Raw genomic sequence first — 345,568 nt, 5'->3', positions numbered from 1 at the left:
CGGCGCTCTGGACGGCGATCCTCCTCGACCGCCGGGCGATCTCCATGGCGTCCGCCACCCGGGCGAGGTGGTCGGTTGTCAGCACGATATCGGCGGCTTCGGAACTGGCTGTGGCTCCGCGCGCGCCCATCGCGACTCCGACCGACGCGGCCGCCAGGGCCGGTGCATCGTTGATCCCGTCCCCCACCATGATCGTGACGGCCCTGCGCTTCTCCTCTTGTACTGCCGCCACTTTGTCCACGGGAGTTTGCTCCGCGAGCACGGCGTCCAGTCCGACGATCGATCCGATCTCGAGGGCAGGCGCTCGGCGGTCACCGGTCAGCATGATCAGTCGGTCCAGCCCGGCGCCCCGCAAGCGGCGCAACGTGCGAGGTGCGTCTCGTCGGAGCGGGTCCCGCAACAGAATCGCCCCGACCAACGTGCCGTCGACCTGTACCCAGGCCACCGCCGCGCCGTCCAGGGCTGATCGGGTCGAGACGCCCTCCGCCCAGTCCGGCAATACGCCGTGGTCCGCACCGACCTTGACGGCACGACCGTTCACGATGCCACTGACCCCGGTCCCGGCCTGCTCGCTGACGTCGGTGGGCAGTGGCAGTGCGCAGCCTCGCGCCTTCGCGAAGTGCACGATCGACTCGGCGAGAACATGGGGAGACAACTGGTCGACGGCAGCGGCGAGTTGGAGTACCTCGTCGGGGGTATGACCGGGGGCGGTTGCGACGTCGAGTCCGGATGGCCTGCCGGTCGTCAGAGTTCCTGTCTTGTCCATTACCAGGGTCTGCGCTCGACCGAGTGTTTCCAACGCTCCACCGCCGCGGATGACGACACCGATCCGGGAAGCGCGAGACAGCCCCGACACGATGGCAACAGGGGCGGCGAGCAGCAGCGGGCACGGTGTCGCAACGACGAGGACTGCGACCGCGCGCACGGCTGAACCGCTCAGCCACCACGCGAGAGACGACACCAGCAGGGTCAGGGGAAGGAACCAGACGGCGAAGCGGTCGGCGATCCGCACGATCGGTGCCTTGTCGTTTGCTGCTGCCTGAGCCAGTCGGACGATGCCGGAATAGGTGCTGTCCGCCGCGTTCGCGGTGGCACGCAGTTCGATCGTCGATCCTACGTTCACCACCCCGCTGCGCACCGATTCCCCGACCCGTCGTTTCGACGTGAAGTGACTCCCCGGTGAGCGCGGACTCGTCGAGGACCGCCGGTCGGTCGGCGACGACGCCGTCGACGGGGACCACCTCGCCAGAGGCGACAACCAGCAGATCGGTGGGGCTCGACGTCGTCAAGGGGTACGAGGACGACGTTCTCGCCGATCCGTTTGTGTGCTCTTTGTGGTGCGCGTTCGAGGAGGGCACGCAGATCGCGTGACGCGCGTCGTTCGGCCGCGGATTCGAGCGTCCGTCCCGTCGCGAGCATGAACCCGATGAGTGCACCTGCCAGGTATTCGCCGACCGTGAGTGTTCCCAGGAGGGCGAGCACGGCGATGAGGTCGACACCAGCCGTGCGCTGAAGGAGTGACACGACGACCCATCCCACAGCAGGTATCAGGGATACCACAGTGCCGACCGCCCAACACACGTCCGCAACGCTAGGACGACCCAGCGAACTGGCCACAATGCCGGACACGAGCGCCACCGAGGTGACTGCCAGCAGGTGGGGGCCGGCAGCCTCGCGAGGTGCGATTTCCACGTTGTGTGTGGGTTCGTGTGTCGTGCATGGACCTTCCCTCGTCGAGGGTCGACGCGTGAGGACGCGTGTCTCCATCGTTGCAGCCCGAACCCGTTAAGGCGGCGTGCGATGGCAAGTGAGGACCAAGGTCCCTTTCCTCGCGACCATCGGTGGCGCACCGTCGGAGAAGAACTCCGCCGGCCCGTCCCACCTCATCCGTGCTGGAATGGCCCGACGACCAGGAGCGCGATGGTGACAGCGACCGAAACTGCGCAGGTGGACCCTCAGGAGTCGACTGACCGGCTTCTGCGTGACCTCCGCACCAGACGGGACGGCCTGTCCCCGAGAGAAGCGGAGCGGCGAACACTCGTTTACGGGACCAATGAACTGATACGGCATCACGGTCGCGCCTGGCCCCGACAACTAGTGCGCCAGTTCACGCATCCGCTGGCGCTGCTCTTGTGGATGGCTGCCGTTCTCGCCGGTATCAGCGGTTCGGCACCGCTGGGTGTCGCGATTGTCATCGTGATCCTGCTCAACGCCGCCTTTGCGTTCGTGCAGGAACGGCACGCCGAGCAGGCGGTCGAGGCGCTGGCGGCGTTTCTGCCGGCCAGGGCGCGCGTCGCCCGTCAGGGAACGACGGAGACGGTCGACGTGCGGTCACTGGTGCCGGGTGAAGTGATCTTCCTGTCCGAAGGCGACCGGGTGTCTGCCGATGCGCGACTTCTGTCGGGATCGGTCGAGGTCGATCTGTCGACACTCACCGGTGAGTCCGTGCCGGTTCTGATCCGCTTCGACGCCGGGTCGACCACGGGACCGTTGATCGAGGCGCCGGACATCGTCTTCAGCGGCACCAACGTTGTGGGCGGCGATGCCACCGCGGTCGTGTTCGCCACCGGAATGCATACCGAACTCGGACGCATCGCTGCGCTGTCACAACGCGTGGGCCACGAGGAAAGCCCCCTCGAGAAACAGGTGAAGCGCGTGGCCTGGCTGATCGCGGCGGTTGCGGTAGCGATGGGTCTGGCGTTCATCCCCGCTGGGGACGCTCATGGCGGGATTGTCGCTCGACGATTCGGTCAATTTCGCCATCGGGTCTGCTTGTCGCGAACGTGCCCGAGGGATTGCTGCCCCACGATCACCTTGGCTCTCTCGCGGTGGGCGTGCGCACTCTCGCCCGACAGGGCGCCCTCGTGAAACGCCTGTCGGCCGTGGAGACTCTCGGTTCCACCAGCGTCATCTGTACCGACAAGACCGGCACCCTGACGATGAACCGGATGCGCCACCCACCAAGTTGTGGACCCGCCGACGGTGCTCGTGACATTCGATGGCTCCGTCGCCGTTCCGGCACCGGATGCTCCGGCAGGTCGGGCGGCCCCGGGCCGTCGTCGCGTGCTGTAGCGCGGAGATCCGCCGCCCGAGTTCCGGTGTCGAACCCGGTGATCCGACGGAGGTGGCGTTGCTGCCCACGCCGCGCTGTCCTTGGGAGTCACAGGTGAGGCCGCTGGCGCAATCCGGTTGTCGCAGTTCCATTTCGACCCCAGAGTTGCGCAGGATGTCCACCGTCGATCGTATCGGCGACAGGCTGCACGTTCACGTCAAGGGAGCGCCCGAAGAGATTCTGGACCGGTGTACCCGCATCGCCTGTCCGGCGGGTGCGGACAGGGTCTTCACCGGTTCCGATCGGGAGTTCACCGCGAACCTCATACGCGACTGGGCGCGAGAAGGTCTGCGTCTGCTCGCCGTCGCCGAGCGCGACCTCGACGCGGCACCCACCCGGGACTGACGCGGGGGGAGGCGGAGAGCGACCTCACCCTCCTCGGAATCGCGGCGATGCTCGATCCTCCCGCGCCCGGAAGTGGCGGCGGCCGTCGCCAGGTGTCATTCGGCGGGAATTCGGATCATCGTCGTCACCGGCGTGATCACGGCCTCACCGCACGAGGGATCGGCACGGAGCGTGGGGATTCGGGCACGCCGGTCTGCGGGTCGTCACCGGCGCGGAACTCGAGCAGATGCCCGAACCCGATCTGGACAGGTTGCTCGCCACCGGACGTCGAGTTGATCCTTCGCTCGCAGTTCCCCCGAGGCGAAGTTACGGATCACCGACGCCCTGCGCGACCAGCGGGCAGGTCGTCGCCATGACCGGTGACGGCGTCAACGACGCTCCCGCGTTGCGAACGGTCCGATATCGGTGTGGCGATGGGGCGGTCGGCACCGATGTCGCGCGGGAGGCCCGCGACGATGGTCCTCACCGATGACAATTTCGCGACCATCGTCAGCGCCGTCGAGGCGGGCCGGAGGGTCTACGACAACGTCCGCAAATTCATCGTCTACATTTTCGCGCACGCCACCCCCGAGGTGGTGCCGTTCCTCGTCTACGCGCCTCTCCCGGCGGACAGGTTCCCCTCCCCCTAACGGTGATGCAGATCCTCGCCATCGACCTGGGCACCGAGACCTTGCCGGCGCTGGCGTTGGGTCGGGAGAAGGCGGAACCGGGCCTGATGGATCGGCGTCCGCGCACGCGCACCCAGAACGTGGTCGACCGGGGAATCCTCGTCCGGTCGTGGGGCCTGCTCGGAGGTGTGTCGGCAGTATTGGTGATGGCACTGTTCTTCACGACACTTCTCGAAGGCGGCTGGTATGTGGGTGCCGATGTGGGTGCCGGAAACCTGCACCACACCTGGCAATCGGCGACGACAATGAGCTTCCTCGGTATCGTTGCCTGTCAGATCGGCACTGCGTTCGCCGCGCGCACCGAACACGCGTCGCTCACCGAGGTAGGGGTCAATTCCAATCCCTTGTTGCTGTGGGGCATCGCCTTCGAGGTGTGTTTTGCCGCGCTGGTCGTCACAGTGCCGGTGCTTCGACAGGTTTTCGGCACCGTACCCCCACAGTGGAACCAGGTGCTGTGGCTCCTTCCGCTACCATTCGTCGTCTGGGGATGTGACGAACTGTGGCGATGGCACCGGCGACGAACACCGCGCAGCACCGCCACCCGAGCGGCGGCCGAGATCGCGCCGTAGTCGCTCGTTCGTCAGGCGTGTGTATGCGACGAAATGTATTCGACGATGTCCTCCACGGTCACCAGCGTCGCGTAGTCGGATTCCGGGATATCGACGTCGAACACGGCATGCAGGCGCACCAGGAAGTTCAGCCAGTCCATCGAGTCCAGATCGACCTGATCGCGCAACGGCACGTCCGGAGACACCTCCTCGTCCTCGATCTCCGGAGCGATATCCCGCAATGCGTGCAAAACTTTCGAGTCGATCGATTCAGCGTTCATCGTCGTCCTCACCACGTGTCCGGCTGTTGGAGCAATTCGTTGATTCGGCTCAGGAACTGTGCACCCCGTGTTCCGTCGCTGGCACGATGATCGGCGGCGAGGGTGGCGGTCACCACCGTCGCGACCTGCAGTTCACCCTCGAACACCCAGGGGCGTTCACTGGGTTTCCCGAAACCCACCAGCGCCACCTGCGGCGGATAGATCACACCGAATACCGTGGTGACCCCGTGTTCGCCGAGGTTCGTCACGGTCAACGTCGGGTCCGACATCTCGGAACTGCGCAGCGAGCCGGCGCGGGCGCGGGTCACCAGATCGTTAAGTTCCACCATCAGCTGGGAGAGGGGTTTGTCGGCGGTGTCGTGGATCGCGGGAGCGACCAGACCGCCTCCTCTCAGCGAGATCGCCACCCCGAGGTGGATGTGGGGTGCCGGCCGGAACTCGCCGTCCAGCCAGAACCCGTTGAGGTCCGGGAACTGCTGGGCAGCGAGCGCTACTGCCTTGAGTTGCACGGCGGCGAGGAGGACTCGTTCGGTGATCGGGCGGGCGGCATTTTCGGTGCGCAACCAGTCCGTCGCCGTCCGAAGTGGAATCTCGTCCATCAGGTAGTAGTGTGGGATCTCCCGCTTGGAGCGGCTCATGGACGCGGCGATGGCGCCGCGCATGTCGCGGGTCTTGGCCTCGGCCGGTCCGTGCTCGACGCCATGGGCTGCCGCGCGCTGGACGTCGTCGAGCGTGACCGCAGCGTCGGCGCCTGTCCCGGTGACACCGGCGAGATCGATTCCTGCTCTTTCCGCTTCCCTGCGCGCCCTGGGCGAGACCTTGCGTCGCGGTGCCGGTTCCGGTGCGGGGGCGGCCGCAGTGGTGCCGGGCACCGCATCGGCCGTAGGTCGCTCCGGTGGTGGTGATTCTCCGGGGCTGATCAGGGTTGCCAACGGGGTTCCGACCGACACGGTCGTTCCGGGCTCGACGAGGAGTCGGTGAACGGTGCCGCTCTGCCAGATCTCCACGTCCACGGCCGCTTTCACGGTGTCGACCGTCGCGATCGCCTGACCGCGCTCGACCGCGTCCCCGGGTTTGACCAACCAGTCCGTCAACGTTCCTTCGTCCATGTCGGCGCCCAGGGAAGGCAGCGTGAAATCGAACATGACAGTGCCTCGTTCCTACCGATCGCCGATCACATTCCATGCCGTGGACACAATGGTTTCGACCTGAGGGAGGGTCGCGTATTCGAGATGCTTGGCGTAGGGCACCGGGACCTCGGCGCTGCACACGCGGCGAGGTGGCGCGTCGAGCTCGTAGAATTCGCGTTCGACGATCTGCGCCATGACTTCCGCCGCGAGACTGCCGGTGCGCCAGCCCTCGTCGACCACCACGGCGCGGTGTGTCTTTCGGACCGATGCAGCGATGGTATCGGTGTCGAGGGGGCGCAGCACCCGAAGGTCGACGACCTCGGCGGCGATTCCCTTCTCCGCCAGGACGTCGGCGGCGGCGAGGACCTTGGGCAGCGAACCACCGTAGGTGATCAGGCTGATGTGGCTTCCCTCCCGGCGTACCGCTGCCGAGTCGATGTTCACCGGGACGGGTCCCTCGAGGTCTTCCGACGAGTTGTACAGCTGGGTGTGTTCGAAGATGATCACCGGATCGGGGTCCGCGAGGGCGGGTCGGAGCATGCCGCGCGCGTCCGCCACCGTCGCGGGCGCCAGGACCCGGATGCCGGGGATGTGGGCATACCAGTTCTCGAGGCTGTGCGAATGCTGGGCGGCGAGTTGCCTGCCGGCGCCGGTCGCCATGCGCACCACCACTGGGACGGAGAATTGTCCGCCCGACATGTGCCGGAGCGATGCCGCGGTGTTCACGATCTGGTCGAGAGCGAGCAGGCTGAAGTTGACGGTCATCACCTCGATGATCGGGCGCATCCCGCCCACGGCCGCCCCGATACCGATGCCCACGAAACCCAACTCCGAGAGCGGGGTGTCGCGGATCCTCTCCTCCCCGAATTCAGTGAGCAGGCCCTTGGACACCGCGTATGTACCGCCGTAGCGTCCCACGTCTTCCCCCATGAGAAACACCCGCGGATCGGAGTGCATTGCCTCACGGATCGCTTCCCGCATCGCATCTCGGAAGGTGATTTTCACGACGCCTCCTCGGTTTGCGCCGGTGTGAGTACGTCGCGCAGGAGATCCTCCGGCGCCTCCCAGGTACCGGCCTCGGCGAAGGTCACCGCAGCATCGACCTCCGACATGACGCGGTCGTCGATACGGAGGAACTCCTCCTCCGAGAACAACTGGAGCGCTTTGAGCCGTGCCGAGAAGGTGTGGATCGGGCCCCTCTCCTTCCACGACTCCACTTCCGCCTTGTCGCGATACAGTTCTGGGTCGAACATCGAATGGGCACGAAATCGGTACGTCTGGAACTCGATGAAGAAGGGGCCTCCGGTCGTGCGGACGTGGGCGGCACCGGAGCGGGCCGCGTGCAATGAGGCGATCACATCCATCCCGTCCGCCTTGAGCGTCGGGACGTCGAACGACGCGGCTTTGACGCACAGATCCGTTTGCGATTCCGAACGGGACAAGGCTGTTCCCATGGCGTACAGGTTGTTTTCACAGCAGAACAGCACCGGTAACTGCCACAGGGATGCGAGATTCATGGTCTCGTGAAAGGCGCCCTCCGCCATGGCACCTTCGCCGAAGAAGCAGGCCGTCACCCGGCGCTTGCCCTGCATCTTGTCTGCCATCGCCAGGCCGGCCGCGAGTGGTAGGCCGCCGGCGACGATCGCATTGCCCCCGTAGAAGCGGGTGGCGGCGTCGAAGAGGTGCATCGATCCGCCTCGGCCCCTCGAACAGCCTTCGCGTTTCCCGAACATCTCGGCCATGATCGCGTTCATCGGGACACCGTGCACGAGCGCGTGGCCGTGTTCGCGGTAGGTCGCGACCACCGCGTCGCCCGGAGACAACGCATGCAGGGCCCCGACCGCGACCGCTTCCTCCCCCACGTACAGATGCAGGAAGCCGCGGATCTTCTGGGCACCGTACAGTTCTGCTGCCTTCTCCTCGAAGCGGCGGATGCGCAGCATGTCCGTCAGCAACTCGACCGCGAACGTCTTGTCGTAGGGAAAGTCCGGGGCAGTCATCCGCCTACCTCCAGGGTCGATGTGTCTCCCTCCGGTAGACCGAGTTCGCGTGCCTTCAGCAGCCTGCGCATGATCTTGCCGCTCCGTGTGTGCGGGAGGACGTCCACGAATTCGATCTCTTTGGGGGCGACCGCAGCGCCGAGCTTCTTGCGGGAGTGCCCGAGAAGTTCGCGGCGCAGGGCGTCGTCCGGGTTCTGGCCCTTCTTCACGGACACGAAGGCCTTGACCACGGCCCCCACGATCGGGTCCGGTTTACCGATGACTCCGGCTTCGGCGACCGCGGGGTGTTCCATGAGGACGTTCTCGACCTCGAAAGGGCCGATGAGATGACCCGCCGATTTGATGACGTCGTCCGCGCGGCCGACGAACCAGTAGTAGCCGTCTGCGTCGCGCTTGGCCAGGTCGCCGGTCAGATACCAGTCGCCGGCGAATGCACGCCGGTACCGGTCGTCGTTGTTCAGATAGCCGCGGAACATCGAGGGCCAGCCGCGTCGTATCGCGAGTTCCCCCTCCACATTCGGTGTTTCGACGGGTGCGGTCCCGCCATCGTCTGTGCGCCGGACGATGCACGCGTCGATGCCGGGAAGCGGTCGACCCATCGATCCCGGTTTGATGGCGAAGCCGGGTGTGTTGGCGATCATGATGCCGCCCGTCTCGGTTTGCCACCAGTTGTCGTGGATGGGCCGTCCGAGCACATCTCGTCCCCACAACACGGCGTCGGGGTTGAGCGGTTCGCCGACGCTCGCGATGAACCGCAGGTTCGGGTGGGAGTACTTGTGCGCCAGCTCCGGACCGGACTTCATCAGCATGCGGATCGCGGTCGGCGCGGTGTACCAGACCGTGACGGCCTGCTCTTCGAGGATGCGGTACCACCGTTCGGCGTCGAATTCGTTGCTGTCGACGATCGACGTGACGCCGTGCAACAGCGGTGTGATCACCCCGTACGACGTGCCGGTGACCCAGCCCGGATCGGCCGTGCACCAGAACACGTCCGAGGGATGCAGGTCGAGGGCGTACAGTCCGGTTGCATAATGTGTGGCCACGGCGCCGTGGACGTGGATCGCACCCTTCGGGGTACCGGTGGTTCCACTGGTGAAATGCAGCAGGGCAGCATCGTCGGCGGAGGTCGGGGTGATGTCGCAGTCCCCGTCGGCGTCCGCCATCGCACTGTGGAAGTCGAGCGTGTCCGGAATGTCGGTGGTCGATCCGGAATCCCCCACCACCAGAATGTGTCGGAGGGAGGGCAGCGAGCCGCGGATCTTCTCCACCCGTCGCCGGTACAGCTGCTCGGTGGTTACCAGTACGTGAGCGTCGCCGAGTCGAATTCTCGTGGCCAGCGGCTCGGGGCCGAAGGCGGAGAACAACGGCGACACGATATTTCCGTTGCGCAACGCGCCGAGGATGCTGACGTACAGCTCCGGGATCCGGCCGGTGAATACGACGACGGGGTCGCCTTTGCCGACGCCGAGTTCGCGGAGCACGTCGGTGAACTTGCGGACTTGGAGTGCGAATTCCCCGAAAGTCATCTCCGTGGTGGCTAGCTCGCCGACATCGTTGGTGTTCGGCCCCACGAATCGGAAGGCGATCTCGTTCCGGTGCGAATCGCAGTCGTGGCGGTCGACTGCATAGTAGGCGATGTTGCAGCCGCCGGGGGCGGGCCCGAGCTGACGCTCGATGTCAGACCACGAGAACCGGGTGCGTTCACCGTCGTAGTCGGTGAAGTTCGGTTTCACCGAGTTCGTGGACGGCGATGTGGGAATGATGGTCATGACGGTTGCTCACAGCCCACATCCGGTTTCGCGAGCCCTGTGCCCGTGGGCGCACGCAGCCGCGTCGTCGGTGGCTGCCAGCTCGAACAGTTGGTGCGCCAGGTCAGTCAAGGCACGTGCGGCGGCCATCTGGCGACTGACCTGGACTGTGTCGGCGTGTCGGGAACGGCAACCGGCCTCGCCCTGTCCTTCGATGGTCTCATCGCGAGTGTGCAGGCGCGCCGTGGCCCGTGAGCAGGTGGGCTCCGCGTCGGTTTCTCGTATCTCGATCTCCACGGGCCAACTGGTTGCGGGGATCGGTCGGCTCATCGCGGGTCGGCACCCCTGCGATTCGTGATCTTGCCACGGCATTGTCATGGCCCCTCCACTTCGGTCGGTGTGTGGTGCTCGGTCGCCGGACCCACTTCCGCCAGGCCGTAGGGCACCGTGCCGGCGGTCGGAGTGATGACTGCCCATGTGTTCGGCGCCGACTCGTAGCGAAGGGACAGCACCGATTCCGGGTGAAGTTCCAGAGCCGTGAAGAGTCGCTGCCGCGCAACCCGCTCGGCAAGCTCCGGTAGGTCTTCGATCGGAACCCCCGCAAGGTCCGCAATACTGCCCGCAACCGTGCGAACAATCGCGTCTTGGGTGAAGTACGCACCGAACTCGGAAGACAGCGTCCCATGGGGTGGTGTACTTCGGATCGGTGAACCATCTGGTTCGTGATCAACGAGTCATTTTGTAGGTTATGCGGTTTCGAGTTCGGGTGTCAACGATTGCGGCGTCGTGTCGTCAGTCGAGGCGCGTTGTTTGGCGGCGATGATGACTTTGAGCTCGTCCATGCTGACGTCTGAGACGTAGCGGCGGGTGACCTGCCACTCGTCGTGCGCTTCGATCACCACCGCCGTCGCCAACCGGAGGAACGCTGCCGGGTTCGGGAAGATCTCGACGACATCGGCGCGGCGTTTGATCTCCTTGTTCAATCGTTCGATTAACCGGCCTTCGCGTGTGGGTCAACCTCAGGTTCGCGATTTGGGTCAGCGGTCGAGCCGGTGAAGGTGATCGGTCAGGGCGTCTGCAACGCGGTGGTGGCGAGCAGCTTCGTCGGGCCAGCCGCGGTCGCAGGCATCGGCTTCGAGTGCCTGGACGTCGGTGCGTTGCGCCTCGAGCGTGTCGCGGAATTCGGGTCCGGTGACGAAGTTGTCGCAGGTCTCGCAGATGTTGGCATAGGGACAGGCTCCGGCCGCCTCGTGCCGAGAACAGTAGCCATGGGCGAGGCGGGTTTTGAGCATCTCGCTGCCGAGCCAGCTGACGGTGTCGGGAACGATCGGTTTGCCGACCGGGGTGAGGGTGAACCGCCGCCGCATCTTGCCCATGGCCTGGTCGTAGGCGTCGCGCAGCGTCGGCGATGCGAGGGTGGCGTAGCGGAGAGTCATCTGAGGAGTGACGTGCCCGAGCAGCGCCATCAACGCCTGCAGGCTCATTCCGGCATTGGCGAGTTCGGTCGCCCAGGTGTGCCTTGTGTCCGCAGAGGCCGTGTGCGGTCGGGTTCGTGTTGCGTTTGAAATGGAGGGTCTCCGGCGCGGAGTTCGCGACGCTCGTGGCCGCCTGTGTAGCGATAAGACGTTAGTGTTTGTGACTGACGTCACCGCTCGATCTCGCGTCAGCATGGCCCGATGATTTTCTGGCGTGTCGTCGGCAGGCGGGTGACGGTGGTGTTCGGGTCTGCGGCGGCGCGGAGGCGGAGGATTTCTTCGTGCTGTGCGGCCAGCCTCGCCAGTGCCTGGCCGCGGAAGTCGGTGAGCTCCTCGATGGTCGAATGGGCCTGGTTCAGGCGCTCTTTGAGCTTGTCTATCTCTGCTTTCAGTCGTTCGATCTGCGCAGTCTTCGGGTCGGGGGTGTCGCCGTTGCTCTGTAGCTGCTCAAGCCGGTGTTCGAACTCGGCGCGTAGGTGCGCGTAGGGCCTGCTGCCGTAGAAGGCGGTGCGATCGACGCCGGCCTCCGCGGCGAGGGTCTTGATGTCGCAGCCTCCGCCGGGTGGGATCTCGCCGCGCAGCAGTCGGTCGATGGCGGCGCGAATGCGGTTCTCGTTCTGGGTGCGTTGGTCGGCACTGATTCTCATGGCAGGTCCCCGCTCGCGGTGGTTGTGGCCGTGTCGATATCGGCGATGACCCGGACTGCGCGGTCGTGGTCGGCTTGCAGGCGGGTGCGCTCGGTGGCGCGAGTCTTGCCGAGTTGGCCGAGGAAGATCTTGGTGCGTTCGGCGTGCTCGGCCCAGACGGAGCGATGGACATCGTGGTGGGTGGCCTGCGGGCAACGCGCCGAGTCACACATGCCGATCATCGGCCGCGTCGCGGTCGGGGTGCCGGCCAGCTTGAGGCAGAGGGCGCGGGACGGGTCGACGAACCAGCAGTAGTTCGCCGGGCCCAGGTGCAGGACCTTGGCTCGTTTGGACAGCAGGTTGAGGATGTCGCGATCGTTGCGCTGCACCTTCGGTGCCGCAGCCGATTCCGCGTTCACGTCGGCGTCGACAGTGGCGAAGAACTCGGTGAGGTTTCGTGCGCCGGGGCCGGAGGGCAGGATGCCGTTGCGGTAGTTGTGGAACTCGGCCAGTATCAGCTGAAGGTTGCGGTCGGCTTCATGCTTGTTGACCTCGGCCAGTAACTCGGCTTGAGCGCCACCCGGCCGGGCCGCATAGCCTTCGGTTGTTGCGGTTGCGATATGCTTGAGCTGCAGTTTTGCTGCGAGAACCCCGCCGGGGCGATAGGCCAATTCCAGCGCGATCGTTCTTCTGAGCATCCGCAGTGAGACCGGTCCCTCGGGAATTGGGGCCAGGCCCAGGCGTTCTCCTGCCGAAGAGTTGACCCAGTTGCGGAACCAGATGTAACGGACCCGGAAGCTGAACCGGGACAACAGAAGAGCATCATCGCGTGGATCGTCGTGCAGTTGTTCGATGAGTTCGACAGCTCGGTGGACCGGTTCGATGACGACCCATTCGTCGTCGGTGCCGCCGAGCGGCTGGCCTTTGACGATCTTGCTGGCGATGCGGTAGCGCATGAGCCCGGGTATGGGTTCCTCGATCGGGCGGCGGCAGCCAACACGTAGTTCCATCAACTCGCTGCTGCGCATCCCTGATGATGCCGAGAGCACGATGATCGCGGCTGTTCGGACGATCCCGACCACGGCGACGGCCTGCGATCGGTGCAGCGGCAGGCTCCAGGGCCGTGTCGCGCCGTCGGCGGTCGGCGCCTGTTCGGCGTCGCGAGCGAATACCTTCTCGACCCCGACCGCGGCGACTGCGTTGGTGAGCGGTCCGCGCAGTCGCGGCAACCAACGGGAGTCGATATTGCGGCGTCCGGCCTGCCTGGCGAGAATCCCGGTGGCGACGGGCAGCAGTAGGTCGTCGGCTGACCATCCGGCGGCCAGCCGTTTGGTGATCTCATGGTCTTCGTGTCGGGGCAGCGGCGTCCCTGTCCTGGTGTAGTCGGCCAACACGGTCACGATGTCGTCGACCGCAGAGGTGGTGGTTTGACGCCGCTGTCCGATCCTGACCGAATGGACGCGGTCGTGTTCGCGGACCTGCTGGTTCAATGCGACCGCGTGCGGGCCGAGGACCTGCATCAGGTGCAGCGCCGCCGCGAGCATCGGCTGCAGGATCTCGTCGGGAACGGCGGGCGTGGTGTTTCCGTCACGGCCGGAACGCATTTCGGCGACGGCGGAAGCCGATGCGCCGCCCCAGGGGCGAAGATCGGCGCGGACGCGGTCGGCGGTGAACAGGTCTCGGTGGTTGACCAGGTCGACGATGATCTGCGCCGCAGCGCGTCGAACCGCGGGGCTCTGTTCACCGACAACATTGCCGTCCTCGTCGAGGATGTAGCGCCGGAATGCCAGGTAGGCCTCGCAGGTGTGGGTGTCGATTTCGGCCAGCGTGGTGACGTGTCGCCGGTCGAGCCAGCGGAACAGTCGCGTCAGCTCGCCCAGCCGTCCGATGCAGCTGCGCAGATGCAGCGGTGTGCGGTATGCCCTGGGCAATTCGGCGACGGCGGGATGCCGCGGGGCGAGGGCGGCGATGATCAGCTCCTTGGCGACCATGCGCCATCGCGGGTCGCCGATCACGGCGAAGTCGAAGCGGCGGTTCGCCAACGGGATGTTGACTGCCAACCCGACGACCTCGGTGAAGTCCCATAAGTCGTCGTCGAACAGGGGGCGGCGAACGTCGTCGGGCAGTGTCAGACCCGCCTGCAGACAGACATCGGCGCCGGTGAAGACTGATGTCCGGTGTTCGCGGGCGCTGTTGGTGGCGAAGGTCGTCATGCGGTGCGTTCCTCTGGGCGAAGGGGGATTTCGTCGTCGGTGTCGGTGACCCGGGAAGCCGCGGCCGTGAGTTCGGCGGGGTCGAACCGGCCCAGGATCTGATCGATCCGAGTCGCGTAAGGCCCGAACACCGCCATGAACTGCGCGGCGGGCAGCTGCTGCCATTGGCGGGAGAAGAACGCCTTGAGCCGCAGCAGGTTCACCGCGTGCCGCGGCGCGAACACCGCCAGCGGGCAGAGCAGGCAGACCCACGGCCTGGCCGGACACGGCTTGCCGACCGGACCGTGCAGGCCGGCCAGCTGATCACCGCATGCTGCGGTGAACACATCGCGCGCGCCGCCGACCAAATCGGCGATCGCGTGGTCGTCGAGATTCATCGCCGCCATCAGTTGCGGGTAGCCGTCGGCCAGCGCGGCGGCGTCCTCCTCGGCGATCACGGTGGGCGGCTGCGCGCGGCGCAACAGATCGTGCTGGGCATCCTCGATGACCGCCTCGACCGCGTGCCGTTGGCCCGGGGTCGTCACCGACAGGTAGTGGTCGCCTTCGACAGCGGGCGTGTGATTGGGGTCGATCGTGGCGCGGGCGTTGCCTGTCCAGGTCTTCCTCTCGCGCATCGCATGGTGAGTGGTGCGGATGCGTGCTCGATGGATCTTCAACGGCCGACCGTCGGCCCCGAGCACGCCGTGGCGGTTCACCCATCGCTGGATGCTGACCCGATTGATCTCGCGGATCAGGACGGGTTTGCCCACGTAACTCAGGCCCAACCACAGCCGGTCGCGGTCGCTTGGTGCGACCAGGCTGCGCAGCAGCGACGAGTGCGTCAGCCACTGCTCGAGCAGACGCACCGCCGGACGCGGCAGGTTCAGGGTCTCCGCCGCGGTGCGGCGTTTGACGTAGGACAGCAGAATGGTCGAGTCCCCGGCCCATTCGATGTCGTCGATCCCCAGGTCGGCGATGCCGTCGGGGACGATGCCGGAGTAGACGCCGAACAGCAGGCGGTAGGCGATGACGGCGTCCAGGTGCGGGAACACCGCCCTCAGGGCGTCATAGAACGCTGGTGGTCGGCGATTGTGGAACACGCTGTGCGTCACGCCGATCGTGTGGGCGAACACGGGAGTGCTGACCGGGCCGAGCCGTGCCAGCAGCCAGCAGAAGTTCTCCCATGTCCATCCGTGCTGGGTGGGATGACGGCCCTGCCCGATCGCGGCCAGTGCGCGGCGGTGCGTCGCATACGACTCCTCGACGACCGTGCGGCATGCGGTGATCAGACCCTGCCATTCGACTTCGGGATAGGGCGGCAGGGGTCGACGGTTGGGCTGGATATTGAAGTGTCGGCCCGCCGCCAGCTCCAGCACCCCGTCGCCGAGGCCGCCGCCGGATCGGGCATATCCCTCCACCATGGCGCGGGTGTATGCCTCCAACCGTCTGGGTCCCGCCATCCAGAACTGCGCAAGCTGTCCGCGGCGCAGCCCACTCGCGCCGCCGGTGAAACCCTGCTCGGCGAGCGCGCGAACCATTGCTCGGAGTGCACCCGCGTAGGCATCGACCGTTCCGGCCGAGTTCGCGCTGCCGTGCGGATGAATCAGCTCCAGGAGCCCGACTGCCAGATCACGCGCCAACCGAGGGTTCGGCAACCCCGCCAGGTCGAACTCCGCCCGGCTGCCGTCGCTGAACACACAGCTCAAGCCAAGCGGTTCGTCGGTCACTCTCGTCGGCATCACAGATCCCCGTCGGTGTCATGGTCGAATTCGGCGTCGGCTTCCCACTGGGCTGCGGTAGCATCGATGAGTCCGGCTGCCGCGCCCTCGGTTTCGTAGGCCTGCCGGTAAATCCGTGTGGTATCAAGACGCTTCAGGTATTTCTCGGTGGTCAACACGGTCGAATGCCCGAGCAAATCTCGCAGCACCAGCAGCGGATCGGCCTTGGTCAGGTAAAAGATCAGCGCCGCGTCGGCATCGGTGTGGCGCACCAGCTTCGCTGCCTGCCGGTAGTAGCCGGTCACCAGATATTCCAAAGTCTGCATCGAGAAGCAGTGACGAAGCCGGTGCGGGTGAACGTGCGGGAACCGCGGCTCGAACCGGGCCCGGATCCGGTCGGCGGTGCGCTCGAACACCGTCGCCCACGCCGTGAACGGTCCACCGTCGGCCTTGACCGCCAGCAGGCACGACCCGCCCTCCGGTGCCACGAGCCGCCGCCGCTCCGGCGGGGTCAATGACTCCCACGACCGGCGGATGCCGTTGATCCGGCCGCCGCGGGCGTCCGGTTCGCTCACGTGCATCGGCTCGCCCCACCGTCGTGGTGGCCGCCAGCTCGATTCGACGGTGACGGCTGCGCGATCGAGCTGCAGGTAGTCGTGCAGCCCGGCCAGGGCGTCGTAGGAGATCCAGGTGGTGCGGAACTTGCGGCCCTTGGTGATTCCCGCCGGCACCGGAAATGGGATCGGGATCGCCGTCCGCGCCGGCGGCAGTGCCGGGATCTCCCACGGCAGCAAATGCGTGAACTCGCCCAACCGCAACCCGGTCGCCAGCGCGAGATCACCGATCGCGGCGTTGCGGGTCATCTCCCGGCCCGCGAACCCGGTGTCGCGGTTGCCGTCCGGCGCCAGCCCCCGCAACCCTTTCCGGAACAGGTCGGTGAAGTCCGGCTCCAGATACTTGATGGTCACATGCGGTTTCGGGGTGCGGCGCACCGCCAGATTCACCCGCACCTCCCGGCCGGTCCCGGCGAAGACCGCCCGCGCCGACCGGTAGGTGAACGGTTCGGCAGACGCGAACCCTTCCTCCATCGCCCACCGGTAGAACAGCGACAGGATGCTCATGTGCTGGCCCCATGTGGTCGCCGCGAACCGCGACCGCGCCGGCCCCGCTGCGCGGTGCTCCGCATAGCGACTCAGCCCAGCTTTCAACCGTTCCCGGGTATCGAACAACCCCACGCCGTGTTCGGCGAGGAACTCCGCCCATTCCTTGACCGCCCGCGCGTAGTTCTCCCACGAACTCGGCGCCGGAGCCCCGCTGGCCGGAAGCTCCCGCAGCCACCGGTTCACCACGGACGCCTGCCGCGGCGCGGCCGGGCCGTCCTCGAACAACAGATCGTCATCGATGAGGAACGCCATCCCCTCCGGGATCACGGGACGATGCTCAAGGTCCCAGGACCGCCAGTCCAGCGACGAGAAGTAGCTCAAGATCATGGGCGCTGACAGTAGAAACACCACACGGCTCGGCGCAACAACCAAACCCCCAGGTCGCCCTCACCTTCGGGTCTAATGCAACACGGGAACTAAGCAGAGACAATATGCCGCAGCTGATGCGGTGTCACCACCAACGGTGCGCCGCCGGCGCCGCGCAGCCCGGACTGCTCGACGGCGGCGAGCAGCCCATTGCGCAGCCGGGTCTGGCCGAGGCGGCGGCCGTGCGCGACGAACAGGAAATCGGTCAAAGCTCCGGTCCGCGGATGCGGCAGCGGCCGGCAGACGCCGCGCCCGCCGCTCCACTCGTCCAACGCCGCGACCGTGGCCGCCGACAGCGGCACCATGCGCTCGGTCGCGAGTTTGCCCAGCGGCACCTTCAGCCAGGTCCCGGCCGGGCCGTAGTCGACGACGCTGCCGAGCTCGAGGTCGAGCAGTTCCCCGACCCGCAACCCCGCACCGCGGAGCACCGTCAACCCGATGCGAGCGAACGGATCCTCCAACCCGGCAACAGCGTTCATCACCACGCCGTCGACGTCGGGTGCCAGTGCGCGGGGCAAGGGTTGGTCGAGTTTGGGGACGTCGGCGGCGAAGACCAGCCGGCGCGGCGGTGCCTGCTCCCAGCCCCATGCGGTGATGTCGTCGAGCAGGTTGCGCAGGCTCAGCACCGTCGATTGGATCACCGCCATCGAGATGGTGCGTCCGGCGCCGGCGGCGGCGCGTTGCCCGCGCCAGGTGCGGGTGCGGTTCCAGACGAGGAAGCCCTCGATGTGACTGCGGTCGAGACCGTCGAGGGAGGTGACCTCGGGGTGGTGTGTGGTGAGATAGTCTGCGAATGGCAGCAGGTCGTTGATCAGTGATTCGACGGACTTCGGGCGAAGCACCGCGGCCCGGACGGTGACATAGCGCAATAGCGTCTCGCGGATCGCGTCGGCCATCGGAACGTCGGCGAACCGTTGGCCATAGCTGCGGGCCCAGACGCGGCGCCGTGGTGGTGTGTCGACGATGCGGGCCTCGAACAGCACCTGCCGCAGACCCGCGATCCGATTGCGGTAGGCCCGGCGCGACGACGGTGGAATAGCTTGTGTTGCAGCCAATGCGGCATCGAAATCGTCGACGGTGTCGTTGGTGATGCCGCTGACGGATCCGCCGTGCCAGGCGAGCAGCACCGCCAGGCACTCGCCGAGGACGGTCTCCACCCATGACGGTGTCCAGCCCAAGGCCAGTCCGGCGGTCCGGGCCGCGGCGAACCCGTCCGGGTCGCGCGCCTCGATCGCACTGCCGAGTCCGGTGAGGTTCTTGACGGCGGCGAACTCGAGGTCCAGTCGCAGCTCGTCTCGCCCGATGACGTGACACAGCAGCGGCCAAGCCCCGGCACTGCGGAGTTCGGTGAGCCGGTCCGATGCAGGCCGGGCCATCCATTCCTGCAGATCCGGGTGCGCGGCCAGAAACGTGCTCGCGATGCGGGTGCGGCCGCGGACGGCCCTTCCGCCCAGCCCGAGGGTGGCGACGTGGTCGAGATAGCCGGCCAGCACCGTGTCCGGGGCCACCATGGTCGTCGATGCGGTGGTCATCGCCGTTCCCCGGCGAGACTGGCCCGGGCGGCGCCGTATTCGGCGGCGAGCTGCTCGATCGACAGGTGCACGTACTCGGCGGTGGTCTCCGGGGACGCGTGCCCCATCAACTCCCGCAGTACCATCAGATCGATTCCCGCGGAGGCGAGTTCGGTGCCGTAGGTGTGTCGCAGCCGGTGTGGACGCACCCGACCCGCGCCGGACAGCTCTCGGTGCCGCCGAAACAACGACCGCAGCCCGGCCTCGGTCACCGGCGCCCCCAGCGTGGGGCCGCGCAGCACCACAAAACATTCCGGTGTCGCCAACCCCGGTGGCCGCTCGAGGCGCAGATAGGCCGACAGTTCGGTGAAGAACACCGCATCGACCGGCACCACCCGCTCCTTCGAACCCTTGCCGAGCACCCGCAGCCGACGTCGACCGAAGTCGACCTCCGCCAGCCGCAGCGACCGCACCTCGGCGCTGCGCAGACCGCCGAGCAGCATCGCCCACACCATCGCCCGGTCCCGATGGGTGCGCAGCGACGAGACGAACACGTCCACCGCGTCGGCGTCGAGGGACTCGGGCAGCAACCGCGGCTGGCGCACCAGCCGGCCTCCGGCCCGGGGCCGGCCGGGCCCGAGATGCCCGAGCAAACCCCGCCCCGACGGACGTAACCCCTGCCCGCGCCGGGGTGAGGGCACCGGATTGTCGGCGCGCACCCCGGTCATCACCAGGTACTCGAACAATGCCCGCACCGCCGCGACCCGCCGGTTGATCGTCGACGCCGCCGTCGTCCGCTGCCGGCCGTTCCTCGGTGCTGCACCGGGTCGGGGATCACGGCGCACGCCCTGCCAGTCGATCCACTCGAACACGGTCACCGGCGTCACCGCCGCCAATCCGACATCGCGGTCGATCAGGAACCGCGCCAGATTCAGCATATCGAACGCATACGCCCGCACCGTCGCCACGCTGAACGCCCGCCCGGCCAGATGCTTGAGGAACGCGTTCGCCGCCGCGCAACCCTCCCACTCGCCGTCGACCACATAACCGTCGCCCGCCGTCTGCACCCGAACGGCCATCGTCTGCTCCTCTCGTGAATCGAGCCGCCACCGTCAGCATGCGCCCCATCCGGGCGGCGGCCCCGGACCTCACGCCGCGGACAGAATCGTGTCGCCCGAGAGCCGGTTAACCGATCTCGGGTTGTTCGACCAGATCTTCTGCCAGTGCGCTTTCGGGAACGCCCGGAACGCGAGCACGTCGTGCTTGGCGTCGCGCATCATCGACGCGACCTTCGGAAAGGACTTCGCCAACGTGTCCGCGACCTGATCCCATTGCGCGGCCACAGCCTCGGGATCGGTGTGAGCGAAGATCGTCTTGATCGCCGCCATCACCGGCGGCACCTGCTTCGACGTCACCGCAGACCCGACGTTGCGCATGAAATGCACCCGGCACCGCTGCCACGACGCTCCGGTGAACTGCTGCGCCACAGCAGCTTTCAACCCGGAATGCGCATCGGAGATCACCAGATGCACCCCCGACAACCCCCGTGCCTTCAACCCGACGAGGAACTCGCGCCAGAAATCGAACGACTCACTGTCGCCCACCGCGGTCCCCAACACTTCCCGGGTCCCGTCGATCGACACACCGGTCGCCACGACGAGGGCATGAGAGACCACATGAGCGCCGATCCGCACCTTGCAGTAGGTCGCGTCGAGGAAGATGTACGGAAAGGTCGTATGCGTCAATGTGCGGTCCCGGAACCGGGCGATCTCGGTGTCCAGTCCGGCGCAGATCCGTGAGACCTGCGACTTGGAGATTCCCGATTCGACTCCGAGTGCGGTGACGAGATCGTCGACGTTGCGGGTCGAGACGCCGTGGACGTAGGCCTCCATGATCACCGCGTACAACGCCTGATCGATCCGCCGGCGGCGTTCGAGCAGGCTGGGGAAGAACGAGCCGGACCGCAGTTTCGGGATCTGCACTTCGACGTCTCCGCTGGTGGTGGCGACGGTCTTGGATCGGGTGCCGTTGCGATAGTTGGTGCGCTCAGCGGTGCGCTCGTAGCGGCCGGCGCCGAGGGCTTCGGTGGCTTCGGCGTCGATCAATGCTTGCAGTCCGGTTCGGATCAGTTCGGCGAACACGCTCGCCGGGTCGGCGCCCCTGAGTGCATCGAGCTGGGTGATCAGGGCAGAATGGTCGTGGGTCATCGCGTGGTCCTTTGGTCGAGTCACTTTGGTCGGTAACTCGTTCATCACTACGCGATGGCCCACCCACACACTCGGAGCGACACGCCCGAGCTGCGGCTACGCTGCCCCACCGAATTCACACCACGCCGTGGGACTTACCCAACTCGGAAGTCAGCCGCTCCGCCGAGAGTTGCGCATGCGGCAACGGGTTGTCGTCCGTGTCACTGTTCGTCATGGTCATAGCGTTATGACGTCCTTCGATGCAAAATTGCGCGGTCCTGGTTCCCTCAGCATCGCGACCAGCCCGAGCCGGCAATAGAGCCGAAGGACCGTAGTCGAGGACCAAAGGCTCTGACGTGTCTGGCCGTACACGCGATTGAATGAAGTTCCACGACGACGGGCAGGTGACGCGTATGAATGCCATTCGGCCACCCTCAGTCACGGATGGTGTCGTCGTGCGCTACCTCGACTCGACCGATGGTGCCGCTGTGCAGGATTTGCACGAGCGGATGGATCAGCACGATTCCTACATGAGGTTCTTCGGCGCCCGTCCGAAGCATTTCGAGGATTTGGCCGAGTCCCTGTGCCGACAGGATCGCGAACATTGCGCACTCGGCGCCTTCGTCGGCGGCACTCTGGTGGGAGTCGCGAACTACGTGCGTCCGGCCGATCAGGCCGGCGCCGACGCCCCTCTGGTCGAATTCGCAATGGTCGTCGATCACGACTACCAATCGCACGGCATCGGAACGATGCTTCTCGATCATCTCGTCGATGCGGCGCGTGCGCATGGGATCAAGCGGATGACGGCCGAGGTGCTGGCGGTGAACACGTTGATGCTCGAAGTGATCCGCGACCACGGGTGGGCCCACGCGCTACGTTGCGACAGGACCACACTTCACCTAGACCTCGGTCTCGATGCTGACGACACGAGTGCCACCGCACCGACGGCACTTCGCCGATAGCGTGATGAAGTCCCATGTCGACGTCCGGGAGAGTGCACGGGGGTTCGCGGGTATCGACCGTCGGCGAACTCGACGTCAACGGCGTCGAGACGCACACCGCCTATCTCGTTATGGTCGGTGACGTCGTCTTCAAAGCGAAAAAGCCGATTCGGACGGCGTTCGCCGATTTCAGTACCGCCGCCAAGCGGCGTGTGGCCTGCCACCGTGAAGTGGCGTTGAACCAACGGCTGTGTCCCGATGTCTACCTCGGAGTCGCCGAATTGACCAACCCTGCGGGAGGGGAAACCGAATCGTTGGTAAAGATGCGCCGGATGCCGTCGGATCTTCGGCTGGCCAATCTGGTCGGCACCGGCGCGGATCCGACCTCGCATCTGGATGCTCTCGCCGCCGCCATCGCCCGGTTCCATGCCCGGGCGGAGCAGAGTGTGGAGATAGATCGTGACGCGACCTCTGACGCCATAGCAGCGCGGTGGCGCGCCAACGTCTCCGAGGTGACGAGCTACCGGTGCGATGTCCTGCCGGCAGCGGACGCTGACGAGGTCGGTCGTCGGGCTCTCCGGTATCTGCAGGGACGGAAACCGCTGTTCGAAAGCCGCATTCGGGAAGGCCGGATCGTCGATGGTCACGGAGATCTTCTCGCGGACGACATTTTCTGTCTCGCCGACGGGCCGCGCATCCTCGACTGCCTCGACTTCGACGACCACCTCCGACACGTCGATCGCGTCGACGATGCAGCATGCCTGGCCATGGATCTCGAGTACTTGGGGCGTGAAGATCTGGCATCGCGGTTTCTCGATCGGTATTGCGCCGAGGCCTGTGACCAGCCACCGGCATCTCTCTGGCATCACTACATTGCGTATCGCGCGTTCGTCCGCGCGAAGGTCGCCGGCTTGCGGTACACGCAGGGTTCGGACACTGCCCGCGAGGATGCCCGGGCGCACTGCAGCCTCGCGTTGCGGCATCTGCGTGCCGGAACCGTGCGAATGGCACTGGTCGGTGGGCTGCCCGGCACCGGAAAGTCGACACTCTCGAACGGATTGACTGACGTCACCGACTCCGTCGTCATCTCCAGCGACCGCGTCCGCAAAGAACTCGCCGGGCTCGATCCGCATTCCCGGCAGGTATCCGGATTCGGTGAGGGCTTGTACAGCGGCACCATGACCGACCGCACCTACGCCGAGATGCTGCGGCGCGCTCGCGACAACCTCGAGGCAGGAAGATCGGTCGTCCTGGATGCGTCGTGGACCCAATCGATCTTCCGTGAGCGCGCCGCCCTCATTGCTTCCTGCACCCATAGCGATCTTGTCGAACTCGAATGCAGGGCAACGCGCGGCGTGGCGATCGCGAGAATCGGCAGTCGCCCATCCGGCGACTCGGACGCCACCCCCGCGGTATACGACGCGATGGCCGCGCGTGCCGCGGAGTGGACGTCGGCCACCGCGGTCGACACGGACACCGCCCCCGAGGACAGCCTGCAGGCGGCAGAGCGGATCTGGCATTCGACATCGGGGTGGCGAGATGACTAGTCACAGCGGCCCATCCCCCCGGGCACGGGCCCGGCTCGCCCGACGACAGGAGTTCTCATGCCCGACATCGTGACGTTGACGATGAATCCCGCGCTCGACATCACCACAAGCACCAACCGGGTGGTCCCCACCGACAAGGTTCGCTGCGGCGCGCCTCGCCGCGATCCCGGCGGCGGCGGACTGAACGTCGCCCGAGTCCTGCATGTTCTCGGCACCCCCGCGACTGCGGTATTTCCTTCAGGCGGCCACACCGGCCGAGCCCTCGAGGACCTCGTCGCGACCGAAGGCGTTCCCATCCGGAGTCTGACGATCCGTGGCTCTACACGGGAGAGCCTGACGATCAACGAGAACGAGACGGGTCTGCAGTACCGATTCGTCCTGCCGGGACCGACGGTGACCACGAGAGAACAGAGAGCCTGTCTCGACCTTCTTATCGAGGTCGCCTCGGGAGCCGACTATGTGGTGGTGAGCGGGAGTCTGCCACCGGATGTACCTGCCGACTTCTACCAGCATGTTGCGGGCGCCGTCGGTGACCTCGGTGCACGAGTGATCGTGGATACGTCCGGTCCCGCGTTGAGGCAACTTCGAGGCCGTGTCTTTCTCGTCAAGCCCAGCATCCGCGAACTTCGTGACTGGACGGGCCGCGAATTGTCGGCGATCGACGACCAGGTGGCCGCGACGCGGGAGGTCATCGACCGGGGGGTCTGCGACGTCGTCGTCCTCTCGCTCGGCGCCGAAGGCGCACTGTTGGTCACTCAGGATCGCGACGAATACTTCCCGTCGGTCGAAGTCCCCGTCGTCAGCGGTGTCGGTGCCGGCGACAGCATGGTCGCAGGCGTGGTGAGCGGCCTGGCGCGCGGTCGGTCGTTGAGCGACTCGGTGCGGTACGGGATCGCCGCCGGGGCGGCCATGCTGCAGACACCGGGCACCGCCCTGTGCCGACGAACCGACGTCGAACGGTTCTATACACTGCTCACAGAGGGGTCTGCTGCAGACACGACCGTCGGATAGTCACGCATGCGCGAGACACAGACCGGCCACGCGCAACTCCGCGCATCCCGGATCGTATCGGGCCTCATCCACAGCGGTTTGGCGGTTGATGGCACATACGCCTGTGGGTCTCCGGTAAGACTGGCACGCTCACGCGGCCGCGTGAGCTTGCCACCTCGACTGGAGTGACCCGGCGAACCGGGGCCCTATCGACCTCCACGGCTGAGAGCGGACCCCTCGCGCAGCACGGTTCATTGCCGTCACGGTGCGCGGTGACGTAGTCGCCGCCACTGCTGATCGGTATCGCGACAGGCTCACTCACCGGGTTGCACCTCGCCGGTCCCCGTTCGCGGACATCCGCAGATCGGACCTCGCTCGGTCGAGCAGAATCCTGCGTTCCGCAGCCGAAACATTGTGACGGGTAACGGCGGCAACGTCCGGTGCCACGGACACCGAGGTAATACCTTTGCGCACGAGATGTTCCGCGAGAGCGGGATTGGTCGACACCGCCTGTCCGCACAGGGATGTGGTGAGCCCGGCACGTGTGGCACGCTCGATGATGACGTCGATGGCGTCGAGTACGGCAGGGTCCATGGTGTCGAACAGATCTCGGCAGATCTCGGAATCCCGATCGACGCCGAGCACCAGTTGGGTGAGGTCGTTGGTGCCGATGGAGACACCGTCGATGCCGAGTGCCGCGTACTCCGGGATCCAGTAGGCGACGGAGGGCACCTCCGCCATGATCCACCGGTGCATGCGGCGATCCGCGCCCAGCGGATGGGAATCGAGGTCCGCAAGGCACTGTGCGAGCTCCCATCGGGTGCGAATGAACGGGATCATCAGATGCACGTTCGGGTAACGCTTCCGGACGGTGAACAGCACGTCGAGGTCGAGGCGGAACAGTTCGGGTTCGCGCACGTAGCGGAAACAGCCGCGGTAACCGATCATCGGATTGTCTTCGTGAGGCTCCACGTCGCCACCGGACAGGTCGGCAAATTCGTTGGTGCGTAGATCGATCGCCCGATAGATGACCGGACGCGGGGCGAACGCAGCGGCGATACGTTCGACCGCCGCCGACATCTTGGCCACGTACTCGTTGCGGCGTCCTTGCGCGATCATGGCTGCCGGGTGCGTCCCGGCCAGTGCGTCCATGATCATGAACTCGGCGCGCAGCAAGCCCACTCCGTCGACGTCGGATGCGGCCACACGTTCGGCGGCGTCCGGTGTCGCGAGGTTGACGTACACGGAGGTGGCCGTCACCTCCGGCGTCGGTAACCCACCGACCCGGTCAGTCGCCGGTCGCGGTGAGGAAGCGGAAACGGCCCCTCTCTCGGGTGTGCTCGATACGGATGCAGCTACCGCGCCGTCGTAGACCACCCCCGAGTCTCCGTCGACGGTGACGATCGCCCCGTCCACCAGTTCGCTCGTTGCGGTCCGGGTCCCGACCACTACCGGACGTCCCAGTTCGCGGCCGACGATGGCGGCGTGACAGGTGATCCCGCCGCCGTCCGTGATGATCGCCGCTGCACGGCGCAGCACCGGGAGCCAGTCGGGGCGTGTCATGGGTGCCACCAAGATCTCTCCCTCGGACAGCCGGTGAGCATCGGATACGGACCGCAGAATGCGGACGCGGCCGGTCGCCGTTCCAGGACCTGCGCCGAGGCCGTGGACGAGGACCTTGTTCGTCGATTGGGGGGGCTGCTCCGTGTGGGTCCGGGGCTTGTCCAGTGTCGTGATGGGTCGTGTCTGGACGATCCACAGCCGATCGGCGTCGAAGACGAACTCGAGATCCTGGGGAACGTGGTAGTGGTCTTCGACAGCGACGGCGAGCAACGCCAATCGTTCGAGCTGCTGGTCGGTGAGAACGCGCCGGCCCCGTGCGGTGGCGGGAATCTCCACCGAATGTTGCCCTTCCGCATCCGCGGTGATCGAGAACGACTGTGACCCGATGTGGGCATCGATCACAGCGAAGCCCGACTTCGCCACCACGTAGGTGTCCGGCTCCACCTGTCCTCCGACTACCACCTCACCGAGTCCGGTCGCGGCTTCGACGACGATACGGTCCCGTGCGCCTGTTCTGGGATCCGCGGTGAAGACGACGCCCGACTGGTCGGCGCCCACCATCAACTGGACGACGACCGCGATCGACGGCTCCTCGGTCACCCCCTGCACACTGCGATAGGTGAGTGCACGCTCGGACCACAGCGACGCCCAGCATTTGGTGACCGCCTCGATGAGCGCGTCGTCACCGGATACCCCGATGAAGCTGTCGTGGATACCCGCGAACGACGTATCCGCGGCGTCTTCGGCGGGCGCTGAGGAGCGCACCGCCAGCCTCGGCGAGCCGGCGCCGAATTCGCGATATGAACCGAGAATTTCTGCGCGCAAGGCAGCGGGCATCAAGACGCCGAGCACGGTCGCGCGCAACTGCTGCGACGCTGCGGTCAAGACGCTGTCATCGGCCCCGGCGGGCGGCAAGGCGTGGTCACGCAAGGTGTCGCGCACTCCCGCCTTCTCCATCGCCTCCAGGTAGCCTTCGGCGGTGACGGCAAATCCGGGGGGCACCGGATAACGCGCGCGCGTCAGCTCACCGAGATTGGCCGCCTTGCCCCCAACTGATGGTGCGTCCGCCAATCCGAGTTGATCGATCGGCTTGACCCAACGGTGTTCGACCACCGCCTGTTGCACATTCATGAGGTCTCCTCGTCGTCATGATCCAGCGAACACCGTCGAGTTCGGACCGCACAGGGTCCAAAGTCACCGTCACCTCGCGCAGCGGGCCGAAGCACCCTGTCCGTCTCCGGCCTGCCGGTTCGATGATGGAACGACCCTCTACCGACAGGAGGCGCCGACGTGACCCGCTCGACCGTCATCACGCAGACCATTGGCGGCGCGGCGCTGATCGCGGTGCACGTGATCCTGACGAAACCGCTACGCCGATGGCGCACGAGGTGGGGTGCAACCGCAACGGAGGCGGCGGCAACGTTGCCGGGAGAGAGCTGATCGCGAACCGCACCTGGCGTTACATGCCTGCCGTCGCGGTCGACGCGCCGCCGGAAGTGTTGTGGCCCTAGATCATCCAGCTGGGACAGGGTCGCGGAGGCTTCTACAGTTACGTCGGACTCGAGAACCTGATCGGCTGCCGCGTGCGCAACACCGAGAAGCTACTTCGCGACTACCAAACCCTGGGCACCGGTGACGAGGTGCAGCTGCACCCGAAGACACCCCCGCTGACCGTCGCGGCTGTCGAACCGAATGCACGCCTGGTTCTCCATGCCCGCGACCCCCGCACCGGTGACGCCTTCACCTGGGCATTCATCTCCTTCCCGACCAGGCTGGGCGCACTCGGCTGATCGAGCGGGGTCGCAGCACCTGCGGTCCCGGAATCGTCAGCCGTCTGTGTTTCGGGCCGTTACTGATGGAGCCGATCGGCTTCGTCATGAGCCGGAAAATGCTCCTCACACTCCAAGCTCTCGCATCGGCCGACGGTACCGCAGCTACGCAACCGTAAGAACATCACGGCACCCACACGAAGACTTGAACGAATAACATTGTTGTACAACATCTCCCATTCAGAATGTTCAGACTTCGGCGACAAACCTCGAAGCATCGCGGCCACTACCGAAAACTGAGGCCTTTTGATCCTTGTCGGCGCGTCTGCCGCCGGACGAGCATCGAGAGCAGGCCGCCTACCCAGAACCGGCGACACCGCAGAGGAGTGCCTCATGAGTGAAGATAACGCGCTGGTCCTCGTCGCCGGCTATCAGGACCTCGATCGTGCACGGCAGGACTTCGACGCGCTCGCCGTTCAGGTGCGCGGTAAGCAGATCACGCTTCGGGGTGCGGTCCTGGTTGCGAAGGACGCGGACGAGAACCTGACGGTGATTGACACGGGCGACCATCTGGGCCGGAAAGGCGCCGGGTGGGGTGCGGGCGTCGGCCTGGTGGTGGGGTTGTTCGCCCCGCCGATGCTGGCTGCAGCCGCGGTCGGCGCCGGTGCCGGCGCGCTTGCAGGCAAGTTCACCTCGCACCGTATCAAGAGCGGTCTCGAGGCCAAGGTCGGTGAGGCGCTGGCCTCCGGGACGTGTGTGGTGATCGCAGTCCTGCCGTCGGGCAGCCGGCTCCCGGTGGAGCAGGCGCTCAGCGGTGCCCCACTGAAGTCGGTCGCGGAACTGGATGGTTCGGGTTTGAGGGACCTGGAGGCGTCCCTGGCCGAGGCGATGGGGAAATTCGATCCGGATCGCACGCGGCTACCGATCCCCGACCGAACCTTCGGGGGTACCATCGGCCGCACGGTGCAGGAATCCGTACCGGATTGGACGATCGTGCCCGGGCCGAAGCCACCGGACGGTGCTCCGAACGTGTTGATCGTGCTGATCGACGACGCCGGTTTCGGCGGCCCGGACACCTTCGGCGGTGCGATCCGCACCCCCACACTGAGCCGGGTTCAGCAACAGGGATTGACGTACAACCGCTTTCACGTGACGGCGGTGTGCTCACCAACCCGGGCGGGGCTTCTCACCGGCCGCAATCACCACCGCGTGGGATTCGGCTCGATTGCCGAGTACCCGGGCCCGTTCCCCGGATACACGGCGGTGCGGCCGAGGAGTTGCACCGCACTTCCCCGGATTCTCAGCGAGAACGGGTACGTGACCGGTGGGTTCGGTAAGTGGCATCTCACCCCGGACAACGTGCAGGGCGCCGCGGGGCCGTTCGACAACTGGCCCCCGGGGTGGGGATTCGACCATTGGTGGGGCTTCCTCAGTGGTGCGGCCGGACAATACGACCCGATCGTCACCCAGGACAACTCGATCCTCGGCGTCCCGGAGGGCGAAGACGGTCACGGCTACTACTTCCCCGACGACCTCACCGACAAGGCAGTGCAGTGGCTCCACGGTGTCCGGGCCCAGGACCCACAGAAGCCGTGGTTCATGTATTACTCCACTGGGTGCAGTCACGCCCCGCACCATGTGGCCAGGGCATGGGCGGACAAGTACACGGGGCAATTCGACGACGGCTGGGATGTCTACCGCGAGAGAACGCTCGCGCGTCAGAAGCAACTCGGGATCGTTCCCGCGGACACCGAACTGACCGAGCGACCGGATCTGTTCCCCGCCTGGGATACGTTGTCCGACTCTCAGAAGAAGCTCTACGCCCGACAGATGGAGGTGTTCGCCGGATACTCCGAGAACGCCGACTGGAACGTCGGACGGCTGCTCGACTCGATCGAGGACCTGGGCGACCTCGACAACACCCTCGTCGTCTACATCTGGGGTGACAACGGCGCCAGCATGGAAGGCACCGTCACCGGCTCGTTCAACGAGATGACCTTCCTCAACGGGGTGGTACTCGACGCCGAACACCAGCTGAGGCTGATCGACGAATACGGCGGGATCGAGGCGCTCGGCGGCGACCATACCGCTCCGCACTTCGCCGCCGCCTGGGCGCACGCGAACAACACTCCGTTCCAGTGGGGCAAGCAGATGGCCAGCCACCTCGGCGGGGACCGCGACCCGATGGTCGTCGCGTGGCCGAACCGAATCACCCCCGACGCACAGGTGCGCGGGCAGTTCACCCACTGCATCGACATCACCCCCACCGTCCTGGCGGCGATCGGGCTGCCCGAACCGACCACCGTCGACGGGATCGACCAGGAGCCCATGGACGGAACGAGCTTTCTCCCCACATTCGACGACGCCGCCGCCCCCGAGCAGCACACGGTGCAGTACTTCGAGATGTTCGGCAGCCGCGCCATCTATCAGGACGGCTGGTGGGCGTGCACCCGCCTGGACAAAGCCCCCTGGGACTTCTCCCCGGAGACCATCCAACGGTTCGCACCGGGTGTCTACGACCCGGACGACGATGTCTGGGAGCTCTACTACCTGCCCGACGACTTCTCCCAGGCCCGGGACGTCGCGGCCGATCACCCCGAGAAGCTCGACGCCCTGAAGGAGCTGTGGTGGCGCGAGGCGGAACGCAACCGGGCGCTCCCCTTGCTCGGAGGGCTGTCGATCTTCTTCGGCCTGCTGCCTCCGATGCCGACGACGACCCGATTTACCTTCAAGGGCGACGTCCAGAACGTGCAGCGCGGCATGGTTCCCCGAGTGGCAGGACGCTCGTACGCCATCGAAGCGCACCTCCACGTGCCCGATGACGGCGCCGAGGGTGTCATCGTCGCCAACGCCGACTTCATCGGCGGGTTCGCACTGTGGGTCGACCACACCGGCATCCTCCACCACACCTATTCCTTCCTCGGTGTGGAGACCTACAGGCAGACGTCCGAGCGGCCGATTCCGACCGGTGACGTCACCGTGAAGATGCTGTTCGAGACCGACGAGCCCAAGCCGGGGAGCGGTGGGCACGTGTCCCTGTGGGCGAACGACGAACTGATCGGCGAGGGGGACATGCCCCGAACGGTGCCGGTCGCCTTCACTTCGTACGCGGGAATGGACGTGGGCCGCGACAACGGCCTGGTCGTCGACCTCGATTACGAGAACAACGCCCCGTACCGGTTCACCGGAACCGTCCACGAAGTCGTGTTCGATCTCCAACCGGCAGACCACGACGCCGAACTCGCGCTGCACGAGCACGCGGCGATGCAGGGCGTGGGGCACGGCGCGGCCGGCTGACCGACGCCGCCCTCGCCCGGAATCAGGGGCGTTCGCGGTACAGCGCGGCGCCGGCTGTGACCCCGGCACCCGCGGCGATGATCAGGACTCGATTCCCGACCGGGATGCCACCGGTCCGGCGGTCCAGGGCTGCCACGAGGGACGCGGTATGCATCCGTTCGTCATCCGCGACCACAATCCGCGGCACGGGCACACCCAGGTGCTCGGCGAGCGCCGCACGGAACTTCCGCCGGGCGGGGGCGGCCACGATCAGATCGACATCCGCGAGCTCAACGGACGATGCCTCCAGGCATTCTCGTGCCGCCCGCGCTCCGGCGGCCGCGAACCGCTCGTCCATCGACTCCGATTCCCGGAACCGAAGTACGTTCCGGGAGTCCTCGAGTCCGACCGTGGCGCAGAAGCTTTCACCGGCGTCGGAGCGGTTCACCCAGTGGACGGGTCCCAGGCCGTATTCGTCGTCGGTCCAGCGGCAGAGGATCGCTCCCCCGGTCGGCGCGAACGGAAAGTGCTCACTCATCCCACGTCCGGGATCGGCGTCACTGGCAACCACCAGCGCCCAGTCGATCGTGTGCGACCGCAGGAATCCGTCGACGATCTGCAGACCGTTGAGAGCCCCACAGGATCCGTTCGCGACATCGAAGGAAAAGGTCCCGTGCGTGTCGTCGTGGGGGTCCTCCGGGTGGGCACCGATGTCTTCCTGGATGAGCGCCGCGAGGGCGGGCTCGCCCAGATTCCGGTCGCGGTACAACCCGACGTTGACGAGCAGGTCCAGGTCGTCGGCCCGACGGCCGGCCCGTTCGAGGCAGGTCTGGGCGGCCGACACCGCCAGATGCAATGCACTGTGGCGGGTACGCCAGCCGCCGCGTGTGACATCGAGCCGATCAATGACTGTGCCCATAGTGTGCCACCAATTCCTCGTCCAGCGTCAACAGAACGACACCGATCTCCAAACCCGAGGCGAGCGCGATCAACGCCACGGTTTCACCCGCGCGGATGCGGCCTGCTTCGAGTTCCTCGACGAGCGCGACGGTGTGCGTCGTCGAGGCCGTATTTCCGTAACGGTCGACGGTGATGACGGCGTCGTGCCGCGGAGAATCGCCGAGCGTGGCGGTCACCTCGGCCATCCCTTTACGGATCGCCCGCGCCGAGGTTTGGTGTGTGATCACGTGATCGATGTCGTGGAGGGAGATACCGGCGGCATCGAGCACCTCGTGCAACAACAGCGGGGTGTCCGCGATCGCCGCCCGCTGGATCCCCCGCGAATTGGTGAACATCCGGGCGCCGGGGTCGCCGCCCTTGGGGTAGGCGAGACAGAGCCGACTGTAGTCGGCGACGGTGGTGAATCCGGCCAGACCGATCCCTGCCGACCCGGCGGGGGCGCGTTCGAGGAGTAGAGCGGCGCCGGCGTCGCCGAGGGTGAGGCACGCGAGCTCCTTGCTCATGATGTTCCGGATGTGTTGGGCAGCATTCTGTCCGAGCTGCGAAATGTACTCACCGCTGACGACAAGTGCCCGTTCGACGATTCCCTGACGGATCCAGTTATTCATCACCGTCACACCGGTCAACATCCCGGCGCACGCGTTCGAGAGATCGAAAGTCATCGCCGCCGGTGCGCCGATCGCCTGCGCGACAGCACTACTCATCGTCGGCTCCAGCCATTGGGTGAGCCCGCCGTGAAACTTGGTGATGCTGCAACTGACCACCACATCGATCGACGCGGCGTCCCGGTTCGACCGTTCCAGGCAATCCAGGGCCGCCGAGATCGCCAATGTGTAGGAGTCCTCGTCCCCCACCGATACCCGGCGCTCACGGATTCCGGTGAGCCGCTCGAGGTCGATGTGCGTCGAGTGCCGGGTGGTCGACATCAGGTCCGTGGTAGTGAGATGCGTCGAGGGTAGATGCCTCCCGGCCCCGGCGAGGCGGGATGCGAACGGCATTCGCACGCCGTCGTGCTCGGTCTCCATGACCAGCCAACGCTTGACCATCCATCTCACCTCCGTGCTCACTTTCACCATCGCGCACCGGCGATCTCGTCACCAGGGCATTTGGACCCTTCCGGGGAACCTTCCTCCGCTCACCGACGAATCCGCGGAGGTGAGGTCCTAGGACCCTTGTCCTGAGGCAGCCGGCACGCCGACGCTGAAGAAGCAACGAGAGGAGTCGTCATGCAGGCACGACACGTCATGAGCAGCCCGGTCACCACCGTGGATCGGTCGACCTCGGTCGACGAATGCCTCCGAGTGGTCGGCACGTCGGGTTTCACAGTGCTCCCGGTCGTCGACGAGCAGAAACATCTCGTCGGCATCGTGTCCGAGGGGGATCTTCTCCGTGCACGATTCCGTGAGCTCGGCGGGGCCGAACCGACGGCCACGACGCAGGATGAGGCGACCGCGGGCGATGTCATGTCCAGTCCCGTCGTGGCGATGACCGCGGACGCGGAGGTCAGCGAACTCGCGTCCGCCATGCTGCGATCGCGGCTGCGCGGCATCCCCATCGTGCACGATCACGACATCCTCGGGATCGTCACCCGTCCCGATCTCATCGCCATCCTCACGACGGACGACGATCAGATCGCAAAGGAAGTGCAACACCGCCTCGATATCTACGGCGGAGCCGGCCGATGGCGCGTCAACGTTGCCCACGGCTCCGCCACGATCTTCGGGGCCACGCCGGAGGACCCGGAACGAAATGTCATCGCCGCGCTGGCCGAAACCGTACCCGGCATCACCGAGGTGCACATCCCTCCGGACTAGCCAATAGCCCTCAGTCGACCCCGATCTTCGACCTTGCCCGACTGGAGGTGGCAGTGCAGACCAAGTATCTCGACGCCCGAGACCTCCGATGGCCCTGGATCGCCGCCGCCACCCTCGTGGGGGTCGGCGCACTGTCGGTGACGTCTCCCCTCACCGTTCTCGGTGGCGCAGCCGCGGTGGTCTTCGTCGGGCTCGGTGTCTTCCGCAATCCGCGCCACCGCGTCACCGGCGCCACGATTGTGTCCGTTGGTGTCGGACTGATGGTCCCGGGTTTACCCACCCTACTTCTACAGGGCGTCAACTCGCTGTGATCGGCCGCTCGTCGGTCCGGAGATTGGCTTGTGCCCTATTCGGGCGATCTTGGGAGTGAACATTCGCGGCGGGTCGCCCGAACTGAAACGAGGCTTTGCGATGAAGACAGAGTCACCGATTGTCGCCGGTGTGGACGGATCGGCGCAGTCGCTCGAGGCCGTACGTTGGGCCGCCGACGCAGCTGTCCGCCATCGTGTTCCGCTACTTCTGGTGTCCGCCCTCCCGGCTGCTCATGGTACGTTCGGCGACGCCGTCAACCTGTCCGCGGGCGTGTTCACCGGCATCGAGTACGTGGGTACCCAGAGGCTTGCCACAGCCGCGGAACTCGCCCGACGCAGCGTTCGCGACAACCACCTCACCCTCCGGACGGTGCTGCAACACGGCTCGGCCGTACCGGCCCTGCTCGAGGTGGCGAAGTCGGCTCGCATGCTGGTCGTCGGTTCCCGCGGGCTCGGAGAGTTCACCGGCGGCCTGGTGGGGTCGGTCAGCTCCGCAGTAGCCAGTCACGCAGCCTGCCCGGTGGCGGTGGTCCGCGGAATGCCCGAAATGGATGCGCCTCCATTGGACGGGCCTGTAGTCATCGGTGTCGACGGCTCATCGAACAGCGAACCGGCCATCGCGGCGGCATTCGAGGAGGCCGCTCTGCGCGACGTCGATCTGGTTGCGGTGCACGCGTGGAGTGACTTCAGCCTGTTGACAGTCGCGCCTGCCGATCTCAGTGACAACGAACTTGCCTGGTCGGCAGCCGAACCAGCGGAACAGGCCCTCCTGTCGGAGAGCCTCGCCGGATGGAAGGACAAGTACCCGGACGTCGTCGTCCGCAAAGTAGTCGTCCGGGACCGGCCAGTTCATCATCTGCTCCAGCAATCGGAGGCTGCGCAGTTGGTCGTGACCGGCAGCCGTGGGCGCGGCGGATTCGCGTCGCTGTTGCTCGGATCGACCAGCCGGGCACTCCTCCACGCCGTCAGCCGCCCGCTGCTGATCGTGCGTCGCTGACCTCAATTGATTGATATTTCGACTGCCCGAGATCTGCGCCGAGACAGCCTGGGGTGCATTGCTCTTTGCAGAGCATTACTAATGGTGACGGGCAGGTGCTACACCTCCATCTGTGTCCGTGAACAGGTGACCGGAACCCACGAGGTAATCACCACGACCGTGACGCCGGACGTCGAAAGGATGGAGCCGTCATGCATACACGTCACATCATGAGCAGCCCGGTCACCACCGTGAGTCCGTCGACCGCCGTCGACGAATGTCTCCGCATCATCGCGAGGACAGGGTTCACCGTCCTACCCGTCGTCGACGAGTCCCAGCACTTGGTGGGAATCGTCTCGGAGGGAGACCTGCTCCGCGCAAAGTTCCACTCGCTCCCCAGAGCCGACTTGTCAGTGTCCGAGACGATGACCACCCCGGTCGTTGCGATGACACCGGACACCGACATCAGCGACCTCGCGTCGGCGATGCTGCGCTCGGGTCTACGCGGAATTCCCATCGTCCACGAACACGATGTCATCGGAATCGTCACCCGGCGTGATCTTCTCGCGCTCCTGACAATGGACGACACCCGCATAGCGAAGGACGTGCAGCATCGTCTCGACGTTTACGCAGGATCGCGGCGGTGGACGGTCGAGATCACAGACGGCACGGTGGCGATCACCGGGCTCGCGCTCGACGATCCGGAACGAGAGGTGGTGACGGCCCTCGCCGCGGGCGTACCGGGCGTCGCGGACGTTCAGTTCACCCAGTCCTGAGGCTTCTCAGGCACCCCCGTGGCCGGTTCGGAGACTCCGCTGTTCGGGGTGTGGTTGGCCGGCAATAGCGTCTTGTATCGCGGAGATTCGTTGTCGTTCGCGACGGTCTTCCTCGACCTTCTCGGCGGCTGTCACCACGTGCGCGTCCGGGCCGGGAAATACCAGTGCCTCGTGACCGTCACGTATCCACCTGACAAGGTACGGAGGCTCGCCGTCCGCGTGGCGAACCTCGACGATCTGACCGACCTCGTCGGGGCTGTCCACGACTGTGCCTTTCACAACCAGCCAGTCCCCTGGTTCTGCGTGCATGTCGATCTCCATCCATGGCAACCTATCGAGCGACGCGCACATATGTCGTGGTTCGGTTGTGCCAGTTCGTGTGCTGCCGTATGGCGAGTGAGGTAGTGGTTGCTGCCCCTTCCCAGTTCACTCGTCATTGGATACCGGCAGTAGGGCCGAGGGTCCTCAATCGAGGGACCCCGGGGTGCTCTGTGAGGGAACATCGAGCCAAGACCTGCACAATCGACGGGCCCGGAACTGTCATGTTCCGTCGATCCCCGCTGCGCGCGGTGAACGCGGCAGGGTGAAGACGGTTCCCGCTCCCCGACAGGCGGCCGACGGTCGCGAGGTTCGCGACCCAGATCGAGTCACGGTGGGCGGATCCCGATCGGTGACTTTGTGCCCTGTACAGCAATCCCGTCGCGAGGTGAGAACCATCCGGCTTCCGCCCGCCCGGACTTCCCCCGTGTTCGTTGACAGTCAGGCCCCGACAGGGGCCTCACACTGCCCACTGATCGCGTTCCGTGCCGTGCCGTGCCGTGCCGTGAATGGTGACAGGAGACCCTACTGACCGCCGTCTTTCCGATGTTCACTCGAACTGTGAGAAGTGTTTCGGCGCACACGAGTCGTGTCGCGCGGAGTGATCCGCTCTCGACTACTCCGCACCGGCATCCCGCTCAACGAACACCGAGAGAAGGGCGCGAGAATGTCCGAGGATACGTTGGTCAAGCAGAATGTCGCGGCTGGCACCGCCACGGGCGCGGCCGTCGTCTTGGTCACAGTGGGGATACTGCAGCTTCTCCAGGGCATCGCCGCTGTTGCGAAGGACGAGGTGTTCGTCGTCGGCATCAACTACACGTACAAGATCGACCTCACCACCTGGGGATGGATCCACCTTGTCCTGGGTGCGGTCGTCGCACTCGTCGGCTGCGCGTTGTTCACCGGTGCCACCTGGTCTCGTGTGGCCGCAGTGATCATCGCGGCAGTCTCCATACTCGCGAACTTCCTCTGGCTGCCGTACTACCCGCTGTGGGCGATCCTGATCATCGGGCTCGATGTGGTCGTCATCTGGGCGGTATCGACCTGGAAACCCGACGAGGCATATCCGGACGCCACACGGCAACGGTAATACCGCGATCGAATGCCGGTGCACCCGCGGCGAACCTGTACCGGACGGGGCGGCATCACGTCAGCACAGACAGACCGCCACGCTGCCGGGGAGCTGGATCTGTAACGAGGAGCCTCGCATGACGAACCACGTGAACCTCACCTTTCATGGTGCCGCGAAAACAGTGACCGGCTCCTGCCTGGAGATTGAGTCGGACGGCACACGCATACTGGTGGACTGCGGACTGTTCCAGGGCTCACGGAGCCTGGAGACACTGAATCACGGTGCCTTCGCCTTCGCGCCGGAGGGGATTGATGCGGTCGTACTCACCCACGCCCATATCGATCATTGTGGCCTGCTGCCCAAGCTGGTGGCCCGCGGCTTCGAAGGGCCAATCTTCTGCACCGACGAGACCTCCGAGCTCCTGCAATACATGCTCGCCGACGCGGGAAGGATTCAGGAGTTCGAGGCGCAGCGACGAAATCAACGGCGAGATCGCGCCGGCGAGGGGACATTCGAACCGCTCTATACCGAACAGGATGGGTTGACGGCGTGGAGGCAGACCCGCCCCGTCCCCTTGGAGGAATGGTTCCAACCCACCCCCGGGTTTCGAGCACGATTGTGGAATGCCGGACACATTTTGGGTGCGACGTCAGCGGAGGTCGACGCTGGAGGGGTGAGTCTGCTCTGTTCCGGCGACCTCGGTCCACAATACAAGGCGTTCCACGCCGACCCGGAAGGCCCTTCGGGCCTGGACTACGTTATTTGCGAGGCGACCTACGGCAGCCGGTCCCGCGCGAAGCTGACCATCAGCGAGCGACGGGACCTGTTGGAAGGAGAGATCAACAGGGCCAGCTCACGTGGTGGCAACCTGGTGATCCCTGCCTTCGCGCTGGAACGCACGCAGGAGTTGTTACTCGACATTGCGTACCTCGCCGATGAGAACCGCATCCCCAACGTGCCGGTCTTCGTCGACTCGCCGCTGGCCAACCGGGCTACGAGCGTCTTCGCCAGGCATGCCGCCGAACTCGAGGATCTCGAGGGCAAGGACATCTTCCACCATCCGGCGATTCACTATGTCGATGATGCTGCAGTCTCCATGCGGATCAACACGATGTCGGGGGTCATCATCATTGCGGCCTCGGGAATGTGTGAGGCGGGACGGGTTCGCCATCATCTCGCACACAATCTGCATCGCCGGGATTCGACGATCTTGTTCGTCGGGTTCCAAGCTCAAGGATCGCTCGGTCGCATAATTCTCGAAGGTGCAAAACAAGTTCGTATTTCGGGCTCGGACGTCAATGTTCGCGCCCACATCCGGCGGATCGACAGCTACTCTGCCCATGCAGATCAGGCCGAACTGCTGGACTGGATCAAGGCGCGGAATCCTATTTCCGGAAGCCTGTTCTTGACCCATGGTGAGCCGGGAGCGATCGCGGCGCTGACCGAACTGGTATCCGACGACGACCCTTCGCTTTCCATCGTCACCCCGAAGATCGGCGAATGCTACCAACTGCAGTCCGGCACCCCCGCGAAGCTGGCGGGTACCGCCCGGACGGACGCGGCGCAACTGATCGGTCGGGACTGGCAGAACGACTACGCGGATTTTGCCGTGAGCCTCAAGCGTCAACTCGCCCGGATCTCCGAGACCGGGAACCGCCAGAAGGCCATAACGGAGATGCGCAGAGTCCTGGAACGGTATTCCGACGTCCACGACTCGCAGACGGAGCCGGTGCGCGATTGATCCGAGGACTCTGGGTGCCTGCGATGCAGTGGCCGCTGACGTCAGCAGTTGCCCTATCGGAGCTGGACCGGGGCCGTCCCCCGCGGTATCCCAAGTGTGTCCTGTGTAACTCTGAGGGTTGGGACATCGAGGCCGCATTGCGTCGCCCAGCCTTGTTCCGCCCCAAAGATCTTCCGTGGTGATCGGAAGCATCAGTATGTCCTTCGCGAAAAAATCGACATGCCACGCCGCGGAGATGCCGACGGTGCAGGTCGTCCGATCAACAGCGTGCCGACACCGATAAGATGCTCACCCTCGACGGCGCCGAGGGCACGATGTGCGTAAGACTGTCGGCAGAGTGGGGCACCGAACTCACCGAGGTGTTTCGGGCGTCGAGCGAAGATCAGAGTGAAGCGTTATCGGCCGACATCCGCTGGCGCAGGGGCACGACCACGTCTACTCGTCCGGTTGAGGTGCCGGATGGGTGAGGCCGGCGATCGCAGTGCCAGTCGCTGGTGCCGCGCGTGTTCGCATGCAGCCTGGGCGCCCTAGCGCCCGGCATCGCACCGCCGCAAGGCCCGCGGAGCTATACCTGATGTTCGGAGAGTGATGTGGAGAATCAGGCGAAAGGTTCAGCGCGAGATCGCTGGTACCCGGAATCAACACCCCTCGAGGCGAAGAGAAACGATCGACCATCCCCGAGTCATGGTGCGGTGAGTGCCCGTACAGAGATCGCGGTTGAGGTTCTCTGCAGGACCGGTGTGGAGGGCCCCGGCCCTCCACACCGCGCGGGTCATTGGCTGGGAAGTGCTTTCGGGGCACAGATGGCTTCGACGAACGACCCGACTGCATGCTCGGGAAGATGACGGGCGATGTCAGCTTCGCTGATCATCCCAACCAGTCGATGATCGTCGAGAACCGGCAGCCGGCGGATCTGGTGCTCCTCCATCACGGTGACCACCACTTCGACGCTCGCTCCGGCATCGACATGGTAAGGGCTGCCCTGCGCGAGATCGCCCGCGGTCATCGTGGCCGGGTCCTGTTCGGCAGCAACGCATTTGAGTACGATGTCTCGGTCGGTGATGATGCCGTGCAGGCGGTCGTCGTCGCCACAGATCGGCAGCGCCCCGACGTCCAATTCCCGCATACGTTGGGCGGCAGTGGTCAGGGTGTCGTGCTCGCCGATGCAGGTCGCCCCCGCGTGCATGATGTCACTTGCTGTGGTCATGATTGGTGATCTCCAAGGGTCTGTCGAATAAGCGGTTTCAGATGGTGGCGTGTGGCCACGTCAGCGGTTCCCTGGCCCGGTGACCGCAGACGCCAGCAGGTAGGTGCCCAGCACGACGGCGGCAAGGACGGCGATCGCGAAGGCGATGGTGCTCCAAGCACCGATCACCGCCAGAATGACCCACAACGTCGCGATAACCGGGATGATCGTCTTCGGCATACTGTCCCCGTTCAGGAAGGAGGCCTGGGTGAGCGGGTCCCCGTGTTCCGCGGTTCTCTGCCGCGGCAACCGGTCTGCCATCCGGGCGCCGATCCTCATCGCGTTCCACCCCGGCACAAGGCGGCGGTCAGGTGACTTTGCCGCCACTGGGCGTCGCCTTGATTTCGACGTGCTTCTCCGGTGTCGAGGATTCGGTTACCGGTACCGTCACAGTCAGGATCCCATCGGTGTAGGAGGCGTCGATGTCGTCTTCCTTCGCCCCGGCGGGCAGCGGCATGGACCGGTAGAAGCTGCCGTAGTGGAATTCCGACCGGGTGCCTTCCTTGTGTTGTTCGGTGCGTTCGGCCTTGATGGTCAACTGCCCGTCCCGGACGCTGATGTCGACGTCCTTTTCCGGGTCCATCCCGGGCAGTTCGGCGCGTAGGGTGTAACGGCCTTCGTCGAGATGTTCCTCGACACGGATCATGTGCCCCTCGAGGGACGTCCACGGCGGCATCGCCTCGAACCTGGCCATCAGATCCGACCAGTCCGGCAATGACGGCCACGCCGGCAGCAGTGCCTGGTGTGGGCGGCGGGGCGAGAGAATGCTCATGGCTGACTCCAGAATCGGGAGGTGTTACCTGACCCCTCCGAGTCCACTCCCCCTCAGGGGAAGACAGTAGGGCCAACAGTCCTCAGTTCGAGGGCTCACGTCACCGGCGGCAACTTTCATCCCGACCCTCCCTGAGTTGCCACGGTTCGCGACACCGGAAGACTGAGACCTCGAATCGAATCTGTTGGCCCTCTCGTGAATCCGGGTCTTATCGGTGTGCGCTGCGGCGCAGAGGTGGCAGTGTGGACGGCAGGTAGGTGGTGAACCACTCGCGGGCCAGTACCCCAACTTGCTCGAGGGTTCCGGGCTCTTCGAACAGATGGGTGGCACCGGAAACGATCTCGATCCGGCACTCGGCGGGGATCGCAGCTTGCGCGCGGCGGTTGAGCTCGAGAACGGTGTCGTCGCGGGAACCGACGATCAACAGCGTAGGGGCGCGCACTTCGGTCAGATGCTCACCAGCGAGATCGGGTCGGCCGCCACGGGAGACAATCGCCCTGATGTCGACGTGAGAGTAGGTGCCGGCAGACAACGCTGCGGCGGCGCCGGTGCTGGCCCCAAAATACCCCACCGGCAGGTCGGCGGTGTCGGGTTGGTTTTTCAGCCACAACGTGACCGCGACGAGCCGTTCCGCGAGGAGGTCTATGTCGAATACCAGGCCACGGTTGCCTTCTTCGGCGGCGGTGAGGAGATCGAACAACATCGTAGCCAGACCGGCCTGGTGCAGAATTTGAGCGACATAGCGGTTTCGCGGGCTGTGGCGGCTGCTGCCGCTGCCGTGGGCAAAGACGACTATCCCGATCGGGTTTTGCGGGATGGTGAGATGGCCCAGGCAGCGGACCCCGCCGGCGGAGACTTCAATGTCTTCGTCGCGAATCGGCGGATCAACTCCGGCGTCCGCCGACGCGTGTTCGCGGACGCCGCTGCGTGCACACCGCAAGAGTTCAGCTACCTCTTCGTCCGTGGTCTGGGAAAAATCCCGATAGCCCTGTCCTACCGCGAAGAATCCTCTCGGGGTCTGCATACACACGACCTCGTCGGCGTCTTCGGCAAGGTTGTCGATTTGCCGTGGCGACCCGATCGGGACAGCGATAACCACCCGCGCGGCGCCCTGTGCACGGGCGACCTGGCACGCGGCCCGGGCGGTCGAGCCTGTCGCCACTCCATCGTCGACGATCAGCGCGATCCGTCCCCTGATCGGGACCTGGTCGAACATGCCGCGTAAGCGTTCAGCGCGGTCACGAAGCTCGGCCGACTGGGTGCGTTCGACGGCGGCGATGTCGGTGACGGTGAGCGCGGCCCGTGATACGACGTCGGGATTGATCACCCGTACGCCGCCCTCACCGATGGCGCCGAAGGCCAGCTCGGGTTGGTACGGGACCCCGAGCTTGCGGACCATGATCACGTCGAGGGGGGCGTGGAGCGCCTTGGCGACTTCGAAGGCGACCGGCACGCCACCTCTGGGGAGTCCCAGCACCACGACGTCCTGTCCTTGGAATGTGCGTAGGCGTCTGGCCAGCCGCCTTCCTGCGTCGGCGCGATCGACGAATCCCATCAGAACCCTCCTCTGGCCAGAACAATTTCTCAGGCCTGTTCCGAACCTACGTCCGCCGGTGCACGCGTCACAGGGCCATAGGTCGCCAACTTGGAAGTTTGCTACCGATGGTCGGCGTGCACTCGAATGGTGGCGAATTCCTGGTGAAAACTGTTGTACACCAGTATGTTCTATTGTCGATTCGACCGGGACTGGTGTTCGACCCGGATATCTGTCAGGAGCGCGTCGGTGATGCTCCGACCAGTGTGAGCCACTCGGTGGCCCCCTGCGTGCCGGAACCGCTCCGAAACCCGATGTATCCGTCGGGGCGGACGATCACGGTGCCGGTGCCCGGCCAGCTGCGAACTCGGTGAACCCGTAGCCGCCCGTTGGGGATGAGCGGCACTTCCCAACTCGTGTCCCGCTGCAGGAGCATGTGAATTGCCGGTGTCGCAATCAGATGGTGTAGCTGCTGCCGGGCACCGTTGACGGTCACTTCCTCGTCCGGGATCCGCTCACCCGCTGGGGCTGCGACGGCGGTGGAACCCCTGGCGTCCTCGACCGTCAGCGGGCTGTGTCGATAGTGCCGGCGAAGTTGGGCGAGCAGCTGTACTGCGTACGTGAGGAGCCGACGACGTCGTAGCAGCAGCGGGACCAGCGGCGCCCCTGCCGACGAGAAGGCGATGCGGAGGAGTGACGGCACCGGACCGCGGCCTGCCTCGGCCCAGAACAACAGGTGGGTCAGCAGCAACACTTGCTGGGCGACAGGCCGTCGCTCGGCGGCGTAGGACCGCAGGAGGGTGGCGTTGCTGCGGCCCGGAAGGCGTGCCGCGAACGCGAGTTTCCATCCCAGGCCGGCAGCGTCCTGGATGCCGGTGTTCATGCCTTGGCCACCCGCTGGGGAGAAGGTATGCGCGGCGTCGCCTGCGAGAAATACCGGTCCGCGGCGATACCGTGACGCGATGCGGTGCTGGACTCGTACCCGTTCCGACCACGGGATACCGGTGATGTGGGCGTGCAGATGTGCCCGGTCGAAGAGGTGCTGCAGGTGGTGGCGGTCGGTTGGGGCGTGCGTGCGGTTCGGTGGTTGGGCGGTGAGCACGCGCCATTGAGCGGCTTCGCCCGTGGGGAGCAGGAACAGCAGTCCCTGGCGGTGGAGCCCGATGTGTGCGATGCCGGGCTGGACGTCACCGTCGAGTTCGACGTCGGCGAGGAGAATCTCACGCGGGTACGCGGCCCCGTCCCAGGAGATTCCTGCGGTCGCGCGCACTGTGCTCGTGCTGCCGTCGCACCCGATGAGGAACCGGGCCGCGATCTGCCGGCGGACGCCGTGATGGGTCACCTCGCAGACAACTCCTTTGTCTGCACGGTACGACGTGAACTGTGACTCCCACTCCACCTCGACGCCGCGGTTGCGGAGTGCTCGTCGCAGGACGGCTTCCACGTCGGCTTGCCGAACGAGCAAGAAATTGGGAAATGCGGTGTTCGGCAGCCGGAGTTCGCCCGGGCGGACGGGCACACAGCGACGGCGCAGGTGCAGGTGGACCTGCGGGCTGGGATCTCCGAGCGCCAGGAGTTCATCGATCACACCGTGTGGTCGGAGTACTTCGAGGGTCCGGGGCTGGACGAGGAAAGCCCGTGAGAATCGGGGCGCGTCGGGTCTGCGGTCAATGATCCGCACGTGGGCGCCGTAGTCGTGGGCGAACAGGGCCGCGGCGAGTCCGGTCGTGCCCGCACCGACGATGAGCACGTCGAGAGGCTCACCGTCCGGCGCGATCATGTTGATCCTGTCTCCGTCCGGACCAGCCGCCACCACGCCTGGTCGGGCGGTGCGGACCACTCTTCTGATCGGGCGCCTTCGAGGACGTCGTCGCGAAGCTGACCGGGCAGGATGCAGTAGCGGATCGAGTGGCGATGGCTCACCAGCGCGAGAGCCCACCACAATGCCCGGACGTAGTCCTCGGCCGGGCGTGTACCGTCCCACTGGTAGAAGCCGCGGTAGCGGTCCAGGTCGTCCGCGGTGAGCCACAACTTTGATACGAATCCGGGGAAGCCCGCGAATAGTGGTGTGTTGAGCAGCCTTTCGGCTTGGAACAATGCGTGACCCCATCCGTGGGCTCCCCGCAGCCGGAAGGATACGACGAGGACTGATGGATCGCGTGGAGACTCGTCGCAGGCGACGGTCTCGCGGTAGACGACTCCGGTGGTGCCGTCAGCGAACGTCATTCGCCGGCCCATGTTCCGTTCCGGTTGGTGAAGACGGTGGCGGGCCAGGAGGTTCATCGTGCGCGCGGCGCACCGGGCCAGCCGCGGTGCCGCCACGCGCAAGGGCAGTGGTCGCGGTTCGCAGTCACGGATGGATCGCTCTGCCACAGGGTCAGCCCTCGCCTGCGCCGCGTTCTCGGGTGTCGCATCCAGGCGCTCGGCGCAGGGCACGAATACCTCGGTGCGGGGTGCCGCGACACCAGGCCCGTCCAGGTAGGACTCCCACGGGTCTCCTGATGGGACGTAGCCGTGCTCCGTGATCCAGTGGACGGCGGCGTCGTACGCTGCACCGATTCCGCTGTAGTCACCGGCATGGATCGTGGTGGCAGCGCGACCCGCCGGTTGTGACGTCGGCTCGACACGACCGCGGGCGGCGATGCCGCCGCTGAGGGGGAAGCCGACCTCGACGTCCAACCTGTCGTCTGCGGTGTGGCGGTACCGCGCGGATGGAGCACCGGTGATGCGCCGGCCCTGCCGTTCGGCAACGGTTAGGGCATGCAGAGAATTAAATCGTAACATTCGGTGTTTTCGGACTATATTGTGGTATGGGCGATTTCGTTGTGACTGTGGAGGATCTGGCGGCGAAGTTCGCGGTGGTGTTGCCGCATTTGGATGAGCGGCAGCGTCGGCTGGTGTTGGGCGCGGAGGCTCGGATGTTGGGGCGCGGCGGGGGTCGGGCCGTGGCACGGGCAGCGGGGGTGCGGGAAGCGACGGTGTCGGCGGGGGTGACGGAGTTGGAGTCCGGGCAGGCTCCGCTGGGGCGGGTGCGCCGGGCGGGTGGTGGCCGCAAACGAGCGGCCGAGGTCGACCCCGGCCTGGTTCCGGCGTTGTTGGCGTTGGTAAAACCGGACCAGCGAGGCGATCCGATGTCGCCGCTGCGGTGGACCGCGAAGTCGACGTACAACCTCGCGGACACGTTGACCGGTCAAGGACACAAAGTCGGCGCGGATGTCGTCGGGGACCTGCTGCGGCAGGAGGGTTTCAGCTTGCAATCTGAACCGTCCTGGACGAGGTGGAGACTCCTGATCGAACAAGGAGAATGCTGGTATGCCTGCACCGAGGAAGTACGACGCCGAGACCCAGGATCGCGCCGTCCGGATGTATCGGGACCGGATCGACGAGCACGGAGGCTCGAAGGTCGCAGCCCGTCGCCATGTCGGCGAGCTGCTCGACATCGCGCCGGCGACGCTGAGGAACTGGATCGAGCGGGAGGAAGGCCGCCAGGCCCCCGGAACACCGTCTTCGGTACCTGACGTGTCGGCCGAGGTCGCCAGGCTTCGCCGCGAAGTAGCCGAATTACGCAGAGCCAACGAGATTTTGAAGACTGCGAGCGCGTTTTTCGCGGCGGCGGAGGTCGACCGCCGACTGCGGTGATCGTCGACTACATCGACGCGTACCGTTCTCAATTCGGGGTCGACCCGATCTGTGCCGTGCTCACCGAGCACGGCATCAGCATCGCCCCGTCCACCTACTACAAGGCCAAGCAGCGCGGACCCATCTCGGACACCGACCTGGGCGAGGCGTACGCCGCCAACGCCGTGCACAGGGTGTACGTGGCCAACAAGCGCCTCTACGGTGCCCGCAAGATCTGGTGGGCGATGAAACACGCCGGCCACGACATCGGGCGCGATCAGGTGGCCCGCCTGATGAAGATCTGCGGCATCCGCGGGGTGGTCCGCGGCAAACGCCGCACGACCACCACCGAGCGCGACGAGCGGGCACCACGACACCCGGATCTGATCAACAGGAAATGGGACACCCCGGACCGTCCGGACCAGTGGTGGGTCGCGGACTTTACGTACGTGTGGACACTCACCGGATTCGTGTATACGGCGTTCTGTGTCGACGTGTTCTCCCGCCGGATCCTCGGGTGGCGGGTGATGACATCCAAGACCACCGTGTTGGTCACCGGAGTGCTCGAGCAGGCGTTGTTCACCCGCAGGAGAACCGACATCCGTTTCACCTCAACGGGTTTGGTGCATCACAGCGATGCGGGGAGCCAGTACACGTCGCTGGCCTTCACCGAGGCGTTGATCGCTTCGGGGATCGCCGGGTCGATCGGCAGCGTCGGGGACGCCCTCGACAACGGATTGATGGAATCGACGATCGGACTCTACAAAACCGAGCTGATCGACCGTGACGCGTCGTGGAGCGGTCGGGCCGAGGTGGAGCGGGAAACCGCCGAGTGGGTTCGCTGGTTCAACGCGGACCGATTGCACTCGTCGATCGATTATCTCTCGCCGACCTGGTACGAGGCCCGCTATCGTGAACAACGTCCCCCTGCTGCCTCAACCCCCGAGGTGGCCTGAACCGGAGTCTCCACTCGATCCAGGGCGATTCAATCCAACGCCAAAACCCTGGAGGGCAAGCAGAGCCCCGACCGCGACGCCCAGTTCAATTACATCAACGAGCAGGTCAAAGACCATCAGGGTGGTGGGCAGCCGGTGGTCAGCGTCGATACGAAGAAAAAGGAATTGGTCGGACCGTACAAGAACAACGGTGCCGAATTTCAGCCGAAGGGTGAACCGGAACGGGTCGACACCCACGACTTCCCCGGCGAGCTGGGCAAGGTCGCGCCCTACGGGATCTACGACTTGTCCGAAAACGCGGGTTGGGTCAACGTCGGCACCGACCACGACACCGCCGCCTTCGCCGTGGAATCGCTGCGCCGCTGGTGGCGCGGTGTCGGTGCCGTGAACTACCCCGACGCCACGAGACTGTTGGTCACCGCGGACTCCGGCGGCTCCAACAGTTCCCGCACCAGGGCGTGGAAAACCGAACTCTCCGCACTCGCCGCCGAAACCGGCCTCGCCATCACGGTCTGCCACTTTCCGCCCGGCACCTCCAAATGGAACGCCATCGAGCACCGCCTGTTCTCCCACATCTCCATGAACTGGCGTGGCAGACCCCTGACCAGCCATGACGTCATCATCAACACGATCGCGGCGACCACCACCCGCACCGGACTACGCGTACACGCGCAACTCGACACCGGCACCTATCCGATCGGCATCAAAATCAGCGACCAGCAACTGGCCGCCATCCCGATCACTCGCCACGAATGGCACGGCGACTGGAACTACACACTGCATCCCACTCCCATCGACTCCCTCCCCGCCGAGCCCACCACCCACAGCGAACCCGCCACACCACCCCAGCGACCCGACCTGCAGTGGCTACACGCCGCCGAACTGACCGGACTGACACCGACCCGATGGACCCAACTCATCGACGAACTCACCCCTGCCCATCGGGCGCAACACCCCAACCCCACCCGAACCAACGGACGCAAACCCGCACTCACCCTCGCCGACCGCACCGCCCTCACCCTGCAACAACAGCGATTCTCCACACCCGCCACCGTCCTCGCCGAGCTGACCGGACTCAGCGCTACAGCCATCCGCAACGCCGTCAAGCAGACCCGGCCCCTACTCGACCTGGTCGGCCACACAACCGAACCCACAGGCATTAAACTCGACACCGCAACCGACATAAGAGAATTCGCGGCCAACGCAAGCAGACACGCCGCAATCTAGCCAGTATTGCGTGTTATTTATCTGCACGCCCTAACCACCTCGCCGAAGGCCTGCCCGAGAAAGTCTTGCATGTGGTCGAGGCCGATGCGGCCTCGACCACAGCGGCCGGGTGTGCATCGATCTCGACGAGTTCGATTTCGTATCCCATACCTCTACCATCGGCGTCGCCTGTAGGCGACGCGAGGGCCGAAGGTCCCCCGGCAGCCATTTTCTCGAAACCCTCGAACCGATCGTTCCGCCCTGCCGGCACCCCGCATCACGTACCGCAACTCGCGCTACACGTCCACGACATGTCACAGGACACCGAGATGCCGATCGTCCGGACTGTTGCTGGTGCGGTCGTCTCCAGGACAGGCCTCCTCGCGGAGGGCATCCAGGACGACGGAGCCGTCCACGGTTTCCCTGGCCTCCAGCAGCACAGTGAGGCGATCGAGTGCGGCGTGATGACTTGTCAGGAGATCGGTCGCCCGTGTTTCCGCCGCCCTGAGCAGCCTCGCCACCTCCTCGTCCACGACGCGCTGCGTGTGCTCCGAGTAGGGTCTGGCCAACATGTTTGCTTGGGTGTCGGCATGTAGGGAGTCAGGGTTTTCGGAGGCATAGCCGACTGGGCCCAAGGCCTTCGACAGGCCGAACTCGCGCACCATTCGAGTGGCGATGGCGGTTGCGCCGATCAGATCGTTCGCGGCGCCGGTCGACCCCTCGCCGAACACCACGAGTTCCGCGGCTCGCCCCGCCACCCGCACCGCGAGCAGATCGGCGAGATAGCTCTCGCTGTAGAGATGCCGTTCGACCTCGGGGAGTTGCTCGGTGGTGCCCAACGCCATTCCGGCGGGCAGGATCGTCACCTTCTCCACCGGATCCGCGTGCGGGCACAATGCGGCGAGCAGGGCGTGGCCGGATTCGTGGACTGCCACCGAGTGCCGTTCTTCCGGCAGCAGCGCATTTGTGGTGTCGCGCCGCCCGAGGAGCACCCGATCGCGTGCGGCGGCCAGATCCTGCGCCGAAATGACTGTGCGATCTCCCCGCACGGCGTTGATCGCGGCCTCGTTCACGACGTTCGCGAGATCGGCGCCGGAGAAGCCCGGTGTGGCCCGGGCGACGATGGTGAGATCGGCATCCGGGCCGAGATGTTTCTCCCGGGCGTGGACCGCGAGGATCGATGCCCGCTCCGTCTGATTGGGGAGCGGAATCGTCACCCGACGGTCGAATCGGCCGGGCCTCAGCAGGGCGGGATCCAGGGATTCGGGCCGGTTGGTGGCGGCGAGGACCACGATTCCCACGCTCTGGTCGAATCCGTCCATTTCTGCGAGTAGCTGGTTGAGGGTCTGTTCGCGTTCCTCGTTTCCACCGAAACCGGCTCTCCCGCGCCGGCTTCCGATGGCATCGATCTCGTCGATGAAGACGATGGAGGGTGGACTCTTGCGGGCTTGCGCGAACAGGTCGCGGACGCGGGAGGCGCCGACACCGACGAACATCTCCACGAATTCGGACCCGGTGACCGACAGGAACCGGACGCTCGCCTCCCCCGCGACTGCGCGCGCCATCAAGGTCTTGCCTGTTCCGGGCGGCCCGATCATGAGCACTCCCCGGGGGCCCTGTGCTCCGGCGGCGGCGTACTTCGCCGGATCTCGGAGGAAGTCGACGACCTCGCTGACTTCCTGTTTGACGCCTTCGTAGCCGGCGACGTCGGCGAAGCGGGTGGTGGGACGCTTCGCTTCGATCACCCGAGCCTTGGAGCGGCCGAAGGCGCCAGCACCGCCGATACCTCCGCTGAAAGCGTGCTGTGCCCGCCGGGTGACCCAGAGGAAGAGTGCGCCGAGAAGTACAAGCGGCAAAAGACTTCCCAGTAGTGTCCCCCACACGTTTCCGGTCGCCTTCTTCGCCGTGATTTGGATGTTCTTGGATTACAGGCGCTGGTCGAGGCCGCTCACGTTCAGGGCCGTCGGGAGTTGGGTGACGAAGGCCGAGCCGTCGGTGAGTGTTCCGTCGATCCCGCCGTCGCCGTCGATGGTCACTGACTTGACCGATTCGGAGTCGATCCTGCCCAGGAAATCGCTGTACGACAGTGTCTGGCTGTCCGTGCCGGCCAGAGTGGCCACCAGGATCACCGCGAGCAGCATCCCGAAGAAGGCGAGCATCGGCCACCATGAGCCCGGCGACGGAGGCTGGGGCGGACTGGGATCCGGTGGTGGCCCCGATCGCGCCGAGCGGGAGAGATACCGGCGCGAGAACCGCAATCTGGTGATCACGGCTGGCCCCATGGTTGCGCGAGCGAGCGGGCGGGTCGACGACCAGATCCGATCAGGTGCATGCCGGACCCCTTGTTCGAATTCCCATTCTCGGTGTCTATTCAGCGTCGCCGGAACGCGGCGGGGAAGACAGGGCCGAATGTCATCTCACCCGGGAGACGTCCAGGTCGGCAGACCGCGGCGGGGGCCACGAGTCGGTGCCCTGCGGCCCCTCCGCGAGGGACCAAATCCTCTCGGGCACCCCGCGCGAACAGCGTTCGATGGAACATAGACACGGGATGAGACGCACGACCTCTCCCGACCGGGTGATACCGGATTCTGGAGGACCGCGCCCCGGTCGACTCCCGCGCACAGCGACCCGGAACAGATCTTCGTCGCTCGGCTCGGCCGAAGGGTACCGGAGAGATGCTGCTATTGAACCTACTCGGCGGATTGACCGAGGAGGAAGTCGACCTCGTCGTCGCAGAGGAACTCGAACTCCCCTGATGCCTCATCTGAACTGGACCGCGTTCACGCCAGTGAACCCGCACGCGATCGACACGGACTGTACGGTTCCTGACACGGTTGGTGCGGGGTGTGCACCCCGTGTCAGGTCGGCCGGCCTTGTTGCCCTGCACGGCCTGCCCGGGGGGCGACCCGGGCGAGGTGCTAGAGCGCCGAGGGATAGGTTTCCGGTGTTTCGCCTTCCACCCAGAGACTTGTGCGTTCGAGGGGCTCGACCGCCCTGGTCGTGTCGATATGGATCACCGCATCGAATTGCTCGGAGATCCGGGTGTGGAAGTAGTGGCTCTGCCGCTCGGTCTCAGGTCGGTAAATCACCCCAATCGCCCGCTGGAGTCTCGCGGCACGCAATGTCTTCGCAACAGTGTTTTCCTCATCGGTGCGCACGAGGAAGGATTGCTCGCCGAGCTCATGGAAGAGCGCCTCGACGCTACCGGGCAATGCCGGGCGCACGTCCTTGCGTTCGGCCGGGCCGCCCCACTGACTCGCCGCGGTGACGGTGCCGGAAAATGTGGTGAAGCCGATCAGCAGGCAGTCGCCGGGATGCGTTTCGCGCACCAGCTGCCCGACGGTCACCTCGCCGCGGCTTCCGGCCTCGGTTGCTCGCGCATCGCCGACATGTGAGTTGTACGCCCACAACACGATTCGAGATGTCGTGCCGCACTGTCGGTCGAGATGTTCGATGAGCGCCTCGAGTGTGCGGACCATATGACGGTCGCGTAGATTCCACGAGAGCATGCACCCACTGAACATCGTTCGGTAGTAACCTTCGGCATCACACACGCCCACGGCGTTGCGTTCTGCGTAGAACTGCTCGTCCTCGGCGCCCATCCCGTCCCGCCGCACGTAGTCCAGGGAGTGGCGTTGCAGCTCGACGAGTTGTTCGACAACCTTCTGTTCGCACCACTCTCCAGCACCGAATGCCGCTGCATAACCATATGATTGACCATCGTCACCACCGCGGTTATCGAAGCAGGAGTAGCGGTCACGGGCACGCTGGGCGGCGGCGGGGTCTACCCGATCGAGATAGTCCACGACCTCGCGCGTGGATCGGTGCAGGCTGTACAGATCGAGACCGTAGAACCCGGTGGGGGTCCGACCGGGCGCCCTGCAGCGTTCATTGTGTTCCTTCAGCCATCCGACGAAGTCCCGTACCGGGGCGTTCCGCCACATCCAGGCCGGGAACCTCTCGAATCCGCGCAGTGCTTCTTCTGCGGTCGCGTCGGGACCATCCCGCGCACGTAACGGGTGACGCGGTAGGCGTCCGACCAGTCGGCCTCGGCAGCGACCGCCGAGAATCCTTTCTCCTCGATGAGCCGTTTGGTGATTTCTGCGCGCGCCGCATAGAACTCGTGGGTGCCGTGGGAGCTTTCGCCGATCACCACGATCCGGGCGTCGTCCACCAGATCGAGAAGCACGTTGAGTGAGGGAACACCGTGTGGGGCATCAAGTGCCGCGGCGCGCAGTGCTGCCGCCGAGCTGAATTCGAACGCCTTCGCATCACCAGCTGTCCCGGCGACAGTGGGCGTGCCCAGAAGCGTCAGGACCTCGCGGTCGGTCACCTGCGCGAAATTCCAGAACGATTCACTGACTGCGTGGAAGGGGAACGGCATTGTCGCGCATACCACGTCGTCGACCATGGCGGCGAGGTCGCGGCATGTGGACTCGGTGCGTCGACGGCGGCGAACATGCTCGCGCCGGTGGCGAGGCCGTCGTCGACGAGGATGACGATCTTGTCGGCGACGTCGGGAGGCGGTCGGTTCTCGCGGTAGACAGCTTCCCGTCGCGATAGTTCCCGGCCCTCGCGATCGAGCTCTCGGCGTATTTGTTCCGGGGAGATTTGCAGGTCTCGGATCACGTCGTCGTTGACCACCACGGTGCCGCCGCTGGCCAGTGCGCCCAGCGCGAACTGGGCGTGGCCCGGTACTCCGAGCTTCCGTACGACGAACGCGTCGAGTGGGGCGCCCAGCGACGCTGCCACCTCCCCTGCCATGGGTATCCCGCCCCGCGCCATGCCGAGCGCAGTGACCCTGGGATTGCCACGGAACCCCTCGAGGAGTCCGGCCAGGACCCGTCCGGCATCTCGGCGGTCTTGAAAGACTTGTTCCGGCCGTCCCGCCGGCATTGCGGTGGTTGCACTCATGTCACCCTGCTTCTTCAAGGTCCGGACGCGTGGGTATTGCGTGCCCCTATTCGATCCTTCTTGCTCTGATACCCAGGGAACGGGGTCAAAGTGCCTTTTCCGCACTGGGTGCGGTGTTCCGGTCGGAGGGCGGGACGCGCCACGGTCACGGGCGCGCGCCACCTTCGGGGACCAGCCTCAACTAGTGACTGTCGACCCTACTGTCATGCCTGCCAGGCGACTTCGATGAGGATGTACTTTCGTCGACGTCGGAGCCCTCATGTCTGCCGTGATCATCCTTGCCGTAGTCGTCACACTCGGGCTCCTGCTCGCCCTGTCCATACGTGTCGTGAACCAGTACGAGCGCGGTGTACATTTCCGGCTCGGCAAGATCATCGGGGTGCGCGAGCCCATTCTGACGCTGATTGTCCCGGTCGTCGATCAACTGTCCAAAATGTCCATGCGGATCGTGACGCTGCCCATCCATTCTCGAGGAATCATCACCCGTGACAACGTCAGCGTCGACATTGCAGCGGTGGCCTATCTCCGCGTCGTCGACGCGAGGAAGTCGGTGGTCGTAATGGGAAACGTCGGAAGTGCGATCAATCAGATTACCCACACCACCCTCCGCTACGTCGTCGGACAGCATTCTGTCGACGAGACGCTCTCCGGCACCACAGTCATCAACGGCAGCATTCGGCAGATTCTCGACACGACCACCCTCGAGTGGGGTGTTCAGGTCACCCTGGTCGAGCTCAAAGACATTCAGCTTGCCGACAGCATGAAGTGGGCGATGCCCCGGGGGGCGGAGCGGGAGAAGAGAGCAGAGATCATTGCGGCGGAGGGGGAAGCGAAGGCTGCCGCCGCGCTCGGCACGGCTTCCGACTCCATGATCGCCCACCCACTCGCATGGCAGCTACGGAACTTGCAGACAGCCGCGGAGTTAGGCGTCGAGAAGGACACTACCGGCGTCTTCCCTGCCCCGCTGATGAGTGCTAGCGGTGAGCTCGGGTCGTTCCTTTCCCGCGAGAGCACAGCCGCATCGCCGGTAGTAGATCCTCAAGCCGTGTGGACGGACTGCGCCCCCACCCCCTTGGCCATGTCGGCATGAGTTCGCTCGCAACCCGATCACGGAGAACGGAACAGCGAAATGAGTGGCCCCTCCGATCATCGTCACATCGTCGTCGGAATCGACGGTTCCCGCGGTGCACTCAACGCCGCTGCGTGGGCAACAGAAATCGCTGCCCTTCATCGTGTTCCACTGCGACTGCTCTGCGTGCACGACCCCTCCGAACACGAGCGAGAGGTCGAGCCGCACCACGGGGAGCACGAGCGCCAACGCGCCCAGGACGCGCACAGGCACCTCACCGAGGCCGCAGACGTCGCCCGCCACGTTGCTGCCTCGGCACCGACACGTCCCGGGAACACCGAGATCAGGATGGAAATGCGGGCAGGAACGTCCTTCACCACACTGCTCGAGGCCGCAGATGCGGCCGACCTTCTGGTCCTCGGTGCCCGAAACGGTTCGTCCTCCGGCAGCGAATCACTGGTGACGACCGCGGCGCTGATCGCACGCGCAGCCTGCCCCGTTGCGGTGGTCCGGGCAGGATTTCGCCGTACTGGAGGGCCGGTCGTGACAGGAGTTCGATCGGAGTGCGAACCGGACGTTCTCCACTACGCCTTTCGCTACGCGCACCGGCGCGGGTCCTTACTGCGTGCTGTTCATTGCGTCCTAGCCGGTCCGGGTTCATCGGAACCGGGAACCGAGCACGCCGCGGGTTCGAACGAGGCTCGCGATCTTCTCGATACATGGTTGGAGCCGGACGAGGCCCGCTTCCCCGATGTCGTGGTGGACCCGATCACCACCGAGACACCCGCGGATGTGGCGTTGGTCCGCTACTCGTCGTCGGCCGAGTTGGTGGTGGTCGGGCGCGGCGCCCCCCATCCACCCCGCGGAATCCTCGGCCGCACGGCCACGAGCGTTTTTATGCACGCGATGTGCCCCGTCATCTTTGTCGGTCCACACCGGCGCGATCGGTATCCGAGGGCGTGAGCCAGGCCCCTGCGGCGGAGCGGTTGGGTAGACGGCGATGAGTCCGCTTCTGAGGATCGGCCGCGCACTCGGTGCCTTCGTGTTCGTCGTCGTCGCTGGGACGCTCGGGTATGTCGTCCTGGGCTTCGGGATATTGGATGCGCTGTATCAAACTGTCACCACCATCAGCACGGTCGGCTTCCGTGAAGTTCACCCGCTCAGTGCGGTGGGCCAGTTGTTCACGATCCTTCTCATCCTGGCAGGTGCCGGTACGGCGCTGTACACCTTTGGGGTCATCCTCGAAGCACTCATCGAAGGTCATCTACGTCAGCACATGGAGCGTCGACGAATGGACAAACACATCAGCCGGATGACCGGACACGCGATCGTCTGCGGTTTCGGCCGGGTCGGACGCGCCGGAGTGCAGTACCTGACCTCGCTCGGGATGCCGGTCGTCGTCGTCGACCGAGATCCGGAGCGCCTCACCGAACTCGATGTTCCGACAGTGGTCGGGGATGTCACCGACGACCACGTCCTCGAAGCGGCGGGAATCGGCCGGGCCCACGCTCTCATCACGGCGCTCGACACCGACGCCGACAATGTCTACGTCACACTGTCGAGCCGCGCACTGAGCCCGGACCTGATCATCATTGCCCGCGCACGCAACGACGGTTCGACATCCAAGCTGATTCGGGCAGGAGCAAACCGCGTCGTCAACCCGCAACTCATCGGGGGGCGCCGGATGGGCGCCTTCGCGCTCCAACCACATGTCGCCGAGTTCCTGGACGTCGTGATGCACGAGGACACACTGGACTACCGGATCGAGGAGGTCGCGGTGTCAGCTGATTCGCCGCTGGCCGGGCGCACGCTGGCCGAATCGGCCCTCGCGGCGGTCACCGGTTCCCTGCTGATGGCCCTACGGTCACCGACGGGGCAGTTCGTCGCCAATCCCCCGCCGGAGCGGCGTCTCGACCCGGGCACCATTCTCATTGCGCTGGGAACCGCGCCGCAGCTCGAGGCGCTTCGCCGCGAGCTCAAACAGAGTGAGGGAGTCGACTCACCGTGAACAATTCCTTCCCGTCACTGCAACTCGGCCGGGGTGCGGCGAGCCCACCTAAAGTACGCGATCGGTCCGAGGAAGTTCACGGCGATCACAGCGGCCCATGTCGTTCTGCTGCCCTTGATGTCGCGTGGATCACGTGTCGCCAGATCTGCCCAGGCAGCCACGGCCAACCCCAATTGCACCGCCGCCGCCACGACCAGCGCAGCGCGCTGCAGCGATGTCAGGCTCGACCACCTCACGCGCGTCTTCGACGAACTCATACTGCTCCTCCGATGTCATCTCGCGCCGGCCCGGCAACGCAACGAGTAGGACCTCCTCGGTGCCGACCGCCAAATCTAAGACCGCCGCTCCGTATCCCGGGTCGATTCGGCGGCGATGATGCCTGCCCATACGCACACGTCCGACCAGTCTCGGGCGTCGCCGTAGTGCCCACCCATGAGCACAAAGACGACCCGTCCGAAGCCGGGCCAGTCACCCGGGGCAATCGCCCCGGCAAAGAATCGGTGGTCCCGCACATCGGCCGCGTCCCGCAGCATCTGCACCGCCCGAGGCTCCGGTGTCACGCGACGCAGAAAACGCGCCAACCGTCTCGACAGGGTCGTGCTGGTGACCCCCACCGACGACACCGAAAACGCCCAAACACGCTTTCCCTCCAACTGGGACCGCAGCCGCTCGACAGCGTCGGATGCCTCGACGAGCCACTGCCCGTCATGGATCGCACTCCCGAGAACAATCACGTCGTAGGAGTGCACCTGAGACACATCCGCCGCCGACCGCACATCGACCGCCCGCCCGGAACCCTCGATACACGACCCGAGTCGCTCCGCTATTCCGCGAGTCGAGCCCTTCGCGGTCGCGTACGCCACCAATACCTTCATGTGCGGGGCCCTTCTCGGGAGGTGTCGGCGCCAGAATTGTCTCCGTCCGCACCCGCCGTGGACTCATGCGGCTCGAATGGTCCCTGATCGAGACGGAACGGTGGGTACTCGTCTCGCATCAGAGTCGCGTACGCCGCAACGCGAAACGCCCAGCGATTGATGCCCATCACGAAGTCGAACAAACCGTGTGGGTACCGTCCGGTGACGAGCAGCGACATCGCCGAGAAAATCACCACGAGACCGAGCACGGAACTGAAAAACCACGGCTGCCCGTAGTGCGCACCGGCGGTGACGGACACTCCGGCACGCCAACTCCCGAACCAGCCTCCCGCGAGTAACGCCAGGATCAGGTAGTGCGGGAGCGCCAACAACCACCACTTCACGACGACCAACCCACGAGAGAGCCGGGCAGGGTAGTCGACGTCGAAGTCCGCCGGATAATCGGTACGTTTCAGGGTGAAGGGTGGGTAGCGGTCCGTGGCCAGCGCCGAGTAGGCGTAGAACTGCACTCGCCACATCCACCGGAGAACACCGACATTGAAGTCGAAGAGGGCCCGCGGGTACCGTGCCGTGAACAGGATCGCGAATCCGGACACCAGGGTAGTGACGACGAACGCGACAGCGAGGAAGACGAGTACGAAGAAGTGCGGGATCGCCAGGAGCCATTTCACCAGCCACATCCATCGCGACAGTGGCGCGTCGAGTTCACCCACGAGACGAACGGGATAGACCGTCGACGGACCCTGTGCGTCACTGGGGTCGCCGGCGTCCCTGTCGTCGGCCCCGACGGGATGTGGTTGCGGCGGACCGTGCCGGCCCAGGCCGATTGCTCCTGCCACGATCAACGGAATTCCGATGACCAGAAGGGCGACTGCGCCGATCACGACACCCAGAGCGAGCGGGCCGAGAAACGCTAGATGTGCACCGGCTTGAATGTCGGCGGACACCCCTGGGGTCGCGTCGGCATTCATCACGACAGCCGTCCAGGCCCCCTGCCGTAGCTCCCATCGCACTTCCTGCATGCCGGGCCCTGATGAAGAAGCCGACCAAAATGGCTGTTCCCCGGGCAATGCTGCCTGCCGTGCGCCGGGAATCTGCCGATAGGTCGGCCGGAACGGATCGAACTGCACCGCCGTCACCTCGGTGTGAGCAACATCGGTGAAGTACTTGTCGACCTCATCGCGGGGACCGATCCCGATGAAAATATCTCGATCGGGATCACGGGAGGTGGCTCGCAGAAGAACCCGGCCGAGGTCCTCGGAACTGAAGCCTTCGGGCAGGTCCGCACCGGCGAACAGGTCGACCTTTTCCGACACGAGCGCGCTTTCACTCGTCTCGTAACGCGCACTCGGGGAGGTGAAATGCCCACCGTCGCGTTGCATGAAGTAGGCCCACCCGAGAAACACCGCGGCAGTGAGAAGCGCGAATCCGGTCAGGGCGCTCAGACAGCCCAAGACGAGAACAGCCACTCTGCCGGTTCGCACAGGCAATTCCTCCCGGTCCGCGGTCCCCGAAGTCTCAGTGTGAGTCCTGCCTCCAGCCGCACGTCAGGGTCATTGGTCACTTCCTCCCGTGCACCGGAAGCCACACCTGCCCCGCCGCCCCAGAATACGAAGCCGCCACCTTTCCTCGATCTGATGTGCATCCTGAGGCTGCGAAGGATCGCAGACCAGGCCCCAGTACACCGGCCAAGGGGCCGACACATAATGGACGAAGCGGCCGAAGCCGCCGCGCCGACTCTCGCCGGGCCGGTATAGGCCGGGTGTGGGGATGTACCACGGCATACCGCTGGCGTCGACCGTTGTCCTGCTTCTACACGGACTAGTCCCGAGGTCAGCGGACGTGTTGCAATCCACACCTATTCCGAGGGTGAGCGTCGCACGTTCGAGAGGGGAGTCCGCCAAACGGCCGGGTCGACGACCGGAAACCGGCGGCCGGTCACCAGTGTGGGAACGAGTCTGATGAAAAGATTCTTCGCCCCTTTCTGCCATGGAAAGAGCGGCAAATCCACGGTGTCCATCAACTCATCGATCTCAAGGATCCCCTCGGCGCGCCCCTTGATTACAACACTCCACGCTTCGTGCGCCGGCGCCTCGTAGCCGTCGACTTCCAGCGCAACCGGCGCATCCGACAGCGCAGCGGACACCTTGGTGCCTCTCCCGGACCTGAACACGATGGTTCCATGATCGACCGCATAGTTGAGAGGGAAAATATCCGGGTGGTCGTCCACCCACACGGCAAGGCGGCCAACGCTCTCGGTACGGAGCAGTGCCCAGCATTCGTTGACGGCAAGTTCCTTGGCGCTTGGGTCGTCGCTTCCCATCGTCTTCGCCTCCTGTCGTTGCATTCAGTCTGGTGCCGTCCATCTTCCATCGCGGCTATCCGCCTCACGAGAATCCCCGTCGCTGGTTCGGCTTTGCGGGAGGTAAGCGCCCTATCCACTGTCGGACACTCAGCCGTGAGTTGCGGGAATAGTTGGCGAATCCGAATACCACCGGTGTCGCATACACCAGCAGCATGATCGCGCCGTGCATCGTGAACAACTGGCTGGACTGCTCGACAGGAAATAGACCCGACACTGCCGACTCGGCTCAGCATTGCTATCAGTCCGCCGATCATGACGAGGTGCGAAGGCGGTGACGAGATTCATCTCGTCGGGGTTCTTTGGGTCGGTCGTGGTGATCGGGGGAAGAGTGGCACTCTCGCGGCAATACCGAGTCGGGTAAGGCCTCCTGAGCGGACCTGTGGCCATCATGAACTCCCGATTCGACACCTGAATCGACTCCTCTGGAGAAGGGTAGACCCGCGCCGCTGCGCGTACAGCGGGAAGCGCAGATCGACACCGAGCGCCCCTACTGCCGGCGGCAGTGAGGCATCAGCTTGCCCAACGTGCTGACAATGACGGCATTCGGATGCCATCATCAGACATGGGCAATGGCACGGATGAGGCAGCCGGGCAACCGATCACCGAGCTGACCGCGCAGGAGAGCTGGCAACTGCTCAGCTCGAAAGAGCTGGGGCGGCTCGCCTTGAGCGTGACCGGCCGGGTCGACATCTTTCCCGTCAACTACGTCGTCCATCAGCGCAAGGTGTACTTCCGAACCGCGGAGGGAACCAAGCTCGTCGAACTCACCATCAACCGGGACGTCGCCTTCGAGGTGGACGAGCTAGCCGAGAAATCGGGGTGGAGCGTCATCGTCCACGGCACCGCGCGGCGGCTTCAGAAGCTCGACGAGGTCGCCGCAGCCGACGAGTTGCCGTTGCGGTCATGGCTGGCCACCCCCAGGTTCAATTACGTCGAGATCACGCCCACCGAAATCACCGGCCGCCGACTCGTCTTCAGCGACGGACCGGACCGGTAACCGCCCGAGCTGCCTCGGGCTTCCTTCGCCGGGCCATTCCGACCGACCCTGTAGTGACGACCGCGGTGCCAGGTAGGCGGCCGCGAGCGCGAAGAAGGGAATGGGAGGCGCCAGCAACCTTCGTAGGAGGCGCCGGAGAGTCGTGTTGGGAGCGGGCCAGGCGTTTCCTCTCGTTACCCGATCCGAGATCGGTGAGCAGCCTCGTCACTGGGGCCGCCCTCTCGTCAAGTGCCGCGCGGAGACCGTGGTGGGCGGCGTGGGGATTCACTGCTCACCGCAGTGGAGCGCAGGGTGCAGGTCTGCAAAGTGGTTTCGCTGCATCAGCAGTCTCAGTGTGAATCGTTACTCCAGGCGCGCATCGGGGTGTCGGCTACCAGCTTCCGCGAGCTGGAAACCACATGTACCGCGCGTCCCGGATTCGGGACCTCCATCATTTACATTTACCTCCGCCTGACCCGTGTGGTGTGGCAGCGAAGGATCGCAGACGAAAGGCCCTAGTACATCCGCCGACGGATCAGCGACAGTTGACGAAGATCGGCGCCCGAAAGTCCGAAAGCCGCACCGGCCAGGGAAGTGGTTGCAGACCTGCGAGGAGCACGACGGAGGCGGACATGCAACACATCATAGAAGTGCACGGCCTGCACAAGCACTTCGGTCATGTTCACGCCTTGGACGGCCTGGCCCTCACCGTCGACGCCGGCGAGATCCACGGCTTCCTCGGGCCCAACGGCTCCGGAAAGTCCACGACCATCCGCGTACTTCTCGGGATCCTGCGCGCCACAGCCGGTCAGGCCCGGTTGCTCGGTCGCGATCCGTGGTCCGAGGGTTCGCGCTGCACCGTGAAGTGGCTTACGTGCCGGGCGATGTCACGCTGTGGGCGTCCCTGTCCGGTGGCGAAACAATCGACCTGTTGGCACGACTGCGCGGCGGGCTCGATGAACACCGCCGCGACGAGTTGGTCGAACGGTTCGACCTGGACCCGCGGAAGAAGGCGCGCAGCTACTCCAAGGGGAACCGGCAGAAGGTCGCCCTGGTGTCGGCTCTGCTCGTCACACGCCCGGGTTCTGCTCCTCGACGAACCCACCTCCGGCCTGGACCCGTTGATGGAGCAAATTTTCCGTGAGTGCGCCCGCGAAGCCGTCGAGCGCGGCGCCACCATCCTGCTGTCGAGCCACATTCTCTCCGAGGTCGAGGCGCTCTGCCATCGGGTGACGATCATCCGCGACGGCAAGACAGTCGACAGCGGCGCCGTCGACTCGATGCGTCACCTCAGCCACACGTCGATCACCGCCGAGCTACTCGGCGATCCGGCGACCTGCACCGCATACCCGGAGTCGCGGACATCACGATCAACGGCAGCACTCTGCGCTGTCAGGTCGATAGCGTCGGCCTCGGCCAGCTGATCCGGGTACTCGGGGACACGGGCGTCCGGAGCCTGGTCAGCACACCACCCACGTTGGAGGAGTTGTTCCTTCGGCATTGTCGGGGGGACGGCACCCCGGACGAACCGATCGCGAACAGGGTGAAGGAACGGACATGATCACCACGTCCGCGACCAGTTCCGCGAATGCTGGGACGCGCGCGGATCTCACCGCAGACTTCACCGGAACACTTCACCTTCTGCGACTGTGCCTGCGCCGCGACCGGGACGTGCTTCCGATGTGGGCCCTGATCATCGGCGTGCTGATGCCGATCACCTATGCCGGCAGCATCGAATCGGTCTACCCAACGGCCGCCGATCTGGCTGCTAGCGGACATGCCAACCTCCCTGTAGACGGACACGTTCGTCCCTACTGACGGACAGCTGATCTCCCTGTCGATGGACAAGGGGCCGGCGGTGTGTCGGTCCTGACACCGACGCCCCTCCGGGGTTTTGCTCGAGGTCTTCGACCACCTACGAGCGACTCCCACCGGAGGGACGCATGAAGAAGTCTGACAGGGACATCATGGAAATTCTCGAGGCCTACGACACCACCGGCACCGCGCACTCCGCGGCGCAGCTGGCCGGGGTCGATCCGAAAACGGTCCGACGTTACGTCGCCGCCCGTGACGCCGGGATGCCGGTGACCGGCCCGTCGCGGCGACCGCGCATCATCGACGAGCATTTACCCCAGATCGAGCAATGGGTCGAGCGCAGCAAAGGCAAGGTTCGTGCCGACATCGTCCACGAGCGCCTCGTCGCTCTCGGCTTCGACGGCACCGAACGCACCACCCGACGCGCCGTCGCGGAGGCGAAAGCCGCATGGCGGGCCGGGCACCGCCGCACCTACCGACCGTGGATCACCGAACCCGGACTGTGGATGCAATTCGACTGGGGTGCGGGCCCGAAAGTACCCGGGCCCGGTGGGATCCTGCGCTCGACCCTGTTGTTCTGCGCCTGGCTGGCATGGTCACGCTACCGGGTGGTGATCCCGGTGTGGGATCAAACATTGCCGACGTTGATCGCGTGCCTCGATGCCACGGTGCGCCGCTTCGGTGGGGTGCCGACCTACGCGTTGACCGACAATCCCCGTACGGTCAGCATCGACCACGTCGCCGGGATCCCGGTGCGGCATCCGCAGATCGTCGAAACAGCCCGCCACTATGGCATGGCCGTGCACACCTGCGTGCCCTTCGACCCCGAATCGAAGGGCGGCAGCGAAGCTACCGTCAAGATCGCCAAAGCCGATCTGGTGCCCACCGACGCGAACCTGCTGCCGGACTACGCCTCGTTCGCCGACCTCGAGGCCGCGTGCGAGCAGTTCTGCGCCACGGTCAATGCCCGTCGGCACCGCGAAAGCGCCCGCATCCCGGAGGAGGCCCTGGCCGAGGAACGCGCCCGGCTGCACACCCTGCCGACCGCCCCACACACCCTGGCATTGGGCACCACCCGCAGCGTCGGCACCGATCAGACGATCCGGTTCGGGTCGGTGCGGTATTCGACGCCACCGGGGTTGGTCGGCACCGAAGTGTGGGTGCGCGCTGCCGGCACCGACCTGGTCGTCGTTGCCGACCTCGACTCCCTGCCGCGGACCCCGGACTGGGCCGGTGACCGTCGTGGTTTGACAGAGATTGCGCGGCACCGTCTTTCGACACCCGGCAATCCGAGCATCGACCTGGCGCATTACCCCGGCCACCCCCAAGAACCGGACGGGGCACCACGCCCACCACGACCGAAGGCCCGTTCCGCGGCCGAAGCCCGGTTCCTCGACCTCGGACCCGGGGCGCACACCTGGTTGGTCGCCGCGTCGGCGGCCGGCACGGTCCGGATCCGGGCGAAGATGACCGCCGCAGTCGAATTGGCCGTATTCGTCGGCGCCGAGACCGTCGACTCGGCACTGTCGAGAGCAGCCGAAGCGGGCCGATTCGCCGAGGGGGACCTGCCGGCGATCGTCGCGCACCACACCGACACCACAGCCGGCGCGGTTGTCGTCGCCGACGAGGAGCATTCGGTCCAACCCGGCACCGCCGCCTGGGCCGGATTCGGCAGCACCAGTGCGCAGGCAAGCTCATGAACCCCGCACCGCCATTGCCCGACGACCTCCTCGCCGTCCTCAAACGGATGCGTCTGCCCTACCTGCGGGCTGCCGCACCGGAGGTGCTGGCGACGGCGAAAGCGCAGCGGTGGGATCCGACCGAGGTCCTCAAGGTCCTTCTCGACGAGGAGGTCCACGGCCGGGACGAGGCAACGAAGGCGATGCGCCGCAAAACCGCCGGGCTTCCCGCCGGCAAGACGTTTTCCTCATGGCGGGAACAGGATTCATCGATCCCGGCTCCTACCCAGCAAGCCCTGAGCACGTTGGAGTGGGTGCAGCGCGCCGAGAACCTGGCGGTCAGCGGACCGTCGGGGACCGGCAAGACCCATTTCGTCGAGGCGCTCGCGCATGCGGTGATCGACGCGGGCATGCGGGTGTCGTGGTTCACCCTCGAAACGTTGACCGCCGCGATCGGGCGGGCGGCGGTGGACGGGTCGATCACCAAGACCATCACCAAGATCACCCGCGCCGAGTTGATCGTCGTCGACGACATCGGCATGCTGCCGTCCGGTCAGGCCGCCGCCGAGGCGTTCTACCGCCTCGTCGATGCCGCCTATGAGCGCCGCAGCGTCGTGGTGACCAGCAACCTGCACCCGTCCGGGTTCGACACGATCATGCCGAAAACGCTCGCGACCGCCGCGGTCGACCGACTGCTCCACCATGCGCATGTCGTGATCACCGAAGGCACCTCGCTGCGATTGCAGGAGGCCACCGCCGGACGCGGGGTGATGCCCCTGACCTGATGGTGCGGGAGATCAGCTGACCGCCGACAGGGAGATCAGCTGTCCGCGCATAGGGACACCACCTGTCCGCCTACAGGGACGCTCCCATGTCCCTTGACACTGGCAAAGTTCGCGGCGGCGACCGCGGCCAGCCACGCCCAAATCGCTATGTAAAGGGCCCATTTTCAACTCCAGTCCCGGCGTGGTGGCGACCTGGAAAGCCGGGGCGCTGTACACCGTGATCGCCGTCGCGGTGATCCTGACCGTGATCCGGCACACCCGGGCCGAAGAGGAATCCGGGCGCGCCGAGCTGATCGATTCGACCTCGGTCGGCCGGTACGCCGCACTGACGGCCGCCATTGTCGTCGCCACCGGCGCGTCGATCGTGACGGAAACCGCGTTCGGCGCCGTGTTACGTATATTCGACCTGCCACTGGCGGGCTCGGTCGGCTACGGAGCCGCGCTGGCCGCAAGTGGTCTCGTGTTCACCGGCATCGCCGCCGGCGCCGCGCAGCTGACCCGCTCGGCGCGAACGGCCCGCGGCATCGCGTTGGGCACACTCGGAGTGTTCTTTGCACTCCGCGCCGTCGGTGATGCCGGTTCCGGGACGCTGTCGTGGGTGTCGCCGCCAGGGTGGTCGTTGCAGCTGCGCCCCTTCGCCGAGGAGCGCTGGTGGGTACTCCTTCTGCATGTGGCAGCGACCACAGTGTTGATCACCACCGCCTACACCCTGCTTCGCCGCCGCGACATCGGCGGCGGTCTCATCGCCGAACGATCCGGCGCCGAGACCGCCGGGCCGACTCTCTCGGGGCCCGTCGGTCTGGCCTGGCGGATGCACCGCGGAACACTGCTCGCGTGGACCGTCGCCCTGCTCCTGTACGGACTGTTGTTCGGTAGCGCCCCAACGGACTCGGCAACCAACTCGGCGACAGCCAGACGATCAACGATTTCCTCGTCCGCATAGGCGGCGATGCAACGGTGGAAGACATCTTCGTCGCGTTCGCACTCACCATGCTCGGGATCGCCGCATCGGCCTACGCGATTTCCGCCACACTCCGGCTCCACTACGAGGAAACCGCGCAACGCGGCGAGCCAGTAATCGCAGCAGCTGTCAGCCGCGTCCAGTGGGCACTGAGCCACCTGCTGTTCGCGATGCTCGGCCCGGCCGTCGCCATCGTCGTCGCCCGTATCGCCGTCGGAGTGACATACGGCGCGTCCGTCGGTGACATCGCGGACAAGCTCCCCGCGACAGTCGGCGGCGCGCTGGTCCAACTTCCCGCGATCTGGATATCGGCCGGAGTAACCGTTGCGCTGTTCGGACTGCTGCCCCGCTTCACGCCTACCGCGTGGGCCGTCTACGTGATGTTCATCCTGATCTTCACGGTCGGCTCTCTCGCCGGTCTCCCGGCCTGGGTCCTCGACCTGGGGTCGTTCAGTCACCTTCCGAAATTGCCTGGTGGACAATTCGACCCGACGTCGGTGGTTTGGGAGGCGGTCATCACGGCCGCGCTGGTCACAGTCGGATTGATGGCCTTCCGCCGACGCGACCTGAAGTGACGGCGGATCTCGATCCGGGGTCTCGTGCAACGCCGACACCCCATCGTCGGGAAACTATATTGGGATGAGAGAAACCGCGCACGCTCCGCGGTGCGTTCGTGCGTCTCCGAACCGGGGATGCGTTCGGACCGGAGGCTAACCAGTGCTTCCGCGGGCCGCTCGTTCGACGTTGCGCTTGAGTACGGCCAACATCCGTGCCTGCATGATCCAGACAACCGGGGGAAAGAGCCAGTAGAACACGAAACGTCCAAGCCATCGAGGGCGGAAGACTTGATAACCGCCGATCACCAGACGTGTGCGCCCGCCAGGCAACTCATTCAACAGGAAGCCCCAGAGTCCTTCCGTGTAGGCCGACGGCCGTGGCTGCTTGGGATCAAGATTGCGACCTCGAAGATCGCTCAACCCGCGCAGTCCCAGGAACCGATTCGGTTCAAGCGCTGCAACCTCCCACGCGTCCACCGGGCCGTGGCGGCGTGTCCAGTACTTCACGTAGTCGCCAAGGGCGATGTGCTGCCACTCGGGGTGGACTCTGTGGGCACTTGGACGACCGCCGTTGTCCAGGTGATCCCAGGAGTACCATCCCCCACGATCCCCGCCCAGCTGGACGAGCCACGGCCAGATCCGATCCGGCGGGGCGTCGATCGTGACGGCCATCGCCCCGCCCCTCTCACCGTCGGGAACCAGATCGGCACCGGGATACGGTCCAGCGATTTCCTCATCCGTCGCGCCCCAGCGCACGAGCCGAGGGCGTACCCAGGCTACGTAGACGACAGCTGCCGTCCCGGCGACACCGACGATCTTGCGTCCGACTGCCATACGACAAGCATCGGAGGCTCTGCACCACCTCACAAGGGACCAAAGTCACGGACGCTGTGCTCACGGCGGCCCGGCCGCAGCCGACAGGAGTGGGACACGAGCACAGAAGATCGGTGCTGCTGAGGCAAGCGCGGGTTGCGTCCATGAAGATCTTTTACGAACTGGATCCGAACCTGACCGCCTTGAGGTTCAACTGGGGCCGTCGAGCAGTTCGGGAAACAGCTCACGGGCAGCAGGAGAGGGCGTCCTCGATTGAGCGTGCATGCCGTTCACAGCGCTCCTTCAGTCGTCCCAGCGCCAGCGTCATACCGTGACTACCTCGCTGATGGCGTCGTACGTGGCGCGTAGGTACTGCTCACTACGAGTCGTAGACGATGATGCCTGGCCCCATCTTGTTCATCATGTAGGTGAACGTCATTCGGCGGACGAGGTCCATCTCCGTCATCGATCCACCCCACCCACCCCAGAAGCAGATCCGACCGTCCGGGATGCCCGGCACGGTGCCGAGGCGCGGCAGTGCGTATCCGATGCCCCGCCGAAACGGCACACCGAGGACAAGGTCGACGTCGTTGTTCTGCTCGTCGAAGATCATGTCGATCGATGCGCTGTTGAGTAGGCGGACACCCTTGCTCTCACCGCCGAGCGCAATGGTCGAGAGGATCCGGGCGAGGGAGCGTGCGTTGCCGTGGCCGTTGAGGGCTCCCATGTCGGCGTGCCCCGATGCTGTCGATGGCACGGCGACGGCCCTCACCACGTTGACGGCATACTCGGTCGCACTGACGGCCGGAGCCAGGGCGGATTCACCGGGTTGTGTCGACACCCTGGTTGACGCCCGGGCCTGAACCGACTGGGCGGCAAGCCGCCCAATTCGTGGCCCTACGCCGGGTCTATGCGATCGAGGTGCGGTGGTACGCGACGGTGCGGGCCTGTTCGGTGCCGTCGAAGACCAGCCCGAGTGCCCGGGAACCGAGACCGGCGACCAGAGTGGCACCCGCCTGCAGCGCGTCGGCCTGCGTCCGGTAGACCCCGACATCGAGGCGACCGCAGCCGCTGTAGCCGCGGTGCGCGAGCGTCCACACCGCGGGATCACGTGTGGTTTCGACCGTTCCGTCCAGGCGGTAGAGCGTCGAGGAGACCACCTGCTTGACGAAACCGGCTGTACGGGCCGCCGTCCGATCCTAGCTCCAAGTCGAGCGTAGTCGCCGGCTGACGAGGTCCCCGGAGATGAAGGACCGCACCACAACCCGCGCGAACCACCCTCGATTCCGGCTGCCACCCAGACATGAGTCACGGACAAAGCGGATGACGATGATCGTCTTGCCATACGGGTCTGTACCTGGGCCTTGTCAGACGTGTGCATCCCAGCGGGTCTACACGCTGCGGGAACGGACGCGACGATTCCCTCGTGCCGCGGCGCGCCGCGGCCGCATCGAGCAATCAGCTCAGTCTTGGTCGCGGATGAACTGGTGGAAGCCGGGAACCGTGAAGGCGAGGACGCCGCGTTCGGGCGCGTAGACCAGACCCTTCTTGATCAGTTCGTCGCGCGGCACGGACAGCGCCGACGCGCTGGGCTTGCCCATCGCCCTGGCCAGGTCCCGGACGACGACACCATCGCCTTCGCCTTCCTCCGCCAGGGCCCGCAGCAAGTCCTTCTGCGCCGGTGTCGCACGGTCCCACCGCGACTGGTAGAGACCGGCATTGACTTCCTCTCGCGCGACGTCGGTGCCGACCCGCGCATCCTCCACGGTGAAGACTCTCCCTAAGGCGTTGTTCCACACCGCCTTCCCCACCTCCTGCAGGAAATAGGGGTAACCGTTGGCTGCGTCCAGCGCCAGCCGCAGTGCCGCCTCGTCCCATTCAGCGTCCCGCTCGATGACCGGTTGCACGAGCGCCGCCCGCGAGTCCAGCTCGCTCAGGGTCGACAACGCCCGGAACTGATACAGCCGCTCGGCGTAACTGTTGGCCGTGGCCAACTGCGACGGCAGCGACGGCAAACCCGCGCCGACCAGGAACAACGGCAACACCGGCGAGGTCTGACTGATCTGATGGATGGCGGTGCTGACCGCCGCCATCTCCTCGGCAGTCGCCTCCTGCAGCTCATCGATCAGGATGAGCGCACCGACACCCAGCTCACGCACGGTCTCACCGAGAACAACGAACAGGTCGGTCAGGTCGGTGGACAACCGGCCGGTGTCGGCGAACCCGGCAGCCGGGTCGATATCGACACCGAGGGTGACCACACCCACGTTCAGCGACACCGTGAACGAGGTGAACACGCCCAACAGTTGGGTGAGCTTGTGTGGGTCGAATCGCCGCCTCGCGCCCCGCAGGCTGGTGGCGAGCGTGGTGGCGAGTTCCTCGGCCATGGAATGACCCTTGCGGACCTCCAGCTTGGCGACAATCCAGCCCCCGTTGATCGCGGTGCGCGCGAGTTCCCCGATCAACACGGTCTTGCCGACCCCGCGCAGTCCGGTGAGAATCCAGCTGCGGTCCCCCTCGCCCAGTTCGGTGATCCGCCGGCGGACGATGTCGAAGTCCCCGAACAGGGTGTCGCGACCAGCAAGGATGGGCGGGCGCAGACCGGCACCGGGCTTGAACGGGTTGAGGACCGGATCCATTCATCAGACATTATCAGCCTTTATAAGAAGTTCCTTTATAAAGACCGATAGGATGGCACCTCGCGTGCACCCACTGCACCGTCCACTCGGGTCCCGGCCGGTACTCGCACCCGGCCGGGCCTGAGTGGTCGGAGACGGAACCACCGACCAAACCAGCCTGGTGATGCACGTGACGCCAGTGCCACCCGAACCGCCGACCGACGTACGTGATGTGATTCGGTCCACGATCCCGGAGGTTCTAAGCCCCGCCGGCACGGAAGTGGAGGACCGAGATGACCGGAGTCGACCACCTCGACGTTCTCGGGGCACAGTCCGTGCTCGAGGTCGCCGAAGTGGTCGCCGCGGTACTCGGGGCCCGGATGGAGATGGGCGGCGAACCGGGCCGCATCGTGGTCACCGGGGCACCCGACCCCGCTCTTCGGGTGGTCATCGAACTGGCCATCCACGACCGCGGGCTACCCGAAAGTTGGACCCGGCGAATCACGATCACCCACGACCGCAGTAGCGACGAACGCCGCCGCTGGACCCAGCACTTGCACCGCGCCCTCACCGAACGCCGCGACTGGACACTCACCTCGGCATGACGATCGGGTCCAGATGTCACCAGCTCGCGCGACGAACCCGCGGGATTTCCCAGAGGTCGGTCACGAAACACGTCTCGGAGTTCCTGCAGTGCCGAAAAGCCATGACGTCAGACCGGCCACGTGGTCGTCTTTCATGGTGCGCCACAGTCGTTTCGCGACCTGCCGCTTCGAGCAGCGCATCGCCTCCTGTGGGTTTTGTCATCCTCGATCGTGCCTCGGTAGTACCCGGGGGTGCGAGCCTGGGCCACGGCAACGGCACATGGCGGGATTGAGTGTTCAAACGCCGGCATGGGAAAGCCGGTGCCGTTGTTTGTCGGCGCTGGCCACCTCCATCGGTGCGGTACCGGTGTAGGTGGCGCAGGCGCGGCCTCGCTGGTGAACCGGGTCGGGGTGCCCGTGCGGGCCGCGGTGAACGGGCGCCACAGGCGTGACAGACCCTAAAACGGTCCCTGTGGAGTTCTCAGGGACCGTTCTAGGGTCTGCCTCCCCACCTACATGAGGGCGTGCGGGTCCCGGTCTTGGATGATCTGGTCGGCCAGCCGGTAGACCGCCAGCTCGTCGGGGATGCCGATCTCGGTGGCGTGTTCGCGGGCCGCGATGAACGCCCGGACCTCGTCATCCCCTGATGTGCGGTCTCGCTTCAGGAACGCCTGGCGTGCGTCGGCGAGGTCTTCGAGCACCCACCATTGGAAGCGGTCGAGACCGGCGGCGATCCCGGCGATCCGCGCCCGCTCCGACTGGCGGGTGCGCCAGCGGTCCGCCAGGTCGTATCCGCGAGCAGTACGCCGAAAACCATGGCGCAGACCGCGGTGATCACTGCGTGCCCCGTCGCGCGGCCGCGGACTTTGCCGGCTGATTGGTGATTGCGACCAAGGCACAGGTCGCCGCGATCGCAACCACGAGAGTGATCAGCAAGGGCAGCGAGAGTTCGGACGTGGTCACAGCCCCCACTGCGGTGGCCACGAAGGCCAACACGGCGACTACCCAGCGGGCGCGGGCCGCCCACTGCCTGATGCTTGAGCTGGGCGGCCGAGCCGCCGACGACCAGCAGGGCGCCGATCCAGAGGGTCCAGGGGATCATGCGGCACGGGTCCTCCCAACGGTCGGCGGGTGTGAAGTCTCGTCACAGGGTGTCATGCCGCCGTCCGCCGAGCAGTCCGGCGGATCCCGGTGGGCGGGTCGGTGATCGCGCCGCACTCCTGGAAAGGCCGTCGGACCTGGGTACATGGGCGGGCAATCGGCCCATGCGGTTGATTGCGCCCGATGCTGGCCATGGACGGGCGACCGGGCGACGGAAATGAAGTGCGACAGCTGCCGACTCTAGGCCGCGGTCGGCCGACCGACCGACCGGCGTTGTCGTCCCGCAGCCTCGATGTCGTCACCTCTTCTACCCGGAGGTGACCGAGTCGCTGGCGGAGATATTCGGCGGCCACGGCCGCATCGTCTTCGACGGTGGCAGCCCTCGCGCAAGCCGGCCGTCGTCTGCCCGGTGATGGTTCGACCCGGTCGTTGTCGTGGACGTCGCGCACTCACTGATCGGTTCTGAACCGTTTGTCGAAAAACGACGAGCCCGGCGCCCGGCGGAGTGCACGATGATGATGCATATGCGGATGAAGTTTCACGAGCAGCTCGACGCACTGACCGATCGATTGGCACTGATGTGCCGCCTGGCCGGGGAAGCCATCGAGACGGCCACCGACGCCCTCGTCAATGCCGACCTTCCGATGGCTGAGCGGGTGTTCGACCTCAACGAACGGATCGAGGAGTTACGCGGTCCGTGCGAGGAGCAGGCGATGGCGCTGCTGGCGCTGCAGGCCCCCGTCGCCCGGGATCTGCGCCAGGTCGTTACCGGTGTGCACCTGGTGACGGATCTGAGCCGGATGGGCGGGCTGGTGCAGCATGTGGCCGAAAGCATGCGCCGTCGGCACCCCGAGCACGTCGCCTCCGGGGAGGCGGAGGAATTGCTCTCCCGGATGGGGCGAGTGGCGGCCGAACTAGCCGGCCTCGCCGAACGGGTCCTGCGCACGCACGATCCCGAACTGGCCGCCGAGATCGGCAGACGCGACGACGAGCTCGACGACCTGCACCGACGACTGCTCACCCTGATCCAGGACCCGTCCTGGATCGGCAGCATCCCGGCCGCTGTAGACATCACCCTGCTCGGCCGCTTCTACGAACGCTTCGGCGACCACACCGTCGTGGTCGGGCGGCGGGTCATCTTCCTGGTGACCGGCGAACAGTTGAACCCATAGATCAGCGGCCACCCGGGCGGCGGCAAACCGGCTCGGCCTGGCCGCAATTGCGATGGTGGCTCTCCGCACCGCATCGCGTCGGCGGTCATCGCGCCCGCGATGGTCTTCGCGGGCGGTACCGCCGCCGCGGTACCGGCGCTGAGCGCCGGGGCGTCCGGTGAAGTGGTGGTGACGGTACCCTCCGGTGAGAGCTGGACCTGCTTCGGATTCGACTCCGGCTTCGACGTCGAGACCGGTGCGTTCGAGCCCGGGGTTGCGGGAAAGCTCAGCGGTTTCGCGACGGGAACGCGACCGTCTTCTGCTTCGGTGGCACGGCGCCGTTCTTCTTCACCGGCCTCGTGGCGGTGATGTAACCCTGGTCAGTCGCCCGGGACATGGTCTCGGGCTGCTTCGTCCACCGGCCGAGGTCGGTCTACCCGGAGGATCCTGGCGTGCTCGGCTCGGCGGTGAGGTCGTCGGTGTCGGCGAACACAAGGCGCCCGTCGTCGAGGGCGACAGCCCACCGGTGCACCGGCGCCCAGGCGTGCCCGCGCTCCTCGGTGTCGGTCAGCTCGGCGTAATCCTCGATGATCCGACCGGTCTGCGCCGACTCGGACGGCCGGCGCACCAGCACCCGCGCGCCCGCGCCGAATGGACCGGGTTCGGGTCTCGGACTGCGATCCTTCTTCTCGGGCATCGGTCTGCGCCTTCCGCTCGGCTACACGTCTGGATCATAAGCACTGATGACGCGCCGCTGCGGTGCTGCTGCACGGCTTCCCGGACACCGCGCCGATCTGGCGCCACCTCGGCACTGGCCGCCGAGGGCTGGCGGGCGGTCGCGCCGTTCGCCCGGGGGCTACGCCCTCATCCTCGTCACCGGCGAGCAGCACCTGTGACGAGTCGATGAGTGGCATTGCGGTGGGCCGCTGAGCGCGCGTAAATTAGAATTCGCGGATCGAGAGAGTAATCGGTAACGGTGAAAGACTCGAGAAGCAGAGATCCGGCCGAGAATGTGAAAACATTCCCGGCCGAACCCCTGTCTGGGGCATGTCCCGTGACTTCCCGGTGTCAGCCCCCGGGGACGTTCACCACCCCTTCCGTCGAGCGAGCCTCCGCCGTCGGTGCGACGCCTGCGGGCTCGTACTGGGAGGGGGTGGGAGGGTTCATCGCATCGGGATCGGGTACGCCCGCTCCATGGTCACCGAACAGCAACCCCTCCGGCATCCACCGCGGTCGAGCGAGTTCCCCGACCCCCGGGCGACGGATGCTCGGGAGGAGGAGCTACAGCAAACCCTGGTGCGGGTGGTGAAGCTCCTCTCGGCCAAGGGGATCCGGTTCGCCGTGGCCGGCGACTGCGCCGCACACCTGCTCGGCGGGCCACCCGCCGAGCAGGACGTGACCATCGTCCTCACACGAGACGATGCGCGGCGCGCAGCCGAGGCCTTGGCCACCGCCGGAATGCGGGCCGCCGGGCGACGCGAGGACCGGCTGAACACGGTCTATGACGGCGACACCCCGGTCGACCTGGTGTTCGGGCGCCCGAACTCCGTCGCGGTCACCGGGCGTCTGCTGGACCGGGCCTCATCGGTGCAGATCGGGAGCGCCGCGGCTCCGGTGATCGCTGCCACCGATCTGATGACCGACAAACTTCACGAACTCGGCACGCACCGGTGCGACTTCGTGCCGATGGTGCAGCTCGCCCGGGTCCTGGGCGAACGAGTCGACTGGCCGGCCGTCGCCGCAACCACCGCCGACTCCCCCTATGCACGCGCCTTCCTCGGGCTCGTCGCGGATCTGTCGATCGCGGCGGCGACACCCCCCACCGCGGGTGGAGGCGCGCGGTCGTATCCGACGACCCGACCCTCGGGCCTCGGGCCGGAACCACCGGTCCGATGAGCAGCGCGGGCCACGGGGAGGGGTGCAATGGTGTTCGAGTCGCAGGGCCCCGAACTGTGGCGGTCGGTGTTCGAGCGGGCCACGGACCTGGTGATGGTGTCGGACTTCGCCTCCGGCCGCATCCTGTCTCTCAACCCGGCGGGAATCCGGTTGGTGGGCCTGCGCGACGACGTGGACGCCCGCGCCCGGACCACCGCCGAATTCCTCACCGACGCCGGGCTGGCACAGACCCCCGCGGTGGAGGCCGCCCTGACCCGCGACGGGCACTGGGAGGGGACCAGCGAGCTGCGGCACTTCGGCACCGGGGCGCCGATCCCGGTGTCCGTCTCCACCTTCACCGTGCGCACCGGGGAGGCCGGCCCCGCGGTGATCGCCATCATCGCCCGCGACCGCCGAGGTCGCCGCACCCAGGAGCGCCGATTCCGGAAGGCACTCGATGAGACCGCGCACCGGGCCCGCGAACAACACGCCCTGGCCGAGCTCGGTCAGCTCGCCGTCGACGCCGACCTCGACACCCTGCTGCCCGCCGCCGCCGGTGCGGCCGCCACCCTGATCGGGGTGCAGTGCGCCTCGATCGCCCGGCTCACCGACACCGGCGACGCGCTCGACATCGTCGCCTACCGCGGACAACCCCCGACCCCGCGCAGCTTCGCCGCCGGGCCGGCAACCCAACCGGGATACGCCCTGGCCACCGGTGACGTGGTGGTCTGCCCGAACCGGGAGCACGAAACCCGGTTCGCCACCACCACGATGGCCGGGCGCGGGCTGCGCAGCGGCATCAGCGTGCCGATCAGCGACGGAACCCCGTGGGGGGTGCTCACCGTGCACAGCGCCCACCCCCGCGACTACACCGACCGCGACATCGCGTTCCTGCGGGCGGTCGCCGCCGTGCTGTCCGCCGCGATCGGCCGGATCGACACCGAAACCCGGGTGCGGCAGCAGAGCAGCCGCGACCCGCTCACCGGGCTGCCGAACCGCACCGCCGCATACCGGCGGATCACCGCCGCCCTCCACACCGCCCACCAGGACCACACCCCTCTCGCTCTGCTGCTGGTCGATGTCGACGACTTCAAGGTCGTCAACGACAGCCTCGGCCACGCCCACGGCGACGCAGCGCTGATCCGGCTGGCGGAGCGACTGGTCGGGGCGGTCCGCCCCACCGACACCGTCGCCCGCCTCGGCGGCGACGAATTCGTCATCGTCTGCGAGGACATCGGCACCGCGGACACCGCGGTCGACCTCGCTACCCGGATCACCACCGCGCTACGCACCCCGGACCACTCCACCGGAACCCCGGTGCCGCTGCGCGCCAGCATCGGCATCGCCGTCTCCGACCCCACCTGCACCACCGAAGAACTGATCCGGCGGGCCGACCTGGCGATGTACCGGGCAAAGAGCGCCGGCGCCGGCGGTCACGCGCTCTACCACCCGGGCGAAAGCGGCAGCTACGACGCCGACCGGGTGCTGCGAATGTCCACCGACCTGCGCACCGCACTCGACCGCAACCAGCTGACCCTGCTCTACCAGCCGATCGTCGACCTACGATGCGGCGCCGTCGTCGCCGTCGAGGCCCTGGTCCGGTGGGCGCACCCCACCCTCGGGAACATCAGTCGCACCGAATTCGTCGCCGTCGCCGAACGCACCGGCCTGATCGGCCCTCTCGGCACCTGGGGGCTGCGCACCGCCTGCCGGCAGGCCGCCGCCTGGCAGGCGCACCCCGGGACCGAGGTCCGCGTCCACGTCAATGTCAGCACCGTGCAACTGCGCGACCCCCTATTCGCCGACCAGATCGCCGACATCCTCGCCGACACCGGGCTGCCCGCGCACCGCCTGGGCCTCGAGATCAGCGAGACCGCATCGGCGTCGGTGACCGCCCGCACCGTCGGCACCCTGACCGCGTTGCACGAGCTAGGGGTAGTGTTGCTGCTCGATCACCTCGGCACCGGACACGGCCCACTCGGATATCTCATCCGATACCCGATCTTCGACTCCCTCAAGATCGACAGGTCCTACATCACCGCCCTCCCCGGGCCACGCCCCGAGGCCGTCGTCACCGCCTTCGTCACCATCGCCCGCGCCTACGGCGCCACCGTCATCGGCAACGGAGTGCAAACCCGGACCCAACTCGCCACCCTCCACGCCTGCGGCTGCGACCTCGCCCAAGGCTCCTACCTCGCCGAAGCCGCCCCCGCCGACACCATCCCCGCACTGCAGGCAGACCAGCGGGCCGGCACCGACGGACCGAACTCGGTACCCCCACCAGCCCACTGAACCGATACCGCACGGCCCGGCTTCGCGCCGCCCAGGACCACGCGGAAATAGCGGTACGCGCTGACAACGCTGCAACGACAAGAGGGTGACAGCCTCTCCGTCGGCCGCGGCTCACGAGGTCGATCGCCGTTCTCCGCAAGGCTATGCGCAGTTCGCTCACGGCACGTCTCGGCCGGGCTACGATCCGTCGGTGACACTCGGCTCCCTCTCGAGGGCTCTCCTGCGCGCGAACTACGACATCGCGCACCTCCCGTTTCAACTGGTCGAGGATGTCGGGATGTCCCGGCTCGATGATGTCGAGGACAGTCAGGCAGGCAGCTCCGCTCCGGCCTGTTCGGCGACCATGTAGGCGGCGTACCAGCCGGGCCAGTTTGCCCTTCCCACCCTCGTCGCGTGAGGACCTGCGCGAACGGATTGCCGACATAGCCGGCCGCGACGGCGTGTCCAAGGCGATCGACTGTGTCAGCGGTCAGGTCGGTGCGGACGTCTCGCGTGCCCTGGCACCGCACGGTGAGCTGATCGTCTACGGTACGCTGTCCACGCACCGCAAAACCGATCCCGAAAACTCACCATCCCCGTCTTCGCGCGCTCCCTGATCTACGAAACCAAAACCGTTCGGGGTTCTGGTAGTTCCGCTGGTTCACCGAGACCCCGAAGGATCGGATGGCCGCAGTGATCGATCGGACCCTTTCAGCTCGTCGACAGCGGCGTACTGCGCGTGCCGGAGGGCCAGCCGATTCCCGTCGAAGAGTTCAGCGAAGCCGTCCTTTTGACCGAAGCTCCCGCACACGGGGGCAAACCGCTGCTGGTATTCGAAGGTTGAGAGGCAGACGCTGCCCCTCGGGAGTAATGCGCGACGACCCGGCGGCCTGAACCATCCCCGATTTGTCGGGAATCGATACCTTCTCCACAAATCGGCGTGGTGGAACAGCGTAGCAAGGAATTCGGCTCACTCCCGTCGTCGGCATGGTTACGACCACGTGCCACGGCGTTCGCAACTCTTCCGCTATCGGTGCGCTAGAAAATAGACGTGGATTCGGAACAGGTGTTCGGTGGTGGTGAGCCGCAGCGGGTGGGCAGCTTCCGCTTCTATCTGGACGGACAGCGGTGGGAATGGTCTGACACCGTCGCCCAGATGCACGGCTACCGGCCCGGCGAAGTCACCCCGACCACCGAGTTGCTGCTCTCGCACAAACACCCCGAGGATCACCCGCACGTAGCGCTGGTCCTGGACCGGATGATCAACTACGCCGAACCGTTCAGCAGCAAACACCGCATCATCGACACCACCGGCAAGATCCACCAGGTCGTGATCGTCGGCGACCGCATGCACGACGACACCGGCGCCGTGATCGGCACGACCGGGTTCTACATCGACATCACCGACTCCCACCGCAACGACGTCAAAGACTCCGTCGATGAAACCGTCGCCGCCCTCGAGCAATCACGGGCGGTGATCGAGCAGGCCAAGGGCGCCCTGATGCTGGTCTACGGTATCCCCGCCGACCGCGCGTTCGACATCCTCACCTGGCGCTCCCAGGAAACAAATACCCGGCTCCGCACCATCGCCGAACGAATCGTCGCCAGATTCGGCGAGTTCGAACCCGACACCAGCCTGCGCACCCGGTTCGACCATCTGCTGTTCACAGCCCACCAACGAGTCCCCCGACCGCAGTAGGGGGAGGGTCCCGGGCCGGCCTGAGGATCTGCGGCCCGAGGTGATTGCGGCTCTGCAATCGAGCTTCGGGTGTCTAGCCTGGTCACGGTTTAGGGCCGGAAGGGTCCGCCCCATTCGCGGCGGACCATCGAGGCATTCGAGGCAGCCCGTCGAGAATTGAGAAGACAACGATGGCTGTCATACCGCGGACAGCAAACGCCCAGGGTGTCCTTACGTTCTGGCCGCTCATACCAGACATGCTTTGCGCGACCACTTCGGCAACGGCCACAGCGTCGGGTCGACGTGCGCCTGCTGCTCCATGCCTCGCGTCGATCGGCCGCACACGGTTTCCATCTCGTTCCACGACCGGCCCTGAGGATCGGGGCAGTGCACGGCGTGAACGTGACCCGTCGTTAGGCACCAACGCCGTCAACCCCACCGAGTACTACCGGCGCCTGCGGAACCTCGCCACCCTCGCCGACATCCGCGCGCGGCGGACGCACCCGCGCCATCGCCGCCGCCATCCGCACCGGCCTCGCGTACGGTGGCGACACCAGCAGCATCGAGGAACGGATCCGGAGTGCCAAAGCGGCCGGACTTCCCCTCACCCTCTGGTAAGAGCTGGCAGCCGTCTCCGTCTCCGCCGTTGCGGCCGAGCGAGTTTCGGCTCGGCCGTGTATGCCCTACCTGCTCAGGGGACGGCTCCGCCACCGCCCGTCATCTGGTCGAGGATCGCCTGCTGCGCCTGCATTTCCTCCTCCTCGGTGATCTCACCGCGTTCCCGGGCCTCCTCGAGTTCCTCGAGCGCCCGGCGGGCGCGCGCCGGATCGTGCAACTCCTCCTCGACCTGCCGCTGGATCAACTCCGCCAGCGAGATCACCCCTTTGACCGGTTGCAGCGGCAAGGTGACGATGAACGAGAACAGACCCATCCCTTCAGCCCTGCCCCTCCGGCTTCGGGGCGACCACGAAGTCATACGCCGCCTGCGGTCCGAGCAGGCGCATCTCCACCCGCCCGTCCCAGTCCCGGGCCAGCTCGCTGAGCACCCGTTCGAACTCGTCCTGCCGCTCGACGTCGGCGAGGATCGCCACCTGCACGGCCTCCTCCTCATGCGTGGGTTCGCGCACGTTCACGGAAGCGGCGAGGTCATCGAGCGCCTCAACGACCCTGCGGCTGTCCCGTTCCCGCTTGGCGACGATCGCGTTGCTCACCAGTTCCCCCAAGGCCATCCGCGCCTGCCGACCCGCGTCCTCCGACTTGTCGTGAATCTCCTCACGCAACGCCGCCGCCTGATCGTCCTCGTCGAGGATCTCCCGCAGGATCGCCTTCTCCACGTACCGGCCCTTCACCATGTACTGGGCCTTGCCCTCCAATTTCCCGAGAGCAGTACCGAACTCGTCCGCGTGCGCCGAGAGCAGTTCCTCCCGCACGGCGTCGGCGTCGCTGAGCACCGCCCCGAACCGCAGCGGCAGCACCGGCGCCACCCCGGCCACCCCATCCAGCAGGTCCGCATGCGCCCGCAGGTCCCCGGGTGCGCCGAGCGCCCGGTCCACCGACAGTCCGCTCACCAGGGCGGCAATGTCACCATGAGTGACCACCTCCACGGTGCCGTCCGCGACCCCGGTCGCATCCTCGGCGACCTCGACGCCGGCCGGGACGATGCCGTAGACATACACACCGGTCGTCTGCTTCGTCTGCTCCGAGGAGGCCATCACCGGTCACCCCGCGTCGATTTGCGCGACACTCGTTCCCGCTCCGGTTCTTCCTCTTCCTCCCCGCCCCCGAACAGGCCGCCGAGCTTGTCCCCGGCCGATTCGAGCGCGCCCTTCGTCTTCGACTTGGCACCGCCCTCGGTGGCGCCCGAGACGATCTCGGACAGCCCCTTCGGTTCGCTGCCGATCTCGAGCCGGTTCACCGCCTCCGCGAACCGCAGGTAGGTGTCCACGCTCGCGACCACGACCCGGGCGTCGATGGTCAGCAATTCGATGCCGACCAGCGAGACCCGCACGTACGCGTCGATCACGAGGCCCTTGTCGAGGATGGTGTCGATGACGTCGGCGAGACTACTCGAGCTGGGTCCACCTGCCGTGGTCATGCGCGTGCTCCCGTCCTCCGCCGCGGTGTTGCCTTCTTCGCGGCAGTTTTCTTCGCGGGGGTCTTCTTTGCGGGGGTCTTCTTTGCTGCGGCCCTTTTCACGGGGGCCTTCTTCGCTGGGGCCTTCTTCGCGGGGGTTTTCTTTGCTGCGGCCTTCCTAACGGGGGCCTTCTTCGCGGGGGCCTTCTTTGCTGCGGCCGTCCGGGGACGACGCCGCCGCGGCTCGGGCTCCTCCTCCGCCTCCGCGGTGTCCTCCTCAGGTTCCTCGTCCTCGTATTCGCCGGTCTCGTCCTCCGGTTCCTCCTCGTCGTACTCGGCGGACTCGTCCTCCGGTTCCTCCTCGGGTTCCTCGTCCTCGTACTCGCCGGACTCGTCCTCCGGCTCCTCCTCGGGTTCCTCGTCCTCGTACTCGCCGGTCTCGTCCTCCGGCTCCTCCTCGTCGTACTCGCCGGTCTCGTCTTGGTCCTGCGGCTCTTCGTCGTCGGCCGGTTCCTCGTTGTTGTCCTCGGACTCCTCGGGTTCGACGACCTTGCCGTCCCGAATTTCTCCGCGCCACCCCTCTATCTCGTCGGGATGGAGAACGGACTGGGTCATGACGTGGCGTCCGAAGTGCTTCAACTCCAAGCGCGCTCGCCGACCCTGCGCACGCCACAGGTTTCCCGTCCTCTCGAACAACCCCTTCGGGTGATACTCGAGGATCAGAACGATGCGGGTGAGATCGGGAGTCACCTCGTGGAACGTCACCGCACCGTCGATGAAACCCTTGGCGCCCTTCGACCGCCACACGATCCGCTCATCCGGGACCTGCTCGAGGATCGACGCCTCCCAGGTTCGATGCGACAGGAAGATCTGCGCCTTCCACTCGAGTTTCTCGTCCGCTTCCTGCTCCACCCGTTCGACCTTCTTCATGAACGACGGAAAGTCGGCGAACTGGGTCCACTGGTTGTACGCCAATTGGACCGGCACACCGACATCGATCGTTTCGACGATGTTGGTCAACTTGAGCTTCTTGCCCTTACCGCCACCACCGCCGCCGGTGACCGCGTCCTTCACACCCGACGCCGTGTCCTTCACCTTGTCGGTCAGCCCGGAGAACAGTGACTTCCCGTCGCCCTTCTCGTCACCGTCACCGTTGCCGTTGCCGTTGCCCTGTTGCTCTTTGCCGGTGACCGCGGACAGCAGGCTTCCGCCGCCGCCCTCGGCGTAGTCGGTCAGCCGGCCGGTCGCGCCCGCCACCTTGTCGGACACGGTGGACATCGCCTTGTCGGTCACGGTGCCGAGCAGGCCCTGCGCCGCCTTCTGCAGCGGTGACACCGATGCGGCCTCACCGGACGTACCGGAGACGTTCTGGCGCAGCTTCTTCGCCGCACTGTCAAGATTCGAGGTCATCGCTGATCACTTCCGGGTGCGTCGTCGTACGGGTATGGAATCGGTCGTCGTCCTCGCCCGCGTCCTGCGGGCCCGGGCCAGGTCGTCGCCCTCGTCGTCGTCATCGTCATCCTTCGTCGACGAGCGTGACCGGGATCGGGTGGGTCGGGAACTTCCGCCACTCGACGAGCGGCGGCGCGGGGCCGGCGCCCTGCGGGCGCGGGGCGTCTGTTCGGAATCGTCGTCACCGGTCTCGTCGGCGCCCTCGTCCTCGTCGTCCGCGGACTCCTCGTCGTCCTCGTACTCGTCGTCGGGTTCCTCGTCACGGGCCCGCTTCGACTTCTTCTGCCCGCCGCCAGCCTTGCCGAGGCCGCCGAGCAGGTCCTCACCCGACTGCAGCCGGGTGTTGAGCGAGTCGATGCGCTGACTGGCCGCGGCCACCGCGGCCGCCTTCGCGGCATTCATCAACTCCTTGCGGACCGTCGCACCGAGCTTGGCGACCTCGGGGGAATCGGCGAGCAGTTTGCGGCCCTCGTTGAGAACACCCAGCGACCCGCCGGGAAACCGTCTGCTGGCTCCGAACCCGGCGAGCATCAGCGCCAGCTTCATCTTGTGCGTGCGGCCCAGCATGTACCCGGCACCCACGGCCATCGCCATCTGGCCCTTGCTTGTCATCGCCCAAACCCCTTCATCGAGTGGATGTTGTGGTGCACCTCGGCGCCGGCGTCGGTCTGTGAGCGGATCCTGCGCGGTGGGGGGCGCATTCCGCCGACTACCCCGAGGCAGGGCCACTCAATCCGCCGCCCCACGCAACACCGCAGTTCGGCCACCAAACGGTCCGACCGGTCGGTGGCTCCCGCGGACGACGACGGCGGCGGTGTGCCGGTGCCGATCGTGGTACCGGGGAGCATCGGGGTCGCAATCGCGCACAGGGGATCCGGGTGACGAATCTGCGTCTGGTGGAGCGGGCGGGAGGCTATGTGCGGGCGACGATGAAGTCGTAGGGCGCCATCGGCCCGAGGAGGCGCATCGTGACCCGATTGTCCCAGCGTTCGGACAGCTCCCCGACGGCCTGTTCGAGTTCGTCCTGCCGGTCCACCTCGAACAGGACCGCGATCTGCACGGCGTCCTCGTCGTGGGTGGGGTCACCGGCGGTGACGGTGGCGGTCAGCGGGGACAGTGCGTCGACGGTGGTGCGGGTGTCAGTGTCGCGTTTGGCCTCGAGTGCGTGGCCGATGATCTCCCCCAACGCCATCCGGGCATCGCGGGTCAGTTCCTCCGGTTTGTCGCGGATCCCCTCGAGCAGTGCGGTGGCCCTGGGGCTCTCGTCGACGATCTCGCGGAGGATGGTCTCCTCGACGTAGCGACCCTTCACCACATACTGGGCGCAGCCCTCGAGCTCGTGCAGGGCGGAGGTGAACTCGTCCTCGTGGTCGGCGAGGAGCTCGTTGATCACCGCGTCGCGGTCGGAGACGACGGCCCCGAACCGCAGCGGCAGCACCGGGGCGACGTGCGAGGTGCCGTCCAGGATGCGGGCGTGGGCCTGCAGGTCCGCGGGGGCGCCGAGTCGTTGGCCGGGGTCGATTTCGCTGACCAGTGCCGCGATCTCGCCGTGGGTGACGATCTCGATCGGGGCGTCGTGGATGCCGGTGGCGGCCTCTTCGGGGTGCACGTCCGCCGGGACGATGCCGTACACATAGATCACGGCCGCCGCAGCACCCTCGTCGGTGTCGTCGTCTGTGTGGTCGGTGTCGTCGGTGGTGGTCATGTCTTTCTCCGGCGGGGTGCGGGCTCGCGTTCGCTGCCCGATCCGCCGAGCAGCTCACCGAGCGTCTCGCTCACGCCCTCGAGGACACCTTTGGTCTTGGATTTGGTGCTGCCGCTGCCCTTGACGTCGGAGACCAGGTCGGTCAGGCCCTTCGGTTCGCTGCCGAGCGCGAGTCGGTTCGCCGCCTCGGCGAACCGGAGATAGGTGTCGACGCTGGCGACGACGATGCGGGCGTCGATGGTGAGCAGTTCGATGCCGACCAGCGAGACCCGCACGTAGGCGTCGATGACCAGTCCCTTGTCCAAGATGGTGTCGATGACATCGGCGAGACTGCTGGAACTGGGCCCGCCTGCCGTGGTCATGCCTTTGCTCCTTGCCTGTGTCCGCCCACCACGCGGCGCCGCAGCTCCGCCCGCCCGGCAGCCCGCCCGGCAGGTTCCACAGCGCCGGCGGCCCCCGGCGGCCCCCGGCGGGTGCACGCGGGGTCGGCTAGCGGACTACCCCGAACGGGCCCAGTTCAATCGGTCAAAGACGGGAGAGGACTGCGCAATTCGGGGCCGAGGAACAGTCCATCCGGTCGGATCCTCCCGTCGTCCAGGAGAGGTCAAGGATTCGAGGTGCCGCCTTGCGGCGGAGTCTCGCCCACTGGGCCGGACGCGACCTTTCGCTCGGCCACGCGCCCGGATCATGAGCACACCGAGGTCGCGGTGCTGCCAAACGCATTCCCGGGGTCTGCCCGAATCCGGCGTAGCCGGCCCGGATCCGGGTACCCGCTCACTACGTTGTCCCGGGCCCGCGCACACCGGCCGGGGCAGCCAGCCCCGGCTCCGGTCGCCAACCCCTTCGGCCGCGGGGCGCCCTACGTCGTACGCGCCGAGGCCGAGTGTTCGCCCACCCCGCCTCGGCCGCGTGCGGCCCCCGTAACCTCATGAACCACTGCCACGCACACGTCTCACGCGAGGAACAGGTCGACCTCCTCAGGGGTGATGACCTGCGTACCGTGAATGGATGAAGACGAAATCACCTCCGAACGAGCTCGCCCGCCGGCTGGCCGAGCGGGAAGAAGTGGAAGTCGGCATTCTCGAACTCGAGGGCCTGCTGGCGAAGGCCAGACGCCACCTCGACGAGGTATCCGCCGAGATCGACTCCCTCCAGCATCGAGCACCACCCAGGTAAGCGACGATCACACCACCCCAAAGCTCGGACCTCGCCGAGCCGGACCACCCGTCGACAACTCACGGTGTCGTCTCCAGCGCCGGCCGGGCTCCGGGAATACCGCGTGGGGGAGCACACCTGGCACGTGTCCGCCCAGCGGAGCCCACGGAAAGGGGCTCATCGGTGCGGGCGTGGTCAGGATCCTGCCCAGAGGCGTCGGCGAGCAACGGCCTTCATCGTCTCGACCAGTTTCGGTCGCAGCGGCGCCGGCGGGTCGAGTTCGAGGTTGGTGTGCAGCTCCCGGAAGAACTCGGTAGAGCTCATCCCAAAATCCGCCAGGATGGTCTCTTCCGGGCCGCCGCCGTGGCTGTACCAGCGCAGTTCGAAGGACACCATCCGGTTCATCTGTGCGGTGCTCATCTGGCCGCCTTTCCCGTGTCGTCGTGATTGTCTGATGGGTGGAGAGGAGCTCGACGCCCGATTCAGGGGCGAGGACCGAACCTGATCGGCCACGTGTTTCTGAACGTCGTCATCGATGTGGCCGAGTCGATGCTGAGGATGCAGCGCGGGGTTCGCCGAGCCTGCCATGCAGCCGTCCCGACCCCGTGCGAGCGCCCCCGATCCGAATGTGGCACGCGGCGGCGATTATCGGCGAATTGCGAATTGTGCACGAACTTCATTCAGGGTATCGGGATAATTTTTTGACGCCGGTAGCGTTATTCTCGGCGCACGAACGGCCGATATTTCGGGTCGGTGCGAGCAATTATTCGGGGTTCCCTCTCTGGCGTCCGTGGCCGGCCGGGCGGGTACCCGGAATCGTCGATGGCAACCACGCGCATACCAAGACCGATCGGGTGGGTCGGCCGCCGGCTGCTGCGAGGGGCCGACCCGACACCGATGCCGATGCCGATGCCGATGCGCCACAACCACGCATACGTGCAGTATGCGCAGTTCAGCGTGGTGCTCGGCTCACGTTTGGTGAGCCGAGCACCACTGCTGCCGTGTCTAACGCGGATTCCCGCATGGTCGTCATGGGCGATCAGGCTGGCGTTGGCTGGGATCGGGTAGTGCCCGATTGGCTGTGTCTCTCTGCGGCTTCGGCTTCTGAGGTACTTACTTCCAGCACCGGCTGGGGTAGGTTTCGCTGCCTGTCGCAGCCTGTATCCGTATCACGTTGTGCAACCGACGGCTGCGAGAGCCGCAGTGCATCCGAACAAATCACAACTCTGTAAGTAGTTTCCGCTTCGCTGGGCGGGTCGCCTTGACCCGCCCCGACCAGACTGTTCTAGTACAAGGGTGGAACAGGCAGCGGAATCGACCCCAGCTGGGGCCGCTCGGCCCGGTGGTGAGTTCTTCGCTGCCCCGACCGAGGTGAACCACCGCCGTTACGAGGCGCTGCGCGCCTACCTGTTCGAAGGTGCCTCGGCCGCACAGGCTGCCGCCCGGTTCGGCTACACGCCGGCCGCCCTGACCTCGTTGGCCCGTGACTTCCGGGCCGGACGCACCGACTTCTTCGCGGCCACCAAGCCGGGCCCCAAGTCGGCGCCGACCAAGGACGCGGCGCGGGGACGGATCATCGAGCTGCGACAGGCGGGCCGGTCCGCGCACGAGATTGCAGCGGTGCTGGCCGAGGAGGGCACGCCGCTGAACCGGACCGGGGTGGCCGAGGTGCTCGCGGAGGAGGGCTTCCCCAGACTGTGGCCCCGGCCGCACGCCGAGCGGGGTCTGTCACGACGTGAGCCCCCGACCCGGACGAAGGTCGTCGACTTCACCGACCTGCCCGAAAGCTCGGAGACGAAGCTGGCCGGGCTGCTGCTGGCGATCCCGGATCTGGTCGCCCTGGACCTGCCCGGCCTGGTCGGCGCCGCCGGCTACCCGGGCACCCGGGTGATCCCGGCCCTGAACTCGGTGTTGTCGCTGCTCGCGCTCAAGCTCACCGCGACCCGCCGGGTCTCCCACGTCGAGGACATCGCCGCCGACCCGGGCGCCGCGCTGTTTGCCGGACTGACCAGCCTGCCCAAGGCAACCGCGCTGACCAGCTACTCCTACCGGCTCTCCCACGACAAGCAACGCGCGTTCCTGACCGCGCTGGACCAGGCCACCCTGGCCGCCGGACTTGCCGACGGCGAAGCGTTGAACCTGGACTTCCACGCGGTGATGCACTGGGGTGACGACGCGGTGCTGGAGAAGCACTACGTGCCCCGACGCTCCCAACGCACCCGCTCGGTGCTGACCTTCTTCGTCGAGGACGCAGCCACCCACAACCTGCTCTACGCCAACGCCGATCTGGCCAAGGCCACCCAGAACACCGAGATCCTCGCCTTCGCCGACCACTGGAAGCAGGTGACCGGGACCGACCCGAAACGGTTGATCTTCGACTCCAAGGCCACCACCCAAACCCAACTCGGCGAGCTCACCGACCGCGGCATCGGGTTCATCTGAATCGCCCTGGATCGAGTGGAGACTCCGGTTCAGGCCACCTCGGGGGTTGAGGCAGCAGGGGGACGTTGTTCACGATAGCGGGCCTCGTACCAGGTCGGCGAGAGATAATCGATCGACGAGTGCAATCGGTCCGCGTTGAACCAGCGAACCCACTCGGCGGTTTCCCGCTCCACCTCGGCCCGACCGCTCCACGACGCGTCACGGTCGATCAGCTCGGTTTTGTAGAGTCCGATCGTCGATTCCATCAATCCGTTGTCGAGGGCGTCCCCGACGCTGCCGATCGACCCGGCGATCCCCGAAGCGATCAACGCCTCGGTGAAGGCCAGCGACGTGTACTGGCTCCCCGCATCGCTGTGATGCACCAAACCCGTTGAGGTGAAACGGATGTCGGTTCTCCTGCGGGTGAACAACGCCTGCTCGAGCACTCCGGTGACCAACACGGTGGTCTTGGATGTCATCACCCGCCACCCGAGGATCCGGCGGGAGAACACGTCGACACAGAACGCCGTATACACGAATCCGGTGAGTGTCCACACGTACGTAAAGTCCGCGACCCACCACTGGTCCGGACGGTCCGGGGTGTCCCATTTCCTGTTGATCAGATCCGGGTGTCGTGGTGCCCGCTCGTCGCGCTCGGTGGTGGTCGTGCGGCGTTTGCCGCGGACCACCCCGCGGATGCCGCAGATCTTCATCAGGCGGGCCACCTGATCGCGCCCGATGTCGTGGCCGGCGTGTTTCATCGCCCACCAGATCTTGCGGGCACCGTAGAGGCGCTTGTTGGCCACGTACACCCTGTGCACGGCGTTGGCGGCGTACGCCTCGCCCAGGTCGGTGTCCGAGATGGGTCCGCGCTGCTTGGCCTTGTAGTAGGTGGACGGGGCGATGCTGATGCCGTGCTCGGTGAGCACGGCACAGATCGGGTCGACCCCGAATTGAGAACGGTACGCGTCGATGTAGTCGACGATCACCGCAGTCGGCGGTCGACCTCCGCCGCCGCGAAAAACGCGCTCGCAGTCTTCAAAATCTCGTTGGCTCTGCGTAATTCGGCTACTTCGCGGCGAAGCCTGGCGACCTCGGCCGACACGTCAGGTACCGAAGACGGTGTTCCGGGGGCCTGGCGGCCTTCCTCCCGCTCGATCCAGTTCCTCAGCGTCGCCGGCGCGATGTCGAGCAGCTCGCCGACATGGCGACGGGCTGCGACCTTCGAGCCTCCGTGCTCGTCGATCCGGTCCCGATACATCCGGACGGCGCGATCCTGGGTCTCGGCGTCGTACTTCCTCGGTGCAGGCATACCAGCATTCTCCTTGTTCGATCAGGAGTCTCCACCTCGTCCAGGACGGTTCAATCACCCTGCGCGCCCGCAACCCCACACTCACCGCACACCTGCACGCACTGCCGCCCAGCGCATGGACCGCACTGACCGTGGCCCGGGCCGGCGGCAAGACCCGCAAAGTCAAGGTCCACGAGAACCCCGCAGCGACACTCTCGGCCTACCCCGGCACCGTCCGTCAACTTGCCATCGCCGGCCTCGGCCACGACGAACCCACCATCCTGATCACCAACGACATCGACACCCCCATCAAGAACATCATCGAGGCCTACGCCCGCCGGATGAACATCGAACAACGCCTCGCCGAAGCCATCCGCTCCTTCGGCCTCGACGCCCTGGCAGGCGCCGTCCCCCTCAACGTCGACCACGACGTCGTCCTCACCGTGCTCGCCCACACCGTCTGCAACGCACTGCGACGTCGGCTACCCGGCTACGCCACCGCCACACCCGACACCCTGCAACGACGGTTCCTCTCCACCGGCGGACAGATCCTCAACCGCGGCAACGAGATCACCGTCCGACTCGACCGGCGCACCTACTCACCCGTCCTCCGCCAAGCCAACCTCCCCGACACCGAGGTCCCCTGGTGGGACGGACGAACCCTGCACTACGAGTTCACCTGAACTGGGGTCGAACTTCCTGCGCGAGAATCCGCGCTAACGGCCTGACGTTCAACGCGACGGGCACAACGGTCTATCGAATCGAGGACGATGACCCACTCGCCGCCGCAGTCGAGAGTACGAAAGGATTCGAATTCACCCGCGATCACTGGACGACAAAGGTGCTTGCCCGCGAAACCGTGACCGCTGATGCCACCCACTTCCACCTGACCACCACCATTGAGGCATTCGAAGACAATTCCAAGATCTTCGAACGATCATGGGAACACGACATCCCACGTGATCACCTTTGAGCCCGATGCCATCCGCTGCTACCCGCATGCGCGCATCTACCACTGCCGGCGTCCGCCGCACCCACAACCGCCGCCTGAAGTGCATTGCGACGGCGTGAAAGGTGCGATGCCACGGTGGAAGCATTCGAGAAGACCTCCGCCGCGGCTCTCGCCTGCGCGATGATGGTGGAGGATGGCGATCCGGCGCGCGGTCTTGCTGTCCGCGCCGGTTCTGGACACCGACGACTGTTGCCCGGTCGATCACGCCTGGCTGTCGTTGCACAGGGCGCGCTGCTTGGCCGAACTCGGTGACCTCGAGCAAGCGCGGGACCTGGCGATCGAAGTGCAGGTGCTCCGCAACGTCGCACCCCACGATCCGACCGCTATGACGATCATGGGTGCCAGCACCGATCTGATCTTCACCACCAGCAGCTGGGAAGCGCAGAAGGTCCCCGAAGCGATCACCGGCCGCGACACCCTTGCCGCATGGTGGCGAACGCAGGAGATCTCCTGGGGGTTGCAGCACCAGTTCGAGTCGAATTTCAAGCACTGGTACCAGGATTCGAGTACGTGGTGGGGTGCAAGCGATCAGACGTGGCTTCACCTGCGGGCCGCGTCCCTGATCGCCGGGTTGGCCGGAGACCACAGCGGGTGGCGCCACGCGTTTGGCCTCCTGGCTCGACGAGTGCTCACCACCACGACGACCGATACTGAGGCGATGGCCGGAGCGTTGACCGTCCTGCGTCGAGTCGGTGACTCGCCGTCGGTCAAGCTCGCTGCGCAGCACCTCCGGCGGGTGGTATCGGCTCCCGCTGCGCGTGACGCCGCCCACGTGATCGATCTCGAGCTGTCTACTCGAACGTCGTTGCGTGCTGATCTGGAGATGCTGCGCTATGCCTCCGACGTCATCACCAGCGAGGACGCAGACCGGCACACCCAGTGGCTACTCGATGTCCTCCGTTGTCCGGATGTCCTCGTCGATCGACTCTCCCCAGACTTCCACCTCGCCACCACAGTGCTCGCGACACTCGCCCCGCTCACACGAGTCATCTCCGCTTCAGCAGTTCGAGATGTAATCGAGTACCTGGTATCACTACCGGCTCAGGAGGACCAGGCTCACGCACATGACTACGCCCAGGTCTTCCGGCAGATCCCAGACGATGCGTGGACCGCCGACGACCTCCGTGCTCTCGCGGCCCGAGGTGCCGCGGACAATTTCGAACTCACCGAAGAGATCACCAACGTTCTGGCCGCCAACGATCCCGCGTTCCGGGAGCAACTGCGGGTCAGGATCGCCGCCGGAGACCTCCCGGCTCTCGAGTCGTTTGGCGACATCGACGATCTCGACCCCGACACCGCCCGGGGTCTAGTCGATGTACTGGCTGCAAAAATCACAGACCAGGTCGCGGAACTCAAGCGCGGTCAAGGAACTGTATGGGCGCGCGACTTCGCGGCCACACTGATCATCGTCAACATCGCTCACCCCGAACATGCAGATTGGGCTTCCATCCTGTCCCTGCTGGCCACCCCGGCCGCTTTCACCGACCACCTCCGGGCATCGCTGACCACATTGCGGCAGTTCGGTGAGCGCGTACCCGACCGGATCGCCGACGACCTCGTTCCCATACTTCGCGCGCGCCTGACTTCTCCGCCGAAACGCCACCCGTTCTTCGGCTCCCCCGATATACGAGGTGACGCGGCCACTGCCCTCGCCGCCATCAAGCCCACCGAAGTGACCGACCCAGAACTGTGGGAACTGCTCAACGGCGACGAACACCAGCGTGCCGCAGCAGTTCACGTAGTCGCGAACAGAAACAACCCACACGATCTCATGACCCTGGCTGCCATGGCCCAAGACACCGCACCCTGGGTCAGAGCGATGGTGGCCAATAGTCTCGCCCGGTGGATCACAGACGACATTGCCGCAGAGCCTGCATTCGAGTTGCTGACACGCGTCCTCGACGATCCCGGCACGCTAGTGGCGCAGGCAGTGGTGGTCCGACTCAGCGACACCGTCGATAGCGCGGCAGCGGTACAACTCACCGACATGTTGCGCGAACACATTTCGGCCCAGGTACGTACCGCAATCGAGAAGCTCGAACCCCACTCCTGAACCGATGCGAGTCACAACCGACCCGAACCCGACCCTCGCGAGCCGGCCAACGGATCAATCACCGACGGGCTCGTCGGCAAGGCGCGAACATTCCTCGGCGGAGTGCACTCTCCCCGTCAGCGAGTACCGGCGTGAGGGCTACCGCAAGGGCCTGCACCCGCCGCCGACCCTGACCCGTTTGCTTTCGCCGTGCGCGTTTCGTAGGCTTTAACCCTACGAAACGCGCATGAAAGGGTGGTATCAACATGGCTCTGACACACAGCACCGCCGTACCCACAGCGCTGGCCCGACGGCCCCTGCGCACCTTCCGCCCCCAAGACGCCACCGACGTCTACGCCCACCCCCGCCCCGAACTCGCCCGCCTCGTCACACGCGGCGTCCTGCACCGCGCCGCCCCCGGCTACTACATCGTGGTCCCCCCGGAACAAGCCGGGCGCCCCTGGATCCCGAACCTCGAAGCCACCGCCGCCGGAATCGCCACCGCGATCTACGGGCCCGATCACGCGATCGTGATGGGCATCAGCGCCGCCCGCCTCCACCATGCGATCCCCCGGGCGTTGGCCACCTCGGTCGTCGCCGTCCCCCGCCGGCACCGGACCATCACCCTCACCGACCGGACCGCCACCATCCGCTTCCTCCGCCGCGACACCCCCGAACTCGACGCCGAACGCCTGGACACCCCCCTCGGGCCCGCGCTGGTGACCACCCCGGAACAGACCGTCCTCGACCTGGCACGCTGGCCGGCCCTCGGCGACGCCGAAAACGAAATCCCCACCGCCATCACCTCGCTCTACCGGCGCAGCGACCGCGAACACCTCACCACCCTCGCCGCCGAGCAGAAACTGACCGCCGCCCTCTCCCGCGCCGAAACGTGGGTGCAGGCAGCCTCGTGAACCTCGACGAACGCGACAGTGTCGCCGACCAGTTCGGCGTCGCCCCCGAACAGGTCGAACGGGACCACCTCATCTCCCTGCTCCTCGCCTACCTCAGTGAGCATTTCGCCGACCGGCTCCACTTCGTCGGCGGCACCGCCCTCGCCCGCACCCACCTCCCCAATGGAAGATTGAGTGAGGACATCGACCTCATCGCCCTCGACCCACGACGCAGTACCCTGGCCGCCGACCTCGACAAGGCGCTCCCGAGAGCGGTGCAACGCGCATACGGTCGCCTCGAATGGGCGCCCCCGCTCAGCGCCGGCACGAGCGTCGACGCTGCCACCCTCCACACCGCCCGTGGCCTCTCGGTGAAAATCCAACTCCTCTCCTCCACCGACCGCACCCTCTGGCCCACCGAACCCCGCACCCTCATCCAGCGCTACAGCGACGCCCCACCCGCCCGGCTGCTCGTGCCCACCCTGCCCGCGTTCGCCGCCTCCAAAACCGCCACCTGGTGCGACCGCGCCGCCGCCCGCGACCTCTGGGACCTCTGGGCACTGACCAACATCGGCGCCATCAACCCCGACACCGCGGCACTGTTCCGCAAACACGGGCCGACCGGGAAGAACCCCGGCAACTACGTCTTCACCCGCCCGCCCAGCGACAACGAATGGCAATCGCAACTCGCCGGCCAAACCCGATTGACCATCACCGCACCCGACGCCCTCCACACCGTCCGCACCGCATGGGACCACCTCACACCCCACCCCTGACACATCCCGAACCCATTTCCCCGGTGGGGTTTTCGCGCTCGCATACCCACAGCTCACGTCAGCATCGTCGGTCATGGTGCCCGTCGGTTGCCGTCATCGATCTGGGCCTGCCGAACCCAGGTCCGCAGCACCTCTCGATGCACACCGAGCTGGTCCGCGATCCGCGCGATCGCTCCAGCCCATGCGCTCGGGTCGCGGGCCTCGACCGCCAACCCGCGTCGCCCGCTCCTTCAGCTCCTCTGGATACTTCCTCGACGCTCCCATGAATCTCACCTTCCGTGTGATGAGACCCTCCGTCAGAGTCGGGGCGCACCACGACGGACCGCCCCGCCGCCGAGGCGGCTCAGCCCTGCCGCAGGATGTAGCGCTGGATCTTGCCGCTGGGTGTCTTCGGCAGCCGGGGCACGAAATGCACGGTCCGCGGGTAGGCGTGCGCCGCGAACTTACGCTTGACCAGCTGCTGCAGTTCCGCCGCGAGCTCGTCGGTGCCGTCGACACCGTCGCGGAGCACCACGAACGCCTCGAGCACCTCACCGCGCAACTCGTCGGGCATCCCGACGACGGCCGCCTCGACGACGTGCTCGTGCATCACCAGCACGCTCTCGACGTCGAACGGGCCGATCCGGTAGCCCGCCATGATGATCACGTCGTCGTCGCGGGCCGAGAAGTAGAAGAATCCGTCCTCGTCGACCTGCCCGGCGTCGCCGGTGAGGTACCAGCGACCGTCCGCGGTGAACCGCTGCGCGGTCTTCTCCGGCGCGTCCACGTACCCGGTGAACCACAGCAGGGGGCTGGTGTGGGTGTCGATCGCCACACGCCCGGGCACGCCGGGGGCGGCGATCTCGCCGGAGTCGTCGGAGAGCACGGCGCAGGACCAGCCGGGCAGCGGCCTGCCCATCGACCCGGGCCGCACCTGCTCGCGCAGCCCGTCAGCCCACGCGTTGACGACGAACATGCCGTGCTCGGTCTGCCCGTAGTGGTCGCGCACCACTACGCCGAGGATCTGCTCGGACCACGCCACGATGTCGGGCGTGAGCGGCTCACCGGCGGACGACGCGCGGCGCAGCGAAATCGACTCCGCCGCGGGCGTCGGGTCGGCCCGCAGGCTGCGGTAGACGGTGGGCGCGGCCGCGAAGTTGGTGACCCCGAACTTCTCCATCACCTGCCAGGTGAGGGGGGCGGAGAACCCGGCGTGCAGCAGCACGCTGCGCACCCCGGCGGCCAGCGGTGCGAGCAGGGCGTAGTAGAGCCCGTAGGCCCAGCCGGGATCGGCGGCGTTCCAGAACACGTCGTCCTCACGCACGTCGAGGCCGAAGTCCAGGTAGGCGTGGAACGACGCGAGCGCCCGCACCGGCACGGGCACGCCCTTCGGGGTGCCGGTCGTGCCGGAGGTGAACAGCTGCACGAGTCCGCCGTGCCCGCCGACGGCGACCGCGGCGCCGCGCGGATCGTCCGCGTCGTGCGAGGCCACCAGGTCGGCGAAGCTCAGTCCGCGGCCGGCGGCACCACCCTCGGTGTGACCTGCGACGACGATCTGCCAGGGTGCGTCGGCGGGGATGTCCTCGCCGGGCGCGAGCTTGGCGACCTGGTCGGCGTCGGAGACCACCACCTTCGCGCCGCTGGCCTGCAGCCGGAACCAGATCGCCGGGGGCGCGAACGCGGTGAACAGCGGCACGTGCACGGCGCCGCGGCGCCAGATGCCGAGCAGCGCGACGACCAGGTCCGCAGACTTGCCCATCAGGGTGGCGACGTGGTCGCCCGGGTCGACGCCGAGGTCGGCCAGGGCCGCGGCGAACCGGGTGGACTGCTCACGCAGGTAACCGAAGGTCAGGTCGGTGGCACTCAGGTCCGCCTCGACCACCGTGAACGCGACGGCCTCCGCCCGATGCCCGTCGCACAGCAACAGTGCGGCACACGCGTCGGCGGTGTCGTAGCGGTCCAGCAGGTCCCGCACTCGTGCCTCCTGCTCGGAATGCGCACGCGCGGTGGTCTCGGTGATCATCGAAATTTCCTTTCCTGAGGAGGTGGTGATGTGAGTCCTGGGACGCTGCCAAAAGGACGCGTCCCAAAGAAGGAGCGCCCGGATCAGGACCGTCCGGATCAGGACCGTCCGGATCAGGACCGTCCGGTGGTCGACGGTGAACTGCCCGATCTCGGGCGCCGCCGTCCGTATTTCTCGACGATCGCCCGGTCACCCGATCGCCCGTGTAGTTGTCGTTGCCGTCGATCGCCGGGTCGTGGACGCTGGCGATGCTCGCCTCGGTGGTATCGATCCGCAGCACGATGCGGCGGACCGCTAGACCTGTCTGACTTGGGAAGAGAGTGCGGATCGGTCAGCACCGGCCGCCGGCCGGCGACACGACCATGCCAGAGTGCCGATCCGGTACTGGGTTGGTTGCCGTTCGAACCGCGGCCGGCGACCGCGCTGCCGGTCGGTCCTCAGTCCGGGATCGGTCCGCCGTGGAACGCGGTGAGGCCGCCGTCGGCGACGAACGTTCCACCGGTGCAGTAGGACGAGTCGTTGCTCGCCAGAAAGAGCATCAGATCGGCGATCTCGGCCGGTCGCCCGTACCGACCCATCGGGATCGACGTGGCGAACGCCGTCATGGCCGCATCCGGGTCCTGCGGGCTCGCAGTCTCGTGGAGCTCGCCCATCATCCGGGTATCGATGATGCCGGGGTGGACGGTGTTGACTCTGATGTTGTCCCGCGCCAGATCCATCGCCGCGTTCTTCGCAATGCCGACGACGGCATGCTTGCTCGCCGTGTACGGCGACGAGTGGAAGTAGGCCGAGAGGCCCTGGGTCGACGACGTCACGACGATGCTGCCGCCACCACGGTTGCGAAGATGCGGTACCGCCGCACGCAGACCATGCCACGTCCCCTTCACGTTGACCGAGATGACCTCGTCGAAACGCTTCTCGTCGTAGGCGTCCACCGGCGCCATATCACCGAAGATCCCGGCGTTGAGGAGCACCGCGTCGAGCCCGCCGAACCTCTCGACGGCCCGCCTGGTGTAGTCGTCGACCTGACCGCGGTCGGAGATGTCGGCGGCCGCGATGTCGACGTTCCCGTCGAGACCTGCAGCGACGCGCTCGAGGTTCTCTTCGCTCCGGTCGACCAGAAGGACAGACGCACCCTCCTCGACGAGGCGCTGCGCGGCGGCAGCACCGATTCCGCTGGCCGCGCCGGTGACGATCGCCACCATATCCTGCATCCGTCCCATGCTCACAGCTCCTTCGGCTTTCGAATCGGCAGATCTGCCATACGTGCATCACGCACACGGGTCTGTATTACGCGGTGTCGCGAAAACCCTGCGCCGCAACTGTTCCTGACCGCTCGTTCACCAAGGTGCCGGCGAAGCGGGCGTACCCCGCGTGGCAGCGCGTGCTCCTTTTGCGATGCGGCCTGCGCGTATCCGTGCCCGCGTCAGGCCACGCGTCGACTTCTCAGATCAGCGTCCAGTTCTCGGTGTGCGATTCGGTGTAGTCCTGGTGGAACCACTGAAAATCGTGGAGCAGCGCGCCGCCGTCGATCATGACCGAGTGACCGTTGATGTATCGGGCATCCGGCGACGCGAGGAAGGCGACCAGCGCGCCGACGTCGTCCGGTGTCCCGAAGTGCCCGACCGGGGTCCGCGAGGTCAGATGCGACTTGGACGTGGGGCTCAGGTCGAAGATCGGGGAGACCATGCCGGTCTCGATCAGGCCCGGCATGATGCCGTTCACGCGGATGCGATGCGGCCCGAGCTCGGAGGCCAGACATTCGGTCAGCATCTTGACTCCGGCCTTGCTCACGGAGTATGCGGATGCCTGATCGACGTGCTGGACGGCAGCCCCGGAGGAGACGATCACGATCACTCCACCGCTCTTGCGCTCGACCATGTTCCGGGCGACGCCCTGGGCCAGCAGCATGGTTCCGGTGAGATTGATCGCGAGGTGCTTGTTCCACTCGTCGAGCGGCTGCTGCAGCAGAGTCGACAGGGCGCAATACCCGGCGTTGGCGGACAGGATGTCCACGCCGCCGTGCTGCTCGACCGCCCGGTCGATGCCCTGCTGAATCGAGCCGGGGTCGGTCTGGTCGACCATCGCGGTGGTGACGTTCACGCCGGCGGCGCGACACTTCCCGGCGATCGGCTCGATGTCGGCCTCGTTGATGTCGAAAAGGGCGAGGTCGGCTCCGCCTTCGGCGAGACGCAGCGCGACCCCACCGCCGATCCCGCCGGCTGCTCCGGTCACGATGGCGGTCTTGCCGCTGAATGTGGGCATGAAAAGTCTCCTTCTGGTCGAGCCATTGTCAGTACGTGGTTGCGGTATGTGCAGCAGGTCTCACGTTTCTCCGTGCCTGGCCGTCCGCTCCGCTCCGGAGAGCGAATTCGGAGTCGACGGCGACCACTCTCGCCGCCGCGGTAAATCTTTGGTGTTGTTCAACTCTGGGCGTCCGCCGAGCAGCTCCTGGCGGACTCTCAGATCACGAGCCTTCGTCGAGGAGGCGCTCGGCCCGTCGTCGAAAAGCTGCCGGAGTCGTGCCCGTCCAACGCTTGAATGCATACGTGAACGCAGGGGTCGCGCTGTAGCCGAGTGTGCTGCTGATCTGGTCGATCGAGAGATCGTTCGTCTCGAGAAGTCGCACCGCCCTGGAGAGGCCGACCTGACCTTCCAGGCTCCTAAACGACGTCCCCTCCGCGAGCAATGCCCGTCGCAGTGACCGGGCAGACAACGCCAGATCATCGGCCACCAGTTCGAGTCCCGCCCGGCCGTCATACCGCTCCAGGCAGTCGAGCACGGCTCCCGTGACCCCCACCCTCGCGTGCCGGCGCATCAAAAGCCGTTGACATCCCTCCTCCAGCTGTGGAATCGCAGTTCCCGCCGCAGACGCCAGCGGCTCGTCGAAGGGCATCGCGTCGAGGACGAGCTGATTCCGGGGCGCACCGAACCTCGCCGGCCGCCCGAACAGGTCCCCGTAGCGCGCGGCATGCGGCCGCGGCGGCCCGGTCAGGTTCAGCGCCAGCACACGAGCGGGACGGCCCGCACCCAGCTCCTCCCACACCTGTGCGATCGCAGCAAGCTGGTAGTCGACCACGACCTCCTGCATCTCTGCAGGCAGGAGGCCAGGATCCATCTCGATGATCAGTTGGTGTCCCTGCCGCACCTGCCGACTCCGCGGAAGCGGGTGACACAGATTCTGGAAGCGAATGGATTCCGTGAGACCGTCGGAGAAGTTTCGGCTGGAGCGGATCAAGAGACCGACGAGGCCGAAATCCGCGACACAACACCGGGCCCCCGCGTCCAGGCCAACGTCCGAGTACTCCGGACGCGAACGGAGGACATTCGCCACGATCATGACTTCGTCACGCTGCCGGATCTCTCCCCGAGCGTCGAGAACATCCGGTGCAGCCACCGGGGTGCCACGAACGGCTTCTGTGGCACTGAGTTCACTGGTGACGATGAGGTCACGGACGGCGGCGGTGCCCCGCGGTACCCTCGGATCCCACATGTCGAAATCCTACGCCGTTGCGCTGTCTTCTCTATTCTCGTCGAGCTCACTCGACGACAGCGGCGAGCACCAGATCGGAAAGCTTCTGGCAGCGCACGATGTGGTCGGTGTCCTCCAGGATGCCCGTCGTCAGCATGGCGAACGTCAGGTCCCGCTCGGGGTCGACCCAGAAGATCGTGCTTCCCGCCCCCCACCCACCGAAGGTCCGGGCACTTGCGAGGTTGGGCAGCGGTCCAGGCGTGAGGGCCTGGCCGCGGACGAAGAACCCGAGCCCGACCGACGCCGGCCACGGCTGCCACCCCCGCACATCGAGGGCATAGTTGAACAACGAGTTCACCTTGTCGCCGGTCCAGTTCCGGGTAGCCAGCTCGATCGTCGCCGGCGACAGGATCCGATGATCTCCGGCCAGACCGCCGGCGCGCAACATCTCCGCAAATCGCCACAGGTCAAGAATCGACGTGATACCGCCACCACCAGGGAACTCGGAACCCTCGGCCGTGACGAGACCACCCAAACCCTCGATCTCGGCAGCATCGAAGATGCCCGACGGGCGGGCGTAGCGCTGCACGACCGGCGCGATCGGCCGGCCGTCACCCGAGGGCCCCAACGACGTGTCATGCATGCCGACCGGGTCGAACAACTCGTCCTGCAGGATCTGCCGCAGCGTGCGCTTGTCCGGATCGACGGCGACGAGCATCGACGCAAGGACCGCATGCACACCCAACAGGGAGTAGATCACCTGCGATCCAGGCTCGCACTCCGGCGCCGTCCCACAGACGTACTCCACCCACTTCTCGTACTCAAGCAGGTCCTCCGGAGGCAGCGGGGCCACCCCAGAGAACACACCGCTGGTGTGTGTCAGCAGGTGCCACAGGGCGATCCGGCTCTTGCCACGCTGCCCGAAGTCCGGAAGCACCTCAGCGACGGGCTGAGTGAGCTGCACAAGCCCACGCTCGACGAAGCTCAAGGCAACGACGTTGAGGAACTGCTTGCAGATCGACATCGTGAGAAGAAGATCGGTCTGCCGGATCGCCTTCTGACCCTGACGATCCGAGAAGCCGACCTCCTCCACAGCGGCCAACCTGCCTCCGCGGCCGACGGCGACGAGTGCGCCGTCATACTTCCCGTCCGCGATGTCAGCGTCCAGAACTTCGCGGAGACGGTGAAGACGAGACGGGTCGAAACCTAGAGACTCTGGTGAGACGACCTGCATAACCGGCCACCCTTCTGTACGGCCCTGAGCGGGGCTGGGACATCGACGTTCTCAGTGTCGCCGGGAACCGCCGGCGACGGCATCCCAAAAGCGGCCAAATCCTTACGATTTGTGGCCACGCCCCGAACGCTGCCAGCAGCCACCCGTGCCGGCCGCGGGAGTACGTGGCCGGTCTAGCCCAAGGCTCTGGAACGTAAGAACGGGTGGACTCTCGCCGAGCGGACGGGCGAAGTCCGCCCGGACGGTATTCAACGCCTGCTGCGGCGCGCGGACTGGGACGTCGACCGGGGTCCGCGACGATGTCCGCGATCACGTCGCCGAACGCCCGTTCGACGGCCGAAGTGCCCCGATCTGGAGCTAAACCGGTGCGCCAGAGCTAGATCCATCGAAAGCCTGACACTCCCGCGGGAGCAGCAATCCGGTGACCAAACCAGCAACTCACTCCCACGCGTGCCGTCAGCGTTGCCACCGACGACAACGAGCATACCGAAACCCACTGCGGCAGAGCGTTCGAGACCGCGGAAAGGAGCTCACCGATCGGCACGGAAGCCTTTGCCGCCCGTCGGGCACCGCCGGCTGGTACGCGCGCAGTCCTACGGCGACGCGGTGAGGAAGACGGCCGGCCCGTAGGGCGAGAGTTGCCAGACTCCCCCGTCCTGCCAGTCGAACAGGGTGCCGCCCTTGCAGTCCGAGTACAGCCATCGCATCAGGGCGGTGTGCGGCTTGTCGTTCACTGTCAGGGTCGCGTGCACTTCGACGAGTGAGGCTGCTTTGTGGCGAATGCGTTCGAGAGACCAGGACGTCAGTGCGAGGTGCCGTAGAGGTTCTTGGCCAATGCGCCTGCTTGTTGGACGACGGAATCGGTTTCCCGCTGACGTAGAAGTGCTTGCCGACCAGGCCCTACTGCCGATCTTGCCAACGTTGCAGAAAGTCGAGACAGGCACGGTCGATGTCGGTGTGCTCGTCGACGTTCGAGCTGATTGTGTGCTCGTGCTGCTGCCACGCATCCAAGCGCCGGCGACGGTCGCTGTGCTCGAGGGCCTGGCGAGTGATGTCGGACGAGGTCGGTGTGAGTTTCGGCTTGGGCGGGTTGGCCTGTTTCTGCCGGGCCTTGGCCCAGTCGACAACGGCGAAGAGCCGATTCCATGCTTTGGTTGCGACGATGTCGTTGTCGAAGTTGACGATCATCCCGTGCAGGATGCCGTTGCGAAGGAGCTCGGTGGTCTCGCTGGTGACCGTCTTGTAGGTGCCGGTGTTGAATGTGTTGTGGGCATGGCTCAGTCCCAGGTGGTGGCTGGCGACGCTGTCCCACGGCACCATGTCGGCGGCGTCACGGCTGTTGAGGTTCTTGCGGCCGTTCTGCTTGTCGGTGTCGTTGACGAATCCGTCCATGGCGGCGAGAAGGACGAGCACGGTGCTGTAGTAGCGGCCCGCGTGGTAATCCGCGAGGGCCTTCTCAAGCATGGGTAGTCGTGATCTCATGTCGGGGAGCTTGTTCAGCAGAATCAACATCAGGGTGGGTGTTGTAAGCCTTCGGCATGGTTGGGGACATAACCTGCTCGGCACCCAACTTGGCGTGGCAGAGCACCGACCCGGTACAAATTCGAACATTCTGACCGACCCGAACAGGGCTGACGCGCTGACCGGAACCGCTGTCCTCAACGGAATACCAATCTGGGTATCGAAATTCGCCGCGCAATCCTGCTAGGCATTTCCCACATCCTACGGTTGGGGCTACCGCGGGTCGACGCCCACCGCCTTCTGCATCGTGTCGAAGGCGCCGTCGGCGTCCGTCTGGGGTGCGACGACCAGCAGCTCCCACCGCCGACCGTCGGTACCGAAGACGTACATGATGTCCGGTGGCTGGTCCGGCAGGGGCCCGGACACGCGCACCCCGTCGGGACGGTCGATGCCCCGTTGCGAGACGCTCATCGAGTTCCAGTCGAAGCTGACTTGCTCGGTGGTGCCCACCCGATCGGCGAGCACACTGATCAGGTCGTGAAGTTCGGTGGTCAGGTTGGTGGTTCGTGGCCACCACGCCCCGTCCACGCCGGCCGAATGGTCGTCGCGCGCGCGGAGCAGCAGTCGCGGGGTCCGGGTGGGCTCGTCGAAGGGTTGCGCGCCGTCGGAGGTCGGGCGGAACAGGCCCAGGCCGCGCCCGGAGTAGATGGGGTTCGTCTCGTGTTTCATCGTCAACGCTCCTGCCGCCGCTCAGACGGCTGCCGCATCATCACGTGCATCGGTAGCTCGGGGAGGGTTCGGTCGTGTTGTAGCGTCATGAGGACGCTCCCGCCGTGACCGCGTGCGGCCACCGTCATTACCGGCGGTGACACGATCGTGGACGGTCGTGTGCGAAAATTCCTCCGACAACCTCATGCTACGCGCAGGGGGTACCCCACCCGGTGGCGCCTACGGACGAATCGCGACCGTGCTCCCGCACGACCGAGCGCGCCACCCACGCACCCATCGGTCGACGGATTTCGCCGAGCTGTCCGGTGCACTCCCGGGCGCCGTCAGACCCGACTTGCTCGGAGCCGACAGCGACGCCCGGTGGTGTCACCTGCAGGACGATCCTGCTGCCGTCGGCACCGAGGACATGCATCGTGTTGAACAGCTCGAAGGGGCAGGCATCGAGCCGGACCCGGGTACCCCGCGGCGACCGACCGCCCGGGCACCGCGGCCCGGCCCCGCGGGGTCGTAGACGGCCCGACCGTTGGGGCCGAGCCGAACCGTCAACACTGCCAGTAAGTCCGGAAGTACCTCGCTGAGGTTGCGGGTGCGGGGCGACCAGACACCGTCGATAGAGCCGGCACACCGATCTTTCGGTTTCACCCCTCGGCCGCTGCGCGTGTTCGGCTGAAATCTGGTGTCGGGGACGATCGCGGGATGCTGCCTGCTGCGGCATGGGCGGCCGCTCCTGTCCCGGCTGCGAAATCGGCCGGATATGTCAGATCAGGGACGATGCGACCATGGACAGTCAGTGCACGAAATGCCTCCGATAGGGGTGCGAGTCTCGCCGTTGGACCCTTCCATCGCGCACCCAGGTCCTCCCGTCCGCGATAGCGAACCTGGACTCGATGACTCGGACGCGGCGGACCTATGTCCGGTCGCTCTCGCGATGGATCGCGTCCAGGTCCGCGGTCGCGGCCCGGATTCGGGCGTCCGCGGTGCGATCGGCCCGGTCCTTGCGCCGCGCCAGCTGCGCGCCGGCGCGGTCACCGGCCCGCATCGTCTCCTCGACCGCGGTGTTCTCGGCCTCCGTCACCGCCGCGTCGGTCGCGTGCCGGACCGCCCCCGTGTGTCGGGCGGCCTCGTCTAGCCGGTCGGGGAGCTGCTCTGCGGCATCGGCCCGGATGCGTTTGGCCCTGTCGCCGAGCACCGCCGCACGAGTCAGCATGTCGGCGTGCCGGCGAATCCGATGACCGCGATCGATCAGGTCATGGTCACCGAGGAGCGCGCCGACGACGCCGTCGAGTCCGCCGAGCGCCCGTTCGTAGGCGCGCCGCACCGGAGCCTGCGCGCCCCACCACTGCACCACTCGCCGGTCGATCACCGCGAGCGGCAGCCGGACCACGGCGTACTGCACCCGCAGTACCGTTCGGAGCGAGGACAGGTTCACCGCGCGACGTCCACGGTCGTTCTCGACCTCTGACCGCACCGTATCGGCGGCATCGTCGAGCATTCGGGCCCTCTGCTGGGCGCGCGCGTCGTCGTCTCGAGCGTCGACGACGTCCCCGGCCGTGCGCAGGTCCTCGACACGGCGTTTCTTTTCGGCGTCGTGCACGCGCGCACGCGCGCGTTCCTCAGCGGCGAGACGGCCCTTCTCCGCTCCTCGCGTCGCCTCCTGCTCGGCCGCATCGTGTTCGCGCCGCCGATCGCTCTGCGCCGCTGTTATTTTGGCGTCGGCTTCGTCCGCGGCTGCCCTGTCATCGCCCCTGACGGGGTCGAGAACGTGCTGTCGCGGCTCCGGCCGTGTTCCCTCTCCCGCAGTCAACGGATTTCTCCTGTGCCGGATTCGTGCGCGATACGGTCGCGCGGCGGGGAGGCGAGGTGCGGCCGCCGCGGCCCGCGACGCGAGGCGGCCCGAGCCGTGCCGACGCCGATGCCGATGCCGATGCCGATGCCGAGATGGTTCGCGATGGTGCGAAGGTTGCTGTGCGTCATATGTGACGCTCCCGCCTTGGCCGGGAACCGGCCAGGTACTGTCCAGTCGACGACGACGCGACCCGATTGCCCGCGTACGAAGTATCTCCGACACTTCGACTATACGGCGCCACAATCCCCGGAACCTCTGACCACCGCGGTGATCGACGTTCCGGCCGCACCGAACTGTCTCGACGCCCGCGGTGCTCGACGTTCCGGCCGCACCGAACTGTCTCGACGCCCGCGGCGAGCCGGCTCCGCGCAACTGCCGACCGGAGGTGCCACCCTCACAGGCCGATGCACAGCGTGGTGGGCCTTGCCGCGCCGAGATACTCGAACGGATCGGCGAGGGCGCCGGTGTTCGGGTCCCGCCCGGGGGCGATGTCAGAGTCCCCCGCGATCGCGAAGTGCTGTCGACAGCCCACGGCGTCTGCCCGTGACCGGGTCGAACTGTGGCCTCGGATCGGTGAACCTGCGTTCCGACGCGGTCTCGGGCGCGTCGTCGGCGGTCGCCTGCAGGAACTTGTTCGGCAACGCCAGCTTGGCGATGGTGCGCCACGACTTCAGGTACTGCACCGGCAGCGAGCCGGTCGTGTAGGGCAGGTCGTACCTCTTGCACAGCGCACGCACGCGCACGGAAATCTCGCGCAACCGGTTGCTCGGCAGATCGGGGAACAGGTGATGCTCGATCTGGTAGCAGAGGTTGCCGCTCATGAATTCCATCACCGGCCCCGCCTGAAAATTCGCGCTGCCGAGCATCTGCCGCAGGTACCACTGCCCCCGCGTTTCGTCCTCCAGCTCGGCCTCGGTGAACTTCTCCGCGCCGTCGGGGAAATGCCCGCAGAAGATGACCATGTTGGTCCAGACGTTGCGGATCATGTTCGCCGTCAGGTTCGCGGTCAACGTGGGCAGGAACGCCGGGCCGGTCAGCGCCGGGTAGAGAACATAGTCCTTGGCGATCTGCTTACCGACCTTCCCGGCCACCTCACGGCATCGGCGCGCGAACTCGACACGATCGACACCTCCCCTGGCCACCCTGCCCAGCTCCAAGTGCTGGAGGGCCACCCCGTACTCGAAGAACAGCTGCAACAGCAGGTTGTAGACCGGATTGCCGACGCTCAACGGCGTCCACCGCTGATCGCGGGTGACCCGCAACAGGTCGTAGCCCACGTCGTCGTCCATCCCGAGCACGTTGGTGTACTTGTGATGGATGTGGTTGTGGGTCTGCTTCCAATGCGCCGACAGGCCGGCGAGATCCCACTCCCACGTCGACGAGTGGATCTCCGGATCGTTCATCCAATCCCACTGACCGTGCAGGACGTTGTGGCCGAGCTCCATGTTCTCGACGATCTTGGCGGTGCCGAGCATCGTCGTGCCGGCAAGCCAGGCCGGCGGGAACCAACTCGCGAACAAGACCGCGCGACCGCCGATTTCGAGGGACCGCTGCAGCCGGATCGCGGTGCGGATGTACCGGGCATCACGCTCGCCACGCGAGGCTTCGATATCACGCCGGATCGCGTCGAACTCGACGCACAGCGCCTCGACATCCGCCCCGGTCAGGTGGGCGTACTCCGTGACATCCGAAATCGCCATGAATTTACGCTAGCGCAGGTTACGCAACCGTAGGTTACGTCCAGGTGAGACGTGAGTTAGCGAGGACGGTATTCCTACCTAATCGTCGGCGACCGAGTCCGGCCTCCCAGTGGTCGCGCAGCGTCGTCCTGTTGTCGAGGGCGGCGACCGAGTCGAAGTACGTAGGCCGCATCTACCTGGGAGTGGTGCTTGATCAGGGTGAGGTCGGCGGTGATGTGCTCAATCGCGAGGTCGCGCGATGACCGACCGTATTTTACTGTTGCTTTAACTGGAGATGCGGCGTAGACCGGAGGTACGGATCCACGACAGACCAAGGTCGGACCGGAAGAGAAGATTCCACCTCTCGGTTGTGGCGCCCAGCACGAGCTGTAGGCACCCACGCAAAGCAAAGCCCCCACAGTGGGCTCAGCACGGTGGGCTTGCGTCAGGCGGGAAATGTCTCCTGACGCCGAGGCCACATTTCACCGCGCAACCATGCACGCCTGGTAACCGAGTGGTCAGTGCTCGCGGGCGGGTCCCCCTTTGGGTCAGGGGCGCCCGCCCGACGTGTGTATGCGGAACCCCAGGGTCCGGCTCCGTCATCGATCGCGAGCAGCATTCGGACCCGGCCCAGGACCGAATGTGCCGATGTGCCCGCACGTGACCGGTTACGGGCACAAGAGCGTTGACATGCAATCGACCTCCGCGATCGCGGGGCGGCTCCGGGGAAGACGCCCGACGAGAGGGAGGGTCATGGCCACCGACTACGACGCACCCAGAGTTACCAACACCGACGACGAGCCATCCGAGAACTCGCTCGACCAGCTGAAGGCCGGAAGGAACGAATCGCAGTCGGCCGTCGCCGACGTCGAGGAGACGGACACCGCGGAGTCATTCGAGCTGCCCGGGGCCGACCTGTCCGGCGAGGAATTCACGGTCCGGGTGATACCCAAGAAGGCGGACGAATTCACCTGCACCAGTTGTTTCCTCGTCCATCACCGCAGCCGCCTCGTCGACACGGCCGGTGGACAGATGATCTGCCTGGACTGCGCCGGCTGAGCACATCCCAGCACAGACGAGGGTGTGCGGCGCTGGGAACCGCGGCGGAGGCGAGCACCTGCCCGGCATCGCGCCTGCTCTCGACGCATGAGGTGATGTCGCGGCCCGCATCGTCGGGCGGCACCGGAAGCGATGCGCCGGGGCCGGCCTGCAACCCGGGCTGCTGGGGTGGGGTCACGACAGCTTCGCGACCGTCAACAGGACCGCCGAGTCCACCAACGCTTCGAGGCTGTGCCGTGCGTCGGGAACGATGAGCAGATCACCCGCCCTCCCCTCCCACGACAGATCGCCGGTCGAGAGCCTGACCCGACCGGACAAGACCTGCACCGTCGCCTCACCCGGGTTCGAATGCTCCCCGAGGACCGCGCCCTCAATCATGCCGATCACCGTCTGCCGCAACACTTTCTCATGCCCGCCGTAGACGGTGTCGGCGGTGTGACCACCACCCGCGGTGGCCGCCTGTTTCAGCTGCTGACGAGCCAAGGCCTCGAGAGAAACCCGCTGCATGTCAGTAGTGTATCCAACCCCGCACACGGAGCAGCACGGCGAAAGTCTGCTCCGCCGCAGAGCCACGATCACCCGACCGGCGCGGCCGGGTTGTTCTCGCTGGCACCAGGGGAAAGTGGTGGTGGACGACGAAACCCCAGCCCTCCCGGCCCGCACCCGGCGGGGTCTGGGCCGTGGTGATCGGTGGCCTGAACGCAGCGGGCAGCACCTGTCCGCGAAACACTTGCGGCCTCGGTCGGAAATCCTTGCAATCCGCCGGAACCGGGCGTCGAGCGCACCTGGCGCCCGCACAGGTGCAGTGCAAAACTAGAAGGAGCGCAGCCAGCCGACACCCGTCGCGATGGCGAGGTGCGGCCACCAACATGTAGGAGGTGGTTGCTGTGCTTCATCCCGACCCATTCCGTGACATCGACAGACTCACCGAGCAGCTGCTCGGCACGTCGGCCGGATCCGCCCGGGCCCCACGGTTCATGCCGATGGACCTCTACCGCTCCGGCGATCACTACGTCCTCCACGCCGACCTCCCGGGCGTGGACCCCGGCTCGGTCGACGTCAGCGTCGACGGCGGCATCCTCACCGTGAAAGCCCAACGCAGCGAACGCACCGAACACGACGTGCAGTGGCTGACCTCCGAGCGCTTCACCGGCAGCTACCTGCGTCAGCTGGCCCTCGGCCAGGACATCGACGCCGACCACATCGCCGCCACCTACGAGAACGGGGTGCTGACGGTCACCCTCCCCGTGGCAGAAAGGGCCAAGCCGCGCCGCATCGAAATCACCCCCGGGGCACGTGAGGAAACCAAGGTCATCGAGCCCAGCGACTCACCCGACCAGACCACCACGACCTGACCTCTCCACCGGACACGGTCCCGGCAGGTCACGCCGCCGGGACCCGGGTCACGTCGGCTTCGGGATGGCGTATCGATCGAACAGCACACCTGTAGTTTCATTGCGTATGCGCGAGACCGGGATGCAACTGGGCGAGATCGCCGAGATCCTCGGTGTCGGGCGCACCACCTTGTACCGGCATCCCCTCGAGCGGAGCTGATCGGCACCCGCCTCTGGGTACACGGCGGGCGCTACCAGGGGCTGCGCTCACTTCGGTGCGTGAGGTGGGGGCCGGCATCCCCCGTCCGAGCAGATCGCTTCGCTGCGCCGTGCTCCTCACGCAGTGGACCAGTCCGCCCGGCGCTCAGCCACCGGGTGTTCCCGGGTGCTCGCCCGTTCGCGCCGCTGTAAAACCCCCGAAACAGCGGTCGGGCCGGGGGCGTGACTTCGCACCCTCGGCCTAATCTCTGCTTCACAAGGGTGTGATCATTACCAATCTTTTTCCTTGATCCGCATCTACTACGATACGCCCTCCGCAATGGTTCTGACCTGCGGATTGCAGGAATTCCGACCGAGGCCACACATCACCGCCGAGGGGCAAGTGCCGGCCGATACGGTCCGAACCATCGCGGCCACGCGCTCGGTCGTGCCGCAGACTGGGTTTCGGTCGCGAGCATCCGGTCGAGCGGCGCAAAGCCGGCCAGTCACCCGAGGATCGGCTCGACTCGCGTACGGGGACCGAGCCCGCGGAACAATCCGCTGCTCGCCCGTAAGCCCTTGGTGAGCGGCAGGTCCGTACAATCGATGATGTACTGGCGAATCGCCGCGGCGGCGAAGGGCAGATCGCAAATATTCCTGGCGACAACCTCGCCGAAGCGCCGAAAGTCATCCCTGCCGACACCGCAAGCGGCCACCACCGGAAAGCTGTCCTCGAACTGATCGAACGTCACGACCCTCACGGTGGGCACCGCAGCTTCCATCGGGTGATCATCCTCCATCCCTCCCGGGTGGCCGGCAGGGGAATCTCGCATACGTACAGCACACGAGCCAAGGCCCCCCGGGGCGGGAGCCATGACACGGGCATCACCCCGATCGAAGGCCACACCGACACCGTTACCGCCGAGGATTGGACACTCGACCGACGCAACCGATACCCACGACACATCGACAACACAGAAATCAGTTTCCCGCGTCCGGATCTGCCCCACAGGTCCCCGCGTTCGGGAACGAAAGGAACCGCACTTGCGCCCCGCACGAATCCCATCCACGCCGACCCACCAGGTCACCAGCGGACCCGAAGGATGGTGGGACGGCGCCGCGTGCCGCGGTATCGAACCGTCGGTGTTCTTCTCCCCCGACAACGAACGCGGTACCGCCCGAGGTCAACGCGAATCGCGGGCCCGGCAGATCTGTCAGGACTGCCCCGTACTCACCCAGTGCCGCGAGTACGCCCTGGCGGTGGGCGAACCGTACGGAATCTGGGGTGGCATGACCGAAACCGACCGCAGACGACACACCAATCGAGCTCGCCGCGGCGAGCAACGACCCCTCGCGCCCCCGCAGCCGGCACCGGCCACCGCCGACGCCCTGCACCTGAGCTCCGCCCGATAACGAGGGCGTTCAGCGCGGCATCCCGACCGCCCCCACCACCCGACGGAGAACCCCGGTTCGGCACCCGAATACGAACCAGATCAACGATTTTGGAGAACCCAATGCGCTGATTGCCGAGAAAGGGTTCAACCCTGGAAAAGGTGCCAGACAGCGGTGGCCGGCCACGCCGGCCCCGAGCACTCGCCTGTCAAGGTAATCGCCACAGGCGACCGTAGACCTGCCGCCGGAGGACCAGGTTCGTGAATGTCAACACGATTCGGCAGGGACCGCACAATACGGGATCACCGGGATGCTCGTGTACAAGGCTGCAGCCGCACGAACCGGATCGCACGCCACCCCACCTGAAAGTCGGCGGCAAGGCCATCCACCACGAACGCCACGACTGTCACGTCGAACAACGTGATTGGGATATTCGGCCCCACAGTGAGAGTTGGCGGACCATCTCGGCGCGGCCCGGCGCCGGGAACTGGGCGTCGGTGTGAACGGCATTGATCGCGGTGATGCGCCGACGTTGGGTACCGTCCGCCGCGGGGTGGTCGGCGAGGAATTCCGCCAGCACCGACGGGTGCGCGGGCAGCGCGCAGTGCTCGCAGGCGTCGCACCAGTCGACGAAGAGCGCCCAATCATGCGCATACCGTCGCGCCACCACGCCGGCACCGTCGGTTCATGGAGCCCGATCCTCGGCGAAACCTGTGCCACATCCGGACACGCTATGTGGCGGTTGCGCCGTGGGGTTGATCGTCGGCGTCGGGTAAGGGGCGTCGGCAGATTTCGTGGGCTTCGTCGGCCGGGAGGCCGAACATCCGCAACAGGTCCTCGGTGACTTGGTCGGTGTCCTCCGCGTCGTCACGTTCGGGGTGGTCGTGCAGCAGTTGCCCGAGGCACAGTGCGGCCCCCGCCGTGATTGTCAGGGCCAGTTCGGGGTCGCGCACGCTGAACCGGCCCGCACGGGCAGCGGCCTCGATGTCGCGGCGAGCTCTCGGCGCCAGGCCTTTGTCCGAGCTGACCAGACTCGGCCCGTCGCGGAGCAGAACTTTGCTCAGTTCGGGATTTCGGCGATGCAGGCGTCCGGTCAGTCGGAAGCTCTGCGCAAAGACCTGGGCAGGGTCGTCCAGATCGGCGGTCAGTTCGTCGAGTATCGCGCCGTGGCGGTCGAGGGCCTCCTCCACGGCGGCGTGGAAGAGCTCCTCCTTCGTCTGAAAGTGGTTGTAGAACGACCCCATTCCGACATCAGCGGCCTGGGTGATCTCGAGAATCGGGGCGGTCAGTTTCCCCGCCGCCATGAAGGACTGGGCTGCGCGTATGAGTGCGGCGCGGGTGCGCGCCTTGCGCCGTTCCAGACGGTTCGGTGCATCGGTGATCTGCTCGGTCATGCCTGGGTGCCCTTCTCCTGATCCGTCTGACCTCGCCCTACCCTACCCGCGTGTCATCAATATTGACGAATTCCTCACACTTGGCAGCTGCTCCAGTCGGCAAGCAGCAGCCACACGGCCTGACCTAATGGGCGAGGATCTTGATGCCGACCACAAGTACGCCCACACCGACCAAACCCGTGATGGTGAACAGCTGTTGCCACCACCGTAAGTGGGCCATTCGCACGGCAAGCAGAGCAATGACGCCGAGTTCGACAACGAGGATCCACATCGCGATCCACATCGCTGTGGATGTGCTCAGTAGTCCGACGGCGGCTGCGACCAATACCAGCAGGGGCAAGACCGCGGCCTCCACAATCTGGCCAGAGGCCTGCAGCATCCGCAGCGCCGCCCGTCCGCGCGGAGCACGGTGGTACGCGCCGAGGTGTGCCACCCAGTCGGCCAGCAGGCTTGCCGCCCAGAGCCCGCCGGTGGCCACCGCGACATCGAGGACCCGAGCCCAGGGGCTCGTCTCGGGAGCCGTATAGCGGACGAGGACGGCGAGCGTCGCCAAACACGTCATCGCGCCGTACACACGCTCCCGCAGGAGCGCGACGACCTGCTCCACGGGAATCTCTTCCCGATTCGCCTCGCTGGCCGCGCTCACTTCGGTCACCGCGCGAATCGGTTCGAATCTGCCTTGTCCGAGCAACCGCTGCACCAATCCCATTCCAGCCATTAGCATCCCGTCTACGCCGCGGGTGCCCGTGACGTTCTGGCGTGCGGTGAGTGTGGCCCGCGGCCGCGGGCCACGCTTGGTACGCAATCGGATGCGGTCCGCAATTTTCCTGGCGTCGTCGAAGTAGTCGGCGTCGGCGTAACCGACCGGGCTGCGCGTACAAGCGCGGTGCGGGTATGCGCCTTGCGCCGGTCCAGGCGGTTCGGTGCATCGGTGAGCTGCTCGGTCATGCCTGCGTGCCCATCTCCTGATCCGTCTGACGCTGCCCCACCCTACCGCGCGTCATCAATATTGACGAATTCCTCAAACCCCCTTGACTGACGATATCCTCGTGAATGACGATATCCTCAGTTAATTGAGAGGAGAGGTCAATGAACGACCGCCACGACCCGCATACCGGTCTGCACAGTCAGCAGGGCGCACTGGCGGGCGAACACCGCGGGCGGGCCGCCGAGCCGATCATCAAGGTCCATGACCTCGCATGGCTGGAGTTCGAAAAGCCCGACCTCGATCGGGCGGAGGCGTTCGCCCATGCCTTCGGTTTTGCGACGGCCCTTCGCACCGCACACGAACTGCAGTTGCGCGGGACGGACCCCGGATCGCCCTGCGTGCTCATCCGCCGAGGTCCACGGTCGCGGTTCGCCGGTCCCGCCTTCCGGGCGGCCGACGCGACCGACGTGCTGCGACTGGCGGACGCGGTCGGGGGTGCGGTCGTGCCCCTTCCCGAGAGTCTGGGCGGGATCACGGTCGATCTCACCGATCCCAGCGCTCTGGGAGTGCGCGTCGTGTCCGACACGTTCGAGTTGCCGGCGCTGTCCGACCAGGCCCCGCTCCCCCTGAATTTCGGACACGACGGCGGGCGGGTGAACGCCCCACAGCGCCCGCCCCGCACACCGGCCACCGTGCAACGACTCGGGCACGTCGTGCTCCAGACGACGACGTACCTCGAAACGCTCAACTGGTACCTCGAGCACCTCGGACTGATCGTCAGCGACTTCCTCTACTACCCGGGGCAACGGGCCCGGGGTCCGATCATGAGCTTCATCCGCTGCGACCGGGGCGCCACGCCCACCGACCATCACACCCTCGCGATGGTTCTCGGCCCGGCCAACCGCTATGTGCATTCGGCATATCAGGTCGCCGACCTCGACGGCCTCGCCGCGGGAGGCGAATACCTGCTCGACCGGGGCTACCGCCGGTCCTGGGGCATCGGCCGACACATCCAGGGCAGCCAGATCTTCGACTACTGGCGCGACCCCGACGGATTCATGGTCGAGCACTTCAGCGACGGCGATCTCTTCGACGACACCCTCGAGGCGGGCTGGGCACCGATGACTGCGTCCGGACTGTCCCAGTGGGGGCCGCCCGCCACCAAAGACTTCCTCGGAGTGAACCCCGGTCGGGAATCACTCCAGGAACTGCGCGCCATTGTCCACGCGCTGCGCGCCGACAACGAATTCGACCTCCACCGCCTCCGCGGCCTTCTGAAAGTTGCCAGCTCATGACCATCTCCGTCCTCCGCACCGCCGACGCCTGGTGGGTCGACACACCCACCGGCGCCGCACGGGTAGACACCGAGGCCACCACCACCGCCCAACTGCTGACCGACCGACCAGCCGTCGAGGCCGCGGCGTCCAGCAAGGGCACCGTAAACGTCGCGACCCTCTCGTTGCTCTCCCCGATCACCGCCCCGTGCCGGGTGGTCGCACAGATGACGAACTTCGCCTCGCACGTCAAGGACGCCGGGATGAACCCCGACACCATTCCGTTGACCTTCTTCCGCAAGGCATCCGGCTCGATCAGCGGCCCCACCGACGACGTGATCCGTCCTGCCCATGTCCGACTACTGGATTACGAGGTGGAGATCGGGCTCGTCCTCGCCCGCGACATCCCGGTCGGGACCGAGATCACCGCAGACACTCTCGCCGATCACGTGGCCGGCCTGGTCGTCACCAACGACATCTCCGCGCGCGACATCCAGCTTCCGAAAACGCAGTTCTACGAAGCGAAGTCCTACCCGACGTTCACCCCGGTCGGCCCCGCGCTCGTACTGCTGGACGGCGACGAGCTGAAGCGGTTCACCGACCTGCGCCTGCGGCTCTGGGTCAACGGTGAGCCGCGCCAGAACATGACCGTTGCCGACATGATCTACCAGCCGACCGAGACTCTGCAGGCGCTGACCCGGTTTCAACGCCTCGATGCCGGGGACTTGCTGCTGACCGGAACACCGGTCGGGACGGCACTGAGCGCCCCACCGAAGCCGATCGCAACCCTCTCCTCCCTGCTGCCGCCGGCAGTCAAATGGAAGCTCTTCTTCGCGGGCCAGGCCAAGAATCCGAACTACCTGCAGGACGGCGACCTCATCGAAGCCACCGTCGCCACCGACGACGGGGCCATCGACTTGGGGCGCCAACGCACGGTGGTGAGGTACGCGCGATGACCACCGACCTGCTGTGGCCGCGTTACGCGACGCCCACGGATCTCACCACGATCGAGGCCGTGCCGCTGCGCGATCGGGGGCTTCCCGAGTCCACCTACGCGTTGCTCACCCGCGCGGCCCGGATGTGGCCAGATCGGCTCGCGCTCACCGTCCTCCCCGACGGGGCACGGTGGCGGGAGCCGGTGCAGCGCACCTTCTCCGAACTACGCGACGATGTTCATCGATACGCGAACCTGCTCCATCGTCTGGGCGTGCGACGCCACGACGCGGTCGCCGTGATGGCGCCCAACTGCGCCGAGTTGATCCCCGCCACTCTCGCCGCACAACTCGCCGGCATCGCTGCACCCATCAACGCCGCGCAGTCGCAGCAGCACATCGGTGAATTGCTGCGCCGCTCAGGTGCCCGGGTACTCGTCGCGGCCGGACCGGAACTTGCGCCGCAGACATGGGAGGCCGCGCACCAGATTGCCGTGAGCGGGAAGGTGGATGCCGTGTTGGCCGTGCGGCCCACCGGAGCCGCCGGCGCGCCTGCGGACCTGCCCGAGGTCGACGGAGTGCGGATCGGCTATCTCAGTGCGCTGTCGGCCGATATCGATTCCTCCGACTTCGTCGGTGATCCCCCCCGTGGGTTCGACGTGGCCGCACTGTTTCACACCGGTGGTACCACTGGTGTTCCGAAGCTGGCCGCCCACACCCACGACAACGAGGTCGCCGATGCCTGGATGCTGGCCGCGAACTCGTCGTGGGACTCGGACGCCGTCGTCTTCGCTGCCCTGCCGCTGTTCCATGTCAATGCCGTGATGGTCACGCTGCTGGCGCCGCTGTTCAAGGGCCAGGGTGTGGTGTGGGCCGGCCCGCTCGGCTATCGCGACCCGGCACTGTTCAGCGAATTCTGGAAGATCGTCGAGCACTACCGCATCGCGTCGATGAGCGCAGTGCCCACCGTCTACGCGGCCCTCGCGCAGCGCCCGGTCGACGCCGACATCAGTGGTCTGCGCTTCGCCATGGTGGGAGCGTCGCCTCTGCCGACCGCGGTCGCCACGACGTTTCAGGACCACACGAGTGTGCCCCTGCTCGAAGGCTACGGACTGACGGAGGCAACCTGCGCGAGTGCACGCAGCTTTCCCGACGCACCACGACCTGGCTCGGTCGGGGTACGGATGCCCTATCAGCAGGTCAAGGTGATACGCGTCCGCAAAGACGGCACCTGGGACGACCTGCCCACCGGAGCGACCGGAGTGCTGGCGATCAGCGGTCCGACCGTGTTCGCCGGTTATGTTTCCGGCCACGACGAACACGGACCCGTTCTCGACGGTATGGGCAAACTGGTCGACGGTTGGCTCGACACCGGCGACCTGGCGCGCATCGACAGCGACGGTTTCATCCACCTGGTCGGACGCGCGAAGGACGTCATCATCCGGGGCGGGCACAACATCGATCCGGCGGTCATCGAAGACGTCCTCCTTGACCATCCGCAGGTCACCGCGGTCAGCGCGGTGGGACGCCCCGATGCCCACGCCGGCGAAGTACCCGTTGCCTACGTCACCGTTGCCGCCGACGCCGACATCACCGCACACGAACTGCAAGCCTGGGCGGGCGAGCGCGTCCCCGAACGGGCCGCCGCACCCAAGGCGGTCACCACCCTCCCGGCGCTGCCGGTCACGGCGGTAGGCAAGCTCTACAAACTCGCACTGCGCGCCGACGCGACACGGGCCGAGCTCGAGCACGCCCTCGCCACCGTCGCAGGCATCGACAGCATCCAGGTGTCCGTCGAGGACGGTTCGATCCTCGCCACCGTCGAGATCGACGGACCTGCCGGCGAACCGACGGTCAAGGCGATCCTGAACCGATACGCGATCAATTGGAAGGTCACGGTGCGCACATGACCACCGCATCACTAGTTCTGGCACTCTGCCTGGCAGTGTTCTACCTCCTGCTCGGCGCCGGCAAGATAGCGGCAACCTCCCCGATGCGGGAACGAGCAGCCCACGTCGGTATGCCCGTCAGCACGTATCGGGGCATCGGCGCTCTCGAGGTCGCCGGTGCCGTCGGTCTCCTGATCGGCGGAGTTGTGCCGGCACTCGGCGCCGCCGCCGGCATCGGGCTGCTACTCCTGATGGTCGGTGCCGTCGTCACACACGTACGCAACGGTGACGGACTGCGGGAGATGGCACCCGCCATCGTCGTCGGCGCAGCGATCGTGGCCTACCTCGTCGTCCTGCTCGGATCGATCCGATGAGCGAACAGGTCGTCCCGGTCGTCATCGTCGGGGCCGGACCCACCGGACTGACCGCCGCCACACTGCTGGCCCGGTACGGTGTCGAGTGCCTGCTCCTCGAGCGCTGGGAGGGCGTCTATGCGCAGCCGCGGGCGGTCCACCTCGACGGTGAGATCCACCGGATCGTGGCGCACCTCGGGATCGCCGAGGAGTTCGCGGCGATCTCCCGGCCGTGCCTCGGGTTGCGGCTTGTCGACCGGAACATGCGCGTTCTCACCGAGTTCCACCGAAACCCCGGTCCCGGCGTCCACGGCTACCCCGAGGCCAACATGTTCGACCAGCCGCAGTTCGAGGAGATCCTGCGCGCCAACCTGACACGGCACCCGAAGGCCTCTCTCCGCGGCAACGTCGAGGTCACCGGGCTGGCCGACGACCAGGCCGGCAGCGTTCGTGTCGACTTCACCGACCGAAGCACCGGTGTGCAGGAATCGGTGCAGGCCGGATACGTCCTCGGCTGCGACGGCGCCAACAGCCTGGTCAGAAACCAGATTCAGGCAACGATGAGGGACCTGAAGTTCGACCAACGCTGGCTGGTCGTCGACGTCGCGACCACCGCGGACCTCGGCGCGTGGGAGGGCGCCCACCAGGTGTGTGACCCGGTACGCGCGGCAACATACATGCGGATCGGACACACCCGCTACCGCTGGGAGTTCCGGCTCGAACCCGGCGAGAGCGCCGAGGACTATCGCGACATGGCTCGACTGCAACCCCTCCTCTCCCCATGGACACGGAACACCCCGGTCGACGACCTGGCACTGGTCCGCGTGGCCGAGTACACCTTCAAAGCCCACATCGCGGACCGATGGCGCGACCGCCGGGTGTTCCTACTCGGCGACGCCGCCCACCTCACACCACCGTTCATCGGACAGGGGATGGGCGCAGGGATCCGCGACGCGATGAACCTCGCCTGGAAACTTGCCGGCGTCCTCACCGGAGATCTGCCCGAACGCGCACTCGACACCTACGAGATCGAACGCAAACCCCACGCGCTCGCACTGATCCGGCGCGCCAAGCTCGTCGGAATGGCCATGACCGAAGGCGGCGAACCCGGCAACCTCATCCGCCGCATCGTCCTACCACTGCTGCACCGCATCCCGGGCCTCGGCGACACGATCATGGACGGCGAAACCCCGGCCCTGCACCGCTCCACTCTGATAGCACGACCTCGACTACGCCGAAGCCGAGCGGGCCGCCTGATCCCGAATCCAGACCTCGACCAGGGCCGCCGATTCGCCGAGGTCGCCGCCGGCCGGTTCGCGGTAGTCACCTCCCTCCCCCCGACCACGACACAACGCACCGACATCGAACAACGCGGTGGCACAGTCCTGCTGACTCGACCCGGCACCGATCTGCACCACTGGCTACGCCGCGGCCGCGCCCGCGCCGCCATCATCCGACCCGACGGCACCGTCCTCAGCACCGGCAACGACCTGTCCACCCTCGCCGCCGCCCTCCCCCGCTTCCACCCCGACCCCGTGCCGACGTCCTCACCCAGTGACCCACCCCTGACGAAGCCGCCACTGCGCACGCACGCCGACGCTGTGAGGTACCGGCCCGACGCGTGACCCTCGCATTCCGACCGGGCCCGCGGCGATACGACCGCCCGCACTGTCCTGCAGGACGGTGTGGTCGGTCGTCGCCGCAGGCCCGGGAGCGCGATCCGTGGCTCGTCCAAGGCACTTTCGACATCGAAAGATGCTGTACACCAGTCGAAGTGATTCGCATCATAAAATACTCGCCCGTAACCTACGGGGCCGTAAGTTACGGTACCGTAGGTTCATGGCGATATCAGACATCAAGGAATACGCGCACCTCACGGACGCCGACGTCGAGGCCATCGGCCGCGACCTGGATGCGATCCGCCGAGACATCGAGGAATCCCGCGGTGCACGCGACGCCCGGTACCTCCGCAACACCATCCGGCTGCAACGCGGCCTGGAACTCGGCGGCCGCGCGGTACTCTTCGGCTCCCGCACGCGCACGCTGTGGATGCTGGGCACCGGGATGCTCTCGTTATCGAAGATCATCGAGAACATGGAGCTCGGGCACAACGTGATGCACGGGCAGTGGGACTGGATGAACGACCCCGAAGTGCACTCCGTGAACTGGGAATGGGACAACGCCGATCCGTCGGCACACTGGAAAATCACCCACAACTACGCGCACCACAAGTACACCAACGTCCTCGGCATGGACGACGACGTAGGATTCGGCCTGCTCCGCGTCACCCGGGACCAGCGCTGGAAGCCGTTCTACCTCGGCAACCTCGCCTACAACGCGATCCTCGCGGCACTGTTCCAATACGGCCTCGCCATCCAATTGCTCGAGCTGGGCAAAGTGACCCGCGGCCGGGACGACCGCGAACTCACCAAGACGCGCGGCAAGGAAGTGCTCGCCAAACTCGGCCGGCAGACCCTCAAAGACTATGTCGTGTACCCGGCGCTGACCGGCACGGCGTGGAAGTCCACCACCACGGCGAACGCGACCGCCAACCTCGTCCGCAACCTGTGGACCAACGCCGTGATCTTCTGCGGCCACTTCCCCGACGGCGCCGAGAAGTTCACCAAGACCGACGTCGACACCGAGACGCACGCCCAGTGGTACCTGCGACAGATGCTCGGCTCCGCGAACATCTCGGGCGGCCCCGTCATGGACTTCATGACCGGCAACCTGAGCTATCAGATCGAGCACCATCTCTTCCCGGACCTGCCGTCCAACCGCTACCACGAGATCTCGGTCCGCGTGAAGCAGCTGTGCGACAAGTACGACCTGCCGTACACGACCGGCCCACTCGCAGTGCAGTACTGGAAATCGTGGCGCACAATCGCGAAACTCTCACTCCCCGACAAATACCTCACCGACACCCGCGACGCCGCACCCGAAACCGCGTCCGAAGCCGGGTTCGGCGGTCCCCCCGCCACCGACCCACTCACCGGCCGCCGCATCGGCCTGGCCACGACGATCAAGACAACACGCACACGCGGACCCGTCCGCCGACTCCTCGGAATGCGCTGACCAACAACTATTCCGGGGCTGCTGCGGACAACGGTCGGTTACTCGTCCCGGAGCTGTCGATCAGCCGAACAGTTCCGCTCCTTGCGGGATGGGCAGCGGTGAGAATGGTCCGATGCCGTCGCCCAGATTCACTGGCTACCAGCCCGACTGAGGGAGACGGGCGCGGTTCCCCTCGTCAATACGCGTCAATGGACTCCGCCCACCAACGACCACCCGACCTGACACCAGGCGGTTCGGCTTGCGGTTGCGCCTCCGAAAGGTTCCCCGCGAGCGGATCGCCCAGCGGGATAGCCAGGAGTCGTAGCACCCGAGACTTCGTCGCCCTGCTGGTCGAACCGGCCGCGATCAGCGGCTGGGGGTGCGGCGTGTTTTCGTGCGTCACTCACCACGTCTGTCGTGAGCGGTGACAGCAGATCGCGAGGCCCGGGAGCGGGGCACCGGTGTCGGCGGCCGTCCACCACACCCGGGCTGGTGTGATCTTATCCTTCGATAAGACCGGGGAGGCCGACTACGAAGGTGGGGGTGCATGCCGTCGCCCCCCCGCTCATTCAGGTCGGCGTCGACGAACTCGTGTCCGAGCCGGCCCTGCGATCCGCGCGGGCGCGGTCCCCTCCGCCCGGCCCGCCCGGCACCGCAGAAACCTGCCCTTCCGGCATAACGACATCGTCGGATACAGCGGTGTGGACAATTTCTGCCCACTCCGGTGTGGGTGCTCGGCATACTGTGGCAGTGGTGTCCGAGGCGAGGTGGGTGAGCCGCAAGGGCGGCGGGTGTAGCTGTGGACAGTGATGAGCTCCTCGGCTCGACTGCACCCCCACAGGGCGGAAGTTTCCGGTTCTACCTCGACGGCCAGCGCTGGGAATGGTCGGATCCCGTCGCCCGGATGCACGGCTACCAACCGGGCGAGATCACCCCCACCACCGAACTTCTGCTCTCGCACAAGCATCCAGACGACCAAGCTCAGGTCGCTGCACTCTTCGACAAGATGATCCATGCCGGTGCGCCGTTCAGCAGCAAGCATCGCATCATCGACACCGACCGCCGCATCCACCACGTCATCGTGGTCGGCGATCGGATGCTCGACGAGAATGACAACGTGATCGGGACGTCCGGGTACTACATCGACGTCACCGAAACGTTGGAGACCGACCCTCGCGAATTCAACGCGGCGCTCACCGAGGCCGTCGCCGAACTCGAACAGTCGCGGGCGGTGATCGAGCAGGCGAAGGGTGCGCTCATGCTCGTCTACGGCATCACCTCCGAACGGGCCTTCGGCATCCTCACCTGGCGCTCACAGCAGACCAACACCAAACTCCGCGTCCTCGCCCAACGCTTCGTCGACGTCCTCACCGCCGAGACGGCACTGCCCGCGTCGTCTCGCGCCCGGTTCGACCACCTACTCCTCACCGCACACAAACACCCCGACACACGGCCGGGGGCGCAGGACTAAAATTGGCGGTCCCACCCGCGGGGAACTCAGCCCTCGCGGCCCGGGGCGAGATCACCCGCAGCCGGGAACTCCGGCGTCGGAACCCGCCTCCCCGACCCGGCATATCTCGCTATGCGGGGTGATGAGTCGGTCTATGTGGTGATGACGTCGGGTGGGTCGGGAAGATCGACATCGAGAAGAAAGTCGAGCCAGATGAGGGCGTCGGCCAGAGTCTCCGCCCGCATGGTGGTGTCGAATTGCTGCTCGGCGGCGGTGAGCGACCGCACCCCGTTCGCGAGATCCCCGCCGAGCAGAGCCGACACCGTCCGCAGGACCCAACGCCCCGATTCCGGCAAGTCGTCGACATCGACGTATCCCCCATCGATGAAACGGAGATCGAGAATGAATCTCTCGCCCGGACCCGCCGGGCCTAGGCGCGCGATGATCACGTCGACGATCGCATCGACCACCCACGCGAGCACCTCGCCGTATTCCGACGGGCCGTCGGTGGGGTGCGCGGCGCACACCCGGGATACCTCGCACGAGAACCGGGCGGCGTCACGGTCACCGGCCAGTTTTACCAGCCGGCCCCCGAGAGCTGCGGCCGACGAGCTGGTGGGCGGCCTGCGTTTGATCCCATACTCGGGGAGTGCCCGACCCTGGGCACCACGACACAGCCCAATTGGCGCTCGCGGGCCGACACCTACCCGGCCGAACTTCCGGCGTCGTTCGACAGCATCACCACCTTTGGACCCGCTACCTGATGGGAGTCGATCGGGGCTCAGCGAATGAGCCGCCCGCGGCACCGCATGGTCGACCCCGGTCGCGCGCCTAGCGCGACCGGGGTCTTGCCGACACGTCCCACGGTAGGCGCAGCGGCCGTGCGCGACGTCGCCCTCGATCGGCTGCCCTCGCACCTCAAGCCGCCAGACGGCACCGCTCCACCACTGCATGTCTCCCCGCGCGCCAACCACCGGAAAACGACGCGAATCTTGCCACCGATGCGCGGGCGTCAGATGGGCCGCACGTTCTGGGTCTGCGGATCCCTCTGCCCCTGGCCAACCCATATTCGACGTGCTGGCCACGAAACAGTCCTGTTCGGCGCGGGGTTATGCCAGGGTTGGGGTTGGTTGACGTTGAATGGCCCCACCTGACGACTGTGGCCGCAGGGGATGTCGGTGCAGCCAAAGATCAGGCACCTCGACGATCGCAATGAGAACAGTGCGCGGCGGCCAACCCGATTGGAGCAGCGATGTTCGAAAAATTCACCGATCCAGCACGCCGCGTCCTTATCCTGGCCACCGACGAAGCCCAGACCCGGAACTGCGACCATGTCGGGACCGAGCACATCCTGATCGGCCTGATCACCGAAGGTGACGGGGTAGCGGCGAAAACACTGGAATCGATGGGCATCTCTGCCGACGTCATCGGCAATCGGCTACCCGACATGGGCCAAGCCCAGCCGCACCGGCCTGGGCACATCCCGTTCACCCCGCGCGCCAAGAAGGTACTCGACCAGAGCCTGCGCGAAACCTCCCTGCTCGGCCACGAGCACATCGACACCGAACACCTCCTGCTAGCCCTCCTCCACGACAGCGCATCAACAGGTGCTCGGCTACTCATCGAGAACGCATCGATGGACGTCGACCAACTGCGCCAGCACATCCTTCGGCACATCGCCGAGACCCGGCGGGCACCGGAGACGGTAGGACCGACGAATCTCACCAGCATCAGGTTGACCGACACCGAACACACGTCGTGCGCAGTCGCGGCCGCCAAGGCCGGCCAACGCATCGATGTATGGATGCGAGAGAAGGTCCTCGACGCCGCACGGGAACACCCCACCGACACCGAATAGAACGAGACGTCACCCTCTCGACAGTGGCGGGTGCACCCGCGGCCAGCGCTTTGTCAGTAGGAACCGAGAAACGTTGTGCGGTCTGCACACTAAGCTCACTCTTTACGAAATTGCGACGCCCGAAATACCGGCTGGGACGTCCGACTTCATCTGCACTGCCCGACGATGGTGGTGGCGCGGATTTCGGCATGATCGCCGAACGCACCGACTCCGGCGCTTCCTGGCCGCCGGTGTCGCCACCGTCGTGACCATCGACCACATCGCGGCGGAATCAGGCACGCGGCGCGGTACCGCCTCGCCCCCACACTGGCGAGAGCGCCCGTCGACCCGGTTCCACCTCGATTCCACTTCGTCGGTTGGGACACCACTCCCGCGCAGCCCGGAAGGGGTATGCGGGCAGCGCAGAAGCGGCTGCTGTCGATGGCCACTCCGCGACGGAGGGTGTTTTGGGATGTGATGTACCGGGTGCATAAAACCGACCACTTGCTCTGTGCACCACTGCCGACTGGACGATCTTGCTTCCACGGACTTTCGTGACTTAAGGTGGAGTGCGCGCATCGCGCGGCGTGTCGGGGTCTGGGCGGATTGCGTTGATAGACAGGCTAATTAGCCCTTCTAAGGATTGATCATGTCCACCAGACCCCTCCTACCGACGGTACAAATATCCTGTTGTTCCTCAACGGGCTTGTCAGCAGGAATGCACGAGCGGGCATCGCCGGCCCTAATGCGCGGATAGTCGGTTTTCCTCAGGTAGCGGAGCCTCCCGACTGGGCCGACGCGTCGAGAGGTCTTGGTGGCAATCATCCGCACCGCCGGGACGGGCGGACTTCACGGCATGGCGCCTCATTCCACAACGTCGGCCGTATCGCCTCCAGTCGGTGAATCACACGAGCTCCCCGTGCTGGAGGAGGGCGCCACAGGGTGCACGCTCAGACGAATGCTCCTGCCACAAGTTCGAGGGACCTCATCAAGTCGTTGCACCGGCGAGAGACAACGCAGTGTCGCATCCCTCACGCGCCGAGAGCCGGGCGAACGATGTTTACCAAGACGTTGTTGATCGACAATTACGATTCCTTCACATACAACCTCTACAGCTTTCTCAGCGACGTCAACGGGTGCCCGCCGACGGTGGTGCGCAACGACGTGGACTGGTGTGCGATCGACCTGGCCGAGTTCGACAACATCGTGATCTCTCCGGGGCCCGGTCGTCCAGCAATCGAACGCGACTTCGGCATCAGCTCGCGGGCCATTCTCCAGGGTGGGCTTCCCACACTAGGAGTGTGCCTCGGTCACCAGGGTTTATGCCAACTGTTCGGTGCGCATGTCGTCTTGGCTCCAGAGCCGAGGCACGGTCGCAACTCAGAGATATTTCACGACCAGAGGGAATTGTTCGCGGGTCTCCCCTCGCCTCTGTCGGTCGTTCGGTACCACTCTCTCGCCGTCGAAGATCTCCCCGCTGAGCTGGAGGCGACTGCGTGGACATCCGACGGGGTTCTTATGGGGGTAAGGCACCGTCTGCGCCCACTGTGGGGGTTGCAATTTCATCCGGAGTCGGTCTGCACCGATCATGGACATGAACTCCTCGCCAACTTCCGCGACCTCACCCCGACCCACCGGAAGGGATCCGTCCCGAAGCCACGACGTCGGCGGCGGACCCTATCTCCATACGTGGTCGAAACACGACGGATAGATCGGCGAGTCGACCCACAGATGGTGTATGAGCGCCTGTTCGCAGACGGCCCCGACAGTTTTTGGCTCGATGGCAGCTCCGCCGTGGAATCGGACGCCCGCTTCACCATCATGGGTGACGCATCTGGTCCACGCGCCGAGTACGTTACGTACGACGTAACGGACGGCACCGTCCTAGTGCACCGTTCCGGCGTTCCGGCCGACAAACGACGCGTGCGATTCTTCGACTACCTCGACGAACAGTTGCGGATCCGCGCGGTGCCGCGATCACCAGACCTGCCGTTCTCGTTCAATCTGGGCTACGTGGGCTACCTGGGCTACGAGTTGAAGGCCGAAGCCGACGGCAGTGCACAACACTCCGCGGACACACCCGATGCGGCCCTGGTATTCGCCGACCGCGCAGTCGTGATCGACCATGTCGACGGCAGCTGCTACCTACTGGCGCTCAGCGAGCAGGCACACGAACCCGGAACCCGCGACTGGATGCGCCGTACGGCGCGGGTAATCAACCTGATGCCCGTCACGACCGACGATGCGCTTCCCGCCCGGCCGCTCATCAGGTCGGCGGCAGACCCGCGCATGACGCTGCGCCACAACCGTGAAACCTACCTCGACAAGATCCGTACCTGTTTGGAGAACATTCGGGTCGGCGAAACGTACGAAGTGTGCTTGACGAACCACGCCCAGATCGATGTCGATATAGACCCCGTCGAAACCTTTGCCTACCTCCGATCCATCACGCCAGTGCCGTACGCAGCACTCCTGAGGTTCGAGGCGGCGGACATACTCAGCGCCTCCCCCGAGAGGTTTCTGCGCGTGGGCGCCGACCGGGTCGTGGAGTCCAAACCGATCAAGGGCACCCGACCGCGGGGTGCAACCGCTGCGACGGACGACGCGCTCCGCCAGGACCTTCTGACGAGCGAAAAGGATCGGGCCGAGAACCTCATGATCGTCGACCTCGTGCGCAACGATCTTTCACGGGTCTGCACTCCCGGTTCGGTGCACGTACCGCGATTGTTCGACGTCGAAACCTACGCACCGGTCCATCAGCTCGTGTCGACGGTTCGAGGGACGCTGCGCAGTGACGCGACTGCGGTCGAGTGTGTGCGTGCCTGCTTCCCGGGTGGCTCGATGACCGGAGCACCAAAGCTACGCACCATGGAAATCATCGATCGGCTGGAGGAGGGGCCGCGAGGGGTGTACTCGGGCGCCCTCGGCTGGCTGTCGATCAACGGCACCGCCGACCTCAGCATCGTCATCCGAACAATGGTGTCCCGGCGCGGGACAGTGAGCTTCGGGATCGGGGGCGCCATCGTCGCGTTGTCCGACCCCGACGAAGAGTTCATCGAGACCCTGGTCAAGGCGGCCGCCATGCGCAGGGCCCTCACGATCAGCGCCGGCAGATCGCCCGCCCTCGCCCACCACGTTGGTCCGCCGACCTTGAGTGACACCATCGATCGAGCCGGGCGACTCTCGCGGGCCGAAGTGGGCGGTGTAGAGGTATGGGTCCGCCCCGGTATGCCGGCGCCCCAGGCAAATGCCGAACTTGTACTTGCCGAGGCCCTCGCCGATATTTCACGTATCACGGCTCCAGTGGTCGTGGACCTGTGCACCGGTTCCGGAGCAATCGCCCTGGCGATCGCGCATGCCCGAGCCGATGCCGGTGTACACGCCGTGGATGTGGATCCGGCAGCCCTGAACGTGGCGCGACGCAACATCGAACGTCAGATCCGCCTCGGTGGGAGCCCGATCGTGCTTCACGAAGCCGCCGTCACCGCGCCCAATCTGTTGTCCGGCCTGGACGGAACGGCAGATCTGGTCCTCGCACGTCCACCGTGCATTCCCGACGACAACGAATTTCCCTTGCAGCGCAGCGAGTACCACCGAGGGGCCTTGGTCGGTGGTACAGAGGGGTTGAAGCTCGCCCGGCAAACCATTGTTGCGGCGGCACGGCTCCTGCACGCGGGCGGCAACCTCGTCGTCGAGCACCGTCCCGACCGCTACACGACAGTGCTCGCACTACTCGACGAGAACAAGTGCTTCGCCAACGTGGCAACATATTTCGACCACGCCGGAGAAGCGATCTACACCACCTGCGCGCGGACCTCGATGCCGCCCCAACACACCGAGGTCGGGCCCGAGCCCAACCCCTGCACGCATCCTGGCGCAAAGAGCAGATCGGAGAACAGTCGTGGACGCCGTCCCGCCACGGGTTCCAGGAGTTGAAAAGCGCTCGGGGAACCGTCTTCCGTCGAAGGCGTGCCGTTTGTCTGCCGCGCAAAAGGGCATCTGGTTCGCCCAGCAACTGGCCGGCGAGCTCCCGATCACGATCGCGCAGTACGTCGAGGTCTTCGGCGAGTTGGATATCGATTTACTCGAGGCGACCAGTCGCGTCGCCGCCAGGGAGTTCGGTTCGGGGTTCTTACGCCTGGTCGATCACGACGGTGAGCTGTATCAACTGGTCGACGATTCTTCCGACGACGGGCTCCGGCGAATCGACTTTCGCGCGGAGAACGACCCGAGGGTCGCCGCGCAGCAGTGGATGCGCCGGGAGTTCAGCACCCCGATAGACCTCCTCCGGGATGCGCTCGCAGTCTCGGCCATTCTCCGGATCGGTGACCGGCACCACTACTGGTACTCACGCATTCACCACATCGCGCTCGACGGCTACGGCGCCATGAATCTGGTGCAGCGTATTGCCGAGTTGTATTCGGCCGCATTTGCCGGTGTCGACGCCCCGCCGCTCCGCGTGCTGGACCTCGCGCAGATCGTTGAACTCGATGCTGCCTACCGGAACTCGGATCGCTTCGAAGAGGATCGGCGGTACTGGGCGGAACGGACCATGGGACTGCCGGAGCCTGCGAGCCTGGCCGGGCGGTCGGCGCCCGTCAAGGCGCATCCGCGAGTGGCCAGCGCGGCCTTGTCACACGACGTAGCCTCAATGCTCGAGTCGGTCGTCGCGAAGCACAACTCGAGTGCGGCGCCGGTCTTGGTCGCTGCTCTTGCCGGCTACCTGTGCCGGATGACAGGCAGATCGGACATCGTACTCAGTCTGCCGGTTTCGGCCCGAACGACCGCACCGCTGCGACGCTCAGGTGGGATGGTGGCCAATGTCGTACCGCTACAACTCGAGGTGGGCCCGGACGTGACGATCGGGACACTGATCAAGTCCGCCCAGCTCGAGTTGACCGGGGCGCTGCGACGGCAGCGGTACCGGCGCGAGGACATCTGCCGCGATCTCGGCAGGGACATCAGCCGAATTCGCTCGTTTGGTCCGACTCTCAACATCATGCCGGCCGACCGTGAGATCCGGCTGGGCCCCCACTTGGGCCGACTACATGTGTTGACCTCCGGGCTCGTCGACGATCTTTTCGTCAACATCTACCCGAGCGTGGGGGGCACCACGACGCACATCGACTTCCAGGCCAACCCGAGCCTGTACGACGGCGACGTTCTCGATCGTCATCACCACCGCTTGTTGTCCTTTCTCGAACGCTTCCTTTCTGCCGATGTGGGGAGTCGGGTCGGTGACCTCGACATCCTCGACGCCGACGAACGACGGAACCTGCTCGACCACACCGGCGGCCCCGAACACCCCGCCACGACACTGCCCCAACTGCTCACCACCGCCGCCACACACGACCGCACCACACCCGCGGTGCTATACGAAGACCACCACCTGTCCTACCAACAACTCGACACCGCATCCTCCCAGCTGGCACGGATCCTCATCGCCGAAGGCATCGGCACCGAAGACACCGTCGCCATCGCACTGCCCCGCTCCCCCGACGCGGTCCTCGCAGTCTGGGCGACCACCAAAACCGGCGCCGCGTTCCTCCCGATCGACCCGAACTACCCGAAAGACCGCATCACCCACATGCTCTCGGACTCCCGAGCCGCACTCGGATTGACCGCCACCCCACACGCCACAACCCTGCCCGGACCACTGCCGTGGCTCGTCATCGACACCCCCGACTTCGAAACCCGATGCAACACCATGGATTCAGGTCCGATCACCGACGACGACCGACTCCGACCCCTGCACACCACCAACACCGCCTACCTGCTCTACACCTCCGGCTCCACCGGCACCCCCAAAGGCGTCGCCGTCACCCACCAAGGGCTGGCCAACCTCGCCGCCGAACAACGCGAACGATTCACCACCACCCCCGACTCCCGCACCCTGGCCGTGGCATCACCGAGCTTCGACGCCTCGGTCTTCGAACTGCTCCTCGCCGCCGGATCCAGCGCCACCATGGTCATCGCCCCACCCACCGTCTTCGGCGGCGACGAACTCACCCAACTCCTCCACCACAACCACGTCACCCACGCCGTGATCACACCGGCCGCACTGGCCACGATGGACCCCACCCACCTCCACACCCTGCACACCGTCCTCTCGGCCGGCGAGGCCTGCACCCCCGACCTGCTCACCCGCTGGGCCACAAACACCGACACCTCCCGCACCCACGCCCCCCGCCGCTTCTTCAACGGCTACGGCCCCACCGAGACGACCGTGATGAGCAACTGCAGCGGACCACTGCCACCCGGTGGCCCGGTCACCATCGGCGGCCCGATCCGCGGCACCCACGCCTACGTCCTCGACGACCGACTCCGCCCCGTCCCCACCGGCGTGACCGCAGAACTGCACCTGGCCGGGATCCAACTCGCCCGCGGATACCAGAACCAGCCCGCACACACCGCCGAACACTTCGTCGCCAACCCCTACGGCCCACCCGGCCAACGCATGTACCGCACCGGCGACCTCGTCCGCTGGCACCCCGACGGCACCCTCGAATTCCTCGGCCGCCGCGACCTCCAAGTCAAAATCCGCGGCCACCGCATCGAACTCGGCGAAATCGAAGCCACCCTCACCACCCACCCCGACATCACCCACGCCGCGGTGACGGTACACAAAGGCCCAGCCACCGAACAACTGGTGGCCTACGTCGTGCCCACCCCAGGCGCCCACGTCGACCCCACCGCCATCCACACCTTCGCCGCCGAACACCTACCCGACTACATGCTGCCCAACCCCATCACCATCCTCGACGCACTACCCCTGACCACCAACGGCAAGATCGACCGCCGCGCACTCCCCGCACCCGTACTACCAACACCCCAGTACCGGCCACCGACCACCGCTGTGGAAGGAATCGTCGCCGGCATCTTCGCCGACGTCCTCGGCCACGAGCGGGTCGGACTCGACGACGACTTCTTCACCCTCGGCGGCAACTCGCTGCTTGCGACGCAGGCGGTGTCGCGGCTGGGTGTGACGTTGGATGTGCGGGTGCCGATGCGGGTGTTGTTCGAGGCATCGTCGGTGCAGGCACTGTCGAAGTGGCTCGAGTCCCGGACGGCTACGGGCGCACGCGCACCGCTGCTGCCGCGGACCCGGCCCGAACACATCCCGCTATCGTATGCACAGCAACGGATCTGGTTCCTCAACCGGTTCGACCCACACTTACCGGTCTACAACATCCCATTCGCCCTGCGCCTGTCGGGAACCATGGACACGGCCGCACTGCTGGCAGCGATCGCAGACGTCGTGGACCGACATGAGACCCTGCGGACGATCTACCCCGAATCCGACACCGGCCCGCACCAAGTGGTTGTCCCGGCGGCGGAGGTCAGCGGCGGATTCGTCACCGCCGCCGTGACCGAGAACGAACTCGCCGCGCGGCTGACCGCGATGGCCTCGGCCGGGTTCGATGTCACAGAATCGGTGCCGGTGCGGGCCGCCTTGTTCGAGACGGCCGACGATGAGCATGTGCTCGCCGTGGTGCTGCACCACATCTGCGCCGACGGCTCCTCGATCGGGCCGCTGGCCCGGGATCTCATGGCCGCCTATACGGCCCGCACAGGCGGACACCCGCCATCGTGGCCACCGCTGGCGGTCCAGTACGCCGACTACACCCTGTGGCAACGCGAACTACTCGGGTCCGAGGACGACCCCGATTCGTCGCTCGCACAGCAGCTGACCTACTGGCGCACGACTTTGGATGGTCTACCGGAACAGCTCGAGCTGCCCGGGAACAGAACACGGTCTGCCGTCACCCGCCGTGGACGAACACACACGTTCACCATCGACGCACGCACCCACGGCGCGGCAGCCGCACTAGCACGACAGCACACCGCGACCGTGTTCATGGTGCTGCACACCGCGTTCGCGGTGTTCCTGGCCCGGATATCGGGCACCGGCGATATCGCGATCGGCACCCCTGTCGCCGGCCGCGGCGACCCAGCCCTCGACGACCTGGTCGGCATGTTCGTCAACACACTAGTGCTGCGAACCCCGGTCGACGGCGCCAGCAACTTCACCGACCTGCTCTCGACGGTCCGGGAAACCGACCTGGCCGCGTTCGAGCACGCCGACGTGCCGTTCGAACGGGTGGTACAGGCCCTCAACCCGGCACGATCGACCACCCGACATCCACTGTTCCAGGTGATGCTCGTCCTCCAGAACGGGGAGCACCCGAAACTGGAATTGGCTGGGCTGAACGCCCGTATCGAGGACATCGACCACGCCGCCACCCAGTTCGACCTGACCCTCACCATCAGCGAACGTTATTATGACAAGGGCGCACCCACCGGGCTGAACGCAGCGTTCACCTACACAGCCGACCTGTTCGACGAGGACACCGTCCGCGGCTTCGCCGACCGGTTCACCCGACTCCTCGACGCTGCGGTCGCCGATCCCGACAGCCCGGTCGGCGACATCGACCTCCTCGACCCCACCGAAAAACAGCTGATCCTCGCGGACTGGAACCACACCGATCATGCTCCAACCACCGACACACTGGTGTCGATATTCGGTGCGCAGGCCGCCCGCACACCCGACGCGCCCGCGGTGGTGGATGGGGACCGGTGCCTGTCCTACGCCGAGTTCAACGCACGCGTCAACCGTCTCGCCCGACACCTGATCACAGAAGGAGTAGGCCCGGAAACCATCGTGGCACTGCGGATGCGCCGCTCCCTCGACTTCGTCGTCGGAGTCTACGCTACCCTCACCGCCGGTGGGGCTTACCTACCCATCGACCCCGACCACCCAGCCGAACGCACCCACTTCATTCTCGCAGTGGCACAACCAACCTGCATGCTGACCACCACCCACGACGACCACATCGATCTGCCGGACCCGGTACCGGTCCTCCACACCGACACCATCGATCTGTCACGGATGTCCGCGGCGCCGGTGACCGATGCGGACCGTCGTGCACCACTGCGCCCACAGAGCACGGCATACGTGATGTTCACCTCGGGATCGACCGGCCGCCCGAAGGGGGTGACCGTGGCCCACAGCGCGATCGCCAACGAGGTGCAGTGGGTTGCGTCAGATTACGGCTTCGGTGACCGTCTTTTGCAGAGCAACGCGGTGACCTTCGACGCGTCGACCCCCGACCTCTTCGCTCCGCTGCAGGTCGGCGGATGCGTGGTGTTGGCAGGGCCCGACGGCCAACGCGACCCCGACTACCTCGCCGAACTCATTCACACCCAGGCGATTACCCACATGTCCTCGGTACCGACCGTGCTGACCGCCCTGATGGCCAGCCGACCACCCGACGTTCTCCGCAGTGTGCGGGTGATCTACCTCGGCGGTGAAACACTGTCCGGGCGCACGGTGACGCGATTGACCCAGTCCGGTCCGGCAACGGTATGGAACCAGTACGGGCCCACCGAAACCACCGTCAGCGTCATCTGTCACCGCTGCACCCAGCCCGAAGAGTCAGTGGTACCCATCGGCACACCCCAGACCAACTGCCACGCCTACGTGTTGGACCGCCGCTTGCATCCGGTGCCGGTAGGGGTGGTGGGCGAGTTGTATGTGGCTGGGGTGCAGCTGGCGCGGGGTTATCACGGCGCGCCCGGACTGACCGCCGAACACTTCGTCGCCAACCCCTACGGCCCACCCCGCGAACGCATGTACCGCACCGGCGACCTCGTCCGCTGGCACCCCGACGGCAACCTCGAATTCCTCGGCCGCCGCGACCTCCAAGTCAAAATCCGCGGCCACCGCATCGAACTCGGCGAAATCGAAGCAACTCTGGCGGCTGATCCCGACGTCACCCAGGCTGCCGCCGCGGTGCACCACGATCACCACACCGGGGACCGGTTGGTCGGCTACGTCGTCTCCCGTGACGGCGCCCACCTCGACCCGGCTCGTGTCCGCGCGATGGTCGCGGACCGCCTCCCCGACTACATGGTGCCCTCGCCGATAACCGTCGTCGATCGGTTGCCGTTGACGGCGAGTGGGAAGGTGGATCGGCGGGCGTTGCCGGTACCGGTGTTGCCGGCGCCACAATACCGGGCGCCGATGACGGTGGTGGAGGGTGTCGTTGCCGGGGTGTTCGCCGACGTCCTCGGCCGCGAACGGGTCGGACTCGACGACGACTTCTTCACCCTCGGCGGCAACTCGCTGCTTGCGACGCAGGCGGTGTCGCGGCTGGGTGTGACGTTGGATGTGCGGGTGCCGATGCGGGTGTTGTTCGAGGCATCGTCGGTGCAGGCACTGTCGAAGTGGCTCGAGTCCCGGACGGCTACGGGCGCACGCGCACCGCTGCTGCCGCGGACCCGGCCCGAACACATACCGCTATCGTATGCACAGCAACGGATCTGGTTCCTCAACCGATTCGACCCACACTCACCGGTCTACAACATCCCATTCGCCCTGCGCCTGTCGGGAACCATGGACACGGCCGCACTGCTGGCAGCGATCGCAGACGTCGTGGACCGACATGAGACCCTGCGGACGATCTACCCCGAATCCGACACCGGCCCGCACCAAGTGGTTGTCCCGGCGGCAGAGGTCAGCGGCGGATTCGTCACCGCCGCCGTGACCGAGAACGAACTCGCCGCGCGGCTGACCGCGATGGCCTCGGCCGAGTTCGACGTCACCACCTCGGTGCCGGTGCGGGCCGCCTTGTTCGAGACAGCCGACGATCAGCATGTGCTCGCCGTGGTGCTGCACCACATCTGCGCCGACGGCTCCTCGATCGCCCCGCTGGCCCGGGATCTCATGGCCGCCTACACGGCCCGCACAGGCGGACACCCGCCATCGTGGCCACCGCTAGCGGTTCAGTACGCCGACTACACCCTGTGGCAACGCGAACTCCTCGGGTCCGACGACGACCCGAACTCGGTTCTCGCACAGCAGCTGACCTACTGGCGTTCCACACTCACCGGGCTACCGGATCAGCTCGAATTGCCGCGTGACCGCACCCAGCCCATGGTGTCGCACCGTGGACGGACACACGCGTTTACACTCGGCGCAGAGACCCACCTCTCGCTCATTGAGATCGCACGAGAACACTCCGCGACGTTGTTCATGGTGCTGCACACCGCGTTCGCGGTGTTCCTGGCCCGGATGTCGGGCACCGGCGATATCGCGATCGGCACCCCTGTCGCCGGCCGCGGCGACCCAGCCCTCGACGACCTGGTCGGCATGTTCGTCAACACACTAGTGCTGCGAACCCCGGTCGACGGCGCCAGCAACTTCACCACGCTGCTCTCGACGGTCCGGGAAACCGACCTGGCCGCGTTCGAGCACGCCGACGTGCCGTTCGAACGGGTGGTACAGGCCCTCAACCCGGCACGATCGACCACCCGACACCCACTGTTCCAGGTGATGCTCGTCCTCCAGAACCAGGAGCACCCGAAACTGGAATTGGCTGGGCTGAACGCCCGTATCGAGGACATCGACCACGCCGCCACCCAGTTCGACCTGACCCTCACCATCAGCGAACGTTATTATGACAAGGGCGCACCCACCGGGCTGAACGCAGCGTTCACCTACACAGCCGACCTGTTCGACGAGGACACCGTCCGCGGCTTCGCCGACCGGTTCACCCGACTCCTCGACGCTGCGGTCGCCGATCCCGACAGCCCGGTCGGCGACATCGACCTCCTCGACCCCACCGAAAAACAGCTGATCCTCGCGGACTGGAACCACACCGATCATGCTCCAACCACCGACACACTGGTGTCGATATTCGGTGCGCAGGCCGCCCGCACACCCGACGCGCCCGCGGTGGTGGATGGGGACCGGTGCCTGTCCTACGCCGAGTTCAACGCACGCGTCAACCGTCTCGCCCGACACCTGATCACAGAAGGAGTAGGCCCGGAAACCATCGTGGCACTGCGGATGCGCCGCTCCCTCGACTTCGTCGTCGGAGTCTACGCTACCCTCACCGCCGGTGGAGCATATCTACCCATCGACCCCGACCACCCAGCCGAACGCACCCACTTCATTCTCGCAGTGGCACAACCAACCTGCATGCTGACCACCACCCACGACGACCACATCGATCTGCCGGACCCGGTACCGGTCCTCCACACCGACACCATCGATCTGTCACGGATGTCCGCGGCGCCGGTGACCGACGCCGACCGCCGCGCACCACTGCGCCCACAGAACACGGCATACGTGATGTTCACCTCGGGATCGACCGGCCGCCCGAAGGGGGTGACCGTGGCCCACACCGCAATCACCAATCAGGTTCGGTGGGTGGTGGAGGCGTTCGATCACCGCGCCGGTGACCGCCTCCTGCAGAGCAACGCGGTGACCTTCGACGCCTCCACCCCCGACCTCTTCGCACCGCTGCAGGTCGGCGGATGCGTGGTGTTGGCAGGGCCCGACGGCCAACGCGACCCCGACTACCTGGCCAAACTCATCCGGGCTCAGAAGGTCACCCACATGGCGTCCGTGCCAACAGTGCTAACCAGTCTGATGGCGAGCCGGTCGTCGGACGCTCTCGGTGGGCTGAAGGTGGTCTACCTCGGCGGTGAAATGCTGTCCGGGCAGACGGTCGCGCAGTTGGCGCAGTTCGGTCCGGCGACGGTGTGGAACCAGTACGGGCCCACCGAAACCACCGTCAGCGTCATCTGTCATCGCTGCACCCAGCCCGAAGAGTCAGTGGTACCCATCGGCACACCCCAGACCAACTGCCACGCCTACGTACTGGACCACCGCTTACATCCGGTACCGATCGGCGTGACCGGAGAACTGCACCTGGCCGGGATCCAACTCGCCCGGGGATATCACGGCCGACCCGCCCTGACCGCCGAACGCTTCGTCGCCAACCCCTACGGCCCACCCGGCCAACGCATGTACCGCACCGGCGACCTCGTCCGCTGGCACCCCGACGGCACCCTCGAATTCCTCGGCCGCCGCGACCTCCAAGTCAAAATCCGCGGCCACCGCATCGAACTCGGCGAAATCGAAGCCACCCTCACCACCCACCCCGACATCACCCACGCCGCGGTGACGGTACACAAAGGCCCAGCCACCGAACAACTGGTGGCCTACGTCGTGCCCACCCCAGGCGCCCACGTCGACCCCACCGCCATCCACACCTTCGCCGCCGAACACCTCCCCGACTACATGCTGCCCAACCCCATCACCATCCTCGACGCACTACCCCTGACCACCAACGGCAAGATCGACCGCCGCGCACTCCCCGCACCCGTACTACCAACACCCCAGTACCGGCCACCGACCACCGCTGTGGAAGGAATCGTCGCCGACATCTTCGCCGACGTCCTCGGCCACGAGCGGGTCGGACTCGACGACGACTTCTTCACCCTCGGCGGCAACTCGCTGCTCGCCACCCGGGTCAGTGCGCGGCTGCGAGAGGCTCTCGGCGTCGAGATCCAAGTTACGTGGCTCTTTGCTGACTCCACGGTGGAGTCGATCGCCAGTAAAGTCGAGGCAGTCTCCGACGATTCGACACATCTTGCACCGACCGGACCTTCGGCGTTCGACGTCCTGTTGCCGATCAGATCAACCGGGAATTCAGACCCTATCTATTGCATACACCCAGCCAGCGGATTAGCTTGGTGTTACGCAGGTTTGGCTCCACATATCCAACCGGGACGGCGAATGTACGGGCTCCAGTCCCCCGAACTTGTCGAAGATGACCCGCATCCCCGGTCGATCGAGCAGCTGGTGGAGCAGTACGTCCGGGAGATCCAGGCCGTGCAACCACACGGCCCATATCACCTACTCGGCTGGTCATTGGGCGGAGTCATCGCCCACGCCGTAGCCACACGGTTTCGCCATCTGGGGCAAAGGGTCTCACTGCTAGCGATGCTGGACAGCCGGTTACGCGAAGCGGAATCGGCTGCGGCCCCAGAATTCACCGTAAGAGACATTCTGGTCGAGCTATCCGATCTGATTGGATTCGATGCCGAAGACTTCGATGCCGCGGGAGCACCCATGTCGCCTGAACACGCGACCGAACTGATCCACATGCGGACTGGAGCATTCGAGTTTCTCCAGTCATCACATGTGAAGCGGATCGTCGCATCATTCAATGACGCGCCACGGCTGGTCGCCAATTATCAACCCCCCGCGTTCGACGGAGACGTGGTCTATTTCGCCGCCGCTGCAGCCGACGGCATGACCGAAGAGCTTGCCGACAGCTGCTGGAAGCCATACATATCCGGTTCCCTCAAGTACTATCCCATCGATGCCACGCACATTCACATGACCACGCCGCGAGCTTTGGCGGACATTGCACGAGTTCTCAACACCTATCTCGGCGACGGAGCCAGTTAGTTGCGACTCGACATCGGCCAGCGCCAGCTCCGCCGGGTTGGTTAGCGCCCCCATCAGGAGCGGCAGATGATCAAGCGCACCAGGATCAGGGAATCCACCACTATCTGATCAGGTCCGGGACGGCTGGCGCCGACTTGTCCGCGATCGTCGTGCGCTTGCTGCGGCGCAGGTGCCGGCCCACGACGTGGTGGATTCGCATCAGCCGGGCCACCCGCTTGCGGTTGATCCTGCGTCCGCAGGACCGGAGTTCGGCATGCGGGCGGGAGCGCCGTACGCGCTGCGCTGCTCGGTATGGATGGCGCGGCTCTCGGCGACCGTCGTGGCCTCGTCGGCCTGGCGCTCGACCCGGGCCGGCTCAGTAGCCAGGTGCTTGTAGGGACCCGAGCGGGAGATCCCGAGCGCCCGGCACAGCCGCTGCACGTGTCGCGCGTTTTTGTGGTCGACGATCGCGTCCTGCCCCTGACGGTCGGAACACTCGCGGTCCGGTGCGCAGAGATCGGGAACCCCGAGCCGTGCGCCGATCTGCGCCCAGGACGCGCCCTGTGTCAGGGCGGCAGTCACCGCCCGGGCGAGGAGTTCCTCGCCCGGCTCCCCGGGCGGGGCGAGTTGAGTGCGAGCGTCTCGGTGCTGCCGCCGCCGATCCTGATGGTGGACTGGCGCCATCTTCGGGACTGTATCGATTCACGGGCCGGTAAGTGACGACGTTCGCCCGCGGAGACGCCGGAGCCCGAGCGGCCTCACGTGAAGGACGTTTCTTTTCGAAACCTGCGCGCCGCTCCCGCGCACGGAGGTAAGCGATGAGCAGACCACTGACCGGCCCGGGACGCGATGGCGACCCGCGCGGATGGAGCTCGGGGTCGACGACCGCCCGGTCGCTGTTGAGGAGCGGGTCGTGACCAAGCCCGCCCGCACCAGCACGGCCGCGACCTTCGCGCGCCTTCGGGGTGAGGGTGTGGCGATCGCCGGCCTCGTACTGAGTGCGCCTGGCGATCGTCCTCGATCGCCTTCACCGCCGGCGTGGTTCGAGACGCCCGGTGCTGTGGGGTGCTTCAGGGCTGTGGGACCTCGACGTGGTCGGGGAGTTGATCGCGCATCTTGGTTCAGCCCTGCCCCGCCGGATTCTGGGTGACCACGAAGTCGTAGGCGGCCATGGGCCCGAGCAGCTTTATCTCGACCCGGCCGTCCCACTCCTCGGCCGGCGCTCCCACCGCCCGCTCCAGTCCGTCCTGCCGGTCCACGTCGACGAGGACCGCCACGTGCACGGCCTCCTCCTCGTGCGTGGGTTCGCGGCGGTTGACGGAGTCGGTGAGGTCGCCCAGGGCCTCGACCGTCTTGCGGGTGTCTTCCTCGCGCGTGCCGGCGATCGCGTTGTTCACCAGTTCCCCGAGCGCCATCCGCGCCTGGCGGCCGGCGTCCTCCGACTTGTCCCGGATTTCGTCACGCAACTGCGCCGCCTGCTCGTTTTCGTCGAGGATCTCCCGCAGGATCACCTGCTCCACGTACCGGCCCTTCACCACGTACTGGGCCTTGCCCTCCAGTTGTTGAAGGGCCGCCGCGAACTCGTCCGCATGCGCCGAAAGCAGTTCCTCCTTCACGGCGTCGGCGTCGGTGAGCACCGCACCGAACCGCAGCGGCAGCACCGCCGCCACCCGGGACGTCCCGTCCAGCACGTTCGCGTGAGCACGGAGGTCTTCGGGTCTGCCCAGTGGACGGTTCACGGATATTTCGCTGACCAGGGCGGCGATGTCACCGTCCGTGACGACGTCCACCTTCCCGTCGGCGACCCCGGTCGCGTCGCCCCCGGGTTCGACGTCGGCCGGGACGATGCCGTAGACGTACACCCCCGTCGTCTGCCTCTTGTCCGACTTCTCTGTGTTCTCGCTCTGCTGGTTCTTCGTCTGCTCCGTAACCATCACCTGTCACCTCGAGTCGACTTGCGCGACGCCCGTTCCCGTTCCGGTTCCTCTTGCCCGCCCAGCAGCCCGCCGAGCTTCTCCTCGATCGCACTCTTCGTCTTCGACTTCGCAATCTTCTCCGTCCCGCCCGACACCAGATCGGACAGCCCCTTCGGCTCGCTGCCGATCGCCAGCCGGTTCGCCGCCTCCGCGAATCGCAGATAGGTGTCGACACTGGCGACCACGACCCGGGCGTCGATGGTCAGCAGTTCGATACCGACCAGCGAGACCCGCACGTATGCGTCGATGACCAGGCCCTTGTCCAAGATGGTGTCAATGACGTCGGCCAGACTGCTCGAACTCGGCCCGCCCGCTGTGGTCATCTCCTCGCTCCTCCCTGCCCCGCTCTCGCCCCTCCCGCAACACCGCGTGCGGGCGGCTCGGTGACGCGTGGCGGTACCGGTCGTTTCTCGGCCCGCTCGGCGCTCTCGCCGCGTCCAGCTCGTCCCGGTGCAGAACCGAAATGGAGATGTACGTGCGGCCTACCGGACTACCCCAGGAACCCCGGACGCTCAATCCAGCAGAGACCGCTAAGGACTGAGTAATTCGACGCGCCCACCCCTGCGCGAAACGGTCCGACCGGTCGGCTCCTCGGACGCCGGTCACCGGTCGGCACGATGCCGTACACGTAGACACCGTTGGGACGTGGCTCCTCGGGTGTCGTTGGTGTTCTGTTCCGACGTTTCTGCGCGCCGTCGCCGGTGTCGCGCAGACGACCAGCGGGACGATTTGACATCACTTGTCCTCGCGAGTGGACTTGCGTGAAACCCGTTCGCGCTGAGGTTCTTCCTGTCCGCCGCCGAGGAGGTCGCCGAGTTTTTCGCCGGCGGCTCCGAGTGCGCCCTGGGTTTTCGATTCAGAGTCGCCATCGCCGCCTCCAGCCAGGTCCGTCAGCCCCTTGGGCTCGCTGCCGATCTCGAGCCGGTTCACCGCTTCCGCGAACCGCAGGTAGGTGTCGACGCTGGCGACAACGACGCGGGCGTCGATCGTCAGCAGCTCGATGCCGACCAGCGACACGCGCACGTACGCGTCGATCACGAGGCCCTTGTCCAAGATGGTGTCGATGACGTCGGCGAGGCTGCTCGAGCTGGGCCCGCCGCTGACTCCGCCGCCGCCACCGCCACGACCTGCGGGTTGTATCGACGTCATCGCCGCGCTCCTTGCTTCGAACCGGCGGACTTGGCCGCGGTCTTGCGTGGGCGGCCACGGCGTGCCGGCGCCTTGTCCTCACTCGCGGCCGCCGTCTTGCGCGGGCGACCCCGGCGTGCCGGCGCCTTGTCCTCACTCGCGGCCGCGGTCTTACGCGGGCGGCCACGACGTGCTGGCGGCGGTGATGCCTCCTCGGTCTCCTCTTCGGGCTCCTCAGCCTCCTCCTCGGGCTCCTCAGCCTCGGTCTCGTCTGTTTCCTCCGGCTCCTCGGTGTCCTCCTCGGGTTCCTCGTACTCGTCCGTTTCCTCGGCCTCGTCCTCCCCTGTTTCCTCCGGCTCCTCGCCTTCGTCCGTTTCCTCCGGCTCCTCGTACTCGCCCCCGGTCTCGTCTGTTTCAGCGGGCTCCTCGGTCTCGTCCTCTTCGCCCTCGTCCGGCTGCGCTTCGTCCTGCTCGTCTTCTGGTTCCACTTCCTCGGGCTCGACGACCTTGCCGTCCCGGATTTCTCCGCGCCACCCCTCTATCTCGTCGGGATGGAGAACGGACTGGGTCATGACGTGGCGTCCGAAGTGCTTCAACTCCAAGCGCGCTCGCCGACCCTGCGCCCGCCACAGGTTTCCCGTCTTCTCGAACAAGCCCTTCGGGTGATACTCGAGGATCAGAACGATGCGGGTGAGATCGGGAGTCACCTCGTGGAACGTCACCGCACCGTCGATGAAGCCCTTGGCGCCCTTCGACCGCCACACGATCCGCTCATCGGGAACCTGCTCGAGGATCGACGCCTCCCAGGTTCGATGCGACAGGAAGATCTGCGCCTTCCATTCCAGTTTCTCGTCCGCTTCCTGCTCCACTCGTTCGACCTTCTTCATGAACGAGGGGAAGTCGGCGAACTGGGTCCACTGGTTGTACGCCAGTTGGACCGGGACACCGACATCGATCGTTTCGACGATGTTGGTCAACTTGAGCTTCTTGCCCTTACCGCCACCACCGCCGCCGGTGACCGCGTCCTTCAGATTCGACGCCGTGTCCTTTACCTTGTCGGTCAGCCCGGAGAACAGTGACTTGCCGTCGCCCTTCTCGTTCCCGTCACCGTTGCCGTTGCCGTTGCCGTTGCCGGTGACCGCGGACAGTAGGCTGCCACCGCCGCCCTCGGCGTAGTCGGTCAGCCGGCCGGTCGCGCCCGCCACCTTGTCCGAGACGGTGGATAACGCCTTGTCGGTCACGGTGCCGAGCAGGCCCTGCGCCGCCTTCTGCAGCGGTGACACCGAGGCGGCCTCACCGGACGCACCGGAGACATTCTTGCGCAGCTTCTTCGCCGCACTGTCGAGATTCGAGGTCATCGCTGATCACTTCCGGGTGCGTCGAATGGGGATGACATCGGTCGTCGCCTTCGCGCGCGACTTCCGGACACGGGTGGGGGTCTCGTCCTCGTCGTCCTTCTTCGTCGACGACCGGGACCGGGTGGGCCGGGAACCACCACTACTCGAGGAGCGGCGGCGCGGGGCCGGACGCTTCCGGGCGCGAGGCGCCTCCTCCTCGGAACCCTCGTCCTCGTCTGCGTCGGGCTCCTCCTCGACCTCTGCGTACTCCTCGTCGTCGTAGTCGTCCTCAGGCTCCTCACGACGCCTGCGATTGGACCTCTTCCCGTCCGGGGTCTCGTCACCGCCCGATTGCAACCGGGAGTTCAGCGAGTCGATGCGACGACTGGCCGCGGTCACCGCGGCCGTCTTCGCCGCGTTCATCAATTCCTTGCGGACCGTCTCGCCGAGCTTGGCAACCTCGGGTGAGTTCGCGAGCAGCCTTCCTCCTTGTCCGAGAACACCCAGTGATCCGGAAGGAAACCGACTGGATGCTCCGGCACCCGCGAGCATCAACGCCAACTTCATCTTGTGCGTGCGGCCCAGCATGTAACCGGCACCCACGGCCAACGCCATCTGACCTTTGCCTGTCATCGCCCAACCCCTTGTTGTCGAGAAGATGTGGTGCACCTCGGCGCCGGCGTCGGCGAAAAGGATGGGGCCGTGGTCGGTGGGTGGTGCCTTCGTTCCGCCGACTACCCCGGGGCCGCTCCGCTCAATCTGCCGAAGCCCTCGAGTTCCGCGAGGGCGGAGGCGAACTCGTCGTCGTGTTCGGCGAGCAGTACGTTCGTCACCGCGTCACATCGGACAGGACCGCACGGTATGACCGCGGGCCTTCGGGGATACCCGTGTATCGCAGTTGTCTGCGGGTACCCGCTCAGTACGCTGCCCGCGCCGCGAAGGTGGACCGGGCAGCCAGCCCCGCTCGGTCGCCGAACCCCTTCGGCCGGCGGGGCGCCCCGCCGCGCGCGGACCGAGGTCGAGCGCTCGCCCACCCCGCCGTAGCCCACGTGTGGTCCCACCTCCGTAATCTCGTGGATCACGCAAATACACACGAGAGACAAACGCGCCGAGTAATTCGGAGTTGCCCCCATTTCCCAAATTGATTACCCAGGAACATTATGGGCGGTCGTTAATTTGCGCAGAACATTATGGGCGGTTGTTAATTTCATTATGTGAGAAATTCGCTTATTTGCGAAACGCTTCCCAGCCCCGAGCGCGATAGGCATGGTAAGCGGGGATCGACGAACCCGTGGATTCATCACCAGGAAAGGCGTGAATTCTGATGGGTTCTGCAGGAATCAACTTCGACGTCGCGTTCGAGGCAGGTGACTGAGCGTCACCTTCGGCGGCATCCGACCGAGCCGACCGACCGAGCAATCCAGGCCAGCGGTGACCCGGCTCACCTGGGGCAGCCGGGCCACCGCCCCGATCAGTACGATCACCGGCCAGGTGACGCCTGTCCCTACCGCCATCCTCGGCCGGCAGGCGAGCTCGGCCTGCGGGGTGCCCGGTCGGCGGGCGATTACGCAGTCGAGTCGAAATTGTCACCTCGAAATCAGGCCGGTCGACCCCAGAATAACCTTGCGCGAAGCGCGGTTCGAGAATGTGGGCCTCGCAGTATGTACACGTGATTTTGCCGACATCGGATATCTGAGGGTCCCGTTTCTGCATTTTCATCTCACCGTGCACGAGAGTGACTGGTCTCGGAAATTCCCGGCCGCAGCATATACAAAGGACACCCTCACGGAGACGACCCGGATGAACACCAGATACGGCCTCGTCACCAGCTCGTTGATCAGCGCGACTTGCCCGAAACCACACCCCGCACCCATGGATCAGCAGGGAGCCCGCGGCGTAGGGCATCGGGCCCCAGGACATCTCCGCCTCGGCATGTCCGCGCCGCCTGGGCGGCCTTCACGCGAAACGAATGCGCCATCCGGTGCGACATACCAATTCACTGAAAGCTGCTGAACGAGAATGAAACCGACCAGTAGTGACTGAATTATCCGAACCATGCCGGGTGCCGGAGGGCGCCGGACAATCCGGGTTCCCCGAAGAGGGGACCCGATCCGAAACGGGATCGTTCCCGGGCGCGGCGATGTCGGCGCAGCTGGCCGCCGCACTGGAATGCGCACCGACCCCCGTAGGACTGTGGGAATTCAGGTCGGGCCGCCTCCGGTACCTCAACCCGGCCGGCGCCGCCCTGCTCGGATTCCCGGACGGCGGCGAGGCGTTCGGGCACACGGTCGCCGACGTCTGCACCGACACCGTGGTGGAACAGGCACCGGAAGTCTCCGCCGCCCTGACCGAACATGGTCGGTGGTGCGGGCAAACGGAGCTGCGGCACCTACGCACCGGAACACCGATCCCGACGGTCCTGTCGGTTTTCGTCACCGAACGCGACACGGACGGGCGGCCACTGCTGATCGGGGCGATCGCCCGGGAGCCGTCCACCTCCGGCGAGCGGGAACACCCGCTGCTCGCCGCTCTCGCGGACGCCGACCGCCGGTGCCGGGAACAACACGTACTCGCCGAACTGAGCCGGCTCGCGGTCACCGCCGACCTCGACACGCTCCTGACCGCCGCGACCGGGATGGTCACCGCGCTGCTGGGGCCGCGGTGCGCGGCGGTCGCCCGGGTGCACGGTACCGGCGGGGCGGCCCTGCCGGTGCTCGGCTACCACGGACCCGGGCCGCGCCCAAGCACCGTCGCCGCCGGCTGCGGCTCGCTGACCGGGTACGCGGCCGCCGAGGCGGTGGTGGTGTGCTGCCCGGACCGCGCCCGCGAGCGACGGTTCGCCACCGCGGATATGGCCGCGCACGGGCTGGGCAGCGGCATCGGCGTGCCAATCGGGCACGATCCGATCTGGGGAGTGCTGACCGCCCATTTCGCCCGACCGCGTGTCGCCCCGGAGCGTGAGGTGGCGTTTGTGTCCGCGGTGGCCGCGGTACTGTCCACCGCGATCGACCGACTCGGCGTGGAGGAGCGGTTGCGGCATCAGAGCCTGCACGACCCGCTCACCGGGTTGCCGAATCGCACCCTGGCCCTGGAGCGGATCACCGCCGCCCTCGACCAGGCGGCGCACACCGGCATTCGGGTCGCGGTGCTGGTGATCGACCTGGACAACTTCCGCCGCCTCAACGCCCGACTGGGGCACGCCGGCGGCGACGCCGCCCTGGTCCGACTCGCCGACCGCCTGCGGTCCCTGGTCCGGCCCACCGACACCGTGGCGCGCCTGGGCGGCGACGAATTCCTGATCCTGTGCCCGGCCGTCACCGGTCCCGCGGAGGCGACCGCGATCGCCGACCTGATCGCCACCGTGGACCCGCACCCGGGGGCTGCCCCGATCACGGCGAGTGTCGGGATCGCCGTCACCGGTGCCGCCGTCTCCCCGCACGAGCTGATTCATCACGCCGACCGGGCGATGTACCGGGCCAAGGCCACCGGCCCCGGCCGGTACGCACTACACAGCCCCGACCCCGCAGACCCAGGCCGCTGAGCGGTACCCCGGGACCGAGGCTCAACAAACCCGCCACGGTATGCGTCAAACCCCCGATATTCTGCCGCTCCAACACCGGCAACGGCGGGAACGCTCCGAGTAACAACTGCTCACCGCGATGTCGTGCCTGCTGAACGTGCAACATCTAGGCCGGTCCACCGCGACACCCGCCCTGGGGTGCGCCCACCACTCCTCATACCGGCCACCGCGGCGGCCCTCGACTGCCGCCGGGAGCACCGCACCGCACCGCGAATGTTCCGACGATCAGCGGCAGAACACGCATCGTCGACCACGAAAGGAGTCCTGTGCTCACAGCGCGTCACCGACTGCAACGATGAACACAGACTCCTCGAATGCTGCACGCCACAGAATCGTTCGTCAGCCCTCCGGTTTCGGTCTCACCACAAAGTCGTAGGGGGCCATGGGGCCGAGGATGCGCATCGTCACCCGGTTGTCCCAGCGTGCGGCCAGCTCTCCCACCGTCTGCTCGAGTGCGTCTTGCCGGTCGACCTCGAGGAGGATCGCGATCTGGACGGCGTCCTCGTCGTGGGTGGGTTCGCGAACGGTGACGGTGTCGGTGAGCGGTGACAACGCGTCGAGAGTGATACGGGTGTCCGTCTCCCGCTTGGCCTCGAGGGCGTGGCCGATGATCTCGCCCAGAGCCATCCGGGCGTCCCGGGTGAGCTCCTCGGGTTGGCCGCGGATCGACTCGAGCAGGGCGGTAGCCTTCGGGCTTTCGTCGACGATCTCCCGAACGATGCGCTCCTCGACGTAGCGGCCCTTGATCATGTACTGCGCGAAACCCTCGAGTTCGTCGAGAGCCGAGGCGAACTCGTCCTGGTGGTCGGCGAGCAACTCGTTGATCACGGCGTCGCGGTCGGACACGACGGCACCGAACCGCAGCGGCAGCACCGGGGCCACGTGCGAGGTGCCGTCGAGGATGCGGGCGTGGGCCTGCAGATCCGCGGAGGTGCCGAGTCGGTGGTCCGGGTCGATCTCGCTGACCAAGGCCGCGATGTCGCCGTGCGTGACGCTCTCGATCGGGGCATCGTGAATACCGGTCGCATCCTCTTCCGGTTGCACGTCCGCGGGCACGATTGCATACACGTAGATCACGGACGCCGCAGCGCCCTCGGTGTCGTCGGTGTCCTCCGGGGAGGTCATTTTTGTCTCCGCCGCGGTGCCGGTTCGCGTTCGCCGCCCGATGATCCGCCGAGCAGCTCACCGAGGGTCTCCCCCACCCCCTCGAGGACACCCTTGGTCTTCGACTTCGTGCTGCCGCTGCCCTTGACGTCGGAGACCAGGTCGGACAGACCCTTCGGTTCGCTGCCGATCGCCAGCCGGTTCGCCGCCTCGGCGAAACGCAGATAGGTGTCGACACTGGCGACCACCACGCGGGCGTCGATCGTCAGCAGTTCGATACCGACCAGCGAGACCCGCACGTAGGCGTCGATGACCAGGCCCTTGTCCAGGATGGTGTCGATGACATCCGCCAGACTGCTCGAGCTCGGACCGCCCGCTGTGGTCATTGCTTCGCTCCTCGCTCCCGGCCACCCCCGTCCCGGAACTTTCCGTCTGTGGTCCGCTCGGCGCCCCGGCCGGACTCGCCCCGCGCGGGCATACCCCGAAACGGATGCCCGCGCGCGAACTACCGGACTACCCGCAACGGCCGAAGTTCAATCCGTCAAAACCGCTGGAGGCTGGTCGATTCGGCCCCGAAGGTGTGCTGGATACTGGCGGTTCCTTCGTCACGGCCGCCGCGGCGCCGAGCGTGGCATTGCCCTGCCCTCCTTGAATGTGACCGTGCCACCGGTGAAAGCGGGCGCAAGCTGGGCGGTCAAGGTGACTGGGCACGTCGTCGCAGCCATACCCTGGATCGAGACTGTCGTTGTGGTGTTGATGGCCGCAGCTGCGGCGTGCGGAGCCACCAGCATCATTGCCGCGGCGGTCGCTGCAAGGGTCAACATTCCGGCCCGCAGGCGGCGGGCGGGTCTGCGTCGACGATGCGCACCACGGCCTGCAGACTCCCCACCTGACAGGTTGGATGCCACTGATGTGATCATGGCCGCACTCCTTCGATTCGCGCTGTGGGGAACGCGAAGCGGACGACCACGCATCAGATGTTTTCGCGGCCGCCCGGGCCGCTGAAGTTGACGCTACTCGGGGCAGTAGCCACCAACAATGCCAAACCGACCGTTCGGCACTGTGTGGTCGGCGGTACTTCTTTCCTGGCGATCTGGGCATATCGGCAAATCTCGTACCTCCTGACCCCCTCGGGGCGGCATGCGTGCAGTGCTGATGCTTCCCGCGCACCGACCTCGGGCAGCCGATCATCCACATGTTTCCGCCGCGAGGGTTAGCATCAATGCCGCGCAGTTAGGGATTGTCCTGGCAGGTCAAGTTGGGGCGTGTCGCGAGATAGGGCAACGGAACTCCTGGTAGGGAAGCTTTGTCCGCCAAAGACAAGCCTCTCCGGGAGTTCCGTTGCCTGTTCAGTCTGTCATCAAACATGAGTCGGTGGTTGCCGCCGGGCGGTTCGCGCCGGGGCATATCGGTGAGTTGACGCGGATCGTGCCGTTCGAGATGGTCGATGCCGCGCTCGAGTCGGCGAGGGCCACGCAGGCTCGACTGCGGGAGTTGCCGTCGCGGGTCGTGGTGTACCTGGTGCTGTCCGCGTGCCTGTTCCCTGATATCGGCTATACCCGGGTGTGGGCGAAGCTGACCGCGGGACTCGAAGGAGCGGTGGCCGATCCGGGTTCCTCGGCGTTGTCGCAGGCCCGCCTCCGGGTCGGCGCCGCACCACTGCGGGAATTGTTCAACCTGATCAAAGGCCCCGTCCCCGGTACCGCTCGGTGGCGAGGACTGTTGGTGTGCGCGATCGACGGCACCTCGATGTTCGTGCCCGACAGCGTAGCCAACCTCGGTGCCTACCACCGTCAAACCGGCGGCCCCAACGGCGACTCGGGCTACCCGATGGTGCGCATGCTCGCCGTGGTGGCGTGCGGTACCCGCACCATCGTCGATGCCGTGTTCGGAACCTACGGTGTCTCCGAGATCGCCTATGCACCCCAGCTGTTGGGGTGCCTGCGCGATGGCATGTTGTTGTTGGCCGATCGCAACTTCGCCGTCGCCTCGTTGATCGAGCAGATCGCGGACACCAAGGCCGACCTGCTCATCCGCTGCAAGAGCAACCGCAAGCTTGCCTCCATCGAACGGCTGCCCGACGGGTCCTGGCTGGCCCCGATCGGCTCGGTGGTCGTCCGGGTCATCGATGCCGAGATCGTTGTCACCCCGAAAGGTGGCACACCCCGCACCGGCCGATACCGGTTGATCACCACCCTCAACGATCATCGCCGCTACCCGGCATCGGAACTGGTCCGGCTGTATCACCAGCGATGGGAGATCGAGACGACCTATCTGGAGCTGAAGTCGACCATCCTCGGCGATGCGATGCTGCGGGCCCGCACCCCGTCCGGGGTCGCCCAGGAGGTCTACGCGTTGTTGACCACCTACCAAGCGCTGCGTATCGCGATCGCCGACGCAACGACCGGTGCGGATGTCCCACCGCTGCGCGCGAGTTTTACGATCGCCGTCACCACCGCCCGCGACTTGGTGGTACTCGCGTCAGGCGTGATCGCCGGCACGACCATCGATCTGGTCGGACAGATTGGCCGCGCAGTCCTGGCCGAACTCAATCCCGAACGCCGAGCACGTGATTGCCCCCGCGTGGTCAAACGAGCGATTTCCAAACACCGTGCCAAAGGAGACATCGACCGCACCAACTACGCCACGGTCAACATTGCCATCAACGTTCTCGAACCGCCCGATTGGACAGGCAGCCCAAACCCTTAACTGCGCGGCATTGGGGTTAGCATCCCAGAGCGTGACAACATTGCGGTCGATACCGCTCACGCTTTTGCGAATGAATTACCGAATGTTACGTATCCCTTTGCAATTGATCGAACAGGTCGCGGAATCACGCCTGGATGAGCACGACCGGTCCAGGCTGACCTACGAGGGATTCCTTGTCCAGTGCGACCGAACTGCCGCCACTCATCTCGGTGACACTGTCGCTGCAGAGCGCGCCGAGGAGTTACGGCGCCATATCCTCGCCACACAGATGACCGTCGCTCTGCAACGGCGGCGGCTCGAGCAGCGACGAGAAGCCGAGGCCGCCGACAGGACGGCGCAATGGGAGGAGCGGCAGCGACACAAGGAGCGGCTCCGTGCGGCGACGGTGGTACCGCTTTTCGACCCCATCGAACCCCCGTCGCCGTAACATCGCCACGATCATCGCGGATGTCCGGTCGATCCCCCGCCACGTCCTCGAACATTACGCCCGGGATGCGATCCGCCCACCGCGCGTGCACCAGGCCCGCCTGCGCGAGCCAAATCAGCACGTCTCGTGCAACACTCGAGTACAAGCACATTCGCGTCGCAGAAGCCGGTGAAGGTCACGTCAGTACAGTCCGCGGCCTTCTGTCAGGGTCGCCGGCTCCTCCGCGGCGCCAGTTTGTGCAGCACCCTCCCGGCCGCCGCCCCTGGGCACATCCCAGCGCCGAGCGGGTCATCCCGCGAACCCCATTTTGGCCGCGAGAAGGGGACCGATTGCGGCGGGTCGGCGCCCAGGCACCGCCCGATGCCTCGGGCAGCAGTCGCCGACCATCCCGACACGCAGTAGCTGCCGCACGTGGTTTCGGCCAGTGCTCGCGGCACATTCTCGTGTGAGACTCGACAGGTGACCAGGGCCCACGATCCGGGACCACTGGCCGTCGAGACGGACACCGGCGGTGAGAGCACACGCACGGTGATCATCGCGTTCGGCGCCAATGCCGGGGTCGCCATCGCCAAATCGGTGGCAGCACTGATGACCGGCTCCGGATCCATCGTGGTGTGCGGCTGTCAGTCAAGAAGGTCGCGTCACTGGGGCCACAGCGGGGGTGTTCTGAGGCCTAGGTTTCTCTCTATTCCCCAGCAGAGGAGATTCTCATGGCGTCACATCATCATTCCTTCCGTGCCGCGGCGGTCCAGGCCGCACCGGTCTTCCTCAACTTGGAAGTGTCAATCGACAAGGCCATCGCACTGATCGAGGAGGCGGCGAACGCCGGCGCCGAGCTGATCGCCTTCCCGGAGACCTTCTTACCCGGTTACCCCTGGCACATCTGGCTCGACTCCCCCGCCTGGGCCTTCCAGTTCACCGCAGAGTATTTCGACAACTCCCTCGAGTACGGATCGGTTGAGGCCGATCGCCTCGCCGCCGCCGCCCGCGATAACCACATCATGGTCGTGATGGGGCTGAGCGAGCGATTCCAGGGCAGCCTCTACATCGCACAGTGGATCATCGGCGCAGATGGCCGCACGATCGCCACCCGGCGCAAGCTGAAGCCGACCCACGTGGAACGGACCGTGTACGGGGAGGGCGACGGAACAGACCTTTCGGTCTACGACACCGATCTCGGCCGAATCGGGGCACTGTGCTGCTGGGAGCACCTTCAGCCGCTGTCGAAATACGCAATGTACGCGCAGAACGAACAGATTCACGTCGGTGCCTGGCCCAGTTTCTCGCTCTACCCAGGCGCAGCGTATGCGTTGGGCCCCGAGGTGAACACGGCCGCCAGCCGCGTGTATGCCGTCGAGGGCGGGAGCTTCGTGATCGCGCCCTGCGCCACGGTTTCGGCGGACATGGTGGAGATGTTGTGCACCGACGACGCGAAGCGGGCGATGCTGTCGGAAGGTGGTGGATACGCCCGGATCTTCGGCCCCGACGGTCAGCTGTTGCACGAGCCCCTCGACCCGTCGACCGAAGGCCTGGTCTACGCCGACATCGACACAAGCGCGATCGCTGTCGCTAAATCCGCCGCCGATCCCGCCGGACATTACGCGCGACCCGATGTAACCCGGTTGTGGCTGAACAAGTCTCCGGGCGATCGCATCATCTCAGGGACGCCCGCCGAAGCCGGTGCGACCCGAATAATCGAGGGAGACGACACCATATCCGCTGATGTCAACAGCCTCCCCGAAGAACTCGCGCTCGTCGACACCGTCACCCGGCAGCATGTCTGATTACGAGTCGGCGATCCCGGCGCACCTGGCCTCGGCGCGGACGTGCCCTGTTCGCACACCCCACAATTTCCGCCCGCCATATCCGTCGTACACGGCCCGCTACGACACCTCAACGACCCGAGTGGTGCTGGCCTACTTCGGAGTTCAGTCGATCAGCGACAAACGACACGTCGCACAGGAAGCGGTGACAGGCCTGCGCCGACAACTCGCCGTCGCGGCGGGATCGCCACGGATCGAACGTGCCCGCTACCTCGATGAGAGAGGGTACGAGACGGAGATCGTCATCGGGTATTGGGGCAATGACGAGACGTTCAACCGGTGGTTCACCGAAATAGGTTCGGAGTGGACCGCGCCGAGGCGCCACACCGACGGCATCGGCTTCTTCGTCGAGGTCCTTCACCCCGAGGTCCGACGTTTCGAGACACTCTTCTCCGCCGTCGACCGGCTCGAGGGTGTCGCTCGAATCTCCGAGACCCTCAGTGGTGAGATCGGCGAGCACGGCTACTGGGGAGGTATGCGTGACCGGCTTCCCATCGCCGCTGCGAGCGCCCTCGAACCCTCCGGTACTCCGTCCGTCACCCACGACGGGCCGCGCACACGCGTGCATCCCGTGGACAATCTGTGCCTGATCCGCTCCGGACAGGACTGGACCGACGCAGACGGCGATGAGCGGGCGCTGTATCTGAACGACGTCGAACCGGTCCTCCGCACCGGAATGAACTTCCTGCGAGACGCCGGCCGACCCCTCGGGTGCTTCGCGAACCGGTACATGACCGTGCTCTCGGACGACGGCGACCCGCTGGACAAGACGTTCGGGATGAGTTGGTGGCGCAGCCTCGGTGACCTCGAGCGGTGGGCGGAATCCCATCCCACACATGTCGCGATTTTCGGTGCCGCGCTTCGCTACCTGTCCACTCTGGGCCCGGCGGCCACGCTCCGCCTGTACCACGAAGTCACCGTGGCGGCGGCCGACGAGCAGTTCTTCGAGTACCTTGGGTGCCACGATGAAACCGGGATGTTGGCGTCGACCAGCCATCGGTCCGGCGCAGCGCTCGACTCCGAGGTAGTCGAGACGTCGTAGGTCTGAAGGTGAACAGATGATTCACGATCCCGCCGGGCGGACGACATCGAGAACCGTCCTGAGTACCGACTCCGTGGACCATGCCGACCGGAGAGAGTTCTGGACCCGGGCCGTTAGCCAGACGTATGTCGATCTCCAGTGCGAGGTGCCGGGTTCCTCGGCTGCGGCCGCCTCGATCGATGGCTCGATCGAGGCGGCCCAGTTGGTGACGCTCGGGTTGTCCAAGGTCACGGCCACGGCCCAGTCCGTTTTGCGGACCCCGGCCGGCATCGCGCGGACCAGTGACGACTACTTCCTTGTCAGTGTGCAGAACCGGGGCAACGGATTCGTCGTGCAGGATGACCGGATCGCCCGACTCGAACCCGGCGACTTCGCGATGTACGACACCACCCGGCCGTACGAACTCCACTTCGCCGACAACTTCGAGCAATACGTCCTCCGGTTGCCGGGCTCGACGCTGCGCACCCTCGTGCGCAACACGGCCGACCTCACCGCCCGCCGAGTCCCCAGCGCTCAGGGCGCCGGGAAACTACTCCTCACTATGCTGCGCGCCCTCCTCGACGACACCGAGATAGCCACCCAGTCGGCGGAGGCGCTAGCGCAAAGTGTGGAATACCTCGTAGTCGCAGGCTTGTCCGGATTCACCGGTCTCGACGCACCGCCGCCGCAGCTGGCGGCGCGGCGGCTCGCCGCGATCAAACAGGAGATCCGCGCCCGCCTCCGCGACCCCGACCTTTCCGTCGCTTCGGTCGCTGCGACGCTCCACCTGTCGCCCAGCACACTCCACCGTGCCTTCGCCGACGAACCGTGCTCGGCCAGCGAGTGGATCTGGACGCAACGGCTCGACGGGACGAGGCGGGAACTCGTCGATCCGACTCTGTCGAACATCTCGATTTCCGACATCGCCTTCGGTTGGGGCTTCTCCGACGCCGCGCACTTCAGCCGGGCCTTTCGTGCTCGATTCGGATGCAGTCCCAGCGACTACCGCAGATCCGCGCTCGGGTAGCCGTCCCGCCCGGTGCACCTCATGTGCCCTTCACCGATCGACAACATCGCCCGAAAGGCTGGTGATGCGATTGCGCTCCGCGCGCCCGACACGAAGTCGGGCCCAGTCCGCGCGGACGTGTTCGCGATCGGAACACTTCACCACACCAAAACGCGGCAGTGTGAATCACGTCACGAACACCGGCGGTGGTTTCGGTCAGGGCAACCTCCGAGTGCACGTGCACAACCGGCACTCTCGGAAATCAAATATTCACGCGGAGAACCCGCCCAGACGGGCGAGTTCCAGAGGAAGGGACAAACTAGTGTCGTCGCTGAAGACCGGGCCGGAAGTGGCACATGGACGAGACATCGCTGACGTCGACGCTGTATTGACCGCAGAGCAACTCGGTCACATCCGGCATTTCGACAACCTGTCCCGGCAGCTACCCAACGACTGGTCGTTGATGCAGGGCAAGGGAATCGGCCAGTTCGACTTCGGGGGGATACGGTTCCAAGTTGCCTACATGGCCTACGCGCTTGCGCTGGCCCATGTCCATCGGTTGCCGAACGCACCGGGTGTATTCAAACCCGTATTCGAACGTCTTATCGAGAAGATCTTGATGCCCGAGGCGTGGCTGTACTGGCGCGACGTCAGTCGCGGCGGTGCGGTGTTCAACGCGCACCTGGCCGAGAACTACCACGAGGAGTGGAACCCGGTCGCCCGCGACAACATCATGTACAGCGCCTACGTGCAGTCCATGACCCTGATGTATCACCACCTCTTCGGTGACGACCGATATGCACAGCCCGGCGCCCTGAGCTTCGACTACTGGTCCTTCTTCTGGGGCGGCGAACCGAAACGATTCGAGTATGACGAGAACTCCCTCAACGAGCACCTGTACTGGCAGATGGTCGAGAGCGGCTATCTCGGCGTCGCCTGCGAACCCAACTGCACCTTCCAGATCTGCAATCAACCGGCGATCCTCGGCTTCCGCATGCACGATCTGGTGACCGGAGAGAACGTCGCGGCCGGGGTCACCCGCAGCTACGAACAAGCCTGGAAGCAACTGGGCAGACTCGACTCGACCGGCCACTACAACATGATGCTCACGCAGGATTCCGGCACCGTCGTCCCCAACGAGGCGACAGCACCGTGGATCGACGCCTGGTGCGGAACGTTGATGAACACGTGGAACAGCGAGTTCGTCCACGCCCACTACCCCCAGCAGATCACGGACCTCCTCGTCGACGGCCCGGACGGCACGAAGTCCGTGCGCACTCCACCCGCCCAGCAAGTGATGGGTCAAACCGTCATCAACGACACCTGCGATTTCGGATGGGTCGCGGCGTGGGCATCGGAGATGGGCGACACCACCGCACTCCACGGACTCCTCACTCACGCCGACCGCTTCATGAACCCCACCTGGCGGGACGGGGGCCTGTTCTACCCGCGCAATGACACCGAGGTCGACGAACACGGCAACCGCACCCTGATCGAACCGCTGACCGGCAACGCCTTACTCGGGTACGCCCGACTGAACGTCCCGGACGGTATGCGGAAGTTGTACAACGAACCCTGGGGCCCAGCACATTTCACCGAACCTGTGTTGTCCGATGTGGCTGGTGACATCGCGGTGAGCCAGGCGCGCTTCGATCCCGCCTCGGACGTGCTGACTTTCCGCGTGCAGCGACATGGTGAGCGCGAGGGTGACGGGTCGATTGTGCTCGGCAACGTCGCCGACAGGAAGCACTGGTCGTTGACGGAGAACGGTGTCGTCGTCGCGACGGGCGGGGCCGGCGGACCGATCGCACCGGGACCGCACACCGGCGGTGCACAGGAAATTGAGATCGATCACGTCGAGGGCGGTATCGGAATCCGGGTTCCCGCCGGCGCACCGCGCACATTCCACCTCGAGGTGTCCCCTCTGAAGGGACACAGCGATGAATGAGACCACGAGCAACGTCACCGGCCGACACATCGGCGGAACGTTCGACCTCGTCGACCATCACGGGCACGAGGTGAACGAGCGCACCTACCGCGGCACGTACGCGGTGATCTTCTTCGGCTTCACCCACTGCAAGATGGTGTGCCCCCGTGCGCTGCACCGCCTGTCGACGGTACTCGACCGCCTGGGGCCGCTCGCCGAACGCGTTCAGCCGCTGTACATCACCGTCGACCCGGAACGGGACACCCCGGAGGTGATGAAGGATTTCCTCTCCCCCGGTTATCCGCGGTTCACGGGGCTGACCGGTACACCGGCACAGATCGACCGGGCCAAGAAATCCTTCCGCGTGTTCGCCACCACCGTCGCCGACCCGGATGATCCCCACAACTACCAGATGCCACACTCGGCGTTCACCTATGTCCTCGGTCCCGACGGTGCCTATCTCACCCATTTCACCGACGCCGTCGACGAAGACGAGCTGGTCACCCGGCTGTCGTCGATTCTCCGGTGACCCTGCAACCACGTCCGCCGGGCAAGCCCGCCCGGCGTCCGTTCGCGAGCAATCGGGAACAGTGCTCCTCGACGGCCGTCAACCTCAGTGAAGTTCGAAGGTTCTGATGCATGATCTCCCTCTGATCCACGCACTGGGGATTATCGGCATCGTCGGTGCTGCGCTTCCCCTGTTCCGCGAACGCGGCCGCAGACGCAGGGCATGGGTTGCGCACCTGGCGATGGTGGTGGTGATGGCGGCGATGTTCATCCCCGGTGGCATGACGGGGTGGGTGAGCGTGGGGACGGGATGCCTTCTGATCGCTCTGGCGATGTGGGTTACCGCCGACGCGGCGGACCGTGCGGCCGCATTGCCTTGCGCAGCGGACCTCGCTGCAATGGCTCTGATCCTATTGTTCGTTTCACCCGCCCTGACCTATTCCGACGGGGCACCCCGATCGGACGGGTATCAGGTGCCCCTCCACGCACACCAGATGCTCGGTGGGCCGCCGATGATCTTCACTACCTGGCTCGGCCTGCTCGTTCTGGCCTGCTGGGCCACCATCGCGCTGTACCCCCTCCTCTCGCAGCGGGGCCCGATCGGCAGGCAGACAAAGATCACCGTGGCCTCGGGCATACTGATGATTACCGGAATGGTGCCGATGGCAGCATGACGGGAGATGAGGAACGCAAGCGCCTGACATGCGGAATCATTCGCGAGGGCGATGGAGCAAGAGATGACACCTGAGCAGTCCCCGAACGCGTCGTCCCGCCGGCGACCGGAAATCGAGCTGGCGTGGCACCGTGCCACGCTGAGCGGACTCGACCCCGGCATGGAGGTCCGCGAAAGCGCGATCAGTGACATCGAGGTGCGCAGCACCCTCACGATCGCCGCCGGTCCCGTCCTGGACAAAATGGTCGACGAATTGGCGGACACCCGATTTTCGATACTCCTCGCGGACCGGACCTCCCGCATCGTCGACCGGCGCGTGACCAGCAGCACGATCGGCCGTGCCCTCGACCGCGTCCTCGCCGTTCCCGGCTTCCAGTACCTGGAAGAGGTGAGCGGGACGAACTCGTTGGCCACCGCCTTCGAGCTCCGGCGGCCGATCGCGGTGACCGGTGAGGAACACTTCCTCGAGGCGCTGCGGTGTTTCTGTTGCTACGGAGCCCCGATCATCCATCCGGTCACCCACCGGCTCGAGGGCGTCATCGACGTCTCCGGCCCCGTGGCCGACGCGACCACGCTGCTCGGGCCGTTCCTGATGCGGGCCGCACGCGACATCGAAGAACGTCTGCTCGAAGGATCACGGGTGGCGGAAAAGCAGCTCCTCGCCGAATTCCAGGCCCACGCGAACCAGCGAAGGTTCGCGGTGGTCGCCCTCGGCGAGAACCTGGTGCTGACGAACTCCGCAGCCGTCGATCTCGTCAAAGGTTCCGACCATGTCGCCCTGCGTGCCATCGCAGCGGATCTTCCCGGGACCGCGCCGGTCGAATGCTCGCTCACCCTCTCCTCGGGCGCGGAAGTGTCCGTCCGGGCCAGAGCGGTCACCGGGAGCCACGGGGGCGCGCTCTTCGAGATCACCGAAGGCGGGATTCCCAGGACGCGCCGGCCCCGGCCGCGCAGCGCACCCGTGACCGGCGCACCGGACAACGAGCCACACCCGACCGGCCTGGCCCGGACCATCTTGATCACCGGAGAGCCGGGAACCGGCCGAACCACCACCGCGCGGACGATGGGCGGCCCGGAGTGCGCGATATTCGACGCCGCCGACGCGATCGGGGAGGAAGCACAGTGGTTCCTCCCCGTGCGATCGGCTCTGCTCGAGGAAGACAGCTCGATCGTGATCGACAACATCGACGCCCTCAGTGCGTGGTTGGCCGGTCAGCTCGCCGGCCCCGTGCGAGTCAGCCGCAACCAGGTCGTCCTCACCAGCGCGCCCGTACCCGACCTCGACAACCCGCACCGCGCCCTCGCGTCCTTGGCCCTGACCCGGCACGAGCTGCAACCGCTGCGCACCTACCCGCACAAGCTCGCAGCAGTCGCCAAGTCCGTTCTGGCAGAGCTACTTCCCGAATCCACCGTCGAGCTCGCCCCCTCGGCCCTCCACCTTCTCGCCACACAGCCGTGGCCGGGCAACATCCGCGAACTGCGAGCGGTCCTCGAGTACGCCGCCCGCGGCCGAGAACGCGGAATGATCGTCGAACACGATCTCCCGGACACGGTGCGCATGAACACCAGCACTGCCCGGTCACTGACCTTGATGGAGACCGCCGAGAGGGACGCGATCGTCGCCGCCCTGCGGGCGTCCAACGGGAACAGGGCAGCTGCGGCAGCGGAACTCGGCATCGGACGGACGACGCTGTATGCCCGTCTGCGCCGGTACGGTATCGCGGAGTCGGTACCGCGGCCGGGTGTTCGTAATCGGAACAGTTGAACCGTCCCTGATCGACAAATGTGAGTGGGGCCACTCCAGTGGGGAGTCGGCCTTACTCGCAAAGGACGAATCTGGTGACCGTTCACGCCCAGTCCCGAGTCAACCTCGACGCAGAATTCCCGATGACGATCGGCGGTGACCCCGTCACTACCGCCGACACCGCGCCGGTCTACAACCCGGCAACCAAGGAGATCATCGCCCGCGTGCCGGTCGCCTCGCGCGGCGATCTCGACGCCGCCGTAGTGGCCGCGAAGACCGCGTTCGTGACCTGGTCCGCGACAGCACTCGAGGAGCGTCAGGCGATCGTGGCGGCGATCGGTGACCGGCTCGAGGCGCACGCCGAGGACTTCCTCGCGCTACTGACCGCCGAGCAGGGTAAGCCGCGGCCGATGGCGGAGTGGGAGGTGTACGGGTCCGTTGCCTGGTTCCGGGAGATCGCCACGCAATCGCTGGACGAGGAGATCCTCGTCGACGACTCCGAGCGCCGGGTCATCAGCCGGCACACACCGCTCGGCGTGGTCGGAGCGATCGTGCCGTGGAACTTCCCGATCCTGTTGGCGGTGTGGAAGATCGCGCCGGCCTTGGTCGCGGGCAACACGATCATCGTCAAGCCCTCACCGTTCACCCCGCTGTGCGATCTCAAGCTCGTCGAACTCGTTCAGGATCTGCTGCCATCCGGTGTGCTCAGTGCGGTCAGCGGTGACGACGACCTCGGCAAGTGGATGACCGCGCACCCCGATATCGCGAAGATTGCCTTCACCGGCAGCACCGAAACCGGGCGCCATGTGATGAGCTCGGCTGCGGGCACGTTGAAGCGGATCACCCTGGAACTGGGCGGTAACGATCCGGCGATCGTGCTCGGCGACGTCGACCCCGTCAAGGTGGCGCCGCAGATCTTCTGGGCGGCCTTCCAGAACAACGCCCAGTTCTGCAATGCCGCCAAACGCATCTACATTCACGACAGCGTGTACGACGCAGTCCGCGACGAGTTGGTGAAGTATGCGCGAACGGTCAAGGTCGGCAACGGAGCCGACGGCGACACCCAGCTCGGCCCGATCCAGAACCTGCAGCAGTACGAGAAGGTCGGCGAATACTTCGACGACTGCGCCGCGAACGGATACACCTTCGCGCTCGGCGGCCGGATCGACCCGAACGCCGACGGTTGGTTCGTGCCCGTCACCCTGGTCGACAACCCGCCCGAGGACTCCCGCCTCGTCACCGAGGAGCCCTTCGGCCCCATCCTGCCGCTGCTGCGGTGGACCGACGAGGCCGACGTGATCGCCCGGGCCAACGACACCATCTGGGGCCTCGGTGCGACGGTCTGGGGTCAGGACCTCGAAGCGATCGAGCGGATCGGACGCCGCCTCGAGGCCGGCACGGTCTGGCTCAACGAAGTGCACCAGTACTCCCCCATCAGGTGTTCGGCGGGCACAAGCAATCCGGAATCGGTGCCGAGAACTCCCTGCACGGACTCGCCGAGTACACCAACAACCAGACCATCACCCTGAACAAGGCGCGGAACGTCGTCTCCTGACCGCATCGGCCCTTGCTCCGATGACCCGCCCCACCAAGAAGGAACTTAGTTTGATGGACACCACCGCTGCTGTTCTGCGCTCCTCCGACGGCCCGCTCACGCTGGAAAAGCTGCACATCGACGACCTGCGCCCGCACGAGGTGCTCGTGCGGGTCGTCGGATCCGGAATCTGCCACACCGACCTCGGCGTCATCGCCGGCCACGAACCCGATCAGTCGCCGATCGTGCTGGGTCACGAGGGTTCCGGCATCGTCGAGGCGGTGGGATCCGAGGTCACCACCGTCGCCCCGGGCGATCACGTGGTGCTCTCCTACAACTTCTGCGGCGAGTGCGACAACTGCGTTGAGCACAACGTACCGATGCACTGCCGGAAGTTCTTGGAACTCAACCTGGTCGGGGCCCGCCTCGACGGCAGTACGGCGTTGGCCCACGGCGGCGAACCGATTCGTGGCCACTTCTTCGGCCAGTCGTCCTGGGCGGCCCACGCCGTCGCCAACGAGCAGAACTGCGTGAAAGTGGCCCGCAATCTGCCCCTGGAGCTGCTCGGCCCCCTCGGGTGCGGCATCCAGACCGGCGCCGGGGCAGTCTTGAACACCCTGCAGCCCGAACCCGGTTCCTCGATCGTCATCTTCGGGGTGGGCTCGGTGGGACTGGCAGCGTTGCTCGGCGCGGTGGCCGCCGACTGCCGCACCATCATCGCCGTCGACATCCAGCAGTCCCGGCTCGAGCAGGCGACCAAGCTCGGTGCCACCCATACGATCAACTCGGCCACCGAGGATGTCGCCGCCCGGGTCCGTGACATCACCGGCGGCCCCGGCGCCCAGTATTCGGTCGACTGTATTGCGCTGCCGGCGGTGCTGCGGAGCGCTCTCGAATGCCTGCAGTCCCCCGGTGTCTGCGCCACCGTGGGTTTTCAGGGCATGTCCAACGAGATCACGATCGATCAAGGACATCTGCTGTTCGGCCGCATCCTGGTAGGAGTCATCGAGGGCGACGCCATCCCCGCCGAGTTCGTCACCCGCATGATCGACCTGTATCAGGCCGGGCGGTTCCCTTTCGACGAACTGATCACCACCTTCCCCTTCGAGCGGATCAACGACGCCCTCGAGGCGGCCCACCGCGGCGAGGTCACCAAGGCGGTCTTGACGTTCGACACCTACTCCCGCGAAACCGAAACCGAAACCGAAAGCGCAGAGCAGTGAGTGATCTCCACGCCGCGGCCCTTCCCTCGGTTGGCCCCGGTCAGATTCTCCCGTTCGCCGCTACCCGCCATCCCGACAAGATCGGGTTGGTGGTCGGCGACCGCCGGCTGACCTACCGAGAACTCGACCACCTGTCCGACGGGGTCGCCGCATCCCTGCGCGCCCGCAACATCGGGCCCGGGGACGTGGTCTCGCTGTACGGCCAGAACAGTGCCGAGTGGATCGTCAGCTACCACGGCGCCCTCAAAGCCGGCGCGGTGGTGAACCCGGTGAATGTGATGCTCACCGGTCCCGAACTGTCCTACGTCCTCAGCGATTGTGGTGCGAAGGCGGTGTTCGCCGGGGCCGCACAGGCGGACACCGTAGAAGGTGCGCTCCAGGCTGTGGCGTCGGTCGAACTGTTCTGCGTCTTCGACGGTCCGGGTGGGGCACACGAGAACGCCGTCCCGTGGGCAGAGTTTCTGGATTCGGCCAGCGACACGTCGGCCCCATCGGCACCGAAGGTGACACCGAAGGACCTGTGCTGCATCGGATACACCTCGGGGACCACCGGTCACCCGAAGGGAGCCATGCAGACGCACCAGGCTGTGCTGCTCAACTGTGCCCTGACGGCGACCATGCACGGTCGCCGCGACGACGACATCGTGGTCACCGCACTTCCCGCCGCGCACGTCTACGGGAATGTCGCCATCAACAGCACGTTCCTGGCCGGTGGGACGGTCGTGTTGATGGAACGGTTCGACGCAGGTCAGGCTCTACGACTGATCGGTACCGAGAACGCCACGATGTTCGAGGGCGTCCCCGCCATGTACTCGATGATGCTGGCCGACCCCTCGTTCGAGACCGCCGAGTTGTCGAGTCTGCGCAAGAGCACCATCGGCGGCCAGACCTTCAGCCCGAGCCTGGCCGAACGGTGGCAGGCCCGTGTCGCCGGGCCGGTGCTCGAACTCTGGGGGATGACCGAAATCGCAGGCCTCGGCACCACCCACTCCCTCTACGCTCCGCCCGTCCCCGGGTCGATCGGCGTCTCCCTACCCGGAATCGAGATCAAGATCGCCCCCATCGACGGCAGCGTAGGTGAGGTACCCGTCGGCACCCCAGGCGAACTCACAGTGCGTGGACCGCTGGTAATGCTCGGGTACCACCGCCGCCCGGACGCGACCGCGGAGGTCCTCAGCCCCGACGGGTGGCTCCGCACCGGTGATGTCGCGTACGTCGACGACACCGGTCACCACTTCGTCGTCGACCGACTCAAGGACATGATCCTCACCGCCGGCTACAACGTGTACCCGGCCGAGATCGAACGCGTCATCAGCTCACACCCCCAGGTGACGATGGTCGCGATCGGCAAACGCCCGGACGAGGTGAAAGGCGAGGTCGCGGTCGCCTACATCGTGGCCGCGCCCGACAGCGATCTCGACGCCACCATCATCTCCGAATACTGCAGGGTGCACCTCGCCGCCTACAAACGCCCCCGCGAAGTCGTCTTCGTCGACGCCCTCCCGACAACGTCCTCAGGAAAGCTGATGCGCCGCAAACTCACCGAACTCGATCCCACCTTCACCCGGTAGATTCCGGGTTTGCACAACGAACTGGATCACCAACCATCGCACCCGATGCCAAACCGAACTCGATACTTGCAGGTACTCCGATCACAGCTGATCCGCGCGTCAATACTGTCCACGCACAAGTGAAAGCACCCGTCCCGCATCCGAGGCGGCGTCGAGGACCTCTCGAAACGGAGAACATGTTCATGGCACCGCCAAAACGACCTGACTTGCTCGTCCACTGCGCCTTGTGCTGGAAGTCCTCGAAGAGAAACCCACCGACCGAGGGTAAACAGTGTCCTTCCTCGACCTTCCCAGCGTGGCCGAGAAGGGTCCACCACGTCTCGGCATGCACGATGACGCGGAGGCCGTTCGAACTGCGTTGGAGAGCCTCAACGGCCCGACCGTCATCGTCGTGCATTCCTACGGAGGCATTCCACCTCATCTATCTGGCAGCGTTCCAAGCTGATGTCACCGAGTCGCTGCTCGCGCTGACCGGCGGTGAGCATCCAGCCTGGACGAACGTCGAGGGCGATGTCATCACGGTGGTCGCCTCACCATGCATCGTCAAGTGTTCGCGGTTGGAGCATTGTGGCTTCGACAATCGCGTGCAAAATGAGCGATGTTCAACCCGCCATACATGCAGACGTCGAGCCACGAACGGGCTGGCCTCGCGATTCGAAGGAGAACGACATGACCGACATTTCAAGCAAATCGATCGAACAAATCTCTCGCCGTTGGGTCGACCTGTTCAAGGATCGGGACGGCATAGCCTTCGCGGCACAGTACAGCGACACTGGCGAGTACATTGACCATGCTTTCCAACTCCGCAGGACGGGCCGAGAATCGATCGCTCTACACATCGACATCTGGAGCAACTCAATTCCGAACTTCGAGATGAAAATCGCTAAGATCGATGTCGTAGGGTCACGGTCGATGTTCTCATTCGTCGGGTCCGGCACTTTCGAGAAAGACCTCCCCACGATGGCGGCGACCGGTACTACCTTCTCCTACAGGGGATTCATTGTTCTTTCCGTGAACGAACAAGGACTCATCACGCGGACTGAAGAGTTTTACAGCACCAGCTTTCCGAATGGGATTCCGTTCGAGGACTATAACTTTCGGGGAAGCAGTGCTCCGTTGGTTCGATAGGTTTTCGCCGCCTTTTCAGCCACGGCACGAACACCGAAACTGTGCCTACCGACGCAAATGACACGGACGACAGTGCTGCGGCGACAGGCGTGAGTGCCACTCCGCCGTCGTGAACTGTCGTACCGGTGACACAGCTTCGCTATGGTTCCGCGATTCGGTCATCGACGAACGCCGACAACCACGCTCCGACGGCTTGACAGTGGCCTTGACTTCGACGGCGGTACGGTGATCACCGTGATTCCGGCAAAGCAACACCCACCCCGGTGAAAAATCGTTCCCGCTCAGCCACAATCGGGTCTGGTCGGTGTGAGAAACCGGCCGGGTCGTCGAATACACCGCAACGAACCCGAGACCGGCCACCGCCTCCACCTCGTCCCGGCCCGGCTCGGTGGCTGCCCGAAAATGCTTGCCACCTCTGCCACGCCGTCGACCAGATCGACGCCGACCTCCGGCGACTCGTCGAGTACCTCAACCAGATCACCCGCGACGCCATACAGGTCACCGCCCTCCAATTGGCCTACGCCCGGCACGGTGACCTCGGGATCCTCATCACCTCCACCTACGGTGGCGAGATCGCCGCAGCCAAAGCTCGCACCTCGGCCGACACCACCACCCGGGGGACGAAGGACAGCTTTCTCGACACCATCGGCTCCGACACCTACCGCGAGCGCGGAGAAACTCTTCGCGCTCCTCGACCAGGGTGACGATCGGCGCGGAACCCACGACGACCTCTGGTACGGCAACCAGCCCGGGTGTGGCATCTTCCACCCCTACCGGCTGCGCTACGCGCCGATCCAGTTGTGGATCAACAAGGCCGGGCAGCTGATGGCCTACGGCAACTGGTATCAGTACGACAAAATCAAATACCAACCGCGGGTTCGCCGAACTCGCCCGCCTCGTCGGCCAGGATCACCAATCCACTGCGAAAGGCTTCCCCATCGCCGACCTCCCCGACTTCGACCAGTTCTGGTCCGTCACCCTGCGATGCGCCGAACACATCAACCGACCGGACGCCTGGTCCGATCACCGGGACGTCGGCCCGACACCGCAATCCTCTGACCCGAACCGGCACGCCTCGGTGCCGGTCCGCGAGCGTCGATCAATGGCACCGGGAAAGAAATTCGCCACGCCGCGGTCCGTGGTGGCCGACGACGAGCGGCATCGTCGCGGGCCCTACTCGGCACCGCGGGATTCACCGTCTCCGCGATCACCCTGTTCCCATGCCGGCGCATCTGTGAACTGCCAACACGGCAATCGCATGTGCGGTCACCATCCGGACTGACCCACACCACCCACCATCGTCCCCGGCCCACAGGTGGCTCCATCAAGACCACCACACCTCGGGGTGCCGCACCGCCGTCAATCACGTCGAAGCCCACCGTGATCTTTCGACACTGTTCAGCTCGTCGAGAACCTCATCGACCGTGGTCGTCGGGATGCGGAAGTCTTCGCCCTCCGACGCGCGGAGACAGTCGCGTACGTAGGCGAGCATGGCGAGTTCACGCTCGAGGTCTGCTGCGGTTCGGTCGCCCACGGCCTCATCCTGTACTGGGCGGGCCATCATCAGAGGGTGCCGCTCGACACACACGAGTGGCACCCTCAGCGCGGCGCAGCATCCTCGTCACGGGGAGGGACTTGGCGTTCGAGCAGCTCGGCCAACTCCTCGATGGTGACCTCCACGGTGCCGAACAGGGGATCGCCCTATGGCAGCGCGGGCGACAGCCCGGCCGAGACGTTCGGTGAGGTGGGCATACAGCGGATCCGTCATGACGGACATGTCGGCTGCACCCGCATCACCGTGCTCACCCATGCGCGCCCACACGTCCCGCATGGGTGATACGCACTCGGCGGTTCTCATGGGATCGACTGCAGGATGTGCCGGTGAAGTGACCTCCCCATGGACGGCTGCCGGGCTTTCCTTCACAGCTGCGGCGCCGGCCAGCGCCCCGGCGTTCCCTGGTCCCCGACTTCCAACAGGCCAGCGTGGTCAGCGCACACCCTCGATGCTGCATCCTCGCCGTCGCCGCGACACCGGTGTGCCCATACCAAATTCTTTGGTCCCGTTCGTCAACTCCGGCGGGGAGCACTTCACGGATAGGGACCACGAACTCGCCGGATACTCGGCCTCGATGCCGCACTGCCCGAACCCGGAATCGGGGAAATACCATGGCCAGATGGTGCCCGACCATCAAGGCCGCGAAGCCGCGCGTCCGCACCCTCCGCAGCGGGGCGCAGCCGACAGCGTCATCGAAATGCGCGGATTGTCGAAACGCTTCGGTGATCTCGTCGCCGTCGACGCGCTCGACCTCGATGTCCATCGGGGTGAGGTGTTCGGGTATCTCGGCCCCAACGGGTCCGGGAAAAGCACCACGATCCGCATGCTGTTCGACTTCATCCGTCCGTCCGCCGGAACCTACACCGTGCTCGGCGGCAGCGGCGCCGACCCGGCGATCCGCCGCCGGGTCGGCTACATCCCCGGCGAGCTCCGGTTCGATCCCCGATACACCACTTCAGACCTGATCGCGTTCTACGGCCACCTCCGCGGCGACATCGACACGACCTACGTCGACGAGCTCCTCGCACGCTTCGACCTCGATCCGGCGCGGCCGATCGGGCAGCTCTCCACCGGCAACCGCCGCAAGACCGCAATCGTACAGGCGTTCCTGCACCGTCCGGAGCTGCTGATCCTGGACGAACCCACCGCGGGTCTCGACCCATTGCTGCAACACGAGTTCCACCAACTGATCGGCGACGTCACACGCGCCGGCGCGACGGTGTTCCTGTCCTCCCACGTCCTGCCCGAGGTGGAAGCGCTCGCCGACCGCGTCGCGATCTTGAGGACGGGCCGGCTCGTCACGGTCGCCGCCGTCGACGAACTCGCCCGCCACGCCCGCCAGCACATCGACCTGCACCTTGCCGGCGAAGCGAGTGCCGAGCCGTTCGACAAGCTCCCGGGCGTCGTGCGCGCCACGGCGTCCGGGGCGGTGATCCGGCTCGTCGTCGAGGGCAACCTCGACGCCGTCCTCAAGGCGGCGGCGACGCTGCCGGTGCGGCGGATCGTCACCCACGAGACCGACCTCGAGGACGCCTTCCTCGACTTCTACCGGGACCAGCCGTGAAGGTTCTGGGGCGTTTCCTCGCGGACCGGCGTCGCTCGATGCTGTGGTGGTCGGGCGGCGTGGCCGCCTACGTGGCGGTCAACAACGCGTTCTACCCGACGATCAAGAACGTGACCGGGATCGAGAACCTTGTCAAACACCTTCCGGACACCTTCAAGACCCTGATCGGCTCGAGCGACCAGATCCTCATCACCTCCCCGCCCGGGTACCTGCAGGGCCGATTGTTCGGCCTCACCCTGCCGGTCCTACTGTTGATCTTCGCCATCGGGGCCGGCGCATACGCGATCGGCGGAAGCGAGGAGGACGGCACCCTCGAACTGCTCCTGTCCAACCCGGTGACCCGCGGACGTGTCCTGATCGAACGATTCGTCGCCGTCGCCGCGCTGTCGCTCGGCCTCGGGATCGTCACCACCGCGAGCCTTCTCGCGTTCTCCCCACCCTTCGGTCTGCTCGTGGGCGTGTCGATCCCCGGACTCGTCGCGGCGGTGTTCGCGGCGACCGCATTCGGGCTGATGCACGGCGCGATCGCGTTTGCCGCCGGCGCCTGGACCGGCCGCCGGTCGGTAGCGATCGCCACCGCCGCAACCGTGGCCGTGGTGGGAAACCTCCTCAACGCCGTCGCCGCGTCGAGCGAGAGCCTGCACTTCCTGCGGTTCGCCTCACCCTGGCACTGGTACGGGGGCCGCAACATGCTCGCGCAGGGGATCGCGATCGAGCCGTTCCTCGCCCCAATCACCGTTTCCGCAGTCTGTGCGGCGGTGGCCTGGTGGAGCTTCCGACGGCGGGATCTGCACTGACCACCCGCCGCACATGGAATGAACTTCGAACCGCGTCACGTCCCACCCCGGCGGCCACCGACACCGCGACGGTCATCACGTAGTCGACGAGCAGCGCGGCGGCCACCGTCAACCCGGCCGACGGCCCCAGGTTGCGGTTCGCGACCTCGTAGGATCCACCGCCGCTGGGGTAGGCGAACACCACCTGCCGGTAGGAGAGCACCACCACCGCCAGCAGCACCACCACCGCCGCACCCAGGTACGGGGTGACAGGTGCCCAAGGACAGCACCAGCAGGATTTCCTGAGTGGCGTAGGCCACCAACGACAGCGGGTCGGAGGCGAAGATCGGCAGCGCCAGCCGCTTGGACAGCAACTGGTCACCGAGATGCTCACTGCGCAGCGCACGACCCAGAATCAGGCGCCGCACCGCATGGACGGCTTTGGACACCGCCGAAGCGTACGGCCTGACAACGCCGAAATCCGCCGCCGAGGCGTAAGGATTCCGCTAAGAAACCAGCCCGCGCGGCAGCCCTCTGCTACGACCGAACTCGGTGCCAGAGATTCCCCCGGACGGATCAAGCCTCACAGGCCATACCGAACATCATGCGACGAACCTCCACATCGGGTAAGCATTGTGCAGGGCGTCGGTCAACCCCATCCAGGACCGTTCATAATTCGCGTCCGGTCGATGATCTCGGTACTCGAAGGGCAGGTCAATGGCCACCCAGAAGCGGGCGGAAGTCACTCGTCGCGCGTTGCTCCATGCCGCGGCCGAGGTATTCACCCACCGCGGCTACGCAGAGACGAAGCTGAGCGAGGTCCTCACCCAGGCCCGGGTCACCAAGGGGGCCCTGTACTTTCACTACGCCTCCAAGGAAGAACTCGCCCGCGCCGTCATCGAGGAGGGCACGAGGCGGTTCACCGCCGTGTGCACCCCGTATCTCGCCTCCCCCACACCGGCATCCGAGGCCATGATCGGCATCTCCTTCGTCACGGTCGATGCCGCCCTCAACGACCCGGTGATGGGCGCAACGTTCCGCCTCATCACCGAAATGGGCGACTACCGAAGTTCGGAGACGGACACCTTCGCGACCTGGATTACCACCTACCAACTCCTCGCCCGCCGAGCAATCGACGAGGGTGACCTCCGCGAGGACGCCGATCCGGACGCTGTCGGCCGGCTCCTGGTGGAACTCTTCGCCGGGGCACGCCTCCTGGCGACGGCCACCGACACCCCCACCACCCTGCCCACGCGGACCGCGATGGCGTGGGATCTGCTGCTCCCGGTGCTGGTGACCACACCGAAGATCGACTACTTCCGACAATTCGTCACCCGCAGGCTGCCCACGGTGCGGCTGCCGTAAAAGGTTCTGTCAACAAGGGCCGAGGATCCTCGGTGTAACGGAACGCAGGATAGAGCCCTCGCGCAGTGCTTGTTCGATCAGGAAGTCCTTGACCATATCCGGCGTCGAGGCTGCGGTACCCGTCCAGGTCGGGGATGTGGTCGCGGAGCAGGGTGCTTGCCGGAAAGGCCGAGCGCGGAAACGACGCTCGCTAACCCTCGAAGTGTGTAGGCGAGGTCCCTGCCAGCAACTACCCCAATCCGCGAGTAGTCACTACATACGATCTACGACGGGAGTTGGACGCGGCCCCAGCAACTGCTCAGCCGGATTACGATCGGGCAACGCAGGCTGTTTCAGCTGAGCCGGGAAACCTGGTAGTGGATGATCCGATCGCCGTCCGGCGACTGGCTGATCAGCACGCCGAGGTTCACGGTCAGTGTCGGCCGGTCCGTGAAGGAGAAGTCGACGCTCAGGTAACCGAGCACCAGGTCGTCGGCGAGTCGACGGGTTTCGAGGATCCGGTACGCGGCCGTCATGCCCGGCGGCTGGGATTCGTAGTAGTCGGCGACACCCTGCCGTCCCACGGTATAGGGATGCAGGCCCTGGAAAATCGCATCCGCGGTGAAAACAGCGGCGACGCGCTGCGGCTCGTGCGCGTCGACGGCGGCCTTCCACCGGTCGAGCACGCCGCGCAGGACCTCTTCGTCTACTGCTGTGTGGTTCATGAGATGTCCACCTCGTGCTCTCAGTGTCCGGCGCTCTGGCCGCCGTCGACGTGCAGGATCTCGCCGGTGACAAACCCGGCGTGCTCGAGGTAGAGGATCGCGTCGACGACCTCGTCGATCTCGCCGAGGCGGCCGACCGGGTGCAGGGCGGCGAGCGCCTCATACGTGTCGACCGGGTGCATCGGGGTGCGGATGACGCCGAGCGCGACGGCGTTGACCCGGATTCCGCGGGTCGCGTACTCGACCGCCAGGGACTTGGTGACCGCGTTCAGTCCGCCCTTGGTCAGCGAGGCCAGTGCCGAGGGCACCTGCGAGTTCGCGTGGTCCACCAGGGTGGTGGAGACGTTCACCAGATGGCCGCCGCTGCCCTGGTCGAGCATCGCGGCGACGGCGCTACGGGAGATGTCGAAGAAGCCGCGCAGGTTCACACCGGTCACGGCGTCGTAGTCCTCGTCGGTGTAGTCGGTGAACGGCTTGGCCACGAAGACGCCCGCATTGTTCACCAGGGTGTCGATCCGGCCGAACCGCGCCAGCGCCTGCTCGACGATGTCGGCGCCGGTACCCGGCCAGGACAGGTCGCCGGGCACGGTCAGCACCTCGGGATCGTCGGATGCGCCGATGGAGCGGGAGGTCGCGGCGACGGCATAGCCGAGCTTGCGGTACCCGGTGACCAGGGCCGCGCCGATGCCCTGGGAAGCGCCGGTGACGATGACGACTTTCTGCATGGTGCTCATATGCGAATGCTCGCTTTCGCAACGGGGTTGGTGCACAAGGACTCAGTGAGCGAACGTCCCGGTAATACCGTTCGGAACCTGGGGTGTTTCGTTCACGGATCGATGATGCGCCCGAGGCGGGGGCACGCGCCACGACGTGTTTCCTCCCTCGTGGGAGGCGCAGCCTCCTACGAGGGAGCCTTGTTACCGGTGGGGGTCGTCCGCGGGCAGCCAGACTCCGCTGTCGTGGATGCCGAGATCGCCGACGTCCCCGGTGAGGGCGCCGGCGGCGGCGAGCACGACGGGGCGGATTTCATTCCGGCGCCACACCAGCGACCACGTCCAGATCACCGCCGGGTTGATCACCGGGCGTGCGACGAGGTCGGGCGGCAATGTCGTGGTCTGCCCCTTGGGCGAGTTGAGCACGGGGCGGCCCACGGCGCGGACGTGGTCGAAGAATGCGGGGCCGGTGATGCCGCCGTCGTCGATGCGCACGATCGGAGCGCCGGTGTCGTGGGCGAGTTGTTCGGCGAAGAGGTTCCACGACGACCAGGACGTCGCGTCGTCGTCGACGAGCAGCAGGGCGTCCCGCGCCCGCACCGGTGTGGCTTTCTCACCGGTGGACACCGCGTAGAGCCGGTCCGCGCCGAGCAGCCGGGCCTGCAGGCCGTACTGGGCGAGATAGGCGTTGCGCACCCAGCACACGGCCAGGTCGAGGCTGCCGTCGGCGACCCGTGCGGCCTGGGCGTGCGAGGGCACCACCCACGGGTCCACGTGCAGTTGCGCCACACCCGAGGTGCGCGCGGTCAGGTCCGCGGGAAGCCAGCTGACGTAGCCGATCCGGACCGGCTCCGCCCCGGAGAGGCGCTCGGCGCGGGCGCGCAGGTCGTCGGCACGCTCGAGCAGTGCGCGGACGTGGGGGAGCAGCTCCGCACCGGCCGGGGTCAGGGCAACGGAACGGCGGTCGCGGGCGAACAGCTGTACGCCGAGGTCACGTTCGAGAGCCCTGATCTGCTGGGACAGGGAGGGCCCGGCGATCAGCAGCCGCGTCGCGGCCCGGCCGAAGTGCAGTTCCTCGGCGACGACGAGGAAGTACTTCAGCTGACGTAGCTCCACGACCGCCCATGCTACGTGCGGTGAGAGGCTGCGCCTACCAGTCGGGAGCAAAGCGATCGTGGCGGGCCGGCCGGACCCGGACGCACGATGAGTTCCATGGTTTCAGCCCCTGAACGGAAAACGACCATGCAGGAGTTTCTCGTCGAGATCACCACCACGGTCCCCGACGGCACCACACCCTCCGAAGTGGCTGCACGCCGCGCCGCGGAAGCACTGCGCGCCACGGAACTTGCCTCTGCAGGGCGCCTGGTCCGGTTGTGGCGCCCGGTCGGTGAGCTGCGCAGCATCGGGGTGTGGCGCGCGGACGACGAAGCCGACCTCCACGCAAGTGTGCTCGACACGCTGCCCCTGCGGCCGTGGATGAGTGTCGCTGTCACCGCGCTGCGGCCGCATCCGAACGATCCGGGCCAGTGGTGAGCGCGGTTTCTCCGCGGGCGCACGTCATCCAGGCCGCCGCGGCGTTGGCGGCGAGCATGGGCATCGGCCGATTCGTCTTCACTCCGATCCTGCCGTTAATGCACACCCAGGCCGGTCTGTCCTCCTCTCTCGGCGCCGCGCTGGCCACGGCGAACTACGTCGGATACCTGGTCGGGGCATTGGCGGGGATCCTCATTCCGGGAGGGGTGCGCTCGGCAACGGTGATGCGAATCTCGCTGGTCATGCTCGTCGCGACCCTGGCGCTCATGCCCACCACACACGATGGATCGGCCTGGTTCGTCCTCAGACTCGTCGCCGGCATCGCGAGCGCACTGATCTTCATGATCGCCGTCAGCACCATGCTCTCCCGCCTGCGGGTGGACGCCCAGCACCTGGCCGGGTGGGCGTTCGGCGGGGTCGGAGCGGGCATCGCCCTCTCCGGTGTCCTCGTGTTCATCCTGCGTTGCGCCGGCAGTTGGCGCTCGGCCTGGTGGGCGGCCGCCGCCCTGGCGGTGGTCTGTGCCGTCGCAGCCTGGGCACTGGCACCGGAGCCGTCACCGACCGCCACGCCGTCCGGACCGGCAGCACATGGCCGCCCGCGGACCGGTCGCTGGTTCACGGCCGTGTTTGTCAGCTACTTCTTGGAAGGTATCGGCTACATCATCGCGGGCACGTTCCTCGTCGCCGCGATCGATCAAACTGCGGGCGGGTGGGTCGGCAGCGGTGCCTGGATTGTCGTGGGGCTGGCTGCGTTGCCGAGTTGCGCAGTGTGGGCGTGGCTGGGCCGTCGTTGGTCGCGGCTGATCCTCCTGCTGGTTGCCCTGCTTATCCAGGCGGTCGGCATCGCGCTGCCCGCCGTCGTCGCCGGTGTCGGCCCAGCGCTGATCTCCGCCTTCTTGTTCGGTGCCACATTCCTCGGGGTCGGGTCGATGACACTGGGTATCGGTGCGCATCTGCAGTTCCCACGCGCGGTGGCACTGCTGACCACTGGATACAGCGTCGGTCAGATTCTTGGCCCCCTCGTCGTCGCCCCGTTCCTGCACGACGGCTACCACCAGGCCCTGCTGGTCGGCGCCGCTATTGTCTTGGCCGCGGCCCTCGCCGCCGCAGCGCTGCGCTTCCGTTTTCCTCACCACGTCGGTGTGATGCACGCACCACCGCACTCGAACATCCAACACGCGGAGACCCAACCTGACCGCAGTGTCGAGTGGGCTCAGTGCCCCGTTGTGCCTCCCGCACAGCAGCTTCGAGGAGAGGGAGTTCACCCCGAACGGCGTTCCAGTGCCGGCGTCTTTCATCCACGCAGCACCCTGAAGTAGGACGACATTCTCGTCCGCGATGCGCCGGAGGAGATCGGCGCTCCCTCCGGTGCTCCCGCGCGATGTCCTGGGAACAGTCGTTGTCGGCGGCGAACAGCCCGAAGCTGCGCCCTTCGCCGGGCTCGAGCAGCGGTTTCGATTTTGCCGTCGAAATGGTCGTTGTCCTCGAGCGGGTCGCCGTCGGGAAGTGTGATGCCGTTGCGTCGGCTTCGGCCCCGGATCGTGCAGGCATAGATGCGGAAGGCGTCGGCGTCGACGGCCACCGGGTTACAACTACTCATTGATCGACAAGACGTCATGACCTGGCCGGCCTTGCAGTCAGAGTTCAGATTTGGGCTGCCTGCGGCTTGCACCAGTCAGCTTGGCCCGCCAACGGCGAGTCGACCAGCACTGCTGACTTCTGTCCAGAGATCAATCGGAATGGTCTCTGCGCAGCGACCATCCGTGTCGAGGATTCTGCCGTAGATTTTGACTGGTCGAATCCCTACCACCGCGTCGGGCGTCATAGAGCAGATCGGACACCTCTCCCGAAGTGTCGGCGAGCTGGTGGACCGGGCCCGCGCGAGCGATCTTGCCGCGGGACCGCACCACCCCCACCGAAGCCGCCGGCATATATTGACGCCACAGCCAGTTGCGGCGTCTGATCAGCTGGTGGGCAATTCCGGTCACCGTCAGCGTCTGTTGGCGCACTCGCCTCCGTCACCCGGTCGTGCGAGAGTGGCGCCCCCGTCGCCGAGATCACCGCCAAGACCGGGCTGACCCGGGTCGCACCCGACCAGCACCTCGTCGAACGAATCGGGCGGAAACACCCTGGTCGACACGCCCAGCGAGATGTGATCAGGAAACCGCTGATCGCTCTCCAGCTTCACCAACCCCACCTCGTCTCCCGGCGTTCCGCGCCGGGAGACGGGACGGGTCGCTCCATCTCCCCGCCAGGAAGCCGTTGTAAATCAACAGCTTTCAAGACTGCTCTACACGGGACGGACCAGGCACCCCACGCGCCCGGCGCCGCCCGCGCCGGCACCCCGACACGTCGCTGGTACCCCCACATCACAAACCGGGGGACATGTCATCACACCAGGTCACAGCACCATCACATCCCGTAAAACCGACCCGTAACCCCCTAGCCTGGAAGGCATGGGAGAACCGACATCGGCGCAGAAACTCGACCCCACATGGGTCGACGAGTTCGTCGAGCGCTGGGGCAACGCCTGGAACGCCCACGACCCCGCACAGCTCCTCGAGCTACTCACCGACGACATCGTCTACCACGACTCCGCCTGGCCCACGATCATGCGCGGCAAAGCCGACGTACGCGAATTCCTCGACCACACCTGGCGCGCATTCCCCGACCTGACCTTCGAGCTGATCGCCGGCCCCCACATCGCCGGTGACGGCGCCCGCGCCGCCTACTGGTGGCAGGCCACCGCCACGCACCAGGGCCCCATCGACCCACCCGGCATCCCCGCCACCGGCAAGCACATCGAATTCGACGGCGTCGACATCCACGAATACCGCGACGGCAAAATCGCCACACTACGGATCATCTGCAACATGAACGACATCGCCATGCAGCTGGGCCTGCTCCCCGCACCCGGAAGCACCGCAGAAAAGATCATGGTCGGCATGCACAAACTCAGATCCCGCCTCACCCGCTCCTGAGCCACCCCGCACCGGGACGTGTCATCCTCCCAGCACAGAACGTGTCACCAGGAGCGCGGTCCTTACCGAGGTATCGAGCGGGCCGCGGGCACGACCTGCCCGAGTCGTTCACACAGAGACGGAGTGATCGCATGACCGACGTCGACCAACCGGCAGCCGGCGTGCGCCAGCAGCCCGGCACCCTGACCGACGTGCAGCTGCACCTCACCAACGCCGCCGCGGCACTCCGGGACGTGATCGTGTGAGCACCCCCGCCGACCTCGACGAGCAGGTAACCCAGGTCCGGGATGCGCTGCACGCCCTACGCCGAACCCTCCTCGACCTCGAGCGCACCTACGCAGCCCTCGACGCGCACACGCTCGACGTGAACGAGCCCGGCGACCCGACCACCGCACCGGAGACGTTGGAGAGCGCCGTCGACGCCCTCCGCGCCGCCCAGGACACCCTCGGAATCGCCGACGCCGACCTCGACGTGGCGAAGCGGCACACCGCACGGTTGACAGAACGCCAATGACCGCCGCCGCCGGTGCCGACCGATCCACTCGCCGATAACAGCAAAATGCCGGCAGCAGGCCCGCTCGGAAACGCTTCGGAACTGACCTCAGGCACCACACCCACCTGGGCTGTTGCAAACTGCTACAGTGGTGTCGAGAGGAAGGTGCACGACATGGCAGCCACATCCCCGACTCGAATCGACAACGAGCTCTACGCATCGGCGAAACTGGTCGGTGGACGGATGAGTCGCAGCGCCGCGCAACAGATCGCGCACTGGGCGCGGATCGGCCGCGAGCTGGAGGCCTCTCACAGCGTTTCCTACCGCGACGTCGCCGACGTGCTGGACGGACGACGCGACTACGACGAGCTCACCGACCGGGAACAGGCGGTCGTCCGCGCCGAATGGACCGAGCGCATCACCGAGCGCCGAGAAGGACTGAACCTGGCAGAACAGTTCGCCGACTCCGGCCGTTCCTACGTCGAGCTGGACCAACACGGGAACATCGTTCGGCACCCCGCACAAGAGGGCGGGTCGGCCGACGCTTGAGCCCCGATCCCGTCCTGCACGCCATCGCCGGACCGAACGGTGCCGGCAAGACCACGTTCTACGAACACGTACTCGGCCCTGTCACGCACCTGGACTTCGTCAACGCAGACGTCATCGCCGCCGCACGCTGGCCGAACGAGGCGGCAACCCACGCGTACGAAGCGGCCGCCCTTGCGGCCGAACAACGAGCACAGCGGATCGCCCAACGCCGATCGTTCGTCACCGAGACCGTGTTCTCCCACGAGTCGAAACTCGACCTGCTCCGCGCCGCCCAGCAGGCAGGATTCCACATAACCTTGCACGTGGTCCTGATCCCGGAGGAGTTAGCTGTCGCGCGCGTGGTCGACCGCGTGGCGAACGGAGGCCACCACGTACCCGAGGAGAAAATCCGGGCCCGGTTTGGGCGGTTGTGGCCCCTACTGCGGGCCGCGATCGCCGCCGCCGACCAAGCCTACGTATACGACAACACCACCACAGCCCACCCGTTTCGCCTGATCGCAACCTTCACCAACGGCAATCCGATCGACGACCCGACCTGGCCGTCCTGGACCCCGACCGCTCTCCGCACGGACAGCTAGCCTCCGGTGGGACCTGCACCGACGGGCACATCCGCCGCAACCAGATCGTCCGCGGTGAACCGGTCCGCCTCCCCTGCCCGGTCCCCGGTGCTCGACCAGGAATCGAAGTGCGCCCCGACGTAGGCGGCGTCGCCCAGATACGGGCGGCCGTAGTACCGGTTCAGCGCCGCGACCGCCGCAGCATCCAAGTCCATCGCAAGAGCGTGGGCAGCCGCAATGTCATACCCCGCACCCTCTCACCCCTCGGGCGCCGGCGCCCGAGAACCGAGCCGAAGTGGTCCCTACGCGCCCGGCCCGGGATCAGAGGCGGTGTCGGCCGCGGCGTTGACCTCCTCTGGCATAACCGGGCCTGAACTTTGCGCAACACCTGCAGCAGGTGGATTCCACATCGAATGGGAAGATCGGCGCGCGACTAACTCCCAAGACCGCGTTATCGAGTGTCGGCGGACATGAAAAACGGATCTGGCGCACTCTCCGTGATTCTGTTGTGGGGCTTGGCTATACGGCGTGAATCACTCGCTTGCGGAGGAGGTCGAGGTTGGCGCGTCCATACATTTGACGTTTGAGCATTTTAATGCGATTGACGTGGCCTTCGACGGCACCGGAACTGTGCGGCAGGGTCAGCCCCGCGGTGACGGCATCGAGGTCTCGGCGCAGACCCCGGACGAAGGACCGCAGCGCCGGTTGCCCGTCAGCGTCGACAGCAGTCATCCAGGTGGCGAGGTCGCCGCCACGGCGGTCGGTCATGATCTCGGCGAAATCGTGGACCAACTCTCGGGTGGTGGTCAGGGCAGGACTGCGTCCGAGTAGCGCGTTGAGCTGTTCACGTTCGTCGTCGGTGAGCCGGTCCGGACGGCGGGTAAGCCAGCCGGTGGTCTGCCGGATGGTGGGCGCGACCGCTGCCGGTGGCAGGGCGTTGTGTGCGTCGCGCAGCGGTTGCAGGTAGCGGCGGACGGTCTTGTCGCTTCCGCGATACCCACGTTCGACGATCTCACACGTGAGGCGGGCCGCATCGGTGCACCCGGCATTGAACCGCTCGTGCAGATAGGGTTTGAACTCGTCGAGCAGGCTTGTCCGGAAGCGTGTCTTGGCGAGCAACTCCTCGACGTCCGTGGCGCGGACGAACCTCCGTACCGTTCTCCGGTTCAGGGAGAGTTTCCGCCCGATCGCCGAGATCGACATACCAGCCGAGGCCAGTTCCTGTATCGCGGCGTGTCGTTCTCGGGTTCGGATCACCACTCGGCAGGGATCTGCCCACGTGACCTCGCCTAAGCCGATCGTCTCTTGATCCGGGCCCTTGTCTACTTCATCCGCCTCGGTCTCGCGGAGGACCGGGCGGAGATCGGCGCGGTGTCGGGTCACCGTTTTCTCCACCGCTTCGACGAGGTTGTGCCACAGGTGCCAGCGGTCGGCCACCTGGACGGCGTCGGGGGCGCCCGATCGGATGCCGTCGGCGTAGGCGCCGGCGCGGTCACGGCACACGATTTCGGTGCCGGGATGCTCCTTCAGCCAGGTCGCGACGGTCTCCGCGGTCCGATCGCCGAGCAGATCGATCGGTGTGCGGGTGGTCATATCGACCACGACCGTTCCATAGATATGCCCGCGGCGGATCGCGAAGTCGTCGATGCCCAGGACGCGGACGTCGCGGATCTTGGAGTCCGGTATCGCCCGGACGGCTCGGAGCAGGGTGTCACGGCCGACGCGGATCCCGAGCCGCGAGGCGAGGCGGGCCCCGGCCCGGCCGGCCACGGCCAACCCGATCGCGGAGATCACCGCGCCCAGCACCGGGGTTCTCCGCGCCCAGGGCTGAGTCAATCCGGGGATCTGTTCGGCGAAAGTCTTTGCCGCGCAGTCGGTGGTGTCGCAGAAGAATCGGCGGACTCGGATATCGATGGTGACGGGGTGCCCGCCGATCGCGGTGTCCGACAGCTGCCGGCGGTAGCGGGAATGCACCCGGGCGGACTCGCCGTCGCAACGCGGGCACCGACCGCGCCCGCCTGTCGGTTCCGCGGCGACACGGATGGTCGAACCCACCCTCCGGACGCCGGCAACGACGACACCCACCAGATGGGGCAACAATGCTCGCACACTCTCGAAATCACACGCCGATGATCCTCACCCGCCGCAGGTCAGCAGGCCGTGACGACACGCCCAGAATCTTCACACAAAGTGCGCCAGATCCTGAAAAACTGCCCATGGGCGGTCACGAAAGCGCCCGGTAGTGGCCACGAAACTGCCCGCTGACGGATACGAGTTTCTGCCCACTGGCGGACACGAAACTGCCCACTCGGGTGTCTCAGCTGTATGACACGTTCGATTTTCTTCCCGATCGCCTCCCCGGATCGGGGCCTCTCCTCGGGTTCGCTCGACGGTGCTACCACGCCGAAACGCGAGTCCTCGAGGAGAGGCCACTGTGAAGTCTGCCAAGGAAGCCATGGAAATTCTTGCCGCCTACGACCTGACGAAGTCGTATCGTGCCGCCGCCGCGTTGGCGGGGTGCTCGCATCACACCGTCGCCCGCCTCGTCGCCGAACGCGACAGCGCCGGTGGGCCGAGCACGCCGCGGGAGAGGAGACCGATGTTGATCGACGAATATCTACCGAAAATCGAAGAGTGGGTGGAACATTCGAAGGGCCGGGTTCGCGCCGACGTCGCCAATGACAAGCTGCTGGTCCTCGGATTCACCGGCACCGAACGCACTACCCGCCGTGCCGTGGCCCGGGTCAAGCGCGCCTACCGGCTCGGACACACCCGGGTGCACAGGCCGTGGGTGTGTTGACTGAACTACCGGAGTGTGGGTTCGTGTTCTTCGAGCTGGTCGCTGTGAGGCCCGGCTATGTTGCCTGACCATGTCTGAATCACGAGATGGAAATCGGAATCTGGAGTCGTTGAGGGTCGAGTTGGTCGGGTCGTTGGTGTCCACCGGCGATCCGTGGGAGCCGTTTCGGTTGGTCGATGCTTGTGGTGAGCCGGTGGGCGCGGTGACGGCGTATCTGGCCGAACTGCAGGCGGCGGGCCGGTCGACGGCAACGCAGCGTTCCTACGGGATGGACCTGCTTCGGTGGTTCCGTTTCCTGTCGGCAGTGGAGGTCGCGTGGCAGGAGGCGACCAGGGCCGAGGCGCGAGACTTCTCCCGATGGATTCAGATGGGCACCAAACCCGTTCGGCCGCATTGGCGTTCCTCCGACAAGCCTGCAGCGGCGACGATACCGACGCTTAACCCGGTGACCGGCAGGAGCTCGCCGGGTCGCACCTACGCCGTGGCGACCGTGGCGCACTCCGAAACGGTGCTGCGCGGCTTCTACGCGTTCCACGTGGAGGCCGGTACCGGGCCGTTGGCGAATCCGTTTCCGCTGGCCCGGTCCGGTCGCCCGAATGCGCATCACAACCAGATGGACCAGTTTCAGCGGCAGCGCGCCGGTCTGTATCGGCCCCGGCAGGTCAAGCGGATCCCTCGGCAGATTCCTGACGCGCTGTTCAATGAGTTGTTCGCTCGCTTGTCGTGTGATCGGGACCGGGCGTTGGTCGCGTTTTGGGTGTCCACCGGAGTTCGAGCGTCGGAACTGCTGGGAGTGCTGCAAGGCGGCGTCGATCCTGGCGGGCAGTTGATCACAGTGGTGCGCAAGGGGTCACGGGCGATGCAACAGGTCCCCGCGTCGCCGGACGCGTTCGTGTGGTTGCGGCTCTACCAGCAGCAGACACACGGCGTGGTGCCCGCCGGGCCGGATGACCCGGTGTGGTGGACGCTGAGACGGCCGTATCGTGCGTTGAACTACCACGCCGCCCGGGCGATGTTCGGCCGTGCGAACGCGCTGCTGGGGTCGAATTGGTCGCTCCACGACCTGCGTCACACCGCGGCCTATCGGCTGGCCCGCGACCCGCAGATGCCGATCACCGACGTGCAATGGGTGCTTGGCCACTCGTCGCTGACCACAACTCAGATCTACGTCAATCCGACTCCCGAAGACGTCGTCGAGGCGGTGCTGGCCCACCACCGACGACGAACCGAGCCGCTGCCCGAACCCGAGCAACCGCCGCTGAGATATCGGCAGGACAGCCTGGACGTGCTGTTCGGGCGGAGGACGTCATGACGACGGCAACCGTTTCCAGCGCCGGGAACACGAGAACATGGCAGCTCAGCCGGGAAGCGGAGGTGCTGCGTGAGAAATTTCCGCCCCGGCCGGCGCCGACCTCGTGGCCGGCAACCCGGCAGAGCCGCGGCACCGTCGAAGCCCGACTGGCGGGCGAACCATTTCGGGCCGAGGACTCGAACGCCCGCTATCACCGCAAGAAGTCGCTGCAGACGGTGCTGGACTGGCTTGAGCTGTATCCGGGCTCGTCGTGGCAGCAACGGTGGAACGCCACCGGCGCCGGGATCGACGGTCACCGGGACTGGCGCGTCAAGCTGCTTGCCGACCTGGACGACGCCGGGCTGCTCGGCGAGCAGCCCGGCTCGGTCCACAGGCTGTTGGGTATGGGGCTGATCCAGCTCATCGGTGGCGACTACGTGCGCCCGTCGCTGGGCTGGCTGATGGCCACGTCCTCGCCGCTGCGCATCGCCAACGAGATGGCCAAAGTCCGCGATCGTCATGGCCTGGCGCAGCTGCGGGCGGTCCGCACGTCGAGCACGGTGGGCGATGCGACGATGGTCCCGGCCATCGAGCGGGTGGCGCTGATGATGGCCGCCAAGGGCGGCACGGTCGCCGACGTCACCCCCGGCGACTGCATCGAATTGATGCAGACCAGCCGAGAGGTGTTCCCCGGACCCAACCGATCCAGTCGGCACAGCCCGCTCTTCTACCAGCTGCTGCATTCGATCGGGGCCTTCCCCGCGGATGCGCCGCCAACGGTGCGCATGTTCAGCAGCCTTTTCGCCGGCAAGCTGTCGGTCGAGCAGCTCGTCGACCGCTACGACCTGGCCTGTCGCCCGGTGCGTGAGCTGCTGGTGGACTACTTGCGCGAACGGCAACCCGCCGTCGACTACAGCACGTTGACCAACCTGGCCACCACGCTGACCCTGTGGTTCTGGAAGGACCTGGAACGACACCATCCGGGAATCGACTCGCTGCAACTGACCCCCGAGGTCGCCGCCGGGTGGAAACAACGAATCCGCACCCGCACGGTGCGGTCGAAAAACGAACACGGCGACGTCGTCGAGACGACGGTCGAACGCGACTCCGCGGCCGACATCCTGATCACCGTGCGCTGCTTCTACCTCGACCTGGCGCAATGGGCCGTCGACGACCCGGCCCGCTGGGGACCGTGGGCGGTGCCGTGCCCGATCCGGGCCGCCGACGTGCAGCACCGGAAGATGACTTCCCGCCGCAAGTCTCGCATGGACCAGCGCACCAGGGAACGCCTGCCCGCACTGCCCGCGCTGGCCACTGTCGTCGAACGAGAACGCAAGGCAGCCGCGGCCCGCCTCGAGGCAGCCCGGACGGTCGGACCTGGCGAGCAATTCACCGTGGAGGGCCTCACCCTGCGGCGCGCACGCCTGAAACGGCACTCGCCCCGCATCTGGGCCGAAGAACCCGACACTGGTCGACGACGTGACCTGAACCGAGAAGAGGACAACGCCTTCTGGGCGTGGGCCGCCATCGAAGTCCTGCGGATGACCGGCATCCGGGTCGAGGAGCTCACCGAGCTGACCCACCCCAGCCTGGTCCAATACCGCACACCTCACACCGGGGAACTCATTCCGCTACTACAGATTCCGCCGTCGAAGACCGATCAGGAACGCCTGCTGGTGATCTCACCGGAACTGGCCGATGTGCTGTCGGCGGTCGTCTGTCGCGTCCGCGGCAGCGACGGCAGTGTCCCTCTGGTGGTCGCCTACGACCACCACGAGAAGGTTTGGAACCCACCGATGCCGCTGCTGTTCCAACGCGCCATCGGCCTCGAGACCCGGCCGATCCCCATCGGCGGTGTCCGCGACCTGATCAGCGGCGCCCTGGCCCGCTCCGGTCTCACCGACACGGCGGGCCGACCGTTGGACTTCGCGCCCCACGACTTCCGCCGCCTGTTCACCACCGACGCAGTGATGAACGGGATGCCGCCCCACATTGCACAGCTGATACTCGGCCACCGCGACATCAACACCACCATGGGCTACAAGGCCGTCTATCCCGAGGAAGCTATCGATGGACACCGCGCCTTCATCGCCCGTCGCCGAGCCCTGCGGCCCAGCGAGGAATACCGCAGACCCACCGACGCCGAATGGGAGGAGTTCCTTGGCCACTTCGAGCGGCGACGACTGGCGCTGGGTGACTGCGGCCGCGCATATGGCACCGGCTGCATTCACGAGCACAGTTGCGTTCGCTGTCCGCTGCTGAGGGTCGATCCAGCCCAACGACACCGCCTGGTCGACATCCGCGACAACCTCATCACCCGCATCGCGGAAGCCGAGCACAAAGGCTGGGTCGGGGAAGCCGAAGGACTCCGGGTCAGCCTCGCCGCGACTAGGGAAAAACTCGCCGAGATCGGCACCGCCATCGCCAGAGGCAATGCCACAGTCGCACTCGGTATCCCCGGCTTCCGCGAACTCGCCGGCCGCACCGCGACAATCCCACACCACCCGACCACTCCCATCAGCCGGGAACATGACCAATAGTCGCCACCAACAGCAGGAACGGCACCTGGCCGCTAGTTCAGAGAAGATCACCGAACCCGGGCTCTGGTTGCAGTACGACTTCGGTGACGGCCCGGTCGTCGACGGCGCCAAGACGGTGCTGCTGTATGCGTGGCTGGCCTGGTGCCGGCACCGGGTGGTGATCCCGTTGCGGGACCGCACCGCCCCCTCCGTCTACGCGGGCCTGGACCGGATCTTCCGGCAGGTCGGTGGTGTCCCGACGTATCTGCTCACCGACAACGAGAAGATGGTCACCACCGAACACATCGCCTCGGTCGCCGTCCGCAACCCTGGCGTGGTCTCGTTCGCCCGGCACTACCCGTTGACTGAACAACGACACGCGTTTGCCCAGGTTGACGGGCTGGGACGGGATCGCTCGGTAATGTCCGGATTGTGAACGAAGACGAGGAGCGGCCACGGGATCTGGCGGCGCTGGCGGTGCCGTTGGTCGGTTCGCTGGAGGAGACCGGTGACCCGTGGTTGCCGTTCCGACTGATCGATCCGTCCGGGGCGGCGGTGGAGGCGGTGTCGGCCTACTTCCGTGATCTGCAGGCGGCCGACCGATCCGAGGCAACGATCCGCTCCTATGGCATGGATCTGCTGCGGTGGTTCCGGTTCCTGTGGGCGATCGAGGTTTCGTGGAACCGGGCGACGCGGGCCCAGGCCCGCGATTTCTGCCGCTGGATGCTTGTGGCGGGCAAGCCGTCTCGCCCGCATTGGCGCAGACCGCAGGAGGTGCCTGACCCGTCGTCGAGTCGGGATGCTTACGCGCCGTCGGTGCGTGCGCACTCGGAGACGGTGCTGCGCGGATTCTACGAGTTTCACCTGGATGCGGGCAGCGGACCGCTGGTGAATCCGTTCCCGCTGGACCGGTCGCGGCGGGGCCGACGAGCGCACGCCCATCACAATCCGATGGAGCCGCACCGCAACGAGCGGACGGGTAGGTATCGACCGGTGGTGCCCGACCGGATTCCCCGCAGCGTCTCGGACGCGGAGTTCAACGAGATCTTCGCCCGGCTTCCCTCGAACAGGGATCGGGCATTGGTCGCCTTCTACGTTTCCACCGGTGCGCGGGCCTCGGAGCTGTTGTCGGTCACGCAAGGCGGTGTCGACCCCGGCCGGCAGCTGATCACGGTGATCCGCAAGGGCAGCCGGGAGGCGCAGGAGCTGCCGGCGTCCACCGATGCGTTCGTGTGGCTGCGGCTCTACCAGGTGGAGATGGCCGGCCTGACACTCAAGGGGCGGCGGCAGCCGCTGTGGTGGACGTCTCGAACCCCGGTGCGTCCGTTGACTTATCATGCGGTGCACCGCATGTTCGAGCGGGCGGTCGACGCAGCGGGAAGCACGGTCACCTTGCACGCGCTGCGTCACACCGCCGCCTATCGGATGGCCGAGGACCCCGAACTGCCGCTGACCGATGTGCAGTTCGTCCTCGGGCACGCGCTGCTGACGACGACCCAGCGCTATCTGACGCCCCGCAAGCAAGACGTGATCCGGCGGATTCTGGCTCACCACGCGCAGCAGAACCGGAAGGCGGCCGAGCGGGCGGCCCCGCCACCCGCTCCTGGCTATCGGCCGGAGACACTGCAAGTGTTGTTCGGCGGCGCCGGATGACCACCATGAGCGTCGAAGAACCCCGGGATGTTTCGGCTGGGCGGACGGCAGCCGGCCCGTCGGCCCGGCTGCGCCCGTCGGCCCGGCCCCCAGCGGCGGACTGGCCGACGATCCGACAGGATCGTGACGCCGTCTGGGCGCGGCTGACGCGTGCGCCGTTCGCGCCGGACAGGCCCGGCAAGCGACACCCGAACGCCTACAAGACCGGGGTGGGCCTGCTGCTGGACTGGTTGGCAGAGCAGCCGGGCCGAACCTGGCAGGACCGGTGGCGGGCGAGCGGCGCCGACGCCGACGGTCGGTCCTGGCGGCATATCCCGATTGCATGGCTGCGCGATCACGGCCACCCTGCCGGTTGGCTGCACGACTGCTTCTTTCGGGCGCTATATACGGCGGTGGCCGCCGACCTCATCCGGCCGTCGTTGACATGGCTGGTCACCGCCAGCTTCCGGGGCGGATCTCTGGTCAACGTCCTGGCTCAGTGCCGTGATGCTGAGGGGTTCGCGCGGCTGCGAGCGCTATGCTCGGCCGATCCGGACGTGTCCCCGGCGGCGGCGACTCGCACCGCCTACCGCGCCGCACTGATACTCGCCGCCAAGGGCGGCACCCTGGCCGATGTCACCACCGGCGATGTCCTCGAGCTGCTCGAGGCAGAGGCCGACGCCCGCGGAACCTCGGTCGGTGCCACCCACCTGTTCTACCGGACCCTGCGCACTATGGGGGTCTTCGCGGAGAACGCACCGGCGACGCTGAGGGAGCTGCGCACTGCCGGGCAGCGCACGCCGGAGGAGATGATCGACCGCTACGGGCTGGCCTGCCGTCCGATCCGGGATCTGCTGGTCGATTACCTGCGCGAACGCCAGCCTGTTCTGGACTACACCAGCCTGCACTCACTCGCCGGCTATCTCGGTGGCCTGTTCTGGGCCGACCTCGAGCGTCACCATCCGGGCATCGACAGCCTCCACCTGTCCGCGGCGGTCGCCGACGCCTGGAAGCAACGGCTGCGCACCGTCCCCAAGACGATCCGGACACCCGACGGGAAGAAGGTGCAGACCACCGCCGCGCGGATCAACTACCGCGAATGCCTGACCCCGGTCCGAGCGTTCTATCTCGACCTGGCCCACTGGGCCGTCGAGGACCCGGCCCGCTGGGGACCGTGGGTCGCCCCGTGTCCGGTCGGGAGCGAGGAGATCAACAGGCGAAAAGACAAGCGTCACCGCAAGTCCCGCATGGACGCCCGGACCCGGGAGCGGCTGCCCGTCCTGCCGGTCCTGGTCCGCAGCGTTGACCAGCGACGCAAGGACGCCGCGGCGATACTCGACGAGGCCCGCCGAACCCAGCCCGGCGAGGCCTTCACCGCCGCCGGGCAGACGCTGATCCGCCTCGCCCCGACACGCTCGGCGGCCGCCAAGATCTGGGCGCAGGATTCGGCGAACGGCGAACGCCGGGACCTCGGCCGGGAGGAAGAGCACGCGTTCTGGACGTTCGCCGCCGTGGAAGTGCTGCGGGCCACCGGCATCCGCATCGAGGAACTCTCCGAACTGTCCCACCACAGCCTGGTCCAATACCGGCTTCCCACCACCGGAGAGGTGGTGCCGCTGCTGCAGATCGCCCCGTCCAAGACCGACACCGAACGACTGCTGGTGGTCAGCCCCGAACTCGCCGACGTGCTCTCCGCGATCATCTGCCGGGTCCGCGGCACCACCGGCGCGGTCCCGCTCGTCTGCGCCTACGACGACAGGGAACGCGCCTGGTCGCCGCCACTGCCGCTGCTGTTCCAGCGCCGCTACGGCTACGAACACCGAGCGATCAGCGCCAGCACCATTCGTGACATGCTCACCGCGGCTCTCGCCCACACCGGCCTGGACGACCCCACTACCGGTGACCCAATCCGGTTCACTCCCCACGATTTTCGAAGGATGTTCATCACCGACGCCATCCTCAACGGGCTGCCACCACACATCGCCCAGATTATCGCAGGCCACCGCGACATCAACGTCACCCTCGGCTACAAGGCGGTCTATCCCGACGAGGCCATCCAATCCCACCTGGCCTTCCTCGCCCGGCGGCGGGCACTGCGCCCCACCGACGAATACCGCGTCCCCACCGACAAGGAATGGCAGGAATTCCTCGGTCACTTCGAGCGACGCAAGGTCTCCATCGGAACCTGCGGCCGGGCCTTCGGATCGGCGTGCATTCACGAGCACGCCTGCGTCAGATGTTCACTGCTCTGGCCCGATCCCGACCAAAGACCCCGCCTGGCCGAGATCCGCGACAACCTCGCCGCCCGGATCACCGAAGCCAACCGCGAAGGCTGGCTCGGCGAAGTCGAAGGACTCCAAGTCAGCCTCGCCGCCGCCGAAGACAAACTCGCCCAAATCGACAAACGCACCCTCAACACCGGGACCGTCGAACTCGGAAACCCGACCCTCCCCAAGGATTCCTGACTCAGGGCGAGACGGCCAACTAGCCGTCCCCGTCAAGTTCAGAGAATACGGCCTGGTCGTCAAGACCTGCCTGCCCGCCGACCCGGCCACCAAGGGCGGGGTGGAGAACACCGTCAAACTCGCCAAGGCCGACCTGGTGCCCACCGACCACAATCTCGCCGCCCAGTACGACAGTTTCGACGACCTCGAGGCCGCCTGCACGCAGTTCTGCCACCAGGTCAACACCCGCATCCACCGCACCACCCGCCGCATCCCGGCGGAGATGCTCGCCGAAGAACGGCTTCACCTGCACCCGGTCCCGGCCGCCCCGCACACCGCGACCTGGGGTGTGACCCGCACGGTCCCGGACAACACACCGATGGTGTCCTTCGAGAACGGCCAGTACTCGGTGCCGCACACCCTGCGCGGGCAGACGGTGTGGGTCCGCGCGCACGGCGCCGGTGTCTCCGAGCGGATCGTCTTCGTCCACCACGGCGAGGGTGGCCCGGTCGAGGTCGCCCGTCACCGGCGGGCCCGCCCCGGCTCCCCGCAGATCTGCGACGAGCACTTCCCGCCGCCTCCTGCCGGGGTCCTCGACCGTCACCCGATCCCACGGACCGACGCCGAACGCGCCTTCTGCGACATCGGTGCCGGTGCCCGGCTGTGGTTGTGTGAGGCCGCCGAGGCCGGCACCGGGAAGATCCGCGTGAAGATGGGCAACGCGGTCACCCTGGCCAAGCTGCTCGGCGCCGAACGGGTCGACTGGGCGCTCGGACACGCCGCCGCCTACGGCCGCTTCGCCGAAGGCGACCTGATGGCGATCCTCGACGCCCACCCCACCGGCGCCGCCTCGGACACCACCCACCGCGCCGACGAATCGCGGTCCCTGGCCCAGGGCACCGCCGGGTGGGCCCGGTTCGGCGCTGCCCCGATCCTGACCGAACTCGCCGACCCCGACGGCACCGGCGACACCGGCGACACCGAACCCTAACGCCGACCACACGCAGGGCTATCTAAATCCACTGTGCTGCAACAGCATCAGAACGTCATGCAAACACCGACCACAGGAAGGTTGTTCTCGTGAGCACTGCACCACCGTCGGCGCCGCCGTTGCCGGCCGACCTGGAAACACTGCTGCACCGGCTGCGGCTGCCGCACATCCGCCGCGCCGCCCCCGACGTGCTGGCCACCGCCCGCGCCCAACGGTGGGAACCGGCCGAGGTCCTCAAGGCGTTGCTCACCGAGGAGGCCGCCGGGCGGGAACGCTCGGCGCTGGCCACCCGCCGCGCCGCCGCGGCGTTTCCCACCGGCAAGACCTTCGACGCGTGGAAACCGGAACTGTCGTCCATCCCGGCGCCGACCCAGCAGGCGCTACGGACCCTGGAATGGATCGACCGGCGGGAGAACCTCGTGGTCTGCGGCCCGTCCGGCACGGGCAAGACATTCTTCCTCGAGGCCCTCGGCCAACACGCCGTCGAACACGGACGAAAGGTGTTGTGGTTCACCCTCGAAGACCTAGCATTCCTTCGTGTGGGAGCCGATTTCCATCGTCGGCGCGCCCGGACGTGGGCGTTGGCCGCCTGCGAGGCGTGGTCGAGTTCGGCGACCTTGTCGATCGTGACCGCGAGACCCTTCGCCGCCACGAGGGCACGGGTCGCTACGTCGGGCGTGAGGCCGCCGCGATCGGCGTCGCGACACCTTTTGGCGAGCAGCCACGCGCCGAGATGCACCTCCCGCTGGGGGCGGACTCTTGTTTCCCCAACTCGACGACACACATAATTCGGCTCTCAAAGTTTCGAGTTACCGAATCGAGATAGGTCAGCATCCAGACCAGCAAATGATCTTGAACTGTCAGACCATCCACGCGGAAAATGACATTCAGGGCACTGCCAGTGAGGAACCGACGCGGCGCAGACACGACCGGAAGATCCAAGTACAGCGAGAGGGGTCCGCAGGTAAAGGACGGGCCCCCTCTCTGCCGCCACAGAGCCAGTTCAGTTACTGGCCAGCGTTACTAGCCGCTGAGCGACCCAGCAGAACCCGAGAAGAAATCGAGAACGCCGAGAAGAGTGGAGACGTTCGAGAAAAAGTCGGCCAAGAAAGCGAGGTCCATCGTTGCAACTCCAGTTCGATTGTTCAGAGAATCGTGACACACAGCACACGATGTGAATATTTATACCGGCCAGATAACAATTCCGCAACGACAAATTTGCGGTCAACCAGCAAGAGTGAAATCCGGCCCCGCACCGAGAAGAGGGCACATCGCGGTCCGAGTCCGCGATGGGGTGGTGGAACTCGGATCTATGGTCAAGACCTCGGTGTCGGCAAAGACCAGCCGCCCATCATCGACCGCGACCGCCCACCGATGCACCGGCGCCCACTGGTGACCACCACCCCCGGTCCGGCTCACTGCCGCGTTGTCCTCGATGATCTCCCCGATGACATCGGCCGCGGCGCTCCCGCGGACCAGCACCCGGCACCCGGCACCCGGCACGCGAGCGGACCTGCACGAACACCGGCCCCGGCGATCATCCCATCGTTGTTCCGATCGCGTCGCCGGCGGAGTGCGGATGGCGCACTTATCGGTCTGCAGCAAGCATGCGCGATCGTCCCGGTAGGTTGAGCGCACTAATCCTTACGGTCGGGCGGTCCGGGTGACGGGAACGTCGGTGCGGGCCGCCCGGATCCGCATCATGCCGGAGTGCCGGGTGGTCGGCATAATCCCCGGCAGCAGGAACCCCCACATCTCGTCGACCCGCTGCTCGAGATCCACGCGATGGGTCAGAACCTGGGACACGGTCTGGACCCCGGTGAACGCGCCGATGACGAACCGCGCGAACGTCGGCGGGTCGATGGTCTCGACAAGATCGCCCTCGGCGACCGCACGGGCCGCCAACCCTTGACAGGCGGCGATCCAATCCAGATACGGGCCCGCGGGGCCACGGTCGTCGGCGCTGAGCTCGAGGGTGATGCGGATCCCGGCCCGCACAATCGGGTCCTGCACGATCTGCCGGGCCATCTCATGACACAGCATCACGATCTGCTCGATCGCCGACGCCTCCTGCGCGGCGATCGCCTGCACCGCGGAGATCGAGATCCGGTGCTGCTCGGCGATGATGTGCCGGGCCAAATCCTTCTTGGACCGGAAATGAAAATACAACGCCCCCTTCGTCATGCCCGCCGCCTCGAGGATCTCGACGAGACTGGCACCCTCGAACCCGGACCTGTCGAACATTTCCGCCGCCCCGCGGACGATCTGCGCGCGGGTCACCGCCGCCCGTTGCTGTTGAACCATCTACCGCACCTTCCGTGCCATTCGCCACTGCAGCCCGGTACCTTTCGCTCGCACCCCTGCAGCCTGCGCGACGCTACCACCGGCACCGGTGCGCCTCACCTCAGGAAAAACCCGCGTCCACACGCGCGGGCGCCGACACCGGCTCACACGAAAACAGACCACCGGGGCGCTTTTTCGGTGAACTCCGCCCGCCCTCTCGGGGCGTCGCAGCTCCCACGTGTCGTCATCGGTGGTCGCGGCACTGCCCGGCGATCTCGTCAACTCCCCACCGACGTATCCCCGGGCAAGAGCAGATCCGCCCACCGGCACTGCGGCCCAAGGACACACACACCAACGCCAACCCGGAATCGGACAACGTCTGCCACAGCTGCTCACCCACAGGCGACCCCATACCACCCATTCAACCGCACCACACCGCACCACACCGCACTGACACGAGGTCCATACCAACCAGTCCGACCTCAAACACCCGCACCCACCACCGGGCGCCGTGCACCACACGCCGACCATCTCTCTACGTCCGGACGAGCGGAGTTCGGGGATCGCTGCCGGCCAAATCGATCGGTCAGGCACCAAATCCGCCCCGTTAGAACCAACGCCCACACTTGAATGCGTCATTTCGAATCGGCGATTCTGCGCCGACGGCCGCCAGCCGTGTATCGGACAACCCGAGAAATCCATGTGGCGTGGATCACACTTAGGACACCGGGACAGACGGCGGATCTACCATTTCCTCGCACCGGAACACGAAGCAGCGGGTGAACAAACGGATACCGCGGCCGCCAAACCCCCACTGGCTAGCAGGGATTGATGCACTGCGCCGCCGAAAACGTCCCTTGCCGCCAGACGATATGCCTTCCTGTAGATCCGGTCGAAATCCTCACACCCAGCAAACGTCCGAGGAGACATCAGCGACGCCAATCATCCAGGTACACCGACGCGGAACCCCCGCCGCTCCAACGGAGCGGGTCGCCTCACGGACGCACACTGCGTGACGAGCGCGGTCAGGATTGACGTGGCGGGTACCTGTTACATGTCCCGGCGAGGCTCGGTCGGAGCGGACGATACTCCGACCGGGTCGCTTCGGCTCACCTGGATGCCATCGCATCTCGGGCGACCACTGACGCGCGTATACCATTGGGGCCGAGATAGTTTCATGTTCCGGTGATACTCTATCCGCGCGGGGGCAATTTCGTTTGTGCAGCCGGCCCCCGGCGGCAGGTGCGAACCGCCAAAATTGCACACTTTCGGCACATGCCGTCACCGTCACCCGACACAGATCAGTGCACCCACGACCGCTACTGCGACCAGCGAGGCGCCGCCGCAGATCAGCCACGCTCGGGTTGCCAACTGCCGCCACCGATCACACCGCACTTTTACATCCGCAACAGCGACCGCCCACCGGATTCGGATACGATGCCCGGGACTCCGCAGGGCGGCGGACCTTCGCGTCCGCTCGTGCCGCCAGACCAAACGAGACGGGCACCACCAGAAGCGCCACCACCAGCAGACCAACCATGAGAGCTACGCCCGTCCCGAACATCATCGTCCCTTCCACAGCATCAGGGCCCGTCACGGGTATCGCGCGCTGATTTGCCGGCCACGCTGAGCCACGGGCAGAACCACGCCCCTGTCGCTCTATCCCCGAACTGCCACCACGTGTTTCACTCTGCAACGCCAGGCGCCGGCGCAGGACCACAGACGCCGCGGGCCTACACGCCGGGCATCGGGAACTTCCACACCGCCACCACAACGACGCCCATGATCAGACCGGCGTACAGAACAGTGCCAACCACACCGACCCGCAACGTATTCAGCACAGTTGCACCCATGCTCTCGGTATTTCGTGCCATGACAACTCTTCTCTCACGTGCAGATATTCTCGATTGCCACGTCGACGGCGGCGTACCAGTTACCTTGGACCGACGTCGACACCTGCACATCGGCCGAACTACGTACACCCATACCCGAAATCGGGTCCGAAGGATTGGGTCTGGGCACAGCACAAGACCACTCGAGATCACACTTACTGGTCGGTTATTGAGTGATGCGAAAATAGTGCAATGGCGTGGATCACACTCTCTGGACTTCCAGGCTCCGGCTCACGAAGATCAGTGATGCGCTGCTCGTTACGACGTGCAGGTTGTCCGTGTAGCGCCCCTGCCAGCTGATGTACATCGTTGGCGGGGGCTGCGCTTGGCCGCTAAACCACACATAAACCGGTGCCGCCGCCCCATGGGCCCTTCGACGCGGCGACCCTCGGCTGACGCGTCACCCACGAGGCGAGTCACTCCTCCCCCATCCCCTTCGCCTACTTCTGTGCACGCTGGTCCGCGATGGTCGTGCGCTTGGTGCGGCGCAGGTGCCGGCCGACGACGTGGTGGATCCGCGTCAGCCGGGTCACCCGCTTGCGGTTGATCCTGCGTCCGCGGGACCGGAGTTCGGCCTGCGCGCGCGGGGCCGCCGTAGGCGCTGCGGTGCTCGGCATCGGTGGCGCGGATCTCGGCGACCGTCGTGGCCTCCTCGGCCTGGCGCTCGACCCGGGCCGGCTCGGTGGCCGGGTGCTTGTAGTAGCCGGAGCGGGAGGTCCCGAGCACCCGGCACAGCCGCTGCACGCCGAACTTGGCGCGATGAGCGGAGATGAAGTCCCAGCGGCGGGTCTTCACTTCACCTCCTTGGCGAAATACGCTGCTGCCCGACGCAGAATCTCGCGTTCGAGCTGCCATTCCTTCTCCGCACCGCGCAGCCGAGCATTCTCCGCGCGCAGCCGCGCGAGCTCGTCCGCCTCGGTCCCGTCGGCGCCGGTACTGCGGTCCTGCGACCGCCCGTTCCGGGCGGTGTCCTTACGGACCCACGTCCGTAGCGTCTCGCCGCTGATGCCCACATCCGCGGCCACCGCCGCGTACGTGCGTTTGCCGTCGGCCGCGCGGTACAGCGCGACCGCGTCTTTCCGGAATTCCTCCGTGTACAGAGACTGGCGTCCCACCTCGACATCCCTCCTGGCTCTCCTGGAACCATTGTCCGGGGTGTCCACTCCCAGGGGCCACCTCAGACTGCCCGCGATGGCATCTTCCATCGTGCCGACCTCCACGGTCCGCCGCAGTTCTTACCGAGCGGGGTCAACAACCCCTCGAACGGTGTCCGGTAGCGCGGTGTCAGGATGGTGGCTTGGCTCGGTGGCAGTGCGTCCGATCCGGACGGCGGCCAAGTCATGTCGCGAAGCGGGTCGGGTCTTCGAACGAACGCCAGTACTGCACGATGATCGGCGACGGCAAAAGGGCCTGCTCGTATCCCAACAACCCGTTCTCCGGGTGGGCAAGTATGTCAGTATCTTCGGCATCGCGGCGAAGACCGGCCACCAGGTCCGGAACTTCCAGGGCTTGTTGATTCGCGCTCCGATCAGGTACACGACAATCTCGTCGCCGAGGACGGAAACGTCGGCCGTGAAGCGGCCGCGGTGGATGTCGGCCATGGGCGGTACCTCTCGCGGGTGCGAGCGACATGGTCGGTCGCGGGTGCGTTGCCGGTTCGGGATCGTCTCCGCCCGCGTTGTGTGGCGAAGCGATCGGGTGTTCCCCGCCATCCCGAGGTCCCGGCGACGAAAAGGGGGCTCCCACGGTTCAGGCCGTGGTGGGGCATGTGCCCTCCGGTGAATGCGTGGACCCGAGCTGAGAGTGGGCTGCTTCCGTCCGGTCCTGTAGTGAGTATGCGACGGCAGACCGTGGTCCCGATATCCCCCCGAGTGTGGGATGGTTTCCGGCCCGGCCCAAGGCTGACACTGGCGGTAATCACCAGTCATGCCGACACGGGCGCGACGGGCACGGCAATCGCAGTCACGCCGGTGCCGCAGCGCCGCGCCGGCCCGGAATCGCTCACGCCGACACGGCAAGGGCCAAGCGCATCTCGGCGTGTCGCATCCGACACCAACCTCGGAAAAAGGGGCCAGAACATGCGAGATCACCGTTTGCGCCGCGCCGTGGGACTGATACTCGCGGTCTGTGTGACCGTGGCCGGGTGCAGCGCCGCCGCCGGACCGGAGGGCAGCCGCACGTATTTCGGGTCGGCTGCGCGCGTCGGCGAGGGGGCGGTGCGGACGTTCGACAACAAAGCACGAGTGGGTATGACGTGGCAGGCACGCCAGAGAGTACTGCTGACTTCACCAGCGTAAATGTCACACTGCCGACCATCGGCAAAGGTGGCGTCCTATCGCCGCAGTTCAGAGACCTGGATTTGGCTCGCTCCTCTTCACCCAGCCGGTCCTGCGCCCGCCGGCATCCTCGGCCGTCGCCCCTCGCTCTCGTACCCGCCGGTTCGGTGTGTCGTTGTCGAACGTCGCGGCGCGATGCGTTCGTTCGCGCGTGCTGAATAGTATTCACGCCGCCGGATGTGCTGCGCCGGGCCGGTAAGGGCATGCAGAGAATTAAATCGTAACATTCGGTGTTTTCGGACTATATTGTGGTATGGGCGATTTCGTTGTGACTGTGGAGGATCTGGCGGCGAAGTTCGCGGTGGTGTTGCCGCATTTGGATGAGCGGCAGCGTCGGCTGGTGTTGGGCGCGGAGGCTCGGATGTTGGGGCGCGGCGGGGGTCGGGCCGTGGCACGGGCGGCGGGGGTGCGGGAGGCGACGGTGTCGGCGGGGGTGACGGAGTTGGAGTCCGGGCAGGCTCCGCTGGGGCGGGTGCGCCGGGCGGGTGGTGGCCGCAAACGAGCGGCCGAGGTCGACCCCGGCCTGGTTCCGGCGTTGTTGGCGTTGGTGAAACCGGACCAGCGGGGCGATCCGATGTCGCCGCTGCGGTGGACCGCGAAGTCGACGTACAACCTCGCGGACACGTTGACCGGTCAAGGACACAAAGTCGGCGCGGATGTCGTCGGGGACCTGCTGCGGCAGGAGGGTTTCAGCTTGCAATCCAACGCCAAAACCCTGGAGGGCAAGCAGAGCCCCGACCGCGACGCCCAGTTCAATTACATCAACGAGCAGGTCAAAGACCATCAGGGTGGTGGGCAGCCGGTGGTCAGCGTCGATACGAAGAAAAAGGAATTGGTCGGACCGTACAAGAACAACGGTGCCGAATTTCAGCCGAAGGGTGAACCGGAACGGGTCGACACCCACGACTTCCCCGGCGAGCTGGGCAAGGTCGCGCCCTACGGGATCTACGATTTGTCCGAAAACGCGGGTTGGGTCAACGTCGGCACCGACCACGACACCGCCGCCTTCGCCGTGGAATCGCTGCGCCGCTGGTGGCGCGGTGTCGGTGCCGTGAACTACCCCGACGCCACGAGACTGTTGGTCACCGCGGACTCCGGCGGCTCCAACAGTTCCCGCACCAGGGCGTGGAAAACCGAACTCTCCGCACTCGCCGCCGAAACCGGCCTCGCCATCACGGTCTGCCACTTTCCGCCCGGCACCTCCAAATGGAACGCCATCGAGCACCGCCTGTTCTCCCACATCTCCATGAACTGGCGTGGCAGACCCCTGACCAGCCATGACGTCATCATCAACACGATCGCGGCGACCACCACCCGCACCGGACTACGCGTACACGCGCAACTCGACACCGGCACCTATCCGATCGGCATCAAAATCAGCGACCAGCAACTGGCCGCCATCCCGATCACTCGCCACGAATGGCACGGCGACTGGAACTACACACTGCATCCCACTCCCATCGACTCGCTCCCCGCCGAGCCCACCACCCACAGCGAACCCGCCACACCGCCCCAGCGACCCGACCTGCAGTGGCTACACGCCGCCGAACTGACCGGACTGACACCGACCCGATGGACCCAACTCATCGACGAACTCACCCCTGTCCATCGGGCGCAACACCCCAACCCCACCCGAACCAACGGACGCAAACCCGCACTCACCCTCGCCGACCGCACCGCCCTCACCCTGCAACAACAGCGATTCTCCACACCCGCCACCGTCCTCGCCGAGCTGACCGGACTCAGCGCTACAGCCATCCGCAACGCCGTCAAGCAGACCCGGCCCCTACTCGACCTGGTCGGCCACACAACCGAACCCACAGGCATTAAACTCGACACCGCAACCGACATAAGAGAATTCGCGGCCAACGCAAGCAGACACGCCGCAATCTAGCCAGTATTGCGTGTTATTTATCTGCACGCCCTAAGGCCAATTCGGCGTCGACCCCCGGAGTGGCCCGGACACCCGCCGTTCCGAATGAACGTTCAGTGTCCCCCGCCCCCGGCTCGACCTCATATTTCGTCACTGTGACGAAATGGGGTGCCCGACCCGCACGTGAATCATCGCCCGGGCGGTGACCATCGGCCCTTATCTCGCGCCGATGGACGGCGAACACTGGGATACAGGCATCGGCGTTCCGCGCCGGGTGGGGGCGGAACGCGATTCACCGAGGAGGCGATCGTGAACAGTACCATTCCCGATGAGAACGTTGTTCGCATTGCCGTGGACCTTGCCTGCCGGGCGCCGTCAGTGCACAACAGCCAGCCGTGGCAGTGGACGTACGCCGACGGCCAACTCGACCTCTACACCGAACACGGCCGCGTCCTGGCGTCGACCGACCCGACGGGCCGGCAGTTGGTCGTCAGTTGTGGTGCGGCGCTGAATCATCTTCAGACGGCGCTGACCGCACTCAGATGGGCGGCGGACGTCCAGCGTGTCCCGGACGGGCCCCGCTCCGGTCACCTGGCGACGATTCGGTTCCGTCACGACGCCCGGCCGCAGTCGCACGACTTCGATCTGCTCGCGGCGATCCGGCACCGGCACTCCGACCGCAGGCCCTTCGGTCCCGTCAGCGTGAAGACGCCGCTGCCCGCCGCGTTGGACGACGTGGTGCGCCGCCAGGACGTCCACCTGACCGTGCTGAGGCAGGAGGCGCGTCCGGCACTCGCGAGGGCAACCGAAACGACCGCGGCCGCGAGGAAATACGACTCCGCCTATCAGGCCGAGCTGCACTGGTGGGCCGGTCATTCCACCGCGCAAGGCGGAATCCCCGCCGAGGCGCTGGCCACCGCGGACAACCGGGACCGCGTCGACATCGGGCGCCGCTTCCCCGCCGGCCGGGACGCCGGCGCGACCACGGAGACGGACCGCTCGACGGTGCTGGTGTTGAGCACCGCCACCGACGGTCGCGGTGAGTGGCTCCGCGCCGGTGAGGCGCTGTCTGCGGTGCTGCTGGAGGCCACCGTCGGCGGATTGTCGACGTGTCCGCTGACCCACATGACCGAACTCCGCCAGGGCCGGGAGATCATCCGCGAACTGCTTCCCGACCGCGGGTTCCCGCAGGCGCTGATCAGGGTGGGCACCACCGAGAAGAAGTCGGCGCCGCGGCAGACTCCGAGACGGCCGGTCGAATCGGTCTTCTCGGTCGGCCGGCGTCGTATCCCCCGCTGACGGGCGCGCGTCGGCGAGGGCAATTATCCGGTGAGATGGACGCGGCTGTGCGTGGCCGTCTCCACGTCGGCCGCGGTGGCCTCGATCAGTTGGTGGGCGAGGTCGGACAACGCGCGTGCGGTGGCCAGTTCCTCTCCGATCTCGGGGATTTCGGTGTCGTCGGGGTTTCGGCGGGCGAGTCCGGACCCGACGAACGTGCGGGTGTCACGGGTGCGGAGCCGGGCCTGTGCGCGGGTTCTGGAGCCGCCTTCGTCCGAGTCGTGTTCGTCGATGACGATCTCCACCAACCATGTCGTCTCGTTCATGTCCGGTGGCCTCCGTTCGGTGTGAGTGCGGGACCGAGGTGGTCCTATTACCCAGTGTCCTACGGTGCCGGCGATCAATGAACCGTGAGAATCACGGAACGGCATAGGAAAGGGCAGGGAGTCGTCCGCTCCGTGCCCCTTTCAACGTATAGCGCACCCGGGGCCTTGCGGCAAGACCCTGGTCGTGCCGCAGAATCTCCCTTCGAAGCCAGAACCTGCGGAAAGCGCAGCAGCTGGCCGAACGCAACCGTGTCGAATGGGGTTTTCATGATCGACGTGATCGTTGCCGGCGGCGGACCGACCGGCTTGATGCTCGCCGCCGAGTTGCGGCTGCACGGCGTGGACGTGCTCGTGCTGGACAAGGAACCGGAGCCGACGAAAGTGGTCCGCTCGCTCGGCCTGCACGTGCGCAGCATCGAACTGATGGATCAGCGCGGCCTCCTGGACCGCTTCCTCGCGGAGGGCACACGATACGAGGTCGGTGGCTTCTTCGCCGGCATCGACACACCGTGGCCCGACCGGATGGACACCGCACACGGGTACGTCCTCGGCATCCCGCAGACCGTCACCGAGCGCCTGCTGGCCGAGCACGCCACCGAACTCGGTGTCGAGATCCGGCGCGGCTGCGAACTGGTCGGGCTGATTCAGGACGAGGACGGGGTGAGCGTCGAACTGGCCGCGTCCGGAGACACCCGGTTGCGCGCCCGGTATCTCGTCGGCTGCGACGGTGGCCGCAGCACGGTCCGCAAGCTGCTCGGCGTCGGCTTCCCCGGCGAGCCGTCGAGGGCCGAGACGCTGCTGGCGGAGGTGGAGCTGACGGCGCCGCCGGAGGAACTGGCCGCCGTGGTGGCCGAGGTCCGCAAGACGCAGAAGCGGTTCGGCGCCATGCCCCTCGGGGACGGGGTGTACCGCCTGGTCGCGCCCGCCGACGGGGTCGCCGAGGACCGGATGGTCCCGCCGACCCTGGACGAACTCAAGCGGCAGGTGCGGGCTCTCGCAGGCACCGACTTCGGCGCGCACTCGGCGCGCTGGCTGTCCCGCTTCGGCGACGCCACCCGGCTGGCGGACCGCTACCGGACCGGACGTGTGCTGCTGGCCGGCGACGCGGCGCACATCCACCCGCCGACCGGTGGGCAGGGCCTCAACCTCGGCCTCCAGGACGCGTTCAACCTCGGATGGAAACTGGCCGCCCAGATCGGCGGCTGGGCCCCGGGCGGGCTGCTGGACAGCTACCAGACCGAACGGCGCCCGGTGGCCGCCGACGTGCTGGACAACACCCGCGCGCAGATGGAGTTGATGTCCACCGAGCCGGGTCCCCAGGCGGTGCGCAGGCTGCTGTCGGAGCTGATGGACTTCGAGGAGGTGAACCGGTATCTGATCGAGAAGATCACCGCGGTCGGCGTCCGCTACGACTTCGGCGCCGGCCACGCACTGCTCGGCCGACGGATGCGGGACGTCGCACTGAAACGCGGTCGCCTGTACGGGCTGATGCACGGCGGCCGCGGACTGCTGCTCGACCAGACGGGCCGGCTGTCCGTGGCGGGCTGGGCGGATCGGATCGACCACGTCGTCGACGTCAGCGAGGAACTGGACGTGCCCGCGGCGTTGCTGCGTCCGGACGGTCACGTGGCGTGGGTCGGTGACGATCAGCGGGATCTGCTCGAGGTGCTGCCCACGTGGTTCGGCGCCGCCGACGCCTGAGGACGGACGTGTGACCTTCGGCCCTGTCATTGTGCTCGCCGTTATCGCACCGTTGTACGAGGGCCGGCGCACGACATCGGAGCCGGCGAAGGAACGAGGACACCATGTTCGAACACTCCACCGCATCGCCGCGCGAGGATCGTCACCGGCGGGAGGACGAGCCCGGCGAGTTCCTGTACGTGCATCCCGCGGGGTTCGCGCTTGCGGTGGTGGCGGGAGCGGTGACCGCGGGCCTGATGGTCCTGCTCGGTGCCTGGCTCGCGACTCCCCTCGTCGGAGTCGGCGCCGCGGCGACGCTCGTCGCGACCGTGGGGTTGGCGGCGGCGATGTTGATGCCGCACCGGCCGCGGCGTCGCGGATCCGCGCCGTTTCGTCCGGCCGCGCGCTGACCGGCCCGGTGCTCACCGGCGTAATCTGAATTCTCCGAGGGTGACGCGGCCAGGTCTGGAGGGTGCCCATGATCAGGGTTTTCCTGGTGGACGACCATGAGGTCGTCCGGCGAGGGATCGCGGATCTCCTCACCTCCGATCCCGCTCTGACGGTGGTCGGAGAGGCCGCATCGTATGCGCAGGCGATGGCGCGGGTGCCTGCCCTCAAGCCGGATGTCGCCGTCCTGGACGTGCGTTTGCCCGACGGCAACGGAATCGAGCTGTGCCGCGAGCTGCACTCGCTGATGCCGGAGTTGCATTGCCTCATCCTGACGTCGTTCACGGACGAGCAGGCGATGCTCGACGCGATTCTCGCCGGGGCCAGCGGATACGTCGTGAAGGACATCCGGGGCATGGAGCTGGCTCAGGCGGTCCACGACGTGGGGGCGGGCAAATCGCTGCTCGACAGTCGTGCCGCCGGCGTTCTGATGGACAAGGTGCGTGCGGACGCCGATGGGAAGGACGGCATCTTCGCGCACCTGACCAATCAGGAGCGGACCTTGCTCGCCCTGCTCGGTGAGGGGCTGACCAACCGGCAGATCGCCGCACGCATGTTCCTCGCGGAGAAGACCGTCAAGAATTACGTGTCCCGGCTGCTGACCAAACTGGGTGTGGAACGAAGGACGCAGGCGGCGGTGCTGGCCACGAAGTTGCCGTCGAAACCGCCCGGCACCTGACGGGACCTATGGTTGTTCCGGCTCCTCGTGAGGTCACCGGGTGGGACAATGCGTCGTGTGACCCGTCAACCGGACGAACACGACCGGGGGCCCCTGCTCGGTAGCCTGTCCGAGCTGAGGCTGCGTGAGCTCCTGACCGAGGTGCAGGACCGCATCGCGCAGATCGTCGATGCGCGCGATCACGTCGACGGCCTTCTCGAGGCGATGCTCGCCGTCACGTCGGGACTCGACCTCGACAACACGCTCCGCACCATCGTGCACGCGGCGATCGATCTCGTCGACGCCCGGTACGGTGCGCTGGGGGTGCTCGCTCCGACCGAGGGGCTGAGCGAGTTCGTCTACGAGGGCATCGACGAGGAGACGCGGGAGCGGATCGGCGACCTGCCTCGTGGTCGCGGCGTCCTCGGTTTCCTCATCACGGATCCGAAGCCGGTCCGGTTGGGGGACCTGTCCCGGCACCCCGTGTCGGTGGGATTCCCGCCGCACCATCCGCCGATGAAAACCTTTCTGGGAGTTCCCATTCAGGTCCGGGACGAGGTGTTCGGGATTCTGTATCTCACGGAGAAGGCCAACGGTGCGCAGTTCACCGAGGACGACGAGGTGCTTCTCCGCGCGCTGGCGGCGGCCGCCGGTATCGCGATCGAGAACGCCCGCCTGTACGAGGAGTCCCGGACGCGGCAGGCGTGGCTGGAGGCGACACGGGAGATCGCGACCGAGTTGCTCGCCGGCAGCGAGACCGCGGAGGTGCTGCAGGTGATCGCCGACGACGCGCTGGCCCTGACCGCCGCCGACAGTGCCTTTCTCGCGGTGCCGGACGATCCTGACATCCCGTCGGACGAGGTGACCGAGCTCGTGGTGACGGCATCGGCGGGGACGGTCTCGGATCGGATCATCGGCCGGGCGATCCCGGTCGAGCGGTCGACGTCCGGTGAGGCGTTCCGGGAGCGGACCCCGCTTCGTGTCACCGCGCTGGCGTTCGATCCCGGGTTCGAGACGGGGGCCCGGTTCGGTCCTGCGCTGGCGCTGCCCCTGCGTGCCGCGCAATCGGTGTCCGGGGTGCTGGTGACGCTCCGCCATGTCGATGCCGCGCCGTTCACGGACGACCAGCTGGCGTTGATGTCGGGATTCGCGGATCAGGCGGCCGTCGCGTTGCAGCTGGCCAACAGTCAACGCCGGATGCGTGAGCTCGACGTCCTGTCCGATCGCGACCGGATCGCGCGTGACCTCCACGACCACGTCATCCAACGGCTGTTCGCGGTCGGCCTGTCGTTGCAGAGCACCCTGCAGCGGGCGAAGGCTCCCGTCGTCAAGGACCGGCTCGAACAGTCGATCGACGACCTGCACGACATCGTGCGGGACATCCGCACGGCCATCTTCGACCTGCACGGCGGTTCGGGCGGCATGACGCAGTTCCGGCGGCGTCTGCACGAGATCGTGGCCGAGACCACCGCGGATTCCGGGTTGCGCACGACGGTGCACATGTCGGGGCCACTGTCCGTCATCGACGCCTCGCTCGCCGAGCATGCCGAGGCGGTTCTGCGTGAGGCGTTGAGCAACGCGGTCCGGCACGCCGGAGCCGAGACGGTGACGGTGAGCATCTCGGTCTACGACGATCTCGCGATCGAGGTCGCGGACGACGGCAAGGGATTCGAGGAGAACGTCGCCACCAGCGGGCTGGACAATCTGGCCGCCCGGGCGCGGGAAGTCAACGGGCACTGCGCCGTCGACTCGACTCTCGGCGGTGGAACCACGCTCCGGTGGTCCGCTCCCCTTCCGTGAGTCCGGGTGCGCGTCAGCTCAACGCCGCCCGCACCACCAGTTCGAAGGCCGGCCGCGGATCGGTGGTGTCCTCGCGGGCGATGCGGTGCAGGATCAGTCCCTCCGCGCAGGCCATGAGTGCGGTGGCGGCGGTCCGCGGGTCCCGCGCACCGAGGTGGGCGAATGCCGAGACGACGGACGCCTCCATGGCGGTGCGCCCGCGTGCCAGCGCATCCCGGAGAACGGGGTCGTGGCTGGCCTCGAGGAACAGGACCAGCCGCGCCGCGGTGACGGTTCGGTTGGCGACGGTCGTGTAGTCGATCAGGCCGCAAACCGCGTCGACGAGATCTGCGGCAGACGCCGGTGCCAGCATGCCGACCTCGGACAGTTCGCGGTCCACGATCGCGTCGACGGTCCCGGTGAGCAGCGCAGCCCGGGTGCGGAAGTAGTTGGACGTCGACCCCTTCGGGAGGCCGGCGCGGTCGTCGACCCGGGCGTGGGTGAGCGACCGCAGCCCTTCGGTTCCGAGCAGTTCGATCGCCGCGTCGAGTGCACTCGTTCTCGTGGACGTCACCTGGCTACTATAAACATAGTGACGTACCACTATGATCGTAGTAATGTGAAGTCATGAGACCCGCGGCTCCCGACGACGCCAGAGGATCCGGCCCGAACGGATTGCCGGACAACACTTTTCCCGCACTGGACGGGGTCCGGCACCGCGACGTCCGGCTCCCCGGCCTGCGCATGCACGTGGCCGAGGCGGGTCACGGCGAACCGGTGGTGCTGCTCCACGGGTTCCCCCAGCACTGGTGGGAGTGGCGCGGGGTCGTCCCGGGACTCGCCGAGCACTACCGGGTGATCTGCCCGGATCTGCGCGGCGCCGGCTGGACCGACGCCCCGCCCATCGGATACACCCGCGCGCAGTTGCTCGCCGACGTCGAGGCACTGCTGGACGCGCTCGAACTCGACCGGGTCTGCCTGATCGCGCACGACTGGGGCGCACTGCTCGGATACGAGCTGTGCCTGAGCGCACCCCACCGGGTCCGAAAGCAGATCAGCCTCGGTGTCCCCCACCCCTTCATCCGGTTCGACCCACGGTTGCTGCCGACGATCGCACGGCACGGCTGGTTCCAGCCCGTGATCGCCGCGCCGTTCCTCGGTCCGTTCCTGCTCGGCCGCGGGCGTCAACGGCTGACGTACCACCTGCTGCGCGGCTTCACGACGGACCGGAACGCATGGTCGGAGCGCGACGTCGAACTGTTCGCCGGACGGCTGCGCGAACCGGCCCGCGCACAAGCTGCGTCGGCCCTCTACCGTTGCTTCATCATGCGTCAGGCGGCGCGGATCATGACGGGCGCATACCGGCACACCCGGCTCGCCACTCCCACCCGGGTGCTCGTCGGCGCCGAGGACCCCATCGTGCGCAAGGAATTCCTCGGCGGCTTCGAGGGGCACACCGACGACTTCGGTGTGGAGTTCGTCGACGGCGCCTCGCATTTCCTCGTCGACGAACGGCCCGATGTGGTGCTCGAACGCGCGCTCGCATTCTTCGCAGCGGCCTGAGGGGGCCGGGCATCACGGGGATCCCCGGTCAGGCAGTGCCCAGCGGGTGTGCGCCGGCGTCGGGGTGGATGTAGGTGACCATTCCCGCGGGCCGGTGTCACGACACGGCGACGGACACCTGACGGGCGGGGTCGATGGTCCCCGGGCGTACGTCCTCGCCGAGGGCGAAACCCACACCGCGCACGGTGTGGACGACATACGGCGAGCCGACGGCCACCAGCTTCCGCCGGAGGGAGCAGACGTAGGCGTTGAGGACGTTCGTCTTCGATTCGACGGTCACACCCCACACCATCAGCATGAGGTCGCGGCGGGTGACGACCCTGCCGACGTTCTGCGCGAGCACGGTGAAGAGGACGAATTCCGTCCTGGTCAGCGTGGTGCGCAACCCGTCGTAGTCGGTGTCGTGCCGCTCCTCACACAGGCACAGGTCCTGGCTGCCGGCGGGCGCCGGCGCGGGCACCTCGGGTTTCACACGGCGGAGGATCGCGCGGAGCCGGGCGACGAGTTCGTCCGCGCCGACCGGCATCTCCAGCACGTCGTCGGCGCCGGCCTCGAGGAGGTCGCTGCGACGGTTGCCGGAACGGAAGGTGCCGATCACCACGATGGCGAGCGCGAATCGCATCGCCTTCAGTCCCCGCACGGTGGTGTCGGCGTCGAGGTGGGGTGATCGCGCGTCGACGATCACCACGTCGGGGGGTTCGATCCGCGAACGCACCGGTTCCGCGTAGGTTCGGGTGACGAAGAATCCTCCGTCCCGGAGGCGTTCGACGAGGGAGCTTGCCACGTCGGCGTCGATGAGCAGGACACGCGGCCGGGCGGCGGCCGGGCTCGACACAGAGTTCATGCGGATTCCTCCTGTTTTCGAGCCTCACGTCGGTGTGCCGTGTAGATCAACCCGGCGCCGAAGATCAAGTTCCCACGCCGCAGTTGATGACGATATCGAGCGGAACTCCCCTATCGTTACCGTGAGACCGCTGCATCACCCGATCGGGAGGTCGCTGTATGTCGGAACTGCGACACATCGCACTGCACGGGGACGACGTCGCCTACCGGCTGAGCGGTGAGGGCGAGACGCTTCTGCTCGTGCATGGGATGGCCGGAAGTTCGGCGACGTGGCGCGCGGTCCTCCCGCAGTTGGCGCAGCGCTACCGGGTGCTGGCCCCGGATCTGCCCGGTCACGGCGATTCGGCCAAACCGCGCGGCGACTACTCGCTGGGCGCGTTCGCCGCGTGGCTGCGCGACCTGTTGCACGAGCTGGACATCGAACGGGTGACCGTGGTCGGGCAATCCCTCGGCGGCGGGGTGGCGATGCAGTTCAGCTATCAGCATCCCGAACGGTGTGAGCGCCTGGTCCTCATCGGCAGCGGCGGACTGGGACCGGACGTGAACTGGACCCTGCGGTTGCTGGCGGCGCCCGGGTCCGAGTTCCTGCTTCCCCTGATGGCGCCCGCAGCGATACGCGACGCCGGCAACAAGGTTCGCAGCTGGCTGGCGGCGATCGGGTTCAGTCGGTTCGCGGCGACGAGATGTGGCACGCCTATTCGTCGCTGTCCGATCCGGAGACCCGGCAGGCGTTCCTGCGGACTCTCCGCGCGGTCGTCGACCATCGGGGGCAGGCGGTGAGCGCGCTGAGCCGGCTGTACCTGAACGCGGGTCTGCCCACCCAACTGATCTGGGGCGATTCCGACGGCATCATCCCGGTCTCGCACGGTTACGCGGCGCACGAGGCGATGCCCGGCAGCCGGCTCGCCGTCCTCGACGGTATCGGCCACTATCCGCACCTCGAGGATCCGGCCGCGGTGGTCGGCATCATCGACGACTTCGTTTCCACCACGCCCGCACGCAGGTGAACTCTTGGGTGGTGTCGACGCGTCACCCTGGTCAACGTGTTCACGGTGACTCGGATCGGGCGGCGCGCATGCGTCGTCCGGTGACCAGGATGTAGATGCTGACCAGCAGCACCCAGGCGGGGAACGCCAGCGTCGTCCACAGGCTGAAGCTGACGACCAGCAGCAGGGCCAGGGCGAGCAGGTACGTGGTCACGACGAGGAATCGCGGCATCAGTCCGGTCCGGAGCCAGATCGTTCCCAGCGAGATCATGAACACCGCTGCCATGCGCAGCGCGTAGACGTGGTTGATCTGCAGCATGATCTCGCGGCCGAAGTAGACGATCTCGTCCGCGGAACTGCCCGAGTGCCGGGCGATCGCGAGGACGCCGCCCGCCACGCCCATCGAGATGAAGCCCATCGCGAGGAACAGCAGGCCACTGCCCAGGAATACCGTCGCGAAGAAACGGTCCTCGAGGTCGCCGAGACGGTCGCGGATGACGCCGATGAACCAGAGGAACGCGATGCCCGCGAACGGGGCGAGCACGAGGGCCGTCTTGATCCGTGTCTCACCGCTTCCGACCCAGGGGGTTTCGTCGAACGGGTCGGCAGGCAGCGCGGTGTGCAGCAGGACGAGGCTGGCGGAGAAGAACGCGGCGAACACGATTCCCGCGACGGCCGCCGAGCGTGGCGTTCTCAGCCGGCGGAACTGTTTCTCGCGCTGCATGGCGGCCATGGGTCAATCCTCGCTCGAGCGGTGAGCGGGAATCACCGATTCGCGCCAACCAGCCCCGTGCCCGACGAAGAAACCGACCGCCGCGCCTGCTACGCCCGATTCGGCGGCGCGAACTGGCCCTTCCCGGGCGATGGTGCAGACCGGGCGTGTCGGCCTCCCGCTGGGCGGAACGCCGCATGGCGTGCCGCATTCCCGAGAACTGTGATGTCAATTACACATTCGCGAGACTTCGACCACCGAATGTGACCACCCACCCCTACCGCCCGGCTCGGGCGCGCCGCACTGCCGCGGCACCGCCACGAGTTCCCGTGCAGGTATTCGAAAGGACCCGATGATGGTCACCCATGCGCCAGACGGCGGATCGGCTCGGACGCGACAGCAGGACGCGACCGACGAGCGATGGACGCCCCGACTGATCTTCTCGCTCGCCTCGATCGTGTTGCTGCTGGAGATGCTCGCGGTCAGCTACATGATGATCTCGATCGCGTTGCCGCAGATCGTCACCCACTACCGGACGACGCAGGGTGCGTGGTTGCTCACGTCGTTCCTGCTGGTGGGGGCGATCACCTGCCCGCTGATCGGCAAGCTCGCCGACACCCACGGCAAGCGCAAGATGCTGCTGACGGCCGTCGGCCTGTCGGCGCTCGGGTCGCTGATCTCGGCGATCGCACCGACGTACGCGGTGCTGATCGCCGGCCGCTCCCTGACCGGGCTGCTCGTGCCGTGCCTGTTCCTCAGCTATTCGCTGATCCGCGACGTCTTCCCCGCCCGGACGGTGGCGTTGGCGGTCAGCATCGCCACGAGCGGTATGGGGCTCATCGCGATCCCCGCGCCGTTCTTCACCGGCTGGCTGATCGACAATTTCGGCTTCCGGAGCATCTTCTGGTTCTTCCTGGCCGGTCTCGTGGTCCTCAGCATTCTGATCCGGGCGACGACCGGCGAATCGACCGTCCGTCTGCGGTCGCGCATCGACCTGATCGGCGCCGCGCTCCTCGGCGCGGGACTCGCCGGCATCCTCGTCGGAGTGAGCTTCGGGCCGTCGTGGGGCTGGACGTCGGGGTCGACCCTCGGGTTCATCGCCGGCGGTGTCGCCCTGCTGGTGGCGTGGATCGTGTCCGCACTTCTGCTGCCGGACCCGCTGATCGACATCCGGTTCTTCGGTAAGCGGCCCGTATTCCTGACGGCACTCGGCGCCGGATTCTGCTACGGCACGTCCTCGGTCTTCACGATCATGCTCCCGATGATGTGCATGACCCCGGCGATCCTGGGGCTCGGCTACGGATTCGGTATCAGCGCAGAGGGATTCGCGATCTTCCAGGCTCCGTTGGGTGGTGCGGTGGTGATCGGCGGACTGATCGTCGGAACCCTGGTTCCCCGGAACGTGAGGCCGCGGATCCTGATGGTCGTGGGCATGCTGCTGATGGCCGCGGCCTGCCTGCTCACGGCGACGATCCACGACGACAAGGCGCTGCTGATCGGCTTCGCCGCCCTCCTGGGAGTGGGAATGGGCATGGGGTACGCCTCCATCCCGAACCTGCTCATCGCCGCGGTGCCGCCGCAATTGCAGGCGACGACGGCGAGCATGGTGGCGGTGTTCCAGAGCATTCTGCCCGCCATCCTTCCGGTCATCGCGTTCACCGTGTTGAACTCGCACATCGCGACCATCGTGCAGGGCGCCGTCTTCTACACGGACACCGGCATCACCATCGCATTCGTGATCGGCGCGATCTCGGCGCTGCTGGGCGCGGTGGTGGCCGTCGCGCTGCCCCGCAGGATTTCGCAGCTGAGCGCACCCGGTGCCGAGTCCACCTCGGCGACCGACGTGGTTCTCGCCCACTGAGCGGCTGGTCATGACGTCGTCGCCGCGTCCCCGAGCGGGCGCGGCGACGACCACCGGGCGGCCCGCTCCGTCGAAACCGCTCCCGGCCGTCTGCCGAGTGGGAGGCTGAGGTGGGGAAACAGTTCTCTGGTTCGACCCGGACGACAGGAGACCACCATGCGACTGACCACACTCGGCGACCTTCCCGGACGCATCGCGACAGGGGGCTTCATCCTCCATACGGGATTGCAGAAATGGTCGGCGGACGAGCAGACCGCCCAGGGCGTTCACGGTATGGCGGCGGGCGCGTTCCCGTTCCTGAACGCGATTCCGCCGGAACGATTCATCAAGTTGCTGTCGATCGCCGAGATCGGCACGGGCGCAGCGTTACTCGCACCGTTCGTGCCCACCGTTGTCGCGGGGGCCGCACTCACCGGGTTCTCCGGGGGGCTCGTGGCCATGTACGCGAGGACCCCCGCTCTGCGGAACCCCGGCAGCATCTGGCCGAACGAGAACGGCACCGCCGTCGCGAAGGACACGTGGATGCTCGGGATGGGGCTCGGTTACGTGCTCACCGGGTGGACGCGGCTCCGCAATCGCTGACGGTCCGGCGGTGGCGTCGACGCTGTCGTCACTGTTCGGGCACGGCGCAGAAGTCGCTGTCGGAGAATCCCGAAGGCCGCACACCGAGCGCCTGGTTGAGACGTCCGCGGTGATTCTCCCAGGCGATGGCCGCGGCGAGTTCGGTCACCTGGGACTCGGAGAAGGCGGCGAGCAGCGAACGCCGCAGGTCGTCGCCGATGTGGGCGGGGGTGCGTGTCATCGCGTCGGCAAACTCCAGGACCAGCTTCTCGGTGTCGTCGAACGCGGAGCTCTCGCGGAACGCCGGCAGGGCGCGCAACTGGGCGTCGCTGACCCCGAGCGCACGGCTGAACGCCGATCCGATGTCGAGGCAGTACTCGCAGTTGGTCAGCGCGGCCGCCTTGATCTCGGCGAGCGCCTTCAACCGGGGGTCGACCCGGGCGCTCGCCGCCAGCGCGACCTCGTGGAATCCGACGGCCGCGAGCAGCTGCGGCCGGCGTCGCAACCAGCGAAACAGGTCTGCCCGGTTGCGGCGGGCGGTGGGAAAGACGCGGCGAAACGAGTCCATCTGACCGAGGACGCTCATGCTGTCGGTTTACACCCGCCGCCGGACCGAGACAACCCCTGGGCCATTCGGCAATCGCCGTGTCCCGGCGGCGGGAGTGTTCTACGTTCGGAGCTGAGGCCGACCCCGCCGCACCCCGAGGAGTCACCATGAAGGCAGTCGTCTGCACCGAGACTCGCCTGGAGTTCGGTGACGTCCCGGCTCCCATCCCGGCCAGGGGTCAGGTGCTGATCGACGTGTCCCGGTGCGGGATCTGCGGCTCGGACCTGCACGCCCGCGTGCACGCCGACGAGATGGCGGAACTGGCCGCCGAGACCGGCTACCGCGACTTCATGCGTTCACACCAGCGGGTCGTGCTGGGTCACGAGTTCAGCGGCACCGTTGCCGGTTACGGGCCCGGCTGCCGGAAGCGGTGGCCGGTGGGTACCGCGGTGGTGGCGTTGCCGATCGTCCGCACCGGCGCCGGGATTCACCTGACCGGCCTGTCTGCCTCGGCGCCCGGTGGCTACGCCGAACAGGTGGTGGTGCAGGAGTCGATGACGCTGCCGGTCCCGAACGGTCTGACGGCGGAGAAGGCGGCCCTGACCGAGCCGATGGCGGTGGCGTGGCACGCGGTGCGCAAGGGTGACGTCGGCAAGCGCCGGAACGTGGTCGTCATCGGGTGCGGCCCGATCGGTCTCGCGGTGATCAGCATGCTGAAGGCGACCGGTGTCCGTACCGTGGTGGCCGCCGACTTCTCCACCCGCCGCCGCGAACTCGCCCGGCAGTGCGGTGCCGACGTCGTCGTCGACCCTGCCGCGGCGTCGCCCTGGACGTCGTATCCGCGACGTCGGGAAACGACCTCGATCACGGATGTGCTCGGTCTCGGGCTGGACACCATGGAGAATCTGCGCCGAATCCCGAGGCTGCCGTGGTGGCATGCGTTCGCCCTCGCCGACACGGTGGGCGCGACACCGTCCGGGCCGGTCGTCTTCGAGTGCGTCGGCTTGCCCGGCGTCATCGACGGCATCCTGGCCGGGGCCCCGCTGCGGTCCCGCGTCGTCGTGGTCGGGGTGTGCATGGAGACCGACACGTTCCGGCCGGCGCTCGCGGTCAACAAGGAGATCGAACTCCGCTTCGCCGTCGCCTACGACCCCCGCGAATTCCGCGACACCCTCCACATGCTCGCCGACGGAAAGGTCGATCCGACACCGCTGATCACCGGCACGGTCGGCCTGCCCGGGGTCGAATCCGCGTTCGCCGCGCTGGGTGACCCCGAGGTGCACGCGAAGATCCTGATCGACCCCGAGATCAGCACCGCTTCCCTGTGATCCGCCGCCGATCATGAACTCTCACCATCCCCGCCTCCGATGGGTCGCCCCGGCGCTGCTCCTCGCGTTGATCTACGCGGCGTCGCTCACCGTGTACGGGTTGAGCAGCCGCACCGGCGAGGACGAGGGACCGTTCGAGGGCAGCAACGACGAGGTCGTGGTCCTGGTGACGGCGAAGTCCCTGCAGCCGACGACCGACCGGGTGCAGGCCGAGGTGACGATCGCCGTCGGCGAGGAGTACCTGCACGCCAACGGCGACACCCTGAATCGGGACATCACCCTGCTGCTCTTCCCGAGCACCAGTCACGAAGAGATCGTGTTCCGGGCGGGCGCCGCACCGACGACGTTCGACACCGAGTTCATCGCCACCGGCAACGCGGCGTACTGGCCGTTCGACCGGTTCGAGGTGAACCCGATGGTCGTGGAGGCGTACGAGGGCGCCGGCGCCGACCGTGAACTGCTGCCCACGGGTCTCCTCGTGGACGGCAGAGTCGACGGGTGGAAGGCGCGGGCCGAAGCGGTGACAGTCGACACGGACCTCTCGCGGAACGGCACCGGCGCCGCGCTGTTGTTCGCGCGCACGGGCGGGAACCTGATCTACGCCGGCATCCTCCTGCTGATGATGACGATCCTCGCGGGGCTCGCCGCGTTCGTCGCGCTGCAGACGTTCCGGCGCAAGCGGGCCGTCAACACGGACATGCTCGGATGGATGGCGGCGATGCTGTTCGCGGTCGTGCCGTTGCGCGGAATCCTGCCGGGAAGCCCGCCGATCGGGTCGTGGGTCGACATCGCCCTCACGGTGTGGGTGGTGTCCACCCTCGTCGCGTCGCTGGCGTTGTTCGTCTTCTGCTGGTGGCGGGACAGCGAGCAGCCCGCTCAGCCCTGATCAGCTGGGGCGCGTATACGGCGCCAGCCGTGTGGGTGTCAGGCCCGGTGTGCGGTGAGGGAGTCGATCGCGGCCCGCAGTTTGGTGGTGGCGTCGTCGGCGACGTCGTTCAGTCCCGGTTCGCCGGTGACTTCGACCATCAGGGCTGGGTTCATCGCGTCGACGATGACGCTGTTCTCGGTGGCGGTGTCGGCGCGCACGACGACATTGCAGGGCAGCAGCAGCCCGATCTGCCGGTCCACGTTGACTGCGCGGTGGGCCAGAGGCGGGTTGCACGCGCCGAGGATCAGATAGTCCTCCATGTCCTCGCCTAGTTTCGCCTTCAACGTGGCTTTCATGTCGATCTCTGTGAGAATTCCGAAACCCTGCTCGGACAGAGCCTTCCGAGTGCGTTCCACGGCATCGGCGAACGTTGTGTGAAGTGTTGTCGACAATGCGAGATTCATGACCATTCGGCCTTCTTTCGGTGTTCGTGGGATCTGGTGTTCGGCATTCGCTGTGTGATCGTCGATGCGTTGAATCGGAGCGGCCCTGGGCCATGCGGGTCAATGACGATCAGGCGAGCGCAAGGAAGAGCTTCTCCAGTTCAGCCTCAGTCATGGGTTCGGCACCCTCCGCAACGTCGCCGGTCAGGCATTCACGCAACCCGGTTGCGACGATCTTGAACCCGGCCCGATCCAGAGCGCGAGAGACCGCAGCGAGCTGGGTGACGACGTCTTTGCAGTCACGTCCCTGCTCGATCATCGAGATCACCCCGGCCAGCTGCCCGTGCGCGCGGCGGAGCCGATTGAGTACCAACGCAATGCTGTCGTCGTCGCCGACCACGAGTGTCCCCTTCCTGAAATCTGACCCCAATAATACCCATGGGGGTATCGTGTCGGGGTAGGTGAGTCCAGTGTCACCTCGCTCGCGCCGCGCCTGCTCCTTGGACCTCCCGAGTGGCTGAGCGGGCCGTGCTCACCGCGACTTGTACACCGAATACCAGGTCCGCCGTACAACACGCATCATCGCGGCGTGCAGATGCTCAGCGCGGCGATACAGTTCCCGTCTACGCAGCTCCCGTCGGACGTCGGGCTCGGTTTCGAGATCGGCGATCGCAGCGCGGTAGGCGTGCTCGACCGCGGACAATTCTTCGATAGCGTGATCGGCGCACGTTGCCGCGTCCCCACTCGGCAGCGCCCGCAGCCCCTGTGCGAGGGGGACCATCGCTTTCGCGAGCCTGTCTATCAACTCGACGAGGTAAGGATCAGGCGGGGCGCAGGTCGGGCCGGAACATGACAGCTCGGACTCCCGGATCAAGGCGTACCCGGCCTCGGTGATCTCGCCGAGACGCTCCCCCAGTTCGAAGAGGTCTTCCGCCTCGATGGGGGTGCTGAAACTGTCGCGCACGGCGTCGTTGAGAGTGCGGCGGGCACGATGCTCGTTCCCTGCGGCGACCCGCAGCTCCGCGACGGCATCATGGGTCGGGATCTTGCCGTGTCCCCAGTCGTTCAACACGTGTATGCACTGCTCGACGATGTCGAGCTGTTGGCGCAGCATGCCCAGCACGTCGAACGAGCGTGGCAGGAACCACGCATTGGACAGTCGCGGCCGATGCATCAGATCGCCCCCCACACCGGAAACAGCATCGCCCCCAGCAGTGCGGTCATAGGTAGCGTGACGACCCAGGCCACGCCCATCTCTGTGACTACCTTCCAGTGCACATGCCGCGCGCGGTGTTGTGCTCCCGTGCCCACTACACCGGCGGCAACTACATGTGTGGTGCTGACCGGTGCACCCACGAGGGATGCGCCGAGGATCACGCCGGCGGCGCCGGCCTGACTGACCAGCCCGTCGAGCGGAGTCATCCGAAACACCCCACGCCCCACCGTCCGCACGATACGCCACCCGCCGAACGCGGTTCCGACCGTCAGACTCGTCGCAGCTGCCAGCTTGACCCACAGGGGCACGGTGAACTCGGTGAGATGGCCACCCGCTATGAGCAGCAACGTGATCACGCCCATGGATTTCTGCGCATCGTTGCCACCGTGGCTCAGTGCGAGTGTGGCGGCCGTGACCCATTCGGCGCGGCGCACCGGGCCGAGTGCGCGTCGACGGGCACGTCGCATCAGTCTCCAGGCGATGGTCGCGAGCAGCGCACACGCGACCGCGCCGAGAAGTGGGGAGATTGCCAGACCGACCAGGATCCCCACCACGCCGGAAGGTCGGCCGTCGGTGAATCCGCCCCAGTGCACACCACTCGGGCCCGCAGCGATCAGGGATGCACCGACCAGTCCGCCGACCAGGGCGTGCGATGAACTCGATGGCAGCCCGAACCACCAGGTGACAAGGTTCCATGCGATCGCTGCAGTCAGTGCGGCGCCGACCGCTGTGACCGTCGCGCTCGCGGGCAGTGCGACGACTCCTCCGACGGTGTCGGCCACGGCCGTTCCCACGATCAATGGGCCGACGAAGTTCCCGGCAGCAGCCAGGATGAGCGCGTGTTCGGGGCGAGCGGCCCGGGTGGCGACGAGCGCGGCGATCGAGTTCGCGGAGTCGTGGAAGCCGTTGGTGAGGTCGAACGCGAGCGCTGTCGCGATGGCCAGGAGGACAGCGACCTCCACGGCTCAGTACACGCGATCGGTGTGTGGGCTCTCTGCGGCCGGCATCGAACAGGCCATCACGGCCGCACGAGACGGGCTGGTGAACATCTGCAGCGCCGTGACGGCGTGATCAGTCCCGTGCACGGTCAGGCCTCCGATCGGTCGCGGAAGAGAACCTCGGAGAGCGGTCGTCTCGGCGTTGTCGAGAGCGGTTCGGCCCGTGGCCCGATGCCGACCCGGATGAGGACTTGAGGCAGGCCATCGCCCTCGAGCAGCTCACCCACACGGGTTCGCGTCTCCCCCAGCTCGGTCATGTGCGTGACCGGGCACGTACCGAGGCCTCGCGCTGTGCAGGCCAACAGGAGCGCCGAGAGCGCCTCGCCGCATCGCAACCAGTTCAGCCTCGAGTCCGAGCCGGTGGTGAGCACGAGTATCGCTGCACGGTCCTCCAGGTCGCCGGGGTCACACGTGGCAGTGCCTGGAGGGAACTCTCGTCCGACCGGGACAGTTCCCGGTGGCGCGGCTGGTAGCGCCGCCGACGGAATCCCGTCGGGATACAGTGCGTGCCCGGCCCACCAGCGCAGCTCGGCTTGGTACACCGGGTTCTCGCGGCGTAGACCTCGGAGGCGAAGTGACATTGCCTCGAGTGCGGGTCGTGCGCGATCTCCGATGTCTTCCACGTGTGTTCCTGCGCGTTCGGCGAGTTCGGTGACCTGCGCCAGGGTGTCGTCCCATGAGGTAGGTGCAGACATCGGTAGCCGCTCGGTGTACCGGCGTGCGATCGCCGTTGCCATGGAGATCTCGGATTCGGACACCTCCGCCGTGGGGGTGAATGCAACAGTTGCCAGACACTCGCGGTTCGCCGAATGCGGCATGCGTTCGATCACCGAATCCCAATGGTGCTCGAGTAGAGCGTATTTCAGATGGTTGAGCGCCGCACCGCAGGACACCACCATTTGACGTCCGAATGAATCGGTGGCAGGCAGGATGCGGTCGGGGTCACTGGACAGTGTCAGACCCTCCGGCTCGAGGACCCACCGCCACGGTTGACTGTTGTGAAGAGATGGCGCCCGGCAGGCCGACGCGACCACCGACTCGATCGTGCGCCAACTCGGCATCGTCTCCGCAGCTGTGCCCATCACCCACCTCATTACTCGTAGCCAGGTGCGCCGCTTGGTGCCATCGTGGTGATGTCGAGTCTCGCGTACCGGGCCCTCGCACCGGTAGGGCCGGAGGTCATCGCGACATTCTGCCGTCACCCACCCGAGGGCTGGACCGACATGCGACTGTGGGATGGCGGGTCCCCGATCAGCTCTGGCTGCCCGCGGTCTCCAACCGGGCTGCCGTCAGTAGCGAGGACACGCCCTGTTCGATCGCCGTTCCCAGGTCGGCGAGGTCCGGGGTGGTGTCGTAGTCACCAGTCAACCCGAACGTCAGATTGTCGGCGTAGCTGAGGATTGCGATGCCGACGCGCAATCGCAGTGCGATGGGTACGTACGGGAAGATGTCGACGATTCTTCGGCTGAGGAGGTGACGAGTCTGTTGGGGTCCAGGGATGTTGGTGGCCACTGCCACCACGCTGTGCTGGGGGAATCGGGTGGCCAGACGCAATGCCCAGGCGAGCGGCATGAACGGCCCGGATTGCGCCAAAGTGGTGAACACCTTTCCGCCCTGCGCTTCCTTGCCTGCCTTGTGCGCGGACATCCGCCGATGCACTGCGGTGAGCTGTTCGACGTGATCTTCGATGTCGACCGGCAGGAACGGCAGCATGAGCGATACCTGGTTGTGGAGAGATTCCGCGTCGTCGTTCGCGGACCGCACCGAGACCGGAACCAGTGTGCGCACCGTGTGTGCGTCGGGGTGTTCACCGCGCCGGAGGAGCAGTGTCCGTAATCCGCCGGTGATGGCCGCGAGGGCGACGTCATTGACCGTGACGCCGTATGCCGCACAGATCTCCCGGACATCCGCCATCCGGGTGCGGGCACCGCGGTAGCGCCGTTGCTTTCCTATCGGACCGATCAGTGAAGTGTCGGACGACGACGTCAGCATCTCGGTCAGGAGCCGGGCAAGTCCCCGGCCCGCTCCCAGTCCCGCTCGAGCGATCGTGAGAGGAGCGCGCAGGATTGTCTCGAGTAGTTCGCACTGGTGGCTCGGGGAGAGCAGCGTGGAGATCGACGGTGCCGGCGGTGGTTGATGCGCGGGGCGATCCGGACCCGACGAGTCGGCGGCGGGGTCGATTGTCGGCTCCACCTCATCGCACATAGCCTCGAACAGTCGTGTTCCGGTGATCCCGTCGGCCATGCAGTGGTGGAGTTTGGCGAGCATCGCCCAGCGGTCGCCGCTGAGTCCTTCCACTACCCAGCATTCCCACAGCGGGTGGTCCCGGTCGAGCCGGTGCCCCATGACTCGGGCAACGAATCCGAACAGTGCCTCCTCCTCGCCCGGGTTCGGGATGGCGACCCGTCGCAGGTGTCGGTCGAGGTCGAAGTTCGAATCTTCCGTCCACGACGGGGCACTGACATCGAGTGGAGCCGTGCGGAGTTTGTCGCGTGCGTGTGGAAGGTCGAGGAGACGTTCCGCGACGGCGTCGCGGAACTCCTTCTGATCGGGCGGGGGGCCTTCGATGACTGCCAGCGCTCCGATGGTCAGGCTCGCATGCCGGTCGGAGTCTTCAGTTTCCAGGAAGCCGGCGTCGAGGAAACTCAGCGTGTCATTGCCCATGGTCGACCTCATCGCCTTCCAGTGCGGTGTTCCTGAGGTCCGGATTCACGGCCGTGTCGACTTCAGCTCACGGGCCATCCGGGTGCCTTTCCGATCCCGGCCCATTCCCGGTTCCATTGCGCGAGGCGGTGCCTCGACGCGCTCCAGTGAACACCCAGAAGGAGCAGCACTCCCGCGATGATGCTCGTTGCCCACACTGCGATGGCGGCGATGACCGCGGCGACCGCGCTCTCCCCGCCGGTCATCGGCGCCGCACTGAGATTCCCGTTCGTGTCGACCCAGATGCTCACAGCGTCGCCCGCTTTCGCCCCGGAATCGACGTCGATCATTTTCGTGTGCCCCGTCCCGCCAACGGACCAGTGCACCCGCGCCTGACCAAGATCGGACCCTCCAGTTCCGCGCACCGCATCCTCGCTGTATACGCGCGCCGCATCCTCGACGAGCACGGCGGTCACCTCGCTACGGGTCGCCTGTTCGACTCGTGCTTGGTCGCTCAACCTGGTGTAGGTGGCGGTTCCGAACGCCCCGGCGACCGGAAGCAGGAGTACGACCACCGCGACTACAACGATGACGATGACGGATTCGAGGCGGTCGCTCGGACGCATCAGCCCGTTGTGGCTCCATGGCACCAACCGCCAGATTCGAACTGGTGTAGTCAGTTCCCCAGCCACCACGACCTCCTGCGTTCCGCACTCTCAGTCTTCCGGCTCGTGTCACAGGTCTGTAGAGACCAAGGTCATCTCGCGTCCCTCGGTCGGTGACTGGTGACTTCGGTTGTCGTCAATGCACGGCGGCCCTTCCGGAAGGCGGGACCTTCGGCTCTATGAGGCGTTTGTACCAGCGAAGACGATTGTTGAATCGGGCGAACGCACACTCAGTCGAGGAGACCATCATGACCGCCCACAAGCCGATCGTCGTCGGAGTAGACGGGCAGTCGGCACTGCAGGCCGTGACCTGGGCCGCGCGCGAGGCCGTCTACCACGACGCCCCGTTGGTCCTGGTCACCGTCACCTCCGCGTTCGGCGACCCCGGGGTCCCTGCCGGGATACCCGCCAGGTTCTTCGACGACAAGGAACTCGATGCGAGGAAACGCCTGGCAAAGGCCGAGGAATTTGCTCGGGCGGCCGCCGACGGTCACGACATCGACATCGAGATCGCGCGCGGCACGGGCTCACCGGCTCACGAATTGCTCGAGCGGTCGAAGACGGCACGCATGGTGGTGATCGGCAGCAACCGGTACGGCCCGGTGGAGAGGGCACTGCTCGGTTCGGTCAGTACCGCAGTCGTCACCCACGCCCAATGTCCCGTCGCGGTGGTCCGCGAGCTCCCCCATACCGAGGTGACCGAGATAGTCGGACCGGTCGTCGTCGGGGTGGACGGGACAGCCAACAGCGAACCTGCGATCTCCGTGGCGTTCGAGGAAGCTGCGCAGCGGCACGTCGGGCTGGTGGCCGTGCACGCCTGGTCCGATATCGACCTCGATCTCGCGGGCTGGCGCGGTAGCGGATTCGAATGGGAGAAGCAGCACACCCGCGAGATGGCACTGCTGGCCGAAAGTCTGGCCGGTCGCGCTGAGGACTACCCGGACGTCAAGGTCCAGCCGGTGGCGGTGATAGATCGTCCTGTCCACAATTTGCGCGCACAAGCCGAACGCGCACAACTTCTGATTGTGGGCAGCCGCGGTCGTGGTGGATTCGCGAGCATGTTGCTGGGATCGACCAGCCGGGCCCTGCTGCACTCCGTCACCTGCCCGCTGATCGTCGCCCGCTGAGTTCGTCGCCCTCGCGCGGACAGGGTCATGCACCCGTGCCCGGGGACATCCCTGTCGTCGGGTGTTGCAGCCGCGGTGCGGAGGGCCTACGCGGTGTGCGGTGAGGTCTCGTCGCGGCGACCGCGTGTGAAGTAAGCGATCGGGCCGATGAAATTGACCGCGATAAATGCGGCCCACATCTTCTTGCTGCCGTTGATCTGCCACGGATCGCGGCGAGCGAGATCGGTCCACGCGGCGATCGCGAGTGCCATTTGTACTGCCGCTGACATGGCGACGGCGGTGCGCTGGCGGTGCGTCAGATCAGACCACGACTTGCGGCTTCGTCTGCTGTGCATTATTCGTCCCCTTCTCTCTCACCGAAGATATCGCACGGGCGTTTGTGTTGACGACAGTGCGGATTTCAGTCCACGGCTGTCAGCGGAAGAGGCGTCGGCCCTCCGAGCGCGGGCGCACGATCAGAAGCGGGCACGTGGTGATATGCAACAGGGCCTCGCTGGTCGAACCGAGTGTCATACCGGCGAATCCGCCGCGGCCGTGGCTTCCGACCACGATCAGCTGAGCTTCCTCCGCCTCGGCCAGCAGGTGACGCACCGGACGATCTCTGACCACGACGACCCGCACGGCGATGTCGGGATACTGCTCCTTGCGCCCCGCGAGGCATTCTGCCAGCAGGGCCCGCTCTGACTGTTCTGCGGCCGTCCACTGTTGCGGATCGATGTGGATCTGCGACAGGTTCTGATCGGACCAGGCGTGTAGCGCAACCAGTTCAGCACCACGCAGTGCACATTCTTCGAAGGCGACGTCGATGGCGGCGGCACTGTTGGCGGATCCGTCGACTCCGACGACGACCGGCCCCGCGCCGTCCTCGATCCGAGACCACCCCTCGATCACCGCGACCGGGCAGCGTGCGTGGCGGGCGACGATCGAGCTGACGGAACCGAGCAAGCCGCCCGTGAATTCACCGAGACCGCGCCGGCCGACAACGATCATCCTCGCGGAGTCCGAGCAATCGACGAGCGCCGCGGGCGCGTACTGCGCATGTACCTCGGTGCGGATCTCGACTCCGCCCCCGCGGTTCTGGGTTTGCGCAATCCCGACCGCGGCGGCCAGGTCTCGTTCGGCGCGGGCGCGCAGTTCGGTTCCGATGCAGGGGACGGCCTCGGCGCCACGATAGCTGACGCACGACAGGATCAGGAGTGGAGCGTGGCACATTCCGGCCTCACGCGTAGCCCATCGCACGGCGTCCGACGACGATGGGGATCCGTCGACGCCCACGACTATCGGTGCGTTCGTCACGGTGTTCTCCTCGAATCCGTCGGGACGGATGGGGCATCGGTGTGGGGCGGTGCCGGAATCGTGTCCGGACGGCAGATCGTGACGGGGCAGGGAGCGCGATGCAGCATGTCTTGACTGGTCGATCCGAGCAGCGCCCGTCCCAGCGCTCCTCGCCCGTGGCTTCCGACGACCAGGAGTTGCGCCTGACGACACCGCGCGAGCAGGGCATCCGCCGGGGTGCCGCGTTCGGTGACCTGTTCGATCGTCACGTCGGGGTACTCGGTCCGGCAGCCGGCGACGCTTTCGGCGAGTAGTACGCTCTCTGCCGCCTCGACCGGATACTCGTGGCGATGCGAATCCCCTTGGGGCGCTACGCCCGTCCAGGTGTGAACGGCCACGACGGGCACCGCGAACGACTCCGCGAACGAACACGCCCACCGCACCGCCGCGATGCTGATCTCGCTTCCGTCGACGCCGACGATCACCGGCCAGCGGTCGGGCACGGCGGGACCCGTGGCCTGCCGCCACACAGTGACCGGGCATTCGGCGTGGTGCGCCAGCCGTAGGGCCGTGGCGTTCAGATATCCCTCGACGGGCCCGGCACACGACGATCCGATCGCCACCATCGAGGCCGACGATGCCACATCCAGCAGGACATCGGCGGGAGTCGGCCCCGTCATGGTTGTGCATTCGATCGCGGCGGCTGGTTGTTCGCCGCGGATGATGTCGGCGGCACGCGCGAGCGCGGCGTCGCCGAGCACACGGTGCGCCTCGATGTCCCGGACCGGTGCCGGCACCCCATAGAAGACAGGTGCCTGTGGTAGGACGTGAACCAGTCGGAGCGGCACGTTCCACTGCGCGGCGACAGCGGCGGCCCAGCGTGCCGCCGCCTCCGCCACGGCCGAGCCGTCGACCCCGGCGACGATCTGCCGGCCGCCCGTGCCGTGCCCGGTCACCGCTACCTCACCATGTCCCACCGGTTGCATCCCACGACGACGATCAGCGCCGATATCGTGGCCGGCGGGGCGGTGATGGAGAACCTGCGCCGAAGGGGATCGAGTCTTCCGGTGGGTTCGTCGAGGACGGGGACGGAACCGTACGATTTCGTGAGCCCCGCGGTGCGGACGTCGAGCGAAGTGGCCATGTGCCCAGGCTCTCAGCTGTCGGGACGATGTCAGTAGGGTCTTCGGTCCCCGAATGACGGTCGCGCGGACGGACCGCAGTGCTGCCGACGGTGCGCCCTGTCACCGATGACAATCGGCCCTAACCCGCAGACCCCGCGCGATGGACACTGTTGTCATGCACCAGATCTCCGGCACGAATCGTGACCTAGCGTGGACTGAAGTGGAGACGATCGTGGACACCACAATTCCTGAGGTGAACGTGGTTCGAATCGCGGTGGACCTTGCGTGTCGTGCACCCTCGGTGCACAACAGCCAGCCGTGGCAGTGGACCTATTCCGACGGTCGCCTGGACCTGCACACCGACCGCGGCCGGCTCCTGGCGTCGACCGATCCGAAGGGTCGGCAACTGGTGGTCAGCTGTGGCGCTGCACTGCATCACCTGGAAACTGCGCTAACCGCTCTGCGATGGACGGCAGACATCGAGCGACTTCCCGACGGGCTTCGTTCCGGGCATCTGGCGACGATCAGGTTCCAACATGACGCGCACCCGCAGTCACACGACTTCGATCTCCTCTCCGCGATCCGCCACCGGTATTCGGATCGGCGTCCGTTTGGTCCGTTGAGTGTGAAGTCGCCGCTTCCGCGCACTCTGCCGGACGTTATCCGCGCCCCGGGGGTGCATCTGACGGTCCTGCCACCCGAAGCTCGCGCGACCCTCGCGGCAGCCACCGAGATCACGGCCGCAGCACGAAGGTACGACAGCGCATATCACACCGAGTTACACTGGTGGGCAGGTCATTCCATTCTATCCGGTGGGATTCCCCCGAATGCTCTGGAAACAGCGGAGAACCTCTCCCGGGTGGACATCGGGCGCGGTTTTCCCGCCGGTCGCGACGATGATTCCGCCGAGGAGATCGATCGGTCCACGGTGCTCGTGATAAGCACCGATGCGGATGGGCGGCCGGACTGGCTCCGCGCCGGCGAGGCGCTGTCGGCGGTGCTCCTGGAGGCGACGGTGGAGGGCCTTGCGACCTGCCCCCTGACCCATATGACCGAACTTCGGCAGAGCCGTGAGTTGATCCGTGAACTGCTCCCCGACCGTGGATTTCCTCAGGCCCTGATTCGGCTGGGTGTGACGGACAAGAAGCTCACTCCGCGGCAGACACCGCGGCGCCCCACAGACTCGGTGTTGTCGGTCGTATCGCATCCGCGGTAATCGCCGACGGCCTTCCCGCCGAGATCTCTACAGAGCGGAGGTTGCCGAATGATCAGCATCTTTCTCGTGGACGATCACGAAGTCGTGCGCCGTGGCATCGCGGAACTTCTCACCGCGGACCCGGATCTCACCGTAGTCGGAGAGGCGGCGTCGTATTCTCAGGCGCTGGCCCGGATCCCTGCGCTCCGACCCGATGTCGCCGTGCTCGACGTCCGTCTGCCCGATGGAAACGGAGTCGAGTTGTGTCGCGAACTGATGTCTCGGATGCCCGGCATCCGCTGCCTGATGCTCACCTCGTACACCGATGATCAGGCGATGCTCGATGCCGTCCTCGCCGGTGCGAGTGGGTACGTGGTCAAGGACATCCGCGGCATGGAACTCACCGAAGCGGTCCACGACGTGGGCGCAGGCAAGTCGCTGCTCGACAGTCGCGCGGCGGCAGCGCTGATGGCAAAACTGCGGTCGGACGCGAGCTCGGAGCGCGGAACCATCGCCCGCCTGACCAACCAGGAACGGACCCTTCTCGCCCTGCTGGGTGAGGGACTGACGAACCGGCAGATCTCGGAGCGGATGTTCCTCGCGGAGAAGACGGTCAAGAATTACGTGTCACGGCTGCTGACGAAGCTGGGGGTGGAGCGACGGACCCAGGCCGCCGTCATCGCCACTAAAATGAGCCCACCCCCGACCTGACCCGCCCGGGTGTGCGCATCCTCTTTTGCGCCCTGCCATACGGTGGCCGTGGAACAAGCCGAGGGTGACCCACACGAGGATGAGCGGTGTCGGTCATCGACTCACTGCTCGCCGAAAATGCGGAAGCGGTTCTGCGCGAGTCACTGAGCAACGTTGTGCGGCACGCCGCCGCCGACACGGCCACGGTCACGGTCACGGTGTCCGTGTACGACAACTTGACGATCGAGGTCGCCGACAACGGTGTGGGCATTCCGGACGACGCCGTCATCCGGAGACTCGACAATCTCGCCGCCAGGGCACGTCAGGCCAACGGGCGGTTCAGCATCGACACGACCGCGGGCGGCGGCACCACGATTCACTGGTCCGCGCCGCTGCCCTGACCTTCGACCAGTGCCGCGAAGGTGAGGACCTTCTCCCCTACGGCGCCGGTTGCGGCGGCGGTGACGATGGTGTTGACGGGATCATTCACGCGAATTCGAGGAGACCATCATGACCGCGCAGCATCCGATTGTCGTCGGGTTAGACGGGTCGCAGTCATCCCTGCAGGCTGTGTCGTGGGCTGCGCGGGAAGCTGCGTTGCGCAGCGCTCCATTGACGTTGGTCACCAGCATGTTCGTGCCCGGTACCTATGGTGTGCCGATCGGGGTTCCCGTCAGCCTCTTCGAGGAAGAGGAACTCGCCACCAAGCAGCGACTCGCGCAGGCGGAAGAGGTGGTCGCCCAGGCCGCGGCGGGGCATACCCTCGACGTCGACACCGCGTTCTGCACCGGGGTGCCCTCGGGCGAGTTGATCGAGCGGTCGAAGTCCGCGCGGATGGTCGTGGTCGGCGCGCATCGGCACGGGTTCTTCGAACGTGCGGTCCTGGGGTCGGTCAGTGCCGCGGTCGTGGCCCACGCGCACGCACCGGTCGCCGTCGTACGCGGCCTCCCGCACACCGAGGTCAACGCCATTTCCGGTCCGGTCGTCGTCGGTGTCGACGGCTCCGAGCACAGCGAATCCGCGATCACGATGGCGTTCGAGGAGGCGGCGCTGCGCGGCGTCGATCTGGTGGCGGTGCACGCGTGGTCGGATATCGATCTGTACGCGCCGTTCCCCAGCGATGTCGACTGGTCGCAGGTCGAGAGCCGCGAGCGTGCACTGCTGTCCGAAAGCGTGGCCGGCCGTGCCGAGGAGTTCCCGGATGTGACGGTGCGACCGCTGGTGGTCATGGATCAGCCGGCTCGGAATCTGCGGGAGCAGGCCGAGCATGCACAGCTGATCGTGGTCGGCAGCCGTGGGCGGGGCGGGTTCACGAGCATGCTGCTGGGTTCGACCAGTCGGGCGCTGGCGCATTCGGTGACCTGCCCACTGATTGTTGTCCGGTAGTGCTCGCGAGTTCGGACAGCACCGCCCGTACCACCGGTTCGACTGCTCCCGCGGCCACGGGTGAGAGCCCGCGGCCGTATCCGAGGTCGACCACCTCGACAGCGTAGAGCACCCACCGGCGGGGCAGTCGGTCGAGCACGCGCCCCAGTTCGAGTGCCGTGGCCAGTCCGACACCGTGTGTGCTGGTGTTCGGGGTTGGCAGCTCGGCAACGGCGGTCGGGTCGAATCGATGAACGGTTCCGGGTCGTGGTGGCTCGGACACGACGGCATCGACCAGGACGGCCAGGTCCGCTCCGGCCCAGGCGTCCAGCATGCGGGTGGGGTCACCGTCCGAGGTCGACACCCGAATGTCCGCTGCCACGCGGGCAGCGACTTCACGTGCGACGGCGGGTCCGAGGCCGTCATCGCGGCGGTAGTCGTTGCCCAGCCCGAGCACAACGGCGGTCATCGGCGGTCGATTGTGAGGGTGAGGAAATGAGTGGCGCATGAGATGCACGGATCGTAGTTGCGGATGATCCGCTCACACACCGCGGTCAGGTCGTCGTCGGCAAGCGTGAGATGTGCGTTCACGGCGGTGCGGAGGTCGTGTTCGATGGCCGCCTGGTTCTGTGAGGTGGGCGGGATGATGATAGCCGCCGTGAGGAGGCCGTCGGTATCGAGTTCGTAGCGGTGATACAGCAGTCCTCGCGGCGCTTCGCTGACGCCGTGTCCGACGGCGTATTTCGGTGCGGCGGCGGCGAAAGATGGCGCAGGCCGCTGGTAGCGGTCGATGATCCGCAGGGCTTCCTCGACCGCGTACACGACTTCGACGGCGCGGACGACGATGCTGCGATACGGATTGCGGCATTGCACGTCGAGTCCCGCTGCGGTGGCACTCGATGCGGCCTGCCCCGTCAACTGGGACGAATTGAGGGAGTACCGGGCGAGCGGGCCCGTGAGATAACGCCGACCGTCGAGTTCGGCGTGCAGAGCGGTGGAGTGCGGCACCTGGTGTTCGACGACGTGCCGGGGAAATTCCTCGGCCGGGCAGCGCAGTCCGGTGGACGAGACGATCTCGCCGTCTTCGATGGCGTATCGGGATTCGTGCCGGAGTGCGAGGAGATCGTGGTCGAGTTCGATGTCGGGGTAGGTGAACGACGACACCCAGTCAACCGTGGCCACCGCGTACTCGAGCGCGGCGCCGAGTTGTTCGGCGAGCGGAGCCAGTTCGGTGCGGGTCGGTGCGCGATGGAAGCCGCCGACGCGGACGTTCACCGGATGGATGGGACGGCCGCCGATGGTGTCGAGGATGGCGTTGCCCGCCTTCTTCAGGGCGAGTCCCCGCTCGATTGCGGCGCGATCGGTGCGGGCGAGTGCGATCGAGTCCGGCAGACCCAGGAAGTCGGGGGCGTGCAGGAAGTAGATGTGCAGCACGTGGCTCGCGATCCACTCCCCGCAGTAGAGCAGGCGCCGCAGATCGAGAACGGCATCGTCGATCTTGAGCGCACAGGCTTGTTCGAGCGCATTGCAGGCGCTCACCTGATAGGCGACCGGGCAGATGCCGCAGATCCGGGAGGTGATGTCCGGTGGTTCCAGATAGTGCCGCCCACGCAGGAACGACTCGAAGAACCGGGGTGGCTCGTAGATCGCGAGGGCCACCCGGTCCGCGCGGCCGTCGCGGATGGTCACGTCGAGTCGGCCTTCCCCTTCGACACGGGCGAGGGCGCGGACGATCAGCTCCCTACGGGCGGATGTCATTCCGGACGTCCGCCGTTGCCGGTACCGTACGCCGCGACGTTGAAAGTCGCGAAGACACGGGCAATGGCGGAATCGGTCATTCCGCAGGTGCGCAGCCATCCCGTCATCGACGCGAGATTCGGGTCGGTCGTCGGGCCGAAACATCCGTAGCACCCTCGCGAGACCGCCGGACACAGTGCACCGCAGCCGGAATGGGTCACCGGACCGAGGCAGGGGGTGCCGTCCGCGACCATCACGCAGGTCAGGCCGCGACGTTTGCATTCGGTGCACACGCTGGTGTTCGGGATGTTCGGCCGCCGCCCCGCCAGGTACGCCGTGATCACTTCCAGGAGCTGGCGTCGGTCGATTGGGCAGCCGCGCAGTTCGAAGTCGACCGGAACGTGCGCCGAGATCGGGGTCGAGGTCGCGAGGGTGTCGATGTAGTCGGGGCTGGCGTAGACGACCGCCAGGAACTCATCGATGTCGGCGAAGTTGCGCAACGCCTGAATTCCGCCGGCGGTGGCGCAGGCCCCGATTGTGACGAGGAACCGCGACTGCTCGCGGATCGCGCGGATGCGGTCACGGTCGGCGGCCGTGGTGACCGATCCCTCGACGAGCGAGACGTCGTACGGTCCGCCCGTGACGGTGTCGGACAGCTCGAGGAAGTGCGCGATCGACACGGCCTCGGACAGTGCCAGTAGTTCGTCTTCGCAGTCGAGGAGCGTGAGCTGGCAGCCGTCGCACGAGGCGAACTTCCAGACAGCGAGCGTCGGAGTGGTCTTCGGGGGTGCACTCATCACAGCTCCGGTGTTCGTAGGAGGGGTTCGGCGACGGTGTAGTCGACGACCGGGCCGTCCCGGCACAGCAGAAGCTCACCGAGCTGGCAGTGACCGCAGACTCCGGCACCGCACTGCATGTTCCGTTCGAGGGACACCTGGATGTCGCCGGGGCGCACATCCCGATCGGTCAGGGCCCGGGCGCAGAACCGCATCATCGGTTCGGGTCCGCACAGCAACGCGGTGGTCCGGGCCGGATCGACCGGCACCCGGTGTAAGGCTTCGGTGACGAATCCGACCGCACCCGTCCAGCCGGAGACCGGTTGGTCGATCATCAGCTCGACGGCAAGGTCGTCGCGGGATTGCCAGGCGGACAGCTCGGATCGGAAGAGGATGTTCGACGGAGTCCGCGCGCCGACGACGAGGGTGATCCGCCGGAACCGGTCGCGGGCGGCGAGGGCGGCGAGGATCACCGGACGAAGCGGTGCCAGTCCGACGCCGCCGGCGACGATGATGAGGTCCCGGCCGGACTCGCTGCGCAGGTCCCACCCGCGTCCGAAGGGACCGCGGACACCGAGCACGGTGCCGACCGGTGCGTCGTGGAGGGCCCGGCTCACGGCGCCCACATTCCGGATCGTGTGGACCAAGGTGTCGCGGTCCCGCGCCGGGTCGCCGCTGACCGAGATGGCCACCTCCCCGACACCGTGTGCGTACAGCATCATGAACTGACCTGGCGTGAACTGATTTACGGGTAGGACGCCGATCGGATGCAGCGTCAGGGTGACGGTGTCGTGCGTTTCGACCGTGCGGGAGGCGACGCGGTAACCGAGCGGAAGCATGCAGTCCTGTGGCACGGGTGTCACTCCTGACGGTGGCCGGCGTAGAGGTCGAGCAGCCGCGCCCGGGTGGACTGGAGGCGGGCGATGAGCACCCCCGACAGCGCCCGGGTGACCGCGTAGGTGAAGGCCGGATCGTCGGCGGCTGTCGCCTGCAGGGCGATCACATCCAGTTCGGTGGCGTCGGTCGCGGTCACGGCGTGCGCTGTGAATTGCCAGCGTGGATTCGTGCCCAGCCAGGACCAGCCCAGGATGTCGCCGCCGTGCAGTGTCTCGAGGCTGACGGTGCCGTGCCCCGGCACCACCGTCGTCAGGACCACACTGCCGGTCTGCAGCAGCCAGCAGCGGGTCGCCGGGTCGTTCTCCCGGAAGACGACGGCGCCGGGAGCGAATCGGGTCGCCGTCGTGAACTCTGCGAGCCGGACACGCTGTTCCTCGGCAAGCGCTGCGAGCGCGGCCGAAAGGACCGGTTCGCCGGCGTTCACTGGTCGTCCTGCCCCCACACCGGGAGGAGTTGCGCCAGCCGCGCCGCCTCCTCGGTGATGTCGATGCCGACGGGACACCAGTCGATGCACCGTCCGCATCCCACGCAGCCGGAGCTGCCGAACTGGTCGAACCAGGTGCCGAGTTTGTGGGACATCCACTGTCGGTAGCGGCTCTCCCCCGAGGTCCGCACATCGCCGCCGTGCAGGTGGCTGAAGTCGAGTTCGAAACAGGAAGACCAGTGCTGCCACCGCTCGGCGTGCTCGCCGGTCAGGTCGGTCATGTCCTCGGTGGTGGTGCAGAAGCAGGTGGGGCACACCATGGTGCAGTTGCCGCAGGTGAGGCACCGGTCGGCGACGTCCTCCCAGGCGTCGGCATCCCGCGCCCGCTGCAACAGTCCACGCAGGTCCGTCTCCGGCATGCGCCGGCCCATACGCTCGGTGGCGGTGGCGACCGCGGTGCGTCCTTCGTCGACGTCGCCGGGTTCGGCAACGCGGCATTCGACGTCGCCGAGGATCTCGGTGCCGGCTTCGGAGCCGACGTCGACCAAGAAACGGTGGGCGCGGTCGTCGAGGAGTTCGGTGAGCGCCAGATCGTAACCGGGACCGGCTGCGGGGCCGGTCCCCATGGAGGCGCAGAAGCACACCCCGCCGGGTTCGGTGCACTGCGCTGCGACGACGAACAGGTTCCGGAACCGGCGCGCGGTGGGAGTGTCCGCGTCCGGGTCCGGACACAGGACACGACGCAGGACCGCGATCGCCGCCAAGTCGCAACCGTGCACTCCGAGGAACGCATACGGTGTCTCGTCGTCGACGGGTGCCTCCCACGAGCCGTCCGGTTCGGTGGACCACAGTTGCCGCCGCGGCGGGTGCAGGAATTGTTTCCACGACTGCGGGCCCGACGAGTGCGCGAACACCGCGTCGTCGTCGCGGCGGTGCAGCCGGTACGTGCCGGGGCCGGTTTCCACGCCCCACCCCGTCGGCAGATCGGCGCCCGATCCAGTTCTCCCAGAACGATGGCGCTGTCACGAACCGTCGGGCCGACCACCCGATATCCGTGGCCACGAAGCACCTCGATCAGAAGATCGAGGCCCGTGCGGTCGAGGATTCGTTCACCCGGTCGCTGGACACGTGCGCTGCCCATACGCTGACTCCTCCGCCGGCGGAATTGCCGTGACCACTCATCTCCCATTGAGCCAGCGCACACCCGGCGGTGATAAGGGCCGTTCGGCCTTTCCTCCGGCATAGTCGGAGCCGGGCGGCCGCACTCACGATCGCGGCACGCCGCCGGTGTAATCCTCTGATCGGGCGAGGAGCAGCGGGCACGGGTCGCGACGACGAAGGTCACCGCGCCCAGTGACCGGGTGCTCTACCTCGGCGCTCGCGGACCGAGGTTCGCTGAACACATGATCGAACGCACGCGACGAGGGAGCGCACAGTGAATGAGCAGCAATGGTCGGTGGATGTCCGTCTCGACGAGCACATGGCGGACGGCTCCGAGATGTCGGTGTCGGCGCGGGCGCGGCTGGTGGGGCTCGATGGTGTGACGCTCGAGGGCGCTGGGCGGGCACGGCTGTTCGCCCGCCACTCCACCGCGGTGACCATCAGCAAGAAGGTGGCGGTCGCGCGCGCGTTGGCGGACCTGTCACACAGACTGCTCCGCTCGGCGGCCGACGAGGAGGCGGTCGCCAGGCGCGCGAACCGCGCGGCGCAGGAAATCGGGTCACCCGCGCAACCCGATATCGGGTAGCACGCATCTCCCCTCCATCCGTGTGGACACGTCTTCGGTCGCGTCCCGCAGTGTGACGAGCTGGCGCTGGTCCGCCTCGGGGATGCCGATCCCGAATTTCGTGTGCAACCGCACGAGGAAGTTCAGCCAGTCCATCGAGTCGAGGTCGAACTGTTCACAAAATGGTGAGTCGTCGGCCAGATAGTAGTGCGCCAGATCTCGACGTCGTCGTCCCTCCCGGACTTTCGCGACCCGCCGCCGGTACAGCAGGGCCGTGGTCACCAGGACATGGGCGCCGCCGAGCCGGATCCGGGTGGCCGCCGGTCCCGGTCCCTTTCCCGCAGAACATTAGTGAAACACCCGACACGCCTGGCGAACTCGGAGAAGGTCAGGTTCTCCGTGGCAAGCGAACTGGTGTCGATGTCCGCGCCGACGAATCGGAACGCGGACCTCTCTTCTGTGGGCCGTCGGCATGCCGATCGACGGTCTGCCTTACGCGTCGAGGTGAACGGTCTTGCGCGTGGCCGCTTCGAGGTCCGCGACCGTGGTTTCGATCAGTTGGTGGGCGAGATCGGCGAGCGCGCGGGCGGTGGCCAACTCGTCTCCGATCTCAGGGATTTCGGTGTCGTGCGGATTGCGGCGGGCCATTCCGACGCCGACCAGCGACGTGGTGTCCTGTGTGCGTAGGCGCGCCTCGGCCCGAGTCCGGGATCCGCCTTCTTCCGAGTCGTGTTCGTCGATGACAATGTCCACCGACCATTTCTTCTCGTGCGAGCTCATGGCTGTCTCCTCCTGGTAGTGGTGGCACGTCGCGGTTCGACATGTTCGATGTGTGCGGGCATGATGTCACTGCTTCCCAGCGAACTGTGCCGGTTCAGCCGGACGTTCGCAGTAGGCCCCCGCGATCCCACGAGGCGGCCCGCTCCAGGGCGGCGAGGAGGCGTTGACGGGCGACGCGTTCGGACAGTTCCGGAATGTCTGCCGCCGGAACTCCGGCCAGGTCTCGAACGCTCGCCGCGACGACCCGGGAGATGGTGGATCGGGAGATCGAGTCGTCGAACTCCACTGCAAGACGCGCGACAACCGCGTGTGCTGGGTCCGCATCGGTGCTTTCGGTGGGCGTATCGGTGCTGGCCATCGAGTGTCGATTTCCTCTCTGTGTGGTGGAGGTTCCTTCAGCATCGCCGCCTCGACGCCGGGATCGATAGAGGCGAAGGACCGTAGTCGGTGACTTGTGGCTCTGACCCCTCGGGCCCTCTGCGGGGTTGAATTTACTGAGACGGCATCGACGGATCAGGTGAGTACGGATGGTGAGCACGTTTTCCCGGTCGCCTGCGGGCCTGGTGGTCCGCCCGCTGGACACCGCCGACCATCAGGCGGTCCGTCGGTTGCACGAACGGTTGAACGAGTACGACACGTACATGCGGTTCTTCACCGTCTACCCCGCGCACCTGGCCGCGCTGGCGGAGGCGATTTGTGTGGCCGATCCCAGCCATTACGCGCTCGGCGCATTTGTCGACGGCACGCTGGCGGGTGTTGCCAACTATGTGGCCCTCGATGTCGGCGACGCACCCGCGGAGGTCGAATTCGCTCTTGTCGTCGACGACGAATACAGGATGCACGGGATCGGGACATTGCTGCTGTCCCGCCTCACCGCGGCCGCGCGACAGCACGGCGTCACGCGTATGAGGGCTGAGATTCTGGCGCAGAACGCCATGGTGCTGAAAGTGATTCGAGATCTGGGCTGGTCCTCTGCGTTGCACCGCGATCGCGCCGAGATGCACCTTGATCTCGACCTGGATGACGTTCCTTCGCCTGCGGTTGCGGGCGGATGAACGGGGTCGGCGTGCACGGGTGGACCTCGTCGGAATCAGAGGACCGTTCGGTCGACATCTTCCCGACGGTGGTCCGGGAAACCCACACAGCGTATGTGGCAATGGTCGGCCACGGCGTCCTCCTGGCGGATGGCATCTTCTGCCTTCCGGACGACGCGCGCATCGTAGATTGCCTCGCCGTCGACGACCGTCTGCGCCACACGCAGGGTGCGGCAGGCGCGCGGTCCGAGGAACGCGGACATGTCCGTCTGGCGCCGCGGTACCTGCGCGCGGATCGGCTTCCACCGGGGAGCCCACCATGAACGACATCGTGACCCTGACGATGAACCCCGCTCTCGACATCACCACGGTCACCGGGCGGGTCATCCCCACGGACAAGATGCGCTGCGGTGCCCCTCGGCGCGACCCGGGGGGCGGCGGTATCAACGTCGCCCGGGTCCTGAATATGCTCGGCGAACGGGCGACAGCAGTATTCCCGTCCGGGGGACACAGCGGCCGGGCACTCGAGGATCTCGTGGCGACCGAAGGCGTGCCCAGTCGCACTGTCACGATCCGCGGATCGACACGGGAAAGCTTCACCGTCAACGAGGAACAGACGACATTGCAGTACCGGTTCGTCTTGCCCGGCCCGCGACTGACACCCCGGGAGGTCGATTCGTGCCTCCACCTGCTGTCCACCACCGCTGCGGATGCCCGGTTCGTGGTGGCGAGCGGAAGTCTCCCCCCGGGCGTTCCGGTGGATTTCTATCAGATCGTGGCGGACATCGTGTCCGACCTGGGCGCGCGCCTGTTTCTCGACACGTCGGGTCCGCCGTTGCGGGCGCTCCGTCGCGGCGTATATCTCCTCAAACCCAGCATTCGGGAGCTGCGTGAGTGCGTGGGGCGCGAGTTGCAGACCATCGACGACCAAGTCACTGCTGCAAGAGATCTCATCGCGTCTGGGGTGTGCGAGGTTGTGGTGCTGTCGCTCGGCGCGGCGGGCGCGGTACATGTGACGGCGAAGGAGGCGGAGCATTGCCCCTCCGTGGCGGTTCCCGTGGTCAGCGGTGTCGGAGCGGGCGACAGCATGGTCGCCGGCACTCTCTTCGGGCTGGCACGCGGCTGGGAACTGCGGGACTCGGTGCGTTTCGGAATTGCCGCGGGAGCGGCCATGCTCGGGACCCCCGGCACGGCACTGTGCTGCCGCGCCGACATCGACCGCTACTACGCACAACTCACCGACCACGCCCCGGTGGGTGGTCGCGACAGGTGACCGGTGCGCCAGCTATGCGGCGGTGTCGATTCAGGGTATGGCGGAGACGGTCTACGGGTCATATCGGTCACCGAGTTCGTCGCACTAGGCGCGCCGCAATCAGGTGACTCGGCGTGTGCTGGGCGCCCGGTTCAGCCTTCGGTACGGTGTTCGGACCGTGCACGATCGAGGAGGATCCGGCGTTCGGCAGCGGACACCATGCGCCGGGTGGCCGCCGCCGCATCCGGTGCCACCGACACCGAGGTGATCCCCTTCCGGACCACGTGTTCGGCGAGGGCCGGGTTCGTCGACACGGCCTGACCGCACAAGGACGCGGTGAGCCCCGCGCGGATCGCCCGTTCGATGATCGAGTCGATGGCATCGAGCACCGCCGGATCCATCGTGTCGAACAGGTCCCGGCAGATCTCGGAGTCACGGTCGACGCCGAGGACGAGTTGGGTCAGGTCGTTGGTTCCGATGGAGATACCGTCGATTCCGAGGGCCGCGTACTCGGGGATCCAGTAGACGACCGACGGGACCTCCGCCATGATCCACCGGTGCATCCGGCGATCGGAGCCGAGCGGATGCACATCGAGATGGCGGAGGCAGCTCTCGAGCTCCCAGCGGGTCCGCACAAACGGGATCATCAGGTGCACGTTCGGATGGTGTGCCCGCACGCGGTGAACGACGTCGAGGTCCAGCCCGAACAATTCCGGTTCACGCACGTACCGGAAACATCCGCGGTAGCCGATCATGGGATTGTCCTCCACGGGTTCGACGTCGCCCCCCGTGAGATTGGCGAATTCGTTGGTGCGCAGGTCGATCGCACGGTAGATCACCGGCCGGGGCGCGAAGGCCGCGGCGATACGTTCGACACCAGCGGCCATTTTCGCCACGTATTCGTCCCGCCGGCCCTCGGCCAGCACTGTGGCCGGGTGGGTCCCTTGCAGCGCGTCCATGATCATGAACTCTGCGCGCAGGAGCCCGACCCCATCGACATCGCTTGCCGCGACTGATTCGGCGGCGTCGGGTGTTGCGAGATTGACGTAGACCGCGGTCGCTGTCGGTTCCGTCCAGGCATGCCCGCCACCGCGCGGAGGGGCCGAGAGGCCGGACGGGGTATCGACGGCGCGCGCGGTAAGGGCTACGCCGCCTTCGGATATGGTGCCCGCGTCGCCGTCGACGGTGACGACGGTTCCGTCGATGAGTGTGGTGGTGGCATCCCTGGTTCCGACGACCACGGGTCGGCCCAGTTCCCGGCCGACGATCGCGGCGTGGCAGGTGATGCCGCCCCCATCGGTGACGATCGCCGCGGCGCGTCGTAATACGGGCAGCCAGTCGGGTCGTGTCATCGGGGCAACCAGGATGTCGCCGTCCTGAAGTCGGTGGGCATCGGCGACCGACCGGAGAACACGCACCTGGCCCGATACCGTTCCGGGGCTCGCGCCGAGCCCCTGCGTGAGCACCCTGCCGGCGGACGCGATTCCCGATGCCGGTGGTGCAGCAGCGGCGATCGGACGGTCACCGAGCGTCGTGATGGGGCGGGTCTGAACTATCCAGAGTTTGTCGCCGGCGAATGCGAACTCGAGGTCCTGCGGCGCCTGGTAATGCTCCTCCACCGAGACCGCCAGCAGGGCGAGGCGCTCCGCCTGGGTGTCGGTGAGGACCCGGATGCCGCGCTCGGTGACGGGGATCTCGGTTCTGTGTTCTCCGTCCGCGTCGGCTGTGATCGCGAAATCCTGTGCTCCGATGTGCACATCGAGGACGCGGAATCCGTCCTTGGAGACTGCGTAGGTGTCCGGCTCGACCTGCCCGCCTACCACCACTTCGCCGAGTCCTGTCGCGGCCTCGACGATGACATGATCACGTGCCCCGGTTCGCGGGTCGGCGGTGAACGCCACTCCGGAGCGGTCGGAATCGACCATCCTCTGCACGACGACCGCGGCCGCCGGCTCCTCCGAAACACTGTGGACGCTGCGGTAGGTGAGCGCTCGCTCGGACCACAGCGACGCCCAGCATTTGCGGACTGCCTCGACCAGAGCATCCAGCCCGGCGATATCGGTAAAGCTGTCGTGGATACCGGCGAATGACGTGTCAGCGGCGTCCTCAGCTGGTGCGGAGGAGCGCACCGCGACACGTACCGTCGGGCCGAGTTCGCGGTAGGCCTCGGCGATCTCGGCGCGCAGGGAATCGGGCACCGGCACCCCGAGGACGACGCCGCGCAGCTCCTGCGCGGCGTCCGTGAGCGCGGCCTCATCCGCCCCGGCAGGGGGCAGTGCCCGGTTGCGGAGGGTGGACCGCACCCCGGCCCCGTCCATCGCGTCCAGATAGGCGTCCTTGGTTACGACGAACCCCGGCGGGACGGGAAAACGGGCGTGGGTCAGCTCGCCCAAATTTGCGGCTTTCCCTCCGACGGAGGGAGCGTCGGGCAAGCGGACCTGATCGATCGGTCGTACCCATCGGTGCTCGACCGCCGCATGGGTGGCGTTCATGGGATCTCCTCACCGTCTCGCTCCAGACAACACCGCGCCTGCCGCGACCGCACAGGGTCGAAAGTCACCGTGACGGCGGCCCCGCGCCGCGACCGAAGACCCTGGTGCCGTGCCGGCGCCGAACCGAGGATGAAGGCTATGACGACGACACCGACCGGGCACGCTCTCGCGCTGCGCCGGGCCGCGGCCAGGATCGGGCAGGCCATCGCCGGCGCCGCCCTCATCGGCTTCCACGTGGCCTTCACGAAACCGCTGCGGCGGTGGCGGACCACCTGGGGCGCCACCGCCGCGGAGGCCGCGGCCACGCTCCCCGGAGACGAACTGGTCCCAGCGGCGCGCTGGGGATACACCCACGCCGTCACGATCGACGCACCGCCGGATCAGGTGTGGCCCTGGATTGTCCAACTCGGGCAGGGGCGGGGCGGATTCTACAGCTACGACGGACTCGAAAACCTCATCGGCTGTCGGGTACACAACACCGAGACGGTACTGCCCGACTACCAGATCCTGGCTGTCGGCGACGAGGTGTGGCTGCACCCGAAGGCTCCCCCGTTGACCGTTGCGATGGTGGCGGCAAACTCCGGCCTGGTCCTGCACGGACATGACCCGCAGACCGCCGACGCGACCATCTGGGCATTCCACCTGCACCCCGTCGGCGACCATCAGACCCGGCTGGTGGAGAGAGGGCGCGGCAGCTACGGTCCCGGCCTCGCCAGTCGTCTCGCGTTCGGTCCCACTCTCATGGAGCCCGTCAGCTTCGTCATGAGCCGGAAGATGCTGCTGACGATCCGCCGCCTCGCCGGCCCCGCACCCGAACACAGCTGATCGGGAGACCTCCCGGGTCATCTCGCGGGTGCGTTGCGCTAGCTCGGGGTGGGTGTCCCGGGTGCCGGGGGTTCCTCGTAGAGTGCGGCACCTGCGGTCACCCCGGCACCCGCGGCGACGATCAACGTCCGTGTTCCCGCCGGCACGTGGTGGCTGCCGCCGTCCAGTCCGGCCACCAGGGCAGCGGTGTGCATGCGGTGATCCGCGGCGATCGTGATGCGCGATTCGGGTAGCCCCAGTCGCTGCGCGAGTTCGGCGCGGAACTGCGGTCGAGCCGGTGCCGCCACGATGCGGTCGACATCCCCCAGTTGCAGGGATGCGTTCTTCAGGCACGCGGTGACGGCGGAGGCCGCCGCCGCCGCGTAGCGCGCATCCATCCATTCGGATCGATCGACGCGCAGCACGTTCCGGTCGTCGAGGTGCCCGACGGTCGCGCGGAACGCACCGCCGAGATCGTCGTCGGCGTTCGCCCAGTGGACACGGCCCAGGCCGTAACGGCTGCCCGTCCAGCTGCACAGCACGGCCCCGCCCGCCGCGGAGAAGGGGAAGTCCTCGCTCATCCCATGGCCTGGGTCGGCGTCGCTGGCGACGACGAGCGCGTAATGAATGGTGCGCGAGCGGAGGAAGCCGTCCACGATCTGCAGTCCGGTCAGGACTCCACAGGTGCCGTTTGCGACGTCGAACGAGAACGTTCCGTGGGCGTCGGTGTGTGGGTCCTCCGGATGCGCGCCGATGTCTTCCTGAATCATCGCGGCGAAGGCCGGTTCGCCGAGATTGCGGTCCCGATATATGCCCGCGTTGACGAGGAGGTCGAGATCGTCCGGGCTTCGGCCGGCTCGTTCGAGGCAAGTTGTCGCGGCGTTCACCGCAAGGCGGAGCGCGCTGTGCCGGGCGCGCCATCCCCCGTGCGCGACGTCTACCCGTTCAATGATCGTGCCCATAGCCGGCCACCAATTGTTCGTCTACTTGTACCAGGACAATGCCGATTTCCAGGCCGGATGCCAACGAGATCAAGGCAACGGTCTCCCCTGGCCGGATACGACCGGCCTCGAGCTCCTCGACCAACGCCACGGTATGGGTTGTCGAGGCGGTGTTCCCGTACCGGTCCACCGTGATGACCGCATCATGGCGGGGTGCGTCGCCGAAGGACTCGGTCAACTTGGCCATCCCTTTCCGGATCGCACGTGCGGAGGTCTGGTGCGTGATCACGTGGTCGATGTCGTGAACCGCCAGGCCGACGGTCTCGAGGACTTCGTGAAGCAACAAGGGAGTGTCGGCGATCGCTGCCTTCTGGATGGCTCGCGAATCGGTGAACATGCGTGCGCCGGGATCGTCGCCCTTCGGATACGCGGTGCACAGTCGGCTGTAGTCGGCCACTGTCGTGAACCCGGCGAGCCGGATCCCTCCCGCTCCGGCCGGGGCCCGTTCCAGAACGAGCGCGGCACCCGCGTCGCCGAGCGTCAGCGACGCCAGCTCCTTGCTCATGATGTTGTGGATGTGCTGCGCGGCATTCTGTCCGAGCTGGGAGATGTACTCGCCGCTGACGATCAGCGCGCGTTCGATGACGCCCTGCCGAATCCAGTTGTTCGCGACCGTCACCCCGGTGAGCATTCCGGCGCAGGCATTGGCGAGGTCGAAGGTCATCGCGGTGACGGCACCGATGGCGTGGGCGACTGCACCACTCATCGTCGGTTCGAGCCACTGGGTCAGTCCTCCCCGGAATTTCGTGATACTACAACTGATCACAACATCGATCGACGCCGCGGTATGCCCGGACCGGCGGAGCGCGTCCTGGGCTGCGGCGGTGGCAAGGGTGTAGGAATCCTCGTCGCCCACCGAGACCCGGCGCTCGCGGATGCCAGTCAACCGTTCCAGGTCGATGTGTGTCGTGTGACGTGTCGTCGCCATCAAATCGTCGGTGGTGAGCCGCGTCGACGGCAGATGCCGGCCCGCGCCCGCCACCCGCGTGCGATACGGCGCCCGGGCGCCGTCGTCCTCGGTCTCCATGACCAACCAGTGCTTGACCATCGAACGTGCCTCCTCCGTCCACCCACCATCTCGCAGACGCGGGGCCGCTACCAGAGCACTTCGGCCCCTGCCCGGCCCCGGACTCCCGACCCTCGGTCGGGGCGCGTCGGCGTGCGTGAAGGCCAGGAGAGGCCCAATGGCCCTTTCCTCGAACACGTCCGGCGGTGAGGCTGGATTTCGAGGGAAGGAGCCCGCCATGCATGCGCGGCACATCATGAGCAGCCCGGTCACCACCGTCACTGCGTCGACGCCGATCGACGAATGCCTCCGGATCGTCGAGGAATCCGGGTATACAGTCCTGCCCGTGGTCGACGAGGCGCACCATCTGGTCGGGATCGTCTCCGAAGGCGACCTTCTCCGCGAGAAATTCCGAACCTTGCCCCGGCCTGGCTCGGATATCGCAGAAACGATGACCAGTCCGGTGATCGCGATGACTCCGGACACCGACGTCAGTAGTCTCGCTTCCGCGATGCTGCGTTCGGGCCTGCGTGGCATTCCGATCGTCCACGACCGCGACGTCATCGGAATCGTCACGCGGCGCGACCTTCTCGGACTTCTGACGATGGACGACACACACATCGCGCACGAAGTGCAGCACCGCCTCGACGTGTATGCGGGATCACCGCGCTGGACGGTCACGGTGACGGAAGGCGAAGTCGCGATCGCGGGGCTACGCGGCGACGACCCGGAACGCGGGGTCGTCGAGGCCCTCGCCGAGACCGTGCCCGGCGTTGCCGACGTTCAGTTCGTCCAGACGTGAGTCGCCGCGACGTCCTGCGCGTCCGGGCACAGTGCGAGCACTTCCCGGAATCCGTCTGCGAGGCATGCGGTCAGAGCATCGAGATCGGGAACGGCGTCGGTGTCGGTGTCGATCCCGACGCAGCATTGCGACGTGTAGGACATCAGCGTCACGTTGAACGCCGATCCCAGGGTGGGGCTGAACGCGTAGTACCGGAGGACTTCCGATCCGGCGATGAACAGTGGCACCGGCGATCCCACCACGTTCGAGGCGACGAAGTCGACATGTTTGAGCATGTTGCCCAAGGTCGATGCCGGAAGCAGATTCAGGGCACCGGCAATAGTGGGCGACAGTGCCACCGCGGGTTCGTTGCGCCAGACGTCGACGGTGGCGTGGACGGTACGGATCAGCTCGGCGGGGTCACCGATGTCGGTGGGTAACCCGAACCGGGCGAGCGTGATGCGATTGCCTCCCAGCGAATCCTCCGCGGTCCGGAGACTGATGGGGAGCGTCAGGCGCAGCTCGTGGATGTCGACGCCGTGGAGACGGTGATACCGTGCCATTCCCCGCAGCACCGACGCCAGAAAAGCATCGTTGATCGAGCCCCCGCCGAGGCTGGCGGCCCGGCCCAGAGCTTCCACCGGGACGTCCAGCACGGCGAAGCGCCGTCGAGTGCTGCGCTTGGTCATCACCGGGGAGAGAGTGGTGACCACCGGGCGCGTGAGGCGCGTAATCGATCCCAGGACGGTGGCGGTGTTGCGCAACGTCTCACCCGGGTGCCGTGCCAGCTCCGCGCCGTGCCGGGCCACTGCTGTCGACGCCCGGCGCGCAAACTTGGTTGCGGTATCCCGGTACCAGGCAAGACCACCGGTCAGCGGACAGGACTCGGCCTCCTGAGGCTGCGCCGTCGCGGCGGGCTCTGCACGGGTGGTGCCCTCACGGGTGAAATCGACCATTTCCCGAGCGATTTGCATGCCGCCGACACCGTCGGTCAGGGAATGGTGCACCTTCATGACGAGGGCGGCCCGCCCCGAGTCGAGGCCGCTGAGCACCGTGAATTCCCACAGTGGGCGGTCCTTGTCGAAGGCTGCCATGCCCACGGTCCGGGCGAAGTCGAGGACGGCGGCCCAGCCTCCCGGGGCCGGCACCGTGAACCGACGCAGATGCCAGCTGAGGTCGAAGTCGGGGTCGTTCACCCATCGAGGCGGGGCCGGACTCATCGGGTCGGTGACGACCTTGCGCCGGAAGATCGGAATGTGTTGAGTCCCCCGACTCATCATGTCGACGAACCGCGACCAGTCGGGGCTCCGATCGAGGAGGGCCACGGCGACGATCGTCGAGCGCAGGATCGGGTCCTGCTCCATCCGCCACGACATGTAGTCCGTCTGTGTCATGTATCGGTGTCGTACCGCTCTCATCCTGATCACCTCGCTGCCCGCGGCCGCAGGCCTCGGAGGGAAAACACATGCGGTCGGGCACTTCTCGCCTCGGTCCTCGCTGCACGCTCCAGTATCTCGGGGAGTTTGTGACTGCTCCAGTGCCGAAATGCTCTTTTCCCGCCTGCCGCCGGCGACGGACGCTGAGGGGCGTCCGAATGTACCCACCGGGGAAAGAGCAACCATGTGCCAGATCCATTCCGAGGTACCGAGACTCCGGTGGCCGTGGGTCGTCGTCTCTGCGCCGCCCGGACGACATTGGTAGGCGTCGGCCTGATGATCGCCGCCGTGCCGATGGTCGTCCTCCGGGGCGTCAATTCGTTGTGACTCCCCGATCTACTCGCGGTCCGCATGTCACATCGGCATCATGTTCATGGGCGGCAGTATGCCCATGCTGTGCAGCCACATCATGAACTGGTGCATCATCTGCATCGCATCCATCGCGGTCACCTCCTTCCACGCGGCAATCCCCGACGACGTCGCGGCCCAAGGTCATGGCGGTCCGTGTGTCCGCAACGTGGCGAGGCGTTCCCGGTACTCCGTCTCGTCGATTTCTCCTCGTGCGAAGCGTTCCGCCAGAAGCTTTTCGGCTCCGTGCAGGGCGGATGGTGAATGTGCCGGCGGCATCGACGCGGAGTGGCCGACGTAGTGGACGAGTACGCCGATGCCGAGTACGAGCAATCCCCAGAACAGTGCCATCCCAACGAACATCAGTGCATAACCCCAACCCCAGCCGGGTTCGTAGTCGTACATCACGGCGAGGCCTCCTACTCCTCGGTGGCGGCCGCTTCGGCTCGATCGGCAGGGCGGCGGCTCCCGTGCCTCCAGTGTCTCGCTCCGTCGACGACAGGCACAGAGTCTTTCGGCTCCTGCCCTGGTCGCCCTGCAGACCTCCGCCGTCGCTGAACGGCCGTTCGGCCCTCTGCGAATTCTGTACGCGTCCGGATCCGGGAGGGGTCATCGACTAACGCGTTCCCGATGCTGGGTCGGCGGCATGAACCGGCGCGTGCCGCCTGTAGGCCGGAACGACATCGACGTCTGTAAAGCTCCGCGTGTGTGCACCCATGGGGGATACGGCAGCGCACTCCGCTCAGACGTCGGTGCGGCAGATCATCACCGGGCACATCACGTGATGCAGAAGGTTCTGACTGGTCGATCCCATCAGAGAGCCGGCGAACCGATTATGGCCGTGACTTCCGACGACGACGAGTTGGGCATCGGCGGCATATTCGAGGAGAAGTTCCGCGGGATTCTGCTCCTCGATGATGGTCGTCAGCTGGAGGTCGGGGTACTTCTCTCGCCACCCGGCCAGACTCTCCGCCACCAGGACGGCCTGTTCCTCCGCCACGATTTTCCAATTCACCTTCTCGCCCGCGGGCCGCCGACCCACGATGTCACCGGCGCCCCACGCGTGCACTGCCAGGATCGGGACCTCGAACAATGTCGCGAACTCGACCGCGGACTCGATGGCCAGGGCGCTGAGTTCACTGCCGTCGACACCGACGATGACGGGGCTGTGGTCCGGCTCCGGGGATCGGCTCTGCGACCGGAAGACCGTGACAGGGCAATGCGCGTGGTTGACCACTCGCATGACAGTCGAGCCGGTGACGAGCGACTTCATTGTGCCGGCACCGGTGGCGCCGGCCACCACCAACTCCGCATGTTCGCTCATTCCGACAAGGGCCTGTCCCGCGGGCCCCGGATGGGTGCTGCGCGACAACCGGATATTCGGGAAGGCCTGCCGCACTCGGTGCGCGACCCCATCGAGGATCTCGTCCGCGGATCGTTCTACCTCCGCAGCGAATTCGTCCTGGAACAGCAGTGCCGCCTCGCTGAAGTGATATCCGGGGGTTGGCAGCGAGTGCGCCAGATGCAGAGGCGCGTTTTTCCGCTGGGCTACCGCCGCAGCCCACACCGCGGCCCGCAACGCGCGTTCCGAGCCGTCGATACCGACGACGATGGCTTGCCGGTTCGCGAGAGTGCTCATGGTCTACTCCATCTCCTGGGCACACGTGTCAGGCTCGGCGGGCTTGGGGCTGTCGGGCGATCGCCTGCTGAAGTTCGGCGATGCGGCTCTGCTCGTGACTGTCCGCCTTCAGCTTGTCGGCGGCCGTCACCACATGGGCGTCGGGTCCCGGAAAGAGGAGCGCCTCATGGTCGTTGCGCAGCCACCTGACGCGATACGGCGTCCCGCCGTCGGCCTGACGGACCTCGACAATCTGCCCGACGTCGTCCGGCGTGTCGACGATCGTGCCCTTGACCACCAGCCAATCCCCCGGTTCTGCATGCATTCCGATCTCTGTCCGCCACAACCCATATGGCCGATTGGTGCGTAGCGGTTTCGATTGTCGGTGGCGGGTGCTGCGGCGGGCAAGAGGCTTTCGGCACCTGTCCGGACCCAAGCGGCCGGGAGAAGACGGGCGGTGGCGGCCCAAAAGTGACGGTCGGCCCTAGTCGGGGGCCGGGCCGGGCGGGTTCGATGGCAGAAGGAATATCACCCCGGATGGAGTCGACATGAAGCCAGCACCCAGAGAACGCCGACTGCCTGCGGCCCGGCGAATCCCGCCGTCGAATGCCGGAGGCAGGCAGCAATGCGTTCCGGTGCCCGAACCGGACGTCGTGAGGTGGCCCGATCCGAGCCCGTTGGCCAACTGGTGGGTGCGCGTCATGTTCGACGCCGATTACGATCAACGCGCGTCGTGACTGTCCTCTGTCATCTGAAACTGTACACGAAATCCCAACTGTCACAAATCTTTGCGCCCTCACGGGGCGGCTACAGCGGATGAAACGGTCGTGGATGAATCCTTCGGAGGACTGCACCTGTGGTCGATCCACTCGCCCCGACGGGGCACTCGTTACAGGAGGAATAGATCATGAGCACACTCGTCGTCTATGAGTCGATGTTCGGAAACACCCGTCACGTCGCCGAAGCGATCGCGCGTGGAGTGGCCACGACCGGTGCGGTGAAAACTGTTCCGGTGTCGCAGGCACGTGAGGAGGACCTGTCCGCGTACGACCTGTTGATCGTCGGCGGCCCGACGCACGTACACGGGATGAGCCGGGAGTCGACGCGCCGCGGTGCGGAAGAGACCGCTCACAAGCCTGACAGTACGGTGACGCTCGAGCCCGATGCCACCAGTGAGGGTCTTCGAGAATGGCTCTCGTCGCTTCCGCCCTCACATGGCAGGGCAGTCGCGTTCGACACCCGCGCGGATGCACCCGCCTTGTTGACTGGGAGGGCATCGAAAGGTATCGGAAAGAAGCTTCGCCACTTGGGGTTCGATCTCGTTGCGGAGTCGGAGAGTTTCCTCGTCGACAAGGAGTCGCATCTCGAGGACAACGAAGCGGCGCGGGCCGAACAGTGGGGGCGAGTGCTCGCGCAGCATCAGTGATGCGACCGCATCTGGTGCGTGCCCGCGCTCGTACGCCGATTTCGGCCAGAACCAAGCCGCCTCAGACGAGGCTCCCATGGCGAATCACGTGACCCTCACGGCGCCGCGAAGACGGTAACCGGCTCGTGCATGGAATTTACGTTCGAGGACCGGCGCATCCTGGTGGACTGCGGACTGTTCCAGGGATCACGCAGCCTCGCGACGCTGAACTGCGGGGCTTTCGCCTTCGCGCCGGACACCGTTGACGCCGTCGTCCTCATCCACGCCCATATCGATCATTGTGGACTGCTGCCCAAACTGGTGGCACAGAGCTACGAGGGACCGATATTTTGCACCGACCAATCCGCCGACCTCCTGGAATACATGCTCGCCGACGCCGGGCGGATCCAAGAGTTCGAGGCAGAGCGACGAAAAGGCGTTCCACGCAGATCCTGAGGGGCCTTCAGGGATGGACTACGTCGTCTGCGAATCGACCTACGGCAGCCGAACGCGGGCGCAACTCACCCTCGCCCAGCGACGCGACCTGTTCGAAGAAGAAATCAACACGGCCATCGCCCGCGGCGGCAATCTGGTGATCCCCGCCTTCGCACTCGAGCGCACCGAGTAACTCTTACTCGATATCGCGTATCTCGCCGACCAGCATCGCATCCCCCACGTGCCGGTCTCCGTCGACTCACCACTAGCCAACCGTGCGACCAGTGTCTTCGCCAGACATGCATCCGAACTCGAGGATCTCGGCGGCAAGGATGTCTTCCACCATCCCGCGATCCACTATGTAGATGACGCTTCCGCTTCCATGCGGATCAACAACATGTCGGGGGGCATCGTCGTTGCGGCCTCGGGCATGTGCGAGACCGGACGCATTCGCCATCACCTCGAGCACAATCTGCATCGCCGGGATTCCACGATCCTGTTCGTCGGGTTCCAGGCACAAGGATCGCTTGGACGTGTGCTGCTCGAAGGCGCAGAGCGCGTGCGCATTTCGGGAACCGACCTCAATGTTCGAGCCCATGTCCGGCGGATCGACAGCTATTCCGCCCATGCCGACCAGACCGAACTTCTGACGTGGATCACGGAGCGGAAGCCGATCTCGGGCAGCTTGTTCCTGACGCACGGGGAGCCGGGGGCAGCGGCGGCGCCGGCCGAACTGGTCACAGAGCACGATCCTTCGCTTCCCGTCATCATCCCGGCGATCGGAGAAAGTTACCAGCTGCAGTCCGGCACCCCGGCGAAGCTGGTCGGCACCGCGCGTTCGGATGCGGCTCAATTGGTCGGCCGCGACTGGCAGAACGACTACGCCGATTTTGCGGTCGGTCTCAAGCACCAACTCGCGCGGATCTCGGATTCCGAGAACCGTCGGAGGGCAATCGCGGCCATGCGCATGGTTCTCGACGATTACGCCGAACCCCGCGACACTCGGCAGAAACGGGTCCGCGTCTGATCCGACGGGATCTGTCCTCCCTGTTGTTGCCGGAGCGAGCGGCGGCTCACGCTCCTCGACCGTGCCCGGCCCGGATGGCGATGCCCGAGATCGGCGCCTAGCGTGGATGAGGCCCCGCGTACCCGGCTGCCTGGGACGGCAGATAGGTCGTGAACCAGCCGCGAGCCACGGCCGCGACCTGTTCGAGAGTGCCCGGCTCCTCGAACTGGTGCGTGGCACCCGGAATCTCGATGCGGCTGTTGCCGGGGATCGCGGCCTGTGCCCGGCGATTGAGGTCGAGGAAACCGACGATCAACAGGGTGCAGGTCTGCACTTTCCTCAGGCACTCGCCCGCGAGGTCGGGTCGACCAGTCGCTCCGAGAGGAGGTCGATGTCGAACACCAGGGTTCGATCGCCTCCTTCGCCGACGCAGAGGAGGTCGAACAGGAGTGTGGCGAGTCCGGCTCGGTTCAGGATGTCGGCGACGCAGCGGTTGCGGGGGCTGTGTCGGCTGCTGCCGCTGCCGTGCGCGAACACGACCATTCCGATGGGGTCTTCCGGGATGGTCAGGTGTCCTGCAAGCCGGACCGTGCCCGTGTCGATTTCGATGTTCTTGTCGCACAATGGCGGATCATCAATGCCTGGGGCTGTGATGGCCGGTTCGCGGACGCCGTCGCGTGCGGCCTGCAGCAGCGCGGTCCGGCCTGCCAACGGGATCCGGTCGAGGCCGACGTGGAACCGTTCGCCGTGTCACCCTCGCCGCCAGGCTGATTTGGAGGGGTAACGCGAAGAAGTCCTCGGGTTCGCGCGCCGACCTGCGACTATGTACCGATTTGGCATCGATGCTTCGAGCGTTCGGAAGGTGCGACTATGTCCGATTTGATGGTTGACCTCATGGCCTCGCCGCGGACCGCGCTCTGGCATGCGTGCACGCGGGTACCTGTCGGTCGGCGCTTTCCTGGCGGAGCGCACAGGCAGCCGAGAACGAGCGCGACGGTCCTGCCGGGTTTCACGGATCACCACTCCGGGTCTCGGTTGCCGGTCGGCGTGTTCGAGGACTGTGGACCCTAGCGCAAGGAGACGATGGTGGGGTCGAATCGAGGGGTACTGTCCGCACGATGTGGAAAGCGCCGTGACCGGTGTCCCGTTCTTCCCACGTGACCCCCGTTCGACGGTCGCTGTGCCCAACGCTGGTGTCAATGGAAAACAGGCGAACATGCTCGCGTGCGATGGAGGCTGAGACCGTGACCCGGCCGCTGATCGATCTGCGTCACCACGGCGCAGTCGTCTTCGATCTCGACGTGGTCGTCGACACCGAGGCGGCGAGAACCGCAGCATGCGCTGACGTTCTCGACGCCTTCCTGTCCCGGCGCGCAGGCGAGGGCGGTGTGGACCGCGGCCCGTTCCGCGACCGCGACTACCACCGGTTCTTCGAGGGGCGGACGACAGCGGCGGGAATCACCGACTTCTTGACATCCCGGGGCGTATCCCTTTCGCGGGGGGTGCGCGGCGCGGCGGCGGATGAACATACCGTTGCAGGACTGTGCGCACGCGTAAGACAACACTTCCGGGCGCGCATCGCGCGTGACGGTGTGCCGTGCGTCGAATCGACTGTGGCTCTGGTGCGCCGGTTGCGGGGTCTCGGGGTCGGGACTGCGGTGTTCTCGGCGGGTGGCGATGTGAAGGACGTGCTCGCTGCCGTGGGAATCGATGACCTGTTTCCGATCGGGGTCGACGAGGCCGCTCCGCGGAACGCCGCGGCCCAGCTCGGTGCGCCGCTCGCGAGTGCGGTGGTGGTCACCGCCTGCGAGGACTCTGTAGCGGACGCGAGCCGAGCCGGGTTCGCTCTGGTGGTCGCCGTCGGCCGGTCGGAACGGACCGATGTGTTGCGAAGTCGGGGCGCCGACGTGGTGGTCGGGAACCTGTCCGAGGTCGAACTCCGCGCGTGCGATCGCCGGCTCTCCGAGATTCCCGACGCGATGACCTCCCGTCACGAGCTCACCGCGCTCCTGCGTGTGCGCAGGCCGGCGATCTTTCTCGATTTCGACGGCACACTGGCGGACATCGTGCCCGATCCGGCCGCCGCTGCCCTCGTCGACGGAGCGGCAGCCGCACTGTCCCGATTGGCCGCCGAATGCCCCGTCGCCGTGATCAGCGGCCGTGACCTCGCGGATGTCCGGGAACGGGTCGGCATGTCCGGGATCTGGTACGCGGGCAGCCACGGTTTCGAACTCGCCGGGCCCGCGGGCCAGAGGTACGAGAATCCCGGCGCGCTCGCCGCCGTTCCTGTGCTCGACCGGGTGGCCCCGGTCCTGGTGGAGCGTCTGCAGCACATTCCGGGTGTGCTCGTCGAACGCAAGCGGTTCACCGTCGCGGTTCACTACCGGAACGTGCCGGCCGAGCACGTCGACGAGGTCGCGGCGGCGGTGTACGACGTCGGGGGCCGGGAAGAGGCGCTTCGGGTCACCGGTGGACGGAAGGTGATCGAACTGCGCCCCGACGTCGAGTGGGACAAGGGCCGGGCATTGCAGTGGATACTCGAGCACGTCGTCGATGCGGGGTCGACGCTGCCGATCTACATCGGCGACGACCTGACGGACGAGGACGCGTTCGACGCGGTGTCGGCCGAGGGGGTGGGCATTGTGGTCCGGTGCCGGGAGGCCGCAGATCGGCGATCCGCGGCGCAGTTCGCGGTGAACGCCCCCACACAGGTTCGGGAACTGCTCGAGCGACTGGCGGATCTGCTCGACCGAGACCCCGCGGACGCATCGCGGGCCGGGGGATGGACCCTCTTCTTCGACGGCTACTCCCCGGCGACCGAGAAACTTCGCGAGGCTCTCTGCACGGTGGGTAACGGATTCTTTGCCACGCGCGGCTGTGCACCCGAAGCCCCGGCCGGACCCGGCCACTATCCGGGCACCTACGTCGCGGGCGTCTACAACCGTTTGAGTGAGGAGCGTTCGGGCACGGCCCTGGTGAACGAAAGCCTGGTGAACGTGCCGAACTGGCTGACGACGACGTTCCGCATCGACGGCGGACCGTGGTTCGATCTCGATGCGGTCGAATTGCTCGACTACCGCCAGTATCTCGACCTCCGCCGGTCGGTGCTCACCCGCAGGTTGCGGTACCGCGATCGGGACGGGCGGACGACCTCGGTCGTCCAACGCCGTTTCGTCGCAATGCATCTCCCCCACGTCTGTGCGCTCCAGACGACGATCGTGGCCGAAGACTGGTCCGGCACAGTCGAATTCCGTTCGGCTCTAGACGGTTCGGTGCGGAACACCCTCGTCGACAGGTATCGAGACCTCGCCAGCGACCACCTCGAACGAGTACACGCCGCCGAGCTGCCGCCCGATGCGGTCCTACTGACCATGCAGACGAACCGGTCCCGCATCCCGGTGGCGATGGCGGCACGGACCACGGTGTGGTTCGACGGTAAGCCCTGCAACAGCCACTACCGGTTCTTCGACCGCGACGGAAGGACCGGACACGACATCACCGTCGACATCGCGACGGGGCGCCCAGTCACAATGGAGAAGACGGTGACCCTGTTCACCGGGCGCGATCACGCGATCTCCGACCCCGGCGACGAAGCTACCCGCTGGCTGCCCGGGTTTGGCAGATTCGACGAACTGCTCGACGGTCACGTGCTGGCGTGGGAGCACCTGTGGGACCGGGTGGGAATCGACCTCGCCGGCCACGAGGACGCATCGCGGATCGTGCGGTTCCACCTACTGCACCTGCTGCAGACGGTTTCCCGGAACACCGCAGACCTGGACGTGGGTGTCCCGGCTCGTGGCTTGCACGGCGAGGCGTACCGGGGCCACATTTTCTGGGACGAGCTCTTCGTCTTCCCCGTCTTGAATCTGCGAGTTCCCGCACTGACCCGGTCGCTGCTGCACTACCGGTACCGTCGTCTCCCCGAGGCCCGCCGCGCGGCGAGCGCCGCCGGGTACCGGGGTGCGATGTTCCCGTGGCAGTCGGGCAGCGACGGGCGTGAGGAAAGCCAGCAACTGCACCTCAATCCGCGATCGGGGCGCTGGTTGCCCGACCCCAGCTGGCGACAACACCACATCGGCATCGCGATCGCGTACAACGTGTGGCAGTACTACCAGGTCACCGGTGACCTGGAGTTCCTCGGGGATTTCGGCGCCGAGATGCTCGTGGAGATCGCCCGGTTCTTCGCCAGCCTCGCATCGTACGATCGAGCGCGGTCCCGGTTCATCATCCGCGGCGTCGTCGGACCGGACGAATTCCATTCCGGCTATCCTGACGCACCCTACGACGGCGTGGACAACAACGCATACACCAATGTCATGGCGGTGTGGGTGATTCTGCGTGCCATCGAAGCACTCGATGCCGTTCCCGCCCCGAACCGGGCAGACCTCGTCGACAGCCTCCACCTGGACGCGCAGGAGATGGCCCGGTGGTCTGACATCAGCCGCCGCATGTTCGTTCCCTTCCACGATCAGGTGATCAGCCAGTTCGAGGGCTACGGCGATCTGACCGAACTCGACTGGGACCGCTACCGGGAGCGGTACGGCGACATCCAGCGGCTCGACCGCATACTCGAGGCCGAGGGCGACGACGTCAACCGGTACAGGGCCTCCAAGCAGGCCGATGTGCTGATGTTGTTCTACCTCCTCTCCGCCGACGAACTGCGGGATCTGTTCGGGCTCCTGGAGTATCGATTCGAACCGGACGCCATCCCGCGGACCATCGACTACTACCTCGCCCGAACGTCGCACGGCTCGACCTTGAGCGCGGTCGTGCACTCGTGGGTACTGGCCCGCGCCAACCGCGACAAGGCGATGGACTACTTCGAGAGGGTGCTCGCCTCCGATATCGCGGACATCCAGGGCGGTACGACCGCGGAGGGCATTCACCTGGCTGCCATGGCAGGCAGCATCGACCTACTCCAGCGGTGTTTCACCGGCCTCGAAACACGCGGAGATCGACTGGTTCTCGGCCCACAGTGGCCGGAGACGATGGGCGCGCTGGTGTTTCCGATCTCGTACCGTGGACACCAGCTGTGGCTGAAGGTCAGCGGGAGGCAGGTCGAGGTCAGCGCCGGCGCCGGAAACCAGCGACCGATCGAGATCATGTGCCGCGACCGGGTCGTCGAACTGCGGCCGGGCTGCACCATCAGCCTGGGCTAGCCTGGTGGTGCGCCGATCATCCCCAGCCACTCGACGGCCCCGGCGGTGCGGGCGGAGTGGAGGTTCGTGCCTCATTCGACCTCGATCACGCGGGCGTGAAGTGCTCGCCGCCGTGTGGGGTCATCGCGATCGACTTCCCGTTCGGACCAGTCGCCACCAGGGCCCGCAGGTGGGGCCGGTGCTCGCGTCGGGTGCGGCGGAGTCTGCGAGAACCTCGTCGCGTCGTAGGCCGGGCAGCACGCGGTATCGGATCGAAGCACGGTGGCTCACCAGGGCCAGGGGCCACCACAACGCGCTCACGTAGTCGTCGGCGGCCCGGGCGCCGTCCCACTGATAGAACCCCCGGTATCTCTCGTCTTCGTCTGCCGTCAGCCACAGCTTGGAGACGAAGCCGGGGAATCCGGCGAACAGGGGGGTGTTGAGCAAGCTCTCTGCCCGGAAGAGGGCGTGGCCACGGCCGTGGACTCCGCGCAGCCGGAAGGACACGACGAGGACTACCGGGTCGGCGAGAGGGTCACCGTCCGCAACGGTTTCCCGGTAGACGGTGCCGGTGGTGCCGTCGGCGAAGGTCATCCGCCGGCCCTTGTTTCGGGTTGGTTGGTGCAGGCGGCGGCGTGCGAGCAGGAATGCCGTTCGTGCGGCGCAGCGGGCGAGTCGCGGGGCGGCCACCCTCAGCGGCAGTGGTCGAGCTTCGGTATCGACCGCGGCGCTCGGGGTGAGTGAATGCGGTGCAGGTTCGCGGGTTGTCATCGTTCGTCCTCGTCGGATGGTCTGTGCGGCGGCGGTCAGCGCTCGTTGCGGTCGCAGCAGGGGAAGAACACTTCCGTGTGGGGTGCCGCAGTCCGGGACCGTCGAGGTAGCACTCCCAGGGGTCACCGGAGACGGCGTAGCCGTGGGCGGAGATCCAGTGCGCGGCCGCGCCGTAGGCGGCGCACACTCCTCGGTAGTCGCCCACGTGGACTGTCGTGGCGACGGTGCCGCCCTGCAGTGCCGTCGGTTCGACCTGTTCGCGGGCGGTGATGCGGCCGCTGAGGGGGAATCCGGCTTCGATATCGCACTGTCCGTCCGCAGACTCGCGGTACCGCGCGAACGGGGCCCCGGAGATGCGCCGTCCCTGTTTGTCGGCGACCGCGACCACCTCACCGAATGCGGGCCCGAGAAAGTCGACGAGGCGGTCCCAGTCGACATGGCCCCGGACCACGGCCGCCGGGGTTGCGTCGACTTCGACCAGTTCGACTTCGTAGCCCATGGTTCCACCATCTCGCTGCTTCGTCGGCGCGGGCAGGGCCGAAGGTCCCCCGTCGCCGGTCCTTGGGCATCGAATCCTGTGTGACCGCCTCCTCGCCCGTGCCCGGACTGCTCGACACGCCTGGGCCGAGGTGCCTGGCTGGGAACATGTGCCCGAGGTGGTTGCCACGGCAGCGGCGGGTTCGGAATAGTCGAGGCATGGTGCGCCGGACCGGGAGAGTGCTGCCGCCGTGGTATCTCGCCCACGTCAACAGGGTGATCGTCGGCCTGCACCGGCTGGGGGTGCCGATGCCGATGCCGGCGCTCACCGTCCCGGGCCGGACGACGGGGGTGCCGCGGTCGACGCCGGTCTCGCCGTACGAGGTGGACGGCCACACCTACGTCGTCGCCGGGTACGCCGAATCGGATTGGGCGAAGAACGCCCGGGCGGCCGGGCGCGGGGAACTGACCCGCGGGCGCCACCGCGAGCGTGTTCGCCTGGTCGCGTTGCCGGTATCGGAGCGGGCCCGGATCCTTCGCGAGTTCCCGATCCGGGTGCCGCACGGGGTCACCATGTTCCTGAAGGCAGGGACGGTCGCGAACTCCTCTCCGGAGGCGTTCGCGGCCGCCGCCGACCGGTGCGAGGTGTTCCGCATCGAGCCGCTGGACTGACGGGGGTCACCGAACTTCGAGCGTCCCCACCATGTTCGGGTGGTAGGTGCAGTGGAAGGCGAAAGTGCCCGGCTGCCCGGGCACCGTGAACGTCGCGGTCGCACCCGGTTCGACCTCCACGTCGAACAGGTCGCCGGTGTCTGCGGTCACGGTGTGTTCGGCGGTGTCGTCGTTGCGGACGGTGACCTGCTCTCCCGGCGCGAACGTGCCGGGCAGCGTGTACTTGAAGTCGCTGATCACGATCTCCCGTGCACCCGCAGGCATGGACATCGGCATCGACGGCATGTCGGTCATCATGTGGTCCCCGCCGTGCTCCGATTCGGAGGAAGCGGACGAGTCGTCGCTGCCGTTTCCGCACGCGACCAGCGCGAAGGCGGCCAGTAGGATCGACAGGACAAGTGTCAGTACGCGTTTCATGGTGGTCGCCTCCGGGGTGCCGGTGGGAACGGATGCCCGACGCCCCGTTCCTCGCGGGAGTAGTACCCGTTTTCCCGGAAGACACCCCTCGAAGTGCGTGGTGACTCGTCAGCCGCCGTTCAACGCCTCCTGCGTCTCGAGGTTCACGACCGGGGTGCGGAGCGAGGCGACGGCGCCGGAGTAGAGGGAGGACTTGATTTCACCGAGCGTGCGCCCGCGCGTCGCGACGAGTCCCTGCGCGTGTGCGACGGCGTCGGCGAGCACCTGCTGTTCGGAGGCGACCTCGTCGACGAATCCGAGTTCCTTCGCCGCGATGCCGCCGTACCGCTGTCCGGTCACCAGGGCGGTGTGCACCGCCCGCGCGGGCAGGCGGGCTGCGAGCAGCGCGATGCTGCCGGGTGCGTAGCTCGCCCCGATGGTGATCCCCGGCAGGCAGAAGTAGCCGCGATCCTCCCGCATCACCCGGTGATCGTGGGCGGCCGCGAGGATGGCGCCGCCGCCGAAGGTGTGTCCGGTCAGCGCGGCCACGGTGGGCAGTGGAAAGGTGAGAATCCGCGCGAACAGGGCCTGCACACGGTCGATGTAGGAGTTCAGCTTGTCGGTGTTGGCGAGGACCCAGGCGGTGTCGAGACCGGTGGAGTAGAACTTTCCGACCGCGGTCGTCACCAGCGCGGCGGGGCCGTCGTGCTGCTCGACCCGATCGAGGAGTCCGTCGACACTCGCGATCCAGTCCGGGTGGAAGGCGTTCTCGCTGTCCCGTTCCCCTTCCTCCCCGAAGTACAGGACGAACACATCACCCGAGCGTTCCAAGTACGGCATGCGGCGAGGCTACCCGCAGACCGGCGCGCTGCGCCCCTCGAGCACCCACCGGTGGGTGAAGTTTCAACTGTTGCGGGGCCGGGTATGTCGATCGTCAAACAGCTGAGGCGGTGGACGATGAAGAGCGGAACAGGCATTGCCGACACCCGCACCGTTCGGGACTACATCCACACGGTGGCCAGGAGCGTTCACGCCGATTCCATCGACTGGTGGGACTGCGACGGATTCGACGCCGTCCTCGTGCTGCCGTTCCGGTTGCACTATCTGCCCGGTCGCAACGCGGTGCTCGCGTGGAACCGGACCTTCGGCTGGTCACTCGGCGTCGAAGGACTGGGCCGCCGCAGTGTCATCGTGATCGACGGCCTCGGCCTCGGCCGGATGCCGTCGCCCGCCGTGTGCGCAGAACGTGCGGTGGAGTTGATCGACGACTACTGCCGCTCCACACCGGCACTGCCGGGCGCGAACGGTCCCGGCCCCGCCGTACCGGCTGCCGCGGATCGCTGTCCCCGCATCGGCAACGCCGCCGCCGGTGGCGGACGGCGGGACAGAGTCGTCAAACGACCGTGACCGGGGGCGGCGGGGGCCACGACGACAACGTGGCCCACCCGCATTCCTCCGCGCAGGAGCAGCCGATCGTCGCCGCGGAGCAGGGCGCGGCACGCATCAGCACGGCGGCGCATCCGCTGGGCAAACCCGGCCCGCGGTTCGACCGCCGGTCTCCGTTCTTCATCGGCATGGCCGGGGCCGCCGGTGTCGCCGTCACGTACGCGCTGATCGAGGTCGTTCTCGCCGCCCGCGGGGTGCTGGTGCTCATCGCCGTCGCCGCCTTCCTCGCAATCGGTCTCGAACCGGCCGTGTCCTGGCTGGTGCGGCACGGATTTCCCCGATGGGCAGCCGTCACAACGGTTTTCGTCGTCGCGTTCGCGATACTGGCCGGTTTCCTTGCCGCGGCGATCCCGCCGATGGTGACGCAGGGCGGCGCTCTCGTCCACAACGCCCCCGACTACCTGGGCCACCTCGAGCAGCGTTACCCGGTGCTGGAGGAACTGAGCACCCGCTTCCATCTGCAGGACGAACTGCGCCGGGCGCTCGATGCGGGCAATGTGCCGGTGGTGCTCGGCGGGATCGTCGGCGCGGGCAAGTTCGTGTTCAGCGCCATCAGCGGCATGGTGATCGTGGTCGTACTCACCGCGTACTTCCTCGCCGACTTCGGGCACATCCGGGCCTCCCTGTACCGCCTGGCCCCGAACTCGCGGCGACCGCGCACGATTCTGATCGGTGACGAAATCTTCGCGAAGGTCGGCGGCTACGTGCTCGGCAACCTCCTGATCTCGCTGATCACCGCCGTCCTCACGTTCGTGTGGCTGGTCGCCTTCGACGTCCCCTACCCGCTGTTGCTGGCCGTCCTCGTCGCCGTGCTGGATCTGATTCCTGTGGTCGGTTCCACCCTCGCCGGTGTCGTGGTGGCCCTGGTCGCCCTGACCGTGTCGCTGCCGGTGTCGCTGGCGACCATCGTCTTCTTCATCGCCCTCCGCCTGTTCGAGGACTATCTCCTCGTTCCCCGCATCATCGGTAGAACCGTCAAGGTGCCCCCGATGGTCACCGTCGTCGCCGTCCTCATCGGCGGGGCACTGCTGGGCATCGTCGGGGCGCTGCTCGCGATTCCCGTCGCCGCCGCCGTCCTGCTCCTCGCCCGCGAGACGGTATTTCCGCAGCTCGATCGGGGTTGAGCAGGCGCGGCACGAAAACGGCCCTGTGGAAGAAGTTTCCATGTTCTGCTTACCCTGGAGACGTGGGATGCGCCGGGGCATGCTCGGGGTCGTGTCCCGAGCATGAGAAAGAGGCGCTGCATGTCGGTGATGAGTCCCACCGAGGCGATGTTCGTGCTGTTCGAAACACCCTCGCACCCCATGCACATGGGTGCGCTCGAACTGTTCGAACCGCCGCGCGAATCGGGACCAGATCACGCCCGGGTCATGTACGAGGCGCTGATCTCGCAGGAGGGTGCGTCCGACACGTTCCGCCGGCGCGCCGTCCGCCCCCTGCGGGGCGCCAGTTACCCGTGGTGGTCGTTCGACGACCGCATCGACCTCGGCTACCACGTGCGGCACACGGCGGTGCCGGGGCGGGGCCGCATGGAGGACCTGCTGTCGCTGGTGTCCCAGATGCACGGCATGCCGCTCGATCCGCAACACCCGATGTGGGAGATCCACGTCATCGAGGGGCTCGCGGACGGACGGACGGCCGTGTTCTCGAAGATCCACCTGTCGCTGATGGACGGACCGGCGGGGCTGCGGCTCCTCCACCACGCCCTGTCGACAGACCCCGACGCCCGCGACTGCCCCGCACCGTGGACACCCGGGGTGTCCGGCACGCCGCGGCGCGAATCCGCGCTGCCCGTCGCCGCGGTCCGGGCCGGGGTGCGGGCCGCCACCAGCATCGTCGGGGTGCTGCCCGCGCTCGCGAAAGTCGCGTACGACGGTGTCCGCGACCAGCATCTGACGCTTCCCCTGCAGTCACCGCCCACGATGCTCAACGTCCCCGTCGGCCGGGCCCGGAAACTCGCGGCCCGGTCGTGGCCGATCCGGCGTCTGGTGTCGGTGGCCGCCGCCGCCCGCACCACGATCAACGCGGTGGTGCTCGCGATGTGCTCGGGGGCGCTGCGTCACTATCTCGTCGAGCAGTACGCACTGCCCGAAGCGCCGTTGACTGCGATGCTGCCGGTCCCGCTCGACCTCGGCGGCACCATGATCGGACCACGCGGCCGCGACCACGGGGTCGGCGCGATGGTCGTCGGGCTGGCCACCGACGAAGCGGACCCGGCCGCCCGCCTCGCCCGCATCAGCGAATCGGTCGAGCACACCAACCGGGTGTTCGGGGCGCTGAGCCACACCCAGTTCCAGGTGATGAGCGCACTGGCGATCAGCCCGATCCTGCTCGAACCGGTCCGCCGGTTCGTCGACGACACTCCCCCGCCGTTCAACGTCATGATCTCCTACATGCCGGGCCCGTCGCGGCCGCGGTACTGGAACGGCGCGCGCCTGGACGCGGTGTACCCGGCGCCGACGGTCCTCGGGGGTCAGGCGCTGAGCATCACCCTCACCAGCCGGTCCGGTCAGCTCGACGTCGGGGTGGTCGGTGATCGGCACGCCGTCCCGCACCTCCAGCGGATCATCACGCACCTGGAGACGTCGCTGACCGATCTGGAGAACGCGGTCGCCGCGTCCGGCACCTGACCGCTACCCGGCCGGTTGCCGCAGGGACGTGCGATTGCGTTCCCAGCACCGGGTGACGTGGTCGCCGACCAGGTCGTCGAACGCGAGACACGCCGCGGCCCCCAGCAGGACGTCGTCGGCCGCCGCGGGCCGGGCGGCGACCAACCCGCCGGCGAGGTCCCGGCACACGATCTGTTCGTGCACGGAGTCGGCCTCCACGTGCTCGTCGAAGAACCGGGTGGCCGCCGTCCCGAACCCGAGCCGGCGCAGTCCCGCGGCGTATTTCTTGCTCGGCAACGCGGACGTGGTCTCCACCGCGCACAGGTGCCCCACCAGGGCGCCGAGACGACTGCGGTGGAGGCCGAACAGGGACAGCGCGTTCAGCGACGCCAGCGTCACGGCGGGCACCGCGTCGACGTAGTGCGCGTACGCGTCGGACAGTCCGAGTTCGCGCATCGTCGTCGCGAACAACGCCGAGTGCATGCGGTCGGGTCTGCCGCCGCCGTATTCGTCGGACTGCACCTCCACCAGCGCCGCCTTCGGTGCGCCCGCGAGCCGCGGAATGCCGAGCGTGTGCACGTCCGCCTCGCGCAGCTGGTTGAGGGAGCGGTGGATCAGCAGTTCCCGGAACTGGGTGAGATCCGCGTCATGGGCCATATACCCGGACAGTCCCGGCGCGGTGCTGGGTGCGGTCATCTCCCACAACGCCGCCACCACGTCGTCGACGCCCGTCGGCGGACCCGCGAGCACGCCGATCGCGGCGTCGAACGGCACCTCCAGCGCCGACCGGGCGGCGATCAGGTCGCTGTCCCACTCCCACCGGTCGTCGACCCCGGCGATCCCCTGCAGGTGCAGTTCGTACAGGGCAGTCAGGCAGATCTGCGCGTCCTCGTCGAACAGGAACGCACGCGGGTCACTCCGTTCCGCCGCGGCGAGAGCGCGCGCCGCCACCACGAACGGCTCGGCGTCGGCGGCGTCTCCGCGCAGAATGGGGAACAGGAGGCCGCTGACGGGACCGCGCGGCGCCGGACAGGGCATGGACGTTCCCGGTTGCGGCACCGTGCCCGACGCCGACCGAGAGTGCAAGGTGGTCATATGAACTCCATTCCCACATCCGGGGCCGGCGAATCCGACGTGACCATCACCGTCTGCCCCGACGGCCCGCTCCTGGTGCGTGGTGCGGCGCGGATCCTCGACACCGAAGGTAACCCGATCGGCGGCGATCGGGCCACCGTGGCGCTGTGCCGGTGCGGGCGGACGAGCATCGCCCCGTTCTGCGACAGTTCGCACAAGAAGCGTCGGCGCCGCACATAGAGCCGCCGCTGCCTGGCGAGAAACGCTGTGGCGCGGTCGAAAACAGAAACGGCGGAGTCCGGCGGCAATCCGATGCCGAAAAGCCTCCTGCCACCGTCGGCGGAATGAGGTAACGTCGGAGACCTGCACGGTTGAGCCCCCAGCCGCAATGGACGGGCACGGTTCCCGCGCCTCTCTGCCTGTCTCCTTCGTCGCTCGACCGTGAGGAAACAACATGAAATCCGTTCTCAGTGCGCCTCCGACACCCGACGACCCCGCCGCGAATACGCCGCTGTTCAGCTGGGCGGCCGAGCCGGAACACGGGCGGCTCGCCGTTGACAGCGCACCGGGCGCCGGCGGGATCCTGGTCGTCCGGATCTCCGGCGACATCGACGTCACCACCCTCCCATCGTTCGGGAGTCATCTCGAGGAAGCGATCGACGATCGGTTGCCGTTCGTGCTCGATCTCTCCGACGTCCAGTTTCTGTGTGCGTCGGCGCTGCCGATTCTGGAGATCATGTCCGCCCGCGCGCACCGGCTCACCGTGCCGTGGGCGGTCACCGGGAACAACGCTCTCCGCAGGCCGTTGACAGCGATGAACATGGCGGCGGTCATCCCGTTCTGCGCCGAGCTCGAGGACGCGTTCCGGCTGGTTGCCGGTGGAATGCAGCGGGGTGGGCGCTCGGCGTGACCGATTCCGCTCCGCACGGCACATCCGATTTCGTAGTGGTCGCCAACCGGCTGCCCGTGGACATGGAGACACTCGACGACGGAACGACACGCTGGAAGCGCAGCCCCGGAGGTCTCGTCACCGCCCTCGAGCCGATCCTGCTCGACCGGGAGCGCGGTTCCTGGGTGGGCTGGCCGGGGGTGCCCGACACGAAGGTCGAACCGATCGTCTCCGGTGGGATCGATCTGTACCCGGTGGAGTTGAGTTCGGACGAGGTGTCGCAGTACTACGAGGGCTTCTCGAACGCGACGCTGTGGCCGCTGTACCACGACGTGCTGGTGGCCCCGGTCTTCGACCGGGATTGGTGGCACACCTACCTGGAGGTGAATCGCCACTTCGCCGAGGAGACCGCGCGCACCGCGGCCGAGGGCGCCACCGTGTGGGTGCAGGACTATCAACTCCAGCTGGTGCCGTGCCTGCTCCGGGAGATGCGCCCCGATCTGACCATCGGATTCTTTCTGCACATCCCGTTCCCGCCGGTCGAGCTGTTCATGCAGCTGCCGTGGCGGAAAGAGATCATGGAGGGGCTTCTCGGGGCCGACCTCATCGGCTTCCATCTGCCCGGGGGCGCCCACAACTTCCTGTTCCTCGCCCGCAGGCTACTCGGACTCGACGCCACCGCGGCAGGCGTCGGCGTGCGCGGCGCGCTCGGCCGGGTGACGCTCGATGACCGTGTCGTCCAGGTCGGTGCGTTCCCCATCTCCGTCGACTCCCGGCAACTCGTCGAACAGGCCGCCGACCCTGCCGTCGTCGAACGGGCCGCGGAGATCCGCCGGGAGCTCGGAAACCCGCGGAAGATCCTCCTCGGCGTCGACCGGCTCGACTACACGAAGGGCATCGACCTGCGGTTGTCGGCGCTCGGCGAACTGCTCGACGAGGGTCGCCTCGACCCCTCCGACACCGTGATGGTGCAGCTCGCCACCCCGAGCCGTGAACGCGTCGACCACTACATGAAGATGCGCAGTTCCATCGAGGAGCAGGTCAGCCACATCAACGGCGATCACGGGCAGATCGGCCGTCCGGTGGTGCACTACCTCTACCAGCCGGTCGATCGCAGCGAGCTGATCGCGCTGTTCCTCGCCGCGGACATCATGCTCGTCACCCCGATGCGCGACGGAATGAATCTCGTGGCGAAGGAATACGTCGCCTGCCGGGCCGACCTGGGCGGTGCGCTGGTGCTCAGCGAATTCGCGGGTGCCGCCGCCGAACTCCGGGGCGCCTACCTGGTGAACCCGCACGACCTCGACGGCATGAAGAACACGATCGTGGCCGCACTCGGCCAGGAGCGGGAGCAAGGACGGCGCCGCATGTCGCGGCTGCACCGGCAGGTGCTCGATCACGACGTGCACCGGTGGGCGCAGTCCTTCCTCGGTGCCGTGGCCCCGGTCACCACCGACTGATCACCGTCACACAGGCCTCACTCCGGATTCGTCGTCACCGATTCGACGATGCGGCGCGCCACCTCCGCCAACTTCACGTGCTCCTGCTGCGACTGCGCGACGAGAATCTCGAACGCCTGGTCCGCGGACACACCCCGCAGCGCCATCACGATCCCCTTGGCCTGCTCGATGACGGCGCGGCTCTTCATGGCCCGCGTGAGGCCCGTCACCTCGTTCCTGGCCAACTCCACGCTGCGCGCGCTCCTGAGCAACCCCTCGATCGCCGTGGTGTAGACGAGGAGCACCACGGCGTCGAGTTCACTGAACCCGTGATCGCCCTGCCCGTAGATGTTGAGGGTCCCGGCGAGGGCCTCGTCGACGGCGAGCGGCGCGGACAGGAAACTGCGCATGCCGGCCTGGTCGAGGTTGTCGGCGAGGGACGGCCACCGCGTCGCGGCCTCCCCGAGTCTCGCCTTGACGACCTTCCGTGTGCCCGCGACACCGAAGTAGTCGCCATCGATGGCCTGGAAGTTCTCGATGTCGATCTGCCGGACCGCCTGGTCCGTGAAGGCGACGGTCTCCACGTGTCCGTCGCGCAGCAACGAAATTCCGGCCATGTCGGCGCCGGCGATCGCGTCCACCACCTGCTCGCAGACCCGTTGCAGCAGCAGGCCCATCTCCACCTGTGAGCCGGAGTTCCGATTGAACTCGTCCAACACGGTTGCCAACGAGCCCAATTGGGCGGCGATCGTCGCCCCGTCGAGATCAGGGGACATCGACTCAGGGCGCTCACCCGCAGTCTCGGCCATTCTCGGATACACCTCGGATTCCGGGTGTAACCGACAGGACACCCACTGAACGAACGCAGCAGTTGTCTCTACCGTCGAGAAGACTTTACTCGACCCGGGAACCGACTTCGTCCACCGATCCCGTCGCCGGGCGCGGCCGGTTCACCGGAAGCGGTCGAACGAGCCGATACGGTCCGCTCAGCCGCCGCCCAACTGCTCCCGCAGCGCGGACAGGGTGCGTGCCAGGATCCGCGAGACCTGCATCTGTGAGACGCCCACGCGCTGGGCGATTTCCGTCTGGGTCATCGATCCGAAGAAGCGCAACATCAGTACTCGCCGTTCGAGCGGCGGAAGTTTCTCCAGCGCCGGCCGCACCGAGGCGTGACTCTCCACGTTCGCGAGCTCCGGGTCCTCTTCGCCGAGTGTCTCGGCGAGGGGAAGGTCGTCGGGGTCATCTCCCATGGCCGCATCCATCGACAAGGTTTGGTAGGCGTTCTTCGCGAGCAGGCCCTCGGACACTTCCCGGACGTCGAGTTCGAGTTCGGCGGCGATCTCACTGGCCGACGGTGACCGCCCCAGTTCCTGCGACAGCTCGTCGACGGCCTTGGCAATCAACGCGTGAAGTTCCTGCATGCGCCGGGGCACCCGCATCGACCACCCGGTGTCGCGGAAGTACCGGCGAACCTCACCCATGATCGTGGGCACCGCGTAGGACACGAAGTCGAAGCCGCGGTCCGGATCGAAGCGGTCGACCGCCTTCACCAGCCCGAGCCGGGCGACCTGCAGCAGGTCCTCGTGCGCCTCGCCGCGACCGCCGAACCGGCGGGCGATGTGATCGGCCAGCGGAAGGCACCGTGTGATGATCTCGTCGCGCAGCGCGGACGCCTCCCCCGACGACTCCTCCAGGGTTCGCAGACGCGCCACCGCGGGCGCCACGTCCTTGTAGTCGTCTCTGCCGGGACGGTGCCGTTCGCTGCGTTCCGAAACCGGTGACACTAGATGGTGCCCCGGTATTTGACCAGTTCCACCGCCACGGTCCGCTCGACGGACCCGTTACCGACGGGTCCCTCCGACACCGACACCGCATTCATCAACGTCTCGAGCACGTGCCAACCGAAACTCTCCCGGTTGGGCACCCCGCGTCGAGCGAGGGGTGCACTGATCGTCACGTGCAACCCGGTTTCGGTCACCGCGAAGGAGCACGTCAGTTCGGCACCTCCCGGCGTCGCCGCGATCAGTTCCGAACACACCTCGTCCACGGCGAGTTTGATATCGGCGACGTCGTCGAGCGTGAAGTCACCCAGAACGGCGAGCGTTTCCGCCACGGCGCGCACCACGGGCAATTGTTCGAACTCCGCCGCCACACGAAGTTCCACGGGCACACCGGATCTCGTTTTCATTCGTCTAACCTCGTCGACCTCGGCCATCTGCACTCCACGTCTGTGTCGTCGGTTTCTGCGACTCTCGGCAGCGTACCCAGCTGCCGCGGCCCTCAACCCGCCGGCGAACGAAAGTGCGAACGTGTCCCGAATGTGTCCTGACGTGTGGTTCGACGAACCCGATTCGGTGGGTCTCAGGCGATCCGGACGTCGCGTGCCTGGTTGCCGGTGTCGGTGCGGCAGACGGTGAAGCTGACGCGCTGCCCGTCCACGAGGATGCGGTGACCGTCTCCAGCGATTTCGGAGACGTGGACGAAGACGTCGTCGGATCCGTCGGCCGGGGCGAGGAACCCGAAACCCTGTTCGGCGTTGAACCATCGCACCGTGCCGGTCTGCAGGTCCGTCGACGGGCGGGCAGGCAGTGTGTCGCCGGCGCTCATCGTGCCGCCCTCCGATCGGCCAGGCCGCGGAGCGCGGCGCCGCCCCCCAGGCTCGCAATGAGCAGAACCACAAGCAGAGCCACGTTGAGCATTGCTCCTCCTCGGCATGCACACTTTCGACCCCCTGGCCGAATCAACCCGAAAATAGTGGGTCTCTTTCGAGTACGGGGCGGTTCGGGCCGAGCGTTTGCACAATCGTGATCTGGCGGACGCAACGCATCCACGCCCGACACCACAGAAGATCTGATTTGCCAGACATAGATTTTGTAGTACGGTCGAAGCGTCGGAACTTCAGCGATCGAGTCGAGAACGCGTGGCGACACGAACAGAAGTCGCCGGCGAGGTCAGGGCCCGTGATTCGAGACCTTCCGTCACGGGTAGGCGGTGAGTTCACCACGCGCCTCCCCGACTCGCAGGCGACCGAAACGGGGCATCCACCCCCGGGGTTCCGCAGGCAGTCAGTAAGCGAAAGAGAGGACCGAGAATGTCGAAGTTCACCGTGCCAGGTCTTTCCGACGATCAGGGAGCGCAAGTCGCCGACATCCTGCAGAAGCGGCTCAGCGCGTACAACGATCTTCATCTGACGCTCAAGCACATTCACTGGAATGTGGTGGGTCCGAACTTCATCGGCGTGCACGAGATGATCGACCCGCAGGTGGAATTGGTGCGCGGCTACGCAGACGCGGTCGCCGAGCGCATCGCCGCCCTGGGGAAGTCGCCCGACGGCACACCGGCCGCCATCACCCGCGACCGCACGTGGGACGACTACTCGGTGCACCGCGACACGGCGCAGGCGCACCTCGGTGCCCTCGACCTCGTGTACAGCGGCGTCGTCGAAGACAACCGCAAGGCGATCGCCGAAACGGGCGAACTCGACCCGATCACCGAGGACCTCCTCATCGGCCAGACCGGCGAACTCGAGAAGTTCCAGTGGTTCGTGCGCGCCCACCTCGAGAACTCCGGCGGCAGCCTCTCCACCAACGGTGCGCACTCCGAGAAGCAGGCCGCCTCGCAAGCGCGGTGAGTACGGACCGACCATCCCACTACCGAAAGGTGACGAACATGGCTGAGAACAACAGCGGACCGGCAGAGGCCGTCAAGGGCGTCGTCGAAGACGTCAAGGGCAAAGCGAAGGAAGCCGCGGGAGCGGTGTCCGGCCAGGACGACCTCACCCGCGAGGGCAAGGCGCAGCAGGACAAAGCCGCCGCTCAGCGCGAGGCAGCCGCGAAGGAAGCCGAAGCAGAGAAGGCACGCTGCAAGGCCGAGGCGCAGGAAGCACGCCAGCGCGCCGAACAGTGACACGTTTGCGGGCCGGAACCCTACCGGCCCGCAACGGGCGTCTCCTCTCCGAGTGGCACCGGCGACCGCCGGATGACACTCACCCCCGAAAGGACTGATACGTGCTAGGACTGGGAATTCTGGGCTGGATCATCATCGGCGGTCTCGCCGGGTGGATCGGCAGCAAGATCATGAAGACCGACGCCCAGATGGGGATCATCCTCAACATCGTCGTCGGAGTCGTCGGCGGACTCCTCGGCGGCTTCATCCTCAGCCTCTTCGGCAGAGACGTCGAAGGCGGCGGTCTCTGGTTCAGCTTCTTCACCTGCCTCCTCGGCGCGGTGATACTCCTGTTCCTGGTCAAACTCGTGACCGGGCGACGTTAGACGCTCGCATTCCGGAACCGGGCCTGCCCATCACACGATGGGCAGGCCCGGTCTCTTCGTCGCCGCCGCTGCCGCGCTGGTGATGTTCTGCGGACTCTGGGGTTTCGCCGCAGTCCTGCAGTCGCGGCATCGGTGAGCCTCGCGTTTTGGTCTCACCGCTTTCGGGTAGGCGAAGCGGGGTCAGCGGAAGGAGAGGGTGATCGTGTCCGAGAGCACGCACGACGAGAAGGACGAGCCGAAAGGCGGGCGCCCGGGCCCAGCCGATCGCGGCAAGGACGGCGGCATGGCCACGAGAGAGAACGCGCCCGAGTTGACGGAGGACTCCGCCGACGCCGAGAACGACTGACCATCTGGCACTGCCGCTGACCGATCAGGAGGGGCATTGACCGATCCGAAGGCAGACCTCCACGACTACCTCCAGGCCGCGCGCGACGCGCTGCTGTGGAAGCTGGACGGATTGTCCGAGTACGACATCCGCCGACCGTTGACCGCAACCGGCACGAACCTGCTGGGGCTGGTCAAACACCTGACCGGCGTCGAGATCGGCTACTTCGGGGAGCCCTTCGGCCGATCCGCAGACTTCCCACCGTGGGTGACCGACGACACCGAAGACAATGTGGACATGTGGGCGATGGCTGACGAGTCACGCGACTATGTCGTCGGCCTGTACCGCCGGGCGTGGGAGTACACGGACGCCACCGTCCGGACGCTGCCGCTCGACGCGCCCGGACGGATACCGCACTGGCCCGAAGACCGCCGCGACGTCACACTGCATTGGATTCTCGTGCACGGGATCGCCGAAACTCACCGGCACGCGGGCCACGCCGACATCGTCCGCGAACTCGTCGACGGAACCGCCGGGCTGAGGGCGGACAACGACAACCTGCCTACAGCAGAGCGCACATGGTGGGAGAACTACAGGTCCCGCGTCGAACGGGCGGCACGGGAAGCCGGCCGAGATTGACGGCTTTCACCCCGCCGCCGGTTGCGCAGTCGTCGTGGTGACGACCGGCGTGGTGGTGGTCACCGACTCCGCTGCGGTGGTCGTCGTGGGTTCCGCCGTGGTCGCCACTGCGGACGATTCCGAGACGGCCTGCGGCACAGACGGCGACGTCGTGGTTACTGCGGCCACCTCCACGGCGGTCGTGGGTTCCGGCGATGCCGTGGAGGCGACCGTCGTAGGTGCCGGTGAGCTGGTGGTCGTCGTGGTTGCACTCACCGTGTTGCCGGCCGGCGCGGACTTCTTCGCGGCGGACGTTGTGGTGGGTGCAACCTGCACCGCTTCTGCGTCCTTCGTCGAGGCGGCCGCGAGTTTCGCTGTCGACTGCTGCGGCGCAGCCGTGCGCGCCTCGCCCTTCTCCGCTTCCTGCGCAAGGTGCGTCAGCCAGGCCGCTGCGTACTGGGCAGACGTCAGCGGTTTCCCGTTTCCGGCGTTCGCGTCACGCCAGTAGTCGAAGTGGTGGCCGGTCCCCTCCCCCAGCGTCTGCTGGTACGGATCACTCATCGCCACCTGGATCGTGTTCTGGTTGTCCGCGATGAACCCGATGATTTCGTTCCGCACCTTCGCGGGCAGGTAGACGAGGTCGACCGCCTGGTTGGACGAGATCGGACCGGCCGGCGTGTCGGACTGCGCCGCAACGGGATCGGCGGGCTTGTAGGCCGGATCCGACACCTTGACCAACACGTCGAGGAACGTCTCGTCGGACTGCATCCAATTGTCCTGCGACTGGATGTCCGCGAACGCGGCGAGAGCGATCTGCCCGATCACCACCGCGAGATCCTGTCCCGTCGCCGGGGTCAGCCCCTCCTTCTGCAACGCGTCGACATTCAACTGGCGTCCCACGTTGATCGCGAGTTGCAGCAGCGCAATGTTCTCGGGAGCGGAGCAGGTCAGATCGCCTTCCGAGCAGAACGATGCCACCTTGCCGTCCAACGCCCCGAAACTGCCGGACGTCCCGGGCAGAGCACCTCGCCCGGGTGTGCCGGTCTGACCTGACTGGTAGGCGAGATCGAAGCCGTCGGGATTACGGAATTCGTTCTCGGCGCCCGGAAATGCTCCTTCGCCGAGATTGCGGCCGGCATCCGCCAGGATGACGACGCCGACAACGGAAGTGGGATCGAGAATTTCGTACGAGCCGTCCTGGCCGTCCTGGTTCCCGACTTCCATCGCAACGCGTCTCGCGACGTCGGCGCCTTCGCTGTAGCCGACGATCGAGAACTTCGTGTCGGGGCACGACGCGTGAATGGAACGCATGACGGTTTCGGTGTTGTCGACGCCGGCGTTCACGGCGTCCTCGTAGGAGTTCATGTTCGCCGGGTACTCGATGTACACCGCGGCGTAGGAGCCTCCGCCGACGGATTGCTGCGGCGCGTTCACCACCTCATCGATCCAGGGACTGGTGTAGTTGCTGGAGTAGGACGCGGGAAGCGGAGTGCCGTCCGGTGCCACGAGCATCTGGTGGGTCCCCGGCCTCGGACTGTCGCCACGGCCGGCCACGGCGATGCTGACCATGTCGTAGCACGCATTCGAGGCCGCTGCGGTCAAGGCTGTCGCCGTCGTGGCGGGTGACCCTGGGTTCGACCATGGTGTCGCGAGCAGTGCCGCCAGTCCCAGTGCACCAGGGGCGACCAGACTGCCTGCGATCCTCCGTCGATGCGCGACCTTGCGTGCTGAAACGCGACGTTTCATGGTCTACCCCATCCGTTCGTGGCGCGTGCCGAACACCCGAATAGGTGTCAACGCGTTAACAGACAAGTCGCGCAACGCCGCAGCGGTGTTACACGGTGCGCCGGCAGAGTCGCTTCATGACGCTCGCAGATGCGCGATGAGGATCGCCTCGATCTCCGACCGTCGCGCCGCGGACGGGAGGCGTGGGGCCGCGGACCGGTAATGGTGCCCCGTCGGAGTGCCGAGGTCGAAGAGATGCGTTCGGCCATGCCTCCTGACGGGGCGCGCGGTCCAGCCGTCGCCCTCCTTCGCGTAATTGCACGCCGCGCACAAACCCGCCCCATTATGTGCCGTGGTGGCCCCCTTCTTGCGGCGCGAGAGAATGTGATCGTGATGGCGGATCGGCGCATCACACCACGGGGTGCGGCACGTCCGGTCCCGGAGATCGATCAACTTCGCAAGACCCTTCGGAAACGAACGCGACTGCGCTTCCATCGCCGTCAACGACCCCGACAACGGACACGAGTACACGTTTCGTAAGGTCACCGCGGTATCACTATTAAGGGCGTCGGCGACCAGTTGCCGGGCGATCCCCGCCGGCACCGGCCCGAACCCCGCCAGATCCGCCGCCTCACTCTCACTCGCCAATAGGGCCTCGTCGGATATCACCAAGTTCACCGCCACCGGCACCCCCGATGCCACCGATGCCCCGGTGCCGCGGTCGAACAACAGATCCGCCATCACCTGATTCCGAGTGCGGCCACCGCTGTCCCCGGTCGCGATGAGACTGTCCGCGTCGCGCCCCAATGTGGCATGTAGGCACACGGCCTGTTCCATCGGCATCAGCACACTCAGATACGCCATCGAATCCGGCGCCGGCCGCGTCGTGACCCGCCGCTCCGAGACCGCCTTGCGGTACCGGGCCACGACCGCGGCCGCGTCGAGTTCCACCGCGAGCGTCCTCGCCTTCGCGACCAGGCCGCGGTCCCCGACCCCGTCGAGAATGTTCGGGTCCGAACACAACCGGTGGTCGACGATCTTCCGGTCCGCCGCCGACAGACCGGCTGTTTCCCCCACCAGGAGGGTGGCACGCCACTCGTTCAACCGGCCCGACCGCAACAACGCCAACGTGTGCGGCATCTCGTGCACCACCGCCCGAGCGAACCCCAGATGCCGGCCGCCGCGGTTCGGGGATTCCCTGCGCGCCAACGCAATCTGTGAGGCGATACCGCGGTCCCACTCCGTCCGCGGCAACCGCCGGGCCTTGCGGTCCTCCCGCATGCACGTGGCGACATCATCGGCGACCACCGCCTGCACCGCGCACCCCACCGACTTCAGCGCCTCCACCGCGTCGAGCCACTCGATCCCCAACCCCGCCTCACCACACGGCCCGACGCACCGTAACCGTGCCGTGAATGCCCGCAACTCCTCCAGATCCGGTGCCACCACGTCCCCCACGACCAGCCTCCCCCGAGGTTATTCGAATATACGTTCGATAGTAACCCATCGGCCGCAGCGCCGGCAATAGTCGAACCGGGTCGGTCCCAGGTCGGCGACCGTCGGCTCGATCCACCGGCGGGTGTCGCCGTTCTGGCAGAATTGTGCGGACGTCGCTCGAACTGCGGCGCCCGGTTCACGCCGCGTTGTTGCACCTCGGGAGGCGAGTCATGCCGAATGATCCTTCGGGGACGGCACGTATGGGAGGCGACAGTCCCAGCGTCGTCTTCGCGAAGTTGGCAGAGATGGTGTACAACGGCGACGACTTCGATCACGTCTACCGGGCCATCTGCGATGCCGCGGCGACTCTGGTCCCCGGGTGTGCGCATGCCAGCCTCATGCTGAAGCAGGATGATCGTCATATCACCGTGGCGGCGAGCGACGAGGTCGCAGCACACGTCGACTCACTCGAGCGAGCCGAGCAGGAAGGACCCTGCCTCGACGCGATCGAGAATGACGCACCGCAGGTAGAAACCGAACTCGCGAGTTCGAAGCAATGGCCGCGGCTCGCCCGGCGGACTATTGCCGAGACGCCCGTCCGAGGCGCCGCAGGGTTCCGGCTCATGATCCGTGGACGGAAGGTCGGCGCACTCAACCTGTTTGCGGACAACCCCGGAGAACTCACCGACGAATCGATCGACCAGGCGATTCTGATCACGGCGTTCGCGGCGGTGACGTTGACAGCGCTCCATGAACACCAGGAAGCGCAGACGCTTCGCGACGGCCTTGCCAGCAACCGCGAGATCGGGAAAGCCATCGGGCTGTTGATGGCCTTCCACGACATTTCGGAGGACCGGGCTTTCGATCTGTTGCGCAAGACGTCGCAGGACATGAACATCAAGCTCACCGGCGTCGCGCGGGAAGTCATCGCGCATCACAATTCGAAGTTCGACTGAGGTCGGAATGTGTCGACAATCGGTTGATGCCGACCTGGGCAGAGCCGTAGTGTTGATCGCGCGTGGTTGAGAACACAGCCGCAGATTGTTTGGAGGCCGCAGCAGTGCGCGGTAGACGGATTTGCGCGCACTACCAAGCCGCTGTGATCCTCCTGCCAGTGCGCTCCTTCCGCCGATAGCGCACTGGGACCGACAGGGTGCACGCGATCGGAGGGTCATGAAGACATCACGCACGTCATTCCACGCCACTCCCCCGTCTGCGTCTCCGCCCATCCATTGCTCACTGGATATGCCCACCCACGAACGCGGGCTGCGCATGACCGTCGAATTCGCACCGTACGCAGACGCCACCGTGGGACGAATCTCGGGCGACATCGATGTGCTCGCCGCACCGTCCTTCGCGCTTGCTCTCGCACATCTGACCGACGGAGGCTCATTCTCACGGGTCGTCGTCGACATGACCGCGGTCGACTTCGTCGGGACGTCGGGACTGTCAATTCTGTCCGAGTTCGCGGAATCTGCTCGGCGGCAGCATATTACGTGGGCCTTAGCGGGGAATCGGGCGGTCTTGCGCCCCATCGAGGCCATCGGGCTGAGCGCGACCATTCCCACGTGCAGCACGGTTCACGACGCGTTCGACAGAGTGGAGAAGGCCGCGCACAGGTGATCGGAGCCGGGCGATGCCGTCGCACATCACCCTGAAACGACGCTCCTTTTCCACGCGATCTGGGGCTCTACCGGACGATTCCGGCGCACTGTCCGACCTCGCCCCGCAGGGCCGGGTCGCGGAACTGGCAGCCGCCCGCATGCGGGTCTCCCTCGACTCCACAACTTCGCGACGAAGTGCGTGGCGAAAGTTCGCGAGAACCGGCGTCGGCCCTACTCCGCCCGAACTGCAATCGACTCGTGCTCGTCGTCCTCGCGGAACATCGCTTCGATGCGGTTCTTGATCTCCGCCGTGCTCATCGAGCCTCGAGAAGGGGCGAAGCCACGATTGCGAGCCGAGGTGGGCGTGAAGGTGTTCATTGCCAGTGCTTTCTGTCTTCCGCGGCGGCGAGAGCCGCGGGGTGGTCGAAGGGGTGCGTCCGCGATGCGGACAACGGTCAGATCAAGAGCGCGGCGAGTGCTACGGCAGCGAGCACTGACAGGGAAGTGGCCACCGCGACGAGAACGGAGCCCGTCACGACGATGGCGGGCGCGGTCGCTGTCGCGGCCGAGACGGAAGCGATGTATGCGGTCGGGCGCAGTGTGTGCCGGGTCGACGGCTCCTCGGCGGAGGGCGGCGACATCGTGTGCAGATCGTGCTGTTGCACCGTGGTGCGGGTCATGTGCTGGCGTACCCCGTAATAGCGATCGAGTGACCTGAGTCACAAACTTACGAGTACGTTGTACATCACAACCGGCCTCTCGCGCCAGTGGCTGCCATCCCAATCGCCTCGATTGCGCTCCCCCGTCGCCGCCGGCGTCACTCCAGCCACACCAGCGATCCACGCGACGCGCTGTGGACTCGGCAGTGGTATCGACGGACGGCCACCCGACCTGTGCGCCCCCGCCCTGTGTGTCGTTGCTGGATGTGAACGTGGTTGATCGGATCCGGAAGTTGGGGTTTGTGGTGACGCCCCGAAATGCCACTACCTCGCAGAAAGGCGGTCACACGTTCGCGTCAGAACCAGCCTTTGCGCTTCGCCCAGACGAGCAGTGCCCCGGACATGGCGAGCATGACGAGCACGATCACGGCGACGGAGGGCCATTGCGTCCGTTCGTTCACGATCACGTTCATGCCGATGATCGAGGACAGGGCGGTAATTGGCAGCGTGACAGCCGCGATGACGGCGAGGCGTTCCGCGGCGACGGTCATCTTGGTGTTGGTGCGGGCCTGGTAGAACTCGATCGTGCCCTGGAGGTAATCCTTCTGTCCCCTGGCCATCACGGTCAGGTGCTGGAACTGATCGACCGCATCGAGCAGGAGGTCCTGCCCCTTGCCGGCGCCGAACGCCTCGATGGTGACCATCCTGCCGTACACCTCCCCGCTCAACGCGGCCATGGTGCCGACCGTCAGCAGACCGTGCCGGACCCGGAACATCTCGTCGAGAAACGTCTCCGGATCACCGAGGTGCCCGCCGGTGACCTGCTGCTCGAGCTTCCACACGTCCTTGGTCAGTTCTGCGGTGTAAGCCCGCATCCGTGCCGTCAATGCGGCGAGGAGGGCGAACGACAACTCGAATGCCGTGCCGGGCCGCAACTTGCCCGACTCCAGTCGGCCCAGCACCACATTCACCTCGACCATCGCCGTCGAGGGATCGATCGCCGGATTCACGGGGCCGTGCACTGTCACCAGGTAGCGGGTACCGATGAACTGGTCCAGTTCGACGTAGTGCACGTGCCCGTGTGCGCCCGACTGCGGCGCGTGCAGAACCACGAAGAAGTGGTCCACATACCTGTGCACCTTCGGAACCTGATTGCGGTGCTCCGAATCGCGCACGGCGAGAGGATGAAAACCGAAAACTGTGGTCAACGCGTCGTGTGCCTGTTCGTCCCAGGTCGGGATGTCCACCCAGACCAATCCGTCGGGCCGGTCGAGCAACTGTTTCAACTCGGTCGCCGCACACGAACGCACACCGTCCTCGAAGATGAAGCGGACGTCCATTTCGGCCTCCTCGCCCTGACGCACCGTCACCACTGTCTTAGCACCCACAGCTGCCCGGTTCGGGAGACCCGGTGAATCCGGTCTCCGGAGAGGGGAAACTGTGGAAATGACTGACGACAGGACTGCACTGATCGTGGTGGATGCGGCGAACGTCGTCGGCTCGCGGCCCGACGGCTGGTGGCGTAATCGTGCCGGTGCGGCCCGGCGATTGCTCGTCCAACTGGGCGCCCTGGACCAGCATCTGGACCCACCGGCCGAGGTGGTGGTCGTGATCGAGGGTGCGGCGAAGGCCGCGGTTGCCGGGGAGCAGGATCGGGAATTCGACGGTCTGCGGGTGGTGTCGGCGGACGGTTCGGGCGATGACGCGATCGTCGACGTTGTGGCCGCCGAGAAAGACGGCGACCGGGCGATGACCGTCGTTACCGCCGACCGTGGGCTCCGGGCCCGAGTCGAGGCACTCGGGGCCGTCACGGTCGGCCCGCGGTGGCTCTTTGCCCGCATCGACGGAGAGAGTTCCTGACCGTCGTCGGCCAGGGCGGCGTGGGCTGCGTTGTGTCCACACATCCCGTGGACACCGCCGCCCGGGTGGGCGGTGGAACTGGCCAGGTACAGCCGGTCGATCGACGTGTAGGGCCCGGACGAACCAGGGGTCGGACGGAAGACGAGCTGCTGATACAACTGGGCGGTGCCGCCGTTGACGGCCCCACCGTGCAGGTTCGCGTTGCTCGCCTCGAGGTCGCGGGGACGCTGCACGTTGCGCCCGACCACGCGCTCCGCGAATCCCGGCGCGTGCGATTCGAGCATCGCGTCCGCTCGGTGCGCCGGCAGCTCCGCCGATTCGTCGTCGGCAATCCCCCGCGGCAGATGCGTATAGGCCCAGGCACTTTCGATTCCTTCCGGGGAACGGCTGGGGTCCGACGTCGTCATCTGACCGAACAGCAGGAACGGGCGTTCCGGGACGACCCCCGTCGTCGCCGGCGCCCAGATGGACTGTTCCGGCGGATTCGAGGTTCCGGGACGGCCACGGAATCTTGCGGTCGAGTGCGTAGTTCACCTTCACGACGGGGGTGTCCCATTCGAACTTCTCGAGGTCACCTCTTCGCCGCAGCAGACTCGAGCGCCGTCTCGCCCGCTCCGTCATCGCGGCGGAGAGTGTGCCGGCACCACCGACATGACGTCAGGGGTTCGTATTTCGCTCGGCGAGGAACGAAAGTCGGCGCAGGCATTCGAGATTGCGTGGGAGCACCGCCAGGTCCTGCGCCATCCGCGGAACCCAGGACAACGGGACGGAGGCCGCCACCTCCGACATCTGGAGGTGGCAACCGGATCCACGCGGCTCCAGCCGCAGCCGCACGATCGCTTTCGTGGGGGTCACCTGCGCCAGCAGTCGGAGTTCACGGTTCTCTTCGGCGAGGAGCACCTCGGTGGAGTCGTCGATCAGTGCGGGCCAGGCACCGACGGAATGGTGCAGGCGGCTTCCCACCGCGGGCCAGTCCGCGGAGACGGCACGCATCCGGGACGCGCCGACCACCCACGACGGGTACAGCCACCCGTTGGCGAGGACGGACCACACATCCGAAGCCGACGCCGACGTGTCGCGATGTGCCTCGATGACGACCACTCCCTCGAATCGGTACCTGACGACTCTCCGCGCTTACCCTCCCCGACCGCATCGAAAACGTGAGCCGCGTCGCGCTCGCCTCCCGACAGTTCAGGTCTGCGCTCCGATTTCCACGCCGGCCGCGAACCGTGATTCCGAATCGGTGACCAGCCCGATCGACACGAGTGGACGCGGGAAGATCAGATCGGTGAGGTAGGCGAACGCGACCGCCCAGCGATTGGCGGCGTTCGGCATGGCGTAGAGGTGATATGCCCGGGTGACCACCTTCGCGAGGAACCCCGACAGCCGGATGCCGAGGGGGTTGGCGACGGCGAACCCCGGGCCGAGATCCACGACCAGGCCCATGTCGCGGTGGGTGTACGGCTTCGCGTCGCCGACGCCCAGGCTCGCCGCCACGTTGCGGGCGAGGGCCCGCCCCTGCCGGACGGCGTGCTGCGCGGTGGGCGGGGTGATCGATCCGCTGTTCTTCGGATCGGGAACGGCCGCGGCGTCGCCGCCCGCGAAGACGTCGGGATGCCCGTCGACCGAGAGGTCGGGGCGCACCGTCAATCTGCCCTTCTCGGTGGGCAATCCGAGCGTGTCGACGAGGGGGCCGGCGGTCACACCCGTCACCCAGGCGACCGTGCGGGTGGGAACGACGGTTCCGTCGTCGAGAGTGACGTGTTCGGATCCGAGTTCCGTCAGGGTGGTGCCGAGTCGCACCTCGATGCCGCGGGAGCGCAGCACCTCCAGCACCTTGTCACCCAGCTTCTCCCCCACCTCGGGCATCACCTTGTCGGCGGCGTCGAGCAGCAGGAACCGGATCTTCGCGGGGTCGAGGTTGCGACGGGACGCTGCTTCGTCGGCCAGGGCGCGGAGTTGGGCCGTGAGTTCCGTGCCCGCGTAGGACGCACCGACCACGACGACCGTCCGTCGGGCGTCGGCGACCCGGGGGTCGGTGTCCCGCTCGGCGAGTTCGATCTGGGTGAGCAGCTGGTCGCGGAAGTACAGTGCCTCGGCCGGCGATTTCAGTCCCCTGGCGTGCTCGGCGAGTCCGGGAATGTCGAACAGCCGGGTCACCGATCCGGGGGTGAGCACCACCCGGTCCCACGCCACCTCCTCGACACCCTGCTCGCAGTCGGTGACGTGCACGGTGCGGGCGTCGAAGTCGACGGCGTCGACTCTGCCCGTCACGAGCTCGACGTCCGACAGCGCCTCGGACAGTGGAATGGTGACGAACCGCGCGTCCAGGATTCCGCCCGCCACCTCGGGCAGGAGCGGTGTGTAGAGCATGTAGTCGCGGGGCGAGATCATGATGACGCGGGCGTCGGTTCCCCGGAGGCGCCGCGTCAGAGAGCGTGCGCATTCGAATCCGGCGAAGCCGCTGCCCACGACGACGATGCGCGTCGGCTCTCCGGCTGATTCGTAGGTCATACGGAACGCATTCCCCAACCACGCGCCGAACGAAACAATCCCCCGGTCACGACCGCGGCGGTGTGAGGGCGTCGAATCCGGGTACTCGACCAGCGGAGATCGATCGACGGGATCGAATGCGAAGGGCGGGAACATGAGCGCCGCATCGAAGGCGATGTACAAACCGTTGGCGCTCGCTGCGAGTGTCGCCGGTGGAATAGCGGCGAGTGCCGTGTTCGGTCAGGTGTGGAAGCGTGTCGCAGGCGAATCCGAGGCTCCCGACCCCAAGGATCTGTCCCGCAGCACCCGCGAAGTGCTGATCGCGGCCGCCGTGCAGGGCACCGTCTTCGGCCTGGTCAAGGCGGCGGTCGATCGGGCGGGTGCCCAGGGGTACCGGAAGCTGGCCCACGCCGACCCCCGATAGAGCGAGGCACTTGTCCCAGAACACCCCTAGGCTGAGCCGATGCGTACTCGTTTCGCGGAAAATCTCGACAGCCTGTCCGGCGATCTCGCCGCCATGTGCCGGCTGTCCGTCACCGCGATGTCGGAGGCGAGCGACGCACTGCTGCAGGCAGACCTCGAGCTCGCCGAACACGTCATCGACGTGAGCGGCGAGCTCGACGATGCCGCGGCGCACTGGGAGAAGCGTGCGTTCGCGCTCCTCGCGCTGCAGGCTCCGGTGGCCCACGATCTCCGATTCATGGTCGGCGGTCTCCACATCTCCGCGGATCTGCACCGGATGGGCGGTCTCGCGGTGCACATCGCGAAGATCGCCCGCCGGCGGCATCCCGACCACGTGGTCCCCGACGAGGTGCGGGACGTGTTCACGGAGATGGGCACCGTCGCCGTCGCGCAGGCGAGGGAGACCGAGCAGGTGCTGCAGCACCGCGACCCCGAGCGCGCCCGCGGATTGCTGACGGCGGACGAGGCGATGGACGACCTCCACCGCAGCCTGTTCACGATCACCCAGAACGAGGACTGGCCGCACGGTGTCCAGTCGGCCGTCGACATCACCCTGCTCGGCCGCTTCTACGAGCGGTTCTGCGACCACACCGTGGAAATCGGCAGGCGCGTCATCTTCTTGGAGACCGGCAGCCTGCCCGAACAGTGAGAGAGCCGACCGGTCAGCTCAGCCCTTCCGCCGCGGCGACCGAGCGCGTCGCACCGCGGGTGTAGACGTCCAGGTGGAAGTCCGTGTCGCGGTACGACCCGACGCGGTGGAGGCCCTCGAACGCCGCGACCGCATCGTGCACCGCGCGGCCGGTCTGCGGGTATTCGGGCACCGGATGCTGCCAGTGCACGGCCACGAGGGTGCCGCCCTCCTCCAGGGCGTCGACGGCCCGCCCGAGCACGGTGTCCAGGTCTGCGGGCGTCAGGTAGTACAGCACCTCGCTGAGCACCACGAGGTCGAAGGTGCCTGCCGGCCACGGATCGAGGAGCGATGCCCGGCCCAGCTCCACGCGGTCGGCCAGTCCCTCGCGGCGTATGCGGTCCCGTGCGCTCGACAGGGCACGAGGCACCACGTCCGTTGCGACGACCCGGTCGCAGCGTCTCGCCAACTGCGCCGTCAGTACCCCGATCGAGCATCCCGGTTCGAACGCCCGCCGATAGTGCGGACGGGGCAGGGCGGCGAGCGTGAGCGCGTACTTGCGGTGTTCATACCACCGTTCGTCGAATCCCCACGGGTCCGACAATTCCGCATACATCGACTCGAAGTAGCCGGGATCCATCGCGCTCACCACAGCACCCGTTCCGTCGTCCGCATCAGTCGCGCCAGCACCCACGGCGGGAGGATCGTGGCGTCCCGGGGGTCCTCGGACAGTGGGCGGATCTGGGTACGGAATTCGTCGACGGCCCGGCGTTTGCGCGCCAGGACGTCGACGGTGGGTGCGAGTACTCGCATCCGGTTCCACGGCACCGACGGGTCGGCGGGTCGCGCCCAGTGCCACATCCAGACCGGATACTCCACCAATCGGTGGCCGGTGACCGAACACGCCTCCGCGGCGGCCCGTCCGGTGGCGTCGTGGTCGGGGTGACCGTCGCCTCGCCAGGTCGCGAGCACCCACACCCTCTCCCCGGCCCGGGACGTCGCGGTGAGCACGTCGACGAGGCGGGTGGTGAGTTCGCGTTCGTACGCGCACACACCGCCGTCCGGCAATCCGAGACGGAGTGGTTCGCCGACGCCCAACAGCGCTGTCGCCCGGTTCGATTCGGCGATCCGCGCGGCCGCCAGCGCGGCGGGTGACAGGGTCGGCGACTGCGGATGCGACGCCGCGCCGTCGGTGACCGCGACGACCTGGACGGAAACACCGGCGGTGGCCGCGGTGGCCATCAGCGCGCCCACGCCGAGCACCTCGTCGTCGGGATGCGGGGCGACGACGACCATGCGGTCGCATTCCGTGAGCGGTATCGGCGGACACCGGACGGAGGCCAGCCACCGCTGCCACACGTCCTCCGGGGTGCCCCGGCCGGCCACGGGTGTCTCCCTGAATCTGGTGGCGTTGTCCACGGTCAGTCCTCCCCCGCGACGAGTTCGCCGAGTGTCGCGAGATCCCGCTCGGCGTGGGATTGCCGGATGTAGACGAGCAAATCCGCGACGTTGCGGGCGTGGTCCGCGTCGCCCGCGAGCGGCGCGGCGCCCAGCGCGCGGCCGACGCGGTCGATCACCTCGCTCGCGGTGCGCTCGACGAGGCCCCGCACCCGGAACGCGCGCACCTGCGCGGACGTCCGATCGACGGGATCCGAGTCCACCTCCGCGGCCGCGGACGCGAGTGCCCATCGAGTCGCGCTGACGGCGACGTCGATCGCGCCGAGGTGCGCGAGCTGGTGACTGTCCGCCCGGCCATCTCGTGCGCGAGCCCGCAGCGGTTCCGCCACAGCGAGCGTGCCACCGAACCAGCACGCCGCCACCCCGATGCCGCCGTGCCAGAACCCAGCCCGGTCGAGGTACCGGTCCGCGGCGCCGACAGCTCGCACGGGAACGCCGTCGAACGTCACTGCTTCGGTGTCCGTCGCCGCCATCCCCGGATTGCGCCAGCCCCCGCGTCCCGGCGTGACCCCGGGTTCCCGCAGATCGACGGCGAACAGCCGGGGTTGCCCGTCGACACGTGCCGTGACCAGCGCGTGCGTGCACATCGACGCCCCGGAGCACCACGCCTTCGCTCCCCGCAGTCGCCATCCGCTCGCATCGTGGGCGGCGTCCAGGACCGGGCGTGGTGGTTCGCTGGCCCAGACTCCCCACCACTCGTTCCGGCCGGCGCGGGTGCCGTCGATCTCGGCGAGGATCGCGTCCGCGTCGGCGTGTGCCTCGAGCAGCCGGCCGACCGAGAGGTCGCGGCGGCACCATTCCGTGAGTTGCGCCCACCGGGCGGCGGTGGACCCGTGGCCGGGCAGCGGCAGTTCCGCATCGCCCGAACGGATGATCGCCCGCACGGCGGCATGGGTGGGACTGCTGTCGTGGGTGACGTCGGTGATCATCGGTCCTGCAGTCCCTCCAGGTGGGTGGCGAAGCCCTGCGGCGCGCGGGCGTCGGCCCGTGCGGACGTCTCCACCGGCGCGTCGATGCTCCACACCACGTGCGCTCCGCGTTCGACCATCCGCTGCACCAGGTCCACGTCCTCGTGCGCGGGCAGGGCGGCGAACCCGTCCACCGCCCGGTACAGGTCCGCCGAGAATCCGAGGGACGCGCCGTGCACGTGCCCGTGGGCGGTGCCGGAGCGGTAGGCGCTGCCGTACAGCGACCGCACGTGGTCGGGCCACCCCGACCAGTCGGTGACCGTCACCGTCCCCGCCACCAACTGCGCGCCGCGGCTCGCGTGCTGCAGGTGGGAGGACAGCCAGTGCGCGGGGACGAGCGAGTCCGCATCCGTGGTGGCGAACCACTCGTGCGGGCGCAGGGCGACCGAGTCGAAGCCCGCACGCCGGGCGGCGCCGACGTTCCGCGCACCCAGCACCACGACGTCGACGTCCGCTGCGCGGGCGACGGCCTCGCTGCGGTCGGTGCATCCGTCGAGCACCACGACGATCGTCACCGGCACCGACACTTCCCGCGCGGCGGTCTGCACCCCGTCGAGGCATCGCGGCAGCAGTGCCTCCTCGTCGTGAGCGGGCACGACCACCGTGATGTGTTCGACGCGCATGACGTCCCTTCCCGATCATCCACTGTGTCCGGGTTCAGCAAGTACCCAGTCCTTCGCCGGCGGAACCACCGCGGACACCGATTCGGGATCGCTCACCGCGGGTAACCTCCCGCCATGAATGCCGCGGACAGCCCCCGCTACCGGAAGATCGTGCTCACCGTCGACGGCGAGGAACGCACCCTCGACGTGGACACCCGCACCACCCTGCTCGACGCGCTCCGCGACCACCTCGGGGTCACCGCGCCGAAGAAGGGCTGCGACCACGGCCAGTGCGGTTCGTGCACCGTCCTCCTCGACGGCAGGCGCGCCACGTCCTGCCTGACGTTCGCCGTCGCCCACGACGGTGCACGCGTCGTCACCGCGCACGGACTGGCCGACGGCGACGTGCTTCATTCCGTTCAGCAGGCGTTCGTCGAGCAGGACGGACTGCAGTGCGGCTACTGCACGCCCGGTCAGATCTGTTCGGCGATCGGGATGTTCGACGAGTTTCTCGCCCTGCAGCCGAGTGCCGTCACCGAGAGCCTGACCGCTCCTCCCGAACTCACCGACGACGAGATCCGGGAACGGATGAGCGGGAACCTCTGCCGGTGCGGCGCCTACCCGAACATCCTCGCGGCGATCCGGCAGGCGGCGGAAGCATGATTCCCTTCGACTACGAGCGGGCCACCGACGTCGACAGCGCCGTCGCCACCGTCACGGCCGATCCGCGTGCGGCGTTCCTCGCCGGTGGCACCAACCTCGTCGACCACATGAAACTCGGGGTGGCGGCGCCGCATCTCCTCGTCGATGTGAGCCGTCTCCCCCTCGACGCCGTCGAGGCACTTCCCGACGGCGGACTCCGGATCGGGGCGGCCGTCCGCAACAGCGACCTCGCCGCGCACGACGTGGTGCGGGCCCGGTACCCGATGCTGTCGCGCGCGCTCCTGTCCGGTGCGTCGGGACAGCTGCGCAACCTCGCGACGACCGCGGGAAACCTGCTTCAGCGGACCCGCTGCGTGTACTTCCAGGACGTCACGACGCCGTGCAACAAACGCGAGCCCGGTACGGGGTGTTCCGCGCTCGGTGGTTATGCCCGCTATCACGCCATTCTCGGTGCGTCGGAGCACTGCGTCGCCGTGCATCCGTCCGACATGGCCGTCGCGATGACGGCCCTCGACGCGGTCGTGGTGGTGCGCGATACCGGCGGGGAACGGCGGATTCCGCTGCGCGAGTTCTACCGGCTTCCCGGAGACCGGCCCGACCGCGACACCGTCCTGCGGCACGGCGACCTCGTGACCGCCGTGGAGTTGCCCGAGCCGCCCGCCGGGAACCGGTCCGCGTACCGGAAGGTGCGGGACCGGGCGTCCTTCGCGTTCGCGGTGGTGTCGGTGGCCGCCGAGCTGACCATCGACGACGCGTCGATCACGTCGGCGCGAGTCGCGCTCGGTGGTGTCGCGCACCGGCCGTGGCGTGCCACACGCGCCGAGGAGGTCCTGCTCGGGTCGCCGCCCACGGGGGACACGTTCACGGCGGCGGCCGAGTCGGAACTCGCCGCCGCACAGCCGCTTCCGGGCAACGAGTTCAAGGTCGTGCTGACCCGCCGGGTCCTCGTGTCGGTACTCCGGTCACTCGCCGAGGAGGCGCGCCCATGACGCTCGTCGAGCCGAAGGTGATCGGAACCCCCGCCGAGCGCCTCGACGCCCCCGACAAGGTGACCGGGACGGCGCCGTACGCGTTCGAGCACGCGGTGGAAGATCCGGCGTACCTGTACCCGATCCTGTCGACGATCGGCCGCGGCCGGGTCACCGCGATGCACACGGCGGACGCGGAAGCCCTGGACGGGTCGCGGTCCTGACGGTGTTCGACGCGCCCCGTCTCGCGGACACCTCGGACGGGGAACTCACGATCCTGCAGGACCCTGAGGTTCACTTCCGCGGCCAGTTCGTGGGCGCGGTGGTCGCGGAATCACCGGAAGTCGCCCGGCACGGCGAGGGCCTCGTCCGCGTCGACTACGACGAGGCATCCCACGACACCGACTTCCGTTCCGGCAGGGACGATCTGTACGCGCCCGACGACGTCAACGCCGGGTTCCCGACCGACACCGACGACGGCGACGTGGAGGCCGCGCTCGCCGCCTCGGCGGTCACGGTCGATCAGGTGTACTCGACCGCGATGGAACACAACAATCCGATGGAACCGCACGCCACCATCGCCCGGTGGACCCCGGGTGGCAGCGGACCGGTTCTGACGCTGCACGATTCGACGCAGGGCGTCCATTCCGTTCGGCAGACCCTGGCACCGCTGTTCGGACTCGAAGTCGAGCAGGTGCGGGTGATCGCCCCGTACGTCGGCGGCGGGTTCGGGTCCAAGGGACTGCCGCACGCGCACAACGTGCTGGCGGTGCTGGCGGCCCAGCGGGCGGCGGGCAGGCCGGTGAAGTTCGCGCTGACCCGGCAGCAGATGTTCGCCCTCTCCGCGTACCGCACCGCGACGGTGCAGCACATCCGGCTCGGCGCGGACGCCGACGGACGGCTGACCGCGCTCTCCCACGAAGCGATCGAACAGTCCGCGAAGATCAAGGAGTTCGCCGAACAGTCGGCGGTCCCGTCGCGGATGATGTATTCCACACCGAACCGGCACACCACCCACCGTCTCGCGGCCCTCGACGTCCCCGCTCCCTCCTGGATGCGTGCGCCCGGCGAGACGCCGGGGATGTTCGCGGCCGAGGTGGCGATGGACGAACTGGCCGCGGCCTGCGGACTCGACCCGATCGAACTGCGGATCCGCAACGAGCCCGACGCCGACCCGAGTACGGGCCGCCCGTGGTCGGGGCGGCGCCTCACCGACTGCCTGCGGGAGGGCGCCCGACGATTCGGGTGGGCGGAGCGCGATGCGATGGCGCGGTCACGGTCTGACTCGGAGTGGCAGGTGGGATTGGGCGTCGCGTCCGCGACGTACCCCGCGAACACCATGCCGGGATCGGTGGCCCGGATCGTGTACCAGTCCGACGGCACCTACACCGTGCAGATCGGCTCGGTCGACATCGGCACCGGCGCGTGGACGGCGCTCACCCAGATTGCCGCCGACGCGCTGGGGTGCCCCCTGGACTCGGTCGTCCTGCAGATCGGTGACACGAACCTTCCGCCGGCGACCGTCGCCGGGGGTTCCACGGGAACCACGTCCTGGGGCAGCGCGATCGTCGCGGCGGCCCGCGCGTTCCGGGACGAGCACGGCAGCACCCCGGTTCCGGGGGCGGAGGCCAGCGCGGGGACCCTCGACAATCCGGACGCCGAGAAGTTCGCGCTCCATTCGTTCGGCGCCCATTTCGCGGAGGCGCACGTCCGCCGTGACTCCTGCGAGATCCGCGTCGAACGCATGCTCGGCGTGTTCGCGATCGGCCGGGTCGTGAACGCCCGGACCGTGCGGTCGCAGCTCATCGGCGGCATGACGATGGGGGTGTCGATGGCGTTGCACGAGAGCAGCGTGAACGACCCCCGGTTCGGCCACGTCGTGACGCAGGACCTGGCCTCCTATCACGTCAGCACTCACGCCGACATCAGGTATCTGGACGCGGTGTGCCTCGACGACGTCGACGCGCACGCCGGCCCGATGGGGTCGAAGGGGGCAGGTGAGATCGGCATCGTCGGGGCCGCGGCCGCGGTGGCGAACGCGGTGCATCACGCCACCGGGGTCCGGGTGCGGAAGGTGCCGATCCACCTGGACGATCTGCTGCCGGGGTGACCGGCCGGGCCTACTGCACGCCCCACGCCTGCGCGAGGGAGGTCCGCAGCTGACCTTTCATCGCTCGGATCTTCTGGATGTCGGTGGCCTTCGGCGCGAGTCCGTCGAGCACGAGTTCCATGAAACGGCGGCGGTTGACGCCGAATGTTTCCAGCAGTTCGGCCGCGCTCGCACCGCCGAACGGCGCCCACTGGATCGCGAAACTGATCATCCAGCGCGCATCGGAGCTCACCGAGTGCATCTGTGCGAGCAACTCGCACCGGCGCAGCGCCAGGCGCAGCCATTCGGTGCCGAACGCTTCTTTCGGTTCGCCGTCGGTCTCGGTCGCCACGGCGGTCATCGCGGATCACCGGAGCGGACGGCGAACACCGGCAGCTGTTCGGCCGTCGACGCGGGACGGAACTCGACCCGGACCGGGCAGTCGGACGGTGCAGGGACGTCGCCGTCGATCCAGGTGTACACCCACGGACCTTCGTCGAGTTCGACGATCGCGATCGTGCAGGGGGCGCGGCCACGGTCGCCGCCGCTGTGCCCTCGGTCGACCACCTTCGAGGACACGATCGAGCCGACACCGCACGACGGGACCCGCTCGAGGTTCGAACCCTGACAGGCGGAGCACGTGGCCATCAACGGCGCGAGCAGGGTCGTGCAGTTGAGGCACCGCTGGATCATCAGTTCGCACTTCTGGGCGATTCCCTGCCAGCGGGTCATACCGTCCGTGGTCACGCCGCCACCCCCGCGAGTTCCTGCCCCACCGCGTCGTGTGCCACTAGCTTTCCCCCGGTCCACACAAGACACCGGTCGACGGTGTGCACCCAACGGAGAAGCGGGGGCAGTGGAAGTTGGGGGTCGGGCTTTCGGTGCATTCGGGGATCAGTGGACATCGGGGGCCTCGGTCTGGAGCCGGAGTGGGGGACGTGTATGAGCATCCCGTCCGCAGCGCGGAAGTACAGCGGCTGAACGACCCGGGGACATACCTATTTCGCCCCGTGCGGGAGCCCGGTCAGGGGTGCGGGTCCTGTGCGTGTTCGACGATCCACGCCGCGATCTGGGTGCGTGAGGTGAAACCCAGTTTCGCGAGAATGTGCTCGACGTGCCCCTGCGCCGTGCGCTGGGAGATCACCAGCCGCGCCGCGATCGCCTTGTTGGTCAGCCCGTCGGCGACCAGTTCGGCCACCTGCGATTCGCGTCGGGTCAGGTGCGTCGTCCCGTTCGACGACGCCGTCGCGTCGGGTCGCCTCTCGTCCAGTGCAAGTGCGACCGCGTCGTCGAAGGACGTGTGCATGCCGTGGTCGAACGCCGCATCGAACGCGCGGTCCCCGATCACGGCGCGTGCCTGCTGTTCACATTCCGCATGATGGACGAGCAGGTTGGGGTAGACGGTGCTCGGGTTGCCGACGGCCTGTGCGACGGCCTCCGCGGCACCCATCAGTTCGGCGGCGTTCCGGGCCCGGCCGGAGCCGACGGCCACCCACGCGAGCACCTCGAGCGCCCCGCACGCGCTGATCCGGTCGTCCACCAGGTGCGACAGCCGCAGTCCCTGCTTGACGTAGTCGTCGGCGAGGGCGAGGTGCCCGCGCTGCCACGCCGCCATTCCCGCAGCCCACAGCGACCAGCCGCGATACACGGATTCGCCGTGGGCCTCGGTGAGCGCGAAGATCTCGGATCCGCACATCTTCGCCACCGCCCCGTCACCCTGCATGCCGCTGACCAGTGCCACCCCGAGCAGTCCCCACGTCAGTTGGAGCAGGCTGCCCCGGTCGCGGAACACGGGCAGGGCCTCCTCGAAGCACGCCCGCGCACGCGGCAGGTCGCCGGCGAACATGGCGCAGCACCCGGCGGCGTGGACCACCAGGGCGCCGAGCAGTGTGTCACCGTTCCGCTCGGCGAGAACGGCCCCCTCGTCGACCAGCGCCTTCGCGGCCTCCCGGTCGCCGTGCATGCCCGCGAGCACACTGTCGACGTACAGCGCCTCGATCCGTTCCCGGCTCCCTCCTCCCGGGTGCCGCCCCAGCAGCTGCCCGAGCCAGCGGCGCCCCTCGCGGAGCAGTCCCCGGGCACGCCAGTACGGGTACAGTGCGGCGGCGATCCGCAGTCCCGGTTCGGCCTCCCCCGGCTCGGTCAGGCAGAAATGCAGGGCGGCCCGTACGTTCAGCTTCTCCGCGTCGAGCCGGCCGATCCACATCACCTGCCGGGGTCCGATCCACTCGGCCTCGCACCGCACCACCAACTGTTCGTACCAGTCACGGTGCCGCCTCCGCAGCGACACGAGCTCGCCGGTCTCCTGCAGTTTCTCCCGGCCGTAGTCGCGCACCGTCTCGAGCAGGTGATACCGCACCGAAGGCCCGACCTCCTCCCGGATCAGGATCGACTTGTCGATCAACGACGCCACCACGTCGAGGACGTTCTCGACGGGCAGGTCGCCGGCGCAGATTCCCTCCACCGCGTCCAGTTCGAAGCCGCCCGCGAACACCGACAGTCGCGCCCACAGTTCGCGTTCCTCGTCGGTGCACAGTTCGTGACTCCAGTCGACGCACAAGCGCAGGGTCTGCTGGCGGCTCGGCGCGCCCCGCGACCCCACCGTCAGCAACCGGTAGCGGTCCGTCAGGCGCTGCAGGATCTGCTCCGCCGACATCACCCGCAGCCGCACCGCCGCCAGCTCGATCGCCAACGGCAACCCGTCCAGCTGGCGGCAGATCCGGGCCACCGCCACATGGTTCTCCTCGGTGAGTTCGAACTCCGGCACCGCGGTGGCCGCCCGTTCGACGAACAACGTCACCGCCTCGTATTGCGGCAGGCCCTGCAGGGAGGTGCGTTCGGGTTCGGGCACCGTCAGCGGCGGCACCCGGAGCACCGCCTCCCCGCCGATCGCCAGGGGTTCGCGGGTCGTCGCGAGGATCCGCAGTTCCGGACAGCTCCGTAGCAACGTCTCCGACAGCGCCGCGGCCGCGGCGACCACGTGCTCGCAGTTGTCGAGCACCAGCAGCAGTTGCCGGTCGGCGAGGTACTCGGTCAGCAGTACTTCCGGGTTCCCGGTGCGCTGCTCCCGCAGTCGCAGCGCCGACGACACGGCGTCGACGAGCGTGGTGTCGTCGTCGAGTTCTCCCAACTCGACCAGCCACACACCGTCCTCGAACGCGCGGCTCGCGTCGGCGGCCACCCGCAACGCGAGCCGGGTCTTCCCCACACCCCCGATACCGGCGAGAGTCACCAGACGGGACACGGACAGCAGGCGTCGCGCCTCGGTCACCTCACGGCGACGGCCGACGAAACTCGTCAGTTCGTGGGGCAGGTTTCCCACTGTGCCCTTCACTGCCGCCGGCATCACACCGTCACTCTCGACTCGCAGCCCCCTGCGCACACGGTACTCCCGGTGTGCGGGGGCAACGACGCTTTCGGCTCCGCGTCCGCGTTTTCGGCTGCGCGTCCGCGGGTTTCGAATGGACCCGCGGACGGGATCACCGCGTCCAGCGGGTGGGCGCCCAGCGGCCGGTGTAGGACCGGATGCGGCCGGCCCGGCGGGGCGGACGCAACGCACCGGCCTCGGTCAGGCTGTGCGGGATCATCGCGATCCTCGTGCCGTCGACGACGTACGCGGCACCGGTCACGAACATTCCGGCCGGCGCACACAGATACGACGCCACGTCGGCGACTTCCCGATCGTCGGGGCCGGGCGCCGCGAAGTCCGGTTCGACCGCGGGCACCACCACCGAATTGACGGTGATCGAGTACCGCGCCAGTTCGGCGGCGAGCAGACCCGTCAGCCCGCCGAGACCGGACGCGGAGGTGGTGACGTTGACGATCCGTCCGCCCCCGCCACCGGCGATCATGTACCGCACGGCGCGCTGGATGCACTCGACCGCGGTGCTGCCGGGGCAGCTGACGAGGACGCCGATTCCGCCCAGGTCCCGGGCGAACTCGTCGACGGCGGCAGCGGAGCCGGGCAGGTCGGCCAGGTCCATGCGCTGCACGGCCGCGCGCACCGATCTGGATTCGACGTCGGCGGCCGTGGCTTCGGCGCTTTCCCGGTCCGCGGCATAGGCGAGGCCCACGTCGAAACCGTCTCCCGCGAGTGCCAGGGCGACGGCGCGGCCCATCGGCGAATCAGATCCCGTCACGACTGCGGTGCGTGTGCTGGGGTGCATGGCTTCGGAATACCCCCTGGTAGATCTGCTCAAACGCTCAACATTTCGGACTGCGCACGGGCAGAACACAATCCGGCGACGAGCCTGGGTGGCCCGCCGCCGATCGGCACCTACCGGGTCAGCAGTTGGACGGCGCCGGGTCGCCGCGGAAGCGGGCGTCCAGGTAATCCAGGGCGGTCGGCAGACCCAGAACGGCCGTGGTCAGGTGATCGGGACTCGGGAACAGGTCCGACTGCACCTTGGCGCCCGCGGCGCAGTACCGGGCGATGGTCGCCTCGATCGAATCGACCGGGATGAGCACATCGGTCGGGCTGTGCCATTCGAAGATCGGTGCGGTCGGAACTCCCGGGTACAGCTCGACGCTGTTCTCGTTCAGCACCTCCCAGGCCTGCGGACTGCTCATCAGGTCCGTGGTCTTGGCGACCTCCGTGGCGCTGCGGCCGGCGCCGGCCGCGAGAATGCCGTTGGTGCAGGCGTTGACCATCTCGTCGCGCATCGCCAGTCCGCGGTCGTTGAGCTGCTCGCTGATCGGAAGCTTGTCCGGGTACTCCCGCTCGAGTCCGAGCGCCGCCGCCATCGCGAGACCGAACGCCGGATGCGGTTGCATGCCGAGACCGTTGGCCATCTTGCCGATGTTCATGGGCACACCGCCCTCGGCGACGCCGACGATGTTCAGTTCCGGGGCGTAGGTCGGTGCGAGTGCCGCGGCCCACGCCGAGGCCATGCCGCCGCCGGAGTACCCGGCCAGCGCGACCGGGCTCTCGGCCACCGCCAGTTCCGGTACCCGCTGCACCGCGCGGATGCCGTCGAGCGTGATGGTTCCGCCGAGCCGGGCAGCGCCGTAGGCACTGTTCGGGCCGAGGTGGTCGGGCAGCGCGACGGTCCAGCCGCGCTGCAGCGCGAGGTTCAGTGCCGGTGCCTCCTTGATCTGGAGGTCAGGATCGTTCGAGTACAGCGTCCGCGACGGCGCGCACCGCGGCCCGAGCGCGTTGATGATGTGCTGATACGACAGCAACGGCCCGTTCACCGGCCGGTTGCGGGGTACCAGCACGGTCGTCACCGACGAGATCGGGTGGTCCTCCGAGTTGGTGGTGCGGTACTTCACCTGCCAGACGTCGGTGTCGGGAAAGGCCAGCAGCGGCGGCATCGGGCGGACCGCGAGCGGCTCACCGACCGCGGCCTCCGCCAGACCCTGCGGCTGCCCGTAGAAGGGGTCGGGGTCGGAGGCGGGATAGATCGGCAGGGCGGCGGCGACTCCGGCGTTCGCGACCGCGGTACAGGCGACGAATGCGGCGCACAGAGCGCTCGCGGTGAGGCTCGTGATACGTGAGCGCTTCATGTCGCCTCCTGTTGTGGGTAGAGATCGATTGTTACCGAGTTCGCAGGAGATATCGCGATTCGGGCCCGCCCGTTACTGCACTGCAATCGACGGCGGGCCCGCCCGCAACGTAAACGGGTCAGTGCGTGCCCAGATAGTCCTCGAGGACGGGCCCCACCACGGCCAGGACCTCGGGTTCGATCATCTGGTTGTGCTCGCACTCGATCTTGACTTCCCGGATGCCGCCGGTGACCGAATCGCGCCATTCCTCCGGTGAATGCTCGCCCGTCGCCGCCGACCCGGCGGCGGTGAAGAACAGCAGGTCCCCGTCGAACACCTGGGGCCGGAAGTTGTTCATGATCCGCGAGGAGTTCGTGAACCCGGCGCTGATCCGCTCGAGGTGCCGAGGAGTCAGTCCGGTCTTCTGCCCGAACGCGTCGTCCAGCAACTCGACCGCCCGCTCGTACGTGAGTTCCTCCCCGGACACGGACTCGAGGTCCAGCCCGAGACCGTGCAGCAACTCGGGCACGGTGAGGCTCTGCGGGCCCTGATCGGTCCCGTTCGCCACGTAGCTGTCCATGAGGGCGAGGGTGTCGACGGCCTCCCCCTCCCGCCGCAGTTCGACGGCCATGGCGTGCGCGATGACGCCGCCGAGCGACCAGCCCAACAGGTGGTACGGCCCGTGCGCCTGGACCTTGCGCATCTCCAGCACGTACTGGTGCGCCAGCTGCTCGATCGAGTCGACGGCCGGGCCGCCGCTGATGATCGGCAACTGCAGGCCGAACGCCGGACGGTCCTGCGAGAGGTGCTGCAGCAGTCCCGCATACCCCCATGACAGACCGATCCCGGGATGGATGCAGAACAGCGGCGGCTTCTCCCCCGTCGGGCGCAGAGGGATGACGACGCCGAGCGCCTCGTCCACCGGCGACCCGGCGGCGTTCTCGGTGTCGACCCGGAGCGCCAGTCCCGCGGGCGTCGGATCCAGGAACATGGACTGCAACGGGATCTGCCGTCCGAGGCGCTCCTGCAGCACCGTGATCACCCGGGTGGCGACGATCGAGTTACCACCGAGGTCGAAGAAGCTGTCGGCGGTGCCGACCCGGTCCACGCCCAGCACCTCGGCGAAGGCCTCGACGATGATCCGCTCGGTCGCCGTCGTCGGGGCCCGGAAGGCCGCGCCGGTGGTGCCGAACTCGGGCGCGGGCAGCGCCTTGCGGTCGAGCTTGCCGACCGGGGTCATCGGGATCTGGTCGAGAACCACCACCGCCGACGGGACCATGTGCGCGGGCAGGCGGTCGGACGCGTGGGTGCGCAGTTCCGCCGGCTCGAGGTCGTGGCCCTCGGCGGCCCGCACGTACGACGCGAGGAGCGTGTCGCCGGACGGACCGGTGTGACCGATGGTGGCCGCGAACGCGACCGCGGGGTGCCGGGCGAGGACGGCGTCGATCTCACCGAGTTCGATGCGGAAGCCGCGGACCTTCACCTGGAAGTCGGTGCGGCCGATGTACTCGATGGTGTGGTCGCCACGCCAGCGCACGACGTCGCCGGTCCGGTACATCCGGCGGCCGGGCTCCCCGTACGGGCTGGCGACGAACCGTTCCGAGGTGAGCGCCGACCTGTTGTGGTACCCGCGTGCCAGTCCGGGGCCGGTGATGTACAGCTCGCCGGGCACGCCGGCCGGGACGGGCTGCAGGCGTTCGTCGAGGACCAGCGAACCGAAGCCCAGTGCGGGGGCGCCGATGTTCACGACCCCGCCCGGACGCATCGGGGCGCTGACACTCGCCTGGATGGTCGTCTCGGTGGGCCCGTACCCGTTGTGCATGTTGCGGTGCTTGCCCCAGATCTCCACCAGTTCCGGCGGGCAGGCCTCGCCGGCCACCGCGAGGACCCGCAGCGACTCGAGCCCCACATCCTCGATGGACGACAGCGCGGTGGGCGTGATGAACGCGTGCGTGACCTCGTTGCGCCGGAACAGGTCCGCCAACTCGGCGCCACCGAAGACGGTGGGCGGCACGATCACGACCCGCGCCGAGGCGCCGAACGCCATCATCAGCTCGAAGATCGACGCGTCGAAGCTCGGGGACGCCAGATGCGAGACCCGCGAATCGTGCGTGACCTGGAACCGTTCGTGTTCCTCCGCGGTGAGGTTGGCCATGCCGCGGTGAGTGACGATGACCCCCTTCGGTTTCCCGGTCGACCCCGATGTGTAGATCAGGTACGCCGGGTGCGCCAGATGCAGCGGGATCGTGCGGTCGGCGTCGGTCACCGGCGCCGAGGACATGCCCGCGACCTGCTCGGCGAAAGTCTCGTCGTCGAGCACCAGCCACGGCACCGTGTCCGGGAGGTTGTCGCGCCTGCCGGCGACGGTCAGGCCGACCGAAGCCCGGCAGTCGGTGAGCATGTAGTCGATGCGGTCCCGCGGGTACGTCGGATCGACTGGCACGAACGCGGCACCCGACTTGGCCACCGACCAGATCGACACCACTTCCTCGATCGACCGCGGCATACCGATGGCCACGAACGTCTCCGGTCCGACACCCTGAGCGCACAGCACCCGCGCCAGCCGGTTGGACCATTCGTCGAGTTCCCGGTACGTGACCTGCCGATCCTCGAACGACAGTGCCACCGAGTCGGGGTCGAGGGCCGCGGCGGCCGTCAGCAGGTCCGGCCACACCTCGGGCCGCACGTCGGGCTTGCCGCGGGCCGGGACCATCTCGTCGATCTCCGCCTCGTCGAGCAGCGGGACGGTGCCGATCGGCCGGTCCGGGTCGGCGACGACGGCCGCGAGGACCCGCACGAACCGGTCCGCGATCGAACGCGCCGTGTCGGGGTCGAACAGGGAGACGGCGAAGTCCAGGCCGCCGGCGACACCCGCGGGCGCGCCGTCCTGGTCGAACCGCTCGGCCAGGATCACCTCGAGGTCTTCCTTCACCACCCGGGTCTCGAGGTCCACGTTCTCGACCCGCAGGTCCGGCAGTTCCAGCGTCGGGTTCTCGTTGTTCTGGAACTCGAGGGCCACCTGGAACAGCGGCGAGTACGACGTGGACCGGGTCGGGTTGAGTTCCTCGACGAGCCGCTCGAACGGCAGATCCGCGTGCTGGAACGCGGCCAGGTCGGATTCCCGGATCTGCTGCACCAGTTCGGTGAACGTCGCGGACGGATCGATCCGGTTCCGCAGGACAAGCGTGTTGACGAACATGCCGACCATCTCGTCGAGCGCCTCTTCACCGCGCCCGGCGACCGGGGTGCCGATGACCACGTCGTCGGTGCTGCCGAGCCGCGACAGCAGCACGGCCAGCGCGGCGTGGACGGCCATGAACATGGTGGCGTTGTTGGTCCGGGCCAGTGCTGTCAGCCGCTGATGGAGATCGGCGTCGATCGCGAACTCGACCCGATCACCCTCGAACGTCTGCTGGATCGGCCGCGGCCGATCGGTCGGCAACTGGATGACGTCCGGCAACCCGGCCAGCGTCTCCGACCAGAACCGCAACTGCCGGTTGATCATCGACTCGGGATCGTTCTCCGACCCGAGTCCGGCATGCTGCCACAGGGTGTAGTCGGCGTACTGCACGTGCAGCGGAGCCCACTGCGGGCCGTCGCCGTCGAGCCGCGACGTGTAGGCCACCATGACGTCGCGGGCGAGCGGCGCCAGGGAGAATCCGTCCGCGCAGATGTGGTGCACCACGATCGTCAGCACGTGATGGTCGGGCGCCGTCCGGAACAGGGCCGCCCGCACCGGGACGTCGGTGCTGACGTCGAATCCGCGGGACACCAGGTCCATGATGTGCCGCGGCAGGTCCGCCGCGTCCACCTCGACCGTGTCGACGTCCGGTTGGGCGTCGGCGGCGGCCAGGATCCGCTGGGTCGGTTCGTTGCCGACCGTCGGGAAGACGGTGCGCAGCGTCTCGTGCCGTTCGAGGACGTCGGCCATCGCCAGGCGCAGGGCGTCCTCGTCCAGGGTTCCGGTCAGCCGCACCGCCAGCGGAATGTTGTAGGCGGGTGAGGACGTGTCGAACTGGTTGAGGAACCACATCCGCTTCTGCGCCAGCGACAACGGGATCCGATCGGGGCGTTCGACCGGGGCGAGAGCGGGTCGGGCGCCGCCGCTCACGCTGTCGGCGACGCGTTCGGCCAGCGACCGAGCGTCGGGGGCCTCGAACAGCGCCCGCACACCGATGTCGGTGTCCAGGGCGTCCCGCAGCCGCGCGGTGACACGCGTCGCGACCAGCGAGTTGCCGCCGAGATCGAAGAAGTTGTCGTCGATGCCGATCCGTTCGAGACCGAGGACGTCGGTGAAGATGTCCACGATCTTGCGTTCGAGGTCGTTGGTCGGTGGCTGGAACTCCGCGGTGGTGACGTGGAACTCCGGCGCGGGCAGCGCCGACCGGTCCAGTTTGCCCACCGGGGTCAACGGGATCTCGTCGAGGAACATGATGCTCGTCGGCACCATGTGCGCGGGCAGCCGCGTCGACAGGTGCGCGGTCAGCTCGGCGGGGTCGACGCCCCCTTCCGTGACGGGCAGCAGGTACGTCACGAGCACCGTGTCCCCGGACGGGCCGGGGGCACCGAGGGTCGCGGCGAAGCCGACCCCGGGGAACGTGGCGATCTCGTTGTCGATCTCGCCGAGTTCGATGCGGAACCCGCGGATCTTCACCTGGAAGTCGCTGCGGCCCACGTACTCGACGGTGTGATCGGCGCGCCACCGGACGATGTCGCCGGTGCGGTACATCCGCTCCCCCGCCTCCCCGAACGGGTTGGCGACGAACCGCTGGCTGCTCAGTTCGGGGCGCCGGTGGTAGCCGCGGGCGAGACCCGCGCCGGTGATGTACAGCTCGCCGGGAACGCCGACAGGCACCGGCTGGAGCCGCGAATCGAGCACGAGTTCGCCGACGCCGCGGATCGGGCCGCCGAGGGTGATGGGGTCGCCCACCGTCATCGGGTCGCTGATGTTGGCCATCACCGTGGTCTCGGTGGGGCCGTACGCGTTGGACAACTGCCTGCCGGGCGCCCAGCGGGTCACCAGTTCTGGCGGGCACGCCTCGCCGCCGAACACCACGTGCTGGAACTCGTCGAGCCCCTCCGGGTCCACCGTCGACAGCGCCGCGGTGGTGACGAAGGCGTGGGTGACGTGTTCCGACCGGATCAGTTCGGCCAGTTCCGCTCCGCCGTACACCGTGGGCGGCGCGATGACCATGGTGGCGCCGACCCCGAACGCCTGCAGGTACTCGAACACCGACCCGTCGAAGCTCGGTGTCGAGAAGTGCAGTGTGCGGGACGTCTGCGCGGCCGCGAAGCGCTGCCGCTGGTCCTCGGCGAAGTTGTCGAGGCCCTCGTGGGTGACGACGACGCCCTTCGGCTTGCCCGTCGACCCGGAGGTGTAGACGATGTACGCCGCGTTGTCGAGGCTTATCGGCGACCGGCGGTCCGAATCTGCTACCGGCAGAGCCGGTTTCGCCTGGCACGCCTTCTCGAACTTGGGCGAGTCGAGCTGCAGCCACGGCACCGAGTCGGGCAGCGACTTCTCGTAGGCGGCCATGGTCAGCCCGATGGTCGCCCCCGAATCGGTCAGCATGTGCTCGATCCGGTCCATCGGGTAGTTCGGGTCGACCGGGACGAACGCGGCACCCGTCTTGGCCACCGCCCACACCGCCAGCACCGACTCGATCGACCGCGGAATGCCGAGCGCCACGAACGTCTCCGGGCCTGCGCCGCGGGAGATGAGAACCCGGGCGAGCTGGTTGGAGCGCTCGTTGAGTTCCCGGTAGGAGACGTTGCGGCCCTCGAACGTCAGAGCGGTACGGTTCGGATCCAGCGCCGCCGCGTCCTCGAAGATCTGCGGCAGCGTCCGGACGGAGAACCCGGGGCGGCCGCGCACCGGCGCGAACTCGGCGAGTTCGGCCTCGGTGAGCAGTTGCATGTGGGCCAGCGGGATCTCGGGCCGGTCGGCGAGGGCGTCGAGCACCCGCCGCAGCCGGTCCGCGATCTCGTCGACCGCGCTTTCCTCGAGGACCTCGGGGAGGTACTCGAACTTGAAGTTCAGCCGGGCGTCACCGGAGGCGACGACGGCCAGCGGGTAGTGCGCGGAGTCCTTGCCGTCGATGCCGAGGACGAACATCCCGGCGATGTCGGTCTGTTCGGTCAGCCCCGCCTCGTCCACCGGGTACGACTCGAACACGGTCAGCGTGTCGAATGCGCCGCCGCCGCCGACCGCCGACTGGATGTCGGTCAGCCCCACGTAGTGGTGGTCGAGCAGCGTGGCCTGTTCGCGCTGCACGCGTTCGAGCAACTCGCCCAGCGACTCCCACGGGTCGAGGGTGACCCGCACCGGGAGGGTGTTGATGAACAAACCGACCATCGACTCGATGCCCGCGATTTGCGGCGGCCTGCCGGACACTGTCCCGCCGAACACCACGTCGGAGCGGCCGACCAGGCCGCCCAGCACGATTCCCCACGCCGTCTGGACGACGGTGTTGAGGGTGAGCCCGCGTTCGCGGCTCAGGTCACGCAACCGGGTGGTGTGCTCCTCGGACAGCGTGAACGCGGTCTCCTCCGCCACGGCGGAATGCGCCTCACCCCGCTCCAGCGGGGCCAGCAGCGTCGGCTCCTCGACACCGTCGAGCGCGGCGCGCCAGGCGTCGAGGGAGTCCGTGGTGTCGTGGCGCTTCATCCACGACAGGTAGTCGCGGTAGGAATGGACCCGCGGCAGCAGGCTGCCGTCGGCGTCCAGGGCGTACAGCGTCAGCAGGTCGCGGATGACGAGCGGCGTCGACCAGCCGTCCAGCAGGATGTGATGGTTGGTCAGGATCAGCCGGTACTCGTCCCCGGTGAGCCGGACCAGGGCGAGGCGCAGCAACGGCGCGTCCGCCATGTCGAACTTCACCGACCGGTCGCCTGCCACGATCCGCTCGTATTCGCGGGCCGTCTCCTCGGGACCCAGGGCCGACAGGTCGAACTCCGACCACGGCAGTTCCACGTGCTGCTGGATGATCTGCGCGGAAGCGCCGGCACTGTCGTGGACGAACGCGGCCCGCAGGTTGGGGTGCCGGTCCAGCAGCGCCTGCCCCGCCCGGCGGAACCGGTCCGCGTTCACGTCGCCGCGCAGCTTCAGCGCCAACTGCACCAGGTACGGGTCGACCGAGGCGTCCGAGAACTGGGCGTGGAACAGCAGCCCCGACTGCAGCGGCGACAGCGACCAGATGTCCGACAGCGCCGGGAACCGGGACTCGAGCCGGTCGATGGCGTCCTGGTCGAGCGTCACCAGGTCCAGGTCGGACGGTGTCACACCGCCGGCGTCGGGCCGCGCGACGTGCTCGGTCAGCGCGGTCAGCGCCTGCACCCACAGGTCGGCGAGCGCACGCACCTCGGACGGGGTGAGGACCCCGGTCGGGAACGCCCACGTGGCCCGCAGCCGGTTGCCGTCGACCCCGGTACCGGTGACGGCGTTGATGTCGAGCGCCGACGCCACCGGGATGTCGGAGGCGGGGATGTCGTCGAGTTTGGTGTCCGTCACCGGGACCCAGGCGTGCCCGTGGATGTCGGTGGACGTCGCACCGCCCAACCGGCCCAGGTAGTTGAACGTGACCTGCGGCTTCGCGAGCGCCCGCAACCGGTCGGCGCTCTCCGGGTCCAGGTAGCGGAGCATGCCGTACCCGATGCCGTGGTCCGGGATGGCCAGCAGCTGTTCCTTGATCGCCTTGATCGCCGACCCGGCGGCCCGGCCACCGGCGAAGGCGTCGTCGAGGTCGATGCCCGACAGGTCCAGGCGCACCGGGAACATGGCCGTGAACCAGCCGGCGGTGCGGCCCAGATCGGCGCCCGGCAGCACCTGGTCCTCGCGGCCGTGGCCCTCGAGGCTCACCAGCGACTCGCGCGTGAAATCGCCGTGGGTGCGCCGCCACTGCGCCAGGGCCAGCGCCAGTGCGGTCAGCAGACCGTCGTTGACGCCGCCGTGGAACGCCTCGGGGACACGGGTCAGCAGAGCATCCGTGACGTCGGCGGGCACCTCCACGGTGACCTTCTCGACCGTTCCCGCCACGTCGATCGCGGCGTCGAGCGGACGCGATCCGATCAGCGGGTCGTCCGCCTCGAGCACCCGGCGCCACAGTTCGATCTCGGCGCCGCGTTCGCGGGTCGCGTCGACGAGTCCGTGCGACCACCGCCGCATCGACGTGCCGACCGGATCGAGTGCCGGTTCCTGACCCGCGGTGACCTGCGCCCACGCCGTCGCCAGGTCGGGGACCAGGATCCGCCACGACACGCCGTCGACGACCAGGTGGTGGGCCACGACCAGCAGCCGCCCGCCCTCGTCGCCGGCGTCGAACCACACCATCTGCAGCATGACCCCGGCCTCGGGGTCCAATCGTCCTGCGGCGGCGTCGAGTTCGTGGGTGGCGATCTCCGCGAACGCAGACCCGACCACCGACGCGACCTCGACCCGGTGCAGCACGTCGTCCACGTCGACGGCGCCCGTGGCCTGCACCTCGATCCGCCACTGCGGTGCGGCGCCGAGCAGACGCGCCCGCAGCATGTCGTGGTGATCGACGACGGCCGCGATCGTGCGCTTCAGCAGTGTCTCGTCGGCCGCGGCGGGCAGGGACAGCAGCGCGGTCTGGGTGTAGCGGCGGAAATCGCCGCCGCGTTCGAGCAGCCACGCGGTGATCGGGGTGACCGGCATCTCGCCGATCCCGCCGCCGGGCAGTTCGTCGAGGACCACCACGTCGGCGGCGCCCGCCCAGGACGCCGCCTCGGCGAGGGCGGCCACGGTCTTGGCCTCGAACACGTCCCGCGGGGTGAGGACCACCCCGGCGGCCTTTGCGCGCGCCACCAACTGGATCGACATGATGCTGTCGCCGCCGAGCGCGAAGAACGAATCGTCCACACCCACCGATTCCAGACCGAGCACCTCGGCGAACAGGCCGGCGAGGACGGTCTCCATCTCCGTCGCCGGGGCGCGGCCCGCCGACACCCGGGCCCCGAAGTCGGGTTCCGGCAGCGCGCGGCGGTCGAGCTTGCCGTTGCTCGTCAACGGCAGCGCGTCGAGCACCACGAGGGTGGCGGGCACCATGTACGAGGTGAGCTGGGTGCCGACGAACTCGAGGGCCGAGGACACCTCGACGGTGGCACCGGATTCGGGAACCACGTAGCCGATCAGCCGGTGGCCGCCGTGCCCGTCGTCGCGGGTGAGGACGACGGCCTGCGCGATGCCACGGTACCGGAGCAGCGCGGATTCGATCTCACCGAGTTCGATGCGGAACCCGCGGATCTTCACCTGGAAGTCGCTGCGGCCCAGGTATTCCAGCTGGCCGTCGGTGTTCCACCGGGCCAGGTCGCCGGTGCGGTACATCCGTGCCCCGGGACGGAGCGGGTCGGCCACGAACCGGGTGGAACTGAGCCCGGCCCGGCCCAGGTAGCCGCGGGTGACCTGGTCACCCGAGACGTACATCTCGCCGATGGTGCCCGGGGGCACCGGGTGCAGGCGCCGGTCCAGGACGTGCACGTGCAGCCCGGCGATGCCGCGGCCGATCACACTGGCCGACGCCGATTCCGCGAACGCACGGTCGAGCGCGAGGTAGCTGACGTGGACCGTCGTCTCGGTGATGCCGTACATGTTCACCAGGGTCGGGGCGGTGTCGTCGTGCCGTGAGTACCAGCGGCCGAGCTGACCGAGGTCGAGAGCCTCACCGCCGAAGATCACGTACCGCAGCGCCAGTGCCGCCGCGTTCACGTCGATCTCCGAGACGATGCGGTCGGTCTCGGCGAGCTGATAGAACGCGGTCGGGGTCTGGTTGAGGACGGTGACCTGTTCGTTGCGCAGGAGTTCGTGGAACATCTCCGGCGACCGTGCCGTGTAGTAGTCGACGACGACGAGCCGGCCGCCGTGCAGCAACGGACCCCACAGCTCCCACACCGAGAAGTCGAACGCGTACGAGTGGAACATCGTCCACACGTCGTTCTCGTCGAACCCGTACAGCGGCTGGGTGTTCGCGAACAGGGTCAGCACGTTGCGGTGCGAGACGACGACGCCCTTGGGGCGGCCCGTGGACCCGGACGTGTAGATGACGTACGCCACCGACGCGGCGTCGAGCGGGGTGACCCGGTCGGCGTCGGTGATCGTCGCCGGCGACTGCTGCGCGAGGTCCGCGGTGGTCTCCGGGTCGTCGAGCAGGATCACCGGCGTCTCCGAGTCGGGCAGGGCGGAGACGTCGCCGGTGGTGGTGATCACGCAGTTCGGTGCGGCGTCCTCGAACACGAACGCCAGCCGGTCCGCCGGGTAGGTGATGTCGACGGGCAGGTAGCCGCCGCCGGACTTGATCACGCCCAGCAGGGCGATGATCAGATCGCAGGTGCGCGGCAGTGCCACGGCCACCAGCGTTTCCGGGCCCACCCCCTGGGCGATGAGCAGCCGGGCCAGCCGGTTCGACCGAGCGTCGAGTTCCGCGTACGTCAGCGCCACGTCCTCCGACGTCACGGCCGTGGCGTCGGGGAACCGGGCCACGCTCTGCGCGAACCGGTCCGCGAGGGTGTCGGTGCCCGCCTCCACTCCGGCGGTGTTCCACACGGTCGCCATCGCCGACCGCTCGGCGGCGTCGGTGACCACGATGTCACCGACCGGGGCCTGCGGGTCGGCGGTGACGGCGGTGAGGATTCGCAGGAACCGGTCGGCGAACGTGCGGACGGTGCCGGCATCGAACAGGTCGGTGGCGTAGATGAACGACGCGGTGATCCCCGACGCCACCCCGTCCGCGTCGAATCCTTCCTCGACGCTGAGCTGCAGGTCGAACTTGGCGACCTCGAGGTCGAAATCGACGGCGGCCGCGGTGAGTTCGGGCAGCTCGAGGCGCGGTGTCTCGTTGTTCCGGAACTCGAGCAGCGCCTGGAACAGCGGCGAGTGCGCGGTGGAACGCTCCGGCGCGAGGACGTCGACGAGCCGCTCGAACGGCAGGTCCGAGTGGTGGAACGCGGCGAGGTCGGTGGCCCGCACCTGATCGATCAGGGCGCCGAAACCCGCCGCCGGGTCGACCGCGCTCCGCAGCACCAGGGTGTTGACGAACATGCCGACCATGTCGTCGAGTGCGGCGTCACCGCGACCCGCGATGGGGGTTCCCACCGCGATGTCCTCGGTGGACGACAGCGCGGACAGCAGCACCGACAGGGCCGCGTGCACGGCCATGAACATGGTGGAGTTGTGTTTGCGCGCCAGCGCGGACAGCGCCCGGTGCACGTCCGCCGGAATCGTGAAGTCGACCTGCGCACCCCGGAACGACTGCTGGACCGGGCGCGCCCGGTCGGTCGGCAGCTGCAGGAGTTCGGGCAGGTCGGCCAGCTGATCCGTCCAGTACCGGAGCTGCTGGGAGATCAGCGACTCGGAGTCGCTCTCGTCGCCGAGCAGTTGCAGCTGCCACAGCGTGTAGTCGGCGTACTGCACCGACAGCGGGTTCCACTGCGGTGCGCTTCCCGCGATGCGGGCGGCGTACGCGGTCATGACGTCCCGGGCGAGCGGGGTGAGCGAGAAGCCGTCGGCGCAGATGTGGTGCACCACGATGACGAGCACGTGATCGTCGGGGGCGAGTGCGAACAGCGCCGACCGCATCGGCACGTCGGCCGTGACGTCGAAACCGGCGGTCGCGAGACCGGCGATGTGCTCGCGGAGTTCGGCCTCGGACACCTCGGTGATCTCGAGGTTCGGTGTCCACTGGCCGGGTGAGAGCACCACCTGGGTCGGTTCACCGTCGTGGGACGGGAAGACGGTCCGCAACGACTCGTGCCGGACGAACACGTCCGTCACCGCCGCGCGCAGCGATTCGACGTCCAAGTGACCGGTCAGCCGCACGGCGAGCGGGATGTTGTAGGCCGCCGACGACGTGTCGAACTGGTTGAGGAACCACATCCGCTTCTGCGCCAGCGACACCGGCACGTGCGCGGGCTGCGCCATCGGGCCGAGCGGCAGCCGCACGTGGTCGCCGTCGTGTGCCGGGGCGAAGGCCGTCGATTCGATCAGGCGGGCCAGCTGGTGGATCGTCGGCGCCTCGAACAGGGTGCGGACGCCGATGTCGGTGTCGAGTTCTGCGGTCAGGCGTGCGGCGACCCGGGTCGCGATCAGCGAGTTGCCGCCGATGTCGAAGAAGTTGTCGTCGATGCCGACCCGTTCGATGCCCAGGACCGTGGTGATGACGTCGGCGATCGTGTGTTCGAGGACCGTCGACGGCGGCCGGAAGGCGTCCGACGTGGGCAGGAACTGCGGTTCCGGCAGCGCCGACCGATCGAGCTTGCCGACCGGGGTGAGCGGGATCTCGTCGAGGATCATGATGCTCGACGGGACCATGTGCGCGGGCAGCAGATTCGCCGTCCACTCCTTCAGCTCCGGCGGTTCGAGCACCGACTCGGCCTCCGGCAGCACATAGGAGACGAGCACGGTGTCGCCGGCGGGACCGGGGCGGCCGAGGGTGACGGCGAACGCGACGGACGGGTGCCCGGCGAGTGCGCTGTCGATGTCGCCGAGTTCGATGCGGAAGCCGCGGATCTTGACCTGGAAGTCGGTGCGGCCCAGGTATTCGACCGTGTGGTCGGGCCGCCACCGCGCGAGGTCGCCGGTGCGGTACATCCGGTCGCCCACGTCGCCGTACGGGTTGGCGACGAACCGCTCGCTGGTCAGCCCGGCACGGGCGTGGTAGCCGCGGGCCAGGCCCTCACCGGAGATGTAGAGTTCGCCGGCGACGCCGACGGAGACCGGTTGCAGCCGGGAGTCGAGGATCACCTCGGACACGCCGCGGACGGGGGCGCCGATGGTGACGGTCTCCCCCACCTGCAGGTGATCGCTGAGGTTGCTCATGATGGTGGTCTCGGTGGGGCCGTAGCCGTTGTACAGCGTGCGCCCCGGTGCCCAGCGGGTCACCAGTTCCGGCGGGACGGCTTCGCCGCCGGCGACCACGTTCTGGAACACCTCGAGACCCTCGGGGTCCACGGAGGCCAGCGCCGCGGGGGTGACGAACCCGTGGGTGACACCCTCGGCCCGGATCAGCTCCGCGAGTTCCTCACCGCCGTACACGGACGGGGGCACGATCACCATGGTCGCGCCGACGGCGAACGACAGCAGGTATTCGAGGACCGAGGCGTCGAAGCTCGGCGAGGAGAAGTGCAGGGCCCGAGACGCCGAATCCGTCGCGTAGCGGGTGCGCTGCTCCTCGGCGAAGTTGTCGAGACCGCGGTGGCTGACCACCACACCCTTCGGCTTGCCGGTGGACCCGGACGTGTAGATGACGTACGCCGGGTGCGCGAAGCGCAGCGGCACGACGCGTTCGTCGTCGGTCACGGTGTCGGTGGACATCGCCGCGACGGCGGCTTCGGTCTCGGCATCGTCGAGGGTCAGCCACGCCACCGCGGCGGGCAGCCGGTCGCGATCGGCGGCCACCCGCACGCCGAACGTGCACCCGGAGTCGGTGACCATGTGCTCGACCCGCTCCCGCGGGTAGGTCGGGTCGACCGGAACGAACGCGGCGCCGGTCTTGGTGATCGACCACACGGCGAGCACCGATTCGATGGACCGTGAGATGCCCAGGGCCACGATGTCTTCCGGGCCGACGCCGCGGCCGATGAGCAGCCGCGCGAGCTGGTTGGACCGTTCGTCGAGTTCCCGGTAGGACATCCGGCGGTCGCCGAACACCAGTGCGGTCGCGTCGCCCGACGCGGCGGCCGTCTCGGCGAACATCTGCGGCAGTGTGCGCACGGACCGGCCAGGCCTGCCGCGGGCCGGAACCAGTTCCGCTTCCTCGGCGTCGGTGAGCAGGCGCAGCTGCGCCAACTTCATCCCGGGGTGCTCGGCGAGCGCGATCAGCGCGCGGACGATCCGGTCGCCGATCCGCTCGACCGCGGCCCGGTCGAACAGATCCTCGACGTATTCGAGTTTCAGTTGCAGATTTTCGTGTGCCGAGGCGATCAGGGCGAGCGGGTAGTGCGCGGCGTTCGCGCTGTCGTGCACGTCGACGACGTGCATGCCGGCGATGTCGGTCTGCTCGGTCAGTCCCTCCCGGTCGACGGGGTAGGACTCGAACACGGTCAGCGTGTCGAAGCCGGCGCCCGGACCGGCCACCGACTGGATGTCGGTCAATCCGACGTAGTGGTGATCGAGCAGTGCGGCCTGCTCGCCCTGGATGCGTTCGAGCAGCTCCCCCAGCGTTTCCCGCGGGTCGAGGGTCACCCGTACCGGGAGCGTGTTGATGAACAGACCGACCATCGACTCGATACCCGCGATCTGCGGGGGCCGACCCGACACCGTCCCGCCGAAGACGACGTCGGAGCGGCCGACGAGGCCGCCCAGCACGATTCCCCACGCGGTGCGGATCAGGGTGCTGAGGGTCAGGCCGTGTTCGCGTGCGAGCACACTGAGCTGATCGGTGCGGTCGACGTCGAGTTCGACGACCAGTTCACTGGACTGCGTGTCGCTCTGGGCCGAGGCGTCGGCCGGGGCGAGCAGCGTCGGCTCCTCCACCCCGGCGAGGGCGCGCTGCCACACCCCGAGGGAGTCCTCGGTGCTGCGGTGCGACATCCACGCGAGGTAGTCGCGGTACGGGTGCACCCGCGGCAGCGCCGTGGCGTCCCCCTCCGTGGCGTACAGGGTCAGGAGGTCGCGGATCAGCAGCGGCATCGACCAGCCGTCGAGCAGGATGTGGTGATTGGTGATGATCAGGCGCTGCTCGTCCGCACCGACCTGGATCAGCATGAACCGCAGCAGCGGCGGGGTGGCCATGTCGAACCCGCGGCGGCGGTCGGTGTCGAGGAGTTCCCGGACCTCGGCTTCGCGGCTCTCCTCGTCGAGTGCGGACAGGTCGATCTCCGTCCACGGCAGTTCCGCGTATCCGTGGACCGCCTGGACGGGGGTGCCGCCCTCGTCGTAGACGAACGACGCCCGCAGGTTCGCGTGCCGGTCGAGCAGGGCCTGCCCGGCCACCCGAAGGCGGGACGACACGGCGCCGCGCAGTTCGAGTGTCACCTGCACCGTGTACGAGTCGATCGACTCGTCGGCCAGCAACGCGTGGAACAGCAGTCCGGACTGCAGCGGCGACAGCGACCAGATGTCGGACAGCGCCGGGAAGCGCGACTCGATGCGGTCGATGGCGTCCTGGTCGAGGCTGACCAGTTCGAGGTCGGACGGGGTCACACCGCCGGCGTCGGGGCGGGCCGCGTACGTCGTGAGCGCGGTCAGTGCCCGGACCCACAGTTCGGCGAGTTCGCGCACCTCGGCGACGGTGAGGACGCCGGCCGCGTACGCCCAGGTGGCGCGCAGCTGAGGCCGGTCGTCGACCTCGGTGGTGACGGCGTTGACGTCGATGGCCGAGGTGACCGGGGTGTCGAGGTCCTGCGCCCGGTCCATGTCGACTTCACCGGTCGGCGTCCAGCCGGCGCGGGTGGCCGCCTCGGACAGGTCGGCGGCGAAGCGTCCCAGGTAGTTGAAGCTGATCTGCGGCAGCGACCGGGCCGCGAGCAGCGGTGCGGTGTCGGCGTTGAGGTACCGCAGCATGCCGTAACCCATGCCGTGGTCCGGGATGGCCAGCAACTGTTCCTTGATCGCCTTGATCGCCGACCCGGCGGCCCGGCCGCCGTCGAACGCGTCGTCGAGGTCGATGCCCGACAGGTCGAGCCGCACCGGGAACATGGCCGTGAACCAGCCGACCGTGCGGCCCAGATCGGCGCCCGGCACGACCTGGTCCTCACGGCCGTGGCCCTCGAGGCTCACCAGGGTTCCGTCGACGGACCGTCCGTGCAGAGTGTGGCCGCGGGTGCGCCGCCACTGGGTGACCGCCATCGCCAGCGCGGTGAGCAGTCCGTCGTTGACGCTGCCGTGGATCGCTTCCGGCAGGGCCGTGAGGACGGCCTCGCTGACCTCGGCGGGCAACTGCACCGTGACCCGGCCGACGGTCGCATTGACGTCGACGTCGGGGTCGAGCGGACGGCTGCCGACGAGCGGGTCCTCGCAGTCGAGGATGCGCTGCCACAGATCCAGTTCGCCCGCCCGGTTCGCCGCCTCGTCGACCAGTCCGTGCGCCCACCGGCGCATGGACGTGCCGACCTGGTCGAGGACCGGTTCCTGGCCTGCCGAGATCTGCGCCCACGCGGTCGCGAGGTCGGGGACGAGGATGCGCCACGACACACCGTCGACGACGAGGTGATGCGCGACCACGAGCAGGCGGCCGCCGGACTCCCCGGCGTCGAACCACACCACCTGCATCATGACCCCGGCCGCCGGATCGAGCCGGTCCAGCGCGGCGTCGAGTTCCGCGATCACGGTGGCCGCGAACGCCGGTGTTCCCGGGGCGGCGGACACCGCGACCCGGCGGATCAGGTCCTGCGCGTCCACCGCACCGATCGGGCGGACGGCGAGATGCGATTCGTCGGCGGAGACCATCAGCTGCGCGCGCAGCATGTCGTGCCGGTCGAGGACGGCCTGAAACGTGCCGATCAGCGGTTCGAGTTCGCGCAGGTTCGGCGGCGCGGTCAGCAGCGCGGACTGCGACATCCGGTTGAACTCGCCGCCCCGTTCGAGCAGCCACTTCGTGATCGGGGTGGTCGGCATGTCGCCGACTCCGCCGCCGGGCAGTTCGTCGAGGACGACGACGTCGGCGGCGCCCACCCACGACGCCACCGCCGCGAGACCGGCGACAGTCTTGGCCTCGAACACGTCCCGCGGGGTCAGCACGACGCCCGCGGCCTTCGCGCGGGCCACCAGCTGGATCGACATGATGCTGTCGCCGCCGAGCGCGAAGAACGAGTCCTCGACACCGGCGGATTCCAGACCGAGCACCTCGGCGAACAGTGTCGAGAGCACCTCTTCCATCTCCGACACCGGCGCGCGGCCGGTCGACACCCGGGCCCCGAAGTCGGGTTCGGGCAGCGCGCGGCGATCCAGCTTGCCTGCCGGGGTGAGCGGCAACTCGTCGAGGACGATCAGCGCGGACGGCACCATGTACGGCGCGAGGAACCCGCCGACGAAATCGAGGACGGCCTCCGGGTCGAGTTCCGCGCCCGCCGTGGGGACGAGGTAGCCGACGAGCCGGTTGGCGCCGGTGCTGCCCTTGTGCGCGGACACCACCGAGCGGGCGACGCCCGGGTAGCGGGTGAGGGCGTTCTCGATCTCGCCGAGTTCGATGCGGAACCCCCGGATCTTCACCTGGAAGTCGCTGCGGCCCAGGTACTCGAGCTGGCCGTCGGTGTTCCAGCGGGCCAGGTCGCCGGTCCGGTACATGCGGGCACCGAGGCCGCCGTACGGGTTGGCGACGAACCGCTCCGCCGTGGTGCCCGCCCGGTCCTTGTAGCCGCGGGCCAGACCGGAACCGGTGACGTACAGTTCTCCGGTCACCCCGTTGGGCACCGGGTGCAGGCGGGAATCGAGCACCATCTCGCCGGTGCCCATGGGCGGACGGCCGATGGTGACGCCCTCACCGGGCAGCATGGGTCCGGTCACGCTCGACACGACCGTCGCCTCGGTGGGTCCGTAGGCGTTGAACATCCGCCTGCCGCCGGTCACCCACTGCGCCACCAGCTCCGGCGGGCACACGTCACCACCGGTGGCGACGCACTCGAGCTGGTCGAGGCCCGCGGGGTCCACGGATGCCATGGCCGCCGGGGTGATGAACGCGTGCGTGACCCGGCCCTCGCGGAGCACGTCGGCGAGTTCGGCGCCGCCGATGACGGAGGCCGGGGCGATCACCATGGTCGCGCCGGATCCGACCGCCAGCAGCAGTTCCAGGATCGAGGCGTCGAAGCTCGGCGACGAGAAATGCAGGGTCCGCGACCGCGGGGTGACCCCGAACCGGACGCGTTCGTCGGTGGCGAAGTTCGCCAGGCCGCGATGGGTGACGACGACCCCCTTCGGGGTGCCGGTGGACCCGGACGTGTAGATCAGGTAGGCCGGGTTCTCCAGCTCCAGCGGGTGTGTCCGGTCGGCGTCGGTGACGACGGCGGCAGAGTGCGCACTCACCTGGTCGTCGAAGCCGGGTGCGTCGACCACGACGTACGGGGTGCAGTCCGGCAGGGTGGGTCGGAACTCGGCGACGGTGAGCGCGAGCGCCGCACCGGAGTCGCTGAGCATGTGGACGATCCGGTCGGTCGGGTAGTTCGGGTCGACCGGCACGAACGCGGCGCCGGTCTTGGCGACCGCCCACAGCGACAGCACCGACTCGGGCGAACGTGCCATCGCCAGCGCGACCACCGATTCGGGGCCGATGCCCCGCCCGATCAGCAGGCGGGCGAGACGGTTCGACCGTTCGTCGAGCTCCCGGTACGTCACCTCGCTGCCCTCGTAGGACAGTGCGGCCGCCTTCGGGTCCACGGACGCCGCCGACGCGAGCAGTTCGGGCAAGGTCCGCGGTTCGGCGTCGGGACCGTCCATCACCGGGGTGAGCGCCGCACGCTCGGACGCCACCATCAGGTCGATGTCGCCGACCGCGATGCCCGGCTCGGACGTCACCGCGTCGAAGATCCGCTGCAGGTAGTCGGCGAAACCGGCGATCGTGGACGCGTCGAACAGACTCGACGCGTACGTGAATGCCGCGGAGATCCCGGCGGGCTCCCCCGACACCCCGAATTCTTCGGTCAGTGTGAGCTGCAGGTCGAAGTTGGAGATGTCGGTGGCCAGGTCGAGGCCGGTGACGGTCAACCCGGGCAGCTCCAGCCGCGGCCGCTCGTTGTTGCGGAACTCGAGCACCACCTGGAACAGCGGCGAATGCGACGTCGCGCGTTCCGGCGAGATCGCATCGACCAGCCGCTCGAACGGCAGATCCGCGTGGTGGAACGCGTTCAGGTCGGTGTCGCGGACCGTGGACAGCAGGTCGGTGAACGTGCCGGACGGCTCGACCGGGGTGCGCAGCACCAGGGTGTTGACGAACATGCCGACCATGTCGTCCAGGGCGGCGTCGCCGCGGCCGGCGATCGGGGTGCCCACCGTCACGTCGTCCGTGTCGCCCAACCGGGCCAGCAACACGGCCAGCGCGGCGTGGACAGCCATGAACACACTCGAATTGTGTTCGCGGGCGGTCGTGATCAACCGGCTGTGGATCTGCGGGTCGATGCTGAAGGGGTGGATGCCGCCGCGCATCGACTGCTGCGTCGGGCGCGGGTGGTCCGTCGGCAGCGCGAGCAGTTCCGGAAGCCCGGCGAGCGTGTGCGTCCAGTAGTCGAGCTGGGCGGCGAGCAGGCTGTCCGGGTCGTCGGCGTTGCCGAGTACCCGGTGCTGCCACAGCGCGAAGTCGGCGTACTGCACCGGCAGCGGCGTCCAGTCCGGTGCCTGGCCCCCGGTGCGGGCCGCGTAGGCGGTCATCACGTCCCGCGCGAGCGGGGCCATGGAGAAGCCGTCGGCGCTGATGTGGTGGACGACGATGACGAGAACGTGTTCGCCGGGATCCGTGCGGAACAGGGCTGCGCGCACCGGCACCGACACCGTGACGTCGAATCCGGCGCCCGCCAGCCGCGAAATATGCTCGGGCAGTTGCTCTTCCGTCGAATCGATCGGCGACAGATCCGGCACCACGTCCTCGGTCGGCAGGATCACCTGGAGGGGTTCGCCCTCCACCATCGGGAACCGGGTGCGCAGCGACTCGTGCCGGTCCATCACGTCGGCGACGGCGTCCTGCATCGCGTCCTCGTCGAGGTCGCCGGTCAGCCGCACCGCGAGCGCGATGTTGTAGGCCGGCGAATCGAGGTCGAACTGGTTGATGAACCACATGCGCTTCTGCGCCAGCGAGACCGGCAGGTGGTCGGGGCGCACCCCGGCCACCAGCGGCGGACGTTCGGCGCCCTGCACGGCCTCGGACTCGATCCGGGTGGCCAGCGTCGCGACGGTCGGGGCGTCGAAGATCTCCCGGACCCCGATCCGGCTGCCGAGCGCGGCGTTGACCCGCGCAACCAGCCGGGTGGCCACCAGCGAGTTGCCGCCGAGGTCGAAGAAGCTGTCGTACACGCCGATGCGGGGTGCGTCGAGCAGGTCCGCGAAGATCGACGCGAGGATCTCCTCGATCGGGTTGCGCGGCGTGACGAATTCCGCTGACGGGCTGAGGAACTCCGGCTCGGGCAGCGCGCCGCGATCCAGCTTTCCGGTGGCGCCGAGCGGGAACCGGTCGAGCACGATGATGCGGGTCGGCACCATGTAGGCGGGCAGCGCCTCCGCCGCCGCGTCGCGCACGACCGCGGTGTCGATGTCGGCGCCCGCCACGGGGATCACGTAGCCGACGAGGCTTTCGCCGGTGGCCTCGCTGCGGTGGACCGTGACGACGGCCTGCGCCACCGACGGGTGCGCCAGCACGGCCGCCTCCACCTCGCCGAGTTCGATGCGCTGTCCGCGGAGCTTGACCTGGAAGTCGCGGCGGCCGATGTATTCGATGTTGCCGTCGGCCCGCCAGCGGACCACGTCGCCGGTGCGGTACATCCGCTGTCCCGGTGCGCCGAACGGATTCGCCACGAACCGGTCCGACGTCAGGTCACTGCGACCGACGTAACCGCGGGCCAGCTGAACGCCCGCCAGATACAGCTCGCCGTGCACCCCGACCGGCACCGGATGCAGCCGGGAGTCGAGGACGTACAACTGCGTGTTCCACACGGGTGCGCCGATCGGAACCGAGGCCCGGTCGCCTTCCGTGCACTCCCAGAAGGTGACGTCCACGGCGGCCTCGGTCGGGCCGTACAGGTTGTGCAGCGCCGCGGATCCGAATTCGCGGAAACTGTCGGCAGTGGCCGGCGGGAGGGCCTCACCACTGCAGAACACCTGGCGCAGCGAACCGCACAGTTCCGGTTCGGCGCCCGCCGTGAACACGGCGAGCATCGACGGCACGAAGTGCATGGTGGTGACCTGGTGGTCGGCGATGATGTGGGACAGGTACGTCGGGTCCCGGTGACCGTCCGGCGCGGCGAGGACGAGTCGCGCACCGACCTCGAGGGGCCAGAACAGTTCCCACACGGACACGTCGAACGTGACCGGCGTCTTCTGCAGCACCACGTCCGTGTGATCCATCCGGTACGTGTCCTGCATCCACAGCAGCCGGTTCGCGATCGCCCGGTGACTGACGGCGACGCCCTTGGGCCTGCCCGTCGACCCGGACGTGTAGATCACGTAGGCGGTCGAATCGGGGTGGATCGGACCGCCCCGCTCCGCGTCGGTGATCGGGGTGCTGGGCCGCCGGGACAGGTTCAGGGTGTCGATCTCGATCACAGCGGCGTCCGCGCTGTCGACGCCCTCGCACCGATCGCGGGAGGCGGTGAGAACGCAGGCGGGTTCGGCGCTCTCGATCACGTACGCGATCCGCGACGCCGGATGGTCGGGGTCGAGCGGCACGTACGCGGCCCCGGTCTTCTCCACCGCATAGATCGCGATCATCAGTTCCAGGGAACGGCGCAGCGCGACGGCCACCCGGGATTCGGGTCCGACGCCGCGGGCGAGGAGTTCGCGGGCCAGCCGGTTGGCGCGGGCGTCGAACTCCGCGTAGAGCAGTTCCTCTTCGGCGAACACCACGGCCACGGCGTCCGGGGTGCGGGCCACCTGCGACTCGAACAGGCTGACCAGGGTCGCCGGGTCCGGGACGGGAACGTCGGTGGCGATCCACTGCTCGAGCATCCGGTGCGTCTCGTCCGCGCCGATCAGGTCGAGGTCGCCGACTTTCGCGTCCGACCCGGCGGTGATGGTCTCGAGAAGGGTGACGAACCGTGCGGCCAGCGCCGTCATCGTCGGCGGGTCGAACAGTTCCGACGCGTAGGAGAACTGGACGTCGATCGCGCCCGGGGCGCCGGAGTCCTCGATGTGCTCGGTGAGGATGACCTGGAGATCGAACTTGGCGGCACCGGTCTCGAGTGCCTCGACCTCCACGTCGAGTCCGGGCAGCTCGAGCCTGGTGTTCGCGAATCCCTGCAGCACCAGCATCACCTGGAACAGCGGTGAATGTGCTTCGGAGCGCGTCGGTTTCAGTTCGTCCACGAGCCGCTCGTAGGGCAGATCGGTGTTGCTGAACGCCTCCAGATCCACGGAGCGGGTGTGCGAGAGGATCTCGGGGAAGCTGCGATCGGGGTCGACGGTGGTGCGCAGGACCACGGTGTTGACGAACATGCCGACGACGTCGTCGAGTTGCCGTTCTCCCCGGCCGGAGACCGGGGATCCGATCGACACGTCGGCCGACCCGGACGACCGGGACAGCAGGACCGCGAGCGCCGCGTGCACCACCATGAACAGGCTGGCGTCGTTCGCGCCCGCGATGTCGAGCAGCGCGGTGTGGATGCGTGCCGGAATCGTGAAGTCGGCGGTGGCGCCGATCATCGACTGCCGGGCCGGGCGCGGGCGATCCGTCGGCAGATCCATGACCTCGGGGGCACCGTCGAGGGTGCGGGCCCAGAACGCCAGCTGCCGGGACAGCAGACTCGTCGGATCGTCGGAGGATCCCAGCAGTTCGCGCTGCCACACCGCGAAATCGGCGTACTGCACCTCCAGCGGCGCCCACTGCGGGGCCTCGCCGGCGGCGCGGGCGTGGTAGGCCACCATCACGTCCCGGGTCAGCGGCGTCATCGACAGGCCGTCGGCGGCGATGTGGTGCACCACGAACACCAGCACGTGGTCCTCGGTCGCCGTCCGGTAGAGTTCCGCCCGGATCGGCGGTTCCACGGTGACGTCGAATCCGGTTGCGGCGTCGGCGATCAGGCGGGATTCGAGTTCGCTCTCGGCGACCTCGACTGCGTCGAGGTGCGGGCTCACCTCCGCGACCGGCAGCACTACCTGGATCGGACCGTTGGGGGTGTTCGGGAACACGGTCCGCAGCGATTCGTGGCGGGTGAGGACATCGCTCACCGCGGTCCGCAACGCCTCCACGTCGAGCGTGCCGCGCAGCCGGATGCCGACGGGAATGTTGTACGCGGGAGATCCGGTGTCCAACTGGTTGATGAACCACATCCGCTGCTGCGCCAGCGACACCTGCACCGGGCCGGATCCGGGCCGCGGCGCGAGCACGGGGCGGGCGGAGGTGCGGGGCCCGGCGGCGTCGACGCGGGCGCTGAGCAACGCGACGCTGGGCGCCTCGAACAGATCCAGCACCCCGATCTCCGTGCCGAGGGCAGTGTTCACCCGGGACACCACGCGGGTCGCGACGAGGGAGTCGCCACCGAGGTCGAAGAAGCTGTCGTCGACGCCGATGCGCTCGACTCCGAGCAGCGTCGCGAACACCTCCGCGATCTGCATCTCGGTCGGGGTCACCGGCGCCCGGTAGACGGTGGACGTCGCCTCGAACTGTGGTTCCGGCAACGCCTTCCGGTCGAGCTTGCCCGCCGGGGTCAGCGGGACCTCGAGGAGCTCCATCACCCTGGCGGGCACCATGTGCGCGGGCAGCGCGGCGGCGGCGTGTTCGAGGATGTCGCCGACGACGATCTGCGCGCCGTCCACGGGCAGCACGTACGTCACCAGTGCCGTGTCGCCGGACGGTGCGGTGCGGCCGACGGTGGTCGCGAACGCCACGCTCGGGTGCGAGCGGACGACGGCGTCGATCTCGCCGAGTTCGATGCGGAATCCGCGGATCTTCACCTGGAAGTCGGTGCGGCCGAGGTACTCCAGCTGTCCGGCGGCGTTCCACCGGGCCAGGTCGCCGGTGCGGTACATCCGCTCACCGGGTGTCCCGTGCGGGTCGGCGACGAACCGCTCGGCCGTCGGGACCGACCGGTTGTGGTACCCGCGTGCCACACCGTCGCCGGTGATGTACAGCTCGCCGGGCACCCCGGCGGGGACGGGGTGCAACCGCGAATCGAGCACCAGCAGACCGCAACCGCGGGACGGGCGGCCGATCGTCACCGGTTCGCCGACCGTCAGCGGTCCCGCGACGCTCGCGACGACGGTGGCCTCGGTGGGACCGTAGGCGTTGAACATGACGCGACCCGGCGCCCACTGCTGCACCAGCGCAGGAGGACAGCTCTCACCACCGGTGACGACGCACCGGATGTGGTCGAGTCCGGTGGGATCGACGGATGCCAGCGCGGCCGGCGTCACGAACGCGTGCGTCACCCGTTCGCGGCGCAACAGGTCGGCGAGTTCGGTACCGCCGTACACCGTCGACGGTGCCACCACCATCGTGGCGCCTGCGCCCACGGCGAGAAGCAGTTCCAGGATCGACGCGTCGAAACTCGGGGAGGAGAAGTGCAGGGTGCGCGACTCGGCGGTGACGTCGAACCGCTGCCGCTCGTCCTCGGCGAAGTTCGCCAGACCGACATGGGTGACGACCACACCCTTGGGAGTACCGGTGGAGCCGGACGTGTAGATCAGGTAGGCCGGATCCGCCGTCCGCAACGGCCGGAGGCGGTCGGCGTCGGTGATCGCGCCGGCGGCGTGCTGTTCCGTCTCCCGCCCGAACGACGCGTCGTCCATCACCAGCCACGGCGTGATCGCCGGCAGCGACGAGCGGTGCGCTATGGCGGTGAGACCGACGACCGCACCGGAATCGGTGAGCATGTGCTCGATGCGGTCGGCCGGGTAGTTCGGGTCGACCGGGACGAACGCGGCCCCGGACTTCGCGACCGCCCAGGTGGCCAGCACCGATTCGATCGAGCGCGCGATCGCCAGCGCCACAACCGAACCCGGCCCCACCCCGTGCCCGATCAGCATGCGGGCGAGTCGGTTCGACTGCTCGTCGAGTTCGGCGTAGGTCAGGGTGCGCCCCTCGTAGACGAGGGCGTCCCCGTCGCCGCCCGCCGCGACGGCACCGGCGAGCAGTGCGGGAAGCGTGCGGGGCTCCACCGCGGGCTCGTCGCGCACCGGTGCGAGTTCCGCGTACTCGGCCGGTTCGAGGAGGTCGACGTCCCCGATCGGCGCGGCCGGATCCGCCGTCACCGACTGCAGTATGCGGACGAAGCGGGCGGCGATTGCCTCCGCGCTGTCGCGGTCCCACACGTCCTTCGCGTACCGCAGCCGGCCGTTGATGCCGCCGGTCTCCGATTCGGTGAGGGAGAACACGAGATCCAGCCCCAGGGCTCGGTGTTCACGCTGGATCGGGCTGACCGTCACGGTCCCCGAGGAGTCGTGCGGATGGCCGCCGTCGGTGAACTCGAGCATCACCTGGAACAGCGGCGTGTGCGACGGGTCGGGTTCGGCCACCACGGCAGCGACGAGATCGTCGAACGGCAGCGCCGCGTGCGAGAACGCGGCCCGGTCGGCGTCCCGGACCCGGCTCAGGTGGTCGACGAACGACGACGCCCCGTCCACCTGCGACCGCAGGACCGCCTTGTTGAAGAACGCTCCGGCTTCCGGGTCTTCGGAGTCGGTCGTGTCGCGCCCGACGATCGGTGTTCCGACCACGACGTCGTCGGTGTCACCCAGCCGGCCCAGCAACACGGCCAGCGCGGCATGCAGCGCGGTGAAGATCCCGGTGCCCGCCTCCTCGGCCAGCAGTGCCGCGCGGTGCTGCACGCCGGCGTCGACGGCGAACCCGACGACCTCGCCCGCGCCGGCCCGCTCAGCCGGGCGCGGCCGGTCCAGCGGCAGCGCCGTCACCTCGGGCAGGCCCGCCAGCTCCCGCTTCCAGAACTCGAGCTGGGACTCCCGTTCGAGGAACCGCGCGCCGAGGCGCGCGCTCTCGGCATGGATGTCGGCGGTCCGCGCCTGCGGCTCCGCGGTGACGAATTCTTCGACCAGTTCCACGAACCGGCGGTGGTGCGCGCGCAGCTCCTCCGCGCCGTACCGGTTGGGGTTGCCGCGGAAATCGAGCAGTGTCTGGCCGTCGCCGCTCTGATAGATGTTGACCAGCAAGTCGTCCACCGGACCCGACGTCACGATGTGGTACTCGCCGTTGACGGAGCCCAGCGTGAACGCCTGGTGGAACAGCATGACATTCACCATCGGGCCGGCGAGACCCTCCGCGGTCCCCGCGAGTCCGGCGTCGCGGCGGATGTCCTCGAGGCTGCACCGCTGATGACGCAGCGCACCCATCAGTTCGAGCTGCGTCCGCTGGACGAGTTCGGTCACCGTGTCCTCGGGGCGGACGGTGATCCGCAGCGGCGCGACGTTCACGAGCATGCCGCCGGACCGCTGCAGCGGCGCCGTGGTGCGCGCCGACACCGGCAGGTTGATGAGCACGTCCCGCCTGCCCGTCATGCGGGACAGATAGCAGGCGAACCCCGCGAGCAGGACGGCCGCCGACGTGGCACCGACCCGCTGATCCGACTCGCCGAGGAAACCCAGCGCGGATTCGGAGATCTTCGCGCTCTCGAGCCTGCTCTTCGCCGCCGCGGGGGCGTCGTGGGTGGCGAGCGTCGACCCGTGCTCGATGCCGACTATCCGTTCGGCCCAGTACAACCGGTCGTTCTCGAACCGGGTCGACTTCCGGTACTTCTGGTCGAGTGCGTACAGCTCGCGCAGGTCCAGCGCACGGTTCGGTTCCGGTTCGGTGCCCTCGATCGCCGCCGTGTACAGCGCCGCGATCCGGTTCACCATGGTCATGCCGCTGTACCCGTCGAGGGCGACGTGATGAATCCTGGTGTACCACAGGTAGTGCTGCTCACCGACCTGCAGGACGTTCATCTCGACGAGCCGGTCCCGGGTCAACCGCAGAGGTGTCGCGTAGTCCTCGTCGATCCACGCCTGCGCGGCGGACATCGGCTCGTCCTCGCCGCGGAAGTCGAGGAACCCGATCGACGGGTCGATCGTGAAATCGACCGCCTGATAGGGCTCCCCGTCGACGTCGAGCAGACGCAGGAACGGCGACTGGAACTCCTGACCGGCCCGCACTGCGGCATCGCTCAGCAGGTCCAGGTCGATCTCGCCCCGCAACTCGATGTACTGCGCGATGAACTTGGGGACCGTGGGGCTCAGTTGTTGGGCAAACCACATGCTCCGTTGCACCGAGGAGAGCGGGAAGGCCCCTTCGGGAACGTTCACATCTTCGGCGCCGTTATTCGGCTGCGGCGAATTCACACTCGTCATCTCGTTCCCCCAGCGGGTAGAAGACCTTGGATGCGCAAGTCCTGCGCGTGAGACGGACCAACCGACGCCGGTCTCCCACGCTGTACTGATCGTGCTGTACGTGTGGGCCCGGTGTGCGTCGATTCGTGATGTTCGTATCGGAATCGCCATCGATCGGCGACGGTCGGACCGGTCGAGCAGAGTGCGTCCCACGCTCCCCCGCCTCTGTCCGAGGCTCAGCGGAAGCGTTCGGCCTCACGTGCGAGTTGCACGAGGTCGGCGCACAGGGACTCCACCTCATGGGCCGCCGCACCTTCGGCAACGGCTGTCGCCACGTCCTCGGCGGCACATCGAACCTGGAAAACCCGGTCGACCATGGCGGAGGCTTCCTCCGAGGTGAGCACCACCGCATCGGCTGGGATGCTGGTGCCCTTGACCTGGGTGCGCTGCTCGTACGCGCGTTGACGGCACGATTGGCGGCAGTACCGGCGACGCCGGCCCATCCCCGTCTCTGCCACTTCGCGTCCGCACCACACACAGGAATCCGGTCTGCGGGAGGCGCTGGTCATGGTCGACCACCTTACTGCGCGGCGCCCCCGAGCCCGCCCGGTAAGATGTCGAGGTTGCATCTGCGCGGCGTGCGGGAACCAATCGGGAGGCCGTGGCGTTGTAGATGAGTGTGAACGCTTGGTGCTGGTCCAGGCGTGCTCGCGCGGAGACGAACGAGGAGAGGACACAACCATGGCAGATCGCGTACTTCGAGGGAGTCGACTCGGAGCGGTGAGCTACGAGACCGACCGTGACCACGACCTCGCGCCCCGTCGGATGGCCAAGTACCGGTGCGACAACGGTGAGGTCTTCGACATTCCCTTCGCCGACGATGCCGAGATCCCCGGTACGTGGCTGTGCCGCAACGGCCTCGAGGGAACCCTGGTCGAGGGCACGGCGCCCGAGGCCAAGAAGGTCAAGCCGCCGCGTACCCACTGGGACATGCTGCTCGAACGCCGTTCCAAGGAGGAACTGGAAGAGCTGCTGAAGGAGCGCCTCGACCTGCTGAAGGCGAAGCGCCGCGGAGCCTGACACAGGCCACCGAACCGTACGAACGCCGTCTCGGCTCTGCCGGGGCGGCGTTCGCCGCGTCCGGGGGGTGTGCGACCCCGCCTTCGGCGCGGTCCGGGGTGCCTGCGACCCCATTTTGGGCGGGGACGGGATGTTCGACACGGACAAGCTTCTGTAGGCCACTGGGCTGGTCACCGTCTCGACAGGACTCATCCAAGTACTCCGATCTGCTGAACGCGGGCGCGTTACATTCCGAGCACACCAAGCACCGAGCGTCACGCCCCGAACACGCAGTCGAAGAAACCACGTATGACCGACCTCCCGGGCTTCCATACCGTGTGAGAGGTAGGTCACATGACCGCTCTCAATCTACTATTCGGTACGGCGGAGTCAAGGGTTTGGTCTTCTCTTCGGGCAAATCTCACACCTGGGGTATGAAACCGGCACCCTGAAACCACGGCAGGTCCGGCGTTCACGATGTTCCGGGTGGTCAACCGCTCATTTCCACTACAACCGCTCACATTTCGTGGTATTTCCCCATCACCGCCCAAACCAAACCTTGCGGTCGGTTGAGCGGCGGCGGAGTGCGGTCATCGCACCGAGTGCGGCCGGTTCTCGCTGTCGTCCGGGTCGGTGTCCCTGCCGGTGTCGGGCGCGGCGTGCCGCGGCCGGCGCCGCGAACGCTCGAGGTGCGGCGCGATCGCGGCGAGAGCGTCCGGTGTCGTCATCGTCCAGTGCGTCGCGTCCACCGGGTGCTCGTCGATCCTTCCGCGCACGAACGGGCCCCAGCAGGTCACCGGGTCGACGTGGAAGCCGTCGTCGAGGGCGGCCGTGAAGAACACCAGTTCGCCGTCGAACATTCTCGGGCGGTGTCCGTCGATGAGGTCGGGGGCCCGCAGCGCGTTGCCGTAGATCCGGTCGAGTTCCGGGGCGGTGAGCGCCGCCAGCGGACCGCCGACGACCCGGAGCAGCGCGGCCGCCCGCTCGGCGTCGAACTGCCCGCCGGGCGCGAGTTCGTCGAGAACACCGTCGTCGGGCAGGTCCAGGCCGGCACCGCCGAGGAGATCCGCCGTGGTCGCGGTGTTCTCCACGCTGCGGTCGAGTCCGACGTAGCTGTCGAGGAGTCCGAGCAGACGCACCTCTTCGCCCGCCGCCTGCAACTGCACCGCCATCTCGTGAGCGATGACCCCGCCCAGCGACCAGCCCACCAGGTGGTACGGGCCGTGCGGCTGGATCGAGCGGATCTCCCGGACGTAGCGATCCGCGAAGTCGGTGATCGTCTCCGGGTGCGGCTCGTCCTCGGTCAGCGCCGGCGACTGCAGCCCGTAGATCGGCCGGTCCTCGGTCAGTTCCCGGCTCAGCCCGGCATAGCTCCAGGCAAGCCCGATGAACGGGTGGACGCAGAACAGCGGCTCCGCCGTCCCTCGGGTGCGGATCGGGAGCAGCACGTCGAGCGAGGCGCCGGCGCCGCGCACTCCGTCGGTCGCCGCGTTCTGGATGCGCTGCCCCAGCGACCACGGCGTGGGGTCGGTGAACATCCACTGCAGCGGGAAGTCGATGCCCAGTTCGGACCCGAGCGCGGACGCGACCCGGGTGGCGATCAGGGAGTTGCCTCCGAGGTCGAAGAAGCTGTCCGTGGCTCCGACCCGGTCGATGCCGAGGACCTCGCCGAACACGGTGGCGACGGCCCGTTCGGCCGCGGTCCGTGGGGGCTGGTACTCGGCGGCGGCGGAGCGGACCTCCGGTGCGGGCAGGGCCTTGCGGTCGAGTTTGCCGTTGACCGACAGCGGGAAGGTGTCCAAGTGCACGACCTGCGCCGGAATCATGTACGACGGGACCCGGGTCGACAGGTGTGCGCGCACGTCGGACCACTCGGCCGCGCGCCGTCCCACCAGATAGGCGACGAGGGCTTCCTCGCCGCGTTCGTCCCGGTGCACCACCACGACCGCCTGCACCACATCCGGGTGCGCCTCCAGGGCCGCCTCGATCTCCCCCAACTCGATCCGCTGCCCCCGCAACTTCACCTGGAAATCCGTACGACCCAGATACTCCAACGCCCCGTCCCCGCGGCGCCGCACCAGATCCCCCGTCCGATACATCCGCCCACCCGCGGCGAACGGGTTCGCCACGAACCGATCCGCCGACAGATCCGCCCGATTCAGATAACCGCGCGCCAACTGATCACCCGCCAGATACAGCTCCCCCGCCACCCCGTTCGGCACCGGATGCAACCGCGCATCGAGCACATACACCTGCGTGTTCCACACCGGACGACCGATCGGGACCGACAGCGTGTCCGACGCACCGGTCTCCCAGTACGTCACGTCGACCGCAGCCTCCGTCGGCCCGTACAAATTGTGCAGACCCGCACCACTGACCGCCCGGAACCGCGACACCTGCTCCGGCGTCAGCGCCTCCCCCGAACAGAACACCAACCGCAACGAATCACACTGCACCACAGCAGGTTCAGCAGTGAACACCGACAGCATCGACGGCACGAAATGCGTGGTCGTCACGTGACGTTCCTGTATCAGCCCTGTCAGGTACCGCGGATCGCGATGCCCGTCGGGTGCGGCGATCACCAGGGACGCCCCGACCTGCAGCGGCCAGAACAGCTCCCACACCGACACGTCGAACGTCACCGGCGTCTTCTGCAGAACGACGTCCGAGCTGGTCAGGGCATATTCGTGCTGCATCCACAGCAGCCGGTTCACGATCGCACCGTGCGTGACCGCGACCCCCTTCGGACGGCCCGTCGAGCCGGACGTGAAGATCACGTACGCCGTGTTCGCCGCGGACAGCGGCCGGAGCCGGTCCCGATCGGTGACCGGCGCGCTGCCGTACCGGGAGAGGTCCTCGGAGGCGACGTCGATGACGGGGACCGAGCCGCTGTCGGCGAGTCCGGCACCGCTGACCAGCACACATGCGGGCCGTGCGGTGTCGAGCACATACGCGGTGCGCTCGGCCGGATGGTCCGGATCGATCGGCAGGTAGGCGCCGCCGGCCTTGACGACGGCATGGATTCCGACGAGCAAATCGACCGAACGGCGCATCTCCACCGCCACCACCGACTCGGGGCCGACGCCCTGTTCGATCAGTCGGCGCGCCAGCCTGTTCACGCGGGCGTCGAAGCTCGCGTAGGTCAGCTCCTCCCGGTCGCAGACCACCGCGATCCGGTCGGGGTCCGTCGCCACCGCCGCGTCGACCAGCGACGCGAGGGTGCCGGCGGGCACGGGGTGCGACGTCGCGTTGGTGCCGGCGATCTGTTTCCGTTCACCGCTGCCGAGGACGTCGAGGTCGCCGACCGCGGTGCCCGGACTGTCGACCGCCGCCCGCAGCACCTGCAGGAACCGCTGCCCGAACACGTGCGCGGACGGTTCGTCGAACAGGTCGGCGGCGTACGTGAGGCGGGCGGCGATCCCGCCGGGGCCTCCCTCGGAGTCGAACTGTTCCATCAGGGTGAGTTGCAGGTCGAACTTGGCGATGTCCACGTCGAAGTCGACACCGCTCACCGACAGGTCGCCGAGTTCCAGTGTCGCCTGGTCGAGGTTCTGGAACGTGAGCATCACCTGGAACAAGGGGTGCCGCCCGGTGGACCGCGACGGATTGACGACCTCGACGAGGCGCTCGAACGGGACGTCGGCGTGGGAGAACGCGGCGAGATCGGTCTCGCGCACGTCGGCGAGGAGTTCGGCGAACGTGCGCGCGCCCTCGACGTGCTGTCGCAGGACCAGCGTGTTGACGAACATGCCGATCAGGTCGTCGAGTTCGCGTTCGCCGCGGCCCGCGACGGGGGTTCCGATGGCGATGTCCGCGGAACCGGCGAGCCGGCTCAGCAGCACCGCGAGCGCCGAGTGCACCACCATGAACACGGACGCGTTCGCGTCCCGCGCCGCACCCAGCAGCGTGCCGTGCAGATCGGATGGCACGGTGAAGTCGACGGTGCCGCCCCGGTACGACGCGACCGCGGGACGCGGCCGGTCGGTGGGCAGATCCAGCTGATCCGGGGCGCCCGCGAGGGTCTGCGTCCAGAACGCGAGTTGCCGCGCCGATACCGAGTCGGGGTCGGTGTCGTCGCCGAGGAGGGCCCGCTGCCACAGTGCGTAGTCGGCGTACTGCACCGGCAGAGGCGCCCAGTCCGGGCTCGCGCCCGCCGACCGCGCCGCGTACGCCGCCATCACGTCCCGCACCATCGGCGCCATCGACCAGCCGTCGCCGGAGATGTGGTGCACGACCACCGCGAGGACGTGTTCCGTCGCGGAGATCCGGAAGATCCGCACCCGTACCGGAACCTCCGCGGTGACGTCGAATCCGGTGGTTACCAGGTCGGCGATCAAGGTGGGCAGTGCGGTCTCGTCGGTCGCGACGACGGACGCGTCATCGACCCGGTCGGCGGGCAGGATCACCTGGTGCGGGCCGTCGGCGGAGTCCGGGTAGATCGTCCGCAGCGACTCGTGCCGGTGGAGGACGTCGGTGACCGCGTGCTGCAGTGCGTCGACGTCCAGGACGCCCGACAGCCGGACCGCCACGGGGATGTTGTGCACGGCGGAGTTCGGGTCGAACCGGTTGAGGAACCACATCCGTTGCTGCGCCGAGGACAGCGGGAGCCGTTCGGGGCGCACTGTCGGGGTCAGCGCCGGGCGGGTGGGTGCGGTCGCGTCCGTCGAGTCCAGCAGCGACGCAAGGGCACCGACGGCAGGCGCCTCGAACAGGGACCGAATCTCGACGCGGCGACCGAGCGTCGCGGACAGCCGGGCGACCACCCGGGTGGCGACGAGGGAGTTGCCACCGAGGTCGAAGAAGTTCGCGCCGGTGCCGACTTCCTCGACGCCGAGTACGTCGGCGTACACGGCGGCGACGATCTCCTCGGTCGGTGTTGCGGGCGCGCGGTATTCGACTGCCGTCGAGGCGAAGTCGGGTGCGGGGAGCGCCTTGCGGTCGAGTTTCCCGTTCGCGGTCAGCGGCAGTTCCGCGAGCACGACGAGGGCGGCGGGCACCATGTAGCCCGGCACCGCGGCGCCGACGTCGGCCAGCACCGCGGCGGGGTCGACGGTCGAGCCGTCCGCGGGGACGACGTAGGCGACCAGGGCGGTCCCGGTGTGGTGGTTCTGGTGGGCGACCACGACGGCCTGCCCCACCCCGGCGGACCGCACCAGCGCCGATTCGATCTCGCCGAGTTCGATGCGGAATCCGCGGACCTTCACCTGGAAGTCGGAGCGCTCGAGGTACTCGAGGACCCCCTTCGCGTCCTGGACGCGCCAGCGGACCACGTCACCGGTGCGGTAGAGCCGTGAACCGGGTGCGCCGAACGGGTTGGCGACGAAGCGCTCGGCCGTCAGATCGGTGCGGGCCACGTAACCGCGGGCCAGCTGGTCACCGGCCAGGTACAGCTCCCCCGCCACCCCGACGGGAACCGGGTTCAGCCGGGCGTCCAGCACGAACGCCTGCGTGTTCCATTCCGGTCCGCCGATGGGGACGGTGTCGGCGTCGCCGTCGGTGTGGGTCCAGGCGGTCACGGACACGGCGGCCTCGGTGGGCCCGTACAGGTTGTGCAGGGCAACGGAGCCGAACCGGCTGCAGAAACGGGCGGCCGTGTCGGCGGGCAGCGCCTCACCGATGCACAGGACCCGGCGCAGGGCCGGCTGCTCCCCCGCACCCGGGGTGAATGCCTCCAGCAGGGACGGCACGAAATGTGCTGTCGTGACGCGCTGCTGACGCATGAGGTCCGCCAGGTAGGCCGGGTCGCGGTGACCGTCCGGGCGCGCGATGACGAGCCGGGCACCCGCCGTCAGCGGCCAGAACAGTTCCCACACCGACAGGTCGAACGTGACCGGCGTCTTCTGCACGACGGCGTCGGTGGTGTCGAGCGGGTATTCGTGCTGCTTCCAGCGGAGTTGGTTCGCGATGGCGGCGTGCGACACCCCGACGCCCTTGGGTCGGCCGGTGGACCCGGACGTGAAGATCAGGTACGCCGTGTTCTCCGGTCGCAGCGGCGCGCGGCGGTGCGCGGCGGTCACGGGTCCGCGCGGGGCGAGGTCGAGGGTGTCGATCTCGAGTACGGGGACGTTTTCGGCGGTGAACCCGTCCGCGGACGTGGTGAGGATGCACACCGGGCGTGCCGTCTCCAGCACGTACGCCAGCCGGTCTGCCGGATGGCCGAGATCGATCGGCAGGTACGCGCCACCGGCCCGCAGCACCGCGTACATCCCGGCGAGCAGTTCGATCGACCGGTTCATCGCCAGCCCCACCACCGCTTCCGGCCCCACGCCTGCATCGATCAGCCGGTGGGCGAGCGCGTCGACGCGCCGGTCGAACTCGGCGTACGTCAGTTCGGTGCCCTCGAAGAAGACCGCGGGGTCGTCGGGTGTGCGCACCACCTGAGCGGAGAACAGGTCGGGGAGCGTCGTCGGCGGCAGATCGACAGCGGTGTCGTTGAATTCCGTGATCACCGACTGCCGTTCGGCGTCGTCGAGCAGGTCGATGGCACCGACCGCGATGTCCGGGTTCTGCACGACCGACCCGAGGATGCGGGTGAACCGTTCCGCGAACGCCCGGACGGTCGCGTCGTCGAAGAGGTCGGTGGCGTAGGTGAACTGGGCCTCGATCACGTCCGGGGTGCCGTCCGCGTCGTGCTTCTCCGACAGTGTCAGGTGCAGATCGAAGTTGGAGATCGTGTTCGGCACGTCGAGTCCCTCGACGTGCAGGCCGGGAAGTTCGAGTGTGGTGGCGGCGAGGTTCTGGAACGAGAACGCCACCTGGAACAGCGGGTGGTGTGAGCGCGAGCGCGCCGGGTTCAGCACGTCGACGAGGCGCTCGAACGGGATGTCCGAGTGCGCGAACGCGCTCAGGTCGGTGGACCGTGCGACGTTCAGGCTGTCCACGAACGAACTCTCGAGGTCGACGTGGGTGCGCAGAACCAGGGTGTTCACGAACATGCCGACGAGTTCGTCGAGGGATTCCTCGCCGCGGCCGGCGATGGGCGCGCCGACGGCGATGTCGGATTCGTTGCTCAGTCGCGCGAGCAGCACCGCGAGCGCGGTGTGCATCACCATGAACAGGGAGGTGTTCCGGCCGCGCGCGAGGGTCAGCAATGCGCGGTGGGTGCCGGCGTCGATGGTGAACGGCACGTGCGCACCCCGGTGGGAGGCGACCGCGGGCCGGGAGCGGTCGGTCGGCAGGGACAGCCGGTCCGGCAGACCGTCCAGGGCGCGGGTCCAGTACGCGATCTGTTCGGCGGCAACCGATTCGGGATCGGACTCGTCGCCGAGGAGTTCCCGCTGCCACAGGCTGTAGTCGGCGTACTGCACCGGCAGCGGCGTCCACAGGGGGACGTGTCCCTCGGTGCGGGCGGTGTAGGCGAGCATGACGTCGCGGGCCAGCGGGGCGAGCGACCAGCCGTCCCCTGAGATGTGGTGGGCGACCATGACGAGCACGTAGTCGTCGGCGCCGACGCGGTACATCCGCGCCCGCAGCGGCACGTCCGAGGTGACGTCGAAGCCCGTCGTCACGAGTGCGAGCACCCGTCCGAGGATGTCGTCGGGGTGCGCCGGCACCGGGGTCAGGTCAGGCACCGCGTCGGCGGCGGGCACTATCATCTGGTGCGGGCCGTCGGCGGAATCGGGGTAGACGGTGCGCAGCGCCTCGTGCCGTCCGACGAGATCGGCGATGGCGATCTGCATGGCGCGCAGGTCCACCTCACCCGACAGCCGGAGTGCGACCGGCAGGTTGTAGGCCGGTGACGCGGTGTCGAACTGGTTGATGAACCACATCCGCTGCTGGGCGAGCGACAGCGGAATGTGTTCGGGGCGAACCCTCGCCGTCAGTGCGGGCCGCCGTGCACCGTGAGTGGTGGTCTCGGTGATCCGCGCCGCGAGCGCGGCGACGGTGGGCGATTCGAACACCTCACGGACCCCGACGTGGACGTCGAGGGCGGCGTTGATCCGCGACACCACCTGGGTTGCGAGCAGCGAGTTGCCGCCGAGGTCGAAGAAGCTGTCGTGGATGCCGATCTCGGGCAGGGCGAGGATGTCCGCGAAGATGCCGGCGACGATCACCTCCATCGGGTTCCGCGGCGCCTCGAACGTCGTGGCCGCGGCGGCGAAGATCGGTTCGGGCAGCGCGGCCCGGTCCAGTTTGCCCGCCGGGGTGAGCGGCAGGGCGTCGAGGAGGGTGACAGACGCGGGCACCATGTACGCGGGCAGGGTGCGGCCGACGAAATTCGCGACCTCGACGCGGTCGACGTCCTCACCGGTGAACGGCAGCACGTACGCGACGAGGGAGGTCTCCCCGTTCGGGTGCTCGTAGCCGACCGTGGTGGCGTACTCGATCTGCGGGTGTGCGGTGAGGGCGGCGTCGATCTCGCCGAGTTCGATGCGGAATCCGCGGATTTTCACCTGGTGGTCGGTGCGGCCGACGAAATCGAGGACGCGGTTCTCCCGCCACCGGACGAGGTCGCCGGTGCGGTACATGAGGTCGCCGGGCTCGCCGTACGGGTCGGCGACGAAGCGTTCGGCGGTCAGTCCGGGCCGTCCGAGGTAGCCGCGGGCCAGGCTCGGTCCCCCGACGTACAGTTCGCCCGGCACCCCCACCGGCACCGGACGCAGCCGCCCGTCCAGCACGAGTGCCCGCACCCCGCGGCTCGGACCGCCGATGGTGACCGGTTCGCCGGCGCGGAGGGGTTCGGTGATGGACGACATGATCGTCGCCTCACTGGGGCCGTATGCGTTGACCATGCGGCGTCCGGGCGCCCAGCGGGCGACCAGTTCCGGCGGGCACACGTCACCGGCGACGACGACCACGGCGAGGTCACCCAGCCCGCGGTGGTCCACCGACGCCAGCGCCGCCGGGGTCGAGAACGCATGGGTGATGCGTTCCGCCGCGAGCAGTTCCGCGAGTTCCGATCCGCCGTAGATCGTGGGCGGCGCGATGACCATCGTGGCTCCCGCGCCGAGTGCCATCAGCATCTCGAACACGGAGGCGTCGAAGCTCGGCGACGCGAAATGCAGTGTCCGCGAACGGGACGTGACACCGAGCAGCTCACGCTCGTCGGTCACCAGGTTCATCAGACCGCGGTGCGTCACCGCGACCCCCTTGGGCCTGCCGGTCGATCCCGACGTGTAGATGACGTACGCCACCTGGTCGGACAGGATCGGCCGCATGCGGTCGCGGTTGGTGAGCGGCAACCGGGACTCGTGGGTGCAGTGCACCTCGAGTGCCGGGTCGTCGAGGAGCATCCACCGGATCGAGTCCGGGAGCAGTGCCCGCTTCCCGGACACGGTGATCCCGACCATCGCCCCGGAGTCCTGCACCATGTGCAGGATGCGGTCCGCGGGGTAGCCGGGGTCGACGGGCACGAAGGCGGCACCGGTCTTGGCCACCGCCCAGACGGCCACCACCGATTCGAAGGACCGGGGCAGCGCCAGCGCGACCCGGGTTTCGGGTCCCACTCCCCTGTCCACCAGCAACCGGGCCAGCTGGTTCGACCGTTCGTCGAGGTCCCGGTACGTCAGGCCGGCACCGTCGAAGACGACGGCGAGGCCGTCGGGTGCTGCGGCGATGGCGTCGGCGAGGATCTCGGGCAGCATCTGCACCGGTCGCGGGTCGGCGCCGCGGACCGGGGTGAGCGCCGCGTATTCGTCTTCGCCGAGAACGGGGATGTCGCCGATCGGCCGCTGCGGGTCGGCGACGACCGCCTCGAAGATCCGGCGTAGCCGGGTCGCGTATCCGGCGGCGGTGCTCTCGTCGAAAATGTCGGTCGCGTAGATGAGTTCGGCGTCGATGCCCGCCGGCTCGGTCGTGTCGTCGAGCCGCTCGGTGAGCGTGAAGTGCAGATCGAACTTGGCGATGCTCGCGTCGAGGGCGAGCGGTTCCACCGACAGTCCGTCCAGCTCCAGTCCGTCGGCGGACACGGCCTGCACACCGAGCGCCACCTGGAACAGCGGGTGGTGCGAGGTGGAGCGGACCGGGCTCAGGACCTCCACCAGCCGCTCGAAGGGCAGGTCGGCGTGGGCGAACGCCTCGAGGTCGACGTCCCGCGCTTGCTCGAGCAGCGACACGAACGACGCTCCCGGATCCAGCGTCGTCCGCAGGACGAGGGTGTTGACGAACATGCCGATGATGTCGTCGAGTTCGGCCCGGCCGCGGCCGGCGACGGCGGTGCCGACGGCGATGTCGGCGGTGGTGCTGAGGCGCCCCAGCAGGACGCTGAGCGCGGCGTGGGCGACCATGAAGATGCTGGCGCCGTGCGCCCGTGCCAGCTCGGCCAGGGCCCGGTGGGTGCCGGCGTCCAGGGTGAAACGGGTCGCCGCACCCCGATGTGACGGCACCGCAGGCCTGCCCCGGTCGCCGGGCAGGTACAGCTGGTCCGGGACACCGGCGAGCGTGCGGATCCAGTAGTCCAGTTGCGCGGCGGCGAGGCTGCCCGGGTCGGACTCGGCGCCGAGCACCTCCCGCTGCCACAGCGCGTAATCGGCGTACTGCACCGGCAGCGGTGCCCAGGTGGGCGGATGGCCCGCGGCACGGCTTGCGTACGCGGTCATCACGTCGCGGATCAGCGGTTCCATGGACACGCCGTCGGCGGAGATGTGGTGGACGACGAGGGCGAGCACGTGCTCGGCGTCGCCCAGCGAATACACCTTCACCCGCAGCGGCACCGCCTGGGAGACGTCGAAACCGGTCAGGAGGAATTCCTGGAGATCCGCGCGCAACCCGGTCTCGCTCACCTGGACCGGTACGAGGTCGGGGGTGAAGTCTCCGGGATCGAGGATCACCTGGTTCGGCCCACCCCGGGAATCGGGGAAGACGGTCCGCAGCGATTCGTGCCGGGCGATCAGGTCACCGATCGCCGCGGCCAGCGCCGCCGTGTCCAGCGGGCCGGTCAACCGGACCGCTGCGGGCAAGTTGTAGGCGGGTGAGGACGTTTCGAACTGGTTGAGGAACCACATCCGCTGCTGCGCCAGCGACAGCGGGATCCGGTCGGGCCGGATGGCCGCCGTCAGCGGTGCGATCGCGGTGGATGGACCGTGCTGGTCGAGTCGCCGGGCCAGGGCCGCGACGGTGGGGGCGTCGAACACGTCGCGGATCGCGATCCGCGTCTGCGTCGCCACCCCGATGCGGGTGCTGAGTTTGGTGGCGGACAGCGAGTTGCCGCCGAGGTCGAAGAAGTTGTCGTCGACACCGACGCGGGGAACGCCGAGGAGTTCGGCGAAGACGGCCGCCACGACACGCTCCGACGCGGTGCGCGGCGCAGTGTATTCCGCCTTCCCCGCGAATACCGGTGCGGGCAGGGCATTCTGGTCCACCTTGCCGTTCGGCGTCACCGGCAGTTCGGTCAGCGGGACCAGCAGCGACGGAACCATATAGGAGGGCAGGCTGCCCGCTGCCTCGGCCAGGACGGCGTCGCGGTCCAGTGCGATGTTGCCGCGCGGCACGACGTACCCGACCAGGTGCTCGCCGGTGTGCGGGTCCGAGTGCGGGACGACGACCGCCTGCTCCACGTCCTCGTGCCGGAGCAGCGCGGAGACGATCTCGCCGAGTTCGATACGGAATCCGCGGACCTTCACCTGGAAGTCGGTGCGCCCGAGGTACTCGAGCAGGCCCGCCGCGGTCCAGCGGACGAGGTCGCCGGTGCGGTACAACCGTGCGCCGCACGTCGAGAAGGGGTCCGCGACGAAGCGTTCGGCGGTGAGGTCGGGGCGGCCCAGGTATCCGCGGGCGAGCTGGATACCGCCGAGGTAGAGCTCTCCCGCCACCCCGGCAGGCACCGGACGGAGGCGGTCGTCGAGGACGAGGGTGCTGGTGTTCCAGACGGGCAGGCCGATCGGGACGGTGTCGGAGTTGTCGGACCGGGCCGCGAAGAACGTGGTGGTCACCGCCGCCTCGGTGGGTCCGTACGTGTTGTCGATCTCGGCGGGATGGGACGCCCGGAAGTCGTCGATCGCCTCCGGGGACACCGCTTCGCCGCCGACCAGCACGTGCCGCAGCGACGGCAGGCCGGTCAGGCCGGGGCCGGACGTGAGGGCCGCCAGCATCGCCGGCACGAAATGCACGACGGTGACGCCGTGCGTACGGAGGGTGTCCGCGAGGTACTGGGGGTCGCGGTGTCCGTCGGGTTCGGCGATGACGAGCCGGGCGCCGGCGGCGAGCGGCGCGAAGCATTCCCACACCGACACGTCGAACGTCACCGGGGTCTTGAGCAGCATCGTGTCGGTGGTGCCGAGCGCGTACTGCTCACGCAGCCACTCGAGTTGCGCCGTGATCGCCGCGTGGGAGACGGCCACGCCCTTGGGCCGTCCCGTGGATCCGGACGTGAAGAGGACGTACGCCGTGTTGTCCGGGCGCAGCGGTGCGATCCGTTCGCCGGTACGGATCGGTTCCCCGCCGAACGCGGCCGGGTCGAGGTCGTCCGGTGCGATCGCTCGCACTCCGTGCCGGGTGGCTTCGGTCTGCGTGAACAGGTCGCTGCTGGTGAGCACCAGGGACGCGCCGGACTGTTCGACGATGTCACGGTTGCGCTGCTCCGGTTGACCGGGGTCGAGTGGGGTGTAGGCGCCGCCGGCCTTCACCACGGCGTGGACGGCGACGAGCAGGTCGAGCGACCGCGGGATCTCCACCGCCACGACGACGTCGGGGCCCACTCCGTCGCCGATGAGCCTGCGTGCGAGTCGGTTCGCCCGGGCGTCGAACTCGGCGTACGTCAGGGTCGTGTCGCGCCAGAGCACGGCGGGGGTGTCCGGGGTCGCCCGTACCTGTTCGTCGAGCAGACCGGTGAGGGTGGAGTCCACGGTGTCCCGTGTCGCGCCGTGCGACTGGGCGAGGAGACGCAGCCGGGTGTCGTCGCCGAGCAGGTCGAGGTCGCCGACCGGGATTCGCGGATCGCAGGCCAGCCCGGACAGGACCCGGAGGTAGGACTCGCCGATCCGCAGCGCGGTGTCCGCGTCGAAAAGGTCCTTGGCGTAACCGAGTTCGAGGTCGAGTCCCGCCGGGTTCCCGTCCTCGTCGTGGCGTTCACCGAGCACGAAGTTCAGGTCGAACTTGGCGATCGGCGACTCGATGTCCAGTGCGGACACCTCCAGTCCCGGCAGTTCGAGTGTCGGGGTCTGCAGGTTCTGCAGTGCGAGCGCCACCTGGAACAGCGGGTGGAACGCGGTGGAGCGGGTCGGGTTGATCGCGTCGACCAGTTGCTCGAACGGCACGTCGACGTGGGAGAACGCCTCGAGGTCGACGCGCCTGACCTGGTCGAGCAGTGCGGCGCCCGTCGAGTCCGGCCGCACGTCGGTGCGCAGCACCACAGTGTTGACGAACATGCCGACGAGTCCGTCGAGGGACTGCTCGCCGCGGCCCGCGACGGACGTTCCAATCGCGACGTCCGGACCGGCACCCATCCGCGACAGCAGTGCGGCCAGTGCGGTGTGGACGACCATGAACAGGCTGGCGTGGTGGGCGCGCGCCAGGTCCTGCAGGCGCTGGTGGATGTCGCCGTCCAGGGTCAGTCGCGCCGTTCCGCCGCGGTGCGACGGTGCCGGTGGACGGGGACGGTCGGTGGGCAGTGCGACCTGATCCGGCAGACCCGCCAGTGTCCGCTTCCAGTACGCGATCTGACCGGCGGCGAGCGACTGCGGATCGTCGGCGTCGCCCAGCAGGTTCCGCTGCCACATCGCGTAGTCCGCGTACTGCACCGGCAACGCGTTCCACGCCGGGGCGTCGCCGACGGTCCGGGCCGCGTAGGACGTCATCACGTCGGAGGCGAGGGGGATGAACGACCAGCCGTCCGCGGAGATGTGGTGGACGACGAACAGGAGGATGTGCTCCGACCGGCTCTCGCGGAACAGGTGGACCCGCAGCGGGAGGTCGGTGGAGACGTCGAACCCGGTGGAGGCATGGCGCAGGATCGCACCGGTGAGGTCTTCACCGGACAGGCGGATGGGCGTCAGATCGAGGGGGATCGACTCCACCGCGGCGATCACCTGATGCGGACCGTTCTCGGTCGCCGGGTAGACGGTGCGCAGTGCCTCGTGACGGGCCAGGACGTCGCCGAGTGCCATGCGCAGGGTCGCGACGTCGATCCGGCCGGACATACGCAGCGCGAGCGGAATGTTGTAGGCGGCCGAGGATGTGTCGAACTGGTTGAGGAACCACATCCGTTGCTGCGCCGGCGACAGCGGGATCATCGCGGGCCGATCACCGGCGACGAGGGCAGGTCGCTCGGCCGTCGTGTCGGACGCTGCGGCGGTCGCGAGTGCGCGCACGGTGGGATTGTCGAACAGGGTGCGGACGGAGATGCGTGTTCCCAGTGCTGAACCGACGCGGGAGACGACCTGGGTGGCGGACAGCGAGTTGCCGCCGAGGTCGAAGAAGTTGTCGTCGAGTCCGATGGACGGCTCCCCCACGACGTCGGCGAACACGGCGGCGATCGCCTGTTCGGCCGCAGTCTGCGGTGCCGTGAACGCGCTGCGGCGCGCGAAGACGGGTGTGGGCAGGGCGTTGCGGTCGAGTTTGCCCGCCGGGGTCAACGGCAACACGTCGAGGACCATGATCGCCGACGGCACCATGTACCCCGGCAACCGCTGCCCCGCGAACTCCGCCAACACCCGGTCATCGACCACTGCACCTGGCGCGGCAAGCACATACGACACCAAGCGAGTATTTCCGCTCCCGTCGTCATAGCCGACCGTGTGCGCGAACTCCACCACCGGATGCGACGCCAACACCGCATCGATCTCACCCAACTCGATCCGGAACCCCCGGACCTTCACCTGAAAATCACTACGGCCCAAAAACTCCAGAACCCAAGACCCGCCCTGCGAGGCCACCCAACGGACCACATCACCCGTGCGATACATCCGGCCACCCACACCGAACGGCGACGCCACAAACCGTCCCGCCGTCAACCCCGCCCGGCGCACATACCCCCGAGCCAAGCTGGAGCCGAGGACATACAGCTCACCGCGCACCCCGACCGGGACCGGACGCAACCGGTCATCGAGGACGACGAGATCGACACCCACGGTCGGTGACCCGACACTCACCGCCTGTCCGGGCACCAGCGGACCCGTCGCCGACGACATGATCGTCGTCTCACTCGGACCGTACGCATTGACCATCACCCGGCCCGGCGCCCACCGCGCCACCAACTCCGGCGGACACACATCACCCGCCACCACCACAGTCCGCAGATGGTCCAGACCACGGTGATCGAGCGACGCCAACGCCGCCGGCGTGCAGAACGCATGCGACACCTCGTGGTCGGCCAAAAACTCCGCCAACTCCGACCCACCAAAAATCGTGGTCGGCACCACCACCAGCGTCGCCCCCGCACACACCGCCATCACCAACTCGAACACCGACGCATCGAAACTCGGCGACGCGAAATGCAACACCCGCGAATCCGGCGACACCCCGAGCCGAACCCGCTCGTCCGCCGCCAGATTCACCAGACCACGGTGCGTGACCGCCACACCCTTCGGCCGCCCCGTCGACCCCGACGTGTAAATCACATACGCCGGATGATCCACCGACAACGCGCGCGTCCGATCCGAATCCTGCAGGGGTTCCGGGGAGTACGACGCCAGAGCACCGATCACGGGGTCGTCGTCGAGAACGAGCCACTGCGTCGAATCCGGCAGGGTTTCCCGCAACGCCGCAGTCGTGATACCGATCGGCGCACCACAATCCTCGAGCATGTGCACGATCCGCTCGAGCGGATAACCCGGATCCACCGGAACGAACGCCGCCCCCGACTTCGCCACCGCCCACGTGCAGGTAACCGACTCCAGGGAGCGGGGCAACGCCAACGCCACTGACACCTCGGGGCCCACCTGCATGGCTGCGAGCAGTCGCGCCACACGGTTCGACTCTGCGTCCAATTCTCGGTAGGTGACGGTGCTCGTGGAGCCGCCGAGAAGTGTCGGGGCGACGAGGGCGTCACCGTCGGGGTTGCTGCGGACGGCGGCGGCGAGCAGATCCGGCAGCGTGACCGGTGCGAGCCCGGGCCGGCCGTGTGCCGGGACCAGACCTTGCCGTTCGGTGTCGTGGAGTAGATCGAGGTCCCCGACCGCGGTATCCGGGTCGGACGTCACGGCCTCGAGAATCCGCTGCAGCCGCCACGCGAAGTCGCGGACGGTGGACTCGTCGAACAGGTCGGTGGCGTAGACGAATTCGGCACGCATCCCGGACGGCGAGCCCGTGTGATCGAGTTCCTCGCCCAGTGTCAGCTGGAGGTCGATCTTGGCGACCCCCGGATCGACGTCCTCCACGCCGATCCGCAATCCCGGCAGTTCGTAGTCCGCTGACTGCAGCGGGTTCATCGACAGCGCGACCTGGTAGATGGGGTGATGCGCCGCGGTGCGTGTCGGGGCGAGGACGTCGACCAGCCGCTCGAACGGGACGTCGGCGTGGGCGAACGCTGCGAGGTCGGTGTCGCGCACCGTACGGAGCATATCGGCGAAACTGTCTCCGCCACGCACGGCTGTGCGCAGAACTAAAGTGTTGACGAACATTCCGACGAGGTCGTCGAGGGCGCGTTCGCCGCGGCCGGCGATCGGGGTGCCGATCGCGACGTCGCCGGTGGCCGACAGTCGTCCCATCAGCAGCGCGAAGGCGGCGTGGGCGACCATGAACGTAGTGGCCCCGTGTTCCCGGGCGAGTCGTCGAATGCGCCGGTGGGTTTCGGGGTCGATGCCGAAGCGCACCGTTCCCCCGGTGAACGTCGGTTGCGCGGGGCGTGGCCGGTCGAAGGGCAGGGGCAGTTCGTCGGGCGCGCCGGCGAGCGTGCGCGTCCAGAATCCGAGTTGCGTGGCCATCACGGATTCCGGGTTGTCTTCGCTGCCGAGGACGTTCCGCTGCCACACGCTGAAGTCGGCGTACTGGACCTCGAGCGGCGCCCACTGCGGGGCGTTGCCCTCCGCGCGGGCCGCGTAGGCGACCATGACGTCGCGGCCGAGTGGTCCGAAAGACCAGCCGTCGGCCGCGATGTGGTGCAGCGAGATGGCCAGGACGTGTTCGGTGGGCGTGGTGCGGAACAGGGTGGCCCGTACCGGTGTCTCGGCGGTGACGTCGAATCCGCGGGACGCGAACGCCGCCATCCCGCCGGGGAGATCGTCTTCGGTGACGTCGACCGGAGGCAGTGTCACGGTGACGTCGGCGGCGGCCAGTACGACCTGCTCGGGGCCGTCCCCGCCATTCGGGAACACCGTGCGCAGCGACTCGTGGCGTTCGACGACGTCGTCGAACGCCGCCGCCAACGCTGCGGTGTCGACGACGCCGGACAGGCGCACCGCGAACGGCAGGTTGTAGGCCGGGGAGCCGGCGTCGAACTGGTTGAGGAACCACATGCGCTGCTGGGCGAGCGACAGCGGGATGCGGGCGGGCCGGGTCGCCGCCGTCAGGGCGGGGCGCGCGTCCGTCGTAGTGGGGTCGACGCGCAGTGCCAGGTCGGCCACGGTGGGTGCTTCGAACACGTCCCGTACCGACAGCCGGGTGCCGGTCGACTCGGCGATGCGCGCGGCGACGCGGGTGACGGACAACGAGTTGCCGCCGAGGTCGAAGAAGCTGTCGTGGACACCGATCCGGCCGGCGCCGAGCACGCCGGCGAACACGTCGGCGAGCACCTGTTCCACCTCGTTGCGCGGTGCCACGTATTCGGTTGTATCCGAGGTGAACTCGGGTGCGGGCAGGGCCTTGCGGTCCAACTTCCCGCTCGTGTTCAACGGGAACTCGTCCAGCAACACCGTCGCCGACGGCACCATGTACGACGGCAGCGAACCCGAAGCATGCCGGCGCAGATCCTCCACATCCAGCTGACCGGCAGGCTTTCCGACCACATACGCGACCAGATGATCACCCGTGACGGCATCCGAGTAGACGACAACAGCGGCACCGGTCACCCCCGGATGCGACCGCAACACCGCCTCGATCTCACCCAACTCGATCCGCTGACCACGGAACTTCACCTGAAAATCGGTACGCCCGATGTAGTCCAGCACACCGTCCCGCCGGCGCCGCACCAGATCACCGGTGCGGTACATCCGCGACCCGACACCACCGAACGGATTCGCCACAAACCGGTCCGACGTCAGATCGACCCGGCCCAGATACCCCCGCGCCAACTGGACGCCACCGAGGTACAACTCCCCCGGCACCCCGACCGGAACCGGGTGCAACCGCGAATCCAGCACATACGCCTGCGTGTTCCACTCCGGAACCCCGATCGGCACCGTCGCCTCGTCGGTGTCGGACGTCTCCCAGTACGTCACCGACACCGCCGCCTCCGTCGGCCCGTACAAGTTGTGCAATCCCGCCGTCGACAACTCCCCGAACCGTGTCACCGTCGCCGGCGGCAACGCCTCACCGATCACGAACACATGACGCAAGGAACCACACGAACTCGCAGGAACCGACGCAACGAACACGTCCAACATCGACGGCACGAAATCGGTGACCGTCACCCCGTGTTCGTCGATCACCTCCGCGAGATACGCCGGATCGCGGTGGCCGTCCGGAGACGCCAACACCATGGTGGCACCCACCTGCAGCGGCCAGAAGAACCCCCACACCGACACGTCGAACGTCGTCGCCGTCTTCTGCAACAACACATCCCGGCCGGTCAGCCCATACTCCGACTGCATCCACACCAACTGGTTCACGATCGCAGCATGCGCAACCGCCACACCCTTCGGCCGCCCCGTCGACCCCGACGTATAGATGACATACGCGGTGTTGAACGGACGCAACGGAGAAATCCGGTCGGCATCGGTGATCGGATTCGACCCGAATCTCGAGAGATCCAGGTCGTCGATGTCGAGCACCGCGAACGTGCCCGGAAGATCCCCGCGATCAGCTGACGTGCTGAGAACACAGACGGGCTGCGCCGAGTCGAGCACATACCCGATGCGATCGGCCGGATGATCCGGGTCGACCGGCACATACGCACCGCCCGCCTTCACCACCGCGTACATTCCCACCACCAGGTCCAGTGAGCGCCGCATCGCCAACGCGACCCGCGACTCCGGCCCCACACCACACGAGATCAGATACCGCGCAAGCCGATTCATCCGCTCGTCGAACTCCGCATACGACAGCGCAGCTCCCTCGAACACCACGGCCGTCGCCCCCGGAGTTCGCCCGACCTGCGCATCGAACAGATCCGGCAGGGTTGTCGCGGGGACCGCGTGTTCGGTCGAGTTCCAGTGGGTCAGTGCGGCGTGCTCGTCGGCGCCGAGTAGGGCGATGTCACCGGCCGGCGTTCTCGCGTCGGTGGTAACGAATTCAAGGATCGTGGTGAATCGGGTGGCGATGGAGGCGGCCGTGTCCTCGTCGAACAGATCGGCTGCGTACGTCAGTTGCGCAGTCATCCCGTCGGGGTCGCCTGCGGCGTCGAACCGCTCGACGAGGGTCACGTGCAGATCGAATTTCGCGACTCCGATGTCGGTGTCGAGTCCGTGCAGGGTGAGTCCGTCGAGTTCGAGTGCGGTCTGCTCGAGGTTCTGGAAGGTGAGCATCACCTGGAACAACGGATGCCGGGCCGCGTGCCGGGTGGGGCTGAGCACCTCCACCAGCCGTTCGAACGGCACGTCGGCGCGGGAGAACGCCGCGAGATCCACCTCCCGGACGTGGTCGAGCAGGTCGGTGAACGCGGACCCCGGATCGATGTGGGTCCGCAGGGCCACCGTGTTGACGAACATGCCGATCAGATCGTCGAGTTCGGGTTCGCCGCGACCGGCCACGGGGGTGCCGATGGTGACGTCGGAGGAGGCGCTGAGACGTCCGAGCAGCACGGCGAGCGCGGTGTGCATCACCATGAACAGCGTGGCCCGCCGGGACTGCGCGAGCGCCGTCAGCGCGCGGTGCGTGGACGCGTCGATGACGAAGTCGACGTGCCTGCCGCGGTACGACTGCTCCGCCGGTCGCAGCCGGTCCGTCGGGAGATCCAGTTCCTCGGGGATGCCCGCGAGGGTGTTCGTCCAGTAGTCGAGCTGCCGGGCGGCGAGGGATTCGGGGTCGGATTCGTCGCCGAGGAGTTCGCGCTGCCAGAGGGCGTAATCGGCGTACTGCACCGGCAGCGGCGTCCAGGTGGGGCGTTCTCCCCGGGTGCGGGCCGCGTACGCGACCATCACGTCGCGGACCATCGGTGCCATCGACCAGCCGTCACCGCAGATGTGGTGCACCACCAGTGCCAGCACGTGGTCGTCGGCGCCCACCCGAAGCAACGTGACGCGGACCGGCAGGTCTGTGGTGACGTCGAACCCCGTCGTGAAGAATCGCGCCAGGACGGTCTCCAGTTCGTCCTCGGCGATGTCTGCGACGGTCAGATTCGGTGGCGCGTCGGCAGTGTCGCGCACGACCTGGTGCGGTCCGGTCGCCGAATCCGGGAATACGGTGCGCAGCGTGTCGTGCCGTTCGATCAGGTCCGCGACGGCCGCCGCGAGCGCCACGCGGTCGAGTGCCCCGGTGAAGCGGACCGCGAACGGCAGGTTGTACGCCGGGGACGACGGATCGAACTGGTTGAGGAACCACATGCGCTGCTGGGCCGGCGACAGCGGAATCCGTTCCGGCCGTTCCCGCCGGGTCAGCGACGGTCGGGTGTCCGCACCGGTCGACTGAGACAGTCTGGCCGCGAGTTCCGCGACGGTCGGCGACTCGAACAGGTCCCGCACCGCGAGCGGGACACCCAGTTCGCCACGGATCCGGGACACCAGCTGGGTCGCGATCAGCGAGTTGCCGCCGAGGTCGAAGAAGCTGTCGTGGACGCTCACCCGGTCGAGTCCGAGTACCGTGCCGAACACCGCGGCAACGGAGTGCTCGACGCTCGTGGTCGGTGCGGTGTATTCACCCGCAGCGGAAGAGAACTCCGGCGCGGGGAGTGCCTTGCGGTCCAACTTCCCGCTCGTGTTCAACGGGAACTCGTCCAGCAACACCGTCGCCGACGGCACCATGTACGACGGCAGCGAACCCGAAGCATGTCGGCGCAGATCCTCCACATCCAGCTGACCGGCAGGCTTTCCGACCACATGCGCGACCAGATGATCACCCGTGACGGCATCCGAGTAGACGACAACAGCGGCACCGGTCACCCCCGGATGCGACCGCAACACCGCCTCGATCTCACCCAACTCGATCCGCTGACCACGGAACTTCACCTGAAAATCGGTACGCCCGATGTAGTCCAGCACACCGTCCCGCCGGCGCCGCACCAGATCACCGGTGCGGTACATCCGCGCCCCGACACCACCGAACGGATTCGCCACAAACCGGTCCGATGTGAGGTCGACCCGGCCCAGATACCCCCGAGCCAACTGGACGCCACCGAGGTACAACTCACCCGGCACCCCGACCGGAACCGGGTGCAACCGCGAGTCCAGCACATACGCCTGCGTGTTCCACTCCGGAACCCCGATCGGCACCGTCGTCTCGTCGGTGTCGGACGTCTCCCAGTACGTCACCGACACCGCGGCCTCCGTCGGACCGTACAGATTGTGCAGGCCTGCGGAGGACAAGGCCCGGAACCGACTTGCGGTTTCGGGGGGAAGTGCCTCGCCGATCACGAAGACGTGCCGCAGTGTGGCGCAGGATGCGTCCGAGGCCGCGGCGACGAAGACGTCGAGCATCGACGGCACGAAATCCGTCACCGTCACCCCGTGTTCGTCGATCACCTCCGCGAGATACGCCGGATCGCGGTGGCCGTCCGGAGACGCCAACACCATGGTGGCACCCACCTGCAACGGCCAGAAGAACCCCCACACCGACACGTCGAACGTCGTCGCCGTCTTCTGCAACAACACATCCCGACCGGTCAACGCGTACTCCGACTGCATCCACAGCAATTGGTTCACAATCGCCGCATGCGCAACCGCCACACCCTTCGGCTTACCGGTCGATCCGGAGGTGTAGATGACGTAGGCGGTATTGTCCGCGCGCAAGGGATGCAATCGTTCGGCGTCGGTGATGCGCGTGCCGGAGTAGTCGGTCAGGTCCAGGTCATCGATCGTGATCACTTCGACGTCGGAGGGAACTGCACTGTGATCCGTGGTACTGGTCAGAACGCGTACCGGCCTGGCAGACTCCAGCACGTACCCGATGCGGTCGACGGGATGGTCGGGGTCGACGGGCACGTAGGCACCGCCCGCCTTCACCACCGCGTACATTCCCACCACCAGGTCCAGCGAGCGCCGCATCGCCAACGCGACCCTCGACTCCGGCCCCACACCACACCAGATCAGATACCGGGCAAGCCGATTCACCCGAGCATCGAACTCCGCATAGGTGAGGGAGACGCCCTCGAAAACCAGTGCCGGGGCTTCGGGAGTCCGCGCTACCTGCGCGTCGAACAGATCCGGCAGGGTGGTGAGGGGGACGTCGTGGTCGGTGGCGTTCCATCCGGACAGTTCGCGGATGCGTGTGGCGGGGTCCGCGATCGCGATGTCGCCGACCGGCGTCTGCGGTGCAACTGTGACGGCCTCGAGGATCCGGACGAACTGCGCGCCGAACGAGCGGACCGTGCTCTCGTCGAACAGGTCGGTGGCGTAGTTGAATTCGGCGGCGATGGGGCCGGGTCGCCCGTCGGCGGCGTGGGTGTCGGTGAGGACGAGTTGCAGGTCGAACGCGGCGACGTCGGGAAGGATCGGTTGGCTCGACACCGACAGGCCGGGGAGTTCGAGGTGCGTGGGGGCGTGGTTCTGGAAGAACAGCGCCACCTGGAACAGCGGGTGGTGTGCTGCCGTGCGGGTGGGGTTCAGGTGCTCCACCAGACGCTCGAACGGCACATCCGTGTGCGCGAACGCGGAGAGGTCCACGTCTCGGACCTGCTGCAGTAGTTCAGTGAACGACGAGGCCGGGTCCAGTTGTGCGCGGAGCACGAGGGTGTTGACGAACATGCCGACCAGGTCGTCGAGGTCGCGGTCACCGCGGCCGGCGACGGGCGTGCCGATGGCGATGTCGGTGGTCGCGCTGAGCCGGCTGAGCAGTACCGACAGTGCGGAGTGCGCGACCATGAACAGGGTGGCGTTCTGTGTGCGGGCCAGGTTCAGCAGGCGTTCGTGCAGTTCGGCGGAAATCTCCCACGACAGGGTGGCGCCGTGCTTCGACGCGACGGTGGGTCGCGGCCTGTCGGTGGGCAGGTCGAGGCTGTCCCGCAGCCCGGCCAGCGCGGTTCCCCAATACGCGAGTTGGCGGGCGGCCCGCGAGTCCGGGTCGTCCTCGTCGCCGAGGAGTTCGTGCTGCCAGAGTGTGTAGTCGGCGTACTGCACGGGCAGCGGCGTCCACTGCAGTTCGTGGCCGCCGCTGTGCGCGGCGTACGCGAGCATCAGGTCGCGGGACAGCGGCGCGAACGACCATCCGTCGGCGGCAATGTGGTGCACCATCAGGACGAGCACGTGTTCGTCGTTCCGCACGCGCAGCAGTTGAGCGCGTACCGGAATCTCGGTGGTGACATCGAAGCCGGCGAGGGCGAATCCCCGGATCGCGGCGGGGAGGTCGGCCTCCGTCACCTCGGCGACGGTGAGGTCGAGGTCGGCGTCGTGCACGTCGCGGATGCGCTGCCAGGGGCCGGCGTCCGAGGCGGGGAACACGGTGCGCAGCGATTCGTGCCGGTGCAGTACGTCGCGGAGCGCGCGACTCAGTGCCGTGATGTCGAGGTCACCCGAGAACCGCACGGCGAGAGGCAGATTGTAGACCGGACTCGCGGTGTCGAACTGGTTGAGGAACCACACGCGTTGCTGGGCTGGCGACAACGGCACCTGCTCGGGCCGCTTCCGCGGAGTCAGTGCGGGAGGCGCGAGGTGCGCCGCAGGGTCGGCCCCGTCGAGTCTCTGTGCGAGCCCGCCGACGGTCGGCGCATCGAAGACATCGCGCAGCGACACCGGGACGCCGAGTGCGTTGCGCAGTCGCGATACCAGGCGGGTGGCGACGAGGGAGTTGCCGCCGAGGTCGAAGAAGTGGTCGTGGATGCCGACCCGCTCGACACCCAGGATCTCGGCGAACACGTCGGAGACAACCACCTCGGCGGGGGTCCGCGGTGCCACGTATTCAGCGGTCGCGGTGTCGAGGTTCGGTGCGGGCAGGGCCTTGCGGTCGAGTTTTCCGTTCACCGACAGCGGCAGCGTGTCCAGGTGCACGACCTGCGCCGGAATCATGTACGACGGCAGCACCCGGGCAACGTGGTCTCGGAGATCCGCCGCCTCGGTGTTCGCGGCACCGACCGTGTAGGCGACGAGGGCTTCCTCGCCGCGTTCGTCCCGGTGCACCACCACAACCGCCTGCACCACGTCCGGATGCGTCTCCAGGGCCGCCTCGATCTCACCCAACTCGATCCGCTGCCCCCGCAACTTCACCTGGAAATCCGTACGACCCAGATACTCCAACGCCCCGTCGGCCCGGCGACGCACCAGATCCCCCGTCCGATACATCCGCCCACCCGCGGCGAACGGGTTCGCCACGAACCGATCCGCGGTGAGATCGACGCGGCCGAAGTACCCCCGCGCCAACTGGTCACCCGCCAGATACAGCTCCCCCGCCACCCCGTTCGGCACCGGATGCAACCGGGCATCGAGCACATGCAACTGGGTGTTCCACACCGGACGACCGATCGGGACAGAGAATGTGTCCGACGCACCGGTCTCCCAGTACGTCACGTCGACGGCAGCCTCCGTCGGCCCGTACAGATTGTGCAGACCCGCACCACTGACCGCCCGGAACCGCGACACCTGCTCCGGCGTCAGCGCCTCCCCCGAACAGAACACCAACCGCAACGAATCACACTGCACCACAGCCGGTTCAGCAGTGAATACCGACAGCATCGACGGCACGAAATGCGCGGTGGTGACGCGGTGCCGGCGGATGAGGGTGGCGAGGTAATCGGGATCGCGGTGCCCGTCCGGTGCGGCGATCACCAGGGACGCCCCGACCTGCAGCGGCCAGAACAGCTCCCACACCGACACGTCGAACGTCACCGGGGTCTTCTGCAGAACGATATCCGAGCTGGTCAGGGCGTATTCGTGCTGCATCCACAGCAGCCGGTTCACGATCGCGCCGTGCGTGACCGCGACCCCCTTCGGACGACCCGTCGAGCCGGACGTGAAGATCACGTACGCCGTGTTCGCCGCGGTGAGCGCGGGGGCGACCGGTTCCGAGTCCTCCTCGGGGAGGTCGAGGGTGTCGATGTACTCCACGAGTGCCGCGGTGGAGAACGTCGTGTCGTCGGCGGCGCGTGTCAGCACACAGACCGGCTGTGCGGTGTCGAGCACGTACGCGGTGCGCTCGACCGGATGGTCGGGATCGATCGGCAGATACGCTGCGCCTGCCTTCACGATCGCGTAGACGGCGACGAGCAGGTCGATCGAGCGCCGCATCCCGACCGCGACGACGGACTCCGGTCCCACCCCGTTCCGGATCAGGTGGCGGGCGAGTCGGTCGGTCTGCTCGTCGAACTCGGCGTAGGTCAGCCGCCGATCGTCGAACACCAGCGCCACGGCATCCGGGGTGGCGGCGGCCTGGGCTGCGAACAGCGACACCAGGGTGTCCGCCGGCACCGGACGGTGCGTTGCGTTGGCCGCGGTGAGGGCGGCGCGTTCCCCCGCCGCGAGGAGGTCGAGGTCGCCGACGGCGACCGGCGGGTTGCCTGCGACCGCGTCGAGGAGCCGGGCGAATCGTTCGCCGATCGACTCGGCCGTGGTGTGGTCGAACAGATCTGTCGCGTAGGACAGTTGCACGGCCAGACCTGCGGCGTCGCCGGCGGAGTCGAACTGCTCGACGACGGTGAGTTGCAGGTCGAACTTCGCCACCTGGACGTCGATCTCGGCGGCCTCGACCTCGAGCCCGTCGAGTTCCACCCGGGTGTTCGCGGTGTTCTGGAACGTGAGCATCACCTGGAACAGCGGATGATGCGCGGACGACCGGGCGGGACTGAGCACCTCCACGAGGCGCTCGAAGGGGACGTCGCCGTGCTGGAACGCGGCGAGGTCGGCGTCGCGCACCCGGGCCAGCACGTCCCCGAACGTGTCGGCGGGTTCGACGGCGGTCCGGAGTACGAGGGTGTTGACGAACATGCCGACGAGATGGTCGAGCGCTTCCTCGCCGCGACCGGCGACGGGGGTGCCGATCACGATGTCGGACCCGGCACCCAGGCGGCGCAGCAGCACGGCCAGCGCGGCGTGCGTCACCATGAACGAGGTGGTGCCGGTGCTCTGCGCCAGATCGAGGAGACGCCGGTGGACGTCAGCGGGGATCGTGAACTCGACGCGGCCACCGCGGTGCGACATGTCGGCGGGCCGGGTCCGGTCGGTGGGCAGTTCGATCACCTGCGGCACTCCGGCGAGCGCCGACCGCCAGTAGGAGATCTGCTTGGCGGACAGGCTGTTCGGGTCGTCCTCCGACCCCAGCAGCTCACGCTGCCACAGGCTGTAGTCGGCGTACTGCACCGGCAGGGGCGCCCAGGTGGGCGCGTGACCGGCGACGCGCGCAGCGTACGCGAGCATCACGTCGGCGGCCAGTGGTGTCATCGACCAGCCGTCGGCGGCGATGTGGTGGACGACGAGGACGAGGACGTGCCGGTCCGGCGCCTCGCGGAACAGCCCGGCGCGCATCGGCGTATCGGTGGTGAGGTCGAATCCTGCGCCGCCGAGGGCCGTCACCGCGGCGGTGAGCGACTCGGTGGCGACGTCGGCCGGGCCGTCTGCGGGTAGCACGCTCACGGCGGGGGTGATCAGCTGATGGGGTCCGTCCGCGCTGTCGGGGTAGACGGTGCGGAGCGCCTCGTGCCGTTCCTGGACGTCGTCGAGCGCCCTGCGCAGGGCGTCGCGGTCGAGTGCGCCGGTAAGCCTCAGGGAAATCGGCAGGTTGTAGGCGGCCGAGGAGGTGTCGAACTGGTTGAGGAACCACATTCGTTGCTGCGCAACGGACAGGGGCACGCGGTCGGGTCGTTCCCGCGCCTCCAGCACCGGCCGCGGGTCGGATTGCGGCGCGGCGCCCACCACCGAGGCCGCCAGTTGCGCCACCGACGGCGACTGGAAGAGGTCCCGGACCCCGATCCGCACACCAAGGGCGGCGTTCACCCGGGACACGACCTGGGTGGCCGTCAGCGAGTTGCCGCCGAGGTCGAAGAAGCTGGTGTCGACGCTCAGTTCGGGCAGACCGAGGACGCCGCGGAAGATTCCGAGAAGGATCTCCTCGGTGACCGTTCTCGGGCGCACGATGTCGGCCGAGCGTGCGGCGAATACCGGTGCAGGCAGGGCGTTGCGGTCCAGTTTGCCCGCCGGGGTCAACGGCAGCGAATCCAACACCACGATCGACGACGGCACCATGTACCCGGGAAGACGCTCCCCGACGAACTCCGACAACACCCGGGTTTCGATGTCCGCTGCCGGCGCCGGCAGCACATACGACACCAAGCGAGTATTTCCGCTCCCGTCGTCATAGCCGACCGTGTGCGCGAACTCCACCACCGGATGCGACGCCAACACGGCGTCGATCTCACCCAATTCGATCCGGAACCCACGGATCTTGACCTGAAAATCACTGCGGCCCAGAAACTCCAGAACCCAAGACCCGCCCTGCGAGGCCACCCAGCGGACCACATCACCCGTGCGATACATCCGGCCACCCGCACCGAACGGCGACGCCACAAACCGTCCCGCCGTCAACCCCGCCCGGCGCACATACCCCCGAGCCAAGCTGGAGCCGAGGACATACAGCTCACCGCGCACCCCGAGCGGGACCGGACGCAACCGGTCATCGAGGACGACGAGATCGACACCCACGGTCGGTGACCCGACACTCACCGCCTGTCCGGGCACCAGCGGACCCGTCGCCGACGACATGATCGTCGTCTCACTCGGACCGTACGCATTGACCATCACCCGGCCCGGCGCCCACCGCGCCACCAACTCCGGCGGACACACATCACCCGCCACCACCACAGTCCGCAGATGGTCCAGACCACGGTGATCGAGCGACGCCAACGCCGCCGGCGTGCAGAACGCATGCGACACCTCGTGGTCGGCCACAAACTCCGCCAACTCCGACCCACCGTAAATCGTGGTCGGCGCCACCACCAGCGTGGCCCCCGCACAGACCGCCATCACCAACTCGAACACCGACGCATCGAAACTCGGCGACGCGAAATGCAACACCCGCGAACCCACCGACACCACCAGACGGTCCCGCTCGTCCGCCGCCAGATTCACCAGACCACGATGCGTGACCGCCACACCCTTCGGCCGTCCCGTCGACCCCGAGGTGTAAATCACATATGCCGGATGATCCACCGACAACGCCCGCGTCCGATCGGCATCGGTCACCGCATCCGCCGGATATGCGGCAACGGCCGACAAAAATTCGTCGTCGTCGAGAACCAACCACAGTGTCGAATCCGGCAAACCCGCCCGCAATGCCGCCGTCGTGACACCGATCGGCGCACCACAATCCTCCAGCATGAACGCGATGCGGTCAGCCGGATAGCTCGGATCGACCGGAACGAACGCCGCTCCCGCCTTCGCCACCGCCCACACACTCGACACCGACTCCCGCGACCGCGGCAATGCCAACGCCACCACGATCTCCGGGCCGACCTGGAGGTCGATCAGGAGACGGGCGAGCCGGTTCGAGGTGTCGTCCAGGGCGCGGTAGCTGAGAGTGTCGGCGGATGGCCCGGGCCCGGGCGCGACGAGGGCGTCACCGTCCGGGTTGCCGCGGACGGCGCCGGCAAGCAGGTCCGGCAGCGTGACCGGTGCGAATCCGGCGCGTCCGGTGGCCGGAACCAGGTTGCGGCGTTCGTCGTCGTCGAGGATCTCGAGGTCGCCGATCAGCCGCGGGCGCCGGTGTCGGAGGTGAGGAAAGCGCCGAGGAATCGGGTGAAGCGGCGTGGTGG

At 67.1% G+C, this 345,568-nt stretch carries 266 protein-coding genes, 26 pseudogenes and 2 other annotated features; of the genes and pseudogenes, 140 read left to right on the top strand and 152 right to left on the bottom strand.

Translation table 11 applies throughout. The annotated features are described in order from the left end of the window. Positions 1–1,638 (bottom strand): annotated as a pseudogene (locus BLV94_RS02415) (heavy metal translocating P-type ATPase); the annotation flags it as partial. Between the two features lie 162 nt (positions 1,639–1,800). Between BLV94_RS02415 and BLV94_RS51705 the strand changes: the two are divergent. The 5 genes and pseudogenes from BLV94_RS51705 to BLV94_RS50260 form a co-directional block, all read left to right on the top strand. Further along, positions 1,801–2,091 (top strand): annotated as a pseudogene (locus BLV94_RS51705) (cation-transporting P-type ATPase); the annotation flags it as partial. Positions 2,092–2,136: 45 nt separating this feature from the next. Then, entirely contained in the window at positions 2,137–2,868 is a 732-nt protein-coding gene (locus BLV94_RS50275) for a P-type ATPase actuator domain-containing protein (protein ID WP_244163427.1), read from the top strand. Positions 2,869–2,998: 130 nt separating this feature from the next. Then, the gene (locus tag BLV94_RS52300) at positions 2,999–3,457 is read left to right on the top strand and encodes a hypothetical protein (protein ID WP_482822424.1); all 459 of its coding nucleotides are present in this window, start codon (positions 2,999–3,001) and stop codon (positions 3,455–3,457) included. A 455-nt stretch (positions 3,458–3,912) separates the two neighbouring features. Further along, positions 3,913–4,086, top strand: a complete 174-nt coding sequence (locus BLV94_RS50265; protein ID WP_244163421.1) for a hypothetical protein — start codon at positions 3,913–3,915, stop codon at positions 4,084–4,086. A 5-nt stretch (positions 4,087–4,091) separates the two neighbouring features. Next, positions 4,092–4,694 (top strand): cation transporting ATPase C-terminal domain-containing protein, encoded by a 603-nt coding sequence (locus BLV94_RS50260; protein WP_244163420.1) that lies wholly within the window; start codon positions 4,092–4,094, stop codon positions 4,692–4,694. 11 nt (positions 4,695–4,705) lie between these two features. On the opposite strand, the gene BLV94_RS02405 is transcribed toward BLV94_RS50260, so the two are convergent. The 15 genes and pseudogenes from BLV94_RS02405 to BLV94_RS02330 all read right to left on the bottom strand — a co-directional run. Beyond that, complete coding sequence (locus BLV94_RS02405; protein WP_072951331.1) at positions 4,706–4,954, bottom strand: acyl carrier protein; 249 nt, start codon at positions 4,952–4,954, stop codon at positions 4,706–4,708. Positions 4,955–4,962: 8 nt separating this feature from the next. After that, on the bottom strand, positions 4,963–6,099 hold the full coding sequence (locus BLV94_RS02400; RefSeq protein WP_072951321.1) for a dihydrolipoamide acetyltransferase family protein: 1,137 nt from the start codon (positions 6,097–6,099) through the stop codon (positions 4,963–4,965). Positions 6,100–6,114: 15 nt separating this feature from the next. Further along, positions 6,115–7,089, bottom strand: a complete 975-nt coding sequence (locus tag BLV94_RS02395; RefSeq protein ID WP_072951319.1) for an alpha-ketoacid dehydrogenase subunit beta — start codon at positions 7,087–7,089, stop codon at positions 6,115–6,117. Next, positions 7,086–8,084 (bottom strand): pyruvate dehydrogenase (acetyl-transferring) E1 component subunit alpha, encoded by a 999-nt coding sequence (gene pdhA, locus BLV94_RS02390; protein ID WP_072951317.1) that lies wholly within the window; start codon positions 8,082–8,084, stop codon positions 7,086–7,088. The genes BLV94_RS02395 and pdhA overlap by 4 nt, the downstream gene beginning before the upstream one ends. Continuing rightward, complete coding sequence (gene acsA / locus BLV94_RS02385) at positions 8,081–9,853, bottom strand: acetate--CoA ligase (RefSeq protein WP_072951315.1); 1,773 nt, start codon at positions 9,851–9,853, stop codon at positions 8,081–8,083. Before acsA ends, pdhA begins: the two co-directional genes overlap by 4 nt. Positions 9,854–9,862: 9 nt before the next feature. Then, a complete protein-coding gene (locus BLV94_RS02380) occupies positions 9,863–10,162 on the bottom strand; it encodes a dsRBD fold-containing protein (protein ID WP_072951313.1) in 300 nt (99 codons plus the stop codon). Positions 10,163–10,578: 416 nt separating this feature from the next. Further along, positions 10,579–10,824, bottom strand: a pseudogene (locus tag BLV94_RS02375) (transposase); the annotation flags it as partial. Between the two features lie 45 nt (positions 10,825–10,869). Continuing rightward, complete coding sequence (locus tag BLV94_RS48340) at positions 10,870–11,502, bottom strand: tyrosine-type recombinase/integrase (protein ID WP_083395543.1); 633 nt, start codon at positions 11,500–11,502, stop codon at positions 10,870–10,872. Continuing rightward, positions 11,496–11,954: a hypothetical protein gene (locus BLV94_RS02360; protein WP_074933532.1), complete on the bottom strand. Its 459-nt coding sequence runs from the start codon at positions 11,952–11,954 to the stop codon at positions 11,496–11,498. The genes BLV94_RS48340 and BLV94_RS02360 overlap by 7 nt, the downstream gene beginning before the upstream one ends. After that, positions 11,951–14,146, bottom strand: a complete 2,196-nt coding sequence (locus BLV94_RS02355) for a site-specific integrase (protein WP_074933529.1) — start codon at positions 14,144–14,146, stop codon at positions 11,951–11,953. Before BLV94_RS02355 ends, BLV94_RS02360 begins: the two co-directional genes overlap by 4 nt. Continuing rightward, positions 14,143–15,864, bottom strand: coding sequence for a hypothetical protein (locus BLV94_RS02350; protein WP_074933526.1), 1,722 nt, complete (start codon positions 15,862–15,864; stop codon positions 14,143–14,145). Before BLV94_RS02350 ends, BLV94_RS02355 begins: the two co-directional genes overlap by 4 nt. After that, a complete protein-coding gene (locus BLV94_RS02345; RefSeq protein ID WP_072951791.1) occupies positions 15,864–17,333 on the bottom strand; it encodes a tyrosine-type recombinase/integrase in 1,470 nt (489 codons plus the stop codon). The genes BLV94_RS02350 and BLV94_RS02345 overlap by 1 nt, the downstream gene beginning before the upstream one ends. Before the next feature lie 104 nt (positions 17,334–17,437). Next, a pseudogene (locus BLV94_RS02340) lies at positions 17,438–18,904 on the bottom strand (tyrosine-type recombinase/integrase); the annotation flags it as partial. Further along, complete coding sequence (locus BLV94_RS02335; protein WP_072951824.1) at positions 18,901–19,962, bottom strand: tyrosine-type recombinase/integrase; 1,062 nt, start codon at positions 19,960–19,962, stop codon at positions 18,901–18,903. The gene BLV94_RS02335 and the pseudogene BLV94_RS02340, both read right to left, overlap by 4 nt. A gap of 117 nt (positions 19,963–20,079) precedes the next feature. Continuing rightward, positions 20,080–21,090, bottom strand: a pseudogene (locus BLV94_RS02330) (IS256 family transposase); the annotation flags it as partial. Between the two features lie 392 nt (positions 21,091–21,482). Here BLV94_RS02330 and BLV94_RS02325 point away from each other — a divergent pair. From BLV94_RS02325 to BLV94_RS02315, 3 genes are read left to right on the top strand one after another with little or no spacing between them, the layout of a single operon-like run. Beyond that, complete coding sequence (locus BLV94_RS02325) at positions 21,483–22,031, top strand: GNAT family N-acetyltransferase (protein WP_072950857.1); 549 nt, start codon at positions 21,483–21,485, stop codon at positions 22,029–22,031. A gap of 14 nt (positions 22,032–22,045) precedes the next feature. After that, positions 22,046–23,557 (top strand): bifunctional aminoglycoside phosphotransferase/ATP-binding protein, encoded by a 1,512-nt coding sequence (locus tag BLV94_RS02320; protein ID WP_072950847.1) that lies wholly within the window; start codon positions 22,046–22,048, stop codon positions 23,555–23,557. A 57-nt stretch (positions 23,558–23,614) separates the two neighbouring features. Continuing rightward, complete coding sequence (locus BLV94_RS02315; protein ID WP_072950844.1) at positions 23,615–24,568, top strand: 1-phosphofructokinase family hexose kinase; 954 nt, start codon at positions 23,615–23,617, stop codon at positions 24,566–24,568. A gap of 297 nt (positions 24,569–24,865) precedes the next feature. Here the strand turns inward: BLV94_RS02315 and ppsA (BLV94_RS02310) are convergent, their stop codons facing one another. Next, complete coding sequence (gene ppsA, locus BLV94_RS02310; RefSeq protein WP_072950841.1) at positions 24,866–27,241, bottom strand: phosphoenolpyruvate synthase; 2,376 nt, start codon at positions 27,239–27,241, stop codon at positions 24,866–24,868. Between the two features lie 159 nt (positions 27,242–27,400). Between ppsA (BLV94_RS02310) and BLV94_RS50255 the strand changes: the two genes are divergently transcribed. The 3 genes from BLV94_RS50255 (at position 27,401) to BLV94_RS02300 (ending at position 31,176) form a co-directional block, all read left to right on the top strand. Beyond that, a complete protein-coding gene (locus BLV94_RS50255; protein WP_244163418.1) occupies positions 27,401–27,550 on the top strand; it encodes a hypothetical protein in 150 nt (49 codons plus the stop codon). Between the two features lie 143 nt (positions 27,551–27,693). Next, positions 27,694–27,900, top strand: a complete 207-nt coding sequence (locus tag BLV94_RS50250; RefSeq protein WP_244163417.1) for a hypothetical protein — start codon at positions 27,694–27,696, stop codon at positions 27,898–27,900. A 372-nt stretch (positions 27,901–28,272) separates the two neighbouring features. Continuing rightward, positions 28,273–31,176 (top strand): arylsulfatase, encoded by a 2,904-nt coding sequence (locus BLV94_RS02300; protein WP_072950840.1) that lies wholly within the window; start codon positions 28,273–28,275, stop codon positions 31,174–31,176. Positions 31,177–31,198: 22 nt separating this feature from the next. On the opposite strand, the gene BLV94_RS02295 is transcribed toward BLV94_RS02300, so the two are convergent. Next, positions 31,199–32,074 (bottom strand): 3-oxoacyl-[acyl-carrier-protein] synthase III C-terminal domain-containing protein, encoded by an 876-nt coding sequence (locus tag BLV94_RS02295; protein ID WP_072950839.1) that lies wholly within the window; start codon positions 32,072–32,074, stop codon positions 31,199–31,201. Then, positions 32,058–33,161, bottom strand: a complete 1,104-nt coding sequence (locus tag BLV94_RS02290) for a 3-oxoacyl-ACP synthase III family protein (RefSeq protein ID WP_083395428.1) — start codon at positions 33,159–33,161, stop codon at positions 32,058–32,060. Before BLV94_RS02290 ends, BLV94_RS02295 begins: the two co-directional genes overlap by 17 nt. A 180-nt stretch (positions 33,162–33,341) precedes the next feature. Between BLV94_RS02290 and BLV94_RS02285 the strand changes: the two genes are divergently transcribed. The 4 genes from BLV94_RS02285 to BLV94_RS02270 all read left to right on the top strand — a co-directional run bounded on the left by BLV94_RS02285 (position 33,342) and on the right by BLV94_RS02270 (position 35,992). Continuing rightward, on the top strand, positions 33,342–33,929 hold the full coding sequence (locus BLV94_RS02285; protein ID WP_072950838.1) for a CBS domain-containing protein: 588 nt from the start codon (positions 33,342–33,344) through the stop codon (positions 33,927–33,929). Between the two features lie 53 nt (positions 33,930–33,982). Continuing rightward, positions 33,983–34,240, top strand: a complete 258-nt coding sequence (locus BLV94_RS02280; protein WP_072950837.1) for a hypothetical protein — start codon at positions 33,983–33,985, stop codon at positions 34,238–34,240. Between the two features lie 100 nt (positions 34,241–34,340). Continuing rightward, positions 34,341–35,237 carry a universal stress protein gene (locus tag BLV94_RS02275; RefSeq protein ID WP_072950836.1) on the top strand — a complete coding sequence of 299 codons (897 nt, stop codon included), beginning with the start codon at positions 34,341–34,343 and terminating at the stop codon, positions 35,235–35,237. Between the two features lie 191 nt (positions 35,238–35,428). Beyond that, complete coding sequence (locus tag BLV94_RS02270; RefSeq protein ID WP_072950835.1) at positions 35,429–35,992, top strand: CBS domain-containing protein; 564 nt, start codon at positions 35,429–35,431, stop codon at positions 35,990–35,992. Between the two features lie 6 nt (positions 35,993–35,998). On the opposite strand, the gene BLV94_RS02265 is transcribed toward BLV94_RS02270, so the two are convergent. After that, the gene (locus BLV94_RS02265) at positions 35,999–36,313 is read right to left on the bottom strand and encodes a DUF1918 domain-containing protein (protein ID WP_072950852.1); all 315 of its coding nucleotides are present in this window, start codon (positions 36,311–36,313) and stop codon (positions 35,999–36,001) included. 664 nt (positions 36,314–36,977) lie between these two features. Here BLV94_RS02265 and BLV94_RS02260 point away from each other — a divergent pair. From BLV94_RS02260 to BLV94_RS02250, 3 genes are all read left to right on the top strand, one after another. Beyond that, a complete protein-coding gene (locus BLV94_RS02260) occupies positions 36,978–37,400 on the top strand; it encodes a DUF7144 family membrane protein (RefSeq protein ID WP_072950833.1) in 423 nt (140 codons plus the stop codon). A gap of 118 nt (positions 37,401–37,518) precedes the next feature. After that, positions 37,519–39,123 carry an MBL fold metallo-hydrolase RNA specificity domain-containing protein gene (locus BLV94_RS02255; protein ID WP_072950831.1) on the top strand — a complete coding sequence of 535 codons (1,605 nt, stop codon included), beginning with the start codon at positions 37,519–37,521 and terminating at the stop codon, positions 39,121–39,123. Between the two features lie 284 nt (positions 39,124–39,407). Further along, positions 39,408–39,590 (top strand): hypothetical protein, encoded by a 183-nt coding sequence (locus BLV94_RS02250; RefSeq protein ID WP_072950828.1) that lies wholly within the window; start codon positions 39,408–39,410, stop codon positions 39,588–39,590. Positions 39,591–39,895: 305 nt separating this feature from the next. Here the strand turns inward: BLV94_RS02250 and BLV94_RS02245 are convergent, their stop codons facing one another. The 6 genes from BLV94_RS02245 to BLV94_RS48335 form a co-directional block, all read right to left on the bottom strand. Next, positions 39,896–40,330: a CBS domain-containing protein gene (locus BLV94_RS02245; RefSeq protein WP_072950826.1), complete on the bottom strand. Its 435-nt coding sequence runs from the start codon at positions 40,328–40,330 to the stop codon at positions 39,896–39,898. A gap of 60 nt (positions 40,331–40,390) precedes the next feature. Then, positions 40,391–40,630, bottom strand: coding sequence for a hypothetical protein (locus tag BLV94_RS02240; protein ID WP_143051311.1), 240 nt, complete (start codon positions 40,628–40,630; stop codon positions 40,391–40,393). A gap of 46 nt (positions 40,631–40,676) precedes the next feature. Next, complete coding sequence (locus tag BLV94_RS02235) at positions 40,677–41,141, bottom strand: Hsp20/alpha crystallin family protein (protein ID WP_072950820.1); 465 nt, start codon at positions 41,139–41,141, stop codon at positions 40,677–40,679. 208 nt (positions 41,142–41,349) lie between these two features. Next, positions 41,350–42,696 (bottom strand): alpha/beta family hydrolase, encoded by a 1,347-nt coding sequence (locus BLV94_RS02230; RefSeq protein WP_072950817.1) that lies wholly within the window; start codon positions 42,694–42,696, stop codon positions 41,350–41,352. A gap of 214 nt (positions 42,697–42,910) precedes the next feature. Continuing rightward, positions 42,911–44,455, bottom strand: coding sequence for an FAD-dependent monooxygenase (locus BLV94_RS02225; RefSeq protein ID WP_072950815.1), 1,545 nt, complete (start codon positions 44,453–44,455; stop codon positions 42,911–42,913). After that, positions 44,452–45,459, bottom strand: coding sequence for a GyrI-like domain-containing protein (locus BLV94_RS48335; RefSeq protein ID WP_143051310.1), 1,008 nt, complete (start codon positions 45,457–45,459; stop codon positions 44,452–44,454). Before BLV94_RS48335 ends, BLV94_RS02225 begins: the two co-directional genes overlap by 4 nt. A 26-nt stretch (positions 45,460–45,485) precedes the next feature. Here BLV94_RS48335 and BLV94_RS02210 point away from each other — a divergent pair. The 3 genes and pseudogenes from BLV94_RS02210 to BLV94_RS02195 all read left to right on the top strand — a co-directional run. After that, positions 45,486–45,932 (top strand): annotated as a pseudogene (locus BLV94_RS02210) (ISAzo13-like element transposase-related protein); the annotation flags it as partial. A 55-nt stretch (positions 45,933–45,987) separates the two neighbouring features. Further along, positions 45,988–47,249, top strand: a protein-coding gene (locus tag BLV94_RS02200; protein WP_425272483.1) for an IS3 family transposase whose coding sequence is annotated in 2 segments (ribosomal slippage) — positions 45,988–46,282 and positions 46,282–47,249 — 1,263 coding nt in all. Because the reading frame shifts where the segments join, the coding sequence is not laid out codon by codon here. After that, positions 46,272–46,403: a sequence feature (AL1L pseudoknot), on the top strand. It overlaps the preceding gene by 132 nt. A gap of 24 nt (positions 47,250–47,273) precedes the next feature. After that, positions 47,274–48,476, top strand: a pseudogene (locus BLV94_RS02195) (ISAzo13 family transposase); the annotation flags it as partial. A gap of 293 nt (positions 48,477–48,769) precedes the next feature. Here the strand turns inward: BLV94_RS02195 and ftsH are convergent. The 3 genes and pseudogenes from ftsH to BLV94_RS02185 form a co-directional block, all read right to left on the bottom strand. Beyond that, on the bottom strand, positions 48,770–50,365 hold the full coding sequence (gene ftsH / locus BLV94_RS02190; RefSeq protein WP_255315069.1) for an ATP-dependent zinc metalloprotease FtsH: 1,596 nt from the start codon (positions 50,363–50,365) through the stop codon (positions 48,770–48,772). Between the two features lie 15 nt (positions 50,366–50,380). Continuing rightward, on the bottom strand, positions 50,381–50,614 hold the full coding sequence (locus BLV94_RS50245) for an ATP-dependent metallopeptidase FtsH/Yme1/Tma family protein (protein WP_244163415.1): 234 nt from the start codon (positions 50,612–50,614) through the stop codon (positions 50,381–50,383). Between the two features lie 759 nt (positions 50,615–51,373). After that, positions 51,374–53,369 (bottom strand): annotated as a pseudogene (locus BLV94_RS02185) (erythromycin esterase family protein). 259 nt (positions 53,370–53,628) lie between these two features. On the opposite strand from BLV94_RS02185, the gene BLV94_RS02180 reads away from it, so the two are divergent. Genes BLV94_RS02180 through BLV94_RS02170 form a run of 3 tightly spaced genes read left to right on the top strand, consistent with a single transcriptional unit; the run spans position 53,629 to position 56,446 of the window. After that, the gene (locus BLV94_RS02180) at positions 53,629–54,459 is read left to right on the top strand and encodes an SPFH domain-containing protein (RefSeq protein WP_072951261.1); all 831 of its coding nucleotides are present in this window, start codon (positions 53,629–53,631) and stop codon (positions 54,457–54,459) included. Between the two features lie 39 nt (positions 54,460–54,498). Continuing rightward, the gene (locus BLV94_RS02175) at positions 54,499–55,401 is read left to right on the top strand and encodes a universal stress protein (protein ID WP_072951263.1); all 903 of its coding nucleotides are present in this window, start codon (positions 54,499–54,501) and stop codon (positions 55,399–55,401) included. A 37-nt stretch (positions 55,402–55,438) separates the two neighbouring features. Then, positions 55,439–56,446 (top strand): potassium channel family protein, encoded by a 1,008-nt coding sequence (locus BLV94_RS02170; protein WP_072951266.1) that lies wholly within the window; start codon positions 55,439–55,441, stop codon positions 56,444–56,446. A 14-nt stretch (positions 56,447–56,460) separates the two neighbouring features. On the opposite strand, the gene BLV94_RS02165 is transcribed toward BLV94_RS02170, so the two are convergent. From BLV94_RS02165 to BLV94_RS52295, 5 genes and pseudogenes are all read right to left on the bottom strand, one after another. Then, positions 56,461–56,703 (bottom strand): PLDc N-terminal domain-containing protein, encoded by a 243-nt coding sequence (locus BLV94_RS02165; RefSeq protein WP_072951268.1) that lies wholly within the window; start codon positions 56,701–56,703, stop codon positions 56,461–56,463. A 75-nt stretch (positions 56,704–56,778) separates the two neighbouring features. Continuing rightward, positions 56,779–57,321 (bottom strand): flavodoxin domain-containing protein, encoded by a 543-nt coding sequence (locus tag BLV94_RS02160; RefSeq protein ID WP_072951270.1) that lies wholly within the window; start codon positions 57,319–57,321, stop codon positions 56,779–56,781. Continuing rightward, the gene (locus BLV94_RS02155; RefSeq protein WP_072951272.1) at positions 57,318–58,805 is read right to left on the bottom strand and encodes a DUF4389 domain-containing protein; all 1,488 of its coding nucleotides are present in this window, start codon (positions 58,803–58,805) and stop codon (positions 57,318–57,320) included. The genes BLV94_RS02160 and BLV94_RS02155 overlap by 4 nt, the downstream gene beginning before the upstream one ends. A 374-nt stretch (positions 58,806–59,179) precedes the next feature. Continuing rightward, positions 59,180–59,644, bottom strand: coding sequence for a pyridoxamine 5'-phosphate oxidase family protein (locus BLV94_RS02150; protein ID WP_072951280.1), 465 nt, complete (start codon positions 59,642–59,644; stop codon positions 59,180–59,182). A 148-nt stretch (positions 59,645–59,792) separates the two neighbouring features. After that, positions 59,793–60,076: pseudogene (locus tag BLV94_RS52295) on the bottom strand (cytochrome ubiquinol oxidase subunit I); the annotation flags it as partial. A gap of 172 nt (positions 60,077–60,248) precedes the next feature. Between BLV94_RS52295 and BLV94_RS02140 the strand changes: the two are divergent. The 7 genes from BLV94_RS02140 (at position 60,249) to BLV94_RS50230 (ending at position 66,477) form a co-directional block, all read left to right on the top strand. After that, positions 60,249–60,683 (top strand): pyridoxamine 5'-phosphate oxidase family protein, encoded by a 435-nt coding sequence (locus BLV94_RS02140; protein ID WP_072951276.1) that lies wholly within the window; start codon positions 60,249–60,251, stop codon positions 60,681–60,683. Between the two features lie 611 nt (positions 60,684–61,294). Beyond that, on the top strand, positions 61,295–62,086 hold the full coding sequence (locus BLV94_RS02130) for an ABC transporter ATP-binding protein (RefSeq protein WP_341866446.1): 792 nt from the start codon (positions 61,295–61,297) through the stop codon (positions 62,084–62,086). Between the two features lie 133 nt (positions 62,087–62,219). Continuing rightward, positions 62,220–62,480 (top strand): hypothetical protein, encoded by a 261-nt coding sequence (locus BLV94_RS02125; protein ID WP_074933520.1) that lies wholly within the window; start codon positions 62,220–62,222, stop codon positions 62,478–62,480. A gap of 125 nt (positions 62,481–62,605) precedes the next feature. Continuing rightward, positions 62,606–64,177 (top strand): IS21 family transposase, encoded by a 1,572-nt coding sequence (gene istA / locus BLV94_RS02120; protein ID WP_304363181.1) that lies wholly within the window; start codon positions 62,606–62,608, stop codon positions 64,175–64,177. Beyond that, complete coding sequence (istB, locus tag BLV94_RS02115; RefSeq protein WP_072951752.1) at positions 64,174–64,941, top strand: IS21-like element helper ATPase IstB; 768 nt, start codon at positions 64,174–64,176, stop codon at positions 64,939–64,941. Before istA ends, istB begins: the two co-directional genes overlap by 4 nt. 181 nt (positions 64,942–65,122) lie before the next feature. Further along, positions 65,123–65,884, top strand: coding sequence for a hypothetical protein (locus tag BLV94_RS50235; RefSeq protein ID WP_244163414.1), 762 nt, complete (start codon positions 65,123–65,125; stop codon positions 65,882–65,884). A gap of 14 nt (positions 65,885–65,898) precedes the next feature. Beyond that, positions 65,899–66,477, top strand: a complete 579-nt coding sequence (locus BLV94_RS50230) for a hypothetical protein (protein WP_244163413.1) — start codon at positions 65,899–65,901, stop codon at positions 66,475–66,477. A gap of 135 nt (positions 66,478–66,612) precedes the next feature. On the opposite strand, the gene BLV94_RS02105 is transcribed toward BLV94_RS50230, so the two are convergent. The 4 genes from BLV94_RS02105 to BLV94_RS02090 all read right to left on the bottom strand — a co-directional run bounded on the left by BLV94_RS02105 (position 66,613) and on the right by BLV94_RS02090 (position 69,911). After that, the gene (locus tag BLV94_RS02105) at positions 66,613–67,293 is read right to left on the bottom strand and encodes a hypothetical protein (RefSeq protein ID WP_072950948.1); all 681 of its coding nucleotides are present in this window, start codon (positions 67,291–67,293) and stop codon (positions 66,613–66,615) included. A 358-nt stretch (positions 67,294–67,651) separates the two neighbouring features. After that, the gene (locus BLV94_RS02100; protein ID WP_371851618.1) at positions 67,652–68,029 is read right to left on the bottom strand and encodes a serine hydrolase domain-containing protein; all 378 of its coding nucleotides are present in this window, start codon (positions 68,027–68,029) and stop codon (positions 67,652–67,654) included. A 151-nt stretch (positions 68,030–68,180) separates the two neighbouring features. Then, positions 68,181–68,432: a hypothetical protein gene (locus BLV94_RS02095; RefSeq protein ID WP_072950952.1), complete on the bottom strand. Its 252-nt coding sequence runs from the start codon at positions 68,430–68,432 to the stop codon at positions 68,181–68,183. 303 nt (positions 68,433–68,735) lie between these two features. Next, positions 68,736–69,911 carry an AAA family ATPase gene (locus BLV94_RS02090; RefSeq protein WP_072950954.1) on the bottom strand — a complete coding sequence of 392 codons (1,176 nt, stop codon included), beginning with the start codon at positions 69,909–69,911 and terminating at the stop codon, positions 68,736–68,738. A 272-nt stretch (positions 69,912–70,183) separates the two neighbouring features. On the opposite strand from BLV94_RS02090, the gene BLV94_RS02085 reads away from it, so the two are divergent. After that, complete coding sequence (locus BLV94_RS02085; protein ID WP_072950957.1) at positions 70,184–70,495, top strand: hypothetical protein; 312 nt, start codon at positions 70,184–70,186, stop codon at positions 70,493–70,495. A gap of 491 nt (positions 70,496–70,986) precedes the next feature. Here the strand turns inward: BLV94_RS02085 and BLV94_RS02080 are convergent, their stop codons facing one another. Continuing rightward, positions 70,987–71,373 (bottom strand): hypothetical protein, encoded by a 387-nt coding sequence (locus tag BLV94_RS02080; RefSeq protein ID WP_244163428.1) that lies wholly within the window; start codon positions 71,371–71,373, stop codon positions 70,987–70,989. Between the two features lie 726 nt (positions 71,374–72,099). Between BLV94_RS02080 and phoU (BLV94_RS02070) the strand changes: the two genes are divergently transcribed. Both phoU (BLV94_RS02070) and BLV94_RS02065 read left to right on the top strand, forming a co-directional pair. Beyond that, a complete protein-coding gene (gene phoU, locus BLV94_RS02070; protein ID WP_072950960.1) occupies positions 72,100–72,747 on the top strand; it encodes a phosphate signaling complex protein PhoU in 648 nt (215 codons plus the stop codon). Between the two features lie 99 nt (positions 72,748–72,846). Further along, positions 72,847–73,100, top strand: a pseudogene (locus tag BLV94_RS02065) (hypothetical protein). 59 nt (positions 73,101–73,159) lie between these two features. Here BLV94_RS02065 and BLV94_RS02060 read toward each other — a convergent pair. Continuing rightward, entirely contained in the window at positions 73,160–73,423 is a 264-nt protein-coding gene (locus BLV94_RS02060) for a hypothetical protein (protein WP_072950962.1), read from the bottom strand. A gap of 497 nt (positions 73,424–73,920) precedes the next feature. Here BLV94_RS02060 and BLV94_RS02055 point away from each other — a divergent pair, with 497 nt between their 5' ends. From BLV94_RS02055 to BLV94_RS02035, 4 genes are all read left to right on the top strand, one after another. Further along, complete coding sequence (locus BLV94_RS02055; RefSeq protein WP_074933517.1) at positions 73,921–74,622, top strand: hypothetical protein; 702 nt, start codon at positions 73,921–73,923, stop codon at positions 74,620–74,622. A 27-nt stretch (positions 74,623–74,649) separates the two neighbouring features. Next, on the top strand, positions 74,650–76,893 hold the full coding sequence (locus BLV94_RS02050; protein ID WP_072950967.1) for a putative bifunctional diguanylate cyclase/phosphodiesterase: 2,244 nt from the start codon (positions 74,650–74,652) through the stop codon (positions 76,891–76,893). Between the two features lie 190 nt (positions 76,894–77,083). Next, the gene (locus BLV94_RS49240; protein WP_167372090.1) at positions 77,084–77,242 is read left to right on the top strand and encodes a hypothetical protein; all 159 of its coding nucleotides are present in this window, start codon (positions 77,084–77,086) and stop codon (positions 77,240–77,242) included. A gap of 681 nt (positions 77,243–77,923) precedes the next feature. Then, on the top strand, positions 77,924–78,571 hold the full coding sequence (locus tag BLV94_RS02035; RefSeq protein ID WP_072950972.1) for a PAS and ANTAR domain-containing protein: 648 nt from the start codon (positions 77,924–77,926) through the stop codon (positions 78,569–78,571). A 670-nt stretch (positions 78,572–79,241) separates the two neighbouring features. Here the strand turns inward: BLV94_RS02035 and BLV94_RS02025 are convergent. The 7 genes from BLV94_RS02025 to gvpJ (BLV94_RS01995) all read right to left on the bottom strand — a co-directional run bounded on the left by BLV94_RS02025 (position 79,242) and on the right by gvpJ (BLV94_RS01995) (position 84,142). Then, positions 79,242–79,481, bottom strand: coding sequence for a gas vesicle protein GvpG (locus tag BLV94_RS02025; protein ID WP_072950974.1), 240 nt, complete (start codon positions 79,479–79,481; stop codon positions 79,242–79,244). Positions 79,482–79,485: 4 nt separating this feature from the next. After that, positions 79,486–80,262 (bottom strand): GvpL/GvpF family gas vesicle protein, encoded by a 777-nt coding sequence (locus BLV94_RS02020; RefSeq protein ID WP_072950977.1) that lies wholly within the window; start codon positions 80,260–80,262, stop codon positions 79,486–79,488. Next, positions 80,262–80,645, bottom strand: coding sequence for a gas vesicle protein GvpJ (gene gvpJ, locus BLV94_RS02015; RefSeq protein ID WP_074933515.1), 384 nt, complete (start codon positions 80,643–80,645; stop codon positions 80,262–80,264). The genes BLV94_RS02020 and gvpJ (BLV94_RS02015) overlap by 1 nt, the downstream gene beginning before the upstream one ends. Further along, the gene (locus BLV94_RS02010; RefSeq protein ID WP_074933512.1) at positions 80,642–82,033 is read right to left on the bottom strand and encodes an SRPBCC family protein; all 1,392 of its coding nucleotides are present in this window, start codon (positions 82,031–82,033) and stop codon (positions 80,642–80,644) included. The genes gvpJ (BLV94_RS02015) and BLV94_RS02010 overlap by 4 nt, the downstream gene beginning before the upstream one ends. A 6-nt stretch (positions 82,034–82,039) precedes the next feature. Then, the gene (locus BLV94_RS02005) at positions 82,040–82,687 is read right to left on the bottom strand and encodes a hypothetical protein (RefSeq protein WP_072950981.1); all 648 of its coding nucleotides are present in this window, start codon (positions 82,685–82,687) and stop codon (positions 82,040–82,042) included. Positions 82,688–82,988: 301 nt separating this feature from the next. Continuing rightward, a complete protein-coding gene (locus BLV94_RS02000; RefSeq protein WP_072950983.1) occupies positions 82,989–83,780 on the bottom strand; it encodes a GvpL/GvpF family gas vesicle protein in 792 nt (263 codons plus the stop codon). Next, positions 83,777–84,142 (bottom strand): gas vesicle protein GvpJ, encoded by a 366-nt coding sequence (gvpJ, locus tag BLV94_RS01995; RefSeq protein WP_072950985.1) that lies wholly within the window; start codon positions 84,140–84,142, stop codon positions 83,777–83,779. The genes BLV94_RS02000 and gvpJ (BLV94_RS01995) overlap by 4 nt, the downstream gene beginning before the upstream one ends. Positions 84,143–84,788: 646 nt before the next feature. Here gvpJ (BLV94_RS01995) and BLV94_RS49235 point away from each other — a divergent pair. After that, positions 84,789–84,956, top strand: coding sequence for a hypothetical protein (locus tag BLV94_RS49235; protein ID WP_167372097.1), 168 nt, complete (start codon positions 84,789–84,791; stop codon positions 84,954–84,956). Between the two features lie 174 nt (positions 84,957–85,130). Here the strand turns inward: BLV94_RS49235 and BLV94_RS01990 are convergent, their stop codons facing one another. Continuing rightward, a complete protein-coding gene (locus BLV94_RS01990) occupies positions 85,131–85,355 on the bottom strand; it encodes a DUF3263 domain-containing protein (protein WP_072950987.1) in 225 nt (74 codons plus the stop codon). Between the two features lie 876 nt (positions 85,356–86,231). Here BLV94_RS01990 and BLV94_RS01985 point away from each other — a divergent pair. Then, positions 86,232–87,377: a COG3415 family protein gene (locus BLV94_RS01985; protein WP_143051309.1), complete on the top strand. Its 1,146-nt coding sequence runs from the start codon at positions 86,232–86,234 to the stop codon at positions 87,375–87,377. Positions 87,378–87,406: 29 nt separating this feature from the next. On the opposite strand, the gene BLV94_RS01980 is transcribed toward BLV94_RS01985, so the two are convergent. Then, positions 87,407–88,668, bottom strand: a protein-coding gene (locus tag BLV94_RS01980) for an IS3 family transposase (protein ID WP_425272483.1) whose coding sequence is annotated in 2 segments (ribosomal slippage) — positions 87,407–88,374 and positions 88,374–88,668 — 1,263 coding nt in all. Because the reading frame shifts where the segments join, the coding sequence is not laid out codon by codon here. Then, positions 88,253–88,384, bottom strand: a sequence feature (AL1L pseudoknot). It overlaps the preceding gene by 132 nt. Here BLV94_RS01980 and BLV94_RS01970 point away from each other — a divergent pair. The 5 genes from BLV94_RS01970 (at position 88,659) to BLV94_RS01955 (ending at position 93,360) form a co-directional block, all read left to right on the top strand. Beyond that, positions 88,659–89,330, top strand: coding sequence for a hypothetical protein (locus BLV94_RS01970; RefSeq protein WP_143051307.1), 672 nt, complete (start codon positions 88,659–88,661; stop codon positions 89,328–89,330). The genes BLV94_RS01980 and BLV94_RS01970 overlap by 10 nt on opposite strands. Next, the gene (locus BLV94_RS48315) at positions 89,294–89,620 is read left to right on the top strand and encodes a hypothetical protein (RefSeq protein WP_143051306.1); all 327 of its coding nucleotides are present in this window, start codon (positions 89,294–89,296) and stop codon (positions 89,618–89,620) included. Before BLV94_RS01970 ends, BLV94_RS48315 begins: the two co-directional genes overlap by 37 nt. A 172-nt stretch (positions 89,621–89,792) precedes the next feature. Next, positions 89,793–91,712, top strand: coding sequence for a HEAT repeat domain-containing protein (locus BLV94_RS01965; protein ID WP_072947416.1), 1,920 nt, complete (start codon positions 89,793–89,795; stop codon positions 91,710–91,712). A 245-nt stretch (positions 91,713–91,957) separates the two neighbouring features. Then, a complete protein-coding gene (locus tag BLV94_RS01960; RefSeq protein ID WP_072947417.1) occupies positions 91,958–92,605 on the top strand; it encodes a type IV toxin-antitoxin system AbiEi family antitoxin domain-containing protein in 648 nt (215 codons plus the stop codon). Beyond that, entirely contained in the window at positions 92,602–93,360 is a 759-nt protein-coding gene (locus tag BLV94_RS01955) for a nucleotidyl transferase AbiEii/AbiGii toxin family protein (protein WP_072947454.1), read from the top strand. The genes BLV94_RS01960 and BLV94_RS01955 overlap by 4 nt, the downstream gene beginning before the upstream one ends. Before the next feature lie 343 nt (positions 93,361–93,703). Here the strand turns inward: BLV94_RS01955 and BLV94_RS01950 are convergent, their stop codons facing one another. From BLV94_RS01950 to BLV94_RS01930, 5 genes are all read right to left on the bottom strand, one after another. Beyond that, positions 93,704–95,362 carry an AMP-binding protein gene (locus BLV94_RS01950; RefSeq protein ID WP_072947418.1) on the bottom strand — a complete coding sequence of 553 codons (1,659 nt, stop codon included), beginning with the start codon at positions 95,360–95,362 and terminating at the stop codon, positions 93,704–93,706. A gap of 437 nt (positions 95,363–95,799) precedes the next feature. Continuing rightward, the gene (locus tag BLV94_RS01945) at positions 95,800–96,585 is read right to left on the bottom strand and encodes an SDR family NAD(P)-dependent oxidoreductase (protein WP_072947419.1); all 786 of its coding nucleotides are present in this window, start codon (positions 96,583–96,585) and stop codon (positions 95,800–95,802) included. 223 nt (positions 96,586–96,808) lie between these two features. Beyond that, entirely contained in the window at positions 96,809–97,627 is an 819-nt protein-coding gene (locus BLV94_RS01940; RefSeq protein WP_072947420.1) for an SDR family NAD(P)-dependent oxidoreductase, read from the bottom strand. A 202-nt stretch (positions 97,628–97,829) separates the two neighbouring features. Continuing rightward, entirely contained in the window at positions 97,830–98,855 is a 1,026-nt protein-coding gene (locus tag BLV94_RS01935; RefSeq protein ID WP_072947421.1) for an AraC family transcriptional regulator, read from the bottom strand. A gap of 46 nt (positions 98,856–98,901) precedes the next feature. Continuing rightward, a complete protein-coding gene (locus BLV94_RS01930) occupies positions 98,902–100,068 on the bottom strand; it encodes a serine hydrolase domain-containing protein (RefSeq protein WP_072947422.1) in 1,167 nt (388 codons plus the stop codon). Between the two features lie 149 nt (positions 100,069–100,217). On the opposite strand from BLV94_RS01930, the pseudogene BLV94_RS01925 reads away from it, so the two are divergent. After that, positions 100,218–100,393: pseudogene (locus tag BLV94_RS01925) on the top strand (IS701 family transposase); the annotation flags it as partial. Positions 100,394–100,661: 268 nt separating this feature from the next. Here BLV94_RS01925 and BLV94_RS49230 read toward each other — a convergent pair. The 7 genes from BLV94_RS49230 to BLV94_RS01900 all read right to left on the bottom strand — a co-directional run bounded on the left by BLV94_RS49230 (position 100,662) and on the right by BLV94_RS01900 (position 105,804). Then, on the bottom strand, positions 100,662–100,802 hold the full coding sequence (locus tag BLV94_RS49230; protein WP_167372096.1) for a hypothetical protein: 141 nt from the start codon (positions 100,800–100,802) through the stop codon (positions 100,662–100,664). Positions 100,803–100,968: 166 nt separating this feature from the next. Continuing rightward, positions 100,969–101,532, bottom strand: a complete 564-nt coding sequence (locus BLV94_RS01920; RefSeq protein ID WP_143051305.1) for a hypothetical protein — start codon at positions 101,530–101,532, stop codon at positions 100,969–100,971. Between the two features lie 270 nt (positions 101,533–101,802). Beyond that, positions 101,803–102,258: a DUF5994 family protein gene (locus BLV94_RS01915; RefSeq protein WP_072947424.1), complete on the bottom strand. Its 456-nt coding sequence runs from the start codon at positions 102,256–102,258 to the stop codon at positions 101,803–101,805. Between the two features lie 366 nt (positions 102,259–102,624). After that, a complete protein-coding gene (locus tag BLV94_RS51950; RefSeq protein ID WP_371851596.1) occupies positions 102,625–102,900 on the bottom strand; it encodes a DUF5994 family protein in 276 nt (91 codons plus the stop codon). Positions 102,901–103,165: 265 nt separating this feature from the next. Continuing rightward, entirely contained in the window at positions 103,166–104,062 is an 897-nt protein-coding gene (locus tag BLV94_RS01905) for a coiled-coil domain-containing protein (protein WP_143051304.1), read from the bottom strand. After that, positions 104,059–104,232, bottom strand: coding sequence for a hypothetical protein (locus tag BLV94_RS49225; RefSeq protein ID WP_167372095.1), 174 nt, complete (start codon positions 104,230–104,232; stop codon positions 104,059–104,061). Before BLV94_RS49225 ends, BLV94_RS01905 begins: the two co-directional genes overlap by 4 nt. A gap of 363 nt (positions 104,233–104,595) precedes the next feature. Further along, positions 104,596–105,804, bottom strand: a complete 1,209-nt coding sequence (locus BLV94_RS01900) for a fatty acid desaturase family protein (protein ID WP_072947427.1) — start codon at positions 105,802–105,804, stop codon at positions 104,596–104,598. 732 nt (positions 105,805–106,536) lie between these two features. Between BLV94_RS01900 and BLV94_RS01895 the strand changes: the two genes are divergently transcribed. Continuing rightward, positions 106,537–106,842 (top strand): DUF4193 domain-containing protein, encoded by a 306-nt coding sequence (locus BLV94_RS01895; protein WP_072947428.1) that lies wholly within the window; start codon positions 106,537–106,539, stop codon positions 106,840–106,842. 174 nt (positions 106,843–107,016) lie between these two features. Here the strand turns inward: BLV94_RS01895 and BLV94_RS01890 are convergent, their stop codons facing one another. Then, positions 107,017–107,349, bottom strand: coding sequence for a cupin domain-containing protein (locus BLV94_RS01890; protein WP_072947429.1), 333 nt, complete (start codon positions 107,347–107,349; stop codon positions 107,017–107,019). A 380-nt stretch (positions 107,350–107,729) separates the two neighbouring features. On the opposite strand from BLV94_RS01890, the gene BLV94_RS01885 reads away from it, so the two are divergent. Together BLV94_RS01885 and BLV94_RS48310 are read left to right on the top strand one after the other, a co-directional pair. Continuing rightward, positions 107,730–108,197, top strand: coding sequence for an Hsp20/alpha crystallin family protein (locus BLV94_RS01885; RefSeq protein ID WP_072947430.1), 468 nt, complete (start codon positions 107,730–107,732; stop codon positions 108,195–108,197). 106 nt (positions 108,198–108,303) lie between these two features. After that, the gene (locus BLV94_RS48310) at positions 108,304–108,396 is read left to right on the top strand and encodes a helix-turn-helix domain-containing protein (RefSeq protein ID WP_072947431.1); all 93 of its coding nucleotides are present in this window, start codon (positions 108,304–108,306) and stop codon (positions 108,394–108,396) included. A 484-nt stretch (positions 108,397–108,880) separates the two neighbouring features. Here the strand turns inward: BLV94_RS48310 and BLV94_RS49220 are convergent, their stop codons facing one another. Continuing rightward, positions 108,881–109,126 carry a DUF1931 family protein gene (locus BLV94_RS49220; RefSeq protein ID WP_167372094.1) on the bottom strand — a complete coding sequence of 82 codons (246 nt, stop codon included), beginning with the start codon at positions 109,124–109,126 and terminating at the stop codon, positions 108,881–108,883. Positions 109,127–109,418: 292 nt separating this feature from the next. Here BLV94_RS49220 and BLV94_RS01870 point away from each other — a divergent pair, with 292 nt between their 5' ends. Further along, positions 109,419–109,787 (top strand): WhiB family transcriptional regulator, encoded by a 369-nt coding sequence (locus tag BLV94_RS01870; protein WP_083395420.1) that lies wholly within the window; start codon positions 109,419–109,421, stop codon positions 109,785–109,787. 385 nt (positions 109,788–110,172) lie between these two features. Here the strand turns inward: BLV94_RS01870 and BLV94_RS01865 are convergent, their stop codons facing one another. The 4 genes and pseudogenes from BLV94_RS01865 to BLV94_RS50220 all read right to left on the bottom strand — a co-directional run. Next, positions 110,173–110,436 (bottom strand): hypothetical protein, encoded by a 264-nt coding sequence (locus tag BLV94_RS01865; protein ID WP_371851597.1) that lies wholly within the window; start codon positions 110,434–110,436, stop codon positions 110,173–110,175. 61 nt (positions 110,437–110,497) lie between these two features. Next, positions 110,498–111,160 carry a TetR/AcrR family transcriptional regulator gene (locus BLV94_RS01860; RefSeq protein WP_072947433.1) on the bottom strand — a complete coding sequence of 221 codons (663 nt, stop codon included), beginning with the start codon at positions 111,158–111,160 and terminating at the stop codon, positions 110,498–110,500. A 124-nt stretch (positions 111,161–111,284) separates the two neighbouring features. Then, on the bottom strand, positions 111,285–111,869 hold the full coding sequence (locus BLV94_RS01855; RefSeq protein WP_072947456.1) for a hypothetical protein: 585 nt from the start codon (positions 111,867–111,869) through the stop codon (positions 111,285–111,287). A 152-nt stretch (positions 111,870–112,021) separates the two neighbouring features. After that, a pseudogene (locus BLV94_RS50220) lies at positions 112,022–112,108 on the bottom strand (TetR/AcrR family transcriptional regulator); the annotation flags it as partial. A 141-nt stretch (positions 112,109–112,249) separates the two neighbouring features. On the opposite strand from BLV94_RS50220, the gene BLV94_RS01850 reads away from it, so the two are divergent. From BLV94_RS01850 to BLV94_RS01820, 7 genes are all read left to right on the top strand, one after another. Further along, positions 112,250–113,383 (top strand): VOC family protein, encoded by a 1,134-nt coding sequence (locus BLV94_RS01850; RefSeq protein ID WP_072947434.1) that lies wholly within the window; start codon positions 112,250–112,252, stop codon positions 113,381–113,383. Further along, positions 113,380–114,318, top strand: a complete 939-nt coding sequence (locus BLV94_RS01845) for a fumarylacetoacetate hydrolase family protein (RefSeq protein WP_072947435.1) — start codon at positions 113,380–113,382, stop codon at positions 114,316–114,318. The genes BLV94_RS01850 and BLV94_RS01845 overlap by 4 nt, the downstream gene beginning before the upstream one ends. Further along, a complete protein-coding gene (locus tag BLV94_RS01840) occupies positions 114,315–116,204 on the top strand; it encodes an acyl-CoA synthetase (RefSeq protein ID WP_072947436.1) in 1,890 nt (629 codons plus the stop codon). Before BLV94_RS01845 ends, BLV94_RS01840 begins: the two co-directional genes overlap by 4 nt. Then, entirely contained in the window at positions 116,201–116,557 is a 357-nt protein-coding gene (locus tag BLV94_RS01835) for a DoxX family protein (protein ID WP_072947437.1), read from the top strand. The genes BLV94_RS01840 and BLV94_RS01835 overlap by 4 nt, the downstream gene beginning before the upstream one ends. Then, entirely contained in the window at positions 116,554–118,161 is a 1,608-nt protein-coding gene (gene mhpA, locus BLV94_RS01830; RefSeq protein WP_083395419.1) for a bifunctional 3-(3-hydroxy-phenyl)propionate/3-hydroxycinnamic acid hydroxylase MhpA, read from the top strand. Before BLV94_RS01835 ends, mhpA begins: the two co-directional genes overlap by 4 nt. A 214-nt stretch (positions 118,162–118,375) precedes the next feature. Further along, positions 118,376–119,611, top strand: a complete 1,236-nt coding sequence (locus tag BLV94_RS01825) for a fatty acid desaturase family protein (protein ID WP_072947438.1) — start codon at positions 118,376–118,378, stop codon at positions 119,609–119,611. A gap of 778 nt (positions 119,612–120,389) precedes the next feature. Next, positions 120,390–121,061, top strand: a complete 672-nt coding sequence (locus tag BLV94_RS01820) for a PAS and ANTAR domain-containing protein (RefSeq protein ID WP_072947439.1) — start codon at positions 120,390–120,392, stop codon at positions 121,059–121,061. 131 nt (positions 121,062–121,192) lie between these two features. Here the strand turns inward: BLV94_RS01820 and BLV94_RS01815 are convergent, their stop codons facing one another. Next, positions 121,193–121,567 carry a hypothetical protein gene (locus tag BLV94_RS01815; protein ID WP_244163412.1) on the bottom strand — a complete coding sequence of 125 codons (375 nt, stop codon included), beginning with the start codon at positions 121,565–121,567 and terminating at the stop codon, positions 121,193–121,195. A gap of 725 nt (positions 121,568–122,292) precedes the next feature. Here BLV94_RS01815 and BLV94_RS01810 point away from each other — a divergent pair. From BLV94_RS01810 to BLV94_RS01800, 3 genes are all read left to right on the top strand, one after another. After that, the gene (locus BLV94_RS01810) at positions 122,293–122,898 is read left to right on the top strand and encodes a Clp protease N-terminal domain-containing protein (RefSeq protein ID WP_072947440.1); all 606 of its coding nucleotides are present in this window, start codon (positions 122,293–122,295) and stop codon (positions 122,896–122,898) included. Between the two features lie 1,035 nt (positions 122,899–123,933). Then, positions 123,934–126,813 carry an aminodeoxychorismate synthase component I gene (pabB, locus tag BLV94_RS01805; protein WP_072947441.1) on the top strand — a complete coding sequence of 960 codons (2,880 nt, stop codon included), beginning with the start codon at positions 123,934–123,936 and terminating at the stop codon, positions 126,811–126,813. A gap of 40 nt (positions 126,814–126,853) precedes the next feature. Then, positions 126,854–137,143, top strand: coding sequence for a non-ribosomal peptide synthetase (locus tag BLV94_RS01800; protein WP_072947442.1), 10,290 nt, complete (start codon positions 126,854–126,856; stop codon positions 137,141–137,143). Positions 137,144–137,249: 106 nt separating this feature from the next. On the opposite strand, the pseudogene BLV94_RS51945 reads toward BLV94_RS01800, so the two are convergent. From BLV94_RS51945 to BLV94_RS01770, 6 genes and pseudogenes are all read right to left on the bottom strand, one after another. Then, positions 137,250–137,765, bottom strand: a pseudogene (locus BLV94_RS51945) (IS3 family transposase); the annotation flags it as partial. A gap of 478 nt (positions 137,766–138,243) precedes the next feature. Continuing rightward, positions 138,244–139,056 (bottom strand): GvpL/GvpF family gas vesicle protein, encoded by an 813-nt coding sequence (locus tag BLV94_RS01790; protein ID WP_072947443.1) that lies wholly within the window; start codon positions 139,054–139,056, stop codon positions 138,244–138,246. Then, the gene (gene gvpJ / locus BLV94_RS01785) at positions 139,056–139,421 is read right to left on the bottom strand and encodes a gas vesicle protein GvpJ (protein WP_072947444.1); all 366 of its coding nucleotides are present in this window, start codon (positions 139,419–139,421) and stop codon (positions 139,056–139,058) included. Before gvpJ (BLV94_RS01785) ends, BLV94_RS01790 begins: the two co-directional genes overlap by 1 nt. Before the next feature lie 412 nt (positions 139,422–139,833). Further along, positions 139,834–140,247: a gas vesicle protein GvpJ gene (gene gvpJ / locus BLV94_RS01780; protein WP_072947445.1), complete on the bottom strand. Its 414-nt coding sequence runs from the start codon at positions 140,245–140,247 to the stop codon at positions 139,834–139,836. After that, positions 140,244–141,584: an SRPBCC family protein gene (locus BLV94_RS01775; protein ID WP_072947446.1), complete on the bottom strand. Its 1,341-nt coding sequence runs from the start codon at positions 141,582–141,584 to the stop codon at positions 140,244–140,246. The genes gvpJ (BLV94_RS01780) and BLV94_RS01775 overlap by 4 nt, the downstream gene beginning before the upstream one ends. A gap of 6 nt (positions 141,585–141,590) precedes the next feature. Then, entirely contained in the window at positions 141,591–142,196 is a 606-nt protein-coding gene (locus BLV94_RS01770; protein ID WP_072947447.1) for a hypothetical protein, read from the bottom strand. 1,402 nt (positions 142,197–143,598) lie between these two features. On the opposite strand from BLV94_RS01770, the gene BLV94_RS01765 reads away from it, so the two are divergent. Next, a complete protein-coding gene (locus BLV94_RS01765) occupies positions 143,599–145,104 on the top strand; it encodes a diguanylate cyclase domain-containing protein (RefSeq protein WP_083395417.1) in 1,506 nt (501 codons plus the stop codon). A gap of 378 nt (positions 145,105–145,482) precedes the next feature. On the opposite strand, the gene BLV94_RS01760 is transcribed toward BLV94_RS01765, so the two are convergent. Together BLV94_RS01760 and gvpJ (BLV94_RS01755) are read right to left on the bottom strand one after the other, a co-directional pair. Next, the gene (locus tag BLV94_RS01760; protein ID WP_072947448.1) at positions 145,483–146,268 is read right to left on the bottom strand and encodes a GvpL/GvpF family gas vesicle protein; all 786 of its coding nucleotides are present in this window, start codon (positions 146,266–146,268) and stop codon (positions 145,483–145,485) included. After that, on the bottom strand, positions 146,265–146,633 hold the full coding sequence (gvpJ, locus tag BLV94_RS01755) for a gas vesicle protein GvpJ (RefSeq protein WP_072947449.1): 369 nt from the start codon (positions 146,631–146,633) through the stop codon (positions 146,265–146,267). Before gvpJ (BLV94_RS01755) ends, BLV94_RS01760 begins: the two co-directional genes overlap by 4 nt. A gap of 955 nt (positions 146,634–147,588) precedes the next feature. Between gvpJ (BLV94_RS01755) and BLV94_RS01745 the strand changes: the two genes are divergently transcribed. The 14 genes from BLV94_RS01745 to BLV94_RS50205 all read left to right on the top strand — a co-directional run bounded on the left by BLV94_RS01745 (position 147,589) and on the right by BLV94_RS50205 (position 164,244). Further along, entirely contained in the window at positions 147,589–148,956 is a 1,368-nt protein-coding gene (locus tag BLV94_RS01745) for an IS4 family transposase (protein ID WP_072947450.1), read from the top strand. Positions 148,957–148,987: 31 nt separating this feature from the next. Continuing rightward, entirely contained in the window at positions 148,988–149,383 is a 396-nt protein-coding gene (locus BLV94_RS01740) for a hypothetical protein (protein WP_174705557.1), read from the top strand. 710 nt (positions 149,384–150,093) lie between these two features. Continuing rightward, complete coding sequence (locus BLV94_RS01730; protein WP_072947453.1) at positions 150,094–151,167, top strand: carbon-nitrogen hydrolase family protein; 1,074 nt, start codon at positions 150,094–150,096, stop codon at positions 151,165–151,167. After that, entirely contained in the window at positions 151,160–152,248 is a 1,089-nt protein-coding gene (locus BLV94_RS01725; protein ID WP_074933499.1) for a phenylacetaldoxime dehydratase family protein, read from the top strand. The genes BLV94_RS01730 and BLV94_RS01725 overlap by 8 nt, the downstream gene beginning before the upstream one ends. A gap of 16 nt (positions 152,249–152,264) precedes the next feature. Then, complete coding sequence (locus BLV94_RS01720; RefSeq protein ID WP_072947459.1) at positions 152,265–153,254, top strand: AraC-like ligand-binding domain-containing protein; 990 nt, start codon at positions 152,265–152,267, stop codon at positions 153,252–153,254. A gap of 301 nt (positions 153,255–153,555) precedes the next feature. Beyond that, complete coding sequence (locus tag BLV94_RS01715; RefSeq protein WP_072947460.1) at positions 153,556–155,181, top strand: linalool dehydratase/isomerase domain-containing protein; 1,626 nt, start codon at positions 153,556–153,558, stop codon at positions 155,179–155,181. Continuing rightward, positions 155,174–155,689, top strand: coding sequence for an SCO family protein (locus tag BLV94_RS01710; protein WP_072947461.1), 516 nt, complete (start codon positions 155,174–155,176; stop codon positions 155,687–155,689). Before BLV94_RS01715 ends, BLV94_RS01710 begins: the two co-directional genes overlap by 8 nt. Before the next feature lie 106 nt (positions 155,690–155,795). Next, entirely contained in the window at positions 155,796–156,341 is a 546-nt protein-coding gene (locus BLV94_RS01705; protein WP_083395416.1) for a DUF5134 domain-containing protein, read from the top strand. A 63-nt stretch (positions 156,342–156,404) separates the two neighbouring features. Further along, positions 156,405–158,105: a sigma-54-dependent Fis family transcriptional regulator gene (locus BLV94_RS01700; protein WP_072947462.1), complete on the top strand. Its 1,701-nt coding sequence runs from the start codon at positions 156,405–156,407 to the stop codon at positions 158,103–158,105. A gap of 74 nt (positions 158,106–158,179) precedes the next feature. Then, positions 158,180–159,613, top strand: a complete 1,434-nt coding sequence (locus tag BLV94_RS01695; RefSeq protein WP_208613683.1) for an aldehyde dehydrogenase family protein — start codon at positions 158,180–158,182, stop codon at positions 159,611–159,613. 79 nt (positions 159,614–159,692) lie between these two features. Continuing rightward, positions 159,693–160,841 (top strand): NAD(P)-dependent alcohol dehydrogenase, encoded by a 1,149-nt coding sequence (locus BLV94_RS01690; RefSeq protein WP_072947463.1) that lies wholly within the window; start codon positions 159,693–159,695, stop codon positions 160,839–160,841. After that, positions 160,838–162,412 (top strand): class I adenylate-forming enzyme family protein, encoded by a 1,575-nt coding sequence (locus BLV94_RS01685; RefSeq protein WP_143051300.1) that lies wholly within the window; start codon positions 160,838–160,840, stop codon positions 162,410–162,412. The genes BLV94_RS01690 and BLV94_RS01685 overlap by 4 nt, the downstream gene beginning before the upstream one ends. A gap of 669 nt (positions 162,413–163,081) precedes the next feature. After that, positions 163,082–163,540 (top strand): nuclear transport factor 2 family protein, encoded by a 459-nt coding sequence (locus tag BLV94_RS01680; protein ID WP_072947464.1) that lies wholly within the window; start codon positions 163,082–163,084, stop codon positions 163,538–163,540. A gap of 263 nt (positions 163,541–163,803) precedes the next feature. Then, on the top strand, positions 163,804–164,244 hold the full coding sequence (locus BLV94_RS50205) for a hypothetical protein (protein WP_244163411.1): 441 nt from the start codon (positions 163,804–163,806) through the stop codon (positions 164,242–164,244). Between the two features lie 155 nt (positions 164,245–164,399). Here BLV94_RS50205 and BLV94_RS50200 read toward each other — a convergent pair whose 3' ends face one another. Together BLV94_RS50200 and BLV94_RS49215 are read right to left on the bottom strand one after the other, a co-directional pair. Continuing rightward, positions 164,400–164,537: a hypothetical protein gene (locus tag BLV94_RS50200; protein ID WP_244163410.1), complete on the bottom strand. Its 138-nt coding sequence runs from the start codon at positions 164,535–164,537 to the stop codon at positions 164,400–164,402. 366 nt (positions 164,538–164,903) lie between these two features. After that, positions 164,904–165,074, bottom strand: a complete 171-nt coding sequence (locus BLV94_RS49215; protein WP_167372093.1) for a hypothetical protein — start codon at positions 165,072–165,074, stop codon at positions 164,904–164,906. A gap of 640 nt (positions 165,075–165,714) precedes the next feature. Here BLV94_RS49215 and BLV94_RS01665 point away from each other — a divergent pair. Both BLV94_RS01665 and BLV94_RS01660 read left to right on the top strand, forming a co-directional pair. Beyond that, complete coding sequence (locus BLV94_RS01665) at positions 165,715–166,659, top strand: ABC transporter ATP-binding protein (RefSeq protein WP_143051299.1); 945 nt, start codon at positions 165,715–165,717, stop codon at positions 166,657–166,659. Next, complete coding sequence (locus tag BLV94_RS01660; RefSeq protein ID WP_244163409.1) at positions 166,656–167,456, top strand: ABC transporter permease subunit; 801 nt, start codon at positions 166,656–166,658, stop codon at positions 167,454–167,456. Before BLV94_RS01665 ends, BLV94_RS01660 begins: the two co-directional genes overlap by 4 nt. Positions 167,457–167,499: 43 nt before the next feature. Here BLV94_RS01660 and BLV94_RS01655 read toward each other — a convergent pair. After that, positions 167,500–167,884, bottom strand: a pseudogene (locus tag BLV94_RS01655) (DNA-binding protein); the annotation flags it as partial. Between the two features lie 268 nt (positions 167,885–168,152). Here BLV94_RS01655 and BLV94_RS01650 point away from each other — a divergent pair. Further along, a complete protein-coding gene (locus tag BLV94_RS01650) occupies positions 168,153–168,800 on the top strand; it encodes a ScbR family autoregulator-binding transcription factor (RefSeq protein WP_072947465.1) in 648 nt (215 codons plus the stop codon). A gap of 332 nt (positions 168,801–169,132) precedes the next feature. Here BLV94_RS01650 and BLV94_RS01645 read toward each other — a convergent pair whose 3' ends face one another. The 3 genes from BLV94_RS01645 to BLV94_RS01635 all read right to left on the bottom strand — a co-directional run bounded on the left by BLV94_RS01645 (position 169,133) and on the right by BLV94_RS01635 (position 171,333). Further along, a complete protein-coding gene (locus tag BLV94_RS01645) occupies positions 169,133–169,504 on the bottom strand; it encodes a nuclear transport factor 2 family protein (protein WP_072947466.1) in 372 nt (123 codons plus the stop codon). 20 nt (positions 169,505–169,524) lie between these two features. Next, complete coding sequence (locus tag BLV94_RS01640; protein ID WP_072947467.1) at positions 169,525–170,238, bottom strand: SDR family NAD(P)-dependent oxidoreductase; 714 nt, start codon at positions 170,236–170,238, stop codon at positions 169,525–169,527. Between the two features lie 183 nt (positions 170,239–170,421). After that, on the bottom strand, positions 170,422–171,333 hold the full coding sequence (locus BLV94_RS01635; RefSeq protein ID WP_072947468.1) for a LysR family transcriptional regulator: 912 nt from the start codon (positions 171,331–171,333) through the stop codon (positions 170,422–170,424). Between the two features lie 96 nt (positions 171,334–171,429). Between BLV94_RS01635 and BLV94_RS01630 the strand changes: the two genes are divergently transcribed. From BLV94_RS01630 to BLV94_RS01600, 6 genes are all read left to right on the top strand, one after another. Then, positions 171,430–171,750, top strand: a complete 321-nt coding sequence (locus tag BLV94_RS01630; RefSeq protein ID WP_244163408.1) for a muconolactone Delta-isomerase family protein — start codon at positions 171,430–171,432, stop codon at positions 171,748–171,750. A gap of 56 nt (positions 171,751–171,806) precedes the next feature. After that, entirely contained in the window at positions 171,807–173,069 is a 1,263-nt protein-coding gene (locus tag BLV94_RS01625; RefSeq protein WP_083395427.1) for a YbfB/YjiJ family MFS transporter, read from the top strand. A gap of 1,137 nt (positions 173,070–174,206) precedes the next feature. Continuing rightward, positions 174,207–174,731, top strand: coding sequence for an ester cyclase (locus tag BLV94_RS01615; protein ID WP_072947472.1), 525 nt, complete (start codon positions 174,207–174,209; stop codon positions 174,729–174,731). A gap of 241 nt (positions 174,732–174,972) precedes the next feature. Continuing rightward, on the top strand, positions 174,973–175,245 hold the full coding sequence (locus BLV94_RS01610; RefSeq protein ID WP_072947473.1) for a hypothetical protein: 273 nt from the start codon (positions 174,973–174,975) through the stop codon (positions 175,243–175,245). Positions 175,246–175,398: 153 nt separating this feature from the next. Further along, positions 175,399–175,773 carry a TA system antitoxin ParD family protein gene (locus BLV94_RS01605; RefSeq protein WP_072947474.1) on the top strand — a complete coding sequence of 125 codons (375 nt, stop codon included), beginning with the start codon at positions 175,399–175,401 and terminating at the stop codon, positions 175,771–175,773. Next, complete coding sequence (locus BLV94_RS01600; protein ID WP_072947475.1) at positions 175,770–176,351, top strand: ATPase; 582 nt, start codon at positions 175,770–175,772, stop codon at positions 176,349–176,351. The genes BLV94_RS01605 and BLV94_RS01600 overlap by 4 nt, the downstream gene beginning before the upstream one ends. Here BLV94_RS01600 and BLV94_RS01595 read toward each other — a convergent pair. Both BLV94_RS01595 and BLV94_RS01590 read right to left on the bottom strand, forming a co-directional pair. Continuing rightward, complete coding sequence (locus tag BLV94_RS01595; protein WP_244163407.1) at positions 176,348–176,545, bottom strand: DUF6308 family protein; 198 nt, start codon at positions 176,543–176,545, stop codon at positions 176,348–176,350. The genes BLV94_RS01600 and BLV94_RS01595 overlap by 4 nt on opposite strands. Before the next feature lie 304 nt (positions 176,546–176,849). Continuing rightward, complete coding sequence (locus BLV94_RS01590; protein WP_072947476.1) at positions 176,850–178,439, bottom strand: ISL3 family transposase; 1,590 nt, start codon at positions 178,437–178,439, stop codon at positions 176,850–176,852. 325 nt (positions 178,440–178,764) lie between these two features. Between BLV94_RS01590 and BLV94_RS01585 the strand changes: the two are divergent. The 8 genes and pseudogenes from BLV94_RS01585 to BLV94_RS52290 all read left to right on the top strand — a co-directional run. Next, positions 178,765–179,124 (top strand): annotated as a pseudogene (locus BLV94_RS01585) (IS21 family transposase); the annotation flags it as partial. Between the two features lie 76 nt (positions 179,125–179,200). Continuing rightward, positions 179,201–180,442, top strand: coding sequence for a tyrosine-type recombinase/integrase (locus BLV94_RS01580; protein ID WP_072947477.1), 1,242 nt, complete (start codon positions 179,201–179,203; stop codon positions 180,440–180,442). Then, complete coding sequence (locus BLV94_RS01575) at positions 180,439–182,961, top strand: tyrosine-type recombinase/integrase (RefSeq protein ID WP_072947478.1); 2,523 nt, start codon at positions 180,439–180,441, stop codon at positions 182,959–182,961. Before BLV94_RS01580 ends, BLV94_RS01575 begins: the two co-directional genes overlap by 4 nt. A 46-nt stretch (positions 182,962–183,007) precedes the next feature. Continuing rightward, positions 183,008–183,298 (top strand): annotated as a pseudogene (locus BLV94_RS01570) (IS21 family transposase); the annotation flags it as partial. 74 nt (positions 183,299–183,372) lie between these two features. Then, positions 183,373–184,593, top strand: coding sequence for a tyrosine-type recombinase/integrase (locus BLV94_RS01565; RefSeq protein WP_011600104.1), 1,221 nt, complete (start codon positions 183,373–183,375; stop codon positions 184,591–184,593). Beyond that, entirely contained in the window at positions 184,590–187,037 is a 2,448-nt protein-coding gene (locus BLV94_RS01560) for a site-specific integrase (RefSeq protein WP_011600105.1), read from the top strand. Before BLV94_RS01565 ends, BLV94_RS01560 begins: the two co-directional genes overlap by 4 nt. 40 nt (positions 187,038–187,077) lie before the next feature. After that, positions 187,078–188,007: pseudogene (locus BLV94_RS01555) on the top strand (Mu transposase domain-containing protein); the annotation flags it as partial. 89 nt (positions 188,008–188,096) lie between these two features. Then, positions 188,097–188,543: pseudogene (locus BLV94_RS52290) on the top strand (ATP-binding protein); the annotation flags it as partial. Between the two features lie 688 nt (positions 188,544–189,231). Here the strand turns inward: BLV94_RS52290 and BLV94_RS50190 are convergent. The 5 genes and pseudogenes from BLV94_RS50190 to BLV94_RS51940 all read right to left on the bottom strand — a co-directional run bounded on the left by BLV94_RS50190 (position 189,232) and on the right by BLV94_RS51940 (position 193,783). After that, complete coding sequence (locus BLV94_RS50190) at positions 189,232–189,510, bottom strand: hypothetical protein (protein WP_095864205.1); 279 nt, start codon at positions 189,508–189,510, stop codon at positions 189,232–189,234. A gap of 141 nt (positions 189,511–189,651) precedes the next feature. Beyond that, positions 189,652–190,311: a ScbR family autoregulator-binding transcription factor gene (locus BLV94_RS01540; RefSeq protein ID WP_072947480.1), complete on the bottom strand. Its 660-nt coding sequence runs from the start codon at positions 190,309–190,311 to the stop codon at positions 189,652–189,654. A 1,712-nt stretch (positions 190,312–192,023) separates the two neighbouring features. Then, positions 192,024–192,164 (bottom strand): hypothetical protein, encoded by a 141-nt coding sequence (locus BLV94_RS49205; protein WP_167372092.1) that lies wholly within the window; start codon positions 192,162–192,164, stop codon positions 192,024–192,026. 467 nt (positions 192,165–192,631) lie between these two features. Continuing rightward, a pseudogene (locus BLV94_RS47620) lies at positions 192,632–193,297 on the bottom strand (transposase); the annotation flags it as partial. Between the two features lie 120 nt (positions 193,298–193,417). Further along, positions 193,418–193,783, bottom strand: coding sequence for a monooxygenase family protein (locus tag BLV94_RS51940; protein ID WP_072947482.1), 366 nt, complete (start codon positions 193,781–193,783; stop codon positions 193,418–193,420). A 477-nt stretch (positions 193,784–194,260) separates the two neighbouring features. Here BLV94_RS51940 and BLV94_RS48275 point away from each other — a divergent pair, with 477 nt between their 5' ends. The 3 genes from BLV94_RS48275 (at position 194,261) to BLV94_RS01505 (ending at position 197,690) form a co-directional block, all read left to right on the top strand. Then, complete coding sequence (locus BLV94_RS48275) at positions 194,261–194,479, top strand: hypothetical protein (RefSeq protein ID WP_143051297.1); 219 nt, start codon at positions 194,261–194,263, stop codon at positions 194,477–194,479. Between the two features lie 292 nt (positions 194,480–194,771). Beyond that, positions 194,772–196,412 carry an ISAzo13 family transposase gene (locus BLV94_RS01510; protein ID WP_074933489.1) on the top strand — a complete coding sequence of 547 codons (1,641 nt, stop codon included), beginning with the start codon at positions 194,772–194,774 and terminating at the stop codon, positions 196,410–196,412. 288 nt (positions 196,413–196,700) lie between these two features. After that, entirely contained in the window at positions 196,701–197,690 is a 990-nt protein-coding gene (locus tag BLV94_RS01505) for an Acg family FMN-binding oxidoreductase (protein ID WP_072951676.1), read from the top strand. Positions 197,691–197,713: 23 nt separating this feature from the next. Here the strand turns inward: BLV94_RS01505 and BLV94_RS01500 are convergent, their stop codons facing one another. After that, positions 197,714–197,995 (bottom strand): DUF1876 domain-containing protein, encoded by a 282-nt coding sequence (locus BLV94_RS01500; RefSeq protein WP_072951674.1) that lies wholly within the window; start codon positions 197,993–197,995, stop codon positions 197,714–197,716. 267 nt (positions 197,996–198,262) lie between these two features. Here BLV94_RS01500 and rox point away from each other — a divergent pair, with 267 nt between their 5' ends. From rox to BLV94_RS01480, 4 genes are all read left to right on the top strand, one after another. Then, complete coding sequence (gene rox, locus BLV94_RS01495) at positions 198,263–199,696, top strand: rifampin monooxygenase (RefSeq protein WP_072951671.1); 1,434 nt, start codon at positions 198,263–198,265, stop codon at positions 199,694–199,696. Between the two features lie 104 nt (positions 199,697–199,800). After that, a complete protein-coding gene (locus BLV94_RS01490) occupies positions 199,801–200,085 on the top strand; it encodes a hypothetical protein (protein ID WP_174705594.1) in 285 nt (94 codons plus the stop codon). A 68-nt stretch (positions 200,086–200,153) separates the two neighbouring features. Continuing rightward, entirely contained in the window at positions 200,154–200,801 is a 648-nt protein-coding gene (locus BLV94_RS01485; RefSeq protein WP_072951667.1) for a response regulator transcription factor, read from the top strand. A gap of 48 nt (positions 200,802–200,849) precedes the next feature. Beyond that, on the top strand, positions 200,850–202,580 hold the full coding sequence (locus BLV94_RS01480; RefSeq protein WP_074933486.1) for a GAF domain-containing sensor histidine kinase: 1,731 nt from the start codon (positions 200,850–200,852) through the stop codon (positions 202,578–202,580). 13 nt (positions 202,581–202,593) lie between these two features. Here BLV94_RS01480 and BLV94_RS01475 read toward each other — a convergent pair whose 3' ends face one another. Further along, positions 202,594–203,133, bottom strand: coding sequence for a TetR/AcrR family transcriptional regulator (locus BLV94_RS01475; RefSeq protein WP_072946292.1), 540 nt, complete (start codon positions 203,131–203,133; stop codon positions 202,594–202,596). A gap of 53 nt (positions 203,134–203,186) precedes the next feature. Between BLV94_RS01475 and BLV94_RS01470 the strand changes: the two genes are divergently transcribed. Next, positions 203,187–204,122: an alpha/beta fold hydrolase gene (locus BLV94_RS01470; RefSeq protein WP_072946291.1), complete on the top strand. Its 936-nt coding sequence runs from the start codon at positions 203,187–203,189 to the stop codon at positions 204,120–204,122. A 97-nt stretch (positions 204,123–204,219) separates the two neighbouring features. Here the strand turns inward: BLV94_RS01470 and BLV94_RS01465 are convergent, their stop codons facing one another. After that, positions 204,220–204,966 carry a response regulator transcription factor gene (locus BLV94_RS01465; protein ID WP_072946290.1) on the bottom strand — a complete coding sequence of 249 codons (747 nt, stop codon included), beginning with the start codon at positions 204,964–204,966 and terminating at the stop codon, positions 204,220–204,222. Between the two features lie 158 nt (positions 204,967–205,124). On the opposite strand from BLV94_RS01465, the pseudogene BLV94_RS01460 reads away from it, so the two are divergent. Further along, positions 205,125–205,972: pseudogene (locus tag BLV94_RS01460) on the top strand (alpha/beta fold hydrolase). 40 nt (positions 205,973–206,012) lie between these two features. On the opposite strand, the gene BLV94_RS01455 reads toward BLV94_RS01460, so the two are convergent. Continuing rightward, a complete protein-coding gene (locus tag BLV94_RS01455) occupies positions 206,013–206,684 on the bottom strand; it encodes a hypothetical protein (protein ID WP_072946289.1) in 672 nt (223 codons plus the stop codon). A gap of 334 nt (positions 206,685–207,018) precedes the next feature. Between BLV94_RS01455 and BLV94_RS01450 the strand changes: the two genes are divergently transcribed. Beyond that, positions 207,019–208,524, top strand: a complete 1,506-nt coding sequence (locus BLV94_RS01450) for an MFS transporter (protein WP_072946303.1) — start codon at positions 207,019–207,021, stop codon at positions 208,522–208,524. Positions 208,525–208,680: 156 nt separating this feature from the next. Next, complete coding sequence (locus BLV94_RS01445; RefSeq protein ID WP_072946288.1) at positions 208,681–209,106, top strand: hypothetical protein; 426 nt, start codon at positions 208,681–208,683, stop codon at positions 209,104–209,106. Positions 209,107–209,134: 28 nt separating this feature from the next. Here BLV94_RS01445 and BLV94_RS01440 read toward each other — a convergent pair whose 3' ends face one another. After that, complete coding sequence (locus BLV94_RS01440; RefSeq protein ID WP_072946287.1) at positions 209,135–209,671, bottom strand: carboxymuconolactone decarboxylase family protein; 537 nt, start codon at positions 209,669–209,671, stop codon at positions 209,135–209,137. A 128-nt stretch (positions 209,672–209,799) separates the two neighbouring features. Between BLV94_RS01440 and BLV94_RS01435 the strand changes: the two genes are divergently transcribed. After that, positions 209,800–210,960: a zinc-binding dehydrogenase gene (locus BLV94_RS01435; protein WP_072946286.1), complete on the top strand. Its 1,161-nt coding sequence runs from the start codon at positions 209,800–209,802 to the stop codon at positions 210,958–210,960. 13 nt (positions 210,961–210,973) lie between these two features. Further along, positions 210,974–211,846, top strand: coding sequence for a DUF4436 family protein (locus BLV94_RS01430; protein WP_072946285.1), 873 nt, complete (start codon positions 210,974–210,976; stop codon positions 211,844–211,846). Positions 211,847–211,884: 38 nt separating this feature from the next. Here BLV94_RS01430 and BLV94_RS01425 read toward each other — a convergent pair whose 3' ends face one another. The 7 genes from BLV94_RS01425 to BLV94_RS01395 form a co-directional block, all read right to left on the bottom strand. Continuing rightward, positions 211,885–212,292 (bottom strand): DUF302 domain-containing protein, encoded by a 408-nt coding sequence (locus BLV94_RS01425; protein WP_072946302.1) that lies wholly within the window; start codon positions 212,290–212,292, stop codon positions 211,885–211,887. A gap of 109 nt (positions 212,293–212,401) precedes the next feature. Beyond that, positions 212,402–212,671 (bottom strand): metal-sensitive transcriptional regulator, encoded by a 270-nt coding sequence (locus tag BLV94_RS01420; RefSeq protein ID WP_072946284.1) that lies wholly within the window; start codon positions 212,669–212,671, stop codon positions 212,402–212,404. Positions 212,672–212,803: 132 nt separating this feature from the next. Further along, entirely contained in the window at positions 212,804–213,445 is a 642-nt protein-coding gene (locus tag BLV94_RS01415; protein WP_143051296.1) for a hypothetical protein, read from the bottom strand. Further along, entirely contained in the window at positions 213,445–214,449 is a 1,005-nt protein-coding gene (locus BLV94_RS01410) for an inorganic phosphate transporter (protein WP_072946282.1), read from the bottom strand. Before BLV94_RS01410 ends, BLV94_RS01415 begins: the two co-directional genes overlap by 1 nt. A 125-nt stretch (positions 214,450–214,574) precedes the next feature. Then, on the bottom strand, positions 214,575–215,567 hold the full coding sequence (locus BLV94_RS01405; protein WP_072946281.1) for an Acg family FMN-binding oxidoreductase: 993 nt from the start codon (positions 215,565–215,567) through the stop codon (positions 214,575–214,577). Between the two features lie 169 nt (positions 215,568–215,736). Next, positions 215,737–217,149, bottom strand: a complete 1,413-nt coding sequence (locus BLV94_RS01400; protein WP_072946280.1) for a WS/DGAT/MGAT family O-acyltransferase — start codon at positions 217,147–217,149, stop codon at positions 215,737–215,739. Between the two features lie 62 nt (positions 217,150–217,211). After that, positions 217,212–217,778, bottom strand: coding sequence for an Rv1733c family protein (locus BLV94_RS01395; protein WP_425272482.1), 567 nt, complete (start codon positions 217,776–217,778; stop codon positions 217,212–217,214). 263 nt (positions 217,779–218,041) lie between these two features. Between BLV94_RS01395 and BLV94_RS01390 the strand changes: the two genes are divergently transcribed. Next, the gene (locus BLV94_RS01390) at positions 218,042–218,920 is read left to right on the top strand and encodes a universal stress protein (protein ID WP_072946279.1); all 879 of its coding nucleotides are present in this window, start codon (positions 218,042–218,044) and stop codon (positions 218,918–218,920) included. A gap of 86 nt (positions 218,921–219,006) precedes the next feature. Here BLV94_RS01390 and BLV94_RS01385 read toward each other — a convergent pair whose 3' ends face one another. The 4 genes from BLV94_RS01385 to BLV94_RS01370 form a co-directional block, all read right to left on the bottom strand. After that, positions 219,007–219,255, bottom strand: a complete 249-nt coding sequence (locus BLV94_RS01385; protein ID WP_072946278.1) for a PLD nuclease N-terminal domain-containing protein — start codon at positions 219,253–219,255, stop codon at positions 219,007–219,009. Between the two features lie 79 nt (positions 219,256–219,334). Further along, positions 219,335–220,216, bottom strand: a complete 882-nt coding sequence (locus tag BLV94_RS01380; protein ID WP_072946277.1) for a universal stress protein — start codon at positions 220,214–220,216, stop codon at positions 219,335–219,337. Next, a complete protein-coding gene (locus BLV94_RS01375; protein WP_072946276.1) occupies positions 220,213–221,151 on the bottom strand; it encodes a universal stress protein in 939 nt (312 codons plus the stop codon). The genes BLV94_RS01380 and BLV94_RS01375 overlap by 4 nt, the downstream gene beginning before the upstream one ends. A 2-nt stretch (positions 221,152–221,153) precedes the next feature. Further along, positions 221,154–221,339: a hypothetical protein gene (locus tag BLV94_RS01370; RefSeq protein WP_072946275.1), complete on the bottom strand. Its 186-nt coding sequence runs from the start codon at positions 221,337–221,339 to the stop codon at positions 221,154–221,156. Between the two features lie 155 nt (positions 221,340–221,494). Between BLV94_RS01370 and BLV94_RS01365 the strand changes: the two genes are divergently transcribed. The 4 genes from BLV94_RS01365 (at position 221,495) to BLV94_RS01350 (ending at position 224,590) form a co-directional block, all read left to right on the top strand. Continuing rightward, positions 221,495–222,535 carry an Acg family FMN-binding oxidoreductase gene (locus BLV94_RS01365; protein WP_072946274.1) on the top strand — a complete coding sequence of 347 codons (1,041 nt, stop codon included), beginning with the start codon at positions 221,495–221,497 and terminating at the stop codon, positions 222,533–222,535. Between the two features lie 48 nt (positions 222,536–222,583). After that, complete coding sequence (locus BLV94_RS01360) at positions 222,584–223,225, top strand: response regulator (RefSeq protein WP_072946273.1); 642 nt, start codon at positions 222,584–222,586, stop codon at positions 223,223–223,225. An 86-nt stretch (positions 223,226–223,311) separates the two neighbouring features. Then, positions 223,312–223,605: an ATP-binding protein gene (locus BLV94_RS01355; RefSeq protein ID WP_072946272.1), complete on the top strand. Its 294-nt coding sequence runs from the start codon at positions 223,312–223,314 to the stop codon at positions 223,603–223,605. Positions 223,606–223,714: 109 nt separating this feature from the next. Beyond that, positions 223,715–224,590: a universal stress protein gene (locus tag BLV94_RS01350; protein ID WP_072946271.1), complete on the top strand. Its 876-nt coding sequence runs from the start codon at positions 223,715–223,717 to the stop codon at positions 224,588–224,590. Here the strand turns inward: BLV94_RS01350 and BLV94_RS01345 are convergent. From BLV94_RS01345 to BLV94_RS01320, 6 genes and pseudogenes are all read right to left on the bottom strand, one after another. Continuing rightward, the gene (locus BLV94_RS01345) at positions 224,514–225,038 is read right to left on the bottom strand and encodes a hydrogenase maturation protease (RefSeq protein ID WP_072946270.1); all 525 of its coding nucleotides are present in this window, start codon (positions 225,036–225,038) and stop codon (positions 224,514–224,516) included. The genes BLV94_RS01350 and BLV94_RS01345 overlap by 77 nt on opposite strands. Continuing rightward, a complete protein-coding gene (locus tag BLV94_RS01340) occupies positions 225,035–226,327 on the bottom strand; it encodes a Ni/Fe hydrogenase subunit alpha (RefSeq protein ID WP_072946269.1) in 1,293 nt (430 codons plus the stop codon). Before BLV94_RS01340 ends, BLV94_RS01345 begins: the two co-directional genes overlap by 4 nt. Further along, positions 226,324–227,103 carry an NADH-quinone oxidoreductase subunit B family protein gene (locus tag BLV94_RS01335; protein WP_072946268.1) on the bottom strand — a complete coding sequence of 260 codons (780 nt, stop codon included), beginning with the start codon at positions 227,101–227,103 and terminating at the stop codon, positions 226,324–226,326. Before BLV94_RS01335 ends, BLV94_RS01340 begins: the two co-directional genes overlap by 4 nt. Next, positions 227,103–227,945, bottom strand: coding sequence for an FAD/NAD(P)-binding protein (locus BLV94_RS01330; protein ID WP_083395411.1), 843 nt, complete (start codon positions 227,943–227,945; stop codon positions 227,103–227,105). Before BLV94_RS01330 ends, BLV94_RS01335 begins: the two co-directional genes overlap by 1 nt. Then, positions 227,942–228,403: a cyclic nucleotide-binding domain-containing protein gene (locus tag BLV94_RS01325; RefSeq protein ID WP_072946266.1), complete on the bottom strand. Its 462-nt coding sequence runs from the start codon at positions 228,401–228,403 to the stop codon at positions 227,942–227,944. Before BLV94_RS01325 ends, BLV94_RS01330 begins: the two co-directional genes overlap by 4 nt. Continuing rightward, positions 228,400–229,544, bottom strand: a pseudogene (locus BLV94_RS01320) (4Fe-4S dicluster domain-containing protein). The gene BLV94_RS01325 and the pseudogene BLV94_RS01320 overlap by 4 nt, the downstream one beginning before the upstream one ends. A 294-nt stretch (positions 229,545–229,838) precedes the next feature. Here BLV94_RS01320 and BLV94_RS01315 point away from each other — a divergent pair. After that, positions 229,839–230,150: a dsRBD fold-containing protein gene (locus tag BLV94_RS01315; RefSeq protein ID WP_072946265.1), complete on the top strand. Its 312-nt coding sequence runs from the start codon at positions 229,839–229,841 to the stop codon at positions 230,148–230,150. On the opposite strand, the gene BLV94_RS50185 is transcribed toward BLV94_RS01315, so the two are convergent. From BLV94_RS50185 to BLV94_RS01300, 3 genes are all read right to left on the bottom strand, one after another. Further along, positions 230,124–230,411, bottom strand: a complete 288-nt coding sequence (locus BLV94_RS50185; RefSeq protein ID WP_072946264.1) for an acyl carrier protein — start codon at positions 230,409–230,411, stop codon at positions 230,124–230,126. The two genes, BLV94_RS01315 and BLV94_RS50185, sit on opposite strands and share 27 nt — an antisense overlap. A 210-nt stretch (positions 230,412–230,621) precedes the next feature. Further along, complete coding sequence (locus BLV94_RS01305; protein ID WP_072946263.1) at positions 230,622–230,909, bottom strand: DUF1876 domain-containing protein; 288 nt, start codon at positions 230,907–230,909, stop codon at positions 230,622–230,624. A 94-nt stretch (positions 230,910–231,003) separates the two neighbouring features. After that, positions 231,004–231,267, bottom strand: a complete 264-nt coding sequence (locus tag BLV94_RS01300) for a three-helix bundle dimerization domain-containing protein (protein WP_072946262.1) — start codon at positions 231,265–231,267, stop codon at positions 231,004–231,006. A 205-nt stretch (positions 231,268–231,472) separates the two neighbouring features. Here BLV94_RS01300 and BLV94_RS01295 point away from each other — a divergent pair, with 205 nt between their 5' ends. Further along, positions 231,473–231,964: a GNAT family N-acetyltransferase gene (locus BLV94_RS01295; protein ID WP_244163405.1), complete on the top strand. Its 492-nt coding sequence runs from the start codon at positions 231,473–231,475 to the stop codon at positions 231,962–231,964. Positions 231,965–231,999: 35 nt separating this feature from the next. Here the strand turns inward: BLV94_RS01295 and BLV94_RS01290 are convergent, their stop codons facing one another. Further along, positions 232,000–232,206 (bottom strand): hypothetical protein, encoded by a 207-nt coding sequence (locus tag BLV94_RS01290; protein ID WP_072946260.1) that lies wholly within the window; start codon positions 232,204–232,206, stop codon positions 232,000–232,002. 56 nt (positions 232,207–232,262) lie between these two features. Here BLV94_RS01290 and BLV94_RS01285 point away from each other — a divergent pair, with 56 nt between their 5' ends. Beyond that, complete coding sequence (locus BLV94_RS01285; protein ID WP_072946259.1) at positions 232,263–233,216, top strand: 1-phosphofructokinase family hexose kinase; 954 nt, start codon at positions 232,263–232,265, stop codon at positions 233,214–233,216. Positions 233,217–233,347: 131 nt separating this feature from the next. Here the strand turns inward: BLV94_RS01285 and ppsA (BLV94_RS01280) are convergent, their stop codons facing one another. Beyond that, positions 233,348–235,687 carry a phosphoenolpyruvate synthase gene (ppsA, locus tag BLV94_RS01280; protein WP_072946258.1) on the bottom strand — a complete coding sequence of 780 codons (2,340 nt, stop codon included), beginning with the start codon at positions 235,685–235,687 and terminating at the stop codon, positions 233,348–233,350. A gap of 138 nt (positions 235,688–235,825) precedes the next feature. Between ppsA (BLV94_RS01280) and BLV94_RS01275 the strand changes: the two genes are divergently transcribed. Next, on the top strand, positions 235,826–236,512 hold the full coding sequence (locus tag BLV94_RS01275) for a hypothetical protein (protein WP_072946257.1): 687 nt from the start codon (positions 235,826–235,828) through the stop codon (positions 236,510–236,512). Positions 236,513–236,550: 38 nt separating this feature from the next. Here the strand turns inward: BLV94_RS01275 and BLV94_RS01270 are convergent, their stop codons facing one another. Both BLV94_RS01270 and BLV94_RS01265 read right to left on the bottom strand, forming a co-directional pair. Beyond that, the gene (locus BLV94_RS01270) at positions 236,551–237,453 is read right to left on the bottom strand and encodes a 3-oxoacyl-[acyl-carrier-protein] synthase III C-terminal domain-containing protein (protein ID WP_072946256.1); all 903 of its coding nucleotides are present in this window, start codon (positions 237,451–237,453) and stop codon (positions 236,551–236,553) included. Continuing rightward, entirely contained in the window at positions 237,437–238,540 is a 1,104-nt protein-coding gene (locus BLV94_RS01265) for a 3-oxoacyl-ACP synthase III family protein (protein ID WP_072946255.1), read from the bottom strand. Before BLV94_RS01265 ends, BLV94_RS01270 begins: the two co-directional genes overlap by 17 nt. A 196-nt stretch (positions 238,541–238,736) precedes the next feature. On the opposite strand from BLV94_RS01265, the gene BLV94_RS01260 reads away from it, so the two are divergent. Then, entirely contained in the window at positions 238,737–239,300 is a 564-nt protein-coding gene (locus BLV94_RS01260; protein WP_072946254.1) for a CBS domain-containing protein, read from the top strand. Here BLV94_RS01260 and BLV94_RS01255 read toward each other — a convergent pair. From BLV94_RS01255 to BLV94_RS01240, 4 genes are all read right to left on the bottom strand, one after another. Then, positions 239,282–240,673, bottom strand: coding sequence for a wax ester/triacylglycerol synthase domain-containing protein (locus tag BLV94_RS01255; protein ID WP_143051294.1), 1,392 nt, complete (start codon positions 240,671–240,673; stop codon positions 239,282–239,284). The two genes, BLV94_RS01260 and BLV94_RS01255, sit on opposite strands and share 19 nt — an antisense overlap. Positions 240,674–241,207: 534 nt before the next feature. Then, a complete protein-coding gene (locus tag BLV94_RS01250; RefSeq protein WP_072946252.1) occupies positions 241,208–241,468 on the bottom strand; it encodes an SHOCT domain-containing protein in 261 nt (86 codons plus the stop codon). A 337-nt stretch (positions 241,469–241,805) separates the two neighbouring features. After that, on the bottom strand, positions 241,806–242,702 hold the full coding sequence (locus BLV94_RS01245) for a universal stress protein (protein WP_072946251.1): 897 nt from the start codon (positions 242,700–242,702) through the stop codon (positions 241,806–241,808). A gap of 28 nt (positions 242,703–242,730) precedes the next feature. Continuing rightward, positions 242,731–243,006 (bottom strand): DUF1918 domain-containing protein, encoded by a 276-nt coding sequence (locus BLV94_RS01240; protein WP_072946300.1) that lies wholly within the window; start codon positions 243,004–243,006, stop codon positions 242,731–242,733. 223 nt (positions 243,007–243,229) lie between these two features. Between BLV94_RS01240 and BLV94_RS48270 the strand changes: the two genes are divergently transcribed. From BLV94_RS48270 to BLV94_RS01230, 3 genes and pseudogenes are all read left to right on the top strand, one after another. Then, the gene (locus BLV94_RS48270) at positions 243,230–243,418 is read left to right on the top strand and encodes a hypothetical protein (RefSeq protein WP_143051293.1); all 189 of its coding nucleotides are present in this window, start codon (positions 243,230–243,232) and stop codon (positions 243,416–243,418) included. A 170-nt stretch (positions 243,419–243,588) separates the two neighbouring features. Further along, positions 243,589–244,107, top strand: coding sequence for a flavodoxin family protein (locus tag BLV94_RS01235; RefSeq protein WP_072946250.1), 519 nt, complete (start codon positions 243,589–243,591; stop codon positions 244,105–244,107). Between the two features lie 129 nt (positions 244,108–244,236). Next, positions 244,237–245,548, top strand: a pseudogene (locus tag BLV94_RS01230) (MBL fold metallo-hydrolase RNA specificity domain-containing protein). A 97-nt stretch (positions 245,549–245,645) separates the two neighbouring features. Here BLV94_RS01230 and BLV94_RS47610 read toward each other — a convergent pair. Then, positions 245,646–246,223 (bottom strand): annotated as a pseudogene (locus BLV94_RS47610) (phosphoribosyltransferase); the annotation flags it as partial. Positions 246,224–246,756: 533 nt separating this feature from the next. Here BLV94_RS47610 and otsB point away from each other — a divergent pair. Continuing rightward, positions 246,757–250,686, top strand: coding sequence for a trehalose-phosphatase (otsB, locus tag BLV94_RS01215; RefSeq protein WP_083395410.1), 3,930 nt, complete (start codon positions 246,757–246,759; stop codon positions 250,684–250,686). 120 nt (positions 250,687–250,806) lie between these two features. Here otsB and BLV94_RS01210 read toward each other — a convergent pair whose 3' ends face one another. Both BLV94_RS01210 and BLV94_RS50180 read right to left on the bottom strand, forming a co-directional pair. Further along, positions 250,807–251,259, bottom strand: a complete 453-nt coding sequence (locus BLV94_RS01210; RefSeq protein WP_072946247.1) for a hypothetical protein — start codon at positions 251,257–251,259, stop codon at positions 250,807–250,809. Then, positions 251,201–251,935, bottom strand: coding sequence for a GyrI-like domain-containing protein (locus tag BLV94_RS50180; protein WP_072946246.1), 735 nt, complete (start codon positions 251,933–251,935; stop codon positions 251,201–251,203). Before BLV94_RS50180 ends, BLV94_RS01210 begins: the two co-directional genes overlap by 59 nt. A 197-nt stretch (positions 251,936–252,132) precedes the next feature. On the opposite strand from BLV94_RS50180, the gene BLV94_RS01200 reads away from it, so the two are divergent. Beyond that, positions 252,133–252,585, top strand: a complete 453-nt coding sequence (locus tag BLV94_RS01200; protein ID WP_072946245.1) for a nitroreductase/quinone reductase family protein — start codon at positions 252,133–252,135, stop codon at positions 252,583–252,585. 6 nt (positions 252,586–252,591) lie between these two features. Here the strand turns inward: BLV94_RS01200 and BLV94_RS01195 are convergent, their stop codons facing one another. Both BLV94_RS01195 and BLV94_RS01190 read right to left on the bottom strand, forming a co-directional pair. Next, positions 252,592–253,002, bottom strand: a complete 411-nt coding sequence (locus tag BLV94_RS01195) for a cupredoxin domain-containing protein (RefSeq protein WP_072946244.1) — start codon at positions 253,000–253,002, stop codon at positions 252,592–252,594. A gap of 108 nt (positions 253,003–253,110) precedes the next feature. Beyond that, complete coding sequence (locus BLV94_RS01190; protein ID WP_072946243.1) at positions 253,111–253,821, bottom strand: enoyl-CoA hydratase/isomerase family protein; 711 nt, start codon at positions 253,819–253,821, stop codon at positions 253,111–253,113. 117 nt (positions 253,822–253,938) lie between these two features. Here BLV94_RS01190 and BLV94_RS01185 point away from each other — a divergent pair, with 117 nt between their 5' ends. The 3 genes from BLV94_RS01185 (at position 253,939) to BLV94_RS01175 (ending at position 257,057) form a co-directional block, all read left to right on the top strand. Then, positions 253,939–254,388, top strand: a complete 450-nt coding sequence (locus tag BLV94_RS01185; RefSeq protein WP_072946242.1) for a DUF6292 family protein — start codon at positions 253,939–253,941, stop codon at positions 254,386–254,388. Further along, positions 254,385–255,551 (top strand): AI-2E family transporter, encoded by a 1,167-nt coding sequence (locus tag BLV94_RS01180; protein WP_072946241.1) that lies wholly within the window; start codon positions 254,385–254,387, stop codon positions 255,549–255,551. Before BLV94_RS01185 ends, BLV94_RS01180 begins: the two co-directional genes overlap by 4 nt. A 120-nt stretch (positions 255,552–255,671) precedes the next feature. After that, positions 255,672–257,057 carry a WS/DGAT/MGAT family O-acyltransferase gene (locus BLV94_RS01175; protein WP_072946240.1) on the top strand — a complete coding sequence of 462 codons (1,386 nt, stop codon included), beginning with the start codon at positions 255,672–255,674 and terminating at the stop codon, positions 257,055–257,057. A 3-nt stretch (positions 257,058–257,060) separates the two neighbouring features. On the opposite strand, the gene BLV94_RS01170 is transcribed toward BLV94_RS01175, so the two are convergent. Further along, complete coding sequence (locus BLV94_RS01170; RefSeq protein ID WP_095864163.1) at positions 257,061–258,131, bottom strand: iron-containing redox enzyme family protein; 1,071 nt, start codon at positions 258,129–258,131, stop codon at positions 257,061–257,063. Here BLV94_RS01170 and BLV94_RS01165 point away from each other — a divergent pair, their 5' ends adjacent. The 3 genes from BLV94_RS01165 (at position 258,132) to BLV94_RS01155 (ending at position 260,459) form a co-directional block, all read left to right on the top strand. Next, complete coding sequence (locus BLV94_RS01165; RefSeq protein WP_072946239.1) at positions 258,132–258,350, top strand: CDGSH iron-sulfur domain-containing protein; 219 nt, start codon at positions 258,132–258,134, stop codon at positions 258,348–258,350. A gap of 214 nt (positions 258,351–258,564) precedes the next feature. Beyond that, on the top strand, positions 258,565–259,020 hold the full coding sequence (locus tag BLV94_RS01160; protein ID WP_072946238.1) for an STAS domain-containing protein: 456 nt from the start codon (positions 258,565–258,567) through the stop codon (positions 259,018–259,020). Next, positions 259,017–260,459 carry an alpha,alpha-trehalose-phosphate synthase (UDP-forming) gene (locus tag BLV94_RS01155; RefSeq protein ID WP_072946237.1) on the top strand — a complete coding sequence of 481 codons (1,443 nt, stop codon included), beginning with the start codon at positions 259,017–259,019 and terminating at the stop codon, positions 260,457–260,459. The genes BLV94_RS01160 and BLV94_RS01155 overlap by 4 nt, the downstream gene beginning before the upstream one ends. A 17-nt stretch (positions 260,460–260,476) precedes the next feature. Here BLV94_RS01155 and BLV94_RS01150 read toward each other — a convergent pair whose 3' ends face one another. From BLV94_RS01150 to BLV94_RS01135, 4 genes are all read right to left on the bottom strand, one after another. Continuing rightward, positions 260,477–261,247: a GAF and ANTAR domain-containing protein gene (locus BLV94_RS01150; RefSeq protein ID WP_072946236.1), complete on the bottom strand. Its 771-nt coding sequence runs from the start codon at positions 261,245–261,247 to the stop codon at positions 260,477–260,479. A 177-nt stretch (positions 261,248–261,424) separates the two neighbouring features. Further along, positions 261,425–262,222, bottom strand: a complete 798-nt coding sequence (locus BLV94_RS01145) for a SigB/SigF/SigG family RNA polymerase sigma factor (protein ID WP_072946235.1) — start codon at positions 262,220–262,222, stop codon at positions 261,425–261,427. After that, positions 262,222–262,653, bottom strand: a complete 432-nt coding sequence (locus BLV94_RS01140) for an ATP-binding protein (RefSeq protein ID WP_072946234.1) — start codon at positions 262,651–262,653, stop codon at positions 262,222–262,224. Before BLV94_RS01140 ends, BLV94_RS01145 begins: the two co-directional genes overlap by 1 nt. 146 nt (positions 262,654–262,799) lie before the next feature. After that, complete coding sequence (locus BLV94_RS01135) at positions 262,800–263,045, bottom strand: cold shock domain-containing protein (RefSeq protein ID WP_072946233.1); 246 nt, start codon at positions 263,043–263,045, stop codon at positions 262,800–262,802. Between the two features lie 484 nt (positions 263,046–263,529). Here BLV94_RS01135 and BLV94_RS01130 point away from each other — a divergent pair, with 484 nt between their 5' ends. From BLV94_RS01130 to BLV94_RS01115, 5 genes are all read left to right on the top strand, one after another. Further along, positions 263,530–264,069 carry a Dps family protein gene (locus BLV94_RS01130; protein WP_072946232.1) on the top strand — a complete coding sequence of 180 codons (540 nt, stop codon included), beginning with the start codon at positions 263,530–263,532 and terminating at the stop codon, positions 264,067–264,069. Between the two features lie 38 nt (positions 264,070–264,107). Then, the gene (gene mbp1 / locus BLV94_RS01125; protein WP_072946231.1) at positions 264,108–264,344 is read left to right on the top strand and encodes a microaggregate-binding protein 1; all 237 of its coding nucleotides are present in this window, start codon (positions 264,108–264,110) and stop codon (positions 264,342–264,344) included. Positions 264,345–264,445: 101 nt separating this feature from the next. Next, complete coding sequence (locus tag BLV94_RS01120) at positions 264,446–264,709, top strand: GlsB/YeaQ/YmgE family stress response membrane protein (RefSeq protein ID WP_072946230.1); 264 nt, start codon at positions 264,446–264,448, stop codon at positions 264,707–264,709. A 202-nt stretch (positions 264,710–264,911) separates the two neighbouring features. Further along, positions 264,912–265,055 (top strand): hypothetical protein, encoded by a 144-nt coding sequence (locus BLV94_RS49195; protein ID WP_167372089.1) that lies wholly within the window; start codon positions 264,912–264,914, stop codon positions 265,053–265,055. 36 nt (positions 265,056–265,091) lie between these two features. Continuing rightward, on the top strand, positions 265,092–265,673 hold the full coding sequence (locus BLV94_RS01115) for a DinB family protein (protein WP_072946229.1): 582 nt from the start codon (positions 265,092–265,094) through the stop codon (positions 265,671–265,673). A 6-nt stretch (positions 265,674–265,679) separates the two neighbouring features. On the opposite strand, the gene BLV94_RS01110 is transcribed toward BLV94_RS01115, so the two are convergent. Together BLV94_RS01110 and BLV94_RS01105 are read right to left on the bottom strand one after the other, a co-directional pair. After that, on the bottom strand, positions 265,680–267,398 hold the full coding sequence (locus BLV94_RS01110) for a cutinase family protein (protein WP_072946228.1): 1,719 nt from the start codon (positions 267,396–267,398) through the stop codon (positions 265,680–265,682). 114 nt (positions 267,399–267,512) lie between these two features. After that, positions 267,513–268,835, bottom strand: coding sequence for an HNH endonuclease (locus BLV94_RS01105; protein ID WP_083395409.1), 1,323 nt, complete (start codon positions 268,833–268,835; stop codon positions 267,513–267,515). Positions 268,836–269,044: 209 nt separating this feature from the next. On the opposite strand from BLV94_RS01105, the gene BLV94_RS01100 reads away from it, so the two are divergent. Together BLV94_RS01100 and BLV94_RS01095 are read left to right on the top strand one after the other, a co-directional pair. Then, positions 269,045–269,770 (top strand): GAF and ANTAR domain-containing protein, encoded by a 726-nt coding sequence (locus BLV94_RS01100; protein ID WP_072946296.1) that lies wholly within the window; start codon positions 269,045–269,047, stop codon positions 269,768–269,770. 289 nt (positions 269,771–270,059) lie between these two features. After that, entirely contained in the window at positions 270,060–270,437 is a 378-nt protein-coding gene (locus BLV94_RS01095; RefSeq protein ID WP_241031212.1) for an STAS domain-containing protein, read from the top strand. 212 nt (positions 270,438–270,649) lie between these two features. On the opposite strand, the gene BLV94_RS49190 is transcribed toward BLV94_RS01095, so the two are convergent. The 3 genes from BLV94_RS49190 to BLV94_RS01080 form a co-directional block, all read right to left on the bottom strand. Beyond that, on the bottom strand, positions 270,650–270,796 hold the full coding sequence (locus tag BLV94_RS49190; RefSeq protein ID WP_167372091.1) for a hypothetical protein: 147 nt from the start codon (positions 270,794–270,796) through the stop codon (positions 270,650–270,652). A 77-nt stretch (positions 270,797–270,873) separates the two neighbouring features. Further along, complete coding sequence (locus BLV94_RS01085) at positions 270,874–271,098, bottom strand: hypothetical protein (RefSeq protein WP_072946227.1); 225 nt, start codon at positions 271,096–271,098, stop codon at positions 270,874–270,876. Positions 271,099–271,433: 335 nt separating this feature from the next. Beyond that, positions 271,434–272,417, bottom strand: a complete 984-nt coding sequence (locus BLV94_RS01080) for a magnesium transporter CorA family protein (protein WP_072946294.1) — start codon at positions 272,415–272,417, stop codon at positions 271,434–271,436. Positions 272,418–272,523: 106 nt separating this feature from the next. On the opposite strand from BLV94_RS01080, the gene BLV94_RS01075 reads away from it, so the two are divergent. Further along, entirely contained in the window at positions 272,524–272,937 is a 414-nt protein-coding gene (locus BLV94_RS01075; protein WP_072946226.1) for a PIN domain-containing protein, read from the top strand. Here BLV94_RS01075 and BLV94_RS50175 read toward each other — a convergent pair. The 3 genes and pseudogenes from BLV94_RS50175 to BLV94_RS01065 all read right to left on the bottom strand — a co-directional run. Next, positions 272,934–273,588: pseudogene (locus BLV94_RS50175) on the bottom strand (phytoene desaturase family protein); the annotation flags it as partial. The gene BLV94_RS01075 and the pseudogene BLV94_RS50175 overlap by 4 nt on opposite strands. Positions 273,589–273,594: 6 nt before the next feature. Then, a complete protein-coding gene (locus tag BLV94_RS01070) occupies positions 273,595–274,038 on the bottom strand; it encodes an SRPBCC family protein (RefSeq protein WP_072946225.1) in 444 nt (147 codons plus the stop codon). A 90-nt stretch (positions 274,039–274,128) separates the two neighbouring features. Continuing rightward, positions 274,129–275,451 (bottom strand): NAD(P)/FAD-dependent oxidoreductase, encoded by a 1,323-nt coding sequence (locus BLV94_RS01065; RefSeq protein WP_072946293.1) that lies wholly within the window; start codon positions 275,449–275,451, stop codon positions 274,129–274,131. 133 nt (positions 275,452–275,584) lie between these two features. Between BLV94_RS01065 and BLV94_RS01060 the strand changes: the two genes are divergently transcribed. Both BLV94_RS01060 and phoU (BLV94_RS01055) read left to right on the top strand, forming a co-directional pair. After that, positions 275,585–275,854 carry a DUF4235 domain-containing protein gene (locus BLV94_RS01060; protein ID WP_072946224.1) on the top strand — a complete coding sequence of 90 codons (270 nt, stop codon included), beginning with the start codon at positions 275,585–275,587 and terminating at the stop codon, positions 275,852–275,854. A gap of 39 nt (positions 275,855–275,893) precedes the next feature. Further along, entirely contained in the window at positions 275,894–276,541 is a 648-nt protein-coding gene (gene phoU / locus BLV94_RS01055) for a phosphate signaling complex protein PhoU (RefSeq protein ID WP_072946223.1), read from the top strand. 13 nt (positions 276,542–276,554) lie between these two features. Here the strand turns inward: phoU (BLV94_RS01055) and BLV94_RS01050 are convergent, their stop codons facing one another. The 4 genes from BLV94_RS01050 to BLV94_RS01035 are packed head-to-tail and all read right to left on the bottom strand — an operon-like array spanning position 276,555 to position 279,569. After that, the gene (locus BLV94_RS01050) at positions 276,555–277,172 is read right to left on the bottom strand and encodes a class I SAM-dependent DNA methyltransferase (protein WP_072946222.1); all 618 of its coding nucleotides are present in this window, start codon (positions 277,170–277,172) and stop codon (positions 276,555–276,557) included. Continuing rightward, the gene (locus tag BLV94_RS01045) at positions 277,166–277,939 is read right to left on the bottom strand and encodes a PIG-L deacetylase family protein (RefSeq protein WP_072946221.1); all 774 of its coding nucleotides are present in this window, start codon (positions 277,937–277,939) and stop codon (positions 277,166–277,168) included. Before BLV94_RS01045 ends, BLV94_RS01050 begins: the two co-directional genes overlap by 7 nt. 2 nt (positions 277,940–277,941) lie before the next feature. Further along, the gene (locus BLV94_RS01040) at positions 277,942–278,907 is read right to left on the bottom strand and encodes an acyl-CoA dehydrogenase family protein (RefSeq protein WP_072946220.1); all 966 of its coding nucleotides are present in this window, start codon (positions 278,905–278,907) and stop codon (positions 277,942–277,944) included. Next, a complete protein-coding gene (locus BLV94_RS01035; protein ID WP_072946219.1) occupies positions 278,904–279,569 on the bottom strand; it encodes a glycosyltransferase family 2 protein in 666 nt (221 codons plus the stop codon). The genes BLV94_RS01040 and BLV94_RS01035 overlap by 4 nt, the downstream gene beginning before the upstream one ends. 114 nt (positions 279,570–279,683) lie before the next feature. On the opposite strand from BLV94_RS01035, the gene BLV94_RS01030 reads away from it, so the two are divergent. The 3 genes and pseudogenes from BLV94_RS01030 to BLV94_RS01020 all read left to right on the top strand — a co-directional run bounded on the left by BLV94_RS01030 (position 279,684) and on the right by BLV94_RS01020 (position 283,289). After that, entirely contained in the window at positions 279,684–280,211 is a 528-nt protein-coding gene (locus tag BLV94_RS01030) for a 2Fe-2S iron-sulfur cluster-binding protein (protein ID WP_072946218.1), read from the top strand. Then, on the top strand, positions 280,208–281,200 hold the full coding sequence (locus BLV94_RS01025; RefSeq protein WP_072946217.1) for an FAD binding domain-containing protein: 993 nt from the start codon (positions 280,208–280,210) through the stop codon (positions 281,198–281,200). The genes BLV94_RS01030 and BLV94_RS01025 overlap by 4 nt, the downstream gene beginning before the upstream one ends. Continuing rightward, a pseudogene (locus BLV94_RS01020) lies at positions 281,197–283,289 on the top strand (xanthine dehydrogenase family protein molybdopterin-binding subunit). The gene BLV94_RS01025 and the pseudogene BLV94_RS01020 overlap by 4 nt, the downstream one beginning before the upstream one ends. A gap of 10 nt (positions 283,290–283,299) precedes the next feature. Here BLV94_RS01020 and BLV94_RS01015 read toward each other — a convergent pair. From BLV94_RS01015 to BLV94_RS00985, 7 genes are all read right to left on the bottom strand, one after another. After that, positions 283,300–283,629, bottom strand: a complete 330-nt coding sequence (locus tag BLV94_RS01015) for a hypothetical protein (protein ID WP_072946216.1) — start codon at positions 283,627–283,629, stop codon at positions 283,300–283,302. Further along, positions 283,626–284,015 carry a Zn-ribbon domain-containing OB-fold protein gene (locus BLV94_RS01010; RefSeq protein WP_072946215.1) on the bottom strand — a complete coding sequence of 130 codons (390 nt, stop codon included), beginning with the start codon at positions 284,013–284,015 and terminating at the stop codon, positions 283,626–283,628. Before BLV94_RS01010 ends, BLV94_RS01015 begins: the two co-directional genes overlap by 4 nt. 277 nt (positions 284,016–284,292) lie before the next feature. Continuing rightward, positions 284,293–286,650 carry an ATP-binding protein gene (locus tag BLV94_RS01005; protein WP_072946214.1) on the bottom strand — a complete coding sequence of 786 codons (2,358 nt, stop codon included), beginning with the start codon at positions 286,648–286,650 and terminating at the stop codon, positions 284,293–284,295. 97 nt (positions 286,651–286,747) lie between these two features. Beyond that, the gene (locus BLV94_RS01000; protein WP_244163403.1) at positions 286,748–287,407 is read right to left on the bottom strand and encodes an SDR family NAD(P)-dependent oxidoreductase; all 660 of its coding nucleotides are present in this window, start codon (positions 287,405–287,407) and stop codon (positions 286,748–286,750) included. 145 nt (positions 287,408–287,552) lie between these two features. After that, entirely contained in the window at positions 287,553–288,773 is a 1,221-nt protein-coding gene (locus BLV94_RS00995; protein WP_072946212.1) for a lipase family protein, read from the bottom strand. 118 nt (positions 288,774–288,891) lie between these two features. Continuing rightward, positions 288,892–315,675: a non-ribosomal peptide synthase/polyketide synthase gene (locus BLV94_RS00990; protein WP_072946211.1), complete on the bottom strand. Its 26,784-nt coding sequence runs from the start codon at positions 315,673–315,675 to the stop codon at positions 288,892–288,894. A 215-nt stretch (positions 315,676–315,890) separates the two neighbouring features. Beyond that, positions 315,891–316,223 carry a hypothetical protein gene (locus tag BLV94_RS00985; protein ID WP_072946210.1) on the bottom strand — a complete coding sequence of 111 codons (333 nt, stop codon included), beginning with the start codon at positions 316,221–316,223 and terminating at the stop codon, positions 315,891–315,893. A 172-nt stretch (positions 316,224–316,395) separates the two neighbouring features. Between BLV94_RS00985 and BLV94_RS00980 the strand changes: the two genes are divergently transcribed. Then, entirely contained in the window at positions 316,396–316,734 is a 339-nt protein-coding gene (locus tag BLV94_RS00980) for an RNA polymerase-binding protein RbpA (RefSeq protein ID WP_005255751.1), read from the top strand. A gap of 569 nt (positions 316,735–317,303) precedes the next feature. On the opposite strand, the pseudogene BLV94_RS00975 reads toward BLV94_RS00980, so the two are convergent. Continuing rightward, a pseudogene (locus tag BLV94_RS00975) lies at positions 317,304–345,500 on the bottom strand (non-ribosomal peptide synthase/polyketide synthase); the annotation flags it as partial. Positions 345,501–345,568 lie beyond the last annotated feature (68 nt).

It is taken from the genome of Rhodococcus koreensis (assembly GCF_900105905.1).
Classification (GTDB): Bacteria; Actinomycetota; Actinomycetes; order Mycobacteriales; family Mycobacteriaceae; genus Rhodococcus_F; species Rhodococcus_F koreensis.
The sequence above is the reverse complement of the archived record's forward strand: the minus strand, read 5'-3'. Positions and strand labels throughout refer to the sequence as shown.

Coding starts and splice junctions, on each gene's coding strand:
- BLV94_RS50245 (WP_244163415.1), bottom strand. CDS start 50,614: ATGCTCGCCTTCTTCGGGATGCTGCTCGCGGTGATCCTGGTGGCCACT.
- BLV94_RS49235 (WP_167372097.1), top strand. CDS start 84,789: ATGAAGACGAAATCACCTCCGAACGAGCTCGCCCGCCGGCTGGCCGAG.
- pabB (WP_072947441.1), top strand. CDS start 123,934: ATGTTTACCAAGACGTTGTTGATCGACAATTACGATTCCTTCACATAC.
- BLV94_RS01480 (WP_074933486.1), top strand. CDS start 200,850: ATGCGTCGTGTGACCCGTCAACCGGACGAACACGACCGGGGGCCCCTG.
- BLV94_RS01770 (WP_072947447.1), bottom strand. CDS start 142,196: ATGACAGGCAAAGGTCAGATGGCGTTGGCCGTGGGTGCCGGTTACATG.
- BLV94_RS01255 (WP_143051294.1), bottom strand. CDS start 240,673: ATGACACAGACGGACTACATGTCGTGGCGGATGGAGCAGGACCCGATC.
- BLV94_RS00980 (WP_005255751.1), top strand. CDS start 316,396: ATGGCAGATCGCGTACTTCGAGGGAGTCGACTCGGAGCGGTGAGCTAC.
- BLV94_RS48335 (WP_143051310.1), bottom strand. CDS start 45,459: ATGTTACGATTTAATTCTCTGCATGCCCTAACCGTTGCCGAACGGCAG.
- BLV94_RS01455 (WP_072946289.1), bottom strand. CDS start 206,684: ATGGCCGCCATGCAGCGCGAGAAACAGTTCCGCCGGCTGAGAACGCCA.
- BLV94_RS02300 (WP_072950840.1), top strand. CDS start 28,273: ATGAGTGAAGATAACGCGCTGGTCCTCGTCGCCGGCTATCAGGACCTC.
- BLV94_RS01400 (WP_072946280.1), bottom strand. CDS start 217,149: ATGGGCAATGACACGCTGAGTTTCCTCGACGCCGGCTTCCTGGAAACT.
- BLV94_RS01625 (WP_083395427.1), top strand. CDS start 171,807: ATGGGCATCGGCCGATTCGTCTTCACTCCGATCCTGCCGTTAATGCAC.
- BLV94_RS02090 (WP_072950954.1), bottom strand. CDS start 69,911: ATGGATCCGGTCCTCAACCCGTTCAAGCCCGGTGCCGGTCTGCGCCCG.
- BLV94_RS01915 (WP_072947424.1), bottom strand. CDS start 102,258: ATGAAACACGAGACGAACCCCATCTACTCCGGGCGCGGCCTGGGCCTG.
- gvpJ (WP_072950985.1), bottom strand. CDS start 84,142: ATGACCACGGCAGGCGGGCCCAGTTCCAGCAGTCTCGCCGATGTCATC.
- BLV94_RS01385 (WP_072946278.1), bottom strand. CDS start 219,255: ATGCACAGCAGACGAAGCCGCAAGTCGTGGTCTGATCTGACGCACCGC.
- BLV94_RS01895 (WP_072947428.1), top strand. CDS start 106,537: ATGGCCACCGACTACGACGCACCCAGAGTTACCAACACCGACGACGAG.
- BLV94_RS50275 (WP_244163427.1), top strand. CDS start 2,137: ATGGCTGCCGTTCTCGCCGGTATCAGCGGTTCGGCACCGCTGGGTGTC.
- BLV94_RS02320 (WP_072950847.1), top strand. CDS start 22,046: ATGTCGACGTCCGGGAGAGTGCACGGGGGTTCGCGGGTATCGACCGTC.
- BLV94_RS51940 (WP_072947482.1), bottom strand. CDS start 193,783: ATGGCCGACATCCACCGCGGCCGCTTCACGGCCGACGTTTCCGTCCTC.
- BLV94_RS02105 (WP_072950948.1), bottom strand. CDS start 67,293: ATGGCAGTCGGACGCAAGATCGTCGGTGTCGCCGGGACGGCAGCTGTC.
- BLV94_RS01235 (WP_072946250.1), top strand. CDS start 243,589: ATGAGCACACTCGTCGTCTATGAGTCGATGTTCGGAAACACCCGTCAC.
- BLV94_RS48340 (WP_083395543.1), bottom strand. CDS start 11,502: ATGCTGACGCGAGATCGAGCGGTGACGTCAGTCACAAACACTAACGTC.
- BLV94_RS01920 (WP_143051305.1), bottom strand. CDS start 101,532: ATGCTTGAGAAGGCCCTCGCGGATTACCACGCGGGCCGCTACTACAGC.
- BLV94_RS02225 (WP_072950815.1), bottom strand. CDS start 44,455: ATGATCGCGCCGGACGGTGAGCCTCTCGACGTGCTCATCGTCGGTGCG.
- BLV94_RS02150 (WP_072951280.1), bottom strand. CDS start 59,644: ATGGGAAGCGACGACCCAAGCGCCAAGGAACTTGCCGTCAACGAATGC.
- BLV94_RS01035 (WP_072946219.1), bottom strand. CDS start 279,569: ATGCGCGTCGAACACATCACGGTGGTCGTGCCCGCTCACGACGAGGAG.
- BLV94_RS01705 (WP_083395416.1), top strand. CDS start 155,796: ATGCATGATCTCCCTCTGATCCACGCACTGGGGATTATCGGCATCGTC.
- BLV94_RS01450 (WP_072946303.1), top strand. CDS start 207,019: ATGGTCACCCATGCGCCAGACGGCGGATCGGCTCGGACGCGACAGCAG.
- BLV94_RS48310 (WP_072947431.1), top strand. CDS start 108,304: ATGCGCGAGACCGGGATGCAACTGGGCGAGATCGCCGAGATCCTCGGT.
- BLV94_RS02005 (WP_072950981.1), bottom strand. CDS start 82,687: ATGACAAGCAAGGGCCAGATGGCGATGGCCGTGGGTGCCGGGTACATG.
- BLV94_RS01260 (WP_072946254.1), top strand. CDS start 238,737: ATGCATGCGCGGCACATCATGAGCAGCCCGGTCACCACCGTCACTGCG.
- BLV94_RS01790 (WP_072947443.1), bottom strand. CDS start 139,056: ATGGTTACGGAGCAGACGAAGAACCAGCAGAGCGAGAACACAGAGAAG.
- mhpA (WP_083395419.1), top strand. CDS start 116,554: ATGAGCGAACAGGTCGTCCCGGTCGTCATCGTCGGGGCCGGACCCACC.
- BLV94_RS02405 (WP_072951331.1), bottom strand. CDS start 4,954: ATGAACGCTGAATCGATCGACTCGAAAGTTTTGCACGCATTGCGGGAT.
- BLV94_RS01775 (WP_072947446.1), bottom strand. CDS start 141,584: ATGACCTCGAATCTCGACAGTGCGGCGAAGAAGCTGCGCAAGAATGTC.
- BLV94_RS02055 (WP_074933517.1), top strand. CDS start 73,921: ATGGTCACCGAACAGCAACCCCTCCGGCATCCACCGCGGTCGAGCGAG.
- BLV94_RS01560 (WP_011600105.1), top strand. CDS start 184,590: ATGACCACCATGAGCGTCGAAGAACCCCGGGATGTTTCGGCTGGGCGG.
- BLV94_RS01465 (WP_072946290.1), bottom strand. CDS start 204,966: ATGAACTCTGTGTCGAGCCCGGCCGCCGCCCGGCCGCGTGTCCTGCTC.
- BLV94_RS02180 (WP_072951261.1), top strand. CDS start 53,629: ATGTCTGCCGTGATCATCCTTGCCGTAGTCGTCACACTCGGGCTCCTG.
- BLV94_RS02400 (WP_072951321.1), bottom strand. CDS start 6,099: ATGTTCGATTTCACGCTGCCTTCCCTGGGCGCCGACATGGACGAAGGA.
- BLV94_RS01290 (WP_072946260.1), bottom strand. CDS start 232,206: ATGTCCGCGTTCCTCGGACCGCGCGCCTGCCGCACCCTGCGTGTGGCG.
- BLV94_RS02295 (WP_072950839.1), bottom strand. CDS start 32,074: ATGGGCACAGTCATTGATCGGCTCGATGTCACACGCGGCGGCTGGCGT.
- BLV94_RS01580 (WP_072947477.1), top strand. CDS start 179,201: ATGTCTGAATCACGAGATGGAAATCGGAATCTGGAGTCGTTGAGGGTC.
- gvpJ (WP_072947449.1), bottom strand. CDS start 146,633: ATGACCACAGCGGGCGGTCCGAGCTCGAGCAGTCTGGCGGATGTCATC.
- BLV94_RS02245 (WP_072950826.1), bottom strand. CDS start 40,330: ATGACCACAGCAAGTGACATCATGCACGCGGGGGCGACCTGCATCGGC.
- BLV94_RS01730 (WP_072947453.1), top strand. CDS start 150,094: ATGGCGTCACATCATCATTCCTTCCGTGCCGCGGCGGTCCAGGCCGCA.
- BLV94_RS01950 (WP_072947418.1), bottom strand. CDS start 95,362: ATGATCACCGAGACCACCGCGCGTGCGCATTCCGAGCAGGAGGCACGA.
- BLV94_RS01605 (WP_072947474.1), top strand. CDS start 175,399: ATGGCAGCCACATCCCCGACTCGAATCGACAACGAGCTCTACGCATCG.
- phoU (WP_072950960.1), top strand. CDS start 72,100: ATGCGGATGAAGTTTCACGAGCAGCTCGACGCACTGACCGATCGATTG.
- BLV94_RS01940 (WP_072947420.1), bottom strand. CDS start 97,627: ATGCCCACATTCAGCGGCAAGACCGCCATCGTGACCGGAGCAGCCGGC.
- BLV94_RS01665 (WP_143051299.1), top strand. CDS start 165,715: ATGGTGCCCGACCATCAAGGCCGCGAAGCCGCGCGTCCGCACCCTCCG.
- BLV94_RS01275 (WP_072946257.1), top strand. CDS start 235,826: ATGACGACGACACCGACCGGGCACGCTCTCGCGCTGCGCCGGGCCGCG.
- BLV94_RS02285 (WP_072950838.1), top strand. CDS start 33,342: ATGCAGGCACGACACGTCATGAGCAGCCCGGTCACCACCGTGGATCGG.
- BLV94_RS01210 (WP_072946247.1), bottom strand. CDS start 251,259: ATGACCTTCGCCGACGGCACCACCGGCACCGTCTACCGGGAAACCGTT.
- BLV94_RS01935 (WP_072947421.1), bottom strand. CDS start 98,855: ATGTGGGATCCGAGGGTACCGCGGGGCACCGCCGCCGTCCGTGACCTC.
- BLV94_RS01960 (WP_072947417.1), top strand. CDS start 91,958: ATGGCTCTGACACACAGCACCGCCGTACCCACAGCGCTGGCCCGACGG.
- BLV94_RS01060 (WP_072946224.1), top strand. CDS start 275,585: ATGAGCGCCGCATCGAAGGCGATGTACAAACCGTTGGCGCTCGCTGCG.
- BLV94_RS52300 (WP_482822424.1), top strand. CDS start 2,999: ATGGCTCCGTCGCCGTTCCGGCACCGGATGCTCCGGCAGGTCGGGCGG.
- BLV94_RS01095 (WP_241031212.1), top strand. CDS start 270,060: ATGCCCACCCACGAACGCGGGCTGCGCATGACCGTCGAATTCGCACCG.
- BLV94_RS01595 (WP_244163407.1), bottom strand. CDS start 176,545: ATGGACTTGGATGCTGCGGCGGTCGCGGCGCTGAACCGGTACTACGGC.
- BLV94_RS01190 (WP_072946243.1), bottom strand. CDS start 253,821: ATGCCGTACTTGGAACGCTCGGGTGATGTGTTCGTCCTGTACTTCGGG.
- istB (WP_072951752.1), top strand. CDS start 64,174: ATGAACCCCGCACCGCCATTGCCCGACGACCTCCTCGCCGTCCTCAAA.
- BLV94_RS01140 (WP_072946234.1), bottom strand. CDS start 262,653: ATGGCCGAGGTCGACGAGGTTAGACGAATGAAAACGAGATCCGGTGTG.
- BLV94_RS01900 (WP_072947427.1), bottom strand. CDS start 105,804: ATGGCGATTTCGGATGTCACGGAGTACGCCCACCTGACCGGGGCGGAT.
- BLV94_RS01430 (WP_072946285.1), top strand. CDS start 210,974: ATGAACTCTCACCATCCCCGCCTCCGATGGGTCGCCCCGGCGCTGCTC.
- BLV94_RS01240 (WP_072946300.1), bottom strand. CDS start 243,006: ATGCATGCAGAACCGGGGGATTGGCTGGTGGTCAAGGGCACGATCGTC.
- BLV94_RS01085 (WP_072946227.1), bottom strand. CDS start 271,098: ATGACCCGCACCACGGTGCAACAGCACGATCTGCACACGATGTCGCCG.
- BLV94_RS01835 (WP_072947437.1), top strand. CDS start 116,201: ATGACCACCGCATCACTAGTTCTGGCACTCTGCCTGGCAGTGTTCTAC.
- BLV94_RS02130 (WP_341866446.1), top strand. CDS start 61,295: ATGCAACACATCATAGAAGTGCACGGCCTGCACAAGCACTTCGGTCAT.
- BLV94_RS02345 (WP_072951791.1), bottom strand. CDS start 17,333: ATGATCTTGAGCTACTTCTCGTCGCTGGACTGGCGGTCCTGGGACCTT.
- BLV94_RS01345 (WP_072946270.1), bottom strand. CDS start 225,038: ATGACCGCCGTTGTGCTCGGGCTGGGCAACGACTACCGCCGCGATGAC.
- BLV94_RS02160 (WP_072951270.1), bottom strand. CDS start 57,321: ATGAAGGTATTGGTGGCGTACGCGACCGCGAAGGGCTCGACTCGCGGA.
- BLV94_RS01440 (WP_072946287.1), bottom strand. CDS start 209,671: ATGAGCGTCCTCGGTCAGATGGACTCGTTTCGCCGCGTCTTTCCCACC.
- BLV94_RS02170 (WP_072951266.1), top strand. CDS start 55,439: ATGAGTCCGCTTCTGAGGATCGGCCGCGCACTCGGTGCCTTCGTGTTC.
- BLV94_RS01825 (WP_072947438.1), top strand. CDS start 118,376: ATGGCGATATCAGACATCAAGGAATACGCGCACCTCACGGACGCCGAC.
- BLV94_RS01645 (WP_072947466.1), bottom strand. CDS start 169,504: ATGAACCACACAGCAGTAGACGAAGAGGTCCTGCGCGGCGTGCTCGAC.
- BLV94_RS48270 (WP_143051293.1), top strand. CDS start 243,230: ATGAAGCCAGCACCCAGAGAACGCCGACTGCCTGCGGCCCGGCGAATC.
- BLV94_RS50265 (WP_244163421.1), top strand. CDS start 3,913: ATGGTCCTCACCGATGACAATTTCGCGACCATCGTCAGCGCCGTCGAG.
- BLV94_RS02355 (WP_074933529.1), bottom strand. CDS start 14,146: ATGACGACCTTCGCCACCAACAGCGCCCGCGAACACCGGACATCAGTC.
- BLV94_RS01150 (WP_072946236.1), bottom strand. CDS start 261,247: ATGGCCGAGACTGCGGGTGAGCGCCCTGAGTCGATGTCCCCTGATCTC.
- BLV94_RS01540 (WP_072947480.1), bottom strand. CDS start 190,311: ATGGTTCAACAGCAACGGGCGGCGGTGACCCGCGCGCAGATCGTCCGC.
- BLV94_RS02350 (WP_074933526.1), bottom strand. CDS start 15,864: ATGCCGACGAGAGTGACCGACGAACCGCTTGGCTTGAGCTGTGTGTTC.
- BLV94_RS01500 (WP_072951674.1), bottom strand. CDS start 197,995: ATGAACGAGACGACATGGTTGGTGGAGATCGTCATCGACGAACACGAC.
- BLV94_RS01630 (WP_244163408.1), top strand. CDS start 171,430: ATGGTTTCAGCCCCTGAACGGAAAACGACCATGCAGGAGTTTCTCGTC.
- BLV94_RS01390 (WP_072946279.1), top strand. CDS start 218,042: ATGACCGCCCACAAGCCGATCGTCGTCGGAGTAGACGGGCAGTCGGCA.
- BLV94_RS02250 (WP_072950828.1), top strand. CDS start 39,408: ATGCTCACCCTCGACGGCGCCGAGGGCACGATGTGCGTAAGACTGTCG.
- BLV94_RS01075 (WP_072946226.1), top strand. CDS start 272,524: ATGACTGACGACAGGACTGCACTGATCGTGGTGGATGCGGCGAACGTC.
- BLV94_RS01405 (WP_072946281.1), bottom strand. CDS start 215,567: ATGGGCACAGCTGCGGAGACGATGCCGAGTTGGCGCACGATCGAGTCG.
- BLV94_RS00990 (WP_072946211.1), bottom strand. CDS start 315,675: ATGACGAGTGTGAATTCGCCGCAGCCGAATAACGGCGCCGAAGATGTG.
- BLV94_RS01850 (WP_072947434.1), top strand. CDS start 112,250: ATGAACGACCGCCACGACCCGCATACCGGTCTGCACAGTCAGCAGGGC.
- BLV94_RS02175 (WP_072951263.1), top strand. CDS start 54,499: ATGAGTGGCCCCTCCGATCATCGTCACATCGTCGTCGGAATCGACGGT.
- BLV94_RS02000 (WP_072950983.1), bottom strand. CDS start 83,780: ATGACCACCACCGACGACACCGACCACACAGACGACGACACCGACGAG.
- gvpJ (WP_072947444.1), bottom strand. CDS start 139,421: ATGACCACAGCGGGCGGGCCGAGTTCGAGCAGTCTGGCCGACGTCATT.
- BLV94_RS02270 (WP_072950835.1), top strand. CDS start 35,429: ATGCATACACGTCACATCATGAGCAGCCCGGTCACCACCGTGAGTCCG.
- BLV94_RS01370 (WP_072946275.1), bottom strand. CDS start 221,339: ATGGCCACTTCGCTCGACGTCCGCACCGCGGGGCTCACGAAATCGTAC.
- BLV94_RS02020 (WP_072950977.1), bottom strand. CDS start 80,262: ATGGCCTCCTCGGAGCAGACGAAGCAGACGACCGGTGTGTATGTCTAC.
- BLV94_RS01200 (WP_072946245.1), top strand. CDS start 252,133: ATGGTGCGCCGGACCGGGAGAGTGCTGCCGCCGTGGTATCTCGCCCAC.
- BLV94_RS01040 (WP_072946220.1), bottom strand. CDS start 278,907: ATGATCACCGACGTCACCCACGACAGCAGTCCCACCCATGCCGCCGTG.
- ppsA (WP_072950841.1), bottom strand. CDS start 27,241: ATGAATGTGCAACAGGCGGTGGTCGAACACCGTTGGGTCAAGCCGATC.
- BLV94_RS01030 (WP_072946218.1), top strand. CDS start 279,684: ATGAATGCCGCGGACAGCCCCCGCTACCGGAAGATCGTGCTCACCGTC.
- BLV94_RS01445 (WP_072946288.1), top strand. CDS start 208,681: ATGCGACTGACCACACTCGGCGACCTTCCCGGACGCATCGCGACAGGG.
- BLV94_RS02140 (WP_072951276.1), top strand. CDS start 60,249: ATGGGCAATGGCACGGATGAGGCAGCCGGGCAACCGATCACCGAGCTG.
- BLV94_RS01760 (WP_072947448.1), bottom strand. CDS start 146,268: ATGACCTCCCCGGAGGACACCGACGACACCGAGGGCGCTGCGGCGTCC.
- acsA (WP_072951315.1), bottom strand. CDS start 9,853: ATGACCATCATTCCCACATCGCCGTCCACGAACTCGGTGAAACCGAAC.
- BLV94_RS02085 (WP_072950957.1), top strand. CDS start 70,184: ATGACCGGAGTCGACCACCTCGACGTTCTCGGGGCACAGTCCGTGCTC.
- BLV94_RS00985 (WP_072946210.1), bottom strand. CDS start 316,223: ATGACCAGCGCCTCCCGCAGACCGGATTCCTGTGTGTGGTGCGGACGC.
- BLV94_RS01840 (WP_072947436.1), top strand. CDS start 114,315: ATGACCACCGACCTGCTGTGGCCGCGTTACGCGACGCCCACGGATCTC.
- BLV94_RS02335 (WP_072951824.1), bottom strand. CDS start 19,962: ATGGCCGTTCGGGTGCAGACGGCGGGCGACGGTTATGTGGTCGACGGC.
- gvpJ (WP_074933515.1), bottom strand. CDS start 80,645: ATGACCACGGCAGGTGGACCCAGCTCGAGTAGTCTCGCCGACGTCATC.
- BLV94_RS01250 (WP_072946252.1), bottom strand. CDS start 241,468: ATGTACGACTACGAACCCGGCTGGGGTTGGGGTTATGCACTGATGTTC.
- BLV94_RS01810 (WP_072947440.1), top strand. CDS start 122,293: ATGTTCGAAAAATTCACCGATCCAGCACGCCGCGTCCTTATCCTGGCC.
- BLV94_RS02325 (WP_072950857.1), top strand. CDS start 21,483: ATGAATGCCATTCGGCCACCCTCAGTCACGGATGGTGTCGTCGTGCGC.
- BLV94_RS01360 (WP_072946273.1), top strand. CDS start 222,584: ATGATCAGCATCTTTCTCGTGGACGATCACGAAGTCGTGCGCCGTGGC.
- BLV94_RS01680 (WP_072947464.1), top strand. CDS start 163,082: ATGACCGACATTTCAAGCAAATCGATCGAACAAATCTCTCGCCGTTGG.
- BLV94_RS01435 (WP_072946286.1), top strand. CDS start 209,800: ATGAAGGCAGTCGTCTGCACCGAGACTCGCCTGGAGTTCGGTGACGTC.
- istA (WP_304363181.1), top strand. CDS start 62,606: ATGAAGAAGTCTGACAGGGACATCATGGAAATTCTCGAGGCCTACGAC.
- BLV94_RS01510 (WP_074933489.1), top strand. CDS start 194,772: ATGGGCGATTTCGTTGTGACTGTGGAGGATCTGGCGGCGAAGTTCGCG.
- BLV94_RS02125 (WP_074933520.1), top strand. CDS start 62,220: ATGATCACCACGTCCGCGACCAGTTCCGCGAATGCTGGGACGCGCGCG.
- BLV94_RS02240 (WP_143051311.1), bottom strand. CDS start 40,630: ATGGCAGACCGGTTGCCGCGGCAGAGAACCGCGGAACACGGGGACCCG.
- BLV94_RS01945 (WP_072947419.1), bottom strand. CDS start 96,585: ATGGGACGGATGCAGGATATGGTGGCGATCGTCACCGGCGCGGCCAGC.
- BLV94_RS01615 (WP_072947472.1), top strand. CDS start 174,207: ATGGGAGAACCGACATCGGCGCAGAAACTCGACCCCACATGGGTCGAC.
- BLV94_RS01350 (WP_072946271.1), top strand. CDS start 223,715: ATGACCGCGCAGCATCCGATTGTCGTCGGGTTAGACGGGTCGCAGTCA.
- BLV94_RS02010 (WP_074933512.1), bottom strand. CDS start 82,033: ATGACCTCGAATCTTGACAGTGCGGCGAAGAAGCTGCGCCAGAACGTC.
- BLV94_RS01700 (WP_072947462.1), top strand. CDS start 156,405: ATGACACCTGAGCAGTCCCCGAACGCGTCGTCCCGCCGGCGACCGGAA.
- BLV94_RS01650 (WP_072947465.1), top strand. CDS start 168,153: ATGGCCACCCAGAAGCGGGCGGAAGTCACTCGTCGCGCGTTGCTCCAT.
- otsB (WP_083395410.1), top strand. CDS start 246,757: ATGGAGGCTGAGACCGTGACCCGGCCGCTGATCGATCTGCGTCACCAC.
- BLV94_RS49190 (WP_167372091.1), bottom strand. CDS start 270,796: ATGAACACCTTCACGCCCACCTCGGCTCGCAATCGTGGCTTCGCCCCT.
- BLV94_RS49225 (WP_167372095.1), bottom strand. CDS start 104,232: ATGACGCACAGCAACCTTCGCACCATCGCGAACCATCTCGGCATCGGC.
- BLV94_RS01175 (WP_072946240.1), top strand. CDS start 255,672: ATGTCGGTGATGAGTCCCACCGAGGCGATGTTCGTGCTGTTCGAAACA.
- BLV94_RS02260 (WP_072950833.1), top strand. CDS start 36,978: ATGTCCGAGGATACGTTGGTCAAGCAGAATGTCGCGGCTGGCACCGCC.
- BLV94_RS01130 (WP_072946232.1), top strand. CDS start 263,530: ATGTCGAAGTTCACCGTGCCAGGTCTTTCCGACGATCAGGGAGCGCAA.
- BLV94_RS01340 (WP_072946269.1), bottom strand. CDS start 226,327: ATGACATCCGCCCGTAGGGAGCTGATCGTCCGCGCCCTCGCCCGTGTC.
- BLV94_RS02255 (WP_072950831.1), top strand. CDS start 37,519: ATGACGAACCACGTGAACCTCACCTTTCATGGTGCCGCGAAAACAGTG.
- BLV94_RS02230 (WP_072950817.1), bottom strand. CDS start 42,696: ATGGGATTCGTCGATCGCGCCGACGCAGGAAGGCGGCTGGCCAGACGC.
- ppsA (WP_072946258.1), bottom strand. CDS start 235,687: ATGAACGCCACCCATGCGGCGGTCGAGCACCGATGGGTACGACCGATC.
- BLV94_RS02275 (WP_072950836.1), top strand. CDS start 34,341: ATGAAGACAGAGTCACCGATTGTCGCCGGTGTGGACGGATCGGCGCAG.
- BLV94_RS01860 (WP_072947433.1), bottom strand. CDS start 111,160: ATGACCGAGCAGATCACCGATGCACCGAACCGTCTGGAACGGCGCAAG.
- BLV94_RS02265 (WP_072950852.1), bottom strand. CDS start 36,313: ATGGAGATCGACATGCACGCAGAACCAGGGGACTGGCTGGTTGTGAAA.
- BLV94_RS48275 (WP_143051297.1), top strand. CDS start 194,261: ATGCGAGATCACCGTTTGCGCCGCGCCGTGGGACTGATACTCGCGGTC.
- BLV94_RS01365 (WP_072946274.1), top strand. CDS start 221,495: ATGCACCAGATCTCCGGCACGAATCGTGACCTAGCGTGGACTGAAGTG.
- BLV94_RS01485 (WP_072951667.1), top strand. CDS start 200,154: ATGATCAGGGTTTTCCTGGTGGACGACCATGAGGTCGTCCGGCGAGGG.
- BLV94_RS01270 (WP_072946256.1), bottom strand. CDS start 237,453: ATGGGCACGATCATTGAACGGGTAGACGTCGCGCACGGGGGATGGCGC.
- BLV94_RS01195 (WP_072946244.1), bottom strand. CDS start 253,002: ATGAAACGCGTACTGACACTTGTCCTGTCGATCCTACTGGCCGCCTTC.
- BLV94_RS01710 (WP_072947461.1), top strand. CDS start 155,174: ATGAATGAGACCACGAGCAACGTCACCGGCCGACACATCGGCGGAACG.
- rox (WP_072951671.1), top strand. CDS start 198,263: ATGATCGACGTGATCGTTGCCGGCGGCGGACCGACCGGCTTGATGCTC.
- BLV94_RS02380 (WP_072951313.1), bottom strand. CDS start 10,162: ATGAGCCGACCGATCCCCGCAACCAGTTGGCCCGTGGAGATCGAGATA.
- BLV94_RS01100 (WP_072946296.1), top strand. CDS start 269,045: ATGCCGAATGATCCTTCGGGGACGGCACGTATGGGAGGCGACAGTCCC.
- BLV94_RS01135 (WP_072946233.1), bottom strand. CDS start 263,045: ATGAGCGCCGGCGACACACTGCCTGCCCGCCCGTCGACGGACCTGCAG.
- phoU (WP_072946223.1), top strand. CDS start 275,894: ATGCGTACTCGTTTCGCGGAAAATCTCGACAGCCTGTCCGGCGATCTC.
- BLV94_RS50180 (WP_072946246.1), bottom strand. CDS start 251,935: ATGGGCTACGAAGTCGAACTGGTCGAAGTCGACGCAACCCCGGCGGCC.
- BLV94_RS01025 (WP_072946217.1), top strand. CDS start 280,208: ATGATTCCCTTCGACTACGAGCGGGCCACCGACGTCGACAGCGCCGTC.
- BLV94_RS01965 (WP_072947416.1), top strand. CDS start 89,793: ATGGCGATCCGGCGCGCGGTCTTGCTGTCCGCGCCGGTTCTGGACACC.
- BLV94_RS01890 (WP_072947429.1), bottom strand. CDS start 107,349: ATGCAGCGGGTTTCTCTCGAGGCCTTGGCTCGTCAGCAGCTGAAACAG.
- BLV94_RS01575 (WP_072947478.1), top strand. CDS start 180,439: ATGACGACGGCAACCGTTTCCAGCGCCGGGAACACGAGAACATGGCAG.
- BLV94_RS01335 (WP_072946268.1), bottom strand. CDS start 227,103: ATGAGTGCACCCCCGAAGACCACTCCGACGCTCGCTGTCTGGAAGTTC.
- BLV94_RS01845 (WP_072947435.1), top strand. CDS start 113,380: ATGACCATCTCCGTCCTCCGCACCGCCGACGCCTGGTGGGTCGACACA.
- BLV94_RS01470 (WP_072946291.1), top strand. CDS start 203,187: ATGAGACCCGCGGCTCCCGACGACGCCAGAGGATCCGGCCCGAACGGA.
- BLV94_RS01415 (WP_143051296.1), bottom strand. CDS start 213,445: ATGCATCGGCCGCGACTGTCCAATGCGTGGTTCCTGCCACGCTCGTTC.
- pdhA (WP_072951317.1), bottom strand. CDS start 8,084: ATGACTGCCCCGGACTTTCCCTACGACAAGACGTTCGCGGTCGAGTTG.
- BLV94_RS01300 (WP_072946262.1), bottom strand. CDS start 231,267: ATGGCCAGCACCGATACGCCCACCGAAAGCACCGATGCGGACCCAGCA.
- BLV94_RS01930 (WP_072947422.1), bottom strand. CDS start 100,068: ATGCAGGTCGTCTCACCAGAGTCTCTAGGTTTCGACCCGTCTCGTCTT.
- BLV94_RS01245 (WP_072946251.1), bottom strand. CDS start 242,702: ATGAGCACTCTCGCGAACCGGCAAGCCATCGTCGTCGGTATCGACGGC.
- BLV94_RS01080 (WP_072946294.1), bottom strand. CDS start 272,417: ATGGACGTCCGCTTCATCTTCGAGGACGGTGTGCGTTCGTGTGCGGCG.
- BLV94_RS02235 (WP_072950820.1), bottom strand. CDS start 41,141: ATGAGCATTCTCTCGCCCCGCCGCCCACACCAGGCACTGCTGCCGGCG.
- BLV94_RS02025 (WP_072950974.1), bottom strand. CDS start 79,481: ATGGGTCTGTTCTCGTTCATCGTCACCTTGCCGCTGCAACCGGTCAAA.
- BLV94_RS49205 (WP_167372092.1), bottom strand. CDS start 192,164: ATGGCACGAAATACCGAGAGCATGGGTGCAACTGTGCTGAATACGTTG.
- BLV94_RS01265 (WP_072946255.1), bottom strand. CDS start 238,540: ATGGTCAAGCACTGGTTGGTCATGGAGACCGAGGACGACGGCGCCCGG.
- BLV94_RS01015 (WP_072946216.1), bottom strand. CDS start 283,629: ATGACCGCCGTGGCGACCGAGACCGACGGCGAACCGAAAGAAGCGTTC.
- BLV94_RS02165 (WP_072951268.1), bottom strand. CDS start 56,703: ATGAGTTCGTCGAAGACGCGCGTGAGGTGGTCGAGCCTGACATCGCTG.
- BLV94_RS01160 (WP_072946238.1), top strand. CDS start 258,565: ATGAAATCCGTTCTCAGTGCGCCTCCGACACCCGACGACCCCGCCGCG.
- BLV94_RS01285 (WP_072946259.1), top strand. CDS start 232,263: ATGAACGACATCGTGACCCTGACGATGAACCCCGCTCTCGACATCACC.
- BLV94_RS02050 (WP_072950967.1), top strand. CDS start 74,650: ATGGTGTTCGAGTCGCAGGGCCCCGAACTGTGGCGGTCGGTGTTCGAG.
- BLV94_RS00995 (WP_072946212.1), bottom strand. CDS start 288,773: ATGAAGCGCTCACGTATCACGAGCCTCACCGCGAGCGCTCTGTGCGCC.
- BLV94_RS01720 (WP_072947459.1), top strand. CDS start 152,265: ATGATTCACGATCCCGCCGGGCGGACGACATCGAGAACCGTCCTGAGT.
- BLV94_RS01690 (WP_072947463.1), top strand. CDS start 159,693: ATGGACACCACCGCTGCTGTTCTGCGCTCCTCCGACGGCCCGCTCACG.
- BLV94_RS02360 (WP_074933532.1), bottom strand. CDS start 11,954: ATGAGAATCAGTGCCGACCAACGCACCCAGAACGAGAACCGCATTCGC.
- BLV94_RS01425 (WP_072946302.1), bottom strand. CDS start 212,292: ATGAATCTCGCATTGTCGACAACACTTCACACAACGTTCGCCGATGCC.
- BLV94_RS01065 (WP_072946293.1), bottom strand. CDS start 275,451: ATGACCTACGAATCAGCCGGAGAGCCGACGCGCATCGTCGTCGTGGGC.
- BLV94_RS01725 (WP_074933499.1), top strand. CDS start 151,160: ATGTCTGATTACGAGTCGGCGATCCCGGCGCACCTGGCCTCGGCGCGG.
- BLV94_RS01640 (WP_072947467.1), bottom strand. CDS start 170,238: ATGAGCACCATGCAGAAAGTCGTCATCGTCACCGGCGCTTCCCAGGGC.
- BLV94_RS01490 (WP_174705594.1), top strand. CDS start 199,801: ATGTTCGAACACTCCACCGCATCGCCGCGCGAGGATCGTCACCGGCGG.
- BLV94_RS01110 (WP_072946228.1), bottom strand. CDS start 267,398: ATGAAACGTCGCGTTTCAGCACGCAAGGTCGCGCATCGACGGAGGATC.
- BLV94_RS02060 (WP_072950962.1), bottom strand. CDS start 73,423: ATGCCCGAGAAGAAGGATCGCAGTCCGAGACCCGAACCCGGTCCATTC.
- BLV94_RS01990 (WP_072950987.1), bottom strand. CDS start 85,355: ATGAGCACCGCACAGATGAACCGGATGGTGTCCTTCGAACTGCGCTGG.
- BLV94_RS01305 (WP_072946263.1), bottom strand. CDS start 230,909: ATGAGCTCGCACGAGAAGAAATGGTCGGTGGACATTGTCATCGACGAA.
- mbp1 (WP_072946231.1), top strand. CDS start 264,108: ATGGCTGAGAACAACAGCGGACCGGCAGAGGCCGTCAAGGGCGTCGTC.
- BLV94_RS02290 (WP_083395428.1), bottom strand. CDS start 33,161: ATGGTCAAGCGTTGGCTGGTCATGGAGACCGAGCACGACGGCGTGCGA.
- BLV94_RS02315 (WP_072950844.1), top strand. CDS start 23,615: ATGCCCGACATCGTGACGTTGACGATGAATCCCGCGCTCGACATCACC.
- BLV94_RS01855 (WP_072947456.1), bottom strand. CDS start 111,869: ATGGGATTGGTGCAGCGGTTGCTCGGACAAGGCAGATTCGAACCGATT.
- BLV94_RS01185 (WP_072946242.1), top strand. CDS start 253,939: ATGAAGAGCGGAACAGGCATTGCCGACACCCGCACCGTTCGGGACTAC.
- gvpJ (WP_072947445.1), bottom strand. CDS start 140,247: ATGACGTCGATACAACCCGCAGGTCGTGGCGGTGGCGGCGGCGGAGTC.
- BLV94_RS50260 (WP_244163420.1), top strand. CDS start 4,092: ATGCAGATCCTCGCCATCGACCTGGGCACCGAGACCTTGCCGGCGCTG.
- BLV94_RS01170 (WP_095864163.1), bottom strand. CDS start 258,131: ATGACCACCTTGCACTCTCGGTCGGCGTCGGGCACGGTGCCGCAACCG.
- BLV94_RS01165 (WP_072946239.1), top strand. CDS start 258,132: ATGAACTCCATTCCCACATCCGGGGCCGGCGAATCCGACGTGACCATC.